We start from the raw sequence: 461,373 nt of genomic DNA on the forward strand, positions 1-461,373 counted from the left end.
CCGATTTGAAGGAAGCATCGTACTTGCGCCGGGGTTTCTGTGCATTTTTGTGCTGCATTGTTACTTGCTAATTTACGCAAGTCAACTGTCCAGAAAAATTAGACCATCTCAGTTGATTTAGTTAATAAATAAATGCTACCTATATCAAAATATAAAGTTTAAACTCGTAACTCGTCACTCATAACTGATAATTCATAACTCATAATTTCGCTCTCTACCTCCCCACCACATCCCACAAAAACCGAAACAGCGTACCTACAACCACCAGCAGGAAAAAGATGCGGATAAAACTATTGCCGCGGGCAATGGCCAGGCGGGCACCCACAAATCCGCCCAATGCATTGCAACAAGCCATGGGCAGGGCAATGGCCCAAATGATTTTTCCTTTCAGCAAAAACAAAATAATTGAACCCAGGTTGGTGCTCAGGTTCACCAGCTTGGCATGCGCCGATGCTTTTAGGAAATCGAAATGGAGCAGGCCGACAAAGGAAAGTACCAAAAATGATCCGGTACCCGGGCCGATAAAACCATCGTAAAACCCGATTAGAATGGCTGCAATGGCCGCTAACGCCAACTCGGTTGATGCGCTTAGTGTGTGCTCACTGTGTTGCCCAAACGATTTTTTAATATAAGTATAAACCGTCACCAGCGACAATACCACCAGCAACACCGGTTTCATAAAATCGTTGGGTACCAGTGTTAGTAAATAAGAGCCGGCAAACGAAGCAACAAACGCCAGGGAACAAATAAGGAGCACCAGTTTGCGGCGTACGGCCACGTTGCGCAGGTATTGAACGGTGGCAATGGCCGTACCGCTGAATGCAGGAATTTTCAGTGAGCCAATGACATTAACCACGGGTAAATTGGGCAAAATGACTAGCGCCGCCGGCGTTTGTATCAACCCGCCACCGCCCACAATGGCGTCTACAAAACCGGCAAAAAAAGCTGCGGCACAAAGCAGCAGCAACTGAACAAGGGAAATATCCATCGGGACGGCAAAGGTAACCGGTGATTTGTATGATTTGAAAGGATTTGAAGGAGCTTCAAGGTGAAAAATTAATGCAATTTGTAGCAGGTAAAACTCAGGTTTTGATGGAAACCGTATTGTCAATCTTTTCAAATCATCGACATCACTGGTCAAAAAAAAAGTGCGTCAGCTACTGACGCACCAAATTCGTTCAAGCATTTGCCCCTGGTTTAACGGTTTCTGTCCTGGCCGCGTTCAGTTGAGCGGTTGCGGCCGCCGCCATGCGAGTTTTGGCCGCCTTTACGGCCTGCTTCGCGGGCTTCTTCCGAGCTCCATTCGTGTGCTACACCCTGGCGGTGTGCCGCGCGGCCACCGGCCGATGCAATTTCACGTTGACGCTGGGGATCCATCGATGCAAAACCGCGGCGTGATGTTCTGCTTTGCTGGCCACTGTTTTCTGCAGCAGCATTTTGCTTGCTACCCTGATTTCGGTTTTCTGCCATGATCAGTAGGTTTTATGGTTAAAGAATGACTAGAGCCCCAAAGCCAAATAAGTGCCAAGACTTCCTCGATTTACGTCAGGGTAGCGGATGAGGAAAAATTGGTATAAGTGGCCGTTTTTGGTGCTTTCCTGAAACACAGCAATGAACGCACCAAAGTTGAGCTTTGAACAAAAAAAGGTATAAATAATTGTAATGTGAGTAAACCTTTAGCGGGTCAAACCCAAATATTTGGTGCCCGGCGGTAAAATGAGGTGCTGAGCTGTAACAGCCATACTGCAGTTGCAAACAATTGTATTTGCATTTGTTGGGACAGCTAAAAAATAAATGGCCACCGGGGCGGCCCATTTTTTTACACCTTAAAAGGCTGTTTGGGCGCCTCGTCTCCGGTGGGTTGGTCGACGCCGGCCTTCTGCGTCCAGTCCAGCTCGGTACGGTTGCGCGGAAGGCAGTGCGGGTATTCGCGGTTGATAAATGCCACCAGCCCTTCCCGCACAAAACAGCGCAACTCAAACGCAGCCCCGGAATTGTGGGCACTCACCAGCGATCGTATTTCAATCACGCTATCGGTGGTGTTGGTTACCTGCATGGCTTTTACCCGCCCGTCCCAAAGCGGGTGGTCTTTTACCAGCCGGTCCAGTTCCAGCCGCAGCTGGTCCACCGGCAGGTTATAATCTGCGTAAACAAACACTGTCCCGATGATGTTGGAGCCGGTGCGGGTCCAGTTTTGAAACGGCTTTTCAATAAAATAGGTAATGGGCAAAATCAGCCTGCGTTCATCCCAGATCATAACCACCACGTAGGTGAGTGTTATTTCCTCCACGCGGCCCCATTCGCCTTCCACCACCACCACATCATCAATGCGGATGGGTTGGGTAAACGCAATTTGAAAACCGGCCAGCAGGTTGGCCAGCGACCGCTGCGCTGCAAAGCCCACCACGATGCCGCCAATACCCACACCAGTAAGCAAGCCGGCGCCAATGCGCCGCATGGCGCTAAACGAAAGTAATACCGCCGCAATGGTGAGCAGGAGAATAAGGCCAGTAAGCACTTGCCGCAGGTACACCAGCTGTGTCCGGATCTTTCGTTCCCTAAGATTATCGGCTTTGGCATAATCAAAGCGGTGCAACACATAATCCTGCACCACCTTTATGCTACGAATAAGGAGCCACGAAAAAGTAATGATCAGGCCAATTTCAACAGCCTTACTCAGCCGGTGCATCACCATGGGTGGCAATTGCATTAGTGGTACCAATATGTTTAATATAAACAGCGGGATAAAATAGGACAGGGGGCCGCCCAAGTGCGTGATGATGGCTTGCACCAGCGAAAAAGATTTGCCTTCTTCCGAATTGCGCCGGATAAAGGCCGACAGCACCGTTTTGATGATGAAGCCCAAAATAATGGCTACGGCAATTAAGATAATGTTCCAGTACGATTTGGGAAGTTGCCACTGCCGCAGCAGGTCGCTGATGTATTCTTGCATGGTGGGTGTTGGGTAAACAAAAGGGCGCCGCGGTGAAACCGGCCCAGCGCCTGTTTAATATCGGGTCAAAAATAACCGGCAAAAATGAAAACGACAGCGTGGAGATGTTGGTTCGGCATTTAAAGAGGTCATTTAATGCCATCAGCGGTGCTTTTCTACGCCAACCTGCATGCAATATTCCAACACGGGGCAGCTGCTGCATTTGGGCAATTTGCCCGTGCAAATGTGTTTGCCAAAAGGCATCAGCAACCGGTTGATGGCTACCCATTCCGATTGGGGCAGCCGCTCCTCCAGCGCCTTCATGGTTTTTTCGGGTGTGGGTGCCTGCACATATCCCCAGCGGTTGGTTACGCGGTGCACATGAATATCCACGCCAATTGCCATTTGCCCCGATGCGATGCCCAGTGCCAAGTGGGCGCATTTAGGGCCCACGCCTTTCAGGCTAATCAACTGCTCTGCATCGGCGGGCAGTTCACCGTCCCAATCGGCTACCGCTTTTTGGGCGATGCCCATAATGGTAGCCGCCTTTTGCCCCGGAAATGTGCTGCCATACAACAAGGCCTCGAGTTGTTGTAGTGAAAGCGACGACACTTGTTGCGGCGTGCGGGCCGCGCCAAACAGCCGCAGCGAAACGGGGATGGTGGTTTCATCGAGGGTGCGGATGGAAATAACGCAGGCTACCAGCTGTTCAAAAAGAGTGTTGTATCCCCGTTCGTATAAATCGAATAATGCAGCTTTGGGAAAAGGTGCAATGGCTGCTTCAATGCGGCGGAACATTTCCGGGATATCAAACGGCGTTTTCATCCACTCATTTTGCCGCAAGGCTTCAACAATAATACCATGCGTGGCGTGCATGAAAGCTGGGCTATTGTGTTTTACCGGAATATTTTGTATTTCGCATTGCGCAAGCAGGTTGAATAGAGCGTGTTGTTACAAAGCATGTGTTATTGTTAATGCTCATCTCACCAACTTTTTATAGCACGAAAAACCACGTGTGGCGAAGGACGTACCAATAAAAAAGCAGCCCGTTGGCTGCTTTTTTAGTTTGGCATTGCGGCTGTTGTTACCGCACAAAACCTTTAGATCGAAGGCTGTTCGCCGGGCCGCTCTTCTTCGTTGGAAAGATCGGCATCCACCTTTTTGCCTTTAAAGGCCTCCTGCGAAAATTGTACATCATCTGTCGAGGGTTCTTCGCCCGGCGCCTTATCTACACCTTGCTGGCCGCTGCCCCGCCCGGCATGTTCGTTTTCGTGGCCCCGGTCCTTATGTTGTTGTTCTTTGTTTTGTTCGGTATTCATGATGTTTTTTCCAAAACACCCTAACAATATTGTGCCACCTGGTGCGGCTTAAAAAAGGCAGCGATTTTGCGTCGCGGTTGGTGAACCATTTGTGGCCAAACTGCATTATATTAACAGGGCAGAAGGTTAACAGTTTGTTGTGCGCTGCAGCAGAAGTTTTAGAAATCCGGTGCAATGAAGCCTTCGTAAATTCGTTTCTATTACACTTTCGGAAAAAAGATAATAACAACATCAACACATGAGTTTGAACAACAACCGCTGGGTGTGGGCTTCCCTGTTAGGCCTGTTTCTGGTTACTGCCTGTAAAAAAGAAAAGGCTGAAGAAGACACCACCACACCGCCGCCTACAACAACTCCGCCGCCACCGGCTGTTACGCTGGCCGACCGGCAAAAGGACACGGCATTTTTGTATGCCCGTGAAATTTACCTCTGGAACGAGCAGCTGCCTTCCAGCTTTAATCCCCGCGCATATGCCGACCTCAACGAGGTGATGACACAGATCCGCCAGTTTAGCAAGGAGCCCGGGTTCAACCAAGCGGTTGACCGCTGGAGCTTTGCGGTAAAACAGCAGGAGTGGGACAATATTTCATCGGGCATCGCCGGCGATTTTGGCCTCACTATTTTCTTTAAAGAAGATGGCGATTTGCGGGTTCGTTCGGTAGAGCCGGCATCGCCTGCAGGCAAGGCGGGCATCCGTCGCGGCTGGCGCATCACGGGGCTCAACGGCAGCACCAATATGAAAGTGGCCAACGCCAACGCCATTGTAAATGCTGTTTACCAAAGCACTAATACTGCATTCACCTTTAGCAAGCCCGATGGCAGCGAGGCCAACATTAACCTCAGCGTAGCCGAATACCAGGAGCGCCCCGTTTACCTTGATTCGGTGTACACCGTTGGCGGTAAAAAAATCGGGTACATGGTATTTAATTCGTTCCTAGGCAACCAGGAGCAGATCTTCACCGATTTCCAGCGGGTGTTTAGCCGCTTTACTGCCGCACAGGTAAATGATGTGGTGCTCGACTTGCGCTACAACGGTGGAGGTTATGTGTCCTATCAAAACAAATTGGCCGGTTACCTGTTGCCGCCATCGGCAAACGGTAGCGTGCTGATGAAGCAGGAATACAATAAGCTGTACAGCAAAGAATTTAACGACACCACTTACGTGAAAAAAGAAGGCTCGCTGAACCTGCCGCGGCTGTTTGTGATTGTGAGCAACAACACGGCTTCTGCATCGGAGCTGCTTATTAACAACCTGAAGCCTTATATGGATGTAAAACTGGTGGGCTTTTCTGATGCCACTTATGGCAAGCCTGTTGGTTATTTCCCCATTGGCATCGGCGATTGGTACATTCTCCCGGTTTCATCGCGCAGCACCAATAAACTGGGCAGCGGCAATTACTTCAATGGTTTCGCGGTGGATTCGAAAGTGGCCGACGGCCTGGATAAAGACTGGGGCGACCTAGACGAATCTTGCCTGAAACAGGCGGTGCGGTACATCACGACCGGTTCGTTCAACGGCAGGATGGATGGCCGTGGCAAAGACCAGTACGTGGCGCCTTCGCCGCAATTGAAAGCAGCCAACACCCTCATTGCCAAAGACGAATTCCGTGGTATGATCGATCCGCGGAAAGGCGATATGCACCTGCTGTTGGATAAATAAAATTTCATTGTTATACTAAAATGCCCGGGCTGTACACCCGGGCATTTTTTATTGCGCCAAACTTTTTGTTAAAGCACTTTTTTGGTAAACGAACGGCTAACTATTTTATCATTCCATTGATTGCGTTGATCACACCGGGTTCGTCGGCTTTGGTTGCTTCGAGGTGTTTACCACTGTACACCAGCCATGATTTTTTGCCCGGCGCATTTTGGTACACCATTTCGGCGTGGGAAAAAGGCACATCCTTGTCTTCCTTGCTGTGGATGAACAGCACCGGCACGGCACCAATATGTTTGATGTCTTCTTTTGCGCTGTAAGGCGAGGGCAGGCCTTTGCGGATCATTTCACGCTGCGCTTCCGGCGAATGATCGGCGGCTATATCCGAAAACGAAGCAATGTTACCATCAAGCACCAGCGCCGAAACTTTTGCTGCATTATTGCGGGCCAGGTTGGCCGCCACCTGCGTACCCATCGATGCGCCGTAGATCACCAGTTTTGTTCCTTTCACATCGGGCCTTGCCAACAGGTAATTAAACAACACCTGCCCGTCGGCGGCAATATTGCGGTGGGTAGGCTTTCCTGTTGATTTGCCATATCCCCGTAAGTCGGCCATGAACACCTGGTAACCCGCAGCGACCAACGGCTTCGTCATAAACAGGTAGGAGGAAACGTTGCCGCCGGCGCCGTGAAAAAACAACACCGTTGCCTTGGGCTTGCCTGGAGGTTTTATAAAAATGCCGGTGATCTGTGCCGAATCAACAGGCAGCACAACGTCTTCATGCGGCACCGAGTCGAGGGCGGGTTTGATGTCTTTGGAAGGAAAATAAAAACGCTCATCCATCTGCGCGGTGGCTGCCGTGCACAACAATAGTAGTAAGGGCAGGATTGTGTATTTGCTCATGTTTGGTTTTTGAGGCCGTGAATATAGGCACGAAGTGGTTTAAAATATAATTTGTTGCAGCCCCGATTTCCTTTTAAATTATTAATGAAACAGGTACACAAAAATGCCGGTGCAATTGGCTGCACCGGCTTTTTGTAACTCCAGAACTGTTGCTTATTCGGTATCCCGCCCGCTGCTTTGGTGGCTGTTGTCATCGGCCATGCGTGGCGGAGTGGGCTCATTGATATCATCGTTCGAAACCCGAACGCTGTCGTTTGCACCCGGCTGCACACTCCGGTCGTGGGCATCTTCTTCAGGGCTTTGCAGCGTGCTGTTGTCGGTTACATATAGCGGGGTGCCTTGCGCCTCCCGATTAGGATTCAGATCGTCGCCACGTACACTGTCAGGTCCATCGGTGCGGTCGTACTGCCTGATCTCGCCGGGTTGTCCCAGATCATCATTTTGGGGATTATTTTTATCCATGATTCTTTGTTTAGCTACAACATATCAGATTGTATGCCACGCACTGGTATCAACAACGAAACGTTTATGACCTTTTGCAATGAGAAATCAACCAGGTGTTATCTATGCTGCTGGTATGTAAGTGCAGGCGCCGTCTGTGTAAGCAATGCTGCTTTTTGGTCCATTGGCGGTTGTGCCATTGCTACAAGCGCTTCCGTAAGCTGGTTGGCTGTGCGGATGCCTGCAACTACGGATGTAACAGCGCTATGATGTAACGCCCAGTTAATTGCAATGCCCGATGGTGTATGGCCATCAGTGCTGTTTTGCGCCACTGCATCTGCTACCTGTTTTACTGTTTCCTCGGTGTGTTCGAGGTATGGCTTTGCCGGTTTGCCCGCCAGTAAGCCCTGTGCCAGCGCACCACGCACCAACACGCCAGTGCCATGCTCCTGGAGCAGTGGAAAAATGGTTTCTTCCGGCCGGCGGTCGAGCAAACTGTATTGCGACATGACACTAGTGATGCCACCTTTTTCGACCCAATACCGCACTACATTGGGCCTTATGGACGATACGCCCCAATAGCGGATTTTGCCCTGTTGTTGCAGTATCTGCAATGCTTCATAAGTTTCATCCAGCGGGTCGTTGATAGTGCCGCCGTGGATCTGGTACAGGTCGATATAATCCGTTTGCAAGCGCCGCAGGCTTTCATTTGCTGCCGCCAAAATGTATTCTTTCGCTGGGTTCCAGTCCCAGCCCGACCCATCCGGCCGCCATTGGTTGCCACCTTTTGTGGCAATGATCACATCCTGGCGTTTGTGTTTAAATGCTTCACCAATCAGGCTTTCGTTTGCGCCTTTATCGTAGAGGTCGGCAGTGTCGAAAAAATTAATGCCGCCATCCAGCGCTGCATGCAACAGTTTGGTATTTTCCGGCGCACCATTCTGCAACGACATACAGCCAAAACTTATCGGGCTGATGTACAGGTCGGAGTTGCCTAGTTTGCGTTTTTCCAGCATAAGTAAAATATAATGGGTCGAGAGGCAAAAAGGGTGCCCGCCAACCGGAGCACCCTTTCCATTTTATCATTGTTTAAAAGGTCGTTTAACCTTTTTCATTCAATTCCACTGCCCAGGCATCGCGGTCGTCCGGTGCAAATTTCCACGGCGCAAAATTGTTCTCTACGTTGCTGTACATGCCGTTCCATTCGGCGGGCTGGTTGCTTTCTTCCAGTGCCAGGTAACGTTTCAACTGGTTGATGATGCTCAGTGGATTGATCAGTACCGGGCATGCCTGAACGCAGGCCTGGCAAGAGGTACATGCCCAGAGTTCTTCGGTAGTGATGTAATCGTGCAGCAAACTTTTACCATCTTCGGCAACCACGCCATTCGTCGTTTTGGCGCCTACTTCTTCCATGCGGTCGCGGGTGTCCATCATGATTTTGCGTGGACTCAATTTTTTACCTGTTTGGCTGGCAGGGCATGCCTGCGTGCAGCGGCCGCATTCCGTGCAGGTGTAGGCATCGAGCAGGTTTTTCCAACTCAGGTCGGTAATGTCGCGGGCTCCAAATTTCTTGGGTGCTTCGGCCGCTTCTGCCGGCACTTTATCGGGCTCCATGGCGTACAATACTTCCCGCTGAATTTCGGGCATGTTGGTCATTTCGGCCTGCGGCGCGAGCCGCGCATAATAGGTGTTGGGAAAAGCCAGAACAATGTGCAGGTGCTTGGAGTACGGGATATAATTTAGGAACACAAATATGCCCGCAATATGCAGCCACCAGGCAATGCGCTCAATGGCTACCAGCGTTGCGGCAGGCAGGTTTTGCAAAAGGGATGCAATGCCGCCAGAGATCCAGAAATTGGTAGACAATTCGGCGTAATGTCCGTGACCTTGCAGCTGCAATGCACGGTCAGAAGCATTCATCAGCAGGAACAGCGACATCAATACAATCTCAAAAAACAAGATGTAGTTCGCGTCACTGCGTGGCCACCCGGCCAGCTCGGGCATGTTTAGCCTGCGTACATTGAGCACATTGCGCCGCACTAAAAAAATAACACAGGAAGCAATCACCAACGCGGCCAGTATTTCAAAGAAATTAATGACAAACGTATAAAAGCCGCCCAGTGGCTGCGCAAACAACCGGTGGGTGCCCAGCACACCATCAAGGAAAATTTCGAGCACCTCAATGTTGATGATGATAAAAGAGGCGTACAAAATAAAATGGAGCACGGCCACCAGCGGTTTATCAAACATGCGTTTTTGTCCAAATGCCATCAGCAGCACATTGCGCCAGCGGTCGGGGTGGGGTTGGGTGTCTTCATCGCGGCCCAAAGCAATATTGCGCCGGATGGCTGCCGCTTTTTTTACAAATAAAAAAATAGCAATGCCCGCCAGCAGCAAGAATAAAATTTGTTGTGCAACCTCCATGTTCCGTAATTAGATTTGCTAAAATAAACAATTAACGGTTTGGCTTTCCCTCTTGTGCATTGGTGCAACAGAAGGTGCAGGCCAAAGTTTTTCGCGGCTACAAATTATTTTATATGACGACCACACAGCGCAGCGCCATTCTTTCCCAACCTGATATCAAACGCCGGATGCGCCGCATGGCCCTGGAAGTGGCGGAACGCAATACCGAAGAAAAAAGCCTGGTGGTGGCTGGTGTGGAAGGCAATGGCATGGTGGTGGCCCGAAAACTCATTGACGAACTGGCGCAGGTATTGAACATCGATATTCAACTGGCCACGATCCGGCTCGATAAAAAGAACCCGGTTGCCGCTACTATTGAAGGAGACGTGGAAATTACCGGAAAAAACATTTTGGTGGTGGACGATGTGGCCGATACCGGCCGTACGCTGCTGTTTGCGCTGAAGCCTTTTTTGGATCGTATGCCCAAGACCATTCAAACGCTGGTGCTAGTGGAGCGCAGCCACAAGTTATTCCCGGTTACTTCTGATTTTGTAGGGTTGTCGCTATCCACTACACTGCAGGATCATATCCAGGTGGATACAGAAGGCGATGAAATTTCCGGTGCGTATTTGGAATGATTGACGCAAGCAGATGGAAACTACATTTAAATGGTCTCCGCCTTTTTTGAATTTTGCATTTTGATTTCACCAAGTTTCTTCTATTTAAAACACACCTAATACGCAATCCATCTTCCTTTGAGTTTTCCTCCGGTCCATTCCAGTCCGGGTGCGGGAAACTTCAAACAGTTGAGTGCAGTGAGTAAAGTTTTTACTCCTCTTCGGTTGGTTTTAATACGGGTAAAATCAATATCCGGCGCCAGGTACCATTGCCGTTGGCGCCTTATGTCGGGCCTGTTAAAAATCACATTTCCCTGTGCATCGGCAGCTTTATTTTCAAACCCGCCCCAAAGCCCCGAGGCACCATAGCCAAAAGCAATATTGAGCCAGGAGGGAAGTGCTGTACTTTTTGTGATAGCACTTAGGTTGGCGCTCAGCCAATAAGTTTGGGTGTTGTAATCTTTCAGCAGTCGCTCCGGCACCGAAGGGCCGAACAGGTTGTCGGCACGGGCCTCGAGCATGCCTGTATAACGGCGGGGCGCAGCCGAAAATTTGATCTGTAATTTTTGTTCCTGCCAGGTTAATTGTTGCGCAGCAAAAATCAGAGTGCCAGCAGTGTTGGCACCTACGTCTGCCCAGCTCCATCCCCATTTTTGAGATCGTGCATCGAGGTATTCAATAATGGTCATGTAACCAAGACTGGAAGCGCTGCCGAGCAGCACTGCTTTTTTGTTGGGAACACCAGCCCAATGCCACAACCGGCTGGTACCGCGGGCCACCTGGTAGGCCGTCCAAAGGTGACCGGCTTTGTCCAATTGCAACCATTCGCGGCTATCGTCAAACGTTTGAAAATGGGTGCGGGGATATTGTTTGTACCAAGCTTCATTGAGCAACACCAGCGAGCCAACGGCAAAGCCTGCAGATGCTACACCAACCCAAAGCTGGCGGCTTTTGGGAATGCCAACTGGGCATTTAATTGGCGAGCTTAAAGCATCTGTACTATGCTGTGCGGCATTCGGTAACAGTGTATCCTGCGCCCATATCTGCAGCCACGCCAAACAAAGCAGTAAACAACCCAATTTTTTCACTGCCGCAAAAGTAAGCAGGATGCAGCAAGTGGAACGACGGGGTCATTAATCCACCGCGGCATGGCTTTGGTAGCAGCAGTGGCGCAATTGATATATTGGGTCAATAATCCGGCGCCAAGTGGGCAAATCCGGAGGTTCCTTTGTACAATTGCATAAATTTTTTCAACACAAAACTATTCAAGCAATGGATGCTGCCATTCAACAACGCGTAGATACCTGGCTCAACGGCAATTACGATGCGGAAGTAAAAAGTGGAATAGCAAAGCTGCAGGCCGAACAGCCCGAAGAACTGGCCGATGCATTTTACCGCAACCTTGAATTTGGTACCGGTGGCCTGCGTGGCCTCATGGGCATTGGCACCAACCGGATGAATAAATATACCGTGGGTATGGCCACACAGGGCTTTGCCAATTACCTGCGCCAAAACTTTGAAGGCGAAATAAAAGTGGCCATTGCACACGACAGCCGCAACAATGCCCGCTTTTTTGCCGAAACCACTGCCAATGTTTTTGCGGCCAACGGCATTAAAGTGTTTTTGTTTGAGGGCATGCGGCCTACGCCGGAACTTTCGTTTGCCATCCGCCAACTGGGTTGCCAAGGCGGTGTAGTGTGCACCGCATCGCATAACCCTAAAGAGTATAATGGTTACAAAGCCTATTGGAACGATGGTGGCCAGTTGGTGCCGCCACATGATAAAGCAGTGATTGCCGAAGTGGAAAAAATTGGCAGCGTGGATGAAGTGAAATGGAGCGGCGGCGAAGCCAACATCACCATCATTGGCGCCGAAATGGACGAAGCCTACATTAAAATGGTGCAGGGCCTCAGCGTGAACCCCGAAGTGATCAAAGAGCAGCGCGATCTTAAAATTGTTTATACGCCCATACATGGTACGGGCATTACGCTGGTGCCGCGGGTGCTTGCAGCCTATGGCTTCGATAACGTAACTGTTGTTGCAGAACAAAGCGAACCGAATGGCAATTTTCCAACCGTTGTGTACCCCAATCCCGAGGAAAGCGAAGCCATGAGCATTGGCCTGAAAAAAGCCGAAGCCATTGATGCCGACATTTTGTTGGGCACCGATCCCGACAGCGACCGCGTGGGTATTGGCGTAAAAGACAATGCAGGCAAATGGGTGCTGCTCAATGGCAACCAAACCGCGGTGCTGGCATTTAATTACCTCATCGAAAGCCGCAAGGAAAAAGGCCTGGCGCAGCCCAACGACATGGTGGTGAAAACAATTGTTACCACCAACATGATCGATGTATTTGCAGCGCAAAATGGCGTGCAGTGCTACAATGTGCTCACCGGTTTTAAATGGATTGCCGAACTGATCAAAGAAAAAGAAGCCACCGAAAATTATATCATTGGCGGTGAGGAAAGCTACGGCCTGATGATCGGTTCGCAACTGCGGGATAAAGATGCTATTTCAGCGGTGGCTATTTTATGCGAAATGGCTGCTTACGAAAAAACGAAAGGCCGCAGCCTGTATCAAAAACTGCAGGAGCTGTATGTGCAATACGGCTTCTACCTCGAGCACCTTATTTCCATTACCAAAAAAGGCCGCGACGGGCAGCAACAGATTGCCGAAATGATGGAGCGTTTCCGCAACAACCCACCCAAAACTTTGGCCGGCAGCCCTGTTGCTACGCTGCTGGATTACGAAAAGCGGGTACGCACCGATTTGCAGAGTGGCAGCCAGTCGCCCATTGAATTGCCCAAAAGCAATGTGCTGCAGTTTGAAACCGCCGATGGTACCAAGGTGAGTGCCCGTCCGTCGGGAACAGAGCCCAAGATCAAATTTTATTTTAGTGTAAATGCGCCGCTGGCTTCAGTGGAGGATTACGAAAAAGTAGAAGGCGAGCTGCGGCAAAAAATTCAAACCATTATTGCGGACCTGAGTTTATAAACACTAAACCCAATCATCAATAATTATTTATAAATAATTATTGATGATTGGGTTTTTTAATGCGAACCTCCGAACGCTAAAAAGGCACCTAACGGTGCCCTTTTGCTCTTGTGGTGGATGGTCTTAATATATTGTGGTTTTTCTGTGTCAGGGTCAATTTTTGATCAGCACCACAAAGTAAAGACGAATCCACCGGGCAAAAGGTTTGTTTTCGACGAAGGCCTGTTTTTCTTCGTTAAAAGCTATGGGCTGTGCTCTTTCCAGGTAGGGGCAGTAACCGCGGCACCTGTTGCTGGTACCTACGGTAATCGTCGCCAAACTCCTGCAGCAACTTTTGCTCTTCCCATCTAATGGCCCAAATGGTGTAGCCGGTAATAATTGCATTGGCAATCAGCAGCGACAGTTGCGGCACGGCCACCCACAATCCCCAGATGGCCATAAAAGTGCCGGTGTACAACGGGTGCCGCACAAAACGGTGAATGCCGCTGATCTGCAGTTTGTTGGCCGCCTGCTCATCGTTGAGGTACAGACTCTTGAGGCCGCTCAGGTGCATGAAATATTTGCGGATGCAAATGCCCATCACCAGCAGCCCGCCCAGGCCAATCAGCGCACCGGCAATATTCGAAAGGAGCGTGGGCGTAAACAGGTAGGGCGTATCGATTGATAATTGGTAGCCCACCACGGCACCCAGCGATACAAATGCAAACAACGTATACCAAAGCCGGTATAACCTGAACCCTTTGCCCATTAGCTTTTGCGCCTTTTGCTTTGCCCTGATGCTGGCCAAGATGCTGTGCAGGGCACAAAAAAGGATCCACATAGTGGCTAGAATAAGATGTTGCTGCAGCATGCATGTATGATACAAAATGCTGTGCCATTCGGTTATTTTTATTTTGGGTAAAAATGCAAGCGAGCCTGTGGGTTGTAATATTTTTCCACAGCAACCTTACGCTGTAACTGCCGGGCTTAAACGCATTTGTACAGCGCTATTTTCAGCCCCAGTAAAAGCTTCATTATCAGCAGGTGGCCGGCAGCGGCGTATCTTCGCGGCATGAGAAAGTACGACGACAGTTACCGGCACAAGGGAATGCGCAAAAAACTAACCGACCTGGTTCGCTCCAAGGGCATTACCAACGAAAAAGTGCTGGCTGCCATCGAAAACATTCCCCGCCACTATTTTCTCGATTCGGCATTTGAAGAGGTAGCTTATGAGGATCGTGCTTTCCCAATTGCCGAAGGCCAGACCATTTCGCAGCCCTACACCGTGGCGTATCAAACGCAGTTGCTGGAAGTGCAGCCTTTTCAGAAAGTGCTGGAAATAGGCACGGGCAGCGCTTACCAGGCATCGGTGCTGGCCGAAATGGGCGCACAGGTATTTACCATTGAGCGACAAAAAAAACTGTTCGAGCTCAACAAAACTTTCCCCTACCTGCGCAAATACCCAAACATCAAATTTTTTTACGGCGATGGCTTTGAAGGCCTGCCCACTTACGGCCCGTTCGATAAAGTGCTGATCACCGCGGCTGCGCCATTTATTCCCGAAAAATTGATTGCGCAAATGAAGCCCGGCGGCATGATGGTGATACCTGTCGATTCGGGACAAACGCAGATCATGAAACGCATCACCAGAAACGCCGATGGCACCCTTTACGAAGAAGCCTTCGACCGCTTTTCATTTGTGCCCATGCTGCAGGGAAAAAACGATTAGCAAGCATATAGGACAGGCTCAATTACATTTCTATTTTCCTTTGTGCCCCTTTGTGTCCTTCGTGTCTTCGTGGTTCAAAACCCCATCGCTTAAAATATATTTTCGGTTAAGGATGAGTTTCGGTTGAATTGTTTGTCAAACAGAATTATTTTGCCCCTGTTCTGCCGCCAATTAAACCAACGGCCTCCGGCGGAGGTACCAGCTTATGCGCATTGTTTCGTTTTTAATACCGGCAATCATTACCATCGCCCTCATGATCGGGCTCGATAATAAATGGGGATCCGTACCGCCACTGGGCCGCTTTTTAAGCCCGCAGCAAGGGTTTTGGCAAAACGCAGAAGCAAAGGATCACAACTTTTCGGCCGACCTGCGCCTGAAAGGTGTGCAGGGCAAAGCTGCCGCTTACCTTGATGAGCGCTTGGTGCCGCATGTAATGGCCGACAGCGAAGAAGACGGGTATTTTGTACAGGGTTATTTGCATGCAAAATTCCGCCTCTGGCAAATGGAGTTTCAAACCCGTGCAGCAGCCGGCCGCATTTCGGAGGTCTTGGGCAACAACCCGCAATACATCCGCTTTGATCGCGAACAGCGCCGCGCAGGCATGGTGTACGGCGCCGAAGCAGCTTTAAGGGAAATGGAAGCAAACCCGGTTTCGAAAGCAGTGCTGGATGCATACACTGCCGGAGTGAATGCTTATATTAATTCGCTTTCCAAAAGCAACCTGCCCATTGAATACAAATTGCTGGATTATAAACCGGAGCCCTGGAGCAACCTGAAAGTGGCGCTGTTCATCAAGCTGATGAGCGCCGACCTTGCAGGCCGCGGCTACCACCGCGATATCGAATTTTCCAACGCCAAGGCCATTTTTGGAGAAAGCCAGATCAACCTTTTGTATCCGCAGGTTTCAGATTCGGCCCGACCCATTGTGCCGGCGGGTACGCCTTTCGATACCCCTTCGGTAAAACCGCGTAAACCGGCATCCGCCGACTCGCTTTACTTTCAACGGGATACTTCACTCCGGTCGAAACCGGCGCAGCAGTTTTCGCGGCTCAACGGCAGCAACAACTGGGCGGTGGCCGGCAGCAAAACTGCTTCTGGCAGTCCCATTTTGGCCAATGATCCCCACCTGGGCCTATCGTTTCCGTCCATCTGGTACGAAATGCAATTAAAAACACCGCTGGTAAATGCCTATGGCGTTTCTTTTCCCGGCATCCCCGGTGTGGTCATCGGTTTCAACGACAGCATTGCTTTTGGTTTTACCAACGCCGGCCGCGATGTGGGCGAATACTACAATGTGCGTTTCCGCGATGCATCGCGAACAGAATATTGGTTTGATAGTGCATGGAAACCGGTGGAGCAGCGGGTGGAGCAAATTGCGGTGCGGGGTGCCGGTGTGGTGCTCGATACGGTGGCCTACACCGTGTTTGGGCCGGTACTGTACGACCAGACTTTTTCAGCCGAAGGCGTGCCGGTAGATACAGATCGCGGCCTGGCTTATCGCTGGGCAGCACACGATCCTTCCAACGAGGTGCTCACCTGGATTTACCTGGACCGCGCAAAAAATTATTCCGACTATTACGAGGCCATCCAGCATTTTACCTGTCCGGGACAAAATATGTTGTTTGCCTCCAAAAAGGGCACCATTGCGCTGTGGCAACAAGGTCGTTTTCCGGCCTTGTGGAAAGGGCAGGGGTTGTACGTAATGCCCGGTGAGGACAGCAGCTACATGTGGCAGGGCTTTATTCCCCCGGCCGAAAACCCGCATGTGGTTAATCCCGAAATTGGCTTTATCCAAAGCGCCAACCAGCGGCCGGTGGACAGCACTTATCCTTATTTTATTCCCGGCGACTATGCCGAAGCCCGTGGCATCAGTGCCTATACGCAACTGCAGCAAATGAACCGCGTAACTGTTAGTGATATGATGCGGCTGCAGTGCGACAACCAGGATTTTTTTGCCCGTATGGCTGTACCGATGTTGCTGCGATACGTTTCCCGCGAGGCGCTCAACGTTAGTGAAAACAGGCTGGTGGAAGCAGTAGGCCAATGGAATTTTGTAAACGATGCCGAATCGGAAGCGCCGAGCATTTTCCGTGCCTGGCTTACCGAACTGGATTCTGCCATTTGGGAAGATGAATTTACCCGCATCAAACAACGCCGCGAATACCCCACAGCACAAACGATGATGGAGTGGCTGCTGCGCGATTCGGCAATGCAATATGTGGACGATGTGGCTACGCCAGAAAAAGAATCGCTGCAGTTCCAGGTCACCGCTGCATTGCGCCGTGCCGCTGCCGATCTGCAGGCCGGCGACAACGACAGCCTGGAATGGTGGCGCCGCAAAAACACTTCTATTTATCACCTGTTGCGCACTGCGGTTACGCCTTTTGCCCGCACCGGAATCAAAACCGGCGGTGGCACCCGTTCGCTCAACGCTATGTCGGGCACACACGGGCCCAGCTGGCGCATGGTGGTGCACCTAGCGCCGCAAACCGAGGCTTATGGCGTGTATCCCGGCGGGCAGAGCGGTAACCCCGGCAGCCGTTTTTACGATAATTTTGTGGGCGCTTGGGCGGCCTCCAAATATTACCGGCTTTGGGTAATGAAGCCTGAGGAAAAAGCGGACAAGCGGGTAAAATGGGTGCTCAATTTTGAGCCTGCCTGATGTTCTTTAATAACTAATGCAAGCGATCAATAATTTATAACGTACACCATCATGCGCTTTTTGCTTTCCACTGTTTTGATTGCCCTGCTGGCTTTTGTGGCCGGGATGTTTTTTCCGTGGTGGTGCCTGGCCATTGTAGCCTTTGGCGTGGCCTTGTTGGTGCCGCAAAAGGGCTGGGGCAGTTTTGGTGCCGGATTCCTGGGCATTTTTATTTTGTGGGCTGTTGTCGCCGTTTGGATAGATACACGCAACAACAGCCTGCTGTCGCAAAAAGTAGCGCAGCTTTTTTCACTGGGCCATTCTACTATACTACTCGTGTTGGTTACTGCGCTGATCGGCGCACTGGTGGGCGGCTTTGCAGCATTGACCGGTGGCAAATTGCGCAAGTTGATGCAGCAGGACGATAGCCGGTATTGACCTATTTGCACCTATTATATCGGCTTATTTTAGCCGCGTACCAACTGTTGGTGCCGTCAATTTTACCAACTTGCAATTATCACAGTTGTATCAGCAATTCTTGCCACGCCTTTTTTACCGGTATAAATTTCATTTTTCGTTTTTCAACTGGGTATGCCTTTATTACCTTTGCGGCAACCTATAAACCAAAGAAATACCAACAGTATGGCTTTAATGACCACCACCACCCAGCAACCCGTTGTTACCCAAAATACTCCTGCGCAGCAGCCCGAGGCCGATAGCCCTGCCGCATCGCTGCTCAGCGCCATTTTTTTAAGTGTATATGCCGGCCAAAAAAGCCGCAAGCAACTGCGCCAGTTAAAGCGTAAAGCGGCCTGGCTGATGGTAAAGCAAAAAGCATCTTCCATGTTTTCCCGCACGGCGGCCACCGAACGCCAGATCATTTTGTATGTGTTGATCGGCATCCTTGCACTTGTGCTGGTATTTTATTATCCCATTGCCGCACTGGTACTCGCTATTGTCGGCCTGATCCTGTTTTTAACGGGAACGATTTAGTGAGGCTTGTGACGTCAAACGTGAAACGTCAATCGTGAATGGTGAATTGTCAATAGTTTGTTGCTTCATTATTTTAGGGTGCAGCAGTTTGGTAATATGGCAATGAATGGAACATTGCGCAGCATCACCAAACTGCTGCACCTTTCACTTTTCACTTTTCACGATTCCCAATTGACGAAGATTAGGTTTTTTCCATCCGCTCTACGGGTTATCTTTGCGGCGCTGAAAATTTTGTTCGCCCTGCAAGCGTCCTTAAAATTTAACCCATGGCTTTATTACACAACCGCGTCTCCAACGAGGAGTTGAAAAAACGTCTGTACGCCGAAACTACGCCGCGTACCACCATTTCTTTTTACCAGTATTTTCCTATTGCCGATCCCAAAGCATTTCGCGATGAGCTGTATGCAGCTTTGGACCACCTAAAAGTGTTTGGCCGCATTTACGTGGCACACGAAGGCATCAATGCGCAGATCAGTGTGCCGCAGCCTTCTTTTGAAGCGCTAAAAACTTACTTGTATTCCATCGAGCCGCTGAACGGCCTGCGCCTGAACGTAGCGGTGGATGATGACGGCAAATCGTTTTGGGTGCTGAAAATAAAAGTGCGGGAAAAAATCGTGGCCGACGGCATCGACGACCCCTCATTCAATATGGAGAACCGGGGTAAATATGTAGATGCTGAAACATTCAATAAGCTAACAGAAAACCCAGACACGATTGTGGTGGACATGCGCAACCACTACGAATATGAAGTAGGCCATTTCGAAGGCGCTATTGAAGTGCCTTCGGATACTTTTCGCGAACAGCTGCCCATGGCCGCCGACATGCTGAAAGATGCGCGGGATAAGCCCATCATCATGTATTGCACCGGCGGCATCCGCTGCGAAAAGGCCAGTGCATACATGCTGCACCAAGGCTTTACACAGGTGTACCACCTCGAAGGCGGCATCATTCATTATGCCAATAATGTTAAGGACAAAGGCCTGGCCAATAAATTTCGCGGCAAAAACTTTGTGTTCGACGATCGCCTGGGTGAACGTATTTCAGACGAGATCATTGCACAATGCCACCAATGCGGCAAGCCCGCCGATACGCATGTGAATTGCGCCAATGAAGCCTGTCATTTATTGTTTATTCAATGCGATGCATGCCGGGAAAAATATGAAAGCTGCTGCAGCAACGACTGCCAGGAAGTGATTCACTTACCCGAAGAAGTGCAGGCCGAACTGCGGAAAGGAATACAAAAGGATACCCGCCATTTTAATAAATCGAAAAGCCGGCTGCGGCCGAGGCTGGGGGAGTAGAGGGGTTAGTTGGCGGTTGATAGTTGTTAGTTGGTAGTTGATAGTGTGCAGATGAAAGTTGGTAAGGGATAATATTTAAATACAAAAGGCCGCTGCAGTGCAGCGGCCTTTTGTATTTAATGTCATTGCGAGCTGCAGCAGGCTTTGTAAAACGTAATCCACTACCGCGCCGAAGCAATCTCCAACAATTTAAAAAACTCGTTAGCCAAGAAGATGTTGCCGGAATTGTGCCGGGGATTGCTTCGGCGCCAGTAATGCAAACAGGTGTTCATTTCCGCTGCGCCTCGCAATGACGTACCTCAATTCCGCATTGCGTTCTTTTTGCAAAGACTACCAACTATGAACTGCCAACTTTTATTTCCTCCTGATCTCCTGCAGCCCTTCCACGATGCGGCCGTAAGTTTCTTCATCATCGAGGGCTTCCTTTTGAAAAGTAGTGCCGGTAACTTTTTCGTATAGTTCAATATAACGCTCCGAAATGGTGTTGATCCATTCGTCGGACATTTCCGGAACAGTTTGCCCTTCCTTGCCCATAAAGCCGTTTTGGATCAGCCATTCCCGCACAAACTCTTTGCTCAGTTGCTTTTGTTTTTCACCGCGCTGCTGGCGTTCGTCAAAGCCATCTGCATAAAAATACCGGGATGAATCAGGCGTGTGTATTTCATCCATCAGCACAATCTGTCCGTTGCGTTTGCCAAATTCATATTTGGTGTCGGCCAAAATAAGGCCCTGCTTGCGGGCCAACTCGTTGCCACGGGCAAAAAGGGCCAGCGCATGGGCTTCAATTTCTGCCCATTCCTCTTCACTCACCAGGTCGTGGCGAATGATGTCGGCAACAGATATGTCTTCGTCGTGGCCTTCGCTGGCTTTGGTGGTAGGGGTAATGATCGGTGTTGGAAAAAAGTCATTTTCTTTTAATCCCTTCGGCATTTCCACGCCGCACAACATACGGTTGCCGCTGCTGTAGGTGCGCCATGCATGGCCGCAAAGATTGCCACGCACCACCACTTCCACTTTATAGGGCACGCATTTGTACCCGATGGCCGCATTGGGCGCCGGTGTGGAAATAAGCCAGTTGGGACAGATATCCCTTGTATGCTCCAGCATAAAAGCCGCAACGCCGTTGAGCACCTGTCCTTTATAAGGAATGGGGCGGGGTAAAATAACATCGAAAGCAGAGATGCGGTTGGAGGCGATCATTACCAGCAGGGTGTTGTCGATGGTGTACACATCACGCACCTTTCCCTGGTAAAAACCCATTTGGTCCGGAAACTCGAATTGCGGCATAAATATTTGGTTTGCAGTGCTGCCTCAAAGGTGCAACAACAGGAGTGTATGCCGCAAATTTTTTTAGGATCGCAATCAATTCCTTATTTTACCCCCCGATTGCTTGATTGATTGCTGCCATCACTGCCAGCCACTTTCAAATCTTGATATTAAACCAACGCCGTCTACCTAAAAAGTACTTATTATGAAACAAGTGCGACACAGGGTATTGTTTTTTGCTGCCCTGTTATTAAGCCTGTGCTCTTTTGCACAGAACATCGTGTTGAATGGAACCTTGCGCAACAGCTTAACAGGCGAGCCGGTTCCCTCGGTTTCCGTTTCGGTGAAAGGAGGCACTACCGGAACATTTACCAATGAAAATGGCGCCTTCCGCATACAGGTGCCCAGCCTGCCGGTAACGCTGGTTTTTTCTTCGGTTGGCTTTCAATCGCAGGAGCTGGACGTAACCAGCGCTACGCAAACAATTGATATTTCTTTCCAGCCCGGCACCTCGCTGGGCCAGGAGGTAGTGGTTTCTGCATCTCGCGTTCCGGAGCGCATTTTGGAGTCGCCGGTATCTGTTGAGCGGGTAAATACAGCCACCATCCGCAATGCACCTGCCGCCAACTATTACGACCTGGTGACCAACCTGAAAGGTGTGGACGTGGTGGCATCGTCGCTTACATTTCGTACGCCTTCAACCCGTGGTTTTGTAGGCAGTGGAAATACGCGTTTTAACCAGTTGGTAGACGGAATGGACAACCAGGCGCCAGGCCTCAACTTTTCGGTGGGTTCGGTTATCGGCCTTACCGAGTTGGATGTAGATAATATGGAATTGCTGCCCGGTGCCTCTTCGGCACTATATGGCTCCGGCGGTATGAACGGCACGTTGTTGATCAATTCAAAAAATCCGTTTCGTTACCAGGGGTTGTCGTTCCAGGTAAAAACCGGCGTGATGCACCTCGACGACCGTACCCGTGAAGCATCGCCTTATTATAACTGGTCGCTGCGCTATGCTAAAAAAGTATCGGAGCGTTTTGCTTATAAATTTGGCACAGAACTGATCCAGGCAAAAGACTGGGTTTCGGACGACTACCGCAACTATAAGCGCCTGGGCACCAACGGTAGCATTGTTGCCGGCACCCGCGAAACCGATCCAAACTACGACGGCATCAACGTTTATGGTGATGAAACTTCTATTCCGTTCCGCACGGTACTGAACGGCATTGGTGCAGCTGTACCTTTCCTTACTGATTATGTTGCCTCATTGCCCGGCACCAACATCAACGTTTCCCGCACCGGCTACACCGAGAACGAAGTAGCCAATCCCAACACCATCAATTTTAAATTATCCGGTGCGCTGCATTACAAACTCACCGACAAAATTGAAGCAGTGCTCGCGGGCAACTGGGGCACCGGCAATACCGTGTACACCGGCAGCCAGCGTTATTCGCTGAAAGACCTGCGGGTGGGTCAATACAAGCTGGAACTGAACTCCGACAAATGGTTTGTGCGGGCTTATACCACGCAGGAAAATGCCGGTGAATCGCACAACCTGACCATCACCACGCAACTGTTTAACGAAGCATGGAAGCCAAGCACCGCCTGGTACCAGCAATATGGTTTTGCTTATATCAATGCCGTGCAGGCCGGCCGTTCTATTGATGCGGCACATGCCATTGCCCGCGCCACTGCCGACCAGGGACGTCCTTCGGCAGGCTCGGCCGAATTCAAACGCATTTTTGACCAGGTAAGAAAACGGCCCATTCCACAAGGCGGTTTGTTCCTTGATCGTTCGGACCTGTACGTGACCGAGGGCCAATACAACCTCACCAGTGCTGTAAAATTTGCGGAGGTGATTGTTGGTGGCAACTGGCGCCGTTACGTGCTCAACAGCGAGGGCACTTTATTTGCCGACAAAGTAGGAGAGCCCATCAAAATCAACGAGTATGGCGCTTACATACAGGTTGGTAAAGAAATCATCAAGGATGTATTGAAACTAACCGCCTCTGGCCGCTACGATAAAAACCAATATTTTAAAGGCCGTTTTACCCCACGCGTAACTGCGGTGTTGAAGCCCGCACCGGACCACAATATTCGTTTGTCGTACCAGACCGCTTACCGTTTTCCAAGCACACAGCAACAATGGATCAACCTGAACGTAGGTACCGGCACACTAATCGGTTCCAACATTTCGCTGTGGGAGATGTACAACCTGCTCGACAATCCTGGCTATGCGCCTGAAGCGCTGCCCAATGCACAAAAGGTTACTTATAAAGAAGTAAAACCTGAATCTGTTGCCGCAATGGAAGCCGGTTACCGTACTGTGATCAATAAGAAATTGTTCCTTGATGTGTATGGTTATTACGGCACTTATCAAAACTTCCTCAGCCGCCGCGATGTGATCCAATGGGCGTCTGGCCAGCCAGGCCCCATCAATGAAGGTGTTGGTTTTTCAATCGTGGTCAACTCGCCTGAAAAAGTAAAAACCATTGGCTGGGGCGCCGGGTTTGAATACCTGCTGCCTGCCAACTTTGTGCTGGGTGTAAACCTTTCCTCCGACCAGATTCGTGATGTGCCCGAAGGCTTCCGTGCTTTCTTTAATGCACCCAAGCTGCGTTCCGTAGTATCCATTGCCAACAGCGGCTTTGGTCCGTCCGATCGGCTGGGCTTTACCGCCGCATGGCGCTGGCAGGAAGGTTTCTTTTTTGAAAACGATTTCGTAGAAGGCGATCTGCCTGCTTACCATACCGTTGATGCTTCGTTCAACATCAAGTTGCCCAAAGTAAAATCGATGGTAAAGCTTGGCGCCACCAACCTGCTGAACCAATACTACCGCACTGCACTGGGCAACCCCAGCATCGGCGGCCTGTATTATGTTAGTTATGCATTCAACGTACTCTAAAAACAGTCATCGAAACAACCGAACAACATGAAACGTTTTTCCCAAAATATAATCCGGCGGTTTGCCCTCTTTGCAGGTGCAGCCGCTCTTGTAACCGCTTGTAATAAAGACCTTCCCGATGCAACACCCATTGCACGGCCTACACCAACAGGTCAATCCATTGCCACGCTCATCAACACTGATCCGGAGTTTTCAACGCTGCGGGCTGCAGTAACCCGTGCAGGCGCATCGCTCAGCACCACGCTGGCCGATTCAACCGGCACCTTTACTGTTTTTGCACCTACCAATGCGGCTTTCCAGGCATCGGGTATTTCCACGGCAGTGATCAATGCGTTGCGGCCCGGGCAGGTAGATACCTTGTTGCGTTACCATATTATTGGCGGGCAAAATTATACGCCTACGGCCCTAGCGGAAACCTTCCCGAATATACAGGCACCATCGCTGTTTGTATTGGCACCACCATCGGCTACGCTGCCCCCGGGCTTGCGGATGTCCTTGTTTCCATCGCGGCGCGGCAACAACATTTTTGTAAATAATATTCCGGTAGTCAGCGCCAACATCAGTGCATCGAACGGAACGGTTTATAAAGTGCCGTTTGTCGTGGCGCCACCCACGCAGTTCCTTTGGGATCGCATCAACAACGATGCTGATTTTACCTTTTTAAAAGCAGCCATTCAACGCGCCGACAGTGGCACTGCGGCGGCCAGTACTTTACAGGCTGCTTTGCAAAATCCGGCCGCCAGCCTTACTGTATTTGCGCCATCCAATGCAGCATTCCAGGCGCTGCTCACCGGCCAGATCACGATGGCTTTAATGGCGCAGGGCATGGACCAGGCGAATGCTGCGGGCACGGCTGCTGCGCTGGCTGCTAATCCCGCTGTGTTTTCCAATACTGCCTTTTTTCCTGTACTTACGGCACAAGTGGTGAAAGCGGTAGTGGTGTATCACTTGTTGGGTAAACGAGCTTTCTCGATTAATCTGCCGGCAACTGCTACCAATGTGCCTACATTGCTGAACAGTGCAGTGGCAGCGCATCCGGGAGTAACGCTGCAGGCAACGCTGACACCGATGGGTGTAACCGCTGCTACTGTGAAAGGTTTGGCCAACCCAGCGCCGGCCAACATCCAGATCAATCCTACACCGGCACCTGGCGGCACCAGCGACCAGCATTACATCAATGGCGTGTTGCATAAAATTGACCAGGTGCTGCGGCCGCAATAAGTATTGCTTTTATATTTTATAAAAAATGCCCCGATTTAGGTCGGGGCATTTTTGTTTGAGGGTGAAGTGGTTGTTTTTTAAGCAATAGCTTTTTTGTTTTGGTTTTATTTTATTGCTCCTGTGATTAAAACCTTCGAAGTAAAAAGCGGCCTCGTTCCTGTCATCCTGAGCGCAGCGAAGGATCTGAGTTCTTTCATTGAAGTTGCTATGATATACATGCAAACGCATCTTCAAAACTCTTTTTATTGCCAGCTCAGATCCTTCGCTGCGCTCAGGATGACAGAGCAAAGTGCATGATGATTGAATAAGCGTAGGAGATGTGTAGCGTGTAAGATATTTCCATCGACAACTCACTACATCACCTTAAAATATACCGGCAACTTTTTCACTACCCCACAAAAAAAATCCGCCGCACCAAGGTGCAGCGGACTTTTTTAAGGATATGGGAAGAATGATCTTATCCGAACAAGCCGCCTTTTTTCAGGCTGCGTACGCCTTCGGCAATTTTCAAACCATTTTGGTAAATCTCAATCTTGTAGTTACCGGTTTGGAAATCGCTCTGACGCAGGGGAACCTGCACAGTTTTGCGGGTGCCTTGTTCGTAGTCGATGGTGGTCTTATAGGTAAATTGTTTGTCGCCTTCGCTACGGGTGCTCAGCATGCCTGAGCCCAGGTTTGCATCGTTGATCACCTGTCCGCTGGGAGCAGTCACGATCACATACAGGTCGGCAGGACCGGAACGGGCAATGCGGTTTTCAACATCAAAAGAAACCAGCAGCTTGTCTACACGCTTAGCATTGGAAGTTTCTTTTTCCTTGCCGTTGCGTTTTTCGTTTACGGGTTTGATTTGAATATTAGAAGCAGTGAATGTAGAGGCTACGTCAACAGTAGAAGCCAGCTCGTCACGCTCAGAAGTTGTGGTTTGCAGGTTTGTTTCCAGCACCTGGCGTTCTTGCGACAACTGGGTGTTGTTGGCAGCCAGCTCCTGGTTTTCACCGGTCAGGCGGGCCACTTCCATTTCCAGGTTGGCGATCTTGCCATTCAGTTCACCGATCAGTGTACGTGCACGGCGAAGGTCGGCGTCTGACGCGTTTTTATTGCGCATGATGCGATCGATCTCGCTACGCAAACGAGTAATGTCTGTTTGACGCTCACCAAGCTGGCCTTGCAGGTTGTTGTTGTTGCCGGTCAGTGAATCCAAACGGGTCAACGACTCGTTGTACAGGATCTGCACAGAATCGCGGGCCGACATTGCGGTGTTGGCTTGTGTTTGCGTAATCTGGATTTGTTCGTCAGCCTTGTTTTTGTCGTACAGGAAATAACCCCATGTACCTAAAAGGCCGGCGGCAAGCACGCCAATAAGTACGTTTTTAGTTGTGTTGCCGTTGTTATCGTTGCCGGTGTTTTGCGGCTGATTGGCGGATGGATAGTTAGTGTTTGCCATCTTGAATGTTTTTGATTTCAGATTACGTTCTTTGTATGGAAAAATAGAGCCGTAGAAATTTCGAGGCCGAACTTTCGAAAATCGTGCCAGAAAGGTAAGTAATTGATTTATAGTATTTAACTCAAAGTATGACGCCCGATAAAATAATTGGTGACCTGAAGAAAAAGAATTTTAAAGCCGTGTATTGGCTGGAGGGCGAAGAAGAGTTTTTTATCGACCAGGTAGTGCAATTTGCAGAGCATCAATTACTGCCTGAAAGTGAAGCCGGGTTTAACTTAACGGTGATGTATGGTAAGGATACCGATTGGGCAACAGTGGTGAATGCATGCCGCCGTTATCCCATGTTTGCCGAGCAGCAGGTAGTGATTTTAAAAGAAGCGCAGGAGATGCGGCAGATTGAAAAACTGGAAGCTTATGTGGATAAACCTTTAACCAGCACGCTGCTTTTTGTTGCTTATAAAAATAAAAAAGTGGACGGCCGCACCAAGCTGGCCAAACTGCTGAAAGAAAAAGGTGTGTTGCTCAGCACCAAAAAATTATATGATAATGAGTTGCCGGACTGGACCAGCAATATGGTGCGCAGCAAGGGTTTTACCATTACGCCAAAAGCATTGCACCTGCTGATCGATCATATTGGCAACGACCTGAGCCGGCTGCGCAATGAAATAGATAAACTGGCCCTCAACCTGGGGGAACGGAAAAGCATAACCGAAGATGACATTGAGCAATACATTGGCGTAAGCAAAGAGTTCAACGTATTTGAATTGCAGCAGGCCATGGGCCGCCGCGACCTGTACAAAGCAGTGCGCATCCTGCAATATTTTGAAGGCAATCCAAAGGCCGGTCCCATACAATTGATTTTGCCGTCCTTGTATAATTTTTTCAGTAAAGTGCTGCTGGTGCACTCGGCGCCATCGAAAGACGAGCAGGCCCTGGCAACCTATATGGGCGTGAATAAATTTTTTGTCCGCGATTACCTGCAAGCCGCGCAACGCTACAGCCAGGCATCGGTTGAAGGCATTATTTTATTGCTGCATCATTACAACCTGCGGGCTGTTGGTGTGAACGATGCCGGCACCGATGATATGGAATTGATGAAAGAGTTTGTGGCTAAAGCAATGGGCGAAGGGTAGCGAAGGAATTAGGAATTTTTAATGATGAATGATGAATTAATAGTTGATGTGCTGAATCCTTATGTAGCGAATAATCAATAATCAGCAATCTATAATTTGCCATTACAAATTTTCCAACATCCGCACACTATCCCTTTTATCCTGGTCAATTTGTGCGGTCAGTGCTTCCAGGCTTGCATACCGCTCTTGTGGCCGCAGGTAATGGTGTACCGATACCTGCAAGGTCTGTCCATAAATTTCGCGGTCAAAATCAAACAGGTTGACTTCTACTTTTTCAATAGTATCGTTTACCGTAGGTCGGGTGCCAATGGATAGCATGCCTTTATACACCGCATTTTCAATTGTTGCAGTAACAGCATATACCCCTTCGCCTAAATGAATTTTATCCTCATCGTTGTACACCAGGTTGGCGGTTGGATAGCCAAGCGTACGGCCAAGTTTATCGCCGTGCACCACGGTGCCTGTAAAAAAAAACGGGTAGCCCAGCGCTTTGTTGGCGGTTTCAACTTCGCTGCCCAATAGCGCATGCCTTATTTTGGTGCTGCTGATTTCAATAGCATCAAGCAGGTGCTGCGGTATCTCTACCAACTGGTAATGAAACAGCGGCGCTTTTTCTTCGAGCAGTTTAAAATTGCCTTTCCGCCCACGGCCAAAATGATGGTCGTAACCAATGATGATGGTATGCGGATGAAAACGGCGGATCAAAAAATCGGTAATATATTCTTCGGCGCTTAGGCTGGCAAAATCCTGGTTAAAGGGCACCACCACCAGGTGATCGACGCCCTGCGCCTGGAGCAGCGCCACTTTTTCCTCCAATGTATTGATCAATTGCAGCGGCACGCCGGGGTACACAATCTTGCGGGGATGCGGGTGAAAGGTAATGATCACCGTTTCGCCGCCCACAGCCGTGGCTTCTTTTTTCAGGGCGGCAATAATTTGCTGGTGGCCCTGGTGCACGCCATCAAAAGTGCCAATGGTAAGCACCGCGTTACGGAAGGGTGGAAGCGACTCTGTTTGAAAATGTACCTGCATGCGAACCGCGAAGATAAGCGAAGGTTGTTTTGGAGTTGGTAGTTTGGGGTTTGCGGTTTTTAGTTGGGTGGGCTCAGGCTTTTTTAAACAAAAACATATCGGCGCAAATGCCTGCATCAAAACTGGAAAAACTCCTGCCAGCCAATCTCAATCCTTTTGCCCTCCAGTACGAAATACAAACTACGGCCTCCAAACCCTAAACTACAAACTCCTTTAACCTACCTTTGCGCCTGATAAATATTACCTCATGTCGTTATATGCCAAACGCGGCGTAAGTGCCCAGAAAGAAGAAGTTCACGCAGCCACAAAAAACCTTGACAAAGGCCTGTACCCGCGGGCTTTTTGCAAAATATACCCCGATGTGCTGGGTGGCGACGAAGCCTGGGTAAACGTGATGCACGCCGATGGGGCCGGCACCAAAAGCATTTTGGCGTATCTCTATTGGCGTGAAACCGGCGATGTGTCGGTGTGGAAAGGCATTGCGCAGGATGCTATTGTGATGAACACCGACGACCTGTTGTGTGTAGGCATCACCGATAAATTGTTATACTCTTCGTCTATTGACCGCAACAAATCGCGGATCCCCGCCGAAGTGCTGCAAGCGCTGATCGATGGCTCACAGGAGTTTTTCGATACCATGCGCCAGCACCAGGTGGACATTACTTTTATGGGTGGCGAAACCGCCGATGTGGGTGATGTGGTACGCACCGTGGCGGTGAACGGCACCATGACTGCCCGTTGGCCGAAAGCTAAACTGGTGACCAACGAAGGCATTGCCCCTGGCCAGGTGATCGTTGGTTTTTCATCGTACGGGCAATCGGTGTATGAAAACGAATACAACAGCGGTATTGGCTCCAATGGGCTTACATCGGCACGGCATGATGTATTGCAGAAAAAATACAAAGTCGAGTATCCTGAATCACTGGATGAAGCTATGGATGATGCCGTGGCTTATATCGGCAAACATTCGGTAACGGATCCTGTTGCCATTCAATACCGGAACGAAAATTTTGATGTGCCTGCAGGCAAATTGCTCTTGTCGCCTACCCGCACATTCGCACCGCTGGCCAAGCGCATTTTGTCGGAACAATTTGATGCAGTGAAAGGTATGATCCACTGTAGTGGTGGCGGCCAAACCAAGTGCATGAAATACATGCCCGATGGCGTGCAGGTGATTAAAGACAATCTGATTGATGCACCGGAAATTTTCCGCCTCATCCAGCAAAGCAGCGGCGCCGATGCACGGGAAATGTACCAGGTGTTTAACATGGGTTGCCGCCTGGAAATTTATACCGAAGAAAGCGCAGCTGCGCAAATGATTGCTACCGCAAACAGCCTGAGCATTGAAGCACAGGTTATTGGAAGGGTGGAGGCAGCTAGCGGTCAGGAACTGCTGGTAAAAGCCGGCGAAGCACAAATTGTCTACAATTTTTAAACAATAAACCATATAAAAATTGCCGGAAATTCTCTTCCGGCAATTTTTATATGGTTTATTCTAAGGTTGCGAAAACAATCGATTTTAGTAAACCATTTTTAAGCATTAGGCTTAGTCCAGTTTCGGTTATTCTTGCTTTGAAGCCCCAGGCTTTTTCAAATTAATTTCTATTACTCCATACTTACCTTTTTCGCCATATTTTTCCGTAGCTGACTTGTGTTTCAAAACATTAATGCTTTCAATATCCGCCGGCTTATACAAATCATCCAGCTTGCCGGTGGTGGCCAGCGTGCCTTTTTCTTTTCCATCTACAACCACCAGTACACGGTCGTCAATGGAGGGCGGTGGAGGGGGCGTTGGCATTTTTGATATCACTGGCGGCGGAGGTGGCGGAGGGTTTAACAAGCCTCTTTCTTTTGCTTGTTGTTCGGTAAGGATTTCCTTTTTGCCGTTTTTATAAATAATGGTGATGGTTTTTTCTTTGTCCTTTTTGTTTACATGTATTTCCTTGATATCATCAGCAACAGGTTTGGCCGGAATGGTGTCCGTGATAACTGATGTTGATAATTTAAGTACAGCCTCTTTTTTGTTGGTGCCATTACTTTTCGGGGTGCCTTTGCTGTTGGGCCGGCTGTTGTTAACTGCTGGCGCGGGGGCAATAGTGGTTACTGTTGGTGCAACTTCTGGTGCAGCAAGATGATCATTGCTATTTGTTTTCTTTTTTGAAAATGCAAACAGCAGCAGTGCGCAAAGAGGAATGGATAGAATGCGCCCCAGGTAAGCATTGCGCGGAGCTTTTAATGTTTTTTTGTAACATGGCTAATCGTCGTTTTATGGGTTGTTGAAAAAATGGGTTGATCAATTGGTTGTATTGCGTACTGTAGGCCGATTGCAGGATCATGGCTGCAAGCGACTCAACACCCGCATTACCTACTGCTTTTTTATCGGCAATAAATTCGTGGATCAATTGCAACTCGCGGTGGATGAGCCAAAAAACCGGGTTGACCCAGAAAAGCGCCAGCACCAGTTGCATCATCATTTTATCTACCGAATGATGTTCCTGAATGTGCACCAACTCGTGCCGGAAAATAGATTGCCCACCCGGTGACTGCAGCTCGATGTCTTTTTTCCAAAACAGCCAACTGAAAAAAGAAAATGGTGCTGCAGGATGGTGTGTGGAAACAAATGAAACCTGCCCTAGTTGCTGCACCGGCGATTTACGGAATAGGCGGGCAATTTGTAGTAGGCCAAATAACAACCTGCCGATTAAAATGGCCGCAATGCATCCATATACAGATGCCATCCAATTGGCAGCGCTCCAACGGCTCGCTTCGTTTGCACCAAGCGTTATTTCATTGCCACTACTGATAAAAATATTGGAAAAATCAACCGCTTGTTGCGGCCCCTGCATGGCAAACAATCCGGGCATCGGTATCAATGGAAAAATCAGTGAAAAAAGCACCGTAGCAAGCAGGTAAAACCGGTTCCATTGGTGAAAAATACGGTTGCGCAAGGCCAGCAAATAATAGGCGTACAGCGCACCGGAGCAAACCACCATTTTGATCAGGTAAACAATTGCTTCGTTCATCGTTTATCTTTTTTGAGTTGTGCCAAAAGGGTTTCCAGTTCCTCTACGCTTAGGTTATTTTCTTTTACCATAAACGAAACCGCTTCGGTAAACGAGCCGCTGAAATAGCTTTTCACAAGGTTGCGGAAACTTGATTTTGAATATGCGTCTTTACTCACCAGCGGATGATACTGGAACTGCCGCCCGAATGCCTTGGTGCCCACAAATTCTTTTTCCACCAGTATTTTCAGGATGGTGGCAATAGTGTTTTGGTGCGGCTTGGGTGTGGGAAAGGCTTCCATTATATCGCGGATAAAACCTTCGCCAATTTGCCACAGCACCTGCATCACCTGTTCTTCTGCCTTGGTCAGCGTTTTCATTGTTGTTGGTTATAATTCGAATGTATAACTAAAAAATTAGTTTATCAACTAAAAATATAGTTATGATAGCAAAATTCTTTTTCTGATGGGCTTGGTGCAGGTTCTGAAACACTATGAAAAGGTAGACTGATGGGCATCGTAATGCCCTCCAGGCGCATTCATATAAGCAGCGCAAAGCATATTATGTAACTCGATCGTTATGTAGAAAAGCCGCCCGTGTTATTTATGAAAGCTTACAAACTAATCTTGCTTTATTTTGCAGTTTATAAATATTGCTCATGGCTGAACCCATCATAGAAATCCGTAACGCTAATATTTACCAGGGCGGCAACCTGGTGTTGCAAGACGTGAACCTGACCGTGAACAAAGGAGAGTTTGTGTACCTGGTGGGTAAAACCGGAACCGGCAAATCGAGCTTGCTGAAAACGCTGTACGGCGAACTGCCCTTGAAAGAAGGTGACGCCACGGTAGCCGGCTATAACCTGCGCGACCTGACCTGGAAAACGGTTCCTTACCTGCGCCGTACACTGGGTGTGGTGTTCCAGGATTTCCAGTTGCTCACCGACCGCAACGTGAATGAGAACCTGAAGTTTGTGCTGAAAGCTACCGGCTGGAAAGACGATAAACTAATGAATGAAAAGATTGCCGATGTGCTGGAAAAAGTGGGCTTGAAATCGAAAGGGTTCAAATATCCGTTTGAGCTCAGTGGCGGCGAGCAACAGCGTATTGATATTGCGCGGGCCCTGCTTAATTCGCCCAAGCTCATTTTAGCGGACGAGCCCACCGGCAATCTTGATCCCGAAACCTCCGACGAGATCATGAACCTGCTGTTTCATATTTCCCGCGATTACGGTGCAGCCGTGGTGATGGCCACACACGACTATATTGTGATTCAGAAATTCCCGGCCCGCATGGTGCGTACCGAAAAAGGACAGGTGCAGGATAATGCATCTATAACAATGCAATAAGCGCCGCAGCATTGCGCTGGTTATTATAGGCATGCAGCAACTGAACACGTTGCTGCATTTCTTTTTCGGTGAAGGCTTGTTGCATTTGTGTTTGCACCAGCGTTGAAAATGCATCAGCATCTTCGGCCAGGTGCACCAACTCGTTGAGGCCACTGCCTGCTACGCCCGCCTCGTTGGTAATGCAATGACGGCCGCGGAAGAGTGCATGTAATAATTTTAGCTTGATGCCGGTTTCATTCAACGAGGGCAGGATATTGATATGAGCTTCCCCTATTAACCTTTCCATCTCTTCATCCGAAGGGTTATTTACCAACCGGATGTTTTGGTGCTGTGCAATTTTATCGGCCAGTTTTTGTGGTGCATTTTTACCCGCCACAACAAACGGAGTATCTGTTTTTGAAAACACATGTTCAAGAAGCCACAGCACTACGGCTTTGTTTTCCGCAACGGATAGGTTACCATGATAAAGACAATACTTACCTTGTCCGGCTTCCGCATTGATCTCTTGCCAGGGAACAAATGGCGGTACAAAAGAAGTTTGTTCCAGCCCGTATTTTTCGTGGAATACCACTCGATCTCTTTCTGAAACGGCGGCATAGCTTAAATGCTTGGGCAGTTGTTGCTGGTAGCGCTCCAGGCGGTTGCTTTCTACGAGGTAATAAAAATTTTTGAGCGGCGATGTTTCCGTTTGCGCCAGGCGCTGGTAGTAGGCCGCTTCGTTGTTGTGCAACCGCACTACAACTTTGCGGTTTTTATTGGTCAAAAACGGTATAACGCCGCAGGAATGCACACCCTCAAAAACAATAGGTAAATCATCGCCATTCAGCCGCTGTATCAATTCTTTGTTGATGCGTGATGCAACAATGTAGGGCAGCGGTGACGCCAGGCATTGCCACGGACTTTTCCTGGAATAAACATGTACCGCATGGCAGTACTGCTCCAAGCCTTGGTGATTCCGTTCTGCTTTGTATTGAAAATAATGCAGGTTAATTTTTATGCCGGCATTGGCCAGTGCTACAATTTTATAATACAAATCTATTACGCCACCATAATCGGGCGGGGCAGGCGCATCAAAGCAAACAATATGTACCTGTTTATCCAAGCAACTGTTGATAAAAGTGCAGTAATTTTTTTTCTTCTTCCTGCCAGTTTAATTCCTGGCGGGCTTTGAGGCAATTAGCACGCAGCCGGTTTTGTAAAGCTTGATCTCTTAAAAATCCATTTATCTTTTCCGCGATATTTATTGGTGCAAGGTCTCTGATCAAAACGGCCACTTCGAATTGCTGGTTGATGTCATGGTAAACCGGATAGTCAACGCACAATTGCGGCACGCCTGCATGTATGTAATCAAAAAATCGGTTAGCAAGTGAATAATAATTACTTAACCCATTGTTCTCGAACAGCGTAATACCTAGGATCGCTTTTGGTGTGAGTACACGTAAATCAGCAGGGATTTTCTTCCCTTTAAAGTGCACCTTATTTTCCAATCCGTTTTGCTTAGTGATTGCTTTTGCGGCGCCCAGGTAGTTGCCATCTCCATAAATATGCAAAGGGCAGTCGATCCATTTAAAAGCAGGTATGAGGGTTTCAAAAGAACGACCTTCGTTTACAGCGCCCTGGTAAATGATAAACCGCTCCTGCACTATATCAGCCACTGGGTCATTGGTGAGCTTTGGTATATTCCGGATCACTCCATAATTCACCTTGTATTCCGACAAGAAAATCTTTTTTATCGGCTCATTGACCGTGTATCCATGTCGACACCGGGGCACCGCAAACCGTTCGATCCATTTCCAGATTTTATAAACGAGAGGCCGCGTCACCACCTCTTTCATTTCACAAAAAAGTTCATGTGCATCATAAACTCTCTTAGTGCGTTTTATTTTGGACGCTATTAAAACCGGGATGATGGTATCGAGGTCAATAGCGCAAATCAAGTTCGCTCTCTGCGCTAGCAAAAAAATGAGCAGCCTGAAATTATACTCGAGGTAAAAGAAAAAACCTTTGCGAAAAATCAGCGATAAACGTTTTTGCCGAAAAGGTTGCCCCACCAATGCCGGTGAATCCCTGTATTGCCTGCCCACCAGCAATACATCATGTCCAGCCTCACTGAGGGTGCTGCAGATCCGGATCATCCGTTGATCATACACCAAATCATTTGTAACTGTAAATACCAATCGTTTCATTGCTGTACGCGGCAGTGAGGGCTGCAGTTTCTTATTCTGATGCAGCTTTATAGAGGCGGTCAATTGTTTCGACCGTTTTTATTGCTTCACTCACACTGGGTAATTGATGCGGCATATTGTTTAAAGCTTTTTGCAATTCATCGAAAACAAGATGATGGTTACTCATACTACCAGCATAAAACCCATACTGATTAGCGGGGTTTTGTGGAAGGACGGCGTTGGTGTGCACATCCATTTCATTGGTGTTCCAGTCCAGCGTGTTTAAATATTGCCCACCAATCTTTACAGTGCCTTTTGTGCCAATAATGGCAATGGAACCTTCTTTATTTTCACCAAAGCTATTGATTGAAAAATGCACAGTTCCCATTGCCCCGGAATTGGTTTCCAGCAAGGCCAGGAACGTATCTTCTAACTCAAAATGTTGGCGCAAGTTCCAATTTTTCTTTTTTGCATCGATTGTTATTACGTCACCCAACAGCCAAATGAGCAGGTCGATAAAATGGCTGAATTGGGTATACAATATTCCGCCATCCAATTCCTGCGTACCGCGCCAATCACCAGCATAATAATCTTGCGAACGATTCCAGTATCCGTTTACCGAAAAGCTTAGAATTTTTCCCAATGCACCTTTGTCCAGCAACTCTTTCACAACCTGCACGGGCGGATTGAAACGATTTTGTTTTACGATAAACAATTGCCTCCGAAAAAAATGCGCCGTGTCACGCATCGAGTAGGCAGCTTCTTTTGTAAGACACATCGGCTTTTCGCAAAGTACATGCCTGCCGCCTTGCAGCGATTTAATGGTGTGCTCAGCATGCAAGCCGTTGGGCGTACACACTACCACTACCTGTACGCCTTTTTCCGATTGCAATAATTCATCAATAGATGTATAAGCTTTAGCGCCAAAACGGGTAGCAAATGCTTCCGCTTTTTCGGCCACCACATCGCAAACCGCCACTAGTTTGCCCACCCGTGCTATTTGCTCGGCATGGCGCCAGGCAATACGGCCGCATCCTATTATTGCAAAATGAAACATAGCGCCGGCGAAGTTAAGGTTTTGCAGCGGTGCTGTAGTTTTTACCAATGCAATTGCTGTTGGATATGCCGATAAAAGAAGCGGCGCACAAACATTTTGTGCGCCGCTTCTTTTATGTGTGATAAAACATTAAGGTCTGAATCCTTCGTCGCCCATGCCTTCACGTTCGCTGCGTGTGTTTTTACGCTTGAGCAGGGTAGGATCGAATTTGCCAAAACGCCAGTTGAAATTCAGGCGCATGATCTGCGGGTCGCGGCGGCGCTCCACTTCCTGGTAGAAAAACGGCGACTCGGAAACCGAACGATACAGCCTGGTGCGGAAAATATCCTGGATGTTGAGCGATACCGACGCAGTGCGGTTTTTCAGGAACTCCAGCCGCAGTGCAGCATCCACGCCAAAGTTTGGTTTGATGTATCCCTGCGCGGTTGTTTGCGAACCAAATCCACCGCCGAAACCGCCACCAAATCCACCACCGCCGCCACCGCCTCGGCCGCCACCACCACCGCCTGCAGGCAAAATGGTACGTGACTGGTAATCGGCAGAAAGTTGCAGCGACAGGTTTTTAGGTAGGCGGAACGTGTTGTTCACTTTTGCAAAATAAGAGAACAGCGGATCCTGTTGGGTTTGTCCCGGGATGTCGATTTGAATTTGCGAAACAAACAGGTTCAGGTTGGCATTTACATCCCACCATTTTGCCAAAGGCGTACGACCGGTAAGTTCCATACCGGTGATGTAGCTACGGTTGGCGTTGATATAGGTATTGATGAACACCTGGCGTTTTACCACTGTATCATCTTCCGGCACCTGGAAACGGCTGATTACATTATTGGTGTTGCGGAAATACACCGACGCTAAAAACGAGCTGCGGTTTTTGAATTGTTTGGAATAAGAAACCTCGATCGAATTGGTAAACTCTGGCTTCAGTCCAGGGTTACCGCGGCTCAGGTTGAGTGTATCGGTATAATCAACAAAGGGAAATAGTTGCCAAAAGTTGGGCCTGTTGATGCGGCGCGAATAATTCAGTTGCAGATCCTGGTCTTCGCTCAGGCGCTGGCTTAAAAATACACTGGGGAAAAAGCTGAGCGGAAACTCAATGTCAAAATTTTGCTTCCTTGTGGGCAATTCGCCGGTGTAGAATGAACTCTCAGCACGAAGTCCCAACTGGTAGTTGAAGTTTTTCAGCTGCTGGCTATAGGTTACATAGGCAGCATGCACCTGGTCGCGGCTGTTGAATTCTACCGAACGGGCCGGTTCAAATTTGTATACGCCATCGGTTGAGTCGAGGAAGAAATTGTTTTGGCTGGCCACCTTGCGCAGGCTAGAGCGAAAACCCATTTCCATTTTCGATTTGTCGCTCAGAGGATTGACAAAATCGAGTTGATAAATCAAGTTTTCATTTTTACCGGCACCCAGTTGCAACTGGTTTTGATAGTTGCGCAGCGGGCTGCCCGGTGCGTTGTAAACATTTGAAAAAACATTGTTGTCGTTGTTGCTGCGGCTGCGGTTGTAGGTAAGGTCGCTGGTCAGTTCTTTACCTGCTTTAGGGAAATTATATTTATACGAGATCTGTCCACCCATGTTGCGGTTGCGTCCCACCGTTTGTGCAAAACGTTCGTTGTAGGAGTTGGACAAAAATGGCTTTTGCTGGTCGATATAAATAAAGCTGCGGTTTTCGGGTTCAAACTGGCTTCGTACCGTGTTGCCTGTAATGGTAATAGTGTTGCGGTTGTTGATGAAGTAATCGAAACCCGCCCGCAAAAACCTGAAATTACCTTCCGAAACGTTGCGATCGGTTTGCGTCAGGCTGTTTTCGATCTGGTTGGTAGTGGTGTTCCTGAACTGGCTGCCTGTAGAAATGGTTTTGCGTTGGTTGTAGTTTGCCGCGGCAAAAAAGTTGATCTTGTTTTGACGCACATTGATATCTACACCGGCGCCAATGCGGCCGCGTGAATCTACGTTGGTGCGCAGGTTGCCGCTATAGCCAACGCGTTTATTTTTTTTCAAAACAACGTTCAGGATACCGCCGCCGCCACCAGATGCATCAAACTTGGCGGAAGGGTTGGAGATGATTTCAACGCTTTCAATAGCATCGGCCGGAATTTGTTCCAGTGTGAGGTTGGTTGGACGACCATCCACAAAAATCTGCGGGCTTTGGTTGCGCAGCGTTACGTTGCCATCCACATCCACATTGATGGAAGGCACGTTGCGCATTACATCAACAGCGGTACCACCCGCCGAAGTAAGGTTGCGGTCTACATTAAATATTTTACGGTCAATGCCCATTTGCAACATTGGTCGGTCAGCCGTTACCGTTACATTCTGCAACAGTTTATCATCGATTTCTAATTTCAGGTTGCCAAGGTCTTTATCGAGCAGTTCCGCCACCGAAACAGAACCGGCCGCGGCGCCTGGACCACTGGGCAAATCGAAGGCTACATTTTGCTCAAAGGGTTTGAAACCAATACCGGTGATGCGGAGTTTATAGCGGCCCATTGCCGGCACATTGTCCATGCTAAACTCGCCGTTGGCGCGGGTAAGCATGCCATTTACTACCGTTTCTTTTCGTTGGCGTGTTGCCGAGTCCATTCGGTCCTGCACCAATGTTACCGACGCTGCGTCCACTGGTTTGTTATTGGCATCTACCACTTTGCCATAAAAGCGGCCGGCCATTTGTGGGCCGCCTCCCCGTCGTGCACCCTGTGGGTTTTGTGCAAAGGAAAAATGGGTAGCGAACAGCAGTGCCAACAGCACAAACAAGTGTCTCATAAATTTGTTTTTATATGCGCGGGGCGCACATCTTGGGGTTTTCTTCAATGCGTGCCTGAAAAGACGCTTGCAAGTTACAATCCAATCGGCTAGAGGGTTGGCAGGGTTAACCATAATTAACATGGGGCCTGCCGAACGCAACGAACCGGTATTATTTTATATGAGGATTTTTTAGTGTAGCGCTGTCAAAATATTTCTGACGCCCGGGTGGCTGGGTCAAGATTTTTTTCAGAAAAATGCATTGATTGTTTCCTGTTTTCCTTAGTTTTGCCTCCCAACAAAAACGGTGATTGTAGCTCAGTTGGTTAGAGCGTCGGATTGTGGTTCCGAAGGTCGCGGGTTCGACCCCCGTCATTCACCCCAAGAGGCCCTGCAGCAATGCGGGGCTTTTTGTTGGGGGTGAGGGCTGAAATGGGCTCCTGTATTGGGTTTTCAACTAAATAAAACCTCTTTGCGTCGGTGTGGGGTAAAAATACAATTATTTTCTGTTGTGTCTGAAAAGCGCCTGAAATGAGTCCAGGTGACGCGTTTACCGACGCTCCAACCGTTGCCTAACAGCACAATTCTGTCCGTTTCTTCCTGACTTCCTGAATTAGCTCTTACTTCAGTTTTGCTTGAAGCACAAGTATTTACTCTACGCCCGGTGGTCATCGCCTAAAAGCTCTCCGCAGGTACTTAAGCTATCATTTGCGTCTACTACATGCATTACCTACTTCGAAGCTTTAATTAGTGTATCGAAAAACCTTGTACATCATTTCAGGAATTATGTAACAACTACTGCACTATCATTTGGGACCTTTGTGGTATTAAAAAAGCAAATAATGAGTGCCGACAACCAACATATAATAGAACTGCCGTTGAGCGGCGTAGAAAGCGAGCACTGTGCACTAATTGTAGACAAGGGCATTGCAAAAGTGCCGGGCGTAAAAGCCCATAAAGTGGAACTGAATAATCATAAGGCCGTTATCGAAACGGACGACCAAGAAGTGATTTCACAAGTGGTTCATGCCGTTCGCAACCTGGGCTATGACGTAGAAACAATTAAAAATTCTTTCCCCGTAACCGGTATGAGCTGTGCTTCCTGCGCCGCCAGTGCCGAAAGTATTGTAAAGGCGCAACTTGGTGTGGTAGCGGCAGGTGTCAACTTTGCCAACAGCTCACTTCAGGTCGAGTATGTACCCACGGTTGTTACACCCGCACAACTCAAAGCAAGCGTTCAATCCATAGGCTACGACTTGGTGATAGAGGATTCAAAAGAAGCCAAAGAGGCTCTTGACGACCTCCATAAAGAAAAGTTGCGCAGGTTGAAAATAAAGACGCTCTGGTCGGTTGGTTTGTCCGTTCCGCTGGTGGTCATCGGTATGTTCTTTATGGATATGCGTTACGCCAATTTCATCATGTGGGCTTTGGCTACGCCGGTAGTACTGGTGTTTGGCAGCCAGTTTTTTGTAAATGCATGGAAGCAGGCAAAGCACCGTTCTGCTAACATGGACACGCTGGTGGCGCTGAGCACCGGCATTGCCTACCTGTTCTCCGTGTTCAATACCTTGTACCCGCAGTTCTGGCACCAGCGCGGCCTGCATGCCCATGTGTATTTTGAAGCAGCTGCAGTGGTCATTGCTTTTATTCTATTGGGCAAATTGCTGGAAGAGCGGGCTAAAGCCTCCACTTCTTCCGCCATTAAAAAATTGATTGGGCTGCAACCCAATACCGTTACCGTTATTCACGAAGGCGGCCACCAAGCGGAGCTTCCAATCGAACAAGTGCAGGTTGGTAATTTACTGGTGGTAAAACCCGGCGAAAAAATTCCGGTGGATGGCGCGGTTGTCACCGGCGAATCGTACGTGGATGAAAGCATGATCAGTGGTGAGCCGGTACCGGTGATAAAACAAGCCGACTCTAAAGTGTTTGCAGGAACCATTAACCAGAAAGGCACTTTTCAATTCAGGGCCCAAAAAGTGGGCAGCGAAACCCTGCTGGCACACATTATTAAAATGGTGCAGGAGGCACAGGGCTCCAAAGCGCCAGTGCAGAAACTGGTGGATAAAATTGCAGGCGTGTTTGTGCCTGTGGTCATTGGCATTGCATTGCTGGCGTTTGCTGCATGGATGGTGCTCGGCGGCGAAAACGGACTGACACAGGGCCTGCTTGCCCTGGTAACGGTGCTGGTAATTGCTTGCCCTTGTGCGCTGGGCTTGGCCACACCTACGGCCATCATGGTGGGTGTGGGAAAAGGCGCCGAACACGGCATCCTGATCAAAGACGCGGAGAGCCTGGAACTGGCACACAAAATCGACACATTAGTGCTCGACAAAACTGGCACCATCACCGAAGGAAAGCCCACTGTTACCGATGCAATGTGGTTGGTAAAAGAGCCGCTGTTTACCAGCATTCTTTTTAGCCTGGAGTCAGCTTCCGAGCACCCGCTTGCCGATGCTGTTACGGCTCATCTTAAAGCTGTAGCAGTGCCGGTTGCACTGAAAAATATTGAATCGGTAACCGGTAAAGGCATCACTGCACAATACGATGGGCAAACTTATATGGCGGGTACCAGGCAATTGCTGGCCGATCATAGTATTGAGTTACCAGATGTTATCACTGAATGGACCACGGAACAACGGGAAAAGGCCAACACCGTTGTGTTTTTTGCCGGCGGGGGTGAGGTACTTGCAGCCATTGCCATTGCCGATCAAATTAAACCATCTTCAAAATCAGCCATCGAGGAATTACAAAAGTTAGGGATCGAGGTATTTATGTTTACCGGCGATAACGAACAAACTGCAGCCGCGGTGGCGCAGCAGGTAGGCATTGCCCATTACAAGGCGGAGGCCATGCCGCAGGATAAGGCCACTTTTGTAAAAACGTTGCAACAGCAGGGCAAAACTGTGGGCATGGTGGGCGATGGCATCAACGACAGCCAGGCCCTGGCGCAGGCCGATGTGAGCATAGCTATGGCACAAGGCAGCGATATAGCGATGGATGTAGCCAAGATGACGCTGATGACCTCCGACTTGGCCCGCATTCCGCAGGCGCTTCGGTTGTCGAGGCAAACAGTACGCACCATTCGCCAAAACCTGTTTTGGGCTTTTATATACAACCTTATTGGCATTCCCATTGCGGCCGGTTTGCTTTATCCGTTTACTGGTTTTCTACTGAACCCCATGATTGCAGGAGCCGCCATGGCGCTAAGTAGTGTAAGTGTGGTGGCCAACAGCCTGCGGCTGAAATGGCAACGTTTATAAACAATCTAAAAACAATAAAACATGAATACCTATCAATTCAAAACAAACATCAATTGCGGCGGTTGTATTGCCGCTGTTACGCCTCATTTGGAAAAACTGACTGAGATCGTTAAGTGGAATGTGGACACCGTAAACCCCCAAAAGGTTTTGACTGTTGAAACCCCATTGCCGGCTTCGGAGGTAAAATCCGCTGTTGAAAAAGCAGGTTTCAAAGCCGAGCAGTTGTAAACTGTACCATTCGATAGCCCGGGATCGTGGCCTACGTTTTGTTAACACAAGTGATCCCGGGCTATACAGGCTTTGCAACAACCCCAATTGTAACTATTGGCAAAGCCCAAAACGTATCATCTGGCAGAATTGCCGCAGCAGTATCTAATTGCTTCGCAAAATACTGCAACCACAAACTGGCCTGCTTATCAGAAAATTAATTATAAAACATTGATCATGAACAAAATGTGGGTTATTTCCCTTGCGGTGCTTCTTGCAGCCTGTGCCAGCAATTCCAGCACGGATACCAATAATGCTGACACGGCCGGCCACAGCGGCCATACCAATAGTGCCGCCGCTACGGCCGATACTTCAACAACCGCAACGGCGGGCGGCAATGCCATGATGGACCTGCACCAAGTGATGAATGACGCCATGCAGCAAATGAAAAAAATGCAATCCACCGGCGACGCCGACCACGACTTTACCATGATGATGAAGCGCCACCACCAAAGTGCGGTGGACATGGCAAAAATTGAAGTGTCCAACGGTGCAGATGCCCAAATGAAAGCAATGGCGCAAAAAATGATCGATGACCAGCAAAGAGAAATAAGCCAGTTTGATGCTTTCCTTCAAAATCATCTGCCATCCGGAAGATCTGATTATGGGAAAGGCGTTGTGGGCATGATGACGGAAATGAGCCAGATGAAAATGGAAGGCGGCACCCTGGACGCCATGTTTGCCAGCATGATGATTCCCCATCATCAGGATGCCGTAAAGATGGCCGAGGCTTATATGAAAGAAGCTAAGAATGCAGAACTTAAATGAATTGCCCGGAATATTATCGCTACACAACCAAAAGAGGTCAACGAATTGCAGGCTTGGTTATCATACCATAAGTGAAGCCAATAAACAAAAATGTGTTCACCCTTAAACTCACCATAAATGAAAAATACCCTGTTGGCTTTCGTGGGCTTTGCCATTGTTTTCTTTACTGCATGTGAAAAAGAAGATGACCTTGAATTGCAACCACATGACAGTAACCGAATGATGCAATTGATGCACCAAATGATGGACAGTATGTCGGCAATGACGCCCGCGAATGATCCAGAAATTGACTTCAGCCGGATGATGATCATGCACCACAAGGGGGCCATTAATATGGCTAATCTACAGCTTCAGGAAGGAAGTAACGATTCCCTGAAAAGGACCGCACAAAAGATTATAGCCGAACAGCAAAAGGAAATTCAGGAGTTCAATGACATTCTTGCTGGAATAAGTCCTGACAATAGCGTTCCGGCTTTTTCAATGGAGCAAATGGAGCACATGATGAAAATGGATGCCATTTCTGATGTTCAGCTTTTGACTGGTGACATTGATAATGATTTCGCCACGCTTATGATCCAACACCACAATGCTGCCATTGAAAATGCGGAAGCCTATCTGCGTTATGGTAACCATATGGAGCTTCGAGCGTTGGCCCTGGAAATTATTGATGCACAACAAAAGGAAATTCAAGAACTATCTAACTGGCTAAAGGCCAACAGGAGGTAAAATATCTTCATAACCCATAAACCGATAATTATGGCACACAATCAAATGTACCAAGCCTGTATTGACGCATGTTTGCGATGCGCCTCTACCTGTAATCATTGTGCTTCAGCCTGTTTGCAGGAGGACGATGTAAAGATGATGGCTCGCTGTATTCAATTAGATATGGAGTGTGCGGCTATCTGTTATGCCGCAGCCCAAGTGATGAGCATGAATGGGACCACCGCAAAACAGCTTTGTCTTGTGTGCGCCGAAATTTGTGAGGCTTGTGGAGAAGAGTGCGGAAAGCACCAACATGCCCATTGCAAGGAGTGTGCAGAAGCCTGTCGCCGTTGTGCGGAAGAGTGCCGCCGAATGGCTGCCTAATGATGAGTTAGACATTTCCCTTGTGCCCTGGATAACGGCAGCAGGGTACAAGGGAAAATAAATTTGTATAGATTTGTAATCATCCATGCGCAAGTTTATTGTATTTGTAGTGGCTCTTTTTTACCTCGCTTTTGCGTCGGGGGCCACCATGCATTTGCACTACTGCATGGGCGAACTTGTTCATGCCAGCCTGAAACATAAGCCTGCCAAAACCTGCGGCAAATGCGGTATGGAAAAAGGGGCGAACAAGGACAAAGGCTGTTGCAAGGACGAACAGAAGTTCGTACAACTGGATAATGACCAAAAGACAGAGGCCCAGCAACTTTTCAACTTTAAACTCCTTTCTGTTGCTGCCTTGCCCTTGCCAAATGATGCTACTGAGCATTCTCAACCACTTGCTGAGCGCTTCCCTATTAGTCACGCACCACCTCTTTTTGGTAGTACGGACATCTACGTCCGTAATTGCGTCTTCCGAATTTGATATAACTTCTCTGACTGAAGCCGGGCAAAGCATTGCCGGGCTATAGGCGTTTTGTATCGGACATCAATACCCAGATGTTTCCTGGAGCCCGACCCTCCACTGACCGGGTGCGGAACAACGCTTATTTACCATAACAAAAGAAAAATTCAGGGCATCAGCAACCGGGTATCACAGATATGTGCATCCGGAACTTTTTGCGAACATGCGGGGTAAATGGCTCTTGGTGCAAAAAGAGCCTGGCCAGCCTGACACACATTTTTAAACCCAAACAATAATAAAATGAAACTACGACTCCTCTTTGTCACAGCATCAGTTTTGACCCTTACAGCATGTGACAGTAACAAAGGCGGTGCAACCCACGAAGGTCACGACACCACGGCAGCAGCCACCACTGAAAAGCCAGCAGCTGAAGCTGATGCTACGCCAGCCAAAGCCATTGCGATAACCTACCCGCAAGTGGATGCCAATATTTCAGCGGCGTTGAAAGAAAGTGTGGATCATTACCTGCATGTAAAAAACGCACTGGCCAATGATGACGCGGCAGAAGCAGGCAAGGGTGCCGAAGCAATGAGTGCATCGCTGCAAAAAGTTGACAAATCGCTGTTCACCCCCGAGCAAAAAGGGGCGTACGACGGGGTGGCCGATGGCATTAAAGAGCATGCTGGCCAAATTGCCAAAAGCAGTGGCGCTATTGCGCAGCAGCGCCAACACTTTGTAACGTTGAGCGAACATGTGTATGCGCTGGCTAAGGCCTTCGGTGGCGGCCGCACACTCTACCACGCTCATTGCCCGATGGCCAAAAACAACGAAGGTGCTATGTGGCTTAGTGAGGCCAAGGAAATCAACAATCCTTACTTCGGCGCCCAAATGCTGGAGTGCGGCACTGTTGAAGAAGTCATTCATAAATAACCCGTTGCCATGATCAACAGGATAATTGATGCTGCATTGCGCAACCGGTGGATCGTTCTGCTGGTTGCGGCAGCTATCACCATTTACGGTATCTACTCCGTAAAGACAACGCCGGTAGATGCCATTCCGGACCTTTCAGAAAACCAGGTCATCATCTTTACTGAATGGATGGGGCGTGGCCCGCAGATCATCGAGGATCAGGTGACTTATCCACTGGTAAGTAACCTACAAGGAATTGCGCGGGTAAAGAACATCAGGGCCAACAGCATGTTCGGTATGAGTTTCATTTTTGTCATTTTCGACGACGATACCGACATATACTGGGCCCGCACCCGGGTGCTGGAGCGACTCAATTATGCACAGCGCTTGTTGCCGGACGGCGTAACACCAACGTTAGGCCCCGATGGTACAGGTCTGGGACACGTTTACTGGTACACCCTTGATGCTCCCGGTGTGGATCTGGGTGAGCTGAGGGCCCTGCAGGACTGGTACGTTCGCTTTGCCCTGCAAACCGTTGAAGGTGTGAGTGAGGTGGCTTCCTTTGGCGGGTTTCAAAAACAGTATCAGGTGATTGTTGACCCCCTAAAACTGCAGTATTACAACATACCGTTGATGGACGTTATCAATAAAATCAAGGCCAATAACAACGATGTTGGCGGCAGCAAGTTTGAGCAGTCGGGTATTGGTTACATAATCCGCGGATTGGGTTTTATCAAAGACCTGCAGGAAATCGAAAACGTATCGGTGGCAACCCTCAATGGAGTACCAGTACGTATCCGGGATATTGGATCGGTACAAATGGGCGGCGAACTACGACTGGGCATTGTTGAAGAAAACGGCCAGGGCGAAAAGGTAGGAGGTATCGTGGTGATGCGTTATGGTGAAAATGCCAAAGAAGTAATTGACCGGGTAAAACTAAAGCTGGCTGATGTAGAACAGGGGCTGCCTGCAGGTGTTAAGTTTAAGGTAGCATACGACCGTTCCGACCTTATTGAGGCCACCATTGGTACCCTCAAAGACGCCGTGATCGAAGAAATTATCATCGTTTCCATTGTGCTGTTCATTTTTCTGCTCCATATCCGCAGTGCGTTGGTGGTTGTTATTACCATACCTCTTTCGGTGCTCATTGCATTCATTATGATGAAATGGTTTGGCATAACCTCCAACATTATGTCGCTTGCAGGAGTTGCACTTGCCGTGGGCGACCTGGTTGATGCAGGAATTGTAATGGTGGAAAACGCAATGAAAACATTAAGTGGCGAAACCGATTAAAGCTATGCTTACCAAAGAAGAACGAGAACAAAAAATAGCGGCGTCGTCCAAACTGGTGGCGAAAGCGGTGGTGAGTGCTATCCTCATTACCCTGGTGTCCTTTAGCCCCATCCTTTTCCTCGAAGGCCAGGAGAAAAAGCTCTTCGCACCACTTGTTTGGACCAAAACTTTCGCCATGATCGGGTCTGCAATCGTTGCTGTGATTGTGGTGCCCGTGTTGATGGTAATGTTGCTCAAAGGCAAGGTGCGGCCGGAGAGCAAGCACCCTGTATCCAGGTTTTTCATTTTCCTGTATGCACCTATCCTGCGGTTTTGTTTGCGCTGGAAAAAAACTACGATACTGGCATCGCTACTCCTTGTGTTATTGAGTATACCGTTGGTAATGCGGCTGGGCAGGGAATTTATGCCATCGCTGGATGAAGGGTCGCTGCTCTTTATGCCGGTAACAATGCCCGATGTGTCCAACTCCGAGATCAAACGCATCATGCAGGTGCAGGATAAGCTAATGCTTACCGTGCCCGAAGTACAGAATGTATTGGGCAAAGCAGGACGGGCCAGCACTGCCACCGACAATGCGCCCATAAGCATGATTGAAACCATTGTGTTGTTGAAGCCGCAAAGCGAGTGGCGCGAAGGAATCACCAAAAATGATATTATCGACGAGCTCAATAGCAAACTCCAGATACCGGGTGTGATCAATGGCTGGACGCAACCCATCATCAACCGGATCAACATGCTTTCTACCGGCATTCGCACCGATGTGGGCATCAAGATCTACGGGCAAAGCCTGGATACCATTAACCGGCTGGCGCAGCAGTTTAAAAGTGCATTACAGGGTACAGAGGGTGTGGCAGATCTTTATGTGGAGCCGATAACCGGTGGCAAGTACATCGACGTTAACATCCGCAGGGAAGAATTAGGGCGTTACGGTCTTTCGGTAGACGACGTAAATATGTTTATAGAAACTGCCTTGGGCGGTGCGGGCATTGTGCAAACCGTAGAAGGCAGGAGGCGCTTTAGTATAGCGGTGCGTATGGGGCAGGAGTTTCGCAATACGGTGGACAAGCTAAAGCAACTGCCGATCATCACTATGAACAGCGGGCCAATTCCGCTGGGTGCGCTGGCTGATGTGGAGGTTGCGGAAGGACCGCCCATGATCACCTCGGAAAATGCAATGTTGCGCGGCACACTGCTGTTTAACGTCCGTGACCGCGATTTGGGAAGCACGGTAGACGAGGCCCGCCGCAAGCTGCAAGCGGCGGTCAGCAGCCTTCCCAAGGGATATTACCTGGACTGGAGTGGTCAGTACGAGAACCAGATAAGGGCAGAAAAGCGGTTGATGTTCATCATGCCTATTGTGCTCCTCATCATCGTTATCATACTTTATTTCACGTTCCGAAACTTGCGTGAGGTGGCCATTGTGCTTTCTGCTATACCGGTGGCGCTTGTGGGTGGCGCCTACTCCCTTTATTTCTTCGAGGTCAATTTCTCCGTTGCAGTAGCGGTAGGTTTTATCGCACTGTTTGGCATTGCCGTGGAAACAGGCGTGCTGATGCTGGTGTACCTGAATAATTCCCTGTTCAATAAAGTGGAGCGGGCAAGGGCCGAGGGTGCACCCATCAACAAGCAGGTGGTGGAAGATGCGGTATACGACGGTGCCGTGCTGCGCTTGCGTCCAAAGCTGATGACGGTGATTGTGGATATTCTCGGCCTAATGCCCGTACTGCTGGCAACCGGGCCCGGTTCCGATGTGATGAAGCCCATTACCATACCATTCGTTTTTGGGCTTATTACCTCCACGCTATTTGTGCTCATCGTGCTGCCGGTAATGTACTCGATGGTGCGGGAAAATGAATTGAAAAAACGGGGGCAACTCCGCATAAATGAAATGGCAAATGATTAAGCTACTACAAAACGTTCCGAGCGGCAGTTGGTTTTTACTCGCAGCTTTCCTGCTTTTAAAAGTAGGAAGTGCGCAGGGCCAACCTGCAATTGGTGTGGGCAGCATACTGGACAGCATTGAACGGAAAAACCCTGTGGGCCGCATGTACGATGCCGACATACGTTCCATGGACGCGGCTGCGCAGGGAGCCCGGAGTTGGATGCCACCCGAAGTGGGCACCGGGTTTTTTATGACGCCCTACAATGTGCAGCGCTGGAAAGCAATGCCAGGAGGGATGGACGAGGGTATGGGAAGTTTTATGGTGTCGCTGCAACAGATGATTCCCAACAGGCGCAAGCTAAATGCGGAAAGTGCCTACATGCAAAGTATGTCGGGGGCAGCAAGGGAGCAACGCAAAGCGGCACTGAACGACCTTTATGCCCAGGCAAAGAAGGCGTATAGCGAGTGGCTCATCATAGAAAAAAAGAAAACGGTACTGGACGAAAACGAAAAGGTGCTGGACTTTATGGTTAAGGACGCAGAAATCCGCTACCGTAATGGCCTGGATCAACTGACCGCCTATTACAAGGCCAAAGCAGCACTGGGCAATGTGCAGCAAATGCGGGTAATGTATGAAAACGAAAGCCGGCAGCGCCGCATTACCCTAAACACCCTGATGAACCGCAACACTGAAATCGACTTTACCATTGACACTGCGATCAGGTTCAAGGACTACAGTGCCTTGGTGTTCGATAGCGCCCTTTTCGTTCGAAACCGAAGCGAGTTGAAGGCCCTTGAACTGGAGGACCTGACGAACCGGCTGCGCATGGAATCCGCAAGGTTGGACCTGAAGCCACAATTTGGCGTTCGCTTCGAGCACATGTACGGGTTCGGCCGCCAGCCGCAACAGTTTACACTAATGGGAATGGTGCGTTTACCAATGGTGCCTTGGGCATCACGCATGACCAAGGCAAATATTGAAAGCTACCGGTGGCGCAGTGAAGCACTAACCAGCCAGCGCCAGATGATCATCAACGAAGCAAGAGGCATGGCAACCGGCATGCGGGCGGAAATAGATGCCAAGCGCAGGCAGGTGCGCTTGTACGAAAACAATATTATTCCTGCGCTGCGGAACAATTATAAAACAAACCTGTTGGCTTACCAGCAAAACACACAGGAACTGTTCATGTTGTTCGATGCATGGGAAACCCTGAACATGACACAGGTGGAGTACCTGGACCAGTTGCAGCAGTTGCTCAACCTACAGGTGGAGTTGGAGCGCTTACTTGAAATCAGATAAAAAATGAAAAGAGTATTTTTTTTAATATCGATTTGGCTTTTTGCTTACTTGGCCCTGCTGGTTGCCTGCAATGATGGCAAAAAGGTGAATGCCGACGGGCATGAGCACCAGGCAGCGGCCGAAGTGTATACATGCCCGATGCACCCCGAGATCGTTCGGAATGCACCTGGTTCCTGCCCTGTATGTGGTATGGACTTGGTCAAAAAGGAAACTGATGCAAAAAGGTTAGCCAATGTTGGGTTGGAAACCCTGCTCCGGCCCGCAGATGCTTTTGTAGTTTCTTCGGTGCCTGTAACGGCTTTGCAGCAACGCGAAGAAGATCTGGAACTTGACGTGGTGGGCACCATAGCATACGATACGCGGCAGGCTGGCGCCATTTCTTCGAGGGTAGGGGGCCGAATAGAGCGGCTGTACATCCGGTATAAATACCAACCGGTAAAAAAGGGCCAGGCCGTTATGGATATTTACAGCCCCGAGCTAATGACGGCGCAGCAAAATTTACTGTTTGTACTGCGAAATGATCCGGCAAACCAATCGCTGATCAATGCCGCAAAAGACCGGTTGCTGCTTCTGGGTATGACCAACAGCCAGGTTGTAACGTTGATGCGCACCCGAAAACCGAAATATGCTGTTACCGTGTATAGTCAGTATAGTGGTTTTGTAACCGATCTTGGTGCGCCAGCTCTGGGTGTGTCAAATTCAGGCCCAGGTGGTATGGGCGCCGGTGGCGATGCCATGCAATCAGCTCCAGTGACGGGTGGCGCAAACAGCGGCACGTTACAACTTCAGGAAGGTTCGTATGTACAAAGCGGGCAGGCTGTGCTGTCGGTGTACAATGCTGCGCGGGCCTGGGTACTATTGGATATTTATCCGGAACAACAAAATTTAATCAAACCAGGTGACCCGGTGCGGGTGGTGCCGGAAACCGCACCGCAGCAAAACTTCAGGGCGCAGGTAGATTATATCGAGCCCATTTTCAGGGCAGGAAGCAAAACGCTCAACGCGAGGGTTTTTTTCAACAATGCCGCTCTTAAATTGCCAGTGGGCAGCCGTGTTACCGCAACCATTTTTGGGCAGCCGAAAAAATCAACCTGGCTACCTAAGGAAGCGTTGCTTTCACTTGGCCGTGATCGCATTGTTTTTCTGCGGGAGGGTAGTGGGTTTAAAGCCCATAAAGTACTGACTGGTTTGGAGCTTAACCGGTTGGTGCAAATTACCGGCGGACTGCAGCCCACCGACAGCGTTGCGGCAAATGCGCAGTACTTAGTCGACAACGAGGCATTCATTAAAGTGCAGGAACCATGAAGAACATGATCATAGCCCTATTGTTTTCCTTTTTCCTCTTTGCCTGCAGCAACGGCAAAGTGGTAAAGGATTCGGATGTCATCTACACCTGTTCGATGGACCCGCAAGTACTGTCGGACAAGCCGGGCAAATGCCCCATTTGCGGCATGACGCTTACACCGGTGAAAAAGAGTGCAGTAAAAAACACCGACGATCTTGAACTGAGCGATCAGCAAATTCAACTCGGCAACATAGAGGTGGATACCATAGGGCAGGGAAACATCGGATCCGAATTGGAGTTGACGGGTATACTGGCACAGAACGCGGCACAAACAGCATCAGTAAGTGCACGGGTAACAGGCCGCATCGAAAAGCTGTATGTGAAAACGACTGGCGACTACATTAAAAAAGGGGCACCATTGTATGAATTGTACAGCGAGCAGCTCAATACTGTTAAACAGGAATACATTGCAGCATTGCAGCGGCGGCAGCAGTTTGCCGGCCAAAGCCTCATCGACTTCGATGAACTGATTGGCAGTGCTCGCAACAAGCTCCAACTGTGGGGCATGAGTGAAAGCCAGATCAATGCCCTGGCCGGAATGAAACAGGCACCATTTACCACAACCTTTTACAGCCCCGAAAGCGGATATATTACCACCCTCAACGTAACGGAGGGAGGCTATGTGGGCGAAGGTGGCAGCATCATAGAGTTGGCCAACCTTTCCACCCTATGGGCGGAAGCGCAGGTATATACTTCGCAAATGAGCGGGGTTCGCACCGGTGCCGCGGCTACCGTAATGGTGCCAGGCTTGTCTTCAGGCATCAAAGGCCGGGTCGAATTTTCCAACCCCGAAGTATCGCCGGACACACGCATCAACCTGCTGCGGGTGGTTATTCCTAACCCGGGCGGCCAACTTCGTCCTGGCATGTCGGCCTTGGTGCGGGTGCAAACTGCCAGCCGCAATTCACTCACACTTCCTACCGATGCTGTTATCAGGCAGCAAGGTGGTGCAACAGTGTGGGTGCAAAGCGGTAAGAACATGTTTCAAAGCCGGATGGTGACCACAGGGCTGGAAAGTGGGGGGCTGATAGAAATAAATTCAGGCTTGAAAGCCGGCGATGTAGTTGTGGTAAATGGCGTGTATTTGCTGCACAGTGAATTTGTTTTTAAACGTGGGGCTGATCCGATGACCGGACACAATCATTGAACATAAGTAAAAATGGCCCGCTGCCCAACGAGTATGCCGATTGGTCGCGCAAAGATTGTTGACTTAATCTTGCTGCGATGTGTTTATGTACCTTGCTTTATTCGAAAGAAAAGGGCCCAGCTTCACAACTGGGCTTCTTTCTTCGCTCAATGCATAGTCGGTGAACAAGCAAATTCTTTTAGCTCCGCTTCAGGTTGACATTTTTTGCTAACCCTCTTTTTGGGCGGAAGGGCAGCTTTCTTTGTGTACTCCTGAAATGTTGGAAATAGCTGCAAAAGTTGCTTTTCAAATCTGGTGCGCTTTTTTATCACGTATGGATTGAATACCAGAACTTTACCAAAAAATTCATAGTCTGAAAACGTGGCCCACTTTGCCAAACCAAACGAAGTTAACCGGTTGATAAGCCGCGTTGTTTCGTCTACTGTTATGTCGAGTGCTTTTGCCAAAGACTGTAGATTGTGAGGCTTGTGGTTCCCGTTAAGCACCATATTTAATTCCTTGTGCAACCAGCAAGCCATGAGTCGGTAACGTCTATAATCTTTCGGGAGCAGCACTGACAGGATATGCTCTTCGATTGCAGCATCTGAAGCGACGAAGTTTTTAAACTTAATTGTTGCTTGGGTGGTTGGTTCTTGCATGTTTAATCGGGAACCAATCGGAAGTTCTGACCCGAGTAATTCGCCGGTTTCTATGTTTGCGTAACCGTTCGGGTCGATACTTATCTTGTGCATCACATTGCTGCTTTTCATAATGAGGATTTTTGGATTTTATTTGCTGAATTATTTGAAATAGAGGTATCTGCTTTCGGGCATATTGCACGGCCTTATCGGCTAATTCCGCACCATTTACACGGAGTGCAATTCCCGCGAAGACCGCTACAGTAAAAGGTTTTGATGAAATTTCGCTTATTTCGTCCTTCTCGTTCTTAAAAAAGTCACATGCCGGAAAAACGCAAAAGGCTTTTTTGTAAAGTGGAGAAAAAATCCCTTGGGCTAACTACAAACCAAGGTGTAGCGAGGTACTGCTTTGGTAGACAAGGCAAAGATAAAGTCCCTTTTACGATCCACCCCCTTTGTAACACTTTGGTTTTGAATAACACATATATATTAGTAAGGAACCCTACCTATATTTACTTAACCTCCAAAATGCCTACGCTTTAGCGAAGGACCAACTTGCGAGATCTTTAAAAAATACCCTTAAAAATGGACACTAAGCCGGTTGGCCCGGGCTTGCAGAGTGCCCAGAGGTACTGCAGGTCTTTGCAAAGAAGTTCTGCCGTATTGTGGTAGGTTTTTAAGGCATGCCGCCATTCGGTTTGGCGTCTTTTCTTTGTTCTTTTTTAGGCCTTGTCAAAATTCAGCTGGTTGCAACCGAAAGCCGGTCGAAAGTCGCACCCTTGGCTTCGTCCGCCGCACATTTCAAAAAATTTTTTTATTTTTTTTAATCGCGGAGCAAGGTAACAGTTCCTCCTAACACCCCCTACTCCCCAGCAGCGGTGCCGGTATCCCCCCGCCAACACAGATCCGCAACTTCTTTCCAGCCGTGGCAACATCCAAAGCCGGAAAAATTGGCCAGGCAAAGGAAATACGCCGCCAGCCCCACCATCCCCGTAAAGAATCAACAATATGATACGTGCACCTTAACCATGCGGCCATTCAGCAATACGTAACCATCGCCTGGTTACAGTCAAAACAAAAGGCATCCTTTACTCTGGGTGCCTTTTTCTGTTTCATAACTACAGTAAAACAAAAAACATGAACACTCCCAACAACCCCGTGGACGAAGGCAATTTCATGGAAGCCGGCAGTGTTTCCGCGCCTCTTGGCAAAGTGCTGCCCGACCTGCAACAGGCGATCAATGGTTGCGCTACTATGCAGGACCTCATCGAACTCCTTTTTGCCACCGACTACATCCTTGATGAAACTATGCTCGCCGCCTTCGACGACCGCATTGCGGAACTCGAAGAAGCCTACACCACCAGCATTTACCAAACACTCAAACCTCAACTCAAAACTTGTAACAATGGAACTCGTACTGTATAACCCGCAGGAGCACCAGCAGCCCGCAAACACCCTTTTGACCGTAGCTGCAAACAACATTCAGATTGCTGCTTCCCGCAGTCCGTTCATAGAAGCAAACACGGTGGAGGGTAGCCTGACCGAGTTGCGTCATCACCATATAATCCCTGTATTTGCCCGCGATAACGAGCCGCTGATTTCCCAGGTAGACTTCATTGAGGTTGCCGAGGAAGTAGTACACAGCACATTCCCCGCAGAGCGCATTTTAAGCCCATTCATAAGGCTTTCTCACCCAATCAAGGGCAGAGTGCCAGAAGCCCGGAATAAGCCCGCCAGTGAGCTCATGGAACACGAGAAGACCATCTACTACGAACGCATGGCATTCATCATCGAAGTGCCCACCATTGCCGATACCATTGATGGTGAACGCTTGTCACTCACCATCGGTGGGGTAAAGGCCTACAACCTCGATAACCTTGGTGGCCGAAGGGGTACGGAGGAACATTTCAAGATCTTCATCGGCTTCAAAGTATCGGTGTGCACCAATCTGTGCGTGTGGTCGGACGGGTTTACCTACGACATCAGGGTTAAGAGCCTGGAGCAGTTGAAGTTGGCCATCTTCCACCTGGTGTCTTCCTTTGATGCCATCGCGCAGCTGAAAAAAATGGAAGCTTTGCAGCGTTACAGCCTCACTGAGCAGCAATTTGCCCAGCTCATTGGCCGGTGCCGCATGTATCAACACCTGCCTGCAGGCTTAAAGCAAGGTATACCCCAAATGCAATTTGGTGATGCCCAGATCAATGCGGTGTGCAGGGATTACTACCGAGACCAATCCTTTTGCCGGGATGCAGGCGGTGACATTAGCTTGTGGCGGCTGTACAACCTGCTTACCGCAGCCAACAAGCAGTCATACATCGACACTTTCCTGGACCGGGCAGTGAATGCCTCCACCTTTACTTCAGAGCTGGCTTCCGCACTGGAGCATAAAGGCTGCAATTAGTTCCTGGGCTGAATGCAAAGAGCCCAAACGATTGACAGGGTTGGCAGTGTTCCAGCCCTTTTCTTTTTATTTCCAAAACAACGACATGAATAATAACCGGGGATGTAACCCATTCGACAGCTGCATCGGTACAATCGTTGGCGGTTTCATTGTGACCGTGCTGTTGATTATGGCGGTGTATAGCTGTGACTCAATGAGCAAGGCAGCCTCAAAAAAGGCAGCAGTGGGATTGATGCACCTGTTTATGTGGGGTAGTTTTTGGGTGGTAGTGTTAGCCTTGGTGCATAAAGACTGAGATAATGGGGCAGGTGCCAACTACCTGCACCTTTCTATTTTGCGGAGTACGTGTGGCTAAAGTATGGCCGGTGAGTTGATGCCAAATTGAAGCAGGCAATGCGTTTGTGCCATCGGAGCTAAATGCGCCGTACGACTACTTTGACTACGTAAGTAGCGGTCGTGAAATAGTGCGTTGACAAGAATTAATATTAATGCGCAGCAAGCGGGAGGTAGTCTCCGGCGGCCCAAAAGTGCCCTCAAAATCCAAAACCGGAAATGATAGCGTTAAACGGCGCAATATATGCTAAAATTGAAGGGGCATTACAGAAAATGAGTATTACAGCTCATATTCGAATGGTAGTTTGTCATAGTTTATAAATTGGTCCGGATTTCGGCTTTTATCTACTGTGGCGCCACATATTGTAAGTGGCCCCATACTTTTAAGTTTGTACCTACAATGGTCACAAGGATATTCGTCCAGCATGATCAGGAGCGACTGAAGTAATTTCACCGCCTTAAAGGTGAAGCGGTAGGGTTGCTGTTTCGCTTCGGCCATTTCAGAAGATGGCCAAATAAAAACTTCTCTGCTCCCAATGAAAATCCGGCAACCTTTTTCATAGCGGCCATACACCTTCCGGTTCCACCAGCCACACTGCTTTATCTGCTGTACTACCGGGTTTCGGCCATAATCTGTACTATAAAATTCCGATATAATTGCCGCCTTTTGAGGGCAAGGAAAATGTCCCGGTTGGTCATTTCGGATAAGTGAAAAATTATCTTTCTTATACTGGTCCAGCATTCGCTTTACCGATTGCCGTTTTCTCTTTATCTCCGCTTCTTTTTCTAAGCGTTCCGCTTCCTGCCTTTCTAATTCTTTATCCAGTAGACTTTGCTTTATAGGATTGTGGATCCAGGTTGACCTGCTGGCGTTCTCCAGCAGAAAGTGGTGCACCACTGCATAATCCTGCGGCAATTGTCGTAAGTCAATTTCAATGCAGGCTAAGTTTTCGGACCGAATAACCTGCACCTTATGGGGCTCGACAAAATGCGTACGGGCCATTTCAATTAGCAGTGTACGGCCCTTTGCTACTCCCACCACATCAACTTTGATCTGTCCATTTAACAACGGCACCTCCAAAACAACCTCGTCAAGCTCGACCAACATTTCGGCTCTCAATATTTTCTGCCCGCTCCTCCTGGTTTGTGTTATCGCTGGCGTACGGATTTTCTTTTCCTCGGCAATAATTTGCTTGGCCATCAAGTGTATCGCCGACTCAACAGCTCCACTACACTGTGCGCCATTATGGTGTGCAAAATGCGCTTCCTTCTTGTTTCCCTTACGGTTTTTGGCAACAAGGTTTGTGTGACAGGCCGGGCACTTACAGCCACAGCGTAAGCCTGTCTCAACATCGTCTATATGCATTAAACGACCATCCTTTATACCGAAACGCAGAAAATGGCCATGCTCGGCTTTTTTCGGTTGGTGGGCTTTTTCTTGGTCATCGGTGCCATTAAAGAAAGCTGTGTTCATTGGCTATTGAGTAAACAAATGAATTGGTGATGTCCGATATGGTGGCGTGCGGCCGCCAAAAACTTTGTTATGCCAAGGGGATCACTTTACATACTGTCCTTTTTCAGTTTTACGGATTAACCCCAACCCGTTCAGGGTTTGCAGTAAGCTGTCTATTTGTGCCACCCGCTGCGCTTTTGCACCCTTTGTTGATCCCTTGAAAAACAGCAACAGTTGCTCGGCTGAAATCGGGTGTTCCTGTTGTTGGATGGTACGTTGCACTGCCTGTGCCTGCTCAGCGAGGTTCTTGGGCCATTCCTGAAGCTCCTGCGATGTTGCCACAGCTTCCACGGCAGCAGTTTCTAAGCCCATGTCAGTTTGTTGTAAGCCTTGCGGGTTTTGATATTCGGGGCGTAGCCAGCGCACCAGTCCGCGGGCTTCTTCTGCAGCACGTTCTTTGTTAAGGGCTACCAGGCGTTCGAGGATTGCTTCTTCGGAAAGGGTAACGGGCCACCCGTATGCAACGGCTACTGCTGCATCCAGTTCATCGTGCAGTTGCTTCAACACAGTAACCAAGCCCTGCTCATGTACCGTTTTGTCTTTGGCATTAAGTGCTTCACCGGTGCGGAGCTTTTCCAACACGTTGTACATGTCAGTAATGGTGAGCGTTGGGTGTAGTGCTTGCTGCCTTTTACGGTGGGCATCGAGGTCTTCAGCTATTTTGCGGATAATTTGTTTTTGATCATCGGTAGCGTTAGGAAATGGAAAGGTTTCGAAACATGAGGTTTTAATATACCGAGGTGTGTTACCACCCAAATTACTACCGTTTGCCAATGCCCATTTTATATGAAAACGGCACGACAGAACTCCCAAAATAAACGCATCGTTGGCTGCAATGTTTATCAACGCGTCATCGGGAAGAATGCTTGCCGGTAAAAATTGGAAAACACGATGCTTCGCGGTAACAACAGTGCTGACATATCGATCTAATCCAAGTAATGCTTTACGCATTTCTGGCCTGGGCTTGCCAAAGAGCCACCATAGCTTGGCATAGGCTGCGCCATCTGGTGTATTTGCCTTTGCATCTCTTTCAGGCTTTACCCTATCTATAATCCATTGGAAAATGGAAGGAAACCTTTCCCGAACTTCTTCCGATTTAAGCCCATACAAGTCTATTATTTTTACTTTTCGCGGTAAATCAGTCAAGTCTTTTCCATTGCGATATTCCTTAATGTAATTAAGTGCGTCTGGGCCATTGTTCAAACTCAATCGATCTGCTTCCGCCTCACCAATAATAAAGCCGGAGCCGTGTAATTTGACACCTGGACTACTTATTTTTTCATTCGCTTTTAAAGCGACAATCGATGTTAGGGGTAGTCCGACGGACAAGTTGGATTGAATGATACCAACTTTTTCTGCTAACTTGATTTCTACTTCAGCATTATCAGTCTTATTTTCTGATATTAATGTTAGAAGCCTTCCCTGTCTATAGCCCGCCGATGCTACAGTCATAGCAATTTCGACGGCGGCGCCATCATTACTTTCGACCCATGGATGGTCAGGAATTGCGTACGCGATTGTAAGTGCCGGCTGGTTGTTTATATGATAGTCGATGACTCTGCGATTAAATGTTTGCCTGATACTATTTGTAGTAATAAAGCCAAACCTTTCTGCCGTTTTATTTCTAACTATATCAGCTGCCTTATGCCACCAGAACATGACGAAATCAGCACTTTCTGGCACAATGCTCCTATATGCCTTGCGAAGCGCTTCTGTGTACCCATCGCCTAATGCCTCTCGCATATACTTCGCTCCAATAAACGGCGGATTTCCTACGATAAAATTTGTTTCCGGCCATTCGGTAGGCTTTGGATTTATGTAGTCATACACAAGTGTTTGAGCTGTTTCATCGGGCACTTCCTGTCCTGTTACCGGGTGCATTTTAGTGGTGTGTCCATCCCAGCGGGTAACGGGCACGCCGTTGCTATCCAGCCGCGGCTTTCGGTCGGTGTAGGAGAGTACTGCATCTTGTTGCTTGATGTTTCCATATTGGCGCAGTATTGGTGCACCCAACCGGTTGGCATTACCATGTGTACGGAAATGCCATTGCAGGTAACCAATCCATAGCACCACATCGGCAATAGCAGCGGCCCTTGGGTTTACTTCCAGGCCAAGCAGTTGCTCCGGTGTCACCGTGTAGCCGCCGGTCATATCAAGGCCCAATTGCCGTGGAAAATGGTCCAGGTACTCGGTTACTTCACCTTCCAGCCTTTTCAGGTGCTCCAGTGTTACGTACAAAAAGTTGCCGCTTCCACAGGCAGGGTCCAGCACTTTTACCGAGCACAGGCGGCGGTGAAAGGCCTCAATTTCTTTACGGGCACCTGCCTCATCGCCACGGTCTTCCAGTATAGTAGACGCGGTACGTGCTGCTTCCCATTCTTCGCGCAGGGGCTCAATTACAGTGGGCATTACCAGCCTTTCTACGTATGCCCTTGGTGTGTAGTGGGCGCCCAGTTTGTGCCGCTCACGGGGCTGTAATGCACGCTCCAGCAGGGTGCCAAATATGGCGGGCTCCACATCAGCCCAACCGGCTTCAGCGGCCTGTATCAGCAGGTCGAGCTGTGCTTCGGTTACCGGCAATGCCTCCTGGTCTTTGAAAAGAAAACCATTGAATTGCGGGATCAGCGTACGCAGGGCTGGGTCGAAGCCACCCTTATCCATCGTTTGCCACAGGGATTGCAGCGCATTCGGAAAGTATTCGATGTTGCTTTTATAGTCCTGCAGCAGGCGGGTAAATGATTTTTCGGGCAGGAGCTGCACATCTTCGGCAAACATGGTAAAGAGGCAGCGCATCAAAAAGCCTGCAACCTTTTCCGGTGCATGGCCTGCTGCCTCCAGCAATGCCGCGAGTTTTGCCAGCCGTTCGGCCAGTTCCCGCGTAACCCTTGCAGCACGTTTGCTGAGGTCCAGCTCCAACGGGTTGGTGAATAGCAGGCGAAGCCTTTCCTGTATTTCTTCGCGGTGGAGGTCTTCCAGCTTTATTCGGTAGTTCTGCGGGTCGGGGAAAGGCACATAGGTTTTACCCTGCCGCGCAAAGTCGGCATACAGGTCTATGCAATAGCCAACATCGACCACGGCAAGGAATGGTGGCCACCCTTCGGAAGTGGGCAGGGAACGGGCATAGCGCAGGGCCTGCTCTTTGGCCTTTTTCATTTCCCGCTCCCAGGTGCGGGTATCACGTACAGCAGTGCCGGTCTTTGTCTTTACCTTTTCACCACCCAACAGCTCGGCCTCCGAAGGCCCTGACTTACTGGAGCCTTGCTTTGCTTCCAGCACAAAGCAATGACGTTTGTACAGGTCAATAAAATTGGTGCTGGTATTTCCCTCTCCATCATCGAAAATTACCGGCCGCTCGAAGGTGTAGTCTGCTTCATGCACCTTGTCGGACGCAGGCCGTGGTTTTTCCACGCTCAGTATCTCGCAGAGCTCGGACAGGAACAGCTGGTAATTGGCCCGCTCCGAAGCGCCGGAGGCTTTCCAGCGGGTAATGAATTGGTTGATGTTGGGTAGCGTCGAAGCAATCATGCAGGGTAAATCAGTTTTGGTGTGAACCTAAACAAATGTAGGTGTTCGCCGGTATTATAAAGCTTGCTGCATCAATAAACAAGTTGATGAAGGTCGGTGTGCCGGCGCTTTACATTACCGCTTCGCCAGATATAGTGCTACTCGAACACCCATTATTTATTCGCTGCCGATGCAACATTGCCAAATTAGTTTTGCCCGCTGACCTGACTCCAAACATTGAGGACGTTCGACTTAGATATTACCCTAACATTGATGCATAGGTGCAATTAAATTTTACAAATATTCTTCTTGGCTACAACAATACTTGCAGTTATTTTCGAAAAGATAATCCATTAACAATCAGTAGATAAGTAAATACTGACATCAGTAAATCAGTATGGTGGTATGCAAAGCGCTGGCAAAGGGGGAATCAAACTTTTATACCATTGTCCGGGCGATTGTATATAGCCGTCAGTAATCGGAAAAATTTAAAATCATGTGCACAAAGGCGCGGTTTCCGTCGAGGGCATTGGCATTACAGCGAATGATTGAAATACAAACAAAGGGAGAGGTGCGGGAGAAAAACCCGGTACGGGTTTACTATTGCTCTGAGTGTGGCGGCTACCACCTTACTTCGGCTGCAATGGACAAAAGGAAAAAGAATAAAATACTAAAGCGAAAGGCTGCAGCGGTGATTAGGATCGCGGAAGATTGGCTTAGGCGGAAGGGCTGGAAGATCGAATAGGTCCCATCCTGAATCATTTGAGATATTAAGGAATAACGCGCAAATTATCCTACAGCCGTCATCAGTTCGAGGAAGTGGAACCTGCAGCACTCATGCCCCTGCCACCACCATGTTGGTAACTTCGTGCAGTTGAACTTCAAATTCACACAGTTTCATCTGGTTTATCCATTTTTGCAGTCTAACAGAGCTTAACAAAATGAAACCAGATCATCAAGAGGCTTCACTTGATCCGCTGCTCATCTATTTCGATCGTTTGATCCCATTGAACAAAGCGGAAAAGGAACTGGTCGGAGCAAAGTTCCACCCTCGTCTGTTTCGAAAGCGCCAGTATGTGTTACAAGAAGGTGATGTCTGCGCACAAATGTATTTTGTGGTACGGGGCTGCCTTCGAATGTACAAGATTGATGAAAAAGGTAACACTCATAACCTCCAGTTCGCCGCTGAAAACTACTGGATCAATGACCTGAGTAGTTTCCACGGCATTAAACCGTCGGCCCTGAATATTGATGCGCTGGAGGACACGGTGTTGCTCCAGATTAGTCATGATGACCTCATTTCCCTGTACATCCAGGCGCCCAAATTTGACCGCATTTTCCGTGTGCTGCTGGAGAACAGCTACATTCGTCTACAAGAAAGGCTCCTGCAAAACATTAGCTCCACCGCCGAAGAACGGTACCAAACCTTTTTGGAAATCTATCCGCACCTGGTGAACCGTCTCTCCCAGGTGCAAATTGCTTCCTTCCTGGGTATTACACCAGAATTTTTGAGCCGTTTACGGAACCGCAGGGCGTCAAAGCCCTCAAAATCTTAAACTACATCAAGGCTATTTCTTAAACCAGTTCATTGGCCACCCTTTAGTGATAGCGGAGTTTTGCACTCACGAAACATTCGTAAATCATCAAAAAAGAAATAGTCGTGAGTACAAAATCAAAAGTAGCCGTCATTGGCCTTGGCAACATCGGAAGTACTGTTGCTGCGAACCTCATAAAAGGAAACCGCCCCGTTATCGTTGCTGACCGCACATTGGCCAAAGCAGAAGCGCTGGCACAGCAGTTGGGAAGCCTGGCACAGCCAGCCCAGATCCCCGCGGCCATCAAAGACGCTGACATCATCGTGTTGGCCATCTATTTTGGTCCCATCCAAGAGTTTTTGAAGCAATACGCATCCGAGTTTGAAGGCAAGATCATTGTCGATCCTTCCAACCCGATTGCACCTGCTGAAAACGGCGGCTTCAAAAAGATCATTGGTGAAACTGAATCTTCAGGCCAGATACTGTCCACACAGCTTCCACAGGGCGTAAAACTGGCCAAGGCTCTTGGTACCTTGGGCGCAGCTACACTTGCTGGCGCTGCCCACCAAAGCCCAGAAAAGGCGGTTCTGTTCTATGCAACCGATGATACCAACATCAACAGCGAGGTGGAGGATCTGATCAGCGACAGCGGCTTTGAGCCCGTACGCATCGGTGGGCTCGATCAATCCATCCGCATCGAAGTCTTCGGTGATCTGCACGAATACGGTGCGTTGGGTAAATCAGTAACACTCACGGAGGCTAAACAAAAGGTTTAATCATCCCTTTAACTACCTACAGCGTTGCGTGTTGGCGCAGCGCTGCTTTCAACAAATCCTTTCAATCCAAATAAGTTCAAAATGAAAAAAATTCTCTTAGTATTCACCCTGATTGCATCTGGCCTTTTTATATCTCCCACTGCAAATGCACAAGCCTCTGCGAAGGCAGATATTAAAAAATTGATCTTCGCATACCGTGATGCCTTGAATGCATCCGACGCCAGCAAGGTTGTTTCACTTTATACCACCGATGGCGTATTACTTGCCAATGCCGCACCCACCGCAGTAGGTGCCGATCAGGTAAAAGGTACGTATCAGTATGTATTCGATAATTTTAAATACAACCTGGAATTTTCTGTTGGTGAAATTGTGGCATCGGGTAACTATGCTTTCGCCACATCTACCTCAAAAGGATCTTTTACCATCAAAGCCAGTGGCCAAACTGTACCAGACGAAAACCGTGAATTGTTTGTTTTTGAAAAAGTAAACGGCCAATGGAAAATTGCCCGTTACATGTATAACAAGACAAAATAGTTCAAGAGGGTTGCAAGCGCAACCCCACATAATAGAAAACCACGCAGGGTGCAGCTGGGCACGTTTCCAGTTGCACTTTGTCTGATGGTGACTTGAAAATCAATGTAATATCCAATATCACCCTTTCAAGCATGGTAAAATGAAGTCATTTATTTTTTCCTTACTCACACTGGCAATCTTTTGTACCAGTAGCCAGGCGCAAGCCCTAAAGAGGCTGAGGCATTTCATGCAAGCAGCACCCATGCCAGCTGGCGTTACCCCCTACGGTGCCAACCCCAAAGCGGGACGGTATGTGAATGTGGTTGATGCCAAGATCTATTATGAAGTATATGGCAAAGGGGCACCGATTGTTGTCCTTCATGGTGGGATAGTAGGTTCTACCTTCGAGATGCACCCCTTTATTGACAGTTTGAAGAAAAGCTACCAGGTTATTGCGGTTTCCACCCGTGGTCATGGTAAATCTGAAATGGGTTCAGAAGAGCCTACCTATGAGCGAAAGGCCAAGGATGCGATGGCTGTTATCAACGCGGTGACAAAAGACAGTGTGACGGTATTGGGTTTCAGCGACGGCGCTTATACGGGCTATTTTCTTGCTGCCGCCCACCCTGAAAAGGTAAAGAAGCTGATTGCCATTGGTGCGGGTGAATGGAAGCAGGGGTTTCGGACGTTTAACAATACGCGACAACTGTTTTTCAGCATGGACAGCGCCTACTTCAAACAGCAACTTTCCCTGATGCCCCAGCCTGGGCGGTTTGACGAGTGGTTAGTGACCATGAATAGGTACTACAGCACGGTGAACATCGGTAAAGAAACATTAAGCACCATTCAGTGCCCTGTTTTGGTGATGGCTGGCGAACTGGATCAGAACGCCCCTTTGAAGACCATCATTGCCGCTTACGAAATGATTCCGCATGCGCGGCTGAGCATTATTCCAGGTGCACCGCACCCTGTCTTTTTGGTCAACTTCCCTGCGGTATGGACAAGTATGCTGCCGTTTTTAAAACAATAAACAAAATCAAAAATGAACGAAACAATAACAAGAGACGTGTTAACCCATCATTTGACAGCTTTTGGCAACAACGACCTGAATGAGATCCTGAAAGACTACACAGAAGAATCGGAAGTACTCACACCAGACGGCCCAATTAGAGGATTGGTAGCCATTCGCCAGTTCTTTGCGGATTATTTTGTCACCATTCCCACAGGATCGGACTTCAATATGAGGCGGTTGACGGTGACAGGCAATGCAGCGTATATCGTGTGGTCAAGCGATTCGACGGTGGCCAGCATTCCATTGGGTACTGACACCTTTTTTCTGGAAGAGGGTAAGATCAGACTCCACACCGTAGCAGCGAATATTATTCCAAGGAATTAAAACAACATTTGATTGTGGAGTCGGTTGCGCTGGCGTCTCAAATCAATGTAAAATGGTAGTGTATGAAACGATTACAAACAATGCTCCTGGCATTTGTGCTTATGGGTTCAACAACCGTAATTGCCCAGAAGATTAAATTAACGGAAGATCGCCTCCAGGCGGTTGATGTGTCAATGTCCCTGGAAAAGATCAAAGGGAAAAAAGCGCTACGCGTCGTGAAGGACTCAACAGTCAATGAGGTCGACGAACCCACGTTTGTAAGGATCAACGGGATCAATTTTACCAACGGCACCATCGAAGTAAAGGTTCTAAGTCGTCTGTTAAAAGACGCACCAGCTTATGCACGGGGCTTTATTGGGCTTGCCTTTCACATAAACGACAGTAACACTAAGTATGAAAGTATCTATATACGCCCGACCAATGGAAGGGCAGATGATCAGGTGCGGCGAAACCACTCCATCCAATACTACTCTTATCCAAACTACAAATTTGATCGGCTCCGCAGAGAAGCGCCCGAAAAGTATGAGTCCTATGCAGACATGGCGTTAGATCAATGGATCACCCTGCGTGTTGTGGTAAACGGCAGCGGAGCTAAATTGTTTCTCAACGACAACAAACAGCCCTGCCTGGTCGTAAATGATCTCAAACACGGTGCGAACGCTTCAGGGGCCATCGGGTTGTGGGTGGAGATCGGAACTGAAGGCTACTTCAGAGACCTAAAGGTCCACCAGGATTAAAAGCCTACGAATTACCCTCGCCAAAAGCGAAAACAAATTCAGTTGATGATGGATACGCTTTTGTCCAAGCTACCTCAAAATGTCTCATTCACCAGTTGTAAACAAGTAATGAAGATCACACAGAAGGCAAAATTTTTTTTGTCCTGAGAAACGAAAAACAGCTGTAGGTGGTTTACAATTACTTGTTCATTGCTGTCAAAAAGTATCAAGGTTGGGATTTACAAAACACGACTATCCTGAAAAAGACATTTGTGTTTTAGCACGGCATCTCGTCCCACGTCTGATCAAGCAGTAGCCGTCCTGTCCTTTTTTTATTTGTTCCCCCCCATTGCTTGAAGAAGAATTTCACGTCAGCACTTTTGCACTGCTCCAAAATATCAAGCGCCCATTCCTCTTTCATTGGACGCGGCTTACGTCCAGATTCACCACCAACGATGACCCAGTCGATCCCAGTGAGGTTCATATTTGGTATTGGCCCGATCAGTGGCTCACACGACAGAAACTTCACCCGTGCACCAGTGGAGCGCAGATCAGCAATGCGGTGCATAACCTTCTGGTTCTCCACAGATACCCCCATCCAGATATTGTGGCCCCACTTCAGCTGGTTGCTGTATTTCAGAAGCAGATCGCTCCGTTTGGTAAGGACCTGAAAAACATGCTGCGGGTTATCGTTCATCACCGCGAAAACCTGTTGGATAAAAGACAGCGGCACATCCTTGTGGAAGAGGTCCGACATGGAGTTCACAAAGACCACCTTCGGCGTCTTCCAAGTGTACGGAATAGCCAGCGCATCGGGGTGCACCCGCAGCTCAAACCCATCTCTATACTTTTCCACCCCCATTGCTTTGAGTCGCCTGGTCATCACTTCCGCGTAACAGTGTTTACAGCCCGCTGAGACCTTGTTACAGCCCGTTGTCGGGTTCCAGGTCATTTCCGTCCATTCTATTGATGATTGCGCCATTATGCCTCGTATTTAGGTTTGATTACGTCGTTTGCGATCTTCACGCCAGCTGCATTGTTGGTGGCCATCATGAAGTGGTACATGATCGAGTTCATACTATTCTTCAACAGGAACGGTTCGGAAACATACTTGAATACTTCACCCAGTCGTTCCGCATACAGATCGCCGAGCTTTTGGACGGTTTCTTTCTCCTTTGTTACGGTGGTTTCTGCACCAAACAACGTATGTGTCGTGGTGCGGCGATAAAACCGTTTGTCAATCTCTGCACGATTTAGCCCCAGGCAGGTTTCAAGCGCCTTGTACCACCCGTCTGAAATGTTTCCATCCACTTTCAACAGCCTGTTTGCCCCGACACCCGTCGGTACCAATATCCAGAGGTCCACACCCAACCCTTTCAGCGCCTCGATAGATGACCACTTCACATCCATACCATACGGATCAATGAAGGACAGTGCCCTGTATGTTCTATTCTTGGTGAGATAGTCAGCCAACGCTTTCAATTTGTTGTTACAGTCATCCTTTATAACGTAGGCTTTCCTGCCTGGGTGATTTTCTTTTATCTGATTTTCCAGAGTACACTTGTGCGCCTCATTAAGTTCCACGAAATAGTACAGATCAAAGGGTTTGGGAGAGGTGATTTCCAGAATTTGTAGTGCGGTTCCCTTTTTCACCGCTTCGCCGTCTTCGCCTTTGATCACGCCCGACCCCGCGAAGCCGTCAAAGTAAATTGTTTTCACCCAAGGGAGAGTAGCCATGATGGTGAGGTAGGCCCTTGCGTAATCGACTACGATGCGCATTTTCTGATCAGTCCAGCTTCCACCGAATTGTTGGTCCATAAGCAGTTGTTTGCTCAAATCTAAGCCTTCCCTGCTGATCGTAAAACTGGTTTCAACGTGTGGCATCCCAGTGAAATATATTTGCGTAAGTCGAGTGCTGTTTTCGGCTCCATTACTACCTCGATGTCATCCACTGGTTTGGCAAACTTGCTATTCAACTGCTCCAAAAAATACCGTACCAAATAACTCACGTCCCAGCTCTGAAGTTGGCTTATTCCCATAATGCTGGACATGTCATAGTAGTGGAGCGCAATACGGCAGTGCGCCAATGCTAAATATTTTAGTAAAGGTAGAAAATCTTTCGCAAATACACTGGCAAGCACTTTGTCACTGCCTTTTGGAGGCAACTAAACCTAAGGAATTTTTGGAGCGAAGGTTCAGAAACGGGTACCTGAAGTATAACGGGGAGGCGGTCTTTTGAAAATAGTTTTATACGAGGATACGAATCATGCCAAATGCATTTACGCCAAACTTTGATGGAATTTACGACCTGTTCCGGGTAAAGCATCCGCAGTTTATCAAAACATTCAACATGGAGGTGTACAACCGGCGGGGGCAGGTGGTGTATAAGATCAGCATTGGTCCTGGGGGCTGGAACTGCCGGTTCCCCAACATTGATCAACCCAATGGAAACTACATCTGGATGATTACCATGACCGACCTGGATGGGAAAAAGAGTTCGTACCAGGGCGAGGTAATGTTGTTACGTTAGGCAATGTCTCGGTGATTCAATGAAGGTGCCCTTGCCAGAAAATTTACCCCGGCAAGGGCACTACCTCATTTATACGAGATGCCACGGCATTCGAGGTCTTGCTCAATGAGCTGTAGCAGGTATTGCTTTATTGTAAGATCTTCTTCCAAAAGCAGCCGCTTCATTGTCTTGTGCAACGTTACAGGAATATCCAGCGTAGCACGCAATTTTTTCTCTTTGCCAGCCGGTTGCGTGTTTTGGGGCTGGTCAGGTACCAATGGTTGGTCCTGCGGGTGGGATAAAGCATCGTTGCGGCGACTGAATTTGTTGTTATTGGGCATTTGTTTTGTGGGTTTTAAATTTTGATAAGTGGTGGTATCAAGCCCTACTACCCCTACCATCTTTTTGAGGCTTTTACGATAGGGGCTGGTAGGTGGTTGATGTGTTTCATACAGGCAAATTTGACTGCTGTGGTGGGCAATTAGTCCCTTGTTCCGACGAGGAAAATAACCTGTAAAAGTATTAACCTTTACTACTTGATTTTCATCAACTTGCGCTAAGATTTTACCATTATCCGCCATTTGTATTTTGTCGTTTTTTCAGCTTTATTGGCGAAATTGGGTCACCAATAATTCCAGATCCTATGAACACTTTTTTTGATCATGGGAAGCCAGTTCCAGGCTTCCATGAAAAGTATTTTGTTGACCAACATGGCCAAATATTCCGGCCGATGAAGAATGGCTGCATCTTGCCTGTTCACACCCGTATTGATCGTGCAGGTTACAATACAGTCCGCTTGTTTAAAGAGGGCAGAACCCACACAAAATTTGTCCATCGTTTAGTTGCGGAGGCTTACCTACCGAACCCCGAAAAAAAGTGCTGTGTGAACCACCTCAATGGAGCTAAAACCGATAACCGGGTAGAGAACCTTGAATGGGTAAATCGTTCCGAGAATATCCAACACGCTTACAACACTGGTCTATTGTCGGCTCCGGGAAAAAGAAAGGTGGAAGACCAATGTTCGGGCCGCCAGTTTTCCAGTATTAAAGAAGCAGCGGATTACTACCACATTCCTTACTCTACCTGTAAAAATTATTTGAGTGGCCGGTACCCAAATCCCACTTGTTTGTCATACTCATAGATCTTTACAAAAATTGTCGGGAAGCAGCGCCGGCTCATCCTGCCGTTAGCTACAGGTCGGGGTACTCCTCCGCGCTTAAAGAAATACCAAGGCTCCTAAGGTACCGTAGCGTTACTGTCAGGGAACTGTGCCCCATAGCTTGTTGCACCTTGAACGGATCCTTTGTTTTCTCATACACAGCCACCGCGCCGGAGTGGCGAAAGCTGTAAAGTGTTTGGCACTCCAGCAGCTCCAAATGTTTCGGAAATTTTTTCTTTTCCCTGGTCCACACAGTAGTGAAATAATCTTCGTTGACTGGTTTAGCCGAGCCGCCGATAAGGAAATGTTCCGGTGCCAGTTTATAGACGTTGGCTGCTATCAGGGCCTGGGTTACGTAATTTGGAAGCCTGACAACCCTTATACGTTTACTTTTGTTTTCTGTGCCGCTTAGCGTGATTGTGGTGCATGCCTCATTTAGGTGCCTTCGTTGCAGCAGCCTTATTTCCCGGTGGGGGCGAAGAAAGCAGCCATACATGATTACTGCACACAGGAAAAGATGTGGATGTTTACCCTCCAAGTAAGAAAGCAATCCTTTAAGGTGTGTAGGAGGGAAAGCCACATTTAAGACGTGTACCTCTTTTTTACGTGTGGTTTTATGGACGGGATTAACAGTGATCATACCATCATTCACCATGCGGGAAATAAGTCCAGTAAGGGTACGGCGTTTGGTCATATAGTAGGCTGCGGAGCTGGAATAGCGCGATAGGAAACGTTGTAGGTTGTGGGCGGCTACTTCGTTGGCTGGCGAGTTTTTAAGGCCTTCTTCGGTAAGAAAATCATGAAGTTCAGCCGATATACGGGTAAGGTCCTCCCGGTAGCGGTTGCTGATGTCTTCTTTTTTAATCTTTTCGTTGATTTCAGTGATGCAACGGCTTATGGTGTATCCACTATAGGGATTTGCTGATTTTTCTTGTTTGTTTGGATCCCAACCTTTCTCCAGCTTCTTTTTTATCTCGTACTGGAGTTGATGGAGCAGGCGCAATCTTTCGGCGATGTTTTTGGATTCATTCGGGAAGCAATTTATACCCAAGGGTTTGCCAGTATAAAATCGAAAACGTTGACCACTGAAAAATACTTTTACGTAGGACCTTGATTTTACGTCCTTGCCGTGGACGATGACTGGATCGGTATACATCTGAAAAGTTTTAGGTGACGCGTATACCGACGCGCAGGAGGGATGATAAGTGTGAAAAGCAATACAGTAGTGCTTTTTATTGGTAAAAGCGTCGGATTGTGGTTCCGAAGGTCGCGGGTTCGACCCCCGTCATTCACCCCAAGAGGCCCTGCAGCAATGCGGGGCTTTTTGTTGGGGGTAGGGGCTGAATTTCAATAACATAGAAGCGCAAAAGAGCCGTGCGGAAGTTAAAGATAGCGTAATTGCAACGGAAAGATAAAAGCAAGAAACATTGCAGGTATTCGATTTTGGAGCACTTCTTGGCGCATCTGTTGGCGCATTGAAGACTTTGCCTGATGATCCAAACGCGGAGTGTTACCACTTCTTTCATCGTTATCGTATAGCAGCTTAAAATTCCTTCCTGCCGCAACTTCGCATTCAGTATATAACCTTGCCATATATCCTTAACCGTTGCTTTCACACCCGAATTATTTGTAACATGAATGGCATCGGCTACAGTACCACTACGCATTTGCAAGCCCTCGCACAATAGGTTTTGATAAACCCGTTATCGTGGTACTCTATTGATACCGTAGTGTCAGCACTTTACAACGTCGGCGTTGTTTGTACATGCCGTTCCATGTGGGCGATGCACAAACGATAATTACCCATGTGTTTTGGTTTGCAAACCTCCAAGAGGTAGTGAAGGGGGCTGTACGTTGGTTAATTTCGCTCCGTGAAAAGTCTTATTTCCAAAGCTGCCCATATAGCATATACACAACAGCAATTAGCAATGAACGCATCATGCCTTGTTGTCTTGACCCTTTCCAAAGGGTTCCAGGATTGGCAGCGGTGACCCGAACTCTTGGGAATATTTTTATTTTGTTTCGCCGGTACCACTTTTGCCAGCGTTGTGCGGCCTGCTTTTTTATCATCTGTACAATGGCCGTCGATTGCACATTCTACCTTTAGGACCGTATGCGCCACCCAATAGTCAGTCTTAAAGAAAGTGATCTTTTTATCGAAACAAACAATCGGTAGATATGGACCAAAAACTAAAAAGTGAACGCCGCCGCCTCTTGGTAAATTTTGAAAAGGTACTGGAAGGCCCGATGATTTTCCTGGGGTTCGTCTGGCTGGTGCTTTTGATCATTGAACTAATCTGGGCGTTACCCAAAGCACTGGAATATTTGAGCCTGGTGATATGGGCACTATTCATTATCGATTTTCTGATTAAGTTGGTGCTGGCACCCGAGAAAGTAAGATTCCTGAAGAAAAACTGGTTGACCGCAATCTCTTTGCTGGTGCCTGCACTACGGGTACTTCGGGCTTTTCGGTTTGTGCGGGTGTTGCGCGGGCTACGAGGTATTAGGTTGTTCCGGATTGTGTCTTCGCTTAATAGGAGCATGAACAGCCTTGCTGCAACAATGCAACGCCGGGCATTCGGTTATATCTTTTTACTTACCGTGATTGTAACATTGGCAGGGGCAGCTGGCATGTATGCCCTGGAGCGAAATACGGAAGGGTTCGGGTCTTTTGGTTTGTCGCTATGGTGGTCGGCCATGCGGGTGATTACTGCCGGTAGTGGTGCTGAGCCCGTAACTCCCGAGGGCAGGGTATTGGCATTTCTGCTTGCCCTTTTCGGCTACACTATTTTCGGTTACGTAACTGCCACATTTGCTTCGTTCTTTATCGGTCGTGATGCAGAGGAGGAGGATACTGCCGTTGCTGGAGTACACGATCTGAAGCAGTTGCAAAACGAAATTGGGGAACTTAAAACTTTGATCCGGGAATTAAAACAAAAAGGGGAGTAAAGGCGCAAATCATTGCTTTGAACCAGCATCATCAATATCTTCTTTCCGGTTGGCCGCATTTTTCAGGTCAGCAAGAACTTCAATTGGCCCCGCGTCGTTGTATAGTTTAATTTCTCGTATTTCCGTGGGCAAATAAAAGCCGTTGCTTTCCAGAGTTGCTTTTACGTTTTTTATCAGCCTGCTTCTTGTTTCCAACATGCCCCTGCGGAAGTCGTCAGTTTTCACCCAAAAGAACACTTTTATATTTACGGCGCTGGCGGCCAATTCGTCAACTACGGAGAAGTTGACGTGCTGTTCGTCATTTACCACGCCTTCGGTGTTGTCCAGGCACTGTGCTATCAGTGCTCTTGCAGCTTCAATATCGTTTTCGTAGGCGATGCCAATAATGAAATCTGCCCTGAAGTATCCATCCTCAGTGTAGTTGTACACCGGCTTTTTAAGCACGTCTCCATTTGGTATGTAAACATTGCGGCCGTCGAATGTGGTAATTTTAGTATAACGGAACTCCATTTCTTTAACCTTCCCAAAGATCTCTTCAATTTTCACTGTGTCGTTTACGCGAAAAGGCCGGTTAAAGGCCAATATGATCCCCGCAAGGAAGTTTTCTGCAATGTCCTTAAACGCAAAGCCTAATACTACTGCCGATGCGCCAAAAGTGGCCATGAGTGCGCCTGCTATACCACTCAGCCCTGCCGCATGAAGCGAAAGTAGGAACACCAGCACTAACAGTACTACTTTGATACCTTGTGCCAGAAAACCACTTAAAAGTTGATCATGTGCTTTTCGTTTAAGCCTGCCACCCACCAGTTGTGTGAGCCAGTTCGCAATAAGGATACCCAGCACGAAAATGAGTATCCCCATTGCCAGTCTTGGCAAGGCATCAAGGAGGGCATAAAAGTAACCGGTGAGCCTTTTTGAAATATCGTTCATACCAGGTGCTATTTATTTTGATAAAATACCTTGCTGCAAATATTCCTTAGTGATCAGGCCGGTACAATGCATCCTGCATCAGGCGTTCCACAACAGCGTAGTGCTCTTTCTTCGGCAATTGGTGCAGCAGGTGATACATCGAGGTGCGCACAATCGGATCTTCTTTGCCGTAATGCCATATAGGTAAAAGCGTATCGGCTACCAATTCTTCAACCGTTCTTACTGCAAGCACTACCCGTAACACGCCAGCTTCATCAAAAAAGTTGCTCTTAGGGTGGTGGGTTATCCGCCATTGAAGCAGAATGGCAATTGATTGCATGCTTTCCACGGCAGTACCAGGATCATTGATGCCGGGACTGAGCGCCTTTACGGCAATTTCCATGAGTTGTCTAAAGCCATAATGGTAGTTTGCAGCTGTGGATTGCCCTTCTTCTAAGTCAATAAAATTGTGGAGCGGGTGGTCGTAAAGGTTGTTTTCGCCCACCGTATCTGCTCCGGTCAGTTTAACATAGCCGGTGCCTTGTAGTACGAATGTGCCTAAAGGATGTAACAGGGTGGCGCACCAGCCATGTTTACTACAAAAGGCAACAAGCTCATTCAGCTGTACCCTTTGTATAAACCCCGATCTTGTTGCCGGTAAAACAATGCCCATGCCCACCGCAATAGGCGTCTCTTCATTTTCAGCAGTACAGGTTTTTGCCATCGAGGCCATTGTTTGGTGCCTGATGCGATGGATGATTGTTTCGTACTTAACCGACTGCGTGACGTAGTGCAAGAAGTAGATAAAAAAGAAAATATCAAAGATGGTGATTGCAATGAGCAGGTACGTGCTGAGGGCTGGAACAAATATACCCTGGTCTACATCACGTATGGTACTAAGGAGGAACAGCGCATACACGATGGAACCGATGTAAAAACCTAATACCGACTGCTGAAAGCGGTTGCCGATCAACTGATCCAAAGTACGGTTGCTCAAATTGGAGGCTGTTTGGTTCAAAATGATCATCACCATGGAAAAGGAGAAAACGGACAGTGAAATTATGCCGGCTGCGATGGCTGAAATAATACTTCTTGCAGTATCTGCATCGCGAAGGCTTAGCCAGTGCAGTCTACTTTTAACCGCTTTACCCCATTCCGACGCATCTGTGTACACCATACCAAGCGATAGCGCAAAAAATAGCAAAGCGATGACTGCCGGTAAAAAGGCGATGCTACCGGTAATTCGTAAATACTTTTCTCGAAACCATTTGGAAGTGCGTAAAATCACAAGGCAAGTGGGGTTGGGCAACAAGGAATTTATCAGAAAGCGAAACGGCACTTATGGTGATTGTATATATATGCCGCTTCGCTATTGGCGTGCCACCAGATAACTGGTACAGTAAAGGCTTATTACCCAGCCATGCGGCGGCATTCCTCGGCGCAGGCACGACAGGCCTGTGCACATTGCTGGCAGTGGTCGTGCTGGTGCTGGCCGCATTCGGCGGCGCAAGCCTCACATGCGTCAGCGCAAAGCCGGCACAACTCTTTTGCACGGTCGCTTCCCAGGCTCATCAACTGCGCCGCGGCATAGCAAAGAGTTGCGCATTCCATATCCAGCTGAATGCATTTGGCCATCATGTGCAGGTGCTCTTCCTGCAGGCAGGAGCTGGCGCAATTCTGGCAGGCGGAGGCGCAACGCAAACAGGCATCGATACAGTTTTGGTATTGTTGATAGTTGCTTTGCATAAGCGAAATTTTAGGGGTTATTGAAACAACCGTTGCACAATAACCGAACCAGCCGACCAATTGTGCTCCAAAATCCGAAAGATGAATTGTTTTTCCATTGCGCTGAAGAGGCAGGTTATAGAACACTCATGATGTTTTTAAAATCGGCCAAACGGCAGCTGCGCTGCTAACCTGCAGCAGTGCACAGCTGTGGCTCGATGAGGAAGGCAACTTGAAAGACGGTAGGAGCGGGGTTGGTGCAGTTCTTTCTGTGGGGCAGTGTTTGGGTGGTGCTCACCTTGCTGCGTAAGGACTAAGACAAGTGGGCAGGTGTAGCAGCCTGCCCCTTTTCATTCCTGCGCATGCAGGCTCTTCAGCGTATGAACTTAGAGATAAAGAGGTAACAAGTTTAGCAATCGATAAAAGTAATGGTGACCAAAAAGTTTGTTTTGCGCAGCTGGTTGGCGAGGTAGCATCGATGGCCGGTTTTTTGTTTACACAGTTCTGTATGCTTTTCCACGCTGGAATCCCAATTAACTATGTAAATATGAAAACGCCGTTACTCTTAGCCTTTTGCCTTTTGTTTACTTTCCATGTGCAGGCGCAACACGAGGGGCACGAACATAAACCGGACACGGTAAAAAAAGCAGCACCTGCGGCGCAGCAAAAACAAGCGGGTGATACAATCAAACCTAAAGCGGCCACCGACAGCCATTCGGGGCATCATGCAGCAACGGGCACTGCGCAAAACATGGCGGCACACGACGGGGCCCACGGCCACGGCGGCCATGACGGTCATAACATGTCGCATGCTTTTTCCCGTAACCTACCTATGACCCGCAACGGATCGGGTACAGCCTGGCTGCCCGACAATTCGCCCATGTTTGGCTATATGTTTCATACACCCAAGTGGATGTACATGGTCCATGGCAACACCTTTTTGCGCTACAACAAGCAGGACCTGTTTGATCGCGGCAGCAGGGGTGGAACCAAATGGGATGCACCTAATATGTGGATGTTTATGGGGCAGCGAGCCGTGGGCCGGCGCGGCCTGTTTCATTTCAGCTCCATGATTTCCCTGGATCCGCTGACCGTTGGCGCAGCAGGCTACCCATTGTTGTTCCAAACCGGCGAAAGCTACAAAGGCGCACCGCTGATCGACAAGCAGCACCCACACGATTTGTTTTCTGAGTTGTCGGTGAGTTATGCCCATGCACTATCGGAGCGGTCGGACGTATTCGTTTACCTTGGTTATCCCGGGGAGCCTGCATTGGGGCCCGCAGCTTATGTGCACCGGCCTTCGGGTTTTATGAACCCCGATGCGCCACTTACACATCACTGGGTAGATGCTACACACATTACGTTCGGCGTGGCCACAGTTGGCGTTAGATACGGCAACTTCAAAATTGAAGGTTCTGCTTTTACCGGCCGGGAACCCGACGAGGACCGGTATGATTTCGACAAGCCGCGTTTTGATTCTTGGAGCGGTAGGCTATCGTTTAACCCCAACGAACAATGGGCGATGCAGGTGTCGCATGGGTTTATCAAACAACCCGAATTATTACACCCAGGCGAAGATGTAAACCGGAGCACAGCATCGGTGCAATATAGTACAAGGGGCTATGGCGAATCGTTTACCAACGTTACGGCGCTGTGGGGCATGAATAAAACAAAGGGCCATGCCGGTGAACACGGCGTTTTGCTGGAAGCATCACGCCAGCAGCGCAAAACTGCAGTATACGGACGCTACGAATTTGTTCAAAAGTCAACTGAAGAACTGGGCCTGAACGAGCAGGAGTTTGGCCACGATGCGCTTTTTCCAATACATGCCGTTACCGGTGGTGCCAGCTATGACCTGTTTTCCATCGGGCAAACCAAGTTTGCACTGGGCGGGCAGTTGTCTTTTTTTACGCCGGATAAAAAGCTGACCCAATTGTACGGCGATAATCCCGTTTCGGGTCAGATTTACCTGCGGGTGTATCCACGGGCAATGGGTAGAAAATCAGGTGCACTGTACCTGCCGTATTGATTAATTGCCTAAACGGTTTGTGTTAGTCTTTAGTTGTTGCGTCCAGGGTTGACCATGCACCGCCGTTGTACGCTTCAATTCCGGCAGAACGCAACAGTGTACTGGCAATGTTGCTGCGGTTTCCGCTGTGGCAGACAGTAATGATTGGCTTCTTCCATTTGCGGATCGCTTCTGTTTTAGTGTCTACTTCATTGAGCGGAATATTTTTCGAACCGGCCACATGTCCGCTTTGAAATTCGGACGGCGTACGCACATCCAGCACAATGGCTCCGGCCTGCAACGCCTGCACTATTTCCATATTCCTGTTATCGTCTTTAAACATGTTTTTCAAAAAAGACAACATGATTTGTGTTTTAATTGTAAAAGATTATTGGTGTCAATCCTGTTGCATTTCTCTAAAGCAATAGCTTGTAGTTGTTTTCCACTTTTTCCGCTTTTTCAGAGTTGACAGAACGAAATTGTTATTTAGTGTGCAGTGATTTCGTGACACAGGTCACGGCGGTGTGTTTTATTTAAAAAAAAGCAATGCCATAAGAAGAGAACCTGTTGCGGCTGGATTGTTGATCCCACCGGAAGGGCTCATCGCGGCGATGGATTTGCAACAAAATGCCTCCACTGGAGTTGCGTTGTCGGTCCAAATTAAAATAAAGCAGTGCCCGTGACAAAAGTCACGGTGCAGAAAAAAAAGTTATATGATCTTGCAACAGAATCGAGGCGCGGTTATTTGCAATCGGAAGAAAGGTTGTGGCGCAAAGTGTTGTAAACATTTTGCTTTTATTCGCTTTAGCGGACACAACTATTGACCGATTATGACAAAGCATTCGTACTGTAATTTTCCGGTAAAAAAATATTTCAAAATCGCTTCTACAAGCAGTTAGTTTTGGTTGACGCCCCTTGTTTCTACAGGGGGCTTTTTATTGCGTGACACCGGTCACGGTTTGCCCAATTGGACACTTTTAATTTTAATGAAACCTCATTTATGGAAACAATACAATTAACTACACAGGAGTTCAGGGATAAAATTTTTGACTATCAAGTAGAGCAGGACTGGCAGTACAAAGGCACCCTGCCAGCCATCATTGACTTTTACGCCGATTGGTGCGGTCCCTGTAAAATGGTGGCCCCGGTGCTCGAAGAATTGGCTGCGAAATACAAGGATCAAATCGCGATTTATAAAGTTGACACAGAAAAGGAACAGGAGTTGTCGGCTGTGTTTGGCATCCAAAGCATTCCTACTTTTTTGTTCATCCCCGTTGATGGCGACCCGATGATGCAGCCCGGTGCGCTGCCTAAAAAAGTGTTTGAACAGGTGATTGAAGAAAGGCTGTTGCAGAAGGCGAAAGTGTGATTTGGTTAGGCATGTGTGAATTAAAAAGCCCTCGGTTGAGGGCTTTTTAATTTTTGGTGTAATACATTTTTTCTACAAATCCATGTCATTATCAGCAATGCTATTCATTTACAAATAACCTAAGTTGTAAAGCTCAATTTCGTGACTCAAAACAAAGTGGTCACTACAGCAAGCTTTTCAACTGTTTGACAAATGAAGCACTGTTATATTTCGCAAGGCCTTCATGGCGAAACACTACATTACCATCCTTATCCAGGATCAGGGTTGTAGGCAAAGTGCCGCTGAAGATTTGAGCGGGCACTTGTCCGGTATTGGTCATTAACGGCAGGCTGTAACTTTTCTTTTGTAAAAACGCTTTTGCTTTTTGTACATCTGCATCTTCATTAATGAACAGGAATACCAGTCGATCATCATCGCGGAACTGTTGGTACAGGTCATTCAGTGAAGGCATTTCAGCAATGCACGGCGGGCACCATGTGGCCCAGAAATTAATAAACACAACTTTGCCTTTTAAGTCGGCTGTGGTACGCATGGTGCCCGTTGCATCCCGGAATGCGAATGCAGTGGCCACAGCAGGTTGTTTGGGCATTGCCGCTTCTTGTTCTATTTGTGGCCGGAACAAGCCTACTTCCATTAACTGGCGCAAGAACCAGCCTTTGGCCGTAGGATTAAAGAGCAACAAAAGCAAGGCGCCGTAAAAAAATATATTGCCCAATATCCTGAGCCATTTCTTTTTATTTTGTTGTTCGTTCATGATATGATGCTTTTTTTCTGCGTCATTTCTTTGGCGCAATCGTTGTACCTTCTTTCACTTCTTCGCTGCCTTTGAACAACACTTGTTCGCCAGCATCCAGGTTGCCAAAAACCTCCGTCAACGTGTCATTTGTAACACCCAGCTGCACGGGTACCCGCTTTATTTTATTGGCTTCGTTTTTTACCAGAAAAATACCCGATTGGGCCTGCACCACGCTGCTTGCCGGCACCCACAAAGTTGGCTGTTTCCGCTGCAACTGCACTGATACTTTTGCATACTGTCCTGAGCGAAGTTCTTTGCCGCTATTATTAATGTCAAATTCGGCAAGCACCGATTTGGTGCGGGTATCCAACGCACCGCTATTACGGGAAAGGGTAGCCGTAAATGTTCTGCCCGGGTAATCAACCAGGGTGAATGTAGCTTTCGTTTCATTAGCCAACGCCTGCGCCTGTTTTTCGGGGATGGCCACCTCCAACCGAAGTTTGGTTTCCTGCGTGAGTTGGAACAGCGGACTGCCTTGCATGCCGCCTTCACCAACCAATGCGCCTTCGGAAACAAAGCGGTCTGTAACTACGCCGGAAAAAGGTGCCGTGATGCGCAGGTACGCCTGCATTTGCCCACTGGCAGCAGCTTCCGACCGGCTGCTGTGGTAAGCTGCGCTGTCGCCCAGGTATTGCGCATAGGCCCGTTCCAATTCAATTGTAGCTACTGCGCCGGCTTTTTTTGCTGCATCCTGCAAGCGCATGTACGATTGTTTGCTGAATAGAAACTTCTGGTAGGCACCAGAAGAAGTGGAATTTCTTGCAGCATACTGTGCACCGACCTCCGGTGCTTTTAGTTGCGCCAGCAATTGCCCTCTGCGAACATAGCTGCCCCGGTCTACATAGATCTTTTTTACAAAGCCTTTCATCTTTGGATAAATGCTCACCGTTTCGTACGGCTTTAGCTCACCCGGCAGGGTAATGGTGAATTGAGGCTGGTCATGTTTGACGGTAGCCCATTTGAAAGCGGGTTCATTTTCTTTATTCGCTTTAGTTGTCGCTGGCTGTTCGTCATTATCTGAACAGCTGGAGGCGATAAAAGCAATCAGAAAAAAGGCAAGAATATTTCGGCTATGCATGCGTGTGATTTTTAGTTGTGGATGAAATGAATGGTTCGTGAGGGGCATAAACACTTTCCCGATCATCAGGGTCAAGCGAGTGACTTTTATGGCCTGCGCCCCGGCGCACCCACACAAATAGATGCGGCAGCACCAGCAGTGTAGTGAGTGTAGACATGATGAGCCCGCCAATTACCGACTGGCCCAGCGGGGCTACCTGTTCACCGCCGTCGCCAAGCCCTGCCGCCATCGGAATCATGCCCGCAATCATAGCGAGGGTGGTCATGATGATGGGGCGTAGGCGTGAAGAAGCGGCACCAATTGCAGCAATACCTACATCGATGTGGCCTTTGTACCGGCTTCGTTCGGCCTGGTCGGCCAAAAGGAACGCATTGGAAACCGAAACGCCTACCGACATAATGATGCCCATGTACGATTGCAAGTTTAGTGTGCTGCCAAACACCAACAGCATCAGTAAACTGCCGGCAATCACCGCAGGAATAACGAACAGGATCATGGCCGAAAGTGCGAATGACTGGTAGTATGCCGCCAACATTAAAAAGATGACCACGATGGCAATAAGCAGCCCGGTTTTCAATCCGTCTAAAGTTTCTGCAAGCAACTGCAGTTGGCCCTGGATGGAAACAAACACGCCTTTTGGTTGCTCGCCTGCATTTGCCAGTGCTTTGTCAACAGCTTTTGAAGCAGCGCCCAAATCTGTATTGTGTATGTTAGCAGCGATGGTTACAAAACGATTGGCTCCCTGCCGGTTTACCTGGCCCGGTTCTTCAGCAATGGAAATGGCTGCAACATCATCCAATATGGGGCGTGTTTGGCCCGCTTTCAGCGGCAGCATTTTCAGGTCTTCCACTGCCTGCATTTGTGCTTCGGGTACCTGCACCTGCACCTGGAAGATCAGGCCCGACTTTGGATCGCGCCACAATGTTTTGTTCACAAAACGGGTGGAAGAAGTAGCCATTGTTAGCACCCCGGTTACGTCCTGCATCGTTAGTCCAAACTGCGCGGCCCGTTCCCGGTCTACATTGATTTGCACACTGGGGTAATGCACCGGTTCTTCCATGCGCACATCACGGAAAAAGGGAACGCTTTTTATTTCGGCTTCAATCTTTTTGGCGTAGCCTTCGGCACCTGCCAATTGCCCTGCAGCCACCCGAATTTGCACCGGTGTGTTGGTGCCCTGGCTCATGATTTTTTCCACCAGTTCAATAGGCTCAAACGACAGTTGCAACTCAGGGTGTTCTTCCGCCACCCGCTGCCGGATCTTTTCTTTAAAAGCCGACAGGGAAACAGGTAGCGATTTTTTATCTAGAGAAACCTGCAGCACGGCTTCCTGCGGGCCGCTGGTAAATAAAAAGATCGGGTTGATGGCCGTGCCTGAAGGTTGTGTGCCTACGTATGCCGAAGAAATATTGATGCCTTTTTCGCCGGCTTCTTCGGCAATGATGTCGGTCACCTTTTGTAGGTAATCCTCGGTTTTCTCGATTCGGGTACCCGCGGGTGCCACAATGCGCAACTGCACATCTCCTGTGCCGCTTGAGGGCATAATGTCGATGCCAATCAACGCGAAGCCTGTTGCAGCCAAAGCCATCACAACAACTGCATACACAGCCACTACCGTTTTTTTCCGTTGTTGCAATGAGCGGCTTAGCGCAAGGTATTTTATTTTAAACCGGTCAAAACGGGTAGTTGCCTTTTTGCCATTATTTCTGTGCACATGCGGTTTGATTTGCATCAACCAATTGGCCAGTACCGGCACAAATGTTTGCGAAAAAAGAAACGAGGCGATCATTGCAAAACCAACCGCCAGCGACAATGGCAGGAACATGTCTTTTGGAATACCCGTCATCAGGAAGGAGGGTATTAACACCGACAGAATACACAGCAAGATCAACAGTTTCGGAATGGATATTTCAAGCAATGCGTCCAAAATAGCCCGCGACTTTTCCTTTCCTTTTTCAAAATGCTGGTGAATGTTTTCGATCGTTACGGTGGCTTCATCTACCAATATACCGATGGCCAGTGCCAGGCCGCTAAGCGTCATGATGTTGATGGTTTGCCCAACGGCATACAGCAGCAATACCGCTAACAAAATAGAGATGGGAATAGTGAGCACTACAATCAGGGCGCCGCGGCGGTCGCCCAAAAAAAGCAACACCACCAGGCCTGTAAGAATGGCGCCCAGTATGCCTTCATGCACCAGGTTGGAAATGGACCGTTCGATGTATACTGACTGATCAAACACATAGTTGATCCCTACATCATCGGGAAGGCTTTCTTTCAACATGGGCAGTGCGCCTTTAAGGTTTTCAACAACCTTTAATGTAGAGGCATCCGCTTTTTTAATCACCGGCAGGTATACCGACCGCTTGCCATTGATGACCGCATATCCCGTAGTGATATCCGCAGCATCTTCAACCGTAGCAATATCCCTGATGGAAACAATGGCCGCGCCTTCAGTTTTTACCGGAAGCGACAAAAACTCCTCCGGTCCTTTAACCATTGAGTTGACCGGGCTCATGTAATTTTTATCACCAATGCGGATGTTGCCGGCCGGTGAGGGCAGGTTGTTTTTTGCAATGGCCGCCATTACTTGTTCCTGCGAAAGCCCGTACGATTGCATCAACTCAGGGTTCACCTTAACTACGATCGTCCGGACGTTACCGCCGAATGGCGCAGGCGCCCTAATGCCGGGGATGGACACAAACTGCGGCCGGATGCGGGTCATGACCAGGTTTTGGATTTCAGAAATAGAACGTTTGTCGCTTTCAAAAACAAGTTGGCCAATGGGCAATGCACTGCCATCAAAACGCACCACCTGCGGCGGCACTGCGCCGGGTGGCAAAAAGCCCATAGCACGGGAAACCTGCGTGGAAACTTCTGCAGCCGCCTGCGCCATATCGGTGCCTGCGTAAAACGAAAGTTTCATCAGGGTAAAGCCTTGTATGCTTTTAAACTCGATGTCTTTGATGCCGCTGACAAACACCAGCACTTTCTGAAACTCGTTGGCCATAAAGCCATCCATGTAGGCAGGCGTTAAACCACCATACGGCATGGCTATATAAATTGCAGGCGATTCAATTTTTGGAAAGATGTCGACATTGATCTTGCGGATGGTTAAAAACGAGAAATAGCCAAGCGCCAGCACCACCACCATTACGGCAATGGGTTTGCGCATGGCAAAACGAATAATGTTCATAACGATGGATTATGGTTTAATGGCAGTGAGTATTAATGCAGGATCGCCCAGCGTTTCGGCCTGTTGCAGCAACTCGTTCCAGTTGCCTTGTAACGCAGTCACATAAGCCCTTTCGGTTTCCTGTAATGCTTTTTGTAATTGCAATAATTCAATCAGCGAAATATGGCCCGACTGGTACCGCACTTCGTAGAGGTCATACGCTGCGCGGGAAGCATTGCGTGCTGCTAAGGCCCCTGCCAACTTTTGTTGTTGCTCGTGCCAACTCGAAAGCGCCGCTGCATACTGTGCGCCCAATTCTATTGCAGCGGCTTCTTTTTCCGCTTTTGCAATAGCAATGGTGCGGTTGGCTACTGCCTGCTTTGTGCGGTTTTGATACAGGGATGAAAAGTTCCAGGTCAGCCCAATACCGGCGAGGTAAGTGCCTGATGCATGTCGCCACGGAGCGCCGATGTTTTTGTGCATTGTGCCATCTGCAGCAATACCGGAACCTTTGAGGCCCACACCGGCCAACAAACTAACAGTGGGATACACTTCTTTTTTTACCAAGGCCTGCCCCGCTTCAGCGCCCCTAATTTCTTTATCCAAAACCTGCAGGTAAGGATGTTGCTGCACTGCATCGCTAGTGCTGATCGACGTTTGTGCTAACTGGTGAAATGCAGTTGTGTCTAATGAAAACGCAGCGCTGCTTTCACCCATTAATGCGCCCAGTTGCTCCAAGGCTTTGCGCCGTTCGGCAATGTGGTCATGTTCGGCGGCCTTCGATTGCAAATAAGATGCTTTCAGCAACAGCGTATCGGCGCCGGGCCGTAAACCTGCAGATGCCTGCGCCTGCACCAACTCCAGAAGTGTTGCAAAGCGGCGTGTATCGGCCTGGGCAACTTCCAATGCGGCAGTGGTGGCAAGTGTTGCAACATATAATTTACTTGCCGCAACGAGTAGTTTCCACTCTTCCTGTTTCAGCATCGCGTTGCTCCAATCAATAGCGGCATCGGCGGCTTCCATTGCTTTTTGCCTGCGGCCAAATTGGAGAAAATTCCATTGCAACACCGCTGATGTATTGAGGTTGGCGCCAGCGGTTGCGGCTGCCTGCGGTTTGTTGCCGCCAGTGGTGGTAAACAAGCCGGGTAAAGGGAAAAATGAACCCGGTATATTTTTTACAGATCCATAGCTGTGTTGCGCCTGTACTGATATATCAGGTAAAAAGGCCTGCCTGGTTAAATCCTTTTTCAAGGCCTGTACTTCGATGGCTTCTTTCCGTGCTGTGAGAGAAGGGTAGTGCTGTAATACCCGGTGCCAAACATCGGGCAACGTGTAGGTAGTTTTTTGGGAAAAAGCGGTATGTGTGCCCAGCAACAAGGATACTGCTGCCGAAGCCAATATTTTAAACTTCATTTTCTTTCGAGGTAAGTGAAATAAGGAACCAATGCGGCCGGTGGCCACAGGTTGTAACATTCCAATACAAAAAAGAAAATGAGTTTAAATAAGCAAGCGGCGGTGCTGCAAAAAGAGGGGAAGTAGGGATGGAGCAGAACTAATAGCGGTTTGAATAGCTTCGTCGGTTCCGCTTAAAAAATACTGAATCGCAAAGCCAGCCTGGCGGTCCAAGTCGGCAACAAAATCGGCTGCTGGCAATTCCTGTTTGTTATCATGGAGTTGTACCAGCGTGATTTTCTGCTTTTGCCCGCAACAAACATTGTGCTGCACCACTGCAGCAGTTTGTTCTGCACATTGCCGTTTGATGGTTTTTTGTGCATTGGTCTGCACGCCGGTTTCAGCCCGCAGCAGGCGTTTGAAGGGACAGGAAACAACCAGCATCAAAACAGCCAACAGCAACACCAGGGCTGACCTGCCCCTTTTTGTTGCCCATGCCGTTCTGTTACTGCCGTTGTTCATAACGTGCAAAGAAAAGAAAGCTCCACGGCAATAATTGACGGTGCAGTTTAATCAAATGTTAAGAAGAGCATAGTTGGTGATGCAGAATGCCGTAAAAAAAATATTTCTAAAAAATATCCTGTTCGGCTTGCATAACAAAAAGTATCATCGTAATATTGCGATATACTTGTTATGGGAATCACCAAATCTGAAATATTTACCAAGGAGCAAAACAAGCTGGCAACAATGCTCAAGGCCATTGCGCATCCGGCACGCATTGCCATTTTGCAACACCTGATCAAGGCTGATGCCTGCATTTGCGGCGACCTTGTGGAGGAACTTGGCCTGGCGCAGGCAACCATTTCGCAGCACCTGAAGGAATTGAAAAATGCTGGCATCATCCAGGGCACTGTAGAAGGTGCAAGTGTGTGTTACTGCATTAATCCAAAAGTGTGGCAGCAGTATAAAAAAGAGCTGGACGCGTTGTTTGGGTCGTACAAGGGCAGCACCGGCTGCTGTTGATTTTTTTTGCCTTAAATCATCGTGATATTACGATAAATTAAAAACATACAATCATGAATCAGGACAACCTGCTCAAAGAACTTGTTCGGGAGAAATACTCCGAAATAGCCACGCAAGACAGGGCAACCAACGCTGCATCGTGCTGCGGCTCGGGCGGATGCAGTACCGAAGTGTACAACATTATGGCCGATGACTACACCAAACTTGAAGGCTACAATGGCGATGCGGACCTTGGCCTTGGATGCGGCCTGCCCACAGAGTTTGCCAAAATAAAAAAAGGTGACGTGGTAATTGACCTGGGCTCGGGTGCCGGCAACGATTGTTTTGTTGCCCGCCACCAAACGGGCGAAGGCGGAAAAGTGATCGGTGTCGATTTTACGCCGGCTATGATTGAAAAGGCAAGAGCAAACGCGGAAAAGCTGGGTTACAACAACGTGGAGTTTCGGCAGGGCGATATTGAAAAGATGCCGGTAACAGCAAATGTTGCCGATGTAATTGTCAGCAACTGTGTGCTGAACCTGGTACCCAATAAAAATGGCGTGATCAAGGAAATATACCGGGTGCTGAAGCCTGGCGGCCATTTCTCCATCTCCGATATTGTGCTGGAAGGCGAACTGCCCAAAGGCATTAAAGAAGCTGCTGAAATGTATGCTGGTTGCGTTGCCGGTGCTATTCAAAAACAAGTTTACCTCGACCTGATATCAGCCAATGGATTTCAAAATATCACCGTTCAAAAAGACAAACTGATTGTTGTGCCCGATGATATTTTGCTGCAACACCTGTCGCAGGAAGAACTCGTTTTGTTCAAACAATCCGGCACCGGTATCAGGAGCATTACAGTGTATGCCGAAAAGCCACTGAACGATACCAAAACATGCTGCGGTCCTGATTGCTGCAGTTGATCAACCACCGACCATTTACCAAAACAAACCTTTAAAACAAATAACAATGAACCCAAACACAAACCAAACCGACGCTAACACAACTGAATGCTGTCCCGGATCCTGCAAGACGGTTTACGAAGTAGCAGGCATAGCCATTGTAAACAATTATCGCTGCGGCCAGCGGCCATTTTCTGTGTCGGATATGTGGAATATCCAGCGCAGCAAAAAAGATGTGTCGCGTACAACCGGATTGCTGTAAGCTGTTGAAAAAAATCAAGATAATTTTATGGAGCTCATTAACGCAACCCCGCAACAGCGGCCCGCAATTATTTCTTTGTTGCAGTCGCAAAAGCTGCCCACAGAAGATTTGCCGCAAGTGCTTGATGGATTTTTTACAGCAACAGCAGATGGAAATGTTGTGGGCATTATTGGCCTGGAGCGGTATGGGCCGTATGGCCTGTTGCGTTCAATGGTTGTTCATCCTGAATACAGGAGTCAGGGCATTGCAGAACGCCTGGTGGCTACGCTGGAAAACTATGCGGCTGCTAACGGAGTTGCCGACATTTTTTTACTTACTGAAACTGCGGCGGGATATTTTTCAAAGAAAGCTTATGCAAATGTGGAGCGAAGCAGTGTCCCTGCTGAAGTGCAGGCGTCGTCAGAGTTTAGCCATGTATGCCCGGCAAGTGCAGCGGTGATGGTAAAAAAGATGAACGTAAACGTTTACATAGCGCCATAAAAATTTCAAACAAAACAAAATGTAATGTCGGCTAACAATTGTGCACCGGCGCTGGAACGAAAGCAATTAAGTTTCCTCGACCGGTACCTGACCTTGTGGATTTTCCTGGCCATGGCTGTGGGTGTGGCCATTGGATACTTTGTACCCTCATCCTCGTCATTCATTAATTCATTTTCAAGCGGCACCACCAATATCCCGCTGGCAGTTGGTTTGATTCTGATGATGTATCCGCCCTTTGCCAAAGTGCGGTACGAACAACTGGGCGAAGTATTTCGCAACACAAAAGTGTTGGGCGTATCGCTTTTACTCAATTGGATTATCGGTCCCATCCTGATGTTTGTCTTAGCCGTTGTATTTCTTCGCGACTATCCCGAGTACATGGTGGGCCTGATCCTCATCGGGCTTGCCCGCTGTATTGCCATGGTCATTGTCTGGAACGAATTGGCTGAAGGAAGCAGGGAGTATGCAGCAGGGCTGGTGGCACTCAATAGTATTTTCCAGGTGTTGTTGTACAGCGTGTATGCTTACATTTTCATTACGGTGTTGCCGCCGTTGTTTGGCATTGGTGGTGTTGAGGTAAACGTAACCATTGGTGAGATTGCCCAAAGCGTAGCCATTTACCTGGGCATTCCATTCCTTGCCGGTTTGCTTACCCGCATGGTGCTGCGCAAAATAAAAGGGGAGGACTGGTACCATCGAAAATTTATACCCCTTATTTCGCCCATTACACTCATCGCGTTGCTGTTTACCATCGTGGTTATGTTCAGCCTGAAAGGTGAAATGATTGTGCGCATACCCATGGACGTGATACGCATTGCCATTCCGCTGCTGATCTATTTTGCTATCATGTTCCTGGTCAGCTTTTTTGTTGGCAAACGCATTGGCGCCGACTATTCAAAAAATGCATCCATTGCATTCACTGCTGCGGGCAACAACTTTGAGCTGGCCATTGCTGTTGCCATCGGCGTGTTTGGCATCAATAGTGGACAGGCCTTTGCCGGTGTTATCGGGCCGTTGGTTGAAGTACCGGCACTTATTGCCTTGGTAAATGTGGCGTTCTGGCTGCGCAAAAAGTATTATACAGCGCCGCAAATTTCCGAAACCAAACCTTCGAACATTTAATTAGAATAAACATGAGAATTGCACTGTTTAGCGACATCCACGCCAACCTGCCTGCGCTGGAAGCTTTTTTCAAAAGCATTGACGAACAGCAGCCCGATGCCATTTATTGCCTCGGTGATCTGGTGGGGTATAATACCTGGCCCAATGAAGTGATCAACGAGATCAGGCAGCGACGCATCCCTACCATTAAGGGCAATTACGATGAAGGTATTGGGCTCATGAGCGGAGATTGTGGCTGCGCTTACAAAACAGAACGGGATAAAGAAATGGGCAACATTTCCATTTCCTACACCGATAGTATTGTTGGCGCGGATGAACGACTGTATTTGCGTACGCTTCCTGCGCATATCCGGCTGGAGTTTACATTGAACAAGGATCCGCTCAACCTGCTACTGGTGCATGGTTCGCCCCGCAAAATCAACGAGTACCTTTTTGAAGACCGCGAGGAGCGGAGCATGTTACGCATTATGGAAGAAGCCAACGCCGACATCATGTGTTTCGGTCATACACACAAACCGTTTCACCGCGTGTTGCAATCGGCAGCGGGCAATTATCGCCATGCGGTCAACATCGGTTCGGTTGGCAAACCAAAAGACGGTAACCCGCGTGGTTGTTATGCAATGCTCACCATCAACGCCGATGCTGGCGTAGCGGACAAAGAAAGCGTGCAGGTCCAGTTTATTCGTTTTGCATACGATGTAGAAAAGGCCGCGACAGCCGTAGAAGGCAGCCCTTTGCCGAATGAGTATGCTGACATGTTGCGGAAAGGGGTTTAGGTAAGTGTTATACGCTATCGAAACCCGGTGCGGCAGCGAAAAGCAATTTGCAAACATCCTGTTTGAAAGGGCCAACGTTTTAACCGCCCAATGATATTTGTTAAACTAGGTGTTGGTGTTTTAACAAATAATATTATTTTGGTACCTGTTGAAACGAACCATTGCCATATCACTGCTGGTGATCCACCTGTTTAATATGTCGGGATACGCCTTTGTATTCCGGTACCTCATGTTTCGTTCCGACCAGCAACAGGTTCAAAAAATTGACGCCGGTAAATACGACCGAAATAGCCTGACCATTTTAAAAGTGCCCTTACTGTTGCCATATGGCAGCAACTGGCAAGACTTTGAGCGGGCTGAAGGTTTTATTGAAGTGGATGGTGTGCCATACACTTACGTTGAAAAAAAGATCAGCCGCGATACGCTGTACCTTGCCTGCCTGCCCAACGAAGGAAAAGCAAAACTGAAAAAGACTGCGGTCAATTTTACAAAGGCAGCCAGCGGCAATGCCGAAAACAATCCCAAAGAACCAACCTTTGCTAAAAAAGGCATACTCGGTTTTGAATACAACAATCCGTCCACAAACGATTGCTTTGTTTCCGCTCATGTAGCCATCGCGGTTACATTTTCTGCGCCTGAGCCCGCAATCCCTAGCGGCTATCACGCAGTGCCTTATTCTCCTCCCGATGTTGTGTAGCATTTACTTCTGATTCTTTTTTTGCCGCAGGCAAAATGCTGCGCCATGCCTTATCCGCAACCGGCATAAACCGCATGTGCGTGCTGCTGCCTGCAGTCCACTATTGTTACACTTTACATCATTTTGGCACTTGCCACAACTAGCGATTTTTATGCCCTACATAAAATTGGATAGCCACTTGCCTGGCATCACTGGTTTGCTCGAAACCAGGAAGGACACCGCACAGCCCATTCGGGACCTCACACAATTTTTGCTCCGCGGACAAAACACACTTACCGAAGCGGAACGTGAGCTGATTGCCACCGTTGTATCGAATGGCAACGAATGCCGGTTTTGCACCACTGCACATACAGCCGCAGCCAACCTGTTGCTTGGCGAAGAAACCACCTGTTCGCTGGTAAAAGACGATCCGGACACAGCGCCGGTTTCAGGTAAAATGAAGGCGCTGCTGCACATAGCCAATGCAGTGCGGGTAAGCGGTAAAAACGTGACGCCGCAATTGGTAGATCGGGCAAAAAGCGAAGGCGCAACCGAACAGGAGATACACGACACCGTTTTAATAGCAGCGCTTTTTTGCCTCTATAACCGCTACGTAGATGGCTTAGGCACTGCGCTGCCAGACGATGCTTCTTATTACAACACACTTGCCCAGCGGTTGGTGAACCACGGTTATACCCGGCTACCGCAAGGCTACAGCCACATCAGGCCATAACATTTTCGCGCCACCAAACACAAAACCAACATGAAAAAAATATATCTGCTCCTCTTGCTGGTGCAGGGCCTGCTGCTCCATGCCCAGGAAGTGAAGATTTCGGGAACTGTTACTGATTTCGGGTCGCAACCAATAGCTAACGCCAGCATTACCGTGAAACAAAGTTCGCAGGGTACAAGTACCGATGAACAGGGACGTTTTTCCTTCACATTGGCCGGAAAAAAACTGCCGGTAACACTGGTCGTTTCTTCTGTCAATTTTACCACAACAGAATTTGTTGTAAACAATTCAGCAACAAATATTACCATTCAGTTAAGCCCCGCTTCAGGCATGTTGAATGAAGTAGTTACCACGGCGTCACGTGTTCCGGAAAGCATTTTGCGGTCGCCGGTGAGTATTGAAAAAATGAACCTTAAAGCCATACAGGAAGCGCCGGCCATTTCATTTTATGATGCATTGCAGGTGTTGAAAGGCATGGAGATGTATTCGCCAAGCCTGGGTATCAAAACCGTGAACACCCGGGGTTTTAACGGCACATCCAATGCCCGTTTTTTGCAATTGATTGATGGGGTGGACAACCAGCCGCCGGGACTTAATTTTCCAATGGGCAACTTATTTGGCGCCTCCGATATTGATGTAGAAAGCGTGGAACTGATACCCGGTGCAGCTTCTGCATTGTACGGTCCGGCCGCATTCAATGGCATGCTCAGCATCAACACGAAAGATCCATTTAAATACCAGGGCTTATCGGTGCACCTGAAAACCGGTGTGAACCATGTGGGCGAAAGCGGAGTGGACCCGCATAGCGTAAATGATATTGCCATCCGTTATGCAAAAGCTTTCAACGACCGTTTTGCATTTAAACTGAATGTGGGCTATTTCAATGGCCTCGACTGGCAGGCCCGTGACTACACCGACATCAGCGCCCAAACGCCGCCCGATAGGCGCGGCCCAAATAACCCCGGCCGCGATGCCATGAATATTTATGGCGATGAGGTGTCCCGCACATTGCCTGGCATCGGCCTTGTTTCCAGAACCGGTTATGAAGAAAAAGACCTGATGAACTACAATACTTTTAGCTTCAAAACCAGTGCATCACTGCATTATAAAATCTCTGATAACCTGCGGCTGATTTACCAATACAACCGTGGACAGGCCCGCGCTGCATTTACCAGCAGTGCCCGTATGAATATCAACGACTTTTTGTTGCAAACACACCGGCTAGAATTGCGCAGCAATAACTCGTTTTTGCGGGTATACCGCTCCGCGGAAATCTGTGATAACGGCTATAATTCCCGGACGCTGGGCCAGTTCATCAACCGCTTTTGGGTGCAGGACCTGAGTGGCAAAACCGTTGCACCCAACATTGCCGATGCTACCTGGTTTACGCGGTATGGTGCTGCATTCAATGGAACGATCAGCGGCGTTACGGGCGGTAACCATGCGGCGGCACGGGCATTTGCCGATGCAGGCCGCCTGGTGCCGGGCTCCGAAGGATTCAACCAGGTAAAGGACGCCGTAACCAAAAGGGTAGGCTCCGAAGGCGCAGGGATTTTTAGCCACAACAAATTTTACCACGCCGATGCACAACATGAGTTTACACAGGTAAAAGCGGTGAGCCTGCTGGCCGGCGCCAGCTTCCGGCTGTACGACATGCATACCAACGGCACCCTGATCGATGATAAAGACAAGAAGATTTCGATCAGCGAGTATGGCGCATTTGTACAGGCCATCAAAAGCTTGTTTGGTGATAGATTGAAACTGACCGCTTCCATTCGTTACGATAAAAACGAAAACTTCGAGGGCAGCTTCACGCCGCGCCTGTCGGGTGTGTACACGATGGCCACCAACCACTACCTGCGTGCTTCATTTCAAACTGGTTTCAGAAATCCAACACCCATCGATCAGTACATTAAACTCAATGCTGGGCCTATTACCATTCTTGGTGGCGTGCCCAACAACAGCAAAGGCATGAATGTGTATGAGAACTCTTTCACGGCTGCATCTGTTGGTCAGTTTACTGGGGCATATGCTGCGGCAGTAGGTTCGGGTAAAACGCAGGAGCAGGCCATTGCTGCAACTAAAAATTTATTGGTGCAATCGAACCATGCGTACATCGGGCCGGAAAAGCAAAATGCTTTCGAGGTAGGCTATAAGGGTATGTTTAAAGGACGCCTGCTGGTGGACTTCAATTATTACTACAGCCGGTACACCAATTTTATTTTAAATGCAGTTGTGGTGCGGCCCCAACACAACATTGGTACCGCTGGCGACATCAATGCGCAGGCAGCATCGGACATCTTGAATGGCGGTGCCCAAAACTTTCAGTTGTATACCAATGCATCGGATGTGGCAGCGGCACAAGGCTCCACGCTGGGTGTTGTGTATAATTTAGCCAAAGGCTACACGGTTGGCGGCAATGTTACTTGGTCGTCGTTTATTTTGGGTAAAGCAGATGCCAGCAAGGTCGCGCCGTTTAACACACCGAAATGGAGCACCAACCTCACATTTGGCAACCCCGATGTACACCGCAATTTTGGCTTCAATGTTACCTGGCACTGGCAGGATGCATTTGATTGGTATGGACCGTTCAATGGAATGCGGCCCGGTCCGGTAAAAGCCTACTCCTTGGTGGACATGCAAATCAATAAAAAGCTGCCGAAGCACAAAGCCATGATCAAAATGGGCGCCAGCAACCTGCTGAACAACCAGGTGGTTACGGCTTATGGCTCTCCTGCCATTGGTGGTTTGTATTACCTCTCCTTTACCATCGACGAATTGCTGAAATAGAATAAAGGAACCGGCTCACAAAGTGCGGCCGGTTACTCTTTTTTCATAATACTCATTGTTGTATAGCGGGCATGCATAGCCGGTAATACAACATTTAACAAAATAACCATGCAAACAATTTCGATACACCCGCCCATGCGCCGGGAAAAAGCGGAAACCATTTCTGCGTATCACGTTTACCTCTTTGCCAGTTGCTTTATTGCCGGTGTGGTTGGCGGCACCGTATCTACGTTAATGTCGGTGTACCTGCCGGTGGTGGTTCGCGATATATTGGGAGATGCCGATGTGGAAAAACTGAATACCATCGGCGGATACATCAATGCGCTGTTTATCTGCGGGTGGGCATTTGGCGGCTTTACCTGGGGCCTCATCAGCGACCGCACCGGCCGCAAAAAAGCGTTGGTAGCAGCGCTGGTGTGCTACAGCGTATTTACCATTTTTACAGGCTTTGCACAAAGCTGGTGGGCTATTATGATCTGCCGGCTGTTGAGTGGCTTTGGTGTAGGAGGCGTACTGGTTTTAGGAATTACACTGCTAAGTGAAGTGTGGCCGCAACGCACCAAGGCTGTATTTATCGGTTTCCTTTCCATTGCATTTCCAACGGGCATTTTTGCTGCGGGGCTCATTAATTACATGGTGGCGTCGTGGCGGCAGGGGTTCATGGTAGGTATCATTCCGCTGGTGTTGGCCATTGCCGGCATTTGGTTGCTGCAGGAGTCGCCAAAGTGGAAAGAGCATGTGCGCAATGCAGATAAAAGAACACACACGCCGTTGTTTGCGCCGCAGCACAAGCACCAACTCATTGCCGGATCCGTCATTTTCGGTGCCATGCTGATCGGGCTTTGGGCTATTTTTTCGTGGCTGCCCACCTGGGTGCAAACCATGGCTGCAAGCGCCGATGCGCAGCAGGAGCGTGGGTTGAGCATGATGTGCCTCGGCATTGGCGGCCTTTCTGGTGGCTTTTTCTCTGGCTGGATCACCAACCGTTTTGGTCCGCGTTATTCATTGATCGCCTGCTTCTCGGTTTGCGCCGCACTTTCTTTTTTGTTATTCAGTGCCAACTACAGCATCACGCCGGTTTTGTTTATACAAATAGCCATCCTGGCTTTCTTCTTTGGCGCCAGCCAGGGTGTTTTGTCGTCTTACATCCCGCAATTGTTCAGCACGGGTATTCGAGCTTCGGCTACTGGTTTTTGTTTCAATGTTGGTAGGCTGGTTACGGCTGTAGCCGTTTTGTTTATCGGTGTGGTGGTTACGTCATTGGGTGGCTTTGCCAATGCACTGATCCTTTTTTCGTTGGTGTTCGTGGCCGGTCTTGCAGCAGTGGTTTTGCTCCGGCCGGATGCTACACCATAATATTTCGTTTTCCTTTTTCAACCCGGAAATTAAACTGTGTCATTAAATAATTGCACACTAAAATAAAACATCATGGCCCATATTAATGTTCCCGAAAATGTTCCTGGTATTCGTTCGTTGGTAATGTTTCGGCCCGACGCCGGCCAGCACCTGTATCAACTGGCGCAGGTGCTGCTGCGTGGCGAGTCGCCGCTGACCCCAGCCGAACGTGAACTGATTGCTACTTATGTATCACACCGCAACGGCTGCGTTTTTTGCACCAACAGCCATGCTGCCGCTGCACGCAGCCTGTTGCAAAATGACGCGCCGATTGTAGATGCGCTGTTGGCCGACATGGAAACAGCCCCTTTAAGCGAAAAATTAAAAGCACTGTTGCGCATTGCAGGCAAAGTGCAGGTGCTGGGAAAAGAAGTGCAACAGGACGATATTGATGCCGCAAAACAGTTGGGCGCCACCGACCGCGACCTGCACGATACAGTGCTCATTGCGGCAACATTCTCCATGTTCAACAGGTATGTAGATGGGTTAGCAAGTTTAACACCGCAAGACCCAGCAGCATACGAGCCCATGGGCAAGCGGATGGCCGAATTCGGGTATGTAATGCCGGAGCAAGCCGCACGGGTTTAGTTGCAAACATTTTTTTAAACAAGCCACCTGGCATCTTTCAAAAAAATCACTGAACTGGTGTTGGGTGGTGCTACAACAAAACAATTCTTTATGGCCTATATCGAACTGTCTAACGACTTTCCCGGTATCCGCGGATTAATGGCTTACCGACCCGAAACAGCGCATCCGCTGAATGCACTTGCGGAAGTGTTGTTGCGCGATGATGATAATACCTTGAGCCGTGGTGAACGGGAGCTGATTGCCACCTATGTTTCTTACCTCAATGATTGCTTTTTCTGCCAAAATGTACACGGTGCACTGGCAGGGCATTACCTGCAGTGTTCGCTCCAGGAAATTGATGACATGAAAATGGATGCGCAGGGCGCTCCGCTTTCCGACAAAATGAAAGCATTGATGGCCATAGCCGCATCGGTTCAGCGCAGTGGCAAAGCCGTTACCGAAGAACAAATAGCGGCGGCAAAGGCCAATGGCGCAACAGACAGGGAATTGCACGACACGGTACTGATTGCCGCCGCATTTTGTATGTTCAACCGGTATGTGGATGGCCTGGGCACATGGGCGCCTAAGGACCGGAATTTTTATGTGAACCGTGCACCCCAGCGTGCCGCGGAAGGCTACATTGCCACAAACCTTTTTCAATAGAATTTCTATGAAAATAGTATGCTTAGTAGCTGGGTTGTTGGTGCTTTTTGCGGCCGAAATTTTAAGGGTGTATTTCATCATGCCTTTTCCGGGAAGCCAGCAGTCCGATACGGTTTCGTTGGCTTATTGGCTGCATCAGAATATTGGGTGGCTTCGTTTAGCTGGCTTTGTTTTTTTGGCGTATCCGACACTGAAAGTTTTTGCAACCGGCGGCCGTTGGGCAAAGGCATCGCTCACCGCGGCACTGGCTATTTATGCCCTGGCATTTTACCTGTTCAACTTTCGTTTCCAGGCCGATAAAATGTTTTACCAGCCACAAACAAAAGTGATGGCAGCAAGGGCTGCAAACAAGGTAGCACTTGATAAATTGGTGATTGGCGTGCACATTGGTAATGAGGCAAAAGCATATCCCGTTCAACTGATCGGTTACCACCACCAGGTACGCGACACGGTGGGCGGCACGCCTGTGATGGTCACCTATTGCACTGTTTGCCGCACCGGCCGGGTATTTAGCCCAGAGGTGGATGGCAAACCCGAAAACTTCCGCCTGGTGGGTATGGATCATTTCAATGCTATGTTTGAAGACCAGCGCACCGGAAGCTGGTGGCGGCAGTCAACCGGCGAGGCTGTTGCCGGACCATTAAAGGGCAGTAAGCTGTACGAGTTCCCTTCCCGGCAAATGACCTTACGTGCATGGTTAAACGAAAATTCTTCGTCGCTGGTATTGCAGCCTGATGCCGCCTTTACAAAAGACTATGATGACCTGGCGCTGTTTGATAACGGTACCATAAAAAGCAGCCTGGAACGCCGCGATTCTGCATCCTGGAAAGAAAAGTCATGGGTGATCGGTGTAAAACACAAAGACGAGGTGAAAGCCTACGACTGGAACCAATTGCAACAATCATCAATGATCCAAGATTCGTTGCCTGGTTTGCCCCTGCTGCTGGTAATGAATAGCGACAGTAACTCTTTTCATGCATGGAACAGGAGCCTGAAAGGGCGGGTATTGCAGTTTGCCAAAATGCCCGCCAGTGGCACATTGCAAGACGTCAACACCGGTTCGGTTTGGACCCCGAATGGTTATTGCATGGAAGGAGTGTTAAAAGGCGAACGGCTGGAGCCAGTGCAGGCTTACCAGGAGTTTTGGCATTCGTGGAAACAATTTCAGCCGCAAACAGCGCAATACAAAGCGCAGTAATATCCGGTTACTAAATTAATTGCACACAAAAACCTACACATCATTTCCATAAAAGTGTAACAACACCACTCCGCCGCTGCATGACCTTTGTAGGATACAAACTGGAGGTCATGCAAAAGGTACAACCCAACATAATAGAACTGCCGCTGAGCGGAGTAGATAGCGAGCATTGTGCGCTGATTGTAGACAAGGGCATTGCAAAAGTGCCGGGTGTAAAGGCGCACAAAGTAGAGCTCAACAACCATAAGGCAGTCATCGAAACCGAAGACCAGCAGGGGCTTCCGGAATTGGTGACGGCCATTCGTGGTTTGGGCTATGACGTGGAAACAATTAAAAATACTTTTCCCATAACAGGCATGAGTTGTGCTTCCTGCGCCGCAAGTGCCGAAAGCATGGTAAAAGCGCAACCGGGTGTGGTAGCGGCCGGTGTCAATTTTGCCAACAGTTCGCTGCAGGTAGAGTATGTGCCCACCATTGTTACACCCGCACAGTTGAAAAGCAGTGTCCAGTCGATCGGGTATGACCTGGTGATTGAAGACAGCAAAGAAGCCAAGGAAGCACTCGATGAACTGCAACAACAAAAGCTCCGCAACCTGAAGATCAAAACCGCATGGTCGGTTGGCCTTTCCATTCCGCTGGTAGTCATCGGCATGGTATTTATGGATATGCCTTACGCCAATTACATCATGTGGGCGCTGGCCACACCGGTGGTACTCATTTTTGGCCGCCAGTTTTTTGTCAACGCATGGAAGCAGGCAAAGTATCGTTCAGCCAACATGGATACACTGGTGGCGCTGAGTACCGGCATCGCATATGTTTTTTCCGTGTTCAATACCCTTTACCCGCAGTTCTGGCACCAGCGCGGCCTGCATGCCCACGTGTATTTCGAAGCGGCTGCAGTGGTCATTGCTTTTATTCTTTTGGGCAAACTGCTTGAAGAGCAGGCCAAGGCTTCCACATCTTCCGCCATCAAAAAATTGATCGGGCTGCAGCCCAACACCGTTACTGTAATTCATGAGGGCGGCCACCAGGCGGATTTACCCATCGCACAAGTACAGGTGGGCGATTTATTGCTGGTAAAACCCGGTGAAAAAATTCCGGTAGATGGCGTGGTAATCAGCGGCGAATCGTACGTGGATGAAAGCATGATCAGCGGTGAACCGGTACCGGTGATCAAACAGGCCGATGCAAAAGTGTTTGCAGGAACCATCAACCAAAAAGGCAGTTTTCAATTCAGGGCGCAAAAAGTTGGCAGCGAAACTCTGCTTTCACACATCATTAAAATGGTGGAGGAGGCGCAGGGTTCAAAAGCACCGGTGCAAAAACTGGTGGATAAAATTGCAGGCGTATTTGTGCCGGTGGTCATTGGCATTGCGCTGCTGGCCTTTGTTGCATGGGTGCTGCTGGGCGGCGAAAACGGACTGACGCAGGGCCTCCTTGCACTGGTTACGGTGTTGGTGATTGCCTGCCCCTGTGCGCTGGGTTTGGCTACGCCCACTGCCATTATGGTGGGTGTAGGAAAAGGGGCCGAACACGGCATCCTGATCAAAGATGCGGAGAGCCTGGAACTGGCACACAAAATGGATACACTGGTACTGGATAAAACCGGCACCATCACCGAAGGCAAGCCAGTTGTTACAGATGTATTTTGGTTGGATAAAACTGCATTGGACCGCAACATACTTTTTAGCCTGGAGCAGGCATCGGAGCACCCGCTTGCCGATGCAGTTGTGGCCCACCTCAGAGGCGACGCTTCGCCGGTAAAATTAGCAGCCACCCAGTCGGTCACCGGCAAAGGCATCACTGCGCACTACGATGGCCAAACCTACATGGTGGGCACCCGGCAACTATTGGCAGATCATGGGATAGCGTTTCCCGAAGTTGTCCATGTATGGGCTACAGACCAAAGGGAAAAGGCAAACACGGTCGTGTTTTTTGCAGGCATTGGGAAACTGCTTGCAGCCATTGCCATTGCCGATCAAATAAAACCATCGTCCAAAGCAGCCATCGAGGCATTGCAAAAGTCAGGCATTGAGGTGTATATGTTCACTGGCGATAACGAACAAACTGCAGCCGCAGTGGCGCAGCAGGTGGGCATTGCGCAATACAAAGCGGAGGTCATGCCGCAGGACAAAGCAGCTTTTGTAAAAGCATTGCAGCAGCAGGGCAAAACCGTAGGCATGGTAGGCGATGGCATCAACGACAGCCAGGCCCTGGCACAGGCCGATGTGAGCATTGCCATGGCACAGGGCAGCGACATAGCGATGGATGTTGCAAAGATGACGCTCATGACATCTGATCTTGCCCGCATTCCACAGGCGCTTCGGTTGTCGAAACAAACAGTACGCACCATCCGGCAAAACCTGTTCTGGGCTTTTATATACAACCTTATTGGCATACCCATTGCGGCCGGTTTGCTCTACCCATTTACGGGTTTTTTACTCAACCCAATGATTGCCGGCGCAGCCATGGCGTTGAGCAGTGTAAGTGTGGTGGCCAACAGCCTGCGGCTGAAATGGCAACGTTTATAAACAATTTGAAAACAAAAGAACATGAACATCTTTCAATTCAAAACAAACATCAATTGCGGCGGGTGTGTTGCCGCTGTAAAACCGCATCTTGAAAGCGTACCGGAACTTGTTACATGGAAAGTGGATACAGCAAACCCGCAAAAAGTGCTTACGGTGGAAACAACTTTGCCGCCAACTGCAGTGCAATCCATGGTTGAAAAAGCAGGCTTCAAGGCCGGGCAGCTATAATGTGCGTTCGAAACCAGGATTAAACATTGCAGCGCCTGGCCTGTTTGTTTGATATAAACAAAGAACCTTCCCTTTTTATTTCCATTATTTGCAAGAGTCGTCTGCTGTAACGAAGTTGTTGATTGAAACGTTTCTATTTTTCATCAATGATAAACAGCACCCTGTTGCGCATTATGCAGCCATACGGCGGCACTCTTCAGCGCAGGCGCGGCAGGCCTGTGCACATTGCTGGCAATGGTCGTGCTGGTGCTGGCCGCATTCGGCAGCGCAAGCCTCACACGCATCGGCGCAAAGGCGGCACAGCTCTTTTGCACGGTCGCTGCCCAGGCTCATCAACTGCGCCGCGGCATAGCAAAGGGTTGCGCATTCCATATCCAGCTGGATGCATTTGGCCATCATGTGCAGGTGCTCTTCCTGCAGGCAAGAGCTGGCGCAATTCTGGCAGGCCGAAGCGCAACGCAAACAGGCGTCGATACAACTTTGGTATTGTTGATAGTTGCTTTGCATAAGCGATATTTTAGGGTTTATTAAAACAACCGTTGCACAATAACCGAACCAGCCGCACCGTCAGTTCCTATCTTTTTATTTGGCGCCCAACGATCCCTCTACCTTTTCCAATCTCAATCGTACAACCAATGTCCTTCAACCGACGGGCTAACCGCAAAGGGTAAACTTTGAGAAAAATAATAATGTCAGCGCCATTCCTGACGCTGGTCATGTAACCGGCGGATGCTGTTGCCGAGTTTTAACAAGCAAAGGTTGAAATAGAGGGCCAATGGCCATTCGTTGCATCAACACTTTGCAAACGAAAACAAATACTGCACATAAGTGCATCCATCCTTTTCCATCATTCCAACAACATCGTGCATTTGTGCTGGCAGTTAACATTGTCAGTACGCTTTTCACAAGAACGCTGCTGCATCCATGTGCAGTTTAGTATTTCCTTGTGCAGCAAAATGCTTGTTGTGAAATGATTGGAAAAACGGCTTGCGGCAACGCAAACGGGTAAAAACAATTGAAATATGAAAACAGCACCAGCAAAGCCATTCACCGTGCTTTATGCCGATGATGATATGGACGACCGTATGATCATGAACGAGGTTTTAGCACTGCTAGGTGTGCAGCACCAGGTGGTGGAAGTGCCCAACGGCGAGGCCGTGCTGGCCTATCTTTCCTCGTTGCATCGCCTCGAACAACATCCCCGCCTGATTGTGCTCGACAACAACATGCCGCTGGTTTCGGGCCGTGAGGCGCTGATGCGGATCCGCCAGGAGCCGGCCTACAACCATATACCGGTGGCAGTTCTTTCCACTACTATAAGCCAGCAGGATTTTTATTTTTTCCAAAACTTGGGCGCCCGCTGTTACACCAAGCCTTCCACGGTTGCCTCGTTCAAGCAAGTGGTAACCGAAATGCTGCAGTATTGCTGCGAGGAAAAAGCCGCTGCTGCCTGAATGCATCGATAGCTAAAGCCATATACATGCAAAACGGTGCAATGCAATTGCATCAGCAGCCATAGAATTTATAGACTTAAAAGCAAGTGCATAAAAAAAGGTGCAGGGTATTGCGCCATTTTTATTGGAAGTATAAAGTTTCTGTGGATTTGGAAACGATTTTCTCCACCGATGAATAGTTCATTCAATCGGCAGCACAATTCGTTTTACTGCCAAATTGCGCCGTAAATGGTCAGCGCTTTCTCCAATTGTGCTTCGCTGATGATGCTGACGGGTATGGACTGCTCATTGCCGAGCTGCACGTCGTTCAGCCCTTCAACCAACACAAACGCCTTCAGGTTGATCGCGTCCGGGAAAAATAAGACTGCACTTTTCATAACCCCTCCTGGTTTTCGTAGTTTTTTATTTACGGTTTCAATGCAATGTTGTTTCCCATGAAATACTTGTTTCGTTGGGATGCTTTGCCCTACAAAATTGCGGCAGCGGCGCCGGCATTTTTATGAGGAGCATCATTATAAAAATTGATAATAAGGTCGGGTGGGTGATGGAGTTGATCAGGATTGTGTCCGTAAAAAAAGCAGAATTGCGGGTCGTTTGCATTTTATCAAACTGAAGTCAACCAGCAATGTGCATAATTGTTTTTGTACAAAAACCCTAGTGTTGTAACCTCGCTCCATTCAATTCATCCGGAAGCTTAAAAAGCCCCATCCTTTGCAACAACTTCTTCGTAAATGAAGTGTTGTTATTTATTTTCCGAAGCCGCGACGAAATTGAGGCGACTCCATTGGAAACATTTTTCACGCCTGCGAAAAAGTTTGTGTTGCCTATAGCTGGCACGAAAATGTACGGAATAGCCTAGGCTGCGCCGGTAAACAGTTGGCCGAGAGGAGGCAGTCCGCCCCGTTTTCCGTTCATCAAAAACGTTTGTTATAAACAATACCTCATTTCCTGCTGGCCACTTTTTTTGCCCTAAATTTGATATACATGCCTCAGGCTTTAAAATACCTAACAAACATGAAGCGACTTCCAATAGTGCTGTTGATGCTGGCAGCCGGCATTTTCTTAACCATCCGCACCCTGGGAACAACCGGCAAAGCCGACCCGCCCACCAAATACGAACGTATTTTGCAGAGTGTGGGCGAAATGCTGAGGCAGGGACATTACCAACCCAAAGACGTCAACGATAAGTTTTCAAAGCAGGTGTTCCAGAAATACCTGGAGGAACTCGACGCTGAGAAAAACATCTTTTTGCAAGAAGACATCGAAGCGTTGCGCCCATTTGAAACCAAGTTGGATGATGAGATCAAAGGTGCCCCGGTTACCTTTTTCCGCGAAGCTTCCAAAATATTCAACAAGCGCATTGGCGAAGCCGAAAAGCTGGTGACTGATATTCTGGCCAAACCGTTCGATTTCACCAAAGACGAGGTTTATGTAGCCGATTCTAAAAAGATTCCGTTCCCGGCAAATGCCGCCCAACGGCAGGAGGCCTGGCGCAAACGCCTGAAATACATGACACTGGAGCGTTATGCCGAGTTGCAGGAACAACGTTCCAAAGCAAAAGATAGCACCGCCAATAAAACAGATGCGACTTTGGAAAAAGAAGCCCGCGAAAAAGTGGTGCGTGCCATGAACCGGGTGTTCGAGCGGTACCGTTACAAGTTTTCCGACGACGACAAGTTTGCGATCTATGTAAATACCATCACCCAGATGATGGACCCTTACACCGAGTTTTTCCCGCCGGCCGATAAACGCTATTTCGACGAACAGTTGAGCGGCGAATTTTTTGGCATTGGCGCTTCGCTGCAATACGACGATGGCAACATTAAAATCGCCAGCCTTATTACGGGCAGCCCGGCCTGGAAATCGGGACAAATTGAAGTGGGCGATGTGGTGATGAAAGTAGCGCAGGGCGAACAAACGCCTGCGGAACTTACCGGCTACGGCGTGGAAGATGCGGTAAAACTGATTCGCGGTAAACAAGGCTCCGAGGTGCGCCTGACCTTGAAAAAAGTGGACGGCACCCTGAAGACTGTGTCCCTCATTCGCGAAAAAATCGTGCAGGACGAAGTATTTGCACGCAGTGCAGTCATTGAAAATGGTGCATCCAAAATCGGATACATCCTGTTGCCCGAGTTTTACGCCAACTTCAGCGATCCCAACGGCAGCCGTAGCGCTGTGGATGTAGCGAAGGAAGTAATGAAATTAAAAGCCGCTAAAGTCGACGGCATCGTGATTGACCTGCGCAACAACGGCGGCGGTTCGCTGTACGATGTGGTGCAGATGGCCGGCCTCTTTATCGACGAAGGCCCGATTGTTCAGGTAAAAGACCGCGAAGGCAAACCTACCGTGATGCGTGACCGTGATGGTTCGGTGCTGTACGATGGTCCGCTGACCGTGCTGGTGAATGAATTCAGTGCATCGGCTTCCGAGATCTTTGCAGCCGCCATCCAGGATTATGGCCGTGGCGTGGTAATCGGCAGCACCAGCACGTTTGGTAAAGGCACGGTGCAGCGCAGCATTGGCCTGGATCCGCAGGATTTCATGAACCAGAACTCTGAGCTCGGTAGCGTAAAGCTGACCCTGCAAAAGTTCTATCGCATCAACGGTGGTTCTACCCAATTGAAAGGCGTGGTGCCTGATGTGGTCCTTCCCGACCAATACGAGTACCTGCGTTTCCGCGAAAAAGACAATCCGAATGCTTTGGCTTGGGACGAGATCAGCAAAGCCGGTTACAAAACCTGGAACGGCGAGTACGATTTGCAGACCATCAAAAACCTGAGCAATTCAAGAGTAGGCCAAAACCCGGTGTTCCAAACCATTAAGCAGGCCACCGATTGGCTGAGCAAGCAAAACGACCGCGAGTACCCGCTGCAGATCGATAAATACAAGGCAGATCAAAAGCTGCTGCGCCAAAAGGTGCGCCAGATTGATAGCCTGCTGAAGCTGCCCGAAGCATCGGCAATGAATGTAAACTACCTGCCGCAGGATAAGGAGCGTTTTACTGCTGATAAAGACCGCAGCGAACGCTATGCCCAGTGGCTGAAAAACCTGAGCCGCGATATTTACCTGGACCAGGCTGTGAAAATTGTAGGCGATATCCGCAACCAGCAAAACCTGGCCCGCAGCGGTCAGTTGAAGAAAGAAAAAGAAGTGAAAGCGTTTTGATATCGCGTTGGTAAATAAACAAAAAGGGCGGTCTGCATAGACCGCCCTTTTTGTTTGCCGAGTCCCGCGTCATTGCGAGGCGCAGTAGTGTCGGCAATTTGAACAAGGCTGTGGCGCCGAAGCAATCTCCAGCTAAACCGCGGCAACTACGCCTATCCGGACGCTAAAGTCAATAGAACTTGATGTTTTTTATAATCAGGAGCTTGCTTCGGCGTACCAATCACCGTTTGCATAATAAGACCCCTGCGCCTCGCAATGACAAGGGGTACCTCGCAATAACTTGTGTCACAATAAAACTCTAAATCAAATACCGCTCTTTAAACAACGCCAGGTGGTGCAACCCATGACCCACAATAATAAACCCAATACCCTCAACATAAACCGAATTGCCATTGGCGACGCCGCTGCCGGCCAACATCTCCGCATCAAAACTTTCAAAAAGCGCTACCGTGCTTTGGTGCACTATTTCCAGCTCAGTCACCATGCTGGCCCTGCTGCGCCGGTTGGCCCGCGATGCGGGTGTATAGGCATTTTCGTCAAAGCCGGGAAGTGGGTTGGGATCGCGCCGGGCAAAAGCAAGGGCCCGGTAGGCAAAAATGCGTTCGGTGTCGATCATGTGCTGCACTGATTCTTTGATGGTCCATTTGCCCGGAGCATAGCTCCATTCCCATTTAGCTTCAGGTATGGCCGCAACGAACGGTAGCAAATGATTCTTGTATTGTTCAAAAGCTTCCGGAAGTGTAGCAGCTTGCACTTTTTCAATGTACTTGTGGTAAAAAGGAGGCACCTGGGCCAGGTTTACAGGATGCATGGTAAAAGTTTGGCCCAAAATAAAAAACCCCGGTGTTAGTACCGGGGTTTTTTATTAGCCACGCTGTATTTTGGTTACAGTGGCAAAGTAGCTATTGCAATGCTTAGAAAGCTCGTTTTTCTTTTCCTTTATCGGCAGCAGGAGCGGCGTTTACTTTACCGCTGCTCACCTGGTCGGCCAGGCGTACTGCTTCGTAAGCATTGAGCAAACCACCGGTTACGCTCAGCTCCGACAGGGGTGCAGGCTTGCCTGTTTCAGGGTTGGTAGCCATCACAGTCGATTTGGTGGCGCTGGCTTCAATCACGTATTTCAATTGCTGAGGTGTCAGGTTGGGGTAGTACGACTTGATCAAAGCCGCTACACCAGCCACCACCGGCGATGCCATTGAAGTACCCTGCGCATTACCATAAGTGGTACCCCCGGGAACAGTTGAGTAAATGCGTACGCCAGGTGCAAACACATCTACTTCGCTTTTGCCCCAGTTGGAAAAGCTGGCCACCAAACCACCGGCTTTAGGATCGCCGCTGGCGCCAACGGTAATCCAGTTGGTGGCGCGTTTGCCGTCTTTTTCAAAAATGGGGTTGGGGAAATTGTAAGCGCTGTCGAGGTTTTTGCCATCGTTGCCGGCCGCATGCACCAGCAGCACACCTTTGGAAGCAGCATACTCAACAGCTTCGTCTACCCAGCTTTTTTCAGGCGAAAAGCTTTTACCAAAACTCATATTGATCACTTTGGCTCCGTTGTCCACCGCGTAGCGGATGGCCAGTGCTACGTCTTTATCGTGTTCGTCGCCATCAGGTACTGCTCGCAGCGACATAATCTGCACATTTTCGGCGATGCCGTCAATGCCTTTGCCGTTGTTGCGGGCCGCGGCAATAATGCCCGACACGTGGGTGCCATGAAACGGCGTGTTGGCCATCACATCGGGGTTGCCATAAAAGCGGTCGTTAATGTCGTTGTAGTTGTCCTGCACAATCTCGGCGCGGTAAGGCTTTGGTGCTTTATCTGCAGCCTCGGCTTTTTTCTCCTCGCTTTTGATCACTTCATCAATCTCGCTCAGGAAAGCCGCGTTGGTCATTTCCATGATGTTGCTCGATTTGAAGAAATAAAGCAGTCCCGTGCGGGCACTTTTTTGTTCGGGGGTTTGGGGTTGGTAAGCCTCCAGGTCGTTGCCGGTATAAGTGGCTTTGCCCATCCCTTTCTGCAGCACGGAATCAAACGCAGTGGCCGAAGTCATTACTCTTTTATACACCATCAGTTCCAGGCCCGAGTTGGGATCGCCACCTGCAACCTGTGCCTGCGCCCTTTTCCACATATCATAGCGGCTGCGGTCTTCAGCTTTCAGGGTTCCGGGGTTGGTTACTTTTTCAAATTCGCTTTTGAATTTGTGGTAAACGCGGGCCGCTTCGTACGAATCTTCCTTTACGTTGCGTCCGTCTTTACCGCCCAAAAAGTTCCATCCATACACGTCGTCCACATAGCCGTTTCCGTCGTCGTCTTTACCGTTGCCGGGCTTCTCTTTCGGGTTGCGCCACAGCACGGGCTTCAGGTCTTCGTGCAGGGTATCAATACCGCTGTCGATCACGGCAACAATAACCGGCGTTGATTTTTTCCCTTTTAAAAATTGGTATGCTTTGTCCAGCGAAATGCCGTGAACGCCGTCTTTTTCCAGGTCTTGCAAGTGCCAGCCTTTGCCGACGCTTTCTTTCGAGGTTTGCGCACCGGCTACCAGGGTAGTACCTGCAAGCAGGGCAGCCAGGGCCACATTCTTGATCGTCAAGCTCATGTATCGTTTTTTACTTTGAATAGGGGTAAATGTAAAAGTAAAGTTTGGTGGTCAAAGAAAATTGTGAAAGCAGTCGCCCGCAGCATGTTTTAACGAAAAACGGGACGCCCCGTGGAGCGCCCCATTCAAATAAATGCTGTATTGCTAAACACCGAAGCGGTGCAGATGTGCTGGCTAATAACTGGTCTTCAACTCAACCCGGCGGTTTTTCGCCTGCTCGGCTTCCGATTTGCCGTCGCTGATTGGCCGGCTTGAACCGTAGCCCACCGTTTGGATCCGGTTGGCCTGAATGCCTTTTCCTTCGAGGTATTTTTTCACCGCCAAAGCCCGCTGTTCCGAAAGCGCCTGGTTTACCGCGGCCTTACCGGTTGCCGACGTATGGCCTTCAACGGTCAGTTTCAGTTCGGCGTGTTCTGTTAGCAGTGTTGCCAACTCATCCAGCACCGGCAGCGATGCGGGCAGCAATTTGGCGCTGGCGTTGGCAAATTCAATGGCGCGGGCAAAATTAGTTACCTGCTCCACCACTTCTTTTTTTACCTCCGGTGCCTTTATCGGTTCGGGGCAACCATTGTTAGCAGCAGTGCCCTTTTCTTTCGGGCATTTGTCCAACGAATCAATCACACCGTCGCCATCTTCATCGGGAGGCGGGCAGCCGCCAAATTGGGCCTGGCCGGCCACGCTTGGGCAGCGATCGTGTTTGTCCAAGATGCCGTCGCCATCGCTATCCGGCCAGGGGCAGCCTTTATTTTCGGCAGGGCCTTTAGTATCGGGGCATGTATCGGTTGCATCGGGCACACCGTCGCCGTCCGAATCCTTAGGCGTTTCGCTTTTCGTTGCTTTTACGACAGCCGTTTGGCGACCGAGGAAAATGCCGATGCTGGCGCCAACCGCCGTATGATTGAATTCTTTTCCATTCTGGCTGAGGTAAGGCGTCAGGCTTTGGCTGTAATGTGCATTCAAAAACACCCGGCCAAACTCAAAACCCGCCAGTGCATTTACACCAAAATGCAGGATCCGGAATTTGCCGTCCTCTTTGCCTACCGGCAAATCAGACAGCTCGTTGAAGGTAAATTTCCGTGAAGTGTCGAATGCCGTTAGTGAAGTAGTGCCATTATAAAAAAGCGAAGCCTGCGGGCCGCCACCAATAATGAATTTGGTTTTGCCGCCCAACGGGATGGCGGCAACCAGGTTCACCGGGATATCAACATAATTGATGAATTGCTTTTCCTCGAGCCGGAAGGTCTTGCCTTTTGCCGTATCCAAACCTTGGATTTGCGTAGCGCCTTTTGCCGAAAACAAAAAGGCGGGTTGCAGCCGGAAATAATTACCCAACGGAATGGAAGCGATAAAACCCAGCCTGATGCCGGTGCGGGCCGTGGTGCTCGAAAGGCTGTCTAGTGCCAGGGGATGCGGGTTCCAAACCGGGTCGACAGTGGTGCTTTGCAGGCCTGCGGTAAAGGCCACCCGTGGCGTATTTTGTGCGGCGGCGCCAACCGAAACGGCCAGCAACAAACCAAGCAGTAGGTTTTTGTACATAAGATACCAGATAATGGATAGAAAACGAAGATAATACCTTTAGCTGTGCAGCCAAGTGGAATATTAGTCGGCTTGCTTTGGAAAAACGTCCAAGCCTAAAGTAAATGCGGTGAGTGTTGGCGGCAATGTAACGGGTGGCTTTGAAAAAGTCAAAAGGCAAAAGTAAAAATTCAAAAATGTGGCCATTTATGATGCAGCCATTTTGCCTTTTTACTTTTGCCTTTTGAAGTAACCTTTACAGGTCAAACTTGATGCCCTGCGCCAGGGGCAATTGCGTGCTGTAGTTGATGGTATTGGTTTGCCTGCGCATATAAATGCGCCATGCATCTGAACCACTTTCGCGGCCGCCGCCGGTTTCTTTTTCCCCGCCAAAAGCACCGCCGATTTCTGCACCAGATGTGCCGATATTGACGTTGGCAATGCCGCAATCAGAACCGGCCGCGGAAAGAAACTGTTCCGCCTCCCGCAGGTTGAGGGTCATGATCGAGGAGGAGAGTCCTTGAGGCACACCGTTTTGAATAGCCATGGCTTCTTCAAAATGGGTATACCGCATCAGGTACAAAATAGGCGCAAAGGTTTCGTGCTGTACAATATTGTAGTGCGGCGCCACTTCGGCAATGCAGGGCTGCACATAACAGTCGCTTTCAAAACCGTCGCCGAAAAGCGCACCGCCGTCCACGATAAATGTTCCTCCTTCTGCCTTGCAGGCCTCGATCGACTGCAGGTAACTTTGCACGGCGCCTTTGTCGATGAGCGGGCCCACATGGTTAGCGGCATCCAGCGGGTTGCCAATGCGCAACTGCCGGTAAGCAGCCACCAGTTTTTCCTTGAATGCATCGTAAATGCTTTCGTGAACGATGAGCCGCCGCGTAGTGGTGCAGCGTTGCCCGGCAGTGCCCACCGCGCCAAAAACGGCAGCCGTGATGGCGATTTTTAAATCCGCATCGGGGGTAACTATGATGGCATTGTTGCCACCCAACTCCAGCAGGCTGCGTCCCAGGCGTGCACCTACCGCAGCGCCCACTGCTTTGCCCATGCGGGTGGAACCGGTGGCGGAAATGAGCGGAACGCGGTTATCGGCAGCCAGTTTTTGGCCCATTTCCCGTTCGCCAATTACGAGGGTGCTCACCCCTTCGGGTACGCCGTTTTTTGCAAAAACATCTGCCACAATCTGCTGGCAGGCTATAGCGCAGAGCGGTGTTTTTTCCGAAGGCTTCCAAACGCATACATCGCCGCAAACCCAGGCCAGTGCAGCATTCCAGCTCCACACGGCTACGGGGAAGTTGAAGGCTGAAATAATGCCCACAATGCCCAGCGGGTGCCATTGTTCGTACATGCGGTGGCCGGGCCGTTCGCTATGCATGGTAAGGCCGTGCAGTTGCCGCGACAACCCCACAGCAAAATCGCAGATGTCGATCATTTCCTGCACTTCGCCCAATCCTTCCTGCAGGCTTTTGCCCATTTCGTACGACACCAGTTTGCCAAGTGCCTCTTTGTTTTGCCGCAAGGCATCGCTCAACTGGCGCACCACATCGCCGCGTTTGGGCGAAGGCCACAGGCGCCATTCTTTAAATGCCGCTTGTGCCGTATTTATGGCGGCTTCGTAGGCCGTATCATCGGCGGTGGCTACAGTGGCGATGGCCTTGCCATCAACCGGCGAGTAGGAGGTAATGCGACTGCCGCTGGTTTCCAGCCACTGCGTGCCGGTGCTGACGCCGCCATTTTGCTCCTGTATATGTAGGCTGCTTAAAATATCGTTCATGACTGCGGATTTTGCTGGAAGTTAAGGGATAAATGTGGCAGGCAATATGATCGCTCAGCGGCTTTTGTTTACATAAAATAAACTGCGTGGAGGCGGCAAGCTACTATTTATCCACCGCTATTTTTACGCCACCCATCAACCAACGGCCAGGCATAACCGAACCCAGCAAGTCACTGTAACGAGTGTTGAGCAGGTTATCGGCCTGTACAAACAGGCGCACATTATTTTGGTAAACGTTTGCTTCCACCAATCCGTTCAGCACAAGGTATTCGCGGGTCACTTCGGCATTAATAGCCGATGCTTTGCGTGGCTCTCTCACTTTGTACACACCGGTAAGCCCTACGCTAATAGCTTTGTATTGGTACCGCACATTAAAATTGGCCAGGAACTTTGCATGCGATTTTACATAAAACATATCCCTTGTTTCATCGGTGGCCGAACGCAGCCAAACCAAGCCGGCCATCGCCCAAAACTGCTGGCCTTTTTCCATCGCCTTTTGAAAGATGATGTCGGTTTCAAAACCGCGGGTAGCTACCTCCGATACATTGCGGGCCAGGGCGTAAGTTCCGCCGGTAACAAGATTCGATTTCCGTGGCATGTCGGCATAAGGTGTGGTCACAAAATCAATCAGGTCGCGGTGGTTGCGCTGAAAATAGGTGGCAGCAAACCGCACATTTTTGGAGGCAAAAACATCAGCACCCGCTTCAAAGGAAAATGACCGTTCTGCAGCAAGATCGGGGTTGCCGATGGAGCCGCTGGCCACCCTCGCTTTGTTGTAATTGTTGAACCGCTCGGTAAAGGTGGCCTGCCGGATGGTTTTGCCTGCAGCGCCGCGTAACTGTACCACACCGGTGCGGTACGAAAGATTGATTTGCGGCACCAGTTCCGTACCCGCCAGTTCGTCCCAATCGAGGCGCAGCGCGGGATTGATGCGGAAGCCTTCGCCAATGGCCTGGTTTAAAATAACAAAACCAGCCAACTGTTTTACAGCATGGTTGCCACGGTCGTTCGATTTGATGGTGCGGTTTTGCGCCTGCACACCACCGGTCAAAATGGTTTGTTCTGTTAGCCGGTGCTCGTATAAAGCCAATGCCTGGTACAGCGTTGATACGTTGTTGTTAGGCGTAGCGGCAGGGGAGTAAAAGTATTCGTCGGTAACCTTTTTGTAGCCGGCGCTGAACTGGAATTTGCTGCGGTCTTTTTCGTATGAAAGCCGTGCACCGTTCCATTGTGTGGCCACACGTTCAAAAGCCGTATCGGAAGCAAACGTTGTATAAAAATTTTGCGCAGCAAAATCGCGGGTATCGTAAGCAGAGCGAACACCGAGGTGCCAGTATTGATTGAAGCGATAAGCAGCAGAAAGCGAACCGGTGGTGTTGTGAAAATAACCGCGGATGCCACGCTGCGGTTGTCCATCGGCGTTAGTAGAAAGGATGCCGCCGCTGATGGCCAGTTTACCATCGCTGTAATGCGCACCGGTCTGCACATTTTTCAGTCCCCACTCACCAATGGTAATTTGCTGCGATGCACCAAAGCGGGCTTCTTTTTGCGCCGAAAAAGATTTAGTGATGATATGCACCACGCCGCCCACCGCATCGGAGCCATAGATGGCGGAAGACGCACCTTTTAATACTTCAATGCGTTCGATTTCGGCAGGGGCGATGGGAATATAAGTGCTGAAATGGCCGGTGTTGGGATCGTTCAGTCGCAAACCATCAATAATGACCAATACCTGGTTGAAAGTGCCACCGCGCAAAACAATGTCGCTTTGAGCGCCTTGCGGTCCGCGAGCCTGTATTTCCACGCCCGGTATATAACGAAGCAATTCATCAACCGAATGCACGGGCAACTGCGCCAGCTGGTCGCCCTTGATGACTACGATATTTCTACCGGTGCGAGATGTTTTTAAAGCATTTAGCGAGGCGCTTACCGAAACGGGGTCGAGTTCTACAGCCTCGGGTTCCTGTGTTTTTGCCGACAGGCAATACAATGCGGCTGCACACAGACAGGCAAACTTTTTCATGTTGGTGGTGTTTCAATCGGCGGCAAAGGTAACCGGTGATTGGTAGGATTTGGAATGATTTGTAAGAAGAAGGTTGTGTACGATTTGGTGTACTTCGTTTTACGACACAAAACGATGATCGTTGCACGGCAATGCAGCTATGCAATCAAGTATTTAATCTTTAAATTATAATGCTTAATAAACGCATTTAATAAATGCCATGAGAAAGCCGTTCGATTAATTTTTAAAATAAACAATTCTCAATAAGATTCGCTTTCGGACGGGAACTCCTGGCCGCGTACATCCTGCACGTATTGCTGTACGGCGGCAGTGATCTGCTCGTGCAGGTTTAAATATTTGCGTAAAAACCTGGGCTTAAATTCAACGTTGATGCCCAGCATATCGTGCATTACCAGCACCTGCCCATCGCAATGCGGGCCTGCGCCAATGCCGATGGTGGGAATGGTGAGGCTTTGTGATACTTCCTGTGCCAGTGCGGCTGGTATTTTTTCCAACACTACTGCAAAACAACCCGCCTCCTGCAACAACAGCGCGTCGCGTTTTAGTTTATCTGCTTCGGCCGCTTCGCGGGCCCGAACGCTGTAGGTGCCGAATTTATAAATGGATTGCGGCGTAAGCCCCAGGTGCGCCATCACGGGCACACCGGCCGAAATAATGCGCCGCACCGAATCGAGGATTTCCTCGCCGCCTTCAATTTTGATGGCGTGTGCACCGGTTTCCTTCATGATGCGGATGGCCGATGCCAGTGCTATGTCGGAGTTGCTTTGGTAAGAGCCAAAAGGCAGATCTACCACTACGAGGCTGCGGGAAGCGCCGCGGATCACGGAAGATGCATGGTAGATCATTTGATCCAGCGTAATGGGCAACGTGGTTTCGTGGCCGGCCATTACATTGGAAGCGGAGTCGCCCACCAGTAGCACATCCAGGCCTGCGGCATCCAGCATTTGTGCAAAGGAATAATCGTAGGCGGTGAGCATGGCAATTTTCTCACCACGATCCTTCATCTTCTGCAGGGTGTGGGTGGTAATGCGTTTTACTTCGGAGGAAACACTCATGCTGCAAAAGTAAGTATGGCAACAATAGCATCGGGCGGAGAAAAATCTGGCGGCTTGGTGCAATTAAATTTCGTTAACCGCCCTTTTTTACTTCTTCGTATAAAATATTGATCAGGCCATCGGCGAGGCCAATTTTAGGAACAAAAATTTCTTCGGTATCAGCCCAGCGCATCACGTTGATGTAAATGAGCAGCGCCGGCACAATCACATCTGCACGGTCTTCGCGTAGCTTGTACAGGCTCATACGTTGGTCGACAGAAATGCTGCTGAATTCTTTGTAATAATTGCGCAGCAACTCCAGTGTTAAGGATTTGCCCTCTTTGCGTTTAGACAGCGAAAAAACCTTGTTGATATTGCCGCCGGAACCAATGGCGGTGATGTGATGATAACCGCTGGTTTTATTTTTGATAAAACTCTTCATGTCGTTCCACACCTTTTCCTCCACCTGGTCTTTCAACAATCGAATGGTGCCGATGTTGAACGATTCTTTCGCCACCAATTTACCGTCCGAGAAAAAGGTAAGCTCGGTGCTGCCGCCGCCCACATCAATGTACAGGTAGCTTTCATTGGCGTTCATGTTTTCCGCCACATGGTTTTCATAAATAAAAGCCGCTTCCTGCTGGCCGCTGATGATCTCTATATCAATGCCGGTTTGCTCTTTTACGCGTTGCATTAGCTCGGGCCCGTTCGATGCATCACGCATGGCGGAGGTGGCGCAGGCTTTCAGGTGTTCCACTTCATACACCTGCATCAGGAGTTTATATGCTTGAATGCTGTTGAGCAACATGCCTGCACGTTTTTCCGAAATACTCCCGGTTTCAAAAACATCCATGCCCAGGCGGATAGGCACCCGCACCAGGGATTGCTTTACAAATTCGGGTTTGTTGCCGGGTGTTTCCACCACATCGCTGATGAGCAGGCGCATGGCGTTGCTTCCGATATCAATGGCTGCTAACTTCAATTGGTGCTTCAGTTTTATTGAACAGGTAATGATAGGTTTCCTCTTGCGAACGTACATTTTTTTGCGACCCGTTGCGAACGTAGGTGTTCGAAAGGTTGTTGTCGAGCCAGCGGGCTTTTACATTGTCGCTTAGTTGAATGTTGAGGATGTCCATGAGTTCGCTTCGCAACGCAGGATCCAGGATAGGGCAGGAGGCCTCCACGCGGTGGTCGAGGTTGCGGGTCATCCAGTCGGCCGATGAAATATACATCCGTTCTTTGCCGCCCTGGTAAAAATACCAGACCCGTGCATGCTCCAGGAATTCATCGACAATGGAAATGGCTGTTACCGCGTGCACGAATTTTTCGTTTTGCGACAGCATGCCAAAGATGCCGCGGACAATGAGTTTTAGCTCAACGCCGGCACGGGCTGCATCGTACAATGCATTGATCATTTCCTCGTCGGAAAGTGAGTTCATTTTGGCAACGATCACCGCTTTCTTGCCGCGTTTTGCATTCTTTATTTCGTTGTCGATCATCTTCAATACTTCGCGGCGGGCAAAAATGGGCGACGGCAACAGTGTGCTGCATGCTTTAAGGAAATGTGTGCCGGTTTTATGGTGTTCGATGTAATTGAAGATGCGATTAACATCGGCCATGATGGCTTTGTTGGCCGTAAGCAGGCAATGGTCGGCGTACACTTTTGAAGTGCTTTCATTGAGGTTGCCGGTGCTGACAAAACCGTACTGCAAAATGCGTTCGGCCACACGTTTGCGGATGAGGCAAATTTTCGCATGTACTTTCATGTTAGGTATGCCAATCAACACTTTCACACCTTCTTCTTCTAACCGCTCTTTCCATTCCAGGTTTGCTTCTTCGTCGAAACGAGCTTTCAGTTCCAGCACCACCGTTACCTGTTTGCCATTGCGCACTGCATTTATCAATGCATTGATCACCTTCGATTGTGATGCCAACCGGTAGCAGGTAATTTTGATAGAAGTTACATCCGGGTCAATGGCTGCTTCTTTCAACAGGTTAATTAGCGGGTGAAAAGAATGATACGGAAAATGCAGGAGCACATCCCGCTCCAATACCACGTCGGTAGTACGTTTGCCAGCGAGTGCCGGGTGCATGAATGGTTTGCGCCTGCGGCTTTGTTCCCGAAATACCGATGCGGGGAAATCCATGAAATGGCGGAAATTATGAATGCGGCCGCCGGGGATCAAGTTGTCGCGTTTGGACAAGTGCAGCTTGCGGATCAAAAACTCCAACAGGCCGGGGTCCATTTCTTTGTCGTACACAAATCGAACGGGCTTGCCTTTGCGGCGGTTCTTTAATCCCTTTTCGATTTTCTGCACCAGGCTGGTGGCAATATCGTTGTCGATGTCAAATTCCGCGTCGCGGGTTACTTTAAACACATTCGACTGGTATTCGTCGTAGCCGAAGTAGGCAAAGATCTGTGGCAAATTGAAACGGATCACATCTTCAAGCAAAATAATGTGGTGCTCGCCGTTGGGCGAAGGCAGTTGCACAAAGCGGCCCAAAGTGCGGCTGGGCACTTCAATCAGTGCATACTTGCGTTGCAGCGCACTATTTTTCATCCACATCACCACACCCAGGTAAATCGATTTGTCACGCAGGTAAGGCGTATCCGGAATGCTTTCAATCATCAGCGGAATGAGGTTTGGACTTACCTCTTCGTCGTAAAATTTTTGTACAAACTCCTGCTGCTCCGGGTTGAGGCCTTTTTCTGTGATGAGGAAAATCTTTTCCGCTTTCAATTCTTCCAATATGCCGCTCCAGATGCGGTTGAACTCACTTTGGTGATTCAGCACCGTCATTTGGATTTCTTCCAGAATCGCTTCGGGGTTTTGCTCCAGGTTCATTTTGGCCTTGTTGCCCAATTGAATCATGCGCTTGAGGGTGGCCACCCGAACCCGGAAAAACTCGTCCAGGTTGTTGGAAAAAATACCCAGGAAACGAATGCGTTCGCGGAGCGGCACGGTAGGGTCGGCGGCTTCCTGCAGCACACGGGCATTAAAGGAAAGCCAGCTGATATCGCGGTAAATGGTCTTGCGTTTGGGATCAGTCATAAAATAAGGGCGGTACGCCAATGGGTATATGCAAGTTTTATGCTCAGCACACCAATCTATGGATTAGCCCACATTTTCCCAAACAAGCTTTAACTTTTGACAACCGATTTTACAGCGGGAAACATATTCATGTAAAAAACGCGACCCTCATTGCTCGATGTTTTCCGGTTGCGCCAGCCTTTCCCTTTTATTGAAAAATGTAAGCAGCGCAAAGCAAAGCAGGCCGCCCAGAATGATGATGACGGTTTGGGCCACCCACAACAGCCAGCCCAATGCGATGCCGGTTTCGCGGGCCACGCCATACAGTTCCATCAGCTTTTCTACCAGGAACGGGTATGCGCCAATGCCGCCCGGCGTAATGATCATGGCAATGCTGCCAATGCCCAACGTGGTAAGGCCGCTACCAATGCCCAGATGTGCCGTTTCGCGCAGCGCATAAATGCCTACAGTGGTGCTGGCCAGGTACATTGCCCAGATGAGCACGGTATGAAAAAGAAACAGGCCTTTCTGTTTGACCAGCCGTATGCTGTTCAAGCCATTGGCGATACCGGTTAAAATGTTTTTGATTTTGCCCACTGCATCAATATGTCCAAAACGGCGGAGCACAAACGAAGCTAGAGCAATGCCCCCAATGACGATGACTAATACGATCCCAATTTTAGTAAAAGAAAAATCGCCACTGCGGTTGCGGAAAAAATTGGCAAACAGGTTGGCAACATAGTCGCCGATCAAATGTCCTTCGAACAACAGTGCCAGCACAAATATGATCAGCAGGCACACCACATCCACAGCCCGTTCCACCACGATGGTGCCCACCAGTTTGTCAGCTCGCACTTTTTCGTAGCGGGCCAGCAGCGTGCATTTCACCACTTCGCCCAACCGCGGCACGCCGGCATTTACCAGGTAGCCAATCATTACAGCCGCAAACGTGTTGAAGTTAGAAGGCTTGTATCCCAACGGCTCCATCAGTATTTTCCAGCGCATGGCGCGGCTATAGTGGCTGATGAGCAGCATGGCCACTACCGGCACGGCCACCCAGTGCCGTGCATTGGCCACTGCGTATTTGATGGCCGTCCACTGCTGCTGGTTGATGTCTTTAATGGTGAGCCAAACAAAGAACAGCCCGAGGCCCAGGAAAAACAGGTACTGCAAAACGGTTCGTAAGGTGGGATGCATGGATGCAAATGTAGTTGGGAGACGGGAAAGTCAGGAAAGACGGAAAAGAGGGAAAAGTCAGAAGTCGGAGGTCGGAAGTCGGAAGACCGGAGTGGGCAGATGTTATCGTAGTTGAATGGAGAGTTTTAGGAGAAGTTGCATTAAAGAAGAAAATACATCCCTCCACAAAAAAAGACGCATACCCCATAGTAAGCGTCTTTCCTGTCTTTACAGACCTTCCGTCTTTCCCGTCTTGCATTTCTTCGGACCTCGGTCTTCAGTCTTCCGACTTCTTACAACCTATTTCCTTCTTTCGGAAACACCACCCAGGGCTTAAATGTTTTTGCTTCTTCAAACGGCATTGATGCGTAGGAAATGATCACCACCACATCGCCGGCCATGCCGCGCCGAGCAGCAGGCCCGTTGAGGCAGCACACACCGGAACCACGCTTGCCTTTGATCAGGTAGGTTTCAATGCGTTCGCCGTTGTTTACGTTTACGATCTGCACTTTTTCGTGCTCAATCATGTTGGCCGCTTCCATCAGGTCCTCATCAAGGGTAAGGCTGCCCACATAATTCAAATTGGCTTCCGTAATAACGGCACGGTGCACTTTCGATTTTAATACAGAAATGGTCATAGCGGCGCAAAGTTAGGCCCTTTACACAAAGAACATGTTAATTAAGCGGAAGGTTGTCGATGAGGCGAATGCCGTTTACGGCAGCGGCTACCAGCGCCACTTTGGGCTCGGCCCCGTTTTGGGCGGGCTGCAAAGTCTGCGCATTTCGGATGGCCACATAATCTACGGCAAAACCCTGCGCCTCCAGTTGGCGGGTGGCGGCAGTTTCCAGTTCGCCTGCCGGTTCGGCCTGCACGTGGTCTTGGATATAGCGCAACGCCTTAAACAATTCGGTGGCCCTGGTGCGGTCTTCGGCCGACAGGCGCAGGTTGCGGCTGCTCATAGCCAGGCCATCGGCTTCGCGCAGGGTGTTGGCAATAATGAGCTGCGGCGCGGCGCGGCCGGTAAGCTCCAGCAGCCGGCTCACCACCATGCATTGCTGGTAATCTTTTTGCCCCATATACAGGCGGTGCGGCTCCACCAATTGCAGCAGGCGGTCAATCACCTGGCACACGCCCTGGAAATGCCCGGGCCGGAAAGCCCCTTCGAGCAGGGTTTCAATCACACCCAGTTCGTAGTGTTTGGCCTGGTAGCCCGCTGGATATATTTCGGAAACAGAAGGCAGGAACAGCACATCGCAGCCGCCCTGGAGCAATTGCTCCATATCCTGTTCAATTGTTTTAGGGTAATGTTGAAAGTCTGCGGCATTATTGAACTGCGTGGGGTTAACAAAAATGCTGCACACCGTCAGGTCGTTGCCTGCAACCGACTGGCGAATGAGGGAAAGATGCCCTTGGTGCAGGGCGCCCATGGTGGGCACAAAGCCCAGGGTTTTGCCGGCCGAACGTTGTTGTTGCAGGTGCAAATGCAGGGCTGCGGCTTCTTTGAACAGGATCATAAAAGGGGTAGGGGCAGTGTTTGGCGGTAATGCTTAAAAATATTTAATTACCTTTGCAACCTTTAATAAAAAAGCGTTTAAAAAGGTTACAATGTCGGCAAAGAAAAGAATTTTATTTATTGCTAACGAAATGTCACCCTACCTGGAGCTGACTGAGTTTTCGGAAATTGTGAACAAGCTGGCAATTAAAGCAAACGACTCGGGATTTGAAGTGCGCTGCATTATGCCTCGATTTGGCACCATCAACGAACGCCGCCACCGCCTGCACGAAGTAGTGCGGCTTTCGGGCATCAACGTTTCTGTCGACAACGAAGATTTTCCCCTCCAGATCAAAGTGGCCTCGCTGCCCAATGCCCGCCTCCAGGTTTATTTTCTCGACAACGAAGACCTGTTTAAACGCAAATTCGTTTTTGCCGACGAAGGCGAGCAATGGTACGACGACAACGACCTGCGCACCGTTTTCTTTTGCAAAGGCGCCCTTGAAACGGTGAAAAAATTTGGCTGGCCTCCCGACATCATTCATTGCAGCGGCTGGATGACGGGCCTGATTCCATTTTACCTGAAAACTGTATACAAAAAAGAACCAGTGTTTGCCCACAGCAAAGTGGTGTACACAATCGGTCAGAATACTTTTGAGGAAAGCCTGGGTGCCGATTTTGTAAAAAAGGCCATGATCCACGCCTCGCTGAAAGAAAAAGAACTTGATATCTATAAAGATGCTAGCAACATGGCATTGCAGCGCGGCGGCGCCACTTTTGCCGACGCCATCACCTTTGGCGATGAAAGCGTAGACCCCGAACTGGTTGAAGCGTTTACCAAAGTGAAAGGCAAAAAAACGCTGCCTTACAACCCCGAATCTGATTTAACAGACTATTTACAGTTGTATAGCGACCTTGCCGGTAAGTAATAGTTACAGCAATGAGTAATATGTGGCGCACTATTGCGGGCTCCACCTATTACTCATTGTTCGTTAAGCCTGGTGATATTTTTTCAACCGATTAATATAAACTTGTGAAGCAACAAAGCGTGGTGCTGCGGTCTCTTTCTGTATGTTTGTTTGGCCTTCTGTTATTAGCATCCTGCAAAAAGGTAAACGACGCTACAGAACTGGGCGGCGACCTTATTCCACCCGTTGATAATGTAAACACGTTCGACACCACACTGGAAGTGTTTGCCTACAACCAGCCTTTCGGCACCGGCGATACGGCGCGGAGCATTTACAACGAAACGCATTTTATTGGCAACATCAGCAACGACCCGCTGTTTGGTACTTCTTCCGGCACCCTGTTTCTGCAACTAAAGCCACAAGTGTTCATCAAGCCTTTTCAGTTCACTGATAAAAATAAGATTGTAGGTATTGATTCGGTAGTGCTGGTGTTGGGATATAATTCTACTTACGGCGATACCATGCAGCCGCTCAACCTGCAGGTGTACGAAATAGATCAAAGCAGCGCCTTTACTGATGATTCGTCGTATTTCGTAAATCAAAACAATTTTACCTACAGCAATCCTATTTCCGGCATTCAAACCGTTTTTCCTTATACCCTGAATGATTCGGTTAAACTTTTCCGGGAAGCGGCAAAAAACCAGGTGCGGTTGCGGTTGAACAATGATTTTGGCGACCGCCTGCTGCGCTACGACTCTACCAATGCTTACCTGAGTGATTCGGCATTTAATACCCGCTTTAAAGGATTTGCAGTAAGGCCCGAAAACAAATCGATGGGCAACGCACTGGTGGGCGTTTCACTTGCCGATTCGAACACCAAATTGGCCATTTATTACCGGTACAACAACAGCAGCAACGCATTAGATACTGCTGTGACTTATTTCCGATTCAATACTTCAACTTCGGCATCGGCCAACTATATTGAACGCGACCGCACCGGTTCCGAATTTGCAGCTGTTGCTGGCGACAATACGCCGGACGAACTGGTTTATATTCAAAACACACCGGGCACTTATGCACGCCTGTCGGTTCCGGGATTGTATACACTGACCAACCGGGTAGTACACCGTGCAGAACTGCTGGTGCAACAGGTTTCTGATCCGGCCGACAAACAGTTTACACCACCGCCATATCTCTACCTCGATGCATACGATACAACCAACAAAGTGTACCGCACCATTCCCATCGACGTAGCCATCAACCCGCAAAATGGACAAATCACGAATGCGCTTCAATTTGGCATGGCAGGCCGTAGAACCTCATTTGCCGGCAAGGATATCGTGGAGTGGCGCTTTGATATTTCGCGGTATGTGCAGCGGGTAGCCAACGCAACGCTCAGCCCATACGAGTTCCGGCTGTCCAGTCCATTCTTTATCACACCAAGGCTGGCATCGGGTAGCCAGGTTCAGCCCTTGTATGTCAATCCGGTGTTTGGCATTGGCCGGGTGCGGGTTGGCGGCGGCAACCATCCCACACAGCCTATGAAGCTGCGGATTGTTTATGCAAAGATTTAAACGCGTATTACTTTATTGAAATATACGGGCCGGGGCTATATTTGCACCCGGCTTTTTTTCTCTAACAACACAGAGGCCATTTTAAAATTCTAAACCGGATGCCTTACCTATTTACTTCCGAAAGCGTATCGGAAGGCCACCCCGATAAAGTGGCCGACCAGATCTCTGATGCCTTGATTGACCATTTTCTTGCATTTGACCCCGAATCGAAAGTTGCCTGCGAAACGCTGGTAACAACCGGTCAGGTAGTGCTGGCCGGCGAGGTAAAATCGAAAGCCTATCTCGACGTACAGGATATTGCCCGTGGTGTGATCCGTAAAATCGGTTACACCAAAAGCGAATATATGTTTGAAGCCAATTCCTGTGGTATCCTGTCTGCCATTCACGAGCAGTCGGCTGATATCAACCAGGGCGTTGACCGCAAACAAAAAGAAGAACAAGGTGCCGGCGACCAGGGAATGATGTTTGGTTATGCAACCAGCGAAACCGACGACTATATGCCCCTGGCCCTCGACCTGGCCCACAAGCTGCTGCAAGAGCTGGCTGCACTGCGCCGCGAAAATGGGGAGATCAAATACCTGCGTCCGGATGCAAAAAGCCAGGTAACATTGGAGTACGACGATAACAACCGTCCCGTACGCATTGATGCCATCGTAGTATCGACACAGCACGACGATTTTGGCTCGGAAGAAGAAATGCAGGCGCAGATTCGCAAAGACATCATCGATATTTTGATTCCCCGCGTAAAGGCAAAATACGGTAAGTATGCACACTTGTTTGCCGGCGAAATCAAATACCACATTAACCCAACCGGCAAGTTTGTAATCGGTGGTCCGCACGGCGATACAGGTCTTACCGGTCGCAAGATCATTGTAGACACTTACGGTGGTAAAGGTGCACATGGTGGTGGTGCGTTCAGCGGAAAAGATCCTTCCAAAGTGGACCGTTCTGCTGCTTATGCAACCCGTCATATTGCCAAAAACCTGGTTGCTGCCGGTGTTGCCGACGAAGTACTGGTGCAGGTGTCTTACGCTATTGGCGTTGCCCAACCAACCTCAATCAACGTAAACACATATGGCACGGGTAAAGTAGGTAAAAGCGATGGCGAGATTGCCAAGATCGTTGAAGGCATTTTCGACATGCGTCCTTACTTTATTGAGCAGCGCCTCAAACTGCGCAATCCTATTTACAGCGAAACTGCTGCTTACGGACATATGGGCCGCCAGCCGCAAACCATCACTAAAGTGTTCAAAACCCATGATGGTGGCGAACTGAAACGTGAGGTGGAACTGTTTACTTGGGAAAAACTCGATTACGTAGACCAGGTGAAGGCTGCATTTGGCATTCAATAAATAGTTTGCGTTATGCTTTAACCTCCCTCATTGCGGGGAGGTTTTTTATTTGAGTAAAACATGAATGAACATCACAACCCATGGACCATCGTTGCCCAAAAAAAGGTGTATGATAACCCATGGATCGGCGTTACCGAATTTGACGTGTTGAACCCTGCGGGTGGCAAGGGTATTTACGGGAAAGTGCATTTTAAGAACTTAGCCATCGGCGTTATTCCCATTGATGAAGCCGGTAATACTTACCTTGTGGGCCAGTATCGTTTTCCGCTGAGCCAGTACAGTTGGGAAATTCCGGAGGGCGGTTGTCCGCTCGGAACCGACCCGCTGGAAACAGCAAAACGGGAACTTGAAGAAGAAACCGGATTGGTTGCAACCCAGTGGACAAGGATACAGGAAATGCACTTAAGCAACTCCGTTAGCGACGAACATTGTTTTATTTACCTGGCACAGGGGCTGCAGCAAATGCAGGCCATGCCGGAGGAAACAGAACAACTGGTGGTGCGGCAAGTCCCTTTTACCGAGTTGTACCAAATGGTGGCCAACGGAAAAATTACCGATGCCATTACTGTGGCTGCGGTGTTGAATGTGCACATCATGATTTTGGAAGGAACACTAAAAATAAAAGGTTGAAAAAATCTTCATTGATCATAGGGCGGCAGCCGCTTGCCGAAGCAATGGATGCGGGCCGTCCCATCGACAAAATTTTGTTGGCAAAAAACGCCGGCGGCGAAATGGCGGCTACCATACGTAGGTTGGCCAAGGACCGCAACATACCGGTGCAGGTTGTGCCCATTGAAAAACTCAATTCCATTAGCCGCGCCAACCATCAGGGTGTGATTGCGTTTGCAGCCTTGGTGCAATACCTCGACCTGCAACAAGTGATCGATCATGTGGTAGGACAGGGGCAGGTGCCGCTTTTTGTGATACTGGATGGTGTAACGGATGTGCGCAACATTGGCGCCATTGCCCGTACTGCTTTATGTTGCGGTGCACAGGCCCTCATCATCCCCGACAAGGGCGTTGGTGCATTGAATGAAGAAGCGCTGAAATCTTCGGCCGGTGCGCTGGAAAAAATACATGTGTGCCGGGTAAACAGTTTGATGAAAGCGGTGGACGAACTGCACATGAACGGCATTAAGGTTTTTGCTGCAGAAATGGAAGCAAAGCCGTTGCTGCACGAACTGGATTGGAAAGAACCGGCAGCAGTGGTAATGGGCTCGGAGGACAAAGGTGTTTATCCTGCGCTGATGAAAATCTGCGATGAAAAATTTCGCATACCCATGGCCGGTAGCTTCGAGTCGCTGAACGTTTCGGTAGCGGCAGGAATGATACTTTATGAAGCGATGAAAAAGCGGATGGAAAATTAGTCTGTGCATGAATACCGAAATCCCAAATCCGCAATCCGAAATTCAGCTCGTTGAATGTCCCCGCGACGCCATGCAGGGTTGGAAACATTTTATCGAAACCGAAGACAAAATCAATTACCTGAACGCCTTGTTGCAGGTGGGTTTTCATACGCTGGATTTCGGCTCATTTGTTTCCCCGAAAGCCATTCCGCAAATGGCGGACACTGCAGCTGTTTTGGCCGGTCTCCACTTGTCGAACACAAATACAAAGTTGTTGGCAATTGTTGCCAATATTCGCGGTGCGGAAGAGGCAGCCGCGTTCGATGCAATTAAATATCTGGGTTTTCCTTTTTCACTTTCACCCACGTTTCAGCAGCGCAATACGAACAGCAATATTGAAGAAGCCGTGACGCGGGTAGACGCCATCCAGCTGCTTTGTCAACAAATGGGAAAGGAATTGGTGCTGTACCTGAGCATGGGTTTTGGCAACCCTTATGGCGATCCGTATAATCCAGATGTGCTGCTGCATTGGGCAGGTGAAATGGCCGCTAAAGGCATCCGCACTATTTCGCTGGCTGATACCGTTGGCGTGGCTACGCCGGATCAAATACAATTTGCGCTGCAAACTTTAATTCCGCAATACAAGGAAGTTACTTTTGGTGTGCACCTGCATTCGGCGCCGCACAACTGGCAGCTGAAGCTAACCGCAGCATGGGACGCCGGCTGCCGCAGATTTGATGGTGCCCTCAAAGGCATTGGCGGTTGCCCCATGGCCGCCGATGATTTGGTGGGGAATATGGACACCGAACAAATGCTGCGCTATTTTCAGAAACAACCCGGCTTGCTGCAGGTAAATGAGCAGGCGTTGAGCCGGAGCCTGCAACTGGCCACGGAAATATTTGGCGTGTAAAAAGTTTATTTTAGCCGTTAAACGTTACTGATTTTGTTGCCATGGACTTGATGCTCAAACTGGCATTGCCACCCGCTTCGCACCACATACAACACACCCATAAAATCCTTTCCATTGGTTCCTGTTTTACCGAACATATTGGTAATGCCTTGCAAGACCTGAAGTTTGATGTGCTGCAAAATCCATCGGGCATCCTGTTTGATCCCGCTTCGGTTTGTGCCAGCCTCGTGGCTTTCCTGCAAGGAAAAGTATACGGCCCTGAAGATCTATTTTTTTACAATGAATTGTGGCAAAGTTGGAATCACCACAGCCGTTTTTCAGGCGTAGACCAGGATTCTGTCTTAGCGCAAATAAATGCCGCCCAGCAACAGGCCGCTGCGTATTTGCAGGATGCCGATTGGCTAATCATTACATTGGGTTCTTCGTTTAGCTACCGGCTGCAGCAACTGGCAACGGTTGCCGGTATTAACCAAACACACCCGGCGTCGATGGGCGGGGTGGCCAATTGTCACCGGGCACCTGCGCAATGGTTCAACAAGCACTTGCTGCAAATCACTGAAACCATTGAATTGTTAGACAATACGATTCACCAGCTTTTTTACCACAACCGAAAAGTTCGGATCATTTTTACGGTATCGCCGGTGCGGCACATAAGAGATGGGGTAGTGGAAAATAACCGCAGTAAAGCGCGGTTGATCGAAGCGGTGCATCACCTGGTAAACAAGTTCGACCGGCTGCATTACTTTCCTTCTTACGAACTGGTGGTGGATGTGCTGCGCGACTACCGCTTTTTTGCTGAAGACATGGTGCATCCCAATTACCTGGCAACGGGTTTTGTGCTGGACAAGTTTTTACAAACATTCACCAGCGCCGAAACGCAGGAACTAGCTTCTCTGCTGCGGTCGCTGCACACCGCCCGGAAACACAAAGCGCAACATCCCGAAACCGAAGCGCATCAGAAGTTTTTAGCGGCACATTTTAATAAAACAAAGGAGTTGCAGGAGCGGTATCCGTTTTTAGATTTGAGCGATGAGTTGGGATATTTTGGTGGTGGTCAATAGCTGCTGCACGTCATTGCGAGGCGCTGCACGAGGCATGACGTTATAGTAAATTGCGGCGCCGAAGCAATCTCCAGCTACTATTGTTGCGAAACGAATGAACCACAAGTACACATTTTGAAATCAAAACGGCGTCCTTGCTGTTTGGTGGGAGATTGCTTCGGCGCAGGCGATACCGCACTTTAATTAACGTCGCTGCGCCTCGCAATGACGCCTTTGCTCGATGACTGCTTTGGGTTGCACCTGAACTAGTGTGGAAATGCAATCAAGAAAATTGCAACTAGTGCATCCGGTCGCCGCGTAGCTCGAGCCGTTGCATTACATCTGCTTCAAAAGCCAGCCATTCCTTCCAGCGGCGGCGCACCTTTTCTTTATCCAGGTATGTTTCGGCCAATTCAATAAAAAGGGTATAATGCCCGGCCTCGCTTTCCATAAAGCGACGGTAAAATTGGCGCAGGTAATCGTCATTCAGGCCTTCGCTCAGGCGCTTGAATCGTTCGCAGCTACGGGCCTCAATCAGCGCCATGGTCAGGAGCTGGTCCAGCAGCCGCCCGTCGGCAGCGCCGCCTTTTTGCTGAAACTGCAGCAGGCTGTTTACGTACTGGTCTTTGCGCTGCCGGCCCAATGGCAGGCCGCGCTTTTTAAGTTCGGCCAACACCAGCCGAAAATGTCCCCATTCCTCCGTCACTACTGGTGCTAGTTCGGCAACCAGTTTTTCCTTTTCGGAATTTAATTGGATCAGTGAAATGCAGGAAACTGCCGCTTTTTGCTCGCAATAGGCATGGTCGGTAAGAATTTCGCCCAAGGAGATTTCGGCTAAATTCACCCACCGCGGATCGGTGGGCAATTGCAGGCCCAGGATGGCGCGGGTGTCCTGCGATAACTCTTCGGCGTGGTTCATGGGGCAAAAATAGAGTGGGGAGGGGAGAGTTGGCAGTTGGAGGTTCGGAGTTGGCAGTTGGCAGTCGAGAGTAAAGGGGAAATGCTCATCGTGTATGCAGCTGATTATTTAAAGATTGTCAGCGTTTCTCTAAAGAAGAAGCAGGATTTGCTCAACGGGTGATGTTGCCGTTTATGGCGGCCTCTTGCCTTTGTCATCCTGAGCACAGCGAAGGATCTAAGCTAGCAATAACCGATTTTACGGATAAAGGAAAAGCACCTGCTTTTTCAAGATATGGTCATCCTGTGCGGCACTCAGATCCTTCACTGCGCTCAGGATGACAAATGCAGGATCGTGATAGTCAGCAAAAAGCAGGCGCCGTCAGTTCTTTAAAAAAACGCTAATTACCCTGCCGGCATCTTTGCCGCCGACAAATACATCCCATCCCGCTACTACAGCTGACAGCTCTCAACTATCAACTCCAAACTGCCAGCTCACTTTTCACCGCTAACTACTCCCAATTCCCCTGATTTTCGTGTCAACTAATTTCCTTAGCTTTGCCCCCGAAAATATACATGGGTATCTAATCGGATGTCTTTTCAAAAAAAACTACGATGTCATTAACTAAAGAAAAAAAAGCGAGCATTTTCGGTCAATTTGGAGGATCGGAAACAAACACAGGCTCTATTGAGGGCCAAATTGCGCTGCTGACAGAGCGCATCAGCCAAATCTCCGGCCATTTGCAGCAAAACAAAAAAGATTTCTCTACCCACCGTGGCCTGATGCAGCTGGTTGGTAAGCGCCGCCGCCTGCTCAATTACCTGCAAAAACACAACCTGCAGGGCTATCGCCAACTGATTGAGAAGCTGGGTTTAAGAAAATAATTTACCTATTGCACATATCCCTCCCGGTAAGGGAGGGCTTTTTGTTTAGTACAGCGGGCTTGTGTCCGCTGTACTAAACTTGTTTCTGCATTTCATTTTACCTTTCCTTGATTGCTTGTCCCTCCTGCACATCAGGGAACAAACTTGGACCAATGCTCACACAAAAAATCAGCAAAACATTTGACATAGGCGATGGTAGGGAAGTGACCATCGAAACCGGCAGACTGGCACGACAAGCGGATGGATCGGTAACGGTGCGCATGGGCAACTCTATTTTACTGGCTACAGTAGTAGCTACCGAAGAGCCCAAACCCGGACAGGAGTTTTTCCCGCTCAGCGTGGATTATATGGAGAAATTCGCCTCTGCAGGTCGCATTCCCGGCTCTTTCTTTAAACGCGAAGGCCGCCTTTCCGATTACGAGGTGCTTATTTCCCGCCTCATCGACCGGGCACTGCGCCCCTTGTTCCCCGAAGATTATTTCTGCGAGGTGCAGGTGATCGTAACCCTTATTTCTTCCGATGCGGAGATCATGCCCGATGCACTGGCCTGCCTGGCAGCCTCTGCGGCACTGGCTGTTTCTACTATTCCCATTAAAGAAATCATTTCGGAAGTGCGGGTTAGCCGCATCGGCGGTCAATTCAAGATCAACCCCACCCGCAGCGAAATGCAACAGTCCGATATGGACTTCATCGTTGCCGCTACCATGGACAACATCATGATGGTGGAAGGTGAGGCTAAAGAATGCTCTGAAGATGACCTGGTGGAAGCACTGGGTGTTGCCCACGAAGCCATCCGCAAGCAGATCCAGGCCCAGGCCGAACTGCGCGACATGGTAGGCGTAGGCCCCAAACGCGATTATCCAAAGCCCCAGCAAAACGATGCACTGCGCCAGCGTGTAGAAGAGTTTGCTAAGGAGCGCATGCTGGCTGATGCCCGCGGACGTCTGCCTAAAGCGGAGCGCAAAGAAAACTACAAGAAGATTTTTGAAGACCTGAAAGAGGTGCTGCGTCAGGAAGCGAATTTGCCCGAAGGCGAAGACATTGCCGACGACATCAAAAAGATGGTCAAAAATTATCTTTCCGACCTGCAGTACCACGTGGTTCGGGAAATGATCCTGAACGACCGGACCCGCCTCGACGGACGCGGATTGGAAGATGTGCGTCCGCTGGACATGGAGGTAGACGTGCTGCCCACGCCACACGGCGCTGCACTGTTTACCCGCGGCGAAACACAGTCGCTCACCACAGTTACCCTCGGTACGCCGCTGGACGAACTGTTGGTAGAAAGCGCTGCCTCTTCCGAATATTCGAAATTTATCCTGCACTATAATTTCCCGCCGTTCTCAACCGGTGAGGTGAAGTTTTTGCGCGGCCCCGGCCGTCGCGAGGTAGGCCACGGCAACCTGGCCCTGCGTTCGCTAAAGCAAATGATGCCTGCCGGCGATTTTGCCTATACCGTTCGCGTAGTGAGTGATATCCTTGAATCAAACGGTTCATCTTCGATGGCTACCGTTTGCGCCGGTTCGCTGGCCCTGATGGATGCCGGTGTTCCTTTCCGCAAGCACGTAGCTGGTGTAGCGATGGGTTTAATCACTGAAGGTGGTAAATACGCAGTGCTTACCGATATCCTGGGCGATGAAGATCACCTGGGCGATATGGACTTTAAAGTAACCGGCACCCGCGATGGCATTTGCGGTATCCAGATGGATATCAAAGTAGATGGCCTGCCGCTGGAGGTAATGAAGGCTGCGCTGCAGCAAGCCAACCGCGGCCGCATGCACATTTTGGATGCCATGCACAACTGCATTGGCGAAGCCCGCAGCGATGTGAAGCCGCATGCTCCACGCATGATCAAGCTGTTCATCGACCGCGAGTACATTGGTGCAGTGATCGGGCCACAGGGCAAGATCATCCAGGAAATTCAACGCGAAACCGGTACTACCATCAATATCGAGGAAAAGAACAACCAGGGCGAAGTAGGCATTTTCGGCGCCAACAAAGAAGGCGTAGACAAAGCCGTATCCTGGATCAAAGGCATTGTTTCGGTACCGGAAGTAGGCGAGGAGTACGAAGCTACCGTGAAGACCATTCAGCCTTACGGTGCTTTTGTTGAATTCATGCCCGGCAAACAAGGTTTGCTGCACATTTCGGAAGTAAGCTGGAAGCGTCTTGAGTCGCTGGAAGGCGTGCTGAACGAAGGCGATGTGGTGAAAGTAAAACTCACCGGAACTGATCCCAAGACCGGCAAGTTTAAATTGAGCCGCAAAGTATTGTTGCCCAAACCCGAAGGTATGACCGACGACCGTGGCGACCGTGGTGAAGGCGGCGAACGTCGCGGACCACGCCCCGAACGCCGCGATGGCGGTAACGGCCAGCGCCGCGAAGGTGGTGGTTTCCGTCCGCAAGGCGGTGGCGGTTACAACCGTCCGCAGCAGTCGGAAGGCGGCCAGCAGGGTGAACAGGAATAAGCACCAATTTTAATACATTAAGGCTGCCGGTATTTCGCCGGCAGCCTTTTTATTTTGTGGCGTATTGTGGTTGCAAAACTGTCCGCAATAATCACTGCCATTTGATAAAATAAAAGCGGCACGAAAGGCATTGGTCATATAACAATAGCGGGCAATTTTACGAAAGTAGCCAATGCTTACACCGCTCATTTTGCTGCAAAAAAATTCATACTGCATTCTATCTTTAAAATATGTCCCAACACATACAAATCAGCATCGAAGCAACCGAAGAACAACAGGAAATCCTGATCAGTGAACTGAGCGATCTCGGTGCTAACGGTTTTGAACAAACGCAAACGCATTTATTAGTATATTTCGATGCAGATGCTTTTCCGAGTTACGAGGTAAATGAGTTGTTGCACGATTACACCATTACCACGCAGAACATCGAACAACAAAATTGGAATGCGGTATGGGAATCGAACTTTCAGCCGGTAGTGGTGGATGATTTCTGTGCAGTGCGGGCACCTTTCCATAAGCCCATTACTGGCGTGCAGCACGAAATAGTGATCATGCCCAAAATGAGCTTTGGCACCGGCCACCATGCCACCACCTGGATGATGATGGCGCAGATGCGGAACATTGATTTTACCGGTAAAAAAGTATTTGACTTTGGCACCGGTACCGGCATCTTGGCCATACTAGCGCAGAAACTGGGTGCAGCTTCGGTTTTGGGCATTGATAACGATGAGTGGAGCATTGAGAATGGGCAGGAGAATGTAGAACGCAATGGATGCACAGGTGTGCAGATTGAATTTGCATCAACAGTGCCAAGTGGTCCGTTTGATATTATACTTGCCAACATAAACCGCAATGTGATCCTGATGCACCTGCAACACTTAGTACCAGCAGTTGTGCCGCAGGGGTTGATTTTATTCAGTGGGCTACTTGAGCAAGATGAAGAGGATATTGTGAAAGCTTCCTTAACATTGAACCTGCAATTATTAAAAAAAGAAGTGCGCAATGGATGGATCTCTTTGCTGTTCCAACGGCATGCATAACCGGCATGGAATTAGAACAGACTACATCCCTTATTTCATGTATTTTTGTGCGCTTGCAAACAGCCTCGTTCTATGAATGAACTATTACTCATATTCCTGGCCTATCTAATCGGGAGCATTCCTACCGCAGTTTGGGTTAGTAAAAATTTCTTTGGAATAGACATTCGCGATTATGGCAGCGGCAACGCTGGTGCTACCAACACTTACCGCGTGTTGGGCTCCAAGTGGGGCACGTTTGTAATGGCCATCGATATGATCAAAGCAGTGGTGGCGGTAAAGCTTGCCTTTATGCTGCCCGAGGCTTACGACAACGAACTGTATCTCATCAACCTCCAACTGGGGTTGGGCCTTGCTGCTGTAATTGGGCATATTTTCCCGATTTGGGCAAATTTTAAAGGCGGCAAAGGCGTAGCATCGTTGTTTGGAATGGTGCTGGGCATTCAGCCAAACGTAGCGCTTTGTTGTGTGGGTGTTTTTATTTTAGTGCTGTACTTGACGCGTTGGGTATCGCTAAGTTCCATCCTTGCCAGCGTTGCATTTCCCATTTTTATCCTCGTCATTTTTAACGAACCGGAGCCGCTATACCGCGTATTTACCATCGTTGTGGCGCTGTTGGTTGTGTTTACACACCAAAAAAATATTGGCCGTATCATTAAAGGCAATGAAAGTAAAGTGCCCATTTTAAAGCACCGCGACAAGCGCCGACACCGGCAAGGAAAGTGATTTTGCAAATTATAAACAAACGAAGGCCCTGTTTCAGGGTCTTTTTGTTTGGTATAATCATTGAAAATGGAGTTCTATAAAACGTAAACCTATGGTAAAGAGCATCACGGCTTTTTTCTTAACCGCCGCCCTATTGGTAGCCTGTTCTACCAACCCTATCACGGGAAGAAGACAACTTACCCTTGTGCCTGAAGCTGAATTGCAGTCAATGGCTAACCAGCAATACCGGCAATTTCTTTCACAAAACCGCGCGGTGAGTGCCTCAGCCGATCGCGATGCCGAAATGGTGCGCCGCGTGGGCCAGCGCCTTGCTGCGGTGGTAACCAATTATGTGCGCCAAGAAAAACTGGGCAATCTGCTGGAAGGATACCAGTGGGAGTTTAACCTTGTTGCCAATAAAGACGCAAACGCATGGGTAATGCCCGGCGGTAAATGCGTGGTATATACCGGCCTGCTGCCCATTACACAAAACGAAGCAGCGTTGGCAAACGTGATCGGCCACGAGATTTCGCATGCTTTATTCCAGCACGGCAACGAACGTATGAGCCAGGAAATGGCTGCGCAAGGGCTGGGAGCAGGGCTTTCCATTGCTTTGGCAAATAAACCGGCTGCTACACAGCAAATCTTCAATCAGGCGTTTGGCGTAGGTGCCCAGGCTGGTGTGCTGTTGCCTTTTTCGCGTAAACATGAACTGGAAGCCGACCGCTATGGCATGCGTTGGGCAGCTATGGCCGGCTACAATCCCCGCGAAGCCATTGCACTGTGGCAGCGCATGGAAAAAGCTTCTAATGGACAGGCGCCACCCGAATTTTTAAGCACACACCCCGCGCCGGGACGCCGTATTGAGCAGTTGCAGCAATACCTGCCCGAGGCGCTGAAGTATTATAAACCGGCCACTGCGCGTAAGTAATACACAACATAAAATGGTAAAAATGCCGCAAACATGAGCTGTTTGTGGCATTTTTATTTACAACGCTTTAATCTTAAGTAAAATTTTTGTAATTTTGCATGCCTGTTTGTGTGAAAGCTAAGCCAACAACTGCAATCCTTTAATTTAAAAACAAGGTATGTCACAAACGATTTTGGAAAAACTTCAACTGACCAACGAAAAGAATCTTCTGATCCAAGGTCTCCCTTCCTCCATCGAAAAACAATTTTGCAAGCTTTCATTCGCTAAAAACCTGACACCGTTGTTACGTACCCGCAAAATAGATTTTGCGTTGGTATTTGCGGTTAACGAAGCTCAGTTAAATGGCATTTTAAAAGACATCATGCCGGCGTTGAAAGAAGAATCAAAGTTGTGGGTGGCTTTTCCAAAAAACACATCGAAGATTGTTACCGATCTTAACCGCGAAGCAAGCTGGCAAAAGTTGGCTACAGCTGGTTACGAAGCTACAGAGCAGGTATCACTCGATCATGTGTGGAACGCGTCCCAATTTCGTAAGTCTGAATTAATGGTATTTGCAGAAGACACTTTAGTGGAAGTAAGTGCTAAACGCACTGTTGCCGCTGCGGTTTAATCTTGCTGCATGTTTTATTGAAGCGCTTTGCATTTTGCAAAGCGCTTTTTTTATGCAAAGAATATGATCAATGCAGCAACATGTTTATCGAATGCGTATACAAAGTACCTAACAATGCGATTTGTTTTTCAATGAAGAGATATAGGATTGATGTTTGTTATCATCAACACAACTATAAACCTTGCGCTATCATTATTCATCACATGTACATGTTGATAAATACAATGTTCAACTATGGAACAAGAGCATGAGTAAAAAATTCTACACGTCATGCATTTGTTTTTTCAGCCACATACATATCAAAACAGGAAAATTGGTGGCATTAAAATAGTATTAGTAAGCGCATGATTAAGAATATTGAAGATGTAACATGCGCATTCCTCCACAACCTCGACCTGGTTTGCTTTTCACACCTGCGTTGGGGTTTTGTATACCAGCGCCCACAGCACTTGTTAAGCCGCTTTGCAAAACACACCCGCGTGATTTTCGTTGAAGAACCTATTTGGCACGATGCACCGGACACGATGCATATTTCGCAGGATACCAAAAACTTATTTGTTGTAGTACCGCACCTGCAACATGGTAAAGAAGGCTGCCCGCTGCAACGCCAGCAAAAACTTATTAGCGGTTTGTTGCCACAGTTAAATGTGCAGCGATATTTTGCATGGTATTATACACCAATGGCACTTCCTTTTACCGAGCATTTGTCGCCGGAGTTTGTGGTGTACGATTGCATGGACGAACTTTCTGCATTTAAGTTTGCACCACCTGAACTAACCATTCGTGAAAAGCAATTGTTGCAAATGTCCGATGTTGTATTTACCGGAGGCCATTCTATTTACGAAGCAAAGCAATTTGCGCATCCCAACATTCATCCTTTCCCCAGCAGCATAGATAAAGCACATTTTGGTGCAGCCCGCACCAATGTAACCGATCCTGCCGACCAGGCACATATTCCTCATCCGCGTTTTGGTTTTTCAGGTGTGATCGATGAACGCATGGATATAGAGCTGATTGGCAAAGTAGCAGCAGCACGTCCTGATTGGCATTTTGTAATGATCGGGCCTGTTGTGAAAATTGATCCGGCAACATTGCCACAAGGACCCAACATTCATTACCTGGGTGGAAAGGATTACAAAGAACTCCCTAACTATATTGCAGGTTGGGATGTGGCGGTGATTCCGTTTGCCATGAACGAATCCACTAAATACATCAGCCCCACAAAAACACCTGAATACCTGGCTGCAGGCAAGCCGGTTATTTCTACACCCATTCGTGATGTAGTGCGCCCTTACGGCGACAATAACCTAGTGCACATTGCCGCTACCGCAGAGGAGTTCATTACTTGTGCGGAAAAAGAATTGAAAAAGCGTGGCCGCAAAACCTGGATGAACAAGGTAGATGCGTTTCTTTCGGGCAACTCGTGGGATCGTACCTGGAGCCAAATGGTGCGCCAGATCGAAAACATTGTGGCCAAACAAAGCACCGAAGTACTCACTGAAACAAGCAAGGAAAAAGCAGTGGTGGGTTAATCTGGCAATGCGTATTCGCTGTATGGCAACAGCATTTTTTAATATACTAATCAATACAGTAAAAGGTGTGCAGTTCCGTACGGCACACCTTTTATATTTTTTGTGTACAAATGAATGGAGGCGGCGCTAGTTTTCCACACCGGCGGGATAACTATTGATCATTGCAGCGCAACCTCGCATTGCATTTGCTGCAAATGGCCGTTACGCTGCAACGATAAGAAAGCCAAACCGGTTCCTCAATGAATGAATAGGACAGGATCAGGAATCGGGATCGGTATTGCGAAACTAAAAACAGGCTCATGAACTTGAATGCTACTATATCTACTCAGGGCCAGCCATCACACCTGCCCGCACTTTGGGGCGGCATTGAATGTACCATCAACCGGGTGGAGGATGCATATTTCGACCAATTGGCCTATGCGCAACATTATAAAAGAAAAGACGACATCGCTCATATTGCGGCGCTGGGCATTGAGCGGCTTCGCTATCCAATTTTGTGGGAAAAACACCAGCCCCAACGCGGCGGCACTATCGACTGGACCTGGATTTCCGGGCAACTGGAACAACTGCAGGAGCGGGGCATTGAAGTTATAGCCGGACTGGTGCACCACGGCAGTGGCCCAGTTTATACCAATATGCTCGATGAGCAGTTTCCCAAATTGCTGGCCGAATATGCCGGCGCCGTGGCCCGGCGCTTTCCACACATTCAATACTATACGCCGGTAAATGAGCCGCTGACTACTGCGCGGTTCAGCGGATTATATGGGCTATGGTATCCGCATAAGCGCAGCGATCTGGATTTTATCAAAATGCTGCTCAACGAATTAAAAGCAACAGTGCTTTCCATGGAAGCCATCAGGGCGGTAAACCCGGATGCGAAACTGGTGCAAACTGAAGACCTCGGTAAAACATACAGCACACCGCTGCTACGCTACCAGGCCGATTTTGAAAACCATCGCCGCTGGCTTACCTACGATATTTTAATGGGTCGCTTAAACACGGAACACCCGCTTTGGTCCTGGTTTTTAAAGTTGGGCATACCCGCTGCCGACCTGGAATTTTTTATACAAAATCCCTGTGTTCCTGATGTATTTGGTTTTAACCATTATGTTACCTCAGAACGGTACCTCGATGAGCGGCTGCACCTGTATGCACCGGGCACACACGGCGGCAATGGCCGCCACCGCTACGCCGATGTGGAAGTGGTGCGGGTAGAAGTGGAAGAAGAAACAGGCGTAAAAGCGTTGTTGCAAGAGGCATGGGAACGCTACGGTCAACCCATTGCCATTACCGAAGTGCACCTGCATTGCCACCGCGAGGAACAGCTCCGCTGGTTTCAATATGTGTGGCAAGCTGCTACTGAATTAAGATCATCCGGCGTTAACATTATTGGCGTTACCGCATGGGCGTTGCTCGGCTCCACGGGTTGGAACAAATTGCTCACCAAACCCCGCGGCACTTACGAGCCTGGCGTCTTCGATATCCGTGGTGGCTACCTGCGGCCTACAGCACTTGCAGCATTTCTGAAAAAGATTGCGCAGGCGCCGGAAAGGGCGCATCCCACTCTTGTGGAAAAAGGTTGGTGGCAACGCGAAAACCGGTTTTTCAATGCTGCGCCGGTGCTGCAAATGCATTCCGATACCTGCTTTACCCAAATGGGTACAGCGCCACTGATGATCATTGGAAAGAGGGGAACACTCGGAAACGCTTTTGCACAAATTTGCCGCGAACGGTCCATTCCGTTTGTGCTCCTTGGGCGGCAGGAATGCGATATTACCGACAGCGCACAAATTGAAGCTGCACTGGATAGTTATATGCCCTGGGCAGTGATCAATACCGCCGGCTTTGTGCGGGTGGATGAGGCGGAGCGAGAAGCCGACCGGTGCCTGTTGGAAAACTGTAATGGCGCAGTGCAACTGGCTACATTTTGCCGGCAAAAAGGCATTCGTTTCATGACCTTTTCCACCGACATGGTATTTGACGGCACGAAGGGAAAACCCTACGTGGAAAGCGATAGCGTGGCGCCGCTCAACTGGTACGGACAAAGCAAGGCCAACGCCGAGGAGCAGATTTCGCTGGCAAACCCCGAGAGCCTGGTAATCCGCACCTCATCATTTTTTGGCCCGTGGGATGAGTTCAACTTTTTGCACTACGTCATCGAAAACCTGGCTGCGCAAAAAGGCATCATGGTAGCAAACGACGTACATATTTCACCAACATACGTACCCGACCTGGTGCATGTTTCCCTCGATCTTTTGATCGATGAGGAACAGGGCATCAGGCACCTGACCAACAAAGGCTCCATTACATGGGCAGCATTGGCACAGGAGGCTTCACGGATGTTCCGGCTCAGCAATATCTTTATCAACGAAGTGTCGATCGATGAAATGAACCTCGAAGCGCGAAGGCCACGCTATTCAGTGCTGGGCACCGAAAAGGGCTGGATGATGCCTACGCTGGACAACGCCCTGCGCAGGTTTGCAAGGGAGCGGCGGCCACAAGTGGCTACCCAGTTAATTATCTAAGTTGGAAACGTAAAAACCTTCTTTGCGCAAAATGGTACGGTTCGATACCGGGTTCAGCAGCGAATCTTTAACCAGTTTTTCTACCAAACGAAGTTGGTCCTGGCTGTCGGTGGTTTGTGCAATGGTTTTATAGCTTTCGATTTTAAGGAGTGCCCGGCGGCTTGTTTTAATCACGTGACGGTCGAGCCAATCGAACTTTTCTGCGAGGTATAACTGGTGGTTACGAAAGTAAGCGTGCATCTTTTGTTGGATATTGAATTGTGTGGTAAACGTTTGTGGGTTTCAATTTAGTGACTTAACAGATAAAAAAGTCAGGCTGTTGACCAATCGGGCCCATTTTGTCGCCCAAACGGCCTTTTTTTTCGGCGGGTAAGAAAAAACCCTAAGCGGTAAAACGGGCGGATAAAAAAATCACGGCTGGAACACCAACCCATTGCGATAGCTTGTTTGGGACGGTATTCCTTGCCGTGATTTGTTTTTTCTCCAACACTAAAACTATGCGTCTGCCTCGGCGTACTCTTTATTGTAGGTTTCGCTCAGCTTGCGTTGTAGGTCGAAGGAAACCGGCATATAGCCATTCAGCGACATTTTAAATTTCGCTCTTCCCTGGCTTATGGACCGCAGCGACGAGGAAAAATCGTGCAGTTCGGCCTGCGGGATATTGGCCACTATTTTCTGGAAATGGCTTTCAGCATCTATGCCTTCCAGCACGCCGCGGCGGCTTTGTATTTCGCTCATCACCGCACCGGTCAGGTCTTCAGGGCAAAGCACTTCCACTTTGTTGATGGGCTCCAGCACCTGCGGGTCGGCATCACGAAACGCCTGTTTGAACGCCATGATACCGGCTATTTTAAACGAAATATCATTGGAATCAACCGGGTGCATTTTGCCGTCGAACACGGAAACCCGCACATCCCGCACATAAGATCCGGTCAGCGGGCCTTCGTGCATTTTTTCCATGATGCCTTTTAAAATAGAAGGCATGAACCGGTTATCGATGGCGCCGCCCACAATACAATTGTAATACACCAGTTTGCCACCCCAGTTTAAGGGAAATTCCTCGCGGCCACGCACCGTCAATCCTTCGGGCTCGGGCATGCCTTCGTACCAGGGTTCAATGCGCAGGTGCACTTCGCCAAACTGGCCTGCGCCGCCCGATTGTTTTTTGTGGCGATACATTGCCTCGGCCTTGCTGCGGATCGTTTCGCGGTAGGGAATGCGTGGCTTGCCAAATTTTACCGATATTTTCTGGTTGTGTTCAATCTTCCATTTGGCTACCGCCAAATGCATTTCGCCCTGGCAATGCAGCAATGTTTGTTTTAATTCCGGCGAAACTTCCACCACCAGTGTCGGGTCTTCTTCGCGCAGTTGGTGCAGTGCCTGCGACAGTTTTTCTTCATCGCCTTTGTTTACCGCTTCAATGCTTACCGTCATGTTGGGCGATGGAAATTCAATGGGCGGCAGCTCTATATTGCGGCCTTTAACGTGGAGCGTATTGTTTACATGCGTGTTGCGCAATTTCAGCGTAGCGCCAATATCGCCGGCCACCAACTCCTGCACCGGCATGCGTTTGTTGCCTTCCATTAAAAACAGCTGGTTGATTTTTTCGGGTACGCCGTTGGCTTCGTTTACCAGCTCCATACCGCTGCGAATAACGCCACTGTACACTTTGAAAAAAGAAAGATCGCCGACATGCGGCTCGGAAATAGTTTTGTATACAAACATGCAGGCAGGGCCCGATGCGCTGCAAGGAAGTTCTTCGCCGTTTTTGGTTCTTTGCGCCGGCATCTCGTTGGCCGATGGGCATACGTTATCGATAAAACCCATCAGGCGTCCGCTGCCCATGTTGCGTTCGGCAGAAAGACAAAACAGCGGGAACAGATCGTGGTGGATCATGGCTTTTTTCATGCCTTCTTTCAGCTCGTCTTCCGAAAGTTCGCCACGTTCAAAGTATTGCTCCATCAGCGTTTCATCGTTCGATGCTACCGCTTCGACCAGTTCCTGGTGTAGCTTTTCGGCACGTTCCCGCTCATCGTCGGGTATTGGCAGTTTTTCGGGCTTGCCACCGGTATCTTTAAACTTGTACATCGTCATGCGCAGCACATCCACAATTTCGTGGAAACCGGCGCCCACTTGCCGCGGGTATTGCACCACGCAAATATTGCTACCAAAATGATCTTTGGCTTGTTGCACGGTGCGGTCGTAATCGGCCGTGTCTTCGTCCAGTTTATTTACGGCAAAAATCATGGGCGTACGGAACTTTTCCGTGTACTCCCAAATCACATCGGTGCCCACTTCCACACCGTTCGATGCGTTGAGCAGCATAATACCGGTATCGGCTACCCGAAGTGCGGAAAGCACATCGCCCACAAAGTCGCTGTAGCCAGGCGTATCCAGTATATTGATCTTGTAGCCGCGCCAGCGGGTGTGCAGCAGTTTTGAAAAAATAGAGTTGCCGCGTTCCTGCTCCAGCGGGTGGTAGTCGGCGGTGGTATTTTGTTCTTCCACAGTGCCGCGGCGGGTCGTGATGCCTGCTTCAAAGAGCATGCATTCCGCTAAGGTGGTTTTGCCGCAGCCGGCATGGCCGAGCAAAACAATGTTTTTGACATGTGCGGTATCAAATTCGGGCATGGCAATACGTTTTATTGCGTGAAGAAAAGGAGGGCAGGAACGGCAGGTGCGTTAGGGGAGGGAATGGGGAAGTCAAAAGGCAATGGGCAAAAACAAACACCACTTAGGTTGTTGCTCTTTTTACTCTTTAATATTGCCTTTTGACTTCAAACTATATATTGGTTCTGCTGCGCCAACCGGGCTGCCCATAAAAAAAGCCTGTGAATTGTTGCGTTCAGCAGGCCGAGGCATTGGTAAAGACGCGGAACTCGTTGCGCAGTTCCTGCAAAGTATTTTCAAGGGTCAAAAACTCATCCAGCAGGTGCTCGTGGCGGGCATATACTTCGTCTTGCATTTGCTCCGAGCCTTCGGCTTCAATGAGCCGTACATGGCCTTTAATTTCCTGCTTTAAATCGTGGATGTTGATGAGTTGGATGTGAAACTGGTTGTCGAAGTGTTCTACTTCCAGTAGCTGGTCTTTGGAGAGGGTGTTGCGGCAAAAACTTTGAAGCGATTTTTTTGCGTCCTGAAATTCTTCGCGGTAGTTGCGGAGAATTTGCCGCCAGTCGGTGCACTCAGCTTGTAACTGCGAGAGGTCTGTCTGAACCATGGGATGAAGATTTAGAGGGTTAAAAAATAAAGAACTTCAGCTTCCCCGGTGTCTTAGGATGGTTAGCCTAAATTTAGCGCATTGTGGCAAAAAAAGAAAGTTTATTTCCGGGCCGCGATGCCCGTTTTTACCTTTGCTGCTTTAAATGTAGCCCGTAAAATGCTGTGCTCCACCTGAGTCTGCTCATCGGTAGCGCTGCCTAAAATCAGGTTTTCGAATCCCTTTTTTTACCATCATCGGGGTGCGCCTCAACTGTTATATTTGCCCTGTGATCAAGCAGGAAACGATACAGCAGATACAGGCACGGATCGACATCATGGACATCGTGGGTTCGTTTGTAAAACTCAAACGCCGCGGTGCCAACTACCTCGGGCTTTGCCCGTTCCACAACGAAAAATCGCCTTCGTTTACCGTTTCTCCATCCAAGGAAATATTCAAATGTTTTGGCTGCGGCAAAAGCGGCAACGGTATTTCTTTTGTGATGGAGCACGAAAAGCTTTCGTACGTGGAAGCTTTGCGCTGGCTTGCGGCACGCTACAATATTGATGTAGAAGAAACCGAAATGTCACCGGAACGGCGGCAGCAAATGCAGTCGGCAGAGAGCCTGTACATTGTCAACGCATTTGCACAGAAATTCTTTGCCGCACAACTTTTCGAAACCGAAAATGGGCAGGCTGCCGGTCTTTCTTACCTGCACCAGCGTGGTTTTGAAGATGCGGTGCTGCGCAAATTTGGCGTGGGTTATGCACCTGATGGCCGCGATGTTTTTACCAGCCATGCACTGGCCAATCATTACAGCGCAGAGGTGTTGCAAAAAGCCGGGCTATCTGCATTGCGGCAAGATGTGCTGGTGGATAATTACCGCGACCGCATTGTATTTCCGGTGCACAACACCAGCGGCAAGGTCATTGGTTTTGGTGCCCGTTTGATCAAAAAAAATGACAAAGCGCCGAAGTACATCAACACGCCGGAAAACGAGCTGTATTTAAAAAGCAAAATTTTATACGGTACTTATTTTGCCCGCCAGGCAATTGATAAAGCCGACGAATGTTTGCTGGTGGAAGGTTATACCGATGTGGTATCGCTGCACCAAGCGGGCATTGAAAACGTGGTGGCCAGTGGTGGCACTTCGCTAACGGTTGACCAGTTGCGGCTGATTAAAAAGTACACAAATAATCTTACGATCATTTACGATGGCGATGCGGCGGGTGTGAAGGCAGCGCTGCGCGGCCTCGACATGGCCTTGGAAGAAAGCCTCAACGTAAAGCTGGTGCTGATTCCGGACGGCGAAGACCCGGACAGTTATGTGCGTAAAGTGGGCATGACGGAGTTCCGCAATTTTATTTTAAACAACAAGCGGGATTTTGTGTTGTTTCAGCTGGAAGTAATGCTGAAAGAAGCGGGCTCGGATGCGCAGAAAAAATCGGAAGTGGTAAACAGCATTGCCGAAACCATTTCCAAGATCGACAAGGCCGAAGACTTTACCAAAGCGCAGGATTATATACGCCAATGCGCACAGATCCTGAATATTGATGAAGGCGGATTTACCACGCTGGTCAATAAATTTATCCGCAACCGCATATCGCTGCAGGAGGCAAAAATTCCGTTTGACGAAGCCAAAGTGCATGAGGAAAATGCCCGCAAGGGAGCCGCAACCGATTTCGACGACAACACGTTTAACCTTCTTTTTAAAGACGATCTGCAGGAGCGGGAAATTGTGCGGGTGCTATTGGAACACGGCACCAAGATGTACGATGATGCGCAAATGGTAGCCGATTTTGTACTCAATGAAATGCCTGAGGATGACTTATTTGATAACAAAACGGTTTCGGAAGTGCTGCACCTTTTTCGCGAAAAAGTAGCGGCACAGCAGCCACCACCTGATAAGAACTTTTTTATTTACCACCCCAACACGGAGCTGAGTACACTTGCAGTTTCGCTGTTACAATTCAGGCACGAGCAAAGTGATCATTGGAAGAAAAACCTGAGCCAGAAAGCAGGCTACCAGAAGTCCTTATTTCAGCAGGATTATAAATCGTTCATCAACGCGGTGCAACCGGGCAATGAAGAAAAGCTGCAAAGCTTTTTGCTGATCGAAGAAGACAAGTCGATGGACGAAGTGGACTCGGCCGTGAATTATTTAAAGCTGCGCAAAATAAAACGCATGCTGCTGCAAAACCAGGTCGATATGGAAAAAGCCGACATCAACGATCAAATGACCTTGTTCAAAACCCATGTGGCGCTGAAAGAGATGGAAATGGAACTGTCGAAGAAGCTAGGTTCCGTGGTGATAAAGTAGGAGTTGATAGTGGGTAGTTGATAGTTGACAGGCTTTGCTTTCGATAAATGAAAAACTACCAACTACTAACTACCTACTATAAACTATCAACTGTCCGCTACACTACTGCTTGCCGCACTTTTACCAATTGCACCAACAAGTCTTCCAGCAGATCGAGGCGCAGCATATTGGCGCCATCGCTTTTGGCGCAGGAAGGATCGGGGTGGGTTTCAATAAACAACCCATCTGCGCCGGCAGCTAATGCAGCTTTGGCAATGGTGCCAATCAGTTGCGGGTTGCCGCCCGTTACGCCAGTCGTTTGGTTGGGCTGTTGCAGGCTGTGTGTGCAATCCATCACCACTGGTGCGCCGGTGGCCTGCATCCAGGGAATATTGCGGTAATCAACCACAAGATCCTGATAGCCAAATGTGGTACCCCGTTCGGTAAGCATTACTTTATCATTGCCTGCTTTCCTTATTTTTTCCACTGCAAACTGCATCGATGGGCCGCTTACAAACTGCCCCTTTTTTACATTCACAATTTTGCCTGTTTCGGCAGCGGCCAACAGCAATTCTGTTTGGCGGCAAAGGAAGGCGGGTATTTGCAAAATATCAACGTACTGCGCAGCCAATGCAGCTTCTGCTTCGGAGTGAATATCGGTGGTAGTAGGCAGGTTGAAATGCTTACCGGTTTTCTGGACGAGGTCCAATCCCAGCTCGTCGCCAAGACCAGTGAACGATGACGCCGATGTGCGGTTGGCTTTTTTGTAAGAAGCCTTGAATACATAAGGAATGCCCAGTTTGCGGCAAATGCCCGAAACTTTTTCAGCCACTTCCATCACCAGTTCTTCGCTTTCTACCACGCAGGGGCCGGCAATGAGGAAAAAGTTTTTTTCGTCGTATGATTGGTTTGCAAAAAGTGTTTTCAAAAATGGATTCATGCCGCAAAGGTACAGGAGTTGGATAAGTTGTGGCAGGCGGAAAGTTTTGTGGTAAAACGGCTTTTTTTATTGCAACAAGACCGTGGATAAGGTAGCGATACGCCGCTCCTCACCGGATTGTTTTGGTTAAAAACGGTAGCCAATCGTTTGCACAAACATTAGCGCCAAAACATAGCAAACCGCACCTACATTTGTCCGCACAACCGTTTTCACATGACGAAAGAAAAAATTTTAGTGATTGGTGCCTCCGGCCAGATTGGCGTGGAACTAACACTTGCACTGCGTGCCATTTATGGAAACAACAACGTTATTGCCTCCGACCTGCGCGAAGAAAACAGCCTGCTGCACGGCTCCGGGCCTTATGTGTCGCTGGATGTAATGAACAAGGAAATGCTGCACGTGCAGGTGATCCGCCAGGGCATTACCCAAATTTATTTGCTGGCTGCCATGCTTTCTGCCACCGGCGAAAAAAATCCGGCGCTGGCCTGGCACCTCAACATGCAAAGCCTGCTCAATGTGCTGGATATAGCCCGTGAAGAAAAACTAACCAAGGTGTACTGGCCCTCGTCCATTGCGGTATTTGGCCCTACTTCGCCAAGGCAGCAATGCCCGCAGCAAACCATCATTGAGCCTACAACCGTGTATGGCATCAGCAAATATGCCGGTGAGTTTTGGTGCAATTATTATTTCAATAAATACGGTGTGGATGTGCGCTCCATTCGCTATCCGGGTCTTATTTCGTATAAATCGGCACCGGGCGGCGGCACCACCGATTATGCGGTGGATATTTTTCACCAGGCGCTGGAGCATGGCCGTTATACCAGCTACCTCAGTGAGCATACTTACCTGCCCATGATGTACATGCCCGATGCCATCCGTGCAACCATCGAACTAATGGAAGCGCCTGCTGAAAACATCAAGGTCCGCACTTCGTACAACCTTTCTTCGATGTCGTTTTCGCCGGTGGAAATTGGCGCAGCAATTAAAAAGCATTTACCCGAATTTGAACTGGATTTTGCCCCCGATTACCGGCAGGCTATTGCAGACTCATGGCCGCAAAGCATCGACGACTCTGTTGCCCGCAGCGATTGGGGTTGGCAACATCAGTACGATCTGCCACTGATGGTAACCGATATGCTGGAAAATTTGCGTAAGTAATTGTACTGTGTGCATGGTAGTGCTAACTACTTAAAGCGATAGCCAGTGGTTACAGCACCCGGTTTTTCACCTAATTATTGTTGCTGTTCATCGAAAGGTTGCCTCGGGCAACCTTTTTTTTGCCGTTATTTTGTACTGGTTTAATACCAAAGCTGATAATCCGTCCAACACGTATCCCATGATTGAAAGCCATTCAACGTCTATCTCACTATACAAACTGGTCACCAACCTGCAACTGGAAGTGGTGGCTGCCAACACCGAAGTGCAGCAGATGGCTGGCCTGTCGCTGCAGCAAATAATTGGCACACCCATCCTGCAGGCGCTTCCTTTGTTTGATGCATACCATACCGAGCGGGTAAAAAATGCCTGCGTGCAGCAACCGGGCTACTCGCAAATGCTGGAAGTGCAATGGTCGCACAATGGCGCGATACAGCATTTCACCTGGATGATCTGCGCCATCATGGATAGCGCCGGCGATCCCGAAGGGCTGCAATGGATTGGCGTGGACAGCACACACTGCAAGCAAACCAGCTATGTAAGCAAGGTGCAGCAACTGGTGCTCGATCATATTTCGGATGCGCTGGTGGTACACGATGCACAAATGGCTGTTACTTCGTTTAGCAAAAAAGCGGAACAGGTGTTTGGCCTCACTGCACACCAGATTTCCGGCCGTAAGCTTTCCGACTATTTTTCGGTACGGCCAACACCCAACAACATTGAACATACGGTACAGGAAATCAGGCGCACCGGCCAGTGGCAGGGTCCCGTGCAGTGGGTGGGCCACGATGGCAATGAAGTATTTACCTACAGCAATATTTTTGAAGTAAAAGACACCCGCGGCTGTGTTTGCGGTTATGTTTCCATCAACCGCGACCTTACCGATCAATTAAAGCTGCAGCAAAACCATAAGGAGCAGTCTACGGTAAAAACTTTACTCGAAGAGATCATGGACCAGACCGGTGCTTTGGCCTGGGCAACTGATGCGGCGGGCAACAAGCGGTATATGAATGCGACGTTTCGCAAAGCGTTTAATGTGGGCAATGATGCCGTACCGCGCCGCATGAACGAATTGTTCAATGAGGAAGAAGTTGCGCTGCGCTCCGACGAGAACCGGCGGGTAATTGATGAAGGTATTTCGCTGGATAAGGTGCAGGAATTTTCTCTGCCTGATGGTCGCGAGGTAAAGTACCGGATGCATAAATTTCCGGTGCAAACCGGCGAAGGCAGCTTTGCTGCAGGTTTTGCATTCAACATTACACAAGAAGTGCTGCGCGAAGAAGAACTGCAATACCTGAAGCAGCGTTATGAAAAAGCCGCAAATATTTTGGCTGATGTTATTGCTGATTGGGACATTGAAAAAGACCGCATCTGGCGCAGCGATCCTGCATCTGGTATTGAAGTTCACGATGCCAAAGCGCAATGCATCAACGACCGTTACCAGCGCCTGCACCCGGCTGATTTGGAAGGCTTCAAAACCTCGCTGTTCAATGCAATAGAATCCGGCGCCGAAACATGGCAAAGCGAATACCGCTACCATTCCGGCAAGGCCGACGGGCGTTTTAAAGTGTTGCACGAACGGGGCGTGTTTTTGCGCAACGAATCGGGCAAAGCAGTGCGCATGATTTCGGTGATACAGGATGTGACCGAAAAGCAGAGGCTGCAGCTCGAACTGGAAGAAAAGAAACGTGCCGTAACGCAGGCAACCATTGCCGGCCAGGAGGCAGAACGTAGCGAGCTGGCCCGCGAACTGCACGACAACGTGGGACAGGTATTGGCCATGTGCAAACTGTTTGTTGATATTACATCTGATGCGGTGCAACACGAGTACCTCGATAAATGCCGCGACCACCTGCAACGGGCCATTGCGGAAATCAGAAATTTATCGCACCGGCTGAGCCCGGAAACACTATCACGGAAAGGCCTACCCGCAGTTATTGCCGACATGGTGGACAACATCAACCAAACCGGCAAGCTGCGCATCCATCATAAAAAATGCAGCTGTTTTGAAAACATAGAGTTGCCGCAACAATTGCAGATTGCTGCATTCCGCATTGTGCAGGAGTGCATCAATAATATTTTAAAACATGCACAGGCCACTGAGGCCTCCATACATATTTGTGTAAAAGATAACGAACTAAGCATTGGCGTAACCGATAATGGCAAAGGATTTGATCCTGCGCGGGTTCAAACGGGTATTGGATTAAAAAACATATACGACCGCATTGAAGTAAACGGTGGTAGCATCGACCTGAAATCCGCACAGGGCAAGGGTTGCAGCATTTCGATAAAAATACCGCTGGTGGCCGAAACTGTTCTGTTTTAATTACATTTTTTTGCTATGGAACGTCCCAACAATCAACCCATACCCGACGCCAGCACCCGGATGCTGACGGACAAATTATCCGACGGGATCATATACACCGATCGCAACTTTGCTATTTTATACCTCAACAAAGCAGCAGAAAATATTTTTGAAGTAACGTTGGATGAAGTGCAGGGTTGGATGGTGGATGATGTGATTGGCTATGAAGGCATCCAGGGGCAAAGCCGCGAACAGATATTTGCTTCGCTTCGTGAAACGAACCAGTGGTGCGGCGAAACATCTGTTATGCAAAAAGGCGGCAAACGCCTGCATCTTCGGTTAAACATAACACTGGCCCGCAACGAAGCCGGCAAAGCAGATCATATTTTGCTGGTTTGCTCCAACCTTACTGTTACCAACGAAGCGCTGGAGCTGGTTGGTTTTCTCAATAAAAAAAACGCGGAACTCGAAAGTGCTATCCGTCACCTGAAACAGGAGGAACTGAAGTTTGAAGCATTCATGAAATATGCGCCGGCTTTTACCTGGATCGTGGATGAAGAAGGCAATCATTTATACGCAAACGACTTTTGGAAAAAGACTTTTGGCATCACCGAGCAGGTCGAAAAGTTCAACTTGTTTGATGTGTTTCCACCCGACATTGCTGCTGAATATTTAAAAAATAACCAACGGGTTTTGCTGGCCAATACTGCCACCGAAAACCTCGAGCCATATGTGTTGCCATCCGGCGAGCGGCGCCTGTGCAAAGTGTACAAATTCCCGATCCAGAATGGCAATGGCCAGATTTGGATTGGCGGCATTGCACTGGATATTACCGATCATGTATCGCGGCAGGAGCAGTTGCAGGAATCGAACGAACGGTTCCGGCAAGTGATTAAAGCTACGTCGGAAGCCATTTGGGACTGGGATGTGGCGGCCGATGAAGTGCACCGGGGCGAAGGATTTCGCAACCTGTTTGGCACCGACCTCGGCACAGCGCCTATGGAAATGCGCAATTCGTTTGTGCACCCCGATGACCGTGAACGCATCCGTGAGTCCCTGCAGGTGGCGCTTGATAGCGATGCCACCACCTGGCAGGAAGAGTACCGTTTTCTTTGCCTCAATGGCAATTATAAAATCTGTTCCGACCGTGCCAGCATTATTCGCAACCGGAAAGGTCAAGCGATAAGGGTGATTGGCGCCATGCGTGATATTACGGTGCAACGCGAACTGGAATCGGAGTTGCGCCGTAAGGAAAACCATCGCCGCCAGGCAATTTCAAAAGCCGTAATTGATGCACAGGAAAAAGAGCGATTTGAAATTTCATTTGAGTTGCATGAGCAGATCAGCCAAACGCTGACCACATGCCACCTGCTGCTGCAAGACCTGCATTGCGGCGAAGATCAGGAGCGCCTTGAGTTTTGCCGTACGCTGCTCAACCAAAGCATCAACAACATCCGCAACATTAGCCACCGCATTAACCCCGGCACGCTTGAACTGATTGGGCTGCAGGGGTCGCTGGAAAATTTTATTACCATCATTGGTAAAGATTCGCGGCTGGAGATCGACCTGAATACAAGCGGCCTCGACCGCAATGCCAACCTGCCGGTGGAACTGCAGCTGGCGGCTTACCGCGTGGTGCAGGAACAGTTGAACAACATCCGCAAACATGCCGAAGCCACGTCGGTTTCCATTCATTTGCAAATGGATGGCGGTAAATTTTCTATAGATATAGAAGACAACGGCAAGGGCTTTGAGGCGCACCAGCAAACGCATGGCCTGGGGCTGGCTAATATGCAGCACCGCGCCGAAATGCACCAGGGCGAAATGTCGATCCAAAGCGTTATGGGCAAAGGCACGAGGCTGCGGGTGGAATTTCCGTTTGGGCTGGCTGCACGCAGTCATGATAGTTCGCTTAACTAAGGGCTATATTTGCCCCGTTTATGAACCTGCAACAGTTGGAATACATTGTAGCCGTTGACCAGCATCGGCACTTTGCACGGGCGGCAGATAGCTGCTACGTTACCCAGGCTACCCTCAGCATGATGATCCGGAAATTGGAAGATGAACTCGACGCAGTGATCTTCGACCGGAGCCGCCAACCTGTGGTGCCCACCGATGCCGGCCGCCGCATCATTGAACAGGCAAGGATTGTATTGAAGGAAGCCGCGCTGCTGCGACAGATCACCACGGAAGCTTCAGGTGAGCTGAGCGGACAGTTGCGCATCGGCATTATTCCCACGCTGGCGCCTTATATTTTGCCTTATTTTCTTTCTTCTTTTTTACAAAAATACAGTGGCGTACAGGTGCGCATCACCGAACTGAACACTGCCCAGATCACCGAGCAACTGGCGCAGGATAAACTGGACGTGGGCATACTGGCCACGCCGCTACCCAATGAAGGGTTGAAGACCGATCCGCTTTTTTACGAACGTTTTTTTGTGTTTACTTCAAAAGAAGAAAAAACGCTGCGTAAAAAATACGTAGCACCGCAGGACCTGGATACAGCCCGTATTTGGCTGCTACAGGAAGGCCACTGCCTGCGCAGCCAGATGATGAGTTTGTGCCACCTGAAACGCGACGCAGCCCTGCACAACCTGGAATACGAGGCTGGCTCGATTGAAAGCCTGTTGCAGATTGTAGAAATTAATAAAGGATTGACCATCGTGCCTGAACTGGCAACGGTCACCTTCGATGCAGAAAAGAAAAAACAGCTCAAAGCTTTTCGGCCACCCGTTCCCGTTAGGGAAATCAGCTTGGTTACCTACCGGCATTTTATTAAGAACCGGTTATTGGCGGCGCTTAAAGCTGAGATCATTGCAGGCGTGATGCCCATATTGGGCAATGCTGCAAAAGATCAAACGGTGATTGGGATTGAGTCGTAGGAGTGGAGGATCAAACTAAAATTTACAAATAGTTTTCTGTAGATGACTTTGTAAACTATTGTTGTTTACGAGCATAATTTCAAACCGCCTTCAAGGTAGCTTCTTGGAAAACTGGAGCTGTCATGCCGAACTTGTTTCGGCATCTCATCGATCTTCAGAGTTTTCCTATCGCGAATGAGATGCCGAAACAAGTTCGGCATGACAAACCCGAAGTTCGAAAGTGCAAACTGATAGCGTAGGTATAAAATATTAAATGCCGAATCATGTTCGGCATTTAATATCTCAGAAATAATCTTTTGCAGATAAGCTTTACCTCATCACGGTTTTGCCGCTTTTACCCCAAATGCCCGCAATGAATCATTGTTCACCGCAGCCAGCACCCATTTGCTGTTTCGGCTATTGATCACAGCCAAGTCTTTCACGTCGCCTTTGATCAGCAAACCAGATCGGGCCGGTTCCACCGCCGTAAAGCTTTTATCCTTATTGCCCGCCAGGTACAATCCATAGGATGCATCATAGCGGCCGGTCATTACCTCTGTCTGGTATTCGTTGCCGGCCAGCAACAGGTCTTTAATGCCATCGCCGTTGATGTCGGTACACACAATCGCATTTACCGGTGCAAACTGTGCTTGTTGGGGCAGTGCCCTTTTTTTAAATTGTCCGCCGCCCATATTTTCAAAAATCGATGACCTCGTTTCCTTGCACACCAACTTTTGTACCTTGTTTTCTTCCACGCCTTTAAATATATCAGCAGGCGTTGCCTCCACGTAATTGGCGTGGCGCAAGTATTTTTTTTTGATCATGGGTACCTGTTCGGCAAAGTGCCCACGGCTTACGTTAGGCCGTAGCGTGGTGCTTCCGTCGGCATCCTTGATGTGGTAAAAGAGCACCGGATCGATGCTGCCGTTGCGGTCGATATCAGCCGCCATCAGTTGCATGGGTTTTCTGGGTTCGGCGTGGTAAATGCAATTGGCACCGAGGTTGCCCGCAACAACATCCAGATCGCCATCGCCGTCCAGGTCGGTTACCGCCAACGACCGCCACATACCTTCGTTATCCTGCAGGCCCGTTAGGGCAGTGGCGTCTTTTAATGCGCCTTTTTCATTGCTAAAAAACAGCACGGGCATCCATTCGCCGGCCACTACCAGGTCGAGGGTGCCGTTGCCGTCATAATCGGCCCAGGCCGCGGCGGTGATCATCCCGGCGTTGCGCAGTTTCGGGCAAACTTTATCAGTCACGTCGGTAAACCTGCCGCCGTTGTTTTGCAAAATATAGCTGTTCGGCGCTACAGGGAATTGGCCCGATACACGGCCACCAATGAACAGGTCCTGGTCGCCATCGCCATCATAATCACCGGCAACCACAGTGCCCGCAATAGTTGTTACCGTCGCCGGAATGGCATCCGGCTGCGCTGTAAAATTGCCTTTGCCATCGTTGAAATAAAGGCGTGGCTTGTGAAACGGCGATCCATCGGGGTACATCGTTTCGCCGTTGGTGATGATGAGGTCGAGGTCGGCATCGCCGTCTGCGTCAAAAAGCAGGCAGTCGGCGTCTTCTTCCATTTTAATGCTATCGGTAAAATCGCGTGCCGAAAAACTGCCGTTGGCTTGCTGAAAAAACAATTGTCCCGAAGCGTTGTATGCTCCGCCAACAAAAAAGTCTTCCAAGCCGTCGCCGTTGATATCGCCGGTGGTGATGAATGGCCCAAGTCGGGAAAATTTTTGCGGCAGCAAACGCTGCTGGTCAAAATCATTGTGCTGGTTTTCGCGGTGCAGGTACCCAATATTCAATGCACTGTTAGCAGATGCAAAAATCGGCGTTGCTGTAGCTGTTCGTTTTTGAAACGGCACTGTTGCGTCGTTTTGATTAAGCGTGTATGTTGAATCGCCCTGAAGCTGGCGCAGCACCTGCATCCGGTCGTTCGGCCACACCACTACAACCGAATCGATTGTAGTTGCTTTGCCTAAGCCAAATAACAGGTCATTATCAACCGTAGAAAAATATCCTTTTACCGGGTTCTGCTCCTGCACCTGCATCTGCCCACCCGAATAAACATAAACAGTACTGCCCAGGCCGTGCAGGTTTTGTTTTGCACCGTTCAATCTTAGTTTAAGAAAATGATTATTCGCCGGTTTATAGTCGTTGGCTTTATTAAGCAAAACAAAGGCCTTGCTGTTGATGTTGTTCACCACCAGGTCGAGATCGCCGTCGTTATCCAAATCGGCATAAGCGGCACCGTTCGACATAGACTGTTCACCAATGCCGGCGGTTGATGACACATCCGAAAAAGTATAATCGCCTTTGTTTATAAACAGGTAATTGGGCAGCAGCACATGCTCCAGCGAAGCAAGTTTTTCGCGGATTGCTTTTTGCTTATCCGCCATCGATGAATTGGATGTATTCAATACTTCGCCACTGAATTCAAGAAAATCACCATTCACAAAATCACGGCCAATGCCGTTGGTGATGTGCATGTCCTTCCAGCTATCGTTGTTGAAATCCGCTACGAGCACACTCCAACTCCAATCGGTTGCAGCAATGCCGGCCATTTGCCCGATCTCGCTGAAAAAGGGCATTTGAATTCCATTTACCTGGTGTGTGCCGTTGTTTAGCTGCAGCATATTGCGTACAAACTGTGGATGATAACCCAGGTTCCGCTCTGCTTCGTAGCGGTTATAATTCATCAGCGAGTACGAAGTTTTTTTCCGTTCATTGGTTTCGGGGAGCATGTCCAGTGTAGTAATATCCGGGCGGCCGTCGTTGTTGATGTCGGCGGCATCCACACCCATGCTGGAGTAGCTGCTGTGTTGCAGCGCTTGTGCTATGCCGTTAGTAAAGGAGCCGTCGCCTTTATTTATCCACAGCACATCGTCCGAAACAAAGTCATTAGCCACATATATATCCGGCCAGTTGTCGCCGTTCACGTCGGTTACCACCACGCCCAAGCCCATGCCATCGTCTTTAATGTTGGCAGCAAGCGTTACATCAGTAAAAACCGGGTGGCCGGCACCGCTAGTATCGCCATCATTACGGTACAGGCGGTCGTTAGCAGCCGAGCGGCCCGTTGTATCTTTCCGGTACAGGGTATTTGCATTGGGCCCGTTCAGCATATAGTTGGCGAGGTACATATCCAGATCGCCGTCTTTATCATAATCAAAGAAAGTTGCCTGCGATGAATAGCTGCTGTCGGCAAGGCCGTAGGCCGCAGCTTGTTCCTTAAACGTTCCATCGGCCTGGTTGATGAATAAAAGATTGGCCGTGCGGTTAATCAAATTGGAGCCGTATGAACAAACATAGATATCGTCGTAACCATCGCTGTTGATGTCCACCACACTTACACCGGTTGCCCAGATATTGGTTTGCACACCGGCTTTTTCGGTCACGTCTTCAAACCGGTTATTGCCCTTGTTGAGGTACATGCGGCTCCTTACCTGGTTGCCGGTAAAATAAATGTCCTTTAGGCCATCGTTGTTAAAATCGCCAATGCCTACGCCGCCGCCCATGTAGCCAAACTCGTTGATGAACGATTTCGTCGAATCTGTTTCTTCAATAGTATTGGTAAAATGAATACCGGTTTGCGCTGCATCCAACGAGGTAAACATGGTTTGCTGTTCCTCATTTTCTGAACAGCCGGTAACCAGCATTTGAAAAAAGATGAAAAATGAACACAGCCGGATGGATGAAAGGAGTGGAGTAGTGGCGCTCATAAACTAGGTGTTGCTAAACGGGTAACCGGTAATGTTGTATGCTTAAAGAGGCTGTCTTGCAGGTAGCAAGCAGCCTCTTTAAAATTATGGAATAATGATGCTTATCGCAGCAATGGGTTGGCCGCAATTTCCGCAGCCGGAATCGGCAGGAGGTCCTGCTGGCCGGGGCGTGGATCAGGCATAATCGAAGGATAATATCCTTTTTTGCGCCAGCGCAAAATGTCGATGTTGTTCAGCGACTCAATGGCCAGTTCAACCATTCTTTCACGCATAACGGCGCGGATGGCTTGCTCTTTGTTGGCGGCCGTAACCGCTGGCATGTTCACACCCGGACGGCTACGCACCTGGTTGATGTAACCGGCAGCAGCGCCAAAGTTGCCCAGTTCTGCTTCGCATTCGGCCAGTAGCAGCAGCACATCGGCGTAGCGAATGAGGCGGTGATTGATGCCACCAGGGTGGAACCCGTTGTCATCCCAGTCATAAATGGAGTACTTGCGGAAAATTCTTTTCAACCGTACGCCATTGCGGGTGCTTTGGGCTACGTTCAAGTCGGCATCGGTAAGCTGGCGGCCCGGGCGGGTACCTTCAAATGTAAGGATGCGGTCACCCAGCTCGTAAATGGTGAATTTGTAACGTGGGTCGTTAGCTTCAAACTGGCTCAGGAGCAGGTTCGAAGGAATCACGTTACCCCAGGTCATACCGTAATCCTGGTTGCGTACAGTGCTCACCGGCTGCGAAATGCCTTCGCCATTATAACCCCAGTTAAAGTTGTTGTCACCTTTGTCGGTAAACGCCACTTCAAAAATGGATTCGGCGTTGAACTCATGACCATCGGCTACTTTGTTGCTGTTCGAAATTACATCGCCGTCGAAGTTGTGCAGGAACGGCACCAGCGAGTAGCGGCCTGAGTTCACCACTTTCAGGAATGCTTCTTTAGCGCCGGCATAATCGGCCTGCTGCAATTTGGCCTTGCCCATGATCGCATTGGCAGTGCCGCTGGTTACACGTCCGGGCTGTGCGGGAACAGCGGGCAGTTTTTGCGCAGCTTCCGTCAGGTCGGTGTAGATCAGGTTGTAGATATCGGCCACCGGCGATTTTCCCTTGTAATCGCTAGGCGAGTTGATGGGTTCAGTGTAAAGCGGCACTTCACCCCACTGCGATACCAGCTCGAAATAAGCCCAGGCACGCAGCAGTTTTGCTTCGCCCACCAGTTGGTCGCGCAGCGTTGTGTTGTCGGTTACGCCGGGTGCTTTCGAAATCACCAGGTTGGCGCGGTTGATCATTTGGTAGCAACCGTTCCATACGTTGCCCAAAACTGAGTTGGAAGGAGCGCCGTTGGTTTGCTCCAGCAGTTCGGCCCTGGGTGCTTCCAACTGCGGGCCGCCCGAGGCTGCCTCAGCGCCGCGCATATCGTGCAGGAAGAAGTATTCGCGGGCTACCATCGAGCCGGAGCGCAGGGTTGAGTAAATGGCGTTCACGCCGTTCTGCAGTTCAACTGCGTTGGTAAAATAGCTTTCTGTTGTAGGGTTGTTACCGTCAAGCACATCAAGCTTGTCCTCGCAGGCAAGTATGCCAGTTGCGAGGATCAGGCCTGTTGCCAAAATTTTATTGATCGATCGTTTCATAAAAAATCATTTGTTGTTCAACCAGTGTTGAAATTTATTGCCTTAGAAATTCACTTGCACACCAACCTGGTAGCTCTTGGGCTGCGGGTACACGGCAAAGTCGATACCGTTGGTGAGTGAAGAACCAGGTGTTCTGTTGCCCACCTCAGGATCGTAGCCCGAGTACTTGGTGAAGGTCAAAAGGTTCTGTGCCGAAACATACACCCGGAAATTGCTCACAACACCTTTGGTGATATTTTGCAAAGCAGCATTGGGAATGTTGTAGGCCAGAATCACGTTTTTCAGGCGCAGGTACGAACCATCTTCCAGGAAACGGGTTGAAGGCCGTGAGTTCTGGTTGGGATCGCTGGAAGCAGCACGTGGAATATCAGTGTTGGTATTGTTGGGCGTCCAAGCACGCAGTACCTGTGTACCGGCGTTGAAGAAGCGCACCATACCTTCTGTGATCACACGGGTTGCGTTGAAAATTTTGTTGCCTTGTACGCCCTGGAAAAATACCGACAGGTCGAAGTTGTGGTAGTTGGCGCCCAGGTTCACTGCGTAGGTATATTTCGGCAAAAAGCTACCCAGGAACTCGCGGTCGTTTACATCAATTACGCCGTCTTTGTTCAGGTCGCGGAATTTCAGGTCGCCAGGCGCTGTGCCGTCACGCTGCTTGGCGTGGGCCGAAACTTCAGCAGCATTTTGGAAAATGCCGTCCACCACATAGCCATAGAATGATTGAATGGCTTGTCCAACTTCTGTGCGGGTAATGTTTTCAGCACCAAAGTCGTTGTCGGCGCCGGCTTCAATGTTGGTAACACCATCGGCAAGACGGGTTACTTTGTTACGGATGGCAGCAAAGTTGGCGCTTGCATTCCAGCGGAAATCACCCACGCGGTCGTTATAACCCAGTTGTAATTCCACACCGCTGTTGGTCATGGCGCCTACGTTCTGAGATACAGAGCTGGTGATGAATCCAAGGGATGGCGGCAGGGGCACGCTCAGGATCAGGTTGTCGGTTTTACGATTGAAGTATTCGGCAGACAGGGTAAACTTGTTGTTTACCAGGCCCAGGTCCAAACCAACGTTCATTTGCTTTGTGGTTTCCCACTCCAGTTCGCGGTTGCCCAGGCGCTGGATGGAAGACGCCGGACCGGCGGTGAGGCTGTTGCCGAAAGGATAAATTGCGCTGTTAGCCGATACAGTTACCTGCCATGGCGTGTAACCAAGCACGGTTCCGTTCATACCCGTAATACCATAACCAGCCCTTACTTTCAACTCGGAAATCTTCGGCATGTTTTGCATGAAGTTTTCCTGGTCAATGCGCCAGCCGATTGAGGCCGACGGGAAGGTTGCCCATTTGTTACCCGGCGCCCATACCGACAAACCATCGCGGCGAATGGCTGCGCTAACAAGGTACTTGTTGCGGAAATTGTAGTTTACCCGACCCAATACCGACATCAGCATGTTTTCGTTGAACAAGGACTGAACAAACACGTTGCTGGCATTGTTCAGCGTTTTCAGGTCGTTGGAGGCCTGCTGGCCGCTGGTGTTTTCGTTACGCACCTTTTGACCCTGCTGCTCGTAAACAGCGATGGCGTTGATCTGGTGGTCGCCAAAGGTTTTGTCAAACGACAACTGCTCGGTAAACAGCAGTACCCGCGATGATGTGCGGTTGTTGGTAATGGTAGCCACCGTTGCACTGGAACCGTTGATCGTACCATTGTTGTTGAAAATAGGCGAGAAGCGGTAGTCCAGCGTGTTGGCATAATCGATACCAAAAGTGGAACGGAACTTCAGCCATGGGGCAAAAGCTACTTCCAGGTAAGCGGTACCGAGAATTTTAGCTGTGCTGCGGTTACCGGGGTTTTTCAGTGTGGCGTCTTCTACCGGGTTGGTGGGGTCACCGCCGTCAAGTACAGCGTTTACACCGCGGAAGCCGCCATTGGATGTTGGATCGTACACGGGCATGTGGGGCATATTGCGAATCACGTTCACGAGGTTGGAACGTGCCTGGCCTTCGTTGTTGTCGTAGGCCTGGTCGGCGGAGGCAGCATACAGGTTCTGACCGAATGTAAAGATCCGGCTGATGTTGTGCTCCGAGTTGATGCGGAAATTATAACGCCGGTAAGCAACAGTAGGAGCGGTGCCCTGCTGGTCCATAAAACCGGCCGAAGCATAAAAGCGGGAAATACCATTACCGCCACCAACGCCAATATTGTGCTGGGTCATGTTGCCTCTTTTGAAATAGGCATCCTGCCAGTCGGTATTGGTTTGGCCATAGGTTTGGCTGGCGCCGGGGTAAATGGGTTTGTCCACTTCCGGTGCCAACAGGCGGCCCGGCAGGCTGCCGCGGTAAGCCTGGGCATATTGCTTGAAACCTTCGGCATCTAGCAGGTCGAGGCGGCTGGTTACCTCTTGTACACCATAATAAGAATCAAGGCTCACCTGCACTTTGCCGTCCCTTCTGCCTTTTTTGGTGGTGATCATGATCACACCATTGGTGGCGCGGGAACCGTAGATAGCAGCAGCAGAAGCATCTTTCAATACGTCCACTGACTCAATGTCCCGGGTATCAATAGTGGAGAGGTCGCCGGTGGGGAAACCATCTACTACATACAGCGGATCGGAAGCGTAAGAAATAGAGCTGATACCGCGGATGCGTACAATCGGTTGGTTACCCGGGGCGCCGTTGTTGGTTACCTGCACGCCTGCCACGCGGCCCTGGAGGGCTTGGGAGATGTTGGGCACCGGCAGCTCGGCTACCGTTTTACCACTTACATTGGCAATGGCGCCGGTAACGTTGGCGCGGCGCTGGGTACCGTAACCTACCACCACCACCTGCTCCATTTGCGTGGCCATGCCTTCCATATTAATATTAATGGAAGTGCGGTTGTCGATGGCAATTTCCTGCGGGGCGTAACCCACAGCCGAGATCACCAGCGTTGCGGTGGGGGCCGCAGTGATGGTGAAATTTCCGTTGGCATCCGTTTGGGTACCCACGTTGGTACCTTTTACCTGTACCGAGGCGCCGGCTACAGCGGTGTCGCCAGCCATTACACGGCCCTGAACGGTACCCTGTGCAAAAACTAATTGGGAACTGAAAAGCATGAGGAACATAAGAAGGACGTTCCTTGCTTTTTGGTGCCTGGGCACCCGAAAAAGCGAATCGATCCAAAAGGGTAAGCAAGATCGCATAATCCTGTGGTTTTGTTTTGAGAAATAGAAGTGAGCGCTAAAAAGTTTATAGGTGTTCAAAAAGGAGTGTGGGTTTTTTAAACACTGTGGTTTGGTTGCATGGCAGCAAAATGTAAATCAGCAATCGTGTATCTAGTTGACCTTAAGCAAGCAAGCGAATGTATTTATTAGTTGACAAAATTTCCAAAGGTGTAAACATTCGTTCTATAAGCATCAACAAATGATGCATAATGCCCATTTATCAATGGCGTATAAGCATTTTCAGAATTGTTTACTTAAATGGATCAATGACGCTGCGCTGGCGACTGGAACTGCGGTCCATATGTTGCTGTTTAAACAACATATTTGGGCATCAGGCTTTGTGTAAGCCGTACACGCCACTTAATTTTTTGGCATTCGAGTCAATAGCAACAACAATCATTTTTTAGTGCTCAACAGGAAACGGGCAGGCGCAATCAATGAGGGTCTTTGGAATTGAGCAAAAGGCAATATAAATGTAGTGAATTAAAATCGACTTGTGCAATCGGTTGCATAATTTTTTTTCAATTATATCGAACTGGCTTTTAAAATGGATCAGTGCTGAGAAAAACAGTAATTCCCGGTAACGCACAACCGAAATTTTGGATTATCGGTAAAATGCTTTGCAAAATTGTTTTAAATAAATGGCTGTAAATCTTAAGAAAATTCACTGTTTTTATCTCATCAATAAACCCGCCCAATCAATTGGTGATCTACGATCATTTTCTTCAAAGCCTGTGGGTTGATGGTCGCTTGTTTTCGGTACACAATCTTTCCGCCCGGCTCCACCAAAATGGTGTACGGCAGTGCGCCGCCCCATTGCGGGTCGATGGCTTCGATGAGTTTGTATTTATCGTCTTGGTTGAAAATGTAGTTTTTGTTGGAAGCGCCTTTTTCTTTTAAAAACTTAAGGGCTTTGTCTCGCTTCTCGGGGCTGTCGGCCGAAACTGATATGAATTCAAAATCACGGCCGCGGTACATGCGGTTGATGGCCACAAAATCAGGAAACTCGATCACACAAGGTCCGCACCAGGTTGCCCATACATTAATAAGGCGCAGTTTGTCGCCCTTATTTTCCAAAAGTTCTTTTACGCCGGCTTCATCAATGCTTTCCAGCGCCACCGGTTCCTTCATCCATTGCTCCATGGCTTTTTTATTGCCTTCTTCTTTTTCAGCCCATTTTACGGAGCAGCCAAAAACCTTGGTGGCCGCCACCGGCACTGCCGAACCCTGCAGCAGTGCATCCAGTGCATTGCGGGCATCGTGGGTATTAGGCTTTTTGGCCGGGTTTTCTACGTCGTCGATGCGGCCCTGGTAGCGCAGCTTTCGGTCGGCATCAAAAATAAACACATGCGGCGTGGCCACCGGCCCATAGGCCAAGCTCATTGCCTGCGTATCGCCATCGTAGAGGTAGGGAAAATTGAAGCTTTTTTCCTTTGCCCTTATTTTCATTTCGGCGTAGGAATCGTTCAGGTCTGAATAGCCCAGCTCGTCCAACCGAACGGCTTTGGGATCGTTGGGTGAAATGGCAACTATTGCGACACCTTTTGCAGCATAATCTTTGGTTAGTTGAATCAGCCGGTCTTCGTATGCCTGTGCGGTAGGACAGTGGTTGCAGGTAAAAACCAGCGCCAGGATTTTCGCTCCTTTAAACGACTGCAGGGTGTAGGTTTTGCCGTCGGTTCCTTTCAGTGAAAACTGCGGTGCACTGCTGCCAATGGCCAGCGTCTTGGGTTGGTCGCCCGGCATTGAAAATGCAGCGAAGGTTGTGGACGCACAGAGCAGCAGCAACAAGAATTGTTTTCTGTTCATATGGCAACAATTAGCACGTTTAAGTTCGGGAATTTTTTACCAAAAAGACCAGTTCAAGAAACCGAAGGCAAAAAACGAACGTTCGAGCTTTTATATAAAATAAACGCAGCTAAAAAGTCTTCGGCTTTTCCGGTTCATAAAAAAAGCGGACGGACGCACTTCGTTGCGTGGTGCTTTTTAAAAACAATTTGTACCGGGCAAAACTTGTAGTTACAATCAGCAGGGCAGTATTAGGTGGAATCGATCCCAGATTTTCGGCTTTCATCACCACTTCCTGGATCTCTTTTGTCGGCTCCATCCGGATGTTGAGTGTCAGCGGCTTCAGGCCCAGCTTTTCGTGGCTCAATACGGTCTTGTTATTGACCAACACTGAAATGCTGTCGTCGTCAATTTCGCCGTTGTCATAAAAATCCAGCCTGATGTTGCCGGTGTCCACGCCAATTTCCTGTATCCCTTCAAACGCCGACTCTACTTGCCGGCTGAGGGTGATGTGGCCTGGCTGACAAGCGGCGCCAGTATTGAGCACCCGGCCGGTCCAGTCGCCGCTAAGGGTTTCGCCGTTATTGGGCGCATACCAAAGGTCATATGTTTTTACGCAGGGCGTGCAATCTTCCGGGATGTGAAAAGCAAGAATGGCCTGCTCGTGAACCGTGATGCTTTTGGTGCGGGGATGGTACACACCTTCAAAAGCCTTTTTTACATAGTTGCGGGTGTCGGAATAATGGTAGCAAACGCCGGTTACTTTTTCACCCACAATTTTAATCTGCAGTTCCAGGTGATACTCGGGGAAACATCCGCCCGGTGCCTGTGTCATGGTGCCTTTCCAGATGCCGCCCAATTCCTGCGCCTTGGGCACAACAAATAGCAACAGGGTGAGCAGCAGGAGTGGAGCATGTTTAAGCACCCGGGCAATCTAAATTTTTTCAGCTGGTTGGCGGTAAAAATTTTATGAGCGGTAGGGTGGAGTCGGAAGTCGGAAGTTTGGAGTCGGAAGTCGGAAGTCCGATGTCCAAAGACGCCGTTGCCGGTTGGTGTGCCCAAGTGTAGCAAAAATACCCATTTGATGATTTTGTTCTTGTAAAATGAACAAAGCGTGTAGACCAACCGGTACACGCTTTTTAATTATTTAGATAATATTAATCTACTTGAGCTGATCTCGTAAATCCGAAATCCAAAATCGTCAATCCGAAATTCCTAATCTCTTCCTTCATACCTAAACCGCACCATCGCATTTTTTTGCTCGGTGGATGTGATGCGCACCTGGTAGCGACGGTCACCGTCCTGCACCACCATCAACGAGGTGTTCGGAGGTATGCGGCCCAGGTTTTCGGCCACCAGCACCAGCACATGATCGGGGTTTTGCGGATCCATTTTTAAATTAATGGTCAGTGGCGCTGCAGTGAGGCGCTTTTGCGACAGCACTAATTTATTATCCAGGTAAACCGAAATGGTATCGTCGTCAATTTCGCCGTTGTCGTACAACCTAACGGTAATTTCCTGTTCCTTCACCGTTAGCGTTTGTACGAGGTCGTTAGTACGATTGCGGGTAGCAGGCGGCGGTGTAAACTTCGGAGCCGGTGGTGTGGCCACTTTGGGTTGTTCCTGTTTAGCCACCGGTGGCTGCACCGTGCGGCTAAAGGTATCGCGTTTAGGCGTAGGCGCTGGCTTGGGTTGGGTAGTTGGTTTCTTAGCTACTGGCGGCTTTGTTGCCGGCTTGGTCGTTGCCGGTTTTGTTGGCGTGGTAGTCTTTGGTTTAGCAGCAATATTCGGTTTGTCGATGGCCGGGTTGGTGCGTAAAAAAGGTTCTACATAAAAATCCGACGTTGTTACTTTTCGCAGGTACACGGTTCCGCCACCACAGCCTGCGCCTTTCACCGCGCCTTCTTCCTTGCTTGTTTTTTCGTACTTGCTGGTGTAGGTACCTTCCAAAAATTCTTCGTTGCCCGAGCGGCTGTATTCCAGAATACATTTCATGATACAGGCCACCGACGCTTCGGACATGCGCAGTTCCACCGTCTTTATTTCCTGCAGCACAAACTTTTTGGTAGCCGGGCTGTATGTGCCGGTAAGCGTGGCTTTTCCATAAAAAATAGTAGTAAGGTAAGAGTATGAAACACCCGTCACTGCCCGCTGCGGGTTTTGCTTGATCTGGATTTCAAACTTGTACTGGTCAAAACCTTCCGAAACAAAATAACCCCGCCAAATGCCGGAAAGGTTCTGTGCATGCAGGCTTCCGCCCGCCACTAAAAAGAAAAACAACAACAATCTTACGACACCAAACTTCATAACCGGGTGAAATTAGGGATTCAAAGATGAGCCGATTGGTGCAATGTGGCAAGGCTTTGTTAAATTCGCACCGCTATTATGCAACAAAACAACATGATTCAAATAACATTTCCGGATGGAGCCGTACGGCAATACGAAGCAGGCGTTACTGCTTTAGATGTGGCCAAGTCAATTTCGGAAGGATTGGCGCGAAAGGTTTTGGCAGCCGAGGTAAATGGCGAAGTGTGGGATGCCACGCGGCCCATTGAGCAGGATGCTGCACTCAAGCTGCTGACCTGGGATGATAAGGGCGGTCAAAATACATTTTGGCATTCGTCGGCGCACCTCATGGCCGAAGCCATCGAAGAACAATTTCCCGGGGTAAAATTCTGGGTGGGCCCGCCTGTTGAAAACGGGTTTTACTACGATGTGGACCTGGGCGGCAGGCAGATGCATGAAGATGACCTGAAGGCTATTGAAAAACGGATGAATGAGTTAGCGAAACAAAGCAACCCATACATCCGCAAGCCCATTGCCAAAGCCGAAGCCGTGGCTTATTTCGAAGAAAAAGGCGACGAGTACAAACTGGACCTGCTGCAAAACCTGCAGGATGGGGAGATCACTTTTTATACGCAGGGCGGTTTTACCGATCTGTGCCGCGGCCCGCATATTCCACATACGGGTTTTATCAAAGCCATCAAGCTTACCAATATTGCCGGTGCTTATTGGAAAGGCAATGAGCAAAACAAAATGCTGACCCGTATTTACGGTGTTACTTTCCCTGCACAAAAACAGCTCGACGAATACCTGCAAATGCTGGAGGAAGCAAAGAAACGCGACCACCGCAAGCTGGGCAAAGAGTTAAGCATCTTCACTTTTGATGATGACGTAGGCCAGGGCCTGCCGCTGTGGCTGCCCAATGGGACCATCATTATCGAGGAGCTGGAAAAGCTGGCAAAAGAAACTGAGCAGGATGCAGGCTACAAGCGTGTGGTAACACCGCATATTGCCAAGGAAAGCATGTACCTCACCAGCGGTCACCTGCCTTATTACCAGGATAGTATGTACCCGCCCATGGAACTGGACGGAACCAAATACTACCTGAAGGCAATGAACTGCCCGCACCACCACAAGATCTTTGCAGCCGAACCCAAAAGCTACAAAGACCTGCCGCTGCGCCTGGCCGAGTACGGAACCTGCTATAGGTACGAGCAAAGCGGTGAGCTGTTTGGCCTGATGCGGGTACGGTGCCTGCACATGAACGACGCGCATATCTATTGCACCAAGGAGCAGTTTGCACAGGAGTTTCGTGCGGTGAACGACATGTACCTGAAGTATTTTAAAATATTCGGTATTGAAAAATACGTGATGCGCCTGTCGCTGCACGAGCCTTCGAAACTGGGACAGAAATACATCGACGAGCCGGAGCTGTGGATTGAAACCGAAAACATGGTGCGGGAAGTGCTCAAAGAAACCGGGACCCCGTTTGTGGAAGTGCCGGACGAAGGCGCCTTCTACGGTCCGAAAATTGACGTACAAATATGGAGCGCCATTGGCCGCGAATTTACCCTGGCTACCAACCAGGTAGATTTTGCACAGGGCCGCCGCTTCAAGCTGGAATTTACCAACCACAATAACGAAGCAGAAACACCGCTGATCATTCACCGGGCACCTTTGGGTACCCACGAACGCTTCATTGGCTTTTTGCTGGAACATTTTGCCGGTAAATTCCCCGCATGGCTGGCGCCGCTGCAGGTGAAGATTTTGCCTATTTCCGACAAGTTCATGGATTATGCTAAATCACTGTTGGCCCAACTGAAAAAATGGGATATTCGTGCGGAAATTGATGAACGCAACGAAAAGATCGGTAAAAAGATCCGCGACACTGAGCTGATGAAAGTGCCGTACATGCTGGTGATTGGCGAAAAGGAACAGGCCGAAGGCAAAGTGGCCATCCGCCGCCAGGGCAAAGGCGATATGGGCACAGAAGATGCGGCGGTATTTATCGAAAATCTGAAAGCGGAAATTTCGGAACGCAGTAAACCTTGATATAAGGGAAAGTCGAAAGTAAAAAGCTGAAAAAAGACCGATCCTTTTTGTGACTTATTAGTTTTTACTTTTGACTTTCTTTATTTTCGGCAGAACAATAACAAAAAAAAGAACTGTTACCCATTCCGCTGGCTGCCGGCGGCGGCGCGGTAAACAAACATTATGGCATTACCTAACAGAGGCGTCAACAAAGGCGGGTTCCGCGGTCGGGGCCCTATCCGCAGAGAAGCGGAGCACCGCATTAACCACCACATCCGCGTACCACAGGTGCGCCTGGTGGGCGACAATGTAACCGTGGGTGTTTATCCCACACAAGAGGCCATGCGCATGGCGCAGGCACAGGAACTTGATCTGGTGGAGATCTCTCCACAGGCCGACCCTCCGGTGTGTAAGATCATCGACTACAACAAGTTTTTATACGATAAGAAGAAGAAGGAAAAGGAAATGAAGGCCAAAGCGAAAACTTCAGAAATGAAGGAAATCCGCTTTACGCCCAACACCGATGACCACGACTTCGACTTCAAGGCAAAGCACGCCGAAAGCTTTTTGAAAGAAGGCAACAAGGTAAAAGCATACGTGCAGTTTAAAGGCCGCGCCATCATGTTTAAAGACCGTGGCGAACTGTTGCTCCTGAAGTTTGCGGAGCGCCTGGCCGAATTTGGTACGCTGGAAAGCATGCCCAAACTGGAAGGCAAACGCATGTTGGCCATCTTTACTCCTAAGGCCAAGAAAAAGCCCGAAGGAAAAGAAAAGGCAGCGCCCCAGGCTTAAAGCAAATGATAGCTTATAATTTGTAGCAGCATTGCGTTGCTACAAGCTCAATAAAAAACCCGCAGTGTGTTTCATGCTGCGGGTTTTGTTGTTCTGTTTTAATTGGCTTTGCGCCATTGCCATGGCGGCGTTGGGTTAGGTCGCGACCATAATCCCAGTTTCTTGTTGCGGGCTTCCTGCTCCAGCTGGTCCCATTTCTTGTTTTTGTCAAATGCTTTATAGTGCCAGGCCAACCCGCTGCGGAGCATTTCTTCATTCAGGTTCAAGCCATCCTCGCGGTGGGCAATGCCTACTGTACGGCCGTACCGGTCGGTATCTTTAACTTCAATGGATATGGTGTGGCCCGTGGTCAGTTCCTGCATTTTGCTGCGCGAAACATTACCGAAATCCTGTGCCCGCTCCGGTGCATCAATGCCGTATAACCGCACTTTCAGTTGCTTGTTTCCCGCGACTAACAATGTAAACGTATCGCCATCGGCCAGCCGCACCACATGCCCCGATGTGGCGCTGGTTTGTACCTCCCGCTGGTCAGCGTTTTGACAACCCAACAGCAGCATCAGTGCGCCAAATACCCAACTCCATTTTTTGCTACCGGTAAACACCATGTTGTAAAATTAGGCATACCAATTCAGGTATTATTTAGTGGTCGTGGCTGATTCGCATTTTGTAAGTAAATCAATATTGCCGTACGCAATGAATCATTCATGTGTGTTTAACATTAGTTGCATTTAAGTCCAAAAAACGAGTCAACAAATAACCCATCGATATTGCTGAAAAGCAAAAAGCCGATTGTCTTTTTTGTGCTATTCTTGCGTACCTTAAATCCAAATCAGCCGTATGAGTCAGCAGGAGCAATTTGCAGCCGCCATCAATAAAGGATACCAGTTTTCGGGGCCAAAAATTTTATTGGGACAAGCCATGCTTGATGGTGTGCCGGAGGCCAACACGCCGGTGTATGTGCCGCTCAAAACCATGAACCGGCACGGGCTGATTGCTGGAGCGACGGGTACGGGTAAAACAAAAACATTGCAGGTCATTGCAGAAGGCCTTTCGGATGCATCCGTGCCGGTGTTGCTGCTCGATATCAAAGGCGACCTGAGCGGCATTGCTGCGCCGGGCGTTGCCGGCTCCAGAGCCGCAGAACGGGCCGCTGCATTGGGTATTAACTATACGCCACAAGCGTATCCTGTCGAATTGCTTACGCTAAGCAACAACAAACCCGGTGTTCGGTTGCGGGCCACCGTTAGTGAGTTTGGCCCGGTGTTGCTGTCCAAAATTTTAGGACTCAACGATACACAGGGCGGCATCGTGGCCCTCATATTTAAATACTGCGATGACAATAGTTTGCCACTGCTCGACCTGAAAGATTTTGTGCGGGTGCTGCAGTTTGCCAGCAGCGAAGGCAAGGAAGAACTGGAAAAGCAATACGGTAAAATTTCCACTACATCCACCGGCACCATTTTGCGCAAAGTGATTGAACTGCAGCAGCAGGGCGCCGACGCATTTTTTGGCGAACGAAGTTTTGATGTGGACGACCTGATGCGCATTGCCCCGGATGGCCGCGGCATTATTTCCATTTTGCGGGTAACCGAGTTGCAGGACCGGCCAAAAATGTTTTCCACGTTTATGCTGCAGTTGCTGGCCGAACTCTACGCTTCGGCACCGGAAGAAGGCGATATGGATCAACCCAAATTGATCTTGTTCATCGATGAAGCACACCTCATTTTTAATGAAGCATCCGAGGTGTTGCTTGACCAGATTGAAACGGTAATTAAATTAATCCGCTCCAAAGGCATCGGTATATTTTTCTGTACGCAAAATCCGATGGATATTCCGGCATCCGTACTGGGCCAGTTGGGCATGAAAGTGCAGCATGCACTGCGGGCTTTTACAGCAGCCGATCGCAAGGTGATCAAGCAGGCTGCAGAAAACTATCCCGAAACCAGTTTTTACAAAACCGACGAACTCCTGACACAGCTCGGTATTGGTGAAGCATTTGTAACGCTGCTCAATGAAAAAGGCATTCCCACGCCGCTGGTGCATACCATGCTGGTGCCGCCGCGCAGCCGCATGGATGTGCTCACCGATTTCGAAGTGACCCAGCAGGTACAGCAGTCAAAAATTGCTGCGAAATACAACGCTGAAGTAGATTCGGAAAGTGCCTATGAAATACTGAACCGCAAGTTGGAAGCGGCACAAAAACGTGCAGCGGAAATTGAGGAGCTGGAAGCTGCCGCAAAAGCAGAAAAAACAACTGCAAAGCGGGCACCAAAAGAAGAAAGTTGGATGGACAACCCGATGGTAAAAAGTGCAGGCCGCACCGCAGCCACCATGATCACCCGCACACTGCTGGGTGTATTGGGCTTTGGCGGCAGTCGTCGTAAAAAGGGCTTCTTTTGATGGGCGATGTGAAAAATATTTTTACAAGAAATAGATTGAATCATTTTCATTTTTAAATAAATGACTGCTGTTTGTTTGATCACCTCTTTTTGAATTTACCGGATGGATATTGAAGATCTGCGCAGCATTTGCCTGCAATTGCGCCACACCGAAGAATCGATCAAATGGGGCAACGATTTGGTGTTTACCATTGGCGCAAAAATGTATTGCATTGCCGGCATGGATCACCCGCTACAATTTTCTTTAAAAGTGCCGCCCGAAAATTTTGACGAATGGTGTGCCCGACCCGGCGTGCAGCCTGCGCCATACCTGGCCCGTGCAAGCTGGATTTTATTGCAGCAACCCCAAAACTTTTCACTAGATGAGATCAAAAAATTAGTTGCAGAAAGTTATCATCTGGTTGCTGCAAAACTCACTAAAAAGCAAAAAGCAGAATTGGGCATTTGATATCATTTGCTGCAAAATGAAGATTGTGCAACAGTTGCGCATGCTGCCAAAATACAGCACCTTTGCGCCTCACTATGGACGCAAAAACCAACAGCAAAGCGGCCCTGCGTTTTATCTTTTTTACCCTGCTTATTGATGTTACCGGCCTGGGCCTCATCATACCCGTCATTCCTAAACTGATTGAGGAACTTACCGGCGGCGATGTCAGCGCTTCGTCGCAATGGGGCGGCTGGCTTACGTTTGCGTACGCCATCATGCAGTTTATTTTTGCGCCGGTGCTGGGCAACCTGAGCGACAAATACGGCCGCAGGCCCATCCTGTTGGCTTCGCTGCTGGGTTTTGGTGTTGATTATCTTTTTGTGGCGTTTGCACCCACCATTGCATGGTTGTTTGTAGGCAGGCTGGTGGCGGGCATTACTGGTGCTTCCTTCACCACAGCATCCGTATACATTGCCGATATTAGCACGCCGCAAAACAGGGCGCAGAACTTTGGCCTCATCGGTGCTGCATTCGGGCTTGGTTTTATCATCGGGCCAGTGGTGGGCGGGCTGTTGGGTTCCTACGGTACACGGGTGCCGTTTTTGGTGGCTGCTGCGCTTTGTTTGCTCAATGCCCTTTATGGATTTTTTATTTTACCCGAGTCGCTGCCTAAAGACCAACGCCGGCCTTTTGAATGGCGCCGGGCCAACCCCTTGGGTTCGCTGATGCACCTGAAAAAATACCCAGGCATTAGTGGACTGATCGGTTCGCTTATTTTAATCTATATCGCGGGCCATGCCATTCAAAGCAACTGGACCTTTTTTACCATTGAAAAATTTGGCTGGACGGAACGCCTGATCGGCATTTCGCTGGGCGCTTTTGGTTTGCTCATTGCGCTGGTGCAAGGTGGGTTGATCCGCTTTGTGCAACCAAGGCTGGGCAACGACCGCAGCGTATTTGTGGGCCTGGCCATGTACACCATCGGGCTGGTATTGTTTGCTTTTGCTTCGCAAAGCTGGATGCTGTTTGCATTTATGGTGCCGTACTGTTTGGGTGGCATAGCAGGCCCGGCGCTTCAGGCTATTATTTCGGGGCATGTGCCGCCCAATGGACAGGGCGAGCTCAAGGTGCGCTTACTTCGCTGATCAGCGCTACATCCATCGTGGGACCGCCCATGATGACCAACCTGTTTGCATATTTTACTAAACCCGGGGCACCCATCCATTTTTCAGGTGCGCCTTTCTTATTTGCCGCCGTACTGATGTTGAGCAGTACACTGTTGGCTTATGCCTTTTTAAAAAGAAAGCCGATGGCAGCCTGAGTCGTTTTTGCAAATAAAAAAGCCACCCTGGAAAAGGCGGCTGGAAAACAGGTGTCTACAAAAGATGCACTAAGTAACACGGTAAACGTGAAGCGGCCGTTAAGCCTGCATTACCAAAACGTTACTTCCGCTACTTTTCATCGCCGGTTTCGTCAAATGCGGCGTCGGCGTTTTCGCCAAAGGGCTCTTCACTAAAACCGTCCGATGCAGTGCGGGTCAGGTTTTGATTATGTCCGTCTGTATCCGAGCTGCTGTACGTCGATGCGCCGGGTTGTTGCCCCGATTCTTCCCTGCGGTCCGGATCGTTGCGGCGGCCTTCATCTGCGGGCATGTTGCGGTGAAATTCTTGTTTCTCTTTGTCCATGATCATAGTTTAGGAAAATGCTTTAAATCCTGTGCCATAGGGCAGCGGAAATGAACGAATAAAAAATGGCCGGCAAAATTGCCGGCCATTTTTACAGTGAGCATTTACTTAAACTTATTTCAAAGTGTTCAACAGGTTTTCGTTCAGGCGCACATAATCCATGTTCTGGGCTTTGCGGGCCAGTTCAATAGAAGTGTTGGCAGCTTTGCGGGCATCTTCTTTACGGCCGGCTTTTGCCAGTGCGGCGGCACGCTGGTGGTGAATCCAGAATGCTTCGGGGTTTTGCTCAGCGGCTTTGTCAAACCATTGGATGGCTTGCTTCATGTCGCGGCCGGTTTCCATATAATACATGGCAGCCTGGAAATAGGGCGGCTTTTCACCAGTCATGGCGGTATTGATCTGCGCCATTACCTTGCTGTCCACATCCATTGTGATCGGCAGAGTCACCATTGAATTTTCCCAAGAAATCTGCAGGTCAGCCGAAGCGGGTTTTACATTGGCAAACTGGATCGTAAATGTTTCAACCGGGCCGGCAGTGCTTTTCACCGGCACTTTTACCCGCACCACGTCCGACTCTTTCTTATACGCAGCCGGCGAGGTTACGTCGGTTTGCTTGGTGATGATCAGTTCCCATTCTTTCGGTGTAGGGATGCTCAGCAGACCATATTTGCCGGCAGGAATTTTAGTGCCGTTTACCACCACTTCGTCGCTAAAAGTAAGCGTGGTAGCATTGTTGGCACCGGTGCGCCAAACGGCGTTGTATGGAACCAAGTCGCCAAATACTTTGCGGCTGCGGGCATTGGGACGTGAGTAGGAGAGTTCTACCGAGCCGATGCCCAACTCTTGTTTGATGGTTTGGGAGGTGCTGGGTGCAGGTGTACGCAGCTGCTGTGCGTCGGCGGCAATCATCAGGCAGGAAAATGCACTAAAAAAAGCAAGCTTTTTCAACATAAAATGGATGTTTTAATGCGCAAAAGTAACAGAACGCACCGTAGTAAAAGGCGTTTTAATATAGGTTTAGGCGTTTTTTAAAAACTATCGCCTTTGCCGCCTGAAGGGTTTGTTTGGCGGGCAGATTGTGGGGTTCGGGCGGAATTTGAAACCATCGCCGCATCTAGCCCATAAATTTGCAACCGATATGCGCAGAGCCCTGTTTTTAGTTTTATTGCTGCAAGTTTGCTGCCTAAGTTGGGGGCAAAACGGCCTGACTGAAATCAAGGGACTACCGACGAAGGAGATTTTTGATTTATTAGTTGATCGAAAAGGCTTTTTGTGGGTAGGCCATGATATGGGCATCAGCCGTTATGATGGCGTTTCCTTTACGCATTTTGCGCATCCGAGGCGGTCTTCACTGAGCATAACGGATCTGGTTGAGGATCGCTTTGGCAGGATTTGGTTCCATAACTTCACCGGCCAGATCTTCTATATTGAAAACGACCAGATTTTTTTGCTGGACGCTTACCAAAACGAAGCAGAAAACTATTTTCCACGGATGGTTTTGTGCAACGATGAACTGGTGGTAACCAGCAGGTTTGGATTATTTGTGTGCGATACACGAACGTTGAAAGGGCGGTATGTAAAAACTGATTTTGAGAAGGTCGGAGGGACATTGTCGCTTTCTGCGGTGGGCGAAAATGTGCTGGCAAGTGGCAAAAGCCTTTGGTTTATATATAGTAAGAAAAAGGGTTTGCAAACTGTTCAACGGGAAGATGAAGTTCCACTGTTGGAAAGCGGTGAAACCTACACATTGCAGCCCACCTCATTCAACGACACGGCCTATTTGATCATTAACCCAACAGGCGTGCTTGCCAAACTGTTAATTAAGGGCAATGATGTTGTGCTTGCCAGTACCATGAAGGTACATGGCTATATAAATTCCACAACGCCGGATGGCAAAGTGTTATGGATTAATGCAAAAGATCAAAGTGTTGCTATAACGCCAAACGCAAAACTTCAGCCATACGGCGGTTACAATATCAGTGATGTAGTAACTGACTTTCAAGGCAATAGATGGGTAAGCACACTTGGGCAGGGCTTGTTGGTTGAGCCGGCAACTGCCAGTATTTCAAAGATCGATATTCCGTTTTTAAAAAGCGGCGGAAAAGTGACTGCGATGCATGGCTGGCAGGGCAACATGTTGATGGGCACCGACGACTCCCGATTATTCCTGTACGACTTCTCAAAACAAAAGCTGGTTTGGGATAAGTCGTTTGCAAAAGGCATCGGATCTGTGACATATATCTCGCAGCAAAGAGACAGCAATTTACTAATCGGTACTTCATCGCTTTCTTACCTGATGAATAGGGAAGGCATTAGCGCTAATCCCTTTTCTAACGCAATTATCAAAGCTGCAGCCTTAAAAAAGAACTATTCAATCGCAGCATCTTCTGCAGGGTTGTTCTTAATGCCGCCGGATGGCATGTTTGGAACCAATTCAGCCATTGAAGTGGTTGATTTAAACGGTTGGAATAACGCTTTTCGTTCGTACAATGAAAATGGGAATGTTCCCGACAAAATTTATTTGTACCAGCATAGGGTTCGAACATTGGCTCTTCTTGGTGATTCGGATTTGTATGTTTCGTTTATGACGGGTGTTTTCCAGTTGGGAGGCGAAGCGCCTAAGCCGTTGATGGTGGATAGTGAAAAGGTGTATGCGAATTCAATGATCGCCCATGGCGACAAACTCTTTATCGGTACTTTGAACGCCGGCCTGATTGTAAAAAAGAAAACAGAGCACAAATTCATTGCTGCAGACGAAGGATTGTTTTCCAACAGTATTGTGCGGATGAAAAAAACAGACAAGTACTTATGGGTATTTCAGGATAAAGCCATTCAGCTGCTTGACCTTGACTCGGAAGCATTGGTGCACGGGGTTGAGTTGCCACAGGAGTCCGGCGCTAATGTCCATGATGTGGCCGTGGTTGGCGATACGGCTTTGCTCTCTACCAACAATGGTTTGTACAAAGTACTGTTGCAACCGGCGCCTGCATTCAAAGTTTTGAAAACATATTTGCAGGCAATGCAAATTGGCCGCAACGATGAAATAGCCCTCACTTCAACAACACTCAGTCATAACCAAAACAATATTCAGTTTAATTTATCCATCCCTTACTACAGCCCGTCCAATACTGTTTACTTTAAATACCGGCTTGTGGGTGGCGAAGGCGAAGAGCAATGGTTTGTGACGCAGGAAGGTGAACGAATTGTTCGTTTTTCGTCGCTGAATCCCGGTTCGTACACATTTGAAGCCATTGCGGTAGTGGGTGGCTCACAGGAAGGCACACCAGCAACCTTTAAATTCACCATTGAAAAGCCATGGTGGCGTACCATCGCTTTTTACCTGAGCAGCATCGGCCTGCTGGCACTCATGTTTTATGGTGTATATCGATATCGCATCCGGCAAGTACTCAAGGTTGAGCAGGTGCGGCGGACTATCTCCAAGGATCTCCACGATGAAATCGGTTCCACCATCAGCAGCATCAATATTTACTCGGCCATGGCCCGCAAGGATGGCGATCATAAAGAGTACCTGGACCTGATCCAGGAAAATACCCGCGAGGTAATTGGCAAACTCGATGACCTTGTGTGGAGCATCAACCCAAAGAACGATACGGTGGTGCAATTGGTGTCGCGGATGCGGTCGTTTGCCGAGCCGCTGTTGAAAGGCGCAGGTATTGGCTGCAGTTTTGAAGTAAACGAATCGCTGTTTGTGCAGGAGTTGCCACTCGTTACCAAGCGCAACTTGTACCTTATTTTTAAGGAACTGGTGAACAACGTAGTGAAACATTCCAGCGCCACGCATTGCCAGATAAAGTTGGAGTGGAACAACGGGCATATTTCCATGGTGGTTGCTGATAACGGCGTGGGGATTGACCTGCAACATCAGCCCACGCAACGCCACGGCATGGAAAACCTCGTGAGCCGCACCAGGAGCATGAAAGCATTTATCTATTTTCAGGAAAATAACGTTCCCGGCACTTCGGTGCGGGTGATGGTGCCGGTTAAAGTATCTTAGGCAAACAGGCCATGTGTGGGCCAAATTAAAAACAAGTGTATGATCAAACTGGTGATGATTGAGGATAATGCGGCCTATCGAAAAGCGCTGCAGCTGTTTATTTCCAAAGTGCCCGATTTTGATATTGTGCACATCAGCGACCGGCTGACCGATATTCAGTCAGTGGTATTACGTACACAGCCCGACGTGGTGATCCTTGATATTGACCTGCCGGTAACATCGGGCATTGAAGGCATCCGCCTCATTAAGGATGTTTACAGCGAAGCCAACATCCTGATGCTCACCGTTTTTGAAGACGAAGAAAAAATCTTTCAATCTGTGAAGGCAGGAGCACTCGGATACTTGTTGAAAAAAGACCCGCCTGAAAAAATTATTGATGCGATCCGCTCCATTCACCAGGGTGAAAGCATCATGAATGGCCAGATTGCCCGCAAGATTTTAAACTACTTTTCGAAACAGGCGCCACAGCGGCCATCTACCAACGACTATAACCTCACTAAAAGGGAAACAGAAATTCTGAACCTGCTCATCGAAGGCCTGTCTTACAAAGACATTGCCGCCCGATGTTTTATTTCACTCGACACGGTATTTTCTCATATTAAAAAAATATACGTGAAGCTGAAAGTAAACTCCCGGTCTGAAATCGCAGCACGCTTTCGCTAGGTGACGGGCATAAAATAAAAAAGCCTGCTTCTGTGGAAGTAGGCAGTTTTGTTACGTGAAAGAGAGAATGCAGTTAGTTTTGGTTGTTTACAAGGCAAAGGTACGGTGGGTTTGCATCCCAGGTTATCCCATATTTATGGGATATTTTTTACCTAAATATCAAATAATGAATGGTTTGCATCCAACAAAAAACCCGGCAGTACGCCGGGTTTTTTGTTGGATGTTCTGACTATTTATTGACCCATCTTCTTTTTAAGGTTTTCGTCAATTGCGTCCAGAAATTCTTCTGTATACAAGAAATCTGTACCATGTTGCACCTTTCCGGGCTTGATGGTCAGCGCCAGGTCCTTGGTCATTTTGCCGCTTTCCACTGTTTCAATACAAACAGCTTCCAACGTATTACAAAAATCAATCAGCTCCTGGTTGTTATCCAGCTTGCCGCGGAAAGCCAAACCCCTGGTCCATGCAAAAATGGAAGCAATGGGGTTGGTAGAGGTGGGGTTGCCTTTCTGGTGTTCGCGGTAGTGGCGGGTAACCGTGCCGTGTGCCGCTTCGGCTTCCATCGTTTGTCCATCAGGCGTTACCAGCACCGAGGTCATCAGGCCCAGCGAGCCAAAGCCTTGTGCTACTGAATCGCTCTGCACGTCGCCGTCGTAGTTTTTACAAGCCCATACAAAACCACCGTTCCATTTCATGGCCGAAGCTACCATGTCGTCGATCAGGCGGTGCTCGTAGGTAATACCTGCGTCTTTAAATTTCTGCGTAAACTCGGCATCAAACACTTCCTGGAAAATGTCCTTGAAGCGGCCATCATATTTTTTCAGGATGGTGTTTTTGGTGCTCATGTACAGCGGCCAGCCTTTTTGCAGCGCCATGTTCATACAGCTGCGGGCAAATCCGCGGATGCTTTCGTCGGTGTTGTACATGGCCAGGGCCACACCGCCTTCACCGCTATAGTTGTACACTTCGTATTCCTGCTTGGTGCCGTCGTCACCCTGGAAAGTGATGGTGAGTTTGCCTTTACCTTTTACTACAAAGTCAGTAGCGCGGTACTGGTCGCCAAAAGCGTGGCGGCCTACGACGATGGGGCGGTCCCATGTAGTTACCAGGCGTGGAATGTTGTTGATTACGATTGGCTCACGAAACACGGTACCATCAAGAATGTTGCGGATGGTGCCATTGGGGCTTTTCCACATTTGCTTCAGGCTAAATTCCTTCACGCGGTCTTCGTCAGGCGTAATGGTGGCGCATTTGATGCCCACACCGTACTGGCGGATGGCATTGGCGGCATCCACAGTTACCTGGTCGTTGGTTTGATCGCGGTACTCAATGCCTAAATCGTAGTATTTAATATCAACGTCAATATAGGGGAGGATCAGCTTGTCCTTAATGAATTTCCAGATGATGCGGGTCATTTCATCGCCATCCAGTTCTACCACCGGATTGGCCACTTTGATTTTTTGGGTCATGTTGGGAAGCGTTTTATTGCGGGGCCAAAACTAAGACATTATATAAAATGTTTGCGTCAAAGCGGCAAAGCCTGCAACAAGTTGATCAAACTACACAATTGCACTTCATTTTTTGTAAAAAAGTAAATGCTAACCAAGTGAAACGTCCAAGATCATCATGATGAGAAAACCCATCATAAACCCAATCACCGACCGGTCTGTGTATTTATCCCGCTGCGTTTCCGGTATCACTTCTTCCACCACCACATAGATCATGGCGCCGGCGGCAAAGGCCAATGCGAATGGTAAAATGGGTTGCATGTAAATTACAGCAATAGCCCCCACTACGCCGGCAAAGGGTTCTACAAAAGCAGAAAGCTGGCCATACCAAAAACTTTTTAACCGGCTTACGCCATGGCGGCGCAGCGGCATGGCCACGGCAATGCCTTCCGGAAAATTCTGGATGCCGATACCCAGCGCCAGTGCTATGGCACCGGCAATGCTGGCCTCGGGCATGCCGTTGGCGGCAGCGCCAAACAACACACCAACCGCCAAACCTTCGGGGATGTTGTGCAGTGTAATGGCCAGCACCAGCAGGGTAGTGCGATGCCACTGTGTTTTCATACCCTCGGTTTCCTCAGCGCCAAAATTGATGTGCAGGTGCGGCGTTAGTTTATCAAGCATGTATAAAAATGCGGCGCCCAGGAAAAAGCCAACGGCCGCCGGCATCCAGCTCATGCCCGGGTACAATCGCTCCGACATTTCAATTGATGGCGCCAGCAGCGACCAAAAAGATGCCGCTACCATTACACCACCCGTAAACCCGAGCATGGGGTCGAGCACGCTGCGGTTGAGCGTTTTAAAGAAAAATACCAGCGATGCGCCAGCGGCTGTAACGAGCCAGGTAAAGGTAGTGGCCAAAAGTGCGGCGTATACAGGACCAATGCCTTCAAAAAATGTTTCGATTGCTTTCATGATGGTTGCTTTTTTACCAGCAGGTGGCTGGCCAACTGAGCAGAAATGGAGATGATTTTATTATTGATTTTTATTTCCAGCATCTGGTCAAAAGGGGAGCGGCTCCGCACTTCAAGCTGGCTGCCAATGGCAATTTTTTTTGCCGAAAGCTGCGCCAGCAGCGGCTTCGTCTGTTGCGCCACAGCTTGCAAAACGGCCACTGCACCAATCGGCAAATCACCCAGATTAGTCAACTGCGATTGGGGCACCTTTCCTTTTTTGTCGGGGATGGGGTCGCCATGCGGATCGAACTGCGGGTAACCCAAAAACGCATCGAGCCGTTCCACCAGTTTTGCGTGGCGCACATGTTCCAGTTCCTCGGCAATTTCGTGTACTTCTTCCGGTGAAAACGCCAGCTTTTCTGCGAGAAAAGCTTCCCACAACCTATGGCGCCGCACAATGAATAGCGCAGCTTTTTTGCCCTCATTGCTCAGCGAAAAGCCATAGTACGGCGTGTAATGCAACAGGTTTTTGGCGTGCAGCTTTTTCATCATGTCCGTTACGGTAGCGGGCTTGGTGTTGAGCTGCTGCGCCAATGCGTTGGTGGTTACCGTGCCAGTATCCAGCTGCAGATGGTAAATGGTTTTGAGGTAATTTTCTTCGGTATGCGAAAACAAGACGAAAAATTTAGACTAATCTAAAAATTTATTTCGAGTCATCTAAATAAATTCCATGCCATTTTTTAAAATGAAACAAAGGGAACTGCAAAGTAGTAGCATGTTTGAGCCGGAACTTATTTCAAAGCCCGAAACGCTCTGGCATGTTTTTGTTGGCCTGCATGCCATTGCCCTGCTAATTCCTCATTTTTAGTTTACTTTAGGCACAATTAAGCCCATGGCCAGAATTTTACTTTTCCTGTTCCTTTTTTCCCTTGCCGCCTGCGGCAATAACAGCAATGCTCCGGGCGGCGACGCCGAAGAAGCAGAGGGCTATTCGGGTTTTGGCGATTTGTTTAAAAATGAAAGCTTGCCCTATCAATTAACTGATACAGCCTTGTTGGAAAATAAAGACACGGCGCAAATCCGGTTGCCCGAATTTTTGAGCCTGGTGCCCGACAGCCTGCGGGCTGAATTGTTTGGCGCAAAAGCAAAGGTGCGCTACACACCCATGGCCAGGTTTGAAGGCAGCAAAGGCACTTTCTTTTTGGTAAAAGCAAGTGGCGGCAACAAACGTGCTGCCCTCGTGGCCGTTGCCGAAGGCGACCAGTTTAAAGCGGTGTTGCCTTTTTTGGTGCCCGATAACAACAGCAAAACAGTGCAGGTGTCGGTGCTGGATAAAAATATGTCGGTGCTGCGCACCATTACCGAACGCATGCAGGATGATGTGCCGGCTGAAGGAAAGGATGTATTTACCTACACCGCTGCTACCAGCCGGTTTGATCTGGTGATGACTGACCCGCTGCACCCCGATGATATTGAACTGATCAACCCGATTGATACACTGGCCCGCACCCATAAATGGGCCGGCGATTACCAGCAGGACAAGAAAAACATGGTTTCGGTTAGGGATGGCCGTAAGCCTGACCTACTCACCGTGTTTATTCATATTGAAAAGAAAAGTGGCGCTTGCACCGGCGAAATAAAAGGCGATGTGCAAATCCTTTCGCCCACCACCGCGATATTCCGCCAGCCTGGTGAGCCCTGTGTGCTCAACCTCACATTTACAAAAACCGGCGTGACTTTGGAAGAAGAGGAAGGCTGCGGATCGAAAAGAGGTATTGAATGTTCTTTCGATGGAAAATTTCCCCGAAAGAAAGAAGCCAAGAAAAAAACAGGTGATCAAAAAAAGGTTTCGGCCTGATTGAAATGATGAGGTTGTATGACGAAATAATTTGTGTATCAGGTACACGCTTCGTCAAAATTTGCGTTTATTTGTTCTTTAAACTCCGTTCATATGGATTTCAGAAAATATAAGGTTCCTTATCCTATTGATGATCGCTACAGCCGCCAGGTGGCTTATTTCTCAATGGAATTTGCGGTGCACCAGCCGCTCAAAATTTATAGTGGCGGACTCGGCTTTTTGGCCGGATCGCACATGCGCAGTGCTTACGAATTGCGCCAAAACCTGATAGGCATTGGCATTCTTTGGAAATACGGTTATTACGACCAGGTACGCAACCAAGACCAAACCCTGCAGGTTACCTGGATGGAAAAGCAATACAGCTTTTTGGAAGATACCGGTATCAAGTTTTCGATCACCGTGCACGAACACCCAGTGTGGGTAAAGGTTATGTACCTGCCGCCCACAACCTTTAATTCGGCGCCGCTGTTCCTGATGACGACCGATATCCCGGAGAACGATTACGTGTCGCAAACCATTACCCACCGCCTGTACGATGCCAACGTGGCAACAAAGGTGGCGCAGTTTATCCTGCTGGGTGTGGGCGGTGCACGCCTGCTCGACGAGATTGGTTTTACACCGGATGTATATCACCTCAACGAAGCACATGCTGTTTCAGCAGGTTTTTACCTGTACCGCAAGTTCAACAACAACCTGGCTGAAGTGCAAAAGCGTATGGTGTTTACCACCCACACGCCTGAGGAAGCCGGCAACGAAAAACACGACATTTACCTGTGTCATAAAATGAGCTATTTCTGCGGCCTGTCGGTTGACGAAGTACGCAAACTCACCGGCATGCCCGATGACCAGTTCAACCACTCACTGGCGGCGTTGCGGTTTGCCCGCATTGCCAATGGTGTGTCGCAACTGCACGGTGAGGTAAGCCGCGATATGTGGAGCAAGTACGACAATATTGCGCCCATTCTTTCCATCACCAACGCACAAAACTGGCAATACTGGGCCGACAAAGCCTTGTATCGTTTCCGGGAAGATGGCGACGATGTAGCTTTTGACGACCGCAAAAAATGGATGAAAAAACGGGCCTTTGAAATTGTTGCCGATCAGACCGGCAAGATCTTCAACCCGAATGTATTTACCATTGTTTGGGCACGCCGCTTTGCCGGTTATAAAAGAGCAGGCCTGATTGCAACAGATGAAAAGCGTTTTGAAGCACTGCTCACTAATGCTAAATACCCGGTGCAGATTATTTGGGCTGGTAAACCTTACCCGCTCGATTACCCGGCTATTTCCGAGTTCAACCACCTGGTGCACCTGAGCAAACGCCATAAAAACGTGGCGGTGATGATTGGATACGAACTGGGCCTGAGCAAACGCCTGAAACAAGCTGCCGACTGCTGGCTGAATAACCCCCGCGTTCCACGTGAGGCATCCGGCACCAGCGGCATGACGGCAGCCATGAACGGCGCGGTGAATTTCTCGACCAACGACGGCTGGATCCCGGAATTTGTACACCACGGCAACAACGGTTTTGTGGTGCCTCCGGCAAACTACCACCAAATGAGTGTGCAGGAGCAGGATCAGTACGACCTGGACCAGTTGTATGACATTTTGCAAAAAGAAGTGCTGCCGCTGTACTACGACGACCGCGACACTTGGCGCCAGATTGTAAAGAACGGCATGCGCGATGTGTGGCTGCAATTTGACAGCAACCGCATGGCCAATGAGTACTACGAGATGTTGTACCAGGAGTACCACAACGTGGAAGCCACTTATTGATCGAACATATTATTTTAAAACGAAAAAGCCCCTGCATTGCGCAGGGGCTTTTTTGTGGCAGCTACCTCATCTATTGTATTGATAATTAAAGCTCTGCGTTTGCAGGCGGCACGAAATTTATATTAAACCTAATCTGTTCAACCAGCCGCCGGGTAATAGATTTTATAATTCCTGATAACGACTTAAGACAGCCGGTGGCCATTTTTTTACGGACTTAAAAGAAAAAGGTAGGATTATGCTAGCAATGAATTACCGCGGCACCAGGCGAGTCCGCGTTAGCCAAAAGCCGATGCCGGAAATACTGCACCCGCAGGATGTGATTGTGCGGGTAACGCGTTCCTGCATTTGCGGATCGGATTTGCACTTGTACAACGGCAACGTGCCCGATACCAGGGTAGGCACCACGTTTGGGCACGAGTTTACCGGCATTGTGGAAGAAGTGGGTGGCGATGTAACCAAACTCAAAGTTGGCGACCATATTTTGGTGCCGTTCAATATTGCATGCGGCACCTGTGTTTTTTGCCAGCAGGAGTTGTTTGGCAATTGCCACGAATCTAACCCGCAGGCAACAGCGGTGGGCGGCATTTTTGGTTACTCACACACCGCCGGCGGCTACGATGGCGGCCAGGCCGAGTATGTGCGGGTGCCTTATGCCAACGTTGGCCCCACCATTATTCCCGAAGGCATGGATGTGGATGATGCAGTAATGCTCACTGACGTGACGCCTACAGGATACCAGGCAGCGGAAATGGCGGGCATTCAAAAAGGTGATACCGTGATGGTATTTGGCGCTGGCCCTGTAGGCATCATGGCTGCACGCTGTGCGTGGCTGTTTGGTGCACACCGGGTCATCATCATTGACCATGTGGAATACCGACTCGAGTTTGCACGGCAATACGCCAAATGCGAAGCATACAACTTCCGGTCGCTGGGCGATGTGGTGCTTTTTGCCAAAAAAACAACCGATGCGCTGGGCGCCGATGTGTGCATTGATGCGGTTGGCGCCGAAGCGGCCGGCAATGCATTGCAGACTATCACCGGCCGCAAAACCTTGCTGCAGGCGGGTTCTGCCACTGCGCTGCACTGGGCTATTAATTCGGTAAAAAAAGGCGGCATCATTTCCGTAGTGGGTGTATATGGCCCCACCGATAACTTGGTGCCCATTGGTAACGTGGTCAATAAAGGGCTCACCATTCGCGCCAATCAGGCGTCGGTAAAAAGGCTTCTGCCGCGGCTGATTGAGCATGTGCAAAACGGTGTGCTCGATCCGAAAGGTTTAATCACGCACCGCATTCCACTCGAAGATGTTGCCGATGGCTACCGCATTTTCTCGGATAAACTGGACAATTGCGTGAAGCCTGTTTTGATACCTCCTTCTGCCAGAATGTAAAATGTAAACATCATGGAAAAAAGACCATTTGAAAATAACCGCGGGTCGGAACGGCCCGATATAAAAGGGTGGGGCATTGATGCCGACCCTAAGAACGATCCCACATATCCCTACAAACACCGCAACAACGGTGAGCACAAGGGTTACACTTGGGAGCGACCACCGCTGCAGCCCGTAACGGTGGAAGTGTTGCACTCCAACGAACGGCCAAATATTACGGCTGTTTTTGGAACCACCTCACCGCCCACAGGGTTGAGCGGCGCCATCCGACGATTTGCATTTAAATACAGCGAAAACAGCTACGGGCACTGGTTGCCGCTGTTGCTCGCCGACCGTGTAAATGCCGTGGAAGGTGTGCTCGATGATATACGGCATGGACATTTTCCCAACATTTTTGCCGAAAAAGGCTACAAGGGAAAATGGAAACATGACCCCGCCGGCACGGCAGCCCGCATAGGCATGATTGTAGGCGTGGCTGCGTTGGCCTTTTGGTGGTTTACCCGTGATGACGATGATGATTAGTATAACTAAAAATGGCTGCCCAATCTAGGCAGCCATTTTTGTTTTTATTAAAATGAAGTTGTCGGTATTTACCTGATGCGTACATATTGCTCGATGTTGATGCGATTAACGCCTGCACTTTCCACCACTTCGGTTCCTTGCTGGGTAAGCGTATCGCCTTTAAATGAAAGGGTAAAGGTAAAATCATTTCCTTCCCAATCACGGGCAGTGCAATACTCCAGGCTTTCGGTGTACGTGTTGCCGGTTAAAGTATAGGTGCCACCACCTGCTACAAACACCGCTGCGCTACTATCTTTCCCTTTTTTCAGATCGTGGTTGAGGAATGCAAAATGCGTGTCGTTGATAATTTTAATAAACGAACTGTTGTTCGTGTAATCAGTCACCACGGTATCGTTTTCCTGGATGGTTGTTCCTTTCAACAACTTCCAGGTGCCCACCAAGGGATGCACGGGATCGAGCTCTTTTTCCGTCGGCGGCTCTGAATTACAGGCTGCCAGTAACACTACAACGAATGGGACAAGCAATGATTTCAAAATGGTAGGTTTTAGCTTACGGTATTGAATATACGCCGCTTCGTTTAACCCATCAAGCAATTATTGAAATGCCGTTTTGCAACAAATAAAAATTATTGACCGCCAAACATTGCCGTAATTTCCTCGATGCTGCGAGCATCGGGGTAAAATTGCAGCAGCCTGCGAATCACATCTTCCACCACTGCGTCGGGGCAAGATGCACCGCTGGTGATGAGGATGCTTACGGGTTGTTGGGCCGGTAAAAATTTGTGGGTAACAAGCTCCTGCTTGTTGTGAAAATCGTAGTGCTGGATGGTTTGTTGCGACAGGATTTTTGCCTCGCTGCTGATGTAATAAGTGGGCAATTGCTCTTCGCACAGCTCCACCAGGTGCGATGTGTTCGACGAATTATATCCGCCCAACACAATGGCCAGGTCAGCCGGTGTTTGCAACATGCCGGTAACGGCACCTTGGTTGTCGTTGGTGGCGTAACACAGCGTGTCTCGGGTATCGGCAAACCGTTCTTTTACCTGGTTGTCTTGCAGGCCAAAATGCTGTATCATCACTTCTTTCAGGTAATCGGCAATGGCTTGCGTATCGGAGGCGAGCATGGTCGTTTGGTTCACCACACCAATCCGTTGCAGGTGCTGTTGCACATCAAAACCAGGCGGGTATTGCCCTTTAAATTCAGTGTAAAAATCAGCCGCCGGTTTTTCACCCGTGATGTATTTGGCCAGCTCAATGGTTTGCGCCATATTTTTTACCACCACCGACGGCGCATTGGCAGCGGCATGCGAAAACGTGGCGCGGGTTTCTTCATGCGACGGCTTGCCGTGGATGATGATGGTGTAGCCGTTTTTTGCAATCACTTCACTTCGGTTCCAAACTTTTTCCACAAATGGGCAGGTCGTATCGTAGCGCTCCACCTGGATGCCAATGTTGCGCAACTGCGCTTCGATGGCGAGGGTGGTGCCGAAAGCCGGGATCAGCACAATATCATCGGCAGTGAGGGTTTCAAAATCAATGATCGGCTGCCCTTTATTATTCTGTAAAAACTGGACGCCGCGGCCCTTCAGGTCCGCGTTTACCTGCGGGTTGTGGATCATTTCGGAAAGCAAAAAAATGCGTTTGCCGGGATTTTCATCGATGGTGCGGAATGCGATATCAATGGCATTTTCCACGCCGTAACAAAAACCAAAATGCCGGGCCAGGTAAATGCGCAGCGGGCCAAAATCGAGCAGGGTAGGCGAGAAGTCGCGTTTGAGGCGGTCTTCCTCCTTGCGTCTTTTTTTAATGGCCGAAATCAGCGGGCTGCGGTACATCACCGGAACGTCGAAGCTTTTCATGCAGGCTTTTGTTTTTGCTGAGCAAAGGTAACGAGGAATGGCGGAAGGACTGATGAGGAAAAAATCAAAAGTAAAAGGGCAAAAGTCAAAAAAGAAGGGCGTCCAATTTGCCTTTTCAATTTTGCCTTTTGAATTTTTTGCAAAGTTCCATGCCGCTAAAACCAAATGTGTATTCATCACACATTTGTTCCTTTTTCCTCCTTAATTTCGGGACCTAAACTTTTTGCCATGATGAAACGGGCGATATTTACCGGGTTGGCAGCTGCTACGTTGCTGTCCTGTTCCGTTAACAAAAAAATCAATACTGCTACAATGGAGACCGTTCCTAATTCATTAGCCTGGATACAGCACACCAACATTTACGAAGTAAACCTTCGGCAATACACGCAGGAAGGCACCATAAACGCATTTGCCAAAAACCTGCCCCGCCTGAAGGATATGGGCGTAAAAACGCTTTGGTTCATGCCCATTACGCCCATTGCGCAGAAAAATAAAAAAGGTAGCCTCGGCAGCTATTATGCGGCGGCCGATTACACTTCGGTAAGCCCCGAGTTTGGCACCATGGACGACTGGAAGGCATTTGTGCGCCAGGCACAGGATATGGGCTTCAAGGTGATCATCGACTGGGTAGCCAACCACACCGGTTGGGACCATGTGTGGACCAAAACGCACCCCGACTGGTATGAAAAAGATTCGGCCACCAATGATTTTAAAAAAGCATCGGGCATGGACGATATCATTGAGCTGGATTTTAAAAACCCGAAGCTGCGCCGTGCTATGATCGACGCGATGAAGTTTTGGGTTACGGAAACCGGCATCGATGGATTCCGCTGCGACCTGGCCTTTTGGGTGGAACTGGATTTTTGGGTGGAAGCAAAAGAAGAACTGCAACAGGTAAAACCCCTGTTCTGGCTGGGCGAACTGGATGCGCTGGACAATCCCGACTATATGCAGGTGTTTGATGCGGCGTACACCTGGAAATTCATGCACCGGGCCCGGGAATTTTACCAGGAACGCCGCCCGGTTTCTTCGCTGGACAGCGTGTTGAACGAATACCAGGCAGCGCCGGGTATGCAGGCATGGTTTACCACCAACCACGACGAAAACAGCTGGAACGGTACAGAGTATGAAAAGTATGGCGAAGCTGCATTGCCGCTAGCCGTGTTTTCGGCTACCTGGCCGGGTTTGCCGCTATTGTATTCGGGACAGGAATTGCCCAACAACAAACGGCTGGAATTTTTTGAAAAAGACGTGATCCAGTGGAACGGCAATTACCAACTCCACGATTTTTACAAAAGGCTACTGACCCTGCATGCAACGCATCCGGCGCTCAACGGCAACGATCAGGTGGCACCCGTGCAGCGCCTGCATACCAATGCCGACGGGCAGGTTCTTGCTTACCTGCGCACCAAGGGCGACCGACAGGTGTTGGTGCTGCTCAATCTTTCTGGCACAGCGGCTACAGTTCAATTGCCGGCTGGTGCAGTAAGTGGCGCATTTGAAAATGTTTTTGCCGGTAATAAAATTGAGTTGGCTAACCAGCAGACGTTGGAGTTAAAGCCGTGGCAGTATTTGGTTTATGAAAAATAGGAACCGGGAACCGGTGATTTGTATGATTTGAAAAGATTTAGGTGATGCACTTCAAGGCTTGTGTTTTTGATACAGACAGTGTGGATGTTTAGATTGCCGGCGTAAAAAATGCTTTATTTGAAAATCAAACAACCATATTATCCATAAAGAAAAGGGCTGCTATAAAAGCAGCCCTTTTCTTTATTTGAAATTGATTATTACAATCCTTTCAAATCATACAAATCACCGGTACCTTGGTTATTGCTCCAGGTTCAACGGATAAGTGTACATGCCGTCGTATCCGGGATAAATGCCTTCCAGCCGCACCGAGCCTTTCGATTGGCTCAGGGCTTTGGTCAGGTCATCTACCGAAGCAATATCTGCACCGTTTACCGAAGTGATTACAAATCCTTCGCCCATGCGGGTACGGCTGAGGGCGCCACCCTGGGTAATTTTGCGCACCTGCACACCACCGGCAATGCCGTATTCGCGGGATGCGGTTTTGTCCAATGAAACCAGCTCGGCACCCAAACGGCTGCCCAGGTTTACACCGGCAACGTCAGCAAACGTGCCTGCTTTTTTCTTCAGCTCCACCTGTGTATTGTATTCTTTGCCACTACGGGTGTAGGTTACCGGGATTTTATCGCCGGGGCGGAACGAAGCCAGTTGTGCACTCATTTGCAAACCGGAGCTAACGCTAACGTTGTTTACTTTAGTGATCACGTCGCCCTTGCGGATGCCGGCACCAAAGGCACCACCATCTTCCGAAACGGCCGAAACATACACACCGCCAGTGCTGGTAGGAATGCCCAGTTGTTTGATCTGGTCTTCGCTCATGTCATCGGTAGCGTAGTACGAAATGCCAAGGTAACCGCGCTGTACATCGCCAAAGCGAACAATGTCTTCAACGATCTTTTTTACAATGTTTACCGGGATGGCAAACGAGTAACCGGCATAAGTTCCATTTGGAGCAAGAATAGCCGAGTTAATACCAATCAGCTCACCATTGGTGTTCACCAATGCACCACCACTGTTGCCCTGGTTTACGGCAGCATCGGTCTGGATAAACGATTCAACCGGCGATTCACCAGCGGCGGTTTGCCTGCGGTTGATGTTGATGGTACGGCCGGTTGCGGAAATGATGCCGGCAGTAACCGTAGTTTCCAGCGTCAGCGGATAACCAACAGCCATTACCCATTGGCCCAGTTGCAGGTTGGCTGTGTTGCCATAAACAAGAAACGGAAATTTGTTGCCGTCAATCTTCAACACCGCCAGGTCACTGTTCGGGTCGCGGCCAATCAGTTTTGCCTTGTATGTTTTTTTATTGTGCAGCGTTACATTTACTTCCGACGCCACACCGCCACCACCGTCAGAAATTACGTGGTTGTTGGTAACAATGTATCCATCTTCAGAGATCAGCACACCGCTGCCAGATGCACGCTGCTCGGGCACCACGTTGGGGCCATAGCCAAAGAGGTCATCAAACAGGTCGTCGAACATACCATTGCCATTGCCGCGGCGGCTGGGAACATTATTGGTTTGTTTGCGGGCGGGTATTTTGGTGCGGATGTGTACCACTGCAGGTACCGCAGTATTAGCAGCACGGGTAAGGTCCACTACATCTGCCGAACTGGCTTTGCCGTCGAAAAAGCCTGCATAATTTGCAGGAACGCCGGTGCCAAAGTTGCCGATCTGGTCGCCTTTCTTAGCTGAAATTTTTTCGTATCCCCAAACGCTGAGCACCGCGGAGGCCGCGCTAACCAGCACGATCAGGGCTATTTGCTTCACTTTCATTTGTATCGGGTTTATTAAGTTTATTTATTGGTTCAAATTACGTGCCTTGCCGGTGTAAATTAAAACACAATTCGGCTCTTTGAAAACGGTTGCGCCTGTTTAACAAATGATTTACTAAGGTCTTCGTAGTTCTTGATTTGGATCAAGAGTTTAGCTTGACAACAAATAAGAATGGCATTTGGGTTGGTAAATAGACTGGTTTTTGTCGTTAAAAATCCAGCCTGGCAAATAACGGCATCAACCTTTAGCCGCTACAACTTATTTAAAAATTCCATGGTATCCACGCCGTCGGCAAAATCGCAGATGCCGGGAACCTGTGCCGCACCAAAAGGCGTATGGTGCCGGCCCGTCACGCATTGAATCGATTCGTTTTCGGAAAGTGAGTCAGCTATTTCGGCTGCATTTTTATAAAACTCGTAATGCACCTGCGAGATCGGTGCAAACGGCGACGCATCTTCTACCAGCAGAATGCTGCCATTGGTCATGTAGTACCGATTGTTGATGATGTGCCCGGCCAGTTGGTAGTCGTAGTTGTTTTTAAACTTGTTGTGGTCGCCGAGGTTGCTGTATTTGCGCAGGGCATCCAGCAGCGGCACAAAATCATATCCTTCCGGCACATACAGCTTGGTTACGTTGCGGCAGCCCAATCCAAAATAAAGGTGGATATCATCGGCCAGCTGCTCAAGTTCCCCTTCGGTTTCTTCGCCGGTCAACACGGCCACCGATGTACGGTTGCGCCGAATGATGTGCGGGTATTTTGCAAAATAGTGTTCGAAATACCGCCCCGAGTTATTGCTGCCCGTGGCAATGTATGCATCGCAACCTTTGAGCAGGGGCAAAATGGCCACAGTGCCGGATGTCTCCGGCGTCCACTCGTGTAGCTGCTGCACAACGTGCCCTATCAGCGCTTCATCTTTCGATGAAGGTTTAATGAGTGCAGTATGCCCCGACAAAAACACGCATAGAAAATCGTGGAAGCCAACCAGCGGGATATTGCCTGCCATTACGATCCCCACTTTTTTAGGCAACGCCCACTCTTGGGGCAGGTTGTAGCGTTGCGCCAATTCATCCAGTTGGTGCGGTTGCAAAAAATGGTCAACAATATTTTTTATTGCCAGGTCAACAAATTGCTCAATAAACCAGTTGTTATCCAGGTAGGCTTTGCGTTTGGCGATTTGCCAGCCTTCGCTATTGCCCTGCATGTAGTTTCCAAGGCGCACCAATAAATCTTTCCGTTGCGTAAGCGTCATCGCGGTATAATATTTTGTAATAAAACTGCCGGGCACAAATAGCGGCCGCACAGTGGATTTTTGACCCCTGTGGCTTAAATTTGTGGCACAAAAATAATTCCCGACCAACTAAATAAGCACTATGGCTATCAAGATAACAGACGAGTGTATCAACTGCGGGGCCTGCGAACCGGAATGCCCGAACAATGCAATTTATGAAGGGGGAGTGGAATGGGCCATAACCGATGGCACCAGTGTAAAAGGAAAGTTTACTTTAATTGACGGAGCGGTGATTGATGCCGACAAGCGCAACAGTCCCATTTCGGTGGATACTTATTATATCGTGCCCAGCAAATGCACCGAGTGCCAGGGCTTTCACGAGGAGCCGCAGTGTGCTGCCGTTTGCCCGGTAGACTGCTGTGTGCCGGATGAAATGTACCAGGAAACGGTTGATGAGCTGTTGGCTAAAAAAGAAAGGTTGCACCTGTAAATTTCTTTAGTATCTTACAGTACTTATTACAGCGAAAGCTGTACGTTAAGCCGGTGATATTTCCGGTATAAAGGTGAGGGGTTTTACTCTTCACCTTTCTTATTTTAAAAGGCATTAAAACTTGCAACAAAAGCGGCGGTATAAGTTGCACAGCATAAATTCGCCACAGAAAATTTTGTTTACCTGATGAAGCAAAGCATTGCATTGGTCACCGGCGGCTATTCCGGCGAGTCGGTTATTTCATATAAATCGGCAGCTACCATTTACCAGCACCTCGACAAAGAACAATTTGATGTGTATGTGATTGACATTAACCCAGAAGGCTGGTTTTATGTTCGGGATGGGCAACGCATTGCCACGGTTGATAAAAATGATTTTTCGGTTATCCTTGACAGTAAGCAGGTAACGTTCGATGCCGTGTTTATTGGCCTGCACGGCACGCCTGGCGAAGACGGAAAGCTGCAAGGATATTTTGATATGCTGCACATTCCGTACACATCATGCAATGCAGCTACCTCCGCACTTACTTTTAATAAACGTTACACGGTAGCTGTAGCAGCACTGGCCGGTATTCCGGTGGCGCCATCGGTGCATCTTTTTGCACACACACCATACAATGCAGCCGAAATTTTACAGCAATTAAAGCTGCCCGTTTTTGTAAAACCAAACAACGGCGGGTCTTCCATTGGCATGAGCAAAGTAAAAGTTGCGGAAGAATTGCAACCGGCCATTGAAAAGGCATTTGCCGAAGACGAGCAGGTGCTGGTGGAGCAAATGATCAGCGGCCGCGAGTTTAGCGTAGGTGTGTTTAAAACCGGCGGCAACATACAGGTGCTGCCCATTACCGAGGTGGAAGCCAAAAATGATTTCTTTGATTTTGAAGCCAAATACCATGGCGCCAGCACCGAAACCACGCCGGCGCAAATGCCCGCAACGTGGCAAGAACAAATTGAAGCCACTGCCAAAAATATTTACGCAGTGTGCAACTGCAGTGGCGTGGTGCGTATTGATTTTATATATGATGAAGCAGCCGGCAAGCCATATATGCTGGAAATAAACACGGTGCCGGGACAAAGCGAGGCCAGTATCATTCCGCAGCAGGTAAGGGCCAAAGGCTGGAATCTGCAGGATTTTTACACCGCGCTGCTGCAGGAGGCTTTAGCAAAGCACTAACCCCGGCCCTGCGAACTTTGTTTATATTGCGCCCCAAATTACTCCAAACTGAATGTTTAAGCTCATAACGCGGCAACCGCTGATTGTAAACATACTGGCAGGGTTGCTCTTTATTTTTATACTGGGCCTGATTTTCGTGCAGTCGCTCAACTGGATCACCCACCACGGCGAAGCCAAAACAGTGCCTTCGGTGCTGAACAAGCATATTTCGGAGGTGCAGGAGCTGCTGGAGGAGCAAGGGTTTGAAGTGGTGATCCAGGACTCGATCTACAACGAAAAATTAAAACCCGGCATGGTAACCAAGCAGGTGCCGGAGCCCGACGATGTGGTGAAGGTTAACCGCACCGTTTATATTACCGTAAACCGCACATTGCCGCCCGAAATTGACATGCCCAACCTGTTGGGTTATTCGTTTCGCAATGCCGAGATGGTGCTGAACAACATGGGCCTGAAGCTGGGCGACACTACCTTTAAACCTGATTTTGCCAAAAACTCGGTGCTGGATCAAACCTATAATGGCAACCGCATTGCGCCAGGCACCAAGATCCGCATGGGCAGCACTATCTCACTGGTGCTGGGCAGCGGCATTGGCAACATCGACCTGACGGTACCTAACCTGGTGGGCCTGACTTACGAGGAAGCCCAGGCGCTGCTCGATGCCGAAGGACTGATCATGGGCTCGGTGGTGGCCGACCCGATGGTGCGGGATACCGCGCTGGCTTTTGTGCAACGGCAGAGCCCCGGTGCTAAAACCGAAAATGGTTTCCAGTTGCGCATCCGTCCCGGCCAGATGATTGATGTGTGGCTGAGCGTAGACCGCCCGGTAAAAGACAGCACCGGCGGCAGTTCTTCATTTTCGCCAAATGCAAACGAATAATATGAAATCGATAACCGTAGAACAACTAAAAGAAAAGCTGGACGCCGGCGAAAAAATAAACCTGATCGATGTGCGGGAACCCAACGAATACGCCGAGGCGAACCTGGGTGGGCAATTGGTGCCGCTGGGTAAAATTCAAACCATGCAGATCGAAGAGCTGGAAGACTTGAAAGACGAGCCGGTGATTGTGCATTGCCGCAGCGGTAAACGCAGCATGATGGCGTGTATGGTGATGGACCAACTGGGTTTTAAAGACACTTATAACCTGGAAGGCGGCATCTTAGAATGGATGGAAAAATATGGTGCTGCTAAATAAAACAGCCGATTAAAAGCGAAAATTTCAACTATCAATCATAATTAAAAAGCCGGCGAAAGTGCCGGCTTTTTAATTTGTAAAGAGTACGACGTTTTACTACAACTTAATGGTGACACCCGCCATAAAGTTGCGGCCCGCCATCGGGAAATAATAGTTTTCCGATGTTACCGCATTGCCGGTAAAATAGCTAAACGTATAGCCGTTCGGCGTGTACATTTTGTCGAGCACATTGTAAACCTGGCCCACGAGGTTTATTTCTTTCAAACCCGCCATTTTGATGGCATAGCGCACCTGCGCATCGGCCACAAAAAAACCTTCCAGGCTGCGGCTCCGCTGCTGGGTATTGTCTAGGTACTGGCGGCCCACATGTTTACCAAAAATCACCACTGCCAAATCTTTAACCGGCGTCAGGGTCAGTTGCGCACCTCCCACTACCCGCGGCGAAAAAGCAATGTCAGTTTCGTTGTAGGCGGTGGTTTTCTGCCCGCCGTTGTCAAAGTCGTCTACAAACTCGGTAAAGTTCTGCACCTTGTTGCGGCTCAACGCCAGGTTGGCACTGATCTGCGCCCAATTAGTCAATCGCGCTGCACCTTGTAATTCTACGCCCAGGCGGTAGCTTTCCTTAATGTTTGTACGAGTGTAAGCGCCTACATCATTGATCTGGCCAGTTAGCACCAGTTGGTCTTTGTAGTGCATGTAATAGCCGGTAATGCCCCAATTATAGTTTTTGGCTTTTTGCTCAATGCCCAGTTCCAGGTCGCCCAGTTTTTCCGGCCTTGGCTGCTGTTCAGCGCCCGTTTCAAAATCATCGCGGTTGGGCTCTTTTTGCGCAATGCTGTACGATGCATAGCCCATCAGCGAGCCTTTTTGATAGGTCAATCCAAGCTTGGGATTAAAAAACAGGTATTGGTTGTTTACGCCCAGCGCCGGGTTTTCCCGAAACCCGTCGATGCGGTAGCGCACTGTACGCAGCTGCAGGTCTGTGTAGCCGTACCAGTTGGCGGCCAGTTGCTGCTGCCATTTACCATACACCGTTGCATCGTTTTTCCAGGCGTCGTTGTTGTACCAGCGGTGGGTCGGTTCGGGCATGCCGTTTTTCGCCCAGATCACGTCGCCAAAATGGTTGCCAATGTATTTGGTAACCGATCCGCCAAAAGTTGCCTCAGTGCCGGCCCGGTTGTATTGCAGCGAAAACACATTGCCGTAATATTCGTTTTTCAGCCACAACTGCCGCACCAGGTCGGTGCTGGTTACGGCGGTGCCTTCCACCGTCGGATTGGGCAAACCATAATCTTCATAATCGCGGTCGGCCTTGTATTGCTCATAATAGCCGCGGCCTTTTACATAAAAAATGCCAGTGTTGAACAGCAGCCCTGTGCCCAGTTTCTGGGTCAGAAAAAGCTGGTAATGGTCTTGGCGGTAGTTATCGGTTTCGTTGTGGTAAGGCGTTCCCGGCTTTTCCATGCCCGAGTAGTTAATGCGGCGGTTCGTTTTTAGGTCGGCCTCGCTGATGCCGTTCCATGCCTGGTAGGTTTTTTCCCGGCCCGAAAAAGTAATGAACCGCATACCGGTATTGCCCTTCTCAAAGTTGGTGGCAAAATAATACGACTTGAGGTCGCTGGTGGCGCGGTCCACATAACCGTCCGAAGTAATATTGGAAAGCCGCACATCGGTGGTAAAATATTTACCAATAACCCCGGAACCCAGCCGAAGCGTGTTTTTCCAGGTGTTGAACGAGCCGTAGCTGTTGGCCAGTTCAGCGTAGGGCAGTTCGTTGTCTTCGGCCGTGCTCATATTAATGGTAGCACCAAATGCGCCGGCCCCGTTCGATGAAGTGCCCACACCCCGCTGCACCTGAATGCTGGCTGCCGACGAAGCAAAATCGGGCAGGTTTACAAAAAATGAACCCTGGCTTTCCGCATCGTTGAACGGAATGCCGTTCAGCGTTACGTTGATGCGGGTGGCATCAGTGCCGCGGATGCGGATGCCGGTGTAGCCCACGCCGGTGCCGGCATCAGAAGCCACCACCACGGCCGGAACCTGGTTGAGCAAGTAGGGCAGGTCTTGCCCCAGGTTTTTTTGCTCAATGTCGGCTCGCTTGAGGTTGGTTTTGGTAAAAGGGGCCTTGGTGCCGGCACGGGTGGCCCTAACTTCCACAGGCACCAACTCGGTGGTATCCTGCAAACCCTCCTGGGCGAATGCGCCAGATGACGAAAACAAGAACAGAAAAAAAGTAATCCTTTTCATTTAGGCTAAATTTTCAAAAATGAAAGGGAAACACTAGGAGAGAGAAGTGAATAAAAGTTTTTAGTTATTTGTTCAGTGCTTCAGGCAGGGCCAGCTAATGCAATAGGCCACGAACCGATAAGACTGATTTTTAAACTAAAAAAATCCTCCCTGCGCAGGCATTACCCTGATCAGGTTCTACGGGTTTGATCTCAGACTTTTTCGTTGCGGAAAAAGACACCCCGGTAAACGCTGAAGAAATTTGTTTGCGCCGCAAAAATAAGGGTAAAAAATTTTACCACCTGCCTGTAACCTTTTCTTTTGTGCGCCGTTGTACAGATAAACCAGCTTATATGAAACAATTGCTGACCACCATTCTTGCTGCTACCCTGATGTTCACTGCATCAGCCCAAAAAGTTATCAACGATCCCAATGTGGAAGTGCGCTCCGTAGGCTCTTTTACGGCACTGGATGTTTCCAACGCTTTTGAAGTGATCATTACCCAGGGCAATGAAGAAACCGTTGCCGTTAGCTCCAACATTGAGGGCGATAATAAAAACATCATCACCGAAACCAAAAACGGAAGGCTAAGAATCAGCTACCAGCAACAAGGAAAACGCTGGTATAAAAACCACCGTTTGAAAGCATACGTTTCGATAAAAAATATAGAAGGCATCAAAGGCAGCGGCGCTACCAAATTTATCATTGAAGGCACGTTGGCCGCCACCAAACTTAACATCGATTTGAGCGGTGCCACCGATATGAAAGGAAAAGTAACCGTGAACCAGGAACTGCAACTGAATCTGAGTGGTGCATCTGATGTAACCCTTACCGGTGCTGCCGGATCGATTGCGATTGATGCTTCCGGTGCCAGCGATGTAAAAGCATTCGACCTCACCGCAGGCAATTGCAACATCAAAGCTTCCGGCGCCTGCAACATCCGCATTTCGGCCGAGAAAGAAATTTCTGCACAACTCAGTGGTGCCAGCAACGTGCAGTACCAGGGCAGCGCCATGATCCGCGACATAAAGACCAGCGGGGCCAGCAATATTTCACGCAAATCATAAGTTGGAACAAATACATTGCACCAAAACTAATCTTCCAAGAAAAGCGCATGGCAACATGCGCTTTTTGTTTGCATCAAAACAGCAAAGCGTTTGCCACATCAAAAAAGCCTCCAGTAAATACTGGAGGCTTTTCCTTGTTGCGAAGCTAGGGATCGAACCTAGGACCTTCGGGTTATGAGCCCGACGAGCTACCGCTGCTCTACTTCGCGGTGCAAATATAGGCCGGCAAGCCTTTTCGGCCAAACAATTTTATAAGACTTATTTTTGTGCCTTATTTTTTACCAGTGAAGACAGGATTTGTCAACATATTCGGAAGGCCCAATGCGGGGAAAAGTACTTTGCTCAACGCCATCATGGGCGAAAAGCTGGCTATTGTTTCCTCCAAAGTGCAAACCACAAGGCACCGCATCAAAGGCATTTTAACCGAAAACGATTACCAGATTATTTTTTCGGATACGCCTGGCATCATCGAGCCTAAATACAAGCTGCACGAACGCATGATGCAGGCCGTAAAAAGCTCGCTGGAAGATGCCGATCTGGCGCTGTTGCTGGTCGATGTGAACGACAATTGGGAAACCTGCGATGCTATTTTTTCGGCGCTGCGCCTGAAGGTAGATGCGCTGGTGATCATCAATAAAATTGACAAAGCCACGCCGGAAAAAGTTGCGGAAGCAACCGCTTTTTTTGGCAGTAAAAAATATTGCAGCGGCACCGTTACCATTTCTGCATTGCAGGCAGGGCAGGTAAAAGAACTGATCCAAAAAGTTGCAGAGCGTTTGCCGGAAGGCGATCCATATTTTGAAGAAGACGAGATCACCGATCTGTCGGAACGTTTTTTTGTGGCCGAATTGATCCGTGAAAAAATATACCAGTTGTTTGAAGAGGAGATACCTTATCAAACAACTGTAGTGGTGCACGAATTCAAACACAAATCGTCGTTGATAAAAATTGGCGCCAACATCATTGTTCAACGCGAAACTCAAAAGGCCATTATACTGGGCGAAGGCGGCAAAATGATCCGGCAGATCGGCACCAATGCCCGCAAGGACATTGAGAAGTTTTTGGACCAAAAAGTGTTTTTGGAGTTGTTTGTAAAAGTGCGGCCAAAGTGGCGTGAGAACGATTTGTTTTTGAAAGAATACGGTTATTAAAGCACCGCATTTTTACACCTGAATTTTAATAGCGCAATTAACAAGTTCCCTGTTTAGGGACAACCAAGTTTATATGGGATTTACAGTAGCAATTGTAGGCAGGCCAAACGTAGGCAAAAGCACATTTTTCAACCGCTTGCTTGAAGAGCGGAAAGCCATCGTGGAAGACACTCCCGGTGTAACTCGCGACCGGCAATACGGCGTTGCCGAATGGAATGGCAAAGCGTTTAACGTAATTGATACGGGCGGTTTTGTGCCGCAAAGTGAAGACGTGTTTGAACGTGAAATCAGAAAGCAGGTGCAGATTGCACTGGACGAAGCAAATCTGGTTTTGTTTGTGGTGGACGCCATCACCGGCATTACCAACCTAGATGATGCGATGGCCGATTTGTTGCGCCGCGCTACCAAGCCGGTGATCCTGGTGGTCAACAAAGTGGACAACAATACACGCATGTTGGAAGCCACTGAATTTTACAGCCTGGGTTTTGAACAACTGCATTTTATTTCTTCCATCAGCGGTAGCGGCACCGGCGATCTGCTGGATGCGGTAACCGAATTGATACCCGATACCGAAGAAGAAGCCGATATCGAAAGCGAGGTGCCTAAGTTTGCCATTATTGGTCAACCCAATGTTGGTAAATCGTCTTTGCTCAATGCATTGGTAGGAGCGGAGCGCACCATTGTAAGCGATATTGCAGGCACCACACGTGATACCATTCATACCCGGTACAACCTGTTTCAAAAAGATTTTGTACTGATTGATACGGCCGGTATCCGCCGCAAAAACAAAGTAGAAGAAGACCTGGAATTTTATTCGGTTATACGTGCCATTAAGGCCATGGATGAAGCCGATGTTTGTCTGCTGTTGCTTGATGCAGAAAAAGGCATCACTGCACAGGATCTGAATATTTTTAGCCTCGCAGCCCGCAAAGGCAAAGGGCTGGTGGTGCTGGTAAACAAATGGGACCTTGTGGAAAAAGAAACCAACACGGCCCGCGATTATGAAAAGGAATTGAAGAAGCGCCTGGCGCCATTCAATGATGTGCCCATCATTTTTGTATCGGCAAAAGATAAAATCCGCATTTTCCAGGCCATTGAAAAAGCCTTGCTTGTGGCTGAAAACCGCCACCGCAAAGTGCCCACTTCGCAGCTTAATGAAGTAATCTTAAAAGCCATTGAAGCATTCCACCCGCCGGTAGTGCGTGGACATGCAGTGCGCATCAAATACATTACGCAGTTGCCAACCAAAGTGCCGTCGTTTGCATTTTTCAGCAACTTCCCGGATGACATTAAAACACCTTACCGCAACTATCTGGAAAACCAGTTGCGTGAACATTTTGATTTTACAGGAGTGCCGGTGCGCATCTATTTCAGAAAGAAATAGTAGTTGTTGAAAAAAAAGCGCAGCGAAGATTTGTAAGTTAAAACTGAGCCATTACTTTTGCGCCCATTAGTTCATAATTCGTATAAAAAAGTACAATGAAAAAGTTTTTCGCTATTGCCGCTATCGCCGGTACCCTGGTTGCCTGTGGCAACGCTTCTGAAGCAGAAAGCACTGTTGATTCAACTGCAGTTGCTCCCCTGGAAACAGCTCCTGTAGACACTACTGCTACTGCTGTAGACAGCACTGGTGCTGCTATCGTTGACTCTGCTGCTGCAGCTGTTGACTCTGCAAAATAATTGTACTGTATACGTACTTCTTGCAAGAAGGTCCCTCCGCAATTGCGGAGGGATTTTTTTATGCATTGATCAATCCAAAACCGCGGTTGTTACACCGTTGCACCTTTTAATTGTTGCAGCAATACGGATACATCTTTTTTAAATGCCTGCAGCTCTTCTTCCTGCTGAATGATGAATTGATTTTCTGAAAATTTACCAACTACTTCTTCCATTTGCTCCATGTTGTCATACACCATTTGGCGGAATGGATTTTGGTAATCTTTTTCCCGCGACGCATGGATATTTTTGGTCAGGCGTTCTTTCGTTGCCACTGCTTCTTCTATCCATACAGCCAGCATTTCGTCAGTCAGGCTTTCAATAGTTTGCCCTTTTATTTCGAGCAGCGATGCAAATGCATGCAACCGTTTTTGTTCGGTATAGTTGGCGCCGGCTTCTTTGTAAAAACGATGTACTTCGGTCCAACCGGAAAGCGTGCCATTTTTAATATCGGCTAAAAGCTTTTCCACGCCTGATTTTGGCACCAACTGCCCGCCGATGTTTTCCCATTCTTCCCGCACAAGTGCAGTGCCTATTTGTTGCTTCAATCCTTCCAATGTATTGATGCCGTTAGTTCCCCACCAGCCGCATAACTGTTGCACGCCATACAACACAATCAACTCCCGGAACAAGTGGTACGCCGATGATGCTTTCACGATGTGCACCGGCCTTTTGCTGTTTTCAAAACCTGCGCCGCGTAGCTCCAACGTTTCACCGGTATTTTGTTGCAGTTGCGCTGCGCCTATTTCCTGCAAGTCCTTAATCGATGAATTGGTAGCAGCACCGGCAGCAAGTGCTGCGCACCTTTCCAGCGTTGCTTTGCCCCTGAACAATTCATTGATTGTGTCCGGTGCCAGGTAGTTGTATTCAATGTGCTGGATCTTTTCGATGCGCTTATCACGGTCTGAGTATTTGGCTGCATTGCGGGCCAATGCATACATGTTGTACAAAAACCAATACCCCGGCATCAATACCAGCGTATCGTTGCTTTCATTGTTGCTCACCAAGCTAAAAGGAATGTCGACATTCAATTCGGCCGGGTAGTCGCCTTTTGCCAGCAATGTGAACGATGCAAATTTGGAATTGTGTTTTAAACTCACACAAAGCCCCGGCCAAAAGCCACGGCCAGCAATCAATTCGCCGTCGGCTGCGCGGCTGTTGTGGTTGGATCCGATGGTTGCACCAGCAGCCATATTGCTTTGTCCCATTACCAATGCAGCACACAAAAAAGAGTTGTTGTGGTGCTGTTCATGTGCCGGGTAAATAAGCGAATTCAACACTTCGCAACAAGAAATCGTGGCATTGTTTCCGAGATAAGAGTTGATCAACCGGGCGCCGTATTTTAATTGGCTATTGGAGGCCATATAAAAACGCACCGCTTTAACGCCGTAAAACAAGCGGCATCCTTCACCGATGATTCCATTCACCAGTTCGCAACCTTCACCAATTTGTGTTTGCCCCTCGGGCGACGAATTGATGGTGAGGTTTTTTAATTTGTTGGCGCCTTTGATATAAGCATCAGTGCCGATCCAAACATCTTTTATGATGCTGGTGTGCTTGATCACCGTGCGGTCGCCGATTTTACCATAATAGCCGCGGCGGTTATCAAAACGTTCTTCAGTAAAAACTTTGAACTTTTCCAGCAGTTCATCGTCTTCGCGGTGTTTCGACCACAAGTACGCATCACCTGGCAGCATCCCGTTAAAAGGCATGATGCGGCGGCCGCCATTTTCATTGCGCACCTCCAGCCACACGCGGATAGATTCTTCTTCGCCGTCTTTAATGATGCCGTTGCCAAATTTGGAATGATCAGTTGCATGTAGCTCATGCACATTGGCAATCATCACTTCGTTGCCGAGTATGTAATGCGCCATGTAATTCACATTCGAAACAACCACATTATCGCCAAAATCGCAACTGATGATGGTGCTGTTGTACAGGCCCACTGGCAGGCAAACATTATGGTATTCCAAAAACACAGGTTCCAGCTTACCAATGCGCACCAACCCGTAAAACTTGCAGTTTTTTACCAGTTCGGGATTAAAGTCATCCGACACGCAGATCTTGTTCCAATCGTCGGAGGTGTTGTTGTTACGCACCAACATTTCTATTTCATATGCCGATAAGTTTCGGTATGAAATGCCATTGCGGTTTTGCAAGTTGCGCAGGTAATATTCGTCGGCTTCTGCAGGCAGGTATTCCTGTGCTACGTAGTTGTAGCCTAACGTATTGAGTGGGCGTTTATGAATAGCGTTCATTGCTGATTGAAGGGTTTAATTAGTTTTTAAGGATAGTGGAAATAGGCACAAATGCCGATGCTATTTTAATAAAAAAAATGCGTAAAGAACAGCTGCTGCCGCTTTACGCATTTCAAAAAAATATCAAGTGGTTGATTTATTCAACAGTTACTGATTTTGCAAGGTTGCGGGGTTTATCGACGTCCAACCCGCGGGCCACGCCAATGTAGTAAGCCAGCAATTGCATGGGAATAACCGAAAGCATCGGCGCCAGGATCTCATCAGCTTCCGGCACCACAATCACATCGTTCGAAAGTGCAATGCTTTGCTCGTCGCCTTCGTTGATCACCGAAATCACCATGCCTTTCCGTGCCTTGATTTCCTGCATGTTGGAGATCACTTTCTCATGGTACGAATCTTTTGTGGCAATGAACACCACGGGCAGCGATTCATCCACCAATGCAATGGGTCCGTGCTTCATTTCGGCTGCGGGATAGCCTTCTGCGTGGATGTAAGAAATTTCTTTCAGCTTCAACGCACCTTCCAAAGCCACCGGGAAATTGTATCCGCGGCCGAGGTACAGGAAATCCTGCGCATCTTTATATTTTTCTGCCAGGTTTTTAATTTGATCAACCGACTGCAACAGCGTAGCCACCTTTTCTGGGATCGCTTCCAGTTCTTTCAACAGTTGCAGGTAACGCTGTTGGCCAAGGGTACCTTTTTTGTAGCCAATAGTCAGTGCAATCATCGTGAGCACGGCCAGTTGGGCGGTAAATGCTTTGGTAGATGCAACACCGATTTCGGGACCAGCGTGTGTGTACGCACCTGCATGCGAAGCGCGGGAAATAGAAGAACCCACCACGTTGACCACACCAAGAATGATGGCGCCTTTTGATTTTGCGTTTTCAATGGCAACCAGTGTGTCGGCTGTTTCACCGCTTTGCGAAATGGCAATGATCACATCGCCGGGATTGATCACTGGGTTGCGATAGCGGAATTCAGAAGCATATTCCACCTCCACGTTGATGCGGCACAATTCTTCAAAAATATATTCGGCAACCAGACCGGCGTGCCAACTGGTACCGCAGGCCACCATCACAATGCGGTTCGCATTCATGATCTGCTCGGCATATTTTTCCACACCGCTCATGGTAATGGTGCCGGCTGTGGCATCTAGGCGGCCGCGCAGGCAGTCGTAAATGGTTTGCGGCTGCTCAAAAATTTCTTTGAGCATAAAATGGTCGTAACCGCCTTTTTCAATAGCGGCCAGTTCCATATCCAGCTTGGTAATGAACGGGGTTTGGCGTTCGTTGCCCAGGTTTTTCAAGATCAACTCATCGGGGCGGATGATGGCGATTTCATAATCGTTTACATACACCACTTCTTTGGTGTACTCAATGATCGGCGATGCATCGGATGCGAGGAAGTGTTCGTTTTTACCCACACCAATAACCAATGGGCTGCCTTTGCGGGCTGCGATGAGTGTTTCGGGATTTTCGCGGTCGAGCAGCACGATAACATAAGCGCCCACTACGCGTTTCAGCGCAATGCGCACTGCTTCTTCGGGTTCGCAGTTATTGTTTTTTTGAATATCGTCAATAAAGTTGAGCAACACCTCGGTATCGGTATCGCTGTGAAATACGTAACCTTTATTGACCAACTCCTGCTTTAGTTGCGCATAGTTTTCAATAATGCCGTTGTGGATCATCGCAAAGCGGCCGCTGGCGGCAGTGTGCGGGTGTGCATTGCGGTCGGAAGGTTCGCCGTGGGTGGCCCAGCGGGTGTGGCCAATGCCGATGTTGGAGTGCAGGTCTTTGCCTTGCAGTTCTTCTTCCAGGTTAGCAACCTTGCCTTTTTTCTTATATACTTTCAGCCCGCCGTTGAGCAGCGCAATGCCTGCACTGTCGTATCCGCGGTACTCCAATCGCTTCAGTCCTTTCAGTATGATAGGGTAGGCTTCACGCTGGCCAATGTACGCAACGATTCCACACATAGGTGTTGGTGTTTGGTTTTAATTGAGCCGCAAAAATCTGAAATGATTGGCGAATTACAAAACCACATCCATTTTACTTATAATAACTTTCCATCGAGGATCGTAAATGCTATAGAAAAATAAATAATAAGACCTGTTACGTCCACCAGCGTGGCCACAAAAGGAGTGGAGGATGTAGCCGGGTCGGCGCCAAGTCTTTTAAGCAACAGTGGCAGCATGGAGCCCATGAGGGTGCCCCACAACACAACGCCAATAAGGGACAGGCCAATGGTAAATGCCAGGGCCAGGTAATATTGACCCAATGTGTCCGATACAAAGTTCCAGGTAACAATCACCGAAATGCCCATAATGCACAATGTGGTGCCAAGCAGGAGACCGGAGAAAATTTCCCGCCGCATGATGCGCCACCAGTCTTTGATGGTGATTTCGCCCAGCGCCATCGCCTGAATGATGAGCGTGGCAGCTTGCGATCCGCTGTTGCCGCCGCTCGAAATAATGAGCGGAATAAATGTGGCGAGGATCACCACTTTTGCTATTTCGTCTTCAAATTGGTGCATGGCTGAAATGGTCATCATTTCGCCCACAAACAAAACCATCAGCCAGATCACCCGCTTTTTAAACAGCTTGAACAGCGGCATTTCGAGGTAAGGAAACTCAAGCGCCTCGGTACCACCAATCTTTTGCATGTCTTCGCTAAACTCCTCGCTGGCCACCCACAACACGTCGTCGATGGTAACAATGCCAAGTAACTTATTGCTGTTGCTCACCACCGGCAGGGCTACGCGGTTGTTCATTTTAAACGCCTCGTTGGCCACTTCCTGGTCGTCGAATGCATTGAGGGCGATCACCCGTTCATCCATCAGTTCGCTCACCTTTGTCTTGGGATCGTTGAGGATAAATTCGCGGATCCGGATGTCATCGAGCAGGTCGCCTTTTTGGTTGATCACGTAGATCACGTCAATGGTTTCGCTGTTTTTGCCCACCCGGCGAATGATGTCGAGCACTTCGGCAATAGTATTGTGCTCGTACACGTACACATAATCGGGCGTCATCAGGCGGCCCACGCTGTTTTCGGGGTAGCCCAAAAGCGACAGCGTGATCTTTCGTTCCTGCGGGTCCAGCAGTTTGATCAGTTCCCGCACCACACTGCTGGGCAATTCTTCCAGGAAAGCGGTGCGGTCATCCGCGGGCAGCTCGTTCAGGAGTTCGGCCGTTTTTACCGGCGGCAGCGTTTGCATGATCCGCTTTTGGGTGGGAAACTCCAGGATGCGGTACACGCCTGCGGCGCGGTGAATGGACATGTTGGCAATAATGCTGCTTTCATATTCCTCGTACTCGTAAATGAGGTCGGCCACGTCCGAAATATTCTGGTCGTCCAGGAATTGCCGGATCTCCAACACGTCGTTGCCCTCCAGCACCGCTTCAAACTGGTCCTTCAAATCGCCGATGGTTGTTTCCAATGCCATGGGCCAAATTTACCGAATGCAAACATTCCGGTTGCTGCCTTAATTTGCAAGCATGGAAGAGCCGCGATATTTCTTGTCCGACCTGGTGGCCATACAGCACACGCCCAACCGCGGCCGCGGCATTTTTGCGCTGGTAGACTTGCCTGAAGGCCTGCTGCTCGAAACAGCGCCGGTGATTGTCATGCCCGGGGCGCAGCGCACCCTCATCGACCAAACGGTGTTGCACGACTATATTTTTATCTGGGGAGAAGCCGAGGACCAGTGCTGCATGGCATTGGGATACGTGGCGCTATACAACCATGCGTCGCCAGCCAATTGCGATTACCTGATGGATTTCAAACAGCAAACCATTTCCATCATCACCGTTCGCAGCATTGCAGCAGGTGAGGAGTTGTTCATTAATTACAACGGTGATTGGAACGATGAAAAGGCGGTATGGTTTACAGCGAGCTGAGGGTTGATTCGTGGCGTTTACGGCAAATGCATTGCTTTAATCAATGGCGTTTTTTACCGCCCTTGTTTCTGCTTTATAAGATCGTTGTTTCTTTTGTACCCAGCTTTGGTAATGCTATTGAGCTGCTGTTGCGTCGCACACTTTTAAGTTCCGTACAACTATTGAGCTTTATCTAGGTACCTGTAGCGAATTGGCGCCTTTAGGTAATGTCATGCCGAACTTGTTTCGGCATCTCCTACCCCTCGCGGAGTTTACAAAAGCACAAGGAGCTGCCGAAACAAGTTCGGCATGACAAACCTTGATTGTAATGATTGTCCTACACCAACGCTGAAATCACACTCTTTGATTGCAATGCTCTTTGCCTGCCAACCATGCTTTTTGCTTGTCATCCTGAGCGCAGCGAAGGATCTGAGCCTGCACCAGCGCAAATGGCGAATTGAGAGTGCCCCTGCATTTCCGCAATAGCCGCTGCTACTACCACACTCAGATGCTTCGCTGCGCTCAGCATGACAAGCAAAGTCCCTAATTGTAAAAGAGAATGTCGACGAAAACCTTTCGGCTCATAAAACGTAAATAACAACGCCGCATCCTACTTTATCATCCCCTTAATCTCATTCAACTTTAACAACGCCTCCACTGGTGTCAACCTGTTGATATCGATGGTTTGCAGCAGTCGCCGGATGTCCTCAAAGGTTTGGCTGTGCGCATCAAAAATGCTCAACTGCATTTTGGGGCCGCCCAAGCCTTTCAGGCTTTGTTCTGTGGGTTTGTCGGCGTGTTTTTCTTCGAGTTGCGCCAGCACTTCACGGGCACGCTCTACCAGCTCGGGTGGCATGCCGGCCATGCGGGCCACATGAATACCAAACGAGTGGGTACTGCCGCCCGGCGCCAACTTGCGCAGGAAAATGATCTTGCCGCCGATCTCTTTATTCGTCACATGAAAGTTGCGCACCCTGGGCAATTTGCCTTCAAGTTCATTGAGCTCGTGGTAGTGCGTGGCAAAAAAAGTTTTCGGCTGGTGCACCGAACCGTGCAGGTATTCAACAATGCTCCAGGCAATGGAAATACCATCATATGTGGAAGTGCCTCTGCCGATTTCATCCAGTAGTATCAGGCAGCGCGGCGAAATATTATTGATGATGGATGCCGTCTCGTTCATCTCCACCATAAAAGTGGATTCGCCTGCATTGAGGTTGTCTGATGCACCAACCCGTGTAAATATTTTATCTGTCAGCGGAATGCGGGCATTGGCCGCCGGCACGAACGAACCCATATGTGCCATCAGCGTGATGAGCGCTGTCTGCCGCAGCAGCGCCGACTTACCACTCATGTTGGGCCCCGTGAGAATTATGATTTGCTGCTCCGTTTTGTTGAACACCACATCGTTGGCCACATAGCTGTCGCCGGGCGGTAAGGTTCGTTCAATCACAGGGTGGCGGCCTTCTGTTATTTCCAATTCCTCGCCCTCATGCATGCGGGGTTTTTTGTAATTATTTTGCAGCGCATTTTGTGCAAAACAGCAAACGCAATCCAGCGTAGCCACTACTTGTGCATTGGCCTGGATGCAGGAGAGAAAATCGTGCAGCTCAGCCACCAATCCTTCAAACAACTGCAGCTCGATGGCTAATATTTTTTCTTCGGCTCCGGTTATTTTTTCTTCATATTCCTTCAACTCCGGTGTAATATAGCGCTCTGCGTTTGCCAGCGTTTGTTTGCGCATCCATGCAGCGGGCACTTTGCTTTTGTGCACATTGGTCACTTCAAGGTAGTAGCCAAATACATTATTGAAACCAACCTTCAACGATGATATGCCGGTGCGGTCAGCTTCTTGCTGTTGCAATTGCAGGAGGTACTCTTTGCCGTGTGTGGCAATGCCGCGCAATTCGTCTAAATCAGCATGAATATTTGCCTGGATAAAACCACCTTTCTGCGCCTGTGCCGGTGGGTTCCCAATTACTTGTTGTGCAATTTTTCCGGCTATGTATAAACAGGGATTAAGTGCATCTGCAAGGCGCTGCAGGTAAGGGTTTTGGGCGGCAGCACACCATTCTTTTATTTGTGCCACCTGTTGCAGCGACCGCGATAATTGCAGCAATTCGCGGGGATTGATTTTGCGCAGCGGAATTTTGGCTACCAGCCGTTCCATATCGCCGCACTGCTTGATGGCCTGCACCAGTTGGTTGCGCAACTTTGTATGTAAAATAAGATGTTCAACAAGTTCAAGCCGTTCATTAATGCGTTGCAAATCTTTTAGCGGAAAATGCAGCCACCGCTTCAGCAGGCGTGCACCCATCGGCGATGCGGTTTGGTCGAGCACCGACAACAGGTTGGCGCCACCTTCGTTGCTGCCGGCCAATTCCAGGTTGCGCATGGTGAACCGGTCCATCCACAGGTAGTCGCCTTGATCGATGCGCTGGAGTGCTGTTATGTGTTGCAGGTTCGGGTGCTCTGTTTCTTTTAAATAATGCAACACCGCACCGGCTGCAACCAGCCCCAATGGTAAACCTTCCACGCCAAAGCCTTTTAGCGAATGTGTATCAAACTGCCGCAGCAATGATTCCTGCGCATAGTGATCCTGGAAAATCCATTCATCGAGTGTATAGGTATAAAACCGGCCCGCAAATTCTTCCTTAAAGCGGCGGAGGTATTGCCGTTGAAATATCACTTCGGCAGGCTTGAAGCCGTTGAGCAATTTGTCGGCGCTTTCGCGGTCGCCTTCAGCCACCAGAAATTCGCCGGTGGAAATATCCAGGAACGCAAGACCATATTTTGCCGCACCATCAAAATGTATGGCGGCCAAAAAATTGTTGGTGCCGTGGTCAAGCAGGCGGTCGTTGGTGGCAGTGCCCGGCGTAACCATTTCGGTGACACCGCGTTTGACGATGCCCTTTACGGTTTTCGGATCTTCGAGCTGGTCGCAAATAGCTACGCGGTAACCGGCCTTTACCAACTTGTGCAGGTAGGTGTCCAAAGCGTGGTAGGGAAAACCAGCCAGTTCATTATCGGCGCTTCCGTTGTTGCGTTTGGTCAGCGTAATGCCCAACACCTGCGCCGCAATGATGGCATCGCCACCAAAGGTTTCGTAAAAATCGCCAACGCGAAACAGCAGGATCGCATCCGGGTATTTTTGTTTGATGGCGCTGTGCTGCTGCATCAATGGGGTTTCCGCAGTTTTCGCTTTGCTCATAGTGTGGGGCAAAAATAGTCGGAAGTCCGATGTCGGATGTCGGAAGATGGAAGAATACCATTTGAAGACTGTTGCCGGCGATTGAATTTGTACGCAATCCCGCCTTACTCCGATGTGCCGTTCGGGTTATGACCTTGATTTTTTACTTTTTCAAAAAATGCGCAATTGAGTTAAGTAGTAGTTTATCTTCCGACATCTGTCTTCCAACTTCCGTCTTTCCTACGTTACTGTCTTTCAGCTACTTTTGCGCCATGCGCAAATTGAAGACCACCGAGTTGGGCCGGCTGAGTGTGGAGGAATTCAGGGAAAAAGAAAAGCTTCCCATCATTGCCGTTTTGGAAAATGTTCGCAGCGCCTATAACGTAGGTTCTTTTTTCCGTACGGCAGATGCATTTTTGCTGGAAGCCATTTACCTGGTGGGCTACACGGCATTTCCGCCCCACAAAGAGATCCGAAAAACCGCGCTGGGAGCGGAGGATACCGTTACCTGGAAACATTTTAAAACACCTGCGGAAGCCCTGGCCGACTTAAAGTCCATGGGTTACGAAGTATATGCCATTGAGCAGGCGAGTGGCAGCAACCAATTGCAGCATTTTTCCGGCGGCGAAAAAGTTGCTGTTGTTTTTGGCAACGAAGTAACTGGTGTTGAACAATCCACCATCGAAGCGTGTAATGGCTGTATCGAAATACCGCAACTGGGTATGAAACATTCCCTAAATGTGGCAACAGCGGGCGGCATCGTGTTGTGGGAGCTGGTTCGCAACAGGCTGCTGGCTGATTTAAGTTAGTTGTTTGTAAACCTGATTAAGATAGTTTTGCAGTCAAATTTTGGCCCGGGATTTTCTACCGCATTCGCGGCGCAATCAATCAATCCATGAATCAGTTGAAAAATTATTTGTCGCTTATAAAATTTTCGCACACCATTTTCGCAATGCCTTTTGCATTGATCGGTTTTTTCCTGGCAACCAGCGTAGCCATTCGCAGCTGGGTGCACGATTACCTGGGAAATGGTTTGCCGCAATATGCATCAGACAGCAGCAAGCCTCTGGGCATTTTGTTCCTGTTGGTGATCTTATGTATGGTGTTTGCCCGTTCGGCAGCAATGGCTTTTAACCGTTACCTCGATCGCGATATTGATGCCCTCAATCCCCGCACGGCCATCCGCGAAGTGCCGCGTGGCATCATCACACCGAAGAACGCCTTGCTGTTTACCATTGTCAACTGTGTTTTATTTCTTGTTTGCACCTGGTTCATCAACCCACTTTGTTTCATGCTGGCCCCGGTGGCGCTGGCAGTGATCCTGGGTTATAGTTATACCAAAAGATTTACGCCGCTTTGTCACCTGATCCTGGGCCTGGGCCTGGCGCTGGCACCCATTGGTGCTTATGTGGCCGTAACCGGTGCCTTTCACTGGCTGCCCATTTTGTTTTCGCTGGCTGTTTTGTTTTGGGTAAGTGGTTTTGATATCATCTACTCCCTGCAGGATGAAGATTTCGATCGTAACCAGCAGCTTTATTCCATTCCATCCTGGCTGGGTAAAGAAAAGGCCCTGCAGGTGTCGGAACTGCTGCACCTGCTGAGCGCTGCCTGCGTGGTGGCGGCCGGCAAACTGGGCGATTTCAGTTACCTGTACTGGCTGGGGGTGCTGGTATTTATTGGCATGTTGGTGTACCAGCATTCTATTGTGAAACCGAACGACCTGCGCCGCGTCAACATTGCGTTCATGACGGCAAACGGCATTGCCAGCGTCGTGTTTTCCGTTTTTGTCATCACCGATTTACTGACCCGCTAATTCTGCTTGTATGGGGCGCATCATGGCAATTGATTATGGCGGAAAACGTACCGGGCTAGCCGTAACCGACCCGTTGCAAATCATTGCATCGGCACTCACCACCATTGAAACCCACAAACTGCTCCAGTTCTTAAAAGAATATTTTGCAAAAGAGCCGGTGGATGCCGTGATCATCGGCATGCCACTCAATTGGGACGACACCGCAACCCACGCTACGCCGCTGGTGAAAGGGTTTATTAAAACCTTCAAAAAGAACTTTCCACTCATGCCGCTCACCGAAGTGGATGAGCGCTATACTTCCAAAATGGCATCGAGAGCCATGGTGGAAATGGGCATGAAAAAAAAGCAGCGGCAGGATAAAGGCATGGTGGACCAGATCGCCGCCACCATTATGCTGCAGGAGTATATGGGCCGGGTGTAGCACCTCAATTGTAAACAGTTTCACCATTCCCTGTTTTTATTTTTCCCCTGAATTTTGAGTTTCTTCACAGCAAGCCCGGGCTGCAAACCTTAATTTTGCAGCGATATTTTATACAATCTGCGCAACATGATTTTACCTATAGTAGCATACGGGCACCCGGTTTTACGCAAAGTGGCTTCCGATATCGATAGCAGCTATCCCGGTTTGGCCAAACTCATCGAAGACATGTGGGAAACCATGTATGCCTCCAACGGCGTTGGGCTGGCCGCACCACAAATTGGTAAAGGCATCCGCCTGTTTGTAGTGGACAGCGAGCAGATTTTTGCCAACATGGACGAAGAAGAACGCAAGGAAGAATCTTATCCCGATGAGCCCGGTGTAAAACAGGTGTTCATCAATGCGCATATCGAAGAAGAGGGCGGCGATGACTGGGCTTACAACGAAGGCTGCCTGTCCATTCCAAAGATCCGCGAAGATATTTACCGCGCTGAGGAAGTAACATTGCGCTACCACGACGAGGAATTCAACGAGCATGTAAAAACATTTACGGGCATCACGGCGCGGGTTATTTTGCACGAGTACGACCACATCGATGGCAAACTATTCATCGATTACCTGTCGCCGCTCAAACGCAAGCTGCTCAAGCGCAAGCTCGACGACATCACCAAAGGCAATGTGCGGGTCGATTACAAAATGCTGTTCCCTAAATAATGAAGCGGCTCCCGTTTTTATGCTTGCTCTTGTTGCTGGCGGATAAGGGCTTTGCCCAAACCGACAGTGCCGATGCAGAAGCCCTGCGCCGCATGGTAAACCTGAGCGAAGTGGTGATCCGTTCCGACCTGAACGTGCCCCGCTTTTTGCAGCAAATAAAAACCGACACTACTTTTTACAAAGCCTTCCGCAACCTGCGCATTCTTTCGTTTACATCGCTGAACGACATCCGCATGCAGGATAAAAGGGGCAAAGTTTCCGCCACGCTGCAAAGCCGTACCCGGCAGTTTCGGCAGGACGGTTGCCGCACCATGCAGGTGCTGCAGGAGCAGACCACCGGCGATATTCGCGACCGCAGCGGCGACTGGAATTACTACACCGCCGAACTCTATGCCGGACTGTTTTTTACGCAGGGAAAAGTTTGCGGCGAAAACAATATTGTATCGGGCACGCAGCGCAAGGTGCGGCAAACCAAAGGGCTGGAAAAACACAAGGAACAACTCAAAATGATGTTCTTTAATCCCGGCAAAAAAATCCCGGGCATCCCGTTCATTGGCGATAAGCTCGATGTGTTTGATAAAGACGTAGCCCGTTTTTACGACTTCAACATTGATGTGGAAGATTACCGCGAAGTGCCTTCGTACAAGTTTACCATCCAACGCAAAGAAGGGCTCAGCAGCGGCGAACGGGACAAGATTGTTTACGACAACATCACCACCTGGTTCGATGCCAAAAACCTTTCGATTTTAGGCCGCGTGTACGACCTGAGCTACAATGCCGGCGTGTATGATTTTGACGTGCACATGGAAGTGCAGATGACGCATTTCAATGGCCTGCTGGTGCCCAACCTTATTCGCTACAACGGCAATTGGGACGTGGCTTTTAAAAAGCGGGAACGCGGCATTTTCACCGCTACGCTGTTTGATTTTGCACGATAATATTTTGACTTTTTCATTCCATTGTTTCTCCGCAAGGCCTGCCAACTCTTTGCTATTTTTTTGTAACCGGCATTTGTTCTGAATTCAGCACCGGTTGCGTCGCACACTGCAACTGCAGTGCATTGATGAACATTTTTAAACAACAATTCTTTACAAGCTCCAATAAAAAAGCAGCACCAAACCAGTGCTGCTTTTTCTTAAACGCTTAATAAATCTTAATCAACTTTTCCTTTCAGCACATGCTGCGAATAACCGCGCCATTTTTCTATCACCGTTGCCATATCCGCCGGCACCGGCGATTCAAAATGCATCTCAACACCGGTAACGGGATGCACAAAGCCCAGCGTACGGGCATGCAGCGCCTGGCGTTTGCAGATCTGAAAACAATTGTCTACAAACTGCTTGTATTTGCTGTAAATAGTGCCTTTTACAATTTTATCGCCGCCATAAAAGTCATCGTTGAACAGCGGGTGGCCAATGTACTTCATGTGCACCCTGATCTGGTGGGTCCTTCCGGTTTCCAGCACGCATTGCACCAGCGTTACATAGTTCATCCGCTCCAGCACGGTATAATGCGTGGTGGCGTCTTTGCCGTGTTCGCCATCGGGGTAGGCTTCAAATAGTTTGCGGAACCGCTGGTTGCGGCCCACATGCGCCTTGATGGTGCCGGTATCATTGGCAACATCGCCCCACACCAGCGCCAGGTATTGCCGCTTTACGGTATGATCGAAAAATTGTTTGGCCAGGTGCGTCATGGCTTTGCCCGATTTGGCCAGCACCAACAGGCCGCTGGTGTTTTTATCAATGCGGTGCACCAGTCCAAAACGCGGCAGCGTATCTTCCGAAACATCGGGCAGGGTTTGCTGCAGGTAATGGGCCACGCCATTGAGCAGTGTGCCGCTGTAGTTGCCGCTGCCCGGGTGCACCACCATGCCCGCCGGTTTGTTGATCACCATCAGGTGCTCATCTTCAAACACAATATTCAGCGCCATTTTTTCGGGCACTATTTCCGTCGTTTCCGGCGATACATCGGAATATACAATGATGCTATCGAACGGCTTTACCTTGTAATTCTGTTTTACCGGTTGGTTGTTTACCAGCACCATGCCGCTGTTGATGGCCCGCTGCAACTTATTGCGGGTAGCGCCTTCAATGCGGTTCATCAAAAACTTGTCGATGCGGTAAGGCTCCTGTCCTTTATCGGTCACAAAAGAAAACCGTTGGTACAATTCATCGCCTGTTTCCTGTTCGCCGGTCAGCGGCTCTTGATCGGGGGCCATAGCCCGCAAATATACTGATGCCCAATTTAGCGGCACATGTGCGCTGCGCCAAACGCAGTAAATTTGCACCCATGCCACAACGCACCGCCATATTTAAAGACCTGGGAAAACTGGATTATAAAACCGCTTGGGACCTGCAGGAAAGCCTGTTGCAACAAGGTGTTGCTGTAAAGCAGTCGCCGGCAAGTGCACCGGATGGCCCGGCTGAAAATGCCGTGGTGCAGAACTACTTGCTGTTTGTGGAACACCCGCCGGTGTATACATTAGGCAAGAGTGGCAAAATGGAACATGTGCTCATTTCGGACGAAGAACGGGATGCAAAGGGCATTGAATTTTTTAAAATAAACCGCGGCGGCGACATTACGTTTCATGGCCCCGAACAAATTGTAGGTTATCCCATCATCGACCTTGAACAGTTTTACACCGACATTGGCCGCTACCTCCGCGAACTGGAAGAAGTGATCATCCGCACCCTTGCTGACTACGGCATCGAAGCAGGCCGGTCGCCCGGCGAAACCGGCGTGTGGATTGAGCCCGGCGTGCCCGGCAAGGAACGGAAAATCTGTGCCATGGGTGTGCGCTGCAGCCGCTGGATTACAATGCACGGCTTTGCGTTCAACATCAATACAGACCTGAATTATTTTAATTATATCGTTCCTTGCGGCATTGCTAACAAAGCGGTTACCTCGCTGCAGCAGGAACTAGGCCGCGCAGTGCGATTGGAAGATGTAAAGGAAAAATTAAAACACCATTTCGCCGAGGTGTTTGGCGTGGAGTGGGAGTAGCGCCGAACAACAAAGACACCAAGCAAAAGAAGTTACATGAAGAAAAGATCTTTGTGGCTCTTCGTTTTCTTCGTGCCTTCGTGGTTCAAAGCCTAAAAATCATTCGCCAGGAAAAACCGGTTTTTTTCTACCAGTTTATCATCGTTGTACAGTTCAAACTTGAACCAGCCGGCGTGCATAAAGTTGGCTTTGTCCAGTGTGAGTGCCGTTTCCTTAATGTTTTTCATTTCAAATAAAAACGAATCGTCGTTTTCAAAAAAACGAATGCGGTATTGTTGCTTGTCGGCATCGGGCAGGTTAACAAACAGGTAACCGTCTTTATTGGTGTACACATACACCGATGGTATGTACTCCGGTTTTTTAGGCACTACTGTTTTTGCCGAATCTTTTCTAGCGCCGTTTACCTGTCCCTGGATGCCCGAACCCGGCGCCACTACGGCCGCTGCATTGGCCGTATCGAGCAATGGCCGTTTTGCAGGTGTGGTTAAAAAGTTGCCGCCATCCAGCATAATAAACAGGCGGTAAAACATCCGGTCGTTGGGCGCTTTGGTATCCACATAACCATTTTGCACGGCCATCGGGTCGGCCACGCTCAACACCGTTTTATAAAAATTAAGGCTGTCGAAAGAGCGCTGTATGGAAATTTGCTTTACCTGCTGGTAGTTGTTTACCCAACCAATCACGATCCTGTTTTGCCCAACATTGCGCAACGAAAAATTGGGCAGCGTATCCTGTGCTGCAGCTTGTTGGCAGCAAAAAAACAGGAGCGAACCAATACAAAATTTTCTGATCCAATTCATAGCCGATTTGGGATTGGCCAGCAAATATAGGATGCAGGCCTATTCGGCGCCGAAGATTAACGTTCCGGGCGGCAGCGACCGGTTGCCCTGCAGCCCGCCACTGTGCACAAGCAGCACATGGCTGCCCTTTGGAAAATAGCCGGCGGCCACCAGGTTTTGAAACGCAAAAAATAGTTTTCCCGTGTACACAAAATCCGATGGAATCCCGGTTTGTTGGTACCATTCGTTCATAAAATGCAGCAATTGCGGTGTGTGTTTGGCGTAGCCGCCACCATGATGTTCGTGCAATATTTGTATCGGCCTGATCATTTCTGGCGGCAACAAACTTTGCACGGACGCTTCCAATGAGTAATTATTTTTGAGCACCGAAATACCAATCACCTGCTGGTGCGGCAGTGCGGCAAGGTGCAAGCCAGCCAGCGTGGTGCCCGTGCCGACGGTACACATAATATGAGAAAACGATTGAATATTTATACCGTCTAAAATGGTGGCGGCACCCAACATGCCTTCTTTACTATAGCCACCTTCCGGAATGATGATGTGTTCTTTATCGGCTATCAGCGTTAATAATTCGTCCGGAATTTTTTGATTGCGGTAATCGGTGCGGTTGGTAAAAAATAATTGCATCCCCAGCGCTGCTGCCTGAAGCAGTGTAGGCGATGGCACCTTTCCCCGCTCGCCGCGAATAACACCATACGATTGCAAACCTGCAGCAGCACAGGCAGCAGCCGTTGCCACAATATGATTCGAAAACGCGCCACCAAATGTTACGATCGCTTTTTTATTGCCGCTCGTTGCAGCGGTCAGGTGCAGTTTTAATTTATACCATTTATTGCCCGAAACCACCGGGTGCACTGCATCGAGGCGCAACACAGCTGCCTGCAATTGCTGTTGCTGCAGCTGCGGTAGCGAAATCGATTGCACTGCTGGTATGGAATTTATAATAAACGACATGCCGTTTGACAAGCGGCGAAAATATTTACTTTCGTTTCCAATTTTACAACAATATGAAACCTACACTCCTGATTATGGCCGCCGGCATGGCGTCGCGTTATGGAAGTATGAAGCAGATCCAGCAGTTTGGCCCCAGCGGCGAAACCATCATGGATTACTCCATTTACGATGCAATAAAGGCAGGCTTTGAGAAAGTTGTTTTTATCATACGCAAAGATTTTGCTGAAGACTTCAAAGCCATTTTCGAACCCAAGCTCCAGGGCAAAATCAAAACCGAATATGTGTACCAGGAAATGACAGCCTTTACCGAAGGCTACCAGGCACCTGCCGACCGCACCAAACCTTGGGGTACATCGCATGCCATCCTTTGTGCACAGCCGTCGATCAACGAGCCTTTTGCCGTAATCAACGCCGATGATTTTTATGGTCAGGACGCATTTCAAAAAGCATACGACTTTTTGGTAAAAGAAGCCAATGACCAAACTTTTGCACTGGTGGGTTACCAGTTGGAAAACACGCTTTCTGAAAACGGTTCGGTAAGCCGCGGTGTTTGCGAAGTGGATGCCGACAACAACCTGGTGCAAATCAACGAACGCCTGAAAGTGTACGAAGAAGATGGCAAGATCGTGTACGAAGAAGCGGACGGCAGCAAGCATCCGATTGGCGACACCGCCAAAGCATCGATGAACTTTTGGTGCTTTACGCCGACGCTGTTCCCGTTCCTGCAGGAAGAGTTCCGCAAGTTCTTAGCGCAAAGCGGGCAGGAGCTGAAAGCCGAATTCCTCATTCCTTACTCCGCCGATCGTTATATTAAAGATGGCAAAGGTGTGATCAAGGTGATTCCAACCGCTGCGCAGTGGTTTGGCGTTACTTACAAAGAAGATGCACCTGTGGTGAAGCAACGCCTGGAAGCAGAAATTGCTGCCGGCAAGTATCCGCAGCGCCTTTGGTAAAATTTTTTAGAAACAAGCGCTTTTTTATAAAGATTCCATTTCTTCAAGAGATGGAATCTTTTTTTTGTAGCCACCTGTGGTAATGCTGTTGTGCTCCTGTTGCGTCGCACACTTGTACGTTCTGTATCGCTATTGGGCTTTACTCATGCACTTGTAGTAAACGGTCGTCCTATATTAGCTGTCATGCCGAACTTGTTTCGGCATCCCCTTCAAATGCGGCATTTATAAGTAGTGCAGGAGTTGCCGAATGGTCTTCGGCATGATAAGCCCTTATTGCAATGTGGCATACACTTTCAGTAGAATTTTTCCTTTCGTTTTACTACCCTTTGCCTACTAATCAAGTTATTTGCCCCTGTCATCCTGAGCGCAGCGAAGGATCTGAGCCTGCACTTGCGCAAATGTTGAAGAGAAAGTGAACCTGCTTTTTCTGCAAAGATGCTGCACCTACAACACTTAGATGCGTCGCTGCGCTCAGCATGACAAGCAAAAACCCAGCGCAACAAACAAAAACCCAAAAACACGCAACACAAAAAAGCCACAAAAACCAAAGTCTTTGCGGCTAACATATATGCTGATATTTAGTTGTTCAGTGAACGCTCGGTCTGGTAGAGTCTCTGTGTAAAACCAAAGGCTTAATTCACCTTCACCATAAAAACAAAATCCTTGATCTTTTTAACCTGCTGGGTGCGGTCGAGGTTTTTCAGCGAGCCTGCATTGGGCAGTTTCACTTTACCAAAAGCGGTGTCCTGCCTGCGCAGCGAGTCAATGGCGCGGTGAATGAATTTTGATTGCGTGGCAAACACTACACCTTCGGCGCTGGTTTGTTTGGTGCTCAATATGCCCACCACTTCACCGGCTTTGTTCAGGATGGGACCGCCGCTGTTGCCGGGGTTGGCTGCAATGGCAATCTGGTAAGTCATCGTATCACCTTTAAAACCGGTTTTGGCAGAAAGATAACCTTCGCCATACACAATTTCATTGCGCGGATAACCCAGCGTAAACACCGGTTCAGCCAGTTCACCAGGTGTTTGTTTGATGGCGTAGGGTAGGGAAGCAGGTGCTTTAAAAGAGCTGTCTACAATCTGCAACAGGGCCAGGTCTTTTGCCATATCCATAAACACTACCTGCACTGCATAATCTTTACCATTATTGCCCTGGATCACCACATGGCTGGCATTCTGGATCACATGCGCATTGGTGGCCAGCAGCCCTTTGGTATTGATCAAAAAACCGGTGCCGCCGGTTTTATAAGTAATATCGGGCGGTGCGGTGGTTACATGATTTTTAACCTGGTTCAGTTCCTGGTTCAGTTCCTGGTCTTTGCGTTTCAGCGCATCGATCTGGCGGCTCAGTTGAGCAATTTCTTTAGCGGGTGCTTTCGGCGAAACCGACACCACCAGCGAGCTCAGTGCAATGGCCGTAATGCCCGCAATGGATGCGGCAATTGCGGCCACACGCTTGTATTTATTTACCAGGTAAACAACCTTGGCACGGCCTTGCAGGCGGGTAGATTGAATAGCGCCTTTCTCAGCCAAGTCAATGTGGATGTCGTTCAGTTTGCTCTTGAACTTCTTGATCTCATCGAAATGCGTGAACTGGTGCACAAAAAATGTGTGCTCCACCACCATCTGGTCAATTTCAGGATTCGTTTTGCGCAGCTGTTCAAACTGAACACGTTCATCCGGGCTCATTTGCCCGTTGATGTAGCGTTCAATTTGTTCCAGCATCTTCAGTTCGTCCATCTCAGGCGTTGCTATTATAGGTACTAAAAAACAATTTCTTCAGGCGCATCAGGCATTTATACTTCTGCGTCTTGGCGTTGTCGGCGTTGGTATAGCCAAACGAAAGGGCAATGTCCTGCATATTGCGCTTTTCAAGGTAAAAGGCTTCCAGCAGGCTTTTGCAGGGTTCGCCGAGGCTGCCGATGGCTTTTTCCATGGTGGCAAACTCGTGGTTGTGCTGTTCCTGTTCCTCTACTTCCGCCTCTACGCCAATCAGCTCCAGTTCACCTTCTTCGGCTATCATAAACCTGTTTTGGTGCATCAGGCGTTTGAGCCAAATGCGCCGGCAAACCGAGTAAATAAAAGTGCCCAACTGGCTGGTGAGGGTGAAAGATTCTGATTTAGCCTTTTCGTACAAAACAATCATGGCCTCCTGAAAAACATCCTTCGCATCTTCGGCCGTTCCGTTGTTCTTTAAAACAAGCGCCTGCACCAGATTGTAATGCTCCCGGTAAATGGTTTCGATGGCCTTGCGGTCGTTCTTAGCCAGTCCCCTCAAAAGTAAAGTCTCATTGTCCGCTTTCAACGCTCATTATTTAATACCAAAAACTAAAAATAGTAACCCGCAGTCCGGCAGAAAAATTTTTTAAAATCGTGGGTTACCTTTTTGCAAAGCGGGGAATAAACCTGGGTAGACTTAAAAATCAAACAAAAAAATGAAAAAAGCTTTTTTGATTCTTGCTGTAGCTGCTTCGGTAGCTGCCTGCAACAATGATGGCGCTTCTGCTGATACTGTAAAAGATTCTGTAGTTGACGCTATCGATTCGACCGCTGATGCCCGTATTGATTCGATCCAGGAAACTACTGACAGCGTGGTGAACAAAGTGGAGGCCACTTTTGAAAAAACTGATTCTGCTAATAAAGCAAACGCTGACTCTGCTGCTAAACAATAATGACTGAAACCTTGACCACCATGAAACAATTCGCCTGTCTGTTTTTAACTGTGCTGCTCTTTTCTTCCTGTGGCGAAGAAGGCCGCGAAGCCAGAAACGAAGTGGACAGCGTTTTGAAAAAGGTGGAGAACAAGGCCGAGGTTCTGGCAGATTCTGCAAAAGAAAAATACAAAGACGTACGGGATCATTTGGATACGGCATTGGACCGCGACCGCAATGACACGCTGCGTTAAACTTTTCCTTAACTATCAACATTTTTTAAAAAACAACACATGAAAAAGTTCCTTGCAATTTTCGCTCTGGCTGGTGTACTGGTAGCTTGCGGCAACGACGCTGAAACAACTGACGCTACAACCGACACATCTACTTTGACCGTTGATCCTGCTACTACCGACACAACCGGTATGGGCACTGGCACCATCGGTACCGACACTACCGGCATGGGCACTATGGGCGCTGATACCACTGGTATGAGCACCACTACTACCGACACAACCACTGGCGGTCAGCAATAATTGGTTCGGTTTTAGACCGTACCCCATTTCTGCTTTTGCCAGATCAAAGAATTTTATGGCAAGCATTCTTAAGTCGAGTCTCCCTTGTTTTCAGGGGAGACTTTTATTTTACGACTACGGAATTTACCCTGCAAGGGCGTTACCTTTGCGCAAATTTTGATAATGACAACTTTCGAATCGCTTGGATTAAGCGAACCGCTGCTTCGTGCAGTTACAGACCTTGGATTTACCACACCTACCCCTATACAAGAGCAGGCTATCCCGGTGCTGCTTTCCGGCACCAACGACCTCATTGGCCTGGCGCAAACGGGCACGGGAAAAACGGCAGCATTTGGCCTGCCGCTGCTTCAACTCATCAATCAGGACGACCGGCACCCGCAGGCCCTGATCGTTTGCCCCACCCGCGAATTGTGCATGCAGATCGTGAATGAGATGGAGCTGTTTAAAAAGTTTCAACCGGCGGTACACATCGTAGCCGTGTATGGTGGCACATCTATTACCAACCAGATCCGCGACATCCGCCGCGGCGTGCAAATAGTGGTGGCCACACCGGGCCGCCTCATCGACCTGATTGAGCGCAAAGCCATTAACCTCGAAGAGATTAAATACGTGGTGCTGGATGAAGCTGATGAAATGCTGAACATGGGCTTCCAGGAAGATATTGAGGCTATTTTGAAAAATACGCCGCAGCGCGACAGCACGTGGCTGTTCAGCGCTACGATGCCGCCCGAAATCCGCAACGTAAGCAAGCGGTATATGAAAAACCCAACCGAAGTAACGGTGGGTAAAGTAAATACTGCCAATAAAAACATCGACCACCAATACCTGGTTACAACTGCGCAGCACCGTTATGAAACGTTGAAGCGGCTGATTGATTTCAACCCCGGTATGTACGGCATCATATTTACCCGCACCAAAATGGATGCGCAGGATATTGCCGAAAAACTGACCCGCGAAGGATACGACATTGAAGCCCTGCACGGCGACCTGAGCCAAGAGCAGCGCAACAAGGTGATGGGCAAGTTTAGGGATAAAGCGTTGCAACTGCTGATTGCCACCGACGTGGCAGCACGGGGCATCGATGTGTCGGGCATTACCCACGTGATTAACTACGAACTGCCCGATGACGTGGAAGTGTACACCCACCGCAGTGGCCGTACCGGCCGTGCCGGCAAAACCGGTGTTTGCCTTTCCATTGTACACATGCGTGAAGCGCACCGCATCCGCACCATCGAACGCATGATTGGTGTGCCGCTGCACAAAATGGAAATCCCTTCGGGCAAAGACGTTTGCCGCAAGCAGTTTTTCTTTTTTATGGAAAAACTAATCCAGGCTGATGTTAGCCACGGCGATTATGAAACGTACATGCCGCTGCTGGAGGAAAAATTTGCCGATATGAGCAAAGAAGAAGTGCTGAAGCGTGTGGCTGCATTGGAGTTCGACCGGTTTTTGAAATACTACGAAAACTCGGAAGACCTGAATGTACGCAGCCGCGAACCACGTGAAAGAAGGGGCGAAGGCACATTTGCCGAACGCAGCCGTGAAAGCCGTGGCGAACGCAAGCAATACGGCAGCGGTGGCGGAAACTTCACCCGCTTGTTTGTGAACCTGGGTACAAAGGATGGCTTTTACAAAGCATCGTTCCTGCAGTTTATCCTCGACCTGAGCGACCTGCGTAAAGATGTGCTGGGCCGCATTGATATGCGGGAAATGAACAGCTGGGTAGAAGTGGACGCAAAAGCGGCCGATCAAATGATTCGTTCCATCGACGGCAAAAACTTTCACGGCCGCCGCATCCGGATGAATCCTGCCGATTCTGCACCCTTCAAGCGTGAAAAACGATAAAAAATTTGGTTCTTTTTTGAATATCCTTTAGTTTTACTGCCATGTTATTGACGAAAGCTTATTACGGATTTTATTTTACCTTCTTTAGTAAAGAAGCCGGGATGCTTTTGTTGTAACCGAACCGAATAAAAAATCTACAACATAGAATCCCGGCCTGGAGGCCGGGATTTTTTTTGCCGCAAATGCAACAGATGGAAATACAACGGGTATCGATTCAGGGTTTTGAAGGCAGCTTTCACCAGGTGGCGGCACAGCAGTTTTTTGGCAAAGGCGTGGAGGTAGTGCCTTGCGCCACCTTTCGCGAAGTAGTGAAAATTGCAGGCAACAAAAAGGAAAGTACCGGCGGCGTAATGGCCATCGAAAATTCCATTGCCGGTTCCATTTTACCCAACTACAACCTGTTGCAAAAAAGCGGGCTCAAGGTTACCGGTGAAATTTACTTAACCATCAAACAAAACCTGATGGTGAACCCGGGTGTTCAATTAGAAGATATCAAGGAAGTGCATTCGCATCCGATGGCATTGCAGCAGTGCCTGGATTTTTTAGACAAACATCATTGGAAACTGGTGGAAAGCGAAGACACGGCTTTGAGTGCAAAACGCCTGGCAAAGAACAGGAGCAAACACCACGCGGCGATTGCTTCCAAGCTGGCTGCCGACTTGTTTGGGCTGGAGATCATTGCGCCGAACATTCATACCATGAAAGCGAACTACACACGCTTCCTGGTGTTGCAACGCAGCGATGCGGCCCTGCCGGTGATCGATGCAGATAAAGCTTCCATTCATTTTCATACCGACCATTCAAGAGGCAGCCTTGCCAAAGTGTTGAGTGCTATTGCGGGCCAGGGCATTAACCTGAGCAAGCTGCAAAGCTTTCCTATCCCGGGCAGCGACTGGCGCTATGCCTTTCATGCCGACCTTGAATTTGAATCGGCTGGGCAATTGGAAAGTGCATTGAACGATATAAGGCCGCTGACCGCCGAACTGACGGTGTACGGCATTTACAAAAAAGGAAAAACCATTTAAGCAACCACCATGGAAATCTCTGTAGCCAAAAGGCTGGACGGCATTGGTGAATATTATTTTTCGCAAAAGCTGAAGCAGATAGACGAGCTGAACAAAACCGGTGCGCCGGTGCTAAACCTGGGCATTGGCAGCCCCGACCTGCCGCCGCATCCCGAAGTGATTCGGGTGCTGCAGGAAGAAGCAGCCAAGCCCGGCAACCATGCTTATCAAAGCTATAAAGGTGCAGAAGCGCTGCGCAAGGCGGTGGCCCAGTGGTATGCAACATGGTACGGTGTGGAACTAGATCCGGCATCGGAAATATTGCCGCTGATTGGTTCAAAAGAAGGCATCCTCCACATCTGCATGACCTACCTCAACGAAGGCGATGTTGCGCTGATTCCTAATCCCGGTTATCCTACATACCGCAGTGCCGTGCAGTTGGCTGGTGGCACTTGTTTGCCCTACGAGTTGACTGCCGCAAATAATTATTTCCCCGACTTTGAAGCGTTGGAACAAACCGACTTGTCGCAGGTAAAACTGATGTGGGTAAACTACCCACAAATGCCCACCGGGCAATTGCCGCAAACCGAAGTGTTTGAGCGCTTGGTGCAGTTTGGTAAAAAACACAACATCCTTATTTGCCACGACAATCCATACAGTTTTATCCTCAACGATCAGCCTGCAAGCATGCTGTCGGTGGATGGTGCAAAAGAAGTGGTGCTGGAGCTGAACTCGCTGTCCAAATCGCACAACATGGCCGGCTGGCGGGTTGGTTTTTTACTCGGTGCAGCCGAACGCATCAACGAAGTGTTGCGCTTTAAAAGCAATATGGACAGCGGCATGTTTTTGCCGCTGCAATTAGCTGCAGTAAAAGCCCTTTCGCTGGATGCTTCCTGGTATCAATCGGTAAACGAACAGTACCGGCAACGCAGGCAAAAGGCCTACGAGTTGCTCGATCTCATTAGTTGCACTTATTCGACCGACCAGGCAGGTATGTTCATCTGGGCGCAAATACCAGCCGATTATAGCGATGGCTTTACAGTGAGTGATGAAATATTGCAAACGGCCCGTGTGTTCATTACACCTGGCGGCATATTTGGCAGCGCAGGCAATGGCTTTATCCGCGTTAGCCTGTGCAGTCCCATTGAAAAATTAGACGCGGCTATTAACCGCATTAAAGAAGCAAGGAAGGTACCGGCATGAAAGCGGCAATTGTAGGCATTGGACTGATTGGCGGCAGCATGGCGCTGGCACTTAAAGAAAAAGGCCTGGCGCAGCAAGTGATTGGCGTGGACCAAAACGAAGCGCATACAAATAAGGCTCTTGAACTGGGTTTGGTGGATGAAGTACTGCCTTTGGAAGATGCTATTGATGCAGTGGATCTTGTTGTGTTGGCAGTGCCCGTAAGTGCTATTGCAACCCTGGCACCAACCGTGCTGGACTATGTACAAAACCAGGTGGTGATGGATGTAGGTTCTACCAAACTGGCTATGATTGAAGCCATTGCCAACCACCCAAAACGCAGCCGCTTTGTAGCTTCGCACCCCATGTGGGGTACCGAATACAGTGGGCCCGAAGCAGCGGTGCGGGGCGCATTTGAGCAAAAAGCAACGGTGATCTGTAACCGAAAAGATAGCGATGCCGATGCCGTGGCGCTTGTAGAAAACCTGTACCGTGCATTGGGCATGCACCTGGTGTATATGGATGCAGCATCACACGATGTTCATGTGGCGTACATCAGCCATATTTCGCACATTACTTCATTTGCATTGGCCAATACGGTTTTGGAAAAAGAGAGGGAAGAAGACGCCATTTTCGAGTTGGCCAGTGCCGGTTTTGAAAGCACCGTGCGGCTTGCAAAAAGTAATCCGGATACCTGGGCCAGCATATTCATGCAAAACAGGGAAAACGTACTCGATGTTTTGAACGAACATATTTCACAACTGCGCAAATTCAAAGCCTGCCTGGAAAAGGAAAACTATCCATACCTCGCCGAACTGATGAACAATGCGAACAGGATCAAGAAAATATTGAAATAGGGGAGTGGTGAGTTATTAGCTTAAAACTTAAAGCTCGCAGCTTCCTCCAAACTTATAAAACCATAAACATGCAAACAGTAACCAACCCCGCAACACCTGCCGTACAACAAGTATGGCAAAAAAGGCCGCTGATCATATCAGGGCCGTGCAGTGCAGAAACCGAAGAACAAGTGCTGGAAACCGCGCAGCGCCTGGCCAAAACCGGCAAGGTAGATGTGCTTCGTGCCGGCATTTGGAAGCCGCGTACCCGCCCCGGTTCTTTTGAAGGTATTGGTACCAAGGGCCTGCCCTGGCTGCAACAAGCCCGCAAGCAAACCGGACTGCTCACCGCAGTGGAAGTAGCTACCGGCAAACAAGTAGAAGATGCGCTGCACTTTGATGTAGACATTCTGTGGATCGGTGCCCGCACTACCGTGAACCCTTTTTCTGTACAGGAAGTGGCCGACGCCCTTCGTGGCGTGGACAAGCCCGTACTGATCAAGAATCCCATTAACCCCGATCTGGAGCTGTGGATCGGTGCTGTGGAACGCGTAGCAAAAAGCGGCATCAAAGATATTGGTTTGATCCACCGTGGATTCTCTTCATACGGCAACAGCGAATACCGCAATGCGCCGATGTGGCACCTCGCTATTGAAATGAAGCGGCGCAACCCGGAGCTGCTCATGATCAACGACCCTTCGCATATCTGCGGCCGCCGCGATATTCTGCAGGAAGTGGCGCAAAAAGCCATCGACCTTGATTTCGACGGATTAATCATTGAAAGCCACATCGATCCGGACAATGCATGGAGCGATGCCAAGCAACAAATTACACCGGAGCGCCTCGCTGAAATGTTGGGCAGCATCACCTGGCGCCGCGAAGATGTGGCATCGGAAGAGTACCATGCCGCATTGGATAAACTGCGTGCACAGATCGATCACCTCGATGACGAACTGTTGCAGATCCTGGGCCAGCGCATGAAGGTTGCTGAAAAAATTGGTACTTATAAAAAAGAAGCCAACATCACCGTGTTGCAAACCAATCGCTGGAACGAAATTTTGCAGCGTGCTACAGCAAAAGGCGAGAAACTGGGCCTGAGTGCCGATTTTATCACCCGTTATTTTGACGCAGTGCACCTCGAAAGCATCAACCACCAAACCAAGGTGCTGAATTCATAAGCAGCTATTGCATGTTTATGGTTTTAGAAAAAGCACTGAGCCACGGGCTATGAGTGACGAGCATTTTGCTTGACACTCGTAGCCCGAAACTCAATGCTGTACGCTGCAAGGCATTTTACCCCTCAATCGCCCACCTCTCACAGCAACGCATGACCGAAAAAAAGATTCAGTTCAGCCGGCAAAAAGTTTCGCTCCATTTCGGTGGTTCGTTTAGCCAGTTAAAAGACCTGGTTCCGAAAAAAAATACTGTGCTCATTACCGACGAGCACCTGTTTCAACTGCACGGCAATAAATTTAAAGGCTGGCAAACCATTGTCATCAAAGCAGGGGAGCAGCACAAAGTGCAGGCCACGGTGGATCACGTCATCAACCAACTTATTGAAAGGAAAGCCAACCGGCAAACCGTGCTGGTGGGCATTGGCGGCGGCGTCATCACCGACCTTACCGGGTATATTGCTTCGGTGTTCATGCGAGGCATTGCGTTTGGTTTTGTCCCCACGTCGATACTGGCAATGGTGGACGCATCAATTGGCGGTAAAAATGGCATTGATGTAGGCGCATATAAAAACATGGTGGGCTGCATCAACCAACCCAACTTCTTGTTGTACGATGCATCGCTTTTGAAAACATTGCCGGATGGTGAATGGCGCAACGGATTTGCCGAGATCATCAAACATGCGGCTATCCGCGACCTTTCGATGTTTCGGCAACTGGAGAAAGCAGACCTGAAATTTTACCAGAAAAATAAAGACGGACTAGAAAAGCTCATTCGGCGAAATGCGCTGCTCAAATGCAGTGTAGTGCAGGACGATGAGTTTGAAAAAAATATCCGGCGCCTGCTCAATTTTGGCCACACGCTGGCCCATGCGATTGAAACGCCACATGGTCTGCCGCATGGTCATGCCGTGTCAATCGGGATGGTGTTTGCAGCAAAGCTTTCCGCGCAGCGCATCGGCTTTAAAGGTGCCGAACGACTGCAGCAACTGATTGCGCAATATGGCTTACCCATCCATCTCGATTACGACCGCGAACAAACTTTTTCTTTGCTCACCAGCGATAAAAAAAAGGAAGGTGCTGAAATGAATTTTGTGTTGTTGGAAAAGCTGGGCAAGGCAGTGATACAAAAGATCGAGCTCAATACTATTTACAATTATCTCTGATGATCGCAACTATTCAACCTGGATCCGTAGCCGGAACTATTACAGCACCCGCATCCAAAAGTGCCATGCAGCGAGCATGTGCCGCAGCATTGGTTCGTAAAGGTGTTTCCCATTTGCACAACCCCGGTGTATCGAACGACGATAAAGCAGCATTGGACATCATCCAGCAACTGGGTGCTACCGTGCGGCAACAAGATGAAATCATCGAAATCAGCAGTGGCGGTGTACAACCCGTTTCCGACAAAATTGATTGCCACGAAAGCGGGCTTTCCATTCGTATGTTTACTTCAATTGCTGCATTGGCGAGCAGCGCCATCCAGGTGGTTGGCTCCGGCAGTTTGGCAAAACGGCCCATGCACTTTTTTGATGAAGTGCTCCCGCAATTGGATGTTACTTGCAAGAGTAACGGTGGTCATTTGCCGTTACATATCCAAGGCCCACTCCAGCCCCGCGACATTACCGTTGATGGGTCACTGTCATCGCAATACCTTACCGGGTTATTGTTTGCTTATGCTGCGGCTGGCGCATCGGGTGTAACGATCCATGTAACGGGGCTCAATAGCCGCCCGTATGTTGACCTGACACTGAAAGTATTGGAGGCATTTGGTTTACCCGTACCCCAAAACAAGAACTACGAAGCTTTCTATTTTGCCCCAAATGTGCAGCAAAATGCTGAGCCGGTACACTACACCGTTGAAGGTGATTGGAGCGGCGCAGCGTTCTTGTTGGTAAGCGGCGCTGTTGCCGGAAACCTCGTTGTTAAAGGTTTGGACCTGCAATCGGCACAGGCCGATAAAGCAGTGATGCAGGCACTGATGCAGGCAGGTGCCATCATGAGTGTGCAGGAAGATCAGATTGAACTAAAGGCATCGAAGCTGAAAGCATTTCAGTTTGATGCAACAGACTGCCCCGATCTATTTCCGCCATTGGTAGCGCTTGCCGCTTACTGCGATGGTACGACTGTCATTCAAGGCACCAGCAGGTTGACCCACAAAGAAAGCAACCGTGCACTAACGCTGCAGGAAGAGTTTGGTAAGATGGGCATTAACATTACACTGCAAGACGACCTGATGTTGGTGGCTGGCGGCACTGGTGTAAAAGGCAAAGAGGTTTCTTCGCATAACGATCACCGTATTGCCATGGCTGCGGCAGTGGCTGCACTTAAATGCAACGGCACCATGACAGTAACTGGCGCTGAGGCAGTAAATAAATCTTACCCCCATTTCTGGAGCCACATGCAACAATTGGGTGCATTGGTGGAAACAAAAAATTAGGCACAATGCCACGATGTTTATTGATTAATCAATCAATAAACATCGTGGCTCAAAATATCAACCATGAATTCATTTGGCCGTTTGTTCCAGGTCAGCATTTTTGGCGAATCGCACGGCCCTGCAGTGGGCGTTATTATTGATGGCTGTCCTGCAGGCATTGAGCTGTTGCCCGAACATTTTACTACCGATATTGAGCGGCGCAAGGGCGGTACGCAAAAAGGCACCACGCCCCGCCAGGAAACCGACGAGCCGATTTTTCAAAGCGGTGTATTTCGCGGCAAAACAACCGGTGCACCGATCACCATTTTATTTCAAAACAACAACACCCGCTCCGGCGATTACGAAAAGCAACGGGCATTTCCGCGTCCCGGCCATGCCGATTTTGTGGCGTCGAAAAAGTTTGGTGGCCATGAAGATTTTCGTGGCGGCGGGCATTTCAGTGGGCGGCTTACAGTGTGCCTGGTTGCAGCCGGTGTTGTGGCAAAACGTGTGTTGGGCTCAATAGAAGTGGCTGCACAGATTCTGGAAATAGGAGGAGAGCAGGATTTGGAAAAAGGTTTGCAAAAAGCCATTGATGCAAAAGACTCTGTAGGGGGAATTGTCGAATGCGTAGTAAAAGGCCTGCCCATTGGTTTGGGCGAACCGTTTTTTGATTCGGTTGAATCGGTGATGGCACATGCTGCATTTTCTATTCCCGCGGTAAAAGGCGTGGAGTTTGGTGCAGGATTTCTGGCAGCAAAGATGTTTGGCGTAGCCCATAACGATGCATTGCTAGATGGAGAAGGGCGCACCGGCAGCAACAATGCTGGCGGCGTGGTAGGTGGCATCACCAATGGAAACGACCTGGTATTTCGCGTAGCGATCAAACCAACATCATCGACACCCAAAGAACAGGAATCCTTGAATTGGGAAACAGGACAGGTGGAGAAATTTTCCATCAAAGGCCGACACGATCTGTGCATCGCATTACGGGTGCCACCGGTACTGGAAGCAGTTGCTGCCATGTCGTTGGCCGACCTGATGTTGCTGGAAGGAAAGATACCGAGGGTAGCGAATGGATAGTGCGGGATAAGGCAAAAGGCAAAAGTAAAAAGTCAAAATGGGCGAGGCAGAATTCTGTTGCGCTGTTTTGGATCAAGAAAATTTTACTGTCTCAGTTTTGTCTTTTGAATGAAGGGGCACATTTTGCTTTTACTACAACGTTGTCGAACCTTGGTGTTGCATTTTTAATGCAGTAAATCGCAACGTTTGAAAACTTATTTAGCAGCCCATTAGACTTCAATTTCCCAAACGCAATTATTCAAATCAAAACTCCCTTTTTTACTTTTGCCTTTTGACTTAAACCTAAACTATGCATTCATACATCGTCAATGCTTCCATTCAAATTGTTCCGTTGGCGCAGGACCGGCATCCATATCTGTGGGTAGATGAGGCCATTGCTATTATCGAAGCATCGGGTGTGCGGTTTGAAGTAGGTGCATTTGCAACAGTGTTGGAAGGCACGCATGATGCAGTGATGCAGGTAATTGCCGACGTGCAGGAACACTTGTATCAAAAAGGCTGTGCCGAATGGATCACCAGCATTCAATTGCAGGTGCGCAGCAGCGGCGATATCACAGGCGAAGAAAAAACTGCTAAATATCAATTGGCTAATCTCGCCAGCTGATTGAAGCTTAAATCAAGCACTTCGTATTTTGCTCCATCGGGCCAGCTGTAATGCCACCACTCGGTAGCAAGTGCCCGAAAGCCGTTTTGCTCCATTACATTTTTGAGCAGCGTCCTTGCTTCTTGTTGCGCAGCGGTCAGGCCTTTATAATTATGGTGGGCAGCTTCGGTAAAATGATCGAATGGCGTGCCCATATCCAGCTCTTCACCGCTGCGCAAATCGATCAGTGTAACATCAACAGCAATGCCGCGGTTATGGCCCGAGCCTTTTGCAGGATTGGCCACATAACGTTCATCTTTGATTAAATCCCACATTTCCTTCGTGGTGCTGTGCGGCCGGTATGCATCCCACACTTTTAACCCCAAACCCATTGTTGCTAATTGTTGCTGCACTGCAGCAAGTGCCCTTGCCACCGGCAGCCGTACAAATGTTGTTTTCGCTGGCGGATAGAGTTGCACACCTGTAAAGTTTTTTGCGGTGGCATATTGCAATTCGATGATGATGCCGGGAACAAATTTATCCAGCGCAACCATTTTTTGCATGCTATCGGCTCGAACAAGGTGTTTGTGTTGTGCAGGTTTGTTAATAACTTTTAGGGTTTGCTCCTGGCTAAAAACGAATAATGGTGTGGTTATTGCTAAACAGGCTGCGCATATTAACCGCCTGTTCACCCGCATGGTGCATAAGACATAGTGCAACATAAGCAGATTTTTGCCTGCAAAAGTTCGGATATGCCTGCAGGTGGTTAATGAGGTAACCAATTCCTTTTTGTAACGTTTAAAAACCTTCTGTTTCACCCATCAAGGGCACACGTAAATTTCCGGGGTAAACCTACCTTTTAGTTTTGGCCGGTTAAAATTTACTTTGCCCAAAGGCTGAAATGCGCTGATTATCGTCAGGTATGATAGGTTTTAACGATATATGGTTTGCCGTTCCCGCTATAGGTTTTACTTTCGCAAACATTCAACGATGATGGTTTTTGCGGCAATTAACCGGGTTGCTGTTGAAACAGATGTTACAAAGAGCGGCATTAGACACTGAAGGGATTTGTTCCATGCAATTAACCCATTCGTATGAAGCAATTTTTAAGACTCTTTTTCCTGTCATTGATGATCCTGTTTACAGAACTCAATGCGCAGGAACCCGATGAGCCCGTTGCGGAAATAAAAACGTATTATGGTACTGCCTCTTATTACGCAGATAAATTTACCGGCCGTAAAACAGCAAACGGCGATACGTACGACCCCGATAATTTAACGGCGGCTTGCAATGTGTTGCCCCTCAATACCTGGATTCGGGTCACTAATTTAAGAAATAACAAATCTGTTTTGGTACGCACCAACGATCGGTTGCACCCCAAAATGAACCGCATTGTGGACCTGAGCAAAGCCGCAGCAAAAACGCTGGGCTACACCAATTCCGGCCTTACCCGTGTAAAAGTGGAAGTGCTTGGAAAAAAGAAACCTAAATTGGGAGAATAATCGGCCACTATTGGCTGGTATGCGGTAATTGGTTTTATTTGCCTAAATTAAAACCAACCACTTATGAACCGTATGCACCTGGCCCTGTGCCTGTTGCTTTTCTTCGCCAGCCCTGTGGTGGCACAGGATAGCGAAGGAACCCAAAACAGTGAACTGCGTCCCGCCTCGCTTGGTATCTCCGTTATTTTCAACGACTTTATTACTGCCCGCAACATCCGCAATTCGTCCATCGAATCGGCTATCAACAATAGCCAGACGGCCAAATTGCGGAATATGAATGCAGGCCTTGCGGTAACTTATGCGCAGGGTTTGCTGCCCAAGCTTGACCTGGGTGTCACCGTTGGTTTTACCTCGGGTTCTGTAGTGCTGCGCAATAAGCCTGATCAAACAAAAAACATTGGTTTCCTCACAGCCGATGCATCGGTCCAAGCCAAAATGCTGCCCGAAACATTTCGATTGATTCCCTACGTTTCCGCTGGCATTGGTGCCACAGTAGCCGATGGTTATTACGGCGCTATGATGCCGTTGGGTGTGGGCCTGCGGTTTCGCATTTCCGACGAATTTTCATTGGGGCTGCAATCGCAATACAGGGTAGCTGTAACCGAAACATCGGGCTACCATTTGTCGCATGGCCTTACGGTGTATGGCAAATTATAAGCTGATTATATTTAATAAAAAAGGAGCAGTATTCACTGCTCCTTTTTTATTGCTTGTATATAAAAAATGAATTTCGATTTAATATACGATCATGGCAGTTGTAAAAAATGTTGCCCTTCGGTGTACTCTGCATCCAGTGCATCAATGATGGTTTGCAGGTGTGCCGGGTTGTTGATAAAATCAGCATTGGATGCATCCACAATGATTGTTTTGATGCCATGCTGCCGGATATAATGCGTATAGGTTTGCTGGATATTCGACAGGTATTCGTCTGGAATATTTTGTTCGTAAGGCCTTGCTCTTTTTTTAATATTCTCCTGCAATTTTGTTACTGGTGCATGTAAAAAAATCAGGATCTCCGGTTGCACCAACTGCTGGATGATGATGTCGAACAAGCGCTGGTACAAACGAAACTCATCTTCGGGCAATGTAACCTTTGCAAACAAGAGGCTTTTGGTGAACAGGTAATCGGAAATGGTAACTTGCTGAAACAATTCTTTTTGCTGCAGCATTTCCTTTAACTGCTTAAAACGTTCAGCCATAAAAAACAGCTCCAGCGGGAACGCATATTGTTTGGGATCCTCGTAAAATTTAGGCAGAAAAGGATTGTCCGCAAACTGTTCTAGGATGAGCCGTGCATCAAAATGCTTGGCCAATAAATTGGCCAGCGTCGTTTTTCCCGCACCTATATTTCCCTCAATTGTAATAAAGTTATACTTCATCTGCAGTGGCTGTTCAACGGCCGCAAAACTAAGCGAAATCTTTGCCCTGTTTTGATTGGACTTACTACAATTTATGCACGGCCAGTGTATCTGGGCATTGCTGTAAAAGTTGCAAAATCGTGTGGCCCGTTACCGGGTGCACTACTTGCGGCGCAATCTCGGATAGCGGCACCAGCACAAAGCGCCGGTTGGCCATTTGCGGATGCGGTACCTGCAAACGCGGTGTATCAATGATATCATTGTTGAACAGCAAAATATCGATATCCAAGAGGCGCGGCCCGTATTTTTCCACGCGTTGCCGGCCTGCCTGCAACTCTATTTGTTGCACGGTTTGCAACAGGCTAAACCAATCCAGTGCTGTGTGCACCAGCAGCACCTGGTTCAAAAAATCGGGCTGGTCTTCTTTGCCCCAAGCGGCGGTGCGGTACACCGACGATGTGGCAACCACAGGCCCGCATTGCCGGGCAATGGCCTCTTTTGCCGCCTGCAGCACGGCCTGCGGGTGGCCCAAATTTCCGCCTGTAAGCAGATACACTTTGTTCATCAAACAGCCTTTGTGGCCGGCAAATATCTTTAGAAATTTGTGCACATACCTTAATTTGCCGCATGACCCAGTTTTTCAAAATATTTTTCGCTTCCCTGTTGGCACTGATCGTGTTCGGTTTCCTGACAGTGTTTATACTTTTTGGTGTGGCAGGTTCCCTGGCTTCGAAGGCCAAACCTGAGGTTGCAGAAAAATCAGTATTGGTGCTTGATCTCGGCGAAGCATTTCCCGAACAAAAACAACCCGGCGATCCTATTACTACGCTGGCCTCCGATAAACCTTCGCTGCCCGGTTTGTACGATGTGGTGCGGCTGCTGGAGTCGGCACGCAACGATAAAAAAATTTCCGGAGTGTACATCAAGGCCGATGGCAATGCCAATTCGTTTGCATCCAGCAACGAATTGCGCCAGGCGCTGCTGCAATTCAAAACATCGGGCAAACCCATTATTGCTTATGGCGATGTGATGTCGCAGGGTGCTTATTTCGTTGCCAGCACCGCCAACCAGATTTTCCTGAATCCTGTTGGACAAATGGATTGGTCGGGTTACAATGTGGACCTCGTGTTCTTCAAAAACATGCTCGACCGCCTGGAAATTCAGCCGCAAATTTTTTATGCCGGTAAATTTAAAAGCGCCACCGAACCGTTCCGCACTACGCAAATGACGCCAGAGAACCGCGAACAAACGGTGGAATGGTTGGGCGACCTGTACCAGTTTTTTTTAAATGCCACGGCAAAAGACCGCAAAATAGATACCGCCAAACTGCACCAGCTGGCGCAAACGGCGGCCATTCAAAAACCTGAAGATGCAGTAGCAACTGGTTTGATCGACGGACTGAAATACGACGATGAAATTAAATCATTGTGGAAAAGCAATCTGAAACTGGGTGAGAATGACAAGATCAATTTTCTTTCAATCAATACTTATGCGGAAGCAGCCGATTACAAACGTTCGGGTAAAGACCGCATTGCTGTGGTATTTGCATCAGGCAATATTGTAGATGGCGACGGCAGCGATGGCGATATTGGCGGCGACAAATTTCAGGGACTGCTGCGCCGCCTGCGCATGGACCGCTCGGTAAAGGCCATTGTGCTGCGTGTAAATTCAGGTGGCGGCAGTGCATTGGCCAGCGAAAAAATTTGGCGCGAACTGTCGCTTACAAAAGGCCGCAAACCGGTGGTGGTGAGCTTTGGCGATGTGGCTGCTTCGGGCGGCTATTATATAGGCTGCGGCGCCGATTCAATTTTTGCTCACCCAAATACCATCACGGGTTCCATTGGCGTGTTTACGCTGGTGCCCAACATGGAAGGGTTTTTTAAGAGCAAGCTGGGCGTAACCTTCGATGGTGTAAAAACAGCCAACCATGCGGGTGGTGGCAGCGTGGTGCGGCCGCTGACAGAGATGGAACAAAAAATGTTTCAGTCTAGCGTTGACCGTATTTATGCGCAGTTTAAAGACCGCGTAGCGAAAGGCCGTAAAAAAGACCTTGCTTATATCGACAGCATTGCGCAAGGCCGTGTGTGGAGCGGCGCCGATGCATTGCGCCTGGGGCTTGTTGACCGCATGGGCAACCTGCAGGATGCCATTGATTGTGCAGCGCGACTGGCCAAAACAACCAACTACCGCCTGCGCGAATATCCCGAACAGGAAAACTGGCTCAATCAATTGTTGAAAAAAGAAACCGGGACAGAACCCGTGGCCCGCATCCGCGAACAGATTGGTGCGGAAAACTTTTCTGTGTTGCAGCAAATGATCTCCATCCGCCAAATGTGCGATGTGCCGCAGACAAGGTTGCCGTTTACGTTTGTTACACGATAATGGTAGGGAATTATTAATTATGGATTATTGATTATTGAGCGGAAACAATTTTGGTTGGAAATATGGATTAGATAGCATTGAATGTTCGTTGTTTTGTCGGGCGATCGTCTGGTTTAGCGAGTTGTTATCAATCTCCGGTTTGGGCTACGCCCAAAAACATTGCTCGATAAATTTGCTACAAACAGGAGTGGGCTCTGCCCACTCCGTTATTAGATGCACTTCTGCAATCGAAAAATTGAATTATAAATATTGAAGCATTCCAATAATTAATCATCAATAATTAATAATCCATCATTCCTTCGAGCATTAGCACATTCCTCTGTTCCTCATTCCTCTGTCCCGTATTCCATCTTTGTTCGTCTGTTCGATATTCGTTTCCTTTGCTCCGCAATTACACTTGATGTCACAACAATATAGCCAGTGGCGCGCCATGCTGGCCATAACCCGGGCCAGCATGCGGGCTATTTTCCGCAGCCCGTCATCGGTGGGTTTCAGCATTTTTTTCCCGCTGGTGCTCATCTTGGTTTTTGGTTTTATTGGCGGCGGCGGTGGCCCTACATATCGCATTTATTTAAGTCCCGATAGCGATACAGCTAACGAAGTGGTGGCAGCTTTGCGGGCTTCCAAGTCCATTCGCTTTGCCGAATATGCCGACACTGCAGAACTTCAATCGGACTTGGTTAAAGGACGCATTACCGGCATTGTGGATGTGCAGCGCAGCAGCGACAGCAGCCATCCTTACAACGTGCAGTTCAGGAGCACTACGGCCAGCGGCGATAAGACTGCTACGTTTTTGCCTTACCTGGAAAATACGCTTTCAAAAATCGACAGGGCCCGTTTTGCCAACCGGCCGGCATATGCCCAACTCTATACGCAGATCGATACCGTTCGAGAATACCGCACCATCGATTTTATCCTGCCCGGTCAGTTGGGTTTTTCGCTGCTCAGTGCCGGTGTATTCGGCGTGGCGTTTTTGTTTTACAGCCTGCGCCAGCAACTGGTGCTGAAGCGTTTTTACGCCACACCCATCCGCCGCACTTATATCGTGTTGGGTGAAGGTTTGGCGCGGGTTATTTTTCAAATGACCACGGCCATCATCATCATTGGCATCGGGTACTTCGCGTTTAATTTTACACTGGTAAATGGTTGGATCACTTTTTTGGAAATAATGGTGTTATGCTTTCTGGCGCTGCTGGTGTTTATGGCGTTTGGGTTCATTGTAAGCAGCCTGGCAAAATCCGAGAACTTAATTCCACCGCTGGCCAACATCGTTACGCTGCCGCAGTTTTTGCTGGCCGGTACATTTTTCTCCATTGATGTTTTCCCAAAATGGCTGCAACCCATTTCTATGTCGCTGCCGCTAACGCATTTCAATGATGCCATGCGCCGCATTGCATTTGAAGGTGCACACCTTACCGATTGCGGCCTGCAACTGGCTGTGCTGGCGGGTTGGGGCGTGCTGGCGTATGCCGTGGCGGTTAAAGTATTTCGCTGGGAGTAGGTACCATTTATCCAAAACCGTTTTACCCTTTATGCGCATTATAAAACTGGCCGTTATTTCATTTGTGTTCTTTTTCGGGCTGCTCTTCCTGATGTCGCTGCTGGTGCCCTCAAGGGTGCGCATTTCCAAAGCCATCAACCTGGCACCTACCGATAGCACGGTGTTGAACCTGGTGCGCAACCAGGCAGAGTGGAAGCGGTGGCACCCTGCATATACGGCAGATAGTGCACGGAACCAGCAACTGACCAAAGTGACCGATACCGATACACTGGTGGCGTTCGACATTACCGGCCGTGCTCCATACCCGGTGCGCAACTCTTGGGAGGTACACCGCTTTGGCGCCCAAGATTCGCTGACGCTCCAATGGTATATGGACTTCCGGCTTTCTTACCTGCCGTGGCACAAATTCAGTTCCTTGTTTTATGAAGGCACTTATGGCCAGATGATGGAAATGGGATTAAACAACATCAAAAAAGCGTCAACGGAAGACCTGCGTTGAGTTTCTATTTTTTCAAAAAGCATTTACGCCAATCATCCATTTTGCGGGCAAGGTGCAAAGCATCGGAGGCTATTTTGCGGCGGGCAAAAAAGAAGCCCAATCCGGCCGGAAAAAATATTTGTTGCCGCTTGCAACGGTAATCTTCCGGCTATTGTCAGCACTATAACCAAACCCAAACATGGACGATCAAAAGCTGGTGCAACTTTGCCTTGCCGGGCGGCCCGATGCCCAAAAGGGGCTGTATGAGCGCTTTGCTGCGCCCATGCTGGGGGTTTGCTACCGCTATACCAAGTCGATGGCCGATGCGGAAGATGTGTTACAGGAAGGTTTTGTAAAAGTATTTCGCAACCTCAAACAGTTTCGCGGCGACGGCGAACTGGGTGGATGGATCCGGCGCATCATGGTGACTACAGCGATCAATTACCTGAAAAAAAACATACGCTACCAAACCGACCTGGTGTTTGAATCGGAGCACCTGCACCCGGTAAGCACCGATAACCCGGACGTAACGCTGGGCGCTAAGGAACTGGCGGGTTTGCTGCGGCAATTGCCCGCCGGCTACCAAACCATCTTTAACCTGCACGCGGTGGAGGGTTATACGCATGTGGAGATCGGGCAGATGCTGGGCATTCATGAAGGCACTTCGCGGTCGCAATATGCCCGTGCCCGTGCCCTGCTCATTCAATGGATCAAAATAAGAAACAAGGACCCTAAAACCGATGTCTATGCACAATCAGGACTTTGAGCAATCGGTGCAGCAAAAGATGGAGGAACTTTCCTTTACCCCATCGGCATCCGTATGGGAAAAGGTAAGGGCTGATATCCGTCCGCAAAGGCGGCGCAGGGTTGCCTTTTGGCTGGTGCCGTTGGCCGTTGTGATTGGTGCCGGTGGCTGGTGGTTGCTGCAGGAGGGAAGTGGGCATGAAGTGGCAGTAAACGCCAACAAAGTGCCTGCTGCAAACACTACGACAGGTATAAATAGTAACATTGGAATTACCGACGATAGACCAGAAAATAAAATTAGCAGCACTGTAAATGAAGGGGATGTTGCTGGTAAAAAAGAAAATGTTTTAGTAAATAAAAATGGGACGCAACAGAATGCTCGTCGCATTCAGCAAAACAGTGAGCCGGCCGCAAACAGTTCGATAGCATCAAAAGATTTTAATCAAAAAAATACAAACACTGCCAACGGAACAGGCAATGAAAGCACAGTAGCCGCGCAGCCCCAAACCGCGTCAAGAACAGCCAGCTATTCCAGGCAAATTTTTGACCGAACAGGTGCAACGCAGCATACGAACACTGCTGCAATAGAGCAGGCCAGGATAGTTGCCTCCATTTCGCTATTACCACCGGACCGCAACCAAAACGAACTGACTGTAACCGGCAGCAAACAAAAAATTGCGTTGCTGCGCCAGGAGGCGAAAGCTGTTGCTGCCCGCGGTGCCTGGCAGTGGGGAGCAGCGGTACATTACGGCGTTGCCAATATAAATCGGGGCAATATGGTGTTGCAATCCACCGCGGCCGACTTTTCCAATGTAAGCCCGTGGCCTTCGCAAAACGGCAGCAGTGCACCGTTGCGTGGCCCCAACCTGCAGCTTGAGCGGGGCAATTATTTCAGCGCAGGCATTACTCTGCGGCGGGCTTTGGGTGGTGGTTTTGCGTTTGGTACCGGCCTGCAATATGAGCGGTTTACGCAGCGGCAAATGGTGGGCGAATTGGTGAGCCGACTGAGCCTGCCCAGCAACGCCAACGCCGACGCATTGCGAAGCGAAGCCCTGTACCGCGATGGCGCAAAAAAGAGCTATTTCCATAACAAAGTAGAACAGGTTTCGGTACCGCTGATGGCTTATGTGCAGCCCATGCGGCGTGTGCCACTGGAGCTGGCCGCTGGTGTGCATGTGGGTTATGTAGCAGGCGCAAAAAGCCTGCAGTACGATACCGCCGCCCGGTTGTATTATGCTGCTAAACCACCGTTAAATACCTGGCATGTGGCCGGTGTAGCAGGCGTGCAATACAAGATCATGGAAAAGGGCGGATGGCAATTGTTGGGTGGCCCGCAGGTGCAATACGGGCTCAACCGCCGCAACAAATTGGGTAGTGAACCGCAACGCCAGCTGGCGTACAGCGTGGGTTTACAACTGCGTAGGCGTTAAGGGTTGACCTGCTAATGCAACGCAGCACTTTTCAGATTTTTATTTATAGTTGCTGCATAAACATTCTTGCGCTGCACTGCTCAATCTTCATCTGAATTTTTTGTACCAAAATGGATTTCCTGCATCGTCCGTGCATCTCCATTTTATTTAAATAAATCCTATGAAGTCTTAATGCTAACTGCCATTTTGATTGTTGCATATTTAAAAAAAATAGATGCAACGGCCTGCGCAAACCCCGTGTCAACAATACAAAACCTGCTTTATGCACACACAACGAACTAGCTTGCTCACCGCAATCACGCTGCTGCTGTTTGCCACAACTTTTACCGGCTGCCTTAAAGATGAATGCAGCAATACCTACACCATATACCGGCCCATTTATAAAAGCCTTGCTGCAGTTCGCAGCGACATGAAATGGGAGGCTGCCCGCAACATCGAACAACCGGGAAAGATTTACCTGTATGGCAAATACCTCCTGCTGAATGATGTGGGCAAAGGCATTCATGTGTTTGACAACAGCGTGCCGGCGGCCCCTAAAAAAATGGGCTTTCTCCGTATTGGTGGCAACGTGGATATGGCCATTCGCAATAATGTTTTATACGCCGATTCTTATGCTGACCTGGCGGTAATTCCCGTATCTGATTGGGCCAGCGCAAAGCCGGTAGCATTCCAAGACAAAGTGTTTGCCGATCGCAATAATTACTGGCGCGATGCCAACAATGCCAGCGAAGTGCAGGTGATTGTGGGTTATGAAAAAAAGGATACGATCGTTGACTGCGAAACGGTGAACACCTGGAACAATTGTCCCAATTGCTCCTTTGCTGATGCCAGCGGCAGGCCCATTTTTTCCAATGTTAATGCCAGTGCCGGCGGAGGTACCGGAACGGGCGGATCGATGGCACGTTTCACCCTTGTAGATCATTACCTGTACACCGTTACTACCAATACCCTTTCCACGTTCGATATAGCTAGTGCGCTGAATCCGCAAAAGGTGGACGATCGCATTTTAGGCGCAAACATTGAAACCATTTACCCTTTTGGCGGCAAATTATTCATCGGTTCCATGACCGGTATGTTCCTGTTCGATCTGGTCAACCCGGCCGCACCTGCGCCACTGGGTACCTTTAGCCATGCACGGCGCTGCGATCCTGTGGTAACAGATGGCCGCTATGCATATGTTACGCTACGCGGCGGCGATGCTTGCGGTGGCAACTCCAATCAACTGGATGTGGTGGATGTAACCAATGTGCAGTCGCCCAGGCTGCTCAAAACCTACCCGCTCTCCGGTCCGTACGGTTTGTCCAAAGACGGCAACCTGTTGTTTATTTGCGATGGCAACGCCGGGATGAAAGTATATGATTGCTCCGACCCAACGAACATGAAGCTGCTGCAAACCATCGCAAACCTGGGTACTACATACGATGTGATTGCACATAATGGCGTGGCGCTGGTAACCACCAAAAACGGCCTGTACCAGTTTGATTATGCCAACTTTACCGAGGTAAAGCAGCTTTCTAAAATTGCCCTCACCAACTAACGGACATGCACAAGTGTTTTATATTGTTGTTGGTGTTTGCATCGCTGCAAACCGCTGCGCAGGATAGCCTGCAGGCAAAAAATAGAGCAGCTTATTTTTCCATCAACCAGGCCATTCATTATGAGGGCTCATCGGGCTCTGCTTTTGGCGTGCAAACAATTCATGGCGTCAGCTACCGAGGTTGGGCACTGGGTGCCGGCGTTGGTATTGATGGCTACAGGGTACGTAGTGTGCCCGTTTTGCTGCACTTGTCACGGGCATTGCCAATCAAGCGCATCCCGGTTTTTGTGTATGCCGAGGGCGGGCCTAATTTCTTTTGGGACCGCAAAGAAGAAGGCTGGTTTTGGGGCAACAAGGAAAGGAACAAAGGGTATTATTGGGACGTCGGTCTTCAGTACCGGGCACCATTGCGCAACAAAACCTTCCTGGTTTTTGGCGCAGGATTTTCCGAAAAAATTTACAGCGAAACTTTTACATCGCCGGTTTGGTGCGGCACGCCAGATTGCCCAACAATGACAAACCGTTTTGATTATAAGTTTAGACGACTGGCGCTGAAAGCCGGCTTTGGCTTTTAAGTGAAATTGATAACCGGATTGTTTGGTTAAACCTGTTGGTTGGCACCTTCAGCCAAAAACCGCACATTTCGTTGCAGCCCTTTGAGCTTCGCCCGGCTCAGAGGGCTTTTCTTAAATATTTTCCGAAACGCCTCTTCGCTCAGTACTTCCCAGTCGCGGGTGGAGAAATTAAGCACTTCGGGGATGGGCGTAAACTGCAGTTCGTTGTTTGGTTTGCTAAACCGGTTCCAGGGGCACACATCCTGGCAGGTATCGCAGCCAAACGCCCAATTCTGAAAACGGCCTTTTTGCTCATCGGGTATGATGGCGTCTTTTAACTCGATGGTAAAATAAGAAATGCACTTGCTGCCATTGATCGTTTTATCGGTCCCGATGGCCTCGGTAGGGCAGGCGTCGATACAGCGCCGGCAGGATCCGCAATAATCACGGGCAAAAGGGTCATCGTACTCCAGCGCCACATCCACAATCAGCGTGGCAATAAAGAAAAACGAGCCGCTTTCTTTGGTAATGAGGTTGCCGTTGCGGCCAATCCAACCCAGCCCGCTGCGCTGCGCCCAGGCACGCTCCAGCACCGGCGCCGAATCCACAAAGCCGCGGCCTTCAAACTGCCCGATGGCTGTTTGCATTTCCGCCATCATGCTTTTCAACGCGTCTTTGATCACCCAATGGTAATCGGTGCCCCAGGCATATTTCGAAATGCGGGCATCCGTTGCGGGCGGCTGTTGTGCCGGGAAATAATTTTTGAGCAGCGTAATTACCGAACGTGCCCCCGGCACCAGTTTGGTGGGGTCGATGCGCAGGTCGAAATAATTTTCCATGTACTGCATACTGCCGTGCATGCCGCCGTGCAGCCAGCGCTCCAGCCGGCGGGCATCTTCGTCGAGCTGTTGGGCCCGCGCAATGCCGCATTGCTCAAAGCCATACCTGCAGGCCAGGTCTTTAATAAAGGTGGTATATTTTGCTGCAGCACTCATGGCGCTGCAAAATTGGGGTTTAAATCCGAGCTTAAGTGTTAATCATCGGAGCCCATTTTACCTTTAAAAAGGGCTGCCGGGAAGAAATTATTGCTGAGGTTATTTTGATTTTTAAGAAAAAGTCGGAAATTTAGGCGCAAACTAACTGCGTTATGATCCGTATTTTTCTACCCATTTTGCTATTGGCAAGTGTATTTGCCTATGGCCAAAAATTGCCCGAGCCAAACACAAAGTTTGGCAAAATTACACCCGAAGAGCTACAGGTTAAAGTGTACAGCATCGACAGCAGTGCCCCTGCGGTGGTACTGTTTGATGTAGGCAACACCCAGATCGTTGGCAACGATAAAGGCTGGCTGTCCATGCAATTCAAGCACCGCAAGCGCATCCATGTGCTTAACAAAAACGGCTACGACTATGCCGAGGTGACCATCCCGCTCTATAAGGATGGCAACGATGAAACCAAGCTCGATAACCTGAAAGCCGTAACCTACAACCTGGAAGGTGGCAAACTGGTGGAAACCAAGCTGGAAAAGTCGGGCATTTTTAAAGAGCAGATCGACAAAAACCGCAGCCGCGTAAAATTCACTTTTCCGGCAGTGAAAGAAGGTTCGGTGGTGGAATTTGAGTACACCATTATTTCCGATTTCTATTTTACGCTGATGCCCTGGGAGTTCCAGGGCAGTATTCCACGCCTGTGGAGCGAATACAAATTTGAGCTGCCGCAGTTCATGGATTACATCTTCCTGGCACAGGGCTATTTTCCTTTTCATATAAAAGATCAAAAGAACCGGCGTCAGAGTTTTTACATCCGCGAAACCAATGCGGCCCAGCGCACCGAAACTTACACCATTGATGCAAACGTGGCTGACAACCGCTGGGTGATGAAAGATGTGCCGGTCCTGCGCCGCGAAGAATTTACTTCAACCCTCGACAACCATATTGCCAAGATCGAGTTCCAGTTGGCCGGTTACCGCGACCCGCTGACGCCGCGCCGCATCATGAACGATTGGCCCGCCGCTGCTAAAAGCCTGATCGAGCGGGAAGATTTTGGCCGGTTGTACCTCGCCAACAATGGCTGGCTCAACGACGATGTAAAAGCTGCCATCAACGGCGCCAATGATCCGGTGCAAAAAGCAAAAAACATTTACACGTATGTACGTGACCGTTTTACCTGCACCGATCATTCTTCGCTCATTCCTGACCAAAGCCTGAAGACTACAGTTAAAAACAATAAGGGCTCTGTTTCCGAAATCAACCTGCTGCTGGTAGCGATGCTGCGTTCGGCTGGTTTCAATGCGGAGCCGGTGGTGCTCAGCACCCGCGACAACGGCTATGCCCACAGCATTTACCCGTTGATGAACCGACTGAATTACGTAGTGTGCCAGGCGTACATCGATACCAACCTGGTGTACCTCGATGCGAGTTATAAAATGCTGGGTTTTGGTAAAATGATGTACGACTGTTACAACGGCACGGCCCGCACCATCAATGAGTTTGCGCCGCATGTTGAGTTCCTGCCCGAATCGCTCATGGAGCAAAAAGTAACGCATGCCACCATCTTCAATGTGGATGGGAAATGGCAGGGCAATGTAAAACAGGTGCCTGGTTATTACGAGTCGTTTCAGCTGCGCAACAAAGTGCAGTCGGAAGGTATGGACGGCGTAAAAAAAGACGTGCAAAAAGTATTTGCGTCCAATGCGCTGCTGACTTCGTTTCAGGTCGACTCGTTGAAAGAACTGGAAAAGCCGCTGGCCATTCAATACCAGATGGATATGCAGACCAACGGCGAAGACATTTTGTACATCAATCCGTTGCTGGGCGAAAAAGTTGGCGACAACCCGTTCAAGTCGGCTGAGCGTAACTACCCAGTGGAAATGCCATACACGTTCAACGAAACATTTTTTGCCACCATTCAAATACCCGACGGATACGAGCTGGACGAAATGCCCAAAGGCATGCGCATGAAAATGAACGAGGAAGGTGACGGCCAGTTTGAATACCTGATTTCCCGCTCGGGCGGCACCATATCCATGCGGGTAACCATGGACATGAAACGTACTTTTTTTGTTCCGGAAGAATACGAAATGCTCCGCGAGTTTTTCAACCGCGTGGTTAGCAAACAATCGGAACAACTGGTATTTAAAAAGAAAAAATAAGAGCTATGCGCCTATTGATTTGGATGGCAATGATGCTGGTGAGTGCCAGCCTTTTTGCCGCCGATAAAAAATACCCGGTGAGTGAAATACCACTGGAACTGCTGAAAAATGCACATGCGGTAAAGCGTATGGAGAACATCCGCATTGAGCTGGTGAGCAGCAACAAAACCGTCGTACGAAGAACTTATGCTATCACTGTGCTGGATAGGGATGGGGCCGGCTTTGCAGCGCTGGAAGAACCGTATGATAAACTAAAATCGGTTCGATCCATCGACGGCTGGCTGTATGATGCAGCGGGCAACGAGTTGCGGAAACTGAAAACAAAAGAGATCGAAGACCGCAGCGCTATTTCCAACATCAGTATTTATGAAGACAGCCGGGTGAAGCGCCATAGTTTTGGTGCACCCGCTTATCCATACACCGTTGTATACGACGTGGAAGTGCAGTACAACCATAGCTTTTACCTAGAGTCGTGGTACCCACAGGAAGCCGAGAATGTATCGGTGATGGATAGCCGTTTTTCGGTGGTAACTCCTGCAGCTTACAACCTGCGTTTTAAAGCAGTGAATTATAGCGGCGCGCCGCAAGTTACAACAGAAGGCAGCAAGCAAGTGCGTACCTGGCAGGTAAAAAACCTGAAGCCCATTGTGCGACCTTTTGCTGCACCGTTGTGGCAGGAGATGGCAACCATTGTTTACCTGGCGCCTTCCGAATTTCAAATTGAAGGATTCAATGGCGTAATGAGCAGCTGGCAGGATTTAGGCGCATTTCATGCACAATTGAACAAAGGCCGCGATATGCTGCCGCCCAACATCCAGGCAGAAGTAGTGCGCATTACTACCGGTTTAAAAACAGACCGGGAAAAGGCGGAAGCGCTCTACAAATATTTGCAGCAAAACACAAGGTATATTTCCATTCAACTGGGCATTGGCGGCTGGCAGCCATTTGAAGCAGCGTTTGTTGCGCAAAAAGGTTACGGCGATTGCAAAGCCCTGAGCAATTACATGTATAGCCTGCTGAAAGCTGCAGGCATCAAATCGCACTATGCCATCATCCGTGCGGGCAACAGCAAAGAGGCCCGGAATATTTTGGAAGATTTTCCAATGAAGCAGTCGAACCACGTTATTCTTTGTGTGCCGCTGCAGCGGGATTCGCTGTGGCTCGAATGTACCAGCCAAACGGAATCTGCAGGATATCTTGGATCGTTCACCGGCAACCGCAAGGCGCTGCTGGTTGACGAAGCCGGCGGACGCCTGGTAAATACGCCACGGTATGGCCTAGCCGAAAATTTACAGTTAAGAACCATCACCGGTAAACTGGATGGTGAAACCGGCAACCTGCAGGCAACGGTGGTAACGCAATTTGCTGCCATCCAGCAGGACGAAAAGCAGCAAGTACTGGAGCAAACGACCAAGGAAGAATTAAAGAAATCGCTGAACGAAGACCTTGGGCTGGCTACTTACGATGTCGTTAATTTTAGCTACGAGCAAAAGCGGGGCGCCTTGCCGCACATCGTAGAGCGCCTCGACCTGGCAGTGAACCGTTATGCAACCGTAAGCGGCAAAAGATTGTTCATTCTGCCCAACCTGCTCAACAAAGCGGGCAGCCCGTACATCGCAGAGCCGGAGCGCAAGTTTGATTTCTTTTTCGACCTTTCTTACCGCGATGTGGATTCGGTGGCGATTGAGCTGCCCGAAGGTTATACTTTGGAGGCACTGCCTGCGCCGGTGTCGCTGAAATCAGAATTCGGGTTATTTAAAAGCGAAGTAAAACTTACGGGCAATAAACTGCTGTACCGTAGAGAACGTGAACAATACGCCGGCCGGTACAAACCCGAAAAGTCAGCCGACATTGCGCAGTTTTATGCCGCCATGCACAAAGCCGACAATGCACGGGTAGTGTTGGTGAAAAAGGAGTGACGCATCTGAAAAAAGATTGACCAATTTTATACTGTAACTATCGAAATAAAAAAGGGCTTTGATTTCTCAAAGCCCTTTTTTATTTCGATAGTTATTACCTACAATTTGCGGGGAAAAGCGGGTCCAACGCATCTTTCAATTGAAAGCCGGCAGGCACACGGGCTTCATCCGACAACTCCTGCTGCAAGTATACGAATGCATATCCGCGGCAAAAATCTACAAAGGCTGTTGTGCCCTCAAACGATGGTGCAGCTAAGGCTGCCGCTTTGGTGCCGTCGTTTTCACCAACGGCCCATGCGCCCATTGTATACTCCCAACCTTTGGCGGCATCGGGGCTGTATTTATTATTTTCGGCATTGGTCATGATTTGTCGCATGGCAGCCACCGAGCTTTCACTTAAAATACGCTGGCCATAATGGGTGCCGCCATTGAGCAGCATCCGCAGAAAACGCACATAATCGCCGGCGGTGCTGCGGGCACCGGTTGATGGCGAAATAGTAGATCCATCCAGCGTAGCAAAAGTGGTTTGGCGCATGCCCATCGGTCGGAACAATTTCTGTTGCGCCAGCATGTCGAATTTCTTTTTGGTCACTACTTCCAGCACCCGGGCGGCAATATCAGGGCCCATGCCATTGAAGCGAAACGCTTCGCCGGCGTTGTTTTGAATTTCCCGTTTGGCATAACTGGCCGCTACCTCGTCAAGGTTTTCGAATTTCTTTTTAGCAAACAAGCCGCCCACTTTTGAATTTTCCGGCTGGATGCCGGTAAAATGCGCCAGGCAATGGCGGATGGTGACATAGTTTTTCATGTAGGAACTAAATACCGGCAGGTATTTGCTCACTTTATCGTCCAGCGAAATTTTGCCTTCATCTACCAGCACCATCACCACGGCAGCGGTAAGCCACTGGCTGCTTAGGCCCAGCTCAGCCTGGCCGCGTTGTACGCTAAACAGCTTGGTATCCTTTTGAAAAACGACTGTATCCTTAGTGGCCACTACCAGCGCCACTTCTTTTTTCAGGGCCTTGGCCCGCTCGGCGGCAATAGCATCGGCAGCTGCATACTTGCCCTGTGCGTAGCCCGCCTGAAAAAATAACAGGCCAAATGATAATGCACTGACTTTCAGTCGGTTTGAGCTAATGAAAACTGACATGTTTTCTGTTTTGGTGGAATGGATTGTGATTTGATAGGTAGAGAACGTACACCAAATAAACTTATTTGTATGAACCTATCCAATTTTACGATAAAAGCTGCCGAAGCGGTACAGCAGGCGCAGCAACTTGCCTTTAATGGTTCAAACCCCAACATAGAAACCGAGCACATTTTGAAGGCATTATTGTCGGCCGAGGATTCGCCGGTGGAATATCTGCTGAAGAAAAACGCGGTCAACATTGCGCAACTCGATAAAGGCCTCGATGCACAGCTTTCGCGTTTGCCCAAAACCAGCGGCGAACCGGCGCAACAAATCAGCCGCGATGCCAACAACGTGGTGTTGCGTGCAGGTGCCGTGCTGAAAAGCTTTGGCGATGAATTCATCACACCCGAGCACCTGTTGCTGGCGTTGGTTCAAGGAAGCGACGGTACTGCAAAATTGCTCAAGGATTCGGGTCTTACCGAAAAAGGCCTGACCGCAGCCATCAACGATTTGCGCAAAGGCAGCACCGTAACCTCGCAAACGCAGGAAACGCAGTTTAACGCACTCAATAAATACGGTAAAAACCTAAACGAGCTGGCCCGCCAGGGCAAACTCGACCCGGTTATTGGCCGCGACGACGAGATCCGCAGAACACTGCACATCTTGTCGCGCCGCTCCAAAAACAACCCCATTTTGGTGGGTGAGCCGGGTGTGGGTAAAACGGCGATTGCTGAAGGCTTGGCCATCCGCATTGTCAACGGCGATGTGCCCGAAAACCTGAAGTCGAAAACCATTTTTACCCTCGATATGGGCCAGCTGATTGCCGGCGCCAAATACAAGGGTGAATTTGAAGAACGCCTTAAGGGTGTAATCAAAGAAGTGGCTACTTCCGACGGCGAGATCATTTTGTTCATTGACGAAATACACACGCTGGTGGGCGCCGGTGGCGGCGAAGGGGCGATGGATGCCGCCAATATTTTGAAACCGGCCCTGGCCCGTGGCGAGCTGCGTGCCATTGGCGCCACCACGCTCAGCGAATACCAAAAGTATTTTGAGCGGGACAAGGCGCTGGAACGCCGTTTTCAAAAAGTAATGATCGACGAACCTTCGGTGGAAGATGCGATTTCCATTTTGCGTGGACTGAAAGATCGCTACGAGACGCACCATCATGTGAGGATCAAAGACGAAGCGATCATTGCTGCGGTAGAACTTTCGAGTCGCTACATCAGCGACCGCTTTTTGCCCGATAAGGCCATCGACCTGATTGACGAAAGCGCCGCTAAGTTGCGCCTTGAAATGAACTCAATGCCGGAAGAACTCGATGAGTTGGAGCGCCGGATCAGGCAACTGGAAATTGAACGCGAAGCGATCAAACGGGAAAACGATGAAGAAAAACTCCGCGAACTCAATACATCCATCGCCAACCTGGCCGTGGAGCGGGATACGCTGAAAGCCAAGTGGCAGGAAGAAAAAGACCTGGTGGAACAAATCCAGGGTGCCAAAGCAGAAATTGAAAACCTGAAGCACCAGGCCGAACAGGCAGAACGGGAAGGCGATTATGGCCGCGTGGCCGAGATTCGGTACGGCAAAATAAAAGAGCAGGAAAGTGCTATTGTGGCTTTGCAGCAATCGCTGAACGAACTGAGCCAGAACAGCCGCAGACTGATGAAAGAAGAAATAGATGCGGAAGACATTGCCGAAAGCGTAGCCAAATCAACCGGCATCCCGGTGAGCAAAATGCTGCAAAGCGAACGGGAAAAGCTGCTGCACCTCGAAGAAGAATTACACCGCCGCGTGGTAGGGCAGGAGGAAGCCATCACTGCCGTGGCCGACGCCATCCGCCGCAGCCGTGCCGGTTTGCAGGATCCTAAAAAGCCCATTGGCTCGTTTATTTTCCTCGGCACTACCGGTGTGGGTAAAACGGAACTGGCAAAAGCACTGGCCTCTTACTTGTTCGATGACGAGCACATGATGACCCGCATCGACATGAGCGAATATGGTGAAAAACATTCGGTGGCGCGGCTGGTGGGTGCCCCTCCGGGATATGTAGGCTACGATGAAGGTGGGCAACTTACTGAAGCAGTGCGCCGTAAACCCTACCAAGTGGTGCTGCTCGATGAAATTGAAAAGGCTCACCCAGATGTTTGGAACGTGATGCTGCAGGTGCTGGATGATGGCCGCCTGACCGACAACAAAGGCCGCGTGGTGAACTTTAAAAACACCATCATCATCATGACCTCGAACATGGGTTCGGACATTATCCAGGAAAATTTTTCCAATGTAACCGATCGCAACAAAGACGAGGTGATGGAACAAACCAAAGTGGAAGTAATGAGCCGTTTGAAGGAAACGGTGCGACCAGAGTTTTTGAACCGTGTGGATGAGATCATCCTGTTCCAACCTCTAATGCGCAGCGAAATCCGTGGCATCATCCGGATACAGTTGGAAAACCTGCGTGAACTGGTGGCGAAAACAGGCCTGCAGCTCAACTTTTCGAACTACCTCGTCGACTTTCTTGCGGAGAATGGATTTGATCCGCAGTTTGGTGCACGGCCACTCAAGCGCCTGATCCAAAAAGAGATCGTCAACAACTTGAGTAAGAAAATTCTGGCTGGTGATATCGATAGGGCTCACCCGGTGTTGGTAGATGTATTTGACCGCGTGGTGGTGTTTCGCAATGACGTAGAGCAACCTGAGCAGGTTTAAAATTTAACTTCAATATGAAGTGATATAAAAAGTGCCGGATGCTTCCGGCACTTTTTGTTTTGCAAACATGCGTTTGTATACACAAGCCGCACTTATAAAATATTAATCAACACAAATAAGCCCCGCAACAGCGGGGCTTATTTGTACAAGCATTTTTAATGCTAAGGGTGTATTGTTTTTCCGTTCTGTAACGCTTTACTCTTCTAATTCACTTCCCTGCTATTCGTTTCTATTCCAAACCTAAAGCTTGTTGTAAGAAGTATTACCGGAAGCGCCGCCACTTGTTTCGGCCATTAGGTTCACGCTATTCAGCGCCATCGAGGTCAACAGCTCATCGGCCTGGTGTTCTTCATCAAGTGTTTGTTCCAGCAGGCGCTCTACTTCGGTAAGGCCCAGCTGGCGGGCAAATGCACGGGCGGTGCCATAGCCGCAAATTTCGTAGTGCTCAATTTTTTGTGCACAGGAAATAATAGCTGCGTCCATCACCTCGGGGTTCATGTCTTCGCCCATTACTTTTTGCCCTTCGTCAATCAGGCCTTCCATGCCTTTGCAATGGGTGCCGCTGCCAAATAAGTTGGCCAGTAAGCCAGAGCGGTTGTCATCCGCGTTGTGGTCGCCCAGCATGCGTTGTGCCTGCTCCAGGCGGGCCAGTTGGCCATGTGTTATCTGCAGGTGCTGCTCCAGCGACTGACGCAGTTGGGGGTTGTGTGCCTTGCCAATCATCTGGGGCATGGCTTCAATAATTTGTTCCTCAGCAGAGCGGAGGTCAGCTAGCTCATGTATCAATAAATCCCGTAGGTCACGCATTTTTTCCATGATAAAAATTTTTGTAATGGGTTATAAAAACTATGCCGCAGGTATTGTTCCTGTTTTATTCTAAGAACGTTCGGTGGGTTCATTGCTGCTGGTGTTTTCCATACCGTCACCACTGCCCCCCGATGCATCGTCGCGGCCGCTCAATGCACCGGTATCACGCAGGTTGCCCGTAGGTGTTGCATCGCCTTTTTGCGCTTTGTCTTTTCCTCTTAAATTCGCACGCTGTTCCGACCGGTCCCTGCCGGTATTTTCGGCACTACCGATGCCGCCCGTGCCTTGCCTGTTTTGTTGATCGTTTTTGCTCATACTAATTTTTTATAGCGGTTGCACAAGTATGGTGCCATCCACGTTACTGTTCAGGCGTTACTTTATCCTTTAGTTCAGCCGCCACCACGTAGTGCCTGCGGCCGTTTTTATCTACCCAGTAAGTGCGGGCATGGTTGTCTATATAAATCACTTCGCCGTTGGGACCAACTTTATCTTTGTGTTCCGCATCAGTAATTTTCGATTTCCCTTTTGAGGCAACTTCGGCCGTTTTTGCCCCTGCTTTTTGTGCCCCTTTTTTCACGGCCTTGCCCGCTTTTTTGCCGGCCTGCTTTACTTCTTTAGCCGTTTCTTCCTGCGCTACAGCCGGCGCTGTTATTCCCAATGCCAACAGCACTGCGCCGGCCATCAATATCTTCTTCGTCTTCATGTTGTATGCTTTTTTAGTAAAAACAATGTATGCTGGTGGTTCATAAACAGTGCCAGTAAAATGCGTCGCGTTTACCCATTTTTTAAATGATGTTGGCCCGCGGGCGTCATTCGGTATGCGCATAAAAAAAGCGCAGGTGTACACCTGCGCTTTAAAAAGGGATATTGGAACAAATTAGTGGGCGATCACTACCTGCTTTTGCAGGATCGTTGCACCCGACACGAGGCGGCAATAGTATACGCCGTTGGGCAATTGTGTGCCGTTGAGCGACACCTGGTAAGTGGTTTGTTTTTCAGTAACGCCGTTGAACAGTTGGGTTACCAGCGCACCGTTTCCGTTGTACAGTTCAACTACTGTTTTACCAGATTCAGGCACCGCAAAGCGGATGTTAGCAGTAGACTGCACCGGGTTGGGCGCAATTTCCATAGTACCTGCGGCAAGCACATTTTTCGGATTGGTGGTCATCTCTAGTGTACCGGCTTTGGCCGCAGTGCTCGACAGCAACTGCGTTTGCGGCTGGTACGGGATCAGGTGCTGGCCTGAAATGGGCGACTGGAATGTTCCGTTTGGCATTTTCCAGGCTACAGTCATGTGATCGTCGAAACTATAATCCATAGAAACCGTTTCCACAAAATACCTGCGTCCTTTTTCCAGGTAAATGCTGGCAGATACCTGCGAAGAATACTTGAAGTAAAAGCCCGGGTTGGTCCAGCTGTTTACAAAAGCAATCTTCCGTCCATTTTCGATGTTGTCGTCGGTGCTCAGCCACAGTTCGCCATTGTCGTCAGACGAGAAATAGAACGTGTAGTAACCTGATACCGGCGGGCAAATGTATCCCATGGCTCTTGATGCAAATTTGTCCGAAAAGTTGCGTGGAGCGGAGAACGAAGTCAGGATGCGGCTGCCGCTAGGCTTGGCATCTGCTGCCCTGTGATACGAAAGCGAAGTGGTGAGGGGTACGTTGTTGAAATACTCCCAGTACAATCCGCCTGTTTGTGCACAGCCTGTTTGTGAGCTGTTCGATGGATCGGCGTTAACCGAGAATGTCAGCGTATTGGAAGTGGTTTGGTTACCGTCGTTATCAGTTGCTACTGCAGTAACGGTGTAGTCACCTTCTGCCAGGTTGGAAAGCGTAGCAGTATAAGGCGCAGTCAGGTCTTCAGCAATTTGCTTTGTACCCAGGAAGAACCGGACACTGCCTACGGTACCATCTTCATCCGATGCTTCAGCACCAATATTGACATTGGCCGGCGCAACGATAATGGCATCTTCAGAAGGACCGTTAATTTTTACTACCGGCACTTTTTTCACCGGTGCAACTACTGTAATGGTAGATGTTTTGGAGTCGGTGGTAGTGCCATCGCTGTGCACTGCTGTAGCCACAAAACTGTAGGTGCCCTCTGTTAATCCACCCACCGAGTAGCTGTAAAGCGAAGTCGGATCTTCACCAACTTTCCGGCCATTCATGTAAAACTCTACTTTGGTTACACTGCCGTTGCTGCTTTCCGCAGTTGCATGTAGGGTCACAGTAATTGGTCCGGTAAGCTTGCTGCCATCTTCCGGCGATGAAAGCGTTACTACAGTAGCCGATGGTTTGGAGGCAGAGGTTCCGGCAACCGAAATCTGCTCGCTTCTGGAAGTGCCAACGGCACCTTTATCATCTATTGCCCGCACACTTACCTGGTAAGAGCCTGCTTCAATGCCGGTCCACGCAAAGCTGTATGGAGCGGTGTAATCTTCACCCAGTTTTACGCTACCCTGGTAGAACTCCACTTTTGCGATGGTGCCATCGGCGTCCGTTGCACTGGCTGTGATGGTAACGCTTGCAGGCGCAGTAAATGCACTGCCGGTCAGTGGCCCGATCACAGTAGCGGTTGGTGCCTGGTTTACTTTGTCCACCAGTTGTGCATCCACTGTTACGGTTGCGGCAGCCGATGTAGCCGATGATCCGTCGTTGTCAAATGCTTTTGCAGTGATGGTGTACGAGCCGGCTGCTACTCCTGACCAAGAAAACTGGTAAGGGCTGCTGGCGTCTTCGCCTATTTTCTTGCCGTTGGCAAAAAACTCAACTTTCGAAACAGAGCCATCTGCATCATTTGCATTAGCTGCAATGTTGATGGTGGCCGGTGCCGTTACACGGCTGCCCGATGCAGGTGCAGTGAGGCTAACTGTAGGCGCCACGTTCGGAACAGGTGCTGCGCTAACAGTTACCTGCACGCTTTGCGAAGTGCCCACAACACCTTTGTCGTCCACTGCCTTTACACTCAGCATGTAAGTGCCTTGGGCTACATTGCCCCACTGGAAGGTGTATGGAGCAGACAGGTCTTCACCAATTTTTACATTACCCTGGTAAAACTCAACCCGCTGTACCGAACCATCCGCATCCGATGCATTTGCTGCGATGGTAATGCTGGCAGGTGCCGTAAATGCGCTGCCCGCTGCGGGCGACATGATCTGTGCAGTAGGTGCCTGGTTCGGCACGGTAGTGCTGGCAGCCACGTTCAGCCACACGGTATATTTTTTTACCACACCGCCTGTTGTTACACTCAGCTCGGCACGGTGCCTGCCCTGCGCAAGGCCACGGGCAATGGCAGTCAGGGGAATGTTGGACAGTGCTTTTTCACCTTCGATGGAGCCGCTGGTTTGTCCCAGGCGCAGCCATGAAGCGTTACTTTGTGCAGTCCAGGAAAGGGCTGCGGTGCCGCTGTTCCACAGTACAAACGAACCTTTAACCGAATCGGTGCCCGAAGGTGCATTTAGTTCCACCACACGCTGTGGTGCTTCCAACACACCACCCAAGGATTGGGTAGAGCTACGGTCGTTGGTAGTGATGGTGATCTGGTAAATGCTCGGGAAATACTCGAAGCTGTTGCCACGCAAGGCCAGCTTGGACGTTACTTCTTTGGCAAAGCTGGTGCCGGTGCCGCGGAAAACGTTGTTGTACAACACCTGGTTTGAAATGCCCGCAGTACGCTCCGAATCGAAACCGATAGGAGAGCCCTGGATGTTGTTGTGCTCATATACAGCCGCATCGGAAAGTGGGCTAGAGAACAAACCGTGAATGTTTACTACAGCTGCTTCATACGCATTTTGTACCACGTTCTTGCGGTATGTAGTACCAAATATTGCCGTGCCGCTCGGGATCTTTACATCCATGATGTTTTGCATGGCAATGCGGCAATTGATGTATTTGTTGTTGCTGTACAGCGAGAAATAGTTCGCACCTACAGGCCACTCCGATTGGGACTGCTGTGCCCAGTTGGCCGTGCCCTGGCGCAGTTGGTGAAACGTGTTGTTGTCAACAATAAAGTTATAGGTCGAACCATAAGGCTCTACGCCCGCAGCGGCAATATGCTCTTTGTTGGTAACCACCCGCGATACGCCATCGAGGTAGTTTTTATAAATGGCTGCACGGTCTACTACGTTGCCAATGGTCAGTATACTGCTGCCATCAGGCGCAACGTTCCAGGGTTCGTTGAGGGTAAGTACACCGCCGTTGTTGGCAACAATGCGGCGCGACTGGCCCAGGCCACGGCCACCGGTGATCACCACGTAATGGCGGTCAGGGGTATTGTGGCTGTAGCCGCTAACCGTGGTGGTATTTAGTGTAGAAGAGGAAGGCTTTCCTTTCCAAACACCAATATATCCTTCGAACAGGATCTGCTCACCGGAGTTTTGGTCCACATCATACGGACGTGGCACCAGGTCTGTTGAGGTGTTGTAACCGAGGTAGGTGTTTTTGCTGGAACCCCATGAACCGAGAAACGCAACAAAACGGCCTTTGCCCCAACCCGCACCATTGAACGGGTTCGAGTTGTCGAGGTCGCGGGCAGTAGAGTTGGTAACGCTCACACCGTCGCCACCCCACGAGTGCCAGCCCATGTCGGTATCGTTGGTGAGTTTGTATGAAGTGCGGTCGATGAACAACTGCGAAGCGGTTCCCAAAAAGGAATATTTACCGGTAAGATCTACGTTGTTCAGGCTTACGTAACGGGTATTATTCAGGTCAATAACATTATGGTTTCTAAAGGTTAAACGCACATTGTTGATGGTAACGTGGCGGCTGCTTACCAAGTGGATGGGATGCCCCGTGCCACCGCGGTAATTGTTGTTGTCTTCAAACGCCATGTCGTTGATCTCAAAATGATTGGGATTACCAAACACCAATCCGTATTGAGCGGTAAAGTTGCTGCCGCAGCGGATGGTGGTGCGGTCGCGGCCCTCGCCCTGCCAGCGAATATTGCTGTGGGCTTCCATGGTGCCGGTCAAAATGTAGGTGCCTGCTGGGAAATATACAGTGGCACCGGTCACAAATTTCGACGCTTCAATTGCTGCTGCAATGGCTTTGGTATCATCGCTGTAACCATCACCTTTTGCGCCATAGTTTTTGACGTTATAGGTAGTACCGGTCCATTTTACGCCATCATAAATGGTGAGGTTGATGGGGTTGCCCCAGCCATAATCGCCACCGTGGCCGTTGTGTGCCCACACTTCATATTCGCCGTTGGCAAAGCCATCGGGCACTACAAAGTCTACTTTATAAGGGTTCACCCGCTTTACCGATGCCCACTGGCCTGCACCGGATGATTTGCTCCGTACATACACATAAGCCGTTGTAGTATCGCCACCGCGGGAAAGGTTGCGGCCATACACCGATATGGTGGCGCCACGCGTTGCCTTGTCGGGTCCTACCCACCAGGCATCTGTTTTGTTGATGGCAATGGGGTTGCCATAGCCTGCATCGTTGCCGGGCCACATCAGGTACATGCCCCAGGAGGGAATGTTGCGTGGAATGGTTACAATGGCACGATCGCCATCGAGGCGCTGGATCTGGGCATCGCCCTGCACGCCGGATGCGCTGTAAAGGGTAAAGCGGGTGTCTTTACCTACATCGGTTCCGCTGTGGCGGGAGAAGGATACACCAGTCATGATTACTGATTCATCGGGGCCTGCGGTGCGGGTCCATTCTGCCACCTGCGGTGCATCGCCGGAAGGGCTGCCACCAAAGGGAGGAGCAAACGACTCGCCGGGTGCAGATACACCAGACGGCTTCTGGAAACTCTTGATTTGTGGGAGTTGGGTTTGGGCCTGCAGAACCTGGATACTGGAACAAACAAAAAGGAGCAGGCACGCAAAGGTTTTTTGCATGAAGAACTGGTTTAGACGTTTTAAATCGGACAGTTTTTTAAATAGGATCAGGGAATTTTCGGGAGGGAAAGGATCAATGTTAAAAGTCGCGCTGCATTAACAAAAACTATGCAACACTTGAGTTTCCACACCTTTGTCGGTGTTGTAACTGCCTGATTTAAAACTTAAACAAACCGGGAAGAATAGGAGAAAGAAGCACTATGTAATGTGTAACATTAACATAGTTAATGTTATAACGATGAAGTATTTAAATAATCCGTGCCGGAGAAGAAGCGAAAATTTTTTTTGAAAAAAATTTATTGCCGACCTCCGCATTTTGTGGAAAATGCGGGTTTTTCCGTTTCTAATATTTATTAGTAAAGAAATCGTACCAAGTTTTAGAAAAATCAAAATTGATTTTATCAGCGTTCCTGTTTTTTAAATGTATCAACAGTAGACTTCAGTATTAATAAAAAAAGCCGGCGATCATTCACCGGCTTTTTTGACAAATCGAAATAAATCTTTGTATTACTGTACCCGCTTGGCAATCTCCGCAATGGGGAGTGTATTGGCCAGCGCGATAATTTTCTCTTGGCTGTAACCCGGCGCTTTCAATGTGATTAGGGTGGAGTTAAGCGGCAACTGCACTTCAAACTCTGGCGTTTCCCCGTCGCTGTGCTGCTTTGTTACCAGCGCTTTGTAGCCGCTGATCTTGATCACTTTTTGGTCGGGCGAATTACCCAGCAGCGGCAGCGATAGCATGGCATTGAGTCCGCTGATCAGGGGCGAATTGGTAATGATCTCTACTTGCGCCGGCACATCGCCGTCGGGCTTGGCTTTGCCATATTCGCGGTGCACCACCACGCCTGCAAAGCCCGATGTGCCCGAAACTGCATCGGCGCTGGTGTTGGCACTCATCGTATCGAGTTTAGCCGGCAGCAGCCCGATCAATTCTTTCCCGGAAATAATATCTAACTCCTGCATCATTTGTTGCATGGCAAAACGGGCCTCTTCCAGTTTGCCGGAGCTATAAGCGGTGCGGGCAGTGGTCATTTGCTTGGTAAATTCCTGGGCGTTGCCCGAAGCGGCGGCTGCCAACAGGATCAGGAAGCAGTATAATGATTTCATGTTGTTTGTTTTGGTAGGTTATTTTTCGTTCAGCAGTTCTTTGATCTTATCTACATCGATCGTGTTGGCGGCGTTCATAAATTCCTGTTCAGTGGCAAAATTGACGCCTTCCAGCAGCAGCAGCGTTGTTTGGCCCAGGGGCACACTGAGTTTGTAGCCACTGCCATCGCTGTATTCAATCACGGCTTTGTTGTTTTTAAGTTTGGTTTGTTTCCAGTTTTGTTGGCCGCCGGTGCTTTGGTTGTACATACCCGAGGCCAAGTACATGTTCAGTGCATTTAGCATTACCGAGTTGTTGGCAATAGTCACATCCATGGCCTTGTCGTCTTTCTGGTATTCGCGGCGAATGGTCAGCCCGGCCCAGCCCCAGCCGGTGCTGGTTACCTGGTCGGCCTCGGCCTCTTTCGGCATGCCGGCAATTTGCTCTGGCAACATTTTCAATATGCCATGGCCTATCTGTAGTTCCACGCCCAGCATAGCCTGCTGCAGCGCATAGCGAGCCTCGCCATAGCTCGATTTTTTAAAGGCGTCTTCCGATGCGGTGAGATTGGCAGCCACATCGGGTGGGGTGCTCACCAGGCCTTGTCCGCCGCGGTTGGAGGGGCGCCCGCTGCGGGTGCTGCTGCTGTTCTGGCCAGCCTGCTGGGCGTCGTTGCCGGTATTGTTATTATTACTGTTGCCATTTACCGCAGTGTTCACGGCATTGTTGATGGCGTTGTTGGCAGCATTTGCAGCTTTTTTCAGAAACTTGGGTTGGGCATGAGCAAACCCTACAAGAAGGAACATCAGGGCGGTACACCCAGCTCGTTTTGGCAGTTGCATGGTACACTATGTTTGGTAAAAAATTACGTGGGCAGGTAATTCAAAGGGGCGGAAAAGGGCCCACAAAAGCGGGGCGAAAAATAAAGGTAGTTTTTACCTTTTGTAGAACAAACCTCATGCGGGCCTAACTGTCCAAAAATTACAGGAGCGGTAATGTACCGTGCACCAGCGAACCAGAGCAGGCATCCCGCTGTAATGTTTATATGCCATTTTTTTAGATAGCCAAGTGCATAAAAAAGCACCCGCTGAGAAAACGGGTGCTTATCAAAAAGTATCAATTTTTTATAAACCCAACTGGGCTTTCAAAAATCCTTCGATGGTAGAGCAGGGGAGCAGGAAGGGCTTTTCTGAAATTTCAATGTCCATCGTTTGTCCCGACACTGCATAAGCGCCGGCAATGGTGTTGCCAAACACGCTCAGGTTGAAGTTGCCGTTTTGCGTATCGCCTTCAAAGTTGCCGCCCTGGCCGGTTACGGCTTTTCTTGCTTTTTCTAAAACAAGGTTCGGGTCGCCGGAAAATGTAAACTGGAAATTACACGCTGCCATAAAATGTTTTGACAAATAAAAACAATTATACGGCACCGGTTGTAGTTAACTGCTGCATTGCGTGGTATAAAAATGGCAGCAAGGCTACTACATTGATTTTGCACCACAATTAATGTTGCAACAACAGGCAGTTTTATTGTATATATTTAAAAAAACAAACCGATTAACCCAAAACCAAATTTTATGCAACAGATCAAGCTGGCAATTATCTATTATAGCTCCACCGGGGCCAACTACCAACTGTCGCAATGGGCGGCAGAAGCAGCCCGTGAAGCAGGTGCCGAAGTAAAAGTGTTGAAAGTAGCCGAGCTGGCGCCGCAGGCCGCCATCGATTCGAACCCGCTGTGGAAGGAGCACGCCGAAGCAACCAAAGATGTGCCCACCGCTACCAACGACGACCTCGACTGGGCGGATGCTATCATTTTCAGCGCACCCACACGATACGGTAACTTGCCAGCACAAATGAAGCAGTTTTTGGACGGCACCGGTGGCTTGTGGTCGCAGGGCAAGCTGGTGAATAAAGTGGTGAGTGCTATGGCCACGGCTCAAAACCCGCACGGCGGACAAGAGATGACCGTGCAGGCTTTGTACACTACCATGCACCACTGGGGCGCTATTATTGCCTCGCCGGGCTACACCGACCCGGTATTGTTTGGCGCCGGCGGCAACCCTTATGGCACCAGTGCTTCGGTAGATAATGGTAAAATAAAAGAAGATGTGCAAGGCGCGGTAAAACACCAAACCCGCCGCACATTGACCATTGCCGGATACATTAAAGCTGGCATGGGCCAGGGGCAAAATGGATAATGTTTGTAATTGATATTATTAAAAAGGCTGCATTCAAATGCAGCCTTTTTAATTGAGGTAAGTAGCTGTCGAATTAGCATTTTGCTCAATAGTAGATATCATGCCGAACTTGTTTCGGTATCCCCTTCCACCTGCGGAGTTTGCCATACATCAAGGAGATGCCGAAACAAGTTCGGCATGACAACCCTGGAGTTCACAAAGACGCCTTGGGCAGCCTATGTTTTAAATAGAGCAGCAATTCAGGTATCAACGGAGGCTGGGTATTCACCCGAATTTATTTATAAAACATCCAAACCACATTTACCTACACGCATGATAAGCCTCCGCAATGCGCAGCAGCACCTGTCCGCGTTGGGCTTCGGTAGCATTGAGGCGGTTGTAGAAATAGCCCCTTTCTTTATGGCGGATGGTGTCGGCCAGTTGCGGGCAATCTTTAAGCAGGCGGCTCATTTTCTTTTCAAAATGAGGCATCAGCTTTTTGCTGTTCGAGGCCCACACCCGGTCTTGCTTTTCGCCGGGAAACTGTACATAAAACACCGGTTCGTGCACCACCTGCTGCAGTGATTTTCCTTTTTGCTTGCGTTCCAGATGCCGGTACACCTGTATTTCAAAATCGGCAGGTGTAATGCGTTCCATAAAATAGAAACCGCTGCTGGGGCGCCAATGATTGCTGTGGTGTTTTAATTCAAAATAATTGTTGCCCACCTGCATGCCCTTTACATCCATCAAATGAATTTGCTGGTTGCCATCGGGCTGCTGCACTCTAATGTCTTTAGGAAACAACACTTCGTTGTTGAGCGATAACAGGCCAGTGGCCGAATCGCCATTGGAAAGATAAATGGTGCCGGGTGTGTTTTGAATTTGATTGGGGCTGTAAATAACGGCCTGCGTGGCACATGCCGAAAACAGGCAGCAGCAGGCTGCAGCAAAAAATAAGCGGTTCCAAATTAAATGTATCATCGCGGTTAAACTGTTTTGTTGCTGCTACATTTGCGGTATGGCGGAAGCAAAATATTGCAACATCGAAAATTACCAGAAACTGCAGCAGCTGCTGCAAAGCAAGGATTGTTCCCTTGTTGCCGTCAGCAAAATTAAACCTGTTGCTGCCATCCTTGAATTATACCAGCACGGCCAACGCGATTTTGGTGAAAACTACGTGCAGGAGTTGTTGGATAAAGCGCCGCAATTGCCGCCCGATATCCGCTGGCATTTCATTGGCCACCTGCAAAGCAATAAAGTAAAATACATCGCGCCATTTGTATACCTTATTCACGGCGTGGACAGCATCAGGCTGCTTAAAGAAATCAATAAGCAGGGGGCGAAAATACAGCAAAAAATTTCGGTGCTGCTGCAAGTGCACATTGCGAAGGAAGAAACAAAATTTGGATTCGATGCCGCGGAACTGGAAGCCTTATTTGCCAGCCCAGAACTGGCGGAGTGGAACCATGTGCACATCCGCGGCCTGATGGGCATGGCTTCGTTTACAGAAGATACAAACAGGGTAGCAGCCGAATTTAATGGCTTGCACCAATTGTTTCAAAAATTGCAGCAACAAGATCTGCCGCAAACCAACATGGAAATACTCTCGATGGGCATGAGCGGCGATTATGAGCTGGCCCTTGCGCATGGCAGCAATATGGTGCGCATTGGCAGCATGTTGTTCGGAGCCCGTAAATAGTTTTTTCATTCCCGAAGCTTTGTCTTAGAAACTATCGTTCAGTGGCATAGTTTTTTAAACTGTGCTATAAAAATGCCTTTATGAAAAAGTTATGTTTTTCCATTTATGCGCTTTTGCTGTCGGCAGTGATGTTTGCACAAGACGGCGAAACCAAGAAAGTAGATATTGACATCAACACCGATGGTGGCGGAGCCGCCTGGTATGCTGCGCCCTGGGTATGGATTGTAGGCGCCGCGGTTTTCATCCTGTTGCTGGTGGCCCTTACCCGTGGTGGTGGCAGCCGTCGTGCCGATTAGTATGATTTGGCTTTTTCAACAAAACGCTTTACACTATCGCATAAAAAAATAGCCGTTTCAAACGGCTATTTTAGTTATTTGTTGTGTTTGTTAAAATAGGAGACGGGTACTCATGTACTTCCGGTGGTTTATACCAACCACAATTGCTTAGCGCTGTTGCCTAACACGGAACCAACCTTGCATTTTGCGAAGGCCATTTTTGCTGATCATCACAAAATTGTCTTCGGTGGGTCGGGTCAAATACAACAGGTATCCAATCACTCCAATCAACATGATAAAAAACCACACTGGAAACATAACATCTGAATTTTACACCTATAAATTCAAACAACGGGCCAACTGACCGCAACAGCCGATTTATTTTTTATTGTGCGGAATTATAAGGTAAAATTCTGAACCTGCCGAACAAGAAAATTCCCTGTTTACGGACGACAACAGGGAATGCGTTTTTCATAGTACAATGCTTTGTTGCAGCAATGGCTATTGAAGGAATTATGTTGATGGGCAACGATTGAATTAAGCTGCCCTTTTGCCGTTCAAATTGGTGTAAGTACTTATACAAACGTACGAACATCCCGTTTAGTGTGTAACGGGGCTTTTAATTTTTCCGCTTGTAGTCGCCGCGTTTCCAGCTTTTGATGAATTCGTTCCACGCTGCCGGGTTGAAAATATTCTGCGGTGGGGTTTGTCCAGCGTATGAGGCCCTGGTGGCCATATTTCTAAACTGTATGGCCGTGGCGCCGCCGCCATCGGCAGGCGTTACCGTCATCAGGGCCCTGCGTTTGGCAGCGCTGTTGTTTTGCCGCGCCACTTCAATATCATCGTCGGGTACCGGTGTGTTCACAAAATCGCGGCTAAACTGTTGCGGCGTAGGCCTGGGACGGATAATCGTAGCGGGCAGGTACACCGTATCCTGCACCATCAGTTGGACCACGCTGTGCTGGTTGCCTTCCAGCGATTTGGGAATAGAAACTAATTTTGATTTATAACTTACGTGGGTAAATTCTACTTCATCGCCTTTCAGCACTACAATCGAAAAAACACCTTGTGCGTTCGTCATGGTGCCGCGGCCGGTGCCTTTTACCGTTACGCTTACTGCCGGAATGCCCATCAGGCTGTCGGCTGTCATGACAATACCGTACAACTGCACCACCGAATCGCGAACGGTTTCAAACTGCGCTTGTGCTTTGCCAGCCCATACGATGGCGCATACCAATAATGCAAGAAACCGTTTCTTCATATTGCATTTTTTAAAGGGCAGCAAGCGGTCGCTCATTTTTTGCGCTTTGCTAAATTGCTGTTGCCTGCAGTACCGCATTTATTGGCCTGCCGGTGCAAAGCTAACCAATCCTGCAATTTTACTGTTTAACCAAAAATAACCAACTACTTAAATACACACGGCGGGGATATTTGTTTGGGGCTAACTTTGCCACTTCATTAACAGAGCATTTATGACCGAACAAGATATTTTGAAGGCACTGAGCAATGTGCAGGATCCCGATTTGGGGAAAGACCTGGTAACACTCAATATGGTGCAGGACATTCGCATCAATGGCAACGCGGTTTCGTTCACCGTGGTGCTCACCACGCCGGCCTGTCCAATGAAGGATATGATCAAAAACGCCTGCATCAACGCAGTAAAGCTTTTGGTGGCTAAAGAGGCGCAGGTAACGGTAAACTTTACTTCGCAAACCACCAGCCTGCGCAGCGATAAAGGTGGCGTGCTGCCCGGCGTTCGCAATATCATAGCGGTAGTGAGCGGTAAAGGCGGTGTGGGTAAAAGCACCGTGGCCGCCAACCTGGCGCTGTCGTTGGCCGAAGGCGGCGCAAAAGTGGGCTTAATGGACGCAGACATTTATGGCCCTTCGGTGCCCATCATGTTTGGCGTTCGCGGCGAGCGGCCCATGATGAAAGATGTAGCTGGCAAGGGCATGATCGTGCCCATTGATCGATTCGGTATTAAACTAATGAGCATCGGGCTGCTGGTCGATGAAAAAAATGCAGTAGTGTGGCGTGGCCCCATGGCCAGCAGTGCCATCAAGCAATTTGTAACCGATGTGGAATGGGGCAACTTGGATTACCTGGTGGTGGATATGCCGCCGGGCACTGGTGACATTCACCTCACCCTGTTACAAACCGTGCCGGTTACCGGTGTGGTGGTGGTAACTACTCCGCAGGATGTAGCCCTTGCCGATGCCAAAAAAGGCATTGCGATGTTTGGACAGGCGCAGTTAAATACGCCTATCATCGGGCTGGTGGAGAACATGAGTTATTTTACCCCCGCCGAACTGCCCGAAAACAAATATTACATTTTTGGCAAAGAAGGCGGCAAGCGCCTGGCCGAAGAATACGACCTGCCATTCCTGGGACAAATTCCGCTGGTGCAATCCATCCGCGAAGGCGGCGACCAGGGCGTGCCTATCGTGATGGGTGATGACGAAATCACCAGGCAGGCATTTTTTGAATTTGCCGGCAACGTGGCCCGCTCGGCTTCCATGCGCAATGCCCGCATGCCCGGACAGGAAATTGCTGAAGTTGTGGAAGAGTTATAAAAAACAATTCTTCAAATTTGTTTCAATGCGTTTAGCATGCAACATGTCTGTGTTGCGTTTCTAAAATGAAACGTGTAGCGCCAAGTCTTTTGTAAGAAATGGCACTTACGCTTTTTGATAAAACAAAAGATGCCGATTTATTTCGGCATCTTTTGTTTTATACACCTTTTCGAAACGGAACGGCATGCCAGATTTATTGCGCCACCTGCACCGTCCTGGTTTCTGTGCCCTTGCTATCAAAAAATGTGATGGTGCGAACAGTATTTTGATCGATAGCGATGCGCCTTGTGGATTGCGATAAAAATCCGGAACCGTAATACAATTCTACCCGCTGTTTTTTGCCGTTTTTTAAATGGAACTCGCCCCACAATTCGTTTTGCTCCGGTGCAATCGAGCGCAGGTTTTGTGTAGCAGCCGATGGTTGAAAGGCAAGTAAACTATCGCTATTTTGTCCCGCAAGAAATATGGACTGGCCTTCTTTTGTTCCAACCGTCACCAACGACTTTCCATCACCGGGAACAAAGAATCCGCTTTGTGCTGCGGTTGTTGATGCAAATGTTCCGTCGCCATTTCCATGCAACAACAAACCGTTGAATGCATCATGCCGGCCGCTGCCCGGCTCCATACCAAAATCATTGCCCACAAGCGCTAAATCAAGGTGTCCATCACCATTTACATCTGTAGCCACCATGCCAAATACAGGCGCCGTTTGCGCTGCCAGTGGGAGTGGCGCTATTTTAAATTTGCCGCCGCCCAAATTTTCGAAATAACTTGTTGCCATGTGGTTGGCTTCAAACGATAATGCATCGGCCCGGGCCTGTTTTGGCCACAGGTCATCTACTGATGCAAAGCCAAATGATTTGTAGGTTGGATAGGTTTTGCGTATAGAAACCAACTGGCTGCTTAAGTCATCTTTTGTGTGCATGGGAAAAGGCTTGCGCTGGCCATTGGCGCCCATCATGTAACAAAAAACCATCGGGTCCAGCTTGCCATTGTTGTCGAGGTCTTTTGCCAGCAGCAGCATGGGTTCTTCTTTCGTCGCTTTGTATGTAGAATTCAACCCCAGGTTGCCCGCAACATAATCCATGTCGCCGTCGTTGTCAAAGTCGCCGGCCACCAGGCTATTCCACCAACCTTTCGACTGTTCAACGCCTGTATTAACAAGGCTAAAACCGCTACCGGTATTTTGTAAAAAAGTTACTGCCATCCATTCCCCGGTGAGCACCAATTCAAATTTGCCGTCGCTGTTAAAATCGGTCCACAGTGCATCGGTCACCATACCGATCTGTTGCAATTGCGGGCAATATTTTTGGGTAACATCAGTAAACTTTCCGCCATCGTTTTGCAACAAAAAACTTTGCGGCGGCACCGGGTAGGAGCCCGATGTGCTGCGGCCGCCCACGAACAAATCAAGGTCGCCGTCACCATCCCAATCAAAGGCCCTGACGCAGGAAGCGTTGGCCGTTTCTTTGGGCAGTGCCGAAGCATCCCAGGTAAAATGCCCGTTGCCATCGTTGCGGTATAGCCGGTCCTGGTTGCCGGGATTGTTGGGTGCAAATTCATACGAACCGCAAGCAGTGTACAAATCAAGGTCACCATCACCATCCGCATCAAATAGCAGCACACCCATTTCTTCGGTGCGGCTGTTGTCTTCAATTAAAAAACGGAACGCTTCTTTGTTGTACCGGCCCAACGAGTCCTGCACGTAAAACACGCCGTGGCTGCCTGCAGGTGCCGCAACATAAAAATCTTCAAGGCCGTCGTTATTGATATCGCCCACCGCTATCGCAGGCCCAAACTGGCTCAACTTGTGTGGCAATGTTGGCTGTATATTATAATCTACAGCATCCTTTTCCTGGTGTTTGTATTCGATGCCGAGTTGTTTGCTTACTTCTTTAAAAATAGAGGGCAACGTGGTGGCTATCGCCGGCACAAAAGCAGCTGCTGCACTATGTTCCAAAGTGATGGACGTATTAACGCCAACACCTTCCATGCGACTCTTTTTTCCATCGGGCCACTGCACTATTATTGAGTCAATGTGGGTAACAGCACCCAATCCGAAATGCGCTTTTGCATCGACGGTGGACAAGTAGCCGCGGGCCGGTTGGTGCTCATAATAGAGTTGTTTTCCGCCAAAATAAAGGTGCACTGTAGTGCCGTATGCATTGGGATTAGTTGCTCCACCTTTCAGCGAAACAGCAAGAAAATTACCGCCACTTTTGTTCAACGTGTTTTCATAAACAAACGCGGTTTCGTTGATGTTGTTGATCAATATATCCAGGTCGCCATCACCATCCAGGTCGGCATAAACAGCACCATTTGAAAACGACGGCTGTTGCAAACCCCACTGCCGCGTTGCATTTTCAAACATAAAACCTTCCTTGTTTTTGAACGCATAGTTGGCCACTTTCACCACGGGCAATGCATCCACCATTTTTAGCGATGTGTTCATGGCACCGGCGCCCTGACCATTATCATATGATATATAATCCAGGTCGGTTACATCGCGTGGCAGACCATTGGTGATGATGATATCGCGGTAACCATCATTGTCGAAATCGGCCACTAGCGGCGTCCAGCTCCAATCGGTTTCATAGATGCCGGCCATCAAACCCACATCGCTAAACTGCGGCTTGCCGGCAGGAGTTGGGCCCGAGTTTAACTGCAACACATTGCGTACATACTGGTGTTGGTATCCGTATTTTTTGCTGTTGAAATAATTGTAATATTCATTGCCCATCAACATGCCTTTTTTGCGTAGGTTGGTTTCGGGCAACATATCCAGCGCCACTACATCTACATAGCCATCGTTGTTGATATCGGTAATGTCGGTACCCATAGTGTACCAACTAGTATGTTTGAAATATTCACCGATGTGATCAGTAAAAGTGCCGTCACCATTGTTGATGTAACAAATATCATTAGCTACAAAATCGTTGCTCACATAGATGTCGGGCCAGCCGTCAAGGTTGATATCGGTAATGGAAGCGGCGTGGCCCCAGCCTTCCAGCAAAATGCCGGCTTCCCCTGATACATTGGTAAATGTTCCGTCACCATTGTTGCGGTACAACCGATCTGTGTTCGCTGCCGTGCCATCAGAGAGCTTCGGCCGAAACTTGATGGGCGTTTTCGGATCGTCGAGTGTGTTGGTGAGCAGGAACAGGTCCAAGTCATTGTCCTTGTCGTAATCAAAAAAATATCCTTGTGTGCTGTAGCCTGTATCTGCGATGCCATATTGCCGCGCCATTTCCTTAAATGTGGGAATGCCCTGCGCATTGGTGCCTTGGTTAATATACAGCAGGTTGGTGCGTTTTTGCGGGTCTTTTACAAATGTGGCCGACACATAAATATCATCCCAACCATCTGCGTTTACGTCGGCTACCGATACGCCGGTGCACCAACGGCCGCCGCCACCAACGCCTGCACTGTTGGTAATGTCCTGGAACTGCAGTGCGCCTTTATTTAAGTACAACTTGTTGCTTACCTGGTTGCCCGAAAAGTATACATCCGGTTTGCCGTCGCGGTTAAAATCGCCGATGCCCACACCACCGCCATTATATATATAGGCTTCGTTGAGGATGTTGAGCTGGTTGTTTTCAGTCAATTTATTATTGAACGTGATGCCCGTTTTGCTGGCGGGCAACAACCGGAACAGTGGCGTAGCTGTTTGGGCATGCACATTAAAAATGGAAACAAATAACGTAAGGATGAATACAAACAATCTCCGTCCATTGCGGCAACGGCGTAAGGAGGGAAGGCATTTATTGTTTTGCAAAAAGATCATAGGCGGCAAGTTTGTGCAACGTTGGCTTCAGGAACAAAAGTCCTTAATGTTACCGAAAATTGGATGAACGCACCAAGTTAGTGCGGCTATCGGTTAAAATTTGCAAAGTTTGGAGCGTGGTATTGTTGCAATATTGTTGGCGGCAATGGTTTTTGGCTCAAGTAAAATCCTCAGTGCATTACCTTAATTGGTACAGGCAAATTGCATTTGACAGGTAGGCACAATGCACAGTCTGAAATTGATTTCATATTAAAAAAGGGGGAATGTTTGTAAAAAAATATGCAGTGATAAATGACGCTTAAGAAAACCCGGCCGGCATTGCGCCGCACCCTTTTCCTGAATATTGCTTTAATTTGAAATTGTATGAACCGCGTTGCTGCCATCATAATACTCCTGTTTTTTTGTTTGCCCTTGTGGGCATTCAATCCGCCCGGCTGGCAGCAAAAGGCGCAGAACCCCGAGTTCCTGCATCGCTCCATCAAGCAGCTTACCGATATCATGGTGCACGATATTTATGCACCGCCTGTGGCCAGCCGCACCTATAGCTATATTTCCATTGCTGCTTATGAAGCCGCGATTTTTGACCAGGCCGGTCACCGCACTTTGGCAGGCCAGGTAAACGGGCTTACCGCATTGCCCAAGCCCGCGCAACCACAAACCTTATGGGCGCCACTGGCAGCGGTGCACAGCCTATTGCTGGTGGGCAAAACCATGATCATTTCGGAGGCGCGGCTGGAAGCCTTTCACCAGAAAATACTGGGTGAATTTAAAAAAACGGGCATGCCAAAACCGGTGTACGACAGTTCGCTGGCCTGGGGTGCACAGGTAGCGCGGCACATCATTGCCTGGAGCCAAAAAGACGGTTACCGTGAATCGCGGTCGTTTCCAAAATACTCGGTAGACGAAGCTGACCATACCTGGAAGCCCACCCCGCCGGCTTATATGAAAGCCGTGGAGCCCAACTGGAGCAGCATCCGGCCATTCATTATGGATTCGGCCGGGCAGTTCCGCCCCGTGGTGGCCGATGCATTTGCAACCGAAAAAGAAAGCAAATTTTTTATGGAGGCACACGCCGTGTGGCAGGCAGGGAAACACGCGACGCCTGAACAAGTGGCCATCGCTAATTTTTGGGATTGCAATCCTTATAAAATGAACACCCGCGGGCACGTGATGTTTGCCACCAAAAAAATCTCGCCGGGCGGGCATTGGATCAATATCACCGCATTGGCTTGCCGTAAGGCTAAGACTAATTTTACAGCCGCCGCGGAAGCATATGCCTGTGTGGCCATGGCTATTGCCGACGGCTTCATTAGTTGCTGGGATGAAAAATACCGCAGCAACGTCATCCGCCCGGAAACCTATATCAACCAATACATCGATCCGCAATGGACGCCGCAACTGCAAACGCCGCCTTTTCCTGAATACACCAGCGGCCACAGCGTCATATCGGGTGCTGCCGCCATTATGCTCACCAAGTTATTTGGTGCCCAATTTTCTTACGCCGACAATACGGAAGTGGAGTTTGGCTTGCCGGTGCGCCATTTTACCTCCTTTGAAGCAGCCGCGCAGGAAGCGGCCATCAGCAGGTTTTATGGCGGCATTCACTACATGCCCGCCATCGAAAATGGTATGACCCAAGGCAAGGCCATCGCGTCATTTATGCTGCAAAAAATTGCCACCCGCACCGATGTTGTTGTGGGCAGGTAAAAAAGCATTTCATTAAAAACAAAGCCTGCCCAAATCTTCGTAGCTTGATAAAAAGAGGAGCAGAAATTTCCACTCGTTCCCGCATGTATTTTTATTTAACCGTGGATAACATTTCCATTAAAAAATTGGTAAAAAAATTTTTTAGTGTAAAAAAGACATTTATCTTAGTTATCCCAAGCCGGGCTACAATACTTGCGTATAATTTTTTTGATTGCTTGATACCGAAAGCCAACCGAAAGGGCGGCTGTTGTGATGTTTGGTTAACCACAGCTACTGCCAGTGAAACGGGTAACAGTGCATAGAGAATACCAACATTAGATCGCTGTACAATTGATACGGTTAATTGCTTTGTTCATATAAACGTTTGCTTATGCTATTGAAACCACTCCGCCAGGCGCTGCCCAATTATTTTATGGTGCCTCCCACTTAACAGCTGACGCCAAAAGCAGATCAGATGCTTTTCTGCGCTTCTTAATTATTTTATTTTAAACCAACTTGCCATGAAGCATTGCTTGCCGCCATGGAAGGTCAAACCTTCCAACAGGGATCCCTTTGCCATATGCTTACCAAAGGGCCGAATTCTCCTGCTCCTTCTGTTTTCATTTTTGACAGGACAACTATTTGCACAAAATGCAACCGTGCGGGGCCGCATCACTTCCCGCGATTCAGCGCTGGCCGGCGTTACCGTTCAGGTAAAAGGCACCAACACAACAACACAGACCGACGACAATGGTAATTTTTCCATCAACGCTCCAACAAACGGAACGCTGGTGTTTTCGTCGGTGGGTTATTTAACTTCCGAAGTACGCATCAACAACCAAACACAGATCACTTTAAGCCTGGAGCCATCCGTTGGCAACATGAACGAAGTAGTAGTGGTGGGTTATGGTACGCAACGAAGGGGATCGGTAACCGGTGCGGTGAGCAGTATTAAATCATCCGACCTTACTCGAACACCTGCCACCACTACGTCCGGTGCACTGGTGGGCCGAACACAGGGCGTTACGGCCCGTGCCACCGACTCGAGGCCGGGTGGTAGCGTAAACCTGCAGATCCGCAACATGGGCGCCCCGCTGTTTATCATCGATGGAGTTCCTTCCGATGCAGGCCAGTTCAATAACCTGGGTATTGACGACATCGATAACATCTCCATCCTGAAAGACGCATCTGCAGCCATTTACGGTTTGCGTGCGGCCAATGGTGTTGTATTGGTTACTACCAAAAAAGGTAAGTCGGGCGGTAAGCCGGACATCAACGTTTCGGGCTATTATGGTTTGCAAAACTTCACCAATTTTCCAAAGCCACCGGATGCTGCTACCTATATGCGCGGCCTTGCTTATTCGAACCAAAACCGCGGCATTGCTAACCCTGCCAGCATCACGCCAGAGGAGTTGGCAAAATGGGACGCCGGCACTGAAAAAGGTTACCAGAGCTACGATTATTACAAGGAAATCATGCGGCCAAACGTGCCCCAGCACTACATCAATGCAAGTGCATCGGGCGGCTCGCAAAACAGCAAGTATTATTTCTCGGTGAGTAATGTGGACCAGGATGCCTTGATGAAGGACTTTAGCTTTCAGCGGACCAACATGCAAGCCAACCTGGAAGCGGGTTTGGCCAAAGGTTTGAAAATTGGAACACAGATTAGCGGCCGTTACGAAAAGCGCCGCCAGGCAGGTGTGCCCGGTCTGGATGACTATTTCAACCCGATGCTGTCCATCTTTACCATGTGGCCAACGGAACGTCCTTATGCCAACGACAATCCTCGTTATGTAAATGGCGATGTGCACAACATCAACGTGAACCCTGCCACTTACAACATGGATGTTACGGGTTACACACGTGACGACTGGCGTGCCATCAAGCCAATTTTTACAGCGCAATACGATCTGCCGTTTGGCCTGTCGTTGAAAGGCACTTATTCCTACAACTACACCACGCAAATGCTGGAAGAATTTGAATACACATACGATGCGTATTCTTACAATCCAACAACAGACCAATACAATGTAGTGGGTGGGAACCAAAACCCTTGGCGCCGCAAGCGCAGCCAGCATATCCAGGAAAATTTTGCGCAGCTGCAGCTGAATTACAACAAGCAGATTGGCGATCACTCCATCGCAGCCGTTGCAGCCTATGAAAAGTATGATGTAAAATCGGAGTGGCTGGAAACCGGTTCGCTGCCGCAAAACAACACGGTGGCCATTGTTTATTTCCAGGATCAAAACCGCCTCGACCAGCGTTATAGCGAAGCAGCCCGTGCCGGTTACATTGGCCGGATTAACTACGGCTACAAACAAAAATACCTGATCGAAGCCCTCGGCCGTTACGATGGTTCTTACCTCTATGCAAAAGACCGCCGCTTTGGTTTGTTCCCCGGAGTAACTGTGGGTTGGCGCTTATCGCAGGAAGAGTTTATGAAAAACGTTACCGGCAATGTGCTGAGCGACTTGAAGATCCGTGCAGGCTACGGCGAAACCGGTAGCGAAATTGGTTTTGCTAACGGTGATGGACCAACGCCATTTGGCTACCTGCAAGGCTACGACTACGCCAGTGGATCAGCAGTGCTCAACGGAACATTGGTTACCGGTGTACGTCCACGTGGTTTGCCCGTAACGATGCTTACCTGGGTTACCAATATTTCCCGCAACGTAGGTGTTGACTTTGCTTTATTTAAAAACAAATTGTCTGGTACTGTCGATGTGTTTGAACGCCGCCGTACTGGTTTGCCGGCACAACGCAACGACATCCTGCTGCCTGTAGAAGTTGGTTATGGATACCCGAACGAAAACCTGGAAAGCGATGCGATCCGTGGTATTGAAGGTATTCTTACATATTCCAACAACACCGACTATGGCTTGTCGTATTCACTGAGTGCCAACGCTACTGTAGCACGCCTGAAAGTGCTGGGCCGTTACAAGCCACGTGTAGGCAACTCGTGGGATGAATACCGCAACACTGCTGTTAGCGAAGACCGCTGGGCCAGTGTAAACTTTGGGTACCAGGTGGTAGGCCGTTTTCAAAGCCAGGCTGAAATTGATAACCACCCGGTTAACAACGATGGCCAGGGTAACCGCACCCAATTGCCCGGTGATTTTATTTATGCCGACGTAAATGGTGACAAGATCATCAATGGTTTGGATGAACGCCCTATTGGTTATGCTGAAGGTGCAACACCATATATGAGCTTTGGTTTCAACACCACTTTTGGCTACAAAGGATTTAACCTGAACATCGACCTGGCAGGCGCTACCATGCAATCGTACCGCCGCGAGTTTGAAATGCAGATTCCTTTCCAGAACAACGGTGCTGGTGTTGGTTACCTGATCTCCGACGCATGGCGCAGGCAGGATCCGTTTGATGCCAACAGTGCATGGATCCCCGGCACTTACCCTGCCGTTCGGAAAGATTTCCCCGGCCACGTAAACAACCGCAAGAATGACTTCTGGGTAGTGAACGTGTCGTATATCCGTGTTCGCAACGCACAGTTGGGCTACACTGTTCCAAATAAATATCTCGATCGCTTCGGCATCCGCGGTTTGCGTTTCTATGTACAGGGCACCAACCTGCTGAAATTTGACAACGTGGACCAGTACGAGATCGATCCGGAAATTTCTTCTACCAATGGCCTGGTGTATCCACAGCAACGCCTGTACACATTTGGTTTTAATCTAAACCTTTAATCAAAGCGACATGAAAAACATAATAAAATATTCGATCGCTTGTGCATTGACGTTATCCATGTCGGCTTGTAAAAAAGACTGGCTGGACCGTCAATCGCAAACCCTGCTGGTGAACGAGCAGGTGATGAACGATCCAAAGCTGATCGTAGGTTTGCTTGCCAACTTTTACGACCGGCTGCCAACCGACGCATCGCTCACCAGCCGCTGGCAGCAACATACCTCATACGACGACGCAGTGTGGTCGGGCGGGGGCAATGCAGGCGACGAGGAACGCAATAACATCGTGCAGTATGCCACGGACCGCTGGAGGATTTACGACTATGCGCTGATCCGCGACATCAACCTCGCCATTGAAAACATGAACGCAGTGGGCAACAGGCTTACTGCCGATCAAAAGCTGCAGTTTGAAGCAGAGTTCCGTTTTCTTCGTGCATACAATTACTTCGAAATGGTGAAGCGCATGGGTGGCGTACCCATCATCACCACGCAGTTGTTGATCGATGACAAAGGTGATGTCGCCGGTTTGCGCAAGCCGCGCAACAAAGAGGCGGAAGTGTATGATTTTATCGCCAGCGAAATTGATGCTATCAAAGACGTAATCGGTAATACCGGAAGCCCCACACGTGCCAACAAATACACTGCACTGGCGCTGAAATCGAGGGCTATGTTGTATGCGGGTTCCTTGGCTAAATACAACAATCAATTGCCTTCGCCCATTACGCTGCCCGGTGGTGAAGTAGGCATCCCTGCCAACCGAGCAGCTGATTATTACCAAAAATCGCTGGACGCTTCGAAAGAGATCATCAACAGCGGCAGGTATTCGTTGTACAATGGCAACCCCAATCTTGGCGAAAACTTCTTTGAAGCCATCACCAAAAAAGTGGGCAACCCGGAAGTGATCTTTGCGCAGGATTTCCTGCAAACGAAGGGTCGCAACCACGCCTTTAGTTACGACAACATCGCCCGGTCGATCCGCGAGGACAACCTCGGTTCATCAGCCATTGCGCCTACGTTGAACCTGGTGGAAACCTACGATTTCCTGAACGGCGACGCCGGCACTTTGCGCAACCGCACCGCCGACAACAGCGACTACATTTACTACGATAACATCAGCGACATTTTTGCAAACAAAGATGCGCGGTTATACGGCACCGTTATTTACCCCGGCACTTCGTTCAAAGGTTCGCCGGTACAAATACAAGCCGGTGTTATGGTGTGGAATGCTGCTACCAACAGCTACCAGACTGTTGAAGGCAACCTGGGTTCTATTTACGGTCCGCCCACTTTCCCCAACGGCGATGGTGGTTTGCTCACTGGTGCATCAGGCCCGCAACGCTCCGCACAGGATGTATCAAACACCGGTTTTTACCTGCGCAAATATGTTGACCCGGCGCCGCAGTCGAGCAACCGCGGCCGCCAGAGCGACATGTGGTGGGTACGGTTCCGCCTCGGTGAAATTTACCTGAATGCTGCAGAAGCTGCATTTGAATTGGGCAATACGCCGGAGGCGCTTACCTACGTAAACACCCTGCGCAAACGTGCCGGTTTCCCCGACAACAGCCTCACAACTTTATCGATCGATAAGTTGATCAGCGAAAGAAGGGCGGAGCTTGCGTTTGAGGACCACCGTCTTTGGGATCTGATCCGTACACGCAAGGCAACCGAAGTTTGGAACGGAAGCACTACCAGCACCACTGCCAACCTGTATGCGTTGTATCCCTATCGCATTGTTCGCCCCGGCGACGCTGCACGGCATAACAAGTATGTGTTTGTAAAACTGGTGGCGCCACGTTTCCGTACGCCGCGGTTCTTCCAAATCCAGAACTATTATATGTCGATTCCGCAGAACGCCATCGACGCCAATCCGCTCATTGTTCGTAATCCTTTCCATTAATTGTAAGTCATCATGAAAAGAAATATTTTTTACATAATAGGTTGCGCAGCCGTGTTGCTTTTTTCGAGTTGTGAAAAAGACAACTATGATGCACCTGCCTCAACGCTTACCGGGAGGGTAGTGTACCAGGATCAGCCGCTGGGTGTACGTTCCGATGGTGTGCAGTTGGAGCTCTGGCAGTCGGGCTACAGTTTGTTTACCAAAATACCAGTGTATGTAGCGCAGGACGGCACTTTTTCGGCTTCGCTGTTTGATGGTAATTATAAGCTGACCCGCCTGCGCGGAAATGGTCCCTGGGCCGATAATACCGACACGATCAACATTCAGGTGAAAGGTGGTACTACCGTCGATGTGCCCGTTGATCCTTATTTCGTGATCCGCAACGACAACGTGCAGCGGAGCGGAAATGCCATCAACGCCACGTTTAATATTCAACGGGTAAATACCACGAAAGACCTGGAATATGTTCGGTTGTATGTGGGCCAAACCATGATCACCGACCAGGTGCGGAATGAAGGCAGTGCCACCAAAATGCCTGCCGATATAGCCGACATGTCGCAGCCGGTTACTTTGAGCGTTAATGTTCCCGGATCGATGGCTTCGAAAGAAGCGGTGTATGCTCGTATTGGCATTAAAACCGTAGGTGTAGCGGAACTCTTGTATTCGCAGCCGGTTAAGATCAATTTGAAATAGCATTTGTTGCTGCAGCCCACAGCAGCAGCTCAAGTTGCAATCGTTCTTACAGAGCAGTTTTTCTCTCGGCCCGGTGTTTTTACACCGGGCTTTTTGTTGATCCTCACTTTGATTTTTGATTGCAGGCATGCTCTTCCAATTTTTTTGGGTTGTCATGCCGAACTTGTTTCCGCATCTCCTTAAGAATAAAGTGCTTGATCAAAACGGGTGATCGATTCATCTCTTAAAAGACTCCGAGAAACGTAGGGGATGCCGAAACAAGTTCGGCATGACAGTACCCGCCGTTGACAATGGCTTCAAATTCGGCAAAGCAGAATACTGTTATAACCCCTCAATCTTTTGCATAAAAAAAGGCCAGCGATTTGCTGGTCTTTTTATTTATAAAATCCACTTTAAGAAGCTACTTCGCTGGCAGTCGCGCTGCTTTTGCTCAACGTAAACGAAGGCAGTGGTATCAGTTTGCCGCCTTCCATTGCCGATTCATGTGCCAGTATACCAACACAAGTAATGTTGGCAGATTGCCGTGCATCGGGGAACGGTGCACGTTTTTCAACCAGTGCACTCACAAACTCATGCACGAGGTGCGGATGCGACCCGCCATGGCCTGCGCCTTGCACAAAGGAAAGGTGGGTTTGTTCATCGGTGTCGTACACACCTTTGGTAGTAAATCTTTGAATGGGCTCGGGCAGCAGGTGTGCATAGTCGGGGGCCTGCACTTCCTCCGGAATTTCAGGCTCTGGTTTTTTGGCGGTATGCACCACCAGCGGCTTGTGCTCAATCAGCGGCCATTCAACCGACTTTTTAGAACCATATACTTCTATGCTTTCGCGGTACTGGCGGGCCACATCAAACAGGGAGCGGTACACATGTGCGCTAAGGTCGGAACCTTTGAACTTGATGTGTGTGCTTTCCACCGCAAATGGCGAATTGTAGTGTCCGTGCAACTCTTCGCGGATAGTGCCCGATCCAAAGCAGGAAACATATTCGGCTTCGGCGCGGGTTAGTGCCAGCACGGGGCCTACGCAATGCGTGGCGTAATGCATGGGAGGGAGGCCGGGCCAGTAATTGGGCCATCCGTCCATATCCTGTTGGTGGCTGGCTTTCAGGAACTGCACTTTACCCAGTTCGCCATTGTCATACAGCTCTTTCATAAACAGGAACTCACGGGCATACACAACTGTTTCCATCATCATATAAGTCAGTCCGGTTTGCTCCACCAATTCTACAATCTGGCGGCAGTCTTCTACCGACGTAGCCATGGGCACCGTACAGGCAACGTGTTTGCCCGCCTTCAATGCCTTTATAGATTGCGCCGCATGATCGGGGATGGGCGTGTTGATGTGCACCGCGTCAACATTCGGGTCTTTCAACAGTTCGTCGTAATCGGTATAGCGCACTTCAATGCCGAAGTGATGACCTACTTCGTTTAACTTCTGCTCATTGCGTTGGCAAATCGCATACATGTTTGCATGCGGGTGACGCTGGTAAATGGGAATAAATTCAGCGCCAAAACCAAGCCCGATAATGGCAACGTTGATTTTTTTGGGTTCCATGTTTATGGGGTTAAAAGTATTGTTTGATTGGTGGTTTGTGCAGCGCCGGCCCATTGTTTCAAAAAGTGCAGGCCTTCTGCTGCAAATTGGTCTTCGCTGTCGGCCAGTGGGTGCCAGATGCACACAGCCGCCGCCAGCTCTTTGTTGTTGGGTGTAAAGCTTTCAATGGAAACGGCACCGTTGTATCCTACCGCTTCCAGTCCGCGGCGCCATGCGCCCCATGCCGTGGTGCCGGTGCCCGGAATGCCACGGTGGTTTTCGGAAACCTGTAAGTGAATAAGCCGGTCGCCAATGAGGCGCAGTGCGGCTTCGGGGTCACGTTCTTCAATATTGCTGTGAAAAAGATCAAGCATGATGCGGGCCGCGGGATGGTTAATGTCATCAACCATGCGGCACACATCTTTTGCTGTATTTACCAGGTCTGATTCAAAACGATTGAGCGGCTCCAGCGCAATTTGCAGGCCTTTTGCTTCGGCCATTTCGCAAACGGTGCGCAGATTTTTTACCGCCAGGTTCCATTCTTTTTCCCGCTCTTCGGGCGGCAGCATGCGGGCCTTACCCACAGCCGAATACATGGGGCCGGCAAAAAAATGTGCGTCCCATTGGTTGCAGAGGTCCATGCACTGATCAATGTAATTGAAACAGTTCTGGTGCACTGCAGGATCTTCGTTGGTGAGGTCGCGGGATGGGCCAAAGGCACCGCAAACAATGGCACGCAGGCCGTGTTCTTTTAACGCTTCACGTACGGCTTGAGCGTCGATCAGCGCCGGGTCTTCTACGGCAATTTCTACCGCATCGTAGCCCATTGCTTTGATTTTTGGAAAAAGCACCGCAGCACTTTCGGTGGTAAATGGCGAGGTCCAAAGCCATGTGCTCACCGCGGATATTAAGTCTAAACTCATGTTGCCGGTTGATTAGGTTTTGTATACAGTATTGTTTGCTACAAGTAATCTGTTTTTTGCGCAGCTGCAGCAATAAAATTTGGAGTGGCCTTCGGTGTAAGTTACAGGCCGGTATGCGACAAAACATACCGGCCTGACTTGTTTATTTTTCTGAGTGCTGTTTACTTGGTTACCCGCAGCACACCTTTCATGATGCGCCAGTGACCGGGGAACGTACAAACGTAGGGGTAGTCGCCGGGTTGGTCGGGAATCTTCATCGTCAGGGTGAACTTACCACCTGGGTTCACCAGCGGTGTTGCATACAATACTTCGGGCATTTTAGGCACGTACTGCATTTTAGCACCGTTGGGGTCCGACGCTAATTTATCTGCAGCGGCACCAACTTTTTCCAAAGTTTTGGGCTTGATCAACACCAGGTTGTGTTGCATAAAGTCGGGGTTTTCCAACACCAGTTGCACCGTAGTGCCGGCTTGTGCAGTGATCAATTCTTTGTCAAATTTCATCACGTCCTTCACCACTTTCATCACAATCACTTTGTCCACTTTTGCCTTTTCGGTGGCTTTGGCAGTAGCCGATGCTACAGGCGACAACATTTCCAATTTAGCATTGGTGAGGTTGGCCCGCAGGAAGAACATCGAATCAGGATATTCAAAAATGCGGTCCTGTCCGATGCTGCGGTCAACGCCTACACGCAGCGGTTGCTCCAGGTCTTTTGCAAACACACCTGCAGCTTTTGCAGTGCCTGCGTCTTTATTGTCTACAATCAGGCGCATGGTGCCGTCTTTTTGCAAGCCTGCTTTAAACGAAAACTTGTTGGGCACTGCTTGTGCTGTTGCCACTTTATAAGTTTTGCCACCCTGGTTGATCTGGAAATACATTTTATTATCCAGGAAATAAACACCGTAACCATTGGTTGCATCGCCCTGCGCTGCAAGCATGCCGCTGAACGGAATAGGACCGTTGGCCACGGCATTTTGCGCAGCGCCCTGGCCCGATGCAGCACGTTCAACATCGCCGGAAATCAGGAACTCTTTGCCGGCCAGTTCAGGAGCAGGTGCATCGGCTTGCTGTTGGCGGCCAAATGAACGGCGCAGTTGCATATCAGACAAACGCGAACCAAAAGCCAGGCGTTGGGCCACTGATGCTTCCACCAGCGATGGGTTCATGTTGAGGCCGCGTTTGCGGAAGGCTGCTTTGAAAGTTTCTTCGTTCAGTTTGCCTGCAATGGTCAGCGCATGTTTCAGCCACGTATCTTTTACATTCTCTTCACGTTCTGCCATATCCACCAGCACGGTACCAATTTCAGCCGAAGGCTTCATATCGGTTGTGGCCAGTACAGCTGCCAAACGTACCCGCAGATCTTTATCGGTAAATACGCCGGCCTTGTTCATGGCGGCAAAAGTTGCAGGCGTTTTAGGCAGCACTTCGATGGCTGCTTTTCGTACACCACCGGCCGGATGGCTGAGTGCTTTGATGGCAACATTTGTAGCCGCTACATTAGTGCCGTTGAGTGCTTTCAGGCCATGGATGGTCCACAGTGCATGAACAGCAGGAGCGTTGATGCCTGCGCCATCGAGTTGCTCGTTTTGTACCAGTTTATACAAAGCAGGAAGCACCGATGCGTCGCGGTTTTCTACCAACAGGCGTTGTGCATGGTTGCGCCAGAACATATTGTCGTTGGACAGTGCGGCCAGCAAACCTTGCTTGTCGCCTTTATCCAGCTTCATTGTGTTTTTCTGATCGTTTCCTTTATAAGCGATGCGGTAAATACGGCCACGCTCATGGTCGCGCAGTGGGTTGATGTAGGCATTGCCTTTACCGTTTTGTGCATTGTAACCACCGCGGTCGGCAGAAGGAGTGGGGTTATGCTGGATGATGAAGTCGTACCAGTCGGTAACCCAAACGGCGCCATCAGGGCCTACTTCAGCCTGGATGGGTCCAGCCCATTCGTCGGCACTGGTCAGCATGTTCCAGCCATCGCCATCTTCAGTAAAGCCCGAGCCATTGCGTTTCAACACGGTGCGGTGCACCAGGCGGCCGGTAGGTTCGGTAACAAATGCCACGCGGTTCCAGTATTCTTTCGGATAAGTTCGTGCAGTGTACAGGCTGTGGCCAGCGGCAGAAGTAAAGCCACCGTGAACGTCCACCTGGCGGAGGTTTTTGGTAGCTACACGCATGCCGTAGTGTGCGTCAATTTTTTCTACACCCGATTCATTGATCTTGGCTTTGTCGAAATAACGTTTCGGCATGCCGAAGAATGCGCTGTGGGTATTGTTGGCAGTAGAAATGAATACGTCATTTTCTTCCGAAAAACCAAGGCCCCAGGTGTTGTTGCTGGTGTTGGAAAGGAACTCGAGGTTTTTACCATCCACATCAAAGCGGTACACACCATTGCCAAAGCGCAGGGAGTCTTTGCCTTTTTTACCGTTGTAATAACCAGAGTAACCGACAACGCCCCAGATCTTGTTGTCCATTCCGTAGCGGAGGTTAGAGGCTTGCGCATGGGTATCGCTTTTGCCCCAGCCCGAAAGAATGGTTTGGCGCACATCGGCCTTACCATCGCCATCGGTATCTTTCAAAAACAGGAAGTCAGGCGCCTGGCTCAGGATGATGCCACCGTTTACAAAAGTGAATGAGGTAGGGATGTTCAGTTTTTCGGCAAAAATGGTAAACTTATCTGCCTTGCCGTCGCCATTGGTATCTTCCAAAATCTTGATGCGGTCATCACCAACATCATCGTCTTTTACTTCGTTGGGATAATCCACGGTTTCAATTACCCAAAGCCGGCCTTTTTCATCCCAGTTCATAAAAATGGGGTTCACCACATCGGGCTCCGAAGCAAACAATTGCAGCTCAAAACCAACCGGCACTTGCATCAGCGACATGGATTCCTGCGGAGACAGCGACTGCTGCACTTTCGGTGCCGGGTCGCGGCGTTCGTAGTTGGGAACTGGTCCGTCGAAATATTTAGGATCGGCAATTTTATAAGCCTGCAGGCGGGCAACTGCATCCTGGCCAACGGCATACAGAATGCCATTTTTTACCAGTTGCAGAAAGCCTTTGTTGTTAAATGTGTGTTCGTCGTGGCCATAAGCAGTGTAAAACACACGGCCTTTTCCGTATTCTTTTACCCAGGTGTAAGGCTCGCGGTGGTCGCCTTCAACCCGCTCAGTAAGAACGGTAATGTCTTTGCTCAATTTGTCGTGCACATAGGTTTCATCCAGCGTTGTAAACGTAGGTACGCCTTTCACCACCTGGTGGTCGGGACGAACAATTACCGCGGGAAACGAATCGTATTTGTGGCGTTTGAACTGGCCGCCAATCAGGTCCACCACTTCAGGTGAATTGCGGAAACACCAGGATGCCGAGTGGATGGGAATAAAGCCTTTGCCGCTGCGTACAAAATTCAGCAGCGCCTTTTCCTGCGGTGCTGTGATGGAGTCGTGGTTGGCATACAAAATAAGTCCATCGTAGTGCGACAATACTTCATCATTCAGATCGTTCGGATCGGTGGTGTAACTGATGTTGAAGCCGTCTTTGAAATACTCCTTTACAAAAATGTTAGCGAGCTGGTCGGAGTTGTGGTGCTGGCTTTTGTGGCCCAGCAAAAGCAATTCGAGTCTTCGTGGTTTGGGATCGTCCGGCAACTGTTTTGCGATTGTAAATGATAGCGCCATAAGGCCTAACAATACCGGGATCATCATCGGTTTCAATGTCATGGCAAGTATTTTGATCGTGGTTTCAAGGTGCAGTTTTCACGAACCACACCTGTAACATAATCCGAAGTTGCGGTAAAACTCCGGGAAAAGTGTCAATTTAACGTTTATTAACGAATATACTAAATGCCTGGTGGTTTTTGGCCGACAAAAACGGCCTGTTCAAGGCACTAAATTTCATCAAAAGCCGCCACATTTTACCCATTCAATGGCAACGGGTTAAAATATTATTGGTTCCTGCAAAAAGAAAAGAATTAGTAGCCTGCACTGTAATGAAAAATGAGCAGCACGCAATGCACATCATTTGCTTAAAAACAAAAAGCCAACCATGATTCTTTAATTCAAAATCAATGATTGGCTTTGTAGCGAAGCTGCTTCAGTAATTAAAAGTCCGGGTAGATGCCCGTATAATTTTGCGGCGAAATCGCTTTTAGTTCCTTCTTTATTTTTTGCGACACATCCAGTCCATCTATAAACTGGTGCATCACATCCTTATTAATTTTTTGTGCGCCGCGGGTCAGGTCTTTTAAAGCCTCGTACGGATTTGGGTATTGCTCCCGGCGCAGCACGGTTTGAATGGCTTCGGCCACCACGGCCCAGTTCTGCTCCAGGTCGGCTTCAATGCGTTCTTCGTTCAGCACTAATTTGCCCAGGCCTTTTTCAATACTTTTCAACGCAATAAATGTATGTGCCATCGGCTGGCCAATGTTGCGCAGCACGGTGCTGTCGGTGAGGTCGCGCTGCAACCGCGAAATGGGCAGCTTGGCGGCCAGGTGCTCAAACAGCGCATTGGCGAGGCCCAGGTTGCCTTCGGCATTTTCAAAATCAATCGGGTTTACTTTATGCGGCATGGCCGATGAACCCACTTCGCCTTCTTTGATTTTTTGTTTGAAATAATCCATCGAAATATAGGTCCACACATCGCGGCAAAAATCGATGAGGATGTTGTTGATCCGTTTCAATCCATCGAAGAAAGAAGCAAGGTTATCGTAGTGTTCGATTTGCGTGGTGAACTGCGACCGCTCGAGACACAACACATCGTTCACAAACTCATTGGCAAATGCAATCCAGTCTACATCCGGAAATGCAATGTGGTGCGCATTAAAGTTGCCGGTAGCGCCACCAAATTTTGCCGAAAAAGGAATGTGCATCAATTGATCTACCTGCCGGTCGATGCGTTCTACAAACACCATCAACTCTTTTCCTAAATTAGTGGGCGATGCAGGCTGGCCGTGGGTTCGGGCCAGCATTGATATGTCTTTCCATTGCGCTGCCAATTGCTTTAAACGGCTGTTCAAGTTAATGAGTGCCGGCAGGAATTCATTTTCAATAGCGCCCTTCCAAAGCAGCGGTATGGAAGTGTTATTTACATCCTGCGAGGTAAGCCCAAAATGCACCCACTCTTTTGCAGCCGTGGCTTCCACTTTATCCAGTTCCTTTTTCAGGAAATACTCCACTGCCTTTACATCGTGGTTGGTAGTGGCCTCAATGTCTTTCACCGCCTGTGCGTGATCGGGACTGAAATTGCCTTTCAGGTTGTTGAGGTGTTTTGCTGCTTTTGGATCAAGGGAGAAAAAACCTTTTTGCGACAGGAAGAAAAGATAATCGATCTCCACCCAAACGCGGTATTTGATCAGTGCATATTCAGAAAAATATTCATCTAAATGTTGTACCTGCTTTCGGTAGCGGCCATCGATTGCGGAAATAGCGGTGAGTGTGTTTAGTTCCATAACAAAAGGTGCAGCAAGGTTTTTTAGTGCGGCAAAAAGGGGCGCCAGCGCAAGATAAATTCCTGCTAATACTGGCTTGATTCCGCAGAAACTGCGGTTACTTTGCGGCCAAAAATAATCGATTTGAATCAGATAAGAGTTGCATCGGTGAGTTACCTCAATGCCCGGCCCCTTGTTTACGGATTGACCCACCACCCGGTGATAAACCAAATACAATTGACGGAAGATTACCCTGCTTTTGTGGCCCGCCAACTGGTGGCCGGCGAAGTAGATATGGGATTGATTCCCGTAGCGATGATCCCCAAATTACCGCAGTCGTTTATTGTAGCCGACTATTGCATCGGCGCCGATGGACCGGTGGCTTCTGTGTGCCTGTTTAGCGAAGTGCCGATGGACCAAATTACCCATGTGTACCTCGATTACCAAAGCCGCACATCGGTAAACCTGGCCCGTGTGCTGCTGCGAGAATACTGGAAAAAAGATGTGCAATTTTTAGACGCTACCGGCGAAGATTTTCGCGATAAAATAAAAGGCAATACCGCCGGCGTAGTAATTGGCGACCGTGCATTGGAGCAGCGCCAGTGTTCGCCGTTTATTTATGACCTAGCGGAAGCGTGGATCGACCACACAGGTTTGCCCTTTGTATTTGCCGCCTGGGTTGCCAACAAGCCGCTGCCGCCCGATTTTGTTGCCGCATTCAACGAAGCTAACAAATGGGGCCTGGAACAATTGGAGGTTGTGCTGCAAAACATCAACTATCCTGTTTATGATTTAAACAAATATTTCACGCAGAACATCAGTTATCTACTGGATGCCGAGAAGCGTAAAGGGCTGGCGTTATTTCTGGAAAAATTGCGCGACAATACATGACAGAAATGGTCTAATTTTAGCCCAACCTAACTGCCTCTTTTTACATGAGAATAATTGCGCTTCTGCTGTTCCCTATAATATTTATCAATAGTGTAATTGCCCAAAAAACGGGTACCCGTACTCAGACCAACACACCCATTTACTTAAGCCAAGGCGGGAACCAGGCGCTAAGCATGACGTGTAATAACTGGTTAAAGACTGGGAACCATCCGGGCTTTGTGCGCATTGGCGATTTGGATATTACCGGCGACCAGATTACCGTGGAAGCCACGTTTAACCGCACCGCTCGCTGGCCTGGTTCTGATTTATACCAGGGCGATCTTGTGTCAAAACATGATGGGCCAGACGATTGTAACTATCTTTTGCGGCCTGGTTCAGCCGAAATTACCACCGAGCATGGCTATTATAAAACGCCGGAAATATGTGCCATTGAGTTGAATAAAACTTACCATGCCGCGATGGTGTATGACGGTGAATCGCTCAAATTTTACCGCAACGGATTTTTGATGAGTGAAAAGGCGGCGTCGGGCAATTTGGTATTAAACGATTGGGAAACGCAGATTGGCTTGTATTACAACGAAGTTGTAAACACGCAATTCACCGGCTATATTAACGAGGTCCGGATCTGGAATACAGCACGTTCGCAACAACAAATAAGGCAATATATGGAAACCTCGTTGCCTAATCCGGCCGCCATACCAGGGCTAAAAGCATATTATACGTTTGAAAGTTTGAACAATAAGCAAGGCAATGTGCAATGGAATGGATCAGTCCATGGAAATGCCAGCCTTAATCAAACCAATGCGGCCTGCAATTTTGTGGCGGACAGTTGTGGAAGAAAACCTTGCATTGAAAAAGAGATAGATTTTTCTTACAAACAAAACATCTGCACACCTGGTCAATTTGTCTTTTCTACCAGCCTGGGTACAGGAGAAACTGCTACCTGGTCAATCAATGGGCAAATGTTGAGCGGCAGTACCGCAAGTGTAGTTTTGGCGAATCAATCTACGTCATACTCTGTATTGCTGACGACACAAACTGCCGAAGGCTGCCGGAACACAGTTCAGAAAATAATATCCTACGCAGAAGACGCATCGGCAATCATTGAACCTGGCCCACTAACTTTTTGCCAAGGCGATTCGCTTTTGCTGCGTGGTGAAAGTTCGCTGCTTCAATATTGTTGGCAGACACCGCCAAACGTCAATGCACCTACTGGTTTAACCGGATATCTGAAGCCTGCGGGCTCCGGCACTGTTTCACTTCGCGGCTTTTCAGGTACAAACAACTTATTGGCAAATCCGAATTTTTCGTTGGGCAATTCCGGCTTTCAATCAGATTATCAGCTTAATCCCGCGGCCGGCAGTACAGGTTACAAAGTTCAAAGCAATCTTGCCGGGACTGCTAAAGCGGCTTGTGCTGCAGCACCCCAGGGCAAAGGATATTTGATTGTACAAAACGCTTCGGAACGCTTTAGGACCATTTGGCAACAAACGGTGCAGATCGAGCAACAAAAAGCTTATGCATTTTCTGCAAAACTTTTGTCGCTACAGGCAGCTAAACAGGCTAAGATTCAACTTTTGTTCGACGGAATTCCCGTGACTACAACACACAATGTAAAGGAGCAGCAATGCGAATGGGATGAGTTGTTTTTACTTTGGAACTCGGGCGGCAAACAAAGCGTAACTGTATCGTTGGTGAGCACAAACAACGAAGCCGGAGCAACGGACCTTGCAGTGACAGATCTTTATTTTGGTAAAACTGTCATCAAAACGGATAAAGTCGAATATAACGTTGTTGCAGCTCCAGTTGTTATGTTTCCGCAAGACACATCTATTTGTGCAGGCTCTGGCATAGTTTTGAACACGACAAGCAACGGCGCGGCGGATCGCATTGAGTGGCGTGAAAATCCAGGCCTTTCAGACAGAAACAGTTTTGCACCAAAGGTAAATCCTACGAATAGTGGTGTATTTGCCGCTACAGTTACAAACGATGTTGGATGCGCTACAACAGATTCGGTTCGTGTTGCAGTTTTGGCGCTACCAGTCGTGGTAATGCCGGATTCGGTAGCATCATGTGCCGGTACAGAAACGCAATTGAAGCCAACTTATACCGGAGTTCAGCAAGTTCGTTGGTACCCGACAGCTGGCATCAATAGTGCATCCGCATTTGAACCAAGCTTTTCGCCGACAACCGAGCAAAAATATTTTGCAGCTCTTTCCTCTGCGGAAGGATGTGTAGCAACCGATTCAATTGTCCTCACGTTGAAACCGCAGGCAACTGGTGCCGTAACAAAAGAAGGAGACATTGATTGTACCCGTTCATCAGTGCAACTCGTGGCAACCGGTGGCGTCCAGTATGAATGGGAGCAAGCCGCTTCGTTGAGCAATCTCGGCGTGCCGAACCCAATTGCCAGTCCGGGCCTTACAACTACCTATAAAGTAAAAATTACCAACGCTGAAAATTGTAGTATTGAAATCCCGGTTACGGTACAAGTGACAGCCACCGGTAAAAACTCATTTTATTTACCAAACGCATTTACACCGAATAACGATGGATTGAATGATTGCTTTGGTGTTCGTGATTGGGGAGCAGTTGAGGAATTTTCTTTTAACGTGTATAATCGGTGGGGACAAGTCGTGTTCAGCACAAAAGATGTAAACGCTTGTTGGGATGGTAAGTTCAAAAACCAATTACAACCATCGGGTGCTTACATTTATACCATACGGGCAAAAACACTTTGCGGGGATGTGTCTAAAAAAGGCACGATGATGTTGATACGGTAACGGGCCTCACTGTTTAGGGACAGGTAGGAGCAGGGCTTTGATGCCCGTAAAACTCATCCGAATCATTTGCACCATCTTACTTACCGGCACGTAGCAGAGTACCACTAACGCCTGCGGAACAGAAAGACGTTTTAGCTTTTGCAAAAAAAGCATGTACTTGTAAGGTACACTTTTAGTTGATCCATAAAAAACAGCAAGCTTGCGGTATAAAAGTGCTAAATCAAAAGCCTGTAGCCGCTGCTCCAGGCCGGCCAGGTTTCGTTCTAAAAATATCTTGGCCATATCATTTACTGTGGCCAGGTGTTGGGATGTTAGCGAGCCTTCGTGTTCCCTGTAAAAATACAATTGATTAGTAGGCAGGTATGCAAAATTGAAACGGATAAAAGCACGAATGAAAAAATCATAATCTTCCACCAGGAACGCAGCTGCATTGTATCCTTTTAGCGCAGTATGAATTTCTTTCTTGTATAAAAAGCAGGCTCCTGCGCCGGTCCATTTCGTAAAGCTTTTATTGACATCGCCGAAGCTGCGTGTGCTAAAAACTTTGCCACTTGCATTGATCAATTGGTAATCCGTATACACCAGATCAATTGATGGATTTTGCTCCAAATACCCGACGAGTGTTGCAATGGCGTTGGGTGCATAAATATTGTCATCGGATGTCCAAGTATAATAGGTGCCTTTTGCTACTGAAAATCCTGCATTAAGCGAAAGTGGTAACTTTTTATTTTCCTCGTTACTGATTATCCTGATCCGTTCATCTTTTTGGGCATACTCTTTCGCGATGGCTAATGTTTCGTCAGTTGAACAATCGTTTACGATGATCAGTTCAAACTGTTCAAATGTCTGGTTGAGGCAACTTTCTATTGCATTGCGCAGGTACCCTGCACCGTTAAATGTTGGCAGAACAATGCTTACAACTGGGTGCAACATGTGTCAAAGATTTTCGCGTAACAAGGTGAGAATGGCAGTAGCGGCTTGGCCGGTGCCGTATGGGTTAACGGCCTTTGCAATGCGCTGGTAGGCTGATTCATCCGAAAGCAGCATGGCGGCGGCTTCAACAATGTTTTTCTGATTGGTGCCTACCAACAGTGCAGTGCCGGCATCAACACCTTCCTGCCGCTCCGTTACTTCACGTATCACCAGTACGGGTTTGCCCAATGAGGGCGCTTCTTCCTGGATGCCGCCGGAATCGGTAATGACCAATGTGCTTTTATCAAGCAGCCAAAGCAAATGAGGATAGTCCAGCGGTGCAATCAGCGAAATACGTGGATGTGCACCAAGTAAGCGATAAACAGTTTCACGAACATTTGGGTTTAAGTGCACCGGGTAAACCACTTGCACATCGTGAAAGCGTTCAGCAATCTCGAGTAATGCCTGGCAAATTTCTTCGAGTGGTTGGCCGAAACTTTCCCTGCGGTGTGCCGTGACTAAAACGATGCGCTTTTCGACATTTAAATAATGAAATGCTGCGGCGACCGCTTCGTCATTGCGAACTTTTGCAACGCCCATCAACAAGGCGTCAATCACCGTGTTGCCGGTTTGGTACACATGTTCAGTGATCCCTTCTTTTTTAAGGTTGATAACAGCTTTTTCTGTAGGCGCGAAGTGAAAATTGGCAAGCACACCGGTTAATTTTCGATTGCCTTCTTCCGGGAATGGTGCATAGAGATCGTAACTCCTAAGGCCTGCCTCGATGTGGCCGATATTAATTTTTTTATAAAACGCTGCCAATGCACCTACAAACGCTGTAGTCGTATCGCCTTGCACAAGAACAACGTCAGGTTTGGCTTCTGTAAGTACTCGTTCAAGTTCTTTTATGGCACGTGCAGTAATGTCAAACAATGTTTGGTTTGGCTGCATCAGGTCAAGGCTATAAGTTGCCTTCAGGCCAAAAAAATCCATCACTTGCTGCAGCATTTCGCGGTGCTGTCCCGTAGTGCAAACTTCTATAGTGAAAAATGGATCTTTTTGCGCAGCCAAAATCACAGGAGCCATTTTTATGGCTTCTGGTCTTGTGCCGAATATAAATAACAGCCTTTTCGATTGCATGGTCTTTGTTTAAATTGAGCAGCCTTAGCGCAGCTAAGGGCTATCCAAGGCAGCTTTCGCTGTTCATTACACTTGGTGGCTAGGTTTGCTGGCAATTTCGTTTACTTTTCGACACAGCACGATGTTGTTCATGTATAGTGTCTTGTCGCGAGGAAGCAGCTTTCCCCAAATTTTCGCCGATGTATTGATTACGCCAAAAATAAACAGGCGGCCCGCCGAACGTACCACCGGTATCTTTTCTATTTTCTTAAAAATGTTGAAATAGCAATAAACTGAAAACAGTTGGTGTATTGTCTCGATGGTACTGCCCGTTTTTTCCTGCACTACAATCTCAAAACCTTTTTCCTGCAAGAGGTGCCGGATCCCGAATGATGTATATCGTGCAAAGTCGTGCGGCACTTCATGTTCGCAAAAAGAAAAAGGGCAGGACAATAATAGTAGCCCATCACGCTTAAGCACCCTGTTTAGTTCGATGAGTATGTCTGGCAGGTTGAACACATGTTCGAATACCTCACTGCTAAATATTGAATCAAATTGTGCATGCTCAAATGGCAATGTTTTGCCGTCGTAGAATACATCAATTTGTTCGTTCAAATGAGAATGGCCGGGATTTTCGTAATCGACGCCAATATATTCATCAACCGAGAAAAGCGATTGGTAAGGTTTTGTTCCGCAGCCAAAATCAAGCATGCGTCCTTTCAATCGGGGTGATAGACGGGTGAAAGCTTTCAAGAGGCCTTGGCGAATTAAATAGTTAGGCTGTAAAATATCAGGGTTAAATTCCTTCTTCATGAATGTCTTACTGTTTTACAGCGATCCTTCCGGTTTCGTCCATCCTGTTCAGCAGAATGCGAGTTTTATGTTCTTGGAAATATTCATCTACCGCTTTTCTTGCGCCTTTCCAAAAGCCGTAATCATCAATGATCAGCACACCACCAGGTACCAACAGCGGGAACAGATGTTCCAGTTCATGTTTGGTTGATGCGTACCAATCCGTATCGAGGCGCAGCAACGCTATCTTTCCGGGCATAGTTGCCGGGATGGTGTCTTCCACTTTGCCTTGCACATAATGTATGTGCGCATCGGGATATTTACACAGTTGCATGGTTTGGCGTACTGTTTCCAATGCAGAATATGCCCACACCAAATTTTTTTCTTTATTAGCGTCGGCCGCCAGCAGTTCGCTGGCTTGCTGATCGGCATATGAAACATCTTCCATTTCAGGCGCCGGCATTCCTTCAAAAGTGTCGTATAAGTATAGATGCCTCTTTGTTTCCTGCAGGTTTAAGAGTGTTTGCGCCACGGCCAACATGCTGCCGCCTTTCCAAACCCCACACTCCACTACGTCGCCTTCAATTTGGTTTTTAACAATATAGTTGACTGCCTCTGCCAAACCAAAAATCCGTTCAGGGCTCGTCATCGTATATGGCTGAACCAGACGTATAAGATCAACATGCTGCTGTTCAAAGTCAACAGGTATTTTTTGCTTGTCGAGGCGCACAAGCTCCAGACCGAAACGCCGAAGTATTCTTTTCATAAACCCGCCAGGATTACTCTAAAATTTAATGGGCAAAGAAAGGGATTATTTCAATCACTATTGCTTTGAACCGCGCAAAGCAAGCAGTTGATATGTCTTGGAAATGATTGCGTGACCGCAACAAAATTACTGCGAGAATCGGGTTAAATATGTTTTTGACGCTAAGCGCCGTTGGAACCGACTAGAATTTGCAAAAGACTTTTTCCAGGAGTGGGGTCATACAGTTTTTGTGCAGTATGCGCAGCTGAAGCGCCTAAGTCGGCCCACAGTGACTTCGCCTGCCAAGCTTCCTCCAAAGTAGCTTGCAAAGCATTGACTGAACAGGCCGCAGCAATAAAGCCATTTTTTTGATGTTCGACCCACTCGGCACTTCCGCCCACATCCGTTGCGAGACAGGGCCTGCCGCAAAGCATGGCTTCTACAACTGCCAGCGGCATGCCTTCCATAATTGAGGGCATCAACAGCATATGGCACTGCTCCCAAACTTTGCGGATGTTGGGCACATTGCCCTCAAATACAACCTTTCGCTCCAAGCCATAAAAAGCTACAAGCCGCTCTAAATAATTTTTATCCGGCCCATCGCCAAAGATGTGTAGTACCCAGTTGCGGTCGCGCCACTGCTTTGACGCGAATACATTTAATAAAACATCCTGACCTTTTTGTCGAACGTAGAGCCGACCAACTAATGCAAAATGTACCGTTGGCTCCGGAGTGGGAAAGACGATCTGGCTTAAGTTGGTTAAGTTAACTGGGTTGCGCACCACCATAGCATTGGTGATATGGGTGGCAAGATGTCTTTCGGCAGTGTGCATATTACGCAATGAAACAAACATAACCTTCCTAGCATAGGTGTACGCATTCGAAATCCGAGTTGCTTCGCTTTCTGAGATATCACGGATAGTCTCCGTATTTTGTTGCCCGAGTATAAAGAAGGTAATATTGTTACTGCGAACCTGTTCCATCAGTCCTTTTTCACCAGCAATGGAGTAACAGGTTCCGTTGTATAATATCATGTCAGGCTTCCATCCTAAAATCTGCTGAAACGGATTTTGCCATTGCTTGCGCAAAAAGTTGATTCCTATTTGAAATTGTCGAGAAATTTGACCCGACTCAGGCCGGATATACCCCGGGCGGGTGAAGGTTTTCAAGCCAAGCACTTCCAGCTCTTTTATTTTTGGCGCCGTTACCGGGTGCTCATACCTAAGGTGCGCAACTTGATGACCTGCGGCCAGGGCCTCTTTCGCCATGGCGTACCACAACTCTTCGCTACCGCCCCAAGGATCTCTTATCATAGAGATGACTGCGATTTTCATTTACGATCCTGATGTTTTATGAAAGAAATTAGCATGAGGTGTGCTCGAAAAAAATGCGACAAATTTCGTTTGCACAAAAATGGGCTAATTATCTGAATCGAAATTTTAAGTTCGTTGGGTCGGAAACGGATAATTTTCATCCCATCGGTATGGTGTTTTGACCAGAGATGAAAATTGCGTGGGTCAAAATGCTTAACGTGTAAAGCCAAAAAATTTTCATTCCCCGGCCGAAAATGCCAAATTGCACCCATGACTTTAGTCTACGGTTTAATAACGCTGAAACGCCTGGTTGAACAGGTGGTCATCACTCCGTTTGTATGGTGGGGAAAGCTAAAAGCAAGGCGCCGGCCGTTGGAAATGGAATATGACGTTTTTTTCTTTTTTCCCACATACGGACTTGGCGGCGCGGAAAAGGTAAATGCCGATATACTGGATTGTGTAAAGGATAAAAAGTGCATTGTTTTTTTTACAAAAAAACCTTGCGATGAAGCAATGTTACACTTATTTACAACCAATGGAATAGTCTACCACGACATCAGCCGATGGACAGATAATAAAAAACGATACTGGGAAAATTTTATTTACCGGGGTATATGTGCGGCGTATATTAATGGTCAAACAAAGCTTCCTGTTGTGTTCAACGGGCAATGCAATTTTGCATACAAGCTATTTCCCCACTTGAATTTGCATGTCCGTAAGGTGGAGTTGATCCACACTGCCGATCGGCAGTTTACGCTGATCACATTGCCATACATTCCATTTATCGATTTACGTGTTATGATTACCAATGTTCATATAGAGGAACACCGGCGATACTACCGAAAATTTGGTGTTTCAAAAGCCTATGACGGCCGTATGCGACGTATCCTGAATAAGGTAGAAATGACGAATGAAGGCGGTCTTGAAAAGGAATATGGTCCAAGACTTAAATTTTACTACGCCGGCAGGGGGGGCGCACAAAAACGTGTGTGGCTGCTTGTAGAAGCAATGCGCCGTTGCCAGAAGCTTAATCTTCCCGTGGATTTTTTCTTAGCTGGCAATTTTGAAGCAGAATTGCCAGCAGATCATTCCAAGTTCTGCACATACCTGGGGCAGTTGAAAGGCGGTGAAGCGATGAACAAATTACACCAGCAAATGGACGTGCTGATGCTAACTTCCGCATACGAGGGTTTTCCAATGGTTATTATGGAAGCAATGACATTTGGTGTAGTGCCTATTGCTACGGCGGTGGATGGCGTGCCTGAGCATATTCGTCATATGCACAATGGGTTATTAATCGATAATGCAAGTGAGGAAAAAGTGGTAAAACAACTTATTGAACACGTACAATTCCTGTGTGGCAATAGAGCAGAGCTGCTAAAGATGTCGAAGCATGCATTTAATTATGCGAAAAACGAATTTTCCGGCAACGAGTTTTGTAGCAACTACCGCTACGCAATTTTTAACCAATAGCTGTACTTGTTTGAAAGCGAATAGTCATAATGCTAATACCAAAGCCTTGCATTCAAATGGTGTAAGTGATCCATAGCCTTTTTCGGCAAAGTCGTTTTCCGCTCCTTTACAAAAATCCTGGAAATGGCCATCCATCCGTTTAACCATTCTTTCAAGTTAAATCCGGATTTCAACAAAGCAAACAGCGACCACATTATTGCAGTACCTGCAAAGTGGTACCAACGCAGGTATCGCCATGCAACTTTTGATTTATTTACCCACATCATTCGCAGCTTTTCGGCTTTTGGCTTGCGGCCGAGTGGCGACTCTTTATGCAGCACTACTACTGAAGCGGTGTACACAATTTGGTAGTGATATAAGAGTAAACGGTAAGCCAAATCATACTCTTCCATGCCATAGAAAAAGTCTTCCGGATAAAGTCCTGTCTTTTCTATAGCTGAACGGCGTAACACATGTGCGCAGCCGGTGAAATAGTATGTTTCAAAAAAAGGAGCCTGCTGCAGTCTCTTAAAATCTTTATGCGGAAATGCAGTTTGTTGCATGGCTCCTGTACCATAATATAAAACCTTGCACGCAGCGGCACCGATCGTGCCTGATTGGTCCGCGTTGAACAATGCAGCAACTTGTAGCAACGCATCGCTGTTTTGCAATACTGCGTCATCATCGAGCAGAAAAAGCAGTTCGCCGGTGCTCTCACCAATAGCGTAGTTGCGGCCCCGTGCAACGCCCAGGTTCTCTTCGTGTTTTATGTAACGAATATTACAAGGATGTCCCATTTCACAAAAAGCTTCTACGTCTGTATAACTTTCTGTAGAAGCATTATTCAACAGGATAATTTCGGCCACCAGCATTCCAACCCCTTTGAGTGACACCAGGTTTTGCAACAGCGCCAATGCATCTGCAGGTCGGTTGTAGGAAATGATGATGATGGAAATCTGCTTCATAAACAGCGGCAAATGCTCGGTTGTAGGCCGGTTGAACAACTGCGAAAAAGCCACTATGTTCAGTGGCTTTTTCTTTGACTCATTTTTAAAAATATCGCTAGGCTTTTTTCAATTCAGGACGCTGCGGCCGAAAGCTAAACCATAGCGCTACGATGATAAGCAAAAGGGTAATGATGTTGCCTGTAAATGCAATGGTTTCACCAAGGTAATAGGACCTGGGGCGGAATTCAAATACAATCTGGTGCTGCCCGGCAGGTATTTGCAAGCCCCGTAACGCATAGTTGGTGCGTGCAATCGGTACTTCTTCGCCATCAATGAATGCAATCCAGCCGCGGTCATAAAAAATTTCGCTAAAGACGGCAAAGCCTGGCGCAGCAGCATTGCTTTGATATTCCATTTTGTCATTGTCGTAGCGGGTCAGGCGCACCATCGCCGCCGAGTCGGTTTGTGGTGTGAAACCTTTCTGTTTGTCCGCCGATTCCAACACTGCAACTTGTGCCGGGTTGAAATTATCCATTGCCCGCATCACAGCCAGCCAACCGTTTTCGTATTGCAAATTTTTCACAAACCAGGCATGGCCCAAAGCCTCAGGGCTTACCTGCACCTGCGGTTGGTTATTTTGACCCGGTGTGATGACATACTTTGTATTCATCATATTCAACACTGCAACATTCATCGGTTGCTTGCGCAGGTGGAACGATAATACATCTTCAACAATACTCAATTTAGCTGGGTGGTATCCGCCCACCGAGTTGTGATGATAGGAGGTAAGTGCGTCATTGAATACATCCTGCGTCAGGTTCAGCACACGATAATAGCCAGTATCCTGCTTTATTTGCAGATCGGCAGGCGTAGGCGCAAATACCTGATCATACTGGTCGGGGTCAACGAAGTTGTCGCTGTTTAAATAACGCTTACCTATGCCAATCAGGTCAAAAAGGTTGAGTACGATCAAGGCCACAATTGCTGTAGAAAATTTCAGTTTGCTCCGCAAATACATCAGGAGCACGCCAAAGCTCAATGCAACTAAAATAATACTGCGCAAAAGGTCACCACTCAACAGCGAACGGCGGTCATCTTTTAATGCGCCATAAACTTCGCTGCCAGCACTTGGGTTGCCCAACGCCTGGCCAAAATATTGAATGAGATTTTCATCATTCGGCCCTTTGAAATCGAATGTCAGGTACATCAGCGCCACAACAGCCAATAAGCCACCAGTGATAAAACCTGCTAATTTCAACGACTTCCATTTTTCCTCTAGTTTGTCATCACTGAAAAACAGACGTTGCAACCCCATTGCACCCAGCAGCGGAAACAACATCTGCGGAATCACCAGTATCATGGCCGGTGCACGAAACTTGTTGTAAAGAGGGAGTGTATTAAAAACAAAAGAATTAAAACCTTCCAGGTTTTTACCCCAAGAGAGCAAGATGGAGAAAATCACTGCTGCCAACATCCACCAGCGATGACCTGTTTTTAAATACACCATGCCGAACACAAACAGAAAGCACATGATAGCACCGAGATAAACCGGGCCGGCATGGCCTGGTTGGTTGCCCCAGTAGGACGGCAGACTGGCGGCAAATTGTGCTGCCTGATCTTCGGGCACACCCTTAGCTGCAAGGTTGGCCGCTACTTTTGAGTTCGACCCAAGTTCGCCGCTGCCTCCGCCGCCATATAATCCGGGTACAAGCAAGGTCATTGTCTCGGCTTGTCCATAGCTGCCATAGGTAAATGCATACTCTGTAGTTAAGCCCGATTTTTTTGTACCAGAAGCAGCAGTGGTATCAAGGCCCAGTGTGCCATTGCGCATGGTAGCCTTTGAGTAATCGTACGTCACAAAAATGCTTGTAGCATTTGCAACTACCCCCAAAGTGCCACAGCCTAATGCAATGGCAAGTGCCGCCGCCATGTGCCGGTACTCTTTTTGGCGAAACCATTGGTACAGGTAATACAGCGTCATGAAACCCGCGGTAATTAATGTGTAATACACAATCTGCAGGTGGTTCATTGCAATCAGCAGAATGCTGAATAGTGCCGTGCAGGCACCTCCTAACCAATATTTTTTATCAAAAATGAGTGCAATACCACCGATCACTGCCGGCATGTATGCCATCGAAAGCATTTTCGTGTCGTGTCCAACCGCCACAATGATTGGATTGTAGGTAGCATAGGCGTATCCTAACGCCGCCAAAATACTGATCCACGGATTTACCCGAAATGCCTGGCACAAAAAGTAAAACATGAGGCTGGCCAGGAAGAAAAAGTTGATTGGCTTGGGCAAGGAAAGTGAAAACACATAGTGAAACAAACCGGGTGTGATGACCACCTTGCTATCCATATAAATTTGATAGGCAGGCATGCCACCAAACATACTGGAAGTCCAAAGTGGAAAATGTCCGTGTTGTTCTTTGTACTCCACCGACTGCTGCGCCATGCCTTTCCAGTGAATCACATCACTCTGGCTGATTTGCTTTCCGCTAAGTGCAGGCGAACAAAAAATAACGGCCACCAGCAGGAATATGATTACGGCAATGGCGTGTGGAAGGGCTTTTTGCAAGAACCCATTTTTCATGTGTCTTCTTTTTCGGGGTGTGCTGCACAAAGGGTTTTGTACAGGCTAAATCCGTTTTTTTAACCGGGCAAATTACGGTTATTTTACAGAGATAATGCTGCAGCGGACACAAATTACCGCCGGAGCGGCAGCGGCACAAAGGCGTTGGTCCATTCCTGCACGCCGGCTGCCGCCCCGAAAACCAACACACCTTTCATGCACCGGATTGCCCTTTTGGCCAAAGTCGCTTTTATCTGTAACCTATCTTTTTTGGCCCGCCTGTTTTTTCAGCGGTGGGCGCCCGATGGCAAAAGCGTGATGGTGTCGATGCTGGCCATTCTCGGCCTGGTACTGGGCATGTGGATTATCAATCCGCTTTCAAATATTGCCAACGCAATTGTGTTGATGCGGCGCAAAACGTTGTTTCCCGCAGTGCCGCGCTGGCTGGCTGTTACCAACTTCTTCTTCCTGATCTTGCAAATCATTTATATATTCCGCACCTGGTTATGATCAAAGCACTGCTCAACGACAAGCCCGCCCGCCTGTTTCTTTATTTCGCTGCATTTTTTGTTGCCAATGCACTGATTGCAGAATGCATTGGCGGTAAAATATTTTCGCTGGAAGCCTTGCTGGGGCTGCCTCCGGCAAATTTTACGCTGTTGGGACAAAGCGGACTTTCGTTTAACCTTACCTGTGGGGTGTTGCTGTGGCCGCTGGAGTTTGTGATGACGGATATTGTGAATGAATATTACGGGCCAAAAGCGGTGCGCCGCATTTCTTATGTAGCGGTGGCGCTTATTTCCTACGCTTTTGTCATGTTTTATATGGCCATTCATATTCCGGCCGCCAACTGGTGGGTGGGTTCCCGTGCAGCCGAAGGCATCTCCGATATGCAGATGGCGTTTGGCGGCGTGTTTGGCCAGGGGCTATGGATCATTGTGGGCAGCCTCGTGGCTTTCCTTATTGGGCAGCTGGTCGATGTATATATTTTTCACCGCATTAAAAGGGTAACCGGCGAAAAAAAGGTGTGGCTGCGGGCCACCGGATCTACCATGGTGTCGCAGTTTATTGATTCGTTTGTAGTGCTGTTTATTGCATTTAAAATAGGCGCCAACTGACCCATAGCGCAGGTGGTGGCCATTGGCTTGGTGAATTATGCGTACAAATTTACTGTGGCCATTTTGCTTACTCCGGTTATTTATGTTGCAGAAAAAAAGATCGAAAACTACCTCGGTACCGATGTGGCCCGCAGGATGAAACGCGCCGCAATGGGCCATGACGAAGAATCTTACACGAATATTCCCGCAGCAGGATGAGGGGATTGACGATTTTAGATTTCGGATTTACGATTTAGGCGATTGTGGTAATACGAAAACTTCCGGCTGTTCAGAACAATCGTAATTCGTCAATCTAAAATCCAAATTCGCTCTACGCTTCTTCCTGGTAATATATTTTATAAAACTTCCTGCCGTCTTCGTCAATACCCCGTTCAATGAGGTCGGTGTTGCCGTGGATATAAATGTGAAAGTTCTTATCGAGCTTGAGCACGCTTTTATAAATGCGGGTTTGTTTTTTCACCGCCTGCGGCGAAATGGCAAACGAATCGGCAATGTCCACCTCGTGCTGGCTTACATACTGGGAACCAAAGCTGCGAAACGATTCGATGTGGCCTTCGTCGGTAAACACTTCCTGCTGAAATTCATTGATGTCAAACGCTTCTTTGTGCTTAAAATATTCCAGTGATTTGTGCAGCAATTCAATCTGGTCTTTGCGTTCCAACCCAAACTCTTCTTCCATCGGGCCGGTAATAAATTGCTTGGTCAGCGTCAGCAAATGGTTGGTGTGGTGGTATTCGGTTTTTTGCGCAGCTACACCCAAAAACTGTTCTTTCCAGTAAATGGCTTCCTCGCCGCGGCCCTGGTTGTCAAACAGCAACACATCAAAACCATCATCGCCATTGTTGTTGATGATCAGGCAGCCTTTGTCCATTTTGCCCAATTCGGCACCTTCTTCCATTTCCACGGCTACGGTTCCGCCCTGAACGGCGGTTTGTAAAAACAGCGCTTTATTTTCTGTTTTAAACAAACCAATGGCTCGATGCATACGGCCTTCCACCGGCAAGCCTTCAAAAATGCCGATGTACAGTTCGCCGGCTTTTACTTTCGGGTGGGTCGAGCTTTCGTAAAGGTGGCGGGCAATGGCGCCCGAGTTGGCCTCAAAATTTTCGCGGTTGGTAAACGTGTCCAGCACATACTGGTACACTTGGTTAAATTGCAGCGAGTTGGGATGGTGAAAACGAAACCATTCCACCGCGTTGCTGAACCGGTTAAGAAATGATCCGCCGATGGCTTCCAGCGCTTCCTCGCTTAATTCCAGCGCAGCTTCCGAAATATGCAGCGGTTCCAGGTTGTTTTTACTGCCCACATAATGTACCATCAAATGTTTCAGGGCGGCGCTCTTCAGGTTCAGTTCCATCTTTTACCACGCAGGTTTAAGCTGCGAAAATAAGCCGGGCCCGGTAGGGCAGCAGCGATGTGGAGAAATATTGCGCTGGCCGTTCACCACAGGTGAATGCCGCACGAAAATGAGTTGAGCCGGCAGGGGCGCAAAAAACTTAGCACTTATCTTCGCCCGGTATGGCCCAAGATCCAGCGTCCGTTTATGCCGCCGAAAAAGCGCGGCATGCAGCAACACTGCACCTTTTGCAACAAAAGCACAACCGGCTGGGATGGCTGCGCCTGCTTACCCTTGCCGGTACGGCTATTGGTGCTTACCAGTTGTTTATGGCGGCCGGCGCATGGGCCTGGGTAGTGGTGTTGGGCGGCATTGCCCTTTTTTTATGGGTCGTGTCGGTGGATGCCAATAACAACCGCAAACTCAATTTTGTAAAACAGCTGCTCCACATTAATGAGGAGGAATTAAAAATCCTTTCGGGCCAGTTCAACCACCGGCCAACGGGCAGCCAGTTTGCACCGCAGGTGCACGATTATGCCGCCGACCTCGACCTGTTTGGTACTTATTCGCTTTATCAATACATCAACCGGTGCAGTAGCGAGCAGGGCAATGCATTGCTGGCCAATAACTTGTTGGAGCCCCTGCCCGTTGATGAAATTTTGCTGCGCCAGCAAGCCGTGGAGGAGTGGGCACCGCAACTTCAATGGCGACAGGAACTGCAGGCCATTGCAGCACTTTCGCCCATCACTACCAACACGCAGTTGCGCCTCGAACGTTGGCTGGCGCAAAAAGACGAATCGTTTACACACCCGGCCTGGAAATGGGTGGTGCCGGTCTATACTTTATTTGCCTGCGGCATAGCTGCTGCGGCCATTTTCGACCTTATTCCCGGTGCGCTTTTTTCCGCCATGCTGTTTTTATTCATCATCACTTCGTTTGCGTTGGGTAAAAAAGCCACCGCCACTTCGATGCAGTTGTCGGGAGTGGTGGCCGAAATGGAGAGCCTTGCCGGCATTTTGCAATGTCTGGAAAAGCCGACGTTTAAAAGCAGTTTGTTGCAACAGCTACAGGAAAGTATAACGAACGCCAATAGCACTGCATCAAAAGAAATACACGGGCTCAAGTCCATTCTCAACCGGTTCGACCTGCGGCTGAATGTGTTTCTTTTTATTTTCCTGAACGCGTTCCTGTTGTGGGATGTGCGGCAAATGATGGCGCTGCATCGCTGGCGTATGGGCAATAAAAATGCAGTGTCGAATTGGTTCTGGGCCATCACGCAAGCCGAAGTGTTGAACAGCCTTGCTGTATTGCGGTTCAATAAACCGACTTGGGTGCAGCCGCAATTTACTACGCCCTATTTCTATTTTGAGGCTACCGGTGTGGGGCACCCGCTTTTACCCGAAGACCAGCGGATAACTTCGGACTTCGAACTGAAAGGAACGGGCAAGATTGCCCTCATCACGGGTTCGAATATGGCGGGTAAAAGCACTTTTTTGCGTTCGTTGGGTGTGGCTGTGGTGCTGGCGCAAATGGGTGCCGTGGTGTGTGCCCGTTCGCTGCTACTGTCGCCGGTGCAACTGCTTTCGTCCATGCGCATTGCCGATAACCTGGCGGAAAATACATCCACGTTTTACGCTGAACTGAAAAAACTAAAAGTGATCATTGAAGCAGTGCGGGAAAATCGGCCGGTGCTGGTGTTGTTAGACGAAATTTTACGCGGCACCAATTCGTTGGACCGCCACACGGGTTCCAAGGCACTGATCCAGCAACTGATTCGCGAGGAAAGCGTAGCCGTGCTGGCCACCCACGATGTGGAACTGGCCGCACTGGAACAACAATACCCGCAAAGCGTCGAAAACTACCACTTTGATGTGCAGGTTGCCGGCGAGGAACTGTATTTTGACTATAAATTAAAAACGGGCATATGCTCAAACCTCAATGCTTCGGTGCTGATGCGGAAGATTGGCATTGAATTGGACGAAGAAGCGCCCCGTGCGTAGCACCTATTGTTACCCGTCTTGCCGTCAAAACATCTACCTTTCATTTACATACTTTATTATATGCGTTGTTTGTTGCTGTTTTGCAGTTTATTAATTAGCTGTAGTTTGTTTGCACAAAATTTAACCCTGTTTGTAGGCACTTATACAGGTTCCGGCAGCAAGGGCATTTACACGTATCAATTCAACACGGCAACCGGTGCACTAACTCCTGTTGCCGCTACCGATAGCGGCACTGTCGACAACCCGTCATACCTGGCGTTGGCGCCAAGCGGTAGTTTTTTGTATGCCGTAAACGAAACCGGTGGCGCACAACCCGGCGCCATTAGTGCTTTTGCAGTTGGCCCAAACGGAAATCTGTCTTTGATCAATAAAGCCGTCACAGGAGGCGATCACCCTTGTTATGTGGCGGTGCACCCCAGCGGAAAATGGGCTGTGGCTGGCAACTATAGCGGTGGCAATTTTTCTGTTTTGCCTTTAAAAGAAAATGGTTCGATGCAGCCTTTTACGCAGTTGGTACAACATAGCGGCACCGGCCCCAACCGCGAACGGCAGGAAAAGCCGCACGTGCACATGACAAAGTTTACGCAGGACGGAAAACACCTGCTGGTGCCGGACCTGGGCACCGATAAATTGAACGTGTATGAATTTATTGCAGCCGATTCCGCTGCGATTAAGCCGGCTCCAGCGCCGTTCGTGAAAGCCGCGGCCGGTGGCGGTCCGCGCCACGTGGACCTGCATCCCACTGGCAAATATGCCTACCTCATCGAAGAGTTGACGGGCACAGTTGCAGTGTATGCTTTCGACAATGGCAACATGAAACTGTTGCAACGCATCAGCAGCCACCCGAAAGGTTATGCGGGCACCATCGGCAGCGCCGATATTCATGTGTCGCCGGACGGTAAGCACCTCTACGCATCAAACCGGGGAGACGCCAACAACATTGCGCAATTCATTATTGGACCCAGTGGAAAGCTTGTTTGGGTGGGCGCTACGCCCAGTGGCGGCCGTTCGCCGCGCAATTTTACCTTAACGCCTGATGGAAAATTTTTGCTGGCAGCTAACCAGGAAAGCAACAATATTGTTGTGTTTAGCCGCAACGCAGCTACGGGAAAATTAACCCACACCGGTATCGAAGTATCGGTACCCAAGCCAGTGTGCCTGCTTTTTGCAAAATAATTAGGGCGCTTTTACAATCCATGTAGCAAAAAGCGCAGTTCAACCATTAGCTGCTTTCAAATTGGAGGCGCATTGTTCATTTTTGAGGTACTCAACACAAAAAAATGAACGATGCGCTTTCCCGTTTAATGGACCTGGTGGCAATGGGTGTATCGGTGGTTTTGGCTGCCGTGTTAGCCGTAGCCTGGTACAAAAAGGCTGCAAGCCGGGTTCGTGCCGTTCCGCTGTTTTTTGTGTTGTTTGGCCCGGTGGCAGTTGCCGTGCATATGGCAATGCACCTGGTTGGCGTAGGCATTGCGGCCAGCCGCAAAATGGCTGCGGGCAGTTTTCAATACGATTTTCGATTTTACTCGCTGCTGCTGATGGCCGGCGTGCTGCTATATATTAGCCTGCGGCTGTTGCAACTTTCCAGGCCTGACTATTTAGTTGCTACAATATATCGGCAGCAAAGGCTGGCGGCCTGCGGCTGGCTGGTGCTGGTATCGGTGCCCACCATTCCGTTCACGTTTATTGGCTCGCTGCCGGTGCAGGCGGTGCTTATACATTTAGTAGCAGCATATTTCGTGGTTAAAAAAACGGCGGACAGCGTGGCGACACCCATCACAAAAAAAGTTGCCGCTGCCGCGGTTGCATCTTAAAAATCCCTCCTTCAAGTCATTACACAACCAAAACATATGAAAGAGTTCTTTTTCAAATACATCGACCTCGTCACCATCATCATCACCCTTGCATGGACCATTGGGGCTACCATTTTTGCCATAAAAAGCGGTGGCAAAGGATTGCGGGTGGCTCTGATGCCGCTGGTTTTCCTGGGCCCGGTGATGCTTATTTCCTGCATGTTTACGCACCTCGCTGAAATCAGTTTTCACGCCGTTGATTCTGATTTTACCGGCAAGTTTTCGCTGCGCTTTTATTTATACGCGTTGTACCTGATGCCGCTGGTGCTGGGCAATGCCGGTATTTATATGTACCGCGGAATGCTTCGTTTTTTAAGCGATGCTGCAACCAGCAAAAGAGAAATATTGCAACCTGCAGGCATTATTGCACTGGTGCTTTTCCCGCTGCTGTGGCTTACACCGCTGGCCGCAATCATGTACGTGGTAGTGGGCATTTCGGTGGCGGCCCTTTTTGCGGTACGCAAAAGGGAAAGCGCCGATTATGACCTGGACATGCTGACGCTGCAAGAAGCAACTGCTTGAAACTAATCACCCAAACACTAACGAATTAAACCATGACACTGCAACATTTTTTCGAGGTCTTTTCCGGACCAACGGCCATCATTTCTTCCATCATCATCACCATCACACTTACCTGGGTCAAACGAAAATGCCGGCCAGACCGGGTTCGGGGGTTTTTTGCCGGCTTGCTGCTGTGGCCCGCAGTCGTGCTCATGTGTTTCATGGTCATGCATATTGGCCACAACAGCTACAATGCATTTGTTACCATCCGCGATGGAAAAGCGGTGTTTGCATTTTACCATTATGGCCTGGTGCTGTTTGGCGGCACCGTGGGCACACAGGCTTACTTTTTGGCAAGGCAGGTGCTGCGGCATGTTCGGGGCAACCAGCGGTTTAGCGGGCGGGTGTATTTCAATATCCTCAGGATTGTAGCCACCACACTGCCCACATGGATCTTTACCGTCATTGGTATTATACCCACCATCCTCATGACCATTGCGCTGCTGGCTTCCCTTTTTACCCACCGCGCTGCTAAAAAAGCGGCGGCACCGGCTTCGGAAGAACTGCTGCGGGCACCTGCAGCACCGGTTTTGGGATAAATTTGATAAATAAGGGCCATTAAAGCGATTTGCATTTTCGCCCATTGCGTTTTATTTCCTACTTTTGCGGCCCATCTTTTAAAAAAGGGTGGGCATTTCCTGAAGTGGCTCCATAAGTCTTTCCCTGTGGAAAGCGCCTCAAAGGATCAACACAAACCGCATTTTGCAATGCCTAAGGTTAAAACAAACTCCAGCGCCAAGAAGCGCTTTAAGGTGACCGGTACCGGAAAGATCACCCACCAAAAGTCGTTCAAACGTCACATCCTCACCAAAAAATCAACCAAGCGTAAGCGTGGAATGCGCATCGACGGCGTTGTAGCCCAGTCGCACCAGGATTTTGTAATGCGCTTGCTGCGCCTGAAGTAAACTGCCGGCTTTTCGCCAGCAGCAGAAAACGACTTTGAACTTATTACTCTGAACTTTAAACTTATTTCCATATGCCTCGTTCCGTAAACGCGGTTGCCTCCAGGGCCCGCCGCAAAAGAATCTTAAAGCAAGCCAAAGGTTTTTATGGCAAGCGTAAAAATGTTTACACCGTTGCCAAAAACGTTGTAGAAAAAGGTATGACCTACAGCTATGTAGGCCGCAAACTGAAAAAGCGTGAATACCGTGCCCTTTGGATTGCCCGTATCAATGCCGCTGTACGTGCAGAAGGACTGACTTACTCTCAGTTCATCAACCTGCTGAATCAAAAAGGCATTACCCTGGACCGTAAGGTGCTGGCCGATCTGGCGATGAACAACCCCGAGTCGTTCAAAGCGCTGGTGGCACAGGTTAAGTAATGAACATTTAGTGCACAACTCATATAAGCCGTTCCGCATTTTTGTGGAGCGGCTTCTTTTTTGTATGGTGTAACTTTTACTTTTGCACAACTAATTTCTGTTCACTGAACTACCCATTTTTCCTCAATGAACAATACTTACTTAGGCCTCGTTGAACAAACCTTCAATTTTCCGCAGGAAGGCCTGGAGCTCAAGAGCGGGTATTTGCAATTCAATGGCCTCGACATCAAAGCTTTGATCGACAAGTATGGCACGCCCATGAAGTTGACGTATCTGCCCAAGATCGGCATGCAGATCAACAAAGCCAAGCAGATGTTTGCCAACGCTTTTAAAAAGCACAAATACGAAGGCGAGTATTTTTATAGTTATTGTACTAAAAGTTCGCACTTCTCCTTTATCGTTCAGGAAGCACTGAAGCACGATATACACCTGGAAACATCTTACGCCTACGACATCGAGATCATCAAAAACCTCTATGAAAAGCGCAAGATCACCAAGGACATTCATATTATTTGCAACGGGTTTAAGCAAAAAGGCTATACCCGCCGCATTGCGCAGCTCATAAATGGTGGCTTTAAAAACGTGATTCCTGTTTTGGACAACAAAGAGGAATTGCAGGCGTATCGCCGGTCGGTGAAAGTGCCTTTTAAAGTGGGCATCCGCGTGGCGGCCGAAGAAGAGCCGACTTTTCCTTTCTACACCTCCCGCCTGGGCATCCGTGCAAAAGACATCCTGGAATTTTACGTAGACAATATCGAAGGCTACGAAGACAAGTTCCAGCTGAAGATGCTGCACATCTTTTTGAACAAAGGCATCAAGGACGACATTTACTACTGGTCGGAATTGAACAAAGTGATCAACCTGTATTGCCAGTTGAAAAAGATCTGTCCAGAACTGGATTCGATCAACATTGGCGGCGGCTTTCCCATTAAGCACTCGCTGGGTTTTGAGTACGACTACCAGTTTATGATCAACGAAATTGTAGGCAACATCAAAGCTGCGTGCAAACGCAACAAGGTGCCTATGCCGCATATTTTCACCGAATTTGGTTCGTACACCGTAGGCGAAAGCATGGCCCATATTTACAGCGTTATTGGCCAAAAAACACAGAACGAACGGGAGATCTGGTACATGATCGATTCGTCGTTCATTACCACGCTTCCCGATACCTGGGGCATTGGCGAAAAGTTTTTAATGCTGCCCATCAATAAATGGAATGAGGAGTACCAACGAGTCGTTTTAGGCGGCATCACCTGCGATAGCCACGATTATTATGATTCGGAGGAACACATCAACGAAGTGTTTTTACCGAAGGCAGTAGGCGAGGAGCCGCTATATGTCGGCTTTTTCCATACCGGCGCCTACCAGGACCAGATCAGCGGCTATGGCGGTATCAAGCACTGTCTCATCCCGTCGCCCAAGCATATTATTGTTGAATACGACAAAAACGGCAAGCTGGAAGATTGGGTTTATGCCAAAGAGCAGAGCGCCCAAAGCATGCTGAAAATTTTAGGATACATCAAATAAAAAACTCCCGCCTGGTGCGGGAGTTTTTTTGTAAAGCGGTTGCTGGCATCTGTTAGTTGCCGCCCCTTAAAATTTCGCGGGCCCGTTTAGTGTCCTGGCTGCCTTCGGCCTTACGCTGCGGTTGCGTAATCACGCCGTTGTTGCCCAGGCTTGGCCGGCCGCCGTTGTTTACATTTGGGCGTGTGTTGTTCACGCTAGGCCGGGTGTTGCCGCGGTAATAGCCGCCCCGGTTGTACACCCTTGGGTTGGCCGGGTACCCGTAACCATAATTATCATAAGGCGAACCGTAGTTGCCAAAAGGGCTCACCTGGTAATATCTTCCGGTAAATGGGTCACGCTCCACCACAATCACGCCGTTGTTGCCGTAGGGTGCCTGCCGATATGCCCGGCTTCTGGGCGCATCTTCATAATACCCGCCGGCGCCTTCCTGCAATGTGGTACAGCCTACGGCAAATACCATCAACACAGCAATAACTGCCACCGATAAAAAATTGAAACGCTTCATTTTCTGATTGTTTTACTTTGAGGTGCAATACTTTAGCCAAATAATCTTAATAAAATGTGTATGCGTTATTTGCTGGTAATCTTAACATTTTGCACCCTGAGCGCCGGTGCACAAAACGAAACAGACGCGGTAAAAGCCACCGTTAACCGCCTGTTTGACGGCATGCGCAAAGGCGACTCGGCGCTGCTGATGCAGGCCTTTGCTCCCGGCGCCATATTACAATCGGTTGGGCGTACAAGGGAAGGTGCCACCGTGGTGCGCACCGATTCGGTAGCAGCATTTGCCAGGCAAATTGGCACTCCGCATACCGAGGTATACGACGAACGAATCGAGTTTGGCGCTATCCATATCGACGGCAATATGGCTTCGGTATGGACGCCCTACAAATTTTACCTAGGCGATAAATTCAGCCATTGCGGCGTCAATTCATTTCAACTGGTAAAACTGAATGGCGCCTGGAAAATCCAGTACCTCATCGACACCCGCCGGCGGGAAGGATGTGAGTAGGTTGGAGTCGGAAGTCCGAGGTCGGAAGTCGGGAGTAGTAAATGACTATTTTTTAAATGACAAAGGGAATGATTGTTCATTCCCTTTGTCATTTCTTTGGACTTCCGACCTCGGACTTCTGACTTCGGTCTACCTCGTCTTCAACCGGTATTTTTTATTCACTTTCGGGCTGTTGAAGTAGCGGTTGAGTTCTTCTTCCGACAAGTCGTTGGTGATTTCGATGGGCACATCAATGAGTTGTACCTGAACGGCTTTCAGTTCGTCGCGCAGCTTGTTGGTTTTGCGGGTAATGTCCCAATCCCGTTCGCCCAGCAGCATGTTATCGGGGATCAGGTATTCCAACCTTTTAATGGAAGAGCGGATTTGTGCCGCCTGGTTTTGGTCCACGGTTTTGTTGGGCACAGATGCTTCCTTGATGGGCACCATGGCCAAACCCACACTCGGTAATATTTTACCAGTGCGTTGGGTTTCAGGGTTGGTAGCCGTGCTCATAATGGTCCCGGTCAGCGAGGTGGTGGTGGAAGTGAGGTCAAACGCGGTACGGGTGTTTTTGGTTTTCTTCAAACGCTTGTCCAACACCAGAAAGGTGTACTTAAGGCGTAGAATATAAGTCTGGATGTTTTTTACCACCTGGTCGTACTCCTGCTTGGCCAGCGGGTAGTTCAGCGCATTTCGAATAATAAGCCGTACTGTAGCAGTATCGCGGCTTTGGAAACGGGTGGTGCCGATAAAGCTCAGGGTTACCACCCGAACGCCAGCCGAGTCTTTGTCTTTTACATAATCATACGACGGCCGCCAGCGAAATTCATCGTCGCATTTTTTTACATCGGTATAATCGGAAATCGCAGCCGAAGGCAGCATGATGATGTTTTCTATGGGAAAGGAGCCGTTTTCACACAACACGCGGAAGCGGATTTCCTCGCCTTCATCAACATACACGGTGCCGCTCACCGCAGGCTTGATCTGCGAAGGGATGATTTCGGTGCTGTAAAAAACAATGGAAAAACTCGTGTCAATTTTCTCGGTAGGGTTCACCAGATTTTGCACGCCAATATTTACTTTATAATTGACGTCGTACTTCAGTTTTCCCGACAAAAAATAAGATTTGTCGGCGCGGAAATTCAGCGTGCCGTTGTCTTTGTTGATCCGCAAACCCACCGGCGAATTGCGCAGGTACCAAAAGTACTGCTCCGGGTTTTTGTTGATCTGCAACTGGTAATTTAGGCTCGAATCAACATGGATGGTAAAGTACGGGTTGAGGTTGATGATCCGAAGGGTAGAATCGGGGTGGTACACCTGCATGGTATCCTGGTGCACCTGCACGGTATCTACATCCTGCGCTTGGGCCACGTAGCCAAAACACAGGAAGATGGACGCTAAAAGTATTGTTTTCAACATGCTGGAACCGAATAAATTGCCCTGCAATATTAGGCATTAACCTTTTACCAATAACCCAATGCAGGTAATAGGTTACAGGCAGCGGTAGGCTTTACTGCATCGGCTTGAATTAGCGGGCAGTATTTTTTAAAATAAAAAGCCCCTCGTGGAAACAAGGGGCGTAAACCAAAACCAACTGCTTATGAGAAAAAGTTATTGTATTGCGATTTGCTTCACAGGCTCTTTCATTTCCACTTTTTTTGGCAAGTTCAATATCAAAATTCCGTTGTAGTAGCGGGCCTCAATCTTTTCCGCGTCAATCGTTTCATCCAATGTAAAAGAACGCTTGAACGAACGCTGGCGAAACTCAGTGCGGATGAAGCCTTCCTGTTGTTTTTCTTCTTCCGCTTTGTGCGCTGCTGCAATGGTGAGCAGGTTTTTGTCCAGATCAATTTGAAATGCTTCCTTCTCAAAACCGGGAGCTACCAACTGCAACTCGTAACCATTTTCCGTCTTCCGGATGTTTACCGGGGTGCTGTGCCCGTTTCCATTGGCGCCGTTCTTAAATAAAGACGGTGCAGGATAAAAAAAGTCATCGAGGATGTTGTTAAAACTTTGTTCAAAAGGCCGGTTTGCTAATTTGTAGGTTGTCATAGTATTTTCTGTTAGATGTTTACTTGTTTGCATCCTTATTTTCAAACAGCGTACCATTGCATAAAATGATGGTTTACATGACAGTTATGCAGTTTTTTATTGTCGAATGTGACAAAATGTTATGAATTAGCTGGGGCTGAGCACAATAATGACAGTTCCTTACCTTTGCAATGCAAAAAACACAAATAATATATGTATCCAATAGAGATCGTACAACCAATGAAAGAGGAGCTAACCGAATACGGCTTCCAGGAATTATTAAACCGCGATGAAGTGGAGGCGCAACTGTCGAAGCCTGGCACTACGCTGGTAATGATCAACTCGGTTTGTGGTTGCTCTGCCGGCACGGCCCGCCCGGGTGTGCTGATGGCAGTGCACAACAGCGAGAAAAAGCCCGACTTCCTTACGACTTCGTTTGCAGGTTTTGATGTGGAAGCCATCCAGGCCATTCGCCAGCACCTGCTGCCTTACCCACCGTCTTCACCGGCCATTGCCTTGTTTAAAGACGGGCAACTGGTACATTTTGTAGAACGCCACATGATCGAAGGCCGTTCAGCACAAATGATTGCGCACAACCTTATTGGCGCATTTGAGCAACACTGCAATTAATTGCTTTAATTTGAGGCCTCTCCATGTACTGGAGAGGCCTTTTTATATTCCGCAACACCGCCTTTTTCACCTCAGTATTTTGCATGTATCCCAACCTTTACTACGCTTTTAAAGATCTTTTCGGACTGGAAATTGGCCCCCTGCGCTTTATCAACTCCTTTGGCTTTTTTGTAGCCATCGCCTTTTTCGTGGCGGCCGCACTGCTTACGTCCGAGCTTAAAAGAAAAAGCAAGCTGGGTCTGCTGCAGCCAACAGAAGATACGGTAACCGTTGGCGAGCCGGCCAGCACCACCGATCTGCTGCTCAATTTTTTACTGGGTTTTGTGTTGGGATATAAAATCCTGGGGATGTTTTTTCTGGGCCCTGAAATTACTGCCGATCCGCAGGCTTATATCTTTTCCGGCGCCGGCTCCTGGCCGCTGGGCTTGCTGCTGGGCGGCGTTTTTGCTTTTTTAAAATGGCGGGAAAAACAAAAAACACGGCTGGAAAAACCGGAAAAGCGAAAAGTGCGCCTTTGGCCGCAGGACCGGGTAGGAGAGATCACGCTGCTGGCACTTGTTTTTGGCCTGCTGGGTGCCAAGCTGTTCGATATTTTCGAAAACTGGAGCGAATTTTTAAAACGCCCCATGGATTTTATCCTGTCGGGCGGCGGTCTTACTTTTTACGGCGGCCTGATATGCGCCACTATTGCCATCATCATTTTTGCACGCAAACACAAAATCCCGCTGCGGCACCTGGCCGATAGCCTGGCGCCGGCGTTGATGATTGCCTATGCCATTGGCCGGATCGGCTGCCAGGTAGCTGGCGATGGCGATTGGGGCATTGAAAACACAGATCCCAACCCTTTTAGCTGGTTGCCCGACTGGGTGTGGAGCTATAATTATCCACATAATGTAAACGAAGTGGGCGTACCTATTCCGGGCTGCGAAGGTCGTTACTGTGCCCAACTGCCGGTGGGTCATTACCCTACGCCTTTTTACGAAACGGTAGCCTGCATGTTGCTGTTTGGTGTGTTGTGGGTATTCCGCAAAAGGCTGAAAACACCCGGTGCCCTTTTTGCTCTGTACCTGATCCTGAACGGGCTGGAGCGCTTTTTCATTGAAAAAATCAGGGTAAATAACCGCCTGGATTTCTTGGGTTTTCAGCCCACACAGGCCGAGGTGATTTCCACCTGCCTGATTTTTATCGGTATCGGATTGTGGATTTACCTGAGCAAAAAAAACAGCGTGCAGCCAGTTGCACGCTAAACTTGTCTTACGATAAATGGAACGTTTTTAACACGAAAGAGTGTTAATAGTTATATATTAAAATGCATAGTATAGTTTTTGTAGCCTTTTATATGGCTGATGGAATTAGAAAGTTTGGGTAAAAGATGTTACCTTTGCAGACTGATTTTTTTGAACAGCAGTTTTTCTAGCGCTTGTTTCCAGCCACACGCAACATTTCATTCTGATTAACAATATAAACAACTCCGTTTTATTATGAGGCAGCTTAAAATTGCCACCCAGATCACGAACAGGGATTCCCAGGCCGTGGAGAAGTATCTGCAGGAAATTTCGAAAATTCCGATGATCACTCCCGAAGAGGAAACCACCCTGGCTCAGCGGATCAAAATGGGTGACCAAAGAGCTTTGGACAAACTGGTACAGGCGAACCTTCGCTTTGTGGTATCGGTTGCCAAGCAGTACCAGCACCAGGGTCTTTCGCTTTCCGATCTGATCAACGAAGGCAACCTGGGCCTGATCAAAGCTGCCCAACGCTTCGATGAAACCAAGGGTTTTAAATTCATTTCTTATGCCGTATGGTGGATCCGTCAGTCCATTTTGCAGGCTTTGGCTGAGCAGGGCCGCCTGGTGCGCCTGCCCCAAAACAAGATCGGCACCTACAACAAAGCCAACAAAGCTTACATGGCTTTTGAGCAGGAGCACGAACGGGAACCAAGCACTGAAGAACTGGCCGACATCCTGGAAATGAGTGAAACCGAGATCAACAATATCTTCCAAAGCAATACCCGCCACACTTCGCTGGATGCACCCGTGCACGAAGCTGAAGACGTAGCGATGGGCGATTTGCTGGAAGGCAGCGACGATACCGACGATGACGTGATGAAAGATTCATTGCGTGCCGAAATTCGCCGTGTATTGAAATCGCTGAGCCCCCGCGAAGCGGAGATTGTGAATGCCTATTTTGGCCTTGATGGCGAAAATGGCACCACCATCGAACAGATTGGACAGAAGTATGACCTTACTAAAGAACGCATCCGCCAGATTAAAGAGCGGGCCATCAAACGCCTGCAAAAGGCCCGGTACAGCAATGCACTGAAGGCTTATTTGGGATAAGCGTCCCGATATTTTTCCGAAAGCCCTGCAACAAATGTTGTGGGGCTTTTGTTTGTAATTTCACCCCTTATGCGCCGAATTCTTGCTCCACTTTTTTTGCTCATAGTAGTTACCGGCTGCGAAAAAGCCGTGGACTTTGACCTGGAAGAAGCCGAGCCAAAACTGGTGGTGGAAGCAACCATTGAGAACGGGCAGGCGCCGGTAGTGGTCCTTTCGCGGTCTTCCAACTTTTTTGCGCAGATCAGTCCCGAGCTGCTGGCGCAAAGTTTTGTCCGCAATGCGGAAGTGTATGTTTCCAATGGCACATTGACCCACCGGCTCAAGGAATTTACGGTGCCCACCGGCAATGGCTATTCGCTCACTTTTTATACCAACGACCCGGCGCAACCGGCAACGGCTTTTGTAGGTGCATTGAAGACGGGCTATATGCTAAAAATAATTGCTGACGGCAATGAATACACCGCCCAAACCACTATTCCGGATACGACCCGCAGGCTGGATTCGATTTGGTGGAAACCGGTGCCCAATGCCGTTGATGACGAAGAAATATCGCTGTACATCCGGGCTACAGACCGCCCGGGTTTTGGCGATTATATCCGCTATTTTACCAAAAAGAACAGTGGAACATACCTACCGCCGTTTACATCAGTCTTCGATGATTTTATTATTGACGGCTCCACTTACGAGCTGGTAGTGGAACCCGGCTTTAACCGCAACATCGAACGCAACGACGAAGACTATTACTTTAAACGCGGCGATACCATCAGCTTAAAACTCGCCAACATCGACCGCGCCACCTACGATTTCTGGCGCACCATGGAGTACGGTTACAATTCGGTCGGCAATCCTTTTTCTACGCCTGTAAAAGTGCTCGGCAACATCAGCGGCGGCGCACTGGGTTATTTCGGTGGCTATGGCGTGCAGTATAAAACGGTGGTGGTACCGAAGTAGTTGGAAGACGGAAGACGGAAGTCCGACGACGATCTTTCAAGCATGTGATGTCCAGCGCTACTTAAGTTTTGTTTAAACTAATGCAACTGCGTCGTCTTTCTTCCGACTTCCGACCACGGACTTCCGACTTTTCCCCACTTCCACCTAACTTTGCACCGCATAAGAATACAGCATGGATCAAAATATATCAGAAAGGGTTAATTGCCTCATCATAGGATCGGGACCGGCCGGTTATACCGCTGCCGTTTATGCAGCACGGGCCAACATGAAACCGGTGTTGTACCAGGGCATTCAGCCAGGTGGTCAGCTTACCATCACCACCGAAGTGGAAAACTATCCGGGCTTTCCGGAAGGCGTGCAGGGACCGGAGCTGATGGTGCATTTCGAAAAGCAGGCCCAGCGCATGGGTGCCGATATCCGGTATGGTTTGGCCACCAAGGTCGACCTGTCGGAGCAACCGTACAAAGTGTGGATCGACGAAGAGAAAATCATCGAAGCATACGCCATCATCATTGCCACCGGTGCATCGGCCAAGTGGCTGGGTATTGAAAGCGAACAGCGGCTGAACGGCCATGGCGTTAGCGCCTGCGCCGTTTGCGACGGATTTTTCTTCCGCGGTAAAGAAGTGGCTATTGTAGGCGCCGGCGATACCGCAGCAGAAGAAGCCTTGTACCTTTCAAAGTTGTGCAGTACCGTACATATGATTGTACGCCGCGATGAAATGCGGGCTTCCAAAGTAATGCAGGACCGGGTTAAAAACACTGCCAACATCAAGATCTACTGGAACAGCGAAACCGACGAAGTGCTGGGCGATAAGTTGGTGGAAGGCGTACGCATCCGCAATAACCAAACCGGTGAAACCGTAGAAGTGCCGGTGCGTGGTTTTTTCGTAGCCATTGGGCACAAACCCAACTCGGACATTTTCCAGGGCATGCTCGACATGGACGAATCTGGCTACATCCTCACGGTGCCAGGTTCGGCTAAAACCAATGTGGAAGGCGTGTTTGCCTGCGGCGATGTGCAGGATAAAATTTACCGCCAGGCCATTACGGCTGCAGGCAGCGGTTGCATGGCTGCACTGGATGCTGAACGTTACCTTTCGGAAAAAGGTTTTCATTAAGTTTTAGAAAAACGGATCGTTTATCAAACGATTGGTTTTATATAAAATAAGCGGATGCCCATGCTCCGCTTATTTTTTTAATGAGAACAAACCCGTTAATTATCCCGGCACAAAAATTTTGATACCAACACGATGGGTGCATCTATGACAATAGAATTAAGGTCGCTGCGTTTTTTTTCGGGCCACGGTTTGTACGAAGAAGAAGAAAAAGCGGGCAATGAATTTGAAGTAGACGTGACCGTTTCGTTTTTGCCGCAGGAGCACCCGGTCACCAAACTGGCGCACACCGTAAATTACGTGGCCGTGTACCAGATCGTAAAAGCAGTCATGGAACAACGGCAGCAATTACTGGAAACCTGCGCCATGATCATTTGCACGCAGCTGAAGGAGGCGTTTCCGCAAATTCTGGATGCAACCATCAGCATCAAAAAAATGACGCCGCCCATCACCGGGTTTACCGGTTCGGTAGGGGTGCGGTATTCACAAACATTTTAATCCTATTGCATGAAAGCAAAATTGTTGGTACTGTTACTGGTTTGTTTTTTTACGGCAAAAAGCCAGCAACAGCAGTTAATTGCCGAAGCGGTAAAACTCGAAGCAGCGTTCCAGGAGGCAGCGGCGTTGGACAAACTGGCGCAGGTGTTGAAGGCGGAACCAACCAACTATTTTGCCCTTTGGAAAAGCAGCGAGTTGCACAGCCGGCTCGGAATTGCGCAGCCCACAAAAGCCAAACAAATGGCTTATTATACCCGGGCCCAACGTCTGGCGCAACAAGCCATTAAAGTGTTGCCGAAAGGCGCGGAAGGATATTATGCACTATCGGTGGCTATGGGCCGCCTGGCACTGGCGGGTCCAACAAAAGAAAAAATTGCCGCGGTAAAAGCTATCAAAGAAAATGCGGAAAAAGCTTTGCAGCTCAATCCCGGTCATGGCCGTGCCTGGCATGTGTTGGGCAAATGGCACTTTGAAGTAAGCGGCCTCAATATGATGGAGCGCACCGCGGTTAAAGTTTTTTATGGTGGTTTTCCGCCTGCATCAACACAGCAAAGCATCCGTGCTTATGAAAAGGCCCAGAGCCTGGAGCCTGCATTTGCCCTCAACCACCTGGAGTTGGCCAAAGCATACATTCGCAACAACGAGGAAGCAAAAGCAAAAGCCCTGTTGCAACAACTGGCTTCGCTACCCACCCGCACCGGCGATGATAACCGTGTAAAAGCAGAAGGCAAAGAACTGCTGCGCAGCATCAACTAATCTGCGGCCGCGGTATTAGTCTCACATTGTTTTAATCCTTTGTGCTTCTTCCTGTCTTTCTGCCTTCGTGGCTCAATGGCAAATCTTAGATCTTTTTCTGCTGCCACTTACCCTTTTTCAAATAAGTGTAAGAAAGGCCAAACATCAGCGACCAATACAATATCTCCGAAGCCCAACCCCAAATAATGGGCAGTTGATATACTTCTAGGGTTAGGTACACATAGCTGCAATAAACGATGATGGCACCAAGCTCAATCAAAAACGTCATGCGGCTGTTGCCGGTACCGGTTACAGCTTGCAGCCACACGGTTCCAAATGCCATCAGCACCAGCGCCGAAGACACCAGGCGCAATACCGGTATCGCCATTTCCATAAAGTCTGGTCCCTGGCCGTAAATGCTTAAAAACAGCTGCGGAAAAAGGTTCAGCAACAGGCAGATGGACAGTGCCGTTCCTGCGCTCAGCTTAGTAATCTTGCCAATCAGCGGCAGCACTTCATCATGTTTTTGCTGGCCAATCACGTTGCTCACCATCGCGTTGGAAGTGGCCGCAAAAGCCCAAACCGCCACGCCAAAAAATCCAAACACATTGCGCATGGTATTGGAAACGGCGAGGCTGGTTTGCCCATGGTGCTCCACTAGGATGTAAAAAAACACCCAGCTGATGATGGAAATAGCGTGCTGAAAAACCAGCGGCCCTGACATGCCCGCAATCAGCCTAGCCTGTCCCGCATCCCAGCGAAAGCTTTGAAACAACTGGAATCGTTGCCCGATGCCCTTGGCCTGGATCACCAGATAAATAACAAACATGCCCGTGAACTCCGCGATCACCGAAGCATAGGCGGCACCATTGAAACCCAGGTTGGGAAAACCCAGCTTGCCAAAAATGAGTGTGTAATCGAAAAAGATATTGGCGGCGGCTTCGGCAAGGGTGCCGGCAATCAGGAACCGGCTTTGGTTGGTGCCTACCAGCAACGCGTTGCGCATTTGGTAAATAAATAAGAACGGCAAACCCCATATGCGGATGCGCAAAAAATCGACCGACATGCGGTAGGTTTCTTCCGAATGCAGGGAAGCCCGCAAAATAAGCGGCGCCACAAAATAGGTGACAAGGATGCCGAATAACGCAATGAGCAAGGAAATGAGCACGCCCTGGCTAAACAGTCGGCCAATTTCTTCCGGTTTGTTTTCGCCGGCACGGCGGGCAATCAGCGCCTGCAGGCCATTGTTCAAGCCATAGCCAACCGACCCGAAAATGAGGTAATACACACCGGTAATGGAGGCCGTAGCCAACGATTGCTCGTTGAGGTGACCGAGGAAAATATTGTTGATGATAAAATTGGCCTGGGGCACCATCATCGCCAAGCTGATGGGCACCGCAATTTTCAGTATCTGCCGGTTGGAAGTATTTACCTGTAAAGCCGTTTCCATAAAAAAGTGTTGCAAGCTACAACAACCATTTTTGTGTGCACCACATTTAGGCGGAATCGTTATTTTGCACAGCATAAAACCCGCATATTGAAGACCCTTTTTGAATCAGGCAGGCTTTCAGTTGCACCTTCAGAAACACTGCTGATGGAGCTGGGCACCGAGTATTGTTTGCTGTCAAAAATGGATCCCGAAACCGGGGCACCCGCATTTGCGCGGCTCTATGCTTTTCCCGAAAGAAACCTGCAAGCGGCATTGGAATCAATTGTTGGTTTGGTAAAAGAAAGCGCAGCGGACGACGTTCACCTGGTGGCCTCACTTGCATTTCCGCAAGCTGCCATTGTACCCGAAGCTAACGGGGTTGCGTACCCGCAAATGCTACAGGCGCTGTTTCCGGGCAGCATTGGCAGGCCGGCAACTTATGTAAATGGAAAAACCTACGCCTTCCACGTCCCGCCGGCAGTTCACCAGGTACTGGGCAAACATTTCCGCTCCGTGGAATACCGGCCGGCAATTGCTTGTGTGCCGGAAGGCGACGGCGAAGCCAACAGCATCCATGTATTTTTTGTTGATCACCAGATCAGGGTGGCTGTTTACAAACAACACCAATTGCAGCTGGTGCAGCAGTACAGCTTCCAGGTGCCGCTGGATGTGGTGTATTATTTATTGAAAATATGCACCGAGTTTAGCCTGTCGCAGCAGGAAACGTTGGTTTCGGTTTCCGGTTTTATCGAAGCTGTGTCGCCCTTGTATAAAGAGCTGCACCAATATTTCCTTAATATCCGGTTCAGCCCGCTCCAATCGGTGGACATTGACGGGCAGCCCGTGCCGCAATATTATTTTTCTTCACTGTACAACCTGGCTCAATGCGCATTATAAGTGGCACACTGGGCGGCCGCCGCATTCACCCGCCGGCAAATATGCCCCACACCCGTCCAACAACCGATATTGCCAAAGAAGGCTTGTTCAATATTTTGCAAAACACGATCGACTTCGAGTCGCTTAAATCGCTGGACCTGTTTGGCGGTACTGGCGCCATCACTTACGAGCTGGCCAGCCGGGGCGTACCCGATTTGACCATTGTAGAAAAAGACAATGCAATGGCTGCCTTTATCCAAAAGAATTTGCAGCAATTGGGGCTGGATGGCGTTAAACTGGTAAAGTCGGAAGTATTTCGTTTTATTGAAACCTGCAAACAAAGCTTCAGTTTTATTTTTGCCGGCCCGCCTTATGCGCTGACCACCATCGACGACCTGCCACTGAAAATATTTCAGCATGGATTGTTACTGCCCGGTGGTGTGTTTGTGCTGGAACATACGCCACGCAACAATTACGAGTCGAACCCGCATTTTGTAAAAGTCCGCAACTACGGCACCACCGTATTTTCTTTTTTTGAAAACAATGCAGCCGATGGCGGTAACGATGCGTAAAAAAGAAGCCCGTGCCCATTTCCGGGCACAACGTGCCGCCGTTACCGATGTGCAAAAAACAAAATGGGACGACCTGTTGCTGATTCAGTTGCAGCAGCTGCATTTGCCGTTCCTCAATCATGTTTTGAGTTATTACCCCGCTGATGAAAAAGGCGAAGCGGAAACTTTCTTCATCACCGATTTTCTGCGGTTTCAAAATCCGGGTGTGGAAGTGGCTTATCCCCGCATTGAAGGCGATGGATTGATGCACGCCGTGGTGCCGCAATCCGAGGATGATTTTGTGCCCAACGCATATCAAATTTTGGAGCCGGTTGGTGATCACATCATTCAGCCGGAGCAAATTGAATTGGTATTGGTGCCCTTGTTATGCTTTGATGAACAGGGCAACCGCGTTGGTTATGGAAAAGGATATTACGACCGCTTTTTGCAGCAGTGCAATTCCGATTGTTTGAAGGTGGGCCTGAGTTACTTTGAGCCCATTGCGCAAATAGAAGACGCCAGTGAATATGACGTACCTTTAAACCTTTGTATCACTCCGCAAAAGGTTTATGTTTTCTAACTGGTTTCTGAAATCATTCCGCATTCTTTTACTGCCGTTTGCCTTGCTGTATGGCGCTATTGTGGTGCTGCGCAACCGGATGTATGATAAAAAAATTTTGCGCTCCACATCGTTTGGGCTGCCGCTTATTTGTGTAGGCAACCTGTCAACTGGCGGCACCGGCAAATCGCCGATGGTGGAACTGTTGGTAAAAAACTTAAAGGGGGAATTTAAAGTGGCTACGCTGAGCCGCGGGTACAAAAGAAAAACAACTGGCTATGCGCTGGCCTCTGAAAAAACTACGGCTATTGATATCGGTGATGAACCCATGCAGTTTTACCGAAAATTTCCCGACGTGCCCGTGGCAGTAGGTGAGGAGCGCATTGTGGCCATTCCGCAACTGCTGCACGACCGCCCCGATACGGAAGCCATCATCTTGGACGATGCATTCCAGCACCGCTCCATTCAACCGGGTTTTAATATCCTGCTCACCGATTGTAACAACCTGTTTACCCGCGACTTTTTTTTACCCACCGGCGATCTGCGCGACGAACGTGGCTCGTACCGGCGGGCACAAACAATTGTGGTAACCAAATGCCCGGCAGATATGAGCGAAGAAATGCGGCAGGGCATTGTTGCTGAAATTGAACCAATGCCAACGCAAAAGGTTTATTTTACCACCATTGCCTATGGCACGCCGTATCATTTGGTGAATGGAGAAGAGATGGTATTGCAAAGCGCCACCGAGGTGTTGCTGGTTACCGGCATTGCCAACCCCAACCCGCTGAAAAAGCACCTGGAGCACCAAACCAACCAGTACCACCTGATGTCGTATGGCGACCACCATATTTTTACCATCGACGATTTCAAGGAAATAAAAAAGCGGTTCTATGCGCTGCAGGCAAGCAATAAAGTGATACTCACCACCGAAAAGGACGCCATGCGGCTGCTGAAGTTTGCGGCCGAGATGGATGGCATACCTTTTTATGTTTTACCAATTGAACACCGCTTTCTGTTTGGCGGTCAGGAGGCCTTTTTACAAACTGTTGCTAACTTCATAAGGCACTTTAAAAAAACGGAATCATAACACATGGGTAGGAAAAACGGAAAAGATAAAAAAAAGCACCGGCAGCATGGTTCGGCCGACGAACATCGTGGCCGGCTGGAAGTTACCCGCTCGGGGATGGGTTTTGTAGTGGTGGAAGGACTGGAAACCGACATTTTGGTAAAACCCAACGATTTTAATACGGCGCTCAACGGCGATACCGTGGTGGTGCAGGTGCTGCCGCAGCGCGACAGCCGACGCATGCAGGGAACGGTAACAAAAGTGCTGGACAGAAAACAAAGCGAGTTTATTGGCGCCCTGCAAATGAACAAAGGCTTTGCTTTTTTTGTGGCTGACAGCGACCGCAAGATGCCGGACATTTTTGTGCCGCAAAATGCGTTCAACGAGGCAAAAGACGGCGACCGCGTGGTGGTGCGCATTACCAAATGGGAAGAAGGCAGCAACAAGCGGCCCGAAGGCGAAGTGGTAACGGTGCTCAACGAGAATGAAGGGCAGGTGGCAATGAAGGAAATTCTGTTGGAAAATGGCTTTCCGCTGGAGTTTCCCGACGAAGCGCTGGAAGAAGCAGCCCGCATTCCCGACACGATCCCGCACAGCGAAATTGACCGCCGCCGTGACTTCCGGAACATACTTACGTTTACCATCGACCCGGTGGATGCAAAGGATTTTGACGATGCACTGTCGATCAGGGTGTTGAAAAACGGCAACTACGAAATAGGCGTGCACATTGCCGATGTAAGTCATTATGTGCAACCCGATACCGCGCTGGATGATTTTGCGTACCGCAAAGCCACATCGGTTTACCTGCCTGACCGGGTGAATCCGATGCTGCCCGAACATATTTCAAACGTGTTGTGTTCGTTGCGGCCGCATGAGGATAAATTGACTTTTTCGGCCGTTTTTGAAATGACGCCCAAAGGCGCTGTGAAAAGCCATTGGGTGGGCCGCACGGTCATTCATTCCGACCACCGGTTTACTTACGAAGAAGTGCAGGATGTCATTGAAAAGCAGGAAGGACTTTACCTCGACGAAATAATGCTGCTGCACAACATAGCACAGCGGCTGCGCAAAAAGCGCTTCGATAACGGCGCCATTTCCTTTTCATCGCAGGAAGTTCGGTTCAAACTCGATGAAGAAGGCAAGCCGATCGGCATTGTGGTAAAAGAAAGCAAGGAGTCGCATCAACTGATCGAAGAGTTTATGCTGCTTGCCAACCGCATTGTGGCCACCGTGGTATCGAAAGTAAAAGTGGACAAAAAAGAATTGCCGTTTCCGTACCGGGTTCACGACCTGCCGTCGGAAGAAAAGCTGACGCCATTCATTGCATTTGCCCGCAAGTTTGGCCACAAATTCGACCTCTCTACGCCTGATAAAATTGCCGAGTCGTTCAACACCATGTTGGAGGACGTAAAAGGCAAACCCGAGCAGCATGTGCTGGAGCAACTGGGCATCCGCACCATGGCAAAAGCGGCGTACACCATCGAAAACATTGGACACTACGGGCTGGGTTTTGAAAACTATTGTCATTTCACTTCGCCCATCCGCCGCTACCCCGATATTTTGGCGCACCGCATTTTGCACGAAGTGCTGACGCAAAACATTCGGGTGGATAAAAAGCTGGAACAAAAATGCAAACACTGCAGCGAACGGGAACGCGCCGCAATGGAAGCGGAGCGGGCCGCCAATAAATACAAACAGGTTGAATTCATGCGCCAGTTTCTGGGCGAAGAATTCGACGGTGTTATTTCAGGTGTTTCCTCGTTTGGCTTTTGGGTGGAAACCGTGGAGCACAAATGCGAAGGTTTAGTAAGCATTGCATCACTTGTGGAGTACGACGAGTTTCGCCATGTAGATACCGATTATATGCTGGTGGGTGCCCGCAGCGGCCGCAAGTTCCGCATGGGCGATAAGGTGCGCATCCGGGTAATTGCTGCCAACCTCACCAAGCGCCAGCTTGACTATGAATGGGTGCTGACACCGATGGAAGTAGCGGACGATGGAGCACAACCCAATCCGAAAAGAGCATCGCGGCCAAAATCCACCAAAGCAAAAGGCAGCAAGGAATTGCCCGAAAAACAAAAACGCAGGCGTAAAAAAGAAGGGGAGTAGTGAAGTGCAAGGCGACGCAACAAGTGACCGAGTTCTTTGTTGTGTTGCTTTGTTAACCAAACGACTTGCCTTTTTATATTCGCGCCCCACCATTATCACATGCAAACATTTGAACAGCTTTCTTCGCAGTTTACCGAATACTTTCAGCAGGACCATTTTCCGCAGGAGCCCGCCACCTTATACCAGCCCAACCGCTACTTTTTGCAACTGGGCGGAAAAAGGGTGCGGCCGGTTGGCTGCCTGATGGGCAACGAGCTGTTCGACAATATTGTGCCCGATGCCTGGAAAGTGGCAACGGCTATTGAGCTGTTCCACAATTTTACGCTGATCCACGACGACATTATGGACCGGGCGCCGCTGCGCCGCGGCATGCCCACAGTGCACCATAAATATGGCGAAAGCACAGCGCTGCTTGCCGGCGATGTAATGCTGGTGGCGGCTTACGAAAACCTGCGCAAAATTTCGCCGAATTTTTTGGTGCCGGTGTTGGGGCTGTTTAATAAAACAGCCCGCGAGGTATGCGAAGGCCAGCAACTGGATATGGATTTTGAGCAGCGCGATGATGTAACCCTTGATGAATACGAGCACATGATCAGCCTGAAAACTTCGGTGCTGATGGCGGGATCGCTGAAGCTGGGCGCCATACTGGGTGGCGCATCCAAACGCAACCAGGACCTGATTTACGAATTTGGCCGGAAAGTGGGCCTTGCCTTCCAGGTGCAGGACGATTACCTGGATGCTTTTGGCGACCCGGAAAAATTTGGCAAACAGGTAGGTGGCGATATCAAAGCCAATAAAAAAACATTTTTGCTGATTCATGCGCTGCAAACGGCGGACAAGGGCCAGCGCGAATCGCTGCAGCACCTGATGCTGACCAACTCCGACAATAAAGTGGATGATGTGTTGCAACTGTTCCGGCAAACCGGCGTGGACCAATGGGCCCGCGAACTGCAGGACAATTATTTGCAACAGGCATTACAACACCTCGAAGATATTGCCGTAACCTCGTCGCGTAAAGAGCCACTGCGCCAACTGGCGTTGTACCTGGTGCAGCGGGAGCATTAAATGGTTAGGGTTGGAGATTATTGATTATTCATTATTGATTATTAGGTTCATCGCCATATGCCTTCCGTAAAGGCAATAACAAGAATGAATAATCAATAATCCAGTAATTGCTATAAACTCCCAACTGTCAACGATCAACTCCCAACTACTTCTCCCGCAGTTTTCAATCCATTGCATTATTTTGCCGCACTAAATTCTGCACTTAATGTCCTACTCCCTGTTCAGACGTAAGTCCATCGACAACCTCATGCACGAAAAAAAGGATGCGGAAACGCATTCGCATGAATCCCTGCGGCGGGTACTTACGGTAAGGGACCTTACATTTTTTGGCATTGCGGCCATCATTGGTGCCGGCTCGTTCAGCAGTCTGGGTGCAGCGGTATTCACTGGCGGCCCCGGTGTTATTTTGCTGTTCATTATTTGCGGCATTGCATGTGGTTTTACCGCAATGTGCTATGCCGAGTTCGCCAGCCGCATTCCTATTTCCGGCAGTGCTTACACGTACGCTTATGCATCGTTTGGCGAACTGTTTGCCTGGGTCATTGGCTGGGCGCTGATCATGGAATATTCGATCGGCAACATTTATGTGGCCTTTTCGTGGAGCGACTATTTTACCTCGCTGCTCGACCGAATCGGTTGGCATATCCCCGAATATTTTTCTACGTCTTATAAAGAAGCGCAACACGCCGTGGAAGCGGGCTCCGACCACCAGGAATCAATTTTGGCCTGGCAAAATGCACCACGCATCGGCGGCCTCCGCATGATCGCTGACCTGCCGGCCATTGCCATTGTTATATTCATTACGTTTCTGGTTTATCGCGGTGTAAAAGAGTCGCGCAACTTTAGCAACGTGATGGTGATCCTCAAACTTGCCGTTATTTTCCTCGTGATTGTTGTAGGTGCATTTTACATTGACACAGCCAACTGGACGCCGGTAAACAACACCGGGGTTAAATCGTTTTTGCCCAATGGCTTTGGCGGCATGATGCTGGCAGTGTCTGGTGTGTTTTACGCTTATATTGGTTTTGATGCAGTAAGTGTGTTGGCCGAAGAAAGCAAAAACCCGCAACGCGATCTGCCACGCGGGATGATCTTTTCGCTGGTGCTGTGTACCATCATTTACATCCTGCTGTCGCTGGTGCTGACCGGGGTGCTCGATTACCGCCGGTTTGAAGGCGTTGGCGATCCGCTGGCTTTTATTTTTGAAGCAAAAGGCGTTGCATGGATGCAATTCTTGGTTTCGCTGGTGGCGGTTGTTGCCATGACCTCGGTGCTGTTGGTTTTTCAAATGGGCCAGCCCCGCATCTGGATGAGCATCAGCCGCGATGGCTTGCTGCCGCCACGTTTTCAGCAGATCCACCACAAGTTTAAAACGCCTTCGTTTTCTACCATACTCACCGGCCTATTGGTGGGCATACCGCTCCTGTTTACCGACAAAACATTTGTTCTCGATTTTACTTCCATCGGAACCCTGTTTGCCTTTGTGCTGGTGTGCGGTGGTGTGTTGCTTATTCCCCGCAAGGAAAAAGTACCCGGCCGGTTCAACATGCCTTTTGTCAATGCCAAATATGTTTTTCCGCCGGTGATCATCGGTGCGCTGATTTTGCTTGCACTGCTGACGCCGCAATATTTCACAGAAATGTTCAACGGCGATTTCAGCGATTACTCCGCTGCCACCGATGGCAAAACGCATATTTTCCCGACCGCAGCCACCAAGATCGCCACCATTATTTTTTGGGCGGTCAACATTATGCTCGCCATCATGTGCTTTTTCCGCGAGTTGTCGTTGATCCCGGTTTTAGGATTGGTTACCTGTTTGTACCTGCTTACCGGCATGTCAGCCTCCAACTGGATGTGGTTTTTCATTTGGTTTGCCATTGGCTTGGTGGTGTATTTTATTTATGGTTACCGAAACAGCCATTTGCAACCAAAAACCGTTGCCACACCGGATTAAACCTTTCCACATTTTTGCAATCCGACAAAGGATGAGTTGAGCGTAGTTTTGGCCCAACATGCCGCATTTTCTACAAAAAGGGGGCGGCATGAAAATGGAAAGTGTTGATGTGTGCCCGTCGCTCTATTTACCCTAAAGCATTCCCCAATGAAAAAATTGTTACTCGGCCTGATGGCAGTAGTGCTGGTGGCCGCCAGTTGCTCTAAAGAAAACTCATTCGAACAGGAAACTGAAACAGCCTATTTCGTTCGCTTTAAAGTCGGTGGGGCCGTTCGGGAATATACCGATGTGGTGCTGGCCACAACCTCCACTGCGGGCGGCGTATTTACTGTAACCATCCAGGGGCAGGCCGACCTTGCAGGCAACAACCCCGAGGGAATTATTGTAACGGTGGCTGATAATGAGCCAGTTATTGCCCAGACATACAGCGAAGTGCCGGATAGCGACACGCCGGCCATGATGTTTCGCGATGATACCGGCAAAGAATTTTCCACGCTGTTTGCCACCACCCAAACGGGCCTGACGGTAAATATTTCCCGCATCAACAGCGAATCGGTCCGGGGCATTTTTTCCGGCAAAGCTTATAGCCTCGATGGCAACGAACTGGAAGTGACCGAAGGAACATTTTTTGCAAAATTTCAGTAAGAACTAACGACATAACTCAGCAAAGCAAGGCCTTCATTGATTCAAGGCCCAAACATATAGGAACGCTTTAAGAAAATGCCCCGCTCCTGGGCATTTTTACGTATTATTTTTGCGGATTAAAGTAGAAGGCAAAACACATGAAGTTTCAGATCGGCGATAAGGTATTGGTGCTGCATTCCAACGAAGAAGGAGAGGTGATCGACATCATCAACAAGCAAATGGTGATGGTGGAAGTGCGGGGGGTAAAATTCCCGGCGTACATCGACCAGCTTGATTTTCCTTATTTCAAGCGGTTTTCCGAAAAGAAGATGTTTCCGCCCAAAAAGGAAAAAACCTACGTGGAAAACCTGCGCAAGGACAAAACGCCGCAACCCAAAGTTGTGGACGGCGTCTGGCTATCGTTTTTACCCGTAATGGACTCCGACGAATTTGGCGATGACGTGGTGGAACTGCTCAAGTTGCACCTCATTAACCGAACCGAGCGGAGTTTCAATTTTGTATATAAGCTCCAATTTTTTGGCGATACCGAGTTTGAGCTGAAAGGCGACATTGCGCCACAGCAGGATTTTTACCTGCACGATATCCCGTTCGGCGACATGAGCGACAACCCGAACTTTGCCTTTGAGTTTTCGCTGCCACAACCCGAAAAAGGCTTGGCACCTTTTTACGAAGCCAACCTGAAACTCAAAGGCAAACAGATCTTCCAGCAGATTGCGCAGATGCAGCAAAAAGGCGAGGCCAGTTTTAAATACCGCCTGTTTGAACACTACCCGCAAGTTACCGCCGAAGAGCCGGCCATGCTCGACCTGAGCTCGCTGGTGGCCAAAGGCGTAAAAGTGTACAATGCCAAGGAAGCCCGCAAACACCTGCCACCGGCCCGCTCGGTAGTGGACCTGCACATCGAAAAGCTGGAAGACAATTGGGAGCGCCTTTCTAACCCCGAAATCCTCGACATCCAGCTCCGCGAGTTTGAAAAATGGTACGAACTGGCCGTGGCGCACCACCTGCCGCACCTCATCATGATCCACGGCGTGGGCACCGGCAAGCTGCGCGATGAGATCCACGACATGCTGCGCCTTAAACGCGAAGTAAAATCGTTTGTCAACCGCTACCACCCGGCATACGGCTACGGCGCCACGGAGATTTATTTTTAAAACCTGCACGCAGAATTTTAAGCCTTTGGCTACGTAAGCCCGGATTATCTTTGCGGCACTGCAAGCCAAGCTATCGAGTAACCTGTTGGTTATTAGGAAAGTCCGGACAGCGTAGGGCAGCGCATCCTGCTAACGGCAGGACATTTGCCGCAGGGCAAAGCGAGCCAGTGCCACAGAAAATAACCGCCGGCTTAACCGCTGGTAAGGGTGAAAATGTGGGGTAAGAGCCCACGGCCCCGTTTGGAGACAAACGGGGCGGGTAAACCTTGCGTGCTGAAATGCCATGTATAGGACCGGTTGGAAGCGGCCCGTTTCCGCAACAGCTTTGGTTGTTCACGGTCCAGGGTAGGCAGATACAGGTGGCTGGCAACAGCCATCGCAGATAAATGATAGCATTCCGCCGCAACGCGGAACACAGAATCCGGCTTACTGGCTTGCAGTTTTTTCTTTGCCGTGAATTTGTTGGAAAAATATTCTTTCGTTGATCAAACAGCCATTCCAATTGGAGTGGCTGTTTTTTTATGTAGCCTGCTTCAGTATCGCTGTTCAACTTCCGTTGCGTCGCACACTTCGGCGTTCGGTTCCGCTATTCGGCATTTTTACAACTCTAATTGCTTTACCCTTTGCCTACCACCCACGCTATTTGCCCTGTCATCCTGAGCGCAGCGAAGGATCTGAGCCTGTACCAGCACAAGTTTCAAAGAAAAAGTAAGCCTGCTTTTTGCACAACAGATTTTGTCACTACAATACTCAGATGCTTCGCTGCGCTCAGTATGACAAAGGCAAGTGGCTGATTTTTTAAAAGAGTATTGAGCCGAAACAAGAAAACGGATCAAAACTATTTGCTCCGACCAGCGTATTAAGCATTTATCAACACAACAACCCAAACATCACTTTCCAGCTCACGGCACCACCGGGTACTTCACCACCCAGCCCGCCAACTCCATCAGCCAGGCAATGCCCAGGTGCACCGCCAGCCCGCCCCAAATGGACCGGGTGTGGTACGATACGATGCCCAGCAACATTCCGCCAAAAAATGAAGACACACATTCACCCAGCGGCTTGCCAAAATGAATAACGCAGTAAATAACCGCCATCGGCAAAATGGCCTGCGCTTTGGCCCAGCGGGAAAAATAGATCACCAGGAAACCCCGAAAAAAAAGCTCGATGGTAAAAAAGTCGATGCCATATGCAGCTTCAAAAAGAAGAAGCTTCCAACCTTGCTGCACATCGCCCGGCGCCAGCATGTGTAATGCTTTCGGGTACACCCGCAAAAAATCGGGCTGCGTGGCTGCGGCTGCAATCAGTGGTACCATCAGCAGCAGCATGATAAAATAAGGCATCATTCCCCGCGCCGGCGATCTTAAACCCATCACGGCGCCATCTTCACCAGCCCATCGTCTGATGAGCAGCAGCATGCCCGTAACAATCGCGGCTTTTGCGGTAAAATAAAAAACCGCGTTCCAGAATAGTTGTTGGGTTACCCGCGGGTACAGGTGAACCGGGGCGGTCATTTTCCATGCAAAAACCAGTGGCGCCAACAACAACACCGCCCAAAAGGAACTGCTCCATTGAATAACACCTGGACGAAAGGCCCGGTACAAACCATAGGGCACTATAAGCACAACTAACAGCAATGCATACCAGCCAACAATCGGCAGCGGCTGCGGCAGGCGATACAGTGCACCATTAATGCCCAGCGCATAGTTGCAATAGATTAGCACCGACAGCAACGCCATGGCAATAAGGTGCACCGGCCAACAAACATCTTTTAAATAACTGCTAATATATTTAAGGATCGCTTTCATTGCCGGTGGCGAATTTCGGCAAAAGCATCATCCGGCAATCGGCCGCAACAGCCGAATGCCTATTTTTATTCAAACGTTTGTATGTCTATAAAAAAATGGTGGATCGCTTCTTCGTTGCTGTTAGCATTTGCTGCCTGTACCGTTTCCAAACCCGCCGCTACCAGCCTCGATCATATTGCGCTGTATACACAAAACTTAAAAACGAGCACCCATTTTTACCAACATGTGCTGGGCCTCGACACCATACCCGAACCTTTTCATGATGGCAAGCATACCTGGTTTACGGTTGGCGGCGGTGCGGCACTGCACCTGATTGTAGGCCTGGGTGCGCCGGTAGCGCAGAATAAAAACACGCACCTCTGTTTTAGGAAAGCATCTTTGCAACCGCTCATTGAACGGCTGGTGGCAGCCGGCGTGCCTTACGAAGATTGGGCGGGCACACCATCCAGCATCACTACCCGCGTGGATGGTGTGCACCAGATTTATTTTAAAGACCCGGATGGGCATTGGATTGAGGTGAATGACGCCAGGAACCGGTGAACCGGTGATTTGTATGATTTGGAAGGATTAAAGGATTTGAGTTCTGTTTGTCTATATCAATCTAATAACAGCAGTTGGGTTGAGATGTTGTCCATTTACGACGATCTTGAATAAGATTGTTATGGCAAAAACATTTTAATAAAGTTTACCAGCGTGCCAATTTGATAAAGGCGGAACTTGCAGCCGCTTATCATGCTATCATTTTAAATCATACAAATCACCGGTTCCATGGCTGAAGATTTATCAATAATCACCGGAAGCAAAGAAGAACAATACGAAGGGCTGATGCCGCAAATAAAAGGTTTGCTGCACGGCGAACAAGATTTTGTTGCCAATATGGCCAACGTGGCAGCTGCTTTAAAAGAACAGTTCGGCTGGCTTTGGGTGGGCTTTTACCTCGTAAAAAATGGCGAGCTGGTATTGGGGCCGTTCCAAGGCCCGGTGGCCTGCACCCGCATTCGCAAAGGCCGTGGTGTTTGTGGCACCTCCTGGGCCGAAGCCCGCACCCTCATTGTGCCGGATGTAGAACAGTTTCCCGGTCATATTGCGTGCAGCAGCTTGTCGCGTTCCGAAATTGTAGTGCCGCTGATGCGCAATGGTGAAGTGATCGGCGTGCTTGATGCCGATAGCGCCGATCTTGATACGTTTGATGCAGCAGACCAGGCATACCTCGAGCAGATCGTTGCATTGGTGGTGGAAGGCAGCGCTATTTGATCGGCACTGGTTTTCAACAGCGTATTTCCTATTCAAGCACAACCGGGTTACCCGGACCACATGAAAGCATAGGGCTCCAACCAGCGGCTGCAATGGGTTTATTACATTTGTTTTCAAATTGACGATTGCAATGAACCCTATTAACAGACAGGTGCTTACCCTGGATGAATTCACCATCCAGCAGGTAAGACAAATTCCCAATGCCACTGGGGAGCTGAGTACGCTGCTCCGCGATATTGGCCTTGCCGCAAAACGCATCAACGTAGAAGTAAACAAAGCCGGGCTGGTGGACATTTTAGGCGACGCCAATGCCACCAATGTGCAGGGCGAAGCCCAGAAAAAGCTCGACGTGTATGCCAATACCCAACTGATGGGTGTGCTGCGGCACGGCATCAGTTGTGCCGGCATAGCCTCCGAAGAACTCGATGACTTTGTGCCCTTCGACGACGACATCAGCCGCAACTCCAAATACGTGGTGCTGTTCGATCCGCTGGACGGCAGTTCCAATATTGATGTAAACATTTCCATCGGTACCATTTTCGGCGTGTACCGCCGCGTTACAGAACAAGGCAGCGCCGTGTCCGAAGCCGATTTTTTACAACCAGGCTTGCGGCAAGTGGCCGCAGGCTATGTAATTTATGGCAGCAGCACCATGCTGGTGTATGCCACCCGCAGGGGCGTCAATGGCTTTACGCTGGATCCGTCCATTGGTGAGTTTTGCCTCAGCCATCCCAACATCACCTGTCCGGCGAAAGGAAAAATTTATTCGGTCAACCATGGCAACTTTTTCCAATACAGTGCCGGCGTGCAGCGCTACATCAACCGCCTGCAGAAAAAAGGAGAGCTGCCCACGCAGGAGCCGTACACGCAGCGATACACCGGCAGCATGGTGGCCGACCTGCACCGCAACCTGGTTAAAGGCGGCATTTTTATGTACCCTGCTACATTTCAAAACAGGGATGGTAAATTGCGCCTGATGTACGAATGCAACCCGTTTGCGTTTATTGTGGAAGTGGCCGGTGGCAAAGCCACCGACGGCCTCAACCGCATTTTAAATATTCAACCTACCAGCCTGCACCAACGGTGCCCGCTGTTTATTGGCTCCGCCCAAATGATGGAGGAACTGGAAAATTGCCTGATGCCGGCAACCACTACGCATGGATAAAAAAAAGATCATTTCAGTTGAACACCTGGTAAAGCACTACGGCGATTTTGTTGCCGTAAAAGACCTTTCCTTTGATGTATATGAAGGAGAAATTTTCGGGCTGCTCGGTCCGAACGGTGCGGGTAAAAGCACAACGCTGGAAATCATTGAAACGCTGCGTGAAAAAACTTCAGGGAAGGTAATGGTGGCGGGTTACGATTTGGATGCGCAACCGAATGAAATCAAAAAAATCATCGGTGTGCAATTGCAAAGCAGTGGCTTTTACCCAGGGCTAAACCTGCTCGAGCTGATCGATCTTTTCTCGGGCTTGTATAACCGAAAAGTAGATCCCTGGCAATTGCTCGATACCGTTAACCTGCGCGATAAAGCAAAGGCCAAAGTAAAAGAGCTGAGCGGCGGGCAAAAGCAGCGGTTTTCCATTGCCACCACCCTTATCAACCAGCCGCGTATCGTTTTTTTAGATGAACCCACTACGGGCCTCGATCCGCAGGCACGCCGCAACCTGTGGGACCTTGTAAAAGGCATCCGTGCACAGGGCACTACGGTGATCATTACCACGCATTACATGGACGAAGCCGAGTACCTTTGCGACCGGGTGGCTATTGTGGATTCGGGCACCATCATTGCCCTGGCCACACCCGACCAGTTGATCGACGAGTTGGTGGCCACTGGTTTTGAACGGCCCAGGGAAATGAAAAAGGCCAATCTCGAAGACGTATTTATTCACTTAACCGGGCATTCGTTGCGCGAAGCCGAAATAAAAAAATCATGAGTTTATTTGATCGTTTACAAGGAGAACGCAGCAAAAAGCTGAACGAAGAAAAACAAAAAGGCGCCGATTTTCTGGCGCAAAACAAGGATAAAGAAGGTGTGGTAACGTTGCCCGAAGGCGTGCAATACAAAATGACCGTTGAAGGCACCGGCAAGCAACCACAGGTAACCACGCAAATTGAAGCACACTACGCCGGTCGCCTGCTCGATGGTAAAGAGTTTGATTCGTCGTTCCGCCGCAACAAGCCGTTCCAGGCACGCATCAACCAGTTGATCAAAGGCTGGCAGCTGGTGTTGCCGCTGATGAAAGAAGGCGGCCGCGCCACCATTTGGGTGCCGTCCGATCTTGGTTATGGCGACAATGGTGTGCCAGGTATTCCGGGCGGTGCCGTGCTGGAGTTTGAAATTGAATTGCTCCGAATTTTAAGCTAGTTGGTCCCCTTTAGTTTGTGGTTTGTAGTTGGTTGTTGATAATCGACGGTTGTTTGTTGTTTGCGTGCTGACGATAAATAAATCGATTTTTTTCCACCGTAACCATCAACATTTACAAACCACAAACTCCCCACTTCAAACCACAGACTCCAAACTTAAAACATGACCGATCCTCGCTATCCCATCGGGTTGTTTGAGCCCAGGCCGTTTAGTGCTGCGCAAAAAGAAGAATGGGTTGCCGATATCCGTTTTTTGCCGAACGCCATTGAACATTCACTGCACAATTTGGATGAGGCACAGCTGCAAACGCCTTACCGCGATGGTGGCTGGACGGTGCATCAACTGGTGCACCATGTTGCGGACAGCCACATGAATGCGTACATCCGCTTTAAGCTGGGTTATACCGAGGGGGAGCCAACCATCAAACCGTACGAGGAGCAGCTTTGGGCCGAAACCGCCGATGTGGCGCAGCTACCGGTAAATATTTCCATCACACTTCTATTTGCGCTGCACCAGCGCTGGCACACATTCCTGCTTTCCCTAACTGACGAGGACTGGAAAAAAACAGTGTACCATCCGGGGCAGCAAAAGGAGCTAACCCTTTGGGATTTGCTGGGCAGCTATAGCTGGCATGGCCGCCACCATACGGCGCATATAACGGCCTTGCGTGAACGAAAAGGTTGGTGATGTTTTTCAGCAATTAATTAAGGAATTTTGCCGCTATGAAATGGAAAGTGCTGCACTCCGAATATTTGTTCAACCAGCCCTGGCTTACCGTCCGCAAAGACCATTGCCTGCTGCCAAACGGAAAAGAAATTCCTGCATTTTATGTAAATGAATATCCGGAGTGGGTGAATGTATTTGCGCTGACCGATGAAGGCAATGTAGTGATGGTAAAACAATATCGCCACGGCATTGAGCAGGTAAGCATTGAATTACCGGGAGGTGTAGCCGAAAAAGGCGAGGACCTATTGGAGGCTTGTCAACGCGAATTGCTGGAAGAAACCGGTTACGAGTTTGAGCAATGGGAGTTTTTAGGAAAAGTATGCGCCAACCCCAGTACCACCAACAATTTCACGCATTTTTTCCTGGCCACCAAGGGCCGAAAAGTGGCCGCGCAAAACCTGGATGAGGAAGAAGATTTGGAAGTGTTGGAGCTGCCGGTGGAAGAAGTAAAACGCATGGCACTGGATAATGAAATTGTACAAAGCCTGCACACCAACGGAATTTTTTATGCGCTGCTCCGGCTGAATAAAATGGGCTGATCGACGCTTATTTAGTTTAAATAATAGCTAGGCTTAAATATTTTAACGCGGCGATGAACGAAACCGTTCACGATCTACCTCGCCAACCAAAAATACCGAGCCGCAAATCAGCACCAGATCATTATTACTGGCAGCTTGTAGCGCTGCATCAATGGCCGCATTTACATCGGGGTATTCCTGTCCGGTCAAACCATTTTGCGCTGCCTTTGCTTGCAATTCTGCCGCAGGCAGGGCTCTGGGAATGGCAGCCTGAGTAAAATAATAGGCGGCATCTTTGGGCAGCAGTTGCAGCACTGCGCTGATGTCTTTGTCTTTCACCATGCCCAGCACAAAATGCAGTTTGCCAAATGGGTGTTGACCCACATGGTGGAGCACCTGCTGCATGCCGGCCGCATTATGCGCCACTTCCAAAACCACTGCCGGCGCCGTTTGCAAAACCTCCCAACGGCCCATCAACCCGGTTAACATTTGCACTTGGGCCAGGCCCGACGCAATTTGGCCTTCCGATATTTTCCAACCACATTGCTGCAACACCCGGATGGCCATCAAAGCGGTTTGCACATTTTTTAATTGATACATGCCGGGCAGATCGAGCTGTATGTGCAGCGGTTCGGTGGCGTCTTTCTCGGCCAGTTGAACCTCCAGGTGCGTAGGCGCTGAAATGTATTCTACTACAGAAAAGTGATCCGCGGCATAAAAAATCGCCGCATTTTTTTCTTCTGCAGTTGCATCAAACACAGGGTCGGTTTCAGCATTTCGTTCGCCGATCACAACCGGTACATTCTCTTTAATAATGCCCGCTTTCTCTGAAGCAATTTTTGCCAACGTGTCGCCCAGCAAATCGGTGTGATCAAAGCCAATATTGGTGATGACACTCACCTCAGGGAGAATCACATTGGTGCTGTCCAGCCTGCCGCCGAGGCCGGTTTCTATAACCGCAATATCAACCTGTTCATCGGCGAAATATTGGAAGGCCATAGCCACGGTAAGCTCGAAAAAAGAAGGCTCCAGCCGGTCTATTTCTGGAATGATTCCGGCAACGAAATCTTCTACTTTATGCTCCGGCATCATCTGCCCGTTGATGCGGATCCGTTCCCGAAAATCGTGGAGGTGCGGTGATGTGTACAAGCCGGTTTTGTAACCAGCCTGCTGCAACACCGCCGCCAGCATATGGCTTACCGATCCTTTGCCATTGGTGCCTGCTACATGAATGGATTTAAATTTTCGCTCCGGGTTGTCCAGGTGGTTGCACAGTGCAATGGTATTGTGCAGGTCTTTTTTCATCGCTGCCGCACCAATGCGGCTAAACAGCGGCAGGCGGGTGTACAAATACTGGAGCGTCTCGGGATAATTCATGCACCGCAAAAATAAAGCGGGGAGATTTTGGATTGACGATTTGGGATCGACGATTTACGATTGGGGTACTCAAAAAGAAAAGGGCCGCAAACTGCAGCCCCAAAATCGTCAATCGTAAATTCCGTTATCCTTTTACTTTAAAATTAAATTTTACCGTTCCCTTCTGGCCGCCGTCGGATGTGCCGAGTTTTAACTGGAATGCGCGTCGGCGAGCAATATCAATAAGAGTACGACTGGTGCTGGAAGAGCCTCTCGGCTGAAAGTTAGCACTAGTCACTTTCCCGCTGGCATCGGCTTCCACATCCATGGCTATTATTGCATTCTCATTAAAATCATCTTCAAAGCTTTGGTCGGAAATCTGCAACACCCGAACACCAAAGTTTTTACGCGGCCCGTTGTAGTTGCTGCTGTTAGGGTCGCCGCCGGGTCGTCCCTGGTCGCCGGTACCGCCCGCAATGCCTTCGCTGCCGCCTTTTTGATAGGTATCAGCACCGTTGCCGCCATTGCCGGTACCGCCAACAGTGCGGCCCAACACGGCCCGTGGTTTGGGCGGGGCAGGCGTGGGGTTAACCACGGGTTCGGGGTTCGATGCAGGTTTTGCCACCGGCTTGTTGTTTTCCGAAATCTGCGTAGCCTTCGGTGTGGTCACCGCGGGTTTGCTGATGGCAACTGCATCGTTATTCGGACGGTCGTCCGTATCTACATCTTTTGCATCGTTGGTGGCCGTTTGCGTGGCTTGGGGTGGCGTGTACGCCGGTGCAGCCGCAGGTGCAGGCTCGCCGGGCAACAGTGGCTGGTCGGAACCAAAACCTTCATCGCCGCTACCCAGATTTACCTCCAGTTCTTCCGTAAGTATCGGAGGGTCAACAACGGGCAGGGGCCATTTTACCAGAAAAAAAAGCAACAGGAGGCCGCCTGCAACACCAAGGGTTACAAAACCCGCCTTGCGGTTTTTTTCTTTTTCAAAACTTGCCAGCATGATCGATAGATTCTGCATACAAATGTAACGGGTGTTTCCGATGTGGGCTAAACGAAACAAAAGTGGCACAAATTGCCCTGAATCGCCGCAACCCCATTTTGTTTTAACAAAGAAAATTACTTCATTAGTCCTTTGGCAAGTTTAAAAAGATCGCGGTTCATTGGATAACAGCATTTGTTTTTAAAAGGCAATTTGTAATGGAGTAAATCCAAAGGAGCGTAATCGGACAAACATAACTGCAGCAAACCAAGCGAGACAGCCTAAAGTAAAAACATATGCCAAGGCTGGCAACCTTTTTTATATATAAACGTATCCTTTCTTAATTGGGCAACAATTACAAACCTTGAATATGAAATCAACTAGACTATTTTTCCGGAACTGGATGTTATTAGGTATGCTGGCACTGGGCACCAGCCTGAGCGGATGCTACAGCAACGAAAGCGACCTGGCCGACGGCACCATGCTGTTCCGCAGCACCGGGTCGGGTGCACAGGAGCGGCCAACCCCCGTGGTAACAGCAGCTTCCGGCTCCATGACAGGCCGCTACGAGCCGCAAACCCGCCGTTTTACCTACAGTTTATCTTGGAATCGCCTTACCGGCAACCCAACAATGATGCACTTCCACGGGCCTGCATCGCCGGAATCTGTGGCACCGCCAGTAGTGACCATCACTGGTTTCCCGGCTAGTACTTCAGGATCGGTGTCCCAAACTGTAACCCTTACTGAGGAGCAAGCGCAACAACTGATGAACCAGCAATGGTATTTTAATATCCACACACCTATGTATCCCGGTGGCGAAGTGCGGGGGCATGTAATGATGGGTAAATAAGCGTAGAAATATTTTTTAAAACGGGCCGCGGCATTAAGCCGTGGCCTTTTTGCTGTTGGCTAAAATTAGTCCTGCCATGATCAGCAGCCCACTCCACAAATGGATGGTTTGTACCGGCTCACCTAAAATGGCCACCGCCTCAAGCGTGCTGAACAGCGGAATGAGGTTGCCAAACAGCGCCGTGCGGCCCGCACCAAGCCGACCGATCGCAAGGTTCCAGATCAAAAAGGCGATGACGGAGGCACCTAATCCTAAATAAAGGATCACGGCTGCGAGGCCAGGCGTCCACTGCACAGGCGGCTGCGTGCCCTTTTCCCATAGATAAACGGGCAGGAGCATGAGTGTGCCCATCGCGAAAATGGTCCACAAAAAAGAAATGCTCTGCAGTTCTTTGGGTTTGCGCCGCACCAGGATGGTGTATACGGCGAAAGAAAATGCGGCAGCCATCACCCACACATCGCCGGCGGCAAACCGAAAATGGCGCAATACCTCCCAACTGCCTTTGGAAAGCAGCAATACCACACCGGCAAAACTCAGCGCCATGCCCGCCAGCCTGAGCGGTGCAATGCGTTCTTTTAAAAAGATAGCGGCCAGCAGCAGGGCAAAGAATGGGGAGGAAGTGGTGCCAATGAGTGCCAGGTTGATGGCGGGTGAATAATGCCCGGCCACATACACCAGCGTATTGAACACTGCAATGCCGGTGAGGGCCGTCCAGAAAAGGTAAGGCAGTCTTGCTTTGAGTTGTGGCCAATCCTGCCGCACTTTGAGCCATGCAATGGGCAATAAGAGCACCGTTGCCGTGAGCCACCGGAAAAAGCCCAGCGTTACCGGCGGTACCTGGTTGATGATGCCCCGCGCCACAATAAAATTGCCCGACCATAGCAGTGCTGCAGCCACAGCAAATAAAATTCCCTTTCGTTGTTCCTGTGCCAGTGCGCTTGCCTGCATGTGGATGAGCGAATGATTTTAAACAAAAAAGCCGCACTACTTTTTAAATGGCGCGGCTCTTATTTTTTAATGGGCAAAGTCCCGATCGTATTGTCCTTCAATGCGTTCCATCGGCGGATTGTAGTAGCCAAATTTAAGGTGCGGAAACTCTTCGCGGATCAATTCCATCAATTGCTTCACGCCTAAAATTTCACCGGTATCCTGAACGCCGATTTTACCCAGGTACCAATCCGGGTCAATATTGAAATTGCGCCACTGGATCATACAAAGATCTGTTTCGATAATCAGTTTGCGCAGCGCTTCGTATTCAGCCACCGAATCGGTCATGCCTGGGAACACGAAATAGTTGATGGACGTCCAGCCGCCATAGCTCCGCACCACTTTCAGGCTCTCGATGATGTCTTCAAAATCGTAGTTGTTGGGGCGGTAATAAGGCATGTAAATTTCGCGGCGTGCCGAGTTGGTGCTTACGCGGATGGAATTCAGGCCGGCTTCGCAGAGCAATTTCACCGCTTCCGGTTTGGACCCGTTCGTATTGATATTGATGCTGCCTTTATCGGTATGCTTGCGAATTTCAATGATCGCGGCCCGGATTGTTTCCCACATCAGCAGTGGCTCGCCTTCGCAGCCCTGTCCAAAGCTTACTATCGGGAACGGCGCCGTTTCCAGGTGTGGAACGGTAAACTCCACAATTTCCTCCACCGACGGTTTAAAAGTCAGGCGATCCTGGGTCGAAACGATATTTTCTTCCTCCGGCTGGAACGAAATACAGCCAATGCAGTTGGCATTACATGCTGGCGATGCCGGTACCGGGCATTCCCAACGACCCATGAAAAAGTTGCGGGCAGCGGGGCAGTGGTAGGTAAGCGCACAATTGTTGGCCAGGTGGTTCACCAGCCGGTTGTGTGGGTATGCCTCGATCAAGCTGCTTACACCAGATTCAATTTTACCCGTATCAAAACCGCCACATTCCTGGCGGATGTCATTTTCAATGCGAATAGCCGGTACGTAAAACTTATTGTCGAGCCAGCCTGCGGCAGTGTAGCAAAACAGGGGCAGGGTAGGTGCATCAGGGGCCGTTTCGTAAGCGGCAATATAAAAACCGGTATGCGCCGGAGGCACAAAAGCCGCTACGGCCCACCCTTTCTGGCAAAGCCGCATTTCGCCGGTGCGTACATCAATTCCAATGCCGCGGCGGCCCGGCAACTCGTACAGTTGTCCGCCTGCCGGCAGCTCAATCCACTCGTCTTCCGGGATGGGCAGGGCATCCCACCCGCTGCGGCCAACCACATACAGGGAGGTGTCTTCAAAAATATTTCCCTTGCCATCGGAGTACATCAGGTAGGGCGATTGCTGTATTACCACGGTCATTGATTTATTGGTGAACGGCCGGCTGCCTTCCCAATCTGGCGGCGGCAAAAATCCTGCAGCTTTTCGGCTGCATCCGGGCTCAAAGGTTCTTTAAGTTCCAGTTGCAAAAATTTGTTGGCGGGCAGGTGCAGGGTCAAAAAGTCGGGGCGCAGCGTAACCGATTCAATTTGCTCCCAATTCAGTTTTTTTACACCAAACCCGTTGGGAAACGAAAGTCCGTTTGTGCTAACCAGCAATTGCGGCTTTTGCAGCGCTACCCGGTCCGTAAAGGCCAGCATGGCCGACAGTGCCGCCCAAATCAAAACAGGTATTGCCTTGCCCCAATTATCGGCCTGCACAAAAGCAATGGCCAACGATAAAAAGGTAATTGCCTGGAGCAGGCGGATCCAAAGATTAGCCTTGCCGCTCGGGTCGAGCTTTTTTCGGAAAAAGCCATACACCAGCGATACCGCCGCCACAAAATATAGTGGCGCCAAATCAGCTAAGCGGTCGTATTTCAACACAAGCACAGCGCTTTCTGAATTAGCGATCAAAAAAAAGCCGGCAACAAGGTGCAGCAACCCGATGGTTTTGCGCCTTTTGTCGAGGCCCGATAACTGAACAGGAATATAAAACATTTATCTGGGATTGCTGGAAACCAGCAGGTTGCACAATTTGAATAAAACTCGGGCGCCTACGTTTGCATCCCAGCCGGTTTCGCCAATGCTTACTTCATTGAGGTCGAAACCAATGATTTGCCTGCCCGATTCTTTTACCTTTTTAAACAAGTAAAATACCTGTTCGGTTTCAAAACCACCCTGCACCGGGGTACCGGTATTGGGGCAAAGTTTCGGGTCCAGCCCGTCGATATCAAACGAGATGAATACCTTTTGCGGCAGCTGGCTCACAATTTCCTCCACCACCTGGCGGAAGGTTTCACCTTCATATTGGCGTGTCCTGATGTCGCTGTCGTAGTACACCGAAATGCGATCGCTGTTCTCCGCCACAAAATCCACCTCGCCACCCGAGTAGTCGCGAATGCCTACCTGCACCAGTTTTTTCAGTTGCGGAATTTCCTTCAGGGCGTTGTACATGATGCTGGCATGAGAGTACACAAAACCTTCATAGGCTTCGCGCAGGTCGAGGTGTGCATCAATTTGCAGGATGCCGAAATCACCCCATTTTTCCGAAATGGCTTTGTAAAAACCCAGCGGCGAACTGTGGTCGCCGCCCAACAGGCCCACCAGTTTGCCGGCATCGAGCAGCGCCTTGGTTTGCTGGTACACCCAATTATTGAGGAACACCGACCCTTCGTTCACATCTTTCAGCGTTTTGCACATAAACTGGTTGTCCTCAACCAGGTCGCCTTTTGAAATATAGTCAATATATAATTCGGCTTCTTTGCGCAGGTAGTCGCTTTTCAGCAGGATCTTTTTGTCCGATTCCCGCATGTAAAAACCTTCCTTCCAGCCATCGGGCACATCGGGGTCAAACAGGTCCACTTGAAGGCTGGCCTTGAAAATGTGCTCGGAGGAGCGGGAGGTACCCGAGCCATAGCTAACCGTTACTTCCCAGGGCACCGGCAAAATCACCAGCCGCGCATCGGCTTCGGTAAACGGCAGTCCAAAGATGTTGTTGTTGGGATTTCCGGCGCTGTCCGGGTCAAAATGAGAAAGGTCCATTCCTGCAAAATTTAAAGCGGTGCAAGTTAAGCCGCAATAACTAAATAGAAGGCTAAAAGAAAATGGTAACAAAAGCTTTCGGCATAATGATGCAGACGGCGGCGCTGTATTTAAAAAATGGAACGCGATAGATTTTATCGACCACCCGATAAAATGTTCAGAAATGGCGGCGTCTATTTATATAAACGGAATGATATATCGCCGGCAATAAACGTGGTAAAGCAGCCGCCAGTGTGGATTTGGCGTAGTCCGTTCAAACCCGGCCATAACAAACCAAAAGCAAATGGTTTCTAAAAAAAATCCAAAAGCGCCAAAACCGGTTTAAGTGGTTCCCTGCTGACAGATTTTTGACATAACTTCGCATGCAACTAAGGAAACAATGAAAAAAATTCATATTGTTCTGTTGATCCTGATCGTTGCCGGCATCTCCGGAATGTCCTTTTTTATAAAAGACCTCACCACTTACGAAACCTTTGAATCTGCCGCAGACAAGAAGGAGCAGTTTGTGGTAGTAAAGGTAAAACTGGACCAGTCGAAGCCCATCTATTACGACCAGCTGAAAGATCCGAACTACACTGAATTTTACGCCCTGGACCAGGACGGCAACAGCCGCAAAGTGGTGTACAAAAATGCCAAGCCCACCGATATTGAAAAAAGCGAAGGCATCGACCTGAACGGCTATATGCGCAACGACCATTTTGAATGCACCAAGCTGCAAATGAAATGTCCTTCAAAATACAAGGACAACCTCGAACAACAGCAAAAGGCACTGCCTTCTACTGCTGCATCAAGTACCACCGAATATAAATACTAAGCCCTAATGGATTTTGTAGGCGAACACTTGCTGCCCGGGAAGCTCGGGCATTTTTTGCTGCTACTTTCTTTGGTTTCATCCATAGCAGCGTCGTTTAGTTACATTAAAAGCGTACAGAGCCGCTCTCTTGCCGACGAAGGGCGCCAATGGAAAAAGCTGGCCCGCATCTTTTTCATTACCGAAGCCCTGGCGGTCTTTATCGTCTTTGGGCTGCTGTACTACATTGTTCAAAACCACCTGTTTGAGTATAAATATGCCTGGCAGCACAGCAGTAAAACGCTGGAGCCCAAGTACCTCTTGGCCGCCATTTGGGAAGGGCAGGAGGGCAGCTTCCTATTGTGGAGCATCTGGCATTGTGTGCTGGGCCTGATTGTGATTTGGAAAGAGCGGGAATGGGAAGCACCCGTTATGGCGGTGGTTTCTGCAGCGCAGGCCATCTTGGCCACTATGGTGGTGGGCATCACGTTATTTGGTGTAAAAATCGGTTCCAACCCGTTTGTGCTGCTGCGCAATACCATGGACGCCCCGATTTTTTCGCAACCCGATTATCTGTCGATGATCCAGGACGGTAATGACCTCAACCCGTTGCTGCAGAACTACTGGATGGTAATTCACCCGCCAGTGCTGTTCCTGGGGTTTGCTTCCACGCTTATTCCTTTTGGTTATGTAGTGGGCGGCTTGTGGAAAAAGGACTTTACCGGTTGGACCAAACCTGCATTGCCCTGGGCCCTGTTTTCGGGCGGTGCTCTTAGCCTGGGCATTATGATGGGTGCGGCATGGGCCTACGAGTCGCTGACCTTTGGTGGCTACTGGGCTTGGGATCCGGTCGAAAATGCTTCACTGGTGCCTTGGTTGGTACTGGTGGGCGGCATCCACTCGCTGCTGATTTTCCGACATACCGGCAATGCGCTGCGTACCACCAGCCTGTTTTTTATCCTGTCGTTTTTGCTGGTGCTGTACAGCACTTACCTTACCCGCAGCGGCGATCTTCAGGATACTTCGGTACACGCCTTCACCGGCGAAGGCATTACCCGTGCCCACCTGCAGGTGTTCCTGTTTTCTTTTGCAGTGCCTTCCCTGTTTATATTTTTCCGCAGGTACAAATCCATTCCGTTTATTGCAAAGGAAGAAGAAGCGTCTTCCCGCGAATTCTGGATGTTTGTAGGCTCGCTGGTACTGTTCCTTTCCGGTTTGTCCATCATCCTGATGACCTCGGTGCCGGTAATCAATAACATTGCATCGTTTTTCATCAGCGATTCAAAGCTGTTCACGCCGCTTGCTTTTGGCGAAGACACGGCATTTGCCTATAACCGCATCCAGGTGTTTGTGGCCATCATCATCGGCCTGCTTACTGGTTTTGGCATGTATCTTAAATACCGCCAAACCGGTAAGGAATCTATGCGCAAGATCTGGCTTCCGGCCATCGTATCGGTGGTAATCGGTGGGCTGATCATTTGGCTGGGTGATGTCAATTATTCGGAAAAAGGTGCGGGCTACCTGGCAGCCGTTTGGCTGGCGCTGATCGCGGCCGTGTATGCTGCTGTTGCCAATGCCGCTTATATCTGGACCGGCATGAAAGGCAGCATGCGCCGTTCCGGTGGCGCCATTGCCCACTTGGGCTTTGCGCTGATGCTGGTGGGTATTCTTATTTCTTCGGCTAAAAAGGAAGTGTTGTCGTACAACACCAGTGGCATCTTCATCAATTTTGGCGAAGGCAGTAAGGAGCAGGCCGGCGAAAACCTGACGCTGGTAAAAGGCATGCGCAACGACATGGGGAAATACTGGGTAACCTACGAAGAGGAATCGGCGCACCCCGAAAAACCGCTTTGGTATTACCACCTTCGTTTTGAGTATAAGAAAGACTCGACCAAGGACTTTGTATTGAAGCCCAATGCATTTGTCAACTATAAAGGCAACGAAGGCCTGATGGCCAACCCCGATTCAAAGCATTATTGGGATCATGATGTATTTACCTACATCACTTCGCTGCCCGACCCTGAGAAAAACAAAGACACCTCCACATTCTTGCCCAAGGAAATGCGGGTAGGCGATACGGCGTTTTACTCGAAAGGTTTTGCAGTGCTGCAAAACATCGAAAACCACCGCGATATTCCCGGCGCCAACTTTACGCCGCAGGATAGCGTAACGCTGGCCACCCTGAAAGTGTTTGCAAAAACAGGATCGGAATACACGGCCAAGCCGGTGTTGATCAACAAAGGCGGCGCAGTACTGGCTGAGCCGGACACGATCACTGCCGAAAGCCTGGTGCTGCAATTGCAGAAAATGGAAGGCAACAAAGCCACGGTTGGATTTAAAGAGTCAAGCTCGGTGATGCAATACGTTACTCTTAAGGCGTACAAGTTCCCGTTCATTAACTTGTTGTGGCTCGGAACCATCATGATGGTGATCGGTTTCTGGATCGCTATGATGCGCCGGATCGAGACGAACAAGGTTTCGCTAAAGAAAATTTAATCTTTAAGAATACAGCTATTTTAGAGGTTCGGGTGTCATTAATGCATCCGAACCTTTGTATTTTTAAAAGGATATGTTCCGTACAGTTTTTTTGCTTTTACTGCTGCTTATTGGAGGATCGGCCCTGGCTCAGGTGCCCGATTCCATTGCGCGGAAATGGGGCCCCAACGATACCATGACGGTGGTGGCCATCATTTACGGCGGTGAAAGCATGCCGTATAAAGAACTGGAAAATGTATACGTATCGAACCTCAGCGGCGAGGCACTTGCGCAGGCCATCCAGAAATACAACCGGCTGCGCAATGCGGTGTATGTTACCTATCCTTATGCCCGGGTGGCTGGCGTTACCCTCAACGAAGTGGCTTACCGCCTGCAGTATGTAAAGGGCAAAAGCGAACGCCGGAAGGTTATTAAAAGCAAGGAAGAGGAGCTGCGCAAACAATTTGCCGACCCGCTTACCAACCTTTCGGTGTACCAGGGCCGGGTGCTGATGAAACTGATCAACCGGCAAACCGGCAACAACTGCTACGAAATAATTAAAGAATACCGCGGCGGCTTGAATGCACGGCTATACCAGACCGTGGCATTTTTCTTTGGCTCCTCACTTAAACAAGATTACGATGCACAGCAAGACGCCACCGACCGGCAGATTGAAGCCATTGTGCGGGAAATTGACGGCGTTTGGTACAACAACCCGTTCCGGCCGGGGATAAGACAGTAGGGATTTACGATTTTCGATTGACGATTTACGATTGCGGGATTAGACGATCGTAAATCATATAATCGTCCTAACGTTGACGCTGCTCAGTTTGCCGATGCGGCATTTAACTTATCTTGCGCCACTATTAATCACCAACAGCACGGGTCCGTAAAAAGCCGGATTTGTTATTACGCATGAAGCTGGACATCTTAGCCATTGGCGCCCACCCCGATGACGTGGAACTAGGCTGCTCGGGCATTCTCATCAAAGAACGGAAGAAAGGAAAAAAGGTAGGCATTATCGACCTGACGGAAGGTGAATTGGGCACCCGCGGTACCGTGGAAACCCGCTACGCCGAAGCCGCCGAAGCTGGCCGCATTATTGGCGTTTCGGCCCGGGCAAACCTGCAGATGCGGGACGGCTTTTTTCAAAACGACGAGGCGCATCAATTAAAACTGATTGCTGCCCTGCGTACCTATAAGCCTGAAATTGTGATTGGTAATATCCTGGAAGACCGCCACCCCGATCACGGCCGGGCCGGCCACCTGATTTACGATTCCTGTTTTTTATCGGGTTTGCGCCAGGTAAAAACCTGGGACGCCGATGGCGACGAGCAGGAGCACTGGCGGCCAAAGTATTTGTTGCATTATATCCAGGACCGGTTTTCTGAGCCTGATGTTATTGTGGACATTTCGGATGAGTGGGAGGAAAAGCTCCAGTCGATAGTGGCCTATACCACGCAGTTCAACAGCGCTGCAGGCGATGGCCCGCAAACCTATATTTCCAGCCCCGAATTTTTAGATGCCATCACCGCCCGGGCCCGCCTTTTGGGCAAGCGGATTGGCGTGAAATATGCTGAGGGTTTTCTTTCCAAAAAAAATATCGGCATCCATAGCCTGGATGCGCTGGTGCTGCAGGAAACCTAAAGCACCCAAACAACCATTGTATTTCGTTCATTGTTAATTGTTATCGCACATGTCCACTCCCAAATTTGCAACGCCGCCGCCACCTTCATTCCACGCCGAACTAAAAGCGCGGATCAACAACTATTTTAAAGAAACCGGTAAAAAGCCCACCGGCAATGCCGTCTTGTACTCCAAGGCCATTATCCTGATGGTGGCTTTTATTTCGCTGTACGTTCACCTGGTGTTTTTTACACCGGTTGTTTGGGTGGCTATTTTGGAATGCGTGCTGCTGGGTTGCGTGGTTTCGGCTATCGGCTTCAACATCATGCACGACGGCGGCCACGGTTCGTTCAGCACCAACAAAGTGCTCAACGAGGTAGCTGCTTTTTCGCTGGAAGTATTGGGCGGTTCTTCGTTTATGTGGAACATGAAACACAATGTGATCCACCACGCTTACACCAATATTGATGGCGTGGACGACGACATCGACATCCAGCCCTGGATGCGCATGAGCACCACACAGCCCAAGTACAAATTGCACAAATACCAGCATATCTATTTCTGGATTCTGTATGCGTTGTTGTACATCCTGTGGGTGTTTGTGATGGATTTCCAGAAATACTTCAAAGCCCGCATCGGTGCTATGCCGTTGAAGAAAATGACGGCCTGGGATCATGTTGTTTTTTGGTCGTTCAAGGTATTTTACCTGTTCCTGTTTGTGGTGCTGCCCATTTATACCGTTGGATTCATAAGCTGGCTGGTAGGTTATCTCATTTTTGGGATCGTTACCGGTCTGGTTATTTCGATTGTGTTCCAGCTGGCACATACCGTGGAGCATACGCATTTTCCCATGCCCAATGAGGATACTGGTAAAATGGAAGATGAGTGGGCCATTCACCAATTAAAAACCACAGCAAATTTTGCCCCGCGCAATAAAGTGATTTCCTGGTTTGTGGGCGGTCTTAACTTCCAGGTGGAGCACCACCTGTTTCCAAAAATTTCGCATGTGCATTACCCACACATCAGCCGCATCATCAAGCAAACCTGCCAGGAGTTTGGTGTGCCTTATATCGAATACCCCAAAATGCGCCATGCGGTTGCATCGCATGTGGCGTTTTTAAAGGAAATGGGCAGAAAATAAAAAAGCTGCACACGAAAAAAGGAGCGATGAAATATCGCTCCTTTTTTTATGGAGTAAACCCAAACTGGTTGATTGAAAACTAATGGTCAAATGGACGCCTAAGCCGGGCTTAGATGATGTCCATGGCTTTTACAAAAAACAGCGTAACAAAAGGAATGATCAGCGTAAGCCAGGGCCAGTTGGTGAAAATGGCAAAAAGCAGTGCAGCTGTGGAAATAAAAAACAACAGCCAGTATGTTCCTTTCGACTTTTTTTGTGCTTCCATGTCTTGATCAAATTTAGCGCAAAAATAGGGGAGGCAAGCCTACCGAACAAAAATGCCTTGAATCTGCACAACATCAGCACAAACTTGAAACAAACCGCTTATTTTCGCTAAATGTGTAATTGATACACAATCTGCCCGTTGCTTGCCATTTGCCTTTGCCCGGGATGGGCCCGGTTTTTTATGGGTCGAGAACCGGTTGGCGAAATGTGCGGACGTTTTAAAAAAACGCCACGTCATTTTTCAAACTGGTTACAACCAAAATAAATTACCGGCAGGTACACAGGCTAAACCGGAACAATTCAAAAGAGAAAAGATGAGAATTGATTTTTACATTCGTTACCGCACCCATTTTGGACAAAACCTGTTCATCGAAGGCAATCTTCCCCAACTGGGCGATGGCGTTCCAGAAGCCCGAATGCCCATGCAGTTTTTGAACGAAGACTGGTGGCAGGCTTCCATCGAGGTGGACGAAAACGAATACCGGTCAGTTCATTACCAATACGTTTTTATCGACGAGCACGGCCAGCAGGTAAAAGACGGCGAGGGTGAACGCATCCTTTCGTTCAAGAATTTTTCCGGCCATGTTACTGTGTATGATACATGGGTATTTTCGGGCAGCCCCGAATTGTCTTTTTATACGGCACCTTTCCGCAACATCTTTTTGCCGCAGGGCAAAACCCCGAAGGTGAAGGAGCCGAAAACATTCACGCATTTGTTCCGCATCAAAGCGCCGCTGCTGGCCAACGGCGAAGTGCCGTGCCTGCTGGGCAGCTGCGATGCGCTGGCCAACTGGAACACCGAAAAGCCGGTGCTGATGGCCCGCCACGGCGACTGGTGGGAAGCAAAGGCTGACCTGTCGGAAGAAGCTGGCCCTATTGCTTATAAATACGGCATTTACAATCATAAGGAAGAGGCTTTTGTTCGCTTTGAAGAAGACAGCAACCGTCTCTTTAATGCCGATCACCTGCCCGGCCGCCAGGTAGTGTTGCAAGACGGGTTTATCCGCATCCGCGCCAACAACTGGAAAGGTGCCGGCGTTGCCATTCCGGTGTTTAGCCTGCGCAGTCAAAATTCCATGGGCATCGGCGAATTTACCGACATCAAATTGCTGGCAGATTGGGCTTCAGAAGTGGGCCTGAAGATCATTCAACTACTGCCCATCAACGATACCAATGCCACGTTTACAGCAAAAGACTCTTACCCCTATGCCGCTATTTCGGCTTTCGCGCTGCACCCGGTGTACATCAACCTGTCAAAAGTTGGGGGTAAAAAAAGCGCTGCGCTGGTAAAGGATTTGGGCAAAACGCAGAAAGAACTGAACAGCCTGGCCGCGGTGGATTACGAAGCGGTTATTAAATTAAAACTCGACACGCTGCGCCAGTTGTACGAACTGGACGGTGGCGCTTTCCGCGAGGAAAAAGAATACGAAACATTTTTCCTTAATAACAGCCACTGGCTGATGCCTTATGCCGCATTCTCTTACCTGCGTGACAAATGGGGCACACCGGATTTCAGCAAATGGAAATCGCACCAGGTGTTTGACCAGGCGGAAATTGAAAAGCTGTGCCTGCCCAAATCAAAAACATTTAAGGCCATTGCGTTCTGGTATTTTGTGCAATACCACCTGCACCTGCAACTGCTCGATGCGGTGCAATACACGCATAAAAAAGGCATTGCTGTAAAAGGCGATATTCCCATTGGCATCTACCGCTACGGCGTGGATGCATGGACGGCGCCGCAATTGTACAACATGGACCAGCAGGCCGGCGCACCGCCCGATGATTTTGCGGTGAGTGGCCAGAACTGGGGTTTCCCCACCTACAATTGGCAGCGCATGCAGGAAGATGGTTTTTCTTGGTGGCGCCAGCGGTTCCAGCAAATGAGCTATTATTTCGATGCCTTCCGCATCGACCACATACTTGGATTTTTCCGCATTTGGAGCATACCGACGCATGCAGTAGAAGGTTTGCTCGGTGTGTTTGTACCGGCACTGCCAATTTCCGTGGCCGAGTTTGGCGAGCGGGGCATTTGGTTTGATGCCGAACGTTTTTGCAATCCTTATATTACCGACTGGGTGCTGGAAAACATTTTTGGCTACCATGCCGATGCGGTGCGGAGCCAGTTTTTGTACCGGGATGACCATGGTGCTTACCACATGCAGGAGGCGTACAATACGCAGCAAAAAGTAGCGGCTCATTTTGCGCAATTGCCGGCCAACAGCGATAACGAAGCCATCAAATTGGGTTTGTTCCAATTGATTGCCAACGTGCTGCTTTTAGAACATCCAAGTTCGGGGGGACAGGCATTTCATTTCCGCATTTCGATGGACCAAACGCTGTCGTTCCAGGCGCTGGACGAGCACTTGAAAGGGCGCCTGCATGAACTGTACATCGATTATTTCTTCCGCCGCCAGGATGCTTTTTGGAAAGAAGACGCCATGAAAAAGCTGCCTGCGCTGAAAGCCGCCACCAACATGCTTATTTGCGGCGAAGACCTGGGTATGGTGCCGCATTCGGTGCCACAGGTAATGCAGCAACTAGGCATATTAAGCCTAGAAATTCAACGGATGCCCAAAGACATTACCCGCGAATTTTTTCACCCGAAAGATGCGCCTTACCTGTCGGTGATCACACCATCGACCCACGATATGAGCACCATCCGCGGCTGGTGGGAAGAGTCAAGGGAAAAAACACAGCATTTTTACAACAGCGTGCTGGAAGCCTGGGGGCAGGCGCCGTACTATTGCGAGCCCTGGGTGGTGCGGGCCATTTTGCTGCAGCATCTTTTTTCGCCGGCCATGTGGAGCATCTTCCAACTGCAGGACTTGCTGGGCATGAGCGAATCCTTGCGCCGCCAAGATCCGCATGAGGAGCGCATCAACAATCCCGCCGACCCGAATCATTACTGGAATTACCGCATGCACCTGACCCTTGAACAATTAGGTAAGGAAAAGGGTTATAACAACGAACTGCGCAGCTACATACACAACAGCGGCCGTGCATAAAAGCCTATAGGTTCACATGAGAGAAAAGGAGACCGCCCCGAAAGGGGCGGTTTTTAATTTTATTGAGGCCGGGTTGCAACTTCCACCGGCAATCGCAAAGGCATTGGGCTATTTTTGCACTGGTTTTAAAATCGGTTGACCACTACCCGCATACATGAAGCTTTACTTTGAGTCGCACCAGTTGCCGTTTCGCCACCCGTTCACCATTTCCAAAGGCACCAAAACGCACCAGCCCACCATGGCTGTGCGGCTCGATCATTTGGGCTGGTCGGGGTATGGCGAGGCGCCGGCCATTGCCTATTACAACATTACAGTGGAGCGGATGGAGCTGGAGCTGCAGCGCAAAAAGCTGTTTGTTGAAAAATTTGCTTTTACCGAACCGGAGCGCTACTGGCATTACCTGCATCACCTAATGCCGGTAAACCCGTTTTTGGTGGCTGCGCTGGATATTGCCGGTTGGGACCTTTTTGGGCAAATGAAAGGGCAGCCGCTGAGCAGCCTTTGGCAAATACCGGCTTTGCCGCAATTGCCGCAAACCAGCTACACCATCGGCATTGATACGCCGGAAAAAATGGTGGAAAAAATTAAGGAAAAACCCTGGCCGGTATACAAAATAAAACTGGGTACTGATAACGACCTCGCCATTATGGAAGCGGTTCGTGCCAGTACTGATGCCCGGCTGCGGGTAGACGCCAATGCGGCATGGACGGCCGGCGAGGCTTTGGAAAAGATAAAGGTGTTGGCGCAAATGGGCGTGGAGCTGGTGGAACAGCCGCTGGCAAAAGACGACTGGGAAGGCAGCCGGATGCTGCGGGCCGAATCGCTGCTGCCTATTTTTGCAGATGAAAGTTGTGTGGGCGAAAAAGACGTGGAAACCTGTGCGCCCCATTTTCACGGCATCAACATCAAGCTGACCAAATGCAGCGGCATTACGCCGGCGCTGCGGATGATTGAAGCTGCAAGAAACCTGGGCCTAAAAGTGATGATGGGCAGCATGAACGAAAGCACCATCGGCACAGCAGCATTGGCGCATCTGGCGCCGCTGGTCGATTTTCTGGACGCCGATGGCCCGCTGCTCCTCGCCGAAGATCTGGCCGAAGGCCTGCAATTTAAAGATGGCTATGTTACGCCTTCAGATGCGCCGGGATTGGGTTTGACTGGGTGTCGTTTTTGATATGCATGTACCTCTTTTTTGCACCAATTTTTTGTAGCGAAATTGCCACTGATACTGCCGGGCTATACGATGGCAGGTGTTTTTTCGTTTTAGCCTTGGTGGCCACACAACAAACTGTGCAGACGGCCCAAAATTTGCTTTAGGCTTAAAAATAGATTATGAAAGGGCTTGGATTGATTCTCATTTTGTTGGCGGCTTTTTTTAACGGTCATGCACAGTGGCAGGTCGGTGTTGCCGGTGGCATATCTCAATATCGCGGCGACCTTATTGATCGCTTTTATACCCACCAAATGTCGAAACCCGCATTTGGCCTGCACGTAAAATATGAAGTTACCCCACGGTTGTTGTTGCGTGTCGCATTCAATGCAGGCAAGCTTGTTGGCGCCGATAGCCTGATGAAAAAAGAAAACCTGCGGTTTCGCAACTTAAGCTTTCAATCGAAGATCACCGAGTTCAGCGCTGTGGCCGAACTGCATGCATTCCGGCTCGATGAAAAGCGCTGGTCGCCGTACCTGTTTGGTGGCATTGCCGTATTTCATTACGATCCCTACACGTTTGATACAACCGGCCGCAAAATATTTTTACAGCCATTGGGCACCGAAGGCCAGGGCATTCCTGGCTACCCCGAGCGGTCACTGTACAGCCGCACCCAACTGGCATTGCCTTTTGGCGGCGGCATCCGCTTCGATGTTTCGGACCGCATCACACTGGGAGCGGAGCTTGGTTTTCGAAAACTGTTTACCGATTACCTCGATGATGTAAGCACCAACTATGCCGATGCGCAAGACCTGTTGCTGGCCCGTGGCCCCGATGCCGTATCCGTGGCGTACCGTGCCGATGAAGTGCCCGGCGGTTTTACCAATTACCCCGAAAAAGGCTCGCAACGCGGCGGTGCCAACGTAAATGATATTTACTACATGGCGCAACTGCAGCTTACTTACCGGTTTGGTGCTGGGGGCTTTTTTAAAGGCGGCAATGGTGGTGGCAGCCGTAAAGGCCGCTATGGCTGTCCGCCGAACCCGATGTAAAAAAATATATTCAAAATAAAAGGCGTGATTGCAATTTGCAATCACGCCTTTTTTATGTGCGGATTTAATGTCCTTGAATTGGTGTATAAAAATTGCTGCGTCGAGCTTACAAATCCACCAAAGCACTAAATCCAAGTGTATTTGTCTTGCTCCGCTCAATACCCTTTTTAAAATAAACGCCGACGGTAACGCCTTGCCCTTTGAAAATTTCCTGTGGCGGTGCTAACCTGAAGCCGGCCCTGATTATCGGGCCATAGGTGGCGCCGTTAAAATCAGAGGTTTCGCTTGCCTGGATGATTGTTTTGTGGTAGCCAAAGCCGGCGCCAAAATATGCGCCATACATCGATCCGTTATCGGGTGTCGATTTGGCACCAATGTTATAATCCACCACCATCGGCACATCGTACGAAATGAAAATACCTGCGTCGTTTCCGTTCAGGTCCGATGAAAGGCCAACACCTAAACCTAATGGTGTGCCGATGGAAACCGAATTATTTTCTACTGAAGCGACAATGAATCTTGGGAAATAAGAAAACGCCGTTTGGATCATTGAAAACTCCGACTTTTTCCCCTCGAGGAGCGCAATGTTACCTCCGTAGCTGTGCATGAGGTTTTGGGAAAAAGCAGCGGTGGTAGCGCCGACAAAAAAAGTTGCCAACAAAATTCTTTTAAGCATGTTGTTTTGGTTGTGCAGGTCTGATTGAAATGTTTGACGGCACAAAAATAGAAAAAATGGAACAAGCCCATCAATAAGGCGTTTTTTGTCAAGGCATTAGTATTTGAAATGACCCGCGTCAGGCACAGTTTGTTTTGACGCTGTACCTTTGCCCCAATCATTATGGCGTATAAAAATCAAAAAGAATTCATCGATGCCCTGGAGCGGTCAGGTGAATTGGTCCGCATCAGGGAATACGTAGACCCGAAACTGGAAATTGCAGAAATTACCGACCGCGTTTCTAAAATGCCCGGTGGCGGCAAGGCTTTGCTTTTTGAAAATACCGGCTATGCATTTCCGGTGCTGATGAATGCCTATGGCTCGGAGCGCCGGGTATGTATGGCTTTGGGTGTAGCCGAGTTGGATGATGTGGCCCGCGAAATCGAAGGCCTGTTTCACATGCTTTCTGCACCGAAAGAAGGCATTTTGGATAAATTAAAAATGCTACCCGAGTTGGGCAAATTTGCCTCCTGGATGCCCAAGGTACGCAGCGGCCGTGGCGAATGCCAGCAGGTGGTACTCACCGGCGATGCGGCAGACATCACTAAACTCCCGGTTATTACTTGTTGGCCAAAAGACGGCGGCCCGTTTGTAACCCTGCCCGTTATCCATACCAAAGAACCGAACAGTGGTGCCCGCAACGTGGGCATGTACCGCATGCAGGTGTTTGGCCCGCAGCTTACCGGTATGCACTGGCACAAACACAAAGTGTCGGCCAAGCATTTTGGCGAGTATAAAAAATTGGGTAAACGGATGCCGGTAGCAGTGGCCCTCGGCGGCGACCCGGCATATGCATATAGCGCTACTGCGCCACTCCCCGAAAACGTAGACGAATACATGCTGGCGGGTTTCCTCCGCAAGAAAAAAGTGGAGCTGGTAAAATGCATCACGCAGCCCGATATTGAAGTGCCTGCCGATGCAGATTTTATTATTGAGGGCTATGTCGATCCCGCCGACGAACTGATTTGGGAAGGCCCGTTTGGCGATCATACCGGCTATTATTCGCTGCCCGACTTTTATCCGCGTTTTCACATTACTGCGATCACGCACCGCAAGGACGCTGTTTACCCGGCCACCATCGTGGGCATTCCGCCGCAGGAAGATGCATGGCTCATTAAAGCATCAGAACGCATTTTCCTGGCGCCCATGAAAATGACCATGGTGCCCGAAATTGTAGACATGGACATGCCCGTTGAAGGCGTGGCCCACAACCTGGTGATTGCACAAATTGATAAAAGCTATGCGGGCCAGGGACAAAAGGTGATGAATGCCATGTGGGGCGCCGGCCAGATGATGTTCAATAAAATTCTGGTGGTGGCCGATAAAGGCGTAAAGATCCAGGACTACGAAGCGCTGGCGCAATATGTATTCAAACACCTGAACCCGGCTACCGACATTTCCATAGCACAGGGCCCTATGGACGTGCTGGATCACAGTTGCAGCAAACTGGGTTTTGGTGGTAAAATGGGCATCGATGGTACCAGCAAATCTGACGAAGAAATAGCGGATGATGCGATGGTTGCTGAAGAAGGCAACTGGGATATGAGTTTCTTGAACGCGTTCCCGGAAATCACCAATGTCAACGCGTCATTGTTGCCCAAAGGAATTCCTGTACTGGTAGTGGCAGTAGAAAAAACAAAACGCAACCAGGTGCGTGACCTGCATGATGCAATTTGCAGCCATGCAGCAGCAGAAAGTGTGAAGATGATATTGTACGTGGAGCACACGGTTGATCCGCAGGATTTGGGTGTGGCGCTCTGGCGTTTTTGCAACAATATGGACCCGCGCCGCGATTATAACATGGTGCAGCGCCCTTCGGAAACGCAGCCGGGTAAAACCTTTGCCTGCATGGGGCTGGACGGCACCCGCAAAACAAAAGAGCTCGATAATTTCCAACGCGATTGGCCGAATATCATCGTTGCCGCGGATGCAACCATTGCATCGGTAGATGAAAAATGGAACAAGCTCGGACTCGGTGCATTTGTGCCCTCACCATCGCTCAAATTCAAACACCAGATGTACGGTGAAGAAGCCGTGGTACAATAAGCATGGCCTGAATATTTTGTGATATAAATGGGCCCGTTTGCAGCGGGCCCATTTATTCTTTTTCAGTAAATTACTGAGTATTACATTTTCGCAATTTTTACTTTAATCAAAACGAAAACCTCGATAATGAAAAAGTTTTGCATGGGTTTGCTGGTGATGCTGGGGCTTACGGCCGGTGCGCAAAACAGCAATACGCAAACCCTGTTGTGGCGGGTTAGTGGCAATGGGCTGGCCAGCCCATCGTATGTGTTTGGTACCATTCACATGATCTGTGCCGACGACATACAATTAAGCGACAGCCTGGTGAGTGCCATAGGCCGCAGCAGCCAGGTGTACTTGGAGCTGGACATGGACAACCTGTTTGAAATGATGGGCGCCATGCGCAAAATGAAAATGCGCGGCGACACCACGCTTGCCGACCTGCTTTCGGAAGAAGACTATGCCAGCGTAAAAGAGTTTTTTAAAAACAACAAAAGCCCCATTCCATTTTCGATGCTCGAAACATTCAAGCCCATGCTGGCAGCCAGTACGCTGATGGAATCGGCGTTGACGTGCAGTAACGCCATTGCTATGGAGCAACTGGTGATGAAGGAAGCCAAAAAGAACCGCAAGGATGTAAAAGGGCTGGAGTCGATGGCGTATCAATTAAGCATTTTCGACAGCATTCCGTACAAGCTGCAGGCAGAGCAACTGGCGGCTTATGTAAAGAAAAACCACACGCCTGAAGAAACGCAAAAGGAGTTTGCAGAACTGGCCAAAGCATACCGCATGCAGGACCTGAAAAAAATGGAACAACTGACTGTAGAAGAAGATATGGGCATGTCGCACTTTACCGACCTGCTGCTGTACAACCGCAACGCCAACTGGGTTGCCAAAATGCAAGGCATCATGAAAAGCAATGCGGCAGTATTTGCCGTAGGAGCAGGGCACCTGCCCGGCAATAAAGGCGTGCTAAGCCTGCTGCGCAAAATGGGTTACAAAGTAGAACCGGTGGAGAACAAGATGGATAAGAAGCTGACGCGGGAAATGTAAGTCGTGAGTTAATTGAGTTCACGGGTTCACAAGTTCACGAGTTTAGGTTCTATTAAAAATTGAAAAGGGTTTTATGAATGGCCGGAAAATATCCAGCACTTCATAAAACCCTTTTTATTTTTTCCAATTCACCGGTTCTCATTCAACTTGTGAATTTGTCAACCAGCGAACTAAATGAACTTTCTTAAAACTGCTCCAGTCCGGAGAAAAAGAAAGAACCTTCGATTTGTGCATTCTCGTCGCTGTCGCTGCCGTGTACCGCGTTTTCACCCACCGAAGTGGCAAACATTTTACGGATGGTACCTTCGTCTGCCTGTGCAGGGTTGGTAGCGCCGATCAGTGTGCGGAAATCAGCTACTGCGTTTTCTTTTTCCAGGATGGCAGCAATGATTACACCGCTGCTCATGAACTGCACCAGCTCGCCGTAAAACGGACGCTCTTTGTGCACTTCGTAAAATTGTCCGGCTTTTTCTTCGGTCAGTTTGGTTTGCTTCAGGGCAACCACGCGAAAGCCGGCTTTAATGATTTTATCCAAGATGGCTCCGGCATGTCCATTGCGCATGGCATCCGGCTTGATCATGGTGAATGTTCTGTTGCTCATAGTTTGCTTTTTGCGCCGCGAAGATAGGGAGGGAAGTCCGAAGTCGGAAGACGGATGTCCGAAGAGTTCCCACCGTTACTCGCACTTCTTCCGACTTCGGACTCCGGTCTTCCGACTTTTCCGTAGGTTTGCGGCCTGTTTATGCAGCCGATACAAGATATTTTCCCGTTATTATCACAGCCGCGCAGGGTAGTGGTTACCATGCACCAGAAACCCGACGCCGACGCCATGGGCTCGGTGCTGGGACTTCAGCATTTTTTGGTACAAATGGGCCACCAGGTGCAGGTGATTTCGCCCACCAACTGGGCCCGCTGGCTCGACTGGATGCCCGGCGTGGACGCCGTGCTCGATTACGAACTGCACCGCGCCAAGTCGGACGAATACATGGAAGCGGCTGAGTGGATCTTTTGCCTTGATTTCAACCACCTGGCCCGCACCAAGGGCATGGCTAAAAAACTGGCGGAAGTGGCGGCGCAAAAAATCCTGATCGACCACCACGAGCAGCCCTATATGGTACAGTTTGCCTACGGCATTTCATCGCCGGGCAAAAGCAGCACCTGCGAAATGGTGTACGACCTTATCGTTGAATCGGGCCACCGCGATAAAATCAACAAGCCCGTTTCGGAATGCCTGTACGCCGGTATTGTGTCGGACACCGGCTCGTTCCGGTTTTCGTCCACCGGCGCCTCTGTGCACCATATGGTGGCTTATTTAAAGGAAATGGGGCTGGAGCACGCCAAAGTGCACGAATCCCTGTTTGACAATTTCCTGGAAAACAGGCTGCGTTTTTTAGGCCACATCCTCACCAACCGTATGGAGGTGGATTACCTGAACAACACGGCGCTGGTGTACATTACCCGCCAGGATTTATACAAATACGACATTAAAACCGGCGATACCGAAGGCATCGTCAATTACCCACTGTCCATCCAGGGCATCAAGCTGGTGGGCTTTGTGGTAGACCGCGATGAGCTGCGCAAATGGAGTTTCCGCAGCAAAGGCGCCTTCGATTGCAACACATTTGCCCGCACTTATTTCAATGGCGGCGGCCACTACAATGCAGCCGGCGGCCACGATCATGAATCGCTGGAAAAAACCATCCAGTCGTTCAAAAAGGCGATTAGCGAAAACGAACATCTTTTACAATAAAACAAACACTTCCAATGCAATTTTCCAGACAGCTTTTGTGCGTGGCGGCAGCCGGCCTGGCACTGACGGCCTGCAACCAGGTTGAATATAAAAAAACTGCAGGCGGCATGCCGTACCAGGTTTTTTCGAGCAGCAAAGGCGACAGCGTAAAACCCGGTAGCATCATCAAGATCAGCTACCGCCAGTCGATCAACGACAGCACCGTTATTCCCGGACCCGGCCAGCCCGATGCCCCGATCTATTTCCAGGTGACCGGCCAGAGCCAGCCCTACGACATTTCGGAAGTGTTGACGATGCTGAAAGAAGGCGATAGCGTGTACGCCGTACAGCTGATCGATACCTTTATGGCCCGCCAGGCCAAGAACCCGCAGGCGCAGCCCTTGCCTCCCGAACTGAAAAAAGGCGACCGCTTAATTTCTTCGCTGAAAGTGCAGCGAGTATTTAAATCGCCGGAAGAGGCACAGGCCGACGAAGCCAAGGAGCGGGAAACGGCGTTTAAAAACGATAAAACGATCCAGCAACAACTGGCCGCCGATGACAAAGCACTGCAAGCCCATTTTACCAAAAATGGCATCCAGGCCAAGAAAGTGGGGCAGGGCACATATGTGCAGGTGCTGCAACCCGGCGCCGGCACACAGATTACCGATGGCAAAGGTGTAAGCCTCATGTACAAAGGGCAAACGCTGGAAGGCAAAGTGTTTGACACCAATATGGACGACACCTTCAAACACACCGACCCGCTGACTTTTGTGGTTGGCGCCAGCCCCATGATCAAAGGTTTTGAAGAAGGGGTACGTGGCCTGAGCAAAGGCTCGAAAGCCCGCCTGTTCATCCCGTCGTCTTTGGCTTATGGCGCTAACCCGCCTTCGCCGGATATTAAGCCAAACGAAAACCTTGTTTTTGATATTGAGATACTCGATGTGAACGATGGCGCTCCATCGGCAAATGCACCCGGTTCGCCGACAAATGGCGGTGGTGGCCGATAATAAACGGGTACACATATAAAATATCGCAATTTTACGGCTCATCACACGATGAGCCGTTTTTCGTGGATGAGGCCCGTTTTTAGTCCAACCAAACTGCACCTGCTTTGACTGTACCTGCTTAGCGTAAAACTCTAATCCATCCTTTGAAAACATTTACCATTGGTCCCATATATGCCCGGTATTTGCACAATGAACAAGAGCAGCCAGCAGGTGCTCTTTTTTTGGAATGAGATGCTATGGTTTGATAAAAACGATTGGCATGCAGTAATTAATTTACCCGCAAAACCAAGACAATGCGACTACTGCTGCTGTTAGCTTTTTCTATTGCCTTTGGACAACTACACGCCCAATGGGGCCCCAAATTTACTTACCTGATTTTAGAGGTTAGAAGCGACTGGGACTATGAAGCAAAAAAAAGTTATTTGCAAATGCTGCCGGAACCGGCGAACCCGTATGCACAAAGTTTCTATGACCTGGTTCCTTTTATAAATGAACGGAGTGTAACCAATAACAAGGACAACTATTATCCTGCTATTAAGGACACGGCACGGGGTATTTATAATTATTTCGCCAACCAGTCGCAAGTGTTGCAATTTGCCACCGACGAGGGATGGGAACTGGTTCAGGTGGTACAGCAAATAGACTCTGCACCAGCAACAGAATCGGTTCGGGACACCCGGCAGGTTTATACAAAAATTAAATACCCGCCCGGTTTTTTATTTGCGCAAAGCGATTGACTGATCCGGCGAACAGCCTTTATAATTCACCATTTAGTGCCGCTACCAGCCTAACGGCCTGCACCGCTTCGGCCACATCGTGCACCCGCAATATTTGGGCACCTTTCATCAGGCTTACAGTATGCAAAACGGTGGTGCCGTTCAATGCCTCGTCGGCGCTGATGCCCAATGTGCGGTACACCATGCCTTTACGGGAAATGCCCACCAGCAGCGGGTGTTCTAATTGCTGAAAGTACTCGAGCCGCGACATCAATTCAAAATTATGCGCAGCTGTTTTGCCGAAACCAAAACCAGGATCAACAATAATGTCCTTAATGCCCATGGCCCGCAATTCGGCAATGCGGAAATTGAGGTAGTCAAATACATCTAACACCACGTTGTTGTACTGCGGCGCCTGCTGCATATTTTGCGGGTTGCCCTGCATGTGCATCAGCACATATGGCACGCCTAATTTGGCCACCGTGGGCAGCAGCGCAGCGTCCAGCGAGCCCGCACTTACATCGTTAACAATGGCAGCGCCACGTTCCACCGCACCAAGTGCTACGGTTGCATAAAATGTATCGATCGAAATAATGGCTTCCGGAAAATGGTGCGCAACTGCTTCAATGGCCGGGAATACACGTTCCGCTTCCTCCTCCGCAGCCACCCGCTCTGCATTGGGGCGGGTGCTTTGTCCGCCGATGTCGATGATGGCTGCGCCTTGCTCCAATAATTTGCCGGCCCGTTCCACCACCGCTTCCAGGCTTGCCGTTCTAGATCCGGAGAAAAACGAATCAGGCGTGGTATTTAAAATGCCCATGATCCGGGGCTCATCGAAATGGAGTAAGCGGCCGCGGCAGTTGATGCTGTTCATTTTGAAGGCGCAGTTTGCACAGCAAGATAGACCCTTTTGGGCTGCATTCATGTGTGCCGAAGGAAATGCAGTGTGCTGTCCAATGTGCCGCAAAATGTTTTTGCACTTGGCTTTATTCCCGCTTTGTGTTTATAAAAAATGGCCTGCGGAAAAAGTTCTGCGCTTAATTTTAGCGCATGACAACAGAACAGCAGCGAACGGATGCACAGTATGATGCGGTGATCAAAAATTGCCTCGACATTTTTGCAAAAAAAACCGCCGATTACGGCACTGCATGGCGGGTGCTGCGGCCTATTTCCATTACCGACCAAATTTACATCAAGGCACAGCGCATCCGCACCATTCAGGAAAAAGGTGTGCAGCGGGTGCATGATGACCTGGAAGGTGACTTCATTGGCATCATTAATTATGCTGTGATTGGATTGATGCAAATGCAACTGCCGACCGATGCGCCGGACGACCTGGAAGTGGACGAAACAATATCTCGTTATAAGGATGTAATTACTGTTGTAAAAGCGCTCATGCACGACAAAAACCACGACTACGGCGAAGCATGGCGGCATATGAGCCAGGAAAGCTTTGTAGACCTGATCCTGATGAAGCTGCACCGCATGCGCCAGATCATTGCCAATGGCGGGCAAACCCTCATCAGTGAAGGGCTCGACGCCAATTATCACGACATCATTAACTACGCGGTATTTGCTACCATTTTACGGCGGCAGGCTGCGGTTTAAAATTGACGCATGGCCATCACCACGCATATTTTTCGCATACTGGTTGGCGTTTTATTCATCCTGTCGGGATTGGTAAAAGCCAACGACCCGCTGGGGTTAAGTTATAAAATGCAGGAATTCTTCGAGGTATGGTCGGCCGACCTGGCCGCATCGGGCTTTTTTGCAAAAGCGCCGCTTATTGCGCTGTTCCAGTGGCTGCACGAATACACATTGCCGCTTTCCATTGTGATGATTACGCTGGAGATTGGCTCAGGAGTTGCGCTGTTGGCTGGCTGGCGGCCCAAAGCAGTATTGCGTTTGCTATTGGTGTTGATCGTATTCTTTACATTTCTCACTGCTTATGCATACGGCTCGGGCAAGTTTAAAAACTGCGGCTGCTTTGGCGATTGCCTGCCCATTTCTCCGTTGGCATCGTTGCTTAAAGACATTGCGCTGCTGGTGATGATACTGGTGCTGTGGTGGGGCCGGCGCTACATACAGCCGTGGGTGCGGCCCGCAAGGGCAGGAGCGCTGTTATTTGCAGCAATAGCGGCCACACTTGCGGTGCAATGGTATGTGTTGCAGTACCTGCCTTTTGCCGACTGCCTGCCGTTTAAAAAAGGTGCCAACATCAGCCAGCAAATGCAGATACCCGCTGGTGCCCGCCCCGATTCGTTCGTGATCCAGTTTGTGTATGAAAAAGAGGGCATACAACACGCATTCGATGCATCTAATTTACCTGCCGACTTGGGCACGTACAAATATGTAAGCCGTGTAGATAAACTGGTGCGCAAGGGCAATGCCGAACCGTCCATTAAAGGCTTTGCACTCACCGGGCTTTCCGGTGCTGACAGTACCGATGCAGTGCTGGCCCTGCCCGAAGCATATCTTCTTATTGCGGAACAATTGGGCAATGCAGGACCAGATTGGGCGGATGATTTTGCCCGACTGGCGCAAACTGCTTCAAGTAGAGGCATTCCGGTGCTGGTGGCCACATCTGCGCCGCTGCAAGGGCAAGCGCAATTTTTGGCAGAAAAGGGCATCTCCAATGTTTCTGTTTTTTCGCTTGACTTTACCGCCGTTCGCACCGCTGCCCGCACCAACCCAACGCTGTATCATTTGAAAAGGGGAACGATTCAACAGAAATACAGCAAGCGCCAGATCGACGAAGCCTTTTAATTAATCTGTGCACGCTGCTTAACCGCGACCAATAACGTTCATGCTTATGCGCAACTTGATTTCTGAAAATGTAGCCGCCCGAATCATGCTGGTAATTTTTACCTGCACCATCATTTTTCATTTCCTGGTGTTGGGCGGTATTGTGCCCTATGATATGGTTTGGGGCGGGCGGTTAAAAAATAATGAGGAAATGGTGCGGTTTGAATGGGTGTCTATTCTCGTCAACTTTGTTATGTTATTTGTAGTGCTTCTGGCTGCACGAGTTATTCCGAATAGGTTTCCTAGCATTATTTTCCAGGTAGCGTTTTGGATGATGGCTGTTCTATTTTTAATGAATACAGTGGGCAACCTCCTGTCGAATAGCGCCATGGAAAAAGCCATTTTCACACCCATCACCGCTTTGTTGGCTTTATGCAGTTTGCGGCTGGCGTTGGCTGGTAAAAAGCAGTCGGCCCGTTTTTCATCCCTCAATTCAAAGTTTTGAAATAAACAGCAGCCTATGCTCCGGTTTATCCTCCAAAAAATATGGTACGGGCTGCTGGTGCTGCTGGGCGTAGTGGGGTTGGTTTTTGTGCTGTTCCAGGGCTTTGGCGACCCGGCCCGGCTGGTGATGGGCCAAACCGGCGATGCAGCCACGCAGGCCGCCATCCGGAAAGAATTGAATTTGGACCAACCCAAATGGCAGCAGGCATTGCTGTACCTCAACGATGTTTCGCCGCTGGCCGTGCACAGCGCAGCTGCCATTGAATCCAAAAAACTAAACGGCATTTTCATTGGCGGGGAATACAAAGTTGGATTGAAGCTGCCTTACCTCCGCACGTCGTACCAAAGCCGCAAACCGGTTACCGATGTGTTGCTCGAAGTTTTGCCCGGCACCATCATGCTGGCCGTCGCGGCGATGGCCATTGCGGTGGCGCTGGGCATACCGCTGGGTGTGCTGGCAGCCACCCGCAGGGGCACCTGGCTCGATACGACTGCGTTGGCCACTTCCATCGTGGGCATTTCGGCACCTTCGTTTTTTATGGGCATCTTCATCGCTTACCTGTTTGGGTTTGTGTGGAGCCAATACACGGGCCTGCACCTCACGGGCAGTTGGTTTGATATTGACGTGCAGACCGGCGAAAGAAAGCTCACCTTGCAAAATGGAATTTTGCCCGCCATCACCTTGGGCATCCGGCCACTGGCAATCATCACCCAACTTACCCGCAGCGCACTGCTCGATGTAATGCAGCAGGATTTTATGCGCACTGCTTATGCAAAAGGTTTAGCGCCGCGGCAAGTGATCTGGACACATGGCGTACGCAATGCTTTGAACCCGGTACTCACAGCGGTGACAGGTTGGTTTGCCGAACTCCTAGCCGGCGCATTTTTTATCGAATACATTTTTGGATGGCGCGGCATAGGCAAGGTTACTGTTGATGCTTTGGAGAAACTCGATTTCCCCGTAGTGATGGGCTCGGTGCTCATCACGGCTACATTTTTTATCGTAGTTAATATTTTGGCGGATATCCTTTATGGCGTGTTGGATCCACGGGTAAGGATTAAATAGCCGGTCCACTGGTGAAACAGCAAGAATTTTTTACCCGCCTGTTTTATACACAACTGCACAAAAGCCTTAACCCGCGGAGGCTCTAATTCATCAGTTAATAAAAACTGTGTGGGGGTGATTTTTGTCATGGCAGCGAACGAGTTTAAATAGGTAACTTTATAATGTAACCCATTTTGCTTGCTTTAAATCCTTTGGCCATGACTAGATTAACCGAAATCCTGGATTCCAAATTTCCGCAGTTCAACACCACTACTCCGGGTCATTTGCTTACCGATGCGCTGTATCAAATGTGCTGTGAAAACGCAGAGTACCTAATTGTGCTGGAAGGCGAAAAATTTGTGGGCTTGCTGTCGGAGCACGACATTACTCAGAAGTTGTTGTTTGCCGACAAACCCATGTCGGAACTGACCGTGGGTGATATGATGAACCGAAAACTTCCCGTTGCCAATCCAACCGATTCGATGGAGTATTTAATGCAAATGCTGGATCGGTATAACACCCGCTACATGGCCATTTACGATGGACTGGAATTTAAAGGTGTGTTGTCGGAAAACGACCTGTTGAAAAATGCAATCGAGCAGGGGCAGACCGTTACCGAAGACCGTGCCTACCCGTGGAATTATTGAATTACCACCTCCTTTATTTCATTTGATTGTAAAGCTTCGTTCACACGAAGCTTTATTGTTTCCTTTTGGTACTGCAGTTCCTGTTTCAGCGGCGCTACGTTGGTGGTAATATACAAGGTGCGGTTCACGATCTTGATCCGGTCGGTATATTTCGCAATGGTCTTGCCCATTAATTTTTCCCAAACCACCTCCAGCTGCATGGCCTGCATATCGCCCTTGAGGCGGCTGCCCTGCAAAAATTTTTGAATCGCATCACCCATTGAATACTGGCCCATAAACAAATGTACCTTTTTAGGAATTGGCTGCAAATACTGCGGCTGCTGTTTTGGTAACAGCGCCGCGATAATTTCCATATTTTGCTTTTAAACTGGTTGCAGTTATTTCTTTTGCGCAACCGAAAATGCAACGCCGCCGAAATAATTGCGACCGGGTGCTGCATTGTAAAAACGCCCACCAAAGCCATTTAAGTCGTTGCCCAGGCTATACGTTTCATCCAAAATGTTTTCAACGCCGGCAAAGCAACGCAGATTGGTTCTGGTGCCCAATTGAAAACTGCGTTGCACCTGCACGCCCAGCAAATGATAACCCTCTGCAAAGGCCGTATTGGCATCGTTGAGCGGAGTGCGGCCATTGTATAAATAATTCAGGTAAAATGCCCAATCGGCCAGCCGCCAGTCGATGCCGGACGCCAGCGAAAACGGCGCAATACCCGGGAGCTTATTATCGCTAAAATCATTTTCTAACGGTTTAAAATCGCGGTACCGGAAATCGAACAGGGTAGCGCTCAGCCAGATGTTGCTGTTGTTTTGTGGCAATTGGGTGAGCTGGTATTGAAAACTGCCTTCGGCACCGATCTGGCCGGTTTTACCGCTATTGAGGTAAAAGTCGCCGCCGCCAGCATCGCGGCGCTGCACGATGGTATTGCGCAGCGAAAAATAAAAAAGGTTGGCATCAAATGAAAAGCGGCCAAAAGCGCCACGGGCACCAAGGTCGTAATTGACGCCGCTTTCCGGGTCCAACGCTGTGTTGATCGCACCACCGGTGGGCAGCAACTCGCTGAGTGTGGGTGGCGAAAAACCACTGGAAACGCTGGAGTAAAAACTAATTTTTTCCAAACGGTACAGCAGTGCCAGCCTGCCAGCCAGTTCCTGTTCAAATTTGCGGGTTAGGTTACCGGCAGTTTGTGGCTGCGACCTGCGGTAGCGAACATTCAGGCTGTTGGCTGATAGCCCGCCCGTGAGTTGCCAACGCTGCAATCCCAATGTTGCCTGTGCAAAATAAAGCGCCTGCGTGGTGCGTACCGCATCGGAATAGCGCAGCGAGTCGGGCCGGCCGCCAACGTTTTTCGAATTGGTAATGGCGCCCCAGCCGGCCTGCACTTCGGCGCCTGCCTGCAACAGCACGGTTGCAGTTGCTAGCCGTGGCGCATAAGAAAATATGGTGCGGCCGCCGGTGTGCGGCTCCAGGCTTTCGTCATATCCACGAAGGTTAGGATTAGTGAGCTGCGTGGCAGCGGCATACACAACCGTTTTATTTTTCAGGAGCGGAGCCAGTTCCTGCTCCAGCGATGCGCCGGCCAGCAAGGTTTGTTGGCGGATAGCGGCGGCCGCTGCAGCCGATCCGGGCCGGGCTCCTTTACGGTTGGCTTTGTATTCCGCTTCGGTGAGTGCACCGGGTGTTTGGTACTCGAGGTTGCTGTACAAAAACGAGGTTTTGAGCAGGCTTTTTTCACCAGTTTTAAAATGACCGGTCCAATCGGCGACGGTTCGCTTCAGCGCACTGTGGTCGCGAAAGCCATCACTTTGCTGGTGCTGCACCTGGAAGCGATTGGTCATTAGATCATTTCCAGTAGTAATAGCCACCTGGCCTTGGTGGGTGCCGAAGGAGCGAAGTGTGTAAGCCGCCTCTACACCTGTTTCTGTCGTTGGCGATAAATTTTCGAGCAGCAACACGCCTCCGGTGCCCGCGCCGTACAGGCTACTACCGGGGCCCTTTATCACTTCCATGTGTTGCACATTATAAAAGCCAAGGTTGTTGAAATAAGTGGTGCCGCCAGGTAGGGTAAACGGCAGGTCGTTGTAGTACACTTTTACATTGCGTACGCCAAACGGCGACCGAAGCGAACTGCCCCGGATATTGAATCGATAGGAGCCCGGCGAACGTTCTTCCAGTCGCACACCAGGTGCCGCGTTAACTGCTGAAACGAGTGAGAGCGGTGCAAAACGTGCCAGCGCACTGCGGCCTATTACCTGCACTGCTGCCGGTACATCGCGCAGCCTGCGGCCCTGTTCGTATGCCTGCACCATTACTTCGGGCAGTTCGGTGGTGGGCAGTGTGTCGGTTTGTTGTGCCGCCACTTCGTATTGAGCGGCTACAAATGCAAGGAGTATGAATGGTTTAGGGGACATGTATATTTTTTTGAAAAAGCAACAGCAAACAACAACACCAGGACCTCAATGGTTGGGCCGTTTATTGAGCTGGCACAAAAGTGGCAGGAAAGGTATTGGACAATATTTTTTTACCCCAAAATTTTTTGCGTATGTCAGGCAGAGATGATAACAACAAAAGTGGCAGTGCAGGCCGTGGCGGCAGTAACCAAAGCAACCAGCCATTTGGTTCGGCAGAACAAAAAGGAAAATCAAACCATAAAAAAAATGCATCGGGTGCCAAACCATCTGAGCCGCAGGAGCGTTCGCAAGATCAATCGGCGAACCGGGACAGGAGCACCGGTAAAGGTGCTTAAAATGGAAAGCTGCCGACGGGCAGCTTTTTGTTTTTTTCGCTAAGTTTTACTTTGAAATTGTTGCACTGATTTTTTGTAAACAAAACATCATTTTAATTCTTGAAAATTGTTGCCATTTCCGACACACATTGCCGTCATCATTCCATCAAACTGCCGAAAGGCGATGTGCTGGTTCATGCCGGTGATGTAAGTTCCAGGGGATTAAAAGCGGAAATACTGGACTTTTTGCAGTGGTTTGGTGCGCAGCCTTTTGCGCATAAAATACTCATTGCTGGTAACCATGACTTCTTTTTTGAAAAAACAAAAAAGGGCGTAATCGAGCCCCTACTACCAAACAATGTGCATTACCTGAATGATAGCGGCGTTTGCATCAACGGAATCAATTTCTGGGGTTCGCCGGTAACACCTTTTTTTCACAACTGGGCCTTCAATCGGCAACGTGGCGTGGCGCTGCGCAAACACTGGAACCTGGTGCCCGATGAAACCGATGTACTCATTACCCACGGCCCGCCTTTTGGCATTTTGGACCAGGTGCTCAATGGCCGCAACAACGGCGATAAAGACCTGTTGCCTTGCTTGCAGCGGGTTCAGCCGCAGGTTCACTTGTTTGGCCACATACACGAATCGTATGGCAAGGTTGTCCGCAACGGAATACGCTTTTTTAATTGCAGCCAATTAAACGAATCTTATGAGTTGGTGAATAAGCCTTTTGTATTCGACATTAAGCCGAAGCCGGCTATCGATCCTGCAAAAGCAGCATTAGAAACAGCACCACCTGATGGTGTATGAAAAATATAACACTGCTGCATTGACAACTGTACATACAACGAAAAAAGGAGGCACGAAGCCTCCTTTTTTACAAACACCATTACGGCGTGCCCGAGATCGGAATCGAACCGATACACCATTGCTGGCGGCAGATTTTGAGTCTGCTGCGTCTACCAGTTCCGCCACCCGGGCGATGGGCGGCAATATTACGATATTCCATCCAATTGATGTTTCAATCGTTCCAAATATTTTTTACGATAAAAATATTCCTTCACTTGCAACAACTCTTTTTCGGTAGTAACACCGTCGTGATAACTTGCCACAATTTGCGCCACAGGTTCGTAGATTTCATGTTCCCAGTTTTTTAATTGCTGCGCCACTGCTGCTTTTCCCGCTCCATCGGCGTCCATGCCTGCTTCTGCAATGGCTTCATTTATTTCCAGCATCTCCATCAAAAAGTCCGGCGACAATGCATACTTCTCGTCATCAACCAACAGTCCTTTTTGTTGCAACACATAACGGATTGTATCCTCACGATTGCCCAAAGTTTTAAATGCTTTGTTCAAACCCGCTGTTGCATCCAATGCTTCTTGTTGCTCCGGCGCCGAAGCATTGGCAAAATAATCGGGGTGATATTTCCGGCTCAACTCCAGGTACTTTGCCCGCAGCGTTTTCTTATCCACTTCCAACTGCACCGGTATTTCAAAAAGCTCAAAATATTCCATGCTATTTTTTTCCGTTGCAAAAATAACCCATTCCATTCGCAATAGCGGCATTGCCAACTGTTGCGCTGTTCCGCTTACCTTTAAATTATGACCATCGGACTAATCAGAGAGGGCAAAGTGCCGGCCGACAACCGCGTAGCGCTGACGCCCAGCCAATGCAAGTGGCTTGTTAAAAAATTTGCTGGCTTAACTATTAAGGTGCAAAGCTGCAGTTCGCGTTGTTTTAGCGATGCGGAATACCAGCGCAACGGCATTCCGGTGGTAACCGACGTAAGCGATTGCGATGTGCTGATGGGCATCAAAGAAGTGCCGGTACAACAACTAATTCCCGGCAAAACCTACCTGTTTTTTTCGCACACCAAAAAAGCGCAGCCGCACAATCAAAAACTGTTGCAAGCGATCATCGAACGCAACATTACACTTATCGATTTTGAATGCCTTGAACATTCGGACGGGCAACGCATCATTGGCTTTGGCTTTTTTGCAGGCGTGGTGGGTGCACACAATGGCATCATGGTGTATGGCAAACGAACGGGTAGTTTTGAACTGGAGCGGGTGTACCGGCAGAGGAGTTTCCGTCGATTAATTCATGCATATTTCGGATTGCATATTCCCAACATAAAAGTGGCGGTCACCGGTTCGGGCCGCGTAGCGCATGGTGTACTCGAAGTAATGAACCTGATGGGCATTATTGAAGTGGAACGAGAGGAATACTGCAGCCGTTCATTTGAATACCCGGTGTATGTACAATTGAAAGGTTCCGACCTGTACGCACATAAAGAAACAGGTGGTTACAACCGCGAAGATTTTCACGAGCAGCCTCAAAAATACCGGTCGCTGTTCCCCCAGTATTTACCACACACCGACATACTGCTCAATGGTGTTTATTGGGACAATAACGTGCCCCGCCTGTTTGAGCGGGAAGATGTGCAGCAACCCGACTTTCGCATTTCCGTGATCTCTGATATTACCGACGACGAACATGGTTCGGTGCCCATCAACCTGGGCGATCAATCGATTGAAAACCCGGTGTATGGTGTAAGTAAAACAACATTGGAAAAAACTGAACCCTATGCGGACAACTCGGTGGATGTGGTGGCAGTTGGCAACCTGCCCAATGAATTACCTCGCGATGCATCGCGGTATTTTGGCGAGCAGTTGATCAAATATGTTTTGCCTGATTTGATTAGTGGCGGCTCTGACATATTGGATCGTGCAACAATTGTTCGTGGCGGAAAGCTTACTGAAAAATTTGCCTATTTACAGGATTACGCTGCCGGTATAACGACGGTATAATGAGATTTTTACGGTAATCAAAAACTAACCTGCGCAGGGAAAAAGCATATGAAACTTGGCACCTTCTCCAAGTTCAGATTCTGCCCAAATGTAGCCATGGTGATTGTCCATAACTTTGCGGGCAATAGAAAGGCCGATGCCGGTACCCGAAAACTCGGAGCGGCCGTGCAGGCGCTGAAATAATTGGAAAATCCGGTCGGCATATTGTTGCTCAAACCCAATGCCGTTGTCTTTTACCGAAATCATTTGAAAGCATTGTTCGGCTGCATCCGGTGGCAATGCAATTGCTACATCAGCGCCCGACACCATTTTAGCGGTGATCTCAATCCGGGGCGGCACATCCTGTTTGCTGTACTTAAGCGAATTGGCAATGATGTTTTGAAACAACTGCAGCACCTGTCTTGAATAACCTTTGATCACCGGCATCTGCCCAATTTCAACAATAGCCTTTTTTTCCTCAATCGTTACTTCCAGGTCCGATAGCACCTGTTGCAATTTTTTACCCAGGTTCACCGATTCGGGATGTGCCGGTGTGGCGCTGATATGGGAGTAAGAAAGCAGGTCTTCAACCAGCGATGTCATGCGCTGCGTAGCATTTTGCATGCGGGTAAACATATTCATTTCCGAATCCGACAAGCGGTCGGCAAGGCTGTTTTTCAGCCGGTCAGAAAACACATGAATTTTGCGGATCGGCTCTTTCAAATCGTGGGAAGCCGCATGTGCAAATTCTTCGAGGTTTGCGTTGGAGCGCCTTAATTCTTCCACCAGTTTTTCCAACCGCAACTCGGTTTTTTTCAACTCCGAATAATCGGTAAATGTTACCAGCACTTCATCATGCACTTTGGTGCTGCGGAGGTCGAGGTAAAGATCATGGCCATCTACATGATAATGCACATCTTTTCGGATGGTGTTGCCCGTTAAGTATGTTTCCTTGTACATGTCAAACACACCATTGGTCAAATATCCCGGGAAAAATTCACTTCCCAATCGGCCTTTCAGCACTTCCGGCGTTTCGTTTACATAAGCAGCAAAAGTGGGGTTAGTAATCACAAATGTAAAATCCACCACTTCGCCATGGGCATCAAAATAGGGCGCAAAAGTAAACATGCCCGATTGTGATGCATTGAACACCGCCTGCATCCTTTCGCCTGCCTGCTCCACCTGCAGTTGTGTTTCTTTGGTAAGGCTGATGTCTAAAAAAATATTAATCAAATGGTCGTCGTCCATTTTCGACACCGACAGCTCGATCCATTTTTGCGTTGGCGCAAAAAAGTATTGTGCATTAAACGGCTCACCGGTTTCCAATGCATTTAGCGCCATTTGTTGTAAGGTGGACTGCGAAAAGTTCGGGTCCATTTCCGTTACCGTTTTGGAACTGATGGTCTCATCATTCAACAAAAGCATCTGGTGTGCCGCATCGTTCGACAGGATTGTTCTGCCATCAACAACCTGGCCCGTTTCGTCGCGTAGCACTTCGGTTACGGTAATACCAGCCGGGGAAAAACGCAGCAGGTTGTGCAGCATCGTTTTTTGCTCCTGCAGTTGCGCTGTTTGTGCTTCCAGCTGTTGAATGATCATGTTTTCCTTGGTACGGTCTTCCACCAGCGTCAGCACGCCTTCCCGCAGTTTGCACCGGTACACCCGTGCATATTTGTTGAGCGCCTTGTTGAACACATTTGTTTTTGCCGGCACACCGGTTTGGTACACCTGCACCAATTCTGCCAGCACGGACTTACGCAATTGATCATCAAGGGTGGGAGAGTTAGACACACGCAGGCCGGTAAACTGTTCCCGTGTAAGCTTCAGGTATTTGAGGCCGGCCTCGTTGCTGTACACAAATTCAAAATCAATGATGGCATCTCCTGCATCGTTCCAGATGGGTTGATTCCAAACGACCGCCTGCGGCTGTATATCGTATAACTCCGAAAATAACTGAGCGTCGTATGATGCCTTCATTGAAATAATTCCCACAATTTAAGCCGTTTCCATCTGGCTGGATTAAATAAAAAGACGGTGTTCGGTTTGCTTCCGTGCCGCACATGTTTCAACCAATTTGCCTTGCGATAAGTTCATACGTATCAAAATGTATGCGCATTATGAAGTGGGAAACAAAGCATCAAAAAGCGTTATTTATTGTTCGGTCACAAACAATGGAAAACAACCATAGCTAAAATCTAATAATGCAAAAAGGGATGAGTTCCATTGCGGTTTGTAGCAAAATATCCCGGGCACACAATGGAACGTGCTTCTATTTTGTAATGCCTTTGCTTGCGCCAAAGAAAAACTAAAAGGGGCTGGAATAGCTTTTGTATCTGCATGCTGGAAAAAACAATGAAACAGAAAAACATCTTTGCAGCTTTTGCCATGGCAGCGTTTGCACTCACCTCCTGTGGCGATAACAACGACATTGCAGCCTCCGAAGTACCCGCCGCGGTGATGTCCTCATTTAACAGCAAATACACCAACGTTACCAACGCCGAGTGGGAAAAAGAAGAACGCAATGGCGCCACGGTGTACGAAGTTGATTTCCGTGCAAACAACAAAGAAATCAAAGCCATTTTCGACACCAACGGCGGACTTATTGAAAGCAAAGGCGATTAGTGCTACGTAAATATGGCCTCCGGTAAGAAATGTTTACCGTCATACAGCTTACCGCGAAATGAATCGGGCATACCATTAATTACGGCACAGGTATTGATCTATACACAAAAAAATACACTATGAACAGGAATAGCAAAAAAACTTGGAGAACGGTTGCGTCCGTAGTTGCATTGGGCGCCGCTGTGGTAGGCATTGCATATTATTTTAAAGACAACGAAAAGGTGCAGCAGGCTTTGGGCAGTGCAAAAACAAAAGCACAACAGGGCTACGGCACTGTGAAAGACACCATCGGCCAACTGGCTGATGCCGCTCAGAAAAAGCTGGCGCATACTTTCTAAACGATCTTATAGAATAAAAAAAGCCCGCAAGTGCGGGCTTTTTTTATTGCAGCATCATGTCAATTGCTGCAGTATTTCAACTTGACCCTAACGTTGGCGTCGCCTGCAATTTTTTGTTGCTGTTTAATACTTGAAAAGTTTAAACACTTATTTTGTATAAACCAACGACCCTGCACGGAGTCGTTGGTTTATCATTTTTTATTAAGGCAACAAAACCCGGTCTATCACATGGATAACGCCATTGGTGGCAACAATGTCCGTTTGAACGATATTAGAAGGAGCAGAGTTTTTCCCATCGATCTGTGGGCCATTGGTCAATGAAATAATGGTTTTGCCACCAGACAGCATCGTCAACATCTGGCCATTGTTAAGGTCGGAAGAAAATACCCTGCCGGCCACCACGTGATAGGTTAGTATCGAAACCAGGTCCGATGGCATTGCTGCTTCTATTGAAGCAATGGTTGTAAAACCTGCATCAATAAAAGCCTGGTTGGTTGGTGCAAACACGGTTAACGGACCTGGACCGGATAATGCGTTTACAAGGCCAGCTTTTTTCACTGCTGCCACCAGGTATGTGAAGTCCGGGTTCGCTGCAGCCACATCAACAATGTTTCCTGCAGGCGGCATCAACACCCTGTCGATGGCGTGGATCACCGCACTTTTATCCGTTATATCGGCAGCCACTACAGGTGTACCATTGATAAAAACATCCGAACCACGACGAACGATATAAGCTTTTTGCTCGCTAAGCATCGTTAGCTCCGTGTACGTAGTGGGCACTTGTGCGGCCAGCACTTTTCCTTTCAATACATGATAAAGCAAAATGGCTTTAAGTTGTGCTACCGGAACACCGTTAATGGCCTGGCGTGTTCCCAGGCCCATTGCTGCAAATGCTTCATCGGTTGGTGCAAACAAAGTGTAAGCAAACTTCGGGTTATTCAGTTCGTTGGCAAGTCCGGCTCGTGCAATGGCAAACGATAGCAATTGAAATTGGGCCTGCCGCGACGTCCCGTTATTCATCTGCGCATTAGCCGCATTATTTTTTCCTACAGACTTACTGTTTAAAAAAGCAACAATACCTGCTTCGCCCGGTGTTGCTTCAGCATTATCCTTAGCTTCTTTTTGGCAAGAAATCATGATCAGAGCAGGCAGCAGAAATGCTGCCAAGACAAATCTCCGCATAGGTTTTGTGTTTTTTGGATTGAAGAAATATTAGTCTTCAAGGGCCAAGTAAGCTATAGCTGCACGGTAGAAGGAGAACAAGAATTTTGTTGGAAAAGTTCAAAAATATTTTAGTATAATATTTATTTGATTGAGCATGTTATCGGCGTTGATATTTTAGCCAATGGCTCTAGGAGTCGGACATGTCTTAAATGACTTCGTAGGGTTCAATAACAGCTGCGGATGATTTGCCAGAAGCGGCTCGATACATAACGTTGCGGCCAAAACGATGATGAATGCTAAGCGACATTCGTTAACAACCTACAACGGGATAGAGCGGGAAATAAGGTTTTGCAAAAGCGTACAATGGCGATGCAGCAACTTTTACAGCTTGACGTATGATCCTTTCCTTGAACAGAAAAATAATGGAATGTTGTGATGAATCTAAGTCGGGATGACTGGATTCGAACCAGCGGCCTCTTCGTCCCGAAGAGTCACTTGGGGTAAACTTGTTGAGGTGAAATCCTTTGCTGTAGCGGGTTTGGTGAGAAAATGAGTCTCATTTTTTTGAGTCTTTCAATCACCTGGAAAAAATGCGAATTAATCGATGGAAACCCACCGTCACCATCCAGTTGTCTACCTACAAAAAACAGTACATCCGGCTACGCTGGACACTGGAAAAACGGTACGAAATGCTCGTCCCCCTGCACCGGCAGGATGCGCATGAAGCCGCCGAACGGATCAAGCAACAGATCGAAGCTGACGTTCTCGCCAGTTCTTTCGACACAACGCTATCGAGGTACAAGGGCCTGCTAAAAGTCGCTCATCCAAATCCCGGGCAGGTAAAACGAGCTGTAAAACCAGCGAAGTCTAAACCCCTGGTAAAAAAGAGGAAAAAGCGTACCCTTGATGTTGCCGCCTCTTTTAACGAGTACATCAAAGCCCGGTGCTTGCGCAGAACCGTTACACCGACCTACTACCGGTCTTCTATGCGCATGGTGGAGCGCTGGGGCTCGTTCGACCTTAAAGATGTACCGAACCTGCTCTGCGGAGAGATGATAAGCCCGAGGACATTCAATGAGCGGCGTGGATGCCTGTTTCAGTTCTTCGAGTACCTGCTACGGAAAGGTAAAATCAAGATGAACCCACTGGTTGATGTGTTGCCGGAGCGCAAGACCAAAGTGAAGAATGCGGCTCGCAAACCCTTTACGGACACGGAAATTCGTCGGATTTTGGACGCATTTAAGAACGACTCGCTTGTCCCCAAAGGCTCCCATTATCTACATTCTCAGTACTACGGGTTCGTGTACTTCATGGCTCAAACGGGTTGCAGGAACGCTGAGGCCGTTGGGTTGAGAGTAGAAGATGTCGACTTTCAAAAAAATGAAGTAAGGATCTGGAGAACATTTGCTCGGACCGCCAGGGGTACCCATGCGGCTGCCCGTGTAGAAAAGGGGACGAAGATGGACAATGAGCGCTTTTTACCGCTTGGTGTTGACACCGAGCTTAGAAGGGTGTTGTGGAAGCTATGCGTTGGTCGACAGGGATCGGATTTTGTTTTCGTTTCCCATGAAGGCCTCCCAATCGACGACCACAAATTCCTGCGGCGTACGTTCCGACCTGTTTTGCAGCAGCTGGGAATCCGAGACCGGCACTTGTACGCATTCCGCCACACTTTTGCCTCACGTAACATCCAGGCTGGCGCCAACGCTGCCCAGATCGCTTACTTCATGGGGGACAGCATCCAGACTGTATTGCAGAACTACTTCCACAACATTAGACCAGATTTTTTACCTGGAATGATACAACACGAGATCGAACCGCTTGATAATGCTGCGTAAGGCTGCCGGATTTCGGTCGACAGAGGGTAGGGGCTGGCGCAAACCAGCCTCACCTTTTTACACAACAAACAAAACTCCCCAAGTAATGCACATTTTTGTGCATAAGTTCAACCTCACTTAATTTGGAATTTTCACCAGACTCGTTTTACCTTTGTGCCACATCGCCGCTCCACTTATTTTCCAGGCGATGATTGCGAACCGGGTGATCGGTGTCGCTGTTACAAGCTCAAATTTGGTCTTTCCGACCACCCCCCTGTACACAGCTGGTATTTCACCGGCAACTTTACTACACTATTCGACTTACAAGCTGCAGCTGCAGCCGAACGTGAGCTATACAAGTTCATGCATACGCTAAACGATCCAGCAACACTGGTTCGGAACACCTCCCTACTCACGTTCAAATCACCTCCCAAGGTGCAGCACAGTGGAGCTGAGATCCACTTAAATTTTTTACGAAATGACCACAACTGAACAAACCCCAGTATTATCAGAAGCTGCCGTACCGAACGTTGTTAACGCTCTCGATTTATACAACCAACCAGAGGAACCGCGCCCCTTTTTGTTAGAAGGATGGATGCCTCAAGGGCAGACTGCTCTATTGTTCGGCTCCTCCGACGTAGGAAAGTCGATGCTGGCAAGAGATTTTGCGCTACACATCGTTCTTGGAAAGGATTCATTCATTGGAAAAACCCTAAATCCTGTTCACAGACGGGTGCTTTATGTGAGCACTGAGGACGACGCAATGGACTGGAAATCTCGCTTACAAAACTCGATTGTTGATAAATCTTGCAGCACAAACCTCGAAGGTTTAGATCTGATGTTCCCTGATGGTAAGAACACGATCCCAAACATTTACAAATACCTATTAACGTACCCGACAGATTTGCTGGTTGTCGATGTTGCTACCGACTTCCCAATCGGCAACATAAACGACACCGATGCAGTTCGAAAGTTTTTTTTCCACTTTAAAGTAATTGCGAGGCAAACCGGAACGTCAGTTCTGATGCTCCACCACGTAGCTAAGGGACGAGAAGGTATCAGCAAAGACCATGCGATTGGAAGTCAGGCCTGGACATCAGGCCCCCGCGCTGCATGGATGCTTTCGAGAGATGGTTCAACCTATGATAACAACGGAAGACGTCTGTTAACCCTTGTAAAGGCGAACCATGCATCTGATGCGGAGAAAAGCCGTCCAATTTGCCTTAAGATCACAGACAGGCTCAGCTTCGAACCTGTGTTGTCCACTTCGTCGCTGGATCATTTTATCGAGTCGGGTGGTAAGAAGTTGAAAAAAACAGAGGACCCCGCTCTCATTGAAAAAATTCTTGAGCTAAAAGAGAGCGGATTGACCTTGCTGCAAATTGTCGAGGAGCTTAAGGAGATGGAGATCACAGTGGGTAAAACTACAGTGAGCAACATCATTCGGGAACACCAGAAAAATGGTGAACTCACCGAAGCGGAAGCCGCATAAAACTGTTTCATTATCATAATTCCGTTCGTCCGTTACCCCTGGGGTAGTGAGCGGACGGAATTTTTTAACTCAACTGATCCACCGGCACATCCACCAGCTTGTCGATGGACAGGCTCGAAGACACCCTTCGTTCTATGAGCTTTTTCAGTAATGCCTTCCGCTGGATTTCGCTACCCTTGTAGGCATACTTTGGGTTCACACAATAAAAGTTTAGCTTATCGGTCCGCAGCACCAGTCCGAGGTCAACCAACAGACCCAGGTGCTGCGCAGCGGTACCCTTGCTGTATGCCCGTTTGGCGCTGGTCACCGTCGACACAAACGCGATGAAGGCAGCCTTCAGCTCCTCGTCAAATACAAAGGTGTTGGTGGCATCCATCCACTCACAGAGGAAGTCGTACAGGGCTCGCTGGCCGCGTTCCAGCTCCAGCAAAAGGTGCTGCGCGTTGTGGTAGTAGGTAACGCCGGACTGTACAAAAAGGACCGTTCTGGCGATCCTTTTACCGTCGGGACCTACGGCATCAATGTTAACGGTAGAGTACTTCAGTTTTCTCATTTCGGGTTCATGGATAATGGTATCGTGGATGGTATCATCGTCGGCTGCGATCCTTAACTTTGCTCGGTTTCGGGGGTATATCCCCGTTATACAAGGGATTGTTCCGCTCTCATGCTCTACATGCGCAACCCTACGCGAGACAGTCGACCATCAAGACCACAAATGTAATACCGACCCAGATGAAAACAACAACACAAAACCCCGACCCCGCCGCAGTCGTGGAGACAGACCCACGCAGGCAACACAACGACTTTATCCAATTCTCTACAAGGGAAGACCGCTACCGAAGGAAAGTGTCCAGCAGGCCCGTAGACACGATGCGCAAGGACGGGATCAACCTTCCGGTACAACAGCGGGAGTACCTGCTTGAACCACGGCTCCATGTTGGTCCCGAGTTCTTTGCCTACACGTTCCACCTCGAAGGTCTTCCCCGGCAGTTGCTGGCCTACCTGATGGTTCACGAAGTGGATTACAATACCGGTAAGTTCCGCTTCGACGACCAGGTAATCCACCGCTTTGGTGAGTACTGCGAATTGTTTGGAAAACCTTGTAAAGAAGGCGTGGTACGCAGCGGCATTCGCAAGCTCGTTGAGATGAACATCGTGGTGAACATCTCCAGAGGACGCTACATGATCAATCCTTTACTCGGGGTTGGTACCACCGAGGCCGTGCGGCGAGAACAGATCAAAGCGTACACCCGCCAGCTTGTAGCAAAAGGCAAAGACCCACACGACCATTTTTACCCGGTGTACACCATCCCCGTGTAAAAGAGGAATGTGCACCGTTGACGGGGTGGGTTAGGAGCCGCTTTGGGTCAACCACTCCACCACGTTTTTATCCACAGGTCCAACGCTGATTCTACTCCGCTGATTTACAGTGTCATACAGATAAGCTCATTGCTAACGTCTTCGCTTAAACGTAAAAAGTTTAAACCTGTTTGCTAAAAACTTTAGTAATTTGGCAGCACATTTGTTCTCACTTCTTTATGCACCAAACCGACCACAGGACCATCGCGCATCTTGATCTCGATACGTTTTTCGTGAGCGTGGAGTGTCTGAAAAACAGCCAGCTCAAAGGAAAGCCGCTACTGATCGGTGGACACAGCGACCGTGCGGTGGTGTCAGCATGCAGCTACGAAGCGCGAAAGTTCGGCGTCCACTCCGCGATGCCAATGAAGCTGGCGCGTAGACTTTGTCCGCAAGCCATTGTTCTCGGTGGTGACATGGATTCTTACAGCAAGTACTCACGCCTCGTTACCGACATCGTGCGGGAGAAAGTGCCGCAGTTCGAGAAGTCCAGTATCGACGAGTTCTACATCGACCTAACGGGCATGGACAAGTTCTTTGGGTGCAGCACCTACACGAGAGAACTCAAGCAGACCATCACAAAAGAAACCGGACTTCCTATTTCCTACGGTCTATCGGTCAACAAGACGGTGAGTAAAGTCGCAACCGATGAAGGCAAGCCGAACGGTGCGCTTGAGATACCTCTCGGAAAAGAGAAATCTTTCCTTGGACCGTTACCGGTTACGAAGCTGCCGATGGTTGGTGCACAGACCGGAAAGCTCCTGAAACAGATGGGCGTCCATACCATTGAAACGTTAAGTGAGATACCGCAGGAGATGATGGAAAACCTCCTTGGTAAGAACGGTACAGAGCTGTGGAGGCGTGCAAACGGCATAGATGAAACACCCGTTGTTCCGTACCAGGAGCGCAAAAGCATCTCCACAGAGCACACCTTTCAAAACGACACCATCGACGTTCGCTTCATGCAGGCTCAGCTCGTCCAGATGACAGAAAAGATCGGGCACGAACTACGCAACCAGAACAAGCTAACGGGATGCGTCACTGTGAAGGTTCGCTACGCCAACTTCGACACCCTTAGTAAGCAGTGCGTCATTCCCTATACAGCGCTGGATCATCTTCTCCTGGATAAGGTCCGCGAGTTGTTCGATAAGCTTTACGACCGGCGTTTACTGGTGCGCCTGCTGGGTGTCAAATTCAGCCACCTCGTACCCGGCAACTACCAGATCAATCTCTTTGACGATACCAGCGAGATGATCAAGTTGTATCAGGCACTTGACGGTCTCAATCACCGCTATGGACGGTTTCTGATCATGAGAGCAAGCGGACTCCTTTAATCCCCTTTATGTACATCAACTGCAAAACATACTTCAGTTACAGGTACGGGACTTTCAGCACCGAGAATCTTATTGCGGAAGCTGTGGAGCACGGTGTAGCTGCGTTGGCGCTCACCAACATCAACAACACGTCCGACCTCTGGGACTTTTACCAGTCCTGTAAAGACAAGGGGATGCGGCCTGTTCTCGGTGTCGAGGTCCGCAACGGTGACACGTTCTGTTACGTGCTGCTCGCCCGGAACCAGACCGGTTTGTTGGAGATCAACACATTTCTAACCCACCACCTCCAGGAACAGACCGAATTTCCTACAAGGGGACAGTTTTCGCAGAACGTATGGGTGGTTTATGCCTTGCATCAACTGACTTTCGAGCTGTCGGCAAACGAATTGGTGGGGGTGCGTCCTTCACAGGTAAACAAACTCTTTACTACTGATTGTGTAGCACTTCGTCATAAGCTGGTGGTGCTGCAGCCGGTGACCTACAAAAACAAAGTGGGTTACAACCTGCACCGGTTGCTCCGCGCCATCCACCACAACAAGCTGCTGTCAAAACAATGTCCAACGGAAACTGCTGGTCCCGACGAGCACTTTCTCACACCTGCGGAAATCCTGAGTGCGTTCCGCCAGCACCCTTACATCGTCACCAACACACTCACCATTCTCGACAGTTGTAACTGTGAGATGGAGCTTGACACAGACAAGAACAAAAAGGTGTTCTCAGCAACCGCGGAAGACGACCGCATCCTGTTGGAAAAGCTTGCACTGGACGGTCTGCGTACCCGTTACGGCACGAATAACAGGACGGCAGGGGAACGCGTCCAAAAGGAATTGGAGATCATCAACAGGCTCGGTTTTAACGCTTACTTCCTCATTACCTGGGACCTGGTGCGGTATGCACAAAGCCGGGGGTTTTACTATGTTGGTCGTGGTAGCGGTGCCAACTCAATTGTTGCGTACTGCCTGGGCATCACTGATGTAAACCCGATTGATCTCGACCTGTACTTTGAACGGTTTTTGAACCCTTACCGGACCTCGCCGCCGGACTTCGACATCGACTTTAGCTGGAAGGACCGCGATGAGATCATCGACTATGTGTTTAAACGGTATGGTAGGCGGCATGTTGCGCTACTTGGGATGGTGAGCACCTTCCAGTACAACGCAACGCTCAGAGAGCTGGCAAAGGTCTTCGGACTTCCCAAACACGAGATAGATGCCATTGCAGCCAACCCGAAAGCGACGCTTAACGAAGACAAGATCCAGCGGCTCATTCTTTACTACGGTTCGTTGATGACCGACTTTCCCAACTACCCGAGCATCCATCCCGGTGGAATGCTCATCTCCGAAGAACCCGTTTGCCAGTACACGGCGCTGGAGATGCCGCCAAAAGGATTTGCGACCACTCAGATTGATATGTTTGTTGCGGAGAAGGTTGGACTATACAAGCTCGACATCCTCTCTCAAAGGGGTCTTGGACACATCAAGGACGCCATTGATCTGGTGCGGCAAAACCGTAGCATCGCGGTGGACATTCGCGAAGTGGAAAAGTTAAAGAAGGACAGACAGGTTGCCGACCAGATAAGAAAGGGTGATACCATCGGTTGTTTCTACATCGAGAGTCCGGCGATGCGCCAACTGCTCAAAAAACTTCGGTGTAGCGATTATGTAACCCTCGTTGCGGCCAGTTCGATCATCCGTCCCGGTGTTGCGCAATCGGGCATGATGCGGCAGTACATCTACCGCTTCCACAACCCCGACAAGTTCGAGTACCTGCATCCCAAAATGAAGGAGCTGCTGGAAGAAACCTATGGGGTGATGGTGTACCAGGAGGACGTGATCAAGATCGCTCACCACTTCGCCGGTCTCGACATGGGAGAAGCCGACGTGCTGCGCCGTGCGATGAGTGGCAAGTACCGCGGCCGTAAAGAGTTTGAGCGCATCAGGGATCAGTTCTTTACCAACTGTAAGCAGCTCGGACACCCCGACGACATTGCTAAAGAGGTCTGGAGGCAGATCGAGTCGTTTGGCGGGTATTCGTTCTCAAAGGCACACTCCGCATCGTTTGCTGTAGAGAGCTACCAAAGCCTGTACCTGAAGACGTATTTCCCTGTTGAGTTCATGGTGGCGGTGATCAACAACTTCGGAGGATTTTACTCCACCGAACTTTACTTTCACGAATTGCGCAGGTGCGGAGCGAAGGTGTATGCCCCATGTGTAAACAATAGCAACACCCTGACTTCCTTACAAGGGAAAGGCGTCTACATTGGTTTTACCCACGTTAAAAGCCTTGAGGAGGAAACAATACAGCGCCTGCTGGACGAGCGGTCTGTTCACGGGTCGTTTTTGAGCCTGTCCGACTTCATGGAGCGCACCGGCACCGGACGTGAGCAGTTGAACGTGCTGATCCGCATCGGTGCGTTCCGCTTCACTGGCAAGAACAAAAAGGAGCTGTTGTGGGAAGCTAACTTTTTACACAAGCGACTCAAGCGACAGGAGGCGGCAACCCTGTTCGCTGAGGAAGAAAAGCCCGTGGAGTTCAAGCTGCCGGTACTGCAGCAAACTGCGATAGAAGATGCGCTGGACGAGATCGAGCTGCTGGGGTTCCCGCTCTGTGATCCTTTCTCGCTTGTGGATTTTGATCGTCAGAAATTCGTAGGAGCCAGTGAGCTGGACGCCCACCTTGGTAACGAGGTGGAGCTGATGGCTTATTACATCACCCGCAAACCGGTGCGGACGGTGAACGGTCAACTGATGTTTTTCGGTACGTTCATCGACCCGAAAGGGGATTGGTTAGACACAGTTCATTTTGCCGACTCTGCCGACCGCTACCCGATCACCGGTGCCGGTTTTTACCAGCTAAAAGGAAAGGTGGTGGACGACTTTGGCGTGTACAGCGTGGAGGTATCCTGGATGCAAAAGGTGGGGATGAAAACCGGTTGAGATGGTGCGGGTTCGTTTCCATCCGTTCAAAATACATGGGTGAGCGGACGGACGGAAAATTTCCAGTGTTCGTATCGATCAGAAAGCCTCCGGTCCCGCGGATGGGGTCAATCCCATATATTTGAACACTCAAACCAAAACCCGTCTATGATCACCGGAGAACTACGCTCAAAGATCGACAAGGTGTGGGAAGCGTTCTGGACCGGCGGTCTCAGCAACCCCATCACCGTCATCGAGCAGATGACCTACCTGCTCTTTATACGACGCCTCGACGAGCTGCACACACAACGCGAACAAAAAGCAGCCTTCCTCAAGAAATCCATCGACAGCCCGATATACACCTCAGAGCAGTACCCGCTGCGTTGGTCATACTTCAAGAACGACGACCCCGAGGTGATGTTTGAAGCCTTCCGCAAGGTGGGCGGCGTGTTCGACTTTATGAAGGGGTACGGTGAAGCAGATGCTGCCTTCTCCCGGTTCATGAAGGGCGCTACGTTCATGATCCCCACACCGCGGTTGCTGGCACAGGTGGTAGATATGCTCGATAGCATCGACATGTCGGACCGCGACACAAAGGGCGACGTGTACGAATACCTCCTGAGCAAGATCGCTTCCGCTGGTACCAACGGACAGTTTAGAACGCCGCGTCATATCATCAAGATGATGGTGGAGATGGTGGCGCCAACCACCGAGGACGTAATTTGTGATCCCTCGGCGGGCAGCTCGGGCTTCCTTGTTTACAGTGGAGAGTACCTGCGCCAGCATTATAGCAACGAACTCCTCAAACCCGAAGTACAACGCCACTTTCAGAACAGTGCGTTTATGGGGATGGAGTTCGACCCGACCATGATCCGCATTGGTGCGATGAACCTGATCCTGCACGGGATCGAAAACCCGCACCTAAAGGACGTAGACGCACTGAGTGAAGACAACCGCGACTTTACCGAACAGGCATCCATCGTGCTGGCAAACCCGCCGTTTAAAGGTAGCTTGGACCGCGAAGCTGTGGACCCTGCACTCCTGAGCGTGGTGGACAGTAAAAAGACCGAGCTGCTGTTCCTTGCACTGATCCTGAAAGGTCTGCGCACTGGTGGACGTGCCGCTGTGATCGTTCCCGATGGTGTACTATTTGGCAGCAGTAAGGCGCACCTGCAGATCCGTAAAGAACTCATCGACAACCACAAGCTACAAGCGGTGGTTTCCATGCCGTCCGGCGTTTTCAAACCCTACGCAGGGGTGAGCACCGCAGCACTCTTTTTTACCAAGACCACGAACGGTGGTACCGACGCTGTTTGGTTTTACGACATGCAAAGGGACGGGTTTAGCCTGGACGACAAGCGTACGCCACAACCGGATAAAAACGACATCCCCGACATCGTGCAGCGGTGGAAAGGGCTCGATGGAGAGCAGGGCCGGAAGCGCACCGACAAGAGCTTTCTGGTGCCTGTTGACGAGATCCGCAGCAACAACTACGACCTGTCCATCAACCGGTACAAGGAAGTAGTGTATGAGCAAAAGCAGTACGACAAGCCGGAGGTGATCATCGCGCAGATTGAAGCACTGGATGAAGAACGCCGCGAACTCCTGGGCGAACTGAAAGCGATGCTGCTTGAAGGTGAGGAGTCGTTTGCGATGGTTGCGGAACCGAGTGTTGACTATAAAGCGGTTGGACGATGAGGTGGAAGAGTGCAACGCTTGGGGAGGTATGTAGTATCCAGACGGGCAAGACACCACCAACAAAGGTAGTTGAATACTTTGGGGGAGAAGTTAATTGGTTCAACCCAAGTGACATCGGTAGTACACAACTTCTACGAAAGTCAATTCGGTCGGTTTCACAAAAAGCTGTTGCCGATAAAAAAGCTGTGTTGTTTCCAACTGGATCCATCTTACTTACTTGTATCGGTGAAATAGGTCGTTGTGGGATTTTGTCGCAGCCATCCAGTGCAAACCAGCAAATCACTGCGTTGAAGTTCAATTTGGACATTGATCCTCGATTCGCATATTACTGGTTTGTTGTTAATAAAAAACGACTTTCAGACGTTGCAAACAATGCTGTTGTTCCAATCTTAAACAACCAAGCTCTACGAACAATCAAGTTCGAATATCCATCGCTCTCCGTCCAGCGACAGATCGCGGACACGCTGGACAAAGCCGATGCGCTACGACAGAAGGACCAACAGCTGCTGCAGAAGTACGACGAGCTGGCGCTGTCCATCTTTTACGAGATGTTCGGTGATCCGGTAGGAAATGAGCGGGGGTGGGAAATTCAACCTTTGAGAGAATTGTCTGAGTTAATTCAGATCGGACCGTTCGGATCGCTTTTACATGCGGAGGATTACGTATCGGGAGGTATTCCGCTTGTAAATCCGAGTCACATCCGCGGAGGCTTGATTGTTCCTGACCTTGATCTTACAGTTACCGAGGATAAGATGCGTGAATTGAGAAACTACGTTATGCGGAGTGGTGATATTGTGATGGGGCGACGGGGTGAGATGGGTAGATGTGCAGTAATCACTTCTAAAGAAAATGGATGGTTATGCGGAACAGGCAGTCTGTTTATCCGTCCGAATAAGAAGGTTGAGCCAACAGTGCTCGGGATGTTTTTATCCCACCCGTCTGTCCGTGACGTACTCGAAAGAAGTTCCCTTGGAACCACCATGAGCAATTTGAACCAGAAAATTGTAAGTAACCTGCAACTGATCGCTCCTCCGAAATCCGTACAAGTGATGTTCGTGGATGCGATGCAATCCCTTTCTAAACAAGTTCAAGTGATTAATCGCAGCGTCCATCAATCGAGTCAACTCTTCCAGAACCTGCTAAGCCAAAACTTCTCATGACCTCCAACTTCGATTTCATACAGTCCCCGTTTCGCAACCTGGCACCCACGCTCAAAGACGCGGAGCGACAGGTCCACACCGCACCATCATATGCGGCTATCCTTTGCCGTAAGTCGTTGGAGGAATGGGTACGCTGGCTGTATGAGAACGATGCGGACCTGGAGCTGCCCTACGATACCACACTCAACACCCTCATGCACCAGCAAGAGTTCAAGGATCTGCTGGCACCCACTGTGTTCCGTCAGGTAAACCTGGTGCGCAAGCTCGGTAACGATGCGGTGCACACCTCCATGAAGGTGAAACCCTCCGAAGCGCTCCACGCCCTGCAGATCATGCACGGGTTTGCCGGTTGGGTCATCAGGGTGTACAGCGAGACCAAGACCACGGTACCGCCGTTTGACGTGAACCTCGTGCCCTTGGAGTCGGAGGAAGTAAAAACAAAACGCGATCTCGACAGGCTCAAAACCCAGTTCGATCAGACACAGGAACTTAATAAAAAGCTGGAAGCCGAACTGGAGCGGCTCAAAGCCATCAAGGACGCACACCAAACCGTTGTGCCGCCACCATCGGACCCCAACGAAGCTATTACCCGCGAGCTGTACATCAACCTTTTACTGCGTGAGTCCGGCTGGGACCCAAACGGGCACAATGTGTCGGAGTACGCCGTTACGGGCATGCCCACTGGAGACGGCAGGAACAACGGTCCTGGTAAAGTGGACTACGTGTTATGGGGCGATGATGGTAAACCCCTCGCGGTAGTGGAAGCTAAACGCACCAGCCGCGACGCACGGGTAGGCCAGAACCAGGCAAAACTCTACGCCGACTGTTTGGAAGCGGCCCACGGGCAGCGTCCCATCATTTTTTACACCAACGGGTTTGAAACCTGGATGTGGGACGACCGGGAGTATGCGCCCCGCAAGGTGCACGGGTTTTACAAAAAGGACGAACTACAGCTTCTGGTACAACGCAGAACTACCCGCAAACCGCTTGCGGAGGCCCCTGTTGACCCCGCAATCGCCGACCGGTACTACCAGATCGAAGCGATCCGCAGCGTCGGCAACGTGCTGCAAAACCGCGGACGTGAGGCGCTGCTGGTGATGGCAACCGGTACCGGTAAAACACGCACCGCTGCCGCCCTCATCGACGTACTGAGCAAGTGCAATTGGGTAAAACGGGTGTTGTTTCTTGCCGACCGCAGCGCACTGATCTTCCAGGCGCAGAAGAACTTTACCTCGTACCTGCCGCACCTCACTTCCATCGACATCACCCGCGAGGACGACGAAGAAGCCCGCGACCGTGCACGGGTTGTGTTCAGCACCTACCAGACGATGATCAACCAGATCGATGGTGCCTTTCAGGACGACCAACGCTATTTCGGGGTAGGTCATTTCGACCTGGTGGTGTTCGACGAGATCCACCGCTCGGTGTATAATCGCTACAAAGCCATCTTCGAGTACTTTGATGCCTACCGCATTGGACTAACCGCCACACCAAGATCAGAAGGAGATCGCGACACATACCTCTTGTTTGGGATGCAGCCGGGGAACCCAACCTACGCCTACGAGTTGGATCAGGCAGTGGTCGATAAGTACCTTGTTCCCTACAACGCTACCGGCGTTCCGCTCAAGTTTCAACGACAGGGTATCAAGTACCACGAGCTTTCCCGCGAGGAACAACAGAAATACGAAGAACTGTTTGCCGATCCTCTTACCGGGGAATTTCCAAACGAGATCGACAGCGCAGCACTGAACAAGTGGTTGTTTAACACCAGCACGGTTGACAAAGTACTGGCGCACCTGATGACACACGGCATCAAGGTAGCCGGTGGCGACCGGTTGGGTAAGACCATTGTGTTTGCAAGGTCGCACAAACATGCGCTGTTTATCAAGGACCGGTTCGACAAGCAGTACCCGCACCTCAAAGGCGATTTCTGCAAGGTGATCGATAACTACGAGGAGTATGCATACGACCTGCTGAACTCCTTTTCCGTAAAAGACAAAGGACCGCACATCGCGGTATCGGTGGATATGCTCGACACCGGCATTGACGTACCCGAGGTGGTCAACCTGGTATTTTTTAAACCAGTTCGGTCGTCGTCGAAGTTCTGGCAGATGATCGGCAGAGGCACCCGCCTTTGTAAAGACCTGTTTGCACCAACCGATGACAAGAAGGAGTTTAAGATCTTCGACTTCTGCGAAAACTTCGAGTTCTTCGGCACCAATCCAAAAGGTAACGATAGCACACAGGGAAAATCGCTCAGCCAGCGCTTGTTCGACCAGCGCCTGAAGCTCACGCTGCTGCTGCAACGCAGGGACGAAGCCGAACTGCGCACCTATGGCGACGAGCTGCAACAAAACCTGGTAAAGCAGGTACAATCGCTCAATGAGGAGAGCTTTCTGGTGCGGCAACACTGGCGTACGGTGGAGAAGTACCGCGATGGTGGCCGCTGGAACGCACTGGATGAACTGGAGGTAAAGGAACTGCTCGACAGCATCAGCCCGCTGGTAACGGAGAGCGACACCGACGAACTAGCCAAGCGATTTGACCAAATCTGTTACAACCTGCAGCTCAACCTGCTACAAAAGGGTGCAGCCAGCGACTACCTGGTGAGCAACGTACAGGAGCTTGCCGCCAAACTTAGTAAGAAGGCATCGGTTCCGGCGGTTGCGGATAAGATGGGTCTGATCCGCGAGGTTCAGACAAAGCCTTTTTGGTCGGGCATGAACGTGATGCGGGCCGAAGGGCTGCGTAAAGACCTGCGTGGTTTGATGCGGTTTATCGACAAAGATTCGGGACGCATAATCTATTCGGATTTTGAAGACGATTACGATGGAGCGTGGAAGGAATTTGAAGATCCATATCATCTGGATCTGGAAGTGTACCGCAGGCGCGTTGAACACTATATCCGTTCGCAACAACACCACATGACGATCTACAAGCTGAAGATGAACATCCCGATCACATCCTCGGAGCTGACGTTGCTGGAGAACATGATGTTTGAGCAGGGTGAGCTGGGGGGACGGGAACGTTTTGAACAGGTCTATGGCAAACAACCACTCGGTAGGTTCATACGCTCCATTGTAGGACTTGATGTAGAGGTGGCGAAAACCGAGTTTGCACAGTTCATCAACGCACCGGCCCTTAATCCACAGCAGATCCGCTTTGTGGACACCATCATCAATTTTCTCACCGTCAACGGAACCATTGACCCCGAGGCACTGTTTGAACGTCCCTTTACCGACATCGCCAGCAACGGACTGATCGAGGTGTTTAATAAAGACCAGGCCGACGAGATTGTGCACATGGTACAAAGAATTAATGAGAACGCATTGGTAGCATCGTAGTGTAACGACCACGCACCAACGAAATCTCGCCGGACTGGTGTTCGCGTCTGTGAGCGATACCCGCCAGATGGTCAAAATCCCCGTGTAAGGAACGGGAACACAATCCTGTCTGCACTAAGAACATAAATCGCTACAACGGTGAGAAAACCGGCGTATGCACCGCTCTGTGACACCCTCCTTCATTTAACACCCCCGGTCCATTTCACCGCTTCAACTACCCCCACCACTTCTTACCTGGGGACTTTTGTACCGTCTTACAGCACACACCAACTTTTTTAGCGCTTAAAAAAACACCTTTCCAACCTTACAGCTTCCGCATGTCCCTGCGTAAACCTCTCAGGTTTATCACCAAGTCCTGTTCGAGCATGAACTAAACACTACAAGTTTATGCAACAGACTACAACAACCACAGAACAAGGCAAGATCCGTTTAGCATTGTACGGGTCTTCGCTCTCAGCACTTACTTACAATGCGCTCCGCATCGCACAAGGTCTTTCCGGTGACTGGTGGAAGGTGGGTATCCTCGACGTATCCGGTCAGGCCCACAAGTTCAGTCACCTCGGCATGTTCACCACCATCGGCATGAGCGCACCCTACAGCGCCGAGCGGTACTTCGATGCGATGACGCTGCTGGAGCTTGCCGGTATGGACGTGATCATTCTGAACACCATTACACCGGAGTACAACGGTGCTGGTGGACTGATGGAGCGGATGAACGGAGACTTCCAGCATGCTCTGAAAGCCCACCGGTCGTTTCTGCAGGACATCCGCAACCTTGATGCCCACGTTATCTGCACGGTGTCCACCAAACCCCGGCTTTCCATTCGTGGTGGTGGCCGGCTGAACATCTCGCAGGAACCGGTACAGCAACCGGGCATTGAGCAGATCTTCCAGACCGTGCTACAGGTTGACCGTTCCAATCGTGCCATCCTGGTAAAGGATGAAACCGGCACACTGCCTCGAAACATGCCTTTCCACCTGGACACCGAGGTTGGCGCACAATTGCACCGGTGGTGCTTTACCGGTGGCGCACAACTGGAGGACACCTTACAGTGGAGGATCAACGGCTGCGAGAGCCTGTCGCAGCTTTACAGCCTGCTGTTTACCACCGATACTGACGACCCGAAGGTGATGGCAGCCTTCACCAAGCGCAAGCTGCAGCTTCAGGGCGTACAACAGCCGCAAGGTGAGCTGGTCGACATGCCGTTCTAACCACAAACACCATCTCATTCACCGTTTCCGTTCGTCCGCAACACCATGTACAGCGGACGGACGGAACACATCATCTCTTTCTTTTACACATGGAAGCAGTAAAGCACGTCGTCGCGGAGATCACCGTGGCGTACAAACCCAAAAGGAGCCCCAAGGATGCACCGCAGGTAAGCAGTTCGGCGGATGCAGCACAGCATCTTTACGAGGGCTTTAATCAAGACCTAATGAGCTTACAGGAGCAGTTCGTGGTAGCTTACCTGAACCGCGGAAACCGCATCATCGGACTATTCCGCGCCTCACAGGGAGGCATAACCGGAACGGTGGCAGATCCGCGGCTGATTCTCGCCACCGGGCTAAAGGTTGCAGCGGTAGCGATCATCCTTGCACACAACCATCCCAGCGGCACACTCAGACCTTCAGCAGCCGACGAGGAGCTAACCCGAAAAATTTCCAGTGCGGCGAAGTTCATGGACATCAAGGTCCTGGACCACCTCATTCTGGATGCGGAGGGTAGCTACTACTCGTTTGCGGATGAAGGCCTGTTGTAGTTGTTGTTCAAAGAGACCCGGCGTGTAACAGCGTCGGGTTCTTATTGCTTAATCAAAACCTCACTGTCAAATGCATAGAAGAATTACGCTTTTAGTTTTCGCGCTGGTGATCAAACAGGTTGTCATCGCTCAGGCCGTGCTGTGGGTCGACGAGATCGAGATCGCAAGGTTTGATCCGCAGACCAAAGACTTCGGCAAGTTTGAAGCCTACCACGTACAGGACGGGCTGCGCCTGGTGCTCACGTCCACAACGCTCATGGTGGGTGGTACCGGCACTGTGTACACGTTAAAGGAGCAGATCGTCAACAAGGAAACAGCAACCGAGATCGAGATCACACGGTGGGCAGTTAACCAGGATGGTGAGCGCTGCATTATTTCTTACTTTGGGGACAGACCCCGCGATGTCGTCTACCTCATGGTATCCAGAGCGGACAGGATTGTGCGGTACAAGGTCGGGAAGATCACGAAGCTGTGAACTGCAAGACGTGAAGGTAGGTGTAGGTCATTGGTTCAAATCCAATCCGGTTCACATCTCCATCAGGCTCACATGATCGTTCTTGCTTTAGCTGCAGATGGTGTATTCAATCTGTATGATGAATGAGTGTAGTACCACACCTCCAATCAGGACACCGCGTTGTCGAAATTGGGGTAAAAAACCATTAATTTTACCACGTTAACGGGACCATTTTCCCCCAATTCTACAAGCTCACAGCAAACCTCTAAGAACAACGAAACCCGCTACAGTAGCAGGTTTCATCCATGTCGGGATGACTGGATTCGAACCAGCGGCCTCTTCGTCCCGAACGAAGCGCGCTACCGGGCTGCGCTACATCCCGAGTAAAATGGACGGGCCAAAAGTATCGACATTTCCCAATTTGTAAAAATTTTCACCGGAAGCAATGGGCGCAAAAATCCAATCATTGTAAAAATTTAAACGTAAAAACCACACTGATCGCCCCGTTTTGTTTAAAACTCAATAAATTATAACGTTAGCTCCTTACACAGCAATGAAAAGGAGTTGTATTTTTACACACGGGCCTAGTATTTTGCTCCTTAACCATGTTGCCGAATTGTCAATCTGTACTTCAGCATTTGCCTGAAGCCATCCTCCTTTTGGACCAAGATGGCTATATCACCTATGTGAATCAAAAAGCGATTCAGCTTACCGGTTATTCCGAAATCGACTTGTTGCAAAAACCTTTTTCCATCCTCGAGCAAAATCTGTCGGGTGCATACAAGTGCACTTTCGAACTGGGCGAGGCCCTGAAAAAAGGCCGCTTTGAGGGAGAAGGGTGGAAGCTAAACAAGAACGGTAGCCGCATTTGGTGCACTACTGCCATTAGCCCATTGTTCAATGATGATAACGAAATGCAAGGGTATTGTTGCAGCCTGCGCGACCAGTCGGAGAAAAAAGAACAGGAACTAAAGCTGCGCCAAAGCGAGGAGCGGTTTCGTTTGATGGTGGAAGGCGTAAAGGACTATGCCATTTTTATGCTCGATACCGAAGGGCATATTTTAACCTGGAACGAAGGTGCCCAACGCACCAAAGGATACAGTGGCGAGGAAATCATCGGCCGGCATTTTTCTACCTTTTACTCAGCCCCCGACCTGGAAGATAAAAAGCCTGAACGGGAACTGAAGATTGCCATTGCTACCGGCAAATACGAAGAGGAAGGTTGGCGTGTAAAAAAGAACGGGTCCGTGTTTTGGGCCAACGTGGTGATCACTGCGCTGTTTAATGAAAACAACCAGCATATTGGTTTTTCAAAAGTTACCCGCGACCTGACAGACCGCAAAGAAAATGAAGAACACCTGCGCCAAAGCGAAGAACGATACCGGTCGCTGGTGGAGCAGGTGCTGGATTACGGCATTTTTATGCTCGATGAAAAAGGCCGCATCATTAGTTGGAACGAAGGTGCTAAACGCATCAAAGGCTACACGGCTGATGAAATTTTAGGTAAATATTTTTCGATATTTTATACCGAGGAAGACATCATCATGGGCAAGCCTGCCTACGAATTAAAAGTGGCCCGCAGCAAAGGCAAATACGAAGAAGAAGGCTGGCGCCTGCGCAAAGATGGCAGTATGTTTTGGGCCAACATCTTGATCACCGCGGTGTACAATAACCAGGGCCTATTGATCGGTTATTCAAAAGTTACCCGCGACCTTACCGAACGAAAAGAGGCAGAACGGGCACTGCGTGAAAGCTACGAACGCTACCGCATGCTTACCGATGAATTGAAAAGAGCCAACGCCGAACTGTCGTATGCCAACCAGGAGTTGGAGCAGTTTACCTCCATCGTGTCGCACGACTTGCAGGAACCTGTGCGCACCATCAAAAGTTTTTTACAACTGATCGACATCAAACTGGAAGATGCAACAGTGGCGGAGCTCAAAGGTTATTTGCAAAAATCGCAGAACGCTGCCAACCGGATGCGGGAGATTATTCAAAACCTGTTACACTATGCGCAATTAAGCCGCGGCGAAATGGTGTGCGAAGAAGTGGATGTAAATGAGTTGTTCAGCCAGGCATTGCAAAACCTGCGCACCGCCATTGAGGCAAACAATGCGCAAATAACCATCGAAAACGAAGTGCCTTATATTTTCGGCGACCGAATTCAGTTGGTGCAACTGGTGCAAAACCTGGTGGGCAATGCGCTAAAGTTCACTGTATCCGAGGTGCCGCAGATCAAGATCCGCTGCACGAACGAAAACGGCGTGGTGCAATTTTCCGTATCGGACAATGGCATAGGTATTGCAAAAGGTGATCTACACAAAGTATTCGAGATCTTCAAAAGGCTCAGCACCGAGAAAGCATACCCCGGCACCGGTATTGGACTGGCCATCTGCAAAAAAATCGTAGACAGGCATCATGGAAGGATTTGGCCCGAATCTACACCAGGCAAAGGCACTACTTTTTATTTTACCTTAAACGAGCAACCAGAAGTGTTGCAGACTGCATAATGACGCAATACAAAATCATCATTGTAGAGAACGACGAGGACGAGCAATTTTTTATGAACGAAAGTTTCAGGAAGTCGGAGTTGTTTGATGTGATCGTTCTGCTGAACAACGGCAATGCACTCATGGACTGGCTGCAAACGAACCCGGGTAATTTACCCGATTTGATTCTTTCTGATTTGAATATGCCGGGCAAGAATGGTTATGATATTATTGCAGAAGTAAAAGAAAACCCGGCGCTGGCGCACATCCCGGTGATCATTACGTCAACATCTTCCACCAAAACTTTTATCGATCGATGCCTGGCACTTGGCGCTGCCGATTACCTGGTAAAGCCCGAAACCTTTATTGATTACGGACCGTATATCGAGAACCTGCACCGGATTGTTCACAACAGGATTGCAGTGAAATAAAAGCCTATAAATTTTGCTGCAACTTGGTTGTTGTAGCGGCATAAAAAAATCCTTCAACAGATGTTGAAGGATTTTTTTTGTCGGGACGACTGGATTCGAACCAGCGACCCCAAGCACCCCATGCTTGTACGCTACCGGACTGCGCTACGTCCCGAACTTTTACGCCGTTTTATTGGCGATGGGGTGGCAAATGTAAGGGAAAAAATGGAAACAATCAGGCTAAAATTTTAGTTTGCACCCTATGACAGAGGCAAGAACTGAAAAAATTATCCAGGTGTTGCAACGGCGGCAAACAGGGCTCACCCTGGTCTTGGAAAACGTGTTTGACCGGCACAATGTGTCGGCCATTATGCGCACCGCCGATGCTGTTGGTGTCGGTGAACTGTACGTGGTAAACACGCAGGCGCCGCCAGCGGAACGCTGGGGTTACCGAAGCAGCAGCGGTGCTTACAAATGGGTAAAAGTGCACCAGTTTGATGAGTTGGAAACCTGCATCAATGCCGTTCGAAACAGGTATGAAAAAGTGCTCACCACGCATCTTTCTTCCGAAGCCGTTTCGTTGTTTGAAATTGATTTTACGCAAAGCATTGCGCTGGTATTTGGCAACGAACAAAAAGGGGTAAGTGAAGCGCTGCGCGGCATGGCCGACGGTAATTTCATCATCCCGCAAATGGGCATGATCCATTCGCTCAACATCAGCGTAGCTTGCGCGGTGAGTTTATATGAAGCCCTCCGGCAAAAAAGTGCTGTCGGCCATTACAACCAACAACAAATCAGCACCGAACAATTTGATCATTTATTTCAAGACTGGACGATGCACCCGAGATTGCGGGATACAGGCGAAACGGAGTAATGTTTTGTAAATATGAAAAAAGGAAAGATAAAAACTACGTCGCAGTTTTTTAGAAAAACTCACTCTATTCTTGCAACGAAATGCGCCTCACTTTCTTATGAAAATGCACAGACCACCAGCTGAATAAATGACTATTTAATCTCACACATTTACTGCAGCAATCGCTTCTTGTTCCTTACGCTTTTTCTGTTGCAATGCCGCCAACGTAACATTTAATTCAAACCCCAAAAGGATCACCAACGCATTGGCGTAAATCAGGGACATGATGATAAACACAACTGAAATTGAACCATACAATTTGTTGTAGTTGCTAAAATTATTGATGTAATACGACACGAGAATTGTTGTGAGGATAACGAGTGTCGTTGCTAAAACAGAACCCGGCGTGATCAATGGCCATTTTTGGTGCAATGCAGGCCCATGCCGGTATATAAAGGAAATAACATAAAAGATTAGCGCCACTAAAATCACCCAACGCAGGTTGACTATTAGCAGCCGCACCATGTGGTTTTGCACACCCAGCCATTGCAGCACCGCTTCATGTGCCACCAGCAACAGCAATGACATAAACACCAGCAGCAATGTTACGAGTGTCATTTGCAAAGCCGTTTGCCGCATGCCCAAACCGCTGCGTTTATAAAAACCTTCATAGTTTTCGTCGAACGAACGCAATATGCCCATCATGGCGTTCGACGAAAAAAAGACGGCTAGCAACAAACCAAATGAAAGCAATTCGTTGCGCGGGTTGTTGAGAAAATCGGCCAGGAAATCAATGATGACGCGGTTGTTTTGTTCTCCCGGCACAATGTCGCGGATCACCGAAAACAACTCTTGTATAAACTTATCGGAAATGGGGAGCAGCGGCACCAGGGTGAAAATAAAAATCAGCGTGGGCGGAATGGCCATGAACACGTTGAACGAAATCGCCGCAGTGCGTTCCACCAGGTTGGCCCGGTTCAATTGCCGCAGAAAAGCCGGCCACACGGCGTGCAGCGAATGGCCCGCAAAGCCCGGAATAAAAACAGTTTTGCTTTTCCGGATAATGCCCTTTACCGGTGTAGACGTTGTTATGCGCCGGGTTATATCGCTTCTACTGGGCATTGGCCTGCGCTTGTTTATCCTTTTGTTTTTGCATCCACACCGTTAATGCAGCCTGGTACAGTTTTGCTTTTTTCATGTGCTCTGCATAGGTCGCACTAAAGTCGTGTGTGCCGTCAAACTCAGGGCTGGCAACAAAATAAACATACTCGGTTTGGGGCGCATCCAGCACGGCATCAAGCGTTGCTTTTTGCGGTGTGCAAATAGGTCCGGGCGGCAGTCCTGCATTGCGGTAAGTATTGTATGGCGATCCTACCTGCAGGTGTTTTTCATACACCCGCTTGATGGTAAAATCCTGCAGTGCAAAACGCACCGTTGGATCTGCTTGCAGCGGCATGCCGGTACGCAGCCGGTTGATGTACACCGAAGCGATGGTGTCTTTTTCATCGAGCTTGTTTGATTCCTCATCCACGATCGAAGCAATGATCGCAACCTGCAGCGGTGTTAGCGACAGGCGTGCCGCTTTTTGCTTGCGTTCTTCCGTCCAAAACTGGCGGTTGGCATCAGCTAATTTTTGAAAAATTTTGTCCGGGTCGCTGTTCCAAAAATAAGTGTATGTATCCGGCAGCACATAAGCCAGGGCCTGGTCCGAAGTGATAGATCGCTTGGTGCGGAAACTGTCGCTTTGCAGGTACGCCATCATCTCGGCCGAATCGGTTTCGAGGCGGCGCGATACCAGTTTAGCTAAATCCTGCGGGGTGCGCAGCTTATTGATCACCAGGTTTACCGGCGTTTGCTGCCCGTTGCGCAACCGGCGCAAAATGGTGAAGAGGCTGGTGCCCTTTTCAATTTCGTATTTACCGGGTTTGATGTTGTTCCAATACTTCAGCCGCTGCGCTAAAAAGTCAAAAGCTTTTGGGTACTTCACAATCCCGTTGCGCACCAGCGAGTCGGTAATGGCTTGTTTATTAGCGCCATCGGTAGCGATGTACAGCGCTTTTTTATTTTCCGAAAAACCGGTAGCCGGCCCCCAAAAAAACCAGGCAACCACACCAGCGCCTACCAGCAATAAAATTGCCACGATAATGAATAAGTTCCTGACCATGATGGAGTAAAGTAAATAAAAAACCCTGCCTAGCAAGACAGGGTGCAATATAAATAAGCTTAGAAATTACTTGCCGGTATCTGCAGGTGCAGCTTGCTGCGGTGCAGGAAGGGTGGTAGCGTTTGGCGTAGTGCCCTGGCGCATTGGCAAGGTGCCGGTACCAACGTTCTCCAGGCGATCCTGAACGGCACCGCCGCCTGCGATAAAGAATGTGGAAGTAATGCACAGTACGGCAATTACAGCCGCAAAAATCCAGGTGCCTTTTTCCAATACATCGGTGGTTTGTTTTACACCCATAAACTGGTTGCTAAAACCGGCAATGTTTCCGGCCAGGCCACCGCCTTTGGGATTTTGCACCAGCACCACCAAAGCCAGTACCACACAGGCAAGAATAATCAGGATCAGGAATAAAATGGTCATACGTTTTTCTTTAAACTTTCCAGTTTGGCTGCAAAATAAGCCCTTTTGGAAGGATTAGACAAACTTAATTTATGATAAACAGCCTCAGCCTTATCGAGGTTGCCCTGCTTGATCCAAACTTCCGCCATTGCTTCGGTCACAATTTCAGATTCCACCACCGAATGGGCCGCCATATGCTCTACTTTTTTCTCGGCGTTGGGGTCCAGGTCTTTCAACTGCTCGGTTGCCGGCAGGCGTTTCATGGTTTTTAGCCATTCGGTAAAACTTTTCAATTGCCGCCCCATCTTGTCTTTGCCGGCTTCTTCCTGCGACAGGCGAATTCCCTGCGACGCAAAATAATCGATAGTATGATAAGGCTCAAAAGCGGGCAACGTGTTATCGCTTGTAGCCGGTTCGTTTTGTTGCTGGTGAGTAGCTGGCGCCTCATGTTTTACTTCTTCAACCTGCTCTAATTCCGGTGCAATTTCCGGCGCATTTGCAATTTCTTGTGGTTGCGGTGCAAGCGGTTCAGCAACAGGCAACATTACTTCTGGCAAAACCGACTTTTCTGTTGCTGCGCTTTCATTTACCGCAAATGCAGGCTGTTCGGGCAGGCTCAATTGTTCGGGTAAAGGCGGCTCATCGCCGGTTTCGATGTCTGTTTCTTCGTCCTCGTAAAAAGTTTCGGCTTCCGGAAACGTGGGGTTCAAAAATGCATCGAACGCTGGCGGCTGGTGATAATACAGCGCAGCTTTTTGCATTTGCGCCCTTGCTTCGGGAACGCCATCCTGTGTCATTTTTTTTGCCAGTAAAAATTGCGCAGGCGCCAGGTAAGGTTGTTCGGCAATCAGTTGCTGCAATTCCGAAATGGAACAATCGGCGAAGGGCTTTTGTAACAACGATGTGGCTAAAAGGTCAAAGCGGCTGCTCATACAGGCAAGTTAAATGAAAGAGGGGAGGGAAGATGGAAAAGTCCGAAAAGTCAGTAGAGACGGGAAAGACAGTAAAGACGGAAAAGAAAGTATTAGATTATATCGTTTAACAAACAAGTCTGTTGGAGCAAAAACTAGTCTTACTTTCCTGTCTTTTCGGTCTCTATCGTCTTTCCCGTCTCTCCCTACCAATTCGAAAACATTCGGTTAAAAAGGTCGTCGGTCATGTTGCGCAAAATTTCATCGAGCAATCTTGATTCTGCCGCCTGCAGGGAAAGGTTGGCATCAAAATCAAAACTGCGGCTCACATCCAGTTCCTGCGCCGTATTACTGAGCCGGTTGTTGACAGTCAGGTGCACCGACACGGTAAGCCGGTTGGTTACGGCCGCCTGCTGGTTGCGCCCCGTTCCGCCAGCCTGCCCCGATGAGATGGCCGACGTGGTAACAGAATAGTCCGACACATAACCCGTTACATCCCAGTGCACATTATCGTTGTTGGTTTGTGTCAGTCGGGTTTGGTTCACAATTTTTTGGCGCAGCCGCTCGGTAAGCTGCGGGCTCAGCTGCGGGTTTACATAGCGGGCTTTGTTTTCAATAAAATTGATCCGCACGGTTTTTACACTGTCCGGCACCGACACGTCGGCAAACGAATACACGCCGCAGCCAGTGTTTACCGTTGCCACGCACAGCGCAGCAATGGCCATAAAGAACAATAAAAGAATGGGTGTTCTTTTCATTGAAATATCATTGGGATAGAGTGGGCAAATTACAAATGGTTTTGAAAAAGGAATCCCAAACCTCCTTACTCGTCAATGTTATATTCTTTCAATTTCCGGTACAGGGTTCGTTCGCTGATGCCCAGGTCGGAGGCGGCATCCTTGCGTTTGCCTTTGTGTTTTTTCAAGGCCTTTATGATCAGCTCTTTTTCTTTGTCCATGATGTTGAGGCTTTCTTCCACCTCTTCATGATCGTGGATGTCGTTGTTGAGGATCACGGGCTGTGCGGCCGGCTGCGGTGTATGGTGCATTAATACCGGCGGCGCAAAGTCGTTGTGTGGGTGCAGCTCGGCCACCTGTGCCATCATGGCGGGGTTTTGCTGCAGCGCCGACGGGTTTTGCACCACTTCAAAAAAAAGACGCTTCAGTTCGGTCACGTCCTTTTTCATATCGAAAAACAGCTTGTACAAAATTTCCCGTTCGTTGGCAAATTCATGCGGTGGATGTCCGCCACTGGCGCTGGCCAGCACGGGCAGGCGGCTGCCGTTGTTTTGGGGTAAAAACCGCTCCAGCGCCTTTGCATTTACCTGTTTGTCAACCGATAAAACCGAGATCTGTTCGGCAAGGTTTTTCAGCTCCCGTACGTTGCCCGGAAAATGATAGCTGGTCAGCCTTTGGCGTGCTTCGTCATCGAGTTGCACCGGTGCTGTGCGGTAGCGTTCGGCAAAATCAACTGCGAATTTGCGGAACAGCGTAACGATGTCTTCTTTTCGATCGCGTAGGGCCGGCACCCGGATGGGCACCGTGTTGAGGCGGTAATAAAGGTCTTCGCGAAACTTGTTTTGCTCCACCTGTTGCAGCAGGTCGCGGTTGGTGGCGGCAATTACCCGAACATCGGTTTTTTGCACTTTCGAAGAACCCACGCGGATGAACTCGCCGGACTCCAGCACCCGCAGCAGGCGGGCCTGCGTGCCGAGGGGCATTTCGCCAATTTCGTCCAGGAAAATGGTACCGCCGTTTACTGTTTCAAAATAGCCTTTACGGCTATCCACAGCGCCGGTAAATGAGCCTTTTTCGTGGCCAAATAATTCAGAGTCGATGGTGCCTTCAGGGATGGCGCCGCAGTTGACGGCAATAAACGGGTTGTGCTTGCGGGCCGAAAGCGAATGTATGATATGCGAAAAAGCTTCCTTACCCACGCCGCTTTCGCCTACAATCAGCACAGTCAGGTCGGTGTTGGCCACCTGAACGGCCACCTGCAGCGCATAATTCAGCGCAGGAGAGTTGCCAATGATTCCAAATCGGTTTTTTATGGTTTGCAGGTCCATTCTTGGTTGGTTGTTTCGTGTAAATCCTATCTGTTTTCTGTGCCTACAAAATCTGATCGCTTGCAGCCCTGATTAAGGGTTCGCTACAATTTTACCCAGCAACGTAGCCTGGGTACTGCTATCCACCTGAACCTGTACGTAGTCGCCGGGTTTCAGGTTGAATCCTTCTTTTGGAAAAACAATCACTTTGTTCTGGCTATTGCGGCCCATCCAATCCAATGCGCTGCGTTTCGAATCGCCTTCGATCAGCACCTTAAATGTTTTACCAATGTCCCTTAGATTGCTATCGAATGAAAGCTTGTTTTGCAATTCTACAATTTCCTGCAGCCTGCGTTTTTTTACCGCCTCTGGCACATCATCCTGGTAGCGCCGTTGCGCTAAAGTTCCGGGTCGTTCGCTGTAAAAAAACATATAGCTCATGTCGTATTGGGCAAATTGCATCAGGTCCAGCGTATCCTGGTGGTCTTCTTCGGTTTCGGTGCAAAAGCCCGCAATGATATCCGACGAAATGCCGCAATCGGGCATGTATTCGCGGATGCGGTCCACTTTGGCTTTGTACCATTCGCGGCTGTAGTTGCGGTTCATCAGGCCCAGCACACGGGTGGAGCCGCTTTGCAGCGGCAGGTGAATATATCGGCAGATGTTTTCGTAGCGGGCCATAGTTGCTAGCACGTCATCGGTAATGTCTTTTGGATGCGAGGTGGAGAACCGAACCCGCAGGTCCGGAGCTACCAGAGCCACCAGTTCCAGCAAACGGGCAAAAGTTACCGGCTGGCCGTCTGCATCGGGTATAAAATAATAGGAGTCCACGTTTTGCCCGAGAAGGGTAACTTCTTTATATCCCTGCGCATACAGGTCGCGGCATTCTGCCAAAATGCTGTCGGCATTGCGGCTGCGTTCTCGGCCGCGGGTAAAGGGCACCACGCAAAATGAGCACATATTGTTGCACCCCCGCATGATCGACACAAACGCCGTAATGCCGTTGCTGTTGAGGCGCACCGGCGAAATATCGGCATAGGTTTCTTCGCGGCTCAGGAGCACGTTGATGGCTTTTTGTCCGCCGTCTGCTTCGTCGATGAGTTGCGGCAGGGCACGGTAGGCATCGGGGCCCACCACAATGTCCACCAGCTTTTCTTCTTCAAGGAATTTTGCTTTCAGGCGTTCGGCCATACAGCCCAACACACCAACCAGCAGGGCCGGGTTGCCTTTTTTTAGTTTTTTAAACTCCTTAAGTCTTTTGCGCACTGTCTGTTCCGCTTTTTCGCGGATCGAACAGGTGTTCAAAAAAATCAGGTCGGCTTCTTCCAAATTGCGGGTGGCGCCAAAGCCTTCCCCGTTGAGAATCGAGGCCACGATCTCGCTATCGCTGAAGTTCATTTGGCAGCCATAGCTTTCGATATAAAAATGCCGGCGGTACCTATTTGTATCCAGGGCAAACGGAGCAAATGCTTCGCCCTGGCGGGATTCATCATGTACTTTTTGAGCAATGTCCAACATAACCACTAAAATTGAGGGCAAAGATAAGCAATAGAAAATGACAGGATGTCAGGAGCGAAAAAGTAAAAAGACAAAATTCAAAAGTCAAAACGAAGCGCAAGTTGCCCTACAGATTTTGCCTTTTTACTTTTGCCTTTTTAATTCTTTTTATTTGGCTGCTACGCCAAACCTTTTGGCCAGCCAGGACGATTTTACCGGGATGATCCAGTCTTCTTCCAGTTCCTTTTTGGTGGCTACTAGGTTGTTGAAGTATAATGTATCGCTGTTGATAAAACCGTTTTCAAACGCATAGCCCAGTTGATTCATGGGCAGCACCTGCACTTTTTCGCCGGTGGCAAATGCCAGCGTGGTGCGGTCGAAAAAGTTAATGCCGAATTGCTGCTCCAGCCCTTTTACAAAACGTACCGAACTGTCGGTGCTGCAGCCACCCACATGCACACTAGATTCGTCGGCCATAAGCACCAGGAACTGGCCAAAAAACAAGTTGGCGTAGGCTTTTACCGGCGCACCATGTGATTGCCAGTTGCGGGCAAAATCTTCAATCATCGGCTCCATCGCCAGGGCTTCGGAAAGCGTTAGCTGGCGGCTCGATTGGTAGATCCAAACACGGCTTCCGGCAGCAAACTCTTGGGGCAGTAAATGTTTGTATTCCAGGTTCATGCCGCAAAGGTAACCTGTGCCGCGGAGCTTTGGAGCAGGATTAGTAGCATTTTAGGAAAGACGGAAGTCAGAAGTCGGAAGTGCGACGACAATTACATTTGTTAGAAACGTCTTCGGTCTTCGGACTTCCGACTTCTGATTTATTTCATCGCTGCCGCCACCAATTCCGCCACATCCAGCACCTGCACCGATCCTTCCTTTTCGGCATTTTTGACGCCGTCGGTGAGCATGGTGTTGCAGAATGGACAAGCCGCCGCTACAATAGAGGCGCCGGTGCCGATGGCTTCGGCGGAGCGTTCGAGGTTGATGCGGGTGGTGCCCGGTTCTTCTTCTTTAAACATTTGCGAGCCGCCGGCACCGCAGCACAAGCCGTTTTTGCGGCAGCGTTTCATTTCCACCAACTCGGCGTCCAGCGCTTCCAGCACTTTGCGGGGCGCTTCGTAAATGCCATTGCCGCGGCCGAGGTAACAGCTGTCGTGGTAGGTTATTTTTTTGCCTTTGAACGCATCGGCGTCGGTGAGTTTTATTTTACCGGCATCAATCAATTGTTGCAAAAAGGTGGTGTGGTGCATCACCTCGTAGTTGCCACCAATTTGCGGGTATTCGTTTTTAAAAATATTAAAGCAATGCGGGCAGGTGGTTACGATCTTTTTTACCTCGTAATTATTCAGCACCTGGATGTTTTGGTAGGCCATCATCTGAAACAGGAACTCGTTGCCCGCCCTGCGTGCAGGATCGCCGGTGCACATTTCTTCTTTGCCCAAAATGGCAAACGACACACCCGCCTTGTTCAAAATAGTGGCAAAAGCCTTGGTGATGCGCTGTGCCCGCTGATCAAACGAACCGGCGCAACCCACCCAAAAAAGAACTTCCGGAACTTCGCCTGCCGCGAAAAATTCTGCCATTGACCGTACCTGCATGGTGCTTGTTTTAAACTCTGCCTTCAAAAATAAGGCATGCCCGTTTAGCATCCGTCAATTAGCTACGGCGCGGCGTATTTTACAATGATCCTATCAATGAGCTTCTAAATAAACAAAGCGCCGAAACTGAAATTGCCGCCGCCAAACCGGATGCACATTGGGCCCACATAATGGTTATTTTTGCCGCCCTTTATGGGTAGGAATACATTTTGGGAAAAGTTGGGCAACTGGGAGCTATGGCCGTTTCCGCTGCGGTATGCTGCGCTGATGCCTTATTGGGTGGGCTATTGTATGCGGGCGGGCTCGCCGTGGTTTTTTACCGCGTCCAATCCCACCATCACTTTTGGCGGTTTTGATGGCGAAGGCAAAAAAGAAATGTATGCATTGCTGCCCGAAGGCAGTTATCCCAAAACCTTTTTTGTTACACCGGGCATACCTGCCGATCAATTGCTGCAACAGGTTCAGGCTGCAGGTTTTCAATACCCTTTTTGTGTAAAACCCGATGTTGGTTTGAAAGGCTTGTTGTTTCGCAAAATTGATAACGAAGCTGAACTGCTCCGCTACCACAGTGCCATGCCGCTGGAATACATGGTGCAGGACCTGGTGCTGCTGCCGCTGGAAGTGAGCATTTTTTACTACCGCCACCCAACGCAGCAAAGGGGCACCATTAGCGGTTTTATACAAAAAGACCTGATGGAAGTGGTGGGCAACGGCAGGGACACGTTGCACCAACTCATTTTAGCGCATCCTATTGCACGGCACCGCATGGCTGAAATGCAAACAAAGCATGCTGATAATTTCGACACCATTTTGCCGCAAGGCCAACAATACCTGCTGGCTTATGCCGCCAACCTCAACCGCGGTGCACGGTTTAGCCAACTAACAGCGCACATCGACGAAAGCCTGCAACAACTTTTTGACGACCTCAGCCACCGCACCCAGTTTTATTATGGCCGTTACGATATCAAATGCCAGTCGGTGGATCTGCTGAAGCAGGGAAAAGCTTTTCAAATCCTTGAATTCAATGGCGCCGGCGCCGAGCCCAACCATGTGTACCATGCAGGCTTGTCGTTAAACCAGGCGCATACCGAGATCAAAAAGCACTGGAAAGCTTTGTATGAAATTTCAAAGTACAACCACGAGCACGGGCACCCGTATTGGCCGTTTTTGAAAGGCTATCATTTTCTAAAAAAAGCAGGCCGCCACGGCAAGCAACTGGAAGCGCTGGACAGAGAAATTCTGGTGTAATTTTTTAAATACTGCTTTACTTTAATATTGCACCCTCGTGCACCCCAATCCATTAGATCGATGCCCAGGCTTTTGCGTGTTTTTTTTACCGGTCTCATGATTTCCTTTTTGGGTTCGTTGCCCCTGGGCACACTCAACGTGGCCATCATGCAAATAGCCATCACCGATGGCTTGCGGCCTGCTCTTTATTTTGGCCTCGGCTCGCTCACTGCTGAAGTGGTTTATGTGCGGCTGTCGCTCATCGCGATGGATTGGGTACGCAAACAAAAAGCGCTGTTCCGAGCACTGGAGTGGGTTACACTGCTGATTGTTCTGGCACTGGCTATTTCTTCGTTTTATGCGGCCACGCATCCAAGTATAAAAAAGAATATCATCCTCAGCAGCACGCTGCACCGCTTTTGGCTGGGTCTTTTTATGAGTGCACTTAACCCGGTGCAAATTCCGTTTTGGTTTGGCTGGAGCACGGTGTTGTTTACCAAGGGCATTTTGCAGCCGCAGGCTGCGCAATACAACATTTATATTGCCGGCATCGGCATCGGCACACTCATCGGCAATTTTGTGTTCATGTTTGGTGGTAAACTGGTGGCCGATAATATTACCGGCAACCAGGATGTTTTGAACTGGGTGATTGGCGGCATCTTCTTGCTCACCGCCATCATTCAAGCCATAAAAATGGCCCGCAAAAAAGATGTGGACCACCGCATCGATCACCCCGAAGAAGAAGAGCATCCGTTTGAATCCATCATTTTGCAGGAAGAAGACAACAACGATAAACCGAAGGATTAATGATAGGAGCGTCGAGCTTCAAAAGCAAAAGGGATAAATCTTTATCTTGAAACATGCTTCTTCGATTGTTGCCCCTTCTTATTTTTTCCTTTGTCCTTTTTTCCTGCGCCGATGCACCCGATGAATCCAACCAATCCTGGAGTGTGTACGGTGGTTCCAAAGAAAAAACTCAGTATTCATCGCTGTCGCAAATTGATACCAGCAATGCTGCGCAATTGGAGGTGGCGTGGGTGTATCGCAGCGGCGATGCCGACACGGTAAATGGTTCGCAAATTCAGTGCAACCCGCTGGTGGTAGATGGTATTTTATACGGCACATCGCCAACACTCAGATTGTTTGCGCTGGATGCCGCTACGGGCAGGGAGTTGTGGGTGTTCAACCCGTTTGATTCATTGAAAGCCGACCGCGGATTTTTTATCATGAACAACAGCCGCGGCCTTGCATATTGGACGGATGGCAAAGAAAAGCGTTTGTTTTATACCGCCGGTTCGTACCTGTATTGCATTGATGGCGCCACCGGCACACCTATCCCCAACTTTGGCACCGATGGAAAGATTGACCTGCACGATGGCCTCGACCGCGATTTAACTGAGCTTTTTGTTACGTCCACCTCGCCGGGCATTGTTTATAAAGATCTGATCATTATGGGCACCCGTGTAGATGAAGGCGCTGCCGCAGCACCGGGCCATATCCGCGCTTTTAATGTACGGACTGGTAAACGCGAATGGATCTTTCATACCATTCCGCAGCCGGGCCAGCCGGGCTATGATACCTGGCAGGACACAGCCGCGTATAAAAATATTGGCGGCGCCAATGTATGGAGCGGCTTCAGCCTCGATGAACAACGTGGCCTCTTGTTTTGCGCCACCGGCTCGGCCTCGTTTGATTTTTATGGTGGTAAAAGAAAAGGAGCGAACCTGTACGCAAACTGTGTGCTGGCATTGGATGCCGCAACCGGTAAACAGGTCTGGCATTTCCAGGGCGTGCACCACGATGTTTGGGACCGCGATTTTCCAACACCGCCTGTGTTGCTGACACTTAAAAAAGGTGGCCGCACCATCGATGCTGTGGCGCAGGTTACCAAAACGGGTTTTGTGTTTGTGTTTGAACGTGAAACCGGCAAGCCTGTTTACCCCATTCGCGAAATGCCGGTACCTATCAATACAACGCTTGTTGGCGAAGAACTGTCGCCTACGCAACCGGTGCCCCAAAAACCATTGCCGTTTGTGCGGCAAAAATTTACTCCGGAAGAACTGAACCACCTGTTGCCGCCGGCCTCATTTGAGCAGGTAAAAAAAGCATTGGCTTCATATAAAAGTGGCGGCTTGTTTGAGCCGCCATCGGAGCAGGGCACGGTGGTCCTTCCGGGCTTTGACGGCGGCGGCGAATGGGGTGGGCCGGCAGTAGACCCGGAAACAGGAATACTGTATGTAAATGCCAATGAAATGGCTTATATACTAACGATGGTGCCGTTGAAAAATGAACAAGCCAAAGTGGAAACTAAGATGGAGGCGGGCAAACGATTGTACCAGGCCAACTGCATGACCTGTCACGGACCGGAACGAAAGGGCAGTGGCGCCAACCCGTCGCTGATCAATGTGAGCCAGCGATACAACAATGTTCAATTTCACCAGTTGATATCGAGCGGCCGCCGCATGATGCCTTCCTTCAACCGTTTGCATTCCGCCGAAAAAGAAGCAATCGCTGCATTTGTGTTGGAACAAAAGCAGCTAGGCAAGCAACAATATACCGGCCCCGGCACTAACGGCGATGGCTACCTGAAGTTACCTTATAGCACCACCGGGTACAACAAATTTCTAAGCCCGGAAGGGTTGAATGCATTAAGGCCACCGTGGGGTACCATCAACGCCATTGACCTCAACACCGGCGACTTTGTTTGGCGCGATACCTTGGGAGATCATCCGCTGTTTAAAGCGCAGGGCATCCGTACCGGCAGGGAAAACTATGGCGGTCCGGTGGTGACCAAAGGCGGACTATTATTTATCGGCGCCACACCGGACAGTATGTTTCGGGTGTTCAATAAAACCAATGGCCGTTTGCTTTGGGAAACTACTTTGCCGGCACCTGCTTTTGCCACGCCTGCTGTGTATGCGGCCAACAACCGGCAGTACGTGGTAGTGGCTTGTGGCGGCGGAAAACTGGGCACAAAATCAGGCGATTATTACGTAGCATTTGCGCTGCCACAAAAGCCGGAACAATAGTTGCACAACTCGGTCGCTGCCTAATTTTTAGGAGCACATTTTAACCACTTATTTTTTCCGTTTTACTTTCGCGCCATGAATTTGGAGGCATTTTACGATAAAGCATACCTGTGGATATTGACGGTTGGGCCAAGGCTGCTCATCGCGGTTTTTGTATTATTTGTGGGCATCTGGCTGATCCGCTTTTTGAAAAGGGCACTGAACCTGCACATGCACCGCCGCGAATTTGATCCATCGCTGCAGCCCTTCCTTATTTCCTTGTTTGGAACCGTGATGCAGGTAATGCTCATACTGGCCTTGATGCAGGTGCTGGGCTTGCAAATGACCATTTTTACTGCCCTGATTGGTGCATTGGGTGTGGCTGCGGGTCTGGCGCTATCAGGCACTTTGCAGAATTTTACTTCCGGTGTTTTGATCCTATTGTTGAAACCGTTTCGCGTAGGCGACAGCATTTTGGCGCAAGGGCAGGAAGGCATTGTCAGCTCTATTCAGATTTTTTATACCGTGGTGACCACGCAAACCAACACCACGGTAATCATCCCAAACAGCAAGCTGTCCAACGAGGTGATCATCAACTTAAGCCGGCAGGGCAAACGCCGGCTGGACATTGAATTGAAATTCAATTTTGGAATTTCGTTTGATGAAGTGCAACGAATTGTACAAAAGCGGATTGATCAGACGCCGGCTATTTTAAATGATCCGGCCACCAACTTTGGTGTTTCTTCAGTTGACCCTGACGGTTATAAAGTAATGATCAATATTTGGGTGGATGCGCACCATTACCACGAAGTGAAACTGGCGTTCCAGGAAGATATCATTGATGACCTGAAAGCTGGTGGTATCAAGCTTCCGGGCATGCCGTGAGGAAGTGAAAAGTCAAAAGTAAAAAGGCAAAAATGTAGCGAGACATTATTGTCGTTTTCTAAAAAATAATTTCGTGATTTATTTTTTTCCGTTCGATGAAGTGAATTTATGAAAGTGCCTAAAAAAGGCGGTTCCGTTTCGGATCCGCCTTTTGCATTTTTACTTTTTGATTTTGCTTTTACGCTAAACTTTTCCGCTTCCGCGCAGCTCAAAACCGTGTGCACTGGCCATGCGCTCCAGCAGTTGTTTTGTTTTTTTTATGCCTTCTTCTTCGCTCAGTTTGCTGCCTTCGTATTCAATACCAATAATGCCGTTGAAATTTGCTTTTTTGATAATGGGCATCATCTTGTTGTAATCTGTTTCCACGCAATTGCCCTGCTCGTCAAAATCATATGTTTTGGCACTGATGCCTTTTGCGTAGGGCATAAACTCCTGCACGCCTTTGTAGCGGTCATATTCTTCGGCGCAGCCATTTGCGGTGCGGCGCAAACAAAAATTGCCTAAGTCGGGCAGGATGCCCACATTTTTTTTGCCCACCTGCTTCATCACGCCTGACAACCATTGGCCATCGGAACTCCAGCCACCGTGGTTTTCAACAATGATATTGATGCCGGTTTTTGCACCGTATTCGCCCAACTTACCCAATCCCTCAACAGCAGCTTTCGCCACTTCTTCGCGGGTGCCCTGCCCATAGGCATTTACCCTGATGGTGGCACAACCTAAATATTTAGCAGCATCCACCCATTTGTAATGCGCTTCGACGGCTTTGTTGCGCTTGTCGGCGTCGAGTTCGCCCAAACCGCCTTCGCCGTCAATCATGATCAGGTGGTTTTTAATGCCATTGTCTTTACAGCGCTGCAGCAGGTCGTTGAGGTAAGCAGTGTCCTGTGCTTTGTCTTTGAAAAACTGGTTTACATATTCCACCACACCAATCCCATATTGCTTGCGGGCAACTTCGGGGAATTCGAGGTTGGTCATTTTTTTGGCAAACAGCGTTTTATGCAACGACCATTCGGCCAATGATATTTCAAAAGATGGTTTTGCATCAAATGCATGGGAAAACTTTGGTGCAATGGCAGCACCGGCAGCAAGCGTTGCCAGGTTTTGAACAAACCGACGGCGGGAGTGAAGCATGGTCAAACGTTGTTAGGTGAAAAAATATGGCTTAAGTTAATGAAGATTTTGCATGCAGCGGCAATGCATTTAAAAAGCAGCGAAACGGTTTTTAGAAAACTTTTTTGCAACAAAAAGCGCCGCCCTAGGGGCAGCGCCATTGTGCTTATTCTTAAAATAAAAAAGATTAGCTATTGCGGTTGATGCAATTGAGGTCTTCGAAAGCAACGCTTAGGCGCTTCACAAAGTTTTCCTCGCCACTGCGCAACCAAACGCGGGGATCGTAGTATTTTTTATTGGGCTTTTCAACACCATCAGGATTGCCCAATTGTGCCTGCAGGTAATGCTCGCTTTTTTTGTAATTGAGCAATACACCTTCCCAAAATGCCCACTGCATATCGGTGTCGATGTTCATTTTGATGGCACCATACGAAATGGCTTCGCGGATCTGGTGCTGGGGCGAACCTGAGCCGCCGTGGAATACAAAGTACACGGGCTTTTCGCCGGTACCGTATTGTTGTTGGATATACTGCTGGCTATTTTTCAAAATCTCCGGACGCAGCTCCACGTTGCCGGGGCTATACACGCCGTGCACATTGCCAAAGGCAGCAGCTACGGTAAACATGTCGCCAACTTTACTGAGGCGCTCATATGCATAAGCCACTTCCTGGGGCTGTGTGTACAGCTTATCGTTTTCCACGCCACTGTTATCAACGCCGTCTTCTTCGCCACCGGTAACGCCCAGTTCAATTTCAATGCTCATGCCCAGCGGTGCCATGCGTTTGAAATATTCCACCGAGGTTTCGATGTTTTCCTCAATCGGCTCTTCCGACAGGTCGAGCATGTGCGAAGAAAACAGCGGCTGGCCTTTTTCTTTGTGGTATTGTTCGCCGGCATCGAGCAGCGCACTGATCCAAGGCAGCCATTTTTTCGCTGCGTGGTCGGTGTGCAACACTACGGGAACTCCGTAGTATTTGGCAACAGTATGAATATGCAAAGCACCTGAAATGGCGCCTACGATATTTGCTTGCAGGTTGTTGTTGGGCATGCTTTTGCCCGCAATAAACTGGGCGCCGCCATTCGAAAACTGGATGATCACAGGAGAGTTTACTTTGGCAGCAGTTTCCAGCGTTGCGTTGATGCTGTTGGTGCCAATAGTGTTCACTGCAGGAAGCGCAAAGCCATTTTCCAAGGCATCGCGGTAAAGAGCTCTGAGTTCGTCGCCGAACAGGACGCCGGCTTTGTATTTACCCATAAAGATCAGGTTTAATGTGGATTGGGAAAGGATCCCGCCTTTTTTTCGCTGCCGAAGATAATGAGAAACTGTTTGTATTGCACCTGATAGCTGTCATTAGTTTAAAAGCGCAAAGCGGTGGGAACAGCGACGCTGATATGATTTGCATCAAACAAGCTCCAGGCGATGTGCATCTGATACATTTCGATTGCACATCATTTGTTAGTTATGTCTTTTTGCAGCTGCGTAAAATACCGTGGCGCATGTAGCAGCCTGCTGCCATACCAGCTAAACATTTCACCATCTACCAAAACAATTCTTGTTTGCGGCAACAGCGGCTGCAATGCAGCAATATGTTTTTCCTTAAACGGATAAGGCTCCGATGAAAGCAGCAATACGTCTGGCGCGGTAGCGGCAATTTCACTCCATTCAACAGCGGGGTAGCGTTGCCTGTCGGCAAACACATTTTCAAACCCTGCAAGCTGCATCATGTGGTGGATGAACGTATCGTTGCCAACCGTCATCCACGGTTCTTTCCAAATCAGGTAAGCTGCTTTCAGTGGCGGATTTAATGGCGTTAAATGATTAAAGCCGTTTTTAATTTTGTCGATTATTGCATCGGCTTGTTGTTCGCGGTGTGTCAACTGCCCGATGGTGTTGATCATTGCCAGAGCTTCGTTCAAATTGCCCATGTCCGAAACATAAGTGGGCACGGTTGCCGCAATTTCCAAAACCTGTTCTGCAACATTTTCTTCTTTGTTGGCAATCACCAGGTTAGGCTGCAAAGCCAGTACAGCCGCCACATCCACCGTTTTAGTGCCGCCAATGCGCCTTTTATTGCGCCACCACTGGTTAGGATGCACACAAAATTTCGTGATGCCCGCCACTTCCTGTTCCAGGCCCAGGTCGGCGAGCAGCTCGGTTTGCGAAGGCACTAACGAAACGATGCGCTGCGGCGGTTTGTTTGCAAAAAATGTGGGTGTGGAAATTAACGGCATGTTGCAAAAATAGCAGGCAGTATGCAACAGAAATGAAAGAGAGGCAATTGTTTGCTATCACCTCCTCCTGCCTTAATGCGTGTGCACCAAATGCAGGAGGAAAAGGATTTACCATTCGGTGTTCATTGGAACGGCGTGGTGATAGGCTAATGGATTCTGGCGGTTTAGGCACCAAAGGTTTTCATAGATATGGAACGGCTTTCAAACGGATAATGGACGGTTTGGCTTTTCCGGACGTTGAACTGGTCATCATAGGAATTGTCCTTAAAAGGAAGAAGTTGATGCGTGTGCTTTTAGTTGTTCACAGGACAGGGATAATGCAATTTTTGGACGGTTGGATTCTCTTTGGATTTGGATCATTTCGGTTTTTCAAGGAAACGGAACGTTCACCGCATCAACTTCTATAACAAATGTAGAATGGCAGAGCTTGCTGTTCAATACAACTTTCGCTCAATTTTTCGCATGTAGTAAATACGCCGCATTGTGTAAAACCGGCGGCCCCCATGCCGTGTTTTCTGAAAATGGGTATCGGGATTTTACGAAAACTGCCTTCGGCTAATACCCCATATTTTGCAGCCTAAAGAGAAAATGTTGCTGCTGTAAAATAAAAGAAACCCCGGCTATTGCTATTGTATGTAGAAAAATTTATATTATTCAAAGTGGATGGTTTTTTTACGAAAAAAGCCGGTCGGGCAATATTGCATCCCTCGACCGGCTTTTTTGCGAACTAAGTAATTTCTACTACTTTTTTAATACATCAGGCAAGGGCCTGCAGCACGTCGTATTTGGTTACAATCTGAAGGTTGCCGGTCTCATCCTGCGACAGCACCGCGCCATTTTCTTTATTAATGAGGGTGCTCAGTTTTTCAACAGGCGTTTCCATTGCAACCACCGGAAAGCACTTATCCATCACCGTTTCAATTTTAGCAGTGCGCAGTTCGGGGTCGCCAAAAACCCGTTGAAACAAGCCGCTTTCCGACACTGCACCAACAAGCTCACCATCTTTTACAACAGGGATGTGTTCAATGTCGTATTCCTTCATCAGTTCCACTGCCTCGGAAACTGACTGTGTAGGCTCGATGGTGATGAGCCTTTTGCGGCCCCGTGCAGATACTACGTCGCGGAAGGTTTTTACTTCAAAAAAGCCACGTTCCGACATCCACTGGTCGTTGTAAATTTTAGCCACATAGCGGCTGCCATGATCGCACAGCAACACCACTACAACGTCGTCTTTTTTCAGTTTGTCTTTTAGTTGCATCAAACCAGCCAGCACGCTACCCGAGCTATAACCGCAAAACAGCGCTTCCTCACGGGCAAGCCTACGCGCAAATAAGGCACCGTCTTTATCGGTCACTTGTTCAAAGTGGTCGATCACACTCATGTCGTAGTTCTGCGGCACAAAGTCTTCACCAAAACCTTCCGATATGTATGGATGAACTTCGTTCATGTCAATCTCGCCGGTGCGGTGGTATTTAGTTAGCAGCGAACCGTACACATCAATCGCCCAGATTTGGATATCGGGGTTCATTTTTTTTAGGTACATGGCCGTTCCGGTGATGGTGCCACCGGTTCCTGCGGTAGTAACAAAATGCGTTACCTTACCTTCCGTTTGGCGCCAGATTTCGGGGCCGGTAGTTTCCACGTGTGCCTGCCTGTTAGCCAGGTTATCATACTGGTTCATAAGGAAGGAGTTTGGAATTTCCTTAGCCAACCTTGCCGCAACAGAATAATAGGAGCGGGGATCTTCGGGCTCCACGTTTGTAGGGCAAACGATCACTTCGGCGCCCAGCGCTTTCAGAATGTCCATTTTCGATTGCGACTGTTTGTCGGTAGTGGTGAAAATGCATTTGAACCCTTTTACCACGGCCGCCATTGCCAATCCCAAACCGGTATTACCCGATGTGCACTCAATGATGGTGCCGCCGGGTTTCAGCTTGCCTTCGGCTTCGGCCACTTCCACCATTTTCAGGGCCATACGGTCCTTGGTGCTGTTACCGGGGTTGAAATATTCTACCTTGGCATACACCTCGCAGGGAAGGTCGCGGGTAATTTTATTGAGTTGCACTAACGGCGTGTTGCCAATCGTTTCCAGAATATTTTTCTTGATGTCCATGCAGTGGGATTAATGCGGCAAAGGTAAAACCACAGATTTGTTTGATTGGAAATGATTTTGGAACCGGTGATTCGAGGATTGGAAAAGGATTAAAATGATTTCGCGTTTAGGGGAAAAATCATCTGTAACGATGATGATTGTGCAGTATGCTAAAATGGAAATTTGATGAACCGGAAATTTCGAATTTGTATACTACCATCCTTAAAATCCTTTCCTAATCATACAAATCACTGGTTACCTTTGCCACCCTGTTTAAAAAACGGGCTAAAACGTGCACATGGAATCGAAGTATATCCAAAACATCGCAGAAAAGCTGGGGCTGAGCCTCAAACAGATCAACAACGTGTACCAGATGCAGTCGGAAGGTGCCACCATACCGTTTATGGCCCGCTACCGCAAGGAGGCCACCGGCAACATGGACGAAGTGCAGATCGGGAACGTGGTGGAAGAGATCAAGTATTTTACCGAGCTGGACAAGCGCAAGGAAACGGTACTGAAAACCATCGACGGGCAAGGCAAACTAACGCCTGAATTAAAAGAACGCATTGAAGGAACACTGGACCTCACTGTGCTGGAAGATATTTACCTGCCTTATAAACCCAAACGCAAAACCCGCGCTACGCAAGCCATTGAAAAAGGGCTGGAGCCGCTGGCAAAACTTATTTTCGAACAAGGCAACATCGATCCGGAAAATGAAGCCGCTGCATACATCAAAGAAGAAGTAAAAGACAGCAAGGAAGCCCTTCAGGGAGCCCGTGATATCATTGCCGAATGGGTATCGGAAGCCGAAGAAGCTCGCAACAAAGTGCGGCAATTGTTTACCGAAACCGGCACGCTGGTTTCGAAAGTTTTTCTTTCCAAAAAAGACGAACCCGAAGCGCAGAAATACCGTGATTATTTTGAGTTCAGCGAGCCCTTGTCGCAAAGCCCGTCGCACCGCATCATGGCCATTCGGCGTGCCGAAAAAGAAGGCTACCTGGCGATGGACATTACCATTGAAAAAGAATCGGCGGTGGATGAACTGAGCCGCATTTTTGTAAAAGATAATAATCCCGCTGCTGACGAAGTACGCAAGGCCGTGGAAGACTCTTTTGTGCGCCTGCTGAAAACTTCTATTGAAAGCGAATACCGCCTGACCAGCAAGGCCAAGGCCGATGATGAAGCAATAACGGTTTTTACTGAAAACCTGCGGCAATTGTTGCTGGCATCGCCGCTGGGCAACAAACGGGTGCTGGCGTTGGATCCCGGTTTCCGCACTGGTTGCAAATTGGTTTGCCTAGATGCCCAAGGGAACTTGGTACACAACACGGCCATTTACCCGCATCCGCCGCAAAACCAGTGGCAGGAAAGCATTGCAGAAATAAAGCACCTAGTGAATAAATATGACATCGAAGCGATTGGTATTGGCAACGGCACTGCTGGCCGCGAAACCGAAACGCTGGTGCGCAGCATTGATTTTGGCAAACCTGTTAGCGTGTTCCAGGTCAATGAGAGCGGCGCTTCTATTTATTCTGCATCGGAAGTGGCCCGTGAAGAATTTCCCGACCATGATGTAACGGTGCGTGGCGCAGTTTCCATTGGCCGGCGCCTACTCGACCCATTGAGCGAACTGGTAAAGATCGATCCCAAATCGATTGGCGTGGGCCAGTACCAGCATGATGTAAACCAGGTAAAGTTGAAAGATGCGCTGGACCGCGTGGTGGAAAGTGCGGTAAACTTTGTAGGTGTGGATGTGAACACCGCATCGAAACACCTGCTGCAATATGTGTCGGGCATCAATGGCACATTGGCAAAAAATATTGTGGAATACCGGGCACAAAATGGTCCGTTCAAAAGCCGCAGCGAATTAAAGAAAGTGCCGATGATGGGCCCGAAAAGCTTTGAGCAATGCGCAGGATTTTTGCGCATTCCCGGCGCCCAAAATCCCTTGGATAATTCATCGGTGCACCCCGAAAGTTATGGCGTAGTGGAGCGCATGGCTGCCGACCTGCAGGCTTCGCTGGAAGAGTTGATCAAAAAGGGCGAGCTGCGCAAAAAGATCAATAAAAAAGCATACATCTCCGAAACGGTGGGTGAGTTTACCATCGATGATATTTTAAAAGAACTGGAAAAGCCAGGTCGCGACCCACGTGCCCCAATTGAGGAGTTTCGTTTTGACGACACCATCAAGAGCATTGAAGATGTAAAAGTGGGCATGCAGGTACCGGGCATTGTTACCAACATCACTGCATTTGGTGCCTTCGTGGATATTGGTGTGAAACAAGATGGACTGGTGCATGTATCGCAATTGAGCAACCGCTTTGTCAGCGACCCGAACGAGGTGGTGAAACTGGGACAAAAAGTGCAGGTTACCGTTACCGAAGTGGACGTTGCCCGCAAACGAATTGCATTAACCATGAAAACTACAAAGCCTGACGACCGAAGTGCGACGCCGGAGCCGCGCAGTACTGGTGGCGGCAATAAATCCTTCGCTAAACCCGCACCCAAGCAAGCTTCGCTGAACGATTTTCAAAAAAGCCTGCAGGCGTTGAAAAGCAAATTCAAAGACTAATATTTATGTATCAATAAAAAAATGCCCCGCTTGTGCTGGGGCATTTTTTTATTGAACAAAGCAAACGAAAACTTATGCCTGCTGCCAGGTTTTGCGGCGCTGTGTCAGGTAGAGATCCAGTAAAATCAGTCCTAGGGTAATGTTCAGCATGATGAACACATTCACAAAATTATTGTTGAACACCTGGCTATAATCCACCTCGGTAAAATCGACGCCCAACATTTTGCTGGTGCCGGATGCGCCGGCGGACCAATCGATCTGGCTGAGGCCGTATACAAGGAAACCTACAATGACGGTAACGAAAAAGGCGCCGATGCCCCAGATGATTTTTTTGTCTATATAAGCCTTGGTGGCTGGTGCAATTTGCAGCCGCGCAATTTCGTCCATCACATTGCGGGTAAAACGCATGGAGGGTTGCTCCAGTTCGGTGGCATCCAGCATTTGGTGCACCGACAGCAATTCCTTGTATTTTTCGCGCCACGCGGCGTGTTCCACCAACAACTGTTCAATTTCCGAACGCTCCGCATCGGTGCTAAGCCCATCTATGTACTCCCAAATCCGCAACTCCATCGCCGCATCATCTGCCGGGTCGAACGCTTCGTGCCTGTTATTCATGGTCGTTCATTTGTGGTTAGTTAATGTGCACATGCGGCTTACAAATCCCGCACTTCGGCGGCAAAATGCTGCTGCATTTTTTCTTTCAATCGGGTACGTGCCCGGTGCAGTTGCACTTTTACCGCATTGGGCTCTTTACCCATTACCTGCGCAATTTCTTCCAGCGTTTGTTCGCCTTTGTAAAACAGCGTGATCACCTGTGCATCGTCGGGGCTAAGCAGCCGGATGGCAGCGTTCACCATATTTTGCCGCGACTTTTGTTCAATGACATTGGCGTTCATGCCGCCATCAAAATTATCGGCTACGGCAAACACTTTTTCATTGTCCAGCGAATGCACTTCCAGCTTTTTTTTACGTAAAAACGAAATGCTGGTGGTGGTGGTAATGGTGTACAGCCAGGTGCTGAACTTGGACGTACCCTTGAAGTCGGCCAACGAACGGTATGCTTTTACAAATATATCCTGGGCCAGTTCTTCGGCATCTTCGCGGCCTTTTACATAGCGCAGGGCAATGGTAAAAACAAACGACTGGTAACGCTCCACTAGGGTGCCAAAAGCGTTGCGATCGCCTTTGAGCACCTGCTCGATGATTGCGTTGTCAGCTATTTCGTTGTGCATCTGCATGTATGACGCTGTGTTGTTGGGGTTGGTTACAGGTGCAAGGTTGAGAAAATTTTTTAGCTTTCACAACGACAGGTGATGAATTGCCTCTGTTTTGTTCCGAATGCCCTTTTGTTGGGGATGGATCAACAATACTGTAATGGACTACTTGCGATGTTGTTATTTTAATTGCGCTGAATGGCGGAGTGTGGTTGCTATATATAATGAAAGCGTAGGATCAACCTTTGATAGGAAAGGATGTTTTCGGGATGCTTGAATTGTTCTTCGCTTTCTATCATTAATACTCAGTTCTTCGGTGCATTTGATCCTTTTTAAAGAAAAATGAAACCGGGCTGTAACCACCGCTCTTGTGCCAGCGTCCTAATGTTTGTAAGCGATGCTTGCAGTTCTTTTAAAAAAATCCTGAATTTCTGTAACCGCAGCGGTACCACTGTAGTCAGATAGGAAAACAGCAAACAACTTTTTAAACCATAACACTGAATTTTTATGTCACCGTTTTTAATCCCGATCATCACCTCCCTCGGCGCATTTGCAATGGTTTTTGGCATTGTGTACCTGAAAACCAAAGAGAATATGGCCATGATCGAAAAAGGCATGAACCCCAAACAATTTGCCAATCGCCCCGCGCCGTACCGCAGTCTTAAATCGGGCCTTGTGTTTTTTGGTGCCGGCATCGGCTTGCTCCTGGCATTTTTCCTCGATAAAAACATGGGCAGCTGGGGCAACGAACCCATCTATTTTGCCCTGATCGCTATTGGTAGCGGTATTGGATTGATGCTGTCTTACCGCATTGAGAAAAAAGAAACCCTGACGCCGAACCGCGAGGTAGAACCTGCCCGCCGCGAACCGGAGTACCGATAAGGGATTTACGATTGACGATTTTGGATTGACGATTTAAATAGATACCTACAATATTGAAGACGCCTGCACTGCAGGCGTTTTTTTATGTGTGTAAATAACAAACGGCTGCTTCAAGTAAAGCAGCCGTTTGCCAAAAATCGTCAATCCAAAATCGTCAATCGTAAATCAACACTATTTGGCCAGTTCTTTCCTAGCCTTCGCGATCATGTCATCGTACAGGGCATTTACTTCATAAAAACCCTGGGTACGCCAGCGGAAGCGGGCCAGGTAAGCTTTCATTTGTTCCTGAATTTCCGCCTTGTCGCGTTGCGGAATATTTTTCAGGTTGATGCTGTCTTTCGATGCATACTGCACCAGGTGGTCCCAGGCGTCTTCCAGGTTGTTGTACTTAGCGGCAAATTCAGCAGGTGTTTTGTACTGCTTAAACAGGTTGCCGTTTTGGATATAATACTGGTATACAAAATTGTTGAACCGGCCATCGAGGTAGAGCCGTGTTACGCTGCGGGTTACCAGGCTGGTATCAATGGGCACAAATGCATCGGGTACAATGCCGCCGCCGCCATAAACGGTGCGGCCCGCATTTGTTTTATAAGCTTTGCCGGTAATATTGTGAATGGAGTCGGCAGTAAGCATTTCGCCGGAATGGTAACGGCTGTACAGTTCTTCCATGTACACTTTTTTACCGCCTTCGTAGGAGCGCTGGATGCTGCGGCCCGATGGCGTAAAGTAGCGTGCAACGGTGAGGCGGATGGCCGAACCATCACTCAGCATGTATTGCTCCTGCACCAGGCCTTTGCCAAATGTACGGCGGCCAACAATAGTGGCGCGGTCCCAGTCCTGCAGGGCGCCGGCCAATATTTCAGATGCCGAAGCCGAAAGCTCGTCGACCAGCACCACCAGTTTGCCTTGCTCAAAAACGCCTTCTTTCTGTGCCCGGTGTTCCTGCCGTGGCGTGTTGGTGCCCTCAGTGTACACAATCAATTTATCGCCATCCAAAAATTCATCGGCAATTTTAATGGCCTGGCTCATCAGCCCACCGCCGTTATTGCGCAGGTCCAGCACCAGGCTCCGCATTTTCTGCGCCTGCAGCTGCTCCATCGATTGCATGAACTCGCGGTAAGTGGTTTCCGAAAATTTGCTCAGCTTGATGTAGCCGGTGGCGGTGTCCAGCATAAAATGCGCATCCATTGCCGGCAGCGGAATAATGCCGCGGGTGGGCACAATGTGTTTGATCTCTGCGCCGCGTTTAATGGTCAGGTCCACCTTGGTGCCGGCCTTGCCACGGATCATGCGGCGGATATCTTCCGAAGGCATGGTTTTGCTCACCACCGATGAATCGTCCACGGCAATGATGCGGTCGCCCACCTGCAGGCCCGCTTTGTCGCCGGGGCCTTCGGGAATTACATATAATATATGTACGGTGTCGGAAAAAATATTGAACTCCACGCCAATTCCGTCGAAGTTGCCCACAAGGTCTTCATTGGCTTCGCCAAAATTTTTGGCGGGTATATAAACAGAGTGCGGATCGAGGTTATTCATCAGGCCTTCCAGCGCACTGTCTTGCAGGGAGCCCAGGTTCACCGAATCTACATATCGGTCCTGGATCAGGTCCAGGGCCTCCTGCAGCGAGCTGCGGCGGTCGAGCTTAAAAAAGCCGCGGGTGCTGCCGGTTTGCTGGTGTAGCTTAAATCCAAAGACCATCCCCAGGATCATGATCACGGAAAAGATCAGGGGAAGCCACACCTGTAATTTTTTTCTACTCATCTTTATGCTGCTCTTTTTGATACTGATTTAAGTTTGCAAATTAGGTCATTTACCAAAAGCAACGCAAGCCGCTACCTTTATTCAACAATACTTTAAGCGCCCATCATGCACACTGCAACTCTTATTGCCGACAGCGGATCTACCAAAACCGAATGGTGCCTGCTATTTGAAGGCCGCAAAAAAACAGTCTTTACGCAAGGCATCAGTCCGTACTTTATGGACAGTGATGGCATCGACGCCGTGCTCCGGAAAGAGCTGCTGCCCAAGATCAAAAACAAAACCATTTCGGGATTGTTTTATTACGGCACCGGTTGCGCCAATCCCGAAAATGCGAAAATGATCAAAGCGGTACTGAAAGGTTTGTTCCCCGAGGCAAAAGTTTCGGTGGACACCGACCTGATGGCGGCGGCCCGTGCTGGCTGCGGCCACGAAAAAGGCATAGCCTGCATTTTGGGCACCGGCTCCAACAGCTGTTATTACAACGGCAGCAAGATCAAAAAAAACAGCCCCGGCCTGGGCTACGTACTGGGCGATGAAGGCAGCGGCGCTTACCTGGGCAAAAAAGTGGTGCAGTACTATTTGTACGGCACTTTTGATGAAGACCTGCGGTCCCGTTTCGATGCGACTTTTACTACCAGCGCCGTGGAAATTTTGGAAAACGTGTACCGCAAGCCGCTGCCCAACCGGTACCTTAGTTCGTTTACGCCATTTCTGGCCGAGAACCGCGGCCATTATATGATCGAGAATATTATTGAAGACGGCCTCAACGATTTCTTTTTTACCCACTTGAATAAATACGCCGAAGTATGGAAATACCCGGTGCATTTTGTAGGTGGCGTTGCCTGGGGCTTCAGGGATGTGCTGCAGGAGTTGTGCAGCAGCTATGGCTTTGATGCCGGTAATATTTATAAAAACCCCATGCAGGGATTGATCAATTATCATAAGGATGATGTAGGGCAGTAGCCTCCACTGATGCGCCGCATATTAAACCCGCACTATGAACCATTTCGATAAGATAACCGAAGCACCAAGCAAATACCGGCACCTGGAGCAAATGAGCCTGCAGCAAGTGCTGCAGCATATGAATGGGGAAGACCAGACCGTGCCGCAGGCAGTAGCTAGTGTGCTGCCGCAAATTGAACAACTGGCCGAAGCGGCACTTGATTGCCTGCTGGCCGGCGGCCGTCTTTTTTATATTGGCGCCGGCACAAGCGGCCGACTGGCCGTTGTAGATGCATCCGAATGTCCGCCCACGTTTGGTGTGCCGCCCGGGTTGGTGGTGGCCATTATTGCCGGCGGCGAACGGGCCATTACACAGGCCGTGGAGGGCGCCGAAGATGATGCCGCACAAGGCTGGTCCGATCTGCAGGCCCATAATGTTTCGGATAAAGATTTTGTGATCGGCATTGCCGCCAGCGGTACCACGCCTTATGTTATTGGTGCGCTGCAGGAGTGCCGCAGACGGGGCATTGCCACGGGCAGCATTACCAACAATCCCGGGTCGCCGCTAACGCAGGAAGCCGATTTCCCGATTGCTGTGGCAGTAGGCCCCGAGTTTATTACCGGCAGCACAAGGCTCAAAAGCGGTACCTCGCAAAAGCTGGTGCTGAACATGATTTCCACTTCGGTAATGATTGGGCTGGGCAGGGTAGAGGACAACCGCATGGTGCACATGCAACTGACCAACGAAAAGCTGGTGGACCGCGGCACCAAAATGCTGATGGAGCGCCTGCAGCTTGCCGATTATGAGCAGGCAAAAGCATTGCTCATAAAATGGGGCAGTGTAAAAAAGGCAGTGGAAAATGCCGGTGTATAGTTTGGAAACATCAAAACACAATGCCCCTTTTTGCCATAAATTTTAGCATTGAAATAAATAGCGGGCAAGGTAACTTTGACGACTGACCTGAAGCCATGGCCGCTGCGGTGGCCATAGCCCATTTAACCCCTTTTATTTTAATGCACGAAATAGAACCATTCTACAATTGGCGGCACATTTACGTGAGTGAAGAAGATGAGCGGTCGCCGTTTTACAAACGACAGTATTCCGAGTTTGAATACTCGGCTACTGTGTACAATTATTACATACATCCGCAATGGGATGATTTTGGCAGCCGCACACTTTACTTAAAAGTTTTGCTGGCCGATTATGATGAGCATTACATCGTGATTGAATTGCTTGGCGAATGGAACGATGCCATTGAAAACGACATCATGACCTTGAAGCGTGATGTGATCGATGAATTTGCACAACAGGGTATTACCAAGTTTATACTCATTGCCGAGAACGTACTCAACTTTCACAGCGGCGACCGCGACTATTACCAGGAGTGGCACGAAGAAGTAACGGATGAAGAAGGATGGGTTGTTTGTTTGAACATGCCCGAAGCCACGCAACATGATTTTCGCAAAGCAAAGATCAACTACTATGTGGAGCTGATGGAACTGGCCAACTGGCGAACCTACAAACCGTTTCATTTGTTCAAGCTCATTGATGGAAATCTGGGGCGCCGGCTTTCAGTGTAATGATATTGCAGTAAACGTAAATATTGATTTTTGTCAGCATTGGCCCTTACATTTGCCACAAATTTTTCACCACTTCCTGCTGTTAATATGAAATGGTCTTACTTCTTTACATCGGCGATCGGTAAGAAAATTGTAATGGGCCTGACGGGTCTTTTTCTGGTTTCATTCTTGATCATTCACGTTGGCCTCAATGCCTGCATTTTCGCAGACCTTTCTTTTCTTAATCCCAACGATGATGGTGAGATGTTTAACCGCGCCGCACACTTCATGGGTTCTACTATTGTAACCCGTTTGCTGGAGTTGGTGTTGTTTGCCGGTTTTATCCTCCACATCATCCAGGGCTGGCAGCTTGAAGTGCAAAACCGCCGTCGCCGCGGACAAGGTTATGCCGTTGATCTGGGCAACCGCGGCTCCAAATGGTACAGCCGTTCCATGGGTTTGCTGGGCACCATTATCTTCCTGTTTTTGATCGTGCACATCAGCGCATTCTGGTGGCCTTCCCGTGTGTCGCACGACCTTGCACCTGTATCTTATGGCAATGGTGTTGAGATGCACAACCTGTACCTGCGCATGTACGAAGTTTTTCAAAATCCTTATATCGTTTTGTTATACCTGGTGGCCTGCGCATCGTTGCTGTTTCACCTGATGCATGGCTTTCATAGTGCCTTCCGCACCATGGGCGTGCACAACAGAAAATACCTGACCATGCTGAAGAGCCTGGGTTATGGTTTTGCCATCGTGGTTTCGGTGTTGTTTGCGCTGATGCCTGTGGCTATGTACCTGCAGTGGGTAAAACCAGGCGTATAATTTTAATACAACCAATTTTGTTTGTAAAATAAAATAACAACCATTTTAGGTTGTATATTTGAAAAACAACAAAAAGGGTTGTATGAAAAAAGCCTCAGAATATTATGTGGTGCTCACCGATGTGGTAGCATCGCGCAACATACCAGACCGGAAGGTTTTCAAAACGGTTTTTGACCGGGCCATACAGCAAATAAATATTGCCCTGGCCAACGACCTCCGGATGCCGATGCAGGGTTGGAAAGGGTTGGACGAAGCGGCCACCCTGATCAAAAACCCGGCATGTTTGTACCAGCTCATTGATATGCTCAACACATTGCTGGCCCCCGAGCAAATGCGGGTGGTGATGGTAAAAGGCGCAGTGGAACTGCCGCAAACAACCAACATTACCCAGGCCGACGGGCCTGCATTTCACCAGGCTGCAAGCCTGATGAGCAGCCTAAAGGCAAGTGGGTTATTGCTGGCCGCCAATACAGGCAGCAAGCAAACTGACCTGTTGCTGCAGCTCAACATCAATGCGCTGCAGTTGCTAAAAAGCAGTTGGACGAGCCGGCAAAGACTGCTCTACGCCACTTACCTGAAAGAAGGCAACCAGGAAGCAGTGGCCAAAAGCCTGGAGGTGACGCAGCAAACGGTTTCAAAAACGCTGAAAACAATCAACGCAGCACAGGTGCAGCAACTGGAAAGTGACCTGCAGCAATGGCTGAACGACCAATTTAAATAACTATGTGTGCGGTTGCTTACCTCATTATTGTACTGGCCTTTGCCCTGGTGTTGCTAACCAGCGGCTCGGTGGTCCGGTACATATTGAGCAAAGTGGCGCAACAATCCATAGAAGCGGTAGCCGCAGCCGACAAGCCCGAAGAATCGGTGCAGAAACGGCTGGAAATCGGGATCATCATTGGTAAGTGCGAAAACATATTGGTACTGGCGCTGATGATGCTGGAAGCTTACACCGCACTGGCCATTGTGTTTACGGCCAAAACCATGGTACGCAAGGAAGAGATCGAAAAGAACAGCATGTACTTCCTGGCGGGCACCATGATCAACGTAAGTTATTCGGTACTGATCGGTTTTGTTGTAAAGATGGTGCTGCCCCTCATCAAATGTTGAACAGGGGATTAATTAACAACAGCGCATCATCTTTTGAAACGGTTTGGTTGTTATAAAATGCGGTGGCGCCTCGATACGGACAGCAAGAGGCAAACAACATATTTTTACTCGTTAATTAGAACTGACGTATGCTTAATGCAAAAATTCCTGATGGGTCTTTAGACAAAAAGTGGGAGGACTACAAAGGACACGTTAAACTGGTAAACCCTGCCAACAAGCGTAAGCTCGAGATCATTATTGTAGGTACCGGGCTGGCCGGCGCTTCGGCGGCGGCTTCGCTTGGCGAACTGGGCTATAAGGTAAAAGTGTTCTGTTTCCAGGACTCTCCACGCCGGGCTCACTCCATTGCCGCACAAGGTGGTATCAACGCTGCAAAAAATTACCAGAACGACGGTGACTCTGTGTTCCGCCTGTTTTACGACACCATCAAGGGAGGCGACTACCGGGCCCGCGAAGCCAACGTACACCGCCTGGCCGAGGTTAGTGCCAACATCATTGACCAGTGCGTGGCGCAGGGCGTTCCTTTTGCCCGTGAGTACGGCGGCCTGCTTTCCAACCGCTCTTTTGGCGGTACGCAGGTGCAGCGTACTTTTTACGCCGCCGGCCAAACCGGTCAGCAACTGCTCATTGGTGCCTACCAGGCACTGGAGCGCCAGGTAGCATTAGGCAACGTAAAACAATACACCCGCCACGAAATGCTGGAGGTGGTAACCATCGACGGCAAGGCCCGCGGCATTATAGCCCGCAACCTGGTAACAGGTGAGCTGGAGCGACATGCCGGACATGCAGTGCTGTTGTGCTCGGGTGGCTACGGCAACGTATTTTATCTTTCCACAAACGCCATGGGTTCCAACACCACAGCCATCTGGAAAGCACACCGCAAGGGCGCCCATTTTGGCAACCCATGTTTTACCCAAATTCACCCCACCTGTATCCCCGTTACCGGCGAGCACCAAAGCAAGCTGACGCTGATGTCGGAATCGCTGCGCAACGACGGCCGCATTTGGGTACCGAAGAAAAAAGCCGATGACCGCCGCCCAGGCGATATCCCTGAAGAAGAAAGAGATTATTACCTCGAAAGAAGATACCCGGCGTTTGGTAACCTCGTTCCCCGCGACGTGGCCAGCCGCGCCGCCAAGGAACGTTGCGATGCCGGCTACGGCGTCGGCACTTCCAAGCAGGCTGTTTACCTCGATTATGCCGATGCCATTCAGCGCTATGGTAAAATTGAAGCGGGTAAACGCAACCTCGCCAACGTGGATGCCGCCACCATTACCGCTATGGGTAAAGAAGTGGTGAAAGAAAAGTACGGCAACCTGTTTGACATGTACGAAAAGATCACCGGCGAAAACCCATACGAAGTGCCGATGCGCATTTACCCCGCGGTACACTATACCATGGGTGGCCTGTGGGTGGATTATGAGCTGATGACCTCTATTCCCGGCTTGTACGCGTTGGGCGAATGTAATTTCTCCGACCACGGTGCCAACCGCCTTGGTGCCTCGGCATTGATGCAGGGCCTGGCCGATGGATATTTCGTGATTCCTTACACCATTGGTAACTACCTGGCCGACGAGATCCGGACCACCAATATTCCAACCGATCACCCTTCGTTTATCGACGCTGAAAAAGCAGTAAGCGACCGCCTGAACCAGCTGATGAGCATCAAAGGCACCGAAACGGTGGAAAGCATGCACAAGCGCCTGGGCAAGATCATGTGGGATAAATGCGGTATGGCCCGTAACCGGGAAGGATTGACACAAGCCATCAAGGAAATTCAGGAACTGAAAAAAGAGTTTTGGAGCAATATCCGGATCCCGGGCAAGATTGCCGATTTTAACCCCGAGCTGGACAAAGCCAACCGCGTGGCCGACTTTATTGAGCTGGGTGAGTTGATGTGCCGCGATGCCCTGCACCGCGAAGAAAGCTGCGGTGGTCACTTCCGCGAGGAGCACCAAACTGAAGAAGGTGAGGCGCTGCGCCACGACGACCAGTTTATGTACGTGGCCGCCTGGCAAATGAAAGGCGAACACGAATGGGAGCTGCACAAAGAGCCCCTGAATTACGAAGTGGTGAAGCCAAGCCAGCGGAGCTATAAGTAATTTGAAAATTTGAACATGTGGTCATTTGAAAATAGCCACCTGTTTAAATTGAAAACTGCGGGCAAAGCAAATCGAACATTTGACACACAATTGAAAGCCGGTTTCGACGAATTGATCAGCAAATTTTTCAAAACAATCTATTCCTCAAAACCCGGTTTTTAAAATATCATTTGGCTGTTTGAATTTTCAAATTCTCAAATTGCCAAATTCTCAAATTCATCAGAATGGAACATTATAATATGAACCTGACGCTGAAAGTTTGGCGCCAGGAAAACACGAACGCTAAGGGTCGTTTTGAAACCTATAAAGTAGCGGACATTTCTTCGGAAATGTCGTTCCTGGAAATGATCGACGTGCTGAACGAACGCCTGGTTCGCGAGGGTGCCGATCCCATCGCATTCGACCACGACTGTCGCGAAGGCATTTGCGGCATGTGCTCCATGCACATCAATGGGCGGCCGCATGGTCCATGGCATGCCACCACTACCTGCCAGCTGCACATGCGTGCCTTCAAAGATGGCGACACCATCGTAGTAGAACCCTGGCGTGCACAGGCTTTCCCGGTTATTAAAGACCTAGTTACCGACCGCTCTTCCTTTGACCGCATTGTACAAGCGGGCGGCTTTGTTTCCATCAACACCGGTAACGCGGTTGATGGTAATGCCATTCCGGTGGAAAAAGACAAGGCGGACGCCTCATTTGCGGCAGCTTCCTGTATTGCCTGCGGCGCCTGCGTTGCTGCTTGTAAAAATGCTTCCGCATCCTTGTTCATGGCGGCAAAAGTGGCGCACCTCAACCTGCTACCCCAAGGCCAGCCGGAGCGCAAAAGCCGTGTGCTGAGCATGGTGGCGCAGATGGACAAAGAAGGCTTTGGCTCCTGCACCTTTACCGGTGCCTGCGAGGCCGTTTGCCCCAAAGAAATTTCGATCACCAACATTTCGCGGATGAACAAAGACTACCTGATGGCTGGTCTTTCATCGGAGAAATAGTTGCACATTCTTTATAGGTTTCAGGCTTGTTTTTACGCCCAAGGTGTAAGAACAAGCCTGTTTTTTTATAATCGGTCCAACGGTCAAACATTCGGCTCCGGCAATAATTGAACCCTGTTTGCCGTTAAGTGGCGGGCTCCTTCGGGAGCTTTTGTATTTTTGGGTAAATGCAGGAAAATCAATTGTTCCTGCGCCTTCAATCACCAATATCTCAGAATTGCCGCACCCTTCCGGAGCGCATCTGAAAAACAATTGCTTTTGAAGCAGATCGGCTGTATATGCATTTTACTGTGCTGTTTGTTTTCGCTACCGGCGCAGGCACAACTGCCTGCTGCTATGGCGCAAACTTCCAACCTGCGGCACAAGACCATTGCAGCTGGCACCAGCCTCGTGCTGCTCGATACATTGAGTATTGTTCCCGGAACCGTAAAAGTTGGGGGCATTGCCGACACTACATTTTCAGTAAATTATATCACCTCGTTCCTGACCTGGCTTCAGGCGCCAACGACCGATTCCGTTTCAATTAGCTACCGCGTTTTTCCCTACCGATTCAATGCCGCTGCACAGCGCCTCAATTACGACAGCGTTGCCGATGCCACGGCCATCGTGCCTTTTTCTGGGCCGGCATCGGCAGGAGGCAGGTCGCTGCTGTCGTTTGGCAACCTGCAATACAACGGTTCGTTTGGCCGCGGCATTTCGTTTGGCAACAACCAGGATGCGGTGGTGCAATCCAATTTTAACCTCCAGCTCAACGGTATGCTAGCTGATAGTATTGAAATTGCGGCAGCCATCTCAGACAATAATCTGCCCATACAGCCCGACGGTACCACGCAGCAACTCAACGAGTTCGACCAGGTTTTTTTACAGTTTAAAAAAGGTGGCTGGCAGCTGAACTTAGGCGATATTGACCTGCGCCAAAACGATCTGTATTTCCTGAATTTTTACAAACGCCTGCAGGGCGTTACGTTCCGCACCCAAAACCAATGGTCGCGCAATGTGCAGACCTCCACGCTGGTGAGCGGTTCTATCGCCAAAGGAAAATTCACCCGCAACGTTTTCCAGGGCCTCGAGGGAAACCAAGGCCCGTACCGGTTGAGCGGTGCGAACAACGAGTTTTTTTTTATTGTACTGGCCAATACTGAGCGGGTGTTTATTGATGGTGAGTTATTGCAGCGCGGCGAGGACGCGGATTATATCATCAACTACAACACCGCGGAAATAACGTTCATGCCGCGGCGCATGATCACCAAGGACAGCCGGATACAAGTGGAATTTGAGTACGCCGACCGCAACTACCTCAATGCAAACCTCTACGCCAACCAAACGGTAACGATCAACAATAAATTGAAAATTAAGATTGGCGCATTTTCCAACAACGATGCAAAGAACTCGCCAATCAACCAGCCGCTTTCCGACGATCAGAAGCAGTTCCTGTTCAACCTGGGCGATAGTGTGCAGCGGGCGCTGTATCCCAATGTTGTGGCCGATTCTTTTTCAAAAGACAAAGTGTTGTATGAGCGGGTGTACGTGCAAACCGGCAACGGCCTGGATTCATTCTACCGGTATTCAACGGATTCTGCGCTGGCCCGGTACTCGCTGCAGTTTGCCGATCTGGGTGCTGGCCGAGGTAATTATGTGCCCGATTTTAATGGCGCAAATGGTAAGGTGTTTAAATACGTTGATCCGCTGAACGGAGTGCCGCAAGGGCGTTTTGAGCCGGTAACGATTTTAGTGCCGCCGAAAAAACAACAGTTGATCAGCGTAGGCACGGAATACCAGGTGGATAAAAATAATTTGCTGAAAGCTGAAATGGCGATGAGCAATACGGATCTCAATACATTGTCATCGAAAAATGCTGGCGATGACGCAGGTATAGCCGCACGATTGAACTACACCAATGCTGCAAAGTTTGGCGCCAAATGGAGCCTGCTTTCGTCGGTGGATGTGGAACATGTGCAGTCACGGTTCAGGCCGCTGGAGCGGCTCCGGTTTGTTGAATTTTCCAGGGAATGGGGCCTTCCGTTGTTGTTGCAGCCCGCCGATGAAACGATAGTAAAACTGGCATCTGGAATAAAAAAAGGCGAGCAGCAACATTTTTCCTACCAGCTCACTACCTACCAGCGCAGCGATGGTTATAAAGGGTTTCAAAACACGGCGCAATACGGCCTGCGGCATAAGACATGGGTCGTGCAAAACAATGCACTGCTGACCAACTTTACCACCCAAACCGAAAAAGGCAGCTACCTGCGGCCGGTAGTGGATGTACGCAAAACGCTGCCAAAATTGGGCGGCATTGAAGTGGCCTTGCGCTATGCCCAGGAACGCAACGAAGTGCGGCACCTGCAAACGGATTCGCTGTCGCGATTGAGCTTTGCATTTACCACTTATACCGCATCGCTGCGCACCAGCGATGAACGCAAAAACCGGTACAACCTAACCTTTTTTACCCGCGCCGATCAACTGCCCGAACGGGAAAAACTGGCCCGCACCGACCGTAGTTACAACCTGAATTTTGGCGCAGAAATTTTGCAAAGCCAACGGCATCAATTGCTGCTCAACGCAACTTACCGCCAACTCAAAGTAGAACGCAAAGACTTGTCGCAACAGCAACCCGACCAAACAGTTTTGGGCCGTGCTGAGTACATGGTAAATGAATGGAAAGGCCTGCTGGTGGGCAATGTGTTGTACGAGTTGGGCACAGGACAGGAGCAACGCAGGGATTTTACCTATATCGAAGTGCCCGCAGGGCAGGGCGAATTTACCTGGCGCGACTACAATGAAGATGGCGTGCAACAACTGAATGAATTTGAGATTGCACAGTTCCGCGACCAGGCCAAGTTTGTGCGCATTTTGGTGCCTACCAATGATTTTATAAAAGCTGCATTTACCACGCTCAATTACAACATGAACCTGGTGCCGAAGTCGTTGTGGAGCGGCACAGATATTACCCGTTTGCAAAAGTTTCTCAACAGGTTTACTGTGCAATCGTCGATGCAGTGGAGTAAAAAAAGCATTGCCAAAGGAACAGTAGAAGCCAACCCTTTTAAATACGGCATACAGGACACGGCTTTGCTGAGCCTCAACACCACTTATGCAAATACTATTTCGTTTAACCGCACGTCGTCGGTATGGGGGCTCGATCTTACTTCGTTCCGGAGCGATGCAAAAGCATTGCTTACTTATGGCTATGAAAGCCGCGGGCAAACCGACCTGATCGCCAAGCTGCGCTGGATGTGGAGCCGTTCGATTACACTGGATGTGGCGGGCCGCAAAGGCAGCAACGAATTGTATACACCTTCTTTTGAAAACCGCAACTATGCATTGGCGTTAGCCTCGGCCGAACCGAGGTTGAGTTATACAAAAGGTACCAGCTTCCGGCTACAGGCCGGCTACAAATACGAACAAAAAAAGAATGGGCAGGAGTGGGGCGGACAAGAGTCGCTGTCGCATTCCCTGAATTTTGAAACAAAATACAATGTGCTGCAAAACAGCTCGGTGACGGCGCGGTTTGTTTGGAACAATATTGCATATACCGACAAAGGCGCCAACAACAAAGCCAACACGGCTATTGCTTACACCATGTTGGATGGCCTGCTGCCCGGCCAGAACTTTTTATGGAATATTGATCTGACCCGCCGGCTGCTCAATAACGTGGAAGTGAACTTTCAGTACGATGGCCGCCAGCCGGCAAACGCCAAGACGGTGCATACCGGAAAGGCAAGTTTGCGGGCTTTGTTTTAAGGGAGATGTTTTTTTATGATCCGCTTATACGATTGATGTGGTAGATAAAGAAGGCAGTCATAAAATAGCCCGAAGGGCTTGTAGCGCATAAGGGTAGTATAATTCATTTGATAATAACGTTACTGCAGTAAAAGTGTGCGACGCAACGGAAGTTTAATAGGGTTGTAAAAGCCGGTTACATAAAACCAAAAAGCCACAGAGTTTTTCTCTGTGGCTTTAACTATTTCAACGTTTAAACAAATTGAACTTTTGAACTAACGACGTTTTCTTCAAACTAGTTACACATTGAACCGAAAGTGCATCACATCGCCATCCTTTACGATGTATTCCTTTCCTTCAATGCGCAGACGGCCGGCTTCGCGGCAGGCTGCTTCGGAGCCGTAGTGTACAAAGTCGTCGTACCCGATCACTTCGGCTTTGATAAATCCTTTTTCAAAATCGGTATGAATAACGCTAGCAGCCTGTGGCGCTTTCCAGCCCTCGTGGATGGTCCAGGCACGAACTTCCTGCACGCCTGCCGTAAAATAAGTTTGCAGTTGCAGCAGTTTGTAGGCAGAGCGGATGAGGCGGTTCAGCGCCGGTTCCTTCATGCCGTATTCTTCCATAAACAAGGCCTGGTCGGCGGGGTCTTCCATTTCAGAGATCTGGGCTTCGATGGAGTTGTTCATGATGATCACCTCGGCGCCTTCGTCCTTTACCGAGGCAATCAGCGCTTCGGAAAATTTATTGCCGGTGTGCATCGATGGTTCGTCTACGTTGGCGACATATAGCACGGGTTTTTCGGTGAGCAAAAACAGGTCGGCAATGGCGCTGCGCTCTTCCGGGGCAATGTCCAGCGAACGGATACTTTTGCCCTGCTCCAGGTGTGCCTTGCAGCGTTGTAGCACTTCCAGTTCGGCCTTGGCCTTTACATCGAACTTTGCGTTTTTCTCTGTTTTCGCGATTTTTTTTTCAATGCTGTCCAGGTCTTTCAACTGCAACTCGGTATCGATGATTTCTTTATCGCTAACGGGGTTGATGGCGCCTTCGTCGCGAAGAATGTTCTCGTCTTCAAAACAGCGGATCACGTGGATGATGGCATCCACTTCGCGGATATTGCCCAGGAATTTGTTGCCCAAACCTTCGCCTTTCGATGCGCCCCGCACAAGTCCGGCAATGTCCACAATCTCGATCTGGGTGGGCACGACGCGGTTAGGCTGCACCAGTTCGGCCAGTTTTGCCAGCCGTTCGTCGGGCACATCTACCAGGCCTACATTGGGCTCGATGGTACAAAAGCGGTAATTGCTTGCCTGCGCTTTGGCGCTGTTGCTAACCGCGTTAAAAAGAGTTGATTTTCCCACGTTGGGCAAGCCTACGATACCTGCTTGTAAAGCCATTTTTGATGTCTATGTTTAAGATTTTTTATTTATTGCAAATGCCTATTGGATTTACGATTTTGGATTTACGATTTACGATTGTATTTAAATAATCGTAAATCCGAAATCGTAAATCGTCAATCAAAAAGGTTCGCAAAGATAAGCTAAACCGGCCGCGCCAAAACTTTACCCTTAAACTGTTACCTTTCGGCCCGGTATGTGCATCCGGGCGTTTGGCTGCGGGTGTGCAGGATAGATTTCCAAACAACTTTCATTGCTTACATGGCTTTAAGCAGAATCTGGTCGGCATTTATATTAATAGCAATAGCGGTGGCGGCATACCGCAGCGTGGTGCAGGACGATGAGCAAATTTTCAGCCGCATGGTTACCGGCCGCGCCTCCGACCCATACGATACCGTTTGGTATTTTTCCATTGGCGATCCGCGCAGCGCCGGCTACCCAACTGCAGAAGCTTTTGCTACTTATGTTTCCGGTTTTGGTTATGTAAAAACCGACTCGGCCGCCGCAGCAACCGTTTTGCTGGCCGATGATCAAAGTTTGCCTGCGGCAAAAAGCCTGCAGGCGCAGCAACCGGCTTTAAAAATTCACACCTATAAATCGCTGCAAAACCGCCTGACTCGTCGTGCCGACGGCATGATCGAGACCTGTAAAAATGCCGTTACCATTGCCATTGGGTTGATTGGCATTATGGCCCTGTTTATGGGGCTTATGGCCATTGCTGAAAGGGCAGGGGGCATCAGGTTGTTGTCGAAAATCATCGGACCGTTTTTTTCCCGCCTTTTCCCGGAAGTGCCGAAAGGCCACCCGTCAATGGGGCATATGATGATGAATTTTTCGGCAAACCTGTTGGGTCTCGATAATGCCGCAACCCCGTTTGGACTGAAAGCAATGGAGAGCCTGCAGGAACTGAACCCATCTAGGGAGACGGCATCCAATGCGCAGATCATGTTTTTGTGCCTGCATGCATCCGGGCTAACCCTGATTCCGGTAAGTATCATTGCGGCCCGCTCGGCCCTGCGTGCCGAAAACCCAACCGACATTTTTGTGCCCTGCATGATCGCCACTTTTGTGGCTACCATGGCCGCTATGTTCATTGTGTCGTTCAGGCAAAAAATAAATGTGCTGCAACCGGTGATCCTGGTCTGGGTAGGCGGCATATCGGCGGTGATCGGGTTGCTGGTTTGGTACCTTACTTCTTTAAACTTAAATGCGCTGCAGGCTTTTTCCAGCGTGTTGAGCAACGGGCTGATCCTGCTGATTTTTTTGTTGATTGTGGCTGGTGCCGTTTATAAAAAAATAGACGTGTTCGATGCGTTTATCGATGGTGCAAAAGGAGGATTTGAGACGGCTGTCCGCATTATTCCTTACTTGGTGGGCATGCTGGTCGCCATCAGTTTACTCCGCACTTCCGGTACATTCGATGTGGTAATTGGCGCGGTAAAATCGGGCTTCGCAGCATTGGGCACCGACACCCGGTTTGTGGATGGGCTGCCTACGGCGCTGATCAAACCCATGAGCGGCAGCGGCGCCCGGGGTATGATGATCGATACCATGACCACATTTGGCCCTGACTCTTTTGCTGGCCGGCTGGCTTGTATTTTACAGGGATCATCGGACACAACTTTTTATGTAATCGCGGTATATTTTGGTGCGGTGTCCATTAAAAATACACGTTACGCAATCGGGTCGATGCTGCTGGCCGATCTGGTGGGGATTATAACATCGATCGTTTTGGCGTATTTGTTTTTTGGAGGGGCGTAGCAATTTTTTATGCAGATACATAAAAAGCTATTGCAATTGTTATCAGGCAAACTACAGGAAGATGTAATAGCACTCATCAAGAAAACTGGCAAGCTGCTCGCTATACAGGCAATTGCTGTCTTGCTTTTATTCTTAAATAATTACCTGATCGTAAGATATGCAGGGGCTCATAATTACGGCACTTATGTGTCGATAATGACCTGGATTAGTTTCTTTAGTGTTTTATCCATATTTGGGATGGACGACTGGCTCACTGCACTCTTGCCAAAGTACACGCACAATCCAGACGACCCGACACCAATAGGTATGCTCCGTTGGTCTTTCAAAATTATCTCATTGGTATTTCCGATCTCCGGATTGCTTTTTTATGCAGCCGTGCATTCGGGTGTTATCGAAAGTGTTGGCTCTTCGACATTTTGGCTGGTATTGGGGTTAGTGTACGGCACAACTATAATGAGCCTGTTGGTATGTTTTTTACTTATAACCAATCGATTGATTATAAGTCAAGTTTTAGACAAATTATTTAGGGCTTTAATAGCCATTCTCGCCCTTGTCATCATCAGTTTTGTGAGCTATCGATTGGACGTTACCAAGTTATTAAGCATCCAACTTATCAGTGTGCTTTCCGTGGCAGTTTTGTCTATATTTGTCATCCGGAAAAATCAAAGAAAACCCACACAACAAGCTACGCCAGCGGCTTTCAATAAAAGGCTGCAACCTAATTTTTATTTCCTGGTCATTTCGTTACTCAATGTGTTAGCGGTACGCCTTGACCTGCTCATGCTTACAGGAAGTGCGCCGCCTCAGGAGATTGGATATTACAATATAGCTGTAAGGTTTGCAGATCTGATTCACTATCCGGTAACGGTACTAAACCTGATGGTGCCGCCACTGCTATCGAAAATGTGGCATAACGCACAAAAAGATGAACAATACCGCATCATCCGCCTGACTTCAGGTATTGGTTTTATCGCAACTGGTTCTATTTTAATTGTATTGTCCCTATTTGGTTCCATGGTGTTGTCATGGTTCGGCGGAAATTTTACAGATAGCTACCCGGTAATCCTGATCATTGGCGCTTCGCATCTGCTTTCCGCGTTGCTCGGACCAATGAATATTCTTTTTATGGTTGGCGGCAAGGAAAAAGTTGCTTTAGTCTGTCTGGGTGTGCAAGTAGCAGTTACAGCAGTAGCTGCATATTTTTTTATCCCTGCATTTAGGGGTTATGGGGCAGCGATCAGCTTGGTTATCGGCAACGTAACTTATATGATAACGATTTCCTTGTTTTTTTATAAAATGGAAAAGGTGGTCATTACAGCGTTCTATATTTTTGGTCGCGGGTCAAAATAACGTAAGTCAACAACCTTATCAGGGAGGCTTATTTCGGCAAGGTGTGTTTTATTTAATTAACCCAAGTTGCTAGTTAAGCAATTTGGTCAAAGGTGAATGCGATGACAAAGAGGGCTACTTTTAGCAAGAAGCAATTTTGGGTGACGGCATGGATGCTTCTGAGCATTTTAGCTTTGATGCAGCTAAAGTCTGTTTCGATTTGCTTGCGCATGTGCTCTTTGAGAAAGTTGATGGAAGGCGCATCTTTTCGTTTGCTATTTTTTTTGCGCTGCACCATGGCATGAATCAACTCCGCGTCAAAGAGGTCATCCTCCGCACCGTAATCTGTATAGCCGGCATCCATATAGATGCAACTCTCTGGCGCTACATCCAGGGGCAGTTTGCCCAAGGCTCTCACATCGGCTTCCGCACCAGGCACCAGGCAAAACTCCACCGGCAGACCGTCCAAGATCAGCACCTGCACCTGTACGCCATAAAAATACCTGCGCATGGCCGCGTGTTTGCCCCGGAATACTTCGCCTTCCAGCACCTTGGAGCGTGAAATACGGATGTTGTCGCAGACCGCAACGGGAAAGGAATCCAGCCGGTAGGTGGCAGCTCCCGCCATGTCCTTGAGCCGCTTGCCCAGATAAAAGAACAGCGCCAGCATGAAATCCGAAAGCCGGTGGAGCCGCCTGCAAAAGCGCGACTTGCCCAGCATGCCGGGCACATAGCCTTTTAGTTTCATAAAATGGCGTCCGTTGTCCAGGTGCCCACCAAAGTACAGTACCGAAACAAAAGCCGTCGTGATCACTTCGCTGTCTGAAACACGGACCTTCTTGTCCTCATAATGACGCATCGCTTTGAGCGTGTCATCCACAATACAGTAAAGCGCTATAATTTTATCATCGGAAAGCATGGCCCTTGATTTTAGATGTGGTAATCCAAAATTAAAAAACCACCATGCTTTCCTCCTTATAACTGGCAACTTAGTTTAATTAAGCGCCTTTGATCCAAATCTGAACCTCTGGAAAGAAAACTTCCTTTGAAAGCTTGCCAATGGGAAAAACACCATCAAGCCTGCCCATAGTTCAAAAAAATAAGCATCTGCATTTATAAGAAAACCAAGCGGTAATAAAAATAAAAATGTCCGTAAGAGTTTATCCCATTTTTTGGTAAAAAAGGCTACAATAAATGCGCCTTCCATCATAACACCTATAGTGAAAATTACTTGTGTTAAGAGTGGGTGTTGTAACAGAAAACGATAAAAGCCTGCGATCCAGTGCTCCGGATGGAACCAGAAAAGTGAGGTGAAATTTTGTTTGATGATCAATGCTGACTGGTCGGGATAAAACAGGGATGCTCTAACGACTTTCCATAAAAAAGCTGCCACCATCAGAAATGCAAGGTAATATCGTGCGCCTTCCCAGGCCCAGTAAAATGAATCCGCTCTAAAAAGGAAAACTATGGATAGGAGCAGTATGGCTACTTTTGTATGAGCATGATGCAAACCAAATGTATTCATCAAAACAAAATACAAGAAGTAAATGGCTACAAACAGCACATATCTGATTTTACCTTCAGGATAAATGGCAAGGCTGATGGAAAGAAGCAGCAAACTAGAATCGAACAGGATGGAAATAAGCTTACGACTGACCAATAATTCCGGCAGGCTTATCAAATGGAGCATCCAATAAGTAAGATCGACATAGGGAAACTTCAGCGCCGGCTGATTTAAGCCGGTAAGACTAAACCCCAAAATGTATTGAATGCAAAGTGCAATACTTACAAAGCCGAAAAATAGCCGTGCAGCATTTTTTTGTTCCAGGCTAATGTTGCCGATCATTTTCTCTGATATTTCCACTGCAAAAGAGTTTTCGCAGAGTCGAGCACTAAGTTATATTCCCCGGTAAAACGAACAGAAAGCATCTTTACATTAATTGAACTTATAGGGGTACACAAATGTTGCTGCAGGTATTTAGGAAACCATTGTTTAAAACTGTTTAATTCTTTTGCTGTGTTGAATAAGTTTTCCTCCAGCAGCCTCACTTTACTATAATGATTCTTTAATTTATCCTGTAAAAACAAGATGGTTGGATCGATGCCTTTATTTTGCTGCATAGCTGCGTAATAAAAAATTGGCTTTTGCACCATAGCCTTATTATAGGTAAAATAGTTTGTACGGGCTAAATCAATGGTGTCATTTACGATGATTTGAACCACCTCATATTGCGTTGGTCGTGTTTGCTTTTGTGAATACATGCCGTAAACAAAAAAAGGGGTCACTTCATCTCCCAACAAATTGCCGACAATAGTAAAAAAGAAGAATAACGTAAAACCCCAAAAGAGATTTCTGTTTTGCCGATACAAGCGTAGTAAAAAAGCATTTTTCATCCTTTCTGTGAGTATATATACTCGTTAATATTCAAAGATAAAGTAACATCAAAGTTACACTTTCAACATTCGATTTGTTGTTTTAGTACCTTTGCCCGTTCATATACCGAAGTAAACCCCTACATGAAGCATATCCGGAATTTTTGCATTATTGCCCACATCGACCACGGTAAAAGCACATTGGCCGACCGGCTGCTGCAAACCACCAATACCATTTCTGAACGGCAGATGATGGATCAGGTGCTCGACGACATGGACCTGGAGCGTGAAAAAGGGATTACCATTAAAAGCCACGCCATCCAGATCAACCACCTGCATAAAGGCGAAAAATATACGCTGAACCTCATCGACACGCCGGGCCACGTGGATTTTAGCTACGAAGTGAGCCGGGCGCTGGCGGCTTGCGAAGGCGCATTGCTGCTGGTAGATGCGACACAGGGCATCCAGGCACAGACCATTTCCAATCTTTACCTCGCCATCGAAAACGACCTCGAGATCATCCCGGTGATCAATAAGATCGATATGGATGGCGCTATGATCGAGGAGGTTAAAGACCAGATCATTGAACTGATAGGCTGTAAGCCAGAAGATATTTTGCTGGCCTCGGGTCGCACCGGCATTGGCATTGAAGGCATTTTGGAAGCAATTGTTGAACGTATTCCAGCGCCAAAAGGCGACCCCGAAGCCCCACTGCAGGCCCTCATTTTTGACTCGGTTTTCAACTCATTCCGCGGCATCATCGTGTATTTTCGGGTAAACAACGGCACCATCCGCAAGGGCGACAAAATTAAATTTGTGTCTACCGACGAAGAATATGAGGCTGATGAAATTGGCATCTTGAAGCTTGGCTTGGAGCCTAAAAAAGAGGTACGTGCTGGCGACGTAGGCTACCTCATTACCGGGATTAAGAATGCCAAGGAAGTGAAAGTTGGTGATACACTAACCAATGCAATAACGCCCACACAGGAGCCGATCAAGGGTTTTCAGGAAGTGAAACCAATGGTATTTGCAGGCATTTTCCCAGTCAATACCGACGAGTTTGAAGAATTGCGCGACTGCATGGAAAAGCTGCAGTTAAATGATGCTTCTCTGACCTTTGAACTGGAAACCTCACAGGCACTTGGTTTCGGTTTCCGATGCGGCTTTCTTGGACTGCTCCATATGGAAATCATCCAGGAGCGGCTGGAGCGGGAATTTAACCAGACGGTAATTACCACTGTTCCGAACGTAAGCTTTATTGCCTACACCACCAAGGGCGAAAAGATCATTGTGAACAACCCCGCCGAAATGCCCGATCCGGTAAAAACCGACCGGATCGAGGAACCTTTTATCAAAGCACAGATCATTACTAAACCCGATTACATCGGTAATATCATGACGCTTTGCCTGGGCAAACGCGGCATTCTGCTTAATCAAAGTTATCTGACAACTACCCGTGTGGAGCTGATCTTTGAGATGCCGCTAACGGAGATTGTATTTGACTTTTACGATAAGCTCAAAAGCCAAACCCGAGGCTACGCATCGTTCGATTATAATCCGATCGGCTACCGCGAGGCGGATATCGTAAAAATGGACATCCTGCTGAACAACGATAAAGTGGATGCACTGAGTGCACTTATTCACCGCAGCCGGGCCCACGAATTTGGCCGCAAGCTTTGTGAAAAATTAAAAGAACTGCTACCACGTCAGCAATTCCAAATCGCGATCCAGGCAGCCATCGGCGCCAAGATCGTAGCCCGGGAAAACATTTCAGCCATGCGGAAAGACGTAACTGCAAAATGTTATGGTGGTGACATTAGCCGTAAACGCAAATTGTTGGAAAAACAAAAAGAGGGTAAGAAGCGGATGCGCCAGATTGGTAACGTAGAGGTACCTCAGGAAGCGTTTCTGGCGGTGTTGAAATTGGATGATTAGAATACTAAATAATGTAAAAAGCCTCGGATTATAGAAATCTATAGTCCGAGGCTTTTTTTTATGCTAAAGGAAATCTGATTTAGTTGCCCTTCTTCTTCGTCTTGTTCTTTTCTGTACTAGTCTTTAATTTTTGCTCGTTCCGGTTCCCCAGATCATCCAGCAAAGGATCCGGCACCGGCGCCTGGCCATCTTCCAACTTTTGGTCAAACACTTTGTTGATATATACCCATTTGCCTTTATCCCATTTAAAACCTTCATAGTCACCATCCGGAATAAACGTGTAAGGCTTATCATCTTCCTCCGTTTCTGAAACTAAGTGGTCAACTAAAATCACTTTAAGATCGGAGTCATAATTTACCAACGCACTGGCTTCTTTTTTATATTCAATGCTAAAGCGGTGCTGCGGCTTGCGTTTCAGGCTGTCGCCTTGAAACGTAAAAAACGGTCCGCCAAAAACTGGCTGGCCCTGATTATTGAAATGCAAAACCTCAATCCATTTTTTATTGCTGCGAACTGAGTTGTCGTCGAAGCCAAACAAAGTATAATAAGGCTTGCCGTTGTGTTCGGTTTTGACGATGTTGTAATACACCGCGCCAATCCAGGTGGCGTTGGTGCGAACCGAATCGAGCGGCCGCTCGGTAAATTCGGAAAAGTCGTGGAGCGGCACCAACTTCAACGAACCGTCGGCGGTGCGGAACTGAATGGCGCCACGCTGGCGCGAATAAAAATCATCTAATGAAAGCGTCCAGCTAAAAATGCGAAAGGTGCTGTCCGGTGCATACACATTGCCAATGCCCCGAACCGAATCGAAGGGATAGTAAAAAGAGTTTTTGATTTGCAGGCTGCGGATCAGCGTTCGCACAAATAGCGAATCGTTGCGCATGCGGCCGGCGATCAGTGAATCTACAATAAGGCTTTTAGCGAGGTTCTTAAGGGTGTCTTCTTTCGCTTGCAAGGCTTTCAACGCATCGGCCGACGGTGCCTGTGCACTGGCACCCGATGCCCATACTGCCACAACAAAAAGAAACAGGATTTTTTTCAAAAGACTAGATTTTAAGCACAGCTAAATTGAGACAAAAACTTCAAAGGTTATCCTAAGATTGCCTGCATGCGCTAACGTAGTAAAGCGTTTAACATACCGCATTTATTGTACCTACAAAAACAAAAGCAAAGCTAGAACGAAACGAAGTGAGCACCCAAGGAAAATGATTGTCTTACCAACTATTGCCTGCAAGGTGTAGGATAGTATCCACCATGCGTGCCCAGCTGTATTTCTTTTTTTCCTCTTTAATAGATGGTTTAAATACCTGCGGACCCATGGCATAAAACCGCACAATGGCGTCTGCAATCGAACCGGGATCGGGCTCGCAAACTAAGCCCACCTGCCCATGTGGTACCAAGTCGGGCAGGCCGCCTACGTTGGTCACAATCATCGGTGTTTCAAAATGATAGGCGAGGGGTGTAACGCCACTTTGCGTTGCAGATCGATAGGGTTGCACCACGCAATCGGCGGCACATAAAAAATACTTCACCTGCTCATCGGGGATAAAATCGTTGCGCAGCACCACATTTTCGGTCAGGCCATTTTCCTCGATAAGTTGCCGGTATGGGCCTTCGGGTTCGTAAAATTCACCTGCCACCAACAACTTGATATTCGCCATTTTAATCTCCGGTTGGGCCATTGCCTGCAGCAGCAGATCGAGGCCTTTATACTTGCGGATAAAACCAAAAAACAGGATGATCTTTTCATTGACGCCCAGCCCTAAAAACTTTCTGGCTTCGGCTTTTGACACAGGTTCGCCAAAATGATTGTAGAGCGGATGGTGCACCAGTTGCACCGGCTTGTCGTGCACAAAACGGGCTAGGTCCTGCCGCACTTTTTGGCTCATCACCACAAACGCATCACAGGCTTTCATAAAATAGCGGGTAAACTGGACATCGCCGGGTCGGGCTTCGTGGGGCACCACATTATCGGCAAGGCAAACCACCGGCAGGTTCCTGCCTTTTTTCACCAAGCGTAAAATAGAGCCCAATGCCGGCGCTATCAGCGGCAGCCAAAAGCGCACTAGTATCAAGTCGGGCTTTTGTTCCCGGATCCAGCGGGCTGTGGTCAGCCAGTTGAGCGGGTTTAAGGAATGTACCAGCGATTTTATTTCAACGCCTTCAGGCGCCGGCCCAGTGCTGTACTGCGTTTTGCCGGGAAATAGAAAGGCCGGGTATTGAAATGTAAAGGAAACAACGGTGCAGTGGTGCCCCGCTTCGGTAAACGCTTTTGCCAGCCGTTCGTTAAACGCTGCAATGCCGCCGCGCAAGGGATGCGCCGGACCGAGGATAATGATCCGTTTGCTCACAGCCCTGTTTTTTCTTCAATCAGGTAAGCATTTCGGCCAGGTGCATTGCGAGCCACCAGCTCTGAGATAAAACCCGCCAGGAATAATTGCACGCCCAATATTATGGACACCAGTGCCAGGTAAAACGCCGGCCGGTTGGTTACCCACACTTCTTCGTGCAGCAATTTTGCAACAATGAGGTACAGCGCCATGATTAGGCCCGCTAGGAAAAACAAGGAACCCCACAGCCCGAAAAAGTGCATGGGCCGTTTGGAAAATTTGCCCACAAATGTGATGGACATCAGGTCAAGAAAGCCGTTGACGAAACGTTCCCAGCCAAACTTGGTAACGCCATATTTGCGGGCCCGGTGCTCCACCACCTTTTCGCCAATGCGGCGGAAGCCGGCCCATTTGGCCAGCACCGGGATGTAGCGGTGCATTTCGCCATACACTTCAATACTCTTAACCACTTTTTTGCGGTAGGCTTTCAGGCCGCAGTTAAAATCGTGCAGGTAAATATTGGAAACCTTGCGGGTAACCGCATTGAAAAATTTAGACGGAATATTTTTTGTCAGCGTATTGTCGAAACGCTTTTTTTTCCAGCCACTCACCAGGTCAAAACCATCCACAACAATCATGCGGCGTAACTCCGGAATTTCGTCGGGGCTGTCCTGCAGGTCGGCGTCCATGGTAATCACCACATCGCCCTGGGCTGCTTTAAAGCCTTCGTTCAGCGCGGCTGATTTTCCATAATTGCGTTGAAACTTGATGCCTTTCACCTGCGGATTGGTTTCCCTTATTTTTTGCACTACATCCCATGAGCTGTCGGTGCTGCCATCGTCCACCAAAATAACCTCGTAGCTGTACCCGTTGGCCTCGCATACCCGGTCGATCCAGGCGCAAAGTTCCGGCAGCGACTCTTCTTCATTAAACAGGGGAACAACAATCGAAAGGTCCATTATAATTGTTGGGTTTGTTCAAAAGGACTACGGGGTCTTTTCTTGGTAACGGCAGCGCCGATGAGGGAGCCGATGGCGCCTTGCACCACCGTAAAAAACACAGAGCCGCCAACAATGCCTACCCAAAAATATTTGCGGGAAACTTCCAGCATCTGGTCAATCTGGTCGTCGCTGATGTTGGGGTTGTCTTCGAGCTGCTGGCGGGCAACTTCAAAAGATTTTTCTTTCAAGTCGGGGAACAGCAGTAGGAATATGATGGTAAAAGCAACAGACAATAGGGTAAAAACCGTGGTGGCTTTAAACCCATAAGCGAACAGGTTGCCAAACGTCAGGTTATAGTCGTGTGCTTTCCCGTACAGGCGAATTAGAAAGATCAGGGCCACCAGGATCACCAGCGGCTGCAAAAGACCCACACCGCGGTTGGTGGATAATCCCAAAATACTGGTAGCGGCAGAAATTACAATCAGGATGCCGGCGATGATAAGGCCCGCCGCAATATGGCTGATCGGTTTTTGTTGTTCCATAATTCGTTTATGCTTGATTAAAAATCATTTGGCCCCGGCTGACGATGCCAACGGGTTTACCGGTAAGCTGCATGCCGCCAAACGCGGTGTTGCGGCTTTTGCTTTTCAGCTGATCCGGCGCTACCGTCCAGGTTTCATCAGGTAGAAAAAAGGTGAGGTTGGCCATATTTCCTTCCGTAACGGTTGCTGCCTCCAGGCCGAACACTTTGCGAACATTTGTTGAAAACGCAGCCACCAGCGTTTCTAAAGGTACTGTTTGCAACGCAGTGCGTACCGCTGCAAACGTGGTTTCCAGCCCGGTCATGCCATTGCGGGCATATTCAAACTCCACCACTTTGCTGTCCCACTCATGGGGTTGGTGGTGCGAAGCAATGCAATCGATGGTGCCGTCGGCTACTGCCTGGCGCAGTGCGTCGCGGTCGGCGGCGCTGCGCAGGGGCGGCGACACTTTTAAATTGGTATCGTATTCCTGCAAATCTTCTTCGGTAAAAAACAGGTGGTACGGCGTAACCGAGCAGGTAACTGCCAATCCTTCTGCTTTGGCAACGCGGATCAGTTCAACGCTTTTTGCTGTGGAAATGCCGGTAAAATGAATGCGGGAACTGGTGTAGCGCAGCAGTTCCAGGTCGCGCTGGATCATCAGTTCTTCGGCAATAGCTGGTTTGCCCGGCAATCCCAATTGCGTGGAAACCACGCTTTCATTCATCAGGCCGTGAGCGGAAATTGACTTGTCGTCGGGCACTTGGATCAGCACCGCATCAACAGCTTTCAGGTATTGCAGCGCCTTGAGCATGATGCCGGAAGATTGCACCGGCGCTGTGCCATCGCCAAACGCAACGGCGCCGCTAACACGCATATCGTACATTTCGGAAAGTTCTTTGCCCTCGGCGCCCTTTGTAACGGCACCAATGGGGTGCACTTGCACCGGCAGGTATTTGCTTTTTTGCACCACGTAGTCCACCGCCAGTTTGTTGTGCACAATAGGAGCGGTGTTGGGCAATGAAAATACTTCGGTGTAGCCACCGGCGGCGGCGGCGGCAGTGCCGGTTTCCAGTGTTTCTTTAAATTCAAAACCGGGGTCGCCAAAATAAGCAAACGGATCTATCCAGCCTGGCGATACACAAAGCCCCGGCATATCGATCACTTCCGTATTTGCATCAACGGACAGCGGATTGCCAATGGCTTCAATTTTACCCGACACAATGAGTATGTCGGCAATTTGGTTGTGCAATGGAGCTTGGGGGTCAATGACCTTTACCTGCCTGATAAGGATATTCATCGAGGGGCGAAGTTAACGGTTTGCACGTTTCGGTTGGCCGCATGCGCCACATCCTTTCTCCACATTAATCGAAGTGGTCGAGCACTACCTGCGCAATGCGGCTGATGCCGGTAATGTCCACCGGTTTTACCAGGTATTCCTTGGCGCCGGCTTCAATGCAGGCCCGTTCATATAGCGGGGAGCTGGAAGTGCTCCAAACGAGTTTGGTGGTTTGTTGCAGCCGGCCGCGTTGTGCCAGTTGAGTTAGTATTTGCTGCCCGTTGATGCGGGGCAGGTTGTAGTCGAGTAAAATCAGTTGCGGTGCTTCATCCTGCGGCACATTGAGCAGGAAATCCAATGCCTTATCGCCGGCGCTTTCAACGTGCACCTTTACGTCCGGGTCGATCTGACGCAATGCCTCAATCAAAAACTCCTGGTCGTCTGTATCATCTTCTGCGAGGAATAAAAATCTACCGGTCATGAATATTGGTGGTATGAAATTTCTGTATTTCGAGGCCGAAGTTATTGCTCTTCACCTACACCGATATAAGTACTGCAATGGGGTAATCGTTTCGGTTGGCAGCAACACGCTACGGCAAAGCATAAAAATGTAAAAGCACTTGTTGCAATTTAACCCTTCTACGCCGTTTCGCTTTTCCGGAAAGTACTACAAAAACAGGTAATAATCCTGAAGCAGCGATGTGGCCGCAGGGGTGTAGTATCCTTCCTTGTCTTTAATATAAACGGTTTGCTCCGCCGTTTGTTCAACACTATTTTTTTTAACCGCCAGCATCAACCGAAATGACGGATGCGTTTCCGAAGGATGCACCACTATTTTTTGTTGCACAAATAATCCGGCCGCTGCCAATGCTGCTCCCAAGTCCGCATCCCTTTTCGCCGTAAAAAGTAAATAAGCCGTTCCATCGTCCGCCAACAAACGGTTAACCTGTGCCAACAATTCCAGCAAACGCAAACCGCTGCCGTGGTGGGCTATGCTGCGGCCCGTTTTCGGTGAGGCCAATTCATTTTCGTAAAAAGGCGGGTTAGAGCAAATGACATCGTATTGCTTGCTGGGGATAAACTGCCGGATGTCGGTTTGCTGCACTTGCAGGCGGTTGGCCCACGGTGACTCAGCAAAGTTTTGCGCAGCTTGCGTTGCGGCAGCTGCATCAATTTCCACTGCGTCTAAATGCAAGGCCGTTTGTTGCGCCACCATTAGCGATAGCAGACCGGTGCCTGCGCCAATATCTAAACCGTTCGTTGCGGGAATGTCTTTTAATTGACTCGCCACCCAAGCCCCAAACAAACAACCATCGGTGGTTACTTTCATGGCGCACCGATCCTGGTTAATGGTAAACTGTTTAAACCGGAAATAGGAATTGGCCATGAGGAGTTGGGAGTTTTAAGTCTGTAGTTTAAAGTCAGTAGTCGAAACGGTCTTCGGCCTGACTCAAAGGCCTTTTTAACCGATAACAAAAAACTACAAACGACTAATGCCAGGTACTGCGGGCAGTGGCGCTTTCAGAAAGTGGGGTAAAATCGCCTGCCAAAAATTTATAGTATGCAGTGATGGCAATCATAGCTGCGTTGTCGGTGCAATACTGAAACTCGGGGATAAATGTTTCCCAGCCTTGCCGCTGGCCTAACTCTGTAAATGCTTGCCGTAGGCCGCTGTTGGCCGAAACGCCACCTGCAATAGAAAGCCGCGTAATGCCGGTTTGAAGTGCTGCCTTTTTCAGTTTAGCCAGCAAAATGTGCACAATGCGGTGTTGAATGGATGCACAGATATCGGCAAGATTGTCCTGTACAAAATCCGGATTGTCGCGGGTGGCTTTTTGCAAAAAATACAACACCGAAGTTTTCAATCCGCTGAAGCTAAAGTTCAGTCCTTCGATCTGCGGCTCCGCAAAATGAAACGCTTTGGGGTTGCCTTCTTTTGCATATTTATCAATGAGCGGCCCGCCGGGATAAGGCAGCCCCAGCATTTTAGCTGATTTATCAAAAGCCTCACCGGCAGCATCGTCCAGCGTCTCGCCGATGATTTCCAGGTGCAGCGGGCTGTGCGCTAACACAATTTGCGTATGCCCGCCGCTAACGGTAAGGCACAAAAAGGGAAACTGCGGTTTGCGTTCGCCGATCAGGTTGGCCAGCACATGCGCCTGCATGTGGTGCACGGCAATCAACGGCTTGTTCAGCGCCAGCGCCAGCGAACGGGCAAACTGGCTGCCCACCAACAGAGAGCCGATCAATCCCGGCGCATGGGTGTAACTAATTGCATCCAAATCGGCCAGTGCAATACCAGCTTGTTTTACTGCCACATCCACCACCGGCACAATGTTTTGCATGTGCGCCCTGCTGGCCAGTTCGGGCACTACGCCGCCGTATTGCTCATGCACTTTTTGGTTGGCAATAAAGTTGGAAAGAATGACGCCGTCCTTGCAAACCGAAGCCGAAGTTTCATCGCAGGAGGATTCAATTGCAAGGATGCAACCAGTTCCAACCGATGCGGAATGAAAACCTGCGCTGTTCTTATTGTTGGTGATTGTTTCCAATATGCCGTTTCCTTTTCTTTAGTCTAAAAACATTTTACCACACTGAAAGTTTTTTCATTCAAACATCAGCAAATGCGCGACGGTTCTACTTGTGCACTTCGCTGGTAAAATGAAACTCGATATCGGGGTTGTTGGTTCGTTCGGTGTTCAGGAACCATTCACTTTGTGCCAGGTACACCAGTTGGCCGTCTTTGTCTTCGGCAATATTTGCCGGCTTAAAGCGGGTAAAGTCTTCCAGCTTTTTCGGGTCGGCACTCGTGATCCAGGTGGCCTTATAAAAAGGCAACGAGTTGAACTGCACTGATGCGCCATATTCATGCAGCAGGCGATACTGGATCACTTCAAACTGCAGTTCACCCACGCAACCAATTATTTTTTTATTGCCACCATATTGTGTAAACAACTGCGCCACGCCTTCGTCGGTCAATTGCAGCAGGCCTTTTTCCAATTGCTTTGTTTTCATCGGATCCTTGTTGATCACCTCTTTAAAAATTTCGGGTGAAAAAGTTGGGATGCCGGTAAAAAACAGGTCTTCGCCTTCGGTCAGGGTGTCGCCGATTTTAAAATTGCCCGTATCAAACAAGCCCACCACGTCGCCGGGAAAAGCATCGTCCACCACGCTTTTTTCGCGGGCCAAAAAAGAATATGGGTTCGAAAACCGCACATCTTTATCGAGCCGCACATGGTGAAAATATTTGTTGCGTTCAAACTTGCCCGAGCACACCCGCAAAAAGGCAATGCGGTCTCGGTGCTTCGGATCGAGGTTGGCGTGGATTTTAAAAATAAAGCCCGAAAATTTGTCTTCGCCGACAGCCACGGTACGTTTATTGGTTTCGCGGCTGCGGGGTTTCGGCGCAATGCGGATAAACGTATCGAGCATTTCCTTGACGCCAAAATTGTTGATGGCCGAACCAAAAAACACCGGTGCCACATCGCCGGCCAGGTAGCGGGCCGCATCCAGTTCGCCGTACACGCCGTCGATCAGTTCCACATCTTCACGCAGCAGTTCGGCATCGCGGTCGCCAATTTTTTCATCCAGCACGGGCAGGCCCAGGTCGGAAATAGAAACCGTGTCGTCATCGGTAGCTTTGGTGCCGCCGGTAAACAGGCGCAGGCTGCGGTTGTGCAGGTCGTATACGCCTTTGAAATCCTTTCCCTGGTTGATGGGCCAGGTCATGGGGTGCAGTGAAATGGACAGTTCTTTTTCAATTTCTTCCAACAGGTCGAACCGGTTTTTTCCGTCGCGGTCCAGTTTATTGATGAACACGATCACTGGCGTTTTGCGCATCCGGCATACCTGCATCAGGCGGCGGGTTTGTTCTTCCACACCGTTTACGCTGTCTACCACCAATATTACGGAGTCGACAGCGGTGAGGGTGCGGTAGGTATCTTCCGCAAAATCTTTGTGGCCCGGGGTATCCAGCAGGTTTACCAGCGTGCCGTCGTATTCAAAGCTCATTACCGATGTGGCCACCGAAATGCCGCGCTGGCGTTCGATTTCCATAAAGTCGGAGGTCGCTGCTTTTTTTATTTTATTACTTTTTACGGCACCGGCCACCTGGATGGCGCCACCAAACAACAAAAACTTTTCGGTCAATGTGGTTTTACCCGCATCGGGGTGGGAAATGATGGCAAAAGTTCGGCGACGTTCTATTTCCTGCTGGTATTTCATGCGTTGTGTCTAAAAATGAATAGCGCCCCAAGCGCCCTCTTTTTTGCGGATGCAAAGGTAAGATATGGCCCGGTTCGGCTGTGGTTTATTCCGTTATAATTAAGTAAAGCGTTCCATGCGATGGGTTCACTATCGGGCTTGCATGCCAAGGCCAGCGCGGTTTTGCACCATTCGCCCAACATTTTGCGACCTGTTTTTCCACCACCATCATTTTGGCGTTAACATTTTGCAGGGAAAAAACGGGGCGGCCATTCGGACAATTTGGGGAGATTTTGCACAGAAAAAACAAAGGTTACGTTTTAATCATACAGGCATAGTTTTCGGAACTATGTGAGTGTACCAATGATGACGGAGATGAATTTCGATAGAGATAACGAGCAGCGAGGGGGTAACCCGGGCGAAGGGAGAAAGGGCGAACGACACAGGCAAATGCCGCAAAACGGCTTTGAAGGAATGAACTACGAGCAAAGAAGAGAACCGTATAAAGGAGCAAGGCAACACGCTTCGCGAAATGGGTACAACCAGCAGGATGCGTCCCAACCATTACACAAGGACGGCACTGCTTAAGCATCAAGGCAGCGGGCAAAAAATGCATGCGTTCCGGCAGAAAAGGATTTGATAAAAGCTTGGAAAACACCAAACGATCAAGAGCAGTTACTACGCAAAAGTGCAGAAAGGATGTGGGAACCCGGACTGTGAACATTGGAAGTGAGCTGGAATAATTGTGGTGGATTTTGCTCCTGTAACGAAAGGCAAACTCATTTTGGGTTTGCCTTTTTCGTGTCTGCTCTTTTTTCAGCGCCATAATAATTAAACCGGCATGTGCTACAACACCCCGAACCGGTTATTTTTGTGGCATGCGCCAAAACCTCGAAATCCTCGTCACGTCATTTAAAATGGCGGTGCTGGAGCTGTGGAAAAACAAGCTCCGGGCTTTTCTTTCCCTTTTTGGCGTCACCATTGGTATTTTTTGCATCATCGGCGTGCTGGCTACGGTCAACAGCCTGGAGTACAATATTCAAAACGAAATAAAATCTTTAGGTACCAACACCATTTATATAGATAAGTGGGATTATGGTGCATCGGCCGGATCGGACTATCCCTGGTGGAAATTTGTGAACCGCCCTTCGCCGCGCTATTCCGAGTTGGATCTGATCAAAGAGCGGACGCCGTCGGCGCAATACGCCGCTTTTAAGATGAACATTTCGGGTCAGGTAGAGGCGGGCAGCAATGTGCTCAGCGGCGTGGTCATCTATGGCGTTTCCGAAGAGTTTCAATCCATCCAGCCGTTTGATGTGCAGTGGGGCCGGGCCCTTACCGAAGCCGAATATGAGCAGGGTAGCAGTGCCGCCGTTATTGGTTTTGAAGTGGCCGAAAAATTGTTTGGCGATCCGGGCCGCGCCGTTGGCAAAATAGTTTCCATCAAAGGCCGAAAGCTGCCGGTGGTTGGCGTTATCAAAAAGCAAGGTGCGCAAATGCTGGGCGGCTGGCAGCTGGATAATAGTGTGCTGCTCAACTATAAATATGCCCGCTCCATCATGAACGAGCTGTACGCCGACCCGCTGGTGCTGGTGCAGGGCAAAGAAAAAGTGCCCACCGCGCTGCTCAAAGACGACCTCACCGGCGCCATGCGCAGCATCCGCAAACTGAGCCCGGTGCAGGAAGATAATTTTACCCTCAACGACATCAACGAGTTTAGCGAAGCGGCCGGGCAAATATTCTCGAGCATCAACCTGGGCGGATGGTCCATTGCAGCGCTTTCGCTGATTGTAGGCATGTTTGGCGTGGCCAATATTATGTTTGTAACCGTAAAAGAACGCACCGCGCAGATTGGTTTGAAGAAAGCCATTGGCGCCAAAAGCCGCACCATCCTCACCGAGTTTTTGATGGAGTCGGCGTTCCTGTGCATTATTGGAGGGATGATCGGGTTGTTGCTGGTGTTCATCCTCACCAAAATCGTCAGCGCCGTACTTGATTTTCCAATTTTTATTTCCACCGCCAACATGCTGCTGGCCATTGGTATCTGCATTGTGGTGGGTATTTTGGCCGGTATTATCCCCGCTTCGCAGGCTGCTAAACTCAACCCTGTAGTGGCGATCAGGAGCTAAGTCGAGTTGTTTTTGATTATAAATTCGGCCGAACGGCCCTTCTTAGTTCACAGCCACCTTCACATCGGTGGCTGTTTTATTAAGCCAGCTTTGCAATTACTTCTCGGCTTTTGTTGCGTCGCACACTTGTACGTTCTGTATTTCTATTGTGCTTTTCTCAACCACGAGTAGTAAACCATTGCTCCATATTAGCTGTCATGCCGAACTTGTTTCGGCATCCCCTTGTGCTTTGATAAACTCCGCGAGATGAAGGAAATGCCGAAACAAGTTCGGCATGACAAACACTAATTGTAATAAGTGTCCTAAACCACGGATGGAATTGTGCTTTCTTTTTGTAATACAATTTGCATATTAATCACGCTTTTTGCTTGTCATCCTGAGCGCAGCGAAGGATCTGAGCCTGCACCAGCACAAATTTCAAAAGATCGAGAGTAGCCTTGTATTTCACAACTATTACAGACCGACACCCAAATGCTCCGCCACGCTCAGCACGACAAACAAAGACCCAGCTTAACGATTAAAGATTCAAAGTGCAATAATCTGGAACGGCTGCTCCAGCTTTTCCAATTGCGTTTGCAGGCGGGCACAATTGGTATCGGTAATAAAAATCTGGCTTTTATTTTCCGTACACACCCGCATCAGCAGGTTTGAGATCCGCTCCTCATCCAGCTTTTCAAAAACATCATCGAGCAAAATAAACGGCGCTACTTTTTTCTCGGCATGCAGCGTGTCCACTTCGGCGAGTTTCAGCGCAAACAACAGACTTTTGCGTTGTCCCTGCGAAGCGATTGTTTTAAAAGGCTGGTCGCCCATGTAAAAACTAAGGTCATCGCGGTGCACACCGGCAGTGGTGCGCTGGAGCATCAGGTCTTTTTGCCGGTTGGTATGCAACAGTTGGCTAAGTGAAGTTTGCTCCATTTCACTTTCATACAGCAAAGAAATCGGCTCGTAGTGTTGCGCTATTTCGTTGTACAGCAATTTTACCGCAGGCAGAAACCGCAACAAAAAATGCTGCCGCTTTTCGTGGATGTAGTTGCCTTCTTTAGCAAGTTGTTCATCCAGCACATCCAGTACCGACAGGTCGCGGCCGCCGTAGCCGGTATCGTAATTCCGCAAGAATGAATTGCGCTGCTGCAGCAATTTAGTGTAGGCAATCAGGCTTTGTAGGTACGCAGCATCCAGTTGGGAAAGGAGCGTGTCGAGGAATTTGCGCCGCTCCTCGCTGGTGCCAATGATCAGTTGCACATCATCCGGCGCGATCACCACGCAAGGGTAGCGGCCAATATGTTTTGAAAACCGGCTGTAGGGCACATCGTTTACCGAAAATTCTTTTTTCCCATTTTCCCGTAGAATGCACACCGCTTTCTCCGGCTGGTGGTGCAGCGCAAAATGTCCTTCCACCCGAAACCCTTGGTGGCCGTGTTGCACTACCAGTCCATCCTGGCGGGTAAAGTAGCTTTTGGTAAAACAGAGGTAGTGAAGTGCATCCAGCAGGTTGGTTTTGCCCATGCCGTTGCGGCCGCAAATGCCCACGATGGGTTCGGTAAACTGGAACTCCTGGTGGAAGTAGTTTTTGAACTGAAAAAGTGATATGGAATTGAGCTGCAGGTCCAACGCTGCAAAGATGTGGTATTCGGGGGTAGCGGCAAGGGGAGGAGGCGAGTTGGGAGTTGAGAGTTGTGAGTTCGGGGTTCAGAGTTGCGATCTCCGAAAAAACCGGGATGGCATTTTTAAAAAAAAAGCATGTCAGTTCCAAAGTTTTACTGAACAGGCGCGGAAATTTTCTGCCGAAAATCTCTCTACTGTCAACTCCCGACTGTCAACTCTCAACTCCTTCCCCTCCCGCGGTCTTTGAATCAAACTATCCCTTATTTTTGCGCCACAAATTTCCAAGCTGTGGCTACACAATTTTCTAAAGAAACCTATCTGTACTGGTACGAGCTCATGCAACTGATCCGTCAGTTTGAGTTGATGGCGGAAGAAAAATATAAAATGGAAGGCAAGATTCGTGGCTTTTTCCACGCCTATGTAGGGCAGGAAGCCATTGCCGCCGGCTGTATGACCGCTACCAAGCCCGAAGACGCCTTTATTACTGCTTACCGCGACCACGGCCTGGCTATTGCTAAAGGCGTGGACCTGAACTCCTGCATGGCCGAACTGTATGGCAAAGCCACCGGCTGTGCCAAAGGCAAAGGCGGTTCAATGCACTTCTTTGGAAAAGACGTGAACTTTTACGGCGGCCACGGTATTGTAGGTGCCCAGATCGGGACCGGTGCCGGTATTGCGTTTGCAGAAGCCTACCGCGGTACCGATAATGTGTGCCTGACCTTTTTCGGAGATGGTGCTGCCCGCCAGGGTATGCTCCACGAAACCTTTAACCTGGCGATGTTGTGGAACATCCCGGTGATCTTTATTTGCGAAAACAACAACTACGCAATGGGTACGTCGGTAAAACGTACTTCCAACGTAACTGATATTTACAAACTGGCCGATGCTTACGATATGCCCGCCGACCAGGTGGATGGCATGCAGGCCGAGGCGGTGCACGAAGCCGTTTCCCGCGCTGTAAAGCGTGCCCGTGAAGGCGGTGGCCCCACTTTGCTGGAAATCAAAACCTACCGCTACAAAGGCCACTCGATCTCCGACCCGCAGAAATACCGCACCAAGGACGAAGTGGAAGAATACCGTGCAAAAGACCCGATTACCATCCTGCTCGACACGATGCTGAACAAGGGCTTTGCTACCCAGGAAGAGATCGATGCCATCAACAAACGCGTTGAAGAAGCCGTTGCAGAAAGCGTTCGCTTTGCCGAAGAGTCGCCTTGGCCGTCGGACGACGAACTGTTAAAAGACGTGTACGTTGATCAGAATTATCCCTTTATTGTTGATTAATAAAAGCAGCCTGAACTAATTTTATTTTATGGTAGAAACAAAACAAACACTGCCGGTGCGTGACGAAGAAGGTGCGGTAGTGGAACGCGCAAAAGATTTCTGGACCCGCAACGGCCGCGTGGTAACCATCGCCGCACTGGCTGTAATTGTGCTGGGTGCAGGCTACCTTGCCTTTAAATACCTGGTGCAAGGCCCTAAAGAACAAAAGGCCGCCGATGCACTGGCTGTTGCCGAAACATATTTCCGTGCCGATTCGCTGGGCGCTGCCCTCAACGGCGATGGCATCAACCCCGGTTTCCTGAAAGTGATCGACCAGTATGGCGGCACCAAAGCCGGCAACCTGGCCCGCTTTTATGCAGGCAGCCTCTTGCTAAAGCAAGGCAAATTTGCCGAAGCTGCCAAGCACCTCGACGAGTTTGACACCGACAGCAAAATGGTGCAGGCCCGTGCTTACAAACTGCTGGGCGATGCTTATGCAGAGCAAGGCAAGAACGAAGACGCGTTTAAAGCTTATAAAAATGCAGCTTCACACTTCCCCGACGACGAGCAAAATGCATCGGATTACCTTTTTACCGCCGCATATTTTTCAAGCCGTGTGCTGAAGAATGATAAAGAAGCCATCGAACTGTTCAAGCAGTTGAAGCAAAAGTTTCCCCGCACGGAGCGTGGCTTTGAAGCAGAAAAATTCTTGGCGCAAATGGGCGTTTATAACTAATTAGCTGCGAGTTGCGGGATTTGACCTTTAAAAAAGTTTACCCGCAACTCGTATCTCATAACTCATAGCTTCTCTCATGGCTGACGTAGCAAACAGCAAATTATTGGAAGGCATCGAGGGCATCCCACAACTAAAGGATGCCCTTGTTGTTTTGATAAAAACCGAATGGAACGCAGCAATCGTCGATGAACTGGAACGTGGCGCATTGAAAGTGTTGCAGGGGCAGGGCATCCGCACCAAAACCTATACGGTGCCCGGTGCGGTGGAAATCACTTTTGCCGTGCAGCGTTGCTGGGCCGCAGGCATTAAAGCGGATGCGTTCATTACACTGGGTTGTGTTATTCGTGGCGGCACACCGCACTTCGAATATGTTTGCCAAACGGTTACGGATGGCGTTACGCAACTCAATCTAACCCTTCCGGCGCCCACCATTTTTTGTGTGCTCACCGTGAACACCAACGAGCAGGCGCATGAGCGGCTTGGTGGCATTCACGGTCATAAAGGCGAGGAAGCAGGCATTACAGCAATGAAAATGATCGCATTCAGCCGCCAGCTTTCGGCTAATACATAGTGATATTTGAATAAAAATGATGTAGCCGGCTTTCGTGCCCTGATGAAACTGCGGTTGCGACGCTCCATTCAGGTTTCGTATTGCTGTGGAGCAAATCTGTTTCATCAAATGCGCAGCTTTACTCTAAATATCTACGTTTGACGTCTGACGTTTCACGAAAAAAGCACCGAGCAACAACCCCGTCCCTCAACCCAACCAACTGAAAGTAACCGCAATGAACGTTCAACTTTTTGTGCCTTGTTTTGTCGATCAGTTGTACCCCGATGCAGCCATGAACATGGTTAAGGTGCTGCGTAAAGCTGGTTGTACTGTTCGCTATAATGCCAACCAAACCTGTTGTGGACAGCCTGCTTTCAATGCCGGTTTTTGGGACGATGCAAAAACCGTGTGCAGCAAGTTCCTCGCTGATTTTGATGCGGACAGCTACATTGTAGCGCCTAGCGCATCCTGTGTTGGTTTTGTCCGCAACTACTACAGCAAGTTGTTTACCGAAGGCGCCGATGCACAAAAAGCAAAGGCCATTGGTGAAAAAATATTCGAGTTCTCCGACTTCCTGGTGAATGTGTTACAGCAGACAAAATTTGGTGCACGCCTCGAAGGTGTAGCCACCTACCACGACTCCTGCGCCGCCCTCCGCGAATGCCACCTCAAAACCGAGCCCCGAACTTTACTGGCAGAAGTGGCCGGACTACAACTCGTTGAGATGAATGACGTAGAAACCTGCTGTGGTTTTGGCGGCACCTTCGCCGTAAAATTCGAGCCCATCTCCATTAACATGGGCGAGCAAAAAGCTGAAAACGCAATGGCCACCAATGCCGATTATTTGATCAGCACCGACTTGAGTTGCCTGATGCACATCGGTGGCTATATCGATAAAAAATCAATTCCCCTCAAACCCATGCACCTCGCCGATGTGTTGGCTAGTGGATGGTAGGGGGTGGAGTTGGTAGTTGACAGTTGGTAGTTGATAGTGTTTATATCAAATTAACAAACATTGGATTCAGTTACTTCTGTTTGACAAGAAATAGAGTTTTCATCGACAGCTATAAATTTCTACCAAATATTATTAGCTATCAACTACCAACTGTCAACTACTAACTGTCAACCCTCAATTATCAAACCCAAACACCTCATCTCATGGCATTTTGGCTCATAAAATCGGAACCATTTAAATATAGCTGGGATCAGTTTGTACAGGACGGTCGTACCTTTTGGGATGGCGTACGCAACTATGCGGCGCGTAACAACTTGCGGGCTATGAAAGTGGGCGACCAGGCATTTTTTTACCACAGCAACGAAGGCCTCGAAATTGTCGGCATTGCTGAAGTGGTGCGGGAAGCTTACCAGGATCCTACTTCAAACGAAGACACCTGGTCGGCGGTTGACTTTAAGCCAGTGCGCAAACTGCAGCAATCGGTTTCGCTGAAGACGATAAAAGAAGATCCGCAATTGCAGCAAATGGCGCTGCTGCGCCTCGGCCGGCTTTCTGTGCAACCCGTTACACCCGAGGAATGGGAGCGGGTGTTGCAATATGAAAAAGGGGAGTAGCAGATATTCAATGATCTGCCAAAAAGTAACTCACAGTGATCAATAACCGAAGTTTTACTATTGGTTTCGGTAATGTTGCGCCAGCAAAAAAAGTTCCTGCATGTTATAAATCCGCTTCGCTTCTTTTTGTCGCGTAGCGGTCTGAATCATTGCTTTGGCAACCGATTCACCAGGGATGGATTTGAGCATACCCAGGCCCGGTATGTGTTGCAGCAAGCCCGATAATTTCAGTGCCAATCCTTCGCCGGTGCGTTTCTCTTGGCGGTCGCCGGCAAGCAAACCGGGCTGCAAAATGGATGTGTGTTCAAAGGGCAGGCGCAATACGTCTCGTTCCAGTTCCGCTTTCATCCGCGAATAAAAAAATAAAGAATTGAGCGCCGCATTTGCAGCCGAAACCAACACATAACGGCTTACGCTATTTTGCGCTGCGGCTTGTGCAAACTGGTATTGGTAAGTATAATCCACTTTGTACTGTGCCTCCTTACTTCCGGCAGCTTTCAGCGTAGTGCCCATTGCCGAAAACAGCACATCGCCCTTCACTTCATCACGCCATTGCTCGGGCCGGTCAAAGGCCACAACATGCTCGTACAACATAGGCGAATGCAGGCCAGTGCGGCGGCGCACAAACACATGCACTTCGCTGAACTGTTGATGGTGCAGCAGCAATTTTGTTAACTCGCGGCCCACCAAACCGGTGGCACCCAACACAAGCGCAATAGCCATATCTTTTTTATTTAAAAGGCGAAGGCAAGATCACTAATCGAAAATCACGGTTTTGTTTCCGTACACAAAAACCCGTTCGTGAAACACCAGCCGCAAAGCTTTTGCCAGCACCATTTGCTCCACATCGCGGCCGGCCTGCTGCATTTCTTTAGCGCCATGCGTATGGTTTACCGGTATTATGCTTTGTGCAATGATCGGGCCTTCGTCCAACTGGTTGTTGACAAAATGCGCGGTGGCGCCAATAATTTTTACACCCCGCTCATATGCCTGTGCATAAGGCTTGGCGCCAACAAATGCGGGTAAAAACGAATGGTGAATGTTAATGATCTTATTAGGGTACCGGGCCACAAACTGCGGCGAAAGAATGCGCATGTATTTGGCCAGCACCACAAAATCATATTCGTATTGATCGATGATCGCCGCAATTGCTTGCTCGTGTTCT

The 461,373-nt window shown here is 49.2% G+C and carries 398 protein-coding genes, 5 tRNA genes, 1 other RNA gene and 1 riboswitch (1 of these 405 only partly in view); of the genes, 239 read left to right on the forward strand and 165 right to left on the reverse strand.

From position 1 onward, the window contains the following. Nucleotides 1-214 precede the first annotated feature (214 nt). From DRJ53_RS00005 to DRJ53_RS00025, 5 genes are all read right to left on the reverse strand, one after another. The gene (locus DRJ53_RS00005) at nucleotides 215-988 is read right to left on the reverse strand and encodes a sulfite exporter TauE/SafE family protein (RefSeq protein WP_114233545.1); all 774 of its coding nucleotides are present in this window, start codon (nucleotides 986-988) and stop codon (nucleotides 215-217) included. Nucleotides 989-1,197: 209 nt separating this feature from the next. Then, complete coding sequence (locus DRJ53_RS00010) at nucleotides 1,198-1,470, reverse strand: KGG domain-containing protein (RefSeq protein ID WP_114233546.1); 273 nt, start codon at nucleotides 1,468-1,470, stop codon at nucleotides 1,198-1,200. Nucleotides 1,471-1,819: 349 nt separating this feature from the next. After that, nucleotides 1,820-2,953 (reverse strand): mechanosensitive ion channel family protein, encoded by a 1,134-nt coding sequence (locus tag DRJ53_RS00015; protein ID WP_114233547.1) that lies wholly within the window; start codon nucleotides 2,951-2,953, stop codon nucleotides 1,820-1,822. A 141-nt stretch (nucleotides 2,954-3,094) separates the two neighbouring features. Next, entirely contained in the window at nucleotides 3,095-3,808 is a 714-nt protein-coding gene (locus tag DRJ53_RS00020) for an endonuclease III domain-containing protein (RefSeq protein WP_206609696.1), read from the reverse strand. A gap of 224 nt (nucleotides 3,809-4,032) precedes the next feature. Further along, entirely contained in the window at nucleotides 4,033-4,251 is a 219-nt protein-coding gene (locus DRJ53_RS00025; protein WP_123893251.1) for a hypothetical protein, read from the reverse strand. Nucleotides 4,252-4,489: 238 nt separating this feature from the next. Here DRJ53_RS00025 and DRJ53_RS00035 point away from each other — a divergent pair, with 238 nt between their 5' ends. After that, nucleotides 4,490-5,911, forward strand: a complete 1,422-nt coding sequence (locus DRJ53_RS00035; protein ID WP_114233551.1) for a S41 family peptidase — start codon at nucleotides 4,490-4,492, stop codon at nucleotides 5,909-5,911. Between the two features lie 100 nt (nucleotides 5,912-6,011). On the opposite strand, the gene DRJ53_RS00040 is transcribed toward DRJ53_RS00035, so the two are convergent. The 4 genes from DRJ53_RS00040 to DRJ53_RS00055 form a co-directional block, all read right to left on the reverse strand. Next, nucleotides 6,012-6,812 (reverse strand): alpha/beta hydrolase, encoded by an 801-nt coding sequence (locus tag DRJ53_RS00040; RefSeq protein ID WP_114233552.1) that lies wholly within the window; start codon nucleotides 6,810-6,812, stop codon nucleotides 6,012-6,014. 153 nt (nucleotides 6,813-6,965) lie between these two features. Then, nucleotides 6,966-7,274 (reverse strand): hypothetical protein, encoded by a 309-nt coding sequence (locus tag DRJ53_RS00045; protein WP_114233553.1) that lies wholly within the window; start codon nucleotides 7,272-7,274, stop codon nucleotides 6,966-6,968. Between the two features lie 98 nt (nucleotides 7,275-7,372). After that, a complete protein-coding gene (locus tag DRJ53_RS00050) occupies nucleotides 7,373-8,269 on the reverse strand; it encodes an aldo/keto reductase (RefSeq protein ID WP_241558402.1) in 897 nt (298 codons plus the stop codon). An 85-nt stretch (nucleotides 8,270-8,354) separates the two neighbouring features. After that, nucleotides 8,355-9,677 carry a 4Fe-4S dicluster domain-containing protein gene (locus DRJ53_RS00055; RefSeq protein WP_114233554.1) on the reverse strand — a complete coding sequence of 441 codons (1,323 nt, stop codon included), beginning with the start codon at nucleotides 9,675-9,677 and terminating at the stop codon, nucleotides 8,355-8,357. 113 nt (nucleotides 9,678-9,790) lie between these two features. On the opposite strand from DRJ53_RS00055, the gene DRJ53_RS00060 reads away from it, so the two are divergent. Further along, nucleotides 9,791-10,294 (forward strand): phosphoribosyltransferase family protein, encoded by a 504-nt coding sequence (locus tag DRJ53_RS00060; RefSeq protein ID WP_114234383.1) that lies wholly within the window; start codon nucleotides 9,791-9,793, stop codon nucleotides 10,292-10,294. Between the two features lie 95 nt (nucleotides 10,295-10,389). Here the strand turns inward: DRJ53_RS00060 and DRJ53_RS00065 are convergent, their stop codons facing one another. Further along, the gene (locus DRJ53_RS00065; RefSeq protein WP_162303771.1) at nucleotides 10,390-11,331 is read right to left on the reverse strand and encodes a DUF2279 domain-containing protein; all 942 of its coding nucleotides are present in this window, start codon (nucleotides 11,329-11,331) and stop codon (nucleotides 10,390-10,392) included. 214 nt (nucleotides 11,332-11,545) lie between these two features. Between DRJ53_RS00065 and DRJ53_RS00070 the strand changes: the two genes are divergently transcribed. Then, on the forward strand, nucleotides 11,546-13,267 hold the full coding sequence (locus tag DRJ53_RS00070; RefSeq protein ID WP_114234384.1) for a phospho-sugar mutase: 1,722 nt from the start codon (nucleotides 11,546-11,548) through the stop codon (nucleotides 13,265-13,267). A gap of 235 nt (nucleotides 13,268-13,502) precedes the next feature. Here DRJ53_RS00070 and DRJ53_RS00075 read toward each other — a convergent pair whose 3' ends face one another. Further along, nucleotides 13,503-14,087, reverse strand: coding sequence for a methyltransferase family protein (locus DRJ53_RS00075; RefSeq protein ID WP_162303772.1), 585 nt, complete (start codon nucleotides 14,085-14,087; stop codon nucleotides 13,503-13,505). A 231-nt stretch (nucleotides 14,088-14,318) separates the two neighbouring features. Here DRJ53_RS00075 and DRJ53_RS00080 point away from each other — a divergent pair, with 231 nt between their 5' ends. The 5 genes from DRJ53_RS00080 (at nucleotide 14,319) to trhO (ending at nucleotide 19,910) form a co-directional block, all read left to right on the forward strand. Continuing rightward, entirely contained in the window at nucleotides 14,319-14,975 is a 657-nt protein-coding gene (locus DRJ53_RS00080; protein WP_114233557.1) for a protein-L-isoaspartate(D-aspartate) O-methyltransferase, read from the forward strand. 205 nt (nucleotides 14,976-15,180) lie between these two features. Beyond that, on the forward strand, nucleotides 15,181-17,637 hold the full coding sequence (locus DRJ53_RS00085) for a penicillin acylase family protein (RefSeq protein WP_114233558.1): 2,457 nt from the start codon (nucleotides 15,181-15,183) through the stop codon (nucleotides 17,635-17,637). A 51-nt stretch (nucleotides 17,638-17,688) separates the two neighbouring features. Then, on the forward strand, nucleotides 17,689-18,054 hold the full coding sequence (locus tag DRJ53_RS00090) for a hypothetical protein (RefSeq protein ID WP_114233559.1): 366 nt from the start codon (nucleotides 17,689-17,691) through the stop codon (nucleotides 18,052-18,054). Nucleotides 18,055-18,258: 204 nt separating this feature from the next. Beyond that, the gene (locus DRJ53_RS00095; RefSeq protein ID WP_114233560.1) at nucleotides 18,259-18,609 is read left to right on the forward strand and encodes a hypothetical protein; all 351 of its coding nucleotides are present in this window, start codon (nucleotides 18,259-18,261) and stop codon (nucleotides 18,607-18,609) included. 266 nt (nucleotides 18,610-18,875) lie between these two features. Then, nucleotides 18,876-19,910: an oxygen-dependent tRNA uridine(34) hydroxylase TrhO gene (gene trhO, locus DRJ53_RS00100; RefSeq protein WP_114233561.1), complete on the forward strand. Its 1,035-nt coding sequence runs from the start codon at nucleotides 18,876-18,878 to the stop codon at nucleotides 19,908-19,910. A 354-nt stretch (nucleotides 19,911-20,264) separates the two neighbouring features. Here trhO and DRJ53_RS00105 read toward each other — a convergent pair whose 3' ends face one another. Beyond that, on the reverse strand, nucleotides 20,265-21,197 hold the full coding sequence (locus DRJ53_RS00105; protein WP_114233562.1) for a phosphoribosylaminoimidazolesuccinocarboxamide synthase: 933 nt from the start codon (nucleotides 21,195-21,197) through the stop codon (nucleotides 20,265-20,267). Nucleotides 21,198-21,381: 184 nt separating this feature from the next. On the opposite strand from DRJ53_RS00105, the gene DRJ53_RS00110 reads away from it, so the two are divergent. Further along, nucleotides 21,382-24,081, forward strand: a complete 2,700-nt coding sequence (locus tag DRJ53_RS00110; RefSeq protein WP_114233563.1) for a TonB-dependent receptor — start codon at nucleotides 21,382-21,384, stop codon at nucleotides 24,079-24,081. Nucleotides 24,082-24,108: 27 nt separating this feature from the next. After that, on the forward strand, nucleotides 24,109-25,302 hold the full coding sequence (locus DRJ53_RS00115; protein WP_114233564.1) for a fasciclin domain-containing protein: 1,194 nt from the start codon (nucleotides 24,109-24,111) through the stop codon (nucleotides 25,300-25,302). 457 nt (nucleotides 25,303-25,759) lie between these two features. On the opposite strand, the gene DRJ53_RS00125 is transcribed toward DRJ53_RS00115, so the two are convergent. Continuing rightward, nucleotides 25,760-26,746, reverse strand: a complete 987-nt coding sequence (locus tag DRJ53_RS00125; RefSeq protein ID WP_114233566.1) for a GumC domain-containing protein — start codon at nucleotides 26,744-26,746, stop codon at nucleotides 25,760-25,762. A 128-nt stretch (nucleotides 26,747-26,874) separates the two neighbouring features. Between DRJ53_RS00125 and holA the strand changes: the two genes are divergently transcribed. After that, nucleotides 26,875-27,879, forward strand: coding sequence for a DNA polymerase III subunit delta (holA, locus tag DRJ53_RS00130; protein WP_114233567.1), 1,005 nt, complete (start codon nucleotides 26,875-26,877; stop codon nucleotides 27,877-27,879). 102 nt (nucleotides 27,880-27,981) lie between these two features. Here holA and DRJ53_RS00135 read toward each other — a convergent pair whose 3' ends face one another. After that, nucleotides 27,982-28,911, reverse strand: a complete 930-nt coding sequence (locus tag DRJ53_RS00135; protein ID WP_114234385.1) for a bifunctional riboflavin kinase/FAD synthetase — start codon at nucleotides 28,909-28,911, stop codon at nucleotides 27,982-27,984. Nucleotides 28,912-29,158: 247 nt separating this feature from the next. On the opposite strand from DRJ53_RS00135, the gene DRJ53_RS00140 reads away from it, so the two are divergent. Then, nucleotides 29,159-30,346 (forward strand): AIR synthase-related protein, encoded by a 1,188-nt coding sequence (locus DRJ53_RS00140; protein ID WP_114233568.1) that lies wholly within the window; start codon nucleotides 29,159-29,161, stop codon nucleotides 30,344-30,346. Between the two features lie 126 nt (nucleotides 30,347-30,472). Here the strand turns inward: DRJ53_RS00140 and DRJ53_RS00145 are convergent, their stop codons facing one another. The 3 genes from DRJ53_RS00145 to DRJ53_RS00155 form a co-directional block, all read right to left on the reverse strand. Continuing rightward, nucleotides 30,473-30,721, reverse strand: coding sequence for a hypothetical protein (locus DRJ53_RS00145; RefSeq protein ID WP_123893253.1), 249 nt, complete (start codon nucleotides 30,719-30,721; stop codon nucleotides 30,473-30,475). Between the two features lie 331 nt (nucleotides 30,722-31,052). Next, on the reverse strand, nucleotides 31,053-31,934 hold the full coding sequence (locus tag DRJ53_RS00150; RefSeq protein WP_114233570.1) for a M56 family metallopeptidase: 882 nt from the start codon (nucleotides 31,932-31,934) through the stop codon (nucleotides 31,053-31,055). Beyond that, on the reverse strand, nucleotides 31,931-32,293 hold the full coding sequence (locus DRJ53_RS00155) for a BlaI/MecI/CopY family transcriptional regulator (RefSeq protein WP_114233571.1): 363 nt from the start codon (nucleotides 32,291-32,293) through the stop codon (nucleotides 31,931-31,933). The genes DRJ53_RS00150 and DRJ53_RS00155 overlap by 4 nt, the downstream gene beginning before the upstream one ends. A gap of 278 nt (nucleotides 32,294-32,571) precedes the next feature. On the opposite strand from DRJ53_RS00155, the gene DRJ53_RS00160 reads away from it, so the two are divergent. Further along, nucleotides 32,572-33,261 (forward strand): cell division ATP-binding protein FtsE, encoded by a 690-nt coding sequence (locus DRJ53_RS00160; RefSeq protein WP_114233572.1) that lies wholly within the window; start codon nucleotides 32,572-32,574, stop codon nucleotides 33,259-33,261. Here DRJ53_RS00160 and DRJ53_RS00165 read toward each other — a convergent pair. The 4 genes from DRJ53_RS00165 to DRJ53_RS00180 form a co-directional block, all read right to left on the reverse strand. Continuing rightward, a complete protein-coding gene (locus DRJ53_RS00165; protein ID WP_162303773.1) occupies nucleotides 33,245-34,363 on the reverse strand; it encodes a glycosyltransferase in 1,119 nt (372 codons plus the stop codon). The genes DRJ53_RS00160 and DRJ53_RS00165 overlap by 17 nt on opposite strands. Then, the gene (locus DRJ53_RS00170) at nucleotides 34,356-35,510 is read right to left on the reverse strand and encodes a glycosyltransferase (RefSeq protein WP_241558403.1); all 1,155 of its coding nucleotides are present in this window, start codon (nucleotides 35,508-35,510) and stop codon (nucleotides 34,356-34,358) included. The genes DRJ53_RS00165 and DRJ53_RS00170 overlap by 8 nt, the downstream gene beginning before the upstream one ends. Beyond that, nucleotides 35,479-36,483 carry a Gfo/Idh/MocA family protein gene (locus DRJ53_RS00175; protein WP_123893255.1) on the reverse strand — a complete coding sequence of 335 codons (1,005 nt, stop codon included), beginning with the start codon at nucleotides 36,481-36,483 and terminating at the stop codon, nucleotides 35,479-35,481. Before DRJ53_RS00175 ends, DRJ53_RS00170 begins: the two co-directional genes overlap by 32 nt. 129 nt (nucleotides 36,484-36,612) lie before the next feature. Next, nucleotides 36,613-39,249, reverse strand: a complete 2,637-nt coding sequence (locus DRJ53_RS00180; protein WP_114233576.1) for an outer membrane beta-barrel protein — start codon at nucleotides 39,247-39,249, stop codon at nucleotides 36,613-36,615. Nucleotides 39,250-39,535: 286 nt separating this feature from the next. Between DRJ53_RS00180 and DRJ53_RS00185 the strand changes: the two genes are divergently transcribed. The 13 genes from DRJ53_RS00185 to DRJ53_RS00245 all read left to right on the forward strand — a co-directional run bounded on the left by DRJ53_RS00185 (nucleotide 39,536) and on the right by DRJ53_RS00245 (nucleotide 52,951). Then, nucleotides 39,536-39,612: transfer RNA gene (locus DRJ53_RS00185), tRNA-His, on the forward strand. A gap of 458 nt (nucleotides 39,613-40,070) precedes the next feature. Then, nucleotides 40,071-42,491 (forward strand): heavy metal translocating P-type ATPase, encoded by a 2,421-nt coding sequence (locus DRJ53_RS00190; protein WP_114233577.1) that lies wholly within the window; start codon nucleotides 40,071-40,073, stop codon nucleotides 42,489-42,491. A gap of 21 nt (nucleotides 42,492-42,512) precedes the next feature. Further along, the gene (locus DRJ53_RS00195; RefSeq protein ID WP_114233578.1) at nucleotides 42,513-42,719 is read left to right on the forward strand and encodes a heavy-metal-associated domain-containing protein; all 207 of its coding nucleotides are present in this window, start codon (nucleotides 42,513-42,515) and stop codon (nucleotides 42,717-42,719) included. 216 nt (nucleotides 42,720-42,935) lie between these two features. Further along, complete coding sequence (locus DRJ53_RS00200) at nucleotides 42,936-43,526, forward strand: DUF305 domain-containing protein (RefSeq protein WP_123893258.1); 591 nt, start codon at nucleotides 42,936-42,938, stop codon at nucleotides 43,524-43,526. A gap of 117 nt (nucleotides 43,527-43,643) precedes the next feature. Then, nucleotides 43,644-44,252: a DUF305 domain-containing protein gene (locus DRJ53_RS00205; protein WP_114233580.1), complete on the forward strand. Its 609-nt coding sequence runs from the start codon at nucleotides 43,644-43,646 to the stop codon at nucleotides 44,250-44,252. Between the two features lie 45 nt (nucleotides 44,253-44,297). Beyond that, nucleotides 44,298-44,615, forward strand: coding sequence for a four-helix bundle copper-binding protein (locus tag DRJ53_RS21940; protein WP_240040800.1), 318 nt, complete (start codon nucleotides 44,298-44,300; stop codon nucleotides 44,613-44,615). 85 nt (nucleotides 44,616-44,700) lie between these two features. Then, nucleotides 44,701-45,096, forward strand: a complete 396-nt coding sequence (locus DRJ53_RS00215) for an HYC_CC_PP family protein (RefSeq protein ID WP_114233582.1) — start codon at nucleotides 44,701-44,703, stop codon at nucleotides 45,094-45,096. 279 nt (nucleotides 45,097-45,375) lie between these two features. Next, nucleotides 45,376-46,005: a DUF3347 domain-containing protein gene (locus tag DRJ53_RS00220; protein WP_114233583.1), complete on the forward strand. Its 630-nt coding sequence runs from the start codon at nucleotides 45,376-45,378 to the stop codon at nucleotides 46,003-46,005. A 9-nt stretch (nucleotides 46,006-46,014) separates the two neighbouring features. Continuing rightward, the gene (locus tag DRJ53_RS21765; RefSeq protein WP_114233584.1) at nucleotides 46,015-47,277 is read left to right on the forward strand and encodes an efflux RND transporter permease subunit; all 1,263 of its coding nucleotides are present in this window, start codon (nucleotides 46,015-46,017) and stop codon (nucleotides 47,275-47,277) included. Nucleotides 47,278-47,281: 4 nt separating this feature from the next. Next, nucleotides 47,282-49,180 carry an efflux RND transporter permease subunit gene (locus DRJ53_RS21770; protein WP_114234386.1) on the forward strand — a complete coding sequence of 633 codons (1,899 nt, stop codon included), beginning with the start codon at nucleotides 47,282-47,284 and terminating at the stop codon, nucleotides 49,178-49,180. After that, nucleotides 49,173-50,459 (forward strand): TolC family protein, encoded by a 1,287-nt coding sequence (locus DRJ53_RS00235; protein ID WP_114234387.1) that lies wholly within the window; start codon nucleotides 49,173-49,175, stop codon nucleotides 50,457-50,459. The genes DRJ53_RS21770 and DRJ53_RS00235 overlap by 8 nt, the downstream gene beginning before the upstream one ends. A gap of 3 nt (nucleotides 50,460-50,462) precedes the next feature. After that, nucleotides 50,463-51,764, forward strand: coding sequence for a heavy metal-binding domain-containing protein (locus tag DRJ53_RS00240; RefSeq protein ID WP_114233585.1), 1,302 nt, complete (start codon nucleotides 50,463-50,465; stop codon nucleotides 51,762-51,764). Further along, on the forward strand, nucleotides 51,761-52,951 hold the full coding sequence (locus tag DRJ53_RS00245; protein WP_114233586.1) for an efflux RND transporter periplasmic adaptor subunit: 1,191 nt from the start codon (nucleotides 51,761-51,763) through the stop codon (nucleotides 52,949-52,951). The genes DRJ53_RS00240 and DRJ53_RS00245 overlap by 4 nt, the downstream gene beginning before the upstream one ends. Nucleotides 52,952-53,097: 146 nt before the next feature. Here DRJ53_RS00245 and DRJ53_RS00250 read toward each other — a convergent pair whose 3' ends face one another. Further along, nucleotides 53,098-53,700 (reverse strand): hypothetical protein, encoded by a 603-nt coding sequence (locus DRJ53_RS00250; RefSeq protein ID WP_123893260.1) that lies wholly within the window; start codon nucleotides 53,698-53,700, stop codon nucleotides 53,098-53,100. Between the two features lie 1,005 nt (nucleotides 53,701-54,705). Between DRJ53_RS00250 and DRJ53_RS00255 the strand changes: the two genes are divergently transcribed. Together DRJ53_RS00255 and DRJ53_RS00260 are read left to right on the forward strand one after the other, a co-directional pair. Beyond that, nucleotides 54,706-54,993 carry a hypothetical protein gene (locus DRJ53_RS00255; protein WP_114233588.1) on the forward strand — a complete coding sequence of 96 codons (288 nt, stop codon included), beginning with the start codon at nucleotides 54,706-54,708 and terminating at the stop codon, nucleotides 54,991-54,993. Further along, nucleotides 54,974-55,969, forward strand: coding sequence for a DUF3871 family protein (locus DRJ53_RS00260; RefSeq protein WP_114233589.1), 996 nt, complete (start codon nucleotides 54,974-54,976; stop codon nucleotides 55,967-55,969). Before DRJ53_RS00255 ends, DRJ53_RS00260 begins: the two co-directional genes overlap by 20 nt. 613 nt (nucleotides 55,970-56,582) lie before the next feature. On the opposite strand, the gene DRJ53_RS00270 is transcribed toward DRJ53_RS00260, so the two are convergent. Together DRJ53_RS00270 and DRJ53_RS00275 are read right to left on the reverse strand one after the other, a co-directional pair. Beyond that, nucleotides 56,583-57,776 (reverse strand): competence protein CoiA family protein, encoded by a 1,194-nt coding sequence (locus DRJ53_RS00270; RefSeq protein WP_114233591.1) that lies wholly within the window; start codon nucleotides 57,774-57,776, stop codon nucleotides 56,583-56,585. An 81-nt stretch (nucleotides 57,777-57,857) separates the two neighbouring features. Further along, nucleotides 57,858-61,340, reverse strand: coding sequence for a class I SAM-dependent DNA methyltransferase (locus DRJ53_RS00275; RefSeq protein ID WP_114233592.1), 3,483 nt, complete (start codon nucleotides 61,338-61,340; stop codon nucleotides 57,858-57,860). Between the two features lie 920 nt (nucleotides 61,341-62,260). Here DRJ53_RS00275 and DRJ53_RS00285 point away from each other — a divergent pair. From DRJ53_RS00285 to DRJ53_RS00310, 6 genes are all read left to right on the forward strand, one after another. Next, nucleotides 62,261-62,875 carry a Crp/Fnr family transcriptional regulator gene (locus DRJ53_RS00285; protein ID WP_114233594.1) on the forward strand — a complete coding sequence of 205 codons (615 nt, stop codon included), beginning with the start codon at nucleotides 62,261-62,263 and terminating at the stop codon, nucleotides 62,873-62,875. Between the two features lie 104 nt (nucleotides 62,876-62,979). Continuing rightward, the gene (locus DRJ53_RS00290) at nucleotides 62,980-63,630 is read left to right on the forward strand and encodes an NADPH-dependent F420 reductase (RefSeq protein WP_114233595.1); all 651 of its coding nucleotides are present in this window, start codon (nucleotides 62,980-62,982) and stop codon (nucleotides 63,628-63,630) included. Nucleotides 63,631-63,711: 81 nt separating this feature from the next. Next, nucleotides 63,712-64,164 carry a YybH family protein gene (locus tag DRJ53_RS00295; protein ID WP_114233596.1) on the forward strand — a complete coding sequence of 151 codons (453 nt, stop codon included), beginning with the start codon at nucleotides 63,712-63,714 and terminating at the stop codon, nucleotides 64,162-64,164. Nucleotides 64,165-64,303: 139 nt separating this feature from the next. Next, nucleotides 64,304-65,173, forward strand: a complete 870-nt coding sequence (locus tag DRJ53_RS00300; protein ID WP_114233597.1) for an alpha/beta fold hydrolase — start codon at nucleotides 64,304-64,306, stop codon at nucleotides 65,171-65,173. A 12-nt stretch (nucleotides 65,174-65,185) separates the two neighbouring features. Continuing rightward, nucleotides 65,186-65,539, forward strand: coding sequence for a nuclear transport factor 2 family protein (locus DRJ53_RS00305; RefSeq protein ID WP_114233598.1), 354 nt, complete (start codon nucleotides 65,186-65,188; stop codon nucleotides 65,537-65,539). Between the two features lie 62 nt (nucleotides 65,540-65,601). Continuing rightward, on the forward strand, nucleotides 65,602-66,276 hold the full coding sequence (locus DRJ53_RS00310) for a LamG domain-containing protein (protein ID WP_175580724.1): 675 nt from the start codon (nucleotides 65,602-65,604) through the stop codon (nucleotides 66,274-66,276). Between the two features lie 256 nt (nucleotides 66,277-66,532). On the opposite strand, the gene DRJ53_RS00315 is transcribed toward DRJ53_RS00310, so the two are convergent. Both DRJ53_RS00315 and tcmP read right to left on the reverse strand, forming a co-directional pair. Next, nucleotides 66,533-67,237: a DUF5131 family protein gene (locus DRJ53_RS00315; protein WP_114233600.1), complete on the reverse strand. Its 705-nt coding sequence runs from the start codon at nucleotides 67,235-67,237 to the stop codon at nucleotides 66,533-66,535. Beyond that, entirely contained in the window at nucleotides 67,237-68,073 is an 837-nt protein-coding gene (gene tcmP, locus DRJ53_RS00320) for a three-Cys-motif partner protein TcmP (protein ID WP_162303774.1), read from the reverse strand. The genes DRJ53_RS00315 and tcmP overlap by 1 nt, the downstream gene beginning before the upstream one ends. A 448-nt stretch (nucleotides 68,074-68,521) precedes the next feature. Here tcmP and DRJ53_RS00325 point away from each other — a divergent pair, with 448 nt between their 5' ends. Continuing rightward, nucleotides 68,522-68,785: a T9SS type B sorting domain-containing protein gene (locus tag DRJ53_RS00325; RefSeq protein ID WP_114233602.1), complete on the forward strand. Its 264-nt coding sequence runs from the start codon at nucleotides 68,522-68,524 to the stop codon at nucleotides 68,783-68,785. Between the two features lie 65 nt (nucleotides 68,786-68,850). Here the strand turns inward: DRJ53_RS00325 and DRJ53_RS00330 are convergent, their stop codons facing one another. Then, nucleotides 68,851-69,345 carry a hypothetical protein gene (locus DRJ53_RS00330; protein WP_114233603.1) on the reverse strand — a complete coding sequence of 165 codons (495 nt, stop codon included), beginning with the start codon at nucleotides 69,343-69,345 and terminating at the stop codon, nucleotides 68,851-68,853. A 62-nt stretch (nucleotides 69,346-69,407) separates the two neighbouring features. On the opposite strand from DRJ53_RS00330, the gene DRJ53_RS00335 reads away from it, so the two are divergent. Continuing rightward, nucleotides 69,408-69,905, forward strand: a complete 498-nt coding sequence (locus DRJ53_RS00335; protein WP_206609697.1) for an HNH endonuclease signature motif containing protein — start codon at nucleotides 69,408-69,410, stop codon at nucleotides 69,903-69,905. A gap of 49 nt (nucleotides 69,906-69,954) precedes the next feature. On the opposite strand, the gene DRJ53_RS00340 is transcribed toward DRJ53_RS00335, so the two are convergent. Further along, nucleotides 69,955-71,079 (reverse strand): site-specific integrase, encoded by a 1,125-nt coding sequence (locus tag DRJ53_RS00340; protein WP_114233604.1) that lies wholly within the window; start codon nucleotides 71,077-71,079, stop codon nucleotides 69,955-69,957. Between the two features lie 1,022 nt (nucleotides 71,080-72,101). Here DRJ53_RS00340 and DRJ53_RS00355 point away from each other — a divergent pair. Then, nucleotides 72,102-72,872, forward strand: a complete 771-nt coding sequence (locus tag DRJ53_RS00355) for a potassium channel family protein (protein WP_114233607.1) — start codon at nucleotides 72,102-72,104, stop codon at nucleotides 72,870-72,872. 9 nt (nucleotides 72,873-72,881) lie between these two features. On the opposite strand, the gene DRJ53_RS00360 is transcribed toward DRJ53_RS00355, so the two are convergent. From DRJ53_RS00360 to DRJ53_RS21850, 3 genes are all read right to left on the reverse strand, one after another. After that, nucleotides 72,882-73,802, reverse strand: a complete 921-nt coding sequence (locus tag DRJ53_RS00360) for a mechanosensitive ion channel family protein (protein ID WP_114233608.1) — start codon at nucleotides 73,800-73,802, stop codon at nucleotides 72,882-72,884. Between the two features lie 46 nt (nucleotides 73,803-73,848). After that, a complete protein-coding gene (locus DRJ53_RS00365; protein WP_114234389.1) occupies nucleotides 73,849-75,069 on the reverse strand; it encodes a DUF2254 domain-containing protein in 1,221 nt (406 codons plus the stop codon). 122 nt (nucleotides 75,070-75,191) lie between these two features. Further along, nucleotides 75,192-75,527 (reverse strand): four-helix bundle copper-binding protein, encoded by a 336-nt coding sequence (locus tag DRJ53_RS21850; RefSeq protein ID WP_114233609.1) that lies wholly within the window; start codon nucleotides 75,525-75,527, stop codon nucleotides 75,192-75,194. 526 nt (nucleotides 75,528-76,053) lie between these two features. Here DRJ53_RS21850 and DRJ53_RS00375 point away from each other — a divergent pair. After that, on the forward strand, nucleotides 76,054-77,535 hold the full coding sequence (locus DRJ53_RS00375; protein WP_123893262.1) for a hypothetical protein: 1,482 nt from the start codon (nucleotides 76,054-76,056) through the stop codon (nucleotides 77,533-77,535). Nucleotides 77,536-77,557: 22 nt separating this feature from the next. Here the strand turns inward: DRJ53_RS00375 and DRJ53_RS00380 are convergent, their stop codons facing one another. Continuing rightward, nucleotides 77,558-77,878 (reverse strand): rhodanese-like domain-containing protein, encoded by a 321-nt coding sequence (locus tag DRJ53_RS00380; RefSeq protein ID WP_114233611.1) that lies wholly within the window; start codon nucleotides 77,876-77,878, stop codon nucleotides 77,558-77,560. Nucleotides 77,879-78,514: 636 nt separating this feature from the next. On the opposite strand from DRJ53_RS00380, the gene trxA reads away from it, so the two are divergent. Beyond that, entirely contained in the window at nucleotides 78,515-78,883 is a 369-nt protein-coding gene (gene trxA / locus DRJ53_RS00385; protein WP_114234390.1) for a thioredoxin, read from the forward strand. A gap of 163 nt (nucleotides 78,884-79,046) precedes the next feature. Here trxA and DRJ53_RS00390 read toward each other — a convergent pair whose 3' ends face one another. The 5 genes from DRJ53_RS00390 to DRJ53_RS00410 form a co-directional block, all read right to left on the reverse strand. Continuing rightward, nucleotides 79,047-79,637: a TlpA family protein disulfide reductase gene (locus DRJ53_RS00390; protein WP_114234391.1), complete on the reverse strand. Its 591-nt coding sequence runs from the start codon at nucleotides 79,635-79,637 to the stop codon at nucleotides 79,047-79,049. Between the two features lie 22 nt (nucleotides 79,638-79,659). Then, on the reverse strand, nucleotides 79,660-80,757 hold the full coding sequence (locus DRJ53_RS00395; RefSeq protein ID WP_162303775.1) for an efflux RND transporter periplasmic adaptor subunit: 1,098 nt from the start codon (nucleotides 80,755-80,757) through the stop codon (nucleotides 79,660-79,662). Next, nucleotides 80,750-83,953 carry an efflux RND transporter permease subunit gene (locus DRJ53_RS00400; RefSeq protein ID WP_114233613.1) on the reverse strand — a complete coding sequence of 1,068 codons (3,204 nt, stop codon included), beginning with the start codon at nucleotides 83,951-83,953 and terminating at the stop codon, nucleotides 80,750-80,752. Before DRJ53_RS00400 ends, DRJ53_RS00395 begins: the two co-directional genes overlap by 8 nt. 9 nt (nucleotides 83,954-83,962) lie before the next feature. Continuing rightward, complete coding sequence (locus DRJ53_RS00405; RefSeq protein ID WP_162303776.1) at nucleotides 83,963-85,345, reverse strand: TolC family protein; 1,383 nt, start codon at nucleotides 85,343-85,345, stop codon at nucleotides 83,963-83,965. A gap of 84 nt (nucleotides 85,346-85,429) precedes the next feature. Beyond that, a complete protein-coding gene (locus DRJ53_RS00410; protein ID WP_114233615.1) occupies nucleotides 85,430-85,846 on the reverse strand; it encodes a hypothetical protein in 417 nt (138 codons plus the stop codon). A gap of 171 nt (nucleotides 85,847-86,017) precedes the next feature. On the opposite strand from DRJ53_RS00410, the gene DRJ53_RS00415 reads away from it, so the two are divergent. The 15 genes from DRJ53_RS00415 to DRJ53_RS00485 all read left to right on the forward strand — a co-directional run bounded on the left by DRJ53_RS00415 (nucleotide 86,018) and on the right by DRJ53_RS00485 (nucleotide 100,649). Next, nucleotides 86,018-86,347 (forward strand): ArsR/SmtB family transcription factor, encoded by a 330-nt coding sequence (locus DRJ53_RS00415; protein WP_114233616.1) that lies wholly within the window; start codon nucleotides 86,018-86,020, stop codon nucleotides 86,345-86,347. A gap of 53 nt (nucleotides 86,348-86,400) precedes the next feature. After that, nucleotides 86,401-87,249, forward strand: coding sequence for an arsenite methyltransferase (locus tag DRJ53_RS00420; RefSeq protein WP_114233617.1), 849 nt, complete (start codon nucleotides 86,401-86,403; stop codon nucleotides 87,247-87,249). Nucleotides 87,250-87,295: 46 nt separating this feature from the next. After that, nucleotides 87,296-87,490, forward strand: coding sequence for a hypothetical protein (locus DRJ53_RS00425; protein WP_114233618.1), 195 nt, complete (start codon nucleotides 87,296-87,298; stop codon nucleotides 87,488-87,490). A 27-nt stretch (nucleotides 87,491-87,517) separates the two neighbouring features. Continuing rightward, on the forward strand, nucleotides 87,518-87,970 hold the full coding sequence (gene arsN2, locus DRJ53_RS00430) for an arsenic resistance N-acetyltransferase ArsN2 (RefSeq protein WP_114233619.1): 453 nt from the start codon (nucleotides 87,518-87,520) through the stop codon (nucleotides 87,968-87,970). 24 nt (nucleotides 87,971-87,994) lie between these two features. After that, nucleotides 87,995-89,092: an ACR3 family arsenite efflux transporter gene (gene arsB, locus DRJ53_RS00435; protein ID WP_114233620.1), complete on the forward strand. Its 1,098-nt coding sequence runs from the start codon at nucleotides 87,995-87,997 to the stop codon at nucleotides 89,090-89,092. Between the two features lie 11 nt (nucleotides 89,093-89,103). Continuing rightward, the gene (locus tag DRJ53_RS00440; RefSeq protein WP_114233621.1) at nucleotides 89,104-89,868 is read left to right on the forward strand and encodes a metallophosphoesterase family protein; all 765 of its coding nucleotides are present in this window, start codon (nucleotides 89,104-89,106) and stop codon (nucleotides 89,866-89,868) included. A 148-nt stretch (nucleotides 89,869-90,016) separates the two neighbouring features. After that, a complete protein-coding gene (locus DRJ53_RS00445) occupies nucleotides 90,017-90,565 on the forward strand; it encodes a hypothetical protein (protein WP_114233622.1) in 549 nt (182 codons plus the stop codon). 151 nt (nucleotides 90,566-90,716) lie between these two features. Then, entirely contained in the window at nucleotides 90,717-91,277 is a 561-nt protein-coding gene (locus tag DRJ53_RS00450) for a carboxymuconolactone decarboxylase family protein (RefSeq protein ID WP_114233623.1), read from the forward strand. 30 nt (nucleotides 91,278-91,307) lie between these two features. Continuing rightward, entirely contained in the window at nucleotides 91,308-94,067 is a 2,760-nt protein-coding gene (locus tag DRJ53_RS00455; RefSeq protein WP_114233624.1) for a TonB-dependent receptor, read from the forward strand. A gap of 108 nt (nucleotides 94,068-94,175) precedes the next feature. Next, on the forward strand, nucleotides 94,176-95,423 hold the full coding sequence (locus DRJ53_RS00460; protein WP_114233625.1) for an MFS transporter: 1,248 nt from the start codon (nucleotides 94,176-94,178) through the stop codon (nucleotides 95,421-95,423). A gap of 72 nt (nucleotides 95,424-95,495) precedes the next feature. Then, nucleotides 95,496-96,050: a carboxymuconolactone decarboxylase family protein gene (locus tag DRJ53_RS00465; protein WP_114233626.1), complete on the forward strand. Its 555-nt coding sequence runs from the start codon at nucleotides 95,496-95,498 to the stop codon at nucleotides 96,048-96,050. A gap of 90 nt (nucleotides 96,051-96,140) precedes the next feature. Next, the gene (locus DRJ53_RS00470) at nucleotides 96,141-96,692 is read left to right on the forward strand and encodes a carboxymuconolactone decarboxylase family protein (RefSeq protein ID WP_114234392.1); all 552 of its coding nucleotides are present in this window, start codon (nucleotides 96,141-96,143) and stop codon (nucleotides 96,690-96,692) included. A 7-nt stretch (nucleotides 96,693-96,699) separates the two neighbouring features. Continuing rightward, on the forward strand, nucleotides 96,700-97,890 hold the full coding sequence (locus DRJ53_RS00475) for a DUF3179 domain-containing (seleno)protein (RefSeq protein ID WP_114233627.1): 1,191 nt from the start codon (nucleotides 96,700-96,702) through the stop codon (nucleotides 97,888-97,890). 110 nt (nucleotides 97,891-98,000) lie between these two features. Beyond that, on the forward strand, nucleotides 98,001-100,421 hold the full coding sequence (locus DRJ53_RS00480) for a heavy metal translocating P-type ATPase (RefSeq protein ID WP_114234393.1): 2,421 nt from the start codon (nucleotides 98,001-98,003) through the stop codon (nucleotides 100,419-100,421). 21 nt (nucleotides 100,422-100,442) lie between these two features. Further along, entirely contained in the window at nucleotides 100,443-100,649 is a 207-nt protein-coding gene (locus tag DRJ53_RS00485; protein ID WP_114233628.1) for a heavy-metal-associated domain-containing protein, read from the forward strand. Between the two features lie 171 nt (nucleotides 100,650-100,820). Here DRJ53_RS00485 and DRJ53_RS00490 read toward each other — a convergent pair whose 3' ends face one another. Beyond that, nucleotides 100,821-101,156, reverse strand: coding sequence for a four-helix bundle copper-binding protein (locus tag DRJ53_RS00490; protein ID WP_114233629.1), 336 nt, complete (start codon nucleotides 101,154-101,156; stop codon nucleotides 100,821-100,823). Between the two features lie 515 nt (nucleotides 101,157-101,671). Between DRJ53_RS00490 and DRJ53_RS00495 the strand changes: the two genes are divergently transcribed. Further along, the gene (locus DRJ53_RS00495; protein WP_114233630.1) at nucleotides 101,672-102,103 is read left to right on the forward strand and encodes a response regulator; all 432 of its coding nucleotides are present in this window, start codon (nucleotides 101,672-101,674) and stop codon (nucleotides 102,101-102,103) included. Between the two features lie 206 nt (nucleotides 102,104-102,309). Here the strand turns inward: DRJ53_RS00495 and DRJ53_RS21205 are convergent, their stop codons facing one another. Beyond that, complete coding sequence (locus DRJ53_RS21205; protein WP_155523186.1) at nucleotides 102,310-102,480, reverse strand: hypothetical protein; 171 nt, start codon at nucleotides 102,478-102,480, stop codon at nucleotides 102,310-102,312. Between the two features lie 637 nt (nucleotides 102,481-103,117). On the opposite strand from DRJ53_RS21205, the gene DRJ53_RS00500 reads away from it, so the two are divergent. Then, nucleotides 103,118-105,268, forward strand: a complete 2,151-nt coding sequence (locus tag DRJ53_RS00500) for a carboxy terminal-processing peptidase (RefSeq protein WP_114234394.1) — start codon at nucleotides 103,118-103,120, stop codon at nucleotides 105,266-105,268. A gap of 298 nt (nucleotides 105,269-105,566) precedes the next feature. Here DRJ53_RS00500 and DRJ53_RS00505 read toward each other — a convergent pair whose 3' ends face one another. From DRJ53_RS00505 to panC, 11 genes are all read right to left on the reverse strand, one after another. Further along, entirely contained in the window at nucleotides 105,567-106,079 is a 513-nt protein-coding gene (locus DRJ53_RS00505) for a DinB family protein (protein WP_123893266.1), read from the reverse strand. 103 nt (nucleotides 106,080-106,182) lie between these two features. Next, nucleotides 106,183-107,865 (reverse strand): S8 family peptidase, encoded by a 1,683-nt coding sequence (locus DRJ53_RS00510; RefSeq protein ID WP_114233632.1) that lies wholly within the window; start codon nucleotides 107,863-107,865, stop codon nucleotides 106,183-106,185. A 174-nt stretch (nucleotides 107,866-108,039) separates the two neighbouring features. Further along, entirely contained in the window at nucleotides 108,040-109,401 is a 1,362-nt protein-coding gene (locus DRJ53_RS00515) for an OmpA family protein (protein WP_114233633.1), read from the reverse strand. Nucleotides 109,402-109,636: 235 nt separating this feature from the next. Beyond that, the gene (amaB, locus tag DRJ53_RS00520; protein ID WP_114233634.1) at nucleotides 109,637-111,163 is read right to left on the reverse strand and encodes an L-piperidine-6-carboxylate dehydrogenase; all 1,527 of its coding nucleotides are present in this window, start codon (nucleotides 111,161-111,163) and stop codon (nucleotides 109,637-109,639) included. Nucleotides 111,164-111,266: 103 nt separating this feature from the next. Further along, nucleotides 111,267-113,186, reverse strand: a complete 1,920-nt coding sequence (locus tag DRJ53_RS00525) for a TonB-dependent receptor plug domain-containing protein (protein ID WP_114233635.1) — start codon at nucleotides 113,184-113,186, stop codon at nucleotides 111,267-111,269. Between the two features lie 239 nt (nucleotides 113,187-113,425). Next, nucleotides 113,426-114,241, reverse strand: coding sequence for a 3-methyl-2-oxobutanoate hydroxymethyltransferase (gene panB, locus DRJ53_RS00530; RefSeq protein WP_114233636.1), 816 nt, complete (start codon nucleotides 114,239-114,241; stop codon nucleotides 113,426-113,428). A 73-nt stretch (nucleotides 114,242-114,314) separates the two neighbouring features. Then, nucleotides 114,315-115,202 (reverse strand): Ppx/GppA phosphatase family protein, encoded by an 888-nt coding sequence (locus tag DRJ53_RS00535; RefSeq protein ID WP_114233637.1) that lies wholly within the window; start codon nucleotides 115,200-115,202, stop codon nucleotides 114,315-114,317. Then, a complete protein-coding gene (gene ppk1, locus DRJ53_RS00540; protein ID WP_114233638.1) occupies nucleotides 115,183-117,273 on the reverse strand; it encodes a polyphosphate kinase 1 in 2,091 nt (696 codons plus the stop codon). The genes DRJ53_RS00535 and ppk1 overlap by 20 nt, the downstream gene beginning before the upstream one ends. Nucleotides 117,274-117,420: 147 nt before the next feature. After that, nucleotides 117,421-118,449: a lysylphosphatidylglycerol synthase transmembrane domain-containing protein gene (locus DRJ53_RS00545; protein ID WP_114233639.1), complete on the reverse strand. Its 1,029-nt coding sequence runs from the start codon at nucleotides 118,447-118,449 to the stop codon at nucleotides 117,421-117,423. A 272-nt stretch (nucleotides 118,450-118,721) separates the two neighbouring features. Next, nucleotides 118,722-119,066 carry an aspartate 1-decarboxylase gene (gene panD, locus DRJ53_RS00550; RefSeq protein WP_114233640.1) on the reverse strand — a complete coding sequence of 115 codons (345 nt, stop codon included), beginning with the start codon at nucleotides 119,064-119,066 and terminating at the stop codon, nucleotides 118,722-118,724. A 37-nt stretch (nucleotides 119,067-119,103) separates the two neighbouring features. After that, nucleotides 119,104-119,943 (reverse strand): pantoate--beta-alanine ligase, encoded by an 840-nt coding sequence (panC, locus tag DRJ53_RS00555; protein ID WP_114233641.1) that lies wholly within the window; start codon nucleotides 119,941-119,943, stop codon nucleotides 119,104-119,106. Between the two features lie 91 nt (nucleotides 119,944-120,034). Here panC and DRJ53_RS00560 point away from each other — a divergent pair, with 91 nt between their 5' ends. The 7 genes from DRJ53_RS00560 (at nucleotide 120,035) to DRJ53_RS00590 (ending at nucleotide 127,072) form a co-directional block, all read left to right on the forward strand. Then, complete coding sequence (locus tag DRJ53_RS00560) at nucleotides 120,035-120,850, forward strand: glycogen/starch synthase (protein ID WP_114233642.1); 816 nt, start codon at nucleotides 120,035-120,037, stop codon at nucleotides 120,848-120,850. 104 nt (nucleotides 120,851-120,954) lie between these two features. After that, nucleotides 120,955-122,403, forward strand: coding sequence for a DUF4270 family protein (locus DRJ53_RS00565; protein ID WP_114233643.1), 1,449 nt, complete (start codon nucleotides 120,955-120,957; stop codon nucleotides 122,401-122,403). 98 nt (nucleotides 122,404-122,501) lie between these two features. After that, nucleotides 122,502-123,755 carry a methionine adenosyltransferase gene (metK, locus tag DRJ53_RS00570; RefSeq protein WP_114233644.1) on the forward strand — a complete coding sequence of 418 codons (1,254 nt, stop codon included), beginning with the start codon at nucleotides 122,502-122,504 and terminating at the stop codon, nucleotides 123,753-123,755. Nucleotides 123,756-123,815: 60 nt separating this feature from the next. Continuing rightward, the gene (locus DRJ53_RS00575) at nucleotides 123,816-124,385 is read left to right on the forward strand and encodes an NUDIX domain-containing protein (protein ID WP_114233645.1); all 570 of its coding nucleotides are present in this window, start codon (nucleotides 123,816-123,818) and stop codon (nucleotides 124,383-124,385) included. Continuing rightward, nucleotides 124,382-125,122, forward strand: a complete 741-nt coding sequence (rlmB, locus tag DRJ53_RS00580; protein WP_241558405.1) for a 23S rRNA (guanosine(2251)-2'-O)-methyltransferase RlmB — start codon at nucleotides 124,382-124,384, stop codon at nucleotides 125,120-125,122. Before DRJ53_RS00575 ends, rlmB begins: the two co-directional genes overlap by 4 nt. A gap of 7 nt (nucleotides 125,123-125,129) precedes the next feature. Then, nucleotides 125,130-126,011, forward strand: coding sequence for a hydroxymethylglutaryl-CoA lyase (locus DRJ53_RS00585; protein ID WP_206609698.1), 882 nt, complete (start codon nucleotides 125,130-125,132; stop codon nucleotides 126,009-126,011). Between the two features lie 41 nt (nucleotides 126,012-126,052). Then, nucleotides 126,053-127,072 (forward strand): GSCFA domain-containing protein, encoded by a 1,020-nt coding sequence (locus DRJ53_RS00590; protein WP_114233646.1) that lies wholly within the window; start codon nucleotides 126,053-126,055, stop codon nucleotides 127,070-127,072. 277 nt (nucleotides 127,073-127,349) lie between these two features. On the opposite strand, the gene DRJ53_RS00595 is transcribed toward DRJ53_RS00590, so the two are convergent. Beyond that, nucleotides 127,350-127,970, reverse strand: coding sequence for a MiaE family protein (locus DRJ53_RS00595; protein ID WP_114233647.1), 621 nt, complete (start codon nucleotides 127,968-127,970; stop codon nucleotides 127,350-127,352). Nucleotides 127,971-128,563: 593 nt separating this feature from the next. On the opposite strand from DRJ53_RS00595, the gene rpsO reads away from it, so the two are divergent. The 8 genes from rpsO to DRJ53_RS00640 all read left to right on the forward strand — a co-directional run bounded on the left by rpsO (nucleotide 128,564) and on the right by DRJ53_RS00640 (nucleotide 138,641). Then, nucleotides 128,564-128,833 (forward strand): 30S ribosomal protein S15, encoded by a 270-nt coding sequence (gene rpsO / locus DRJ53_RS00600; RefSeq protein WP_114233648.1) that lies wholly within the window; start codon nucleotides 128,564-128,566, stop codon nucleotides 128,831-128,833. 152 nt (nucleotides 128,834-128,985) lie between these two features. After that, a complete protein-coding gene (pnp, locus tag DRJ53_RS00605; RefSeq protein WP_114233649.1) occupies nucleotides 128,986-131,301 on the forward strand; it encodes a polyribonucleotide nucleotidyltransferase in 2,316 nt (771 codons plus the stop codon). A gap of 230 nt (nucleotides 131,302-131,531) precedes the next feature. Continuing rightward, nucleotides 131,532-132,341 carry a 50S ribosomal protein L11 methyltransferase gene (prmA, locus tag DRJ53_RS00615; RefSeq protein WP_114233651.1) on the forward strand — a complete coding sequence of 270 codons (810 nt, stop codon included), beginning with the start codon at nucleotides 131,532-131,534 and terminating at the stop codon, nucleotides 132,339-132,341. A gap of 72 nt (nucleotides 132,342-132,413) precedes the next feature. Continuing rightward, nucleotides 132,414-133,064 (forward strand): glycerol-3-phosphate 1-O-acyltransferase PlsY, encoded by a 651-nt coding sequence (plsY, locus tag DRJ53_RS00620; protein ID WP_114233652.1) that lies wholly within the window; start codon nucleotides 132,414-132,416, stop codon nucleotides 133,062-133,064. 91 nt (nucleotides 133,065-133,155) lie between these two features. After that, the gene (locus DRJ53_RS00625) at nucleotides 133,156-133,974 is read left to right on the forward strand and encodes a M48 family metallopeptidase (RefSeq protein WP_114233653.1); all 819 of its coding nucleotides are present in this window, start codon (nucleotides 133,156-133,158) and stop codon (nucleotides 133,972-133,974) included. 157 nt (nucleotides 133,975-134,131) lie between these two features. Beyond that, a complete protein-coding gene (locus DRJ53_RS00630; RefSeq protein WP_175580725.1) occupies nucleotides 134,132-134,584 on the forward strand; it encodes a hypothetical protein in 453 nt (150 codons plus the stop codon). Between the two features lie 344 nt (nucleotides 134,585-134,928). Further along, entirely contained in the window at nucleotides 134,929-136,116 is a 1,188-nt protein-coding gene (locus DRJ53_RS00635; RefSeq protein WP_114233654.1) for a glycosyltransferase family 1 protein, read from the forward strand. Nucleotides 136,117-136,415: 299 nt separating this feature from the next. After that, nucleotides 136,416-138,641, forward strand: coding sequence for a family 1 glycosylhydrolase (locus DRJ53_RS00640; protein WP_114233655.1), 2,226 nt, complete (start codon nucleotides 136,416-136,418; stop codon nucleotides 138,639-138,641). Here DRJ53_RS00640 and DRJ53_RS00645 read toward each other — a convergent pair. The 3 genes from DRJ53_RS00645 to DRJ53_RS00655 form a co-directional block, all read right to left on the reverse strand. Next, the gene (locus DRJ53_RS00645; protein WP_114233656.1) at nucleotides 138,630-138,881 is read right to left on the reverse strand and encodes a hypothetical protein; all 252 of its coding nucleotides are present in this window, start codon (nucleotides 138,879-138,881) and stop codon (nucleotides 138,630-138,632) included. The two genes, DRJ53_RS00640 and DRJ53_RS00645, sit on opposite strands and share 12 nt — an antisense overlap. A 255-nt stretch (nucleotides 138,882-139,136) precedes the next feature. Then, nucleotides 139,137-141,272, reverse strand: coding sequence for an elongation factor G (locus tag DRJ53_RS00650; RefSeq protein WP_114233657.1), 2,136 nt, complete (start codon nucleotides 141,270-141,272; stop codon nucleotides 139,137-139,139). Nucleotides 141,273-141,486: 214 nt separating this feature from the next. Next, complete coding sequence (locus DRJ53_RS00655; protein ID WP_114233658.1) at nucleotides 141,487-141,861, reverse strand: hypothetical protein; 375 nt, start codon at nucleotides 141,859-141,861, stop codon at nucleotides 141,487-141,489. Between the two features lie 268 nt (nucleotides 141,862-142,129). Between DRJ53_RS00655 and dnaG the strand changes: the two genes are divergently transcribed. Beyond that, nucleotides 142,130-144,160: a DNA primase gene (dnaG, locus tag DRJ53_RS00660; RefSeq protein ID WP_114233659.1), complete on the forward strand. Its 2,031-nt coding sequence runs from the start codon at nucleotides 142,130-142,132 to the stop codon at nucleotides 144,158-144,160. 97 nt (nucleotides 144,161-144,257) lie between these two features. On the opposite strand, the gene kdsA is transcribed toward dnaG, so the two are convergent. Further along, nucleotides 144,258-145,079, reverse strand: coding sequence for a 3-deoxy-8-phosphooctulonate synthase (gene kdsA / locus DRJ53_RS00665; RefSeq protein ID WP_114233660.1), 822 nt, complete (start codon nucleotides 145,077-145,079; stop codon nucleotides 144,258-144,260). 213 nt (nucleotides 145,080-145,292) lie between these two features. Between kdsA and DRJ53_RS00670 the strand changes: the two genes are divergently transcribed. The 4 genes from DRJ53_RS00670 (at nucleotide 145,293) to DRJ53_RS00685 (ending at nucleotide 151,421) form a co-directional block, all read left to right on the forward strand. Then, on the forward strand, nucleotides 145,293-146,237 hold the full coding sequence (locus DRJ53_RS00670) for an NAD-dependent epimerase/dehydratase family protein (RefSeq protein ID WP_114233661.1): 945 nt from the start codon (nucleotides 145,293-145,295) through the stop codon (nucleotides 146,235-146,237). Between the two features lie 178 nt (nucleotides 146,238-146,415). Continuing rightward, the gene (locus DRJ53_RS00675; RefSeq protein ID WP_123893268.1) at nucleotides 146,416-148,560 is read left to right on the forward strand and encodes a PAS domain-containing protein; all 2,145 of its coding nucleotides are present in this window, start codon (nucleotides 146,416-146,418) and stop codon (nucleotides 148,558-148,560) included. 15 nt (nucleotides 148,561-148,575) lie between these two features. Further along, entirely contained in the window at nucleotides 148,576-150,459 is a 1,884-nt protein-coding gene (locus DRJ53_RS00680; RefSeq protein WP_114233663.1) for a sensor histidine kinase, read from the forward strand. 20 nt (nucleotides 150,460-150,479) lie between these two features. Further along, complete coding sequence (locus tag DRJ53_RS00685; protein WP_114233664.1) at nucleotides 150,480-151,421, forward strand: LysR substrate-binding domain-containing protein; 942 nt, start codon at nucleotides 150,480-150,482, stop codon at nucleotides 151,419-151,421. Nucleotides 151,422-151,738: 317 nt separating this feature from the next. Here DRJ53_RS00685 and DRJ53_RS00690 read toward each other — a convergent pair whose 3' ends face one another. The 6 genes from DRJ53_RS00690 to DRJ53_RS00715 all read right to left on the reverse strand — a co-directional run bounded on the left by DRJ53_RS00690 (nucleotide 151,739) and on the right by DRJ53_RS00715 (nucleotide 164,049). Further along, entirely contained in the window at nucleotides 151,739-155,128 is a 3,390-nt protein-coding gene (locus DRJ53_RS00690; RefSeq protein ID WP_114233665.1) for a VCBS repeat-containing protein, read from the reverse strand. Nucleotides 155,129-155,229: 101 nt separating this feature from the next. Beyond that, nucleotides 155,230-156,753 carry a RagB/SusD family nutrient uptake outer membrane protein gene (locus DRJ53_RS00695; protein WP_114233666.1) on the reverse strand — a complete coding sequence of 508 codons (1,524 nt, stop codon included), beginning with the start codon at nucleotides 156,751-156,753 and terminating at the stop codon, nucleotides 155,230-155,232. Nucleotides 156,754-156,795: 42 nt separating this feature from the next. Next, nucleotides 156,796-159,855 (reverse strand): SusC/RagA family TonB-linked outer membrane protein, encoded by a 3,060-nt coding sequence (locus DRJ53_RS00700; protein ID WP_206609699.1) that lies wholly within the window; start codon nucleotides 159,853-159,855, stop codon nucleotides 156,796-156,798. A gap of 780 nt (nucleotides 159,856-160,635) precedes the next feature. Next, on the reverse strand, nucleotides 160,636-161,763 hold the full coding sequence (locus tag DRJ53_RS00705) for a redoxin family protein (protein WP_114233668.1): 1,128 nt from the start codon (nucleotides 161,761-161,763) through the stop codon (nucleotides 160,636-160,638). A gap of 109 nt (nucleotides 161,764-161,872) precedes the next feature. Next, a complete protein-coding gene (locus tag DRJ53_RS00710) occupies nucleotides 161,873-162,667 on the reverse strand; it encodes a hypothetical protein (protein ID WP_114233669.1) in 795 nt (264 codons plus the stop codon). Between the two features lie 290 nt (nucleotides 162,668-162,957). Continuing rightward, entirely contained in the window at nucleotides 162,958-164,049 is a 1,092-nt protein-coding gene (locus DRJ53_RS00715; RefSeq protein ID WP_114233670.1) for a hypothetical protein, read from the reverse strand. 93 nt (nucleotides 164,050-164,142) lie between these two features. Here DRJ53_RS00715 and thrS point away from each other — a divergent pair, with 93 nt between their 5' ends. Together thrS and infC are read left to right on the forward strand one after the other, a co-directional pair. After that, complete coding sequence (gene thrS, locus DRJ53_RS00720; protein ID WP_114234397.1) at nucleotides 164,143-166,077, forward strand: threonine--tRNA ligase; 1,935 nt, start codon at nucleotides 164,143-164,145, stop codon at nucleotides 166,075-166,077. A 162-nt stretch (nucleotides 166,078-166,239) separates the two neighbouring features. After that, a complete protein-coding gene (gene infC, locus DRJ53_RS00725; RefSeq protein WP_114233671.1) occupies nucleotides 166,240-166,848 on the forward strand; it encodes a translation initiation factor IF-3 in 609 nt (202 codons plus the stop codon). A 98-nt stretch (nucleotides 166,849-166,946) separates the two neighbouring features. On the opposite strand, the gene DRJ53_RS00730 is transcribed toward infC, so the two are convergent. Next, complete coding sequence (locus DRJ53_RS00730; protein ID WP_114233672.1) at nucleotides 166,947-167,453, reverse strand: thermonuclease family protein; 507 nt, start codon at nucleotides 167,451-167,453, stop codon at nucleotides 166,947-166,949. A 232-nt stretch (nucleotides 167,454-167,685) separates the two neighbouring features. Between DRJ53_RS00730 and DRJ53_RS00735 the strand changes: the two genes are divergently transcribed. From DRJ53_RS00735 to DRJ53_RS00745, 3 genes are all read left to right on the forward strand, one after another. Continuing rightward, nucleotides 167,686-169,248 carry a helicase HerA-like domain-containing protein gene (locus DRJ53_RS00735; RefSeq protein ID WP_114233673.1) on the forward strand — a complete coding sequence of 521 codons (1,563 nt, stop codon included), beginning with the start codon at nucleotides 167,686-167,688 and terminating at the stop codon, nucleotides 169,246-169,248. A gap of 102 nt (nucleotides 169,249-169,350) precedes the next feature. Further along, nucleotides 169,351-169,695 carry an MmcQ/YjbR family DNA-binding protein gene (locus DRJ53_RS00740; RefSeq protein WP_114233674.1) on the forward strand — a complete coding sequence of 115 codons (345 nt, stop codon included), beginning with the start codon at nucleotides 169,351-169,353 and terminating at the stop codon, nucleotides 169,693-169,695. 62 nt (nucleotides 169,696-169,757) lie between these two features. Continuing rightward, nucleotides 169,758-170,819 carry a TCR/Tet family MFS transporter gene (locus DRJ53_RS00745; RefSeq protein WP_241558406.1) on the forward strand — a complete coding sequence of 354 codons (1,062 nt, stop codon included), beginning with the start codon at nucleotides 169,758-169,760 and terminating at the stop codon, nucleotides 170,817-170,819. A 306-nt stretch (nucleotides 170,820-171,125) separates the two neighbouring features. Here the strand turns inward: DRJ53_RS00745 and DRJ53_RS00750 are convergent, their stop codons facing one another. After that, the gene (locus DRJ53_RS00750) at nucleotides 171,126-171,359 is read right to left on the reverse strand and encodes a hypothetical protein (protein WP_123893270.1); all 234 of its coding nucleotides are present in this window, start codon (nucleotides 171,357-171,359) and stop codon (nucleotides 171,126-171,128) included. A gap of 114 nt (nucleotides 171,360-171,473) precedes the next feature. Beyond that, entirely contained in the window at nucleotides 171,474-172,310 is an 837-nt protein-coding gene (locus tag DRJ53_RS00755) for a DUF2911 domain-containing protein (RefSeq protein ID WP_114233676.1), read from the reverse strand. 187 nt (nucleotides 172,311-172,497) lie between these two features. Between DRJ53_RS00755 and DRJ53_RS00760 the strand changes: the two genes are divergently transcribed. Continuing rightward, nucleotides 172,498-175,374 (forward strand): sensor histidine kinase, encoded by a 2,877-nt coding sequence (locus tag DRJ53_RS00760; RefSeq protein WP_123893272.1) that lies wholly within the window; start codon nucleotides 172,498-172,500, stop codon nucleotides 175,372-175,374. A gap of 39 nt (nucleotides 175,375-175,413) precedes the next feature. After that, the gene (locus tag DRJ53_RS00765) at nucleotides 175,414-176,037 is read left to right on the forward strand and encodes a response regulator transcription factor (RefSeq protein WP_114233678.1); all 624 of its coding nucleotides are present in this window, start codon (nucleotides 175,414-175,416) and stop codon (nucleotides 176,035-176,037) included. 233 nt (nucleotides 176,038-176,270) lie between these two features. On the opposite strand, the gene DRJ53_RS00770 is transcribed toward DRJ53_RS00765, so the two are convergent. From DRJ53_RS00770 to DRJ53_RS00780, 3 genes are all read right to left on the reverse strand, one after another. Beyond that, nucleotides 176,271-177,506 (reverse strand): isocitrate dehydrogenase (NADP(+)), encoded by a 1,236-nt coding sequence (locus DRJ53_RS00770; protein ID WP_114233679.1) that lies wholly within the window; start codon nucleotides 177,504-177,506, stop codon nucleotides 176,271-176,273. A gap of 129 nt (nucleotides 177,507-177,635) precedes the next feature. Then, on the reverse strand, nucleotides 177,636-178,460 hold the full coding sequence (locus DRJ53_RS00775; RefSeq protein WP_206609700.1) for a ZIP family metal transporter: 825 nt from the start codon (nucleotides 178,458-178,460) through the stop codon (nucleotides 177,636-177,638). Further along, the gene (locus DRJ53_RS00780; protein WP_114233681.1) at nucleotides 178,457-179,116 is read right to left on the reverse strand and encodes a metal-dependent transcriptional regulator; all 660 of its coding nucleotides are present in this window, start codon (nucleotides 179,114-179,116) and stop codon (nucleotides 178,457-178,459) included. The genes DRJ53_RS00775 and DRJ53_RS00780 overlap by 4 nt, the downstream gene beginning before the upstream one ends. A gap of 217 nt (nucleotides 179,117-179,333) precedes the next feature. Here DRJ53_RS00780 and DRJ53_RS00785 point away from each other — a divergent pair, with 217 nt between their 5' ends. From DRJ53_RS00785 to DRJ53_RS00800, 4 genes are all read left to right on the forward strand, one after another. Further along, a complete protein-coding gene (locus DRJ53_RS00785) occupies nucleotides 179,334-180,299 on the forward strand; it encodes a hypothetical protein (RefSeq protein ID WP_114233682.1) in 966 nt (321 codons plus the stop codon). Nucleotides 180,300-180,392: 93 nt separating this feature from the next. Further along, nucleotides 180,393-182,075: an alpha-glucan family phosphorylase gene (glgP, locus tag DRJ53_RS00790; RefSeq protein ID WP_114233683.1), complete on the forward strand. Its 1,683-nt coding sequence runs from the start codon at nucleotides 180,393-180,395 to the stop codon at nucleotides 182,073-182,075. 235 nt (nucleotides 182,076-182,310) lie between these two features. Beyond that, nucleotides 182,311-183,465, forward strand: coding sequence for a zinc-dependent alcohol dehydrogenase (locus tag DRJ53_RS00795; RefSeq protein WP_114233684.1), 1,155 nt, complete (start codon nucleotides 182,311-182,313; stop codon nucleotides 183,463-183,465). A 12-nt stretch (nucleotides 183,466-183,477) separates the two neighbouring features. Further along, the gene (locus DRJ53_RS00800; RefSeq protein WP_114233685.1) at nucleotides 183,478-183,987 is read left to right on the forward strand and encodes a hypothetical protein; all 510 of its coding nucleotides are present in this window, start codon (nucleotides 183,478-183,480) and stop codon (nucleotides 183,985-183,987) included. A 68-nt stretch (nucleotides 183,988-184,055) separates the two neighbouring features. On the opposite strand, the gene DRJ53_RS00805 is transcribed toward DRJ53_RS00800, so the two are convergent. Then, a complete protein-coding gene (locus tag DRJ53_RS00805) occupies nucleotides 184,056-184,520 on the reverse strand; it encodes a hypothetical protein (protein WP_114234398.1) in 465 nt (154 codons plus the stop codon). A gap of 92 nt (nucleotides 184,521-184,612) precedes the next feature. Then, nucleotides 184,613-185,845, reverse strand: coding sequence for a 4-hydroxy-3-methylbut-2-enyl diphosphate reductase (locus DRJ53_RS00810; RefSeq protein ID WP_114233686.1), 1,233 nt, complete (start codon nucleotides 185,843-185,845; stop codon nucleotides 184,613-184,615). Nucleotides 185,846-186,157: 312 nt separating this feature from the next. On the opposite strand from DRJ53_RS00810, the gene DRJ53_RS00815 reads away from it, so the two are divergent. Beyond that, nucleotides 186,158-187,435, forward strand: coding sequence for an alpha-amylase family glycosyl hydrolase (locus DRJ53_RS00815; protein WP_241558407.1), 1,278 nt, complete (start codon nucleotides 186,158-186,160; stop codon nucleotides 187,433-187,435). Between the two features lie 237 nt (nucleotides 187,436-187,672). Here DRJ53_RS00815 and DRJ53_RS00820 read toward each other — a convergent pair whose 3' ends face one another. Both DRJ53_RS00820 and DRJ53_RS00825 read right to left on the reverse strand, forming a co-directional pair. After that, nucleotides 187,673-189,208 (reverse strand): trypsin-like peptidase domain-containing protein, encoded by a 1,536-nt coding sequence (locus DRJ53_RS00820; RefSeq protein ID WP_114233688.1) that lies wholly within the window; start codon nucleotides 189,206-189,208, stop codon nucleotides 187,673-187,675. A gap of 251 nt (nucleotides 189,209-189,459) precedes the next feature. Further along, the gene (locus DRJ53_RS00825; protein WP_114233689.1) at nucleotides 189,460-190,458 is read right to left on the reverse strand and encodes an acyl-CoA reductase; all 999 of its coding nucleotides are present in this window, start codon (nucleotides 190,456-190,458) and stop codon (nucleotides 189,460-189,462) included. Between the two features lie 121 nt (nucleotides 190,459-190,579). Between DRJ53_RS00825 and DRJ53_RS00830 the strand changes: the two genes are divergently transcribed. The 4 genes from DRJ53_RS00830 (at nucleotide 190,580) to DRJ53_RS00845 (ending at nucleotide 193,293) form a co-directional block, all read left to right on the forward strand. Next, the gene (locus tag DRJ53_RS00830; protein ID WP_114233690.1) at nucleotides 190,580-190,927 is read left to right on the forward strand and encodes a 4Fe-4S dicluster domain-containing protein; all 348 of its coding nucleotides are present in this window, start codon (nucleotides 190,580-190,582) and stop codon (nucleotides 190,925-190,927) included. Nucleotides 190,928-191,113: 186 nt separating this feature from the next. Next, nucleotides 191,114-192,100 (forward strand): D-alanine--D-alanine ligase, encoded by a 987-nt coding sequence (locus tag DRJ53_RS00835; protein WP_114233691.1) that lies wholly within the window; start codon nucleotides 191,114-191,116, stop codon nucleotides 192,098-192,100. A gap of 52 nt (nucleotides 192,101-192,152) precedes the next feature. Then, nucleotides 192,153-192,977, forward strand: a complete 825-nt coding sequence (locus tag DRJ53_RS00840; protein WP_114233692.1) for a PASTA domain-containing protein — start codon at nucleotides 192,153-192,155, stop codon at nucleotides 192,975-192,977. Between the two features lies 1 nt (nucleotide 192,978). Next, nucleotides 192,979-193,293: a rhodanese-like domain-containing protein gene (locus tag DRJ53_RS00845; protein WP_114233693.1), complete on the forward strand. Its 315-nt coding sequence runs from the start codon at nucleotides 192,979-192,981 to the stop codon at nucleotides 193,291-193,293. 96 nt (nucleotides 193,294-193,389) lie between these two features. Here the strand turns inward: DRJ53_RS00845 and DRJ53_RS00850 are convergent, their stop codons facing one another. Continuing rightward, nucleotides 193,390-195,540 carry a TonB-dependent receptor gene (locus DRJ53_RS00850; protein ID WP_114233694.1) on the reverse strand — a complete coding sequence of 717 codons (2,151 nt, stop codon included), beginning with the start codon at nucleotides 195,538-195,540 and terminating at the stop codon, nucleotides 193,390-193,392. Between the two features lie 130 nt (nucleotides 195,541-195,670). Continuing rightward, nucleotides 195,671-195,774, reverse strand: a riboswitch (TPP riboswitch). 98 nt (nucleotides 195,775-195,872) lie between these two features. On the opposite strand from DRJ53_RS00850, the gene DRJ53_RS00855 reads away from it, so the two are divergent. Beyond that, a complete protein-coding gene (locus DRJ53_RS00855) occupies nucleotides 195,873-196,586 on the forward strand; it encodes a head GIN domain-containing protein (protein ID WP_114234399.1) in 714 nt (237 codons plus the stop codon). 137 nt (nucleotides 196,587-196,723) lie between these two features. Here the strand turns inward: DRJ53_RS00855 and DRJ53_RS00860 are convergent. Next, nucleotides 196,724-196,795 (reverse strand) — tRNA-Met (locus tag DRJ53_RS00860). Nucleotides 196,796-196,870: 75 nt separating this feature from the next. On the opposite strand from DRJ53_RS00860, the gene era reads away from it, so the two are divergent. From era to DRJ53_RS00875, 3 genes are all read left to right on the forward strand, one after another. Next, on the forward strand, nucleotides 196,871-197,737 hold the full coding sequence (gene era / locus DRJ53_RS00865; protein ID WP_114233695.1) for a GTPase Era: 867 nt from the start codon (nucleotides 196,871-196,873) through the stop codon (nucleotides 197,735-197,737). Nucleotides 197,738-197,810: 73 nt separating this feature from the next. Further along, entirely contained in the window at nucleotides 197,811-199,121 is a 1,311-nt protein-coding gene (gene der, locus DRJ53_RS00870) for a ribosome biogenesis GTPase Der (protein ID WP_114233696.1), read from the forward strand. Between the two features lie 95 nt (nucleotides 199,122-199,216). Beyond that, entirely contained in the window at nucleotides 199,217-199,417 is a 201-nt protein-coding gene (locus DRJ53_RS00875) for a hypothetical protein (protein WP_114233697.1), read from the forward strand. Nucleotides 199,418-199,506: 89 nt separating this feature from the next. Here the strand turns inward: DRJ53_RS00875 and DRJ53_RS00880 are convergent, their stop codons facing one another. From DRJ53_RS00880 to mgtE, 3 genes are all read right to left on the reverse strand, one after another. After that, the gene (locus DRJ53_RS00880; protein ID WP_114233698.1) at nucleotides 199,507-201,711 is read right to left on the reverse strand and encodes a DUF4954 family protein; all 2,205 of its coding nucleotides are present in this window, start codon (nucleotides 201,709-201,711) and stop codon (nucleotides 199,507-199,509) included. A gap of 136 nt (nucleotides 201,712-201,847) precedes the next feature. Further along, on the reverse strand, nucleotides 201,848-203,683 hold the full coding sequence (glmS, locus tag DRJ53_RS00885; protein WP_114233699.1) for a glutamine--fructose-6-phosphate transaminase (isomerizing): 1,836 nt from the start codon (nucleotides 203,681-203,683) through the stop codon (nucleotides 201,848-201,850). Nucleotides 203,684-203,760: 77 nt separating this feature from the next. Next, nucleotides 203,761-205,149 (reverse strand): magnesium transporter, encoded by a 1,389-nt coding sequence (mgtE, locus tag DRJ53_RS00890; protein WP_114233700.1) that lies wholly within the window; start codon nucleotides 205,147-205,149, stop codon nucleotides 203,761-203,763. A 52-nt stretch (nucleotides 205,150-205,201) separates the two neighbouring features. Here mgtE and DRJ53_RS00895 point away from each other — a divergent pair, with 52 nt between their 5' ends. Further along, nucleotides 205,202-205,603: an SET domain-containing protein gene (locus tag DRJ53_RS00895; protein ID WP_114233701.1), complete on the forward strand. Its 402-nt coding sequence runs from the start codon at nucleotides 205,202-205,204 to the stop codon at nucleotides 205,601-205,603. Nucleotides 205,604-206,192: 589 nt separating this feature from the next. On the opposite strand, the gene mutS is transcribed toward DRJ53_RS00895, so the two are convergent. Then, nucleotides 206,193-208,790, reverse strand: a complete 2,598-nt coding sequence (gene mutS / locus DRJ53_RS00900; protein WP_114233702.1) for a DNA mismatch repair protein MutS — start codon at nucleotides 208,788-208,790, stop codon at nucleotides 206,193-206,195. A gap of 251 nt (nucleotides 208,791-209,041) precedes the next feature. Between mutS and DRJ53_RS00905 the strand changes: the two genes are divergently transcribed. The 5 genes from DRJ53_RS00905 to DRJ53_RS00925 all read left to right on the forward strand — a co-directional run bounded on the left by DRJ53_RS00905 (nucleotide 209,042) and on the right by DRJ53_RS00925 (nucleotide 212,652). Next, nucleotides 209,042-209,578 carry an RNA methyltransferase gene (locus tag DRJ53_RS00905; protein ID WP_114233703.1) on the forward strand — a complete coding sequence of 179 codons (537 nt, stop codon included), beginning with the start codon at nucleotides 209,042-209,044 and terminating at the stop codon, nucleotides 209,576-209,578. 86 nt (nucleotides 209,579-209,664) lie between these two features. Then, the gene (locus DRJ53_RS00910) at nucleotides 209,665-210,582 is read left to right on the forward strand and encodes a UbiA-like polyprenyltransferase (protein WP_114233704.1); all 918 of its coding nucleotides are present in this window, start codon (nucleotides 209,665-209,667) and stop codon (nucleotides 210,580-210,582) included. A 10-nt stretch (nucleotides 210,583-210,592) separates the two neighbouring features. Further along, nucleotides 210,593-211,003, forward strand: a complete 411-nt coding sequence (ruvX, locus tag DRJ53_RS00915) for a Holliday junction resolvase RuvX (protein WP_114233705.1) — start codon at nucleotides 210,593-210,595, stop codon at nucleotides 211,001-211,003. A 126-nt stretch (nucleotides 211,004-211,129) separates the two neighbouring features. Continuing rightward, nucleotides 211,130-211,714 carry a peptide deformylase gene (gene def / locus DRJ53_RS00920; RefSeq protein WP_114233706.1) on the forward strand — a complete coding sequence of 195 codons (585 nt, stop codon included), beginning with the start codon at nucleotides 211,130-211,132 and terminating at the stop codon, nucleotides 211,712-211,714. Then, nucleotides 211,714-212,652, forward strand: coding sequence for a hypothetical protein (locus DRJ53_RS00925; protein ID WP_241558408.1), 939 nt, complete (start codon nucleotides 211,714-211,716; stop codon nucleotides 212,650-212,652). The genes def and DRJ53_RS00925 overlap by 1 nt, the downstream gene beginning before the upstream one ends. Before the next feature lie 215 nt (nucleotides 212,653-212,867). On the opposite strand, the gene DRJ53_RS00930 is transcribed toward DRJ53_RS00925, so the two are convergent. Next, complete coding sequence (locus DRJ53_RS00930) at nucleotides 212,868-213,932, reverse strand: RluA family pseudouridine synthase (RefSeq protein WP_114233707.1); 1,065 nt, start codon at nucleotides 213,930-213,932, stop codon at nucleotides 212,868-212,870. A gap of 71 nt (nucleotides 213,933-214,003) precedes the next feature. On the opposite strand from DRJ53_RS00930, the gene lipB reads away from it, so the two are divergent. Further along, nucleotides 214,004-214,717 (forward strand): lipoyl(octanoyl) transferase LipB, encoded by a 714-nt coding sequence (gene lipB, locus DRJ53_RS00935; RefSeq protein ID WP_114234401.1) that lies wholly within the window; start codon nucleotides 214,004-214,006, stop codon nucleotides 214,715-214,717. Between the two features lie 92 nt (nucleotides 214,718-214,809). Here lipB and DRJ53_RS00940 read toward each other — a convergent pair whose 3' ends face one another. Together DRJ53_RS00940 and DRJ53_RS00945 are read right to left on the reverse strand one after the other, a co-directional pair. Continuing rightward, nucleotides 214,810-215,517, reverse strand: coding sequence for a hypothetical protein (locus DRJ53_RS00940; RefSeq protein WP_114233708.1), 708 nt, complete (start codon nucleotides 215,515-215,517; stop codon nucleotides 214,810-214,812). Between the two features lie 39 nt (nucleotides 215,518-215,556). Further along, nucleotides 215,557-216,471 (reverse strand): 1-aminocyclopropane-1-carboxylate deaminase/D-cysteine desulfhydrase, encoded by a 915-nt coding sequence (locus tag DRJ53_RS00945; protein WP_114233709.1) that lies wholly within the window; start codon nucleotides 216,469-216,471, stop codon nucleotides 215,557-215,559. 53 nt (nucleotides 216,472-216,524) lie between these two features. Between DRJ53_RS00945 and DRJ53_RS00950 the strand changes: the two genes are divergently transcribed. Next, entirely contained in the window at nucleotides 216,525-217,424 is a 900-nt protein-coding gene (locus DRJ53_RS00950; protein ID WP_114234402.1) for a nucleotidyltransferase family protein, read from the forward strand. 632 nt (nucleotides 217,425-218,056) lie between these two features. On the opposite strand, the gene DRJ53_RS00955 is transcribed toward DRJ53_RS00950, so the two are convergent. Both DRJ53_RS00955 and DRJ53_RS00960 read right to left on the reverse strand, forming a co-directional pair. After that, nucleotides 218,057-219,166 carry a S1C family serine protease gene (locus DRJ53_RS00955; protein WP_114233710.1) on the reverse strand — a complete coding sequence of 370 codons (1,110 nt, stop codon included), beginning with the start codon at nucleotides 219,164-219,166 and terminating at the stop codon, nucleotides 218,057-218,059. A 1-nt stretch (nucleotide 219,167) separates the two neighbouring features. Then, entirely contained in the window at nucleotides 219,168-219,731 is a 564-nt protein-coding gene (locus DRJ53_RS00960) for an RNA polymerase sigma factor (RefSeq protein WP_114233711.1), read from the reverse strand. 130 nt (nucleotides 219,732-219,861) lie between these two features. On the opposite strand from DRJ53_RS00960, the gene DRJ53_RS00965 reads away from it, so the two are divergent. The 12 genes from DRJ53_RS00965 (at nucleotide 219,862) to DRJ53_RS01020 (ending at nucleotide 230,758) form a co-directional block, all read left to right on the forward strand. Then, complete coding sequence (locus DRJ53_RS00965; RefSeq protein ID WP_114233712.1) at nucleotides 219,862-220,098, forward strand: hypothetical protein; 237 nt, start codon at nucleotides 219,862-219,864, stop codon at nucleotides 220,096-220,098. A gap of 20 nt (nucleotides 220,099-220,118) precedes the next feature. Continuing rightward, nucleotides 220,119-220,331 (forward strand): hypothetical protein, encoded by a 213-nt coding sequence (locus DRJ53_RS00970; protein WP_123893273.1) that lies wholly within the window; start codon nucleotides 220,119-220,121, stop codon nucleotides 220,329-220,331. A 39-nt stretch (nucleotides 220,332-220,370) separates the two neighbouring features. Then, entirely contained in the window at nucleotides 220,371-220,613 is a 243-nt protein-coding gene (locus DRJ53_RS00975; RefSeq protein WP_114233714.1) for a hypothetical protein, read from the forward strand. Between the two features lie 162 nt (nucleotides 220,614-220,775). Further along, nucleotides 220,776-222,458, forward strand: coding sequence for a DEAD/DEAH box helicase (locus DRJ53_RS00980; RefSeq protein ID WP_114233715.1), 1,683 nt, complete (start codon nucleotides 220,776-220,778; stop codon nucleotides 222,456-222,458). A gap of 191 nt (nucleotides 222,459-222,649) precedes the next feature. After that, nucleotides 222,650-223,483, forward strand: coding sequence for a prephenate dehydratase (locus tag DRJ53_RS00985; protein ID WP_114234403.1), 834 nt, complete (start codon nucleotides 222,650-222,652; stop codon nucleotides 223,481-223,483). A 9-nt stretch (nucleotides 223,484-223,492) separates the two neighbouring features. Next, entirely contained in the window at nucleotides 223,493-224,665 is a 1,173-nt protein-coding gene (locus DRJ53_RS00990; RefSeq protein WP_114233716.1) for a pyridoxal phosphate-dependent aminotransferase, read from the forward strand. Beyond that, a complete protein-coding gene (locus DRJ53_RS00995; RefSeq protein ID WP_114233717.1) occupies nucleotides 224,662-225,501 on the forward strand; it encodes a prephenate dehydrogenase in 840 nt (279 codons plus the stop codon). The genes DRJ53_RS00990 and DRJ53_RS00995 overlap by 4 nt, the downstream gene beginning before the upstream one ends. 68 nt (nucleotides 225,502-225,569) lie before the next feature. Further along, the gene (locus tag DRJ53_RS01000; RefSeq protein ID WP_114233718.1) at nucleotides 225,570-226,658 is read left to right on the forward strand and encodes a chorismate mutase; all 1,089 of its coding nucleotides are present in this window, start codon (nucleotides 225,570-225,572) and stop codon (nucleotides 226,656-226,658) included. A 149-nt stretch (nucleotides 226,659-226,807) separates the two neighbouring features. Beyond that, nucleotides 226,808-227,818, forward strand: coding sequence for a 3-dehydroquinate synthase (aroB, locus tag DRJ53_RS01005; RefSeq protein ID WP_114233719.1), 1,011 nt, complete (start codon nucleotides 226,808-226,810; stop codon nucleotides 227,816-227,818). Continuing rightward, nucleotides 227,818-229,092: a 3-phosphoshikimate 1-carboxyvinyltransferase gene (gene aroA, locus DRJ53_RS01010; protein ID WP_114233720.1), complete on the forward strand. Its 1,275-nt coding sequence runs from the start codon at nucleotides 227,818-227,820 to the stop codon at nucleotides 229,090-229,092. The genes aroB and aroA overlap by 1 nt, the downstream gene beginning before the upstream one ends. A gap of 63 nt (nucleotides 229,093-229,155) precedes the next feature. Next, the gene (locus DRJ53_RS01015) at nucleotides 229,156-230,154 is read left to right on the forward strand and encodes a chorismate synthase (protein WP_114233721.1); all 999 of its coding nucleotides are present in this window, start codon (nucleotides 229,156-229,158) and stop codon (nucleotides 230,152-230,154) included. 289 nt (nucleotides 230,155-230,443) lie between these two features. Further along, a complete protein-coding gene (locus DRJ53_RS01020; protein ID WP_114233722.1) occupies nucleotides 230,444-230,758 on the forward strand; it encodes a thiamine-binding protein in 315 nt (104 codons plus the stop codon). On the opposite strand, the gene DRJ53_RS01025 is transcribed toward DRJ53_RS01020, so the two are convergent. After that, complete coding sequence (locus tag DRJ53_RS01025) at nucleotides 230,734-231,300, reverse strand: M15 family metallopeptidase (RefSeq protein ID WP_162303777.1); 567 nt, start codon at nucleotides 231,298-231,300, stop codon at nucleotides 230,734-230,736. The genes DRJ53_RS01020 and DRJ53_RS01025 overlap by 25 nt on opposite strands. 531 nt (nucleotides 231,301-231,831) lie before the next feature. Between DRJ53_RS01025 and DRJ53_RS01030 the strand changes: the two genes are divergently transcribed. Together DRJ53_RS01030 and DRJ53_RS01035 are read left to right on the forward strand one after the other, a co-directional pair. Next, nucleotides 231,832-232,239, forward strand: coding sequence for a septal ring lytic transglycosylase RlpA family protein (locus DRJ53_RS01030; protein WP_114233724.1), 408 nt, complete (start codon nucleotides 231,832-231,834; stop codon nucleotides 232,237-232,239). A 63-nt stretch (nucleotides 232,240-232,302) separates the two neighbouring features. Next, nucleotides 232,303-232,896, forward strand: coding sequence for a hypothetical protein (locus tag DRJ53_RS01035; protein WP_114233725.1), 594 nt, complete (start codon nucleotides 232,303-232,305; stop codon nucleotides 232,894-232,896). Between the two features lie 89 nt (nucleotides 232,897-232,985). On the opposite strand, the gene DRJ53_RS01040 is transcribed toward DRJ53_RS01035, so the two are convergent. After that, entirely contained in the window at nucleotides 232,986-233,618 is a 633-nt protein-coding gene (locus tag DRJ53_RS01040; protein ID WP_114233726.1) for a deoxynucleoside kinase, read from the reverse strand. Between the two features lie 64 nt (nucleotides 233,619-233,682). Continuing rightward, complete coding sequence (folK, locus tag DRJ53_RS01045) at nucleotides 233,683-234,162, reverse strand: 2-amino-4-hydroxy-6-hydroxymethyldihydropteridine diphosphokinase (RefSeq protein WP_114233727.1); 480 nt, start codon at nucleotides 234,160-234,162, stop codon at nucleotides 233,683-233,685. A 62-nt stretch (nucleotides 234,163-234,224) separates the two neighbouring features. Here folK and sppA point away from each other — a divergent pair, with 62 nt between their 5' ends. The 7 genes from sppA to DRJ53_RS01080 all read left to right on the forward strand — a co-directional run bounded on the left by sppA (nucleotide 234,225) and on the right by DRJ53_RS01080 (nucleotide 242,244). Further along, nucleotides 234,225-235,979, forward strand: a complete 1,755-nt coding sequence (sppA, locus tag DRJ53_RS01050; protein WP_114233728.1) for a signal peptide peptidase SppA — start codon at nucleotides 234,225-234,227, stop codon at nucleotides 235,977-235,979. A 400-nt stretch (nucleotides 235,980-236,379) separates the two neighbouring features. Continuing rightward, entirely contained in the window at nucleotides 236,380-237,480 is a 1,101-nt protein-coding gene (locus tag DRJ53_RS01055) for an ABC transporter permease (protein ID WP_114233729.1), read from the forward strand. A gap of 31 nt (nucleotides 237,481-237,511) precedes the next feature. Further along, nucleotides 237,512-237,979, forward strand: a complete 468-nt coding sequence (locus DRJ53_RS01060; RefSeq protein WP_114233730.1) for a hypothetical protein — start codon at nucleotides 237,512-237,514, stop codon at nucleotides 237,977-237,979. Nucleotides 237,980-238,157: 178 nt separating this feature from the next. Next, entirely contained in the window at nucleotides 238,158-238,724 is a 567-nt protein-coding gene (locus DRJ53_RS01065) for an RNA polymerase sigma factor (RefSeq protein ID WP_114233731.1), read from the forward strand. Then, complete coding sequence (locus tag DRJ53_RS01070; RefSeq protein ID WP_123893277.1) at nucleotides 238,705-240,132, forward strand: hypothetical protein; 1,428 nt, start codon at nucleotides 238,705-238,707, stop codon at nucleotides 240,130-240,132. Before DRJ53_RS01065 ends, DRJ53_RS01070 begins: the two co-directional genes overlap by 20 nt. A 262-nt stretch (nucleotides 240,133-240,394) precedes the next feature. Continuing rightward, entirely contained in the window at nucleotides 240,395-241,669 is a 1,275-nt protein-coding gene (locus DRJ53_RS01075) for an LVIVD repeat-containing protein (protein ID WP_162303778.1), read from the forward strand. 5 nt (nucleotides 241,670-241,674) lie between these two features. After that, entirely contained in the window at nucleotides 241,675-242,244 is a 570-nt protein-coding gene (locus tag DRJ53_RS01080) for a hypothetical protein (RefSeq protein ID WP_114233734.1), read from the forward strand. 26 nt (nucleotides 242,245-242,270) lie between these two features. On the opposite strand, the gene queG is transcribed toward DRJ53_RS01080, so the two are convergent. Continuing rightward, nucleotides 242,271-243,218 carry a tRNA epoxyqueuosine(34) reductase QueG gene (queG, locus tag DRJ53_RS01085; protein ID WP_114233735.1) on the reverse strand — a complete coding sequence of 316 codons (948 nt, stop codon included), beginning with the start codon at nucleotides 243,216-243,218 and terminating at the stop codon, nucleotides 242,271-242,273. 152 nt (nucleotides 243,219-243,370) lie between these two features. Between queG and DRJ53_RS01090 the strand changes: the two genes are divergently transcribed. After that, on the forward strand, nucleotides 243,371-245,374 hold the full coding sequence (locus DRJ53_RS01090; RefSeq protein ID WP_114233736.1) for a transglutaminase domain-containing protein: 2,004 nt from the start codon (nucleotides 243,371-243,373) through the stop codon (nucleotides 245,372-245,374). 5 nt (nucleotides 245,375-245,379) lie between these two features. Then, entirely contained in the window at nucleotides 245,380-247,293 is a 1,914-nt protein-coding gene (locus DRJ53_RS01095; protein ID WP_114233737.1) for a DUF3857 domain-containing protein, read from the forward strand. 94 nt (nucleotides 247,294-247,387) lie between these two features. Here the strand turns inward: DRJ53_RS01095 and DRJ53_RS01100 are convergent, their stop codons facing one another. Continuing rightward, nucleotides 247,388-248,443: a serine hydrolase domain-containing protein gene (locus tag DRJ53_RS01100; RefSeq protein ID WP_114233738.1), complete on the reverse strand. Its 1,056-nt coding sequence runs from the start codon at nucleotides 248,441-248,443 to the stop codon at nucleotides 247,388-247,390. Nucleotides 248,444-248,512: 69 nt separating this feature from the next. Here DRJ53_RS01100 and clpB point away from each other — a divergent pair, with 69 nt between their 5' ends. Continuing rightward, complete coding sequence (gene clpB / locus DRJ53_RS01105; RefSeq protein WP_114233739.1) at nucleotides 248,513-251,131, forward strand: ATP-dependent chaperone ClpB; 2,619 nt, start codon at nucleotides 248,513-248,515, stop codon at nucleotides 251,129-251,131. A 240-nt stretch (nucleotides 251,132-251,371) separates the two neighbouring features. Here the strand turns inward: clpB and DRJ53_RS01110 are convergent, their stop codons facing one another. From DRJ53_RS01110 to DRJ53_RS01145, 7 genes are all read right to left on the reverse strand, one after another. Next, on the reverse strand, nucleotides 251,372-251,947 hold the full coding sequence (locus DRJ53_RS01110; RefSeq protein ID WP_114233740.1) for a YciE/YciF ferroxidase family protein: 576 nt from the start codon (nucleotides 251,945-251,947) through the stop codon (nucleotides 251,372-251,374). Nucleotides 251,948-252,007: 60 nt separating this feature from the next. Beyond that, entirely contained in the window at nucleotides 252,008-252,253 is a 246-nt protein-coding gene (locus DRJ53_RS01115; protein ID WP_114233741.1) for a hypothetical protein, read from the reverse strand. A gap of 43 nt (nucleotides 252,254-252,296) precedes the next feature. After that, nucleotides 252,297-252,641 carry a hypothetical protein gene (locus DRJ53_RS01120; RefSeq protein ID WP_123893279.1) on the reverse strand — a complete coding sequence of 115 codons (345 nt, stop codon included), beginning with the start codon at nucleotides 252,639-252,641 and terminating at the stop codon, nucleotides 252,297-252,299. Between the two features lie 174 nt (nucleotides 252,642-252,815). Next, nucleotides 252,816-257,789, reverse strand: coding sequence for an Ig-like domain-containing protein (locus DRJ53_RS01125; protein WP_114233743.1), 4,974 nt, complete (start codon nucleotides 257,787-257,789; stop codon nucleotides 252,816-252,818). A gap of 507 nt (nucleotides 257,790-258,296) precedes the next feature. Then, nucleotides 258,297-258,896 carry a hypothetical protein gene (locus DRJ53_RS01130; RefSeq protein WP_114233744.1) on the reverse strand — a complete coding sequence of 200 codons (600 nt, stop codon included), beginning with the start codon at nucleotides 258,894-258,896 and terminating at the stop codon, nucleotides 258,297-258,299. An 18-nt stretch (nucleotides 258,897-258,914) separates the two neighbouring features. After that, nucleotides 258,915-259,718 (reverse strand): hypothetical protein, encoded by an 804-nt coding sequence (locus DRJ53_RS01135; protein WP_114233745.1) that lies wholly within the window; start codon nucleotides 259,716-259,718, stop codon nucleotides 258,915-258,917. 282 nt (nucleotides 259,719-260,000) lie between these two features. Next, nucleotides 260,001-260,264 carry a hypothetical protein gene (locus tag DRJ53_RS01145; RefSeq protein ID WP_114233747.1) on the reverse strand — a complete coding sequence of 88 codons (264 nt, stop codon included), beginning with the start codon at nucleotides 260,262-260,264 and terminating at the stop codon, nucleotides 260,001-260,003. A gap of 183 nt (nucleotides 260,265-260,447) precedes the next feature. Here DRJ53_RS01145 and wrbA point away from each other — a divergent pair, with 183 nt between their 5' ends. Continuing rightward, nucleotides 260,448-261,071, forward strand: coding sequence for an NAD(P)H:quinone oxidoreductase (gene wrbA / locus DRJ53_RS01150; RefSeq protein WP_114233748.1), 624 nt, complete (start codon nucleotides 260,448-260,450; stop codon nucleotides 261,069-261,071). 300 nt (nucleotides 261,072-261,371) lie between these two features. Here the strand turns inward: wrbA and DRJ53_RS01155 are convergent, their stop codons facing one another. Beyond that, nucleotides 261,372-262,031: a hypothetical protein gene (locus tag DRJ53_RS01155; protein ID WP_114233749.1), complete on the reverse strand. Its 660-nt coding sequence runs from the start codon at nucleotides 262,029-262,031 to the stop codon at nucleotides 261,372-261,374. Nucleotides 262,032-262,068: 37 nt separating this feature from the next. Between DRJ53_RS01155 and DRJ53_RS01160 the strand changes: the two genes are divergently transcribed. Together DRJ53_RS01160 and DRJ53_RS01165 are read left to right on the forward strand one after the other, a co-directional pair. After that, entirely contained in the window at nucleotides 262,069-262,749 is a 681-nt protein-coding gene (locus DRJ53_RS01160; RefSeq protein ID WP_114233750.1) for a YggS family pyridoxal phosphate-dependent enzyme, read from the forward strand. Between the two features lie 80 nt (nucleotides 262,750-262,829). Continuing rightward, nucleotides 262,830-263,045: a hypothetical protein gene (locus DRJ53_RS01165; RefSeq protein ID WP_114233751.1), complete on the forward strand. Its 216-nt coding sequence runs from the start codon at nucleotides 262,830-262,832 to the stop codon at nucleotides 263,043-263,045. Nucleotides 263,046-263,643: 598 nt separating this feature from the next. Here DRJ53_RS01165 and DRJ53_RS01170 read toward each other — a convergent pair. Continuing rightward, a complete protein-coding gene (locus DRJ53_RS01170; protein WP_114234404.1) occupies nucleotides 263,644-264,285 on the reverse strand; it encodes a carboxypeptidase-like regulatory domain-containing protein in 642 nt (213 codons plus the stop codon). A gap of 211 nt (nucleotides 264,286-264,496) precedes the next feature. Between DRJ53_RS01170 and DRJ53_RS01175 the strand changes: the two genes are divergently transcribed. Then, nucleotides 264,497-265,597, forward strand: a complete 1,101-nt coding sequence (locus DRJ53_RS01175) for an Mrp/NBP35 family ATP-binding protein (RefSeq protein WP_114233752.1) — start codon at nucleotides 264,497-264,499, stop codon at nucleotides 265,595-265,597. A 193-nt stretch (nucleotides 265,598-265,790) separates the two neighbouring features. Here the strand turns inward: DRJ53_RS01175 and DRJ53_RS01180 are convergent, their stop codons facing one another. After that, complete coding sequence (locus DRJ53_RS01180) at nucleotides 265,791-269,381, reverse strand: CRTAC1 family protein (protein ID WP_114233753.1); 3,591 nt, start codon at nucleotides 269,379-269,381, stop codon at nucleotides 265,791-265,793. 363 nt (nucleotides 269,382-269,744) lie between these two features. On the opposite strand from DRJ53_RS01180, the gene DRJ53_RS01185 reads away from it, so the two are divergent. The 4 genes from DRJ53_RS01185 to DRJ53_RS01205 all read left to right on the forward strand — a co-directional run bounded on the left by DRJ53_RS01185 (nucleotide 269,745) and on the right by DRJ53_RS01205 (nucleotide 277,358). Beyond that, on the forward strand, nucleotides 269,745-271,088 hold the full coding sequence (locus DRJ53_RS01185; protein WP_114233754.1) for a vanadium-dependent haloperoxidase: 1,344 nt from the start codon (nucleotides 269,745-269,747) through the stop codon (nucleotides 271,086-271,088). Nucleotides 271,089-271,693: 605 nt separating this feature from the next. Further along, nucleotides 271,694-274,771 carry a SusC/RagA family TonB-linked outer membrane protein gene (locus tag DRJ53_RS01195; protein ID WP_241558411.1) on the forward strand — a complete coding sequence of 1,026 codons (3,078 nt, stop codon included), beginning with the start codon at nucleotides 271,694-271,696 and terminating at the stop codon, nucleotides 274,769-274,771. Nucleotides 274,772-274,781: 10 nt separating this feature from the next. Next, a complete protein-coding gene (locus tag DRJ53_RS01200) occupies nucleotides 274,782-276,665 on the forward strand; it encodes a RagB/SusD family nutrient uptake outer membrane protein (protein ID WP_114233757.1) in 1,884 nt (627 codons plus the stop codon). Nucleotides 276,666-276,677: 12 nt separating this feature from the next. Beyond that, on the forward strand, nucleotides 276,678-277,358 hold the full coding sequence (locus tag DRJ53_RS01205) for a DUF3823 domain-containing protein (protein ID WP_114233758.1): 681 nt from the start codon (nucleotides 276,678-276,680) through the stop codon (nucleotides 277,356-277,358). A gap of 392 nt (nucleotides 277,359-277,750) precedes the next feature. Here DRJ53_RS01205 and DRJ53_RS01210 read toward each other — a convergent pair whose 3' ends face one another. The 3 genes from DRJ53_RS01210 to DRJ53_RS01220 all read right to left on the reverse strand — a co-directional run bounded on the left by DRJ53_RS01210 (nucleotide 277,751) and on the right by DRJ53_RS01220 (nucleotide 283,532). Next, complete coding sequence (locus DRJ53_RS01210; RefSeq protein ID WP_114234405.1) at nucleotides 277,751-278,911, reverse strand: Gfo/Idh/MocA family oxidoreductase; 1,161 nt, start codon at nucleotides 278,909-278,911, stop codon at nucleotides 277,751-277,753. Nucleotides 278,912-278,913: 2 nt separating this feature from the next. Continuing rightward, complete coding sequence (locus tag DRJ53_RS01215; protein ID WP_114233759.1) at nucleotides 278,914-279,813, reverse strand: sugar phosphate isomerase/epimerase family protein; 900 nt, start codon at nucleotides 279,811-279,813, stop codon at nucleotides 278,914-278,916. Between the two features lie 161 nt (nucleotides 279,814-279,974). Further along, the gene (locus DRJ53_RS01220; protein ID WP_114233760.1) at nucleotides 279,975-283,532 is read right to left on the reverse strand and encodes a PVC-type heme-binding CxxCH protein; all 3,558 of its coding nucleotides are present in this window, start codon (nucleotides 283,530-283,532) and stop codon (nucleotides 279,975-279,977) included. 137 nt (nucleotides 283,533-283,669) lie between these two features. On the opposite strand from DRJ53_RS01220, the gene DRJ53_RS21210 reads away from it, so the two are divergent. After that, nucleotides 283,670-283,861 (forward strand): hypothetical protein, encoded by a 192-nt coding sequence (locus tag DRJ53_RS21210; RefSeq protein ID WP_114233761.1) that lies wholly within the window; start codon nucleotides 283,670-283,672, stop codon nucleotides 283,859-283,861. 51 nt (nucleotides 283,862-283,912) lie between these two features. On the opposite strand, the gene purB is transcribed toward DRJ53_RS21210, so the two are convergent. After that, nucleotides 283,913-285,259 (reverse strand): adenylosuccinate lyase, encoded by a 1,347-nt coding sequence (gene purB / locus DRJ53_RS01230; protein ID WP_114233762.1) that lies wholly within the window; start codon nucleotides 285,257-285,259, stop codon nucleotides 283,913-283,915. Between the two features lie 123 nt (nucleotides 285,260-285,382). On the opposite strand from purB, the gene DRJ53_RS01235 reads away from it, so the two are divergent. Next, entirely contained in the window at nucleotides 285,383-286,129 is a 747-nt protein-coding gene (locus DRJ53_RS01235; RefSeq protein WP_241558412.1) for a menaquinone biosynthetic enzyme MqnA/MqnD family protein, read from the forward strand. A 44-nt stretch (nucleotides 286,130-286,173) separates the two neighbouring features. Next, nucleotides 286,174-288,912, forward strand: a complete 2,739-nt coding sequence (locus tag DRJ53_RS01240) for a T9SS type B sorting domain-containing protein (protein ID WP_114233764.1) — start codon at nucleotides 286,174-286,176, stop codon at nucleotides 288,910-288,912. Nucleotides 288,913-288,918: 6 nt separating this feature from the next. Here the strand turns inward: DRJ53_RS01240 and DRJ53_RS01245 are convergent, their stop codons facing one another. The 5 genes from DRJ53_RS01245 to DRJ53_RS01265 form a co-directional block, all read right to left on the reverse strand. Beyond that, the gene (locus DRJ53_RS01245; protein WP_114233765.1) at nucleotides 288,919-289,845 is read right to left on the reverse strand and encodes a glycosyltransferase family 2 protein; all 927 of its coding nucleotides are present in this window, start codon (nucleotides 289,843-289,845) and stop codon (nucleotides 288,919-288,921) included. Between the two features lie 3 nt (nucleotides 289,846-289,848). Continuing rightward, a complete protein-coding gene (wecB, locus tag DRJ53_RS01250) occupies nucleotides 289,849-290,964 on the reverse strand; it encodes a non-hydrolyzing UDP-N-acetylglucosamine 2-epimerase (protein ID WP_114233766.1) in 1,116 nt (371 codons plus the stop codon). 66 nt (nucleotides 290,965-291,030) lie between these two features. Continuing rightward, complete coding sequence (locus DRJ53_RS01255; RefSeq protein ID WP_114233767.1) at nucleotides 291,031-291,756, reverse strand: class I SAM-dependent methyltransferase; 726 nt, start codon at nucleotides 291,754-291,756, stop codon at nucleotides 291,031-291,033. A gap of 7 nt (nucleotides 291,757-291,763) precedes the next feature. Continuing rightward, entirely contained in the window at nucleotides 291,764-292,501 is a 738-nt protein-coding gene (locus tag DRJ53_RS01260) for a TylF/MycF/NovP-related O-methyltransferase (RefSeq protein WP_114233768.1), read from the reverse strand. 161 nt (nucleotides 292,502-292,662) lie between these two features. Beyond that, complete coding sequence (locus DRJ53_RS01265) at nucleotides 292,663-293,814, reverse strand: glycosyltransferase family 4 protein (RefSeq protein WP_114233769.1); 1,152 nt, start codon at nucleotides 293,812-293,814, stop codon at nucleotides 292,663-292,665. Between the two features lie 249 nt (nucleotides 293,815-294,063). Here DRJ53_RS01265 and DRJ53_RS01275 point away from each other — a divergent pair, with 249 nt between their 5' ends. After that, entirely contained in the window at nucleotides 294,064-295,266 is a 1,203-nt protein-coding gene (locus DRJ53_RS01275) for a glycosyltransferase family 4 protein (RefSeq protein WP_114233771.1), read from the forward strand. A gap of 32 nt (nucleotides 295,267-295,298) precedes the next feature. On the opposite strand, the gene DRJ53_RS01280 is transcribed toward DRJ53_RS01275, so the two are convergent. Together DRJ53_RS01280 and DRJ53_RS01285 are read right to left on the reverse strand one after the other, a co-directional pair. Beyond that, nucleotides 295,299-296,210 carry a glycosyltransferase family 2 protein gene (locus DRJ53_RS01280; protein WP_123893281.1) on the reverse strand — a complete coding sequence of 304 codons (912 nt, stop codon included), beginning with the start codon at nucleotides 296,208-296,210 and terminating at the stop codon, nucleotides 295,299-295,301. Nucleotides 296,211-296,307: 97 nt separating this feature from the next. Further along, nucleotides 296,308-298,785 (reverse strand): YfhO family protein, encoded by a 2,478-nt coding sequence (locus DRJ53_RS01285; protein ID WP_114233773.1) that lies wholly within the window; start codon nucleotides 298,783-298,785, stop codon nucleotides 296,308-296,310. A 249-nt stretch (nucleotides 298,786-299,034) separates the two neighbouring features. Between DRJ53_RS01285 and DRJ53_RS01290 the strand changes: the two genes are divergently transcribed. The 3 genes from DRJ53_RS01290 to DRJ53_RS21635 are packed head-to-tail and all read left to right on the forward strand — an operon-like array spanning nucleotide 299,035 to nucleotide 300,080. Continuing rightward, a complete protein-coding gene (locus tag DRJ53_RS01290; RefSeq protein WP_123893283.1) occupies nucleotides 299,035-299,274 on the forward strand; it encodes a hypothetical protein in 240 nt (79 codons plus the stop codon). Continuing rightward, nucleotides 299,271-299,882 carry a queuosine precursor transporter gene (locus DRJ53_RS01295; protein WP_241558414.1) on the forward strand — a complete coding sequence of 204 codons (612 nt, stop codon included), beginning with the start codon at nucleotides 299,271-299,273 and terminating at the stop codon, nucleotides 299,880-299,882. The genes DRJ53_RS01290 and DRJ53_RS01295 overlap by 4 nt, the downstream gene beginning before the upstream one ends. A gap of 54 nt (nucleotides 299,883-299,936) precedes the next feature. Continuing rightward, entirely contained in the window at nucleotides 299,937-300,080 is a 144-nt protein-coding gene (locus DRJ53_RS21635) for a hypothetical protein (protein WP_241558415.1), read from the forward strand. 112 nt (nucleotides 300,081-300,192) lie between these two features. Here the strand turns inward: DRJ53_RS21635 and DRJ53_RS01300 are convergent, their stop codons facing one another. Continuing rightward, complete coding sequence (locus DRJ53_RS01300) at nucleotides 300,193-301,239, reverse strand: nucleoid-associated protein (RefSeq protein ID WP_114233775.1); 1,047 nt, start codon at nucleotides 301,237-301,239, stop codon at nucleotides 300,193-300,195. A 161-nt stretch (nucleotides 301,240-301,400) separates the two neighbouring features. Between DRJ53_RS01300 and DRJ53_RS01305 the strand changes: the two genes are divergently transcribed. The 8 genes from DRJ53_RS01305 to DRJ53_RS01340 all read left to right on the forward strand — a co-directional run bounded on the left by DRJ53_RS01305 (nucleotide 301,401) and on the right by DRJ53_RS01340 (nucleotide 308,480). Next, nucleotides 301,401-303,218 (forward strand): MutS-related protein, encoded by a 1,818-nt coding sequence (locus DRJ53_RS01305; RefSeq protein WP_114233776.1) that lies wholly within the window; start codon nucleotides 301,401-301,403, stop codon nucleotides 303,216-303,218. A 105-nt stretch (nucleotides 303,219-303,323) separates the two neighbouring features. After that, nucleotides 303,324-304,394, forward strand: coding sequence for a lactonase family protein (locus DRJ53_RS01310; protein ID WP_162303779.1), 1,071 nt, complete (start codon nucleotides 303,324-303,326; stop codon nucleotides 304,392-304,394). Nucleotides 304,395-304,498: 104 nt separating this feature from the next. Continuing rightward, nucleotides 304,499-305,032 (forward strand): hypothetical protein, encoded by a 534-nt coding sequence (locus DRJ53_RS01315; RefSeq protein WP_114233778.1) that lies wholly within the window; start codon nucleotides 304,499-304,501, stop codon nucleotides 305,030-305,032. 36 nt (nucleotides 305,033-305,068) lie between these two features. After that, the gene (locus DRJ53_RS01320; RefSeq protein ID WP_114233779.1) at nucleotides 305,069-305,593 is read left to right on the forward strand and encodes a hypothetical protein; all 525 of its coding nucleotides are present in this window, start codon (nucleotides 305,069-305,071) and stop codon (nucleotides 305,591-305,593) included. A gap of 32 nt (nucleotides 305,594-305,625) precedes the next feature. Further along, nucleotides 305,626-306,171: a hypothetical protein gene (locus DRJ53_RS01325; protein ID WP_114233780.1), complete on the forward strand. Its 546-nt coding sequence runs from the start codon at nucleotides 305,626-305,628 to the stop codon at nucleotides 306,169-306,171. Nucleotides 306,172-306,339: 168 nt separating this feature from the next. Continuing rightward, nucleotides 306,340-306,537: a 50S ribosomal protein L35 gene (rpmI, locus tag DRJ53_RS01330; protein WP_114233781.1), complete on the forward strand. Its 198-nt coding sequence runs from the start codon at nucleotides 306,340-306,342 to the stop codon at nucleotides 306,535-306,537. A gap of 71 nt (nucleotides 306,538-306,608) precedes the next feature. Next, complete coding sequence (rplT, locus tag DRJ53_RS01335) at nucleotides 306,609-306,953, forward strand: 50S ribosomal protein L20 (RefSeq protein ID WP_114233782.1); 345 nt, start codon at nucleotides 306,609-306,611, stop codon at nucleotides 306,951-306,953. 126 nt (nucleotides 306,954-307,079) lie between these two features. Continuing rightward, nucleotides 307,080-308,480, forward strand: coding sequence for a type III PLP-dependent enzyme domain-containing protein (locus DRJ53_RS01340; protein WP_114233783.1), 1,401 nt, complete (start codon nucleotides 307,080-307,082; stop codon nucleotides 308,478-308,480). A 52-nt stretch (nucleotides 308,481-308,532) separates the two neighbouring features. Here the strand turns inward: DRJ53_RS01340 and DRJ53_RS01345 are convergent, their stop codons facing one another. After that, the gene (locus DRJ53_RS01345) at nucleotides 308,533-308,985 is read right to left on the reverse strand and encodes a hypothetical protein (protein WP_114233784.1); all 453 of its coding nucleotides are present in this window, start codon (nucleotides 308,983-308,985) and stop codon (nucleotides 308,533-308,535) included. A gap of 60 nt (nucleotides 308,986-309,045) precedes the next feature. Here DRJ53_RS01345 and DRJ53_RS01350 point away from each other — a divergent pair, with 60 nt between their 5' ends. Next, on the forward strand, nucleotides 309,046-309,492 hold the full coding sequence (locus tag DRJ53_RS01350) for a nuclear transport factor 2 family protein (protein WP_241558417.1): 447 nt from the start codon (nucleotides 309,046-309,048) through the stop codon (nucleotides 309,490-309,492). A gap of 129 nt (nucleotides 309,493-309,621) precedes the next feature. Here DRJ53_RS01350 and DRJ53_RS01355 read toward each other — a convergent pair whose 3' ends face one another. After that, the gene (locus DRJ53_RS01355) at nucleotides 309,622-310,890 is read right to left on the reverse strand and encodes a hypothetical protein (protein ID WP_114233786.1); all 1,269 of its coding nucleotides are present in this window, start codon (nucleotides 310,888-310,890) and stop codon (nucleotides 309,622-309,624) included. A 192-nt stretch (nucleotides 310,891-311,082) separates the two neighbouring features. Further along, nucleotides 311,083-311,523: an Hsp20/alpha crystallin family protein gene (locus DRJ53_RS01360; protein WP_114234406.1), complete on the reverse strand. Its 441-nt coding sequence runs from the start codon at nucleotides 311,521-311,523 to the stop codon at nucleotides 311,083-311,085. Nucleotides 311,524-311,715: 192 nt separating this feature from the next. On the opposite strand from DRJ53_RS01360, the gene DRJ53_RS01365 reads away from it, so the two are divergent. The 7 genes from DRJ53_RS01365 to DRJ53_RS01395 all read left to right on the forward strand — a co-directional run bounded on the left by DRJ53_RS01365 (nucleotide 311,716) and on the right by DRJ53_RS01395 (nucleotide 317,793). Continuing rightward, entirely contained in the window at nucleotides 311,716-312,132 is a 417-nt protein-coding gene (locus DRJ53_RS01365; protein ID WP_114233787.1) for a BrxA/BrxB family bacilliredoxin, read from the forward strand. A gap of 83 nt (nucleotides 312,133-312,215) precedes the next feature. Next, the gene (locus DRJ53_RS01370) at nucleotides 312,216-313,379 is read left to right on the forward strand and encodes a prolipoprotein diacylglyceryl transferase (RefSeq protein WP_114233788.1); all 1,164 of its coding nucleotides are present in this window, start codon (nucleotides 312,216-312,218) and stop codon (nucleotides 313,377-313,379) included. A gap of 234 nt (nucleotides 313,380-313,613) precedes the next feature. After that, entirely contained in the window at nucleotides 313,614-314,471 is an 858-nt protein-coding gene (locus tag DRJ53_RS01375) for a sigma-70 family RNA polymerase sigma factor (protein ID WP_073041057.1), read from the forward strand. Nucleotides 314,472-314,540: 69 nt separating this feature from the next. Then, nucleotides 314,541-315,422 carry a DUF4249 domain-containing protein gene (locus DRJ53_RS01380; RefSeq protein WP_114233789.1) on the forward strand — a complete coding sequence of 294 codons (882 nt, stop codon included), beginning with the start codon at nucleotides 314,541-314,543 and terminating at the stop codon, nucleotides 315,420-315,422. Between the two features lie 172 nt (nucleotides 315,423-315,594). Further along, nucleotides 315,595-316,542 (forward strand): thioredoxin-disulfide reductase, encoded by a 948-nt coding sequence (trxB, locus tag DRJ53_RS01385; protein ID WP_114233790.1) that lies wholly within the window; start codon nucleotides 315,595-315,597, stop codon nucleotides 316,540-316,542. A 144-nt stretch (nucleotides 316,543-316,686) separates the two neighbouring features. Beyond that, nucleotides 316,687-317,037: a dihydroneopterin aldolase gene (folB, locus tag DRJ53_RS01390; RefSeq protein ID WP_162303780.1), complete on the forward strand. Its 351-nt coding sequence runs from the start codon at nucleotides 316,687-316,689 to the stop codon at nucleotides 317,035-317,037. A 9-nt stretch (nucleotides 317,038-317,046) separates the two neighbouring features. Further along, nucleotides 317,047-317,793 carry a tetratricopeptide repeat protein gene (locus DRJ53_RS01395; protein WP_114233792.1) on the forward strand — a complete coding sequence of 249 codons (747 nt, stop codon included), beginning with the start codon at nucleotides 317,047-317,049 and terminating at the stop codon, nucleotides 317,791-317,793. An 85-nt stretch (nucleotides 317,794-317,878) separates the two neighbouring features. On the opposite strand, the gene DRJ53_RS01400 is transcribed toward DRJ53_RS01395, so the two are convergent. Beyond that, nucleotides 317,879-319,222 (reverse strand): MATE family efflux transporter, encoded by a 1,344-nt coding sequence (locus DRJ53_RS01400; protein ID WP_162303781.1) that lies wholly within the window; start codon nucleotides 319,220-319,222, stop codon nucleotides 317,879-317,881. Nucleotides 319,223-319,309: 87 nt separating this feature from the next. On the opposite strand from DRJ53_RS01400, the gene DRJ53_RS01405 reads away from it, so the two are divergent. The 10 genes from DRJ53_RS01405 to rnpB all read left to right on the forward strand — a co-directional run bounded on the left by DRJ53_RS01405 (nucleotide 319,310) and on the right by rnpB (nucleotide 329,625). Then, nucleotides 319,310-320,098 carry a DUF3822 family protein gene (locus DRJ53_RS01405; RefSeq protein ID WP_114233794.1) on the forward strand — a complete coding sequence of 263 codons (789 nt, stop codon included), beginning with the start codon at nucleotides 319,310-319,312 and terminating at the stop codon, nucleotides 320,096-320,098. Beyond that, a complete protein-coding gene (locus tag DRJ53_RS01410; protein WP_114233795.1) occupies nucleotides 320,086-320,649 on the forward strand; it encodes an RsmD family RNA methyltransferase in 564 nt (187 codons plus the stop codon). The genes DRJ53_RS01405 and DRJ53_RS01410 overlap by 13 nt, the downstream gene beginning before the upstream one ends. Further along, nucleotides 320,630-321,208 carry a 5-formyltetrahydrofolate cyclo-ligase gene (locus DRJ53_RS01415; RefSeq protein WP_162303782.1) on the forward strand — a complete coding sequence of 193 codons (579 nt, stop codon included), beginning with the start codon at nucleotides 320,630-320,632 and terminating at the stop codon, nucleotides 321,206-321,208. The genes DRJ53_RS01410 and DRJ53_RS01415 overlap by 20 nt, the downstream gene beginning before the upstream one ends. After that, entirely contained in the window at nucleotides 321,198-322,274 is a 1,077-nt protein-coding gene (gene lpxK / locus DRJ53_RS01420; RefSeq protein ID WP_114233797.1) for a tetraacyldisaccharide 4'-kinase, read from the forward strand. Before DRJ53_RS01415 ends, lpxK begins: the two co-directional genes overlap by 11 nt. A 3-nt stretch (nucleotides 322,275-322,277) precedes the next feature. After that, nucleotides 322,278-324,362 (forward strand): ribonuclease R, encoded by a 2,085-nt coding sequence (rnr, locus tag DRJ53_RS01425; protein WP_114233798.1) that lies wholly within the window; start codon nucleotides 322,278-322,280, stop codon nucleotides 324,360-324,362. Between the two features lie 99 nt (nucleotides 324,363-324,461). Continuing rightward, on the forward strand, nucleotides 324,462-325,427 hold the full coding sequence (locus DRJ53_RS01430) for a polyprenyl synthetase family protein (protein ID WP_114233799.1): 966 nt from the start codon (nucleotides 324,462-324,464) through the stop codon (nucleotides 325,425-325,427). 205 nt (nucleotides 325,428-325,632) lie between these two features. Next, a complete protein-coding gene (locus tag DRJ53_RS01435; protein WP_114233800.1) occupies nucleotides 325,633-327,381 on the forward strand; it encodes an APC family permease in 1,749 nt (582 codons plus the stop codon). 147 nt (nucleotides 327,382-327,528) lie between these two features. After that, a complete protein-coding gene (locus DRJ53_RS01440) occupies nucleotides 327,529-328,026 on the forward strand; it encodes a hypothetical protein (RefSeq protein ID WP_114233801.1) in 498 nt (165 codons plus the stop codon). A gap of 137 nt (nucleotides 328,027-328,163) precedes the next feature. Continuing rightward, nucleotides 328,164-329,180: a Smr/MutS family protein gene (locus DRJ53_RS01445; RefSeq protein ID WP_114233802.1), complete on the forward strand. Its 1,017-nt coding sequence runs from the start codon at nucleotides 328,164-328,166 to the stop codon at nucleotides 329,178-329,180. 57 nt (nucleotides 329,181-329,237) lie between these two features. Then, nucleotides 329,238-329,625: RNase P RNA component class A (gene rnpB / locus DRJ53_RS01450), an RNA gene on the forward strand. Between the two features lie 457 nt (nucleotides 329,626-330,082). Here rnpB and DRJ53_RS01455 read toward each other — a convergent pair. After that, a complete protein-coding gene (locus DRJ53_RS01455; protein ID WP_114233803.1) occupies nucleotides 330,083-330,988 on the reverse strand; it encodes a CPBP family intramembrane glutamic endopeptidase in 906 nt (301 codons plus the stop codon). 81 nt (nucleotides 330,989-331,069) lie between these two features. On the opposite strand from DRJ53_RS01455, the gene DRJ53_RS01460 reads away from it, so the two are divergent. The 7 genes from DRJ53_RS01460 to DRJ53_RS01490 all read left to right on the forward strand — a co-directional run bounded on the left by DRJ53_RS01460 (nucleotide 331,070) and on the right by DRJ53_RS01490 (nucleotide 335,875). Next, nucleotides 331,070-331,528: a VOC family protein gene (locus tag DRJ53_RS01460; protein ID WP_114233804.1), complete on the forward strand. Its 459-nt coding sequence runs from the start codon at nucleotides 331,070-331,072 to the stop codon at nucleotides 331,526-331,528. A 228-nt stretch (nucleotides 331,529-331,756) separates the two neighbouring features. Beyond that, nucleotides 331,757-332,242, forward strand: coding sequence for a GAF domain-containing protein (locus DRJ53_RS01465; RefSeq protein WP_114233805.1), 486 nt, complete (start codon nucleotides 331,757-331,759; stop codon nucleotides 332,240-332,242). A gap of 130 nt (nucleotides 332,243-332,372) precedes the next feature. Then, nucleotides 332,373-333,407 (forward strand): class 1 fructose-bisphosphatase, encoded by a 1,035-nt coding sequence (gene fbp, locus DRJ53_RS01470; RefSeq protein ID WP_114233806.1) that lies wholly within the window; start codon nucleotides 332,373-332,375, stop codon nucleotides 333,405-333,407. Continuing rightward, complete coding sequence (locus DRJ53_RS01475) at nucleotides 333,400-334,179, forward strand: ABC transporter ATP-binding protein (RefSeq protein ID WP_114233807.1); 780 nt, start codon at nucleotides 333,400-333,402, stop codon at nucleotides 334,177-334,179. The genes fbp and DRJ53_RS01475 overlap by 8 nt, the downstream gene beginning before the upstream one ends. After that, on the forward strand, nucleotides 334,176-334,610 hold the full coding sequence (locus DRJ53_RS01480; protein ID WP_114233808.1) for an FKBP-type peptidyl-prolyl cis-trans isomerase: 435 nt from the start codon (nucleotides 334,176-334,178) through the stop codon (nucleotides 334,608-334,610). The genes DRJ53_RS01475 and DRJ53_RS01480 overlap by 4 nt, the downstream gene beginning before the upstream one ends. A 162-nt stretch (nucleotides 334,611-334,772) precedes the next feature. Further along, complete coding sequence (locus DRJ53_RS01485; protein ID WP_114233809.1) at nucleotides 334,773-335,297, forward strand: YfiT family bacillithiol transferase; 525 nt, start codon at nucleotides 334,773-334,775, stop codon at nucleotides 335,295-335,297. Nucleotides 335,298-335,332: 35 nt separating this feature from the next. Next, nucleotides 335,333-335,875: an NUDIX hydrolase gene (locus DRJ53_RS01490; protein ID WP_114233810.1), complete on the forward strand. Its 543-nt coding sequence runs from the start codon at nucleotides 335,333-335,335 to the stop codon at nucleotides 335,873-335,875. 42 nt (nucleotides 335,876-335,917) lie between these two features. On the opposite strand, the gene DRJ53_RS01495 is transcribed toward DRJ53_RS01490, so the two are convergent. Both DRJ53_RS01495 and DRJ53_RS01500 read right to left on the reverse strand, forming a co-directional pair. Next, entirely contained in the window at nucleotides 335,918-337,231 is a 1,314-nt protein-coding gene (locus tag DRJ53_RS01495; RefSeq protein ID WP_114233811.1) for a bifunctional folylpolyglutamate synthase/dihydrofolate synthase, read from the reverse strand. A 124-nt stretch (nucleotides 337,232-337,355) separates the two neighbouring features. After that, nucleotides 337,356-338,228, reverse strand: a complete 873-nt coding sequence (locus tag DRJ53_RS01500) for a hypothetical protein (RefSeq protein WP_123893287.1) — start codon at nucleotides 338,226-338,228, stop codon at nucleotides 337,356-337,358. 331 nt (nucleotides 338,229-338,559) lie between these two features. Here DRJ53_RS01500 and DRJ53_RS01505 point away from each other — a divergent pair, with 331 nt between their 5' ends. Beyond that, entirely contained in the window at nucleotides 338,560-339,039 is a 480-nt protein-coding gene (locus tag DRJ53_RS01505) for a CHRD domain-containing protein (RefSeq protein ID WP_114233813.1), read from the forward strand. Between the two features lie 33 nt (nucleotides 339,040-339,072). On the opposite strand, the gene DRJ53_RS01510 is transcribed toward DRJ53_RS01505, so the two are convergent. The 4 genes from DRJ53_RS01510 to DRJ53_RS01525 all read right to left on the reverse strand — a co-directional run bounded on the left by DRJ53_RS01510 (nucleotide 339,073) and on the right by DRJ53_RS01525 (nucleotide 343,019). Next, nucleotides 339,073-339,987: a DMT family transporter gene (locus tag DRJ53_RS01510; protein WP_114233814.1), complete on the reverse strand. Its 915-nt coding sequence runs from the start codon at nucleotides 339,985-339,987 to the stop codon at nucleotides 339,073-339,075. A 66-nt stretch (nucleotides 339,988-340,053) separates the two neighbouring features. Further along, nucleotides 340,054-341,358, reverse strand: coding sequence for a radical SAM family protein (locus DRJ53_RS01515; protein ID WP_114233815.1), 1,305 nt, complete (start codon nucleotides 341,356-341,358; stop codon nucleotides 340,054-340,056). Continuing rightward, nucleotides 341,355-341,975: a hypothetical protein gene (locus DRJ53_RS01520; protein ID WP_114233816.1), complete on the reverse strand. Its 621-nt coding sequence runs from the start codon at nucleotides 341,973-341,975 to the stop codon at nucleotides 341,355-341,357. Before DRJ53_RS01520 ends, DRJ53_RS01515 begins: the two co-directional genes overlap by 4 nt. After that, the gene (locus tag DRJ53_RS01525; RefSeq protein WP_114233817.1) at nucleotides 341,976-343,019 is read right to left on the reverse strand and encodes an agmatinase family protein; all 1,044 of its coding nucleotides are present in this window, start codon (nucleotides 343,017-343,019) and stop codon (nucleotides 341,976-341,978) included. A 379-nt stretch (nucleotides 343,020-343,398) separates the two neighbouring features. Between DRJ53_RS01525 and DRJ53_RS01530 the strand changes: the two genes are divergently transcribed. From DRJ53_RS01530 to DRJ53_RS01550, 5 genes are all read left to right on the forward strand, one after another. Next, nucleotides 343,399-343,833, forward strand: a complete 435-nt coding sequence (locus DRJ53_RS01530) for a cytochrome c maturation protein CcmE domain-containing protein (RefSeq protein ID WP_114233818.1) — start codon at nucleotides 343,399-343,401, stop codon at nucleotides 343,831-343,833. A 6-nt stretch (nucleotides 343,834-343,839) separates the two neighbouring features. Continuing rightward, nucleotides 343,840-346,305: a cytochrome c biogenesis protein CcsA gene (gene ccsA, locus DRJ53_RS01535; protein WP_114233819.1), complete on the forward strand. Its 2,466-nt coding sequence runs from the start codon at nucleotides 343,840-343,842 to the stop codon at nucleotides 346,303-346,305. Between the two features lie 73 nt (nucleotides 346,306-346,378). Continuing rightward, nucleotides 346,379-347,026, forward strand: coding sequence for a DUF4294 domain-containing protein (locus DRJ53_RS01540; protein ID WP_114233820.1), 648 nt, complete (start codon nucleotides 346,379-346,381; stop codon nucleotides 347,024-347,026). Between the two features lie 161 nt (nucleotides 347,027-347,187). Then, complete coding sequence (gene bshB1, locus DRJ53_RS01545; RefSeq protein WP_241558418.1) at nucleotides 347,188-347,931, forward strand: bacillithiol biosynthesis deacetylase BshB1; 744 nt, start codon at nucleotides 347,188-347,190, stop codon at nucleotides 347,929-347,931. Between the two features lie 49 nt (nucleotides 347,932-347,980). After that, complete coding sequence (locus DRJ53_RS01550; RefSeq protein ID WP_114233822.1) at nucleotides 347,981-349,051, forward strand: fatty acid desaturase family protein; 1,071 nt, start codon at nucleotides 347,981-347,983, stop codon at nucleotides 349,049-349,051. 109 nt (nucleotides 349,052-349,160) lie between these two features. On the opposite strand, the gene DRJ53_RS21450 is transcribed toward DRJ53_RS01550, so the two are convergent. Further along, entirely contained in the window at nucleotides 349,161-349,316 is a 156-nt protein-coding gene (locus DRJ53_RS21450) for a hypothetical protein (RefSeq protein ID WP_175580726.1), read from the reverse strand. Between the two features lie 313 nt (nucleotides 349,317-349,629). On the opposite strand from DRJ53_RS21450, the gene DRJ53_RS01555 reads away from it, so the two are divergent. From DRJ53_RS01555 to porG, 3 genes are all read left to right on the forward strand, one after another. After that, nucleotides 349,630-352,320, forward strand: coding sequence for a 4-alpha-glucanotransferase (locus DRJ53_RS01555; RefSeq protein WP_114234407.1), 2,691 nt, complete (start codon nucleotides 349,630-349,632; stop codon nucleotides 352,318-352,320). A gap of 154 nt (nucleotides 352,321-352,474) precedes the next feature. After that, a complete protein-coding gene (locus DRJ53_RS01560) occupies nucleotides 352,475-353,494 on the forward strand; it encodes a dipeptide epimerase (protein WP_114233823.1) in 1,020 nt (339 codons plus the stop codon). A gap of 158 nt (nucleotides 353,495-353,652) precedes the next feature. After that, nucleotides 353,653-354,522, forward strand: coding sequence for a type IX secretion system protein PorG (porG, locus tag DRJ53_RS01565; RefSeq protein WP_114233824.1), 870 nt, complete (start codon nucleotides 353,653-353,655; stop codon nucleotides 354,520-354,522). Nucleotides 354,523-354,628: 106 nt separating this feature from the next. On the opposite strand, the gene DRJ53_RS01570 is transcribed toward porG, so the two are convergent. Further along, complete coding sequence (locus tag DRJ53_RS01570) at nucleotides 354,629-355,198, reverse strand: hypothetical protein (RefSeq protein ID WP_123893289.1); 570 nt, start codon at nucleotides 355,196-355,198, stop codon at nucleotides 354,629-354,631. 162 nt (nucleotides 355,199-355,360) lie between these two features. Between DRJ53_RS01570 and DRJ53_RS01575 the strand changes: the two genes are divergently transcribed. Both DRJ53_RS01575 and DRJ53_RS01580 read left to right on the forward strand, forming a co-directional pair. Further along, nucleotides 355,361-357,283, forward strand: coding sequence for a menaquinone biosynthesis decarboxylase (locus DRJ53_RS01575; protein ID WP_114233826.1), 1,923 nt, complete (start codon nucleotides 355,361-355,363; stop codon nucleotides 357,281-357,283). 126 nt (nucleotides 357,284-357,409) lie between these two features. Further along, the gene (locus DRJ53_RS01580; protein WP_114233827.1) at nucleotides 357,410-358,315 is read left to right on the forward strand and encodes a TraB/GumN family protein; all 906 of its coding nucleotides are present in this window, start codon (nucleotides 357,410-357,412) and stop codon (nucleotides 358,313-358,315) included. A gap of 184 nt (nucleotides 358,316-358,499) precedes the next feature. On the opposite strand, the gene DRJ53_RS01585 is transcribed toward DRJ53_RS01580, so the two are convergent. Then, nucleotides 358,500-358,916, reverse strand: a complete 417-nt coding sequence (locus DRJ53_RS01585) for a nucleoside-diphosphate kinase (RefSeq protein WP_114233828.1) — start codon at nucleotides 358,914-358,916, stop codon at nucleotides 358,500-358,502. 141 nt (nucleotides 358,917-359,057) lie between these two features. Here DRJ53_RS01585 and DRJ53_RS01590 point away from each other — a divergent pair, with 141 nt between their 5' ends. From DRJ53_RS01590 to DRJ53_RS01600, 3 genes are all read left to right on the forward strand, one after another. Continuing rightward, the gene (locus tag DRJ53_RS01590; RefSeq protein ID WP_114233829.1) at nucleotides 359,058-360,065 is read left to right on the forward strand and encodes a DHH family phosphoesterase; all 1,008 of its coding nucleotides are present in this window, start codon (nucleotides 359,058-359,060) and stop codon (nucleotides 360,063-360,065) included. A gap of 14 nt (nucleotides 360,066-360,079) precedes the next feature. Continuing rightward, complete coding sequence (locus DRJ53_RS01595; protein ID WP_114233830.1) at nucleotides 360,080-361,051, forward strand: FKBP-type peptidyl-prolyl cis-trans isomerase; 972 nt, start codon at nucleotides 360,080-360,082, stop codon at nucleotides 361,049-361,051. Between the two features lie 293 nt (nucleotides 361,052-361,344). Next, nucleotides 361,345-361,788 carry a hypothetical protein gene (locus DRJ53_RS01600; RefSeq protein ID WP_114233831.1) on the forward strand — a complete coding sequence of 148 codons (444 nt, stop codon included), beginning with the start codon at nucleotides 361,345-361,347 and terminating at the stop codon, nucleotides 361,786-361,788. A gap of 19 nt (nucleotides 361,789-361,807) precedes the next feature. Here DRJ53_RS01600 and folP read toward each other — a convergent pair whose 3' ends face one another. After that, a complete protein-coding gene (gene folP / locus DRJ53_RS01605; protein WP_114233832.1) occupies nucleotides 361,808-362,641 on the reverse strand; it encodes a dihydropteroate synthase in 834 nt (277 codons plus the stop codon). A gap of 176 nt (nucleotides 362,642-362,817) precedes the next feature. On the opposite strand from folP, the gene DRJ53_RS01610 reads away from it, so the two are divergent. From DRJ53_RS01610 to DRJ53_RS01630, 5 genes are all read left to right on the forward strand, one after another. Beyond that, nucleotides 362,818-363,375 (forward strand): DUF1599 domain-containing protein, encoded by a 558-nt coding sequence (locus tag DRJ53_RS01610; RefSeq protein ID WP_114233833.1) that lies wholly within the window; start codon nucleotides 362,818-362,820, stop codon nucleotides 363,373-363,375. A 9-nt stretch (nucleotides 363,376-363,384) separates the two neighbouring features. After that, a complete protein-coding gene (locus DRJ53_RS01615; protein WP_114233834.1) occupies nucleotides 363,385-364,533 on the forward strand; it encodes a BT_3928 family protein in 1,149 nt (382 codons plus the stop codon). 46 nt (nucleotides 364,534-364,579) lie between these two features. Beyond that, the gene (locus tag DRJ53_RS01620; RefSeq protein ID WP_123893291.1) at nucleotides 364,580-365,017 is read left to right on the forward strand and encodes a hypothetical protein; all 438 of its coding nucleotides are present in this window, start codon (nucleotides 364,580-364,582) and stop codon (nucleotides 365,015-365,017) included. A gap of 15 nt (nucleotides 365,018-365,032) precedes the next feature. Next, nucleotides 365,033-366,082, forward strand: coding sequence for an ABC transporter permease (locus DRJ53_RS01625; RefSeq protein ID WP_114233836.1), 1,050 nt, complete (start codon nucleotides 365,033-365,035; stop codon nucleotides 366,080-366,082). A gap of 197 nt (nucleotides 366,083-366,279) precedes the next feature. Continuing rightward, the gene (locus DRJ53_RS01630; RefSeq protein ID WP_114233837.1) at nucleotides 366,280-366,708 is read left to right on the forward strand and encodes a CBS domain-containing protein; all 429 of its coding nucleotides are present in this window, start codon (nucleotides 366,280-366,282) and stop codon (nucleotides 366,706-366,708) included. On the opposite strand, the gene DRJ53_RS01635 is transcribed toward DRJ53_RS01630, so the two are convergent. Together DRJ53_RS01635 and DRJ53_RS01640 are read right to left on the reverse strand one after the other, a co-directional pair. Continuing rightward, entirely contained in the window at nucleotides 366,702-367,061 is a 360-nt protein-coding gene (locus tag DRJ53_RS01635; protein ID WP_241558420.1) for a DciA family protein, read from the reverse strand. The genes DRJ53_RS01630 and DRJ53_RS01635 overlap by 7 nt on opposite strands. A 24-nt stretch (nucleotides 367,062-367,085) precedes the next feature. Then, nucleotides 367,086-369,116, reverse strand: coding sequence for a TonB-dependent receptor (locus DRJ53_RS01640; RefSeq protein ID WP_114233838.1), 2,031 nt, complete (start codon nucleotides 369,114-369,116; stop codon nucleotides 367,086-367,088). Nucleotides 369,117-369,247: 131 nt separating this feature from the next. On the opposite strand from DRJ53_RS01640, the gene DRJ53_RS01645 reads away from it, so the two are divergent. Then, complete coding sequence (locus DRJ53_RS01645) at nucleotides 369,248-369,451, forward strand: hypothetical protein (protein ID WP_114233839.1); 204 nt, start codon at nucleotides 369,248-369,250, stop codon at nucleotides 369,449-369,451. 99 nt (nucleotides 369,452-369,550) lie between these two features. Next, complete coding sequence (locus tag DRJ53_RS01650; protein WP_114233840.1) at nucleotides 369,551-370,240, forward strand: metallophosphatase domain-containing protein; 690 nt, start codon at nucleotides 369,551-369,553, stop codon at nucleotides 370,238-370,240. Nucleotides 370,241-370,327: 87 nt separating this feature from the next. Here the strand turns inward: DRJ53_RS01650 and DRJ53_RS01655 are convergent. Both DRJ53_RS01655 and hscB read right to left on the reverse strand, forming a co-directional pair. Beyond that, nucleotides 370,328-370,411 (reverse strand) — tRNA-Leu (locus DRJ53_RS01655). A 14-nt stretch (nucleotides 370,412-370,425) separates the two neighbouring features. Then, nucleotides 370,426-370,944 (reverse strand): Fe-S protein assembly co-chaperone HscB, encoded by a 519-nt coding sequence (hscB, locus tag DRJ53_RS01660; RefSeq protein WP_162303783.1) that lies wholly within the window; start codon nucleotides 370,942-370,944, stop codon nucleotides 370,426-370,428. Between the two features lie 87 nt (nucleotides 370,945-371,031). On the opposite strand from hscB, the gene DRJ53_RS01665 reads away from it, so the two are divergent. After that, a complete protein-coding gene (locus tag DRJ53_RS01665) occupies nucleotides 371,032-372,240 on the forward strand; it encodes an NAD(P)-dependent oxidoreductase (RefSeq protein WP_114233842.1) in 1,209 nt (402 codons plus the stop codon). 24 nt (nucleotides 372,241-372,264) lie between these two features. On the opposite strand, the gene DRJ53_RS01670 is transcribed toward DRJ53_RS01665, so the two are convergent. Further along, nucleotides 372,265-374,196, reverse strand: coding sequence for a PAS domain-containing sensor histidine kinase (locus DRJ53_RS01670; RefSeq protein WP_114233843.1), 1,932 nt, complete (start codon nucleotides 374,194-374,196; stop codon nucleotides 372,265-372,267). 375 nt (nucleotides 374,197-374,571) lie between these two features. Between DRJ53_RS01670 and DRJ53_RS01675 the strand changes: the two genes are divergently transcribed. Together DRJ53_RS01675 and DRJ53_RS01680 are read left to right on the forward strand one after the other, a co-directional pair. After that, a complete protein-coding gene (locus DRJ53_RS01675) occupies nucleotides 374,572-374,841 on the forward strand; it encodes a hypothetical protein (RefSeq protein WP_123893293.1) in 270 nt (89 codons plus the stop codon). A gap of 119 nt (nucleotides 374,842-374,960) precedes the next feature. Then, nucleotides 374,961-375,179, forward strand: a complete 219-nt coding sequence (locus DRJ53_RS01680) for a hypothetical protein (protein ID WP_114233845.1) — start codon at nucleotides 374,961-374,963, stop codon at nucleotides 375,177-375,179. A gap of 201 nt (nucleotides 375,180-375,380) precedes the next feature. Here DRJ53_RS01680 and DRJ53_RS01685 read toward each other — a convergent pair whose 3' ends face one another. Continuing rightward, a complete protein-coding gene (locus tag DRJ53_RS01685) occupies nucleotides 375,381-376,361 on the reverse strand; it encodes a fasciclin domain-containing protein (RefSeq protein WP_114233846.1) in 981 nt (326 codons plus the stop codon). Between the two features lie 572 nt (nucleotides 376,362-376,933). On the opposite strand from DRJ53_RS01685, the gene DRJ53_RS01690 reads away from it, so the two are divergent. Together DRJ53_RS01690 and DRJ53_RS01695 are read left to right on the forward strand one after the other, a co-directional pair. Then, nucleotides 376,934-378,181, forward strand: coding sequence for a tyrosine-type recombinase/integrase (locus tag DRJ53_RS01690; protein ID WP_114233847.1), 1,248 nt, complete (start codon nucleotides 376,934-376,936; stop codon nucleotides 378,179-378,181). 457 nt (nucleotides 378,182-378,638) lie between these two features. Further along, entirely contained in the window at nucleotides 378,639-379,652 is a 1,014-nt protein-coding gene (locus DRJ53_RS01695; RefSeq protein ID WP_114233848.1) for an AAA family ATPase, read from the forward strand. A gap of 64 nt (nucleotides 379,653-379,716) precedes the next feature. Here the strand turns inward: DRJ53_RS01695 and DRJ53_RS01700 are convergent, their stop codons facing one another. Beyond that, entirely contained in the window at nucleotides 379,717-380,205 is a 489-nt protein-coding gene (locus DRJ53_RS01700; RefSeq protein WP_114233849.1) for a hypothetical protein, read from the reverse strand. 179 nt (nucleotides 380,206-380,384) lie between these two features. Here DRJ53_RS01700 and DRJ53_RS01705 point away from each other — a divergent pair, with 179 nt between their 5' ends. The 9 genes from DRJ53_RS01705 (at nucleotide 380,385) to DRJ53_RS01745 (ending at nucleotide 393,697) form a co-directional block, all read left to right on the forward strand. Then, nucleotides 380,385-380,972 (forward strand): hypothetical protein, encoded by a 588-nt coding sequence (locus tag DRJ53_RS01705; protein WP_123893295.1) that lies wholly within the window; start codon nucleotides 380,385-380,387, stop codon nucleotides 380,970-380,972. 218 nt (nucleotides 380,973-381,190) lie between these two features. Then, the gene (dinB, locus tag DRJ53_RS01710; protein WP_114233851.1) at nucleotides 381,191-382,345 is read left to right on the forward strand and encodes a DNA polymerase IV; all 1,155 of its coding nucleotides are present in this window, start codon (nucleotides 381,191-381,193) and stop codon (nucleotides 382,343-382,345) included. Nucleotides 382,346-382,353: 8 nt separating this feature from the next. Beyond that, nucleotides 382,354-385,281, forward strand: coding sequence for a DNA polymerase III subunit alpha (locus DRJ53_RS01715; protein ID WP_114233852.1), 2,928 nt, complete (start codon nucleotides 382,354-382,356; stop codon nucleotides 385,279-385,281). A 147-nt stretch (nucleotides 385,282-385,428) separates the two neighbouring features. Beyond that, a complete protein-coding gene (locus tag DRJ53_RS01720; protein WP_114233853.1) occupies nucleotides 385,429-386,958 on the forward strand; it encodes a type I restriction-modification system subunit M in 1,530 nt (509 codons plus the stop codon). Beyond that, nucleotides 386,955-388,118: a restriction endonuclease subunit S gene (locus DRJ53_RS01725; protein WP_114233854.1), complete on the forward strand. Its 1,164-nt coding sequence runs from the start codon at nucleotides 386,955-386,957 to the stop codon at nucleotides 388,116-388,118. The genes DRJ53_RS01720 and DRJ53_RS01725 overlap by 4 nt, the downstream gene beginning before the upstream one ends. Beyond that, a complete protein-coding gene (locus tag DRJ53_RS01730) occupies nucleotides 388,115-391,462 on the forward strand; it encodes a DEAD/DEAH box helicase family protein (RefSeq protein ID WP_114233855.1) in 3,348 nt (1,115 codons plus the stop codon). Before DRJ53_RS01725 ends, DRJ53_RS01730 begins: the two co-directional genes overlap by 4 nt. A 387-nt stretch (nucleotides 391,463-391,849) precedes the next feature. Further along, nucleotides 391,850-392,674 carry a DEAD/DEAH box helicase family protein gene (locus DRJ53_RS01735; protein WP_114233856.1) on the forward strand — a complete coding sequence of 275 codons (825 nt, stop codon included), beginning with the start codon at nucleotides 391,850-391,852 and terminating at the stop codon, nucleotides 392,672-392,674. An 89-nt stretch (nucleotides 392,675-392,763) separates the two neighbouring features. After that, entirely contained in the window at nucleotides 392,764-393,222 is a 459-nt protein-coding gene (locus tag DRJ53_RS01740; RefSeq protein ID WP_114233857.1) for a JAB domain-containing protein, read from the forward strand. A 70-nt stretch (nucleotides 393,223-393,292) separates the two neighbouring features. Next, nucleotides 393,293-393,697 (forward strand): hypothetical protein, encoded by a 405-nt coding sequence (locus DRJ53_RS01745; protein WP_114233858.1) that lies wholly within the window; start codon nucleotides 393,293-393,295, stop codon nucleotides 393,695-393,697. Between the two features lie 287 nt (nucleotides 393,698-393,984). Here DRJ53_RS01745 and DRJ53_RS01750 read toward each other — a convergent pair. Further along, nucleotides 393,985-394,058 (reverse strand) — tRNA-Pro (locus DRJ53_RS01750). Nucleotides 394,059-394,281: 223 nt separating this feature from the next. Here DRJ53_RS01750 and DRJ53_RS01755 point away from each other — a divergent pair. Together DRJ53_RS01755 and DRJ53_RS01760 are read left to right on the forward strand one after the other, a co-directional pair. Continuing rightward, a complete protein-coding gene (locus DRJ53_RS01755) occupies nucleotides 394,282-396,186 on the forward strand; it encodes a PAS domain-containing sensor histidine kinase (RefSeq protein WP_114233859.1) in 1,905 nt (634 codons plus the stop codon). Next, a complete protein-coding gene (locus DRJ53_RS01760; protein ID WP_114233860.1) occupies nucleotides 396,186-396,596 on the forward strand; it encodes a response regulator in 411 nt (136 codons plus the stop codon). The genes DRJ53_RS01755 and DRJ53_RS01760 overlap by 1 nt, the downstream gene beginning before the upstream one ends. Nucleotides 396,597-396,676: 80 nt before the next feature. Here the strand turns inward: DRJ53_RS01760 and DRJ53_RS01765 are convergent. After that, nucleotides 396,677-396,750 (reverse strand) — tRNA-Pro (locus DRJ53_RS01765). A gap of 87 nt (nucleotides 396,751-396,837) precedes the next feature. On the opposite strand from DRJ53_RS01765, the gene DRJ53_RS01770 reads away from it, so the two are divergent. Continuing rightward, nucleotides 396,838-397,449: a TrmH family RNA methyltransferase gene (locus DRJ53_RS01770; protein ID WP_114233861.1), complete on the forward strand. Its 612-nt coding sequence runs from the start codon at nucleotides 396,838-396,840 to the stop codon at nucleotides 397,447-397,449. A 141-nt stretch (nucleotides 397,450-397,590) separates the two neighbouring features. Here the strand turns inward: DRJ53_RS01770 and DRJ53_RS01775 are convergent, their stop codons facing one another. The 9 genes from DRJ53_RS01775 to DRJ53_RS01815 form a co-directional block, all read right to left on the reverse strand. After that, the gene (locus DRJ53_RS01775; RefSeq protein ID WP_114233862.1) at nucleotides 397,591-398,550 is read right to left on the reverse strand and encodes a YihY/virulence factor BrkB family protein; all 960 of its coding nucleotides are present in this window, start codon (nucleotides 398,548-398,550) and stop codon (nucleotides 397,591-397,593) included. Continuing rightward, nucleotides 398,540-399,592, reverse strand: coding sequence for an endolytic transglycosylase MltG (gene mltG, locus DRJ53_RS01780; RefSeq protein WP_114233863.1), 1,053 nt, complete (start codon nucleotides 399,590-399,592; stop codon nucleotides 398,540-398,542). Before mltG ends, DRJ53_RS01775 begins: the two co-directional genes overlap by 11 nt. 66 nt (nucleotides 399,593-399,658) lie before the next feature. Continuing rightward, the gene (gene secG, locus DRJ53_RS01785) at nucleotides 399,659-400,012 is read right to left on the reverse strand and encodes a preprotein translocase subunit SecG (protein ID WP_114233864.1); all 354 of its coding nucleotides are present in this window, start codon (nucleotides 400,010-400,012) and stop codon (nucleotides 399,659-399,661) included. Next, nucleotides 400,009-400,923 (reverse strand): hypothetical protein, encoded by a 915-nt coding sequence (locus DRJ53_RS01790; protein WP_114233865.1) that lies wholly within the window; start codon nucleotides 400,921-400,923, stop codon nucleotides 400,009-400,011. The genes secG and DRJ53_RS01790 overlap by 4 nt, the downstream gene beginning before the upstream one ends. A 185-nt stretch (nucleotides 400,924-401,108) precedes the next feature. Then, entirely contained in the window at nucleotides 401,109-401,660 is a 552-nt protein-coding gene (gene lptE / locus DRJ53_RS01795) for an LPS assembly lipoprotein LptE (RefSeq protein ID WP_165929610.1), read from the reverse strand. 65 nt (nucleotides 401,661-401,725) lie between these two features. Further along, nucleotides 401,726-402,967: a sigma-54 interaction domain-containing protein gene (locus DRJ53_RS01800; RefSeq protein ID WP_114233867.1), complete on the reverse strand. Its 1,242-nt coding sequence runs from the start codon at nucleotides 402,965-402,967 to the stop codon at nucleotides 401,726-401,728. Between the two features lie 72 nt (nucleotides 402,968-403,039). Further along, a complete protein-coding gene (miaB, locus tag DRJ53_RS01805) occupies nucleotides 403,040-404,464 on the reverse strand; it encodes a tRNA (N6-isopentenyl adenosine(37)-C2)-methylthiotransferase MiaB (RefSeq protein ID WP_114233868.1) in 1,425 nt (474 codons plus the stop codon). Between the two features lie 147 nt (nucleotides 404,465-404,611). After that, complete coding sequence (locus DRJ53_RS01810; protein ID WP_114233869.1) at nucleotides 404,612-405,124, reverse strand: hypothetical protein; 513 nt, start codon at nucleotides 405,122-405,124, stop codon at nucleotides 404,612-404,614. 140 nt (nucleotides 405,125-405,264) lie between these two features. Then, nucleotides 405,265-406,044 carry a (Fe-S)-binding protein gene (locus tag DRJ53_RS01815; protein WP_114234409.1) on the reverse strand — a complete coding sequence of 260 codons (780 nt, stop codon included), beginning with the start codon at nucleotides 406,042-406,044 and terminating at the stop codon, nucleotides 405,265-405,267. 192 nt (nucleotides 406,045-406,236) lie between these two features. Here DRJ53_RS01815 and DRJ53_RS01820 point away from each other — a divergent pair, with 192 nt between their 5' ends. The 4 genes from DRJ53_RS01820 (at nucleotide 406,237) to DRJ53_RS01835 (ending at nucleotide 411,164) form a co-directional block, all read left to right on the forward strand. Further along, nucleotides 406,237-407,292, forward strand: a complete 1,056-nt coding sequence (locus tag DRJ53_RS01820) for a hypothetical protein (RefSeq protein ID WP_114233870.1) — start codon at nucleotides 406,237-406,239, stop codon at nucleotides 407,290-407,292. A 96-nt stretch (nucleotides 407,293-407,388) separates the two neighbouring features. After that, nucleotides 407,389-408,078 carry a LysE family translocator gene (locus DRJ53_RS01825; RefSeq protein ID WP_241558421.1) on the forward strand — a complete coding sequence of 230 codons (690 nt, stop codon included), beginning with the start codon at nucleotides 407,389-407,391 and terminating at the stop codon, nucleotides 408,076-408,078. Nucleotides 408,079-408,131: 53 nt separating this feature from the next. Further along, nucleotides 408,132-410,300 carry an outer membrane protein assembly factor BamB family protein gene (locus DRJ53_RS01830; protein WP_114233872.1) on the forward strand — a complete coding sequence of 723 codons (2,169 nt, stop codon included), beginning with the start codon at nucleotides 408,132-408,134 and terminating at the stop codon, nucleotides 410,298-410,300. Between the two features lie 75 nt (nucleotides 410,301-410,375). Further along, nucleotides 410,376-411,164 (forward strand): mechanosensitive ion channel family protein, encoded by a 789-nt coding sequence (locus DRJ53_RS01835; protein WP_114233873.1) that lies wholly within the window; start codon nucleotides 410,376-410,378, stop codon nucleotides 411,162-411,164. 183 nt (nucleotides 411,165-411,347) lie between these two features. On the opposite strand, the gene DRJ53_RS01840 is transcribed toward DRJ53_RS01835, so the two are convergent. From DRJ53_RS01840 to DRJ53_RS01850, 3 genes are all read right to left on the reverse strand, one after another. Next, nucleotides 411,348-412,298: a sugar phosphate isomerase/epimerase family protein gene (locus DRJ53_RS01840; RefSeq protein WP_114233874.1), complete on the reverse strand. Its 951-nt coding sequence runs from the start codon at nucleotides 412,296-412,298 to the stop codon at nucleotides 411,348-411,350. 166 nt (nucleotides 412,299-412,464) lie between these two features. Then, a complete protein-coding gene (gene fbaA / locus DRJ53_RS01845; protein WP_114233875.1) occupies nucleotides 412,465-413,532 on the reverse strand; it encodes a class II fructose-bisphosphate aldolase in 1,068 nt (355 codons plus the stop codon). 194 nt (nucleotides 413,533-413,726) lie between these two features. Continuing rightward, complete coding sequence (locus DRJ53_RS01850; RefSeq protein ID WP_114233876.1) at nucleotides 413,727-414,509, reverse strand: ABC transporter substrate-binding protein; 783 nt, start codon at nucleotides 414,507-414,509, stop codon at nucleotides 413,727-413,729. A 32-nt stretch (nucleotides 414,510-414,541) separates the two neighbouring features. On the opposite strand from DRJ53_RS01850, the gene DRJ53_RS01855 reads away from it, so the two are divergent. Then, nucleotides 414,542-414,916, forward strand: coding sequence for a hypothetical protein (locus tag DRJ53_RS01855; RefSeq protein WP_114233877.1), 375 nt, complete (start codon nucleotides 414,542-414,544; stop codon nucleotides 414,914-414,916). A 350-nt stretch (nucleotides 414,917-415,266) separates the two neighbouring features. On the opposite strand, the gene DRJ53_RS01860 is transcribed toward DRJ53_RS01855, so the two are convergent. Next, entirely contained in the window at nucleotides 415,267-416,622 is a 1,356-nt protein-coding gene (locus DRJ53_RS01860; protein WP_114233878.1) for a pyridoxal-phosphate dependent enzyme, read from the reverse strand. Between the two features lie 277 nt (nucleotides 416,623-416,899). Between DRJ53_RS01860 and DRJ53_RS01865 the strand changes: the two genes are divergently transcribed. Then, a complete protein-coding gene (locus tag DRJ53_RS01865) occupies nucleotides 416,900-419,173 on the forward strand; it encodes a Tex family protein (RefSeq protein ID WP_114233879.1) in 2,274 nt (757 codons plus the stop codon). Between the two features lie 72 nt (nucleotides 419,174-419,245). On the opposite strand, the gene DRJ53_RS01870 is transcribed toward DRJ53_RS01865, so the two are convergent. After that, nucleotides 419,246-419,788 carry an anti-sigma factor family protein gene (locus tag DRJ53_RS01870; RefSeq protein WP_114233880.1) on the reverse strand — a complete coding sequence of 181 codons (543 nt, stop codon included), beginning with the start codon at nucleotides 419,786-419,788 and terminating at the stop codon, nucleotides 419,246-419,248. Between the two features lie 38 nt (nucleotides 419,789-419,826). Continuing rightward, nucleotides 419,827-420,411 carry an RNA polymerase sigma factor gene (locus tag DRJ53_RS01875; RefSeq protein WP_241558422.1) on the reverse strand — a complete coding sequence of 195 codons (585 nt, stop codon included), beginning with the start codon at nucleotides 420,409-420,411 and terminating at the stop codon, nucleotides 419,827-419,829. A gap of 483 nt (nucleotides 420,412-420,894) precedes the next feature. Here DRJ53_RS01875 and DRJ53_RS01885 point away from each other — a divergent pair, with 483 nt between their 5' ends. Beyond that, nucleotides 420,895-421,269: a DUF6249 domain-containing protein gene (locus DRJ53_RS01885; RefSeq protein ID WP_114233882.1), complete on the forward strand. Its 375-nt coding sequence runs from the start codon at nucleotides 420,895-420,897 to the stop codon at nucleotides 421,267-421,269. A 171-nt stretch (nucleotides 421,270-421,440) separates the two neighbouring features. On the opposite strand, the gene DRJ53_RS01890 is transcribed toward DRJ53_RS01885, so the two are convergent. Beyond that, nucleotides 421,441-423,033 carry a S41 family peptidase gene (locus tag DRJ53_RS01890; RefSeq protein WP_114233883.1) on the reverse strand — a complete coding sequence of 531 codons (1,593 nt, stop codon included), beginning with the start codon at nucleotides 423,031-423,033 and terminating at the stop codon, nucleotides 421,441-421,443. Between the two features lie 105 nt (nucleotides 423,034-423,138). On the opposite strand from DRJ53_RS01890, the gene DRJ53_RS01895 reads away from it, so the two are divergent. The 9 genes from DRJ53_RS01895 to DRJ53_RS01935 all read left to right on the forward strand — a co-directional run bounded on the left by DRJ53_RS01895 (nucleotide 423,139) and on the right by DRJ53_RS01935 (nucleotide 434,305). Further along, nucleotides 423,139-423,996, forward strand: a complete 858-nt coding sequence (locus tag DRJ53_RS01895) for an N-acetylglucosamine kinase (RefSeq protein WP_114233884.1) — start codon at nucleotides 423,139-423,141, stop codon at nucleotides 423,994-423,996. Between the two features lie 34 nt (nucleotides 423,997-424,030). Beyond that, entirely contained in the window at nucleotides 424,031-424,849 is an 819-nt protein-coding gene (gene murQ, locus DRJ53_RS01900) for an N-acetylmuramic acid 6-phosphate etherase (RefSeq protein WP_114233885.1), read from the forward strand. A gap of 140 nt (nucleotides 424,850-424,989) precedes the next feature. Next, nucleotides 424,990-425,556, forward strand: coding sequence for a hypothetical protein (locus DRJ53_RS01905; protein ID WP_114234411.1), 567 nt, complete (start codon nucleotides 424,990-424,992; stop codon nucleotides 425,554-425,556). 87 nt (nucleotides 425,557-425,643) lie between these two features. After that, nucleotides 425,644-426,363 carry a succinate dehydrogenase cytochrome b subunit gene (locus DRJ53_RS01910; protein WP_114233886.1) on the forward strand — a complete coding sequence of 240 codons (720 nt, stop codon included), beginning with the start codon at nucleotides 425,644-425,646 and terminating at the stop codon, nucleotides 426,361-426,363. Between the two features lie 82 nt (nucleotides 426,364-426,445). After that, nucleotides 426,446-427,084, forward strand: coding sequence for a SatD family protein (locus DRJ53_RS01915; RefSeq protein WP_114233887.1), 639 nt, complete (start codon nucleotides 426,446-426,448; stop codon nucleotides 427,082-427,084). A 2-nt stretch (nucleotides 427,085-427,086) separates the two neighbouring features. Further along, nucleotides 427,087-427,473: a hypothetical protein gene (locus tag DRJ53_RS01920; protein WP_114233888.1), complete on the forward strand. Its 387-nt coding sequence runs from the start codon at nucleotides 427,087-427,089 to the stop codon at nucleotides 427,471-427,473. A 128-nt stretch (nucleotides 427,474-427,601) separates the two neighbouring features. After that, nucleotides 427,602-429,575 (forward strand): fumarate reductase/succinate dehydrogenase flavoprotein subunit, encoded by a 1,974-nt coding sequence (locus tag DRJ53_RS01925; RefSeq protein ID WP_114233889.1) that lies wholly within the window; start codon nucleotides 427,602-427,604, stop codon nucleotides 429,573-429,575. Nucleotides 429,576-429,799: 224 nt separating this feature from the next. Beyond that, nucleotides 429,800-430,564 carry a succinate dehydrogenase/fumarate reductase iron-sulfur subunit gene (locus DRJ53_RS01930; RefSeq protein ID WP_114233890.1) on the forward strand — a complete coding sequence of 255 codons (765 nt, stop codon included), beginning with the start codon at nucleotides 429,800-429,802 and terminating at the stop codon, nucleotides 430,562-430,564. A gap of 297 nt (nucleotides 430,565-430,861) precedes the next feature. After that, nucleotides 430,862-434,305, forward strand: a complete 3,444-nt coding sequence (locus DRJ53_RS01935) for a hypothetical protein (RefSeq protein WP_241558423.1) — start codon at nucleotides 430,862-430,864, stop codon at nucleotides 434,303-434,305. A 278-nt stretch (nucleotides 434,306-434,583) separates the two neighbouring features. Here DRJ53_RS01935 and ychF read toward each other — a convergent pair whose 3' ends face one another. Next, a complete protein-coding gene (gene ychF / locus DRJ53_RS01940; RefSeq protein WP_114233891.1) occupies nucleotides 434,584-435,681 on the reverse strand; it encodes a redox-regulated ATPase YchF in 1,098 nt (365 codons plus the stop codon). Nucleotides 435,682-435,942: 261 nt separating this feature from the next. On the opposite strand from ychF, the gene DRJ53_RS01945 reads away from it, so the two are divergent. Together DRJ53_RS01945 and DRJ53_RS01950 are read left to right on the forward strand one after the other, a co-directional pair. Then, nucleotides 435,943-437,442: a nucleoside recognition domain-containing protein gene (locus DRJ53_RS01945; protein ID WP_241558424.1), complete on the forward strand. Its 1,500-nt coding sequence runs from the start codon at nucleotides 435,943-435,945 to the stop codon at nucleotides 437,440-437,442. A gap of 9 nt (nucleotides 437,443-437,451) precedes the next feature. Continuing rightward, the gene (locus tag DRJ53_RS01950; RefSeq protein ID WP_114233892.1) at nucleotides 437,452-438,792 is read left to right on the forward strand and encodes a lipopolysaccharide biosynthesis protein; all 1,341 of its coding nucleotides are present in this window, start codon (nucleotides 437,452-437,454) and stop codon (nucleotides 438,790-438,792) included. A 73-nt stretch (nucleotides 438,793-438,865) separates the two neighbouring features. On the opposite strand, the gene DRJ53_RS01955 is transcribed toward DRJ53_RS01950, so the two are convergent. The 3 genes from DRJ53_RS01955 to DRJ53_RS01965 form a co-directional block, all read right to left on the reverse strand. Continuing rightward, nucleotides 438,866-439,690, reverse strand: coding sequence for an IS982 family transposase (locus DRJ53_RS01955; protein WP_114233893.1), 825 nt, complete (start codon nucleotides 439,688-439,690; stop codon nucleotides 438,866-438,868). A gap of 75 nt (nucleotides 439,691-439,765) precedes the next feature. Next, a complete protein-coding gene (locus tag DRJ53_RS01960; protein ID WP_123893299.1) occupies nucleotides 439,766-440,635 on the reverse strand; it encodes a hypothetical protein in 870 nt (289 codons plus the stop codon). Then, on the reverse strand, nucleotides 440,614-441,165 hold the full coding sequence (locus tag DRJ53_RS01965) for a hypothetical protein (RefSeq protein ID WP_114233895.1): 552 nt from the start codon (nucleotides 441,163-441,165) through the stop codon (nucleotides 440,614-440,616). Before DRJ53_RS01965 ends, DRJ53_RS01960 begins: the two co-directional genes overlap by 22 nt. Before the next feature lie 123 nt (nucleotides 441,166-441,288). Between DRJ53_RS01965 and lepA the strand changes: the two genes are divergently transcribed. After that, the gene (gene lepA, locus DRJ53_RS01970) at nucleotides 441,289-443,079 is read left to right on the forward strand and encodes a translation elongation factor 4 (protein ID WP_114233896.1); all 1,791 of its coding nucleotides are present in this window, start codon (nucleotides 441,289-441,291) and stop codon (nucleotides 443,077-443,079) included. Between the two features lie 79 nt (nucleotides 443,080-443,158). Here lepA and DRJ53_RS01975 read toward each other — a convergent pair whose 3' ends face one another. The 9 genes from DRJ53_RS01975 to DRJ53_RS02015 all read right to left on the reverse strand — a co-directional run bounded on the left by DRJ53_RS01975 (nucleotide 443,159) and on the right by DRJ53_RS02015 (nucleotide 452,374). After that, nucleotides 443,159-444,121 (reverse strand): hypothetical protein, encoded by a 963-nt coding sequence (locus DRJ53_RS01975; RefSeq protein ID WP_114233897.1) that lies wholly within the window; start codon nucleotides 444,119-444,121, stop codon nucleotides 443,159-443,161. 172 nt (nucleotides 444,122-444,293) lie between these two features. After that, entirely contained in the window at nucleotides 444,294-445,430 is a 1,137-nt protein-coding gene (locus DRJ53_RS01980; protein WP_241558426.1) for a glycosyltransferase, read from the reverse strand. Next, complete coding sequence (locus DRJ53_RS01985; protein ID WP_114233898.1) at nucleotides 445,427-446,368, reverse strand: glycosyltransferase family 2 protein; 942 nt, start codon at nucleotides 446,366-446,368, stop codon at nucleotides 445,427-445,429. The genes DRJ53_RS01980 and DRJ53_RS01985 overlap by 4 nt, the downstream gene beginning before the upstream one ends. After that, entirely contained in the window at nucleotides 446,368-446,892 is a 525-nt protein-coding gene (locus tag DRJ53_RS01990; protein ID WP_114233899.1) for a DUF4199 domain-containing protein, read from the reverse strand. The genes DRJ53_RS01985 and DRJ53_RS01990 overlap by 1 nt, the downstream gene beginning before the upstream one ends. Nucleotides 446,893-446,899: 7 nt before the next feature. Beyond that, nucleotides 446,900-448,171 (reverse strand): dihydroorotase, encoded by a 1,272-nt coding sequence (locus tag DRJ53_RS01995; RefSeq protein WP_114233900.1) that lies wholly within the window; start codon nucleotides 448,169-448,171, stop codon nucleotides 446,900-446,902. 64 nt (nucleotides 448,172-448,235) lie between these two features. Then, nucleotides 448,236-448,631 (reverse strand): response regulator, encoded by a 396-nt coding sequence (locus tag DRJ53_RS02000; RefSeq protein WP_114233901.1) that lies wholly within the window; start codon nucleotides 448,629-448,631, stop codon nucleotides 448,236-448,238. A 186-nt stretch (nucleotides 448,632-448,817) separates the two neighbouring features. After that, entirely contained in the window at nucleotides 448,818-449,537 is a 720-nt protein-coding gene (locus DRJ53_RS02005) for a tRNA1(Val) (adenine(37)-N6)-methyltransferase (protein WP_114233902.1), read from the reverse strand. A gap of 103 nt (nucleotides 449,538-449,640) precedes the next feature. Then, the gene (gene tsaD, locus DRJ53_RS02010) at nucleotides 449,641-450,693 is read right to left on the reverse strand and encodes a tRNA (adenosine(37)-N6)-threonylcarbamoyltransferase complex transferase subunit TsaD (RefSeq protein ID WP_421911171.1); all 1,053 of its coding nucleotides are present in this window, start codon (nucleotides 450,691-450,693) and stop codon (nucleotides 449,641-449,643) included. 94 nt (nucleotides 450,694-450,787) lie between these two features. After that, nucleotides 450,788-452,374 (reverse strand): peptide chain release factor 3, encoded by a 1,587-nt coding sequence (locus tag DRJ53_RS02015; RefSeq protein WP_114233903.1) that lies wholly within the window; start codon nucleotides 452,372-452,374, stop codon nucleotides 450,788-450,790. Between the two features lie 857 nt (nucleotides 452,375-453,231). Between DRJ53_RS02015 and DRJ53_RS02025 the strand changes: the two genes are divergently transcribed. Then, the gene (locus tag DRJ53_RS02025; RefSeq protein WP_175580727.1) at nucleotides 453,232-454,482 is read left to right on the forward strand and encodes an ABC transporter permease; all 1,251 of its coding nucleotides are present in this window, start codon (nucleotides 453,232-453,234) and stop codon (nucleotides 454,480-454,482) included. 525 nt (nucleotides 454,483-455,007) lie between these two features. Here the strand turns inward: DRJ53_RS02025 and recF are convergent. After that, nucleotides 455,008-456,096 carry a DNA replication/repair protein RecF gene (gene recF / locus DRJ53_RS02030; RefSeq protein WP_241558430.1) on the reverse strand — a complete coding sequence of 363 codons (1,089 nt, stop codon included), beginning with the start codon at nucleotides 456,094-456,096 and terminating at the stop codon, nucleotides 455,008-455,010. Between the two features lie 282 nt (nucleotides 456,097-456,378). Here recF and pdhA point away from each other — a divergent pair, with 282 nt between their 5' ends. From pdhA to DRJ53_RS02055, 5 genes are all read left to right on the forward strand, one after another. Further along, nucleotides 456,379-457,374 (forward strand): pyruvate dehydrogenase (acetyl-transferring) E1 component subunit alpha, encoded by a 996-nt coding sequence (gene pdhA / locus DRJ53_RS02035; protein ID WP_114233905.1) that lies wholly within the window; start codon nucleotides 456,379-456,381, stop codon nucleotides 457,372-457,374. Between the two features lie 28 nt (nucleotides 457,375-457,402). Next, entirely contained in the window at nucleotides 457,403-458,089 is a 687-nt protein-coding gene (locus DRJ53_RS02040; RefSeq protein WP_114233906.1) for a tetratricopeptide repeat protein, read from the forward strand. Between the two features lie 76 nt (nucleotides 458,090-458,165). Next, nucleotides 458,166-458,660 (forward strand): 6,7-dimethyl-8-ribityllumazine synthase, encoded by a 495-nt coding sequence (gene ribH, locus DRJ53_RS02045; protein ID WP_114233907.1) that lies wholly within the window; start codon nucleotides 458,166-458,168, stop codon nucleotides 458,658-458,660. A 214-nt stretch (nucleotides 458,661-458,874) separates the two neighbouring features. Continuing rightward, nucleotides 458,875-459,594, forward strand: a complete 720-nt coding sequence (locus DRJ53_RS02050; protein ID WP_114233908.1) for a (Fe-S)-binding protein — start codon at nucleotides 458,875-458,877, stop codon at nucleotides 459,592-459,594. Between the two features lie 203 nt (nucleotides 459,595-459,797). Further along, a complete protein-coding gene (locus tag DRJ53_RS02055; RefSeq protein WP_114233909.1) occupies nucleotides 459,798-460,208 on the forward strand; it encodes an EVE domain-containing protein in 411 nt (136 codons plus the stop codon). A 57-nt stretch (nucleotides 460,209-460,265) separates the two neighbouring features. Here DRJ53_RS02055 and DRJ53_RS02060 read toward each other — a convergent pair whose 3' ends face one another. Continuing rightward, nucleotides 460,266-460,931: an NAD(P)H-binding protein gene (locus tag DRJ53_RS02060; protein ID WP_114233910.1), complete on the reverse strand. Its 666-nt coding sequence runs from the start codon at nucleotides 460,929-460,931 to the stop codon at nucleotides 460,266-460,268. A 33-nt stretch (nucleotides 460,932-460,964) separates the two neighbouring features. Next, nucleotides 460,965-461,373: the end of a formyltetrahydrofolate deformylase gene (purU, locus tag DRJ53_RS02065; protein WP_114233911.1), read on the reverse strand. 428 nt of this gene lie beyond the right edge of the window; 409 of the gene's 837 nt are visible here — the last part of the coding sequence; its start codon lies beyond the right edge, outside the window; its stop codon occupies nucleotides 460,965-460,967.

It is taken from the genome of Paracnuella aquatica (genome assembly GCF_003332885.2).
Classification (GTDB): domain Bacteria; phylum Bacteroidota; class Bacteroidia; order Chitinophagales; family Chitinophagaceae; genus Flavisolibacter; species Flavisolibacter aquaticus.

Excerpts from the sequence above, each read along its gene's own strand:
- DRJ53_RS00200 (WP_123893258.1), top strand. The coding sequence starts at position 42,936 with ATGAACAAAATGTGGGTTATTTCCCTTGCGGTGCTTCTTGCAGCCTGT.
- DRJ53_RS00640 (WP_114233655.1), top strand. The coding sequence starts at position 136,416 with ATGAACTTGAATGCTACTATATCTACTCAGGGCCAGCCATCACACCTG.
- DRJ53_RS01100 (WP_114233738.1), bottom strand. The coding sequence starts at position 248,443 with ATGTCAGTTTTCATTAGCTCAAACCGACTGAAAGTCAGTGCATTATCA.
- DRJ53_RS01675 (WP_123893293.1), top strand. The coding sequence starts at position 374,572 with ATGAAACAGAAAAACATCTTTGCAGCTTTTGCCATGGCAGCGTTTGCA.
- DRJ53_RS00085 (WP_114233558.1), top strand. The coding sequence starts at position 15,181 with ATGCGCATTGTTTCGTTTTTAATACCGGCAATCATTACCATCGCCCTC.
- panB (WP_114233636.1), bottom strand. The coding sequence starts at position 114,241 with ATGAGTGTTTCCTCCGAAGTAAAACGCATTACCACCCACACCCTGCAG.
- lipB (WP_114234401.1), top strand. The coding sequence starts at position 214,004 with ATGCCACAACGCACCGCCATATTTAAAGACCTGGGAAAACTGGATTAT.
- DRJ53_RS00875 (WP_114233697.1), top strand. The coding sequence starts at position 199,217 with ATGAAAAAGTTTTTCGCTATTGCCGCTATCGCCGGTACCCTGGTTGCC.
- DRJ53_RS00775 (WP_206609700.1), bottom strand. The coding sequence starts at position 178,460 with ATGAAAGCAATCGAAACATTTTTTGAAGGCATTGGTCCTGTATACGCC.
- DRJ53_RS01690 (WP_114233847.1), top strand. The coding sequence starts at position 376,934 with ATGCGAATTAATCGATGGAAACCCACCGTCACCATCCAGTTGTCTACC.
- DRJ53_RS01125 (WP_114233743.1), bottom strand. The coding sequence starts at position 257,789 with ATGCAAAAAACCTTTGCGTGCCTGCTCCTTTTTGTTTGTTCCAGTATC.
- rplT (WP_114233782.1), top strand. The coding sequence starts at position 306,609 with ATGCCTCGTTCCGTAAACGCGGTTGCCTCCAGGGCCCGCCGCAAAAGA.
- DRJ53_RS01990 (WP_114233899.1), bottom strand. The coding sequence starts at position 446,892 with ATGGAACAACAAAAACCGATCAGCCATATTGCGGCGGGCCTTATCATC.
- DRJ53_RS00340 (WP_114233604.1), bottom strand. The coding sequence starts at position 71,079 with ATGTATACCGATCCAGTCATCGTCCACGGCAAGGACGTAAAATCAAGG.
- DRJ53_RS00800 (WP_114233685.1), top strand. The coding sequence starts at position 183,478 with ATGGAAAAAAGACCATTTGAAAATAACCGCGGGTCGGAACGGCCCGAT.
- DRJ53_RS00075 (WP_162303772.1), bottom strand. The coding sequence starts at position 14,087 with ATGTGGATCCTTTTTTGTGCCCTGCACAGCATCTTGGCCAGCATCAGG.
- DRJ53_RS00825 (WP_114233689.1), bottom strand. The coding sequence starts at position 190,458 with ATGACGCTTACGCAACGGAAAGATTTATTGGTGCGCCTTGGAAACTAC.
- DRJ53_RS01475 (WP_114233807.1), top strand. The coding sequence starts at position 333,400 with ATGGATAAAAAAAAGATCATTTCAGTTGAACACCTGGTAAAGCACTAC.
- DRJ53_RS01445 (WP_114233802.1), top strand. The coding sequence starts at position 328,164 with ATGAAGTTTCAGATCGGCGATAAGGTATTGGTGCTGCATTCCAACGAA.
- DRJ53_RS01595 (WP_114233830.1), top strand. The coding sequence starts at position 360,080 with ATGCAATTTTCCAGACAGCTTTTGTGCGTGGCGGCAGCCGGCCTGGCA.
- DRJ53_RS01625 (WP_114233836.1), top strand. The coding sequence starts at position 365,033 with ATGCTCCGGTTTATCCTCCAAAAAATATGGTACGGGCTGCTGGTGCTG.
- DRJ53_RS01375 (WP_073041057.1), top strand. The coding sequence starts at position 313,614 with ATGAGGCAGCTTAAAATTGCCACCCAGATCACGAACAGGGATTCCCAG.
- DRJ53_RS00815 (WP_241558407.1), top strand. The coding sequence starts at position 186,158 with ATGGAGACCGTTCCTAATTCATTAGCCTGGATACAGCACACCAACATT.
- DRJ53_RS21205 (WP_155523186.1), bottom strand. The coding sequence starts at position 102,480 with ATGAAAAGTGCAGTCTTATTTTTCCCGGACGCGATCAACCTGAAGGCG.
- DRJ53_RS00220 (WP_114233583.1), top strand. The coding sequence starts at position 45,376 with ATGAAACTACGACTCCTCTTTGTCACAGCATCAGTTTTGACCCTTACA.
- DRJ53_RS00715 (WP_114233670.1), bottom strand. The coding sequence starts at position 164,049 with ATGAAGTTTGGTGTCGTAAGATTGTTGTTGTTTTTCTTTTTAGTGGCG.
- DRJ53_RS00500 (WP_114234394.1), top strand. The coding sequence starts at position 103,118 with ATGAAGCGACTTCCAATAGTGCTGTTGATGCTGGCAGCCGGCATTTTC.
- DRJ53_RS01440 (WP_114233801.1), top strand. The coding sequence starts at position 327,529 with ATGAAAAAATTGTTACTCGGCCTGATGGCAGTAGTGCTGGTGGCCGCC.
- lepA (WP_114233896.1), top strand. The coding sequence starts at position 441,289 with ATGAAGCATATCCGGAATTTTTGCATTATTGCCCACATCGACCACGGT.
- DRJ53_RS00755 (WP_114233676.1), bottom strand. The coding sequence starts at position 172,310 with ATGTTGAAAAAGCTTGCTTTTTTTAGTGCATTTTCCTGCCTGATGATT.
- DRJ53_RS00060 (WP_114234383.1), top strand. The coding sequence starts at position 9,791 with ATGACGACCACACAGCGCAGCGCCATTCTTTCCCAACCTGATATCAAA.
- DRJ53_RS01400 (WP_162303781.1), bottom strand. The coding sequence starts at position 319,222 with ATGGAAACGGCTTTACAGGTAAATACTTCCAACCGGCAGATACTGAAA.
- DRJ53_RS00835 (WP_114233691.1), top strand. The coding sequence starts at position 191,114 with ATGAAGCAAAGCATTGCATTGGTCACCGGCGGCTATTCCGGCGAGTCG.
- DRJ53_RS01280 (WP_123893281.1), bottom strand. The coding sequence starts at position 296,210 with ATGAAGCAGATTTCCATCATCATCATTTCCTACAACCGACCTGCAGAT.
- DRJ53_RS01295 (WP_241558414.1), top strand. The coding sequence starts at position 299,271 with ATGATCAAAGCACTGCTCAACGACAAGCCCGCCCGCCTGTTTCTTTAT.
- DRJ53_RS01740 (WP_114233857.1), top strand. The coding sequence starts at position 392,764 with ATGGAAGCAGTAAAGCACGTCGTCGCGGAGATCACCGTGGCGTACAAA.
- DRJ53_RS00955 (WP_114233710.1), bottom strand. The coding sequence starts at position 219,166 with ATGGACGAACTGAAGATGCTGGAACAAATTGAACGCTACATCAACGGG.
- DRJ53_RS01610 (WP_114233833.1), top strand. The coding sequence starts at position 362,818 with ATGACAACAGAACAGCAGCGAACGGATGCACAGTATGATGCGGTGATC.
- DRJ53_RS01220 (WP_114233760.1), bottom strand. The coding sequence starts at position 283,532 with ATGACATTGAAACCGATGATGATCCCGGTATTGTTAGGCCTTATGGCG.
- infC (WP_114233671.1), top strand. The coding sequence starts at position 166,240 with ATGGCATTACCTAACAGAGGCGTCAACAAAGGCGGGTTCCGCGGTCGG.
- DRJ53_RS01495 (WP_114233811.1), bottom strand. The coding sequence starts at position 337,231 with ATGAATTATCCCGAGACGCTCCAGTATTTGTACACCCGCCTGCCGCTG.
- DRJ53_RS01040 (WP_114233726.1), bottom strand. The coding sequence starts at position 233,618 with ATGAAGTATAACTTTATTACAATTGAGGGAAATATAGGTGCGGGAAAA.
- DRJ53_RS00760 (WP_123893272.1), top strand. The coding sequence starts at position 172,498 with ATGCGCAGAGCCCTGTTTTTAGTTTTATTGCTGCAAGTTTGCTGCCTA.
- DRJ53_RS01550 (WP_114233822.1), top strand. The coding sequence starts at position 347,981 with ATGTCCACTCCCAAATTTGCAACGCCGCCGCCACCTTCATTCCACGCC.
- DRJ53_RS01950 (WP_114233892.1), top strand. The coding sequence starts at position 437,452 with ATGCAGATACATAAAAAGCTATTGCAATTGTTATCAGGCAAACTACAG.
- DRJ53_RS00675 (WP_123893268.1), top strand. The coding sequence starts at position 146,416 with ATGATTGAAAGCCATTCAACGTCTATCTCACTATACAAACTGGTCACC.
- DRJ53_RS01300 (WP_114233775.1), bottom strand. The coding sequence starts at position 301,239 with ATGGAACTGAACCTGAAGAGCGCCGCCCTGAAACATTTGATGGTACAT.
- mutS (WP_114233702.1), bottom strand. The coding sequence starts at position 208,790 with ATGAGCAAAGCGAAAACTGCGGAAACCCCATTGATGCAGCAGCACAGC.
- panD (WP_114233640.1), bottom strand. The coding sequence starts at position 119,066 with ATGACCATTTCTGTATTAAAATCGAAAGTGCACCGTGCCGTTATTACG.
- DRJ53_RS01070 (WP_123893277.1), top strand. The coding sequence starts at position 238,705 with ATGCACAATCAGGACTTTGAGCAATCGGTGCAGCAAAAGATGGAGGAA.
- DRJ53_RS01435 (WP_114233800.1), top strand. The coding sequence starts at position 325,633 with ATGTCCTACTCCCTGTTCAGACGTAAGTCCATCGACAACCTCATGCAC.
- DRJ53_RS00740 (WP_114233674.1), top strand. The coding sequence starts at position 169,351 with ATGGATATTGAAGATCTGCGCAGCATTTGCCTGCAATTGCGCCACACC.
- DRJ53_RS01685 (WP_114233846.1), bottom strand. The coding sequence starts at position 376,361 with ATGCGGAGATTTGTCTTGGCAGCATTTCTGCTGCCTGCTCTGATCATG.
- DRJ53_RS00975 (WP_114233714.1), top strand. The coding sequence starts at position 220,371 with ATGAAAAAGTTCCTTGCAATTTTCGCTCTGGCTGGTGTACTGGTAGCT.
- DRJ53_RS01135 (WP_114233745.1), bottom strand. The coding sequence starts at position 259,718 with ATGCAACTGCCAAAACGAGCTGGGTGTACCGCCCTGATGTTCCTTCTT.
- DRJ53_RS01965 (WP_114233895.1), bottom strand. The coding sequence starts at position 441,165 with ATGAAAAATGCTTTTTTACTACGCTTGTATCGGCAAAACAGAAATCTC.
- DRJ53_RS00650 (WP_114233657.1), bottom strand. The coding sequence starts at position 141,272 with ATGCCCGAATTTGATACCGCACATGTCAAAAACATTGTTTTGCTCGGC.
- DRJ53_RS00005 (WP_114233545.1), bottom strand. The coding sequence starts at position 988 with ATGGATATTTCCCTTGTTCAGTTGCTGCTGCTTTGTGCCGCAGCTTTT.
- DRJ53_RS00180 (WP_114233576.1), bottom strand. The coding sequence starts at position 39,249 with ATGAGACACTTGTTTGTGCTGTTGGCACTGCTGTTCGCTACCCATTTT.
- DRJ53_RS00485 (WP_114233628.1), top strand. The coding sequence starts at position 100,443 with ATGAACATCTTTCAATTCAAAACAAACATCAATTGCGGCGGGTGTGTT.
- DRJ53_RS01850 (WP_114233876.1), bottom strand. The coding sequence starts at position 414,509 with ATGCCGTTAATTTCCACACCCACATTTTTTGCAAACAAACCGCCGCAG.
- DRJ53_RS00235 (WP_114234387.1), top strand. The coding sequence starts at position 49,173 with ATGATTAAGCTACTACAAAACGTTCCGAGCGGCAGTTGGTTTTTACTC.
- DRJ53_RS00025 (WP_123893251.1), bottom strand. The coding sequence starts at position 4,251 with ATGAATACCGAACAAAACAAAGAACAACAACATAAGGACCGGGGCCAC.
- DRJ53_RS00680 (WP_114233663.1), top strand. The coding sequence starts at position 148,576 with ATGGAACGTCCCAACAATCAACCCATACCCGACGCCAGCACCCGGATG.
- trxB (WP_114233790.1), top strand. The coding sequence starts at position 315,595 with ATGGATCAAAATATATCAGAAAGGGTTAATTGCCTCATCATAGGATCG.
- DRJ53_RS02005 (WP_114233902.1), bottom strand. The coding sequence starts at position 449,537 with ATGGCCAATTCCTATTTCCGGTTTAAACAGTTTACCATTAACCAGGAT.
- DRJ53_RS01090 (WP_114233736.1), top strand. The coding sequence starts at position 243,371 with ATGATCCGTATTTTTCTACCCATTTTGCTATTGGCAAGTGTATTTGCC.
- DRJ53_RS01025 (WP_162303777.1), bottom strand. The coding sequence starts at position 231,300 with ATGCAAAAAATGGTTGCGCTGGATAAATTTGTTCCCGGCATCATCATC.
- DRJ53_RS00695 (WP_114233666.1), bottom strand. The coding sequence starts at position 156,753 with ATGAAACGATCGATCAATAAAATTTTGGCAACAGGCCTGATCCTCGCA.
- DRJ53_RS01350 (WP_241558417.1), top strand. The coding sequence starts at position 309,046 with ATGCGTTATTTGCTGGTAATCTTAACATTTTGCACCCTGAGCGCCGGT.
- DRJ53_RS01555 (WP_114234407.1), top strand. The coding sequence starts at position 349,630 with ATGAGAATTGATTTTTACATTCGTTACCGCACCCATTTTGGACAAAAC.
- DRJ53_RS00645 (WP_114233656.1), bottom strand. The coding sequence starts at position 138,881 with ATGCACGCTTACTTTCGTAACCACCAGTTATACCTCGCAGAAAAGTTC.
- DRJ53_RS00575 (WP_114233645.1), top strand. The coding sequence starts at position 123,816 with ATGAATGAACATCACAACCCATGGACCATCGTTGCCCAAAAAAAGGTG.
- aroB (WP_114233719.1), top strand. The coding sequence starts at position 226,808 with ATGACCGAAAAAAAGATTCAGTTCAGCCGGCAAAAAGTTTCGCTCCAT.
- DRJ53_RS00475 (WP_114233627.1), top strand. The coding sequence starts at position 96,700 with ATGAAAATAGTATGCTTAGTAGCTGGGTTGTTGGTGCTTTTTGCGGCC.
- DRJ53_RS01600 (WP_114233831.1), top strand. The coding sequence starts at position 361,345 with ATGCGACTACTGCTGCTGTTAGCTTTTTCTATTGCCTTTGGACAACTA.
- folK (WP_114233727.1), bottom strand. The coding sequence starts at position 234,162 with ATGAACAAAGTGTATCTGCTTACAGGCGGAAATTTGGGCCACCCGCAG.
- mltG (WP_114233863.1), bottom strand. The coding sequence starts at position 399,592 with ATGGTCAGGAACTTATTCATTATCGTGGCAATTTTATTGCTGGTAGGC.
- DRJ53_RS01635 (WP_241558420.1), bottom strand. The coding sequence starts at position 367,061 with ATGGAAATTATCGCGGCGCTGTTACCAAAACAGCAGCCGCAGTATTTG.
- DRJ53_RS00630 (WP_175580725.1), top strand. The coding sequence starts at position 134,132 with ATGTCACAAACGATTTTGGAAAAACTTCAACTGACCAACGAAAAGAAT.
- DRJ53_RS01945 (WP_241558424.1), top strand. The coding sequence starts at position 435,943 with ATGGCTTTAAGCAGAATCTGGTCGGCATTTATATTAATAGCAATAGCG.
- holA (WP_114233567.1), top strand. The coding sequence starts at position 26,875 with ATGACGCCCGATAAAATAATTGGTGACCTGAAGAAAAAGAATTTTAAA.
- DRJ53_RS00255 (WP_114233588.1), top strand. The coding sequence starts at position 54,706 with ATGAACACTCCCAACAACCCCGTGGACGAAGGCAATTTCATGGAAGCC.
- DRJ53_RS01015 (WP_114233721.1), top strand. The coding sequence starts at position 229,156 with ATGAATTCATTTGGCCGTTTGTTCCAGGTCAGCATTTTTGGCGAATCG.
- DRJ53_RS00690 (WP_114233665.1), bottom strand. The coding sequence starts at position 155,128 with ATGAGCGCCACTACTCCACTCCTTTCATCCATCCGGCTGTGTTCATTT.
- DRJ53_RS01165 (WP_114233751.1), top strand. The coding sequence starts at position 262,830 with ATGAAAAAGTTATGTTTTTCCATTTATGCGCTTTTGCTGTCGGCAGTG.
- DRJ53_RS00240 (WP_114233585.1), top strand. The coding sequence starts at position 50,463 with ATGAAAAGAGTATTTTTTTTAATATCGATTTGGCTTTTTGCTTACTTG.
- DRJ53_RS00080 (WP_114233557.1), top strand. The coding sequence starts at position 14,319 with ATGAGAAAGTACGACGACAGTTACCGGCACAAGGGAATGCGCAAAAAA.
- DRJ53_RS01905 (WP_114234411.1), top strand. The coding sequence starts at position 424,990 with ATGCACGAAATAGAACCATTCTACAATTGGCGGCACATTTACGTGAGT.
- metK (WP_114233644.1), top strand. The coding sequence starts at position 122,502 with ATGCCTTACCTATTTACTTCCGAAAGCGTATCGGAAGGCCACCCCGAT.
- tcmP (WP_162303774.1), bottom strand. The coding sequence starts at position 68,073 with ATGGACCAACAATTCGGTGGAAGCTGGACTGATCAGAAAATGCGCATC.
- DRJ53_RS00560 (WP_114233642.1), top strand. The coding sequence starts at position 120,035 with ATGTCGGCAAAGAAAAGAATTTTATTTATTGCTAACGAAATGTCACCC.
- DRJ53_RS01160 (WP_114233750.1), top strand. The coding sequence starts at position 262,069 with ATGGCGGAAGCAAAATATTGCAACATCGAAAATTACCAGAAACTGCAG.
- DRJ53_RS01060 (WP_114233730.1), top strand. The coding sequence starts at position 237,512 with ATGCGCATTATAAAACTGGCCGTTATTTCATTTGTGTTCTTTTTCGGG.
- arsB (WP_114233620.1), top strand. The coding sequence starts at position 87,995 with ATGTCGGCTAACAATTGTGCACCGGCGCTGGAACGAAAGCAATTAAGT.
- DRJ53_RS00325 (WP_114233602.1), top strand. The coding sequence starts at position 68,522 with ATGCCAAATGCATTTACGCCAAACTTTGATGGAATTTACGACCTGTTC.
- DRJ53_RS00420 (WP_114233617.1), top strand. The coding sequence starts at position 86,401 with ATGAATCAGGACAACCTGCTCAAAGAACTTGTTCGGGAGAAATACTCC.
- DRJ53_RS00970 (WP_123893273.1), top strand. The coding sequence starts at position 220,119 with ATGAAACAATTCGCCTGTCTGTTTTTAACTGTGCTGCTCTTTTCTTCC.
- DRJ53_RS01915 (WP_114233887.1), top strand. The coding sequence starts at position 426,446 with ATGAAAAAAGCCTCAGAATATTATGTGGTGCTCACCGATGTGGTAGCA.
- arsN2 (WP_114233619.1), top strand. The coding sequence starts at position 87,518 with ATGGAGCTCATTAACGCAACCCCGCAACAGCGGCCCGCAATTATTTCT.
- DRJ53_RS00310 (WP_175580724.1), top strand. The coding sequence starts at position 65,602 with ATGAAACGATTACAAACAATGCTCCTGGCATTTGTGCTTATGGGTTCA.
- fbaA (WP_114233875.1), bottom strand. The coding sequence starts at position 413,532 with ATGGGTAAATACAAAGCCGGCGTCCTGTTCGGCGACGAACTCAGAGCT.
- DRJ53_RS01745 (WP_114233858.1), top strand. The coding sequence starts at position 393,293 with ATGCATAGAAGAATTACGCTTTTAGTTTTCGCGCTGGTGATCAAACAG.
- DRJ53_RS00820 (WP_114233688.1), bottom strand. The coding sequence starts at position 189,208 with ATGAAAGTGAAGCAAATAGCCCTGATCGTGCTGGTTAGCGCGGCCTCC.
- DRJ53_RS01985 (WP_114233898.1), bottom strand. The coding sequence starts at position 446,368 with ATGGACCTTTCGATTGTTGTTCCCCTGTTTAATGAAGAAGAGTCGCTG.
- amaB (WP_114233634.1), bottom strand. The coding sequence starts at position 111,163 with ATGAACGATATTTTAAGCAGCCTACATATACAGGAGCAAAATGGCGGC.
- purB (WP_114233762.1), bottom strand. The coding sequence starts at position 285,259 with ATGGAACTAAACACACTCACCGCTATTTCCGCAATCGATGGCCGCTAC.
- DRJ53_RS01380 (WP_114233789.1), top strand. The coding sequence starts at position 314,541 with ATGCGCCGAATTCTTGCTCCACTTTTTTTGCTCATAGTAGTTACCGGC.
- DRJ53_RS01530 (WP_114233818.1), top strand. The coding sequence starts at position 343,399 with ATGAAAAAAATTCATATTGTTCTGTTGATCCTGATCGTTGCCGGCATC.
- murQ (WP_114233885.1), top strand. The coding sequence starts at position 424,031 with ATGAACCATTTCGATAAGATAACCGAAGCACCAAGCAAATACCGGCAC.
- DRJ53_RS00175 (WP_123893255.1), bottom strand. The coding sequence starts at position 36,483 with ATGTTTCATTTTGCAATAATAGGATGCGGCCGTATTGCCTGGCGCCAT.
- DRJ53_RS00525 (WP_114233635.1), bottom strand. The coding sequence starts at position 113,186 with ATGAAAAAGTTTGCCTGTCTGTGTGCAGCCGCATTGTATTGCCTGTCG.
- DRJ53_RS00770 (WP_114233679.1), bottom strand. The coding sequence starts at position 177,506 with ATGACCCAAAAAATCAAAGTGGCCAATCCGGTGGTAGAACTGGATGGC.
- DRJ53_RS01365 (WP_114233787.1), top strand. The coding sequence starts at position 311,716 with ATGTATCCAATAGAGATCGTACAACCAATGAAAGAGGAGCTAACCGAA.
- DRJ53_RS00910 (WP_114233704.1), top strand. The coding sequence starts at position 209,665 with ATGAATCAGTTGAAAAATTATTTGTCGCTTATAAAATTTTCGCACACC.
- DRJ53_RS00895 (WP_114233701.1), top strand. The coding sequence starts at position 205,202 with ATGGAAGAGCCGCGATATTTCTTGTCCGACCTGGTGGCCATACAGCAC.
- DRJ53_RS00765 (WP_114233678.1), top strand. The coding sequence starts at position 175,414 with ATGATCAAACTGGTGATGATTGAGGATAATGCGGCCTATCGAAAAGCG.
- plsY (WP_114233652.1), top strand. The coding sequence starts at position 132,414 with ATGAATGAACTATTACTCATATTCCTGGCCTATCTAATCGGGAGCATT.
- DRJ53_RS01835 (WP_114233873.1), top strand. The coding sequence starts at position 410,376 with ATGAATTTGGAGGCATTTTACGATAAAGCATACCTGTGGATATTGACG.
- DRJ53_RS01240 (WP_114233764.1), top strand. The coding sequence starts at position 286,174 with ATGAGAATAATTGCGCTTCTGCTGTTCCCTATAATATTTATCAATAGT.
- DRJ53_RS00245 (WP_114233586.1), top strand. The coding sequence starts at position 51,761 with ATGAAGAACATGATCATAGCCCTATTGTTTTCCTTTTTCCTCTTTGCC.
- lpxK (WP_114233797.1), top strand. The coding sequence starts at position 321,198 with ATGTTTTCTAACTGGTTTCTGAAATCATTCCGCATTCTTTTACTGCCG.
- ppk1 (WP_114233638.1), bottom strand. The coding sequence starts at position 117,273 with ATGACTGATCCCAAACGCAAGACCATTTACCGCGATATCAGCTGGCTT.
- DRJ53_RS01080 (WP_114233734.1), top strand. The coding sequence starts at position 241,675 with ATGCACAAGTGTTTTATATTGTTGTTGGTGTTTGCATCGCTGCAAACC.
- DRJ53_RS01680 (WP_114233845.1), top strand. The coding sequence starts at position 374,961 with ATGAACAGGAATAGCAAAAAAACTTGGAGAACGGTTGCGTCCGTAGTT.
- DRJ53_RS01120 (WP_123893279.1), bottom strand. The coding sequence starts at position 252,641 with ATGAAGACGAAGAAGATATTGATGGCCGGCGCAGTGCTGTTGGCATTG.
- DRJ53_RS00985 (WP_114234403.1), top strand. The coding sequence starts at position 222,650 with ATGGAAATACAACGGGTATCGATTCAGGGTTTTGAAGGCAGCTTTCAC.
- DRJ53_RS00260 (WP_114233589.1), top strand. The coding sequence starts at position 54,974 with ATGGAACTCGTACTGTATAACCCGCAGGAGCACCAGCAGCCCGCAAAC.
- DRJ53_RS00585 (WP_206609698.1), top strand. The coding sequence starts at position 125,130 with ATGAATACCGAAATCCCAAATCCGCAATCCGAAATTCAGCTCGTTGAA.
- DRJ53_RS00090 (WP_114233559.1), top strand. The coding sequence starts at position 17,689 with ATGCGCTTTTTGCTTTCCACTGTTTTGATTGCCCTGCTGGCTTTTGTG.
- DRJ53_RS21450 (WP_175580726.1), bottom strand. The coding sequence starts at position 349,316 with ATGGAAGCACAAAAAAAGTCGAAAGGAACATACTGGCTGTTGTTTTTT.
- DRJ53_RS00855 (WP_114234399.1), top strand. The coding sequence starts at position 195,873 with ATGAAACAATTGCTGACCACCATTCTTGCTGCTACCCTGATGTTCACT.
- DRJ53_RS00460 (WP_114233625.1), top strand. The coding sequence starts at position 94,176 with ATGCAAACAATTTCGATACACCCGCCCATGCGCCGGGAAAAAGCGGAA.
- DRJ53_RS01395 (WP_114233792.1), top strand. The coding sequence starts at position 317,047 with ATGAAAGCAAAATTGTTGGTACTGTTACTGGTTTGTTTTTTTACGGCA.
- DRJ53_RS01525 (WP_114233817.1), bottom strand. The coding sequence starts at position 343,019 with ATGGACCTTTCTCATTTTGACCCGGACAGCGCCGGAAATCCCAACAAC.
- DRJ53_RS00375 (WP_123893262.1), top strand. The coding sequence starts at position 76,054 with ATGAAAACGCCGTTACTCTTAGCCTTTTGCCTTTTGTTTACTTTCCAT.
- DRJ53_RS00880 (WP_114233698.1), bottom strand. The coding sequence starts at position 201,711 with ATGAACGCTATTCATAAACGCCCACTCAATACGTTAGGCTACAACTAC.
- DRJ53_RS00045 (WP_114233553.1), bottom strand. The coding sequence starts at position 7,274 with ATGGATAAAAATAATCCCCAAAATGATGATCTGGGACAACCCGGCGAG.
- DRJ53_RS01170 (WP_114234404.1), bottom strand. The coding sequence starts at position 264,285 with ATGAAGAAACGGTTTCTTGCATTATTGGTATGCGCCATCGTATGGGCT.
- der (WP_114233696.1), top strand. The coding sequence starts at position 197,811 with ATGGGATTTACAGTAGCAATTGTAGGCAGGCCAAACGTAGGCAAAAGC.
- DRJ53_RS01730 (WP_114233855.1), top strand. The coding sequence starts at position 388,115 with ATGACCTCCAACTTCGATTTCATACAGTCCCCGTTTCGCAACCTGGCA.
- DRJ53_RS00050 (WP_241558402.1), bottom strand. The coding sequence starts at position 8,269 with ATGCTGGAAAAACGCAAACTAGGCAACTCCGACCTGTACATCAGCCCG.
- DRJ53_RS01720 (WP_114233853.1), top strand. The coding sequence starts at position 385,429 with ATGATCACCGGAGAACTACGCTCAAAGATCGACAAGGTGTGGGAAGCG.
- DRJ53_RS01410 (WP_114233795.1), top strand. The coding sequence starts at position 320,086 with ATGCGCATTATAAGTGGCACACTGGGCGGCCGCCGCATTCACCCGCCG.
- DRJ53_RS01515 (WP_114233815.1), bottom strand. The coding sequence starts at position 341,358 with ATGACCGTGGTAATACAGCAATCGCCCTACCTGATGTACTCCGATGGC.
- DRJ53_RS00015 (WP_114233547.1), bottom strand. The coding sequence starts at position 2,953 with ATGCAAGAATACATCAGCGACCTGCTGCGGCAGTGGCAACTTCCCAAA.
- glmS (WP_114233699.1), bottom strand. The coding sequence starts at position 203,683 with ATGTGTGGAATCGTTGCGTACATTGGCCAGCGTGAAGCCTACCCTATC.
- DRJ53_RS01825 (WP_241558421.1), top strand. The coding sequence starts at position 407,389 with ATGATTTCCTTTTTGGGTTCGTTGCCCCTGGGCACACTCAACGTGGCC.
- DRJ53_RS01955 (WP_114233893.1), bottom strand. The coding sequence starts at position 439,690 with ATGCTTTCCGATGATAAAATTATAGCGCTTTACTGTATTGTGGATGAC.
- DRJ53_RS01455 (WP_114233803.1), bottom strand. The coding sequence starts at position 330,988 with ATGAAAGCGATCCTTAAATATATTAGCAGTTATTTAAAAGATGTTTGT.
- DRJ53_RS01505 (WP_114233813.1), top strand. The coding sequence starts at position 338,560 with ATGAAATCAACTAGACTATTTTTCCGGAACTGGATGTTATTAGGTATG.
- DRJ53_RS01540 (WP_114233820.1), top strand. The coding sequence starts at position 346,379 with ATGTTCCGTACAGTTTTTTTGCTTTTACTGCTGCTTATTGGAGGATCG.
- rpmI (WP_114233781.1), top strand. The coding sequence starts at position 306,340 with ATGCCTAAGGTTAAAACAAACTCCAGCGCCAAGAAGCGCTTTAAGGTG.
- kdsA (WP_114233660.1), bottom strand. The coding sequence starts at position 145,079 with ATGAATCCATTTTTGAAAACACTTTTTGCAAACCAATCATACGACGAA.
- wrbA (WP_114233748.1), top strand. The coding sequence starts at position 260,448 with ATGCAACAGATCAAGCTGGCAATTATCTATTATAGCTCCACCGGGGCC.
- panC (WP_114233641.1), bottom strand. The coding sequence starts at position 119,943 with ATGATCCTGTTCAAAGAAGCCGCAGCCCTGCATTTGCACCTGCAACAA.
- DRJ53_RS01145 (WP_114233747.1), bottom strand. The coding sequence starts at position 260,264 with ATGGCAGCGTGTAATTTCCAGTTTACATTTTCCGGCGACCCGAACCTT.
- miaB (WP_114233868.1), bottom strand. The coding sequence starts at position 404,464 with ATGTTGGACATTGCTCAAAAAGTACATGATGAATCCCGCCAGGGCGAA.
- DRJ53_RS01820 (WP_114233870.1), top strand. The coding sequence starts at position 406,237 with ATGGGTAGGAATACATTTTGGGAAAAGTTGGGCAACTGGGAGCTATGG.
- DRJ53_RS01645 (WP_114233839.1), top strand. The coding sequence starts at position 369,248 with ATGTCAGGCAGAGATGATAACAACAAAAGTGGCAGTGCAGGCCGTGGC.
- DRJ53_RS01345 (WP_114233784.1), bottom strand. The coding sequence starts at position 308,985 with ATGAAGCGTTTCAATTTTTTATCGGTGGCAGTTATTGCTGTGTTGATG.
- DRJ53_RS00035 (WP_114233551.1), top strand. The coding sequence starts at position 4,490 with ATGAGTTTGAACAACAACCGCTGGGTGTGGGCTTCCCTGTTAGGCCTG.
- DRJ53_RS00905 (WP_114233703.1), top strand. The coding sequence starts at position 209,042 with ATGCGCAAATTGAAGACCACCGAGTTGGGCCGGCTGAGTGTGGAGGAA.
- DRJ53_RS00995 (WP_114233717.1), top strand. The coding sequence starts at position 224,662 with ATGAAAGCGGCAATTGTAGGCATTGGACTGATTGGCGGCAGCATGGCG.
- DRJ53_RS00945 (WP_114233709.1), bottom strand. The coding sequence starts at position 216,471 with ATGTCGTTTATTATAAATTCCATACCAGCAGTGCAATCGATTTCGCTA.
- DRJ53_RS00250 (WP_123893260.1), bottom strand. The coding sequence starts at position 53,700 with ATGAAAAGCAGCAATGTGATGCACAAGATAAGTATCGACCCGAACGGT.
- DRJ53_RS01885 (WP_114233882.1), top strand. The coding sequence starts at position 420,895 with ATGTCACCGTTTTTAATCCCGATCATCACCTCCCTCGGCGCATTTGCA.
- def (WP_114233706.1), top strand. The coding sequence starts at position 211,130 with ATGATTTTACCTATAGTAGCATACGGGCACCCGGTTTTACGCAAAGTG.
- wecB (WP_114233766.1), bottom strand. The coding sequence starts at position 290,964 with ATGCAATCGAAAAGGCTGTTATTTATATTCGGCACAAGACCAGAAGCC.
- DRJ53_RS00335 (WP_206609697.1), top strand. The coding sequence starts at position 69,408 with ATGAACACTTTTTTTGATCATGGGAAGCCAGTTCCAGGCTTCCATGAA.
- DRJ53_RS00940 (WP_114233708.1), bottom strand. The coding sequence starts at position 215,517 with ATGAATTGGATCAGAAAATTTTGTATTGGTTCGCTCCTGTTTTTTTGC.
- DRJ53_RS01725 (WP_114233854.1), top strand. The coding sequence starts at position 386,955 with ATGAGGTGGAAGAGTGCAACGCTTGGGGAGGTATGTAGTATCCAGACG.
- DRJ53_RS01480 (WP_114233808.1), top strand. The coding sequence starts at position 334,176 with ATGAGTTTATTTGATCGTTTACAAGGAGAACGCAGCAAAAAGCTGAAC.
- DRJ53_RS00965 (WP_114233712.1), top strand. The coding sequence starts at position 219,862 with ATGAAAAAAGCTTTTTTGATTCTTGCTGTAGCTGCTTCGGTAGCTGCC.
- DRJ53_RS00070 (WP_114234384.1), top strand. The coding sequence starts at position 11,546 with ATGGATGCTGCCATTCAACAACGCGTAGATACCTGGCTCAACGGCAAT.
- DRJ53_RS00840 (WP_114233692.1), top strand. The coding sequence starts at position 192,153 with ATGTTTAAGCTCATAACGCGGCAACCGCTGATTGTAAACATACTGGCA.
- ruvX (WP_114233705.1), top strand. The coding sequence starts at position 210,593 with ATGGGGCGCATCATGGCAATTGATTATGGCGGAAAACGTACCGGGCTA.
- DRJ53_RS01695 (WP_114233848.1), top strand. The coding sequence starts at position 378,639 with ATGACCACAACTGAACAAACCCCAGTATTATCAGAAGCTGCCGTACCG.
- DRJ53_RS00355 (WP_114233607.1), top strand. The coding sequence starts at position 72,102 with ATGGACCAAAAACTAAAAAGTGAACGCCGCCGCCTCTTGGTAAATTTT.
- DRJ53_RS00270 (WP_114233591.1), bottom strand. The coding sequence starts at position 57,776 with ATGAACACAGCTTTCTTTAATGGCACCGATGACCAAGAAAAAGCCCAC.
- DRJ53_RS01860 (WP_114233878.1), bottom strand. The coding sequence starts at position 416,622 with ATGGACATCAAGAAAAATATTCTGGAAACGATTGGCAACACGCCGTTA.
- DRJ53_RS02055 (WP_114233909.1), top strand. The coding sequence starts at position 459,798 with ATGGCATTTTGGCTCATAAAATCGGAACCATTTAAATATAGCTGGGAT.
- DRJ53_RS01760 (WP_114233860.1), top strand. The coding sequence starts at position 396,186 with ATGACGCAATACAAAATCATCATTGTAGAGAACGACGAGGACGAGCAA.
- thrS (WP_114234397.1), top strand. The coding sequence starts at position 164,143 with ATGATTCAAATAACATTTCCGGATGGAGCCGTACGGCAATACGAAGCA.
- clpB (WP_114233739.1), top strand. The coding sequence starts at position 248,513 with ATGAACCTATCCAATTTTACGATAAAAGCTGCCGAAGCGGTACAGCAG.
- DRJ53_RS21940 (WP_240040800.1), top strand. The coding sequence starts at position 44,298 with ATGTACCAAGCCTGTATTGACGCATGTTTGCGATGCGCCTCTACCTGT.
- DRJ53_RS00545 (WP_114233639.1), bottom strand. The coding sequence starts at position 118,449 with ATGCATCCCACCTTACGAACCGTTTTGCAGTACCTGTTTTTCCTGGGC.
- DRJ53_RS00380 (WP_114233611.1), bottom strand. The coding sequence starts at position 77,878 with ATGTTGTCTTTTTTGAAAAACATGTTTAAAGACGATAACAGGAATATG.
- DRJ53_RS00400 (WP_114233613.1), bottom strand. The coding sequence starts at position 83,953 with ATGAACATTATTCGTTTTGCCATGCGCAAACCCATTGCCGTAATGGTG.
- DRJ53_RS02060 (WP_114233910.1), bottom strand. The coding sequence starts at position 460,931 with ATGGCTATTGCGCTTGTGTTGGGTGCCACCGGTTTGGTGGGCCGCGAG.
- DRJ53_RS00480 (WP_114234393.1), top strand. The coding sequence starts at position 98,001 with ATGCAAAAGGTACAACCCAACATAATAGAACTGCCGCTGAGCGGAGTA.
- DRJ53_RS01175 (WP_114233752.1), top strand. The coding sequence starts at position 264,497 with ATGACCGAACAAGATATTTTGAAGGCACTGAGCAATGTGCAGGATCCC.
- DRJ53_RS00150 (WP_114233570.1), bottom strand. The coding sequence starts at position 31,934 with ATGAACGAAGCAATTGTTTACCTGATCAAAATGGTGGTTTGCTCCGGT.
- DRJ53_RS00010 (WP_114233546.1), bottom strand. The coding sequence starts at position 1,470 with ATGGCAGAAAACCGAAATCAGGGTAGCAAGCAAAATGCTGCTGCAGAA.
- DRJ53_RS01075 (WP_162303778.1), top strand. The coding sequence starts at position 240,395 with ATGCACACACAACGAACTAGCTTGCTCACCGCAATCACGCTGCTGCTG.
- DRJ53_RS01155 (WP_114233749.1), bottom strand. The coding sequence starts at position 262,031 with ATGATACATTTAATTTGGAACCGCTTATTTTTTGCTGCAGCCTGCTGC.
- DRJ53_RS00470 (WP_114234392.1), top strand. The coding sequence starts at position 96,141 with ATGGCCTATATCGAACTGTCTAACGACTTTCCCGGTATCCGCGGATTA.
- DRJ53_RS01930 (WP_114233890.1), top strand. The coding sequence starts at position 429,800 with ATGGAACATTATAATATGAACCTGACGCTGAAAGTTTGGCGCCAGGAA.
- DRJ53_RS01590 (WP_114233829.1), top strand. The coding sequence starts at position 359,058 with ATGCAGCCGATACAAGATATTTTCCCGTTATTATCACAGCCGCGCAGG.
- DRJ53_RS00455 (WP_114233624.1), top strand. The coding sequence starts at position 91,308 with ATGAAAAAAATATATCTGCTCCTCTTGCTGGTGCAGGGCCTGCTGCTC.
- DRJ53_RS01110 (WP_114233740.1), bottom strand. The coding sequence starts at position 251,947 with ATGGAAAAAATGCGTGACCTACGGGATTTATTGATACATGAGCTAGCT.
- DRJ53_RS02040 (WP_114233906.1), top strand. The coding sequence starts at position 457,403 with ATGGTAGAAACAAAACAAACACTGCCGGTGCGTGACGAAGAAGGTGCG.
- DRJ53_RS00950 (WP_114234402.1), top strand. The coding sequence starts at position 216,525 with ATGAAACCTACACTCCTGATTATGGCCGCCGGCATGGCGTCGCGTTAT.
- DRJ53_RS01755 (WP_114233859.1), top strand. The coding sequence starts at position 394,282 with ATGTTGCCGAATTGTCAATCTGTACTTCAGCATTTGCCTGAAGCCATC.
- DRJ53_RS21770 (WP_114234386.1), top strand. The coding sequence starts at position 47,282 with ATGCTTACCAAAGAAGAACGAGAACAAAAAATAGCGGCGTCGTCCAAA.
- DRJ53_RS01205 (WP_114233758.1), top strand. The coding sequence starts at position 276,678 with ATGAAAAGAAATATTTTTTACATAATAGGTTGCGCAGCCGTGTTGCTT.
- ccsA (WP_114233819.1), top strand. The coding sequence starts at position 343,840 with ATGGATTTTGTAGGCGAACACTTGCTGCCCGGGAAGCTCGGGCATTTT.
- DRJ53_RS01665 (WP_114233842.1), top strand. The coding sequence starts at position 371,032 with ATGACCATCGGACTAATCAGAGAGGGCAAAGTGCCGGCCGACAACCGC.
- DRJ53_RS01705 (WP_123893295.1), top strand. The coding sequence starts at position 380,385 with ATGAAAACAACAACACAAAACCCCGACCCCGCCGCAGTCGTGGAGACA.
- DRJ53_RS00125 (WP_114233566.1), bottom strand. The coding sequence starts at position 26,746 with ATGGCAAACACTAACTATCCATCCGCCAATCAGCCGCAAAACACCGGC.
- DRJ53_RS01035 (WP_114233725.1), top strand. The coding sequence starts at position 232,303 with ATGAACCGTATGCACCTGGCCCTGTGCCTGTTGCTTTTCTTCGCCAGC.
- DRJ53_RS00450 (WP_114233623.1), top strand. The coding sequence starts at position 90,717 with ATGCCCTACATAAAATTGGATAGCCACTTGCCTGGCATCACTGGTTTG.
- DRJ53_RS00095 (WP_114233560.1), top strand. The coding sequence starts at position 18,259 with ATGGCTTTAATGACCACCACCACCCAGCAACCCGTTGTTACCCAAAAT.
- DRJ53_RS00160 (WP_114233572.1), top strand. The coding sequence starts at position 32,572 with ATGGCTGAACCCATCATAGAAATCCGTAACGCTAATATTTACCAGGGC.
- DRJ53_RS00590 (WP_114233646.1), top strand. The coding sequence starts at position 126,053 with ATGGACTTGATGCTCAAACTGGCATTGCCACCCGCTTCGCACCACATA.
- DRJ53_RS00440 (WP_114233621.1), top strand. The coding sequence starts at position 89,104 with ATGAGAATTGCACTGTTTAGCGACATCCACGCCAACCTGCCTGCGCTG.
- DRJ53_RS01715 (WP_114233852.1), top strand. The coding sequence starts at position 382,354 with ATGTACATCAACTGCAAAACATACTTCAGTTACAGGTACGGGACTTTC.
- DRJ53_RS01790 (WP_114233865.1), bottom strand. The coding sequence starts at position 400,923 with ATGAGCAGCCGCTTTGACCTTTTAGCCACATCGTTGTTACAAAAGCCC.
- DRJ53_RS00830 (WP_114233690.1), top strand. The coding sequence starts at position 190,580 with ATGGCTATCAAGATAACAGACGAGTGTATCAACTGCGGGGCCTGCGAA.
- lptE (WP_165929610.1), bottom strand. The coding sequence starts at position 401,660 with ATGAAAAGAACACCCATTCTTTTATTGTTCTTTATGGCCATTGCTGCG.
- DRJ53_RS01815 (WP_114234409.1), bottom strand. The coding sequence starts at position 406,044 with ATGCAGGTACGGTCAATGGCAGAATTTTTCGCGGCAGGCGAAGTTCCG.
- rpsO (WP_114233648.1), top strand. The coding sequence starts at position 128,564 with ATGTCATTAACTAAAGAAAAAAAAGCGAGCATTTTCGGTCAATTTGGA.
- DRJ53_RS01415 (WP_162303782.1), top strand. The coding sequence starts at position 320,630 with ATGGCGGTAACGATGCGTAAAAAAGAAGCCCGTGCCCATTTCCGGGCA.
- DRJ53_RS01800 (WP_114233867.1), bottom strand. The coding sequence starts at position 402,967 with ATGGACCTGCAAACCATAAAAAACCGATTTGGAATCATTGGCAACTCT.
- DRJ53_RS00595 (WP_114233647.1), bottom strand. The coding sequence starts at position 127,970 with ATGAACCACGCCGAAGAGTTATCGCAGGACACCCGCGCCATCCTGGGC.
- hscB (WP_162303783.1), bottom strand. The coding sequence starts at position 370,944 with ATGGAATATTTTGAGCTTTTTGAAATACCGGTGCAGTTGGAAGTGGAT.
- DRJ53_RS00105 (WP_114233562.1), bottom strand. The coding sequence starts at position 21,197 with ATGCCGCAATTCGAGTTTCCGGACCAAATGGGTTTTTACCAGGGAAAG.
- DRJ53_RS01500 (WP_123893287.1), bottom strand. The coding sequence starts at position 338,228 with ATGCAGAATCTATCGATCATGCTGGCAAGTTTTGAAAAAGAAAAAAAC.
- DRJ53_RS00190 (WP_114233577.1), top strand. The coding sequence starts at position 40,071 with ATGAGTGCCGACAACCAACATATAATAGAACTGCCGTTGAGCGGCGTA.
- DRJ53_RS00205 (WP_114233580.1), top strand. The coding sequence starts at position 43,644 with ATGAAAAATACCCTGTTGGCTTTCGTGGGCTTTGCCATTGTTTTCTTT.
- DRJ53_RS00415 (WP_114233616.1), top strand. The coding sequence starts at position 86,018 with ATGGGAATCACCAAATCTGAAATATTTACCAAGGAGCAAAACAAGCTG.
- queG (WP_114233735.1), bottom strand. The coding sequence starts at position 243,218 with ATGAGTGCTGCAGCAAAATATACCACCTTTATTAAAGACCTGGCCTGC.
- DRJ53_RS01360 (WP_114234406.1), bottom strand. The coding sequence starts at position 311,523 with ATGACAACCTACAAATTAGCAAACCGGCCTTTTGAACAAAGTTTTAAC.
- aroA (WP_114233720.1), top strand. The coding sequence starts at position 227,818 with ATGATCGCAACTATTCAACCTGGATCCGTAGCCGGAACTATTACAGCA.
- DRJ53_RS00980 (WP_114233715.1), top strand. The coding sequence starts at position 220,776 with ATGACAACTTTCGAATCGCTTGGATTAAGCGAACCGCTGCTTCGTGCA.
- folP (WP_114233832.1), bottom strand. The coding sequence starts at position 362,641 with ATGAACAGCATCAACTGCCGCGGCCGCTTACTCCATTTCGATGAGCCC.
- DRJ53_RS00845 (WP_114233693.1), top strand. The coding sequence starts at position 192,979 with ATGAAATCGATAACCGTAGAACAACTAAAAGAAAAGCTGGACGCCGGC.
- DRJ53_RS00215 (WP_114233582.1), top strand. The coding sequence starts at position 44,701 with ATGCGCAAGTTTATTGTATTTGTAGTGGCTCTTTTTTACCTCGCTTTT.
- DRJ53_RS01995 (WP_114233900.1), bottom strand. The coding sequence starts at position 448,171 with ATGAATATCCTTATCAGGCAGGTAAAGGTCATTGACCCCCAAGCTCCA.
- DRJ53_RS00515 (WP_114233633.1), bottom strand. The coding sequence starts at position 109,401 with ATGTACAAAAACCTACTGCTTGGTTTGTTGCTGGCCGTTTCGGTTGGC.
- DRJ53_RS00925 (WP_241558408.1), top strand. The coding sequence starts at position 211,714 with ATGAAGCGGCTCCCGTTTTTATGCTTGCTCTTGTTGCTGGCGGATAAG.
- DRJ53_RS01855 (WP_114233877.1), top strand. The coding sequence starts at position 414,542 with ATGAAAGAGAGGCAATTGTTTGCTATCACCTCCTCCTGCCTTAATGCG.
- ribH (WP_114233907.1), top strand. The coding sequence starts at position 458,166 with ATGGCTGACGTAGCAAACAGCAAATTATTGGAAGGCATCGAGGGCATC.
- DRJ53_RS01830 (WP_114233872.1), top strand. The coding sequence starts at position 408,132 with ATGCTTCTTCGATTGTTGCCCCTTCTTATTTTTTCCTTTGTCCTTTTT.
- DRJ53_RS01340 (WP_114233783.1), top strand. The coding sequence starts at position 307,080 with ATGAACAATACTTACTTAGGCCTCGTTGAACAAACCTTCAATTTTCCG.
- DRJ53_RS01000 (WP_114233718.1), top strand. The coding sequence starts at position 225,570 with ATGCAAACAGTAACCAACCCCGCAACACCTGCCGTACAACAAGTATGG.
- DRJ53_RS01020 (WP_114233722.1), top strand. The coding sequence starts at position 230,444 with ATGCATTCATACATCGTCAATGCTTCCATTCAAATTGTTCCGTTGGCG.
- mgtE (WP_114233700.1), bottom strand. The coding sequence starts at position 205,149 with ATGGCATTGGAAACAACCATCGGCGATTTGAAGGACCAGTTTGAAGCG.
- porG (WP_114233824.1), top strand. The coding sequence starts at position 353,653 with ATGAAAGGGCTTGGATTGATTCTCATTTTGTTGGCGGCTTTTTTTAAC.
- DRJ53_RS21765 (WP_114233584.1), top strand. The coding sequence starts at position 46,015 with ATGATCAACAGGATAATTGATGCTGCATTGCGCAACCGGTGGATCGTT.
- DRJ53_RS00115 (WP_114233564.1), top strand. The coding sequence starts at position 24,109 with ATGAAACGTTTTTCCCAAAATATAATCCGGCGGTTTGCCCTCTTTGCA.
- DRJ53_RS01925 (WP_114233889.1), top strand. The coding sequence starts at position 427,602 with ATGCTTAATGCAAAAATTCCTGATGGGTCTTTAGACAAAAAGTGGGAG.
- DRJ53_RS01770 (WP_114233861.1), top strand. The coding sequence starts at position 396,838 with ATGACAGAGGCAAGAACTGAAAAAATTATCCAGGTGTTGCAACGGCGG.
- DRJ53_RS00465 (WP_114233626.1), top strand. The coding sequence starts at position 95,496 with ATGGCCCATATTAATGTTCCCGAAAATGTTCCTGGTATTCGTTCGTTG.
- DRJ53_RS00655 (WP_114233658.1), bottom strand. The coding sequence starts at position 141,861 with ATGGTTCAGACAGACCTCTCGCAGTTACAAGCTGAGTGCACCGACTGG.
- pnp (WP_114233649.1), top strand. The coding sequence starts at position 128,986 with ATGCTCACACAAAAAATCAGCAAAACATTTGACATAGGCGATGGTAGG.
- trxA (WP_114234390.1), top strand. The coding sequence starts at position 78,515 with ATGGAAACAATACAATTAACTACACAGGAGTTCAGGGATAAAATTTTT.
- DRJ53_RS01180 (WP_114233753.1), bottom strand. The coding sequence starts at position 269,381 with ATGATCTTTTTGCAAAACAATAAATGCCTTCCCTCCTTACGCCGTTGC.
- glgP (WP_114233683.1), top strand. The coding sequence starts at position 180,393 with ATGGATTTCAGAAAATATAAGGTTCCTTATCCTATTGATGATCGCTAC.
- DRJ53_RS00505 (WP_123893266.1), bottom strand. The coding sequence starts at position 106,079 with ATGCATCCTGTAAACCTGGCCCAGGTGCCTCCTTTTTACCACAAGTAC.
- DRJ53_RS01465 (WP_114233805.1), top strand. The coding sequence starts at position 331,757 with ATGGCTGAAGATTTATCAATAATCACCGGAAGCAAAGAAGAACAATAC.
- DRJ53_RS01620 (WP_123893291.1), top strand. The coding sequence starts at position 364,580 with ATGCGCAACTTGATTTCTGAAAATGTAGCCGCCCGAATCATGCTGGTA.
- DRJ53_RS00635 (WP_114233654.1), top strand. The coding sequence starts at position 134,929 with ATGATTAAGAATATTGAAGATGTAACATGCGCATTCCTCCACAACCTC.
- DRJ53_RS01700 (WP_114233849.1), bottom strand. The coding sequence starts at position 380,205 with ATGAGAAAACTGAAGTACTCTACCGTTAACATTGATGCCGTAGGTCCC.
- DRJ53_RS00810 (WP_114233686.1), bottom strand. The coding sequence starts at position 185,845 with ATGAAAAGCTTCGACGTTCCGGTGATGTACCGCAGCCCGCTGATTTCG.
- dinB (WP_114233851.1), top strand. The coding sequence starts at position 381,191 with ATGCACCAAACCGACCACAGGACCATCGCGCATCTTGATCTCGATACG.
- DRJ53_RS01245 (WP_114233765.1), bottom strand. The coding sequence starts at position 289,845 with ATGTTGCACCCAGTTGTAAGCATTGTTCTGCCAACATTTAACGGTGCA.
- DRJ53_RS01210 (WP_114234405.1), bottom strand. The coding sequence starts at position 278,911 with ATGGAACCCAAAAAAATCAACGTTGCCATTATCGGGCTTGGTTTTGGC.
- DRJ53_RS01325 (WP_114233780.1), top strand. The coding sequence starts at position 305,626 with ATGACACTGCAACATTTTTTCGAGGTCTTTTCCGGACCAACGGCCATC.
- DRJ53_RS02025 (WP_175580727.1), top strand. The coding sequence starts at position 453,232 with ATGCGCCAAAACCTCGAAATCCTCGTCACGTCATTTAAAATGGCGGTG.
- DRJ53_RS00670 (WP_114233661.1), top strand. The coding sequence starts at position 145,293 with ATGACGAAAGAAAAAATTTTAGTGATTGGTGCCTCCGGCCAGATTGGC.
- DRJ53_RS01840 (WP_114233874.1), bottom strand. The coding sequence starts at position 412,298 with ATGCTTCACTCCCGCCGTCGGTTTGTTCAAAACCTGGCAACGCTTGCT.
- DRJ53_RS01875 (WP_241558422.1), bottom strand. The coding sequence starts at position 420,411 with ATGCAGATGCACAACGAAATAGCTGACAACGCAATCATCGAGCAGGTG.
- DRJ53_RS01585 (WP_114233828.1), bottom strand. The coding sequence starts at position 358,916 with ATGAGCAACAGAACATTCACCATGATCAAGCCGGATGCCATGCGCAAT.
- DRJ53_RS00330 (WP_114233603.1), bottom strand. The coding sequence starts at position 69,345 with ATGGCGGATAATGGTAAAATCTTAGCGCAAGTTGATGAAAATCAAGTA.
- DRJ53_RS01895 (WP_114233884.1), top strand. The coding sequence starts at position 423,139 with ATGCACACTGCAACTCTTATTGCCGACAGCGGATCTACCAAAACCGAA.
- DRJ53_RS00705 (WP_114233668.1), bottom strand. The coding sequence starts at position 161,763 with ATGAACAGAAAACAATTCTTGTTGCTGCTGCTCTGTGCGTCCACAACC.
- DRJ53_RS01735 (WP_114233856.1), top strand. The coding sequence starts at position 391,850 with ATGCAACAGACTACAACAACCACAGAACAAGGCAAGATCCGTTTAGCA.
- DRJ53_RS01355 (WP_114233786.1), bottom strand. The coding sequence starts at position 310,890 with ATGTTGAAAACAATACTTTTAGCGTCCATCTTCCTGTGTTTTGGCTAC.
- DRJ53_RS00020 (WP_206609696.1), bottom strand. The coding sequence starts at position 3,808 with ATGCACGCCACGCATGGTATTATTGTTGAAGCCTTGCGGCAAAATGAG.
- DRJ53_RS01615 (WP_114233834.1), top strand. The coding sequence starts at position 363,385 with ATGGCCATCACCACGCATATTTTTCGCATACTGGTTGGCGTTTTATTC.
- DRJ53_RS01095 (WP_114233737.1), top strand. The coding sequence starts at position 245,380 with ATGCGCCTATTGATTTGGATGGCAATGATGCTGGTGAGTGCCAGCCTT.
- DRJ53_RS00390 (WP_114234391.1), bottom strand. The coding sequence starts at position 79,637 with ATGAACGAACAACAAAATAAAAAGAAATGGCTCAGGATATTGGGCAAT.
- DRJ53_RS00495 (WP_114233630.1), top strand. The coding sequence starts at position 101,672 with ATGAAAACAGCACCAGCAAAGCCATTCACCGTGCTTTATGCCGATGAT.
- DRJ53_RS01315 (WP_114233778.1), top strand. The coding sequence starts at position 304,499 with ATGAACGATGCGCTTTCCCGTTTAATGGACCTGGTGGCAATGGGTGTA.
- DRJ53_RS01370 (WP_114233788.1), top strand. The coding sequence starts at position 312,216 with ATGTATCCCAACCTTTACTACGCTTTTAAAGATCTTTTCGGACTGGAA.
- DRJ53_RS00040 (WP_114233552.1), bottom strand. The coding sequence starts at position 6,812 with ATGAGCAAATACACAATCCTGCCCTTACTACTATTGTTGTGCACGGCA.
- DRJ53_RS01670 (WP_114233843.1), bottom strand. The coding sequence starts at position 374,196 with ATGAAGGCATCATACGACGCTCAGTTATTTTCGGAGTTATACGATATA.
- secG (WP_114233864.1), bottom strand. The coding sequence starts at position 400,012 with ATGACCATTTTATTCCTGATCCTGATTATTCTTGCCTGTGTGGTACTG.
- DRJ53_RS01185 (WP_114233754.1), top strand. The coding sequence starts at position 269,745 with ATGAACCGCGTTGCTGCCATCATAATACTCCTGTTTTTTTGTTTGCCC.
- DRJ53_RS01285 (WP_114233773.1), bottom strand. The coding sequence starts at position 298,785 with ATGAAAAATGGGTTCTTGCAAAAAGCCCTTCCACACGCCATTGCCGTA.
- DRJ53_RS01640 (WP_114233838.1), bottom strand. The coding sequence starts at position 369,116 with ATGTCCCCTAAACCATTCATACTCCTTGCATTTGTAGCCGCTCAATAC.
- DRJ53_RS00410 (WP_114233615.1), bottom strand. The coding sequence starts at position 85,846 with ATGAACAACGGCAGTAACAGAACGGCATGGGCAACAAAAAGGGGCAGG.
- DRJ53_RS01460 (WP_114233804.1), top strand. The coding sequence starts at position 331,070 with ATGTCTATAAAAAAATGGTGGATCGCTTCTTCGTTGCTGTTAGCATTT.
- DRJ53_RS00295 (WP_114233596.1), top strand. The coding sequence starts at position 63,712 with ATGAAAAAAATTCTCTTAGTATTCACCCTGATTGCATCTGGCCTTTTT.
- DRJ53_RS00135 (WP_114234385.1), bottom strand. The coding sequence starts at position 28,911 with ATGCAGGTACATTTTCAAACAGAGTCGCTTCCACCCTTCCGTAACGCG.
- DRJ53_RS00785 (WP_114233682.1), top strand. The coding sequence starts at position 179,334 with ATGGCCAGAATTTTACTTTTCCTGTTCCTTTTTTCCCTTGCCGCCTGC.
- DRJ53_RS01030 (WP_114233724.1), top strand. The coding sequence starts at position 231,832 with ATGAAGCAATTTTTAAGACTCTTTTTCCTGTCATTGATGATCCTGTTT.
- folB (WP_162303780.1), top strand. The coding sequence starts at position 316,687 with ATGACAATAGAATTAAGGTCGCTGCGTTTTTTTTCGGGCCACGGTTTG.
- DRJ53_RS00425 (WP_114233618.1), top strand. The coding sequence starts at position 87,296 with ATGAACCCAAACACAAACCAAACCGACGCTAACACAACTGAATGCTGT.
- fbp (WP_114233806.1), top strand. The coding sequence starts at position 332,373 with ATGAACCCTATTAACAGACAGGTGCTTACCCTGGATGAATTCACCATC.
- DRJ53_RS00930 (WP_114233707.1), bottom strand. The coding sequence starts at position 213,932 with ATGGCCCCCGATCAAGAGCCGCTGACCGGCGAACAGGAAACAGGCGAT.
- DRJ53_RS21850 (WP_114233609.1), bottom strand. The coding sequence starts at position 75,527 with ATGCAAAGCAACTATCAACAATACCAAAACTGTATCGATGCCTGTTTG.
- DRJ53_RS01215 (WP_114233759.1), bottom strand. The coding sequence starts at position 279,813 with ATGAGTTTAGACTTAATATCCGCGGTGAGCACATGGCTTTGGACCTCG.
- DRJ53_RS00795 (WP_114233684.1), top strand. The coding sequence starts at position 182,311 with ATGCTAGCAATGAATTACCGCGGCACCAGGCGAGTCCGCGTTAGCCAA.
- DRJ53_RS02050 (WP_114233908.1), top strand. The coding sequence starts at position 458,875 with ATGAACGTTCAACTTTTTGTGCCTTGTTTTGTCGATCAGTTGTACCCC.
- DRJ53_RS01570 (WP_123893289.1), bottom strand. The coding sequence starts at position 355,198 with ATGCTTAAAAGAATTTTGTTGGCAACTTTTTTTGTCGGCGCTACCACC.
- DRJ53_RS00110 (WP_114233563.1), top strand. The coding sequence starts at position 21,382 with ATGAAACAAGTGCGACACAGGGTATTGTTTTTTGCTGCCCTGTTATTA.
- DRJ53_RS01130 (WP_114233744.1), bottom strand. The coding sequence starts at position 258,896 with ATGAAATCATTATACTGCTTCCTGATCCTGTTGGCAGCCGCCGCTTCG.
- DRJ53_RS01560 (WP_114233823.1), top strand. The coding sequence starts at position 352,475 with ATGAAGCTTTACTTTGAGTCGCACCAGTTGCCGTTTCGCCACCCGTTC.
- DRJ53_RS00405 (WP_162303776.1), bottom strand. The coding sequence starts at position 85,345 with ATGAAGTTTAAAATATTGGCTTCGGCAGCAGTATCCTTGTTGCTGGGC.
- DRJ53_RS00275 (WP_114233592.1), bottom strand. The coding sequence starts at position 61,340 with ATGATTGCTTCGACGCTACCCAACATCAACCAATTCATTACCCGCTGG.
- DRJ53_RS01775 (WP_114233862.1), bottom strand. The coding sequence starts at position 398,550 with ATGCCCAGTAGAAGCGATATAACCCGGCGCATAACAACGTCTACACCG.
- sppA (WP_114233728.1), top strand. The coding sequence starts at position 234,225 with ATGACCCAGTTTTTCAAAATATTTTTCGCTTCCCTGTTGGCACTGATC.
- DRJ53_RS01810 (WP_114233869.1), bottom strand. The coding sequence starts at position 405,124 with ATGAACCTGGAATACAAACATTTACTGCCCCAAGAGTTTGCTGCCGGA.
- DRJ53_RS00360 (WP_114233608.1), bottom strand. The coding sequence starts at position 73,802 with ATGAACGATATTTCAAAAAGGCTCACCGGTTACTTTTATGCCCTCCTT.
- DRJ53_RS00490 (WP_114233629.1), bottom strand. The coding sequence starts at position 101,156 with ATGCAAAGCAACTATCAACAATACCAAAGTTGTATCGACGCCTGTTTG.
- DRJ53_RS01580 (WP_114233827.1), top strand. The coding sequence starts at position 357,410 with ATGAAAAAGTTTTGCATGGGTTTGCTGGTGATGCTGGGGCTTACGGCC.
- DRJ53_RS01115 (WP_114233741.1), bottom strand. The coding sequence starts at position 252,253 with ATGAGCAAAAACGATCAACAAAACAGGCAAGGCACGGGCGGCATCGGT.
- DRJ53_RS00285 (WP_114233594.1), top strand. The coding sequence starts at position 62,261 with ATGAAACCAGATCATCAAGAGGCTTCACTTGATCCGCTGCTCATCTAT.
- rnr (WP_114233798.1), top strand. The coding sequence starts at position 322,278 with ATGGGTAGGAAAAACGGAAAAGATAAAAAAAAGCACCGGCAGCATGGT.
- DRJ53_RS01890 (WP_114233883.1), bottom strand. The coding sequence starts at position 423,033 with ATGAGTAGAAAAAAATTACAGGTGTGGCTTCCCCTGATCTTTTCCGTG.
- DRJ53_RS00155 (WP_114233571.1), bottom strand. The coding sequence starts at position 32,293 with ATGAAAACGCTGACCAAGGCAGAAGAACAGGTGATGCAGGTGCTGTGG.
- ychF (WP_114233891.1), bottom strand. The coding sequence starts at position 435,681 with ATGGCTTTACAAGCAGGTATCGTAGGCTTGCCCAACGTGGGAAAATCA.
- DRJ53_RS02015 (WP_114233903.1), bottom strand. The coding sequence starts at position 452,374 with ATGAAATACCAGCAGGAAATAGAACGTCGCCGAACTTTTGCCATCATT.
- DRJ53_RS00055 (WP_114233554.1), bottom strand. The coding sequence starts at position 9,677 with ATGGAGGTTGCACAACAAATTTTATTCTTGCTGCTGGCGGGCATTGCT.
- DRJ53_RS00305 (WP_114233598.1), top strand. The coding sequence starts at position 65,186 with ATGAACGAAACAATAACAAGAGACGTGTTAACCCATCATTTGACAGCT.
- DRJ53_RS01255 (WP_114233767.1), bottom strand. The coding sequence starts at position 291,756 with ATGAAGAAGGAATTTAACCCTGATATTTTACAGCCTAACTATTTAATT.
- DRJ53_RS02000 (WP_114233901.1), bottom strand. The coding sequence starts at position 448,631 with ATGACCGGTAGATTTTTATTCCTCGCAGAAGATGATACAGACGACCAG.
- DRJ53_RS00700 (WP_206609699.1), bottom strand. The coding sequence starts at position 159,855 with ATGTTCCTCATGCTTTTCAGTTCCCAATTAGTTTTTGCACAGGGTACC.
- DRJ53_RS00750 (WP_123893270.1), bottom strand. The coding sequence starts at position 171,359 with ATGGACAAAGAGAAACAAGAATTTCACCGCAACATGCCCGCAGATGAA.
- DRJ53_RS00315 (WP_114233600.1), bottom strand. The coding sequence starts at position 67,237 with ATGGCGCAATCATCAATAGAATGGACGGAAATGACCTGGAACCCGACA.
- DRJ53_RS01265 (WP_114233769.1), bottom strand. The coding sequence starts at position 293,814 with ATGAAAATCGCAGTCATCTCTATGATAAGAGATCCTTGGGGCGGTAGC.
- DRJ53_RS00990 (WP_114233716.1), top strand. The coding sequence starts at position 223,493 with ATGGAAATCTCTGTAGCCAAAAGGCTGGACGGCATTGGTGAATATTAT.
- DRJ53_RS01865 (WP_114233879.1), top strand. The coding sequence starts at position 416,900 with ATGGAATCGAAGTATATCCAAAACATCGCAGAAAAGCTGGGGCTGAGC.
- DRJ53_RS01490 (WP_114233810.1), top strand. The coding sequence starts at position 335,333 with ATGAAATGGAAAGTGCTGCACTCCGAATATTTGTTCAACCAGCCCTGG.
- DRJ53_RS01510 (WP_114233814.1), bottom strand. The coding sequence starts at position 339,987 with ATGCAGGCAAGCGCACTGGCACAGGAACAACGAAAGGGAATTTTATTT.
- DRJ53_RS01305 (WP_114233776.1), top strand. The coding sequence starts at position 301,401 with ATGGCCCAAGATCCAGCGTCCGTTTATGCCGCCGAAAAAGCGCGGCAT.
- DRJ53_RS01485 (WP_114233809.1), top strand. The coding sequence starts at position 334,773 with ATGACCGATCCTCGCTATCCCATCGGGTTGTTTGAGCCCAGGCCGTTT.
- DRJ53_RS00510 (WP_114233632.1), bottom strand. The coding sequence starts at position 107,865 with ATGAGCTTGACGATCAAGAATGTGGCCCTGGCTGCCCTGCTTGCAGGT.
- DRJ53_RS00625 (WP_114233653.1), top strand. The coding sequence starts at position 133,156 with ATGGTAAAGAGCATCACGGCTTTTTTCTTAACCGCCGCCCTATTGGTA.
- DRJ53_RS00195 (WP_114233578.1), top strand. The coding sequence starts at position 42,513 with ATGAATACCTATCAATTCAAAACAAACATCAATTGCGGCGGTTGTATT.
- DRJ53_RS00140 (WP_114233568.1), top strand. The coding sequence starts at position 29,159 with ATGTCGTTATATGCCAAACGCGGCGTAAGTGCCCAGAAAGAAGAAGTT.
- DRJ53_RS01200 (WP_114233757.1), top strand. The coding sequence starts at position 274,782 with ATGAAAAACATAATAAAATATTCGATCGCTTGTGCATTGACGTTATCC.
- DRJ53_RS00685 (WP_114233664.1), top strand. The coding sequence starts at position 150,480 with ATGAACCTGCAACAGTTGGAATACATTGTAGCCGTTGACCAGCATCGG.
- prmA (WP_114233651.1), top strand. The coding sequence starts at position 131,532 with ATGTCCCAACACATACAAATCAGCATCGAAGCAACCGAAGAACAACAG.
- DRJ53_RS01065 (WP_114233731.1), top strand. The coding sequence starts at position 238,158 with ATGGACGATCAAAAGCTGGTGCAACTTTGCCTTGCCGGGCGGCCCGAT.
- DRJ53_RS00735 (WP_114233673.1), top strand. The coding sequence starts at position 167,686 with ATGAGTCAGCAGGAGCAATTTGCAGCCGCCATCAATAAAGGATACCAG.
- trhO (WP_114233561.1), top strand. The coding sequence starts at position 18,876 with ATGGCTTTATTACACAACCGCGTCTCCAACGAGGAGTTGAAAAAACGT.
- DRJ53_RS00300 (WP_114233597.1), top strand. The coding sequence starts at position 64,304 with ATGAAGTCATTTATTTTTTCCTTACTCACACTGGCAATCTTTTGTACC.
- DRJ53_RS01920 (WP_114233888.1), top strand. The coding sequence starts at position 427,087 with ATGTGTGCGGTTGCTTACCTCATTATTGTACTGGCCTTTGCCCTGGTG.
- DRJ53_RS01260 (WP_114233768.1), bottom strand. The coding sequence starts at position 292,501 with ATGAAAAGAATACTTCGGCGTTTCGGTCTGGAGCTTGTGCGCCTCGAC.
- DRJ53_RS00395 (WP_162303775.1), bottom strand. The coding sequence starts at position 80,757 with ATGCATAGCCGAAATATTCTTGCCTTTTTTCTGATTGCTTTTATCGCC.
- DRJ53_RS01870 (WP_114233880.1), bottom strand. The coding sequence starts at position 419,788 with ATGAATAACAGGCACGAAGCGTTCGACCCGGCAGATGATGCGGCGATG.
- DRJ53_RS01575 (WP_114233826.1), top strand. The coding sequence starts at position 355,361 with ATGGCGTATAAAAATCAAAAAGAATTCATCGATGCCCTGGAGCGGTCA.
- DRJ53_RS01520 (WP_114233816.1), bottom strand. The coding sequence starts at position 341,975 with ATGTTTTATATTCCTGTTCAGTTATCGGGCCTCGACAAAAGGCGCAAA.
- DRJ53_RS01275 (WP_114233771.1), top strand. The coding sequence starts at position 294,064 with ATGACTTTAGTCTACGGTTTAATAACGCTGAAACGCCTGGTTGAACAG.
- DRJ53_RS01055 (WP_114233729.1), top strand. The coding sequence starts at position 236,380 with ATGTCACAACAATATAGCCAGTGGCGCGCCATGCTGGCCATAACCCGG.
- DRJ53_RS00850 (WP_114233694.1), bottom strand. The coding sequence starts at position 195,540 with ATGAAAAGGATTACTTTTTTTCTGTTCTTGTTTTCGTCATCTGGCGCA.
- DRJ53_RS00730 (WP_114233672.1), bottom strand. The coding sequence starts at position 167,453 with ATGGTGTTTACCGGTAGCAAAAAATGGAGTTGGGTATTTGGCGCACTG.
- DRJ53_RS01630 (WP_114233837.1), top strand. The coding sequence starts at position 366,280 with ATGACTAGATTAACCGAAATCCTGGATTCCAAATTTCCGCAGTTCAAC.
- DRJ53_RS01430 (WP_114233799.1), top strand. The coding sequence starts at position 324,462 with ATGCAAACATTTGAACAGCTTTCTTCGCAGTTTACCGAATACTTTCAG.
- DRJ53_RS01910 (WP_114233886.1), top strand. The coding sequence starts at position 425,644 with ATGAAATGGTCTTACTTCTTTACATCGGCGATCGGTAAGAAAATTGTA.
- DRJ53_RS01320 (WP_114233779.1), top strand. The coding sequence starts at position 305,069 with ATGAAAGAGTTCTTTTTCAAATACATCGACCTCGTCACCATCATCATC.